Origin of the sequence: Streptomyces sp. DT2A-34 (genome assembly GCF_030499515.1) — a bacterium.
Lineage (GTDB): Bacteria > Actinomycetota > Actinomycetes > Streptomycetales > Streptomycetaceae > Streptomyces.
The window spans coordinates 7,098,980-7,560,352 of sequence record NZ_JASTWJ010000001.1 but is presented as its reverse complement, the minus strand read 5'-3'; the positions used below and the strand labels follow the sequence as shown (position 1 = coordinate 7,560,352).

At 71.2% G+C, this 461,373-nt stretch carries 354 protein-coding genes, 1 tRNA gene, 1 other RNA gene, 17 pseudogenes and 3 riboswitches (2 of these 376 only partly in view); of the genes and pseudogenes, 184 read left to right on the top strand and 189 right to left on the bottom strand.

The window, feature by feature from the left end; genetic code table 11:
- On the top strand, positions 1-230 hold the end of the coding sequence (locus QQM39_RS33725; RefSeq protein WP_302001340.1) for a carboxylesterase. The gene continues 550 nt to the left of window position 1, outside the view; the window shows 230 of its 780 coding nt (coding positions 551-780); its start codon lies off the left edge, out of view; its stop codon occupies positions 228-230.
- Positions 223-879, top strand: a complete 657-nt coding sequence (locus QQM39_RS33720; protein WP_302001339.1) for a hypothetical protein — start codon at positions 223-225, stop codon at positions 877-879. The genes QQM39_RS33725 and QQM39_RS33720 overlap by 8 nt, the downstream gene beginning before the upstream one ends.
- On the opposite strand, the gene QQM39_RS33715 is transcribed toward QQM39_RS33720, so the two are convergent.
- The 6 genes from QQM39_RS33715 to QQM39_RS33690 form a co-directional block, all read right to left on the bottom strand.
- Positions 876-1,643 (bottom strand): endonuclease/exonuclease/phosphatase family protein, encoded by a 768-nt coding sequence (locus QQM39_RS33715; protein WP_302001338.1) that lies wholly within the window; start codon positions 1,641-1,643, stop codon positions 876-878. The genes QQM39_RS33720 and QQM39_RS33715 overlap by 4 nt on opposite strands.
- Before the next feature lie 148 nt (positions 1,644-1,791).
- Positions 1,792-2,745: an ROK family glucokinase gene (locus QQM39_RS33710; RefSeq protein ID WP_302001337.1), complete on the bottom strand. Its 954-nt coding sequence runs from the start codon at positions 2,743-2,745 to the stop codon at positions 1,792-1,794.
- Positions 2,746-2,858: 113 nt separating this feature from the next.
- A complete protein-coding gene (locus QQM39_RS33705) occupies positions 2,859-3,314 on the bottom strand; it encodes a DUF5304 domain-containing protein (RefSeq protein WP_302003823.1) in 456 nt (151 codons plus the stop codon).
- A gap of 101 nt (positions 3,315-3,415) precedes the next feature.
- The gene (locus QQM39_RS33700) at positions 3,416-4,594 is read right to left on the bottom strand and encodes an ArsA family ATPase (protein ID WP_302001336.1); all 1,179 of its coding nucleotides are present in this window, start codon (positions 4,592-4,594) and stop codon (positions 3,416-3,418) included.
- 920 nt (positions 4,595-5,514) lie between these two features.
- On the bottom strand, positions 5,515-5,955 hold the full coding sequence (locus QQM39_RS33695; RefSeq protein ID WP_302001335.1) for an SRPBCC family protein: 441 nt from the start codon (positions 5,953-5,955) through the stop codon (positions 5,515-5,517).
- A 142-nt stretch (positions 5,956-6,097) separates the two neighbouring features.
- Entirely contained in the window at positions 6,098-6,895 is a 798-nt protein-coding gene (locus tag QQM39_RS33690) for a metallophosphoesterase (protein WP_302001334.1), read from the bottom strand.
- A gap of 308 nt (positions 6,896-7,203) precedes the next feature.
- Between QQM39_RS33690 and QQM39_RS33685 the strand changes: the two genes are divergently transcribed.
- Positions 7,204-9,000 (top strand): long-chain fatty acid--CoA ligase, encoded by a 1,797-nt coding sequence (locus QQM39_RS33685; RefSeq protein ID WP_302001333.1) that lies wholly within the window; start codon positions 7,204-7,206, stop codon positions 8,998-9,000.
- Between the two features lie 19 nt (positions 9,001-9,019).
- On the opposite strand, the gene QQM39_RS33680 is transcribed toward QQM39_RS33685, so the two are convergent.
- Positions 9,020-10,606, bottom strand: a complete 1,587-nt coding sequence (locus QQM39_RS33680) for a GMC oxidoreductase (protein ID WP_302001332.1) — start codon at positions 10,604-10,606, stop codon at positions 9,020-9,022.
- A 170-nt stretch (positions 10,607-10,776) separates the two neighbouring features.
- Positions 10,777-11,919 (bottom strand): glycosyltransferase family 4 protein, encoded by a 1,143-nt coding sequence (locus QQM39_RS33675; protein ID WP_302001331.1) that lies wholly within the window; start codon positions 11,917-11,919, stop codon positions 10,777-10,779.
- Positions 11,920-12,038: 119 nt separating this feature from the next.
- On the opposite strand from QQM39_RS33675, the gene QQM39_RS33670 reads away from it, so the two are divergent.
- A complete protein-coding gene (locus QQM39_RS33670) occupies positions 12,039-13,274 on the top strand; it encodes a glycosyltransferase family 87 protein (RefSeq protein ID WP_302001330.1) in 1,236 nt (411 codons plus the stop codon).
- On the opposite strand, the gene QQM39_RS33665 is transcribed toward QQM39_RS33670, so the two are convergent.
- Entirely contained in the window at positions 13,235-14,551 is a 1,317-nt protein-coding gene (locus QQM39_RS33665; RefSeq protein ID WP_302001329.1) for an MATE family efflux transporter, read from the bottom strand. The genes QQM39_RS33670 and QQM39_RS33665 overlap by 40 nt on opposite strands.
- Positions 14,552-14,641: 90 nt before the next feature.
- On the opposite strand from QQM39_RS33665, the gene QQM39_RS33660 reads away from it, so the two are divergent.
- Positions 14,642-15,172: a PadR family transcriptional regulator gene (locus QQM39_RS33660; RefSeq protein ID WP_302001328.1), complete on the top strand. Its 531-nt coding sequence runs from the start codon at positions 14,642-14,644 to the stop codon at positions 15,170-15,172.
- On the opposite strand, the gene QQM39_RS33655 is transcribed toward QQM39_RS33660, so the two are convergent.
- From QQM39_RS33655 to QQM39_RS33635, 5 genes are all read right to left on the bottom strand, one after another.
- Positions 15,160-16,353, bottom strand: a complete 1,194-nt coding sequence (locus tag QQM39_RS33655) for a hypothetical protein (RefSeq protein ID WP_302001327.1) — start codon at positions 16,351-16,353, stop codon at positions 15,160-15,162. The two genes, QQM39_RS33660 and QQM39_RS33655, sit on opposite strands and share 13 nt — an antisense overlap.
- A 54-nt stretch (positions 16,354-16,407) precedes the next feature.
- Positions 16,408-17,421: an NlpC/P60 family protein gene (locus tag QQM39_RS33650; protein ID WP_302001326.1), complete on the bottom strand. Its 1,014-nt coding sequence runs from the start codon at positions 17,419-17,421 to the stop codon at positions 16,408-16,410.
- Between the two features lie 230 nt (positions 17,422-17,651).
- Positions 17,652-18,683: a C40 family peptidase gene (locus tag QQM39_RS33645; RefSeq protein WP_302003822.1), complete on the bottom strand. Its 1,032-nt coding sequence runs from the start codon at positions 18,681-18,683 to the stop codon at positions 17,652-17,654.
- Positions 18,684-18,894: 211 nt separating this feature from the next.
- Positions 18,895-20,238 carry an NYN domain-containing protein gene (locus QQM39_RS33640; protein ID WP_302001325.1) on the bottom strand — a complete coding sequence of 448 codons (1,344 nt, stop codon included), beginning with the start codon at positions 20,236-20,238 and terminating at the stop codon, positions 18,895-18,897.
- A 37-nt stretch (positions 20,239-20,275) separates the two neighbouring features.
- Positions 20,276-20,515 carry a hypothetical protein gene (locus QQM39_RS33635; RefSeq protein ID WP_302001324.1) on the bottom strand — a complete coding sequence of 80 codons (240 nt, stop codon included), beginning with the start codon at positions 20,513-20,515 and terminating at the stop codon, positions 20,276-20,278.
- A gap of 169 nt (positions 20,516-20,684) precedes the next feature.
- Here QQM39_RS33635 and QQM39_RS33630 point away from each other — a divergent pair, with 169 nt between their 5' ends.
- From QQM39_RS33630 to QQM39_RS33600, 7 genes are all read left to right on the top strand, one after another.
- Positions 20,685-21,443 (top strand): rhomboid family intramembrane serine protease, encoded by a 759-nt coding sequence (locus QQM39_RS33630; protein ID WP_302001323.1) that lies wholly within the window; start codon positions 20,685-20,687, stop codon positions 21,441-21,443.
- Positions 21,440-21,721: an Lrp/AsnC family transcriptional regulator gene (locus QQM39_RS33625; protein WP_302001322.1), complete on the top strand. Its 282-nt coding sequence runs from the start codon at positions 21,440-21,442 to the stop codon at positions 21,719-21,721. Before QQM39_RS33630 ends, QQM39_RS33625 begins: the two co-directional genes overlap by 4 nt.
- A 95-nt stretch (positions 21,722-21,816) precedes the next feature.
- Positions 21,817-22,110, top strand: a complete 294-nt coding sequence (locus tag QQM39_RS33620; RefSeq protein WP_302001321.1) for a small secreted hydrophilic protein — start codon at positions 21,817-21,819, stop codon at positions 22,108-22,110.
- 102 nt (positions 22,111-22,212) lie between these two features.
- Complete coding sequence (locus QQM39_RS33615) at positions 22,213-23,577, top strand: HAMP domain-containing sensor histidine kinase (protein WP_302003821.1); 1,365 nt, start codon at positions 22,213-22,215, stop codon at positions 23,575-23,577.
- A 25-nt stretch (positions 23,578-23,602) separates the two neighbouring features.
- Positions 23,603-24,265: a response regulator transcription factor gene (locus tag QQM39_RS33610; RefSeq protein WP_302001320.1), complete on the top strand. Its 663-nt coding sequence runs from the start codon at positions 23,603-23,605 to the stop codon at positions 24,263-24,265.
- 57 nt (positions 24,266-24,322) lie between these two features.
- A complete protein-coding gene (locus QQM39_RS33605; RefSeq protein WP_302001319.1) occupies positions 24,323-25,738 on the top strand; it encodes an SLC13 family permease in 1,416 nt (471 codons plus the stop codon).
- Between the two features lie 8 nt (positions 25,739-25,746).
- Entirely contained in the window at positions 25,747-26,964 is a 1,218-nt protein-coding gene (locus QQM39_RS33600; protein WP_302001318.1) for a glycerate kinase, read from the top strand.
- Here the strand turns inward: QQM39_RS33600 and QQM39_RS33595 are convergent.
- The 6 genes from QQM39_RS33595 to QQM39_RS33570 all read right to left on the bottom strand — a co-directional run bounded on the left by QQM39_RS33595 (position 26,910) and on the right by QQM39_RS33570 (position 34,158).
- The gene (locus tag QQM39_RS33595) at positions 26,910-28,301 is read right to left on the bottom strand and encodes an aminotransferase class V-fold PLP-dependent enzyme (RefSeq protein WP_302001317.1); all 1,392 of its coding nucleotides are present in this window, start codon (positions 28,299-28,301) and stop codon (positions 26,910-26,912) included. The genes QQM39_RS33600 and QQM39_RS33595 overlap by 55 nt on opposite strands.
- A gap of 144 nt (positions 28,302-28,445) precedes the next feature.
- Positions 28,446-28,562, bottom strand: a riboswitch (SAM riboswitch).
- An 84-nt stretch (positions 28,563-28,646) separates the two neighbouring features.
- Positions 28,647-29,711 carry an anthranilate phosphoribosyltransferase gene (gene trpD / locus QQM39_RS33590; RefSeq protein ID WP_302001315.1) on the bottom strand — a complete coding sequence of 355 codons (1,065 nt, stop codon included), beginning with the start codon at positions 29,709-29,711 and terminating at the stop codon, positions 28,647-28,649.
- A gap of 256 nt (positions 29,712-29,967) precedes the next feature.
- The gene (locus tag QQM39_RS33585; protein ID WP_302001314.1) at positions 29,968-31,602 is read right to left on the bottom strand and encodes a cytochrome bc complex cytochrome b subunit; all 1,635 of its coding nucleotides are present in this window, start codon (positions 31,600-31,602) and stop codon (positions 29,968-29,970) included.
- Complete coding sequence (locus QQM39_RS33580; protein WP_302001313.1) at positions 31,599-32,648, bottom strand: ubiquinol-cytochrome c reductase iron-sulfur subunit; 1,050 nt, start codon at positions 32,646-32,648, stop codon at positions 31,599-31,601. Before QQM39_RS33580 ends, QQM39_RS33585 begins: the two co-directional genes overlap by 4 nt.
- Complete coding sequence (locus tag QQM39_RS33575; protein WP_302001312.1) at positions 32,645-33,457, bottom strand: c-type cytochrome; 813 nt, start codon at positions 33,455-33,457, stop codon at positions 32,645-32,647. Before QQM39_RS33575 ends, QQM39_RS33580 begins: the two co-directional genes overlap by 4 nt.
- An 80-nt stretch (positions 33,458-33,537) precedes the next feature.
- Entirely contained in the window at positions 33,538-34,158 is a 621-nt protein-coding gene (locus QQM39_RS33570) for a heme-copper oxidase subunit III (protein ID WP_062718947.1), read from the bottom strand.
- Positions 34,159-34,303: 145 nt separating this feature from the next.
- Here QQM39_RS33570 and QQM39_RS33565 point away from each other — a divergent pair, with 145 nt between their 5' ends.
- A complete protein-coding gene (locus QQM39_RS33565; protein ID WP_302001309.1) occupies positions 34,304-34,705 on the top strand; it encodes a hypothetical protein in 402 nt (133 codons plus the stop codon).
- Positions 34,706-34,784: 79 nt separating this feature from the next.
- Here the strand turns inward: QQM39_RS33565 and QQM39_RS33560 are convergent, their stop codons facing one another.
- The 4 genes from QQM39_RS33560 to coxB all read right to left on the bottom strand — a co-directional run bounded on the left by QQM39_RS33560 (position 34,785) and on the right by coxB (position 39,272).
- The gene (locus tag QQM39_RS33560) at positions 34,785-36,047 is read right to left on the bottom strand and encodes an Ig-like domain-containing protein (RefSeq protein WP_302001308.1); all 1,263 of its coding nucleotides are present in this window, start codon (positions 36,045-36,047) and stop codon (positions 34,785-34,787) included.
- 131 nt (positions 36,048-36,178) lie between these two features.
- Positions 36,179-36,577 (bottom strand): cytochrome c oxidase subunit 4, encoded by a 399-nt coding sequence (locus tag QQM39_RS33555; protein WP_302001307.1) that lies wholly within the window; start codon positions 36,575-36,577, stop codon positions 36,179-36,181.
- Complete coding sequence (ctaD, locus tag QQM39_RS33550; RefSeq protein ID WP_302001306.1) at positions 36,574-38,310, bottom strand: cytochrome c oxidase subunit I; 1,737 nt, start codon at positions 38,308-38,310, stop codon at positions 36,574-36,576. Before ctaD ends, QQM39_RS33555 begins: the two co-directional genes overlap by 4 nt.
- Positions 38,307-39,272, bottom strand: a complete 966-nt coding sequence (coxB, locus tag QQM39_RS33545) for a cytochrome c oxidase subunit II (protein WP_302001305.1) — start codon at positions 39,270-39,272, stop codon at positions 38,307-38,309. Before coxB ends, ctaD begins: the two co-directional genes overlap by 4 nt.
- A 287-nt stretch (positions 39,273-39,559) precedes the next feature.
- Here coxB and QQM39_RS33540 point away from each other — a divergent pair, with 287 nt between their 5' ends.
- Positions 39,560-40,936, top strand: a complete 1,377-nt coding sequence (locus QQM39_RS33540) for a cysteine desulfurase/sulfurtransferase TusA family protein (RefSeq protein ID WP_302001304.1) — start codon at positions 39,560-39,562, stop codon at positions 40,934-40,936.
- 20 nt (positions 40,937-40,956) lie between these two features.
- On the opposite strand, the gene QQM39_RS33535 is transcribed toward QQM39_RS33540, so the two are convergent.
- Positions 40,957-41,931: a carbohydrate kinase family protein gene (locus QQM39_RS33535; RefSeq protein WP_302001303.1), complete on the bottom strand. Its 975-nt coding sequence runs from the start codon at positions 41,929-41,931 to the stop codon at positions 40,957-40,959.
- A gap of 131 nt (positions 41,932-42,062) precedes the next feature.
- On the opposite strand from QQM39_RS33535, the gene QQM39_RS33530 reads away from it, so the two are divergent.
- A complete protein-coding gene (locus QQM39_RS33530; protein WP_302001302.1) occupies positions 42,063-42,272 on the top strand; it encodes a hypothetical protein in 210 nt (69 codons plus the stop codon).
- A 186-nt stretch (positions 42,273-42,458) separates the two neighbouring features.
- Positions 42,459-44,153 carry a PT domain-containing protein gene (locus QQM39_RS33525; protein WP_302001301.1) on the top strand — a complete coding sequence of 565 codons (1,695 nt, stop codon included), beginning with the start codon at positions 42,459-42,461 and terminating at the stop codon, positions 44,151-44,153.
- Positions 44,154-44,235: 82 nt separating this feature from the next.
- Here the strand turns inward: QQM39_RS33525 and QQM39_RS33520 are convergent, their stop codons facing one another.
- On the bottom strand, positions 44,236-44,592 hold the full coding sequence (locus QQM39_RS33520) for an iron-sulfur cluster assembly accessory protein (protein WP_302001300.1): 357 nt from the start codon (positions 44,590-44,592) through the stop codon (positions 44,236-44,238).
- A gap of 328 nt (positions 44,593-44,920) precedes the next feature.
- Here QQM39_RS33520 and nadA point away from each other — a divergent pair, with 328 nt between their 5' ends.
- Positions 44,921-46,105: a quinolinate synthase NadA gene (nadA, locus tag QQM39_RS33515; RefSeq protein ID WP_302001299.1), complete on the top strand. Its 1,185-nt coding sequence runs from the start codon at positions 44,921-44,923 to the stop codon at positions 46,103-46,105.
- Positions 46,106-46,123: 18 nt separating this feature from the next.
- Here the strand turns inward: nadA and QQM39_RS33510 are convergent, their stop codons facing one another.
- From QQM39_RS33510 to QQM39_RS33485, 6 genes are all read right to left on the bottom strand, one after another.
- Complete coding sequence (locus tag QQM39_RS33510; protein WP_302001298.1) at positions 46,124-48,349, bottom strand: protein kinase; 2,226 nt, start codon at positions 48,347-48,349, stop codon at positions 46,124-46,126.
- Positions 48,350-48,471: 122 nt separating this feature from the next.
- Positions 48,472-51,603: an efflux RND transporter permease subunit gene (locus QQM39_RS33505; protein WP_302001297.1), complete on the bottom strand. Its 3,132-nt coding sequence runs from the start codon at positions 51,601-51,603 to the stop codon at positions 48,472-48,474.
- A 179-nt stretch (positions 51,604-51,782) separates the two neighbouring features.
- Entirely contained in the window at positions 51,783-52,463 is a 681-nt protein-coding gene (locus QQM39_RS33500) for a response regulator transcription factor (protein ID WP_302001296.1), read from the bottom strand.
- 82 nt (positions 52,464-52,545) lie between these two features.
- The gene (locus QQM39_RS33495) at positions 52,546-53,718 is read right to left on the bottom strand and encodes a sensor histidine kinase (RefSeq protein ID WP_302001295.1); all 1,173 of its coding nucleotides are present in this window, start codon (positions 53,716-53,718) and stop codon (positions 52,546-52,548) included.
- Between the two features lie 211 nt (positions 53,719-53,929).
- Positions 53,930-54,208 (bottom strand): hypothetical protein, encoded by a 279-nt coding sequence (locus QQM39_RS33490; RefSeq protein ID WP_302003820.1) that lies wholly within the window; start codon positions 54,206-54,208, stop codon positions 53,930-53,932.
- A gap of 41 nt (positions 54,209-54,249) precedes the next feature.
- Positions 54,250-55,026: a PspA/IM30 family protein gene (locus QQM39_RS33485; RefSeq protein WP_302003819.1), complete on the bottom strand. Its 777-nt coding sequence runs from the start codon at positions 55,024-55,026 to the stop codon at positions 54,250-54,252.
- A 244-nt stretch (positions 55,027-55,270) separates the two neighbouring features.
- Between QQM39_RS33485 and QQM39_RS33480 the strand changes: the two genes are divergently transcribed.
- The 3 genes from QQM39_RS33480 to QQM39_RS33470 all read left to right on the top strand — a co-directional run bounded on the left by QQM39_RS33480 (position 55,271) and on the right by QQM39_RS33470 (position 58,008).
- Positions 55,271-55,909, top strand: a complete 639-nt coding sequence (locus QQM39_RS33480) for a DUF3043 domain-containing protein (RefSeq protein WP_302003818.1) — start codon at positions 55,271-55,273, stop codon at positions 55,907-55,909.
- Positions 55,910-55,992: 83 nt separating this feature from the next.
- Positions 55,993-56,694 (top strand): bifunctional 2-polyprenyl-6-hydroxyphenol methylase/3-demethylubiquinol 3-O-methyltransferase UbiG, encoded by a 702-nt coding sequence (locus tag QQM39_RS33475; protein ID WP_302001294.1) that lies wholly within the window; start codon positions 55,993-55,995, stop codon positions 56,692-56,694.
- Between the two features lie 228 nt (positions 56,695-56,922).
- The gene (locus QQM39_RS33470; RefSeq protein ID WP_302001292.1) at positions 56,923-58,008 is read left to right on the top strand and encodes a S1C family serine protease; all 1,086 of its coding nucleotides are present in this window, start codon (positions 56,923-56,925) and stop codon (positions 58,006-58,008) included.
- A gap of 53 nt (positions 58,009-58,061) precedes the next feature.
- On the opposite strand, the gene QQM39_RS33465 is transcribed toward QQM39_RS33470, so the two are convergent.
- Positions 58,062-58,274, bottom strand: coding sequence for a hypothetical protein (locus QQM39_RS33465; protein WP_302001291.1), 213 nt, complete (start codon positions 58,272-58,274; stop codon positions 58,062-58,064).
- Between the two features lie 149 nt (positions 58,275-58,423).
- On the opposite strand from QQM39_RS33465, the gene QQM39_RS33460 reads away from it, so the two are divergent.
- The gene (locus QQM39_RS33460; RefSeq protein ID WP_302001290.1) at positions 58,424-59,626 is read left to right on the top strand and encodes a bifunctional adenosylcobinamide kinase/adenosylcobinamide-phosphate guanylyltransferase; all 1,203 of its coding nucleotides are present in this window, start codon (positions 58,424-58,426) and stop codon (positions 59,624-59,626) included.
- Between the two features lie 149 nt (positions 59,627-59,775).
- On the opposite strand, the gene QQM39_RS33455 is transcribed toward QQM39_RS33460, so the two are convergent.
- Positions 59,776-60,591, bottom strand: coding sequence for a class I SAM-dependent methyltransferase (locus QQM39_RS33455; RefSeq protein ID WP_302001289.1), 816 nt, complete (start codon positions 60,589-60,591; stop codon positions 59,776-59,778).
- Positions 60,592-60,807: 216 nt separating this feature from the next.
- Here QQM39_RS33455 and cobT point away from each other — a divergent pair, with 216 nt between their 5' ends.
- On the top strand, positions 60,808-61,968 hold the full coding sequence (gene cobT, locus QQM39_RS33450) for a nicotinate-nucleotide--dimethylbenzimidazole phosphoribosyltransferase (protein WP_302001288.1): 1,161 nt from the start codon (positions 60,808-60,810) through the stop codon (positions 61,966-61,968).
- 236 nt (positions 61,969-62,204) lie between these two features.
- On the opposite strand, the gene QQM39_RS33445 is transcribed toward cobT, so the two are convergent.
- Complete coding sequence (locus tag QQM39_RS33445; protein WP_302001287.1) at positions 62,205-62,969, bottom strand: hypothetical protein; 765 nt, start codon at positions 62,967-62,969, stop codon at positions 62,205-62,207.
- A gap of 73 nt (positions 62,970-63,042) precedes the next feature.
- Between QQM39_RS33445 and QQM39_RS33440 the strand changes: the two genes are divergently transcribed.
- Positions 63,043-63,879, top strand: a complete 837-nt coding sequence (locus tag QQM39_RS33440; RefSeq protein ID WP_302003817.1) for an adenosylcobinamide-GDP ribazoletransferase — start codon at positions 63,043-63,045, stop codon at positions 63,877-63,879.
- A gap of 3 nt (positions 63,880-63,882) precedes the next feature.
- On the opposite strand, the gene QQM39_RS33435 is transcribed toward QQM39_RS33440, so the two are convergent.
- The 5 genes from QQM39_RS33435 to QQM39_RS33415 all read right to left on the bottom strand — a co-directional run bounded on the left by QQM39_RS33435 (position 63,883) and on the right by QQM39_RS33415 (position 70,521).
- Positions 63,883-64,683 carry an endo alpha-1,4 polygalactosaminidase gene (locus tag QQM39_RS33435; RefSeq protein WP_302001286.1) on the bottom strand — a complete coding sequence of 267 codons (801 nt, stop codon included), beginning with the start codon at positions 64,681-64,683 and terminating at the stop codon, positions 63,883-63,885.
- Positions 64,680-65,357, bottom strand: a complete 678-nt coding sequence (locus QQM39_RS33430) for a spherulation-specific family 4 protein (protein WP_302001285.1) — start codon at positions 65,355-65,357, stop codon at positions 64,680-64,682. The genes QQM39_RS33435 and QQM39_RS33430 overlap by 4 nt, the downstream gene beginning before the upstream one ends.
- Entirely contained in the window at positions 65,354-66,835 is a 1,482-nt protein-coding gene (locus tag QQM39_RS33425) for a hypothetical protein (protein WP_302001284.1), read from the bottom strand. The genes QQM39_RS33430 and QQM39_RS33425 overlap by 4 nt, the downstream gene beginning before the upstream one ends.
- On the bottom strand, positions 66,832-68,361 hold the full coding sequence (gene pelF, locus QQM39_RS33420) for a GT4 family glycosyltransferase PelF (protein ID WP_302001283.1): 1,530 nt from the start codon (positions 68,359-68,361) through the stop codon (positions 66,832-66,834). The genes QQM39_RS33425 and pelF overlap by 4 nt, the downstream gene beginning before the upstream one ends.
- Before the next feature lie 117 nt (positions 68,362-68,478).
- Positions 68,479-70,521 (bottom strand): hypothetical protein, encoded by a 2,043-nt coding sequence (locus QQM39_RS33415; RefSeq protein ID WP_302001282.1) that lies wholly within the window; start codon positions 70,519-70,521, stop codon positions 68,479-68,481.
- A gap of 359 nt (positions 70,522-70,880) precedes the next feature.
- Between QQM39_RS33415 and QQM39_RS33410 the strand changes: the two genes are divergently transcribed.
- From QQM39_RS33410 to QQM39_RS33375, 8 genes are all read left to right on the top strand, one after another.
- Positions 70,881-72,428 (top strand): leucyl aminopeptidase, encoded by a 1,548-nt coding sequence (locus QQM39_RS33410; RefSeq protein WP_302001281.1) that lies wholly within the window; start codon positions 70,881-70,883, stop codon positions 72,426-72,428.
- A gap of 241 nt (positions 72,429-72,669) precedes the next feature.
- Positions 72,670-74,058, top strand: a complete 1,389-nt coding sequence (gene lpdA, locus QQM39_RS33405; protein WP_302001280.1) for a dihydrolipoyl dehydrogenase — start codon at positions 72,670-72,672, stop codon at positions 74,056-74,058.
- Positions 74,059-74,118: 60 nt separating this feature from the next.
- Positions 74,119-75,975 carry a 2-oxoglutarate dehydrogenase, E2 component, dihydrolipoamide succinyltransferase gene (sucB, locus tag QQM39_RS33400; protein ID WP_302001279.1) on the top strand — a complete coding sequence of 619 codons (1,857 nt, stop codon included), beginning with the start codon at positions 74,119-74,121 and terminating at the stop codon, positions 75,973-75,975.
- A 314-nt stretch (positions 75,976-76,289) separates the two neighbouring features.
- Positions 76,290-76,922 carry a GntR family transcriptional regulator gene (locus QQM39_RS33395; RefSeq protein WP_062702734.1) on the top strand — a complete coding sequence of 211 codons (633 nt, stop codon included), beginning with the start codon at positions 76,290-76,292 and terminating at the stop codon, positions 76,920-76,922.
- A 120-nt stretch (positions 76,923-77,042) separates the two neighbouring features.
- Positions 77,043-77,549 (top strand): hypothetical protein, encoded by a 507-nt coding sequence (locus QQM39_RS33390; protein ID WP_302001278.1) that lies wholly within the window; start codon positions 77,043-77,045, stop codon positions 77,547-77,549.
- A 285-nt stretch (positions 77,550-77,834) separates the two neighbouring features.
- Positions 77,835-80,546, top strand: coding sequence for a pyruvate dehydrogenase (acetyl-transferring), homodimeric type (aceE, locus tag QQM39_RS33385; protein WP_302001277.1), 2,712 nt, complete (start codon positions 77,835-77,837; stop codon positions 80,544-80,546).
- A gap of 90 nt (positions 80,547-80,636) precedes the next feature.
- Complete coding sequence (locus tag QQM39_RS33380; protein ID WP_302001276.1) at positions 80,637-81,614, top strand: YafY family protein; 978 nt, start codon at positions 80,637-80,639, stop codon at positions 81,612-81,614.
- Positions 81,615-81,703: 89 nt separating this feature from the next.
- Complete coding sequence (locus QQM39_RS33375) at positions 81,704-82,222, top strand: DUF4240 domain-containing protein (RefSeq protein ID WP_302003816.1); 519 nt, start codon at positions 81,704-81,706, stop codon at positions 82,220-82,222.
- 54 nt (positions 82,223-82,276) lie between these two features.
- Here QQM39_RS33375 and QQM39_RS33370 read toward each other — a convergent pair whose 3' ends face one another.
- A complete protein-coding gene (locus tag QQM39_RS33370; RefSeq protein WP_302001275.1) occupies positions 82,277-82,498 on the bottom strand; it encodes a hypothetical protein in 222 nt (73 codons plus the stop codon).
- 205 nt (positions 82,499-82,703) lie between these two features.
- On the opposite strand from QQM39_RS33370, the gene QQM39_RS33365 reads away from it, so the two are divergent.
- Positions 82,704-83,831, top strand: coding sequence for a peptidoglycan bridge formation glycyltransferase FemA/FemB family protein (locus QQM39_RS33365; RefSeq protein WP_302001274.1), 1,128 nt, complete (start codon positions 82,704-82,706; stop codon positions 83,829-83,831).
- A gap of 147 nt (positions 83,832-83,978) precedes the next feature.
- Here QQM39_RS33365 and QQM39_RS33360 read toward each other — a convergent pair whose 3' ends face one another.
- A complete protein-coding gene (locus tag QQM39_RS33360; RefSeq protein ID WP_302003815.1) occupies positions 83,979-84,716 on the bottom strand; it encodes a peptidoglycan recognition protein in 738 nt (245 codons plus the stop codon).
- A 327-nt stretch (positions 84,717-85,043) separates the two neighbouring features.
- Here QQM39_RS33360 and QQM39_RS33355 point away from each other — a divergent pair, with 327 nt between their 5' ends.
- On the top strand, positions 85,044-85,607 hold the full coding sequence (locus tag QQM39_RS33355; protein WP_302001273.1) for a hypothetical protein: 564 nt from the start codon (positions 85,044-85,046) through the stop codon (positions 85,605-85,607).
- A 1,153-nt stretch (positions 85,608-86,760) separates the two neighbouring features.
- A complete protein-coding gene (locus QQM39_RS33350) occupies positions 86,761-87,945 on the top strand; it encodes a MarP family serine protease (protein ID WP_302001272.1) in 1,185 nt (394 codons plus the stop codon).
- Between the two features lie 48 nt (positions 87,946-87,993).
- Here QQM39_RS33350 and QQM39_RS33345 read toward each other — a convergent pair whose 3' ends face one another.
- Positions 87,994-88,494, bottom strand: coding sequence for a GNAT family N-acetyltransferase (locus QQM39_RS33345; protein WP_302001271.1), 501 nt, complete (start codon positions 88,492-88,494; stop codon positions 87,994-87,996).
- Between the two features lie 101 nt (positions 88,495-88,595).
- Here QQM39_RS33345 and QQM39_RS33340 point away from each other — a divergent pair, with 101 nt between their 5' ends.
- Together QQM39_RS33340 and QQM39_RS33335 are read left to right on the top strand one after the other, a co-directional pair.
- Positions 88,596-89,495: a TIGR01777 family oxidoreductase gene (locus QQM39_RS33340; RefSeq protein WP_302001270.1), complete on the top strand. Its 900-nt coding sequence runs from the start codon at positions 88,596-88,598 to the stop codon at positions 89,493-89,495.
- 201 nt (positions 89,496-89,696) lie between these two features.
- Positions 89,697-91,079: an NAD(P)/FAD-dependent oxidoreductase gene (locus QQM39_RS33335; protein ID WP_302001269.1), complete on the top strand. Its 1,383-nt coding sequence runs from the start codon at positions 89,697-89,699 to the stop codon at positions 91,077-91,079.
- Positions 91,080-91,208: 129 nt separating this feature from the next.
- Here QQM39_RS33335 and QQM39_RS33330 read toward each other — a convergent pair.
- A pseudogene (locus tag QQM39_RS33330) lies at positions 91,209-92,649 on the bottom strand (regulator).
- Between the two features lie 279 nt (positions 92,650-92,928).
- On the opposite strand from QQM39_RS33330, the gene lipB reads away from it, so the two are divergent.
- The 4 genes from lipB to QQM39_RS33310 all read left to right on the top strand — a co-directional run bounded on the left by lipB (position 92,929) and on the right by QQM39_RS33310 (position 96,174).
- A complete protein-coding gene (gene lipB / locus QQM39_RS33325) occupies positions 92,929-93,729 on the top strand; it encodes a lipoyl(octanoyl) transferase LipB (RefSeq protein ID WP_302001268.1) in 801 nt (266 codons plus the stop codon).
- A 227-nt stretch (positions 93,730-93,956) separates the two neighbouring features.
- Positions 93,957-94,922 (top strand): lipoyl synthase, encoded by a 966-nt coding sequence (lipA, locus tag QQM39_RS33320; protein WP_302001267.1) that lies wholly within the window; start codon positions 93,957-93,959, stop codon positions 94,920-94,922.
- Between the two features lie 257 nt (positions 94,923-95,179).
- Complete coding sequence (locus tag QQM39_RS33315; RefSeq protein WP_302001266.1) at positions 95,180-95,380, top strand: hypothetical protein; 201 nt, start codon at positions 95,180-95,182, stop codon at positions 95,378-95,380.
- Positions 95,381-95,472: 92 nt separating this feature from the next.
- Positions 95,473-96,174 (top strand): DUF4191 domain-containing protein, encoded by a 702-nt coding sequence (locus tag QQM39_RS33310; protein ID WP_302001265.1) that lies wholly within the window; start codon positions 95,473-95,475, stop codon positions 96,172-96,174.
- A 93-nt stretch (positions 96,175-96,267) separates the two neighbouring features.
- Here the strand turns inward: QQM39_RS33310 and QQM39_RS33305 are convergent, their stop codons facing one another.
- The gene (locus tag QQM39_RS33305) at positions 96,268-96,735 is read right to left on the bottom strand and encodes an RDD family protein (RefSeq protein WP_302001264.1); all 468 of its coding nucleotides are present in this window, start codon (positions 96,733-96,735) and stop codon (positions 96,268-96,270) included.
- Between the two features lie 200 nt (positions 96,736-96,935).
- On the opposite strand from QQM39_RS33305, the gene glnA (QQM39_RS33300) reads away from it, so the two are divergent.
- The 4 genes from glnA (QQM39_RS33300) (at position 96,936) to QQM39_RS33285 (ending at position 100,370) form a co-directional block, all read left to right on the top strand.
- Positions 96,936-98,345 (top strand): type I glutamate--ammonia ligase, encoded by a 1,410-nt coding sequence (gene glnA / locus QQM39_RS33300; protein WP_128437170.1) that lies wholly within the window; start codon positions 96,936-96,938, stop codon positions 98,343-98,345.
- Positions 98,346-98,466: 121 nt separating this feature from the next.
- Positions 98,467-98,733, top strand: a complete 267-nt coding sequence (locus QQM39_RS33295; protein WP_302001263.1) for a hypothetical protein — start codon at positions 98,467-98,469, stop codon at positions 98,731-98,733.
- A 133-nt stretch (positions 98,734-98,866) separates the two neighbouring features.
- Positions 98,867-99,784: a zinc metalloprotease HtpX gene (gene htpX, locus QQM39_RS33290; RefSeq protein WP_302001262.1), complete on the top strand. Its 918-nt coding sequence runs from the start codon at positions 98,867-98,869 to the stop codon at positions 99,782-99,784.
- 1 nt (position 99,785) lies between these two features.
- On the top strand, positions 99,786-100,370 hold the full coding sequence (locus QQM39_RS33285; protein WP_302001261.1) for a hypothetical protein: 585 nt from the start codon (positions 99,786-99,788) through the stop codon (positions 100,368-100,370).
- 34 nt (positions 100,371-100,404) lie between these two features.
- Here the strand turns inward: QQM39_RS33285 and QQM39_RS33280 are convergent, their stop codons facing one another.
- The gene (locus tag QQM39_RS33280) at positions 100,405-100,692 is read right to left on the bottom strand and encodes a hypothetical protein (RefSeq protein WP_302001260.1); all 288 of its coding nucleotides are present in this window, start codon (positions 100,690-100,692) and stop codon (positions 100,405-100,407) included.
- Positions 100,693-100,926: 234 nt separating this feature from the next.
- On the opposite strand from QQM39_RS33280, the pseudogene QQM39_RS33275 reads away from it, so the two are divergent.
- Both QQM39_RS33275 and QQM39_RS33270 read left to right on the top strand, forming a co-directional pair.
- Positions 100,927-101,815, top strand: a pseudogene (locus QQM39_RS33275) (alpha/beta hydrolase); the annotation flags it as partial.
- A 116-nt stretch (positions 101,816-101,931) separates the two neighbouring features.
- The gene (locus QQM39_RS33270; protein WP_302001259.1) at positions 101,932-103,122 is read left to right on the top strand and encodes a winged helix DNA-binding domain-containing protein; all 1,191 of its coding nucleotides are present in this window, start codon (positions 101,932-101,934) and stop codon (positions 103,120-103,122) included.
- Between the two features lie 77 nt (positions 103,123-103,199).
- On the opposite strand, the gene QQM39_RS33265 is transcribed toward QQM39_RS33270, so the two are convergent.
- On the bottom strand, positions 103,200-103,526 hold the full coding sequence (locus tag QQM39_RS33265) for a hypothetical protein (RefSeq protein ID WP_302001257.1): 327 nt from the start codon (positions 103,524-103,526) through the stop codon (positions 103,200-103,202).
- Positions 103,527-103,758: 232 nt separating this feature from the next.
- Here QQM39_RS33265 and QQM39_RS33260 point away from each other — a divergent pair, with 232 nt between their 5' ends.
- The 8 genes and pseudogenes from QQM39_RS33260 (at position 103,759) to QQM39_RS33225 (ending at position 112,274) form a co-directional block, all read left to right on the top strand.
- Positions 103,759-104,124 carry an arsenate reductase family protein gene (locus tag QQM39_RS33260; RefSeq protein ID WP_302001256.1) on the top strand — a complete coding sequence of 122 codons (366 nt, stop codon included), beginning with the start codon at positions 103,759-103,761 and terminating at the stop codon, positions 104,122-104,124.
- Between the two features lie 118 nt (positions 104,125-104,242).
- Positions 104,243-104,932: a hypothetical protein gene (locus QQM39_RS33255; RefSeq protein WP_302001255.1), complete on the top strand. Its 690-nt coding sequence runs from the start codon at positions 104,243-104,245 to the stop codon at positions 104,930-104,932.
- A gap of 548 nt (positions 104,933-105,480) precedes the next feature.
- Positions 105,481-106,512, top strand: coding sequence for a glutamine synthetase (gene glnII / locus QQM39_RS33250; protein ID WP_302001254.1), 1,032 nt, complete (start codon positions 105,481-105,483; stop codon positions 106,510-106,512).
- 362 nt (positions 106,513-106,874) lie between these two features.
- Positions 106,875-107,429 (top strand): winged helix-turn-helix domain-containing protein, encoded by a 555-nt coding sequence (locus tag QQM39_RS33245; RefSeq protein ID WP_302001253.1) that lies wholly within the window; start codon positions 106,875-106,877, stop codon positions 107,427-107,429.
- Positions 107,430-107,513: 84 nt separating this feature from the next.
- Positions 107,514-108,539 (top strand): SDR family oxidoreductase, encoded by a 1,026-nt coding sequence (locus QQM39_RS33240; RefSeq protein ID WP_302001252.1) that lies wholly within the window; start codon positions 107,514-107,516, stop codon positions 108,537-108,539.
- A 52-nt stretch (positions 108,540-108,591) separates the two neighbouring features.
- Positions 108,592-109,620, top strand: a pseudogene (locus QQM39_RS33235) (sensor histidine kinase); the annotation flags it as partial.
- Positions 109,621-109,872: 252 nt separating this feature from the next.
- A pseudogene (locus QQM39_RS33230) lies at positions 109,873-110,519 on the top strand (LuxR C-terminal-related transcriptional regulator).
- Positions 110,520-110,720: 201 nt separating this feature from the next.
- Positions 110,721-112,274, top strand: a complete 1,554-nt coding sequence (locus tag QQM39_RS33225; protein ID WP_302001251.1) for a DUF1996 domain-containing protein — start codon at positions 110,721-110,723, stop codon at positions 112,272-112,274.
- A 77-nt stretch (positions 112,275-112,351) separates the two neighbouring features.
- Here QQM39_RS33225 and QQM39_RS33220 read toward each other — a convergent pair whose 3' ends face one another.
- On the bottom strand, positions 112,352-112,783 hold the full coding sequence (locus tag QQM39_RS33220) for a hypothetical protein (RefSeq protein ID WP_302001250.1): 432 nt from the start codon (positions 112,781-112,783) through the stop codon (positions 112,352-112,354).
- Between the two features lie 69 nt (positions 112,784-112,852).
- On the opposite strand from QQM39_RS33220, the gene QQM39_RS33215 reads away from it, so the two are divergent.
- The 5 genes from QQM39_RS33215 (at position 112,853) to QQM39_RS33195 (ending at position 118,166) form a co-directional block, all read left to right on the top strand.
- On the top strand, positions 112,853-113,413 hold the full coding sequence (locus tag QQM39_RS33215; RefSeq protein ID WP_302001249.1) for a tetratricopeptide repeat protein: 561 nt from the start codon (positions 112,853-112,855) through the stop codon (positions 113,411-113,413).
- 71 nt (positions 113,414-113,484) lie between these two features.
- Positions 113,485-115,410: a hypothetical protein gene (locus tag QQM39_RS33210; RefSeq protein WP_302001248.1), complete on the top strand. Its 1,926-nt coding sequence runs from the start codon at positions 113,485-113,487 to the stop codon at positions 115,408-115,410.
- 88 nt (positions 115,411-115,498) lie between these two features.
- Complete coding sequence (locus tag QQM39_RS33205) at positions 115,499-116,395, top strand: metal-dependent hydrolase (RefSeq protein WP_302001247.1); 897 nt, start codon at positions 115,499-115,501, stop codon at positions 116,393-116,395.
- Positions 116,395-117,420, top strand: coding sequence for a PDR/VanB family oxidoreductase (locus QQM39_RS33200; protein WP_302001246.1), 1,026 nt, complete (start codon positions 116,395-116,397; stop codon positions 117,418-117,420). The genes QQM39_RS33205 and QQM39_RS33200 overlap by 1 nt, the downstream gene beginning before the upstream one ends.
- Positions 117,421-117,476: 56 nt before the next feature.
- The gene (locus tag QQM39_RS33195; RefSeq protein ID WP_302001245.1) at positions 117,477-118,166 is read left to right on the top strand and encodes a TetR/AcrR family transcriptional regulator; all 690 of its coding nucleotides are present in this window, start codon (positions 117,477-117,479) and stop codon (positions 118,164-118,166) included.
- 17 nt (positions 118,167-118,183) lie between these two features.
- On the opposite strand, the gene QQM39_RS33190 is transcribed toward QQM39_RS33195, so the two are convergent.
- From QQM39_RS33190 to pulA, 3 genes are all read right to left on the bottom strand, one after another.
- Positions 118,184-118,546 (bottom strand): 5-carboxymethyl-2-hydroxymuconate Delta-isomerase, encoded by a 363-nt coding sequence (locus tag QQM39_RS33190; protein WP_302001244.1) that lies wholly within the window; start codon positions 118,544-118,546, stop codon positions 118,184-118,186.
- A gap of 31 nt (positions 118,547-118,577) precedes the next feature.
- The gene (locus QQM39_RS33185) at positions 118,578-120,350 is read right to left on the bottom strand and encodes a fused response regulator/phosphatase (RefSeq protein WP_302001243.1); all 1,773 of its coding nucleotides are present in this window, start codon (positions 120,348-120,350) and stop codon (positions 118,578-118,580) included.
- Between the two features lie 87 nt (positions 120,351-120,437).
- A complete protein-coding gene (gene pulA / locus QQM39_RS33180) occupies positions 120,438-125,882 on the bottom strand; it encodes a pullulanase-type alpha-1,6-glucosidase (RefSeq protein ID WP_302001242.1) in 5,445 nt (1,814 codons plus the stop codon).
- 133 nt (positions 125,883-126,015) lie between these two features.
- Here pulA and QQM39_RS33175 point away from each other — a divergent pair, with 133 nt between their 5' ends.
- On the top strand, positions 126,016-127,212 hold the full coding sequence (locus QQM39_RS33175) for a transposase (protein ID WP_302003814.1): 1,197 nt from the start codon (positions 126,016-126,018) through the stop codon (positions 127,210-127,212).
- A 23-nt stretch (positions 127,213-127,235) separates the two neighbouring features.
- On the opposite strand, the gene QQM39_RS33170 is transcribed toward QQM39_RS33175, so the two are convergent.
- From QQM39_RS33170 to QQM39_RS33145, 6 genes are all read right to left on the bottom strand, one after another.
- Positions 127,236-128,636, bottom strand: a complete 1,401-nt coding sequence (locus QQM39_RS33170) for a glycoside hydrolase (RefSeq protein WP_302001241.1) — start codon at positions 128,634-128,636, stop codon at positions 127,236-127,238.
- A gap of 91 nt (positions 128,637-128,727) precedes the next feature.
- On the bottom strand, positions 128,728-130,050 hold the full coding sequence (locus tag QQM39_RS33165; RefSeq protein ID WP_302003813.1) for an alpha-amylase family protein: 1,323 nt from the start codon (positions 130,048-130,050) through the stop codon (positions 128,728-128,730).
- Positions 130,051-130,444: 394 nt separating this feature from the next.
- Entirely contained in the window at positions 130,445-132,190 is a 1,746-nt protein-coding gene (locus QQM39_RS33160; RefSeq protein WP_302003812.1) for a glycoside hydrolase family 13 protein, read from the bottom strand.
- A 228-nt stretch (positions 132,191-132,418) separates the two neighbouring features.
- Entirely contained in the window at positions 132,419-133,324 is a 906-nt protein-coding gene (locus QQM39_RS33155; RefSeq protein WP_302001240.1) for a sugar ABC transporter permease, read from the bottom strand.
- A 13-nt stretch (positions 133,325-133,337) separates the two neighbouring features.
- The gene (locus tag QQM39_RS33150) at positions 133,338-134,342 is read right to left on the bottom strand and encodes a carbohydrate ABC transporter permease (protein ID WP_302001239.1); all 1,005 of its coding nucleotides are present in this window, start codon (positions 134,340-134,342) and stop codon (positions 133,338-133,340) included.
- A gap of 108 nt (positions 134,343-134,450) precedes the next feature.
- The gene (locus tag QQM39_RS33145; protein WP_302001238.1) at positions 134,451-135,719 is read right to left on the bottom strand and encodes an extracellular solute-binding protein; all 1,269 of its coding nucleotides are present in this window, start codon (positions 135,717-135,719) and stop codon (positions 134,451-134,453) included.
- A 418-nt stretch (positions 135,720-136,137) separates the two neighbouring features.
- Between QQM39_RS33145 and QQM39_RS33140 the strand changes: the two are divergent.
- Together QQM39_RS33140 and QQM39_RS33135 are read left to right on the top strand one after the other, a co-directional pair.
- Positions 136,138-137,171: pseudogene (locus tag QQM39_RS33140) on the top strand (LacI family DNA-binding transcriptional regulator).
- Between the two features lie 142 nt (positions 137,172-137,313).
- Positions 137,314-138,279 carry a phosphatase PAP2 family protein gene (locus QQM39_RS33135; RefSeq protein WP_302001237.1) on the top strand — a complete coding sequence of 322 codons (966 nt, stop codon included), beginning with the start codon at positions 137,314-137,316 and terminating at the stop codon, positions 138,277-138,279.
- A 68-nt stretch (positions 138,280-138,347) separates the two neighbouring features.
- Here the strand turns inward: QQM39_RS33135 and QQM39_RS33130 are convergent, their stop codons facing one another.
- Positions 138,348-141,350 carry a bifunctional [glutamine synthetase] adenylyltransferase/[glutamine synthetase]-adenylyl-L-tyrosine phosphorylase gene (locus QQM39_RS33130; protein ID WP_302001236.1) on the bottom strand — a complete coding sequence of 1,001 codons (3,003 nt, stop codon included), beginning with the start codon at positions 141,348-141,350 and terminating at the stop codon, positions 138,348-138,350.
- A gap of 545 nt (positions 141,351-141,895) precedes the next feature.
- Here QQM39_RS33130 and QQM39_RS33125 point away from each other — a divergent pair.
- Positions 141,896-142,354 (top strand): VOC family protein, encoded by a 459-nt coding sequence (locus tag QQM39_RS33125; protein WP_302001235.1) that lies wholly within the window; start codon positions 141,896-141,898, stop codon positions 142,352-142,354.
- A 55-nt stretch (positions 142,355-142,409) separates the two neighbouring features.
- Here QQM39_RS33125 and QQM39_RS33120 read toward each other — a convergent pair whose 3' ends face one another.
- From QQM39_RS33120 to QQM39_RS33110, 3 genes are all read right to left on the bottom strand, one after another.
- Positions 142,410-142,901: a hypothetical protein gene (locus QQM39_RS33120; RefSeq protein WP_302001233.1), complete on the bottom strand. Its 492-nt coding sequence runs from the start codon at positions 142,899-142,901 to the stop codon at positions 142,410-142,412.
- 163 nt (positions 142,902-143,064) lie between these two features.
- Entirely contained in the window at positions 143,065-144,426 is a 1,362-nt protein-coding gene (glnA, locus tag QQM39_RS33115; RefSeq protein WP_302001232.1) for a type I glutamate--ammonia ligase, read from the bottom strand.
- A gap of 339 nt (positions 144,427-144,765) precedes the next feature.
- Entirely contained in the window at positions 144,766-145,200 is a 435-nt protein-coding gene (locus tag QQM39_RS33110) for an Rrf2 family transcriptional regulator (protein WP_302001231.1), read from the bottom strand.
- A 174-nt stretch (positions 145,201-145,374) separates the two neighbouring features.
- On the opposite strand from QQM39_RS33110, the gene QQM39_RS33105 reads away from it, so the two are divergent.
- The 3 genes from QQM39_RS33105 (at position 145,375) to QQM39_RS33095 (ending at position 148,731) form a co-directional block, all read left to right on the top strand.
- The gene (locus QQM39_RS33105) at positions 145,375-146,037 is read left to right on the top strand and encodes a DUF3105 domain-containing protein (protein WP_302001230.1); all 663 of its coding nucleotides are present in this window, start codon (positions 145,375-145,377) and stop codon (positions 146,035-146,037) included.
- Entirely contained in the window at positions 146,034-146,657 is a 624-nt protein-coding gene (locus QQM39_RS33100; RefSeq protein ID WP_302001228.1) for a DUF305 domain-containing protein, read from the top strand. The genes QQM39_RS33105 and QQM39_RS33100 overlap by 4 nt, the downstream gene beginning before the upstream one ends.
- Before the next feature lie 130 nt (positions 146,658-146,787).
- A complete protein-coding gene (locus QQM39_RS33095) occupies positions 146,788-148,731 on the top strand; it encodes a protease pro-enzyme activation domain-containing protein (RefSeq protein WP_302001227.1) in 1,944 nt (647 codons plus the stop codon).
- Here QQM39_RS33095 and QQM39_RS33090 read toward each other — a convergent pair whose 3' ends face one another.
- A complete protein-coding gene (locus QQM39_RS33090) occupies positions 148,732-149,286 on the bottom strand; it encodes a GNAT family N-acetyltransferase (RefSeq protein WP_302001226.1) in 555 nt (184 codons plus the stop codon). It lies immediately after the preceding gene.
- A 214-nt stretch (positions 149,287-149,500) separates the two neighbouring features.
- On the bottom strand, positions 149,501-150,376 hold the full coding sequence (gene panB, locus QQM39_RS33085; protein ID WP_274238452.1) for a 3-methyl-2-oxobutanoate hydroxymethyltransferase: 876 nt from the start codon (positions 150,374-150,376) through the stop codon (positions 149,501-149,503).
- A 218-nt stretch (positions 150,377-150,594) separates the two neighbouring features.
- On the opposite strand from panB, the gene QQM39_RS33080 reads away from it, so the two are divergent.
- The 6 genes from QQM39_RS33080 (at position 150,595) to QQM39_RS33055 (ending at position 157,563) form a co-directional block, all read left to right on the top strand.
- The gene (locus QQM39_RS33080) at positions 150,595-152,184 is read left to right on the top strand and encodes an MFS transporter (RefSeq protein WP_302001224.1); all 1,590 of its coding nucleotides are present in this window, start codon (positions 150,595-150,597) and stop codon (positions 152,182-152,184) included.
- 103 nt (positions 152,185-152,287) lie between these two features.
- Entirely contained in the window at positions 152,288-152,917 is a 630-nt protein-coding gene (locus tag QQM39_RS33075) for a TetR/AcrR family transcriptional regulator (RefSeq protein WP_302001223.1), read from the top strand.
- A 188-nt stretch (positions 152,918-153,105) separates the two neighbouring features.
- Positions 153,106-154,167 carry an endonuclease/exonuclease/phosphatase family protein gene (locus QQM39_RS33070; RefSeq protein ID WP_302001222.1) on the top strand — a complete coding sequence of 354 codons (1,062 nt, stop codon included), beginning with the start codon at positions 153,106-153,108 and terminating at the stop codon, positions 154,165-154,167.
- A 152-nt stretch (positions 154,168-154,319) separates the two neighbouring features.
- The gene (locus QQM39_RS33065) at positions 154,320-155,543 is read left to right on the top strand and encodes an MFS transporter (RefSeq protein WP_302001221.1); all 1,224 of its coding nucleotides are present in this window, start codon (positions 154,320-154,322) and stop codon (positions 155,541-155,543) included.
- Positions 155,544-155,719: 176 nt separating this feature from the next.
- Positions 155,720-156,745 carry an ATP-binding cassette domain-containing protein gene (locus QQM39_RS33060; RefSeq protein WP_302001220.1) on the top strand — a complete coding sequence of 342 codons (1,026 nt, stop codon included), beginning with the start codon at positions 155,720-155,722 and terminating at the stop codon, positions 156,743-156,745.
- Positions 156,742-157,563 carry an ABC transporter permease gene (locus QQM39_RS33055; RefSeq protein WP_302001219.1) on the top strand — a complete coding sequence of 274 codons (822 nt, stop codon included), beginning with the start codon at positions 156,742-156,744 and terminating at the stop codon, positions 157,561-157,563. The genes QQM39_RS33060 and QQM39_RS33055 overlap by 4 nt, the downstream gene beginning before the upstream one ends.
- Positions 157,564-157,594: 31 nt before the next feature.
- Here QQM39_RS33055 and QQM39_RS33050 read toward each other — a convergent pair whose 3' ends face one another.
- Entirely contained in the window at positions 157,595-160,891 is a 3,297-nt protein-coding gene (locus QQM39_RS33050) for a BTAD domain-containing putative transcriptional regulator (RefSeq protein ID WP_302001218.1), read from the bottom strand.
- A gap of 84 nt (positions 160,892-160,975) precedes the next feature.
- Positions 160,976-161,656 carry a DUF6578 domain-containing protein gene (locus tag QQM39_RS33045; RefSeq protein WP_302001217.1) on the bottom strand — a complete coding sequence of 227 codons (681 nt, stop codon included), beginning with the start codon at positions 161,654-161,656 and terminating at the stop codon, positions 160,976-160,978.
- A gap of 103 nt (positions 161,657-161,759) precedes the next feature.
- Here QQM39_RS33045 and QQM39_RS33040 point away from each other — a divergent pair, with 103 nt between their 5' ends.
- The gene (locus tag QQM39_RS33040) at positions 161,760-162,560 is read left to right on the top strand and encodes a site-2 protease family protein (protein WP_302001216.1); all 801 of its coding nucleotides are present in this window, start codon (positions 161,760-161,762) and stop codon (positions 162,558-162,560) included.
- Here QQM39_RS33040 and QQM39_RS33035 read toward each other — a convergent pair.
- The 3 genes from QQM39_RS33035 to QQM39_RS33025 all read right to left on the bottom strand — a co-directional run bounded on the left by QQM39_RS33035 (position 162,550) and on the right by QQM39_RS33025 (position 164,728).
- The gene (locus QQM39_RS33035; protein WP_302001215.1) at positions 162,550-162,735 is read right to left on the bottom strand and encodes a hypothetical protein; all 186 of its coding nucleotides are present in this window, start codon (positions 162,733-162,735) and stop codon (positions 162,550-162,552) included. The genes QQM39_RS33040 and QQM39_RS33035 overlap by 11 nt on opposite strands.
- Before the next feature lie 141 nt (positions 162,736-162,876).
- Positions 162,877-163,602 (bottom strand): NADPH-dependent F420 reductase, encoded by a 726-nt coding sequence (gene npdG / locus QQM39_RS33030; RefSeq protein WP_302001214.1) that lies wholly within the window; start codon positions 163,600-163,602, stop codon positions 162,877-162,879.
- Between the two features lie 52 nt (positions 163,603-163,654).
- The gene (locus QQM39_RS33025) at positions 163,655-164,728 is read right to left on the bottom strand and encodes an exo-alpha-sialidase (RefSeq protein ID WP_302001213.1); all 1,074 of its coding nucleotides are present in this window, start codon (positions 164,726-164,728) and stop codon (positions 163,655-163,657) included.
- A gap of 108 nt (positions 164,729-164,836) precedes the next feature.
- Between QQM39_RS33025 and QQM39_RS33020 the strand changes: the two genes are divergently transcribed.
- Positions 164,837-165,439 carry a hypothetical protein gene (locus QQM39_RS33020; protein ID WP_302001212.1) on the top strand — a complete coding sequence of 201 codons (603 nt, stop codon included), beginning with the start codon at positions 164,837-164,839 and terminating at the stop codon, positions 165,437-165,439.
- Positions 165,440-165,518: 79 nt separating this feature from the next.
- Complete coding sequence (locus QQM39_RS33015) at positions 165,519-166,856, top strand: MFS transporter (protein WP_302001211.1); 1,338 nt, start codon at positions 165,519-165,521, stop codon at positions 166,854-166,856.
- Here QQM39_RS33015 and QQM39_RS33010 read toward each other — a convergent pair whose 3' ends face one another.
- Positions 166,857-167,087 (bottom strand): hypothetical protein, encoded by a 231-nt coding sequence (locus QQM39_RS33010; protein WP_302001210.1) that lies wholly within the window; start codon positions 167,085-167,087, stop codon positions 166,857-166,859.
- Positions 167,088-167,145: 58 nt separating this feature from the next.
- Between QQM39_RS33010 and map the strand changes: the two genes are divergently transcribed.
- Both map and QQM39_RS33000 read left to right on the top strand, forming a co-directional pair.
- Positions 167,146-168,003, top strand: a complete 858-nt coding sequence (map, locus tag QQM39_RS33005) for a type I methionyl aminopeptidase (protein WP_302001209.1) — start codon at positions 167,146-167,148, stop codon at positions 168,001-168,003.
- Between the two features lie 127 nt (positions 168,004-168,130).
- Complete coding sequence (locus tag QQM39_RS33000) at positions 168,131-168,778, top strand: heme oxygenase (biliverdin-producing) (RefSeq protein ID WP_302001208.1); 648 nt, start codon at positions 168,131-168,133, stop codon at positions 168,776-168,778.
- 26 nt (positions 168,779-168,804) lie between these two features.
- On the opposite strand, the gene QQM39_RS32995 is transcribed toward QQM39_RS33000, so the two are convergent.
- Positions 168,805-169,449 carry a PhzF family phenazine biosynthesis protein gene (locus QQM39_RS32995; protein ID WP_302001207.1) on the bottom strand — a complete coding sequence of 215 codons (645 nt, stop codon included), beginning with the start codon at positions 169,447-169,449 and terminating at the stop codon, positions 168,805-168,807.
- Between the two features lie 131 nt (positions 169,450-169,580).
- Between QQM39_RS32995 and QQM39_RS32990 the strand changes: the two genes are divergently transcribed.
- The 5 genes from QQM39_RS32990 to QQM39_RS32970 all read left to right on the top strand — a co-directional run bounded on the left by QQM39_RS32990 (position 169,581) and on the right by QQM39_RS32970 (position 175,042).
- The gene (locus tag QQM39_RS32990) at positions 169,581-170,669 is read left to right on the top strand and encodes an iron ABC transporter permease (protein WP_302001206.1); all 1,089 of its coding nucleotides are present in this window, start codon (positions 169,581-169,583) and stop codon (positions 170,667-170,669) included.
- A gap of 125 nt (positions 170,670-170,794) precedes the next feature.
- Complete coding sequence (locus QQM39_RS32985; RefSeq protein WP_302001205.1) at positions 170,795-171,616, top strand: heme ABC transporter ATP-binding protein; 822 nt, start codon at positions 170,795-170,797, stop codon at positions 171,614-171,616.
- 124 nt (positions 171,617-171,740) lie between these two features.
- Positions 171,741-172,907 (top strand): iron uptake system protein EfeO, encoded by a 1,167-nt coding sequence (efeO, locus tag QQM39_RS32980; protein ID WP_302001204.1) that lies wholly within the window; start codon positions 171,741-171,743, stop codon positions 172,905-172,907.
- Between the two features lie 10 nt (positions 172,908-172,917).
- The gene (gene efeU / locus QQM39_RS32975; protein ID WP_367669341.1) at positions 172,918-174,090 is read left to right on the top strand and encodes an iron uptake transporter permease EfeU; all 1,173 of its coding nucleotides are present in this window, start codon (positions 172,918-172,920) and stop codon (positions 174,088-174,090) included.
- Entirely contained in the window at positions 174,050-175,042 is a 993-nt protein-coding gene (locus QQM39_RS32970; protein WP_302001203.1) for a hypothetical protein, read from the top strand. The genes efeU and QQM39_RS32970 overlap by 41 nt, the downstream gene beginning before the upstream one ends.
- Before the next feature lie 30 nt (positions 175,043-175,072).
- Here the strand turns inward: QQM39_RS32970 and QQM39_RS32965 are convergent, their stop codons facing one another.
- From QQM39_RS32965 to QQM39_RS32945, 5 genes and pseudogenes are all read right to left on the bottom strand, one after another.
- Entirely contained in the window at positions 175,073-175,810 is a 738-nt protein-coding gene (locus tag QQM39_RS32965; protein ID WP_302001202.1) for a bifunctional DNA primase/polymerase, read from the bottom strand.
- Between the two features lie 172 nt (positions 175,811-175,982).
- The gene (locus QQM39_RS32960; RefSeq protein WP_302001201.1) at positions 175,983-176,597 is read right to left on the bottom strand and encodes a TetR/AcrR family transcriptional regulator; all 615 of its coding nucleotides are present in this window, start codon (positions 176,595-176,597) and stop codon (positions 175,983-175,985) included.
- Between the two features lie 495 nt (positions 176,598-177,092).
- On the bottom strand, positions 177,093-178,088 hold the full coding sequence (locus tag QQM39_RS32955; RefSeq protein ID WP_302001200.1) for a small ribosomal subunit Rsm22 family protein: 996 nt from the start codon (positions 178,086-178,088) through the stop codon (positions 177,093-177,095).
- 208 nt (positions 178,089-178,296) lie between these two features.
- Positions 178,297-179,472: a serine hydrolase gene (locus tag QQM39_RS32950; protein ID WP_302001199.1), complete on the bottom strand. Its 1,176-nt coding sequence runs from the start codon at positions 179,470-179,472 to the stop codon at positions 178,297-178,299.
- Positions 179,424-180,736, bottom strand: a pseudogene (locus tag QQM39_RS32945) (multidrug effflux MFS transporter). Before QQM39_RS32945 ends, QQM39_RS32950 begins: the two are co-directional and overlap by 49 nt.
- Positions 180,737-180,824: 88 nt before the next feature.
- Here QQM39_RS32945 and QQM39_RS32940 point away from each other — a divergent pair.
- On the top strand, positions 180,825-181,871 hold the full coding sequence (locus tag QQM39_RS32940; protein WP_302001198.1) for a Gfo/Idh/MocA family protein: 1,047 nt from the start codon (positions 180,825-180,827) through the stop codon (positions 181,869-181,871).
- On the opposite strand, the gene QQM39_RS32935 is transcribed toward QQM39_RS32940, so the two are convergent.
- On the bottom strand, positions 181,858-183,498 hold the full coding sequence (locus QQM39_RS32935) for an alkaline phosphatase (RefSeq protein WP_302001197.1): 1,641 nt from the start codon (positions 183,496-183,498) through the stop codon (positions 181,858-181,860). The genes QQM39_RS32940 and QQM39_RS32935 overlap by 14 nt on opposite strands.
- Before the next feature lie 134 nt (positions 183,499-183,632).
- On the opposite strand from QQM39_RS32935, the gene QQM39_RS32930 reads away from it, so the two are divergent.
- Entirely contained in the window at positions 183,633-184,409 is a 777-nt protein-coding gene (locus QQM39_RS32930; protein WP_302001196.1) for an SDR family oxidoreductase, read from the top strand.
- Positions 184,410-184,664: 255 nt separating this feature from the next.
- Here the strand turns inward: QQM39_RS32930 and QQM39_RS32925 are convergent, their stop codons facing one another.
- Positions 184,665-184,991, bottom strand: coding sequence for a nuclear transport factor 2 family protein (locus QQM39_RS32925; protein WP_302001195.1), 327 nt, complete (start codon positions 184,989-184,991; stop codon positions 184,665-184,667).
- A gap of 133 nt (positions 184,992-185,124) precedes the next feature.
- Here QQM39_RS32925 and QQM39_RS32920 point away from each other — a divergent pair, with 133 nt between their 5' ends.
- The gene (locus QQM39_RS32920) at positions 185,125-185,691 is read left to right on the top strand and encodes a DoxX family membrane protein (RefSeq protein ID WP_302001193.1); all 567 of its coding nucleotides are present in this window, start codon (positions 185,125-185,127) and stop codon (positions 185,689-185,691) included.
- A gap of 44 nt (positions 185,692-185,735) precedes the next feature.
- Here the strand turns inward: QQM39_RS32920 and QQM39_RS32915 are convergent, their stop codons facing one another.
- On the bottom strand, positions 185,736-186,284 hold the full coding sequence (locus QQM39_RS32915; RefSeq protein WP_302001191.1) for a YciI family protein: 549 nt from the start codon (positions 186,282-186,284) through the stop codon (positions 185,736-185,738).
- A gap of 131 nt (positions 186,285-186,415) precedes the next feature.
- Between QQM39_RS32915 and QQM39_RS32910 the strand changes: the two genes are divergently transcribed.
- Both QQM39_RS32910 and QQM39_RS32905 read left to right on the top strand, forming a co-directional pair.
- A complete protein-coding gene (locus QQM39_RS32910) occupies positions 186,416-186,706 on the top strand; it encodes a hypothetical protein (RefSeq protein ID WP_302001189.1) in 291 nt (96 codons plus the stop codon).
- 33 nt (positions 186,707-186,739) lie between these two features.
- Complete coding sequence (locus QQM39_RS32905) at positions 186,740-187,090, top strand: MazG-like family protein (protein WP_302001188.1); 351 nt, start codon at positions 186,740-186,742, stop codon at positions 187,088-187,090.
- Positions 187,091-187,192: 102 nt separating this feature from the next.
- Here the strand turns inward: QQM39_RS32905 and QQM39_RS46305 are convergent, their stop codons facing one another.
- Both QQM39_RS46305 and QQM39_RS32895 read right to left on the bottom strand, forming a co-directional pair.
- The gene (locus QQM39_RS46305; protein ID WP_367669718.1) at positions 187,193-187,483 is read right to left on the bottom strand and encodes a hypothetical protein; all 291 of its coding nucleotides are present in this window, start codon (positions 187,481-187,483) and stop codon (positions 187,193-187,195) included.
- Positions 187,484-187,542: 59 nt separating this feature from the next.
- The gene (locus tag QQM39_RS32895) at positions 187,543-189,045 is read right to left on the bottom strand and encodes a triacylglycerol lipase (RefSeq protein ID WP_302001187.1); all 1,503 of its coding nucleotides are present in this window, start codon (positions 189,043-189,045) and stop codon (positions 187,543-187,545) included.
- A gap of 318 nt (positions 189,046-189,363) precedes the next feature.
- On the opposite strand from QQM39_RS32895, the gene QQM39_RS32890 reads away from it, so the two are divergent.
- From QQM39_RS32890 to QQM39_RS32825, 14 genes are all read left to right on the top strand, one after another.
- The gene (locus QQM39_RS32890; RefSeq protein WP_302001186.1) at positions 189,364-190,350 is read left to right on the top strand and encodes a hypothetical protein; all 987 of its coding nucleotides are present in this window, start codon (positions 189,364-189,366) and stop codon (positions 190,348-190,350) included.
- A gap of 140 nt (positions 190,351-190,490) precedes the next feature.
- On the top strand, positions 190,491-191,519 hold the full coding sequence (locus tag QQM39_RS32885) for a lytic transglycosylase domain-containing protein (RefSeq protein WP_302003809.1): 1,029 nt from the start codon (positions 190,491-190,493) through the stop codon (positions 191,517-191,519).
- Positions 191,520-191,573: 54 nt separating this feature from the next.
- Positions 191,574-192,629 carry an RNA polymerase sigma factor gene (locus QQM39_RS32880; RefSeq protein ID WP_302001185.1) on the top strand — a complete coding sequence of 352 codons (1,056 nt, stop codon included), beginning with the start codon at positions 191,574-191,576 and terminating at the stop codon, positions 192,627-192,629.
- 384 nt (positions 192,630-193,013) lie between these two features.
- Positions 193,014-193,964 carry an ABC transporter ATP-binding protein gene (locus tag QQM39_RS32875; RefSeq protein WP_302001184.1) on the top strand — a complete coding sequence of 317 codons (951 nt, stop codon included), beginning with the start codon at positions 193,014-193,016 and terminating at the stop codon, positions 193,962-193,964.
- Positions 193,961-194,731, top strand: a complete 771-nt coding sequence (locus tag QQM39_RS32870; protein ID WP_302001183.1) for an ABC transporter permease — start codon at positions 193,961-193,963, stop codon at positions 194,729-194,731. Before QQM39_RS32875 ends, QQM39_RS32870 begins: the two co-directional genes overlap by 4 nt.
- Before the next feature lie 3 nt (positions 194,732-194,734).
- Positions 194,735-195,538, top strand: coding sequence for an ABC transporter permease (locus QQM39_RS32865; protein WP_302001182.1), 804 nt, complete (start codon positions 194,735-194,737; stop codon positions 195,536-195,538).
- 8 nt (positions 195,539-195,546) lie between these two features.
- Positions 195,547-196,797: an MCE family protein gene (locus tag QQM39_RS32860; protein WP_302001181.1), complete on the top strand. Its 1,251-nt coding sequence runs from the start codon at positions 195,547-195,549 to the stop codon at positions 196,795-196,797.
- Entirely contained in the window at positions 196,794-197,846 is a 1,053-nt protein-coding gene (locus QQM39_RS32855; RefSeq protein ID WP_302001180.1) for an MCE family protein, read from the top strand. The genes QQM39_RS32860 and QQM39_RS32855 overlap by 4 nt, the downstream gene beginning before the upstream one ends.
- On the top strand, positions 197,843-198,934 hold the full coding sequence (locus QQM39_RS32850) for an MCE family protein (protein WP_302001179.1): 1,092 nt from the start codon (positions 197,843-197,845) through the stop codon (positions 198,932-198,934). The genes QQM39_RS32855 and QQM39_RS32850 overlap by 4 nt, the downstream gene beginning before the upstream one ends.
- Entirely contained in the window at positions 198,931-200,064 is a 1,134-nt protein-coding gene (locus QQM39_RS32845; RefSeq protein WP_302001177.1) for an MCE family protein, read from the top strand. Before QQM39_RS32850 ends, QQM39_RS32845 begins: the two co-directional genes overlap by 4 nt.
- 89 nt (positions 200,065-200,153) lie before the next feature.
- Entirely contained in the window at positions 200,154-201,419 is a 1,266-nt protein-coding gene (locus QQM39_RS32840) for an MCE family protein (protein ID WP_302003808.1), read from the top strand.
- Positions 201,416-202,705, top strand: a complete 1,290-nt coding sequence (locus tag QQM39_RS32835; RefSeq protein ID WP_302001176.1) for an MCE family protein — start codon at positions 201,416-201,418, stop codon at positions 202,703-202,705. Before QQM39_RS32840 ends, QQM39_RS32835 begins: the two co-directional genes overlap by 4 nt.
- A gap of 8 nt (positions 202,706-202,713) precedes the next feature.
- Positions 202,714-203,193: a hypothetical protein gene (locus tag QQM39_RS32830; RefSeq protein ID WP_302001175.1), complete on the top strand. Its 480-nt coding sequence runs from the start codon at positions 202,714-202,716 to the stop codon at positions 203,191-203,193.
- A gap of 24 nt (positions 203,194-203,217) precedes the next feature.
- Entirely contained in the window at positions 203,218-203,973 is a 756-nt protein-coding gene (locus QQM39_RS32825; protein WP_302001173.1) for a hypothetical protein, read from the top strand.
- 58 nt (positions 203,974-204,031) lie between these two features.
- Here QQM39_RS32825 and dpgC read toward each other — a convergent pair whose 3' ends face one another.
- The 12 genes from dpgC to QQM39_RS32765 form a co-directional block, all read right to left on the bottom strand.
- Positions 204,032-205,354, bottom strand: coding sequence for a (3,5-dihydroxyphenyl)acetyl-CoA 1,2-dioxygenase DpgC (dpgC, locus tag QQM39_RS32820; RefSeq protein WP_302001172.1), 1,323 nt, complete (start codon positions 205,352-205,354; stop codon positions 204,032-204,034).
- Positions 205,351-206,028: an enoyl-CoA-hydratase DpgB gene (dpgB, locus tag QQM39_RS32815; protein ID WP_302001171.1), complete on the bottom strand. Its 678-nt coding sequence runs from the start codon at positions 206,026-206,028 to the stop codon at positions 205,351-205,353. The genes dpgC and dpgB overlap by 4 nt, the downstream gene beginning before the upstream one ends.
- A gap of 5 nt (positions 206,029-206,033) precedes the next feature.
- Positions 206,034-207,143, bottom strand: coding sequence for a 3,5-dihydroxyphenylacetyl-CoA synthase DpgA (dpgA, locus tag QQM39_RS32810; protein WP_302001170.1), 1,110 nt, complete (start codon positions 207,141-207,143; stop codon positions 206,034-206,036).
- 43 nt (positions 207,144-207,186) lie between these two features.
- Positions 207,187-217,722, bottom strand: coding sequence for a non-ribosomal peptide synthetase (locus QQM39_RS32805; RefSeq protein ID WP_302001169.1), 10,536 nt, complete (start codon positions 217,720-217,722; stop codon positions 207,187-207,189).
- Between the two features lie 89 nt (positions 217,723-217,811).
- The gene (locus QQM39_RS32800; protein WP_302001168.1) at positions 217,812-221,003 is read right to left on the bottom strand and encodes an amino acid adenylation domain-containing protein; all 3,192 of its coding nucleotides are present in this window, start codon (positions 221,001-221,003) and stop codon (positions 217,812-217,814) included.
- Positions 221,000-229,057, bottom strand: coding sequence for a non-ribosomal peptide synthetase (locus QQM39_RS32795; RefSeq protein ID WP_302001167.1), 8,058 nt, complete (start codon positions 229,055-229,057; stop codon positions 221,000-221,002). The genes QQM39_RS32800 and QQM39_RS32795 overlap by 4 nt, the downstream gene beginning before the upstream one ends.
- A 51-nt stretch (positions 229,058-229,108) precedes the next feature.
- Positions 229,109-230,884, bottom strand: coding sequence for a fatty acyl-AMP ligase (locus tag QQM39_RS32790; protein ID WP_302001166.1), 1,776 nt, complete (start codon positions 230,882-230,884; stop codon positions 229,109-229,111).
- Entirely contained in the window at positions 230,881-232,314 is a 1,434-nt protein-coding gene (locus QQM39_RS32785; protein WP_302001165.1) for a class II 3-deoxy-7-phosphoheptulonate synthase, read from the bottom strand. The genes QQM39_RS32790 and QQM39_RS32785 overlap by 4 nt, the downstream gene beginning before the upstream one ends.
- A complete protein-coding gene (gene trpC / locus QQM39_RS32780) occupies positions 232,311-233,087 on the bottom strand; it encodes an indole-3-glycerol phosphate synthase TrpC (RefSeq protein ID WP_302001164.1) in 777 nt (258 codons plus the stop codon). The genes QQM39_RS32785 and trpC overlap by 4 nt, the downstream gene beginning before the upstream one ends.
- Entirely contained in the window at positions 233,084-234,109 is a 1,026-nt protein-coding gene (trpD, locus tag QQM39_RS32775) for an anthranilate phosphoribosyltransferase (protein ID WP_302001163.1), read from the bottom strand. Before trpD (QQM39_RS32775) ends, trpC begins: the two co-directional genes overlap by 4 nt.
- Complete coding sequence (locus tag QQM39_RS32770) at positions 234,102-234,710, bottom strand: aminodeoxychorismate/anthranilate synthase component II (RefSeq protein ID WP_302001162.1); 609 nt, start codon at positions 234,708-234,710, stop codon at positions 234,102-234,104. Before QQM39_RS32770 ends, trpD (QQM39_RS32775) begins: the two co-directional genes overlap by 8 nt.
- On the bottom strand, positions 234,707-236,200 hold the full coding sequence (locus tag QQM39_RS32765) for an anthranilate synthase component I family protein (protein ID WP_302001160.1): 1,494 nt from the start codon (positions 236,198-236,200) through the stop codon (positions 234,707-234,709). The genes QQM39_RS32770 and QQM39_RS32765 overlap by 4 nt, the downstream gene beginning before the upstream one ends.
- Before the next feature lie 276 nt (positions 236,201-236,476).
- On the opposite strand from QQM39_RS32765, the gene QQM39_RS32760 reads away from it, so the two are divergent.
- Both QQM39_RS32760 and QQM39_RS32755 read left to right on the top strand, forming a co-directional pair.
- Positions 236,477-236,773 (top strand): acyl carrier protein, encoded by a 297-nt coding sequence (locus tag QQM39_RS32760; RefSeq protein WP_302001159.1) that lies wholly within the window; start codon positions 236,477-236,479, stop codon positions 236,771-236,773.
- Positions 236,774-236,791: 18 nt separating this feature from the next.
- Positions 236,792-237,811 carry a MupA/Atu3671 family FMN-dependent luciferase-like monooxygenase gene (locus QQM39_RS32755; protein ID WP_302001158.1) on the top strand — a complete coding sequence of 340 codons (1,020 nt, stop codon included), beginning with the start codon at positions 236,792-236,794 and terminating at the stop codon, positions 237,809-237,811.
- A gap of 33 nt (positions 237,812-237,844) precedes the next feature.
- Here the strand turns inward: QQM39_RS32755 and QQM39_RS32750 are convergent, their stop codons facing one another.
- Positions 237,845-238,891: a class I SAM-dependent methyltransferase gene (locus QQM39_RS32750; RefSeq protein WP_302001157.1), complete on the bottom strand. Its 1,047-nt coding sequence runs from the start codon at positions 238,889-238,891 to the stop codon at positions 237,845-237,847.
- Positions 238,892-239,136: 245 nt separating this feature from the next.
- Here QQM39_RS32750 and QQM39_RS32745 point away from each other — a divergent pair, with 245 nt between their 5' ends.
- Together QQM39_RS32745 and QQM39_RS32740 are read left to right on the top strand one after the other, a co-directional pair.
- Positions 239,137-241,572, top strand: coding sequence for an HAD-IC family P-type ATPase (locus QQM39_RS32745; RefSeq protein ID WP_302001155.1), 2,436 nt, complete (start codon positions 239,137-239,139; stop codon positions 241,570-241,572).
- A 601-nt stretch (positions 241,573-242,173) separates the two neighbouring features.
- Positions 242,174-244,063: a BTAD domain-containing putative transcriptional regulator gene (locus QQM39_RS32740; RefSeq protein WP_302001152.1), complete on the top strand. Its 1,890-nt coding sequence runs from the start codon at positions 242,174-242,176 to the stop codon at positions 244,061-244,063.
- Between the two features lie 228 nt (positions 244,064-244,291).
- Here the strand turns inward: QQM39_RS32740 and QQM39_RS32735 are convergent, their stop codons facing one another.
- The 7 genes from QQM39_RS32735 to QQM39_RS32705 all read right to left on the bottom strand — a co-directional run bounded on the left by QQM39_RS32735 (position 244,292) and on the right by QQM39_RS32705 (position 249,799).
- On the bottom strand, positions 244,292-244,507 hold the full coding sequence (locus tag QQM39_RS32735; RefSeq protein WP_030250624.1) for an MbtH family protein: 216 nt from the start codon (positions 244,505-244,507) through the stop codon (positions 244,292-244,294).
- Between the two features lie 112 nt (positions 244,508-244,619).
- The gene (locus tag QQM39_RS32730; RefSeq protein ID WP_302001151.1) at positions 244,620-245,780 is read right to left on the bottom strand and encodes a lipase; all 1,161 of its coding nucleotides are present in this window, start codon (positions 245,778-245,780) and stop codon (positions 244,620-244,622) included.
- A 220-nt stretch (positions 245,781-246,000) separates the two neighbouring features.
- The gene (locus QQM39_RS32725; protein WP_302001150.1) at positions 246,001-246,438 is read right to left on the bottom strand and encodes a hypothetical protein; all 438 of its coding nucleotides are present in this window, start codon (positions 246,436-246,438) and stop codon (positions 246,001-246,003) included.
- Between the two features lie 29 nt (positions 246,439-246,467).
- Complete coding sequence (locus tag QQM39_RS32720; protein ID WP_302001149.1) at positions 246,468-247,325, bottom strand: prephenate dehydrogenase; 858 nt, start codon at positions 247,323-247,325, stop codon at positions 246,468-246,470.
- 80 nt (positions 247,326-247,405) lie between these two features.
- Entirely contained in the window at positions 247,406-247,858 is a 453-nt protein-coding gene (locus QQM39_RS32715; RefSeq protein ID WP_302001148.1) for a phospholipase, read from the bottom strand.
- A gap of 183 nt (positions 247,859-248,041) precedes the next feature.
- Complete coding sequence (locus tag QQM39_RS32710; protein ID WP_302001147.1) at positions 248,042-248,839, bottom strand: ABC transporter permease subunit; 798 nt, start codon at positions 248,837-248,839, stop codon at positions 248,042-248,044.
- 6 nt (positions 248,840-248,845) lie between these two features.
- On the bottom strand, positions 248,846-249,799 hold the full coding sequence (locus QQM39_RS32705) for an ABC transporter ATP-binding protein (RefSeq protein WP_302001146.1): 954 nt from the start codon (positions 249,797-249,799) through the stop codon (positions 248,846-248,848).
- Between the two features lie 135 nt (positions 249,800-249,934).
- On the opposite strand from QQM39_RS32705, the gene QQM39_RS32700 reads away from it, so the two are divergent.
- The 3 genes from QQM39_RS32700 (at position 249,935) to QQM39_RS32690 (ending at position 253,435) form a co-directional block, all read left to right on the top strand.
- The gene (locus QQM39_RS32700; protein ID WP_302001145.1) at positions 249,935-251,635 is read left to right on the top strand and encodes a histidine kinase; all 1,701 of its coding nucleotides are present in this window, start codon (positions 249,935-249,937) and stop codon (positions 251,633-251,635) included.
- Between the two features lie 65 nt (positions 251,636-251,700).
- Entirely contained in the window at positions 251,701-252,366 is a 666-nt protein-coding gene (absA2, locus tag QQM39_RS32695) for a two component system response regulator (protein WP_302001144.1), read from the top strand.
- 240 nt (positions 252,367-252,606) lie between these two features.
- Positions 252,607-253,435, top strand: a protein-coding gene (locus QQM39_RS32690; RefSeq protein ID WP_302003470.1) for an IS5 family transposase whose coding sequence is annotated in 2 segments (ribosomal slippage) — positions 252,607-252,944 and positions 252,943-253,435 — 831 coding nt in all. Because the reading frame shifts where the segments join, the coding sequence is not laid out codon by codon here.
- An 87-nt stretch (positions 253,436-253,522) separates the two neighbouring features.
- On the opposite strand, the gene QQM39_RS32685 is transcribed toward QQM39_RS32690, so the two are convergent.
- The 3 genes from QQM39_RS32685 to hppD are packed head-to-tail and all read right to left on the bottom strand — an operon-like array spanning position 253,523 to position 257,084.
- Positions 253,523-254,848: a PLP-dependent aminotransferase family protein gene (locus QQM39_RS32685; protein WP_302001143.1), complete on the bottom strand. Its 1,326-nt coding sequence runs from the start codon at positions 254,846-254,848 to the stop codon at positions 253,523-253,525.
- Entirely contained in the window at positions 254,845-256,014 is a 1,170-nt protein-coding gene (locus tag QQM39_RS32680) for an alpha-hydroxy acid oxidase (protein ID WP_302001142.1), read from the bottom strand. The genes QQM39_RS32685 and QQM39_RS32680 overlap by 4 nt, the downstream gene beginning before the upstream one ends.
- Positions 256,011-257,084, bottom strand: coding sequence for a 4-hydroxyphenylpyruvate dioxygenase (gene hppD, locus QQM39_RS32675; protein ID WP_302001141.1), 1,074 nt, complete (start codon positions 257,082-257,084; stop codon positions 256,011-256,013). The genes QQM39_RS32680 and hppD overlap by 4 nt, the downstream gene beginning before the upstream one ends.
- A 314-nt stretch (positions 257,085-257,398) precedes the next feature.
- On the opposite strand from hppD, the gene QQM39_RS32670 reads away from it, so the two are divergent.
- From QQM39_RS32670 to hasP, 5 genes are read left to right on the top strand one after another with little or no spacing between them, the layout of a single operon-like run.
- On the top strand, positions 257,399-279,280 hold the full coding sequence (locus QQM39_RS32670; RefSeq protein WP_302001140.1) for a non-ribosomal peptide synthase/polyketide synthase: 21,882 nt from the start codon (positions 257,399-257,401) through the stop codon (positions 279,278-279,280).
- The gene (locus QQM39_RS32665) at positions 279,277-290,193 is read left to right on the top strand and encodes a non-ribosomal peptide synthetase (protein ID WP_302001139.1); all 10,917 of its coding nucleotides are present in this window, start codon (positions 279,277-279,279) and stop codon (positions 290,191-290,193) included. Before QQM39_RS32670 ends, QQM39_RS32665 begins: the two co-directional genes overlap by 4 nt.
- Positions 290,193-297,335, top strand: a complete 7,143-nt coding sequence (locus QQM39_RS32660) for a non-ribosomal peptide synthetase (protein WP_302001138.1) — start codon at positions 290,193-290,195, stop codon at positions 297,333-297,335. Before QQM39_RS32665 ends, QQM39_RS32660 begins: the two co-directional genes overlap by 1 nt.
- Before the next feature lie 18 nt (positions 297,336-297,353).
- Entirely contained in the window at positions 297,354-298,172 is an 819-nt protein-coding gene (locus QQM39_RS32655) for an alpha/beta fold hydrolase (RefSeq protein ID WP_302001137.1), read from the top strand.
- Between the two features lie 58 nt (positions 298,173-298,230).
- On the top strand, positions 298,231-299,139 hold the full coding sequence (gene hasP / locus QQM39_RS32650) for a 3-hydroxyasparagine phosphotransferase (protein WP_302001136.1): 909 nt from the start codon (positions 298,231-298,233) through the stop codon (positions 299,137-299,139).
- Positions 299,140-299,227: 88 nt separating this feature from the next.
- On the opposite strand, the gene QQM39_RS32645 is transcribed toward hasP, so the two are convergent.
- The 19 genes and pseudogenes from QQM39_RS32645 to rnpB form a co-directional block, all read right to left on the bottom strand.
- Positions 299,228-301,117 carry an ABC transporter ATP-binding protein gene (locus tag QQM39_RS32645; RefSeq protein ID WP_302001135.1) on the bottom strand — a complete coding sequence of 630 codons (1,890 nt, stop codon included), beginning with the start codon at positions 301,115-301,117 and terminating at the stop codon, positions 299,228-299,230.
- Between the two features lie 39 nt (positions 301,118-301,156).
- Positions 301,157-302,158, bottom strand: coding sequence for a clavaminate synthase family protein (locus QQM39_RS32640; RefSeq protein ID WP_302001134.1), 1,002 nt, complete (start codon positions 302,156-302,158; stop codon positions 301,157-301,159).
- Positions 302,159-302,290: 132 nt separating this feature from the next.
- Complete coding sequence (locus QQM39_RS32635) at positions 302,291-303,667, bottom strand: alkaline phosphatase family protein (protein WP_302001133.1); 1,377 nt, start codon at positions 303,665-303,667, stop codon at positions 302,291-302,293.
- Positions 303,664-304,824: a metabolite traffic protein EboE gene (gene eboE, locus QQM39_RS32630; protein WP_302001132.1), complete on the bottom strand. Its 1,161-nt coding sequence runs from the start codon at positions 304,822-304,824 to the stop codon at positions 303,664-303,666. Before eboE ends, QQM39_RS32635 begins: the two co-directional genes overlap by 4 nt.
- A gap of 6 nt (positions 304,825-304,830) precedes the next feature.
- Positions 304,831-305,694, bottom strand: coding sequence for a TatD family hydrolase (locus QQM39_RS32625; RefSeq protein ID WP_302001130.1), 864 nt, complete (start codon positions 305,692-305,694; stop codon positions 304,831-304,833).
- The gene (locus tag QQM39_RS32620) at positions 305,691-306,353 is read right to left on the bottom strand and encodes an EboA domain-containing protein (RefSeq protein WP_367669325.1); all 663 of its coding nucleotides are present in this window, start codon (positions 306,351-306,353) and stop codon (positions 305,691-305,693) included. The genes QQM39_RS32625 and QQM39_RS32620 overlap by 4 nt, the downstream gene beginning before the upstream one ends.
- Positions 306,350-307,222, bottom strand: coding sequence for a sugar phosphate isomerase/epimerase (locus QQM39_RS32615; protein ID WP_302001129.1), 873 nt, complete (start codon positions 307,220-307,222; stop codon positions 306,350-306,352). Before QQM39_RS32615 ends, QQM39_RS32620 begins: the two co-directional genes overlap by 4 nt.
- On the bottom strand, positions 307,219-308,094 hold the full coding sequence (locus tag QQM39_RS32610) for an SCO3242 family prenyltransferase (protein WP_302001128.1): 876 nt from the start codon (positions 308,092-308,094) through the stop codon (positions 307,219-307,221). Before QQM39_RS32610 ends, QQM39_RS32615 begins: the two co-directional genes overlap by 4 nt.
- Positions 308,091-309,242, bottom strand: a complete 1,152-nt coding sequence (locus QQM39_RS32605; protein ID WP_302001127.1) for an inositol-3-phosphate synthase — start codon at positions 309,240-309,242, stop codon at positions 308,091-308,093. Before QQM39_RS32605 ends, QQM39_RS32610 begins: the two co-directional genes overlap by 4 nt.
- Before the next feature lie 29 nt (positions 309,243-309,271).
- On the bottom strand, positions 309,272-310,060 hold the full coding sequence (locus QQM39_RS32600) for a hypothetical protein (RefSeq protein WP_302001126.1): 789 nt from the start codon (positions 310,058-310,060) through the stop codon (positions 309,272-309,274).
- Positions 310,061-310,165: 105 nt separating this feature from the next.
- Positions 310,166-311,383 carry an FAD-dependent monooxygenase gene (locus QQM39_RS32595; protein ID WP_302001125.1) on the bottom strand — a complete coding sequence of 406 codons (1,218 nt, stop codon included), beginning with the start codon at positions 311,381-311,383 and terminating at the stop codon, positions 310,166-310,168.
- Positions 311,383-312,369 (bottom strand): beta-ketoacyl-ACP synthase III, encoded by a 987-nt coding sequence (locus QQM39_RS32590; protein ID WP_302001124.1) that lies wholly within the window; start codon positions 312,367-312,369, stop codon positions 311,383-311,385. The genes QQM39_RS32595 and QQM39_RS32590 overlap by 1 nt, the downstream gene beginning before the upstream one ends.
- Positions 312,353-314,101, bottom strand: a complete 1,749-nt coding sequence (locus tag QQM39_RS32585) for an acyl-CoA dehydrogenase family protein (protein WP_302001123.1) — start codon at positions 314,099-314,101, stop codon at positions 312,353-312,355. The genes QQM39_RS32590 and QQM39_RS32585 overlap by 17 nt, the downstream gene beginning before the upstream one ends.
- 54 nt (positions 314,102-314,155) lie before the next feature.
- Complete coding sequence (locus QQM39_RS32580) at positions 314,156-315,373, bottom strand: beta-ketoacyl-[acyl-carrier-protein] synthase family protein (RefSeq protein ID WP_302001122.1); 1,218 nt, start codon at positions 315,371-315,373, stop codon at positions 314,156-314,158.
- Positions 315,370-315,615, bottom strand: coding sequence for a phosphopantetheine-binding protein (locus QQM39_RS32575; protein WP_302001121.1), 246 nt, complete (start codon positions 315,613-315,615; stop codon positions 315,370-315,372). The genes QQM39_RS32580 and QQM39_RS32575 overlap by 4 nt, the downstream gene beginning before the upstream one ends.
- Before the next feature lie 21 nt (positions 315,616-315,636).
- A pseudogene (locus tag QQM39_RS32570) lies at positions 315,637-315,912 on the bottom strand (hypothetical protein); the annotation flags it as partial.
- Positions 315,913-315,948: 36 nt separating this feature from the next.
- Positions 315,949-316,176 (bottom strand): annotated as a pseudogene (locus QQM39_RS32565) (LmeA family phospholipid-binding protein); the annotation flags it as partial.
- A gap of 159 nt (positions 316,177-316,335) precedes the next feature.
- On the bottom strand, positions 316,336-316,983 hold the full coding sequence (locus QQM39_RS32560; RefSeq protein WP_302001120.1) for a dihydrofolate reductase family protein: 648 nt from the start codon (positions 316,981-316,983) through the stop codon (positions 316,336-316,338).
- A gap of 148 nt (positions 316,984-317,131) precedes the next feature.
- An RNA gene (gene rnpB, locus QQM39_RS32555) (RNase P RNA component class A) lies at positions 317,132-317,546 on the bottom strand.
- 245 nt (positions 317,547-317,791) lie between these two features.
- On the opposite strand from rnpB, the gene QQM39_RS32550 reads away from it, so the two are divergent.
- Together QQM39_RS32550 and QQM39_RS32545 are read left to right on the top strand one after the other, a co-directional pair.
- Entirely contained in the window at positions 317,792-318,550 is a 759-nt protein-coding gene (locus tag QQM39_RS32550) for a MerR family transcriptional regulator (RefSeq protein ID WP_302001119.1), read from the top strand.
- Positions 318,547-319,167, top strand: a complete 621-nt coding sequence (locus QQM39_RS32545) for a hypothetical protein (protein WP_302001118.1) — start codon at positions 318,547-318,549, stop codon at positions 319,165-319,167. Before QQM39_RS32550 ends, QQM39_RS32545 begins: the two co-directional genes overlap by 4 nt.
- A gap of 15 nt (positions 319,168-319,182) precedes the next feature.
- Here the strand turns inward: QQM39_RS32545 and QQM39_RS32540 are convergent, their stop codons facing one another.
- Complete coding sequence (locus tag QQM39_RS32540; protein ID WP_302001117.1) at positions 319,183-320,631, bottom strand: RNB domain-containing ribonuclease; 1,449 nt, start codon at positions 320,629-320,631, stop codon at positions 319,183-319,185.
- Between the two features lie 73 nt (positions 320,632-320,704).
- On the opposite strand from QQM39_RS32540, the gene yaaA reads away from it, so the two are divergent.
- Entirely contained in the window at positions 320,705-321,487 is a 783-nt protein-coding gene (gene yaaA / locus QQM39_RS32535) for a peroxide stress protein YaaA (protein ID WP_302001116.1), read from the top strand.
- A gap of 74 nt (positions 321,488-321,561) precedes the next feature.
- Positions 321,562-322,230, top strand: a complete 669-nt coding sequence (gene eda, locus QQM39_RS32530) for a bifunctional 4-hydroxy-2-oxoglutarate aldolase/2-dehydro-3-deoxy-phosphogluconate aldolase (RefSeq protein ID WP_302001115.1) — start codon at positions 321,562-321,564, stop codon at positions 322,228-322,230.
- On the opposite strand, the gene QQM39_RS32525 is transcribed toward eda, so the two are convergent.
- The 3 genes from QQM39_RS32525 to QQM39_RS32515 form a co-directional block, all read right to left on the bottom strand.
- Positions 322,213-323,487: a bifunctional RNase H/acid phosphatase gene (locus QQM39_RS32525; protein WP_302001114.1), complete on the bottom strand. Its 1,275-nt coding sequence runs from the start codon at positions 323,485-323,487 to the stop codon at positions 322,213-322,215. The two genes, eda and QQM39_RS32525, sit on opposite strands and share 18 nt — an antisense overlap.
- A gap of 76 nt (positions 323,488-323,563) precedes the next feature.
- On the bottom strand, positions 323,564-324,307 hold the full coding sequence (locus QQM39_RS32520) for a zinc ribbon domain-containing protein (protein WP_302003806.1): 744 nt from the start codon (positions 324,305-324,307) through the stop codon (positions 323,564-323,566).
- Positions 324,304-325,209, bottom strand: coding sequence for a Nif3-like dinuclear metal center hexameric protein (locus tag QQM39_RS32515; protein ID WP_302001113.1), 906 nt, complete (start codon positions 325,207-325,209; stop codon positions 324,304-324,306). The genes QQM39_RS32520 and QQM39_RS32515 overlap by 4 nt, the downstream gene beginning before the upstream one ends.
- Positions 325,210-325,454: 245 nt before the next feature.
- On the opposite strand from QQM39_RS32515, the gene QQM39_RS32510 reads away from it, so the two are divergent.
- A complete protein-coding gene (locus QQM39_RS32510; RefSeq protein ID WP_302001112.1) occupies positions 325,455-326,654 on the top strand; it encodes a hypothetical protein in 1,200 nt (399 codons plus the stop codon).
- 95 nt (positions 326,655-326,749) lie between these two features.
- Positions 326,750-326,914, top strand: coding sequence for a hypothetical protein (locus QQM39_RS32505; protein WP_302001111.1), 165 nt, complete (start codon positions 326,750-326,752; stop codon positions 326,912-326,914).
- Positions 326,915-326,997: 83 nt separating this feature from the next.
- Here QQM39_RS32505 and QQM39_RS32500 read toward each other — a convergent pair whose 3' ends face one another.
- From QQM39_RS32500 to QQM39_RS32490, 3 genes are all read right to left on the bottom strand, one after another.
- On the bottom strand, positions 326,998-327,936 hold the full coding sequence (locus QQM39_RS32500; RefSeq protein ID WP_302001110.1) for a 3-oxoacyl-ACP reductase: 939 nt from the start codon (positions 327,934-327,936) through the stop codon (positions 326,998-327,000).
- 25 nt (positions 327,937-327,961) lie between these two features.
- Positions 327,962-329,047: a Zn-dependent alcohol dehydrogenase gene (locus QQM39_RS32495; protein ID WP_302001109.1), complete on the bottom strand. Its 1,086-nt coding sequence runs from the start codon at positions 329,045-329,047 to the stop codon at positions 327,962-327,964.
- Positions 329,048-329,191: 144 nt separating this feature from the next.
- Positions 329,192-330,052 (bottom strand): MaoC/PaaZ C-terminal domain-containing protein, encoded by an 861-nt coding sequence (locus QQM39_RS32490; RefSeq protein ID WP_302001108.1) that lies wholly within the window; start codon positions 330,050-330,052, stop codon positions 329,192-329,194.
- 637 nt (positions 330,053-330,689) lie between these two features.
- Here QQM39_RS32490 and QQM39_RS32485 point away from each other — a divergent pair.
- On the top strand, positions 330,690-330,896 hold the full coding sequence (locus tag QQM39_RS32485; RefSeq protein ID WP_302001107.1) for a hypothetical protein: 207 nt from the start codon (positions 330,690-330,692) through the stop codon (positions 330,894-330,896).
- Positions 330,897-331,001: 105 nt separating this feature from the next.
- Positions 331,002-331,643, top strand: coding sequence for a response regulator transcription factor (locus QQM39_RS32480; RefSeq protein ID WP_302001106.1), 642 nt, complete (start codon positions 331,002-331,004; stop codon positions 331,641-331,643).
- 37 nt (positions 331,644-331,680) lie between these two features.
- Here the strand turns inward: QQM39_RS32480 and QQM39_RS32475 are convergent, their stop codons facing one another.
- The 3 genes from QQM39_RS32475 to QQM39_RS32465 are packed head-to-tail and all read right to left on the bottom strand — an operon-like array spanning position 331,681 to position 334,566.
- The gene (locus tag QQM39_RS32475) at positions 331,681-332,514 is read right to left on the bottom strand and encodes a hypothetical protein (RefSeq protein WP_302001105.1); all 834 of its coding nucleotides are present in this window, start codon (positions 332,512-332,514) and stop codon (positions 331,681-331,683) included.
- Entirely contained in the window at positions 332,511-333,053 is a 543-nt protein-coding gene (locus QQM39_RS32470) for a SigE family RNA polymerase sigma factor (protein ID WP_302001104.1), read from the bottom strand. Before QQM39_RS32470 ends, QQM39_RS32475 begins: the two co-directional genes overlap by 4 nt.
- 52 nt (positions 333,054-333,105) lie before the next feature.
- A complete protein-coding gene (locus tag QQM39_RS32465; protein WP_302001103.1) occupies positions 333,106-334,566 on the bottom strand; it encodes an MFS transporter in 1,461 nt (486 codons plus the stop codon).
- Between the two features lie 189 nt (positions 334,567-334,755).
- Here QQM39_RS32465 and QQM39_RS32460 point away from each other — a divergent pair, with 189 nt between their 5' ends.
- The 5 genes from QQM39_RS32460 to QQM39_RS32440 all read left to right on the top strand — a co-directional run bounded on the left by QQM39_RS32460 (position 334,756) and on the right by QQM39_RS32440 (position 340,406).
- On the top strand, positions 334,756-336,528 hold the full coding sequence (locus QQM39_RS32460; RefSeq protein ID WP_302001102.1) for an MFS transporter: 1,773 nt from the start codon (positions 334,756-334,758) through the stop codon (positions 336,526-336,528).
- Between the two features lie 108 nt (positions 336,529-336,636).
- A complete protein-coding gene (locus QQM39_RS32455) occupies positions 336,637-337,287 on the top strand; it encodes a class I SAM-dependent methyltransferase (protein ID WP_302001101.1) in 651 nt (216 codons plus the stop codon).
- An 86-nt stretch (positions 337,288-337,373) separates the two neighbouring features.
- The gene (locus QQM39_RS32450; protein ID WP_302001100.1) at positions 337,374-338,303 is read left to right on the top strand and encodes an N-acetylmuramoyl-L-alanine amidase; all 930 of its coding nucleotides are present in this window, start codon (positions 337,374-337,376) and stop codon (positions 338,301-338,303) included.
- 167 nt (positions 338,304-338,470) lie between these two features.
- Complete coding sequence (locus QQM39_RS32445) at positions 338,471-339,259, top strand: DUF5336 domain-containing protein (RefSeq protein ID WP_302001099.1); 789 nt, start codon at positions 338,471-338,473, stop codon at positions 339,257-339,259.
- 136 nt (positions 339,260-339,395) lie between these two features.
- A complete protein-coding gene (locus QQM39_RS32440; protein ID WP_302001098.1) occupies positions 339,396-340,406 on the top strand; it encodes an LLM class F420-dependent oxidoreductase in 1,011 nt (336 codons plus the stop codon).
- Between the two features lie 21 nt (positions 340,407-340,427).
- Here QQM39_RS32440 and QQM39_RS32435 read toward each other — a convergent pair whose 3' ends face one another.
- From QQM39_RS32435 to QQM39_RS32425, 3 genes are read right to left on the bottom strand one after another with little or no spacing between them, the layout of a single operon-like run.
- Positions 340,428-341,171, bottom strand: a complete 744-nt coding sequence (locus QQM39_RS32435; RefSeq protein ID WP_302001097.1) for a hypothetical protein — start codon at positions 341,169-341,171, stop codon at positions 340,428-340,430.
- The gene (locus QQM39_RS32430) at positions 341,158-342,735 is read right to left on the bottom strand and encodes a VWA domain-containing protein (protein WP_302001096.1); all 1,578 of its coding nucleotides are present in this window, start codon (positions 342,733-342,735) and stop codon (positions 341,158-341,160) included. Before QQM39_RS32430 ends, QQM39_RS32435 begins: the two co-directional genes overlap by 14 nt.
- Complete coding sequence (locus tag QQM39_RS32425; protein WP_302001095.1) at positions 342,732-343,922, bottom strand: hypothetical protein; 1,191 nt, start codon at positions 343,920-343,922, stop codon at positions 342,732-342,734. Before QQM39_RS32425 ends, QQM39_RS32430 begins: the two co-directional genes overlap by 4 nt.
- A gap of 184 nt (positions 343,923-344,106) precedes the next feature.
- Here QQM39_RS32425 and QQM39_RS32420 point away from each other — a divergent pair, with 184 nt between their 5' ends.
- Positions 344,107-344,400: a hypothetical protein gene (locus QQM39_RS32420; RefSeq protein WP_302001094.1), complete on the top strand. Its 294-nt coding sequence runs from the start codon at positions 344,107-344,109 to the stop codon at positions 344,398-344,400.
- Between the two features lie 19 nt (positions 344,401-344,419).
- Here the strand turns inward: QQM39_RS32420 and QQM39_RS32415 are convergent, their stop codons facing one another.
- From QQM39_RS32415 to QQM39_RS32405, 3 genes are all read right to left on the bottom strand, one after another.
- Positions 344,420-345,490, bottom strand: coding sequence for a prenyltransferase/squalene oxidase repeat-containing protein (locus QQM39_RS32415; protein ID WP_302001093.1), 1,071 nt, complete (start codon positions 345,488-345,490; stop codon positions 344,420-344,422).
- Positions 345,487-346,254 (bottom strand): class I SAM-dependent methyltransferase, encoded by a 768-nt coding sequence (locus tag QQM39_RS32410; protein ID WP_302001092.1) that lies wholly within the window; start codon positions 346,252-346,254, stop codon positions 345,487-345,489. Before QQM39_RS32410 ends, QQM39_RS32415 begins: the two co-directional genes overlap by 4 nt.
- A gap of 64 nt (positions 346,255-346,318) precedes the next feature.
- Positions 346,319-348,625: a glycosyltransferase family 4 protein gene (locus QQM39_RS32405; RefSeq protein ID WP_302001091.1), complete on the bottom strand. Its 2,307-nt coding sequence runs from the start codon at positions 348,623-348,625 to the stop codon at positions 346,319-346,321.
- 220 nt (positions 348,626-348,845) lie between these two features.
- Between QQM39_RS32405 and QQM39_RS32400 the strand changes: the two genes are divergently transcribed.
- Complete coding sequence (locus tag QQM39_RS32400) at positions 348,846-349,463, top strand: TetR family transcriptional regulator (RefSeq protein WP_302001089.1); 618 nt, start codon at positions 348,846-348,848, stop codon at positions 349,461-349,463.
- Positions 349,464-349,499: 36 nt separating this feature from the next.
- A riboswitch (TPP riboswitch) is annotated at positions 349,500-349,691 on the bottom strand.
- Between the two features lie 67 nt (positions 349,692-349,758).
- On the opposite strand, the gene QQM39_RS32395 is transcribed toward QQM39_RS32400, so the two are convergent.
- Both QQM39_RS32395 and QQM39_RS32390 read right to left on the bottom strand, forming a co-directional pair.
- Positions 349,759-349,992, bottom strand: a complete 234-nt coding sequence (locus tag QQM39_RS32395; RefSeq protein ID WP_302001088.1) for a ferredoxin — start codon at positions 349,990-349,992, stop codon at positions 349,759-349,761.
- A 3-nt stretch (positions 349,993-349,995) separates the two neighbouring features.
- Positions 349,996-351,453 (bottom strand): aldehyde dehydrogenase, encoded by a 1,458-nt coding sequence (locus tag QQM39_RS32390; RefSeq protein WP_302001087.1) that lies wholly within the window; start codon positions 351,451-351,453, stop codon positions 349,996-349,998.
- 143 nt (positions 351,454-351,596) lie between these two features.
- Here QQM39_RS32390 and QQM39_RS32385 point away from each other — a divergent pair, with 143 nt between their 5' ends.
- The 3 genes from QQM39_RS32385 (at position 351,597) to QQM39_RS32375 (ending at position 353,476) form a co-directional block, all read left to right on the top strand.
- Complete coding sequence (locus QQM39_RS32385; RefSeq protein ID WP_302001086.1) at positions 351,597-351,863, top strand: hypothetical protein; 267 nt, start codon at positions 351,597-351,599, stop codon at positions 351,861-351,863.
- An 80-nt stretch (positions 351,864-351,943) separates the two neighbouring features.
- Positions 351,944-352,987: an MBL fold metallo-hydrolase gene (locus QQM39_RS32380; protein WP_302001085.1), complete on the top strand. Its 1,044-nt coding sequence runs from the start codon at positions 351,944-351,946 to the stop codon at positions 352,985-352,987.
- A gap of 9 nt (positions 352,988-352,996) precedes the next feature.
- Positions 352,997-353,476, top strand: coding sequence for a nuclear transport factor 2 family protein (locus tag QQM39_RS32375; protein ID WP_302001084.1), 480 nt, complete (start codon positions 352,997-352,999; stop codon positions 353,474-353,476).
- 23 nt (positions 353,477-353,499) lie between these two features.
- Here QQM39_RS32375 and QQM39_RS32370 read toward each other — a convergent pair whose 3' ends face one another.
- On the bottom strand, positions 353,500-354,021 hold the full coding sequence (locus QQM39_RS32370; protein ID WP_367669319.1) for a hypothetical protein: 522 nt from the start codon (positions 354,019-354,021) through the stop codon (positions 353,500-353,502).
- A gap of 54 nt (positions 354,022-354,075) precedes the next feature.
- Positions 354,076-354,219: riboswitch (cobalamin riboswitch) on the top strand.
- Positions 354,220-354,334: 115 nt separating this feature from the next.
- Between QQM39_RS32370 and QQM39_RS32365 the strand changes: the two genes are divergently transcribed.
- The 6 genes and pseudogenes from QQM39_RS32365 to QQM39_RS32340 all read left to right on the top strand — a co-directional run bounded on the left by QQM39_RS32365 (position 354,335) and on the right by QQM39_RS32340 (position 360,622).
- Positions 354,335-355,564, top strand: a complete 1,230-nt coding sequence (locus QQM39_RS32365; protein ID WP_302001083.1) for a prenyltransferase/squalene oxidase repeat-containing protein — start codon at positions 354,335-354,337, stop codon at positions 355,562-355,564.
- A 2-nt stretch (positions 355,565-355,566) separates the two neighbouring features.
- Positions 355,567-356,247: an SCO2322 family protein gene (locus QQM39_RS32360; RefSeq protein WP_302003805.1), complete on the top strand. Its 681-nt coding sequence runs from the start codon at positions 355,567-355,569 to the stop codon at positions 356,245-356,247.
- Positions 356,220-357,335 (top strand): energy-coupling factor transporter transmembrane component T, encoded by a 1,116-nt coding sequence (locus QQM39_RS32355; protein ID WP_302001082.1) that lies wholly within the window; start codon positions 356,220-356,222, stop codon positions 357,333-357,335. The genes QQM39_RS32360 and QQM39_RS32355 overlap by 28 nt, the downstream gene beginning before the upstream one ends.
- Positions 357,332-359,042: pseudogene (locus QQM39_RS32350) on the top strand (ABC transporter ATP-binding protein). The gene QQM39_RS32355 and the pseudogene QQM39_RS32350 overlap by 4 nt, the downstream one beginning before the upstream one ends.
- Positions 359,039-359,869: an ECF transporter S component gene (locus QQM39_RS32345; RefSeq protein WP_302001081.1), complete on the top strand. Its 831-nt coding sequence runs from the start codon at positions 359,039-359,041 to the stop codon at positions 359,867-359,869. Before QQM39_RS32350 ends, QQM39_RS32345 begins: the two are co-directional and overlap by 4 nt.
- Before the next feature lie 336 nt (positions 359,870-360,205).
- The gene (locus QQM39_RS32340; RefSeq protein ID WP_302001080.1) at positions 360,206-360,622 is read left to right on the top strand and encodes a transglycosylase SLT domain-containing protein; all 417 of its coding nucleotides are present in this window, start codon (positions 360,206-360,208) and stop codon (positions 360,620-360,622) included.
- Positions 360,623-360,704: 82 nt separating this feature from the next.
- Here the strand turns inward: QQM39_RS32340 and QQM39_RS32335 are convergent, their stop codons facing one another.
- Positions 360,705-361,943 carry a cytochrome P450 gene (locus QQM39_RS32335; RefSeq protein WP_302001079.1) on the bottom strand — a complete coding sequence of 413 codons (1,239 nt, stop codon included), beginning with the start codon at positions 361,941-361,943 and terminating at the stop codon, positions 360,705-360,707.
- A gap of 202 nt (positions 361,944-362,145) precedes the next feature.
- Between QQM39_RS32335 and QQM39_RS32330 the strand changes: the two genes are divergently transcribed.
- Positions 362,146-363,315, top strand: coding sequence for a steroid 3-ketoacyl-CoA thiolase (locus QQM39_RS32330; protein WP_302001078.1), 1,170 nt, complete (start codon positions 362,146-362,148; stop codon positions 363,313-363,315).
- A 9-nt stretch (positions 363,316-363,324) separates the two neighbouring features.
- Positions 363,325-363,681 (top strand): hypothetical protein, encoded by a 357-nt coding sequence (locus QQM39_RS32325; protein ID WP_302001077.1) that lies wholly within the window; start codon positions 363,325-363,327, stop codon positions 363,679-363,681.
- A 10-nt stretch (positions 363,682-363,691) separates the two neighbouring features.
- Here the strand turns inward: QQM39_RS32325 and QQM39_RS32320 are convergent, their stop codons facing one another.
- A complete protein-coding gene (locus QQM39_RS32320) occupies positions 363,692-363,964 on the bottom strand; it encodes a DUF397 domain-containing protein (RefSeq protein WP_302001076.1) in 273 nt (90 codons plus the stop codon).
- The gene (locus QQM39_RS32315; protein ID WP_302001075.1) at positions 363,924-364,772 is read right to left on the bottom strand and encodes a helix-turn-helix transcriptional regulator; all 849 of its coding nucleotides are present in this window, start codon (positions 364,770-364,772) and stop codon (positions 363,924-363,926) included. Before QQM39_RS32315 ends, QQM39_RS32320 begins: the two co-directional genes overlap by 41 nt.
- Positions 364,773-364,889: 117 nt before the next feature.
- Here QQM39_RS32315 and QQM39_RS32310 point away from each other — a divergent pair, with 117 nt between their 5' ends.
- Complete coding sequence (locus QQM39_RS32310) at positions 364,890-365,366, top strand: ATP-binding protein (protein WP_367669316.1); 477 nt, start codon at positions 364,890-364,892, stop codon at positions 365,364-365,366.
- Here the strand turns inward: QQM39_RS32310 and QQM39_RS32305 are convergent.
- The 7 genes from QQM39_RS32305 to QQM39_RS32275 form a co-directional block, all read right to left on the bottom strand.
- Positions 365,307-366,683 carry a tryptophanase gene (locus tag QQM39_RS32305; protein ID WP_302001074.1) on the bottom strand — a complete coding sequence of 459 codons (1,377 nt, stop codon included), beginning with the start codon at positions 366,681-366,683 and terminating at the stop codon, positions 365,307-365,309. The genes QQM39_RS32310 and QQM39_RS32305 overlap by 60 nt on opposite strands.
- A 44-nt stretch (positions 366,684-366,727) precedes the next feature.
- A complete protein-coding gene (locus tag QQM39_RS32300; RefSeq protein ID WP_302001072.1) occupies positions 366,728-367,870 on the bottom strand; it encodes a tryptophan dimethylallyltransferase family protein in 1,143 nt (380 codons plus the stop codon).
- Positions 367,871-368,113: 243 nt separating this feature from the next.
- Positions 368,114-369,451 carry a cytochrome P450 gene (locus QQM39_RS32295; RefSeq protein ID WP_302001071.1) on the bottom strand — a complete coding sequence of 446 codons (1,338 nt, stop codon included), beginning with the start codon at positions 369,449-369,451 and terminating at the stop codon, positions 368,114-368,116.
- On the bottom strand, positions 369,448-370,053 hold the full coding sequence (locus QQM39_RS32290) for an ATP/GTP-binding protein (RefSeq protein WP_302001070.1): 606 nt from the start codon (positions 370,051-370,053) through the stop codon (positions 369,448-369,450). Before QQM39_RS32290 ends, QQM39_RS32295 begins: the two co-directional genes overlap by 4 nt.
- On the bottom strand, positions 370,028-370,405 hold the full coding sequence (locus tag QQM39_RS32285) for a DUF742 domain-containing protein (protein ID WP_302001069.1): 378 nt from the start codon (positions 370,403-370,405) through the stop codon (positions 370,028-370,030). Before QQM39_RS32285 ends, QQM39_RS32290 begins: the two co-directional genes overlap by 26 nt.
- Positions 370,402-370,803, bottom strand: coding sequence for a roadblock/LC7 domain-containing protein (locus QQM39_RS32280; RefSeq protein ID WP_302001068.1), 402 nt, complete (start codon positions 370,801-370,803; stop codon positions 370,402-370,404). Before QQM39_RS32280 ends, QQM39_RS32285 begins: the two co-directional genes overlap by 4 nt.
- Positions 370,800-371,963, bottom strand: coding sequence for an ATP-binding protein (locus QQM39_RS32275; RefSeq protein WP_302001067.1), 1,164 nt, complete (start codon positions 371,961-371,963; stop codon positions 370,800-370,802). The genes QQM39_RS32280 and QQM39_RS32275 overlap by 4 nt, the downstream gene beginning before the upstream one ends.
- 292 nt (positions 371,964-372,255) lie before the next feature.
- On the opposite strand from QQM39_RS32275, the gene QQM39_RS32270 reads away from it, so the two are divergent.
- Positions 372,256-373,893 carry a glycosyltransferase family 87 protein gene (locus tag QQM39_RS32270; RefSeq protein ID WP_302001066.1) on the top strand — a complete coding sequence of 546 codons (1,638 nt, stop codon included), beginning with the start codon at positions 372,256-372,258 and terminating at the stop codon, positions 373,891-373,893.
- A gap of 489 nt (positions 373,894-374,382) precedes the next feature.
- On the opposite strand, the gene QQM39_RS32265 is transcribed toward QQM39_RS32270, so the two are convergent.
- The gene (locus tag QQM39_RS32265; RefSeq protein WP_302001065.1) at positions 374,383-376,437 is read right to left on the bottom strand and encodes a phosphatase PAP2 family protein; all 2,055 of its coding nucleotides are present in this window, start codon (positions 376,435-376,437) and stop codon (positions 374,383-374,385) included.
- 334 nt (positions 376,438-376,771) lie between these two features.
- Between QQM39_RS32265 and QQM39_RS32260 the strand changes: the two genes are divergently transcribed.
- Both QQM39_RS32260 and QQM39_RS32255 read left to right on the top strand, forming a co-directional pair.
- Positions 376,772-377,983: a DUF2330 domain-containing protein gene (locus QQM39_RS32260; RefSeq protein WP_302001064.1), complete on the top strand. Its 1,212-nt coding sequence runs from the start codon at positions 376,772-376,774 to the stop codon at positions 377,981-377,983.
- Between the two features lie 189 nt (positions 377,984-378,172).
- Positions 378,173-378,844, top strand: a complete 672-nt coding sequence (locus QQM39_RS32255) for an O-methyltransferase (RefSeq protein ID WP_302001063.1) — start codon at positions 378,173-378,175, stop codon at positions 378,842-378,844.
- A gap of 20 nt (positions 378,845-378,864) precedes the next feature.
- Here QQM39_RS32255 and QQM39_RS32250 read toward each other — a convergent pair whose 3' ends face one another.
- Positions 378,865-379,257, bottom strand: coding sequence for a hypothetical protein (locus QQM39_RS32250; protein ID WP_302001062.1), 393 nt, complete (start codon positions 379,255-379,257; stop codon positions 378,865-378,867).
- Positions 379,258-379,354: 97 nt separating this feature from the next.
- Here QQM39_RS32250 and QQM39_RS32245 point away from each other — a divergent pair, with 97 nt between their 5' ends.
- A complete protein-coding gene (locus QQM39_RS32245) occupies positions 379,355-379,792 on the top strand; it encodes a DUF1992 domain-containing protein (protein WP_302001061.1) in 438 nt (145 codons plus the stop codon).
- Here QQM39_RS32245 and QQM39_RS32240 read toward each other — a convergent pair.
- Positions 379,781-380,296: a hypothetical protein gene (locus QQM39_RS32240; RefSeq protein WP_302001060.1), complete on the bottom strand. Its 516-nt coding sequence runs from the start codon at positions 380,294-380,296 to the stop codon at positions 379,781-379,783. The two genes, QQM39_RS32245 and QQM39_RS32240, sit on opposite strands and share 12 nt — an antisense overlap.
- Complete coding sequence (locus tag QQM39_RS32235; protein WP_302001059.1) at positions 380,260-380,946, bottom strand: hypothetical protein; 687 nt, start codon at positions 380,944-380,946, stop codon at positions 380,260-380,262. Before QQM39_RS32235 ends, QQM39_RS32240 begins: the two co-directional genes overlap by 37 nt.
- 124 nt (positions 380,947-381,070) lie before the next feature.
- Here QQM39_RS32235 and QQM39_RS32230 point away from each other — a divergent pair, with 124 nt between their 5' ends.
- Positions 381,071-381,562 (top strand): GNAT family N-acetyltransferase, encoded by a 492-nt coding sequence (locus QQM39_RS32230; protein WP_302001058.1) that lies wholly within the window; start codon positions 381,071-381,073, stop codon positions 381,560-381,562.
- Positions 381,563-382,251: 689 nt separating this feature from the next.
- Here the strand turns inward: QQM39_RS32230 and QQM39_RS32225 are convergent.
- Positions 382,252-384,285, bottom strand: coding sequence for a DHA2 family efflux MFS transporter permease subunit (locus QQM39_RS32225; protein ID WP_367669706.1), 2,034 nt, complete (start codon positions 384,283-384,285; stop codon positions 382,252-382,254).
- Positions 384,286-384,606: 321 nt separating this feature from the next.
- Between QQM39_RS32225 and QQM39_RS32220 the strand changes: the two genes are divergently transcribed.
- On the top strand, positions 384,607-385,521 hold the full coding sequence (locus tag QQM39_RS32220) for a peptidoglycan-binding protein (protein WP_302001056.1): 915 nt from the start codon (positions 384,607-384,609) through the stop codon (positions 385,519-385,521).
- 269 nt (positions 385,522-385,790) lie between these two features.
- On the opposite strand, the gene QQM39_RS32215 is transcribed toward QQM39_RS32220, so the two are convergent.
- Both QQM39_RS32215 and QQM39_RS32210 read right to left on the bottom strand, forming a co-directional pair.
- Positions 385,791-386,468, bottom strand: coding sequence for an HAD family hydrolase (locus QQM39_RS32215; protein WP_302003802.1), 678 nt, complete (start codon positions 386,466-386,468; stop codon positions 385,791-385,793).
- Positions 386,469-386,767: 299 nt separating this feature from the next.
- A complete protein-coding gene (locus QQM39_RS32210; RefSeq protein WP_302001055.1) occupies positions 386,768-387,349 on the bottom strand; it encodes a TMEM165/GDT1 family protein in 582 nt (193 codons plus the stop codon).
- Between the two features lie 443 nt (positions 387,350-387,792).
- On the opposite strand from QQM39_RS32210, the gene QQM39_RS32205 reads away from it, so the two are divergent.
- From QQM39_RS32205 to QQM39_RS32185, 5 genes are all read left to right on the top strand, one after another.
- Positions 387,793-388,437 (top strand): HNH endonuclease family protein, encoded by a 645-nt coding sequence (locus tag QQM39_RS32205; RefSeq protein ID WP_302001054.1) that lies wholly within the window; start codon positions 387,793-387,795, stop codon positions 388,435-388,437.
- Positions 388,438-388,535: 98 nt separating this feature from the next.
- The gene (locus QQM39_RS32200; protein ID WP_302001053.1) at positions 388,536-390,206 is read left to right on the top strand and encodes an alkaline phosphatase D family protein; all 1,671 of its coding nucleotides are present in this window, start codon (positions 388,536-388,538) and stop codon (positions 390,204-390,206) included.
- Positions 390,207-390,659: 453 nt separating this feature from the next.
- Positions 390,660-392,588, top strand: coding sequence for an FAD/NAD(P)-binding protein (locus QQM39_RS32195; protein WP_302001052.1), 1,929 nt, complete (start codon positions 390,660-390,662; stop codon positions 392,586-392,588).
- A gap of 89 nt (positions 392,589-392,677) precedes the next feature.
- Complete coding sequence (locus QQM39_RS32190; protein ID WP_302001051.1) at positions 392,678-393,115, top strand: DoxX family protein; 438 nt, start codon at positions 392,678-392,680, stop codon at positions 393,113-393,115.
- A 290-nt stretch (positions 393,116-393,405) separates the two neighbouring features.
- Complete coding sequence (locus QQM39_RS32185) at positions 393,406-394,050, top strand: DedA family protein (protein ID WP_302001049.1); 645 nt, start codon at positions 393,406-393,408, stop codon at positions 394,048-394,050.
- Positions 394,051-394,062: 12 nt separating this feature from the next.
- Here the strand turns inward: QQM39_RS32185 and QQM39_RS32180 are convergent, their stop codons facing one another.
- Positions 394,063-394,296: a DUF2277 domain-containing protein gene (locus tag QQM39_RS32180; RefSeq protein WP_302001048.1), complete on the bottom strand. Its 234-nt coding sequence runs from the start codon at positions 394,294-394,296 to the stop codon at positions 394,063-394,065.
- Positions 394,297-394,385: 89 nt separating this feature from the next.
- Between QQM39_RS32180 and QQM39_RS32175 the strand changes: the two genes are divergently transcribed.
- Both QQM39_RS32175 and QQM39_RS32170 read left to right on the top strand, forming a co-directional pair.
- Positions 394,386-395,321: a ketopantoate reductase family protein gene (locus QQM39_RS32175; RefSeq protein ID WP_302001047.1), complete on the top strand. Its 936-nt coding sequence runs from the start codon at positions 394,386-394,388 to the stop codon at positions 395,319-395,321.
- A gap of 95 nt (positions 395,322-395,416) precedes the next feature.
- The gene (locus QQM39_RS32170; protein ID WP_302001046.1) at positions 395,417-395,761 is read left to right on the top strand and encodes a hypothetical protein; all 345 of its coding nucleotides are present in this window, start codon (positions 395,417-395,419) and stop codon (positions 395,759-395,761) included.
- A gap of 45 nt (positions 395,762-395,806) precedes the next feature.
- Here the strand turns inward: QQM39_RS32170 and QQM39_RS32165 are convergent.
- Positions 395,807-395,878: transfer RNA gene (locus tag QQM39_RS32165), tRNA-Val, on the bottom strand.
- 216 nt (positions 395,879-396,094) lie between these two features.
- Here QQM39_RS32165 and QQM39_RS32160 point away from each other — a divergent pair.
- Genes QQM39_RS32160 through QQM39_RS32150 form a run of 3 tightly spaced genes read left to right on the top strand, consistent with a single transcriptional unit; the run spans position 396,095 to position 398,628 of the window.
- Positions 396,095-396,877, top strand: coding sequence for a DUF4097 family beta strand repeat-containing protein (locus QQM39_RS32160; protein ID WP_302001045.1), 783 nt, complete (start codon positions 396,095-396,097; stop codon positions 396,875-396,877).
- 52 nt (positions 396,878-396,929) lie between these two features.
- Positions 396,930-398,393: a hypothetical protein gene (locus tag QQM39_RS32155; protein ID WP_302001044.1), complete on the top strand. Its 1,464-nt coding sequence runs from the start codon at positions 396,930-396,932 to the stop codon at positions 398,391-398,393.
- A 16-nt stretch (positions 398,394-398,409) separates the two neighbouring features.
- Positions 398,410-398,628: a zinc ribbon domain-containing protein gene (locus QQM39_RS32150; protein ID WP_302001043.1), complete on the top strand. Its 219-nt coding sequence runs from the start codon at positions 398,410-398,412 to the stop codon at positions 398,626-398,628.
- 81 nt (positions 398,629-398,709) lie between these two features.
- Here QQM39_RS32150 and QQM39_RS32145 read toward each other — a convergent pair whose 3' ends face one another.
- From QQM39_RS32145 to QQM39_RS32135, 3 genes are all read right to left on the bottom strand, one after another.
- The gene (locus QQM39_RS32145) at positions 398,710-399,525 is read right to left on the bottom strand and encodes an HAD family hydrolase (protein ID WP_302001042.1); all 816 of its coding nucleotides are present in this window, start codon (positions 399,523-399,525) and stop codon (positions 398,710-398,712) included.
- Entirely contained in the window at positions 399,525-402,110 is a 2,586-nt protein-coding gene (locus QQM39_RS32140) for a phosphoribosyltransferase (RefSeq protein WP_302001041.1), read from the bottom strand. Before QQM39_RS32140 ends, QQM39_RS32145 begins: the two co-directional genes overlap by 1 nt.
- 72 nt (positions 402,111-402,182) lie before the next feature.
- On the bottom strand, positions 402,183-403,352 hold the full coding sequence (locus tag QQM39_RS32135; protein ID WP_302001040.1) for an HpcH/HpaI aldolase/citrate lyase family protein: 1,170 nt from the start codon (positions 403,350-403,352) through the stop codon (positions 402,183-402,185).
- Positions 403,353-403,539: 187 nt separating this feature from the next.
- Between QQM39_RS32135 and QQM39_RS32130 the strand changes: the two genes are divergently transcribed.
- Positions 403,540-404,349: a TerD family protein gene (locus QQM39_RS32130; RefSeq protein WP_302001039.1), complete on the top strand. Its 810-nt coding sequence runs from the start codon at positions 403,540-403,542 to the stop codon at positions 404,347-404,349.
- A 95-nt stretch (positions 404,350-404,444) separates the two neighbouring features.
- On the opposite strand, the gene QQM39_RS32125 is transcribed toward QQM39_RS32130, so the two are convergent.
- From QQM39_RS32125 to QQM39_RS32100, 6 genes are all read right to left on the bottom strand, one after another.
- Positions 404,445-405,182, bottom strand: a complete 738-nt coding sequence (locus QQM39_RS32125; protein ID WP_302001038.1) for a Tellurium resistance — start codon at positions 405,180-405,182, stop codon at positions 404,445-404,447.
- Positions 405,183-405,306: 124 nt separating this feature from the next.
- Complete coding sequence (locus tag QQM39_RS32120) at positions 405,307-406,455, bottom strand: DUF475 domain-containing protein (protein WP_302001037.1); 1,149 nt, start codon at positions 406,453-406,455, stop codon at positions 405,307-405,309.
- A gap of 126 nt (positions 406,456-406,581) precedes the next feature.
- Positions 406,582-407,157, bottom strand: a complete 576-nt coding sequence (locus QQM39_RS32115; RefSeq protein WP_302001036.1) for a TerD family protein — start codon at positions 407,155-407,157, stop codon at positions 406,582-406,584.
- 121 nt (positions 407,158-407,278) lie between these two features.
- Positions 407,279-407,854 carry a TerD family protein gene (locus tag QQM39_RS32110; RefSeq protein ID WP_031476289.1) on the bottom strand — a complete coding sequence of 192 codons (576 nt, stop codon included), beginning with the start codon at positions 407,852-407,854 and terminating at the stop codon, positions 407,279-407,281.
- A 157-nt stretch (positions 407,855-408,011) separates the two neighbouring features.
- The gene (locus QQM39_RS32105; RefSeq protein ID WP_302001035.1) at positions 408,012-408,470 is read right to left on the bottom strand and encodes a peroxiredoxin; all 459 of its coding nucleotides are present in this window, start codon (positions 408,468-408,470) and stop codon (positions 408,012-408,014) included.
- 128 nt (positions 408,471-408,598) lie between these two features.
- Entirely contained in the window at positions 408,599-409,033 is a 435-nt protein-coding gene (locus tag QQM39_RS32100) for a DUF3052 domain-containing protein (protein ID WP_030054586.1), read from the bottom strand.
- Positions 409,034-409,395: 362 nt separating this feature from the next.
- Between QQM39_RS32100 and aceE (QQM39_RS32095) the strand changes: the two genes are divergently transcribed.
- Positions 409,396-412,143: a pyruvate dehydrogenase (acetyl-transferring), homodimeric type gene (aceE, locus tag QQM39_RS32095; RefSeq protein ID WP_302001034.1), complete on the top strand. Its 2,748-nt coding sequence runs from the start codon at positions 409,396-409,398 to the stop codon at positions 412,141-412,143.
- A 90-nt stretch (positions 412,144-412,233) separates the two neighbouring features.
- A complete protein-coding gene (locus QQM39_RS32090; protein WP_302001033.1) occupies positions 412,234-412,995 on the top strand; it encodes a potassium channel family protein in 762 nt (253 codons plus the stop codon).
- A gap of 119 nt (positions 412,996-413,114) precedes the next feature.
- Here QQM39_RS32090 and QQM39_RS32085 read toward each other — a convergent pair whose 3' ends face one another.
- Together QQM39_RS32085 and QQM39_RS32080 are read right to left on the bottom strand one after the other, a co-directional pair.
- Positions 413,115-413,420 carry a small hydrophobic protein gene (locus QQM39_RS32085; RefSeq protein WP_302001032.1) on the bottom strand — a complete coding sequence of 102 codons (306 nt, stop codon included), beginning with the start codon at positions 413,418-413,420 and terminating at the stop codon, positions 413,115-413,117.
- 291 nt (positions 413,421-413,711) lie between these two features.
- Complete coding sequence (locus QQM39_RS32080) at positions 413,712-415,331, bottom strand: MFS transporter (RefSeq protein ID WP_302001031.1); 1,620 nt, start codon at positions 415,329-415,331, stop codon at positions 413,712-413,714.
- A gap of 66 nt (positions 415,332-415,397) precedes the next feature.
- Between QQM39_RS32080 and QQM39_RS32075 the strand changes: the two genes are divergently transcribed.
- The 3 genes from QQM39_RS32075 to QQM39_RS32065 all read left to right on the top strand — a co-directional run bounded on the left by QQM39_RS32075 (position 415,398) and on the right by QQM39_RS32065 (position 418,253).
- Positions 415,398-416,024, top strand: coding sequence for a TetR family transcriptional regulator (locus tag QQM39_RS32075; RefSeq protein WP_302001030.1), 627 nt, complete (start codon positions 415,398-415,400; stop codon positions 416,022-416,024).
- A gap of 93 nt (positions 416,025-416,117) precedes the next feature.
- Complete coding sequence (locus QQM39_RS32070) at positions 416,118-417,335, top strand: alpha/beta hydrolase (RefSeq protein ID WP_302001029.1); 1,218 nt, start codon at positions 416,118-416,120, stop codon at positions 417,333-417,335.
- Positions 417,336-417,392: 57 nt separating this feature from the next.
- Positions 417,393-418,253 (top strand): DUF4429 domain-containing protein, encoded by an 861-nt coding sequence (locus tag QQM39_RS32065; RefSeq protein ID WP_302003800.1) that lies wholly within the window; start codon positions 417,393-417,395, stop codon positions 418,251-418,253.
- A 113-nt stretch (positions 418,254-418,366) separates the two neighbouring features.
- On the opposite strand, the gene QQM39_RS32060 is transcribed toward QQM39_RS32065, so the two are convergent.
- Positions 418,367-419,380, bottom strand: coding sequence for an aldo/keto reductase (locus QQM39_RS32060; RefSeq protein ID WP_302001028.1), 1,014 nt, complete (start codon positions 419,378-419,380; stop codon positions 418,367-418,369).
- The gene (locus QQM39_RS32055; RefSeq protein WP_302001027.1) at positions 419,377-419,895 is read right to left on the bottom strand and encodes a MerR family transcriptional regulator; all 519 of its coding nucleotides are present in this window, start codon (positions 419,893-419,895) and stop codon (positions 419,377-419,379) included. The genes QQM39_RS32060 and QQM39_RS32055 overlap by 4 nt, the downstream gene beginning before the upstream one ends.
- A 208-nt stretch (positions 419,896-420,103) precedes the next feature.
- Here QQM39_RS32055 and QQM39_RS32050 point away from each other — a divergent pair, with 208 nt between their 5' ends.
- Positions 420,104-420,919, top strand: coding sequence for a serine hydrolase (locus tag QQM39_RS32050; RefSeq protein ID WP_302001026.1), 816 nt, complete (start codon positions 420,104-420,106; stop codon positions 420,917-420,919).
- 296 nt (positions 420,920-421,215) lie between these two features.
- On the opposite strand, the pseudogene QQM39_RS32045 reads toward QQM39_RS32050, so the two are convergent.
- Together QQM39_RS32045 and QQM39_RS32040 are read right to left on the bottom strand one after the other, a co-directional pair.
- Positions 421,216-421,506 (bottom strand): annotated as a pseudogene (locus tag QQM39_RS32045) (MMPL family transporter); the annotation flags it as partial.
- 14 nt (positions 421,507-421,520) lie between these two features.
- Positions 421,521-422,182 (bottom strand): annotated as a pseudogene (locus tag QQM39_RS32040) (pirin family protein).
- Between the two features lie 252 nt (positions 422,183-422,434).
- Here QQM39_RS32040 and QQM39_RS32035 point away from each other — a divergent pair.
- The 5 genes from QQM39_RS32035 to fabF all read left to right on the top strand — a co-directional run bounded on the left by QQM39_RS32035 (position 422,435) and on the right by fabF (position 427,387).
- A complete protein-coding gene (locus QQM39_RS32035; RefSeq protein WP_302001025.1) occupies positions 422,435-423,640 on the top strand; it encodes a CdaR family transcriptional regulator in 1,206 nt (401 codons plus the stop codon).
- Between the two features lie 89 nt (positions 423,641-423,729).
- Positions 423,730-424,662, top strand: coding sequence for an ACP S-malonyltransferase (locus QQM39_RS32030; protein WP_302001024.1), 933 nt, complete (start codon positions 423,730-423,732; stop codon positions 424,660-424,662).
- 16 nt (positions 424,663-424,678) lie between these two features.
- On the top strand, positions 424,679-425,680 hold the full coding sequence (locus QQM39_RS32025; protein WP_302001023.1) for a ketoacyl-ACP synthase III: 1,002 nt from the start codon (positions 424,679-424,681) through the stop codon (positions 425,678-425,680).
- A 101-nt stretch (positions 425,681-425,781) separates the two neighbouring features.
- On the top strand, positions 425,782-426,030 hold the full coding sequence (locus tag QQM39_RS32020; protein WP_004001566.1) for an acyl carrier protein: 249 nt from the start codon (positions 425,782-425,784) through the stop codon (positions 426,028-426,030).
- An 85-nt stretch (positions 426,031-426,115) separates the two neighbouring features.
- Positions 426,116-427,387 carry a beta-ketoacyl-ACP synthase II gene (gene fabF / locus QQM39_RS32015; protein WP_302001022.1) on the top strand — a complete coding sequence of 424 codons (1,272 nt, stop codon included), beginning with the start codon at positions 426,116-426,118 and terminating at the stop codon, positions 427,385-427,387.
- Positions 427,388-427,466: 79 nt separating this feature from the next.
- On the opposite strand, the gene QQM39_RS32010 is transcribed toward fabF, so the two are convergent.
- Positions 427,467-427,961, bottom strand: a complete 495-nt coding sequence (locus QQM39_RS32010) for a DUF3145 domain-containing protein (protein WP_302001021.1) — start codon at positions 427,959-427,961, stop codon at positions 427,467-427,469.
- Positions 427,962-428,217: 256 nt separating this feature from the next.
- Here QQM39_RS32010 and QQM39_RS32005 point away from each other — a divergent pair, with 256 nt between their 5' ends.
- Positions 428,218-429,108, top strand: a complete 891-nt coding sequence (locus tag QQM39_RS32005) for an SGNH/GDSL hydrolase family protein (protein ID WP_302001020.1) — start codon at positions 428,218-428,220, stop codon at positions 429,106-429,108.
- Positions 429,109-429,118: 10 nt separating this feature from the next.
- The gene (locus QQM39_RS32000; protein ID WP_302001019.1) at positions 429,119-430,096 is read left to right on the top strand and encodes an aldose epimerase family protein; all 978 of its coding nucleotides are present in this window, start codon (positions 429,119-429,121) and stop codon (positions 430,094-430,096) included.
- 76 nt (positions 430,097-430,172) lie between these two features.
- Here the strand turns inward: QQM39_RS32000 and QQM39_RS31995 are convergent, their stop codons facing one another.
- Entirely contained in the window at positions 430,173-432,614 is a 2,442-nt protein-coding gene (locus QQM39_RS31995; RefSeq protein ID WP_302001018.1) for a glycoside hydrolase family 3 protein, read from the bottom strand.
- Positions 432,615-432,775: 161 nt separating this feature from the next.
- On the opposite strand from QQM39_RS31995, the pseudogene QQM39_RS31990 reads away from it, so the two are divergent.
- Positions 432,776-433,245, top strand: a pseudogene (locus QQM39_RS31990) (TetR family transcriptional regulator).
- Here the strand turns inward: QQM39_RS31990 and QQM39_RS31985 are convergent.
- Positions 433,217-433,618: a RidA family protein gene (locus tag QQM39_RS31985; RefSeq protein ID WP_302001017.1), complete on the bottom strand. Its 402-nt coding sequence runs from the start codon at positions 433,616-433,618 to the stop codon at positions 433,217-433,219. The pseudogene QQM39_RS31990 and the gene QQM39_RS31985 overlap by 29 nt on opposite strands.
- Positions 433,619-433,676: 58 nt before the next feature.
- Between QQM39_RS31985 and QQM39_RS31980 the strand changes: the two genes are divergently transcribed.
- Together QQM39_RS31980 and QQM39_RS31975 are read left to right on the top strand one after the other, a co-directional pair.
- The gene (locus tag QQM39_RS31980; RefSeq protein ID WP_302001016.1) at positions 433,677-434,609 is read left to right on the top strand and encodes a LysR family transcriptional regulator; all 933 of its coding nucleotides are present in this window, start codon (positions 433,677-433,679) and stop codon (positions 434,607-434,609) included.
- A gap of 106 nt (positions 434,610-434,715) precedes the next feature.
- Positions 434,716-436,041, top strand: coding sequence for a pyroglutamyl peptidase (locus QQM39_RS31975; protein WP_302001014.1), 1,326 nt, complete (start codon positions 434,716-434,718; stop codon positions 436,039-436,041).
- On the opposite strand, the gene QQM39_RS31970 is transcribed toward QQM39_RS31975, so the two are convergent.
- Both QQM39_RS31970 and QQM39_RS31965 read right to left on the bottom strand, forming a co-directional pair.
- Positions 436,031-436,825 carry an EI24 domain-containing protein gene (locus QQM39_RS31970; RefSeq protein WP_302001012.1) on the bottom strand — a complete coding sequence of 265 codons (795 nt, stop codon included), beginning with the start codon at positions 436,823-436,825 and terminating at the stop codon, positions 436,031-436,033. The two genes, QQM39_RS31975 and QQM39_RS31970, sit on opposite strands and share 11 nt — an antisense overlap.
- An 88-nt stretch (positions 436,826-436,913) precedes the next feature.
- A complete protein-coding gene (locus QQM39_RS31965; RefSeq protein WP_302001011.1) occupies positions 436,914-437,777 on the bottom strand; it encodes a hypothetical protein in 864 nt (287 codons plus the stop codon).
- A gap of 171 nt (positions 437,778-437,948) precedes the next feature.
- On the opposite strand from QQM39_RS31965, the pseudogene QQM39_RS31960 reads away from it, so the two are divergent.
- Positions 437,949-440,479 (top strand): annotated as a pseudogene (locus tag QQM39_RS31960) (M14 family zinc carboxypeptidase).
- Positions 440,476-441,627 (top strand): serine hydrolase domain-containing protein, encoded by a 1,152-nt coding sequence (locus QQM39_RS31955; protein WP_302001010.1) that lies wholly within the window; start codon positions 440,476-440,478, stop codon positions 441,625-441,627. Before QQM39_RS31960 ends, QQM39_RS31955 begins: the two are co-directional and overlap by 4 nt.
- Before the next feature lie 97 nt (positions 441,628-441,724).
- Here QQM39_RS31955 and QQM39_RS31950 read toward each other — a convergent pair whose 3' ends face one another.
- Together QQM39_RS31950 and QQM39_RS31945 are read right to left on the bottom strand one after the other, a co-directional pair.
- Positions 441,725-442,153: an organic hydroperoxide resistance protein gene (locus QQM39_RS31950; RefSeq protein ID WP_302001009.1), complete on the bottom strand. Its 429-nt coding sequence runs from the start codon at positions 442,151-442,153 to the stop codon at positions 441,725-441,727.
- A 105-nt stretch (positions 442,154-442,258) separates the two neighbouring features.
- Positions 442,259-443,257 (bottom strand): NADP-dependent oxidoreductase, encoded by a 999-nt coding sequence (locus QQM39_RS31945; protein ID WP_302001008.1) that lies wholly within the window; start codon positions 443,255-443,257, stop codon positions 442,259-442,261.
- A 92-nt stretch (positions 443,258-443,349) separates the two neighbouring features.
- Between QQM39_RS31945 and QQM39_RS31940 the strand changes: the two genes are divergently transcribed.
- Positions 443,350-443,793 carry a MarR family winged helix-turn-helix transcriptional regulator gene (locus QQM39_RS31940; RefSeq protein ID WP_302001007.1) on the top strand — a complete coding sequence of 148 codons (444 nt, stop codon included), beginning with the start codon at positions 443,350-443,352 and terminating at the stop codon, positions 443,791-443,793.
- A gap of 91 nt (positions 443,794-443,884) precedes the next feature.
- Positions 443,885-444,051, top strand: a pseudogene (locus QQM39_RS31935) (transposase); the annotation flags it as partial.
- Between the two features lie 513 nt (positions 444,052-444,564).
- Here QQM39_RS31935 and QQM39_RS31930 read toward each other — a convergent pair.
- The 7 genes and pseudogenes from QQM39_RS31930 to QQM39_RS31900 form a co-directional block, all read right to left on the bottom strand.
- Positions 444,565-445,419 (bottom strand): annotated as a pseudogene (locus tag QQM39_RS31930) (DUF2252 domain-containing protein); the annotation flags it as partial.
- Between the two features lie 146 nt (positions 445,420-445,565).
- A complete protein-coding gene (locus QQM39_RS31925) occupies positions 445,566-446,609 on the bottom strand; it encodes a hypothetical protein (protein ID WP_302001005.1) in 1,044 nt (347 codons plus the stop codon).
- Between the two features lie 234 nt (positions 446,610-446,843).
- Complete coding sequence (gene yjfF / locus QQM39_RS31920) at positions 446,844-447,884, bottom strand: galactofuranose ABC transporter, permease protein YjfF (RefSeq protein WP_302001004.1); 1,041 nt, start codon at positions 447,882-447,884, stop codon at positions 446,844-446,846.
- On the bottom strand, positions 447,881-448,981 hold the full coding sequence (locus QQM39_RS31915; RefSeq protein ID WP_302001003.1) for an ABC transporter permease: 1,101 nt from the start codon (positions 448,979-448,981) through the stop codon (positions 447,881-447,883). Before QQM39_RS31915 ends, yjfF begins: the two co-directional genes overlap by 4 nt.
- Complete coding sequence (locus QQM39_RS31910) at positions 448,978-450,516, bottom strand: sugar ABC transporter ATP-binding protein (protein WP_302001002.1); 1,539 nt, start codon at positions 450,514-450,516, stop codon at positions 448,978-448,980. The genes QQM39_RS31915 and QQM39_RS31910 overlap by 4 nt, the downstream gene beginning before the upstream one ends.
- A gap of 98 nt (positions 450,517-450,614) precedes the next feature.
- A complete protein-coding gene (locus QQM39_RS31905; RefSeq protein WP_302001000.1) occupies positions 450,615-451,613 on the bottom strand; it encodes an ABC transporter substrate-binding protein in 999 nt (332 codons plus the stop codon).
- 155 nt (positions 451,614-451,768) lie between these two features.
- Positions 451,769-452,816 (bottom strand): annotated as a pseudogene (locus QQM39_RS31900) (LacI family DNA-binding transcriptional regulator).
- Positions 452,817-453,357: 541 nt separating this feature from the next.
- Between QQM39_RS31900 and QQM39_RS31895 the strand changes: the two are divergent.
- The 7 genes and pseudogenes from QQM39_RS31895 to QQM39_RS31865 all read left to right on the top strand — a co-directional run.
- Positions 453,358-454,521 carry a mandelate racemase/muconate lactonizing enzyme family protein gene (locus tag QQM39_RS31895; protein WP_302000999.1) on the top strand — a complete coding sequence of 388 codons (1,164 nt, stop codon included), beginning with the start codon at positions 453,358-453,360 and terminating at the stop codon, positions 454,519-454,521.
- A 37-nt stretch (positions 454,522-454,558) separates the two neighbouring features.
- Entirely contained in the window at positions 454,559-455,563 is a 1,005-nt protein-coding gene (locus QQM39_RS31890; RefSeq protein ID WP_302000998.1) for a zinc-binding dehydrogenase, read from the top strand.
- Positions 455,564-455,684: 121 nt separating this feature from the next.
- The gene (locus tag QQM39_RS31885) at positions 455,685-456,653 is read left to right on the top strand and encodes a hypothetical protein (RefSeq protein WP_302000997.1); all 969 of its coding nucleotides are present in this window, start codon (positions 455,685-455,687) and stop codon (positions 456,651-456,653) included.
- A gap of 139 nt (positions 456,654-456,792) precedes the next feature.
- Positions 456,793-457,905: a multiple monosaccharide ABC transporter substrate-binding protein gene (chvE, locus tag QQM39_RS31880; RefSeq protein WP_367669305.1), complete on the top strand. Its 1,113-nt coding sequence runs from the start codon at positions 456,793-456,795 to the stop codon at positions 457,903-457,905.
- 32 nt (positions 457,906-457,937) lie between these two features.
- A complete protein-coding gene (mmsA, locus tag QQM39_RS31875; protein ID WP_302000995.1) occupies positions 457,938-459,488 on the top strand; it encodes a multiple monosaccharide ABC transporter ATP-binding protein in 1,551 nt (516 codons plus the stop codon).
- A complete protein-coding gene (gene mmsB / locus QQM39_RS31870; RefSeq protein ID WP_128428198.1) occupies positions 459,485-460,729 on the top strand; it encodes a multiple monosaccharide ABC transporter permease in 1,245 nt (414 codons plus the stop codon). Before mmsA ends, mmsB begins: the two co-directional genes overlap by 4 nt.
- 63 nt (positions 460,730-460,792) lie before the next feature.
- Positions 460,793-461,373, top strand: a pseudogene (locus tag QQM39_RS31865) (aldose epimerase family protein); its annotated part runs 469 nt beyond the window's last position; the annotation flags it as partial.

Here is a 461,373-nt window from a genome sequence, read left to right as displayed (position 1 = left end):
AGCCGCTGCTGCTCCTGCGCAGCGCACAGGACCACACCGTGCCGCCGGTGGACTCGGCCCGGGTACTGAGCCGGGTGTCGTCCACGGACGTAACGGAGGTCGTGCTGGAACAGAGCTATCACGTGGCGACGTTGGACCATGACGCGGACCGGATCTTCGAGGAGAGCATCGGCTTCATCGACCGGCTCGCAACCGGCGTCGGCAGAGAAGGGACGACCGCACGTGGCTGAGCACGACTCCGACCGCGAAAGGCGCGAGGACCGCGACGATCGCGAGCCGGAAGAGCAGCACGTCCCGTTCGACGAGGACGCCGCCTGGGCCGCCATCGTCGCCGGGTACGGCGACGAGCCGCCGGACCCGCCGGGTTCGAAGCCGTTCAAGTCGGTCGAGGACCTGGCGCTGCTGGAGACCGACACGAACGACGAGGCGAGCGGCGGGACGGACGGCGAGCCCAAGAGCGACAAGGACCACGACAAGGGCACGAAGACCAAGCAGGCGGACGAGCCCCAGGGGGACCGGGAGGACAAGCCCTCCAAGCCGCTGGGCAGCTCCGTCTCCTTCGCCCCCGGCGTCGGCCCGCGCGACTACAGCGTGCCCGAGCCGGCCGAGGACGACTTCGACGCCGACGACGAGGGCCATTTCGTCCCGCCGGAGCCGCCACCGCTGCCCGCCGCCGACCCGACCGCGAAGTTCGCCTGGCTCGCGTTGATCGGCGGGCCGATCCTGCTGCTGCTCGCCGTGCTGCTCAGCTGGGACATGACGTGGTGGCTGGCGACGCTCGGCATCGGCGGGTTCCTGGGTGGGTTCGCCACGCTGGTGATGCGGATGAAGACGGATGACGACGAGGACGACGACCCGGGCCGGGGAGCCGTCGTCTAAGTCGTCCGAAGCGCTGGAATTCTGAGGGCGGCCAGGACCGGAAGGTGGTCCGTGGCCGCCCTCAGGTCTGTCTCCGTCACGCCGGGGAGGCCCACGGGGACTCCGCAGCCGAGTACCTCGATGCCCTTGGTGGCGAAGATCGCGTCGATGCGCTGGTGGGGGTCGACCGGGGTCGAGGTGTACTCGGTGCCCCAGGGGGCGGTGACCCAGCAGTCCTGGAGGCCGTCGGCCAACCGGAGGAAGGTGCGGCCTGCGGGGCGTTCGTTCAGGTCGCCGCCCGCGACGGCGTGCTCCACGCCCATCGCGGCGAGCCGGTCGAGCAGCATGCCGCCCTGTTCGTAGCGCTCGTCCTTCTGCAGGCTGAGGTGGCAGCTGAGGACGCCGAGGCGGGCGTCGCCGAACCGGACCACTGCCGTGGCGAAGCCGCGCCTGTGGAGGCCGGGGGTGAGGGGGAGAAGGACGTCTTCCGTGCGTTCGACCGTTGCCCGCAGGTTGCACAGGATGGCTGGTCCCGCTGCTGTGGCGCCGCCGGTGAGGATGACGAGGTTCGCTGCGCGGGCCAGGCGGGAGAGCTTCTTGCGCCAGCGGAAGAAGCGGGGGGCTTCCTGGACGAGGACCAGGTCGGGGTCGCAGGCGCTGATGACGCGGGCGAGGGCGGAGGTGTCGTCGCGCATCGAGCGGATGTTGTAGCTGAGGACGCGGATGACGGCTGAACCGTCGGGCTCAGTACGGGAGGTGGGGAGCGGCGAGGGGGACGTCTCCATGCGGGTCAATCTAGCCGGGCCCGGGCTTTGGGGCGCCTGATAGCCAGGGGCGCGAGGTTTCTGGGCGACTTCCGGTTGTGTGTGGCTTGTCGCGCAGTTCCCCGCGCCCCTGAGGGCGTCGCAGTCGCCGTATGCCGAAAAGCGGCCCTTACATGATCGGATCCGGCTCCCGGGCCAGGTCGGCCGCGCCCACCAGGCCCGCCTTGTTGCCCAACTGGGCGGCGATGACATCCGCCACCGGGCGCCAGTTGCCGCCCACCAGCCAGCGCTTGTAGGACTTGCGGATCGGGTCGAGGACCAGTTCCCCCTCGTCGGAGAGGCCGCCGCCGACGATGAAGGCGGACGGGTCGAAGAGGGAGGCCAGGTCGGCGAGGCCCGCGCCGGCCCAGCGGGCGAGTTCGCGGTAGGAGTCGACGGCGACCGGGTCGCCCTGGCGGGCGGCCATCGAGATGTGCTTGCCCTCGATGCCGTCGGGGGTGCCGTCGCCCATGCCGAGGAGGATCTCGGCGTTCTCGGGGGTGGCGTTGGCGCGCTGCTTGGCGTATCTGACGAGGGCGCGCCCGGAGGCGTACTGCTCCCAGCAGCCCTGCGAGCCGCAGCCGCACATCAGGCCGTCCGGCACCATGCGGATGTGGCCGAACTCGGCGGCCACGCCGTAGTGCCCGCGCCGCAGTTTGTTGCCGATGATGATGCCGCCGCCGAGGCCGGTGCCGAGCGTGATGCAGATGACGTTGCGGTGGCCCTTGCCCGCGCCGAACTTGTACTCGCCCCACGCGGCCGCGTTGGCGTCGTTCTCGACGACGACCGGGAGGCCCACGCGGGCCTCGACCTTCGCCTTCAGCGGCTCGTTGCGCCAGTCGATGTTGGGGGCGAAGTAGACCTCGGAACGCTGACGGTTGACGTATCCGGCGGCACCGATGCCCACGCCGACGATCTCGTGTCCGGCGCGCGCGCCCTCCACCGCGGAGGCGATGGCGTCCACGATGCCCTCGGGCGTGCCCGGGGTCGGCACCTTGTGGGTCGAGAGGATGTTGCCTTCCTCATCGACCACGCCGGCCGCGATCTTCGTGCCGCCGATGTCGACGCCGATGGTGAGTCCCATGAATCCCTCAGTTTCGGTCGAGCCCCGCTACGGCCAACGGTACCCGAGGCCCTGCCGTCAGGGCCCCGTCGTCCGCCCGCTGGGCAGCCCGGCTGAGGGGTGGTCGCGGGCCTTCAGTCCAGGTCGATGCGTTCGCCGGGACCGGCGTCGTCGCCCCGGTCGCGGCGCTCGTCGAGATCCTGGTCCCCGGTGGTCCAGCGCCGTTCCTGGGCCTGGACGGCGGAGCGGTAGGCGGCGAGGAGTTCGGTGCCCGCCGCGGCCAGGTGGTCGAAGACGTCCGGGTTGCGCTCGATGACCGGCTCGACGGCGGCCTTGGCCTGTTCCACGACCTGCTTGACCACCTGCTGGGCGGCGGGTCCGGCGACCGCGCCGAGCAGCGGGGACTGGAGGGTGGACAGCTTGTCCGCGACGGTGTCGACGAGCTTGCGCAGTTCCTCGGCGGCCGAGCCCGGCGGCGGGCCGTGCTGGGCGCGGCGGCGGGCCTTCTCCGCCGCGAGGTCCTCGGCGCACGCGGTCGCCCAGGCGTCGGCGTCGCTCGCCCGCACCTCGTCGGCCCGTACCTCGTCGATCGCCTCGTGCTCTCCGGCGTCGGACGGGGGAGCTCTTCGCTCATGACGGACTCCTGACTACGGTTCGTCTCTACGACGTTACCCGAACGGGCGTACCTGCTTCACCGGGTCCGCGGCCAGAGTTCCGGATCCGGCGCGAACCGGATCCGCAGCTCGCCGTCGCGCAGCGCGGCCCCGTCCACACCGCACCGGCGCAGGGCGGACGGCAGGGGCACGATACGCCGGAACTGTCCCGCGGTGACGACGACTTCGTCGCCGCGCCGGACGAGGTCGAGCTCGTCGCGTACGGCGCCGGGCAGCGGGACGGCCCAGACGAGGACGCCGTCCTCGGCGAGGCGGTCGGTGACGGGCCACTCGACCGTGGACGAGGTGTCGTTGACGGCGGGCACGGCGAGCGCGGCGAGGTCGTCGACGCCACGCGGGTCGCGCCCGAGATGCGCGATGTGGTGGACGTCGTGGTCCTCCTCCCCCCACTCCTCCAGAACCTTGCGCTGCTGGGCGACGGGGCCGGCGAGCCAGCTGTCCGCCGGCGCCTCCGCCTCCGGCAGGACCCGGTTGGCGACCAGCAGGTCGGGGCGCAGGCCCCGCAGGGCGAGGGCGAGGGTGGCAGCCCGCACCGCGTCGGCACCGCCCGGACCGGGCTCGGCGACCAGCCGTACGACGGTGTCGCGGTCGGCGACCACGGCCTCGACGGCGGCGAGCTCGACGTCCCAGCGGGCCGCGGTCTCGTACAGCCACTCCGCCGGCATCGGAACACCGGCCAGCCGCCCCAGCACGGGCCGCAGGGCCCTGGCCGCCTGCCGCTCGGACGGGAGCAGCCGACGCAGGTAGCGGCGCAGTTCCTCGGGAAGCGAGAGCAGGGCGAGGGCGTGCGGGGTGGCCGGGAGGTCGACCACCAGGAGGTCGTGGGCCTCGGCGAGGGCGGCGTCCCGCAGGGCACGGAGCAGCGCGAGCTCCTCGGCACCGGGGAGGGGGGTGACTTCGTCCGGGTCGAGCCGGGAGGCGCCTAGGAGGTCGAGGGCCGCGGCGGCACGTTCCTGGAAGGCGGCGAGGTCGTCCCGGAAGCCGGTGGCGGCGTCGGGGCGCCATGCGGTGAGGGTGTCGGTGACCCGGGCGGGGGTCGCGCCGGTGGTCACGCCGAGTGCGGCACCGAGGGTGTCGGTGCGGTCGGCGCTCAGGACGAGGGTGCGGGTGCCGTGGTTCGCCGCCGCCAGCGCGGTGGCGGCGGCGACGGTGGTACGGCCGCTGCCGCCAGGGCCCGTGATCAGGATCGTGCGCATGGGGGTGAACGGTAACGGACGCCAGCGTTCAGCCCGATCGGCAGGTGCGCGGCGTGGAGGCTGGGCCGGGGGTGGGTCGCGCATCCCGGCGCTGACGGGGTGCCGCCCGCGCCCACCCGTGCCGCCCTGGGCGGCACGATTGCCCGCGGCTGGGTGGTATGGCTGGGCGCCACGGCCACGTGCGGCTGCCGCTGTGGCTGGGCGGCTCGGCTGAGTGCCACGGCCGGGTGCGGCTACCGCGGCTTGACGACATGACTGGACGCCGGTCTGATCACCAAGGACGAGCGCACGCAGGAGCTCATCGCGATCTGGACCAAGGCGACCAACGAGGTTGCCGAGGCGATGAACGACAACTTCCCGAAGACCAACCCGAAACGGCGGCGGGCGCCTACCGCGGCTGGGCGACATGGCTGGACCTCACGGCGGCGGGCGGCTACCGCGGCTGGGCGGCTCGGCCGGGCACCACGGCCAGGCGCATGCTGCCGCGGCCTGACGCCACCGCCGAGCACCACAGCCAAGTACATACTGCCGCGGCCTGACGCCACCGCCGAGCAGCCAGGCGCACGCTGCCGCGGCCTGACGCCACCGCCGAGCACCACAGCCAAGTGCGGCTATCGCGGCTGGGCGGCTCGGCCGGGCACCACAGCCAGGTGCGGCTACTACCGCCGGGAGCGGCCGGGCAGCACTGCCCAGTGCAGCTCCCGCAGCCGGGCGACATGGCTGAGCGGCCGGGTGCGTGGGCCGGGTGATCGACGGCCACCGACAAGTACCGTCCGCCCCACCCAGCCCGTCCTGCGTTTGAGGACGAGGCCCGTTCAGGGCCGAAGCGAGGGTCTGGGGGCCGCAGGCCCCCAGGAGGGCGGGGTCGAAGGGGCAGCGCCCCTGGGGATGGGACGGGTAGGGGCGGCGGGGGCGACGACCTACTTGCCCGACTCCACCCGCTTCTTCAGCCCCGCCAACGCCCGGTCGATGATGACCTTCTCGGCCTTGCGCTTGATCATCCCCAGCATCGGGATCTTGACATCCACCGTCAGCCGGTACGTGACCTCGGTCGCCCCGGCCCCCGCCGACTTCAAGATGTACGACCCGTCGAGCGACCGCAGCATCTGGGACTTCACCAGCGTCCAGGACACCTCGTGCTCACCGCTCCAGGTGTACGCCAGCACCTGGTCGTCCTTGATCGCGCCGGCGTCCATGACGAGGCGAACCTGCTCGGCACGGCCCTGGCCGTCGGTCTTGAGGACCTCCGCCTCCTTCACCTCGCCGGTCCAGTCCGGGTAGCGGGAGAAGTCGGCGATCACCCCCATGACGTCGGCCGGTGCCGCCTCGATCGTGATGCTCGAGCTGGTGTGTTCCGCCATCGCCGTGGCTCCTCCAGATGCGGGCCGGTATGAAGTCGTGGTGCGCACGTGTGCAGCGTGAAGGCTACCGCGCCCCCGACCAGCCGACTTCACCCCCACCTGCGCCCATCGCCGACTCCACGCCCACGGGACCGGAATTCACTCACCATTCCAGCGCCCACGGCTCCCCCACCCCAGCGAAGTGCCCCACGTTGACGCACTCCGTCGCCCCGATCCGCATCCGCCGCACCAGAGGCTGATGGACATGCCCGAACAACGAATAACGCGGACGCGTACGGCGAATCGCCTCCAGCAACGCCCTGCTCCCCCGCTCGAAGCGCCGCGCCACCGTGTCGTACACCAACTCCGGGACCTCCGGCGGAATGTGCGTACACAGCACGTCCACCTCCCCCACGGCCTCGATCTTCGCCGCGTACTCCTCGTCGCTGATCTCGTACGGCGTGCGCATCGGCGTCCGCAGGCCCCCGCCCACGAACCCGAAGACCCACCCCCCGATCTCCACCCGCTCCCCATCCAGCACGGTCGTGCCCGGCCCGGCGTACTCCGGCCACAGGGGCGGCATGTCGACATTGCCGTACGTCGCGTACGTCGGCGTAGGGAACGCCGCGAACATCTCGGCGTACTGCTTGCGCACCGCCTTCTCGATCACCGCGCGCCGGTCCGAGCCGATCCCGGCCCACAGCCGCGCCCCGAACTCCCGCGCCTCCTCGAAGCGCCGGGCGGTGCGCAGTTCCACGATGCGGTCGGCGGCCTCCACCCCGAACAGGTCGGGGAAGATGCCGCGCGAGTGGTCGGCGTAGTCCAGGAACAGCACCAGGTCACCGAGGCAGATCAGGGCGTCGGCTCCCTCGCCGGCTCTGGCCAGGTCACGGGCGTTGCCGTGCACATCACTGACCACATGTACGCGCGTCCTGCGGTTTCCCGTCGGTGTCGGTGCCATGGCGATCAAGGGTAAGCGTGTGCGGCATACGTGAACAGTGGCGGCCGGACCGATGGTTACTGGCCAGTCGTCAGACCGCTCGACTACTGTGCGCGCAGGAATGCAAGCAGAAACACCAATCCGTGTGACGCAGCAAACATCTCGCCGGGACCCCCTGTCGAAGAAGCCATACCGGCGGGTAACGTCCGGTCGGTCCAGTCGTGCTCTGGATTTCAACATGTGAATCCCAGAGCACTTGCCCGAGCCTTGGACCGCACCGTCGCATCACACAACGTCGTGGCGCCGGCGCCCTATGAGGAGCAGCAGTCTTGCGCGAGTTCAGCCTTCCGGCTTTGTACGAGGTCCCTGCGGACGGCAATCTGACCGACATCGTCCGCAGAAACGCCGCGCAGCATCCGGACGTCGCCGTCATCGCCCGCAAGGTGGGCGGTGCCTGGCAGGACGTGACGGCCACCGCCTTCCTCGCCGAGGTGCGCGCGGCCGCGAAGGGGCTCATCGCCGCCGGGGTCCGGCCGGGCGACCGGGTCGGCCTGATGTCCCGCACCCGCTACGAGTGGACCCTGCTCGACTTCGCGATCTGGTCGGCGGGCGCGGTCACCGTGCCGGTGTACGAGACCAGCTCGCCGGAGCAGGTGCAGTGGATCCTCGGTGACTCGGGCGCGACCGCCATGATCACGGAGCTGGCCGGCCACACCGCCGCCGTCGAGTCGGTGCGCGACCGGCTGCCCGCCCTCAAGCACGTCTGGCAGATCGAGGCCGGCGGGGTCGAGGAGCTGGGCCGGCTCGGGCAGGACATCAGCGACGCGACGGTCGAGGAGCGCAGCTCGCTGGCGAAGGCCGACGACCCGGCGACCATCGTGTACACGTCCGGGACGACCGGCCGCCCCAAGGGCTGTGTCCTCACCCACCGCAGCTTCTTCGCCGAGTGCGGGAACATCGTGGAGCGCCTGCGGCCGCTGTTCCGCACCGGCGAGTGCTCCGTGCTGCTCTTCCTCCCGCTCGCGCACGTCTTCGGCCGCCTCGTGCAGGTGGCGCCCATGATGGCGCCGATCAAGCTGGGCAACGTCCCGGACATCAAGAACCTCACGGACGAGCTGGCCTCGTTCCGCCCGACGCTGATCCTGGGCGTCCCGCGCGTCTTCGAGAAGGTCTACAACTCGGCGCGCGCCAAGGCCCAGGCGGACGGCAAGGGCAAGATCTTCGACAAGGCCGCGGACACGGCGATCGCCTACAGCAAGGCGCTGGACACCCCGTCCGGCCCGCCCGTCGGCCTGAAGATCAAACACAAGGTCTTCGACAAACTGGTCTACAGCAAGCTGCGCGCCGTCCTCGGCGGCAAGGGCGAGTACGCCATCTCCGGCGGTGCCCCGCTGGGCGAGCGCCTCGGGCACTTCTTCCGCGGCATCGGCTTCACGGTCCTGGAGGGCTACGGCCTGACCGAGTCCTGCGCCGCGACCGCCTTCAACCCCTGGGACCGGCAGAAGATCGGCACGGTCGGCCAGCCCCTGCCGGGCTCGGTCGTGCGCATCGCGGACGACGGTGAGGTGCTGCTGCACGGCGAGCACCTGTTCAAGGAGTACTGGAACAACCCGGGCGCGACCGAGGAGGCGCTGGCCGACGGCTGGTTCCACACCGGTGACATCGGCACCCTCGACGAGGACGGCTACCTCCGGATCACCGGCCGCAAGAAGGAGATCATCGTCACCGCCGGCGGCAAGAACGTCGCGCCGGCCGTGATCGAGGACCGTATCCGGGCGCACGCGCTGGTCGCGGAGTGCATGGTGGTGGGCGACGGGCGGCCGTTCGTGGGCGCGCTGGTCACCGTCGACGAGGAGTTCCTGGGCCGCTGGTGCGCCGAGCACGGCAAACCGGCGGGCTCCACCGCGGCGTCGCTGCACGAGGACCCCGACCTGCTGGCCGCGATCCAGTCGGCGGTCGACGACGGCAACGCCGCGGTGTCGAAGGCGGAATCGGTGCGGAAGTTCCGCATTCTTCCCTCCCAGTTCACGGAGGACTCGGGCCATCTGACGCCGTCGCTGAAGCTCAAGCGCAACGTCGTGGCGAAGGACTTCGCGGACGAGATCGAGGCGATCTACCAGAAGTAGGGCCCCTTCCGGAAAAGCGTCATGGCGCGGTGTCCTCCACGAGGACCCGCGCCATCGTGCGTTCGGCGAGCGCGGTGATCGTCACGAACGGGTTCACCCCGATCGACCCCGGCACGAGCGAGCCGTCGGTGACGTAGAGCTTCGAATACCCCTTGACCCTTCCGTAGTTGTCGGTCGCCTTCCCCAGCACACAGCCGCCCAGCGGGTGGTACGTGAAGTCGTCGGCGAAGACCTTGTTGGACGAGCCGAACAGGTCGTACCGGTAGATCGTGGAGTTCGCCCTGTTGATCCGGTCGAACAGCTTCTTGGCCATGCTCACCGACACCGCGCTCTGGGCGGCACTCCAGCCGAGTCTCACGGCCCCCGTACCGCTGTCGTACGAGAACGAGGCCCGCGACGGATTCTTGGTGATCGCCAGATAGAGGCTGACCCAGTGCTCCAGTCCCGTGGGTAAGGGAGCGATCTCGGCGAAGACGGGGTTGGCGGCGTTGGCCCGGTCGTCGATGCCCATGACCGGCATGGTCGACTGGTTCTCCCCGACCGTGTCCCACAGGTGGTTGGCCCGCCCGAGCATCACGTTGCCGTTGGTTCCCCACCCGGTGCCGACGCTCGCGTCCAGGGCGGGCAGTGTGCCGGACTCCCTTGCGCGGACGAGGAGTTCGGTGGTCCCGATGCTGCCGCCGCCGAGGAAGAGGTACGTACAGCCGTACTCCTTGGTCTCGACGACGGTCCCGGTGTCGTCGATCCGGTCGACGGCGAGGAGGTACGTCCCGTCGGCGGCCCTGCTGATCGACTTCACCCGCTCCAGGGTGTGGATGGTGACGTTCCCGGTGCCGAGCGCCGAGGCCAGATACGTCTTGTCGAGGGTGCGCTTGCCGTGGTTGTTGCCGTAGATGACCTCGCCGGCCAGCGCCGACCTGGTCGCCGTACCGGCCGCCTCGCGCCGCATGCGGGCGAAGTCGTAGACGTTGGGCACGAAGGTGGTCTTCAGGCCCGTGTTGGTCGCGTGGGTGCGGGAGATCCGGGTGAAGCGGTACCACTCGGTCGACTCGAACCACGCGGGGTCGATGGTGTTGACGCCGAGCATGGAGCGGGCGCGCGGGAAGTAGGTGCCGTACATCTCCGCGGTGTCCACGGTCGGGAACTGCTCGGCGAAGTAGGACTGGAGCGGGGTGACCGCCATGCCGCCGTTGACGAGGGAGCCGCCGCCGACGCCTCGGCCGACGTACACGGACATGTGGTCGTAGTGCACGCGGTCCAGGACTCCCGGGTAGGGGCTGATGTCCTTGTTGACCACGTCCAGCCACAGGAAGGTGGCGAGCGGGGCCTCCGTGCGGGTGCGGAACCACATGGAGCGCTGGTCGGGGGCGCTGGTGGAGCAGAAGACCTTGCCGTCGGGGCCGGGGGTGTTCCAGAGGCGGCCCATTTCGAGGACGAGGGTGCGGATGCCGGCCTGGCCGAGGCGGAGGGCGGCTACGGCGCCGCCGTAGCCTGAGCCGATGACTATCGCCGGGGCGGATTCGACTGCGTCGGGCTGGGCAGCTTGGGCGGACTGGAGGCCGATGCGGGTGAAGCCGAGGGTGGCTGCGGTTTGGAGCGCCGCCATGCCAAGGATTTGACGTCTTGTCAGCTGACGCTGCATCAGGTTTGATGTCATGTGCGCAGCATGGGCGGATTATTGCGTTCCGCCTAGTGGGGTGCCGCGTATTCATCGTTGGCGACTACGGGTGGTTCGTGGCTGGTTGCGCAGTTCCCCGCGCCCCTAGGTGGGCTGCACTACAGCAAGTGCTTCAAGTGCTCCGCCAAAAGGTCCCAGCGCCACTTCTCCTCGACCCACTCCCGGCCCCGCTCCCCCATCCTCCGGCGCAACTCGGCGTCTCCCAGGAGTGTGACGATGCGGTCGGCGGCCTCCTCCGGGGAGCCGCCCCGGACCACCCAGCCGGTCTCGCCATCCAGTACGGCATCCGGCGCGCCCCCCGAGTCCCCGGCGACCACCGGCAGCCCTGTCACCGACGCCTCCAGGTACACGATGCCGAGCCCCTCCACGTCGAGCCCGCCCCTCCTCGTCCGGCACGGCATCGCGAAGACGTCCCCGGCGCCGTAGTGCGCGGGCAGCTCGGACCAGGGCACCGGCCCCGTGAACCGGACGGAGTCGGCGACCCCTGTGTCACGCGCCATCCGCCGCAGGTCCTTCTCGTACGGCCCACCCCCGACGATCAGCAGCACCGCGTCCGGCTCGGCGGCCAGGATGCGGGGCATGGCCTGGATCAGGGTGTCCTGCCCCTTGCGCCGGACCAGACGGGAGACGCAGACGACCACCGGCCGGTCCGTCAGGCCAAGGCGTGCCCGGATCTCGTCGCCGCCCGACTCGGGGTGGAAGGTCTTCTCGTCGACCCCCGGCGGCAGCTGCACCATCCGCGAGGCCGCCTGAGGCGTCAGGGCGGTCGCGATCCGCGAGCGCGTGTACTCGCCGAGGTAGGTGATCGTGTCCGTCGACTCCCCGATCCGGCGCAGCAGTTGCCGGGCCGCGGGCAGCTGGGCCCAGCCTGCCTCGTGGCCGTGGGTCGTGGCCACCAGCCGTTCGGCGCCGGCCTTGCGCAGCGCCGGGGCCATCAGGCCGAGCGGTGCCGCCGCCCCGAACCACACCGACGTGCACCCGTGCTCGCGCAGCAGCCCGACCGCCCGCCGGGTCGCCGCGGGCGTCGGCAGCAGCATCGTCGTACGGTCCCGTACGACCGTGAAGGGCTGCTCGGCGTCGAAGGCGGCGGTGGCCTCGGCGCCCTCGCGGCCGCGCTTCCAGGTGGAGGCGTAGACGACCAGCCGCTCCGGGTCGAGCCGTAGCGCCATATTGTGCAGGAACGCCTGGATGCCGCCGGGGCGGGGCGGGAAGTCGTTCGTCACGATCAGGGTCTTGTGCATCGCCGCAGACCTTACCGAAGCCGCTGTTCACAGCCGGGGCACGGCCAGGTGTGTGGCCCGCACACAGCTGGAGGGGACATCATGTTCTCGCACGGCGGGAGCGAACGGCAGGGGATCTGGTGGAGACGACGGGCACGCGGCGGTCCCTGGCGTGGCTTCTGGGGGTCTGGGGCCTGACCAGGCTGGTTCTGCTCCTCTTCGTGTTCAAGGTGTACGTCTTTCCGGGCCCGGACGTCACCAGTGACGTGTCGGTGATCTACCAGGGCTGGTACGAGGTGCTGCGCACCGGAACGTTCCCCCTGGACGACGTCACCTGGCAGTACCCGCCCGCCGCCGCGCTCGCGATCCTCTCCCCCGCGATGGTGTTCTGGCTGGACTACCCGTCGGCGTTCTTCGTCCTCGCCTTCTGCGCCGACCTGGCCGTGCTGCTGCTCCTGCGGTACGCGGGCCTGCGCCCGGGCCGGACGCTGCGCGGGGCCTGGGTGTGGGTGGTGGGCGTACCGCTGCTCGGACCGACCGTGTACGCGCGCTACGACGTGATGGTCACCGCCGTCGCCGTGGCCGCCCTGCTCGCGGGCGCCCGGCATCCGAGGGTGATGGGCGCGCTGACGGCCTTCGGGGCGATGCTGAAGGTGTGGCCGGTGCTGCTGCTGGTCGCCGCCCGCAGGCGCAGCGCCTGGACGTCGGCCATGCTGACCGTCGGCGCCCTGGCCGCGCTGTTCGCCCTCGCCATGCCCGGCGCCTTCGCCTTCCTGACCTTCCAGCGGGACCGCGGCACCGAGGTGGAGTCGCTGGGCGCCCTGGTCTTCCATGTGGCCCGGCACTTCGGCTGGGACGGCCAGGTGCTGCTCAACTACGGCTCGGTGGAGTTCCTCGGTCCGCACGTCGACGTCGTCAGCACGGCCGCCCTCGCGCTGAGCGGGCTCGCCTTCGGCTGGCTGCTGCTGTGGCGGCTGAGGGCGAGGCGGTTCCTGTCGCACACGCTCGCCGACGCGGCCTTCGTGGCGGTGCTGATGTTCGTGACGACGAGCCGGGTGATCAGCCCGCAGTACCTGGTGTGGCTGGTCGGCCTCGCGGCCGTGTGCCTGTGCTTCCGCGGCAGCCGTATGGCGCTCCCCGCCGGCCTGGTCATCGCCGCGTCCTTCGTGACGGTCCTGGAATTCCCGGTCTGGTTCTCGCACGTCGTCGCCAGCGACGCCCTCGGCATCACCCTGCTGTTCCTCCGCAACGGCCTGCTGGTCCTCGCCACGATCCTCGCCGCCCGCGCACTGTGGCGCTCGACGGTGACCCGCACCGCCCCGCTCCCCGTACCGGCTCAGGCGACCCGCACCAAGGAAACGTCACTGCCCTCCTGACGCCGGGCCCTGCGGAACAGCACCAGCACCCCCGCGCACTGCACCCCCATGGCGACCGCCAGGGCCAGGCACACACCCGGCAGACCGAGGCCCGACAGCCCGTACGCGAGCGGCAGCTGTACGGCCGTACCGAGCACGGTCACCCGCAGCAGCACCGGCGCCGCCCCGCCGCCCTCGAAGACCCCGCCGAGCGCGATGAAGCAGGCCATCAGGAGCAGGTAGGGCCCGACGCAGCGCAGGAAGAGCACTCCGGCGTGGGCGACCTCGGGACCGGCGCCGAAGGCGGCCATGAGCCAGGGCGCGGTCACGCCCAGCAGGGCGGCCGCCGCGAGCGCGAAGGCCCCCGCGACCAGCACCGCCTGCCGCCCGATCGCGCCCCGCGCGTCCTGACCCGCGCCGAGCAGGTGCGCGGTGTGGATGGCGGCGGCCTGGCGCACCGCGTAGAAGCCCATGGTGGCGACGTACATGACCTTGTACGCGATCGAGTACGCGGCCACCGCCGTCACCCCGAGCCGCGCCACGATCGCCACCAGCACCAGCGCACCCGCCTGCCGCACGGTGAAGTCGGCCGACATCGGCAGCCCGGTCCGCAGCGTCCGCCGCGCCGCACCGGCGAGCGACTGCGCGGGCCGCGCCTCGGCGGCAGCCCGCAGCAGCCGGTTCCGCCGCAGCGCGACCAGCCCCACCCCGAGGGCAAGGCTCCTGCACAGCACGGTCGAGGCGGCGGCGCCCTGGACGCCGTAGGCCTGGATGAGGAACGGGTCGCAGACCAGGATCAGGCCGTTGGCAAGCAGCGCGAGCCGCATCGGGGTCCTGGTGTCGCCGGCGCCTTTGAGGATGCCGTCCACCAGCTGCTGCGCGAAGAACACCGCCGTCCCCGGCAGCGCGATCGCGAAGTAGTCCACCGCGAGCGGCTGAGCCGCACCCCCGTCGAGCACCAGCCGCGCCAACGGCTCCCGCAGCAGGAACCCGCCCACGACGACCACTGGCGTGACGATCGCCCACACCGCCCATCCCCCGCGGACCGCGGCCCGCACGGCACCGGCGTCCTCCGCACCCCTGGCGTGCGCGACCAGCACGGTCGTACCGGAGCCGAAGACGAGGGCCACGCCGAGCAGGACGTTCTCGGTGTTGGTGGCGACCGCCACGGCGGCCACGGCCGGACCGCCGAGCCGGGACACCCAGACGGTGTTGATGATCCCGGCGGCCACGGAGGCGAGGAGCGAGAAGTAGACGGGCTGGGCGAGCGAGACGACCTGCTTGCGGTGCGCGTTCACGATCCGGCCCCCTCGACACCCAGAGAGTACCTCGATTAGAGGTAGCTCGATAAGAGGCACCATGGGCGCATCACGTCCGCAAGGAGGACCATGCTGGAGCTGTCGATCCTCGGCTTCCTGGCCGAAGAGCCCCTGCACGGCTACGAGTTGAAGGCGCGCATCAAGGCGCTGAGCGGCCATGTCCGCCCCGTCAGCGACGGCGCCCTCTACCCGGCGATCACGCGCCTGATCAAGGCGGGCAAGCTCGACGAGCACGCGGAACCGGGCGCGAGCGCCGCCCCGCGCCGGATCCTCTCCCTCACCGACAAGGGCCGCGAGGACCTGCTGGAACGCCTGCGCCGTCCGAAGCCGGCCGAGATCACGGACCAGGTCCGCTTCAACACGGTCCTGTCCTTCCTACGGCACCTCCCGGACCGCCGAGAACAGGCCGAGGTGCTGCGCCGCCGACTGGAGTTCCTCACCGCGCCCACGAGTTTCTTCTACGAGGACGGCAGGCCGGTCCGGGCGGAGGAGGCGGACGACCTGTTCCGGCAGGGCATGCTGCGGGTGGCCCGGGCGACGGGCGAGGCGGAACGCGCGTGGCTGACGGAGGCCATCGCGCGGCTCGATCAGCCGAGCTGAGCCCGCAGATACTCCCGCCACCGCGCGGTGAAGTCCTTCAGCGAGGTCCCCAGCACGTCCTTCAACGCCCCCTCGACCGCCCCCTCCCGCCGCTCGTGCGCACCCACGGCCCGGTAGAACTCGCCGAGCCTGACCTCGCCCCAGCGGTCCGCGATCATCCGGCAGGCCATCCACCCGCTCTCGTAGGCCCGCGCCAGCTTGTTCGCGTCGCCGGTGAAGCCGAAGTCCGCGTCGGCCGGGAGCTCCTGCGGCCCCCGCCCCTCGGACACGGCACGCCACAGCTCGGGCGCGGCCTGGGACGGGGAGCGGCCGCTGCCGAGGTAGCCGACCCAGTCGGCGTAGCCCTCGGAGAGCCACAGCGGGGTGGCCGCGGTGGTGTCGGCGCGGGTGGCGACATGCGTGGTCTCGTGGGTGAGGACGACCTGCTTGCCCACCTTCCCCAGGACGCCGTACGCGTCGGGGTTGACGATGATCCGGTCGGCGGGCGCCTTCGCCGGAGCGCCGGTCTCGCCGGTGGTGACGGCGGCGATCCCGCGATAGGAGGACGCGGGCGAGCCGAGCAGCCCGGCCATGTCGTCCAGGGACTTCGGTACGAGGACCACGACGCGCCGGGCCCAGTCCGTGCCCCACGCCTGCGACACGGCCGGTACCGCGTCGTCCGCCAGCTCCGCGTACGACCGCAGCACCGCCTCGGACTGTCCGACGCCGAGGACGAGGCCGGCGTCGCCCCGAACGACGCTCACCTTCCCCTGGTCCCACAGCTGCTCGGCCGATTTACCGGCGGGCCGCTCGGCCTCGACGTACCACTCGCCCCGCGCGTCCAGGCTCAGGCTCAGTGTGCGGCCGGCGCTGACCGGCGCCCGGTCGTAGCCCTCGACGCGATAGTGGAGCTCAGCCTCGGCGGTGGCGGTGTCGCCGGTGCGGTGCAGGCCGGTCAGGCGGTACGACCAGTCGGCGAGGGGCACCGCGCGCAGATTGTCGAACCCGGCCGACGCGCCCGTCCGGCGATACGCCGCCTCGTCGCGGTCGAGCACCGCCGCTGCCCGCCGGTCCAGGACGCGCTGCACCTCGGCCTTCGCGCTGTCGGTGCCGGGCCGCCCGCCGCAGCCCACCAGACAGACCAGCAGCAGACAGAGCGCGAGGACCACCCGCGCTCCCGACGCCCGCCTTCGACCAGCCATTTCCCGATCGTACGGCGACGAGGGCGCGGCGGTCAGACCCGTGCCATCCCCACGTCAGACCCGGGTGACCGTCGCTCCCGGCATCATGCCCATCGGGTCGTAGCGCACGGGTGCGCCGGGGTAGGGCGCGTGGATCACCTGACCGTTGCCCACGTACATCCCGACATGGCTGGCGTCGCCCCGGTAGGTGACCACGTCGCCGGGCTGGGCCTCGGAGAGCGGGACCTGCCGGCCGGCGTACCGCTGTCCCTGCGAGGTGCGCGGCAGGGAGACACCGGCCTGGGCGTACGACCACTGGATCAGGCCGGAACAGTCGAAGCCGGAGGGGCCGTTGGCGCCCCAGATGTACGGCTTGCCCAGCGCGGAGTGGGCGGCGGCGAGGGCGGCTGCCGCGCGGCCCGACGGGGCGGCCATGCTCCCGAAGTCGGGCATGACGTCGCGGCCGGAGCGGGAGGCACGGTCGTAGGCGGCGCGGTCGGCCTGGGTGAGGGAGTTGAGGAGCCTGCGCGCCTGGGCGAGTTTGCGCTCGACGATCCGCTTGTGGGAGGCGACGACCTTACGGCTCTTCTCCAGTTCGACGAGCTTCCCGGCCGCCTCGGCGCGCTCCTGGGCGAGGAGGCGCATCGCGTCCTGGAGGTCCTCGAGCTCACCGGCCTGGTGGGCGCTGATCCGGGCGATCCGGGCGGCCTTGTCGAGGTAGTCGGCCGGGTCGTCGGAGAGCAGCAGGGCGAGGGAGGGGTCGATGCCGCCGGACCGGTACTGGGCGCCGGCCAGCGAACCGAGGGCGTCCCGCATGGAGTTGATGCTCTCCTGCTTCCGGGCGATCCGGTCCTGGGCGTCACCCACCTGCTTGCGGAGCTTGTCGGCACGCTCGTCGGCCTTGTTGTAGGCCTCGGTTGCCTTCTCGGCCTCTTCGTAGAGGCGGTCCACCTTGGCGCGGGTGTCGTCGTGCGGCGTGGCCGTGGCCGGTACGACCCCGAGGGCCGTGGCGGCGGCTGACATGACGCAGAGCGCTGCACCGGCGCCCCGGTCGAACCCGGACGGTGCAAGGCGGCGATGGGACCCCACGGGAAGCCGCTCTCCTTCCGCTGGCGGACAAGGACTTCTCCCCCGCAGCGGGGGAAACGCGGCAGACAGTAGCTCCGCGCGGGGGTGACGACCAACGACCGCGACGGGCACACAAAGTGACGCCCCGCCTATGACGCAGGTCATGGGCGGGGCGTGGGGTCAGCGCGGGTTGTCGTGATTCGCCCGTTCGGGCGGCACGCCGTGTTGATCTTGCAGGCGTGGAGCCGGGATCAGATCCGGACGCCGAACTGGAACGGCATGTTGTTGATCGACTCGTAGCGGACGACCGTGCCGGTGCGCGGGGCGTGCAGGACCTGGCCGTTGCCGGCGTAGAAACCGACGTGGTGCAGGTCGCCGTAGAAGATGACCAGGTCGCCGACCTTGAGTTCGCTCATCGACAGGCGCGTACCGGCGTTGGCCTGGGCCTGCGAGGTGCGCGGGATGGAGACGCCGGCCTGGGCGTAGGCCCAGGAGGTCAGGCCCGAGCAGTCGTAGGAGGCGGTGCCGGTGGCGCCGTAGACGTACGGCTTGCCGATCTGGCTCTGGGCGGCCTGGAAGGCGGCCATGGCCCGGCCGGAGGCGGCGCCGGTGTTGCCGAGGTCCACGCGGTCGGCGGCGGAGCGGCTGGCGCGGGCGTCCGCGGCGGCGAGGGCGGCCTTCTCCGCGGCGGTCAGGGTGTTGAGCAGCCGCTGCGCCTCGGCGAGCTTGGACTGGACCTGCTTCTTCTTCTTGCCCAGTTCGGTGCGGGTGGAGGCGAGGTCCTTGAGCTTCTCGGCGGCCTCGGCGCGCTCCTGGGCGAGTTCGCGCTGCTTCTCCTGGATCTTCTTCAGCGACTCGACCTGCTGGGCGCTGAGCTGATCGGCGGTGGACGCCTTGTCCAGGTAGTCGTCCGGGTTCGACGACAGGAACAGCTGGAGGGAGGAGTCGATGCTGCCCGTGCGGTACTGGGCGGCGGCCGCCAGGCCCATCGCGTCGCGCAGCTGGTTCAGGTCTTCCTGACCGCGCGCCACGTTGTCCTGGATGGTGGAGATCTCCTTCTGGAGCTTCTCCTGCTTCTCCTTGGCCCCGTTGAACTTCTCGGTGGCCTGCTCGGCCTCCTCGTAGAGCTTGTCGACCTTGGCCTTGACCTCGTCCTTGCTCGGCTTCTCGCTGGGTGCCGCGTTGGCGGCCTGCGAACTGATGGCCACGGCAGCAGCGGCGGCGGTGGTCAGCACGGTCACACGTGCTCGGCTGGGCTGCTTGGGTCGACGGTGGGACGCCACGGAGGTGAACTCCTTCTTCTGAGTGATCACCCGCTCGGAGGTTCGACGCCAGACCCTAGTGACCCAGTTGTGATCAGATCAAATCCTCACACGAAAATTCTCGTCACACCTGTCATTCTTTACACACAACTCACATGGAGTGAGGCGAGCTTGACACTGCGTTGCGCATCTGCTCCACCAATTCGGGCATTGCGCCCGTACGTTGGCGTTTTCAGGACAGGCGCTTGAGAAGTACCGCAGAAGCCACCGGCCGCGCCCCGGCGCGGGCGACCCCGTCCGCCACCTCGCGGTCGGTGGAGACGACGATGACCGGACGGCCCGGCGGCTCGGCGCGCACCAGCTGGCGGATCAGCTCGTCGGCGGTCACGCCCGGCTTGGAGAACAGCACCCGCACACCGCGCGGCGGCGCGAGCAGCACCGGCGCGGCCAGCTCGGCCCCGTCGAAAACACAGGTCACCTCGGCGCCGGTCTGTGCGGCGAGCTGCGAGAGCTGGCCGAGCAGCCGCAATCGCTGCTTCTCCAGCGGCATCTGGGGATAGCCGGTCTTGGTGACGTTGTAGCCGTCGACCACCAGATGGGCCTGCGGCAGCGCGAGGAGTTGGTCGAGGATCGCGGGGTCGTTCTCGGACAGCGCCCGCGCGGCGATGTCCTTCGGGGTCATCCGTCCCGGTTCGACCGCGTCCACGGTCTCGGCGGGCCGCACGGAGACCGGCGGCAACGCCAGCTCCCGGCGCAGCCCTTGGGTGGCGTCCAGCAGGGTGTCGAGGAGCAGCCGTACGCGCATGTCCTCGACACTGCGCCCCTCGCGCGCCGCTCTGCGCGTGGCCTCCAGGGCGGCCTCGGCCTCCGCGAGCCGCGCCTTGAGGCGCCTGGCCTCGCTCTCGGCCGCGGAGACCTGGGCGTGGCCCTCGGTGCGTACGGCCTCGATCTCGTGCTGGACCTTGCGCAGGGCGGCCTCGCCGCGCTTGACGTCACTGAGGGCCGACCGAAGCTTGCGGTGAAGCGATTCGGCTTCCTTCTTCGCCGCGTCCAGCTCGGTGCGCAGCCGCTCGGTCTCGGCCCGGGTGTGTTCACGGGCGTGGGCGAGTTCCTCGCGCAGCCGCTCCAACTCGGCGCGGCTCTCCTCGTCGGCGCGCTCGGCGTCGGCCCGCTGGGCCTCCTCGCCGGCCGCGGTGACCAGCTTGACCCAGCCGGTGGGCCGCAGAACATAGGCCGCGGCCGCCACGTCGAGCGGGTCCGCGGCCGGAGGCGCCGAGCCTGATTCGAGAGCGCCGGACAATTCCGGCTGGGCCTCTCTGAACTTCTCCCCGATGCGCTGGCGGAACAGCGGATCGGTCTCCAGCGCCGCCGCCATGGCATTGCCGGCGAACTTGGCCCGGCGGTTCGGGGCGAACCGGGCGTACTGCCGCAGCTGTGCGGGCAGTTCGCCGACGGTCAGCCCGCCGAACCCGTCGGACACGATCTGCACGACCTTGCGCCGCACACCGTCGGGCAGCGGACGGTCGAGCACCTCAGCGGCGCCGTCGCCCGGCCCCCCGCCTTGTGTCTCCACCATCCGTCACACCCCAATGCCTGTGCGGGCTCCGCTCCCCTCAGGAGTCGGCGCCCGGCCTGTCCACGAGTTCCACCTTGTCCACGGCGTTGCACCAGCGGCAGCGCACCGACTCGATGGTCTCACTGAGCACCTCGCGCTCCTCGACCTTCGGCTCGCCGGCCAGATCCAGGTGGACGTACTCCACGACCCTGGACGAGCGCGTCACGTCGAAACGCGTGAGGTTGCCGCAGAGGGTGCAGCGCCACCGCGTCGTGGCGGTCGGCAGGGGAACCGTCATCGTGACCGTGCTCTTTCCTTCTAGGCTTTCCATTGTCCGTGATACGCCCCGGAGCTCCCCAGTGCGTGTGGCTCGTAACCCTACGGCCTGGCGGGTACTCGCCGCTCGGCCGTCGACGGCGGCGAGGCGGTCTGTGCGTGTGCGTCCCCTTACGTCATGCTCTGTGTCCATGATCAGCGACTGGAGCGTGGTGCGATTCGGGGGTCGGTTCGGCAGAGTGGGCCGATCGGTCTTCCGGTCGTCGGCGCCGGTGACGTACGGGCTGATCGCCCTGTGCTGTCTGCTCTTCCTGACGGGCCCGGCGGCGGGGCTGAATCCGGCGTACGGCACCGGCGACGAGCTGCTCGCCGCGCAGCGGGCCTACTTCCACCGCTGGGGCGTGGTGCCGGCCGAACTGTTCGAGGGCTCGCCCCGCGCCGCCCTCACCCCGGCCACGGCCCTCTTCGTGCACGGCAGCTGGGTGCATCTGCTCGGCAACATGCTCTTCCTCTACGTCTTCGGGGTGATGACCGAGGAACGGATGGGCCGCGTCCAGTTCACGCTGTTCTACCTCGGCTGCGGCTACCTCGCCCTGCTGGGCTACGCGGCCGCCAACGACGACTCCACCCAGTCCCTGGTCGGCGCGTCCGGGGCGATCTCGGCCGTCCTCGGCGCGTTCCTGTTCGTCTTCCCCGGCGCGCGGGTGACAAGCCTGCTGCCGTTCCTGCTCTTCCTGCCGCTGCGCTTCCCGGCGTGGGTCGTGCTGCCCTTCTGGGTGGCCCTGCAGTGGGTGGCGGCGGGGCGGGCGGACCAGGGGCCGGGGGTGGCGTATCTGGCGCACCTGGTGGGCTTCGGGCTGGGCTTCGGCTACGCGTGGGCCCGGTTCAGGCCTACGACTAGAGTGAAGGCCGCCCCAGCTCCGGCCTCCGAGGGAGAGAACCAGCCGTGATCACCGCGATCGTCCTCATCAAGACCAGCGTGGACCGGATTCCCGAGATCGCGGAGCGGATCGCTTCGCTGGAGAGCGTCACCGAGGTCTTCTCGGTCACCGGTACGTACGACCTGATCGCCATGGTCCGGGTGAAGCAGCACGAGGATCTCGCCGACGTCATCCCGGGCCGGATCAGCAAGATCCCTGGCGTGGAGGCGACGGACACGCACGTGGCGTTCCGGACGTACTCGCAGCACGACATCGAGGCCGCGTTCGCCATCGGCCTGGACAGCTAGCGCACCCACGGGCGGGGCGCCTACGGCCCGATGATGAAGAGTTCTTCATCCTGGGCTCATCCTCGCCGCCGGGTGCCGGGGGCAGGATCGGCCGCATGGTCTTCTCGCACCGGATCGCGGCCCTGGCCGCCGTAGTGGCGATTCCGCTCGGTATCGCCGCGACCAGCTTCGCCCTCACCGACGACCCGGAGTCCCCCAAGGTCCCGGCCAAGGTGGAGCTGGACAGCGGCTCGCCCACACCGACGCCCACCCGGCCCACACCGACGCCGAGGGACGAGGTCGTCTCCCGGCCGCCGGTGACCGACAGCCCCGCGAGTGACGACGATGACGACGCCCCCGACCGGGAGACCGCGGACGACGACCGCGGCGAGCCCGGGGACGACGGCTAGGGGGCGTCCCCGCGACGCCGGCATGATCCAGAAGACACCCCCAGCCCCGTGCGCCGGCGGATCTCCGCGCGGGTCCGCATCCTGCTCTGGCTGCTGTTCGTCATGGCCGTCGGGCTCGTGTCGGTGGCGACGACCACGCGCTCGATCCTGCTGCGGGACGTCGACCACCGGGTGAACGGGCTGCTCGCGCAGGAGGCCGGCGAGTTCGCCAACTTCGAGGAGCGGGGCGTCGATCCCGAGACCGGCCGCCCGTTCACCGACCCGTCCCGGCTGCTGGTCGAGTTCCTGGTACGGCAGTACGCCGACCCGGACGAGGAGCTGATCGGCCTGGTGGGCCGCCCGGGCACGGCCCCGGCGCAGTTCCGCCAGCCACGCGACATCCCCGTCCCCATTCCCCTGCACGAGGACGCCGACGCCCGCCGCCGCATCTTCGACTCGCCCGACGCCACGGGCACGCTGCACCGGGCCTCCGGCGAGATCCGCTGGGCCAAGGTCACCGTCGCCCGGGCCGGCGGCGAGGCGGAGGCCGCGTTCGTCGTCGCCTTCCACCCGGGGCGCGAACAGGCCGCGGTGAACGAGGAGTTCCGCATCCTGCTCGCCATCTCCGGGGTCGCCCTGCTGATGACGACCGGCATCGGCTGGGCGGTCGCCGGGCGGATCCTCAAGCCCGTGCGGCTGGTGCACACCGCGGCGGCCCAGCTCACCGAGCAGGACCTCACCCGCCGTATCCCGGTGCACGGGCGGGACGACATCGCCGCGCTCGCGGAGACGTTCAACGCCATGCTCGACCGGCTGGAGCGCGCCTTCGCCGCCCAGCGGGAGTTCGTCGACGACGCGGGCCACGAGCTGCGCACGCCGATCACCATCGTGCGCGGGCATCTGGAGCTGATGGGCGACGACCCGGTGGAGCGCGAGGAGACGATACGGCTGGTCACCGACGAACTGGACCGGATGAGCCGCATCGTCGAGGACCTGCTGCTGCTCGCCAAGGCCGAGCGCCCCGACTTCGTCACCCCGGAGCCGGTCCAGCTCGCCGAACTCACCGCCGACGTCTACGTCAAGGCCCGCACCCTCGGCGAGCGGGACTGGCAGCTCGCCGAAGTGGCCGATGTGGAGGCCGAGTTGGACCCGCAGCGCATCACGCAGGCGATGGTCCAGCTCGCCCAGAACGCCGTGCAGCACACCGCACCCCGGCAGACCGTACGGATCGGCTCCCGCGTCGACGGCCAGGGCGTCGAGCTGTACGTCGCCGACTCCGGGCCCGGCGTCCAGCCGCAGGACGCCGAGGTGATCTTCGAACGCTTCCGGCGCGGCACCGCCCGACGCGGCGCCCAGGGCTCGGGCGCCGGGCTCGGCCTGTCGATCGTCCGGGCGATCGCGGAGGCCCACGGCGGCCGGATCCGCCTGCACGCCACCGAGGGCGGCGGCGCCACCTTCGTACTGACCCTGGAAGGGGCCCGCCCGTGAACCGCATTCCGAGCGAGGTACGCCTGTGAACCGCATTCTCATCGTCGAGGACGAGGAACGGATCGCCTCCTTCGTCGAGAAGGGCCTGCGCTCCAACGGCTTCACCACGACCGTCGTCGGCGACGGCGAGGCAGCCTACGAGTACGCGTTGACCGGCGGTTTCGACCTCGTGGTCCTGGACATCGGGCTGCCCGGCCGGGACGGCTTCACGGTGCTGCGCGAACTGCGCGAGGCCCGGGTGACGGTCCCGGTGATCGTGCTGACCGCCCGGGACTCCGTACGGGACACGGTGGCCGGTCTGGAGGGCGGTGCCGACGACTGGATGACCAAGCCGTTCCGCTTCGAGGAACTGCTCGCCCGGGTACGACTGCGCCTGCGTACGGCGGCCCGGGCGCCCGAGGTGACGGTGCTGCGGTCCGGCTCGCTGACCCTGGACCTGCGCACGCGGCGGGCGCGGGCCGGGGACCGGACGGTGGACCTGACGGCCCGTGAGTTCGTGCTGCTGGAGCTGTTCCTGAGGCATCCGGGACAGGTACTGTCCCGCGAGCAGATCCTGTCGCACGTATGGGGCTACGACTTCGATCCCGGGTCGAACATCGTGGACGTGTACCTGCGGGCGCTGCGCAAGAAACTGGGGGCCGAGCGGTTCGAGACGGTGCGTGGGGTGGGGTACCGCCTGTCCGCGTGAAGTCTCCTTCATGTACGGCTCATGGAAGGCTCACCGCCCGGGTGAACCCTCGATGACGTGACCCTGAACCTCCGTCTGAGCGCGGCCCTCTGCGTGGCGCTCTCCCTGTGCGCGCTGCTCGCGGTGCCCGGCAACTTCCCCGGACTCGGCGCCGACGCCCGCCTCACCCTCGCCGTGTTCGCCCTGGCGACCTGCGCCTGGATCGCCACGCCGGTCGACGACACGTACATCGCGCTGGGCGCGGGCCTCGCGCTGACGGTGACCGGGGTGATCAGCAGCGACACGCTCTTCGGCACCCTCGGCGACTCCACGGTGTGGCTGCTGATCTGCGCCTTCGTGCTGGCGGCCGCGGTGACCCGGACGGGGCTCGCGGGCCGGGCGGCGGCGTTCCTGGTCGGCGGGGCGCGCACCGTACGGCAGCTCGTGCACCTCACCACGGCCGCCCTGGTCGTCACGGCGTTCGCGGTGCCGGCCACCTCCGGGCGGGCCGCGCTCGCCCTGCCGGTGTTCCTGGCGCTCGCCAAGGTGCTGGCCGACCGGAAACGACTGGTGGTGATGCTGGCCCTGCTGTTCCCGACCGTGATCCTGCTGTCCGCGGTGGCGACCCTGATCGGGGCGGGCGCGCATCTGATCACCGTATCGGTGCTGTGGCAGGCGACGGGTGACCGGATCGGCTTCACGGAATGGCTGCTGCTGGGCCTGCCGCTGGCCGTGGCCTCGTCCCACCTCGCCGCCGAGGCCGTACTCCTGACGACGACTCGGCGCGCGGACCGCAAAGGCCCCGTGCACATCACCCCGGAGCAGATCCAGGAGCACAGCGACGCCCCGGTCACCGGCCCCTGGTCGCAGGCCGAGAAGCGGTGCGCGCTGCTGCTCGGCACGGTCGTACTGCTGTGGTGCAGCGAGCCGCTGCACCGGGTGCCGCCCGCGGTCGTCGCGCTGATCGGCGCGGTGGTGGCGGCCTCGCCGGCCCTGGGCACCGTGCACCTGAAGGACGCGCTGAAGACGGTCCCCTGGTCGCTGCTGCTGTTCATGGCGGCGACGATGGCGATGGGCGTGGCGCTCGCCGACTCGGGAGCGGCGAAATGGCTGGTCGACGGGCTCCCCACGGGCATCAGCCCGCTGCTGTTCCTGGCCGTCGTGATCGTGGTCAGCACCGCGGCCCACCTGGTCCTGCAGTCCCGCTCGGCCCGCTCCTCCGTGCTGGTCCCGCTGGTCGTCGCGGCGGCCGTCGGCGTCGGCGTCAACCCGGTCGCCGCCGCGCTGGCGTCCACCGCCGCGGCCGGTTTCTGCCACACGCTCCCGGCGTCCGCGAAGCCGGTCACGCTCTTCTCCGACATCCCCGGGACGCCCACCTACACCCCCCGCGACCTGCTGCGCCTGTCCGCCGTCCTGGCCCCGCTGACGGCCGCCCTCGTCCTGCTCTTCGCCGTCGCGGTGTGGCCGCTGCTCGGCGTACCCGTGCTGCGCTAGGAGATCTGATGCTGACCCGAGTCGTCGTAGCCCCCAGTGGCTTCAAGGAGTCCCTGTCCGCCCAGGCCGCCGCCGACGCCATCGCCGACGGTGTCCGCCGGGTCCTGCCGGACGCCGAACTGGACCTGATCCCCCTGGTGGACGGCGGCGAGGGCACGGCCGCCGCGCTGGCCACCGCGACCGGCGGACGGCTCGTCGCCCTGCCCGCCACGGGTCCGGTCGGCGAGCCGATCGGCACGCACTTCGCGCTGCTCGGCTCCCGCGACCGTGACACGGCGGTCGTGGAGATGGCCGCGGTCGCGGGCCTCTCCCTGGTCCCGCGCGCCCTGCGCGACCCGGGCGCCACGACGACGTACGGCGTCGGCGAACTCCTTCGCGCCGCGCTCGACACGGGCGTACGGCGCATCCTGATCGGCTGCGGCGACTCGGGTACGTCCGACGGGGGCGCCGGCGCGCTCCAGGCGCTCGGGGCCCGCCTCCTGGACGCCGACGGCTTCGAACTCCCTCGCGGGGGACGCGAGTTGACGCGGCTCGCCCGGATCGACCCGTCCGGCCTGGACCCGCGCCTGCGGGACGTCGAGCTGCTCGTCGCCTGCAACCCGTACAACGTGCTGTGCGGCGAGCGCGGCGTGGCCCGTGTCTTCGGCCCGCAGAAGGGGGCGACGCCCGCGCAGGTGGAGGAGTTGTCGGCGGGCCTGGAGAACTGGGCGCGCGTCCTCACCCGAGACCTGGGTGTCGTGGACACGGACCTGTACGGCGGCCCCGGCACCGGCGCGTCCGGCGGCCTGGGCGCCGGCCTCGCCGCGCTGGGCGCCCGGCTGCTCCCCCGCTTCGAGGTGCTGCTGGCCCACCTCGACCTGGACGCCCGCCTGGCCCGCGCCGACCTGGTCGTCACCGCCGAGGGCGCCATGGACCACCAGACGCCCCGCGGGAAGGTCCCGGCCGAGGTGGCCCGCCGGGCCAAGCTGTCGGGTCGCCCGGTGCTCGCGCTGGCGGGCACGCTCGGCGAGGGCGCCTACGACGTGCCCGGCGTGGACGCCTTCAGCGGGATCCTGCCGGCGCCGATGGCCCTGGCGGAGGCCCTCGTGCGGGCCTCCGAACTCCTCACGGACGCCACCGAACGCGCCCTGCGGATGATTCTGCTGGGCGCCCGGCTACCGGCGCCGGGGCTTCATGCGGAGGTAGCGGAGGTGTCGGGCACGCAACGGCCGTCCTCCGTGCGGTAGTTCCACCGGGCACCGTCCGTCACGAGCTCCTTCACGGCGTTCACGAACCGTTCGACGTGCTCGTCCGGCGTACCGGCCCCGAAGCTCACCCGGATGGCGTTGAGGGACTTCTCGCCGGGTGCCGCCTCCGGGGCGCCGCACTCGCCCTGCGTCTGCGGGTCGCTGCCCAGCAGCGTCCGGACCAGCGGGTGCGCGCAGAACAGCCCGTCCCGCACCCCGATGCCGTACTCGGCGGAGAGGGCGGCGGCGAAGTGGGAGCTGTTCCAGCCGTCGACGACGAAGGAGATCACGCCGACGCGCGGGGCGTCGTCACCGAAGAGGGAGAGGACCCGCACCTCGGGGACCTCGGCGAGACCCGCGCGCACCTTCTCGATCAGGTACTGCTCCCGCGCGACCAGGTCGTCGAACCCGGCCTCGGTGAGGGCCTTGCAGGCGGAGGCGATGGAGTAGGCGCCGATGACGTTCGGGGAGCCGGCCTCGTGCCGGGCGGCGCTCTCGTGCCACTCGACGTCCACTCCCCCGTCCTCGCGCCGGGAGACCTTACGGCTGGCGCCGCCGCCCGCGAGGTACGGCTCGGCCTCGCGCAGCCAGTCGGCGCGGCCGGCCAGGACGCCCGAGCCGAAGGGGGCGTACAGCTTGTGCCCGGAGAAGGCGACCCAGTCGACGTCGAGGTCCTGGACGCTCACCGGGTGGTGCGGGGCGAGCTGCGCGGCGTCGAGCACGATGCGGGCGCCGTGCGCGTGGGCGGCGGCGGCCAGTTCGCGGACCGGCCACAGCTCACCGGTGACGTTCGAGGCGCCGGTGACGCAGACCAGGGCCGGGCCGTAGCCCCCTTCGATCGACACAGTGCGGTCGGCGAGGGCCCGCTCCAGGGTCTCGACGGCCTGGCGCGGGGTGCGGGGCGCGTTGAGGTAGGTGACGCGGGCGTCGCGCCAGGGCAGCAGGGAGGCGTGATGCTCGGTCTCGAAGACGAAGACCTGGCAGTCGGCCGGGAGGGCGGCGGCGAGCAGGTTCAGCGAGTCGGTGGTGGACCGGGTGAACACGACCTGGTCGCTGTCCCGGCAGTCCAGGAACTCGGCGACCGTCCTGCGGGCGTTCTCGAACAGGTCGGTGGACAGCTGGGAGAGGTACCCGGCACCGCGGTGGACGCTGCCGTAGTACGGCGCGTAGGCGGCCACGTCGTCCCAGACGCGCTGAAGGGTGGGGGCGCTGGCGGCGTAGTCGAGCGCGGCGTAGGTGACCTCGCCACCGGTCACGAGCGGGACGGTGACATCCCGGCCCAGAACGGGCAGGGGGGTGCAAACGGACTGGTCGGCGGCAGCGGTGGAGACAGACATGGCGAACTCCCGTGAGAGGCATGCGAGTGGAGAGGCATGCAGGAAAGAGAAAAGGGTGTGCGGAAGCGGGGCTCAGCGGCCCTATCGCATTCGCTTGCTCACGGAAGACTCCCTCGAACGACCAGGACCCCTGGTTTCGAGAGGGGCCCGCGCTTGCCGTAGACCTCGCTGCCTACGGCCTGGTCTTCACCCGGGGCACCCCGCCACGGACGGAGGGTTGCCGGACAGTCGGCCGGGGCCTCATGACTGTCACTCATGACCTGGTCCAACATCCTGCCATACGATCTTCGATGCGCAAGGGCGCAGTCCGGATCCTGGACTGCGCCCTGCGTCACATGTGCCGGGTCAGGCGTTGCTGGCAGCCACCCACCGCTCCAGCGTCCGCTTGGCCGCGCCCGAGTCGATCGACTCCGCCGCCTTCGCCATGCCGACCCGGATCTGCTCCGTGAGCGGAGCGTCCGTCTGCTCGAACGCCACCAGCGCCGCCGCCGAGTTGAGCAGTACGGCCTCCCGCACCGGCCCCGTCTCGCCGTCCAGCAGGCGCCGGGCGACCTCCGCGTTGTACGACGCGTCCGCGCCGCGCAGCGCCTCCACGGGCACCAGGTCGAGGCCGACGTCGCGCGGGTCGAAGGCCTCCTCGGTCACCTTGCCGTCGCGGACCACCCACACCCGCGAGGTGGCCGTCGTCGTCAGCTCGTCGAGGCCGTCGTCGCCGCGGAACACCAGCGCCGACGAGCCGCGCTCGGCCAGTACGCCGGCGATGAGCCCCGCCATCCGGGTGTCGAAGCAGCCGACGGCCGAGGCGGTGACGCGGGCGGGGTTGGTCAGCGGGCCGAGGAGGTTGAACGAGGTCGGGATGCCCAGGTCCCGCCGTACGCCACCGACGAACCGCATCGAGGGGTGGAACTTGGCCGCGAAGCAGAAGGTGATCCCGGCCTCGTCCACCACCCGCGCCACGCCCTGCGGCGACAGGTCCAGGTTGATGCCGAGCTTCTCCAGCACGTCGGAGGAGCCGCTCGCCGAGGACGACGCCCGGTTGCCGTGCTTGACGACCTTCGCGCCGGCGCCCGCGATCACGATGGCGGACATCGTCGAGATGTTGACCGTCTTGGCGCGGTCGCCACCCGTGCCGACGATGTCGACGGCCGGGCCGGGAATGTCCAGCGGCTGGGCGTGGGTGTACATCGCCTCGACGAGACCGTTGATCTCCTCGACCGTCTCGCCCTTGGCCCGCAGGGCCACCATGAAGCCCGCGATCTGGGCGTCCGAGGCCTCACCGCTCATGAAGCGGTCCATCGCCCATGCCGTGTCGCCGGCGCTCAGGTCCTGTCCGCCGAGCAGCGCGCTCAGCACCTCGGGCCAGGAACGGCCCGCCGCGATGTCGCCTCCAGCGGGGGTCACAGCGCTCATAAGCCGCTCCTGGGTCAGTTGTGATGTCCCGCACTACGGGACGCGAGTCTCAACGGGGTCCACCCTATCCAGCCGCAGGGCACGGCGAAGGGCCCCGTCCGTTGTACGGACGGGGCCCTTCAACCGTGGCATGGCTAGGCAGGTCCGGCGGGGCGGCGGTTCGACCGCGCCCCTGAAGGGGCGCGGGGAACTGCGCGACCAGCCACGACGGCGCCGCAGACGACAGCCCACACAACGCGGCACCACAAGCGGAGCGTCAGTGGTGGCCGTGGCCGCTCGTGATCTCCTTGTACTCCTCGACGGTCGGCTTCGGGATCTGGCCGTCCTCGTCGAAGTACGACTTGCTGAGCTTGGCGCGCAGCTTCTCGGAGCCCTTCACCTTGCGCTCGACGCCGTTCTCGTCGACCGTCGGGCCGATCTCGAGCGGCTTGTACTGCTCGTGCGCGGTGAGGGTGTACAGCGCGTCCTGGCTGAGCGGCTCGTGCACCTCGATGAACTCACCGTGCGGCAGGCGCTTGATGATGCCCGACTCGCGGCCGTGCAGCACCTTGTCCTTGTCCCGGCGCTGCAGGCCGAGGCAGATCCGCTTGGTGATGATGAAGGCGAGCACCGGTCCGGCGAAGAAGCCGATCCGGACGAACCAGGTGACCGCGTTGATCGACAGGTGGAAGTGGGTGGCCCACAGGTCGTTGCCACCACCGACCAGGCCGATCATGTACACGGTGATCCAGGCGACGCCGAACGCGGTACGCGTCGGGGCGTTGCGCGGACGGTCCAGGATGTGGTGCTCGCGCTTGTCGCCGGTGACCCAGGACTCGATGAACGGGTAGACCGCGATCGCCATCAGGACCACACCGAAGAGCACCAGCGGGATGAACACGCCGAGCACCAGCGTGTGACCCCAGAGGTTGATCTCCCAGCCCGGCATGTAGCGGACCAGCCCCTCGGCGAAGCCCATGTACCAGTCGGGCTGGGCGCCCGTGGACACCTGGTCCGGACGGTAGGGGCCCATCGCCCAGATCGGGTTGATCTGCGCGATCGCCGCGATGGCCGCGATGACACCGAAGACCAGGAAGAAGAAGCCTCCGGCCTTGGCCATGTAGACCGGCAGCAGCGGCATGCCGACGACGTTCTTGTTGGTCTTTCCGGGGCCCGCGAACTGCGTGTGCTTGTGGTAGAAGACCAGGATCAGGTGGCCGACCACCAGGCCGAGCATGATGCCCGGCAGCAGCAGGATGTGGACCGAGTAGAAACGGGCCACGAAGTCGACGCCCGGGAACTCGCCGCCGAAGAGGAAGAACGAGATGTACGTGCCGACGATCGGCATGGACAGGATCGCGCCCTGGGTGAAGCGGACACCGGTGCCGGAGAGCAGGTCGTCCGGGAGCGAGTAGCCGGTGAAACCGGTGAACATGCCCAGGACGAACAGCAGGAAGCCGAACAGCCAGTTGATCTCACGCGGCTTGCGGAACGCGCCCGTGAAGAACACGCGCATCATGTGCACGAACATGCCCGCGAGGAAGATCAGCGCCGCCCAGTGGTGGATCTGCCGGATGAGCAGACCACCGCGCACGTCGAAGGAGATGTGCAGCGTCGAGCTGAACGCCTCCGACATGAGCTGTCCCTGCAGCGGGACGTAACTGCCGTGGTACTCCACCTCGTTCATCGACGGGTGGAAGAACAGCGTCAGGTACACACCCGTGAGGATGATGATGATGAAGCTGTAGAGGCAGACCTCGCCCAACATGAACGACCAGTGGTCGGGGAAGATCTTGCGCATGTTGGCCTTGGCCAGGGAGTAGATCCCCAGCCGGCCGTCGGCCCAGTCGGCGACGCGCTCGCCGGCCGGAGCCTTCTCGCGAGAGCGGTCGGTGGTCTCTGTAGTGCTCATCCGCGCTCCCAGAATGCAGGACCGACGGGCTCATCGAAGTCGCCGAGCGCCTCGAGGTAGCCCTCGTCGTTCACGCCGATGCGCAGCTGCGGCAGGGCGTGGCCGGCCGGGCCGAAGATCACTCGGGCACCGTCGGAGAGGTCGAAGGTGGACTGGTGGCAGGGGCAGAGCACGTGGTGCGTCTGCTGCTCGTACAGGGAGATCGGGCAACCGACGTGGGTGCAGATCTTCGAGTACGCGACGATGCCCTCGTGCGACCACTCGAGCTCGCGCTTGTCCTTGATGTCGTCGGGCTGGAGCCGGACGATCATCAGGGCGGCCTTGGCGATCTCGTTCTGGAAGTCGTGGTCGTGCTCCTCCAGGCCCTCCGGCTTGGCGAAGGTGAGGGAGCCGACCGCGACGTCCGAGGGACGCAGCGGCTCGTCGGTGTTCATGTTGACGAGCAGCTTGCCCTTGGACCACATGGTGTGGCGCAGCTTGGTGCCGGGCAGCGGGCCGAGGTCACGCAGCAGGACGACACCGGAGAGCGGCACCAGGGTGAGCGCGCCGAGCATCGTGTTGCGGATCAGCTTGCGGCGGCCGAGCGCGGACTCCTTGGCACCCTGCCGGAAGTCGGCCATGACCTTGGCCTTGACCTCGGGCTCCGCCGCGATCGCGTGCCGGTCGTCGGCGACCTCCACGTCGGACATCAGGGTGCGGGCCCAGTGGACCGCGCCCGCGCCGATGCAGAACAGCGCCGTACCGAGGGTCAGACCCAGCGCGAAGTTCAGCGCGTTGAGGTGCCCGATCGGGAAGACGAAGACCGACTTGTCGTGCGGGATCGTGACGAACGAGGCGATGAAGCCGACGGTGGCCAGCATCGACACCGTGAACATCAGGGCGACCGCGCGCTCGGACCGCTTGGCGGCCCGCTCGTCGATGTCCTGGATCCGGTGCTCGTGGGGCGGCAGGCCGGGGTCGGCGAACGGGTGCTTCTCGTCCGCTACCGCGACACGGGCGTCCTGCTCAGCGGGCAGGTTCTCTTCTGGAATCTCTTGGCTACTCATGACTTCTTGGCCTTTGCGGTCCGAGCGGCGACCCAGACGGCGACCGCGATCAACCCACCGAGACCGAAGATCCAGGCGAAGAGGCCCTCACTGACCGGGCCGAGGCCGCCCAGCTCCAGACCACCCGGGTTGACCGTCTCGTCGCTGTTGACCGCGTGCAGGTACGCGATGATGTCCTTCTTGTTCTGCTCCGACAGCGTGGTGTCGGGGAACGACGGCATGTTCTGCGGGCCGGTCTGCATGGCCTCGTAGATGTGCTTCGGGTCGACATCCTCGAGCGTCGGGGCGAACTTGCCCTTCGTCAGCGCGCCGCCCTTGCCCGTGAAGTTGTGGCACTGGGCGCAGTTGTTGCGGAAGAGCTCGCCGCCCTTGGCGATGTCCGCACCCTCGGAGCCGTACTGCTCCTCGGTCGGGACGGAGGGGCCGGCGCCCAGCGAGGCGATGAACGCCGCGAGCTGGTCGATCTCAGCCTGCGAGTAGATGTTCTTCTTCTTCGGGACCTGGGCGCCCTGGGAGGTGGCGGCCGGCATACGCCCCGTCGCGACCTGGAAGTCGACGGCTGCGGCGCCGACGCCCACCAGGCTCGGACCGTCCGAGGTGCCCTGACCGCCGGTTCCGTGGCAGCTGGCGCAGCCGACGGTGTAGAGCTTTTTGCCCTCCTCGATGGTGAGGGACTGGGCGGATTCCTCGGCCTGCGCCTTGCTCGTGGGCGCGAACAAGTCGTACACCGTGCCCGTGCACGCCAGCGCGAGGAGTAGGACGACGACCGCCGCCAGCGGATGGCGTCGTCGTGCGGAGAGCTTTTTCACGGATTACCCCGGTGTCAGGATCTTCTGCGTCGATGCTTGCGGTATGTGCGTTTGTGGAACGCGCGCGGGATCGGGCCCGGCTACTTGATCATGTAGATCGTGGCGAAGAGGCCGATCCAGACGACATCGACGAAGTGCCAGTAGTAGGACACGACGATCGCGGCGGTCGCCTGCTCGTGCGTGAACCTCTTCGCCGCGTAGGTGCGGCCGAGGACCAGCAGGAAGGCGATGAGACCGCCCGTCACGTGCAGGCCGTGGAAGCCGGTGGTCAGGTAGAAGACCGAGCCGTACGGGTCGGACGAGAGCGAGAGGCCCTCGTGCTTGACCAGCTCGGTGTACTCGTACACCTGACCGCCGATGAAGATCGCACCCATGACGAAGGTGACGATGAACCAGCCCCGGAGCTTCTTGACGTCACCGCGCTCGGCGGCGAAGACGCCGAGCTGGCAGGTGAGGGAGGAGAGCACCAGGATCGTGGTGTTCGTCGCCGAGAACGGGAAGTTCAGGGCCTCCGCCTTCTCGTGCCAGAAGTCCGGACCGGTCACCGATCGCAGGGTGAAGTACATCGCGAAGAGGGCCGCGAAGAACATCAGCTCGGAACTCAACCAGATGATGGTTCCGACGCTGGTGAGGTTCGGTCGATTGACCGACGGGTGCGCGTGACCCTTGTCTACTGTCGTTGCTGTCGCCACGACCGACATTATGTCGGTCGCTTATCCCGCCCTCACTCCGGGGGGTGCCGTTCGGAGTGTCTTCCCCGTTCATACCGGTGTTGACGTGGTGTTCAAGGGAGTAGCATCCGGCCCAACGGGCCTGTCCTTACGACGCTGACGTCACGGAGGAACAATGCAGCCGACCGCCACAGTGCTGGTCTACAGCGACGACTCCAACACCCGCGAGCAGGTGAGGTTGGCTACGGGGCGCCGTCCCGCTCCGGACGTGCCTGTCGTGCAGTTCGTGGAGTGTGCGACGCCTGCCGCGGTGGTGCGCGAGCTGGACAAGGGGGGCATCGACGTCTGTGTGCTGGACGGGGAGGCCGTGCCCATGGGAGGCATGGGGGTCTGCCGGCAGATCAAGGACGAGGTGTTCAACTGCCCGCCTGTGCTGCTGCTGATCGGGCGGCCGCAGGATGCGTGGCTGGCCACGTGGAGTCGGGCCGAGGCGGCGGTGACGTTGCCTGTGGAGCCGGTGGAGTTCGCGGCGGCGTTGGCTTCGCTGTTGCGGACGAAGAACCTTCAGAGCGCCTGAGAGCTCGGGGGTTCGCGTTTCGTGGGCGACTGCGGGTCCGTTGTGGCTGGTCGCGCAGTTCCCCGCGCCCCTAGGGGCGTCACACTACTGTCGGCCTGAGACGTGCTGCCTCTTCAGGCCTTGGGCCGTCGGGGGTGCCGCCCACCAGCGCGCTGCCGCCCCGCCACTTCTTCCAGTCCAGGTTCCAGTCGCCGAAACCGTTGCCGAACGGTTCCATCGTGTTGCCGTACGAGTTGATGACCTTGACGATGTCGCCCTCGCGGACGTTGTCGAAGAACCACTCGGCGTTGGCGGTGCTCATGCCGGTGCAGCCGTGGCTGACGTTGGCGTAGCCCTGGGAGCCGACCGACCAGGGGGCGGCGTGGACGTACTCGCCGCTCCAGGTCACGCGGGTGGCGTAGTAGACCGGTAGGTCGTACGAGTCGGCGGAGCCCTCCGCTATGCCGATGCTGGTGCCGCGCATACGTACGAAGTACTCCTTGCCCAGGACGACCTTGACGCCGTTGCGGGTCTCGAAGCCGGGCTTGCCGGTCGTGACCGGTATCGACCTGACCTCCTCGCCGTTGCGGTAGAGCGTCAGCTGGTGGGACGCGGCGTCCGTGACGGCGATGACCTGGTCGCCGATGGTGATCGTCAGGGGCTTGACCTTGCCGCCCCGGAGACGGTCGCTGATCTTGATGCCTTCGAGGTTGCTGCGGGCCCGGATCGTGGCCTGGGTGGGCCAGTACTCCTTGGGGCGGTAGTGGAGTTCCTTGTCGTCCACCCAGTGCCAGGCGCCCTCCACGGCGGGCGTGGAGTCGACCTTGAGGGCCCGCTCGACCGTCTGCCGCTGCGTCCTGTCCTTCACGGGCTGGTTCAGTTTGGCCGTGACGGGCTGGCCCACGCCGTATGTGCCCGCCTTCGGGCCGAACTCCACCGTCAGGTGCTTCTGGGTCGTCGGCCTGCTGGTGTCGAAGGTGAGGACCTTGCGGCCGGGGGCGCCGTCCTCGTCCTCGGTGCTCACGCGGACCGTGTAGCGGGCGTTGGCGGCGAGCGGGGAGGTGCTGTGCCAGCGGGTGCCGTCGGCGGAGAGTTCGCCCGCGACGTGGCGTCCTGCGGCGTCCCTGGCGGTGACGTCCGTGATGCGGCCGTCGGAGTCCTCCGCGGTGATCTCCAGGGGCTTGTCGGGGTCGGCCTTCTTGCCGTCGCCCGTGGGGCCGTTGAAGGCGATCTGGTCGGCCGCGTCGTACGGCTCGGCGGACAGCGGGTTGCCGTCGCTGCCGCAGCCGGTGGCGGTCGCCCCGAGCGCGACCAGCAGGAGCGTGCAGCCTATGGCGGGGCTCGTGCGCGGTGTTTTGCTCATGGCCTCACGCTAGGAAGCCACGTCAACCATGGCGCGCCGGATAGCGCGTCCGGGTGATGCCGATTGCGGCATACGCAGGAGCCCGGACGCTCCTGACGGAGTGTCCGGGCTCCTGGTGAGCTCAGCTCGCGTTACTGGGTGCGGTTCTCACCGCGGTAGTACTCGAAGACCCAGCCCCAGACGCCGATCAGGATCAGCGGCGCCGAGAAGTACATCAGCCACCAGCCGATCGCGATCGACAGGAAGGCGAAGGCGCCGCCGATCGCGAGGGAGAGCGGCTGCCAGCTGTGCGGGCTGAAGAACCCGACCTCGCCGGCGTCGTCCGCGACGTCCGCCTCCTTGTTGTCCTGGGCGCCCGTGTCGACCCGCCGGGCCGTGAAGCCCAGGTAGAAGCCGATCATGATGGACAGACCGAAGGCCAGGAAGAGGGCCGTCGTGCCGGCCGGCTCCTTCGACCACACGCCATAGACGACCGCCATGGCGAGGATGAAGACGCTCAGCCAGATGAACATCTTGCCCTGAACCTTCACTTGCCGGCCTCCTTGCCACCAGCCAGAGCCTTCTCACCGTGAGGAGCGTTCTCGAGCTGGTCGAGGGCGGCGATCTCAGGGTGGTGCAGGTCGAACGCCGGGGATTCGGAACGGATCCGCGGCAGAGTGAGGAAGTTGTGCCGCGGCGGCGGGCAGGACGTCGCCCACTCCAGCGAGCGGCCGTAGCCCCACGGGTCGTCGACGCCGACCGGCTTGCCGTACTTGGCCGTCTTCCACACGTTGTAGAAGAAGGGCAGCAGCGACGCGCCGAGCACGAACGAGCTGATCGTCGAGATGGTGTTCAGGGCGGTGAAGCCGTCGGCCGCGAGGTAGTCGGCGTAACGACGCGGCATGCCCTCGGCGCCCAGCCAGTGCTGGACCAGGAAGGTGCCGTGGAAGCCGATGAACAGCGTCCAGAAGGTCATCTTGCCGAGGCGCTCGTCGAGCATCTTGCCGGTCATCTTCGGCCACCAGAAGTGGAAGCCGGAGAACATCGCGAAGACGACGGTGCCGAAGACGACGTAGTGGAAGTGGGCCACCACGAAGTACGAGTCGGAGACGTGGAAGTCCATCGGCGGCGAGGCCAGGATGACGCCGGTCAGACCACCGAAGGTGAAGGTGATCAGGAAGCCGGTCGCCCAGAGCATCGGTGTCTCGAAGGACAACGAGCCCTTCCACATCGTTCCGATCCAGTTGAAGAACTTCACGCCGGTCGGTACGGCGATGAGGAACGTCATGAAGGAGAAGAACGGGAGGAGTACGCCGCCGGTGACGTACATGTGGTGCGCCCACACCGTCACGGACAGACCCGCGATCGCGATGGTCGCCGCGATCAGACCCATGTAGCCGAACATCGGCTTGCGGGAGAAGACCGGGATGACCTCGGAGATGATGCCGAAGAACGGCAGCGCGATGATGTACACCTCTGGATGGCCGAAGAACCAGAAGAGGTGTTGCCACAGCAACGCCCCGCCGTTGGCGGAGTCGAAGACGTGGGCGCCGAACTTGCGGTCCGCCTCCAGCGCGAACAGCGCGGCCGCCAGGACCGGGAAGGCCAGCAGGACCAGCACCGCGGTCAGCAGCACGTTCCACACGAAGATCGGCATGCGGAACATGGTCATGCCCGGTGCGCGCATGCAGATGATCGTGGTGATGAAGTTGACCGAGCCGAGGATCGTGCCGAAGCCGGAGAAGGCCAGACCCATGATCCACAAGTCGGCGCCGATACCCGGGCTGCGGACCGCGTCCGACAGCGGGGAGTAGGCGAACCAGCCGAAGTCGGCCGCACCCTGCGGGGTGAGGAAGCCGCCGACCGCGATGAGCGAGCCGAACAGGTACAGCCAGTAGGCGAACATGTTCAGCCGGGGGAAGGCCACGTCCGGCGCGCCGATCTGCAGCGGCATGATCCAGTTCGCGAAGCCGGCGAACAGCGGCGTCGCGAACATCAGCAGCATGATCGTGCCGTGCATCGTGAACGCCTGGTTGAACTGCGTGTTCGACATGATCTGCAGGCCCGGACGGGCCAGCTCGGCGCGCATGAGCAGCGCCATCACGCCGCCGATCACGAAGAACGCGAACGACGTGACGAGGTACAGCGTTCCGATCGTCTTGTGGTCGGTGGTGGTGAGCCACTTGACCACGACGTTGCCGGGCTGCTTGCGCCTGACCGGCAGCTCGTTCTCGTACGAGTCCTCAGCTGCCGCGGCACCCTGGGGTTCGTTGAGGATGCTCACAGGTTTGTCGTCTCCCGGTTCTTCTCGTGGCTCGTCTGCGCGATGCCGGCGGGAACGTAACCGGTCTGCCCCTTCTTGGCGAGGTCCTTGAGGTGCTGCTCGTAGCGCTCGGGGGAGACGACCTTCACGTTGAACAGCATCCGGGAGTGGTCGACGCCGCAGAGTTCGGCGCACTTGCCCAGGAAGGTGCCCTCCTTGTTGGGGGTCACCTCGAAGGCGTTGGTGTGGCCCGGGATGACGTCCTGCTTCATCAGGAACGGCACCACCCAGAAGGAGTGGATGACGTCACGCGAGGTGAGGACGAAGCGGACCGTCTTGCCCTTGGGGAGCCACAGGGTCGGGCCCGGGTTGCCTGTCTGCGGGTTCCGGGTGCCGGGAGTGCCGCAGTCGTAGACACCGCCGGCGTTCGCCGGGAAGTCTTCCTTGAACCGGTCCGGGATCGCGGCCAGTTCCTTGGCCGTCTTGGCGTCGCCGGTGGAACCGTCGACGCTCTCGATCATGTTGAAGCACCAGCTCCACTGGAAGCCGACGACGTTGACGGTGACGTCGGGCTTGTCCTTGAGCGTGAGGAGCTTCGACTCGTCGCGGGCCGTGAAGTAGAACAGGACCGAGACGATGATGAGCGGGACCACCGTGTACAGCGCCTCGATCGGCATGTTGTACCGGGTCTGCGGAGGGACCTCGACCTTGGTGCGGCTGCGCCGGTGGAAGATGGCGCTCCACAGGATGAGGCCCCACACCAGCACACCGACGGCGAGCGCCGCCGCCCAGGAACCCTGCCACAGGGAGAGGATCCGCGGAGCCTCTTCCGTGGTCGGGGTGGGCATACCAAGGCGAGGGAAGTCTTCCCAGTTGTACGAGCAACCGGTGGCTGTCGCCAGGACCAGGCCCGCAGTCATTGCCTGCAGCAGCTTCCGCCGCATCGGGCGCCGCGGCGAGCGGTCGGAGCCGTTGGGACTCACGTAGCGCCTTCCCGAGAGTCTCGCCCGCGCGGTATGGCTGCGGCCTGCCTTCTCGCTGGTCGGTCGCCGCCCTGCGACGGGCAGGGGTTTGGATGTTTATGCGGACCAAACCCTAGCCGACGCCCTCCGGGGGTTCGCGGGGAGGGGGGCCTACTGGAGTGGGGGGTTCGCTTGATTGGCGGCTGCGGGTTGTTTGTGGCTGGTCGCGCCCCGCGGCGGAGCCGCAGATGTCACCGCCCCGCGCCCCTGAAAGGACGTTGCGGTGACCGGACGTTTAGCGTTGCTGTGTGGCTTACTTCGACGCTGCTTCCAGTGCTCCTCTCCATCCCGTTGCCCGGCAGGCGCTACAGGCCTCGCTCGATGAAGGGTGGGCTGATCCCGCACGTCTGTACAGGGAAGGCCGCAGGGCCCGGATGCTGCTGGACGCGGCCCGGGAGGCCGCTGCCGAGGCTGTGGGGTGCCGGGCCGACGAGTTGGTGTTCACCTCTTCGGGGACGAAAGCCGTGCACTCGGGTGTCGCCGGGGTGTTGGCGGGGCGGCGGCGGGTCGGGCGTCACCTGATTGTGTCTGCCGTCGAACACTCCTCTGTGCTCCATGCGGCTGACGCGCACGAGGCCGAGGGCGGGGCGGTCACGCAGGTCGAGGTGGACCGGGCGGGGGCCGTGAGCGTGCAGGGGTACGCGCAGGCCCTTCGGGCGGATACCGCCCTCGCCTGCCTCCAGTCGGCCAACCACGAGGTGGGGGCCGAGCAGCCGGTGGCGGAGGTGGCCGGGGTGTGCCGGGAGGCCGGGGTGCCGTTGTTGGTGGACGCGGCGCAGTCGCTCGGGTGGGGGCGCGTCGAGGGTGACTGGTCGGTGTTGACCGGGAGTGCCCATAAATGGGGTGGGCCGTCGGGGGTCGGGCTGCTCGTCGTACGCAAAGGGGTGCGGTTCGCCGCGCAAGGGCCTCTGGATGAGCGGGAGTCGGGGCGGGCGGCCGGGTTCGAGAACATCCCGGCGATCGTCGCCGCGGCGGCCTCGCTGCGGGCCGTACAGGCGGAGGCGGCCCAAGAGGCGGTACGGCTGCGGGAGCTGACGGAGCGGATCCGGGCGCGGGTGCCGCGGCTGGTGCCGGATGTGGAGGTGGTCGGCGATCCGGTGCGGCGACTGCCCGGTGTCGTCACCTTCTCCTGTCTCTATGTCGACGGGGAGACCTTGCTGCACGAGCTGGATCGTGCCGGGTTCTCGGTCTCCTCCGGTTCGTCCTGTACGAGCAGCACGTTGACGCCCAGCCATGTGCTGAGGGCGATGGGGGTGCTGAGCGAGGGAAACGTGAGGGTTTCGTTGCCGTTCGGGACAGCGGCACAGGACGTCGAGCGGTTCCTGGAGGTGCTGCCGGGGGCCGTGGCGTCCGTGCGGGAGAAGCTCGGGGCGCCGGTGCCCAGCACGGTCGTACGGGAGGACGTCCTGGTCGTGGACGCGATCGGCAAGCTCTGTCCGCTTCCGGTCATCGAGCTGGCCAAGGTGATCGGCGAGGTGCCCGTGGGCGGCACGGTCCGCGTACTCGCCGACGACGAGGCGGCCCGGCTGGACATCCCGGCGTGGTGCGCGATGCGGGGGCAGGAGTACGTCGGTGAGGAACCGGCGGACCAAGGGACGGCGTACTTGGTCCGCCGGGTGAGCTGAACGCCCCGAGGGGCGAGGAGTCAGCCCAGGTGCGCCTGGACGTCGGCGGCGGCGTCATGCCCGTAGGCCTTGGTGAAGCGGTCCATGAAGTGGGCCCGTCGCAGCTGGTACTCCTGCGTGCCGACGGTCTCGATGACGAGCGTCGCCAGCATGCAGCCGACCTGCGCGGCCCGCTCCAGCGAGACGCCCCAGGCGAGGCCGGAGAGGAACCCGGCACGGAAGGCGTCGCCGACGCCCGTGGGGTCGGCCTTGCGGTCCTCCTCCGGGCAGCCGACCTCGATCGGGTCCTCGCCCTTGCGCTCGATGCGTACGCCGCGCGAGCCGAGGGTCGTGACGCGGTGGCCGACCTTGGACAGGATCTCCTCGTCGGTCCAGCCGGTCTTGGACTCGATGAGGCCCTTCTCGTACTCGTTCGAGAAGAGGTACGTCGCTCCGTCCAGCAGTATCCGGATCTCGTCGCCGTTCATGCGGGCGATCTGCTGGGAGAAGTCCGCGGCGAAGGGGATCTCGCGGGAGCGGCACTCCTCGGTGTGGCGGAGCATCGCCTCGGGGTCGTCGGCGCCGATGAGGACCAGGTCGAGGCCGCCGACGCGGTCCGCGACGGTCTTCAGCTCGATCAGGCGGGCCTCGCTCATCGCACCCGTGTAGAAGGAGCCGATCTGGTTGTGGTCGGCGTCGGTGGTGCAGACGAAGCGGGCGGTGTGCAGGGTCTCGGAGATGCGGACCGAGCCGGTGTCGACGCCGTGCCGGTCCAGCCAGGCCCGGTACTCGTCGAAGTCGGAGCCCGCGGCGCCGACCAGGATCGGCTTCGTGCCCAGCTGGCCCATGCCGAAGGCGATGTTCGCGCCTACGCCGCCCCGGCGTACGTCCAGGTTGTCGACCAGGAAGGAGAGCGAGACCGTGTGCAGCTGGTCCGCGACGAACTGGTCGGCGAAGCGGCCGGGGAAGGTCATGAGGTGGTCGGTGGCGATGGAGCCGGTGACTGCGATGCGCACGGCGTGGAGTCTCCTGCGGGGAGGTGGGATTGACAGTCCACGCTACCGTTCGTGACCGGGACTCTGAAGCAGTCGAAACTACCCGATAGTAGATCTTTCTTCGCGGGCTCCTGCGTGCCTACGGTTCCGATATGACGAAAATCGAGGTCCACGCCCCGGCTCCGATCGACCTGGAGGGCGACCTGGCGTCGCTGCGCGGTGACTGCGCGCGGATGGCTCCCCATTGGACCGCTCCCGACCGTGTCCTTTCCCGTCCGGTCTCCCCCTCACTCATCCATGGAGTGACCGTGCCGCCGAAATCGGCGCGGCTGCTGGACGCGATGTCGGACTACGGCGACTGATCGGCTACGGCGACTGATCGAACTCCGGCGGCCGAATCGGCGCCTTTCAGGGAACCGCGCGCTCCCCCGCTGCGTCCCATCGCTGTCCCCCGTAAAGGGGATGCGGGATACGACCCCGTGGGCCGACCTTTTTGGCAGGGTCCGGTCAGGGTCATGGGACATGTGCGCAGCCGAAGGAGCGATGCGGTGAACACCGAGCGACCCGAGAACGACGACACGGGCGCCGACGGCTCCGCCGAGGAGCAGGGCGTCCGGGAGGAAAACGGCGCCGCCGGTGCCGTGGAGGACGGCACCACCGTTCCCGACGCCGAGGCCGCGGGGGCCAAGGACGAGCGCGCTCATGAAGAGACCGATCATGAAGGTGCCGCTCACCAAGAGGCCGGAGTCGGCGATTTCGCCCGGCGCCGCTCCCCCGCGATCATCGCCTCCGTCGCCGCAGCCGTGCTGCTCGTCGGGGGCGGCGGGGCCTACCTCGCCGCGAGTGCGTCCGGAGGGTGGGACGGCGGTACGGCGTCGGGGGCGTCCGGCGACGGCACTCCCCCGCCGCTCCACCTCGACGGCTACACCGAGGGCGGTTCCGGCGGTACCGGCGGCATCGCACCCGGGGAGCCCAACCCGTACGGCGTCACCTACAAGGCCGACGGGGAGCTGGCGGACGGGCCCGGCTCGGCGCCGGTGTACCGGGCCCGGGGTGAGGTCGGCGCGGACAAGGTGGCCCGGCTGGCCGAGGCGCTCGGGGTGGACGGGAAGCCGGTGGCGCAGGGGCAGACCTGGAAGGTCGGGGCGAAGGACGGGTCCGGGCCCAGTCTGCAGGTGAACAAGCAGGCGCCGGGGACCTGGACCTTCTACCGGTACGCCGCCGGCACCGACAACTGCGAGAGCACCACCGTCTGCGACAAGGGCGCCGCGGACCCGGCCGGGGACCCGGTGAGTGAGGCCGCCGCGAAGAAGGCCGCCGCGCCGGTTCTCAAGGCGGTGGGTCAGGACGACGCGAAGCTCGACGCGAGCCAGCTCATGGGCGCCCAGCGGGTCGTGAACGCCAGCCCCCTCGTCGGCGGACTGCCCACGTACGGCTGGACGACCGGGGTCACGGTGAGCGCCCAGGGTGAAGTGGTCGGCGGGAGCGGCCAGTTGAAGGCGCCGGTGAAGGGGGACACGTACCCCGTGCTGGGTGCCGAGAAGACGCTCGGGCTGATGAACGCGGCACCGGGGACCGACCACCGCATGGGCATAGGCGGCTGCGCCAGCCCCGTACCGCTGAAGGACCGCCTTGAGGCGCCTTGCGGGTCGGAGGCCTCGACGGGTGCGCCGGCGAAGGACACCGTCACGGTCGAGAAGGCGGTGTTCGGGCTGGCCTCGCACTATGTGGACACGCGGCAGGCGCTGGTGCCGTCCTGGCTGTTCGAGGTGCGGGCGCCGGGCGCGCAGGACAGCTTCACGGTGACGTATCCGGCGGTCGACCCGGAGTACCTGGTCTCGGCCACACCGTCCGAGGAGCCGAGCGGACAGCCGAGCGGGCAGCCGACCCCGCGGCCGACCGAGCCGAAGGACGAGCCGACCTCGGCGCCGGTCACGCGGAACGTGGCGGTGGACGGCTACACCGTCGACGGCCGGGAACTGACCGTGGCCTTCACGGGCGGCGTGTGCGCCGAGTACAAGGTGACGGCGAGCGAGAGCGAGGACCAGGTGACGGTCCAGGTGACCGCGACCTCTCAGCCGGACAAGGTCTGCATCATGATCGCCAAGGTGTTCCACAAGACCGTGCAGCTGGATGAGCCGCTCGGTGACCGCGAGGTCGTGGGTTCGGACGGGCAGGCGATCCCGCTGGAGAAGCCCGGGACGCGGCTTCCGGACGCACCGGAGACGTCCGGGGCCCGGTAAGGGCCTGCGGACGCGGGAAGGCGGCGGCCCCGTCGGAGGGGGTCGCCGCCTTCCCGTGTGCCGGCGGGCTCGGCCGGGCTGCTCAGTTGAAGGAGTCGCCGCAGGCGCAGGAGCCCGTCGCGTTCGGGTTGTCGATCGTGAAGCCCTGCTTCTCGATGGTGTCCACGAAGTCGACGGTGGCGCCGCCCAGGTAGGGGGCACTCATGCGGTCGGTGACGACCTTCACACCGCCGAAGTCCTTGACCACGTCGCCGTCGAGGGAACGCTCGTCGAAGAAGAGCTGGTAGCGCAGGCCGGAGCAGCCGCCGGGCTGGACGGCGACGCGCAGGGCGAGGTCGTCACGGCCTTCCTGGTCGAGCAGGGCCTTGACCTTGGACGCGGCGGCGTCGGTCAGGACGATGCCGTCGGTGACGGTGCTGGTCTCGTCCGATACGGACATCTACATCTCTCCCGGGTTGTACGGAGACTGCTTGCCGACGGTTGCAACCGGCGGGGCCGCGGATTCATTCCGGGCCGGGCGCTTGTCTTATCGGTCCTTCTTCATGCTCGCACACGGTGCGCGAAGCGGAAAACGCCTCATGGGGGAATACGCGCGCCCGTCATCGGGATTCACGTCACATCGACGCGATGGCCATCGTCAAACTGACGTGAACCGGTTATGATAGATAGCGTCAATTCGACGAAAAGTCGATGAAGGTGTCCCGCATGACCCGCCGGGTCCGGATCTTCCGGTCCCGGCGAGCCGCAGAACAGAAAGGGTGCGTGTCGTGACCACCGCCCAGACCACGGAGCTCGACGTACAGCCGACGCCCCTCGCCCTGCTGCTCCTCGGCCGTGAGGCCGACCCCAGGAGCGAGCGCGGCGTCGAGTGTCCCGGCGACCTTCCCTCGCCGTCCGACCCGGACCTGGTCGAGCGCGCCCGCGCGGCCAAGGAGAAGCTCGGGAACAAGGTCTTCGTGCTCGGCCACCACTACCAGCGCGACGAGGTCATCCAGTTCGCGGACGTGACCGGTGACTCCTTCAAGCTGGCCCGCGACGCGGCCGCGCGCCCGGAGGCCGAGTACATCGTGTTCTGCGGTGTGCACTTCATGGCGGAGTCGGCGGACATCCTGACCTCCGACGACCAGAAGGTCGTCCTGCCCGACCTCGCCGCCGGCTGCTCGATGGCCGACATGGCGACGGCCGAGCAGGTGGCGGAGTGCTGGGACGTGCTGACCGAGGCCGGCATAGCCGAGCAGGTCGTCCCCGTGTCGTACATGAACTCCTCCGCGGACATCAAGGCGTTCACGGGCAAGCACGGCGGCACGATCTGCACCTCGTCGAACGCGAAACGGGCCCTGGACTGGGCCTTCGAGCAGGGCGAGAAGGTGCTGTTCCTGCCCGACCAGCACCTGGGCCGCAACACCGCCGTCCGGGACATGGGCATGTCCCTGGAGGACTGCGTCGTCTACAACCCGCACAAGCCGAACGGCGGGCTGACGGCCGACGAGCTGCGGGCCGCGAAGATGATCCTGTGGCGCGGTCACTGCTCGGTGCACGGCCGCTTCAGCCTGGAGTCCGTGGAGGACGTGCGCGCCCGGATCCCCGGCGTCAATGTGCTGGTCCACCCCGAGTGCAAGCACGAGGTCGTGGCCGCGGCGGACTACGTCGGTTCGACCGAGTACATCATCAAGGCCCTGGAGGCCGCCCCGGCCGGCTCCAAGTGGGCCATCGGGACCGAGCTGAACCTCGTACGCCGCCTGGCGAACCGTTTCGCGCCGGAGGGCAAGGAGATCGTCTTCCTCGACAAGACGGTCTGCTTCTGCTCGACGATGAACCGCATCGACCTGCCCCACCTGGTCTGGACCCTGGAGTCCCTCGCCGAGGGCAACCTGGTCAACCGCATCGAGGTCGACAAGGAGACCGAGGCGTTCGCGAAGCTGGCGCTGGAGCGGATGCTGGCGCTGCCGTAGACCCGCACGGCCCCGCTGTCACCCCGAGACGGGCTGCCGCTCGGGGTGCGCGGGGTCGAGGGTGAAGAGGGTGCCGTTCGGGATGGACACGACCAGCGCGCCGTCGTGGAACATCACCTTGGGGGCGTACGTGCCGGGCGTCACCGAGGTGCTGTGCGGGAGCGTCTCCCACAGCACCGTTCCCTTGTGCCCGTCGAGGGCCGCCACCCGGCCGCTGGCGCTGGCCAGGTACACAACGTCGGCCCGCGCGTCGTACCGGGCCTCTCCCGGTTGTTCCAGGCTGGTGTGGGCCCGCCACAGCACCTTGCCGGTGCGCGCCGCCACGGCGACCACCTGGCCGTTGGACGAGGTGAACCACAACGTGCCGTCCGCCAGCGTGACCGTGTCACCGTACTCGTCGGCCAGCTTCCTCGTGGTACGGGCTCCGGTCTTCGGGTCCACCAGCGCGATCCTGTCGTAGATCAGGCCCTCGCCCAGCTGCGCGTCCTCCTCGTTCGTCTCCAGCAGCACCAGCCGTCCGTCGAGGCCCCCGACGACACCGCTGGTCACGGGGACCTTCAGGCGGTGCCGCACCGAGCCGTCGGTCCGGTCCACCTCCAGGAGCTGGGAGGTGTTGGCCTGCCCGTCGTTCGGGGTGAACTGGGCGTACAGCCCGGCACCGACCGTCATGAACGAGCAGTAGTGATCGGTGGGCACCTTCAGCGTCCAGCGCTCGGCGCCGGTGCGCAGGGAACGGGCCGTCACCGTCCGGCCGTTGTCGGAGGTCAGCACCACGTCGCCGGACAGGGCCAGGTCGAGGTTCTCGTTCTCCACCTTGTGCCGCCACAGTTGATCGCCGGTCCGGGCGTCGAGGGCGAGGACGTGGACCGGGTCGTCCACGGCGGATTCGGTGGTGATGCTCTGCCACAGGAGCACTGTGCCGCGCTGGGCACCGAGCAGGGAGGCGGAGTACCTCCCGCTCACGGTGTCGGCGGGTGCGACCTCGGCACGCCAGACGATCTTGCCGGTCTCGGCGTCCACGCGGACCGGGAGGACGCTCTCGCCGGCGCAGTAGACGGCGTCCTCGTGCATGACACACTCGGGCTCCCCCGCCAGCAGGCCCTCCTCCCCTCCCAGCGCCTGCTTCAGGCCCAGCGGTGATGTCTCGAACACCGTCGTCTGCCAGGGCTTCCAGTCGCTGGGCAGCGCCGCCCACCGCGAGGCCGACGACGGCGTGGCCTCGCTGCCCGCCCAGCCCGGCCCGAGCAGCAGATACGCCGTCAGCCCGAGCGTCAGCGCGCCCACCGTGCCGGTCACGGCCGGCAGGGGGCGGATACGGCGTCGGCGGCCGGCCCCGCCGGTCGACGCCGGGTCGGCGAGGGTGCCGGGGCGGGTCTGCGGCACCACCGGTGCGTCCCCGCGCAGCGTCACCGTCGGCAGGTCGCCGGGGGCGGCCTCCGGCAGGGCGGCCGCGAACTCCCGGGCCAGCTCGTCGAGTCCGGGCCGCCCCTCGGCATCCTTGGTCAGGCAGCGCTCCAGGATGCCCCGGAACGGCTGCCCGATGCCGTCGAGCACCGGCTCGTTGTGCACCACCCGATACGCCGTCAGATAGGGGCTGTCGGCGTCGAAAGGGCCCCGTCCGGTCGTGGCGTACACCAGGAGCGCGCCGAGTGAGAAGACGTCCGACGCGGGGCCGACCTTGCGGGCGTCGGTGAGTTGTTCGGGGGACATGAACGGCGGGGTGCCGATCATCTGGCCGGTCTCGGTGAGGGTCTGGTGGTTCTCCGCCGCGCGGGATATGCCGAAGTCGATGACGCGGGGGCCGTCCTCGGCCATCAGGACGTTGGCCGGCTTCAGGTCCCGGTGCACGACCCCGGCACGGTGGATGTCCCGCAGCGCCTCCACCAACCCCAGGGCCAGCTGCCGCAGTTCGGCGGCGCGCAGCGGGCCCCGCTCGCGGAGGCGGTCGGCGAGCGAGCGGCCGGGCACGTACTGGGTCGCCATCCAGGGCCGTACCGCCTCCGGGTCGGCGTCCACGACCGGGGCGGTGAAGGCGCCGCTCACCTTGCGGACCGCCTCGATCTCCTGCCGGAAGCGGGTGCGGAAGACGGGGTCCTCGGCGTACTGGGCGTGCACCACCTTCACGGCGACCTCGCGGCCCGAGCGCGCCCTGCCCCGGTAGACGATTCCCATGCCTCCGGCCCCGAGCCGGTCGACCAGCTTGTAGCCGCCGACCGATTTCGGGTCGTCCCTGTGCAGCGGCACGCGCGAATCCCCTTCCGCCGCAGATCAGTTCGAGGCCACAGAATACGTAACCCCGGGTACGGCAGCGGCCGGGTCCGCGATCTCCGTGGATCAGGGACCCGGCCGCCGTACGACAAGGGCCGTCACACTCCCGCGGGTTCGGGCTCCCCCGATTCCGCCGGCTGAGGAGGTGTCCCGGCCTTCTCGGCCTTCTTCGCCGCCCGCTTCTTCGCCCGGCGCTCCTTGCGGAGTTCCAGCATCGTGTAGAGCGTCGGAACGAGCAGCAGCGTCAGCATGGTCGAGGTGATCAGGCCGCCGATGACGACCACCGCCAGCGGCTGGGCGATGAAGCCGCCCTCGCCGGTGACACCCGCGGCCATCGGGAGCAGGGCGAAGATCGTCGCCAGGGCCGTCATGAGGATCGGGCGCAGCCGGTGCCGGCCGCCCTCGATCACGGCCTCCACGACGCCGTAACCCTGCTTCCTGTACTGGTTGATGAGGTCGATCAGGACGATCGCGTTCGTCACCACGATGCCGATCAGCATCAGCATGCCGATCATCGCGGGGACGCCCATCGGGGTGCCGGTCGCCACCAGGAGGCCGATCGCGCCGGTCGCCGCGAACGGGATCGACACGAGCAGGATCAGCGGCTGGGCCAGCGAGCGGAAGGTCGCCACCAGCAGCATGAAGACGATCGCGATCGCCGCGAGCATCGCCAGGCCCAGGTTGGCGAACGCCTCGTCCTGGTCCTGCGAGACGCCGCCGATCTCGGCCGTCGCGCCCGCCGGGAGCGTCAGCCCGTTGATCTTGGACTGGAGGTCCGCGCTCACCGCGCCGGTGTTGTCGCCGGTCGGCTTGGCGGTGATCGTGGCGGCGCGCCGGCCGTCGATCCGGGTCATCGAGACCGGGCCGTCCACCAGCTTCACGTCCGCGATGTCACCGAGCTTCACCCGGCCCAGAGACAGGTCCTGAAGCTGCTTCAGCGTCTTCGCGGGCTTCGCCGACTCGATGACGACGTCCCGCTCGGTGTCGTCGAGGGTGGCCTGCGCCGCCGTGTTCCCGCGGACCGCCTGGGCGACGGCCATCCCGAGGGTCTGGTCGTTGAAACCGGCCGCGGCCGCCTTGTCGTTGGCCTTCACCGAGATGCGCGGCACGCTCTGCGACAGGTCGCTGGTCACGTCCGTGACGTCGTCCAGGCCGGCCACCGCCTCCCGGACCTGCTCGGCCGCCGTGCGCAGGACGCCCGCGTCGGCCGCCTTCACGACGACGCTCAGGTCCTGGGCGCCGAAGCCGTCACCGGCCGCGATGGTGGTCGTACCGATGCCGTCGAGCTTCTTCAGGCCCGCCTCGATACGGTCCTGCACCTCGTCGTAAGACGCCGAGTCCGCCAGCATCACCTGGTACGACGCCTGGTTGGTGTCGGTGCCGCCGCCGAAGGCGGCCATGAAGCCGGACGAGCCGACCGTGACCTGGTAGTCCTTGACGCCCTCGGTGCCGGCGAGCAGCTGCTCGACCTTCTTCGCCTGCTCGTCGGTGGCCGCCAGGCTGGTGCCCGGCTTCAACTCCTGCTTGACGGTGAGGACTTCCTGCTCGCCCTGGTCGAAGAAGTTCGTCTTCAGCAGCGGCGCCATGCCGAACGTGCCGGCGAGGATGACGATCGCGAGCAGCACGCTGGTGAGGCGGCGACGGGTCGCGAACCGCAGGACGGGGACGTAGAAGCGCTGGAGCCTGCTCTTCGCCTCCTTCTCCTCGGCCTTGCGGCGGGCCTCGTCGGCGTCCGCCGGGGTGCCCTTCGGGGCGCGCAGGAACCAGTACGACAGCACCGGGACGACCGTCAGCGAGACCAGCAGCGACGCCAGCAGCGCGGCCGTCACCGTCAGGCTGAACGAGCCGAACAGCTCGCCCACCATGCCGCCGGTCAGGCCGATCGGCAGGAAGACGGCCACCGTGGTGAGGGTGGAGGAGGTGACCGCGCCGGCGACCTCGCGGACCGCCTTGAGGATGGCCTCCTCGCGCTCCTCGCCGTAGCCGAGGTGCCGCTTGATGTTCTCCAGGACCACGATCGAGTCGTCGACAACACGGCCGATGGCGATGGTCAGCGCGCCGAGCGTCAGCATGTTCAGGGAGAGGTCCCTGGTCCACAGCACGATCAGCGCCAGGACCACGGACAGCGGGATGGACACCGCGGTCACCAGCGTCGAGCGGATCGACGCGAGGAAGACCAGGATGATGAGGACCGCGAAGAGCAGACCGAGCGCGCCCTCGGTGGTCAGGCCGTCGATGGACTTCTTCACGGCCGGGCCCTGGTCGCTGACCACGGTGAGCGTGGCGTCCGAGCCGAGGTCCTTGCGGAGCTCCGGGAGCTTGTCGCGCACCGCGTCCGAGATGGCGACCGCGCTGCCGTCGCGGTCCATGGTGACCGCGACCGCGAGGGACGGCTTGCCGTCGGTGCGGGTGATGGAGTCGGCCGGGGCCTGCTCCTGCTTGACGGTGGCCACGTCACCGAGGCGGACCGGCTTCTTCCCGGAGGTGCCCTCGCCGGTGACCATCAGGTCCTTGATCTGCTCCAGCGAGGTGAAGCCGCCGCCCACCTGGACCGTGCGGTTGTCGCCGCCCTCGTCGAAGGAGCCGGCCGGGACGGTGGCGCCGCCCGCCTGCAGGGCCTGGGAGAGGGCCGCCGAGGTCAGGCCCGCCTTCGCCAGCTTCGCGTCGTCCGGCTCCACGGTGACCTGGAGGTCCCGTACGCCGTCGACGGTGACCTGGCCGACGCCGTCGATGTCCTTCAGCTCCGTCACGACCGTACGGTCGAGCTGGTCGGCCAGGGCCTGCTGGTCCTGGTCGGAGGTGACGGCCAGGACGACGGTCGGGATGTCGTCCGTGGAACCGGCGATGACCTGCGGGTCCACCTCGTCCGGCAGCTGGACGCGGGCCCGGTTGACGGCCTGCTGGACGTCGGCGACGAGTTGCTGGGTGTCGGGGCCGTAGTCGAAGGACGCCATGATCACGGCGTTGCCCTCGCTCGCCGTGGAGGTGACGCCGGTGATGCCGTCGACGGCTTCGAGGCTGTCCTCGATCGGCTCGACGACCTGCTTCTCGACCACGTCCGGTGAGGCGCCCTGGTACGGCGCCAGCACGGACACCATCGGCAGTTCGATGGAGGGCAGCAGCTGCTGCTTGAGCTGGGGTATCGCGATGGCGCCGAAGGCGATGGCGATGATCGACATCAGGCCTATGAGGGCACGTTGGGCGAGGCTGAATCTCGACAGCCAGGACATGGGTCAGGGTCTCTCTTCTGTGAGCGGCAGAAGTGGGCAGCGGACGTGGCAGGGGCGTCTGTGGCGCACATGTGAGCGCCCGCCCCTACACCCTGAGCCATCAAGGAGCCCGGTTTCGTAGGCCCCAGGTCCATTTCCTTATACGGCGCATACTCCGGGCGCAGTACGCCCGTCAGAGGTCACTCCACCCTTGGACGTACCAGCCCCGACTCGTACGCGATCACCACCAGTTGCGCCCGGTCGCGGGCGCCGAGCTTGGACATGGCCCGGTTGACGTGCGTCTTCACGGTCAGCGGGCTGACCTCCAACCGCTCGGCGATCTCGTCGTTGGAGTGCCCGCCGGCGACCTGGACCAGGACCTCGCGCTCCCGGACGGTGAGCGCGTCGAGCCGCTCGGCGCGGGCGGGATCAAGGTCGTCCGCGCCGTCGCCCTGGGCGAGGAAGCGGGCGATCAGCCCCTTGGTGGCGGCCGGGGACAGCAGGGCCTCGCCACCGGCCGCGACGCGGATGGCGCTGAGCAGTTCGTCGGGTTCGGAGCCCTTGCCGAGGAAACCGGAGGCGCCGGCGCGCAGCGACTGCACGACGTAGTCGTCGACCTCGAAGGTGGTGAGGATGACGACGCGGACATGGGCGAGGGCCGGGTCGGCGCTGATGATGCGGGTGGCGGCGAGGCCGTCGGTGCCGGGCATCCGGATGTCCATCAGGACGACGTCCGCCCGCTCCTCCTTGGCCAGCCGCACTGCCTCCGCCCCGTCGGACGCCTCGCCCACGACCTCCATGTCGGGCTCGGAGTCGACCAGCACCCGGAAGGCGCTGCGGAGGAGGGCCTGGTCGTCGGCGAGCAGGACGCGGATGGTCATGCGGGGTCCTCTGCGGGGCACGAGGTGGATGGCTGGGCGCTACGAGAACTCCCGCGGGGTGCCCGGGAGTTCCGCGACCGGGTCATGCCGGGTCCTCCGTGGGGCGCGTACGGCTCTTGACCGGCAGGATCGCATGGACGCGGAAACCGCCTCCGTAGCGGGGGCCGGTGGCGAGGGTGCCGCGCAGGGCGGTGACGCGCTCGCGCATGCCGAGCAGGCCGTGGCCGCCGCCCTCCGGTGGGTCGTCGTCGCCCGCGCCGTCGTCGAGGACGGTGATCTCGATGTTCGGCCCCACGCGGACGACGCTGACCTTGGCCTTCGCCTCCGGGCCCGCGTGCTTCTGCACGTTGGTGAGGGCCTCCTGGATGACGCGGTAGGCGGCCAGGTCGACGGCGGCGGGGAGGGTGGTGCCCTCGTCGGCGCGGGCGACCTCCACCTGGAGGCCCGCGCTGCGGAAGGTGCCCGCGAGTTCGTCGAGGCGGGCGAGGCCGGGGGCGGGTTCGGTGGGGGCCTCGGGGTCGCCGGACTGGCGGAGCAGGCCGACCGTCGCGCGGAGTTCGTTGAGCGCGGAGCGGCTTGCTTCGCGTACGTGGGCGAGGGCTTCCTTGGCCTGGTCGGGCCGCTTGTCCATGACGTGGGCGGCGACACCGGCCTGGACGTTGACGAGGGCGATGTGGTGGGCGACGACGTCGTGCAGGTCCCGGGCGATGCGCAGGCGCTCCTCGGCGACGCGGCGGCGGGCCTCCTCCTCACGGGTGCGCTCCGCCCGTTCGGCGCGCTCGCGGATGGCGGCGACGACGGCACGGCGACTGCGGACGGCGTCGCCCGCGGTGGCGCCGATGCCGGTCCAGGCGAAGATGCCGAGGTTCTCCTGGGCGTACCAGGGCAGAGGGCCGGCGAGCATGGCGGCCCCGGTCAGGGCGGTGATGGTGAGCAGGCCCACGCGCCAGGTGGTGGTGCGGTCGGTGGTCGAGGCGACGGTGTAGAGGGCGATGACCGCGGACATCGCGACCGGGGCGCGGGGGTCGGCGCTGACGCATTCGACGAGGGAGACGGAGCCGGTGAGGGCGAGGACCAGCAGGGGGGCGCGGCGGCGGAAGACCAGGGCTGCGGCCCCGAGGGTGATGAGCAGGAGGCTGAGCGCGTCCGGGGTGCGCATGCCCCAGGTGACCCCGTTCTTTCCGTGCGGGTCCACGAACGAGCCGGCCACCATGCAGGCCAGTACGCCCACCGCCAACGCGGCGTCCAGTGCCATGGGGTGCGCCTTGAGGTGCCGCCGAGCGCGTTTCCCTGCGGGGCTTGGGACGGGGGCCAACTGGAGGTTCCTTGTGTTGTGTGCCCGGCGTTGCAGTGCGCGTCGCCTGGGGGCTGCCGCCCCCAGACCCCCGCTTCGGCCCTGAGCGGGCCTCGTCCTCAAACGCCGGACGGGCTGAGTGATGCGGGCCGGCGTCCAGAGGCGCCCCGGCTCAACCCGGGATCAAGCCATCGTCGCTCAGCAGTTCCCGGACCTCCTCCAAGGTCGCGTCCGGAGACGGGAGGATCAGTTCCGACGGTTCCAAGGAGTCGTCGGGCAGGGGCTCGCCGAGTTCGCGGACCTTGGAGAGGAGGGCGTCGAGGGTGCGGCGGAAGCCGGGGCCGTCGCCGTTCTCCATTTCCACGAGGAGCTCGTCGTCGAGCTTGTTCAGCTCGGGCAGGTGGCTGTCGGACAGCTTCACCTGCCCTTCACCCATGATCCGGACGATCATGTCGCCCATCTCGGCCTCCTCGGCGTGGGCCCCGCCGTCGGCTACTGCTTGTCGAAGCGCGGGGTGTCCTGCGGCTGCTGCTGGGACTGCGACTGGCCGTTGCCGCCCTCGATGGCCTGCTGGCCGCCCGACGACCCGCCCGCCAGCTCCGCCTTCATGCGCTGCAGTTCCAGCTCTACATCCGTACCACCGGAGAGCCGGTCCAGCTCGGCCTGGATGTCGTCCTTGTGCATGCCGGACTGGTCGTCGAGGGCGCCGGAGGCGAGGAGTTCGTCGATCGCGCCGGCGCGGGCCTGGAGCTGTGCCGTCTTGTCCTCGGCACGCTGGATCGCCAGGCCGACGTCGCCCATCTCCTCCGAGATGCCGGAGAACGCCTCGCCGATACGGGTCTGGGCCTGGGCCGCCGTGTACGTCGCCTTGATCGTCTCCTTCTTGGTGCGGAAGGCGTCGACCTTCGCCTGCAGGCGCTGGGCCGCGAGGGTGAGCTTCTCCTCCTCGCCCTGCAGCGTCGAGTGCTGCGTCTCCAGGTCCGTCACCTGCTGCTGGAGGGCGGCGCGGCGGGACAGCGCCTCGCGGGCCAGGTCCTCGCGGCCCAGTGCGAGCGCCTTGCGGCCCTGGTCCTCCAGCTTCGACGACTGCTGCTGGAGTTGGTTGAGCTGGAGTTCCAGGCGCTTGCGCGAGGTGGCCACGTCGGCGACGCCGCGGCGGACCTTCTGGAGCAGCTCCAGCTGCTTCTGGTACGAGTAATCGAGGGTCTCGCGCGGGTCCTCGGCCCGGTCAAGGGCCTTGTTCGCCTTCGCGCGGAAGATCATCCCCATACGCTTCATGACACCGCTCATGGGCTTCGCGCGCCCCCTTCTGACGTCCAGCTCCAGCTCTGCGACAGAACCCACAGTACGGGCCCTGCATCCATTGACGCACTGTTCGGGGACGGATGCGCTCATCCCCAAGGACGACTGCGTACGGTCCCGCTCCGGCGTAAGGAGTAGGTGACTCCCCCGTCTGCAACGTCCCCTCTGTCCCCCTACGACGACTGGTGTTGCCGGATCGTTCCCCACGGGGCTGGGGTCCAACCCCTGGCACCCCGTACCCTTGGGTTTTGTGTTCCGTAGCCGTGCCAAGGAAGAGAAGGCCCAGACCGCCGACAAGGCGCTGGTGACCGACTCCAATCAGACCCGTCACCCCGAGGCCCCGAAGGGCCGCCCCACGCCCAAGCGCAGTGAGGCCCAGTCCCAGCGTCGCAGCGTGGCCAACACGTCGATGACGCGCAAGGATGCCGCCAAGCGCCAGCGCGAGGAGCGCCGGGCCGCCCTGGAGAAGCAGCGCCAGGCGCTGGCCGGGGGCGACGAGCGGTATCTGCCGGCCCGTGACAAGGGTCCGGTCCGCAGGTTCGCGCGTGACTTCATCGACTCGCGCTTCAACATCGCGGAGTTCTTCCTGCCGATGGCCGTGGTCATCCTCGTGCTGAGCATGGTGCAGGTGCCGGCGCTGCAGAACATCGCGCTGCTGCTGTGGCTGATCGTGATCGTGCTCATCGTGCTGGACTCGGTGCTCACGAGCGTTCGCCTGAAGAAGCGGCTCGCCGAGCGCTTCCCCGACGAGCCCAAGCGCGGCGCCGTCGCCTACGCGCTGATGCGCTCGCTGCAGATGCGCCGGCTCCGGCTGCCGAAGCCGCAGGTCAAGCGCGGAGAGCGGCCCTGAGCACAGCTGCTTTCACCGGGGGTGCGGCCGACGCGTGGCTCAGCGAGCTGGGCGGGCTGCGCGATGTCGTACGACAGGAGCTGGTGGCCCGGCAGCTCGACGAGCAGATAGCCGGGCGGTTCCCGGTCGGGCAGCGGCTGCGGGTGCTCGACGTGGGGATGGGCCAGGGCACCCAGGCGCTGCGCCTGGCCAGGGCCGGGCACCAGGTGACCGGCGTCGAGCAGGACCCGAAGATGATCGCGGCGGCCCGTGAGGAGCTCGCCGGCGAGCCCGAGGGGATCCGGGAGCGGGTCCGCATCGTCCAGGGGGACGGGCGGGACACCGGCGTCCACTTCCTGCCGGGCAGCTTCGACGTCGTGCTCTGTCATGGCGTGCTGATGTACATCAAGGAGCCCGATCCGCTGCTGGCCGGGCTGGCCCGGATGCTCGCCCCGGGCGGGCTGCTGTCGCTGCTCGTGCGCAACGGCGACGCGCTGGCCATGCGGCCGGGACTGGCCGGGGACTGGGCCGCGGCGCTGGACGCCTTCGACACCACCGCGTACCGGAATCGGCTGGGGCTCGACGTACGGGCCGACCGGCTCGCCGAGCTGACGGCGACGCTCGCCGGGATCGGGGCGCCGCTGCACACCTGGTACGGCGTACGGGTGTTCACGGACACGGCTGCCGACGGGGCGGAGATCCCGGCGGACGTGGAGGCGTTGCTGGCGGTCGAGGAGCGGGCCGGGAAGACGGATCCCTATCGGAGCGTCGCGGCGTTGCTGCATCTGTGCGGAGTGCGCGGCTAGGCGCTCCGCTTGAAGTGCCGCGATGTGTCGTCGGTCGTCTGCGGCGCCGTCGTGGCTGGTCGCGCCCGCGCGGCGGAAGCCGCATATCCAACGCAGCCCCGCGCCCCTTTGGGGCGCTGCCGAACCGCAGCGGACTTCGCCCGACCTGCTTAGGCCTTGTCGATTGGTCAAGGCTCGTTCGGGCGAGCACCACGGGCCGGATCCGGGTTCCGCGGTGAGACTCGGGGCATGGATGCTCGCTGTTTCCCTGCCCTGCGGCCGGTCGTCGCGGCCGTCGCCGTGCTGTGCTGCCTCGGGCTCCTCTCCGCGTGCTCCGGCTCCCCGTCCTCGCGCTCGCGCGAGGAGGAGGGCTCGACCACGCAGGCCGCGCAGGCCGCCGCCCCGCGGGCGGTCGACGATCTGCAGAACGGCTACCTGAAGGTGATCAAGGACGTGCTGCCGTCGGTCGTGCAGATCCAGGCCAGGAACGATCTGGGCTCGGGGGTGGTCTACGACGGCCAGGGGCACATCGTCACCAACGCGCATGTCGTGGGGAACGAGGACAGCTTCCGGGTGACGACCGCCAACAGCGAGGACACCTTCACCGCACGGCTCGTCTTCTCCTACCCGCAGCAGGACCTCGCGGTCATCAAGCTCGACAAGGCGCCGAAGGGGCTGAAGGCGGCGGCGTTCGGGGACTCGGCGAAGGTCGAGGTCGGGCAGATCGTGCTGGCCATGGGCTCACCTCTGGGACTGTCGTCCAGCGTGACGCAGGGCATCGTCTCGGCGACCGGACGGACCGTCACCGAGGGCCGCAGCGAGGGTGGTACGGGCGCGACGATCGCCAACATGGTGCAGACGTCGGCCGCCATCAACCCCGGCAACAGCGGTGGTGCCCTGGTGAACCTCGACGGCCGGGTCATCGGCATCCCGACCCTCGCAGCCACCGAACCCGGCAGGGGCGAGGGCGCGGCGCCCGGCATCGGGTTCGCGATCCCGGCGTCGACAGTGCGGACCATCGCCGACCAGATCGTGAGGGACGGCAAGGTCACCGAATCGGGCCGGGCGGCGCTCGGCATCACGGGCCGAACGGTCGTGGACGACGACTACCAGGTCGCGGGCGTCGCCGTGGTCGAGGTGATGGCGGGCGGGGCGGCCGACAAGGCCGGAATCGAGCCCGGGGACATCATCACCCGGCTCGGTGACACGGACATCACCACCATCACCTCACTCGCCGAGGAGCTTGCCTCCGACCGGCCGGGCGAGCGGACGACGGTGACGTACACGCGCAACGGCAGTGAGAAGACGGTGGATGTGACGCTGGGTGAGCAGTGACGGGAGGGCGGGGTGAGGGCCGGACGACCGTGCGGCCCTCACCCCCTCCCCGCTTACGACTGCTCGGCGTGCAGGCTCATCGGCCCGTAGATCTCGGTGGAGTCCTCGAACAGCCGTACCTGGTCCGCGCCGCCTTCCAGCAGCGCCTTCCAGTTCTCCCCGACCCAGGACTCGGCGTCCCCCTGGGTCGTGAACTCCTCGGGCTGCACCGCGGGCTGGACCTCAGCCCCGTCGGCCTTCTCGAACCGCCACGTCCATGCCGCCATGTACGCCTCCAAGGTGTCAGCACGTGCAGAGCAGGAGCCGGATCTTGGTCCGGCTCCTGCCCTGAGCCTAGCCGTGGGGGTCCCCCCGCTCGAGCGAAGTCGAGAGTGGGGGCGCGCGAGACCTGCGCGGACACGCGAAAATCGGTTCCGTGGAACTGACTCTCCTCGGCACCGGTGCCCCCGCGGGACTTCCCCGCCCCGACTGTCCGTGTGCGGCCTGTGCGGGCGCGCTCGGCGATGACGCGCGGGCGGCCACCGCGTTGCTCGTGGACGGGGGGCTGCTGCTCGATCTGACGCCCGGGGCGGCGTTCGCGGCGGCTCGAGCGGGGCGTTCGCTGGCGGGCGTACGGCAGGTGCTGCTGTCGCATCCGCACGACGGGCCCGCCGTCGAGGTGCCGGCGGGGGTGCCGCAGCCCGGGCGGGTGCCGGACGGGCGGGAGTTGGCGCTGCTGACGGGGCATCGGGTGCGGGCGGTGGCGATGGACTCGCCGGGCACGGGGTACGCGGTGACCGGGCCCGACGGGCAGCGGCTGCTGTATCTGCCGCCGGGGGGTGCGCCGGCCGGGCTGGAGGAGGGGTCCGTCGGGATGTACGACATGGTGGTCGCCGATGTCGTGGGGCGGCCGGACGCCCTGGCCAAGCTGCGGGCGGTGGGGGCGATCGGGCCGACGACGGATGTCGTCGCCGTCCATCTGGACCATGACGTGCCGCCGGGCGCCGAGCTGCGGCGGCGGCTGGCCGCGGCGGGGGCGCGGGCGGTGCGGGACGGGGCGACGCTGGTGGTGGGGGCGTACGAGGACGTACCGGACGTGCCGCGGCGGACCCTGGTGCTGGGCGGGGCCCGGTCCGGGAAGTCGGTGGAGGCGGAGCGGCGGTTGGAGGCCTTCCCGGACGTGCTGTACGTGGCGACCGGCGGCACCCGGAGCGGCGACGGGGAGTGGGCGGCGCGGGTCGCCGCGCACCGGGAGCGGCGGCCGGGGTCGTGGCGTACGGCCGAGACGTGCGACCTGGTGCCGCTGCTGGCGGAGCCCGGGGCGCCGTTGCTCGTCGACTGTCTGTCCCTGTGGCTGACGGAAGCCATGGACTCCGTCGGGGCGTGGGACGACGCGGTGTGGGCGGACGGCGGGGAGCGGGCACTGCGGGATCGCATGCGCGAGCTGACGGCGGCGGTGAGGGCGACTCGGCGGACCGTCGTCGCCGTATCCAATGAGGTGGGGTCGGGGATTGTGCCGGCCACGGCTTCGGGGCGGCGGTATCGGGACGAGCTGGGGCGGCTGAACGCGGCGTTCGCCTCGGAGTGCGAGCAGGTCGTGTTGGTGGTGGCGGGGCAAGCGGTGGTGTTGCGCGGATGAGAGTGCCGCGATCTTCAGTCGAGCGTCTGCGGCTTCGTCGTGGCTTGTCGCGCCCACGCGGCGGAGCCGCATATCCCTACAGCCCCGCGCCCCTTCAGGGACGCTGCGGTGACCTGAGTGCCAGGCAGGCCGGGTCCAGCGACAGGACCTCACACCGGTGCGGTCGGCTCCTTGCGGGCGATGACGCGGTACGTGTTCGAGAAGCGGGTGTGGCGTAGTACGGGGGCCAGGATGTGGTCGAGGGCCCAGGCCACGGCCACCAGGGGCGCGCAGGCTCGGGACAGCGGCGAGGGCAGGAAGAACGCCAGCGTCCGCGAGGTCGTGGCCGCGAGGTCGTACGGGATGTGCGGGGTGCGGCGGTCCGTGGAGAGGACCGTGCAGCCCTGGGACTCCAGTTCCTGGCGGAGCGTGTCCAGGGGCATCAGGTGCAGGTGGCCGGGGCGGCTGTGCGGGGTCCACCATCTGCCGAGCAGCAGGGCGAACACGCAGCGCGGGTCGGGGAGTTCGAGGATGAGGTGGCCGCCGGGCCGCAGGACCGTGAGGGCGGCGCGGAGCTCCTCGCGGGGGTCCGGGGTGTGCTCCAGGTGGCGGAACATACTGACGATGTCGTAGCGGGCGCGCAGCCGGGCCCTGATGCGGGCGTCCGTCAGATTGCCGACGTGGGCCTCCTCCACCCGCTCGGCCACGCGTGCGTGCAGGACACGGTAGGTCGGGTCCAGGCCGTCGAACGCCGTGTACGGGAAGAGTTCCTTCGCCACCTCCGGGAAGCGGGCGTAACCCGTGCCCACGTCCAGCCAGCTCTCCGGTTCGGGGAAGGCGAGCGCCGCGCGGGCCGCTGCCCTCAGCCGGCGGGACGGCAGCCGAGTGAGGCCCAGGTGTCGGGGGACGTAGGGCTGGTCCCGGCATGCGCCGAGGGTGGACGCGCAGTCGGCGCGGGCTCTTTCGGGGGGTGCGGTCGCGGTCATGGGGCGGCTCCCGGGCGCGAGGGCGTAGGGCGGGGGCGTACGGGGGGCATACGGCAGGACGGTGCGAGCATGCCCCGACAATCCACTGCAAAACGGAACGTATGGGATGCCGATCTTGGGTGCAACGACGTCGCGCCGATGCAGAGGGGACGTGGCGGAGTCCCTGGTGGCCATGTGGCGCCGTTCTGTTCGACCGGTGCCGGTACTGTTCGGCGAATGAGCTCGCTTAATCTCGACGACTTCAGTGATCTGATCGAGCGCCCCGACGGTGGGGTGCGCCGTGACGCCGAGGCGCGCCGTGAGCGTCAGATCGTGCCGCCCGGGGCGCTGGGCCGCCTCGACGACCTGGGTGAGTGGCTGGCGGCGGCACAGTCCGCCGTACCGGTGCGGCCGATCGAACAGCCGCGGGTCGTGCTCTTCGCCGGTGACCACGGCGTCGCCGAGCTGGGTGTCTCGGCGCGACGCGCGGGCGGCGCCGTGGAGTTGGTGCGGGAGATCCTCGAGGGCGGCCGGCCGGTGTCCGTGCTCGCGCGGCGGCTCGGGGTTCCGGTGCGGGTCGTCGACATGGCGCTGGACTGCGACCCGGAGGCGCTGCCGGAGGCCGTCGTACGGCATCGGGTGCGGCGCGGCAGCGGTCGTATCGACGTCGAGGACGCGTTGACGCTCGAGGAGGCCGAGGCCGCCTTCCGGGCCGGGGTCGCGGTGGCCGACGAGGAGGCCGACTCCGGTACGGATCTGGTGGTGCTCGGCGATGTGAGCGTCGGCGGGACCACGGCGGCCGGGGTGCTGGTCGCCGCGCTGTGCGGGACCGATGCCTCCGTGGTCACCGGGCGGGGTGGCCTGGCCATCGACGACCTGGTGTGGATGCGCAAGTGCGCGGCGATCCGGGACGCCCTGCGCCGGGCGCGTCCCGTGCTCGGGGATCAGCTGCAGCTGCTCGCGACGGTGGGCGGGGCCGACCTCGCCGCGATCACCGGGTTCCTGCTGCAGAGTGCGGTGCGGAAGATGCCGGTCGTGCTGGACGGGGTCGTGGTCGCCGCCTGTGCGCTGGTCGGGCAGCGGATCGCGTTCCGGGCGCCGGACTGGTGGCTGGCCGCGCACAACAGCGGGGAACCGGGGCAGGCGAAGGCGCTGGACCGGATGGCCCTGGAGCCGCTGCTCGACCAGGGCGTGAAGGTCGGGGAAGGGGCCGGAGGACTGCTGGCCCTCCCTATGGTGCGGGCCGCCGCCGCACTGGCCGCGGAGCTGCCGGAGAAGCCGAAGGACGAGAACCCGGAGGATCCGGAGACGCCGGAGGACTCGGAGACGCCGAAGGACTCGGAGACGCCGGAGGCCGAGGAGTCGGTGGCGGAGAAGGAACAGCCGGAGACCGCGTGACGGTGGTGCGCGCGCGGTTCGGCACGGCCGGGCTGCACGGTCGCGACGGAGCGTACAGATCCTGCTCGTGTTCGGGATCGCCGAGCTCTGTCCGGGCCGGTGGCGGACGCTCGTCATCGCCTACGTCGCGACCCTCGCCGGCACCCTAGTACGCGCGCGTGGGCATCGCACTCGGCCCGGCCCACCCGATCGGGCTGCCCGCCTCGGACGGTGCTGTGCGCCTGGTCGGCGATGCGTCAGCGGCGCTCCAGGGCCCGGTCCGGGGCGGCGTCCGGGGCCCCGCCGATCCACTCGTGAAGTCTGCGGCTGGGGCCCGCCCAGCGCTTGTCGTGGTGGTAGGCGCGAATCTGGGCCTTGGCCCGGGCACGCGGGCGGCGGCGATAGAAGCGTTTCGCCCAGGGGGAGGCGGGCCGGGCCAGGCGGACGGCACCGAACAGGGCGATGAAGGGGACGACCACCCCGAAGATCGCGATCCGGGCCTTGCCCTTGGCCAGGGCGATCAGGGCCAGGAGGAAGTTCCCGAGGATCGTGCTGAGCACCGACCCGCGGTTCTGCAGCTCGTCGTCGTTGAGGTCGTTGACCCCGAAGGGTGCGTATCCGAGCAGGAACAGGCCGACCACGGCGGCGGTGAGCACGACCACCTCGACGCTCTTGCGGCCGGCCTCGGTCCAGTAGACGTCGTCCAGATGCAGGATCAGCGCGAACTCGTCCATGACCAGGCCCGCGCCCATCCCGAAGACCACCGCGGCGGCGGCCGAGCCGAAGCCGCGCTGGCCGCCGGCGACCGCGCAGAAGCCGCCGATGACCGTGAGGACGACTCCGGGGACGACATGGTGGATGTGGACGGCGCCGGTCTCGATGTTGCGGAAGGGTCCTTTGCCCGCGCGGATGAGGCGGGTGATGACGCGGGTGACGAGGAAGGTGACCACGAAGGCGGTCAGAGCCAGGAGCAGGGGGAGCTTGCCCGGTTCGATGATGTTGCGCTGCCACCAGTCACCCATGGTTTCAGTGTGTCCGGGACAGGGGTGGGCCGCCTGGCGGGTACGGCGTCCGGGCTAGTCTGCGGGCGTGTCCATGCCCCCGCCGCCCCCGCACGCTCCCCGTTCGCACGGTCTGCGTTCGCACGGTCTCCGTTTCGCCTTCGGCACCCTGAGCGTGCTCCCCGTCAAGGTGAGCCGGTGGGACCGGGAGGCGGCGCGCGGCGGAATGCTGTGCGCCCCGCTCGTCGGCGTGGTCCTCGGCTGCGGTGCCGCGTGTGTCGCGCTGGTGCTGCTGTTCCTCGGCGCCGGGCCTCTCCTCGCCGCCGTCGTCGCCGCCGCCGTCCCGGCCGTACTCACCCGAGGGCTGCACCTCGACGGGCTCGCCGACACCGCCGACGGGCTCGGCAGCGGCAAGCCCGCCGAGGACGCGCTGCGGATCATGAAGCAGTCGGACATCGGGCCCTTCGGCGTCATCACGCTCGTGTTCGTGCTGTTCGCGCAGGTGGCCGCCCTCTCCCAGCTGTACGGCGCCTCATGGGCCCGGGGTGCCCTCGCCACCGTCGTGTCGGCCGTCGCCGCCCGGCTCGCGCTCACCCTGGCCGCCCGCGCCGGAGTGCCCGCCGCGCGGCCCGAGGGGCTGGGGGCCGCGGTGGCCGGCGTCGTCCCCGTACGGGGCGCGGTGGCCGTCACCCTGGCCGTGACCGGCGTCGCCGCGGCGGCGGGAGCGCTGCTCGGGGCGTACGGCATGACATACGACGTGGCGTACGACGTCGTCCGCACCGCCCTCGCCGTCCTCGCCGCACTCGCCGCCGCCGAGCTGCTCCTGCGGCACTGCACGCGCCGCTTCGGCGGCGTCACCGGTGACGTGTTCGGCGGGCTCGCGGAGACGGCGGCGACGACCGCGCTCGTCGTGCTGTCACTGGGCAACTGAGCCTCAACACGCCCGTCTCCACACCCCCAGCTCGTACTTCTTCAGCATCGAACTCAGCTTCAGGCGACGCGACTCGGCGCAGAAGGCGCGCGTGGGGACCTCGTACTCGACGTGGAACACCGCCTTGCCGGCCTTCACGAAGGGGCTCAGGGCCGCGCACTCCCCGTACTGCGCGCACTGCTCGTTGACCGCGAAGTCGAAGTCGTCCACGAGCTCCGGGATCTGGTCCAGGTCGTTCTTCAGGCCGACCGCCATGCCCCGCTCGTGGGCCAGCCCGGCGATCAGGCGGTTGTAGCGGAGCTGGTCGCGGGCCTTCAGCGGGAAGCCCGTGCGGTTCTTGTAGCCGTCCATGTTGTCGGGCTCCACCGCGTCGAAGCCCTTGTCGCGGCACATGTCGATACGGGCCGCCATCAGGGGTTCCAGGACGTCCAGGCGCCGGATGTCGAGCCAGCGCTCGCCCTCCCAGCCGTTGCCCTTGCCGATCACCGACTTGGGGAACTTCCCGGCGTCGGGGCGCCAGTCCTCCCAGGCGCCGGTGGAGAGATAGCAGATGACCTTGCGGCCCTCGCGGTGCAGCGCCGCGACGGTCTTCTGGGACTGGTCGAAGCCGTCGATGTCGTAGACCGGCACGTCGAGGGAGGTGTCGATACGGCCGCGCAGCTGCCACTGCCAGGCCGTGCCGGGCCGCGGCTGCCAGCGCGCGCCGCTCGGACCGCCCTCGGCGTCGTCGGCGCCGTCAGGGGACGCCGTACAGCCCGCGAGGAGGAGAAGAGGCAGAACGACCAGCGGAATGAGGCGTCTCACCGAGCGGGCTCCAGGGTGTGCGGCAACGTACCCCATGGATGATCGCCCATCCCCGGTACCGCGCAGTGCACGGTGGCCCCGCGGTCGCGGGCGAGGCCCGCGAGATCGACGCCGGACGGGACGCCGTACACCAGATGGCACAGGCGCACTCCGCCGTCGCCCCGCCACTGCTGCGGACCGAGCCGGGTGTACGACTCCCAGGTGCCCTCGAAGGTCACCAGGACGTCCGCGATCCTGGCGTACGACGGGTGCGGTTCCGTGCCGTGGTTCAGGGCGAGCGTGCCGCAGCCGGCGCCCCAGGCCGCCGTCGCGAGCCGCTGGTAGTACGCGAACTCCTCGCGGCCCGCGGCGACTTGGTCGAGGAAGACGCCGTCCGCGGCGTACCAGTCGCGGTGCCGGGCGATGTCGCGTACGACGTCGGCGTGCGGTCGGCGGCCGTAGTCGGTGTCGGCGTAGCCGAGCACCCGCACTCCCCCAGAGGGGGGACCCCCAGCCCCGCGCAGCCGGGTCGCGACCTCGGCGAACGCCGGGTCGGGCGTCTCGCCGGGGCCGCTGGCCGGGTTGAGGACGACCCCGTAGAGGCGAGGCGCGGCCGTGATGATCGCGTCCCATTCGGCGGGGCGGACGGACGGGTGTTCGTAGTACGGGACCAGTAGATCGTTCGTCGGCGTCATCGGTGGGCGGTCGCTCTCCCCAACAGCGCGCAGACGAGGGCGGCTTGGATCATCGCCGCCGTCCCGTACACGATCAGTCCGACCTCGTGCGGGCTGCCCGTGTGGGTGACCAGGCCGACCGTCTGGGCGAGGGCCGCCACGCAGCACACCGTCGCCGTGCTGAGCACCGCGCCGAAGGACTGCAGGAGCAGGCCGGTCCACAGCAGTACGCCGAGGAGGAGCAGGCCGGCGAGGCGGATGCCCGCGATGCCGGGGGCGTGCGGCCAGAGCGCGGAGGTGGCGAGGCTCAGGGCGAGCAGGGAGAGCAGGTAGGCCGACAGGCACTCGACGACGGTGACCGTCGTGGTCCGCCAGAAGGCCTTCGGTGTGCTGCTGGAGCGCAGCCCGGCGAGGCTGCCGCTGCGGAAGCGGTACAGCAGCCATTCGGCGGGGCCCATGCTGAGGGTGAGGGCGACGGCCGCGGGCGCCGCTATCGCGGTGTGCTCCTCGCCTGCCAGGACGTCGCCGAGGGCCGCGTAGAGGACCAGGACGCCGGTGGCCAGGCCGAAGCAGGCGTATGGAAGGGAGCCTAGGAGAGAGGGGCCACTTGTCGTTCGGCGGCTGCGGGTTTGATGTGGTTGATCGCGCAGTTCCCCACGCCCCTTCGGGGGCGCGACCTCACGTAGGCCGAGAAGCACCACCACCGTTAGCGAGCCCAGCAAAAGCATCAGTCTCGCGGCGTCCGGCACTGGATGGACCAGGGCCAGGACCGCGCCAGCCGCCATCGGCAGCAGAGCCACCAGCAGGGCCCGTTCGCGGCCCATCACCAGTAGCGCGGTTGCCGCGCCCAGGTAGATCGACTGGCCGGCCGCGAAAGCGACGCCAACGGAGGCGGCGCCTGCGACGGCCAGGGCCACCAAGGCACCGAGCAGTGCGCCCGCCGGGGCGCCGAGAAGCAGAGAGCGGCGGGCGGCATCGCGGTCCCCCAGCCCCAGCCAGGAGTACGCCCGGTGGGCGAGCCCCTGGTTCCAGGTCCAGCCGACCAAGGCGCCGGCCAGCAGCGGGACCGTGCCGGCGGGGAGGCCGAAGTCGTCCCGCGAGCCGGCGAGCAGGGGCGCGCCGAGGACGTAGCCGAGGCCGGGGAGGGCGAAGACGACACCCCGCAGCAGGCAGCCGAGCAGGCCCACCTGCCAGGGGTCGTGGACCGGCCCTTCCGGCTCCGGGTAGCGGCGCTCGACGCGTTCGTACAGCTCCTCCGCCAGCGCGAAGGAGTTCTTGACGCCGTAGCGCTCGCGTATCTGGTCGTCCGACAGGCCGTCGGACTCCAGCAGTGCGGCGATCTCGTCCGGGTGGACGGCGGCGGCGATGAAGTCGTCGAGGCGCTCGGCGAGTTCGTCGATGGGGTCGGGTTGCGCCCAGCTGGGTGCGGTGCGCTGGCGCGGGATGGCGGGCAGGGTGTCGGGGCGGGAGCCGGGCGGCATCCAGATGCTGCCGCTCACCAGCCGGTTCCGTCCGTCGCGACCTTCTCGTACCAGGGGTCGCGCAGTTCGAGGGTCCAGTCGGCGACCGTCTCCAGCGTGGGTTCGTACACCTCGGCGCCGCCCGCGAGCTCCTGGTAAATCGTCCGGAAATTGTCCACGGAGCGGCGGAGCGTGAAGCGGTCGATCACCCTCTGACGGGACAATTCACCCAGTTCCAGGCGCCGTTCGTCGTCGCGCAGAAGGGTCAGCGCGGCGGCCGCCAGCTTCTCCGGCTCGCGCGGCGGGACCACCAGACCGGTGTCGCCGACGGCCTCGCGCACTCCCCCGACGTCGGTCGAGACCGTCGTACGGCCGCAGGACATGGCCTCGATGATGGAGAACGGGAAGCCCTCGGAGATGGACGACAGCATGACGACGTGACCGGCGGCGTAGGCGCGCCAGACCTCGCTGATGCGGCCCTCGAAGGTGAGGCCGTCCGTGACGCCGAGTTCGGCGGCGAGCTTCTCCAGCTTGGTGCGGTAGGCCTCGCCGCCGGGTGGTACGGGGCCGAACAGGCGCAGGCGGGCTTCCGGGAGTTCGGCGCGGACCATGGCGTAGGCCCGCAGCAGGGTCTCCAGGTCCTTGATGGGGTCGACGCGGCCGCACCAGGTGAGGGTGGGGACGTCGGGCTCGGGGCCGGCGTGCGGGAAGGCGTGCGGGTCGACGCCGTTGTAGACCGTGCGGATCTTGTCGGCGTCGGCGCCGCCGCGCTCCTCCCAGCGGCGGTTGTACTGGTTGCAGGGGGTGATCAGGTCCGCCGCCCGGTACCCGAGTGAGTTCAGCTCACGGTAGAAGCCGAGCATGAACGCCTTCACGGGCCAGCGCTGGGCGTCGCTGCGGTAGCCGAGATAGCGCTCGCGCAGATAGATGCCGTGCTCGGTGAGGAGGAAGGGCACGCCGTCCAGCTTGTGCGCGGCGAGGGCGGGGAGGGTGGCGAGGCCGCTGCTCACGGCGTGGGCGACGGAGTCCTCGGGGATGCGGATGCCGAGGGGGCGCAGGGCGTGTTCCAGCAGGTCGGTGGCGGTCAGGGCGTCGTGGACGGTGGGGCGGGCGGCCGCGGTCGGCAGATGCGGCATCGTCCAGATCCACATCAGCGACCGCAGCGCCGACTCGGTGCGCAACGCCGCCGACAGGCGCCCCTCGCGGGCGAGTTCGGCCAGCTCGTACAGGGCCGCACCGAAGTCGGTGTGGGACTCGGGGCCCGCGGGGTCGAGGAAGGAGAGCAGGAAACGCTCGTAGGAGTCGGTGAAACGACGCCGGGCCCTGCCGTACGGCGCCCTTTTGCGTCCCGGACGCGGGCCCCAGGTCGGAACGGAGGTGTGCCGGTAGACGTTGGGCGGCAGCTCCCAGGCGACGGGTTCGCGGCCGGTTCCGGTGAGCGACACGATGTGGAAGTCGACCTCCGGCATGCCCTTGACGAGCTGGTCGCACCAGGTGCTGACCCCGCCGTGGACGTGCGGATAGGTGCCTTCGGTGAGCATGGTGACATGACGGCCGGTGCGCATCGCTACGCGGTTCCCCCCTGTGATGCGGATGATGTTCGGGGAACTGCTGCCCGGACCCCGGCTGCGGGTCCTTCGTGGCTGGTCGCGCAGTTCCCCGCGCCCCTTTGGGGCGCTCCTCTACGGCACCTTCAGCGTGAGCGCGGACTGCAGCGGCTCTGGCGCGGTCCACGCCGAGCGCTGCCCCGCGTACGGCGTCCCGAACGCGGTCGTGCCCAGGAGTTGTTGCTTGGTGGTTCCTTCCGGTGCGGTCACCGGGATCCGGGTCCCGGACGGGGCGGTGACGGTGACGGTGTCGCCGATGCGGTACGCCGTGACGGAACCGTTGGCGAGAGCGGTCTGCCAGGCGGCGCGGCGCTGCAGCTCGGTGCCGATGGCACTCTGCGCGAGGTTCTCCACCGGGGTGTTGTCGGCGAAGAGTGCCTGGTAGTCGGCGAGCACCTGATCCAGGACCGGGAACAGCGTCCGGTCCTCGGCCAGGTTGGACTGGTGGGCGTAGTGCGGGCGCGGGTCGTTGCCGATCGCGTGTCCGAGGGCGGTGCGGGCCTCCAGCGGGACGATGTACTCGTCGTACCCGGTGGCCGGGTCCAGCGGGTCGGCCAGGCAGGTGGAGGCGGGGTTGGTCTCGCAGACGCCGCTGCCGCCGTCGGCCTTGGAGGTGTAGATCCAGTTGTACTCGTCGACCATCTCCTCCTCGGTACCCACGTTGTAGTACACGTTCATCGGGTGCCGGGGCACGGTCAGCGCGGCACCGACCGCACGCTGGTCGGGCTCGCGGGAGTTGTCCGAGGCGGTCCACTTGACGCCGTTGTCGGCGAGGGCGCCGGCCAGGTTGGGGTTGTCGTCGGGCTGCTGGGGCAGGGTCTTCAGGCCCGAGTGCTCGCCGGTCACCAGCTCCGTGCGGTCGAGCGGGAGTCCCTTGGTGACGCCCCAGTTGTAGTTGTCGCGGAGCTCCGCCGAGATGTCCGCGCGGCTCATGTACCGGGTCGAGCCGTCGGCGTTCTTGGCGCAGCTCCAGGGCACGGTCGAGGTGTCCTGGACGCAGCCGAGGAACGGGTGCGTGTAGGTGTGGTTGATCCAGCGGTACTGCGCCTTGTCGGCGAGCAGTTGGTCGGTGAGCGCGTCGGTGCCGCCGTTCTCGGTCTTCCACGCCTCGCCGGAGCCGGCGTTGTAGACCATGTCCAGGGTGAAGCCGTGCTCCCGCTGCCACTGCGCGGCGTGGACCGCGTCCTCGGCCGTCATGCGGATCGGCGTGGTCCCCTCGCCGTCACCGCCGACGCAGTCGAAGTCACCCGGGGTGCAGTTGTGCTCGGTGTCCCAACGGTTGTCGGGCGCGAAGACGTCGTCGACATGCACCGCGAAATAGTTGCGCGCCCGGCCCAGGTGCACGCCCTGAGTCAGCCATTCGACGATGCCGCGGGCAAGGACCCGGAACTGCTGCTGATGCGCGTTGTACGCGAAGGTCACCACCAGCTCGCGGCGCCCGTCGTGGTTGTACTCACCGATCAGGCTGCCGCGCCCGGAGCCGGCGGGCACGGGAAGGTCGACATAGCTGGTGAAGCCCGTACGGGGCCGGGCGACGAAGCCGTAACTCTCCTGTGCGGAGGCGTCGTTGTCCTCGAACGTGAAGGCGCCGTCCAGATAGCCGAAGTACCCCGCCTTGCCCTCGGCCGTGACGGCCGCCGCCCGCCCGTCGAGGGTGCCGGCCCAGCCGCCCTCGCTCGTGTAGTCGAGGCCGACGCCCGGGTGGGCCCAGGTGTAGGCGTCGACCTGCGGGATGCCGTAGGTCCGCTCGTAGCTCTCCAGCGCGGTCTGCTCGGCGGAGCCCGCGCCGAAGGGGGCCTCGTTGGGCAGGACGACGCCCTGGTACTTGGCCCGGGGTGTGCCGTTCACCGTGTCGCTGAGGAACGCGTCCGTGATGGTCGGGCGGTTCGCGTCGGTCAGGTCGACGGTGGTGTACGGGATGCCGGTGCTCTTCAGCTGGGCGGTGATGGCCCGGACCGGGCTGTCACCGTTGTCCACGACCAGCACCCTGAGATCGATGCGCGGCTCCCCGGCGGCCGCGGCGCCCGGGGCCGCCAGGCCCAGGGACAGCAGACCCGCGGCCGTCAGGACGGCGACGACGTTTCTGCGGTTTCTCCATCGGTGCGCACTGCGCGCCATTGATTTGCCCCTTCCCCCCAGAAGATCCCCTCATGGCCGCTTGTGACGAATCGGCAGGGGATCCGTGGAAATCATGCAAAGCGGCAAGCCGATCGCTCACCGGAACCAGACGAGTGTGACTCAGCTCACCGATCGCGAGGATCAAGAAATGACCACGACGCCACCGACAGGTGAACGCCCGCAGGAATGAGCGAACGCTCACACGAGCGTAGGCTCATCCCGAGTGTTCGCCGTACCGGGGAAGGCCCCGCTGCCACCGCACCCGTAGGTCGGAACTAGGGTCGGTCGGCAGCCGGGCCCGGTCGACCCACACCATTCGGCCATCGCAAACTTCACATCGGAAGCGAGATTTCACCACCGTGACTGCTCTCACTCTCAGCACCGCCGCGGCGCCCGGCCTGCGGGCCGACGCGATCGTGATCGGTGTCGCCAAGGGCGCCGCGTCCACGTCCGGGGGACTGGTTGTCGCACCGGGCGCCGAGGCTGTGGACAAGGCGTACGACGGCAGGCTCGCCGGCGTCCTGGAGACCCTCGGTGCCTCGGGCGCCGAGGGCGAGGTGACGAAGCTCCCCGCGCCCGCCGGCTTCAAGGCCCCGCTCGTGCTGGCGGTGGGCCTGGGCGCCGAGCCCGAGGACGCCAAGGACGGGGCCTACGACGGCGAGGCGCTGCGCAAGGCCGCCGGTGTCGCCGCCCGCGCCCTCGCCGGCTCCAAGAAGGCCGCGTTCGCGCTGCCGCTGGGCGATGCCGGTGACGTCGGCGCCGTCGCCGAGGGCGTGCTGCTCGGGGCGTACGCCTTCGACGTCTACAAGGGCAACGGCCGGGACGCCCAGGACAAGAAGAACGGCAAGGCGCCCCTCGCCGAGGCCGCGCTGCTCGGCGCCAAGCCCCGCGACAAGGCGCACAAGGCGGCGATCGAGCGCGCCACCGCCGTCTCCGAGGAGCTCAACCGCGCCCGCGACCTGATCAACACCCCGCCGAACGACCTCACCCCCGAGTCCTTCGCCGCGATCGCCTCGGCGGCGGCCAAGGAGCACGGCATCAAGGTGCAGGTGCTCGACGAGAAGGCGCTGACCAAGGGCGGCTACGGCGGCATCCTGGGCGTCGGCTCCGGGTCGGCGGCCGGCCCGCGGCTGGTGAAGCTGACGTACACGAGCTCCAAGGCGGCCAAGCACCTCGCCTTCGTCGGCAAGGGCATCACCTACGACTCGGGCGGCATCTCGCTGAAGCCGGCCGGGCACAACGAGACGATGAAGTGCGACATGAGCGGGGCGGCCGCCGTGTTCGCCGCCGTCGTCGCCGCCGCGCGCCTCGGTCTCGAGGTGAACGTCACCGGGTGGCTGGCGCTCGCCGAGAACATGCCGTCGGGGTCCGCCGTGCGTCCGGGTGACGTGCTGCGCATGTACAGCGGCAAGACCGTGGAGGTGCTCAACACGGACGCCGAGGGCCGGCTGGTGCTCGCGGACGCGCTGTGGGCGGCGTCGCAGGAGAAGCCGGACGCGATCGTCGACGTGGCGACGCTGACCGGGGCGATGGTGCTGGCGCTGGGGAACCGGACGTTCGGTGTCATGGCCAACGACGACGCGTTCCGCTCCGCGATCGTGGAGGCGGCCGAGGAGGTCGGCGAGCCGTCCTGGCCGATGCCGCTGCCGGAGCACCTGCGCAAGGGGATGGACTCGCCGACCGCCGACATCGCCAACATGGGTGAGCGGATGGGCGGTGGGCTGGTCGCCGGTCTGTTCCTGCGCGAGTTCGTGGGCGAGGGCGTCACCTGGGCGCACCTCGACATCGCCGGTCCCGCGTTCAACGAGGGTGGTCCCTTCGGGTACACGCCGAAGGGCGGTACGGGGTCCGCGGTGCGGACGCTGGTTCGGCTGGCCGAGCTGACGGCTGTCGGCGACCTGGGCTGACGTTGTTCTGCGTGAGGGGCTCCGCGCGCGGGTAGGGCGGAGCCCCCTCTTCCGTGCCCGCTCAACTGAACGTGGGGCGTCTCACACACCGGCCCGGCGTCTCGTTCGGTGTGGACAAGTGCGAAGATGGGGCTCGGCAGGACAGGGCCCCACCACAGGGCCGAAGAATGAGCGGCCGGACACCAGCCGCCGACCGGTCACCGACGACCGGCGTACGGCGCACATGCATGGAGGACGTGACGTGGCGAACGACGCCAGCACCGTTTTCGACCTAGTGATCCTCGGCGGTGGTAGTGGCGGTTACGCCGCGGCCCTGCGCGGGGCGCAGCTGGGCCTGGACGTCGCCCTGATCGAGAAGGACAAGGTCGGCGGCACCTGCCTGCACCGGGGTTGCATCCCCACCAAGGCCCTGCTGCACGCGGGCGAGATCGCCGACCAGGCTCGTGAGAGCGAGCAGTTCGGTGTGAAGGCCACCTTCGAGGGCATCGACATCGCCGGGGTCCACAAGTACAAGGACGGCGTGGTCTCCGGCCTGTACAAGGGCCTGCAGGGGCTCGTCGCCTCCCGGAAGGTGACGTACATCGAGGGTGAGGGCCGCCTGTCCTCCCCGACCTCCGTCGACGTGGGCGGCCAGCGCGTCCAGGGCCGTCACGTCCTGCTCGCGACCGGCTCCGTGCCGAAGTCGCTGCCGGGTCTGGAGATCGACGGCAACCGCATCATCTCCTCGGACCACGCCCTCGTCCTGGACCGCGTGCCGAAGTCCGCGATCATCCTGGGCGGCGGCGTCATCGGCGTCGAGTTCGCCTCGGCGTGGAAGTCCTTCGGCGCCGACGTCACGGTCATCGAGGGCCTGAAGCACCTCGTCCCGGTCGAGGACGAGAACTCCTCGAAGCTTCTTGAGCGCGCCTTCCGCAAGCGCGGCATCAAGTTCAACCTGGGCACCTTCTTCTCCAAGGCCGAGTACACGGCCGACGGTGTCAAGGTCACCCTCGCCGACGGCAAGGAGTTCGAGGCCGAGGTCCTCCTCGTCGCCGTCGGCCGTGGCCCCGTCTCCGCCGGTCTCGGTTACGAGGAGCAGGGCGTCGCCATGGACCGCGGCTACGTCCTCGTCGACGAGTACATGCGCACCAACGTGCCGACCATCTCCGCCGTCGGTGACCTCGTCCCAACCCTTCAGCTCGCGCACGTCGGCTTCGCCGAGGGCATCCTGGTGGCGGAGCGTCTGGCCGGTCTGAAGACCGTCCCGATCGACTACGACGGTGTCCCGCGGGTGACGTACTGCCACCCGGAGGTCGCCTCCGTCGGTATCACCGAGGCCAAGGCCAAGGAGATCTACGGCGCGGACAAGGTCGTCGCTCTGAAGTACAACCTGGCGGGCAACGGCAAGAGCAAGATCCTCAACACCGCGGGCGAGATCAAGCTCGTCCAGGTCAAGGACGGTGCCGTGGTCGGCGTCCACATGGTCGGCGACCGCATGGGCGAGCAGGTCGGCGAGGCCCAGCTGATCTACAACTGGGAGGCGCTGCCGGCCGAGGTCGCCCAGCTCATCCACGCCCACCCGACGCAGAACGAGGCGCTCGGCGAGGCCCACCTGGCCCTGGCCGGCAAGCCGCTGCACGCGCACGACTGATCCCTCGGTCGACGAAGCGACGACTCAGACTTCCGCAATTCGTAAGGAGCAACCGAAACCATGGCGGTTTCCGTAACCCTTCCGGCGCTCGGCGAGAGCGTCACCGAGGGCACTGTCACCCGCTGGCTGAAGGCCGAGGGTGAGCGCGTCGAGGCCGACGAGCCGCTGCTCGAGGTCTCCACCGACAAGGTCGACACCGAGATCCCCTCCCCCGCCGCCGGCGTCCTGGCCTCCATCAAGGTCGCCGAGGACGAGACGGTCGAGGTCGGCGCCGAGCTGGCCGTGATCGACGACGGCACGGGCGCGCCCGCTGCCGCCCCGGCACCCGCCGCCGAGGAGGTCGCCCCGCCGGCTCCCGAGCCGGCCCCGGCCGCCCAGCCGTCCACCGAGCAGGCCGCCCCGGCTCCGGCGCCCACCCCCGAGGCCGCTGCCGGTGCCGGCTCCGCCGAGGGCACGGACGTGGTCCTGCCCGCACTTGGCGAGTCCGTCACCGAGGGCACCGTCACCCGCTGGCTGAAGTCGGTCGGTGACAGCGTCGAGGCCGACGAGCCGCTGCTGGAGGTGTCGACGGACAAGGTCGACACCGAGATCCCCGCCCCCGCCTCCGGCACGCTGCTGGAGATCGTGGTCGGCGAGGACGAGACCGCCGAGGTCGGCGCCAAGCTGGCCGTCATCGGCGTCGCGGGTGCCGCTCCGGCGGCCGCCCCGGCCCCGGCTGCCCCGGCTCCCGCCGCCGCTGCCCCGGCCGCCCCTGCGGCTCCGGCTGCCCCCGCGGCTCCGGCCGCTCCGGCGCCCGCTCCGGCCGCGCCCGCCCCTGCCGCTCCGGCCGCGCCCGCCCCTGCCGCTCCGGCCGCGCCCGCCGCTGCCGCCCCGGCTCCGGCCCAGCCCGCGGCCCCGGCCCCCGCGCCGGCCGCGCCGGCTCCGGTCACCCCGGCTCCGGTCACCCCGGCTCCGGCCGCGCCGGCCGCCGCCCAGGCGACCGACGAGGGCGCCTACGTCACCCCGCTGGTGCGCAAGCTCGCCGCCGAGAACGGCGTCGACCTGGCCACCGTCAAGGGCACCGGCGTCGGCGGCCGTATCCGCAAGCAGGACGTCGTCGCCGCCGCCGAGGCCGCGAAGGCCGCCGCCGCTGCTCCGGCTCCGGCCGCTGCCGCTGCCCCGGCCGCCAAGAAGGCGCCCTCCCTGGAGGCCTCCCCCCTCCGTGGCCAGACCGTCAAGATGCCGCGCATCCGCAAGGTCATCGGCGACAACATGGTCAAGGCGCTGCACGAGCAGGCCCAGCTGTCGTCGGTCGTCGAGGTCGACGTCACCCGCCTGATGAAGCTGCGCGGCCGTGCCAAGGACGCGTTCGCGGCCCGTGAGGGCGTCAAGCTCTCCCCGATGCCGTTCTTCGTCAAGGCCGCGGCCCAGGCGCTGAAGGCCCACGCGCCCATCAACGCCAAGATCAACGAGGCCGAGGGCACGATCACCTACTTCGACACCGAGAACATCGGTATCGCGGTGGACTCCGAGAAGGGCCTGATGACCCCGGTCATCAAGCACGCGGGCGACCTCAACATCGCCGGTATCGCCAAGGCCACCGCCGAGCTCGCGGGCAAGGTCCGGGCCAACAAGATCACCCCGGACGAGCTGTCCGGCGCGACCTTCACCATCTCCAACACCGGTTCGCGCGGTGCGCTCTTCGACACGATCATCGTGCCGCCGGGCCAGGTCGCGATCCTCGGCATCGGCGCCACGGTCAAGCGCCCGGCCGTCATCGAGACGGAGGAGGGCACGGTCATCGGCGTCCGCGACATGACGTACCTGACCCTGTCCTACGACCACCGCCTGGTGGACGGCGCCGACGCGGCCCGTTACCTGACGGCGGTCAAGGCGATCCTGGAGGCGGGCGAGTTCGAGGTCGAGCTCGGCCTGTAAGCCACCAGGGCTTTCAGCCTGTACGGCGCCCCGTCCGGAGCTTCTCCGGGCGGGGCGCCGCTTTTTGGCAGGGGCCGGCTGCAACGCCGCCAAAGGGGCGCGGGACTGTATCGATGTGCGGCTCCGCCGCGTGGGCGCGACCAGCCACGAACAACCCGCAGCCGCCCGACGACAGATCACACCGAGCTCTTGGGCGCCCCACCCCCCACGCCATGTAAGTCTCATCTCACCTGCACCAAAGCACCCCCGTCGGCCCTCCCGGCGGAGCGCACCGGCCGTATTGTCTAAACGTCAACGCGCCCTAAGGAGCCCTCATGACCGCCCCCGTCATCCACTCGCTGCGCGAACAGATCCGCGAGCACATCCTGGAGGGGATCATCAGCGGGCGCTGGCAGCCGGGCGAGCGGATCGTGGAGCGACGTATCGCCACCGAGCTGGAGGTCAGCCAGACGCCGGTACGCGAGGCCCTGCGCGAGCTGGAGTCGCTGCGGCTGATCGAGTCCGCGCCCAACAAGGGCGTACGCGTACGGAGTCTGACCGCGGCCGATCTGGAAGAGAGCTACCCGGTCCGGGCCGGCCTGGAGGCCATCGCCGCGGAACTGGCCGCCGACCGCCTCGCAGAGGACTGCTCCGCTCTGGAGCCGCACGTCAGCGCCCTGTACGAGGCCGACCGCAAGGCCGACGGCACGGCCCAGGTGCGGCACACGGTCGCCTTCCACCGCGAGATGGTGCGGGCGGCGGGCAACTCCGTGCTGCTGCACACCTGGGAGGGCCTCGGCATCGAGGTGTTCACGGCCCTGTCCATCCGGTGGCTGGGGACGGTGCAGCAGTCGTACGCGGAGGAGCACGAGGAGCTGGTGGCCGCGTTCCAGCGCCGGGATCCCCGGATCGCCGAGCTCGTCAAGGCCCATGTGCTCGGGTGCGCGCCTCGGCACGAGGGCGAGTAGCCCGCGCCGGGTACGGCAATCGGGGCGAATTGCCCCTTCAGGACGGGTTTATCCGTGCTCATCGATGGAAGGCGGCTGGGAGGACCCACTACCCACGCTCTCCAGCAGGGGAGGACGGCTATGACTTCCCCACAGCCACAGCCAGAGCCACAGCTCCAGCCACAGCAAGCACAGCCACAGCAACCGGCCCCGACCGGCGCCGCACCCCAGACCGAGCCGGAGCACCACGAGGAGAAGCGGACCGGCGGCAAGGTGGTCCATCTGCACACCGCCCACCCCCGGGTTCCCATCCCCTACGTGACACCGGGCGACCTGTTCACCAACGCCCGCAAGGCCACGTCCGCGGCCACCGCCACGGCCGCCTCCACCGCCACGTCCCTGCTCCCCACGCCCCGCAGGCTGGCCTTCTACGGGATCCTCGGCGGGATGGCCGCCGCCGGAGCCATGGCATGGCCGGTCGCGGTCGCCGTCGGCGCCGCCACCGAGGTGATCACCCGCGAGCAGGCCGCACGGCATCAGCAGGATCACGCACGCATGGAGCGGGCACGCGCCGAGGCCGAGCAGGACCGGCAGTCCGCCGCCGGCCCGACGGAGACCGGGACGCCCCCGCAGGCGGCGATGGGCTGACACAACCCGCCCAAGCTAGCCGCTCGGAACTCAGGTGAGCAGGGGAAACACGGCACCGCGTGCCTGTTTCCCCGGCACCGGATGCCAATTTCTCGATGTCGAGACTTTTTAGCCCTCCACCCTTTGATCGATCATCGATCAGGGGGTTACAGTCGGCGACGGGCCACGCGGCAGAGCCGCAAGGTGCCACCGCACCGAGGCCTCAGCCCTGTCCTGCCAAAGACCAAGGGCACCCCCGAACCCTTACCGATTGAGGGAACCCCTTCGACTGAGGAAGGCGGCGACATGACCGACCCCAACGCCATCCAGCCGAGCGCGCTCGACCAGCTCCCGGACCGTGACCCGGAGGAGACCGCCGAATGGCAGGCCTCGCTGGACGCGGTCGCCAAGGCGGCCGGGCCGCACCGTGCGGCGTACCTGATGCGCCGCACGCTGGAGCGTGCCGAGGGCACCGGCATCGCGCTGCCCAAACTTCTCGAGACCGACTACGTCAACACCATCCCGACCGCCGCCGAGCCGTCCGTGCCCGGTGACGAGGCGATGGAGTCCCGTATCACCGCGTGGAACCGCTGGAACGCGGCCGCGATGGTGACCCGGGGCAGCAAACACGGCGTCGGCGGCCACATCGCCACCTTCGCCTCCGCGGCCTGGCTCTACGAGACCGGCTTCAACCACTTCTTCAAGGGCAAGGACACCGGCGAGGCAGTCGGCTCCGGCGACCAGCTCTACATCCAGGGCCACGCCTCCCCCGGCATCTACGCCCGCGCCTTCCTCGACGGCCGCCTGAACGAGACCCACCTCGACAACTTCCGCCAGGAAGCCGGCGGCAACGGACTCCCGTCGTACCCGCACCCCCGCCGCCTGCCCTGGCTGTGGGAGTTCCCGACGGTGTCCATGGGCCTCGGCCCGCTGTCGGCCATCTACCAGGCCCGCTTCAACCGCTACCTCACCAACCGCGGCATCAAGGACGTCTCGGCGTCCCACGTGTGGGCGTTCCTCGGTGACGGCGAGATGGACGAGCCGGAGTCCACGGCGGCCCTCGCCCTGGCCTCCCGCGAGGGCCTGGACAACCTGACCTTCGTCATCAACTGCAACCTGCAGCGCCTCGACGGCCCGGTCCGCGCCAACTTCAAGATCGTGCAGGAGCTGGAGGCCCAGTTCCGCGGCGCCGGCTGGAACGTCATCAAGACGCTGTGGGGCACGGCCTGGGACGAGCTGTTCCAGCTCGACACCACCGGCGCGCTCGTACGACGGCTCCGCGAGGTACCGGACGCGCAGGTCCAGACGTACCAGACCCGCGACGCCGCATACATCCGCCAGGACTTCTTCGGCAAGGACCCGGCGCTCGTCGAGATGGCGAAGCTGCTGAGCGACGACAAGATCCTGGAGTGCTTCCACCTCTCCCGCGGTGGCCACGAGGCGCGCAAGGTCTACGCCGCCTACAAGGCCGCCGTCGAGTTCAAGGGCGCGCCGACGGTCATCCTGGCCCAGACGGTCAAGGGCTTCACCCTCGGCGAGGGCTTCGCGTCGAAGAACGCCAACCACCAGATGAAGAAGCTGACGGTGGACGAGTTCAAGGCGATGCGCGACCTGCTCGACCTGCCGATCAAGGACAGCGACTTCGTCGACGGGGTCGTCCCCTACGGCCACCCCGGCGCCGACTCCCCCGAGGTCCGCTACCTCCAGGAGCGCCGCGCGGCCCTCGGCGGCCCGGCCCCGGCCCGCCGCGTCCACCCGGTGGCGCCGCTTCCCGCCCCCGCCGAGAAGGCGTTCGCCTCCTTCGACAAGGGCTCCGGCTCCCAGAACGTGGCCACGACCATGGCCTTCGTCCGCCTGATCAAGGACCTGGTCCGCGACAAGGAGACGGGCAAGCGCTGGGTGCCGATCGTCCCCGACGAGGCGCGCACCTTCGGTATGGAGAGCCTCTTCCCGTCCCTCGGGATCTACTCCCCCAAGGGCCAGACGTACGAGCCGGTCGACCGCGACCAGCTGATGTACTACAAGGAGGCCAAGAACGGCCAGATCCTCAACGAGGGGATCACCGAGGCCGGTTCGATGGCCGACTTCATCGCCGCGTCCACCGCGTACTCCACGCACGGCGAAGCGATGATCCCGTTCTACATCTTCTACTCGATGTTCGGCTGGCAGCGCACGGCCGACCAGATGTGGCAGCTCGGCGACCAGCTGGGCCGCGGCTTCCTGGTCGGTGCGACGGCGGGCCGTACGACGCTGACGGGCGAGGGCCTGCAGCACGCCGACGGCCACTCGCCGGTGATCGCGGCGACGAACCCCGCGGCGCTGACGTACGACCCGGCGTTCGCGTACGAGGTCGCGGCGATCGTCAAGGACGGTCTGCGCCGGATGTACGGCGAGGCGGCGCCGGGTGAGGACCCGAACGTCTTCTACTACCTCACCGTCTACAACGAGCCGCTGCCGCAGCCCGCGAAGCCGCAGGGCCTCGGCATCGACGAGGGCATCGTCAAGGGCCTGTACCGCTTCAACACGGCGGAGTCGGCCGAGCTGTCGCCGGTGGCCAACGCCCCGCGCATCCAGCTCCTCGGCTCCGGCACCGCGATCCACTGGGTGCTTCAGGCGCAGAAGCTGCTCGCCGAGGAGTGGGGCGTGGCGGCCGACGTGTGGTCCGCGACCTCCTGGACGGAACTCCGCCGTGACGCGCTGGAGGCCGACGCGGCCCTGCTGCGCGGCGAGGAGCGGGTGCCGTACGTCCGTCAGGCGCTCCAGGGTGCCGAGGGCCCGGTGCTGGCGGTCTCCGACTACATGCGCCAGGTCCCGGACCAGATCGCGCAGTGGGTCGAGCAGGACTACTCCTCGCTGGGCGCGGACGGCTTCGGCCTCTCCGACACCCGCGAGGCGGCCCGCCGCCACTTCGGCGTCGACGCCCAGTCGATCGTCGTCGCGGCCCTGGCGCAGCTCGCGAAGCGGGGCGAGGTCAAGGCGACGGCGGTGAAGGAAGCCCGGGAGAAGTACGGGCTGTAACAGCTGACGGTCAGTGAAGGGGTACGGCGGCTGCCGTACCCCTTCGTCGTCGTTGACGGCGTTGTCAGTGGCCCCCGGCATCATGGCCGTATGCGTGCTGCCCGGCTGATCAAGATGGTGCTGTTGCTCCAGTCCCGGCCCTCCATGACCGCTGCCGAGCTGGCGCGGGAGCTGGAGGTGTCCGAGCGGACGGTCACGCGGGATGCGCAGGCGTTGTCGGAGGCGGGGGTTCCGGTGTACGCCGATCGGGGGCGGGCCGGGGGGTACCGGCTGATCGGCGGCTATCGGACGCGGCTGACGGGGCTCGCGCGGAGCGAGGCCGAGGCGTTGTTCCTGTCCGGGGTGCCGGGGGCGCTGCGTGAGATGGGGCTGGAGGACGCCGCCTCCGCCGCCCGGCTGAAGGTGTCGGCCGCCCTCATGCCCTCCCTGCGCGACGCCTCCCGGACCGCCGCCCAGCGGTTCCATCTCGACGCCCCGAACTGGTTCAGGGAGCCGAAGACGCCCGAGCTGCTGCCGGCCGTCGCGGACGCGGTGTGGGACGACCGGCGGATCGTCGCCCGGTACCGGCGCGGGGAGGCCGAGGTCGAGCGGGAGTTGGAGCCGTACGGCCTCGTGCTGAAGGCGGGGGTCTGGTACCTGTGCGCCCGCGTGGCGGCGGGGCGCGGGTCGTACCGGGTGTACCGCATCGACCGGTTCACCGCCGTGGACGCCGGTGCCGAGCGGTTCGAGCGGGACGAGGAGTTCGATCTGCCGGGTTTCTGGGACGAGCGGGCGGAGCAGTTCGCGCGGTCCATTCTGCGGGCCGAGGTCGTGGTGCGGGTGTCCCCGAGCGGGGTGCGCGGACTTCCGTACGCCTTCGATCCGCAGTCCGCGCGGGAGGCGCTGGAGGCGGCGGGCGCCCCGGACGGGGACGGATGGGTGACGCTGACCCTCCCGGTGGAATCCGAGGAGGTCGCCCACTCCCAGCTCGCGTCGCTCGGCCCGGAGGTCGAGGTGCTCGCGCCGGAGGCACTGCGGGAGCGGTTCGCGGGCGATGCGATACGGCTGGCCACGCTGTACCGTTCATGACCGCTCATGAGAGGTAGGTCCGCGGGACGATAACAATCCGTCGCACTCCACGTGCGCCCCACCCGCACAGGGCCGATGCTTGACCCGTGATGGACGAGACGGAGTTCTGGGAGCTGATCGACGCAGCCCGCGAGGCCGCCGAGGGCGACCCCGAGGAGCAGGCCGACCTGCTCGTGGACAAGCTGCTCCAACTGGACCCCGACATGGTCCTGGACTTCGCCCGTCACTTCGAGGCCCGCTACAACCGCGCGTACACCTGGGATCTGTGGGGCGCCGCCTGGGTCCTGCTGGACGGGGCCAGCGACGACGCGTTCGACTTCTTCCGGTGCTGGCTGATCGGCCAGGGCCGCGAGGTGTACGAGGGCGGTGTGCACGAGCCCGACTCGCTCGCCGACCTGCTGGGCGACTTCGACGAGGAGTTCGACGGCGACGGCGAGGAACTCGGCTACGCCGCGGACGAGGCCTACGAGCAGCTCACCGGCACCGTCGCCCCCGACCTCGGCATCGCCCCCGCGCCCTCGGAACCGGAGGGCGCGCCGGTCGACTTCGAGAACGAACGGGCGCTGGCGGAGCGGTATCCCAGGTTGTGGGAGCGGTTCAAGGACTGAGAGAGAACGTCAGGTGCTTCGGTCGCTTCGGTCGCTTCGGTCGCTTCAGGCGCTTCAGGCGACGGCGGCCCGCCTGCGGCTCAGGTCCGACGGGATGTAGGCCTGCGTCTGCTCGGCCTTGACCGCGTGGTACATCGGGGCCTTGTTGGCCTGGTCCAGCGCGGACGCCGTGACGGCGGCCGGTCCCAGGACGACGGTCGCGACGGCACAGACCACCGTCCAGACCCGCGCGCGGCTGTTGTTGCTGTTGCTGTTGCTGTTGCTGTTGCTGTTCATGATCCCCACCTCCGGTCAGTGCGTGTGCATGACGATAGGGAGGCAGTCTCGGGGTGATCAGTGAGTCGGCTACGAGAAACCTGTCAGGCGTTCCGGCCTGGTGACCGACGTCACCGGGCGGGTCGGGAAGGTTCACGCCACGTCTCTTGACCGGTTCCGTGATCTCCGGCTTAGGGTGGCCGCCCCGACCTGGAGCACCCAGCCCATGACCAGCCTGTTCGTGCGGGAGATACCGCGCACGGAGCACCTCGCCCATCTGCGGCGGTATCCCGACGCGAGCCACCTGCAGATCCCCGAGTGGGGCGATGTGAAGCCCGACTGGCTGCCGGAGAGCGTCGGCTGGTTCGAGGACGGGGACATGGTCGCGGCGGCGCTGGTCCTGTACCGGCCGCTGCCCGGGACCCGGCGCTACCTCGCCTACCTCCCCGACGGTCCCGCGATCGACTGGCGCACTCCGCGCCTGGAGCGGTGGCTGCACCCGCTCGTCGCCCATGTGAAGCGGATCGGGGCGTTCTCGGTCCGGATCGGGCCGCCCCTCGTCGTACGTCACTGGGACGCCGCCACCGTGTCGGCCGGGATCGCCGACCCCGACGTACGTCATCTGCACGATCTGCCGACGGCCGGCATCGACGGATACGCGCTCGACGCCGCGGAGCGGCTGCGCCGGCTCGGGTGGCGGCGGTGCGACGAGGACGACGGGAGCGGTTTCGGCGTCGGCCAGCCGCGCTACGGCTGTGAGATCCCGTTGGCGGGGCGCTCGATGGACGATTTGCGCGGCGCCCTCGCACCGCACTGGGAGCAGGCTTTGCGTACGGCCGAGTCGGCGGGCGTCCGGGTCTCCTGGGGCTCGGCGGCCGACCTGCCCGAATTCCACCGCCTGTACTCCGCGACCGCCGCCCACGACGGCTTCAAGGCCCGCCCGTTGGACTACTTCCGGCGCATGTGGAAGGCCCTGAACGCCGAGGACGACGACCGGCTGCGCCTCTACCTCGCCGAGTACGACGACGAGGTGCTCTCCGCGGCCCTGATGATCAACGTGGGCTCCCGGGCCTGGCACTCGTACGCCGCGTCCGGCCGCCGCGGGCGCCAACTGCGGCCCAGCAGCGCGCTGTTGTGGCGCATGCTGGGTGACGCGCGGGCGGCGGGCGCCGAGACCTACGACCTGCGCTCCATCACCCCCGCCCTCACCGAGGACCGCCTGCTCGGCCGCCTCCACTTCAAGACGGGCACGGGCGGCCGGGCCGTGGAGTACCTCGGGGAGTGGGAGTTGCCGGTGGGGAGCCAGGGGAGGGTGCTGCAGCGGGCGTTGGGGGTTTATCTCGGGCGGCGGTGACGGTTGGGGGACGGCATGAGGGGGGTGGCATGGCGGGCGGGCTGTCGGTTGGCCGTGCGGTGGGCGGGGGCGGTATGCCGGTGGGCTGATGTGTGGCTGGTGGGTCTGTGGGCGGTGCTGCGGCGGGCGGTGGGGGAAGCGCGCGGATCAGCGTCTGCCCTGCAAGCGGGCCGCCGTCTCCCTGATCTCCGGGAGGAGGGCGCTGAGCGCCGCGCCTGGGCAACTGGTCATGTAACCGTCCTTGTGGCCGGCCAGGGCGGGGAGCGTGGTGCTGGTGCCGGCGGCGTAGCGGCTGTGGCTGTTGCTGGAGGTCAGGCGGACCCTCGCGCGCGGGTCGGTGTCGGACAGCCCCAGTTTCCAGGCCGCCAGCGCGGCGATCGCGTCGGTCATCTCCTTCGGCACGGGGACGCCCGCCGTGAAGGTGCCCAGGGCGGCGATGCCGGCGGTGCGGTGGTTGAAGCCCTGGGTGTGGGCGCCGGTGACGGGGCGGTCGACGCCGCCCGCGCGGCCCTCGTAGATGGTGCCGCAGCGGTCGACGAGGAAGTTGTAGCCGATGTCGTCCCAGTCTCGGGAGCCGGTCTGGCCCGCGTACAGGTAGCGGATGATGCGGGGGGTGTCGGCGCAGTCGTAGCCGTTGGGTGAGTCGGTGTGGTGGACGAACACGGCGACGACTCTGTCGTCGTAGCGCGGGGGCGGCTGGGCGTGCCGGGTGTCGTCGTCCAGCCAGACCGTCCTCGGCACGATGTGCGGCCGGGCCGCCTTGTGCGGGGTGGCGTGACGCGCCACGGCCTGCCGCCCGGACGCCGCGACACTCCGCTCGACCCCGCTCGCGCACAGCGCCAGCGCGAGTACGGCGGCGAGACCGGGAAGACAGCCGAGGAGCACGAGCACGACGGGCGGTATCCGCCGCCCCGCAAGGGACTGCGGCGTACCTCGGGACGGCCGCCCGGCAGGGAGCCACAGCCGGGCTCGGCACCGCTGCGCGACCGAGGGCCACAGCCGGGTTCGCGGTGGCCGCCGGGCAGAGGGCCACAGCCGGATCCAGGGTTGCCGCCCGGCAGAGGGCCACAGCCGGATCCGGGGTTGCCTCCCGGCAGGAGCCCGCAGCCGGTCTCGGGACTGCAGCCGGTCCCCCGACTGCCGCCCGGCTCGGAGCTGCCGCCAGCCTCGGGGATGACGCCGGGCTCGGGAGTCGCGCTGGGCTCGGGAGTGTTGTCCGGCCCCGGACCGCCGCCCGGCCCCGGCCTGCCACAAGGTTCGAGGGCGCCGCCCGCGTGGGGCCTGCCGCGCGGCACCGGACACCGGCCCGTCACGCCGCGCCGCCCCGACCGGCTCTTCTCCCACGGCTGGCCGCTCCCGTACGCCAGGCTCACCTTGCACAACCCGCTGCTCCCGCCCAACCGACTGTTCACCTGCGACGGGCTCTTCTCTCAGGGCTCGTTGCCGCCCGGCCGCCCCTTCCCGCGCAGCCGACCGCTCCCGCCCAGCCAACCGCTCCTGCCCACTGGGATGCTCCGACTCGGCCAGCCGTTCCTGCCCGCACGACCCCTCCCGCACGGCTGGCCGCTCCCGTACGCCAGGCTCACCTCGCACAACCCGCTGCTCCCGCCCAACCGACTGCTCACCTGCGACGGGCTCTTCTCTCAGGGCTCGTTGCCGCCCGGCCGCCCCTTCCCGCGCAGCCGACCGCTCCCGCCCAGCCAACCGCTCCTGCCCACTGGGATGCTCCGACTCGGCCAGCCGTTCCTGCCCGCACGACCCCTCCCGCACGGCTGACTGCTCCCGTACGACGGGCTCATCACGCACGACCGGCTGCTCCCGCCCGTCCGACTGGGCCCGCCCACCCAGTTGCTCGCCCTCGACCAGCTGTTCCTGCCCGGACGACCCCTCTCGCCCGGCCTGCCCTGCCCTCGTCCCCAGCTCATCCCGCACCCCCAGCTCATCCCGCACCCCCGGCTCATCCCGCACCCCCGGCTCGTCTCGCCCACCCGGCGACCTTTGCGAGGCACCGCGCGAAGCGCCCGAATCCGGCGTCGCCCCCCGGACATCCGCCGCTGCCCCACCCACCGACGTCCGCCCGGCATCCGTGGCCCGCCCGCCGTCCGCAGCTCGTCCGGCCCGCGCCCGGCGCCAGGTACCCGGCGCTCCCGTGCCCCTCCCCGCCCGCGCTCCTGAGGCTTTCCGCGCCCCCGGCTCACGCTCCGAACCAGCCTCACCCGCAGCGCCTCCAACCCGCCGCCCCACGCCGGGCTCGACCGCCGCGCCCTCCACACAGCCCTCTCCGGGCTCGACCACCGCGCCGTCCACACACCCCTCTCCGGGCTCGACCACCGCGCCCTCCACACACCCCTCTCCGGGCTCAAGTACCGCCCCGCCCAGACGCCCTACTACTCCCGGCCCGAACACCGCGCCCCGCACACGGCCTGGTCCCGGCCCGCGCGCATCGTCGTCCTCCCCCACACCCGGCCCGCAGGCATCCCCCTCCCCCCGACCCACCCCCGGCCCGCGCGCAGCCACTTCCCCCCGCCCCGCACCGGACCCACCCCTGGCCCGCTCCCACCGCGCACCCGACCCACCCCCGGCCCGCTCCTCCCACCCCTCACCGGACCCACGCGCAGCCCCATCCCCCGCCCCCGCCACCCCCCGTATCCGCGCAGCCCAAGGTATGCGTACGGCACGAGGTCTTCGTCGCCCCCGCGTTCGTCGGAAGACCCGTCGGGTGACCCGTCGGAAGACACGCATGGTCCTACTGTCCGACGGATCCGGTCCGCCCGCGATGTGTGGTGTGCCACCCGGTGGAACCATCGTCCTGGTCCGGGGCGTTTCTCCAGGTGCACGCAGGGTGGCCGGTTCCGATCAGTACGCGTGCGTGTGCTGATCAACAGGCGCCTCGCGCGCGTACTAAGGGGTCCGAGAGAAAGGCGGCTCCGTGGACCTGCTCGACATCCTGCTGTTGCTGGTGATCCTGGCCTACGCGGCATCGGGCTACCGGCGTGGACTGGTGGCCGGCTGCGTTTCGCTGGCCGGTTTCATCGGCGGCGCGGTGATCGGCGTATGGATCCTGCCGTGGATGATGGACCTGGTCACGCCGGGTACGACCCAGGCGACCGTGACCGCGGTGCTCACGGTGCTGGTCCCGGCGGTGGTGGTGCACGAGTTGGCGGGCCGGCTGGCGCTGCGGCTGCGCCGGGAGCTGGAGCGCGGACCGCTGAGAGTGGCCGACGGAGTCGGCGGGGCCGTGGCCAACTCGGTGGCCGTGCTGATCGTGGCATGGGTCGCGGCAAGCGTTCTTGCCGCGTCCTCCTCCCCGCTGCTCTCGTCCGCGATCCGGGACTCCCGGCTGCTCGGCACTGTTCAGGACGCGATGCCGGAGACCACACCCGCCTGGTTCTCACGGGCCACCTCCGCGCTCACCCAGGCCGGCTTCCCGCAGGTCTTCAACCCGTTCGAGAACGAGTCGACCGCCGAGGTCGCCAAGCCCACCGGCGACAGCGTCACCGCCGCCGCCACGAACGCCGCCAAGCTCAGCACCGTCAAGATCGAGGGCGTCTCGGGCACCCAGGGCCGCGAGGGCAGCGGCTTCGTCTACGCCCCGCGGCACGTGATGACCAACGCCCACGTCGTGGCCGGCATCGACGAACCGAGCGTCCGGGTTGGCGGCGTCGGGCGGTCGTACGAGTCACGCGTGGTGCTCTTCGACCCGGAGCGGGACGTGGCCGTGCTGTACGTCCCCGATCTGCGCGCCCCGGTCCTGCGGTTCGACGACGACGCCACCCGCGGAGACTCTGCGGTGGTGGCGGGCTATCCGGAGGACGGCGACCTGAACCTCCAGGCGGCCACGGTCGCGAACCGGGTGCGGGCGACCGGCCAGAACATCTACAACGACGAGACCGTCACCCGCGAGATCTATTCCATCCGCTCCACCGTCCGCCCGGGCAACTCCGGCGGCCCGCTGCTGACCACCGACGGCAAGGTGTTCGGCGTCGTCTTCGCCCGTTCCACCTCGGACAACGAGACCGGCTACGTTCTGACGGCGGCCGAGGTCGCCTCCGACGCGAAGCGCGCCGCGAACGCGACGGCCCCGGTGGCCACGGGTGACCTCGTCACGTCGTGAGCGCCGCCCGCCGTGCGGACTCGCGAGACGAACGACCAGCGGGCGCCCTCAGAGACCCCGCCCCATCAGCACGTCGTCCACGTACTCCCCGCCCAGGAAGAACTCCCCGGGCAGCACCCCCTCCACCACGAACCCCTCGGACTCGTACAGCCCCCGGGCGGGTGTGTTGTGGCCGAGGACGCGCAGCGTGATACGGCGCGCTCCCCTACGGCGGGCCTCCTCGACGGCCCCGCGGACCAGGGCCCGGCCGACCCCGCGGCCGCGGGCTTCGTCGGCGACGGCGAGGCCCTGGATCTGCCGTACGTGCGCGTTGGCGGCGAGCGGGGTCGGGAAGCCCAGGCGGATGTAGCCCACGATGCGGCGGCCGAGCTCGGCGACCAGGCAGTCGTCGGCGGCGTGGCGCTCGTCGAAGAACGGCCGGTACGGCGGCTGCTGCTTCGGCACGACCTCGTGCAGAAGTGACCACGTGGCACGGTCGAGAAGGGACAGCTCCTCCTCGTCGTCGGGCAGGGCGGCGCGTATGAACGGCGACTGGTGCGGCTCGGGCATGAGCGCCACCCTATGACCGGGGCACGGGAATCCGACCGGGCTGGGGGGCCGGGGGTCACCCCCGGGAAAATGCAGCATGTGGTCAGAGGCAGGATGAAGTCATGCAACTTTCAAGAATCGCGGTGGCCGGCTCCTCAGGCCTCATCGGCGGCGCCCTGGTGCGGTCCCTGGTCGCGGACGGCCACGAGGTGGTGCGGCTGGTGCGCCACGCGCCCAGGTCCGAGGACGAGGTGCGCTGGGATCCGGAGGCGAAGTACGTGGACGTGGCCGGGCTCGCCGGGTGCGACGCGGTGGTCAACCTGGCCGGGGCGAACGTGGGCTCGCGCCGCTGGACGGAGGCGTACAAGGCGAAGCTCCGGAGCGGCCGGGTGCTGGGCACGGCGGCGCTGGCCGAGGCGATGGCATCGCTGGACGAGCCGCCGCGGGTCTTTGTGAACGGCAGCGCGATCGGTTACTACGGCGAGACCGGCGAGCGGGAGGTCGACGAGAGCGCCCCGCCCGGTGAGGGCTTCCTGCCTGCGCTGGTCCTGGAGTGGGAGGGCGCCGCGGCACCCGCGCGGGAGGCCGGCGTGCGGACGGTGTTCCCGCGCACGGGGCTGGTGGTGGCCCGCAAGGGCGGGGCCTGGGGACGGCTGTTCCCGCTGTTCAAGGCCGGGCTCGGCGGGCGTATGGGGGACGGTCGGCAGTACTGGTCGTTCGTCTCGCTGCACGACGAGGTGGCCGCGATCCGGCATCTGATCGACCGGGAGGACCTGTCCGGGCCGTTCAATGTGACCGCGCCGCGGCCGCTGACGAACCGTGAGATCACCGAGGTCATGGGGCGGGTGCTGCATCGGCCGACGCTCTTCGCGGTCCCGGCGCCCGTACTGCGGGCCGTGCTCGGTGAGCTGGCCGGGGATGTGCTGGGCAGCCAACGGGTGCTGCCGACGCGGTTGCTGGAGTCGGGCTTCACCTTCGCGTTTCCGGAGATCGAGGGGGCGATCCGGGCTGCCGCCGAGTAAAGGGCAACCCGGAGCGGAGTGAAAGACGAGAAAGACGACCAGGAGCGGGCGTCCGTATGCGACCACCGTGCGACCGTGCTCTGCCCATGCGCGACTGTTTCTGACCGATCGGAGCCCTAACCTCGTCCCGAACTCGGGTATCCCCGGAGCCTGTTGGGGGCATGACGTCTCCACCGGCCGCGCAACCTCGAGGAGGGGCACGTGCTTGAGCCCGCGTACCAGGCGGACGTCGTCATCGTGGGAGCCGGGGTCGCCGGACTCTCCGCGGCGCATCGACTGACCAGCGCAGGAGTAACGACCGCGGTCCTGGAGGCCGCCCCTTACCCGGGCGGCCGCATGTCGACCGAGAAGATCGACGGGTTCCGGCTCGACCGGATCGGCCAGCTCCTGTCGACGTCGTATCCCGAACTACGCCTGACCCCATCGCTCGACACGCTCACGCTACGCCCCTTCGCGCCGGGCGTACTGCTGCACAGCGACGGCCGCCGGCACCGCGCGGGCGCATGGGCGAGGCCGATGAGCGCCAGGCGCGCGAGGGGCGCACTGCATGCGGTGCGCGCCCTGGCGAACGCCCCTCGGGCGGCGTCCGTGCGGGGTGTCGCGGGCCAGACGTCCCTGCCGAGGGTGCGCGCGGGTGCTCCGCTGGGCACCGCCGTCGACCAGGCCCGACTGGGTGCCGCGCTGGCCCGCCTCGCCGCGTCACCCGTCGAACGACTGCTGGCCCGCCCCGAGTTGCCGGCCGCGCAGGCCCTCGCGGCACGGGGCGTCCCCGCGCGGACCATCGACGGCTTTCTGCGCCCCCTGCTCGCCGCGCTGCTGTGCGACCCGGAGCTGACGACGTCCAGCCGGTGTGCGGACCTCGCGCTGCGTGCCTTCGCGAGCGGCCGCCTGTGCGTGCCCGAGGGCGGCGCCGAGGCGCTGCCGGAGCTGCTGGCGCGGACGCTGCCGCCGGGCACCGTCCACACCGGCGTGCGCGTCACCTCGGTCGCCACGACGTCGGTGACCACCGCGGAGCACGGCGAGATACGGTGCCGTGCCGTCCTGCTGGCGACGGACGCGCGAACCGCCGCCGAGCTGTTGCCGGGCCTGCGCGTACCGGATTTCCACCCCATGACGGTCGTCCACCACACCACCGACGAACCGCCGACGACCGGCGCCTCGCTCCTGCTGGACGCCGACCGCGGCGGCCCGGTCGCCCACACGGCGGTGACCAGCCAGGTCGACCCGAGCCGCGCGCCCGCGGGCCGGGCACTCGTCTCGTCGACGGTCCTGGGCACACCACCGCCCGACATCGACACGGCCGTACGGATGCACCTGGCCCGCCTCTACGGCACCTCCACGGCACGCTGGGAGACCCTCGCCGTGCACCACACCCCCGAGGCCGTCCCGGCGATGCGCCCACCCCACGACCTGCGCCGCCCCGTGCGCCTCCTGGCGGGCCTGTACGTCTGCGGCGACCACCGCGACACCAGCACGGTCCAGGGCGCCCTCCACTCGGCCCACCGCGCGGCGGCGGCGATCCTCACGGACCTGGGAGCGGCAGGGTCCCTGCACAGGGCGGAGCCGTTAAGGGCAGCCGCCTGAGGCCGACGGCACACCCGCGCCCCGAAAGGGGCGCGGGGCTGTATCGATATGCGGCTCCGCCGCGTGGGCGCGACAAGCCACAGCGAAGCCGCGGTGGCATGCAGCCGGTCGGAGTTACGGCGATACCTCCTACAGCAACGCCGCCACCTTGTCCCGATATCCCCGCACCGGCGCCGCATCCCGATACGGCTCCAACCTCCGCTCGAAGTCCTTGACGTACTCGATCGCCCGCACGGACCGCATCTCCGCGGCAGCGCCCGCGGCCTCCGCGCCGAGCGCACAGGCCTGGTCGAGCTCCCCGAGGCCCAGACGCGCGGAGGCGAGGACGACCCGGCAGAACAGCCGGCTACGGGCGTACGCGGGCGCACGCAGCTGCAGCGACCGCTCCGCATGCTGCGCCGCCGCCCGGAACTGCTGCAGATCCCGGTGGCAGTGCCCGAACTCGTCGGCGAGCTGCGCCTCGTCGAAGAACCGCGCCCAGTGCGGGACGTCATCGCCGGGGCGAGCCGCTTCGAGGGCGCGCTCGGCCCGCACCAGGGAGGCCGTACAGGCGCGCACCTCGCCCAGTACGCCGTGCCCGCGCGCCTCGCACGCGTGCAGCAGGGCTTGGACGACCGGGGGCGCGCTGGTCCCCACGCCCTGCTGGGCGACGCGCGCGAGCTGGACGGCCTCGCGGCCGTGCCCGAGGTAGACGGCCTGGCGGCTCATGGTGACCAGGACGTAGGAGCCGTACGCCCGGTCCCCGGCCGCCTGCGCGAGGCGCAGCGACTGCACGAAGTAGCGCTGCGCGAGCCCGTGCGCCGCGATGTCGTACGACGTCCAGCCCGCGAGCCTGGTGAGGTCCGCGGCGGCGGCGAACAGCTTGCGGCCGGTCTGCTCGCCGTAGGTGCCGCGCAGCATCGGCTCGCACTCGTGCTCCAGGTAGCGCACGAGCGCCTGCCGGGCGTGGCCGCCGCCGTACATGTCGTCGAGCGAGCGGAACAGCTCGCCCACCGACCGCAGCGCGGCGATGTCGCCGCCGGTGACCTTCTGGCCGGGGCCGCGCTCCGCCTGGCCGCGCTGGCGGGGTACGGCCCCTGGACGGCTCTGGGCCGGGATGCGGGCGATCGGCTCGCCGCGGCCCACCTTCTCGTCGGCGCGGCCGATCAGCCAGTCCCGGCTGGGCACGACGAGGCCGGCCGGGGTGAAGGCGATCTTGCGGAGCTCGGCATGGCTGCCGGAGTCCTTGCGCCACAGGCCGCTGACGATGTCGACGGCCTCCTCGGGGGTCGCGGCGAACTCCAGCCCCGCGTACACGGGCGCGCAGGCGTCGAGGCCGAGGTCCTGGGCGGAGAGCCGGCGGCCGAGGCGGCGGGTGAAGACCTCGGCGATGAGGGCGGGGGTGGTGCCGCGCGGCTGCTGTCCGCGCAGCCAGCGTGTGACCGATGTCTTGTCGTATCTGAGATCAAGCCCGTGTTCGAGGCCGAAGCTGGTCCACCCGGCGGGCGAGACCCGCGTTGGAGAATCCCGCTTCTGCGATGAGCGCGGCGAGCTGGCGGTTGGGAGTGCGCTGCGCGGGTCGTTCCGTCATCTGCGGTGCGGTCTCCTGCCTTTCGGGCCTCGCGGGCGAGTTCGGCCGCCGAGTGCCCGGATTGCCGGTGAGCTGCCCTTTTGGCCTCTCGAACGGCGCGAATGTAGCGGAGAGTAAACAGCCGATCGCACATTTCCCCACCCATTCATCCGATCGTGTGAGGATTGCCGTACCGGGCTGACGCGGGGCCGGGAGGCATCACCCGAACGCGCCGGTCGTACAGTGGCGTGGGCACGCTTTGTGCCTTACGACCTTCCAGGGCTTCCAAGGAGGCTGGCCGTGAGTGAACTGCGGTTCGTCCGCATGGGATTCGGCGCGGACGCCGTCGAGTACCAGGAGGCGTGGGACGAGCAGCGCCGGGTGCACGCGGCGCGGTTCGAGGACGAGGTCCCCGACACGGTCCTGCTGCTCGAACACCCCCCGGTCTACACGGCTGGGCGGCGCACGGCGGACAACGAGCGGCCCCTGGACGGCACGCCGGTCATCGACGTGGACCGCGGCGGCAAGATCACCTGGCACGGCCCCGGCCAGCTGGTCGGCTACCCGATCCAGAAGCTGCCGCGCCCGGTGGACGTCGTGGCGCACGTACGACGGCTGGAGGAGGCCCTGATCCGCACGTGCGCGGAGTTCGGCCTGGAGACCACGCGCGTGGAGGGCCGTAGCGGGGTGTGGGTCCTGGGTGACCCGGTCGAGCGGCGTCCCGCGCTCGGCGGCCTGTCCCTGGACTTCGACCCGCGTCTCACCGACGAGGAGTTCGACCCCCGCCTGAACGGCCCCGAGTACGCGCCCTCCAACGCCGGCCAGCGGCGCGAGGACCGCAAGATCGCGGCGATCGGGATCCGGGTCGCGAAGGGCGTGACCATGCATGGCTTCGCCCTGAACGTGAACCCTGACAACGAGTGGTTCGACAAGATCATCCCGTGCGGGATCCGGGACGCGGGTGTCGCCTCACTGGCGAACGAGCTCGGCCGGGACGTCACGATCGACGAGGTGCTGCCGGTCGTCGAGCGGCACCTGATGGACGTACTGGAGAACGCGGAACTGAAGCCACGGGAGATCGAAAAGACACCGGCTGCGTAAATCCAGCCACTCCGGCGTTTGAGGAGCGGGGGTCCAGGGGCAGAGCCCCTGGCCGGGGCCGAAGGGGCGGAGCCCCTTGAGGATGGGACGGGTAGGGGCGGCGGGGGCGAGACTCGAGGCCCGCGCAGGAATGCACCGGCGTTCCGCAAGGTTGCCCAGCCCGGAGGCGCAAAACGCACGGGCGTACCCTGGTGTACGCCGAAGAATCGAAGCTACAGGGAGCCGACGTGTCCGCAGTCTCACCCGACGGACGCAAGATGCTGCGCCTGGAGGTCCGCAACAGCCAGACCCCCATCGAGCGCAAGCCCGAATGGATCAAGACGCGGGCGAAAATGGGTCCCGAGTACACGAAGATGCAGAACCTCGTGAAGAGCGAGGGCCTGCACACCGTCTGCCAGGAAGCCGGCTGCCCCAACATCTACGAGTGCTGGGAAGACCGTGAGGCGACCTTCCTCATCGGCGGCGACCAGTGCACCCGGCGCTGCGACTTCTGCCAGATCGACACCGGCAAGCCCGAGGCGCTCGACCGCGACGAGCCGCGCCGCGTCGGCGAGTCCGTGGTCACCATGGACCTGAACTACGCCACCATCACCGGCGTCGCCCGCGACGACCTCCCGGACGGCGGCGCCTGGCTGTACGCCGAGACGGTCCGCCAGATCCACCAGCAGACGGCTCAGCGCGAGGCCGGCCGCACCAAGGTCGAGCTCCTCGCCCCGGACTTCAACGCCGTACCGGAGCTGCTCCAGGAGGTCTTCGCCTCCCGCCCCGAGGTCTTCGCGCACAACGTCGAGACGGTGCCCCGGATCTTCAAGCGCATCCGCCCGGGCTTCCGCTACGAGCGCTCGCTGAAGGTCATCACCGACGCCCGCGACTACGGCCTGGTCACCAAGTCGAACCTGATCCTCGGCATGGGCGAGACCCGCGAGGAGATCAGCGAGGCGCTCCAGCAGCTGCACGACGCGGGCTGCGAGCTCGTCACCATCACGCAGTACCTGCGCCCGAGCGTCCGCCACCACCCCGTGGAGCGCTGGGTCAAGCCGCAGGAGTTCGTGGAGCTGAAGGAGGAGGCCGAGCAGATCGGCTTCTCCGGCGTCATGTCCGGCCCCCTCGTCCGGTCCTCCTACCGGGCCGGCCGGCTCTACCAGATGGCCGTCGAGAAGCGTGGTTCCTACGTCGCGTCGCAGGCCGTCTGATGGCACGGAGTGCCACTCGGCTCGTGTGAATCTGGGCACAAGCAACTACCCCTCGGTAGCCGCCGATTGACGCGGTCCTGGGCGTCCCCGCAGATAGGGGGCCCATCAGGGCCGCGTCAAGTGTTTCGGGCTACGTATTAAGGCTTCATTGGTGTTTGACCGGTCGGTCACGCCCTGGTAACACCAATCAGTGACGCTGGTTGTACACCCCGTGCACCACTCACCAAAGCCGCCATTCCCGAGGGGGGACCTCCACCATGCAGGCCGCGCCCGTTCGCGCCACCGCCATCCCGTCGTTCACCACTGCACTGCGTGCCGTCGAGTCGCTGCTCATGAGCAGCGGTCAGCGCACCGCCCGCCGCAACGCCTGGACGTCCGTGCTGGAGGACCGCCGTCGCGCCAAGGACCGGGTCGAGGCGCAGCGCGTCCTGGACCAGGTCACCATCGTCCGCCCCTGACCCGTCGCCCACGCGGCGGAGCGGCATGACGAAACAGCCCACGGCGCACACTGCCGTCGTCGGCGCTTCCCGGGCCACGTAGACTTCGTGGCATGGCGAGGAAGGACACGGCAGCGGACGCTGCGAACCCCGGGCGACTCAAGCAGATCGCTCTGACCTACAAGATGACCCGCAGGGCCGACAAGAAGATCGGTCTTGTACTCGCGGCTGTCGGAATCGTCACCTTCGGTGTCTTCCTCGCGATCGGTTTCTTGATCGGTCACCCCATCTATCTCGGCATCCTGGGCCTGCTGCTCGCCTTCCTCGCGACGGCGATCGTGTTCGGGCGCCGGGCCGAGCGGGCGGCCTTCGGGCAGATGGAGGGCCAGCCGGGCGCCGCCGCGGCCGTGCTGGACAACATCGGCCGGGGCTGGACGACGACACCCGCGGTGGCGATGAACCGCAGCCAGGACGTGGTGCACCGGGCCGTCGGGAAGGCCGGCATCGTGCTGGTCGCCGAGGGCAACCCGAACCGGGTGAAGAGCCTGCTGGCCGCGGAGAAGAAGAAGATGAACCGCATCGTCGCGGACGTGCCGGTGCACGATCTGATCGTCGGCGCCGGTGAGGGCCAGGTCGGGCTGAAGAAGCTGCGGACCACCATGCTGAAGCTGCCCCGTGTGCTGACCGGTCCCCAGGTGACCGCCACCAACGACCGGCTGAAGGCCATGGGCGACCTGATGAGCAACATGCCGTTGCCGAAGGGCCCGATGCCCAAGGGCATGAAGCTGCCGAAGGGCGGGCCGAAGGCTCGCTGATCTCCCTCGTACGAGAAAGGGGGCGCCCGGTTCCTGCCGGGCGCCCCCTTCGTCGTACGCGAAGAGTCGGTCGTCGTACGCGAAGAGTCGGCGTCAGATCCGGACCTCGACCGTGCGGGCCAGCCGGTCGTGCAGGCCGCGGCCGTCGCGGTCCCAGATCAGGGCCGGGATCGCGACGCACAGCAGGGCGGAGCGCAGCAGGGCGCGCAGCGGGTTGACCGTGCCGGTCTCCAGGGTGACCACGCGGAGGCCGAAGAGGCGCTTACCCGGAGTGAAGCCGACGGTGCCGACGGTCAGGACGCTCATCAGGAAGAAGAGCAGCAGGGCCCAGTTGCTGGTGGCCTGGCCGTAGCCGTCGGTGATGAGACCGTATGCGATCAAGACGCACAGACCCCAGTCGACCGCGAGCGCTCCGAGCCGCCGTCCGGGGCGGGCGATGGAGCCCGGCCCCTCCTCCGGCAGACCGAGCTGCCGGCCCCGGTATCCGAAGTCGACACCTGCGTCCTCGGCCGCCGCGCGGGGGCCCGAGAGCCAGGATCCGATTGCTTGCCTCTTGTCCACGCATCCACGGTACTGGGCGCGTTTTGCGATACGGACAGGTGGGGTGCGGTACGGGATGTCCGGTTAACGTGGGCGAAACAAATGGGTCACGCCCGAGAAATCACCCGTCCCTAGGGTCGAAGACAGCGTGTGCCACCGCACTGGCCGCACGAACGAACTACCACCCCGGCGCGAGGGCGGTCGGGAGTAGGAGGAGCTGGATGTTCCAGAACGCCGACGAGGCCAAGAAGTTCATCGCGGACGAGGACGTCAAGTTCGTCGACGTCCGATTCTGCGACCTGCCGGGCGTCATGCAGCACTTCACGGTGCCCGTCGAGGCGTTCGACCCGGACGAGGAGCTCGCCTTCGACGGATCGTCGATCCGTGGTTTCCAGGCCATCCACGAGTCCGACATGGCGCTGCGCGCGGACCTGTCGACCGCCCGGGTCGACCCGTTCCGCCGGGACAAGACCCTCAACATCAACTTCTTCATCCACGACCCGATCACCGGCGAGCAGTACAGCCGTGACCCGCGGAACGTGGCGAAGAAGGCCGAGGCCTACCTCGCCTCCACCGGGATCGCCGACACGGCGTACTTCGGTCCCGAGGCCGAGTTCTACGTCTTCGACAGCGTGCGTTTCGCCACCACGTCGAACGAGTCCTTCTACCACATCGACTCCGAGGCGGGTGCCTGGAACACCGGTGCCCTCGAGGACAACCGTGGTTACAAGGTCCGCTACAAGGGCGGCTACTTCCCGGTCCCGCCGGTCGACCACTTCGCCGACCTGCGCGCCGAGATCTCCCTGGAGCTGGACCGGGCCGGCCTGAAGGTCGAGCGCCAGCACCACGAGGTGGGCACCGCCGGCCAGGCCGAGATCAACTACAAGTTCAACACGCTGCTCGCCGCCGCCGACGACCTTCAGCTCTTCAAGTACATCGTGAAGAACGTGGCCTGGCGCAACGGCAAGACCGCGACCTTCATGCCCAAGCCGATCTTCGGTGACAACGGCTCGGGCATGCACGTCCACCAGTCCCTGTGGACCGGCGGCCAGCCGCTCTTCTACGACGAGGCCGGCTACGCGGGCCTGTCGGACACCGCCCGCTACTACATCGGCGGCATCCTCAAGCACGCCCCGTCGCTGCTGGCCTTCACCAACCCGACGGTGAACTCGTACCACCGCCTGGTCCCGGGCTTCGAGGCCCCGATCAACCTGGTGTACTCGCAGCGCAACCGCTCCGCGGCCATGCGTATCCCGATCACGGGCTCCAACCCGAAGGCCAAGCGCGTCGAGTTCCGCGCGCCCGACTCCTCCGGCAACCCGTACCTGGCCTTCTCGGCCCTGCTGCTCGCGGGCCTGGACGGCATCAAGAACAAGATCGAGCCGGCCGAGCCGATCGACAAGGACCTCTACGAGCTGGCTCCCGAGGAGCACGCGGGCGTCGCGCAGGTCCCGACCTCGCTCCCGGCCGTCCTCGACTCCCTCGAGGCCGACCACGAGTTCCTCCTCCAGGGCGACGTCTTCACGCCGGACCTGATCGAGACGTGGATCGACTACAAGCGCGCGAACGAGATCGCCCCGCTGCAGCTGCGTCCGCACCCGCACGAGTTCGAGCTGTACTTCGACGTGTGATCGACGCCTGATCGGTCTCGAACCGAGGCACAGCGCCCGCGCCCCCGCTGTCGTGCCGACAGCGGGGGCGCGGGCGTATGTTCTATTCTTCTGCCGCTGAGACGACACGGGGGTGGATCGGATGCCCGAGCACGAACAGGACGACCACGAGCGCGAGTTCGACCTCAGGTGGGCGGACCGGGCCGAGCACAAGGAGCCCTCGGCCCGGGCCCGGATGCTCGCCGCGCGGTGGAAGGAGAACCCGCCCGGTCCGGTGCCGTTCCGGGCCGACCCCGAGCATGTGGCACGACGGAGCCGCCGCTCGGGCTGGGTGTCCACGGCGATCGTCCTGGGCTGCGTCGCCGGGGTGATCGTCCTGCTGGGCTACATCAACTTCCGTACGTACTGAGACCACGTACGGAGACCACGTACTGGGGCCGGGGTCTTTGCTGGTCCTAGGGCCGATCACGACCCGTTCATGGGCGTCGCCGGGTGCACACTGGGCAGTGGGACGAGTGCCTGAGTGCGCGGGGTGATGCGAGATGCAGAGCCGGTTCCGGAGTGATCGGCGGTTGACCGCCCGTATGGGGGTCACGCTGTTTCTGCTCGGGCTGTTGTACGTGGGGTTCGTCGCCGCGTTGATCGTGCTGCTGAAGTCCTGGGTGCTGGTCGTGGTCGTGGCGGCGGCGCTGCTGGGGGCTCAGTACTGGTTCTCCGACCGGGTCGCGCTGTTCGCGATGCGCGGGCGGGTCGTGGAGCGGGAGGAGTATCCCGAGCTGCACGGGGTCGTCGACCGGCTGTGTGCCCTCGCCGACATGCCGAAGCCCGTGGTCGCCGTGTCGGAGATGGACATGCCGAACGCGTTCGCGACCGGGCGCAACCCCGATCATGCCGTGGTCTGTGTGACCACGGGGCTGCTGCGCCGGCTGGAGCCGGACGAGCTGGAGGGTGTGCTCGCGCACGAGTTGTCGCATGTGGCGCACAAGGACGTCGCCGTGATCACGGTGGCCTCGTTCCTCGGCGTGATCGCGGGGCTGATCGTGCGGTTCGCCTTCTACTCGCAGCTGTTCGGCGGCGGGCGCCGGGATCAGAACACCGCCGTCGTCTTCGCCGCCGTACTGGGTGTGTCGGCGGCCGTGTACGCGATCAGCTTCCTGTTGATCCGGGCCCTGTCCCGGTACCGGGAGCTGGCCGCCGACCGGGCCGCGGCGCTGCTCACCGGGCGTCCCTCGGTGCTGGCCTCCGCGCTGACCAAGGTGACAGGAGACATCGCCCGGATTCCCTCCAAGGACCTGCGCACGGCCCAGGCCTTCAACGCCTTCTACTTCACCCCGGCCCTGGGCCGCGAGCCCAGCGTCGCGCGGCTCTTCTCCACCCACCCGAGTCTGGAGCAGCGGCTCGACCAGCTGGGGCGGATCTCCGCCGAGCTGGGTGAGGCGACGGCTCCCGGAGGGGCGTGAGATGGGGCTGCTGGACATCCTGCTCGGCCGTACGAAGCCGGTCGCGCCCGATCTCGACCAGCTCTTCGGGCTGCCGTCGGCGGCGGTGACGCTGGAGGCGGCGGCCGGGTTCCGGCCGACCGGGAGTGGAGCGGTGTGCTTCGCCCCGGTCGAGGGGGCGATCTTCGGGCAGATACACCGCGAGGTCCAGGCGCTGCTCGACGCGGACGCCGAGCGCGAGGGCCGGCCGGTGGAGCTGGCCCGGGACGGCTACGGCTACTCGTGGCTGGTCTCCCGGCGCAAGCCCGAGCAGCTGCCGGAGCTGGTCAACGACCTGCACGCGGTGAACAGCGCGATGGAGGTCAACGGCTTCGGTCCGCAGCTGCTGTGCTCGCTGGCCGGGTTCGAGGACGACGAGGGGAGGCGGCTCGCCCTCGTCTACCTCTACAAGCGGGGCACCTTCTATCCCTTCGCCCCCCTGCCCGGCCGGGCGGAACGGCGTGACAACCCGCTGGAACTGCGGGTGAAAGCCGCCCTCGCGAACGACCTGCGGATCGAGCAGGACCTGACCCGCTGGTTCCCGGTCTGGGGTGCCCCCGGCCTGTGACCGGGGGCGCCTCGGGCTACCAGCCGAGCTGGTCTCACTTGCTCTTGTCGCGCTCCTGGCGACGGGCCTCGAAGGGACGCTCGCGCCGGTAGCGGCGCTCCCACTTGGCCTGCATGTCGCGGCGGTCGCGGTAGGAGTGGTAGTCCGCGGGCACGGAACCGCCCGACGAGGCCCCTCCCCCGGCCCCGCCGCTCGGCACGGAGGAGCTCCGGCCGTACCGCAGGTAGAGGAAGAGCACCGCGACGGCGGCCAGCCAGTAGAGGTGGTTGTCGAATCCTAAGATCACCAGGACGACGGTCCCGGACATGACGATGGTGCCCATCACGGGCCTCCGTGAGCGTGGTTCGATTCTGGATCTTGAGCGGTGACCGATGTTCCGGCGGGGCGCTGGGGGAAGGGCGACCGTCCGTCGGTGCGTAGAGAGCAGCCCCGAGCGCGCAGGGCGGCGCCTGCCCTGCGGGAAGCGGCGTGAGCCGCTCCGTTACGCGTGTCCAGCGTAGGGATCCGGTCACCGGGCGTGCACCTCCTTTTCCCGGGACCCAAGTGCCGTGAAAAAATGGGGCACATGACCGAGCTCTCCCCTTTCACATACGCCCACGACGGTGAACTGCTCAGCGGTGTGTACGGCGGTGACACCGACACCCCGGGGGCGGCCACCGTCGTGCTGCTGCACGGTGCGGGCAACGGCAGCAAGGAGCGGCTGCTCCCGCTGCTCGCCGAGTTCGTGTCCCGCGGCTGCCACGGGCTTGCCTTCGACTTCTCGGGGCACGGCGAAAGCACCGGTGAGCTACGGGAGTTGAGTCTGCGGCGCCGCTTCGAGCAGGCGGTCGCCGTCATCGACGCGCGCGTGCCGGCGGGCGGTGCGCTGATCGTGGTCGGCTTCAGCATGAGCGGGCAGACGGTGGCGGACCTCGTCGGTCACTACGGCGAGCGCGTGGCGGCGGTGGGGCTGTGCGCGCCCGCTGTGTACGCGCGGGAGGCGTGGGACGTGCCGTTCGGCGAGGGGAACGGGCGGTTCAGCGAGATCATCCGCAGGCCGGACGGCTGGCGTGCGGCTCCCGCGCTCGACGTGCTGCGGGCGTACGAGGGGCGGGCGGTGCTCGCGGTGCCGGGGACGGACGCGGTCATCCCGCCGGCCGTGACGGAGGCGGTGCAGGACGCGCTGGCCGCTCGCGCGCAGGCCACCCGGTTCGAGGTGCCGGACGCGGAGCACATGCTGGGGCTGTGGTTCCAGGAGCACGTGGAGGACCGGCGGCAGTTCGTGACGGCCGTACTGACCGGTCTGGGCGACCGGGCCTGGACGGCCACCCGGTCGTGGCCGGCCAAGCAGCTGCCACAGGGACGGACCGTCACCGGCACCGCCTTCACGAAGCGCGGCTGAAGCTCGCGGATTGCGGCGGCTCACCTTGGGCGAGGGCGCGGAGCTCGCGCTGCGTACGTTCGTGGTACGGCTGACGGCATCAGCTATGGCTCGGGGCCGGCCGCTCCGACCCGCCGTTGTCAGTGGGGTCCGGGAGATGCGGTCACTGGCGGTGTGACGGCGTGACGGGTGGAGGTCGGGATGGGTGGCGGGTTGCGGTACATCGGGGTGGCGGAGCGCCGGGCCCGGCTGGGGCTGCGACATCGGCTGGCCGGGGCCGCTCGGGCGGCGGGGCCGGTCGAGGTCGCCGAGTCCCTGGTCGCGCTGCACGGCACCGATCCGGCGACCGTGTATCTGGCCGTGGGCGCGCGGCTGGCGGAGCCCGCGAGCACCGTCGCGCGGACCGAGCGGGCGCTGTACGAGGACCGGGCGCTGGTCCGGATGCACGGCATGCGGCACACCGTGTTCGTGTTCCCTACGGAGCTGACGGCCGTCGTGCACGCCTCGACCGGCCTCGCGGTCGCCGCCCGGGAGCGGGCCACGCTGGTCAAGCACATGGCGGCGGCGGGGGCGCCGGATGCGGCCTGGCTGGCGGAGGTCGAGGAGTCGACGCTGGCCGCGCTGGCGCGGCGCGGGCCGGCGACGGCTGCCGAACTCGCAGAGGACGAGCCGCGGTTGCGTGAGCGGTTCGTGTACGGGGCCGGCAAGAGCTACGAGGGGGTGCACACCGTCTCGACACGGCTGCTGCGGGTGCTGGGCGTCGAGGGAAAGGTGGTGCGGGGGCGGCCGCTGGGCTCCTGGACGTCCTCGCAGTTCCGGTGGGCGGTGGCGCCCGCCCATCCCGGGCTGGACGTTTCCGGGGCGCAGGCGGAGTTGCTGCGGCGCTGGCTCGCGGTGTGCGGGCCGGCGACGGAGGCCGACCTCAAGTGGTGGACGGGGTGGCGCGTGACGGAGGTGCGCCGGGCGCTGGCCGCGATCGGGGCGCAGGCCGTGTCCCTCGACGAGGGGACGGGGTTCGTCCTCGACGGCGACGTCGGTCCGGTGGCCGGGCCCACCGAGCCGTGGGCGGCGCTGCTGCCCGCCCTCGACCCGACGGCGATGGGGTGGCAACGGCGGGAGTGGTATCTGGCGCCGGAGCTGTGGCCGTCGCTGTTCGACCGGAGCGGCAATGTGGGGCCGACGGTGTGGTGGGACGGGCGGGTGGTGGGCGGTTGGGCCCAGCGCGGGGACGGGGAGATCGTCTGGCGGTTGCTGGAGGATCTGGGGGCCGTGGAGCGGCGGGCGGTTCAGGCCGCGGTCGCCGTGGAGGCGGAGCGGTTGCGGGGGTGGGTGGGGGCGGCTCGGGTGACGCCTCGGTTTCGGACGCCGTTGGAGCGGGAGTTGTCGGCGTAGGGGGGTGAGGGCGGGGGCACGCAGGGGGTAAGGCGGTGCCGGGTGCCGTTGATCGTTTGGGCACCCGGCGTCGTGGCCTACCTCGAATACCTCATGAACGCCCGCACCATGTGGCACGTCGTGTCCGACGGCGAATGGACGCCGATCGTCTGCGCGGTGCTTCGGATCGTGTCGTTGTGGGCCTGGTTGGGCATGAGGACGCCCGAGTCGAGCAGGGCGATCGCGAGGCGCATGGCCTTGAGGCGGCGGTTGTGGGTGATGTACCACTCGCGCGGACGGCCCGGCGGCAGCGGCCGCTTCTCCATGGGCGCGTACGGCAGGTCGAGCAGCACCGGGTGCTGCGCGGTGGACTGGGTGGGCAGCGGCTTGCGGGTCGGCTTCGGCTTCAGTGCGGCAGCGGGCACAGGCATCCTCCTGTCGCGGTCAGGGCCCTCACCGAAAGACTTCGGCGTCTTCGGCGATTCCCTCGAACACTGCTCCTAGTCTACCGGCCCCCACTGACAATCAGGGAGTCCGCGAAGCCTGGCAAATGTCCAGGTGAGCAAGGGATTTGGCGTCCTGTCACACCAGCTCCGCGAGGTGCGTGTGAGGCGGCGTCAAAATCGAACAGGCCCTCCACGGGTTAACGTGTGCAGCATGGAAATCTGGATCAATCCGGCCTGCTCCAAGTGCCGCAGCGCGCTCACGCTCCTCGACGCCGAAGGCGCCGACTACACCGTCCGCCGCTATCTGGAGGATGTGCCGACCGAGGACGAGATCCGGGAGGTCCTCGAACGGCTCGGGCTCGAGCCCTGGGACATCACCCGGACCCAGGAGGCCGTCGCCAAGGAGCTCGGGGTCAAGGAGTGGGCCCGGGACGCCGCGGAACACGACCGGTGGATCAAGGCGCTCGCCGAGCACCCGAAGCTGATCCAGCGGCCCATCATCACCGCGGAGGACGGCACCGCCGTAGTCGGGCGCACCGACGAGGCCGTCCGGGACGCCCTGTCCCGCAAGAGCTGAACCATCCCCACCCTCGTGTGACGCAGGTTACTTCAGTGACTCCTGTAAACCGCTGAGTAACCTCGTTCGGTATCTCGTACATAGCGGCGTACGCTCCCCTACCTCTCAGGAGGCGCGCATGTCGCGCAGGAGAACTCTCGGCACGAAGAAAAAGCTCGCGCTGTCGGTGAGTGCGGTGGCGGTGGCCGGAGGTGGTGCCTTCGTCGTGGCCGGGACCTCGAACGCCTCGCAGAGTCCCAGGACCCTGTCGACCGCGGACTCCAACGTCTGCCAAGGCCTTGCCACCGCTCTCGGCAACAACCAGAAGTTCATCGACGGTCAACGGGCCGATCCCGACGCGCAGTCCGAGGCGCGGATCGCCAACCGCGAGGCCGTCATCGCGCAGATCAAGGTCCAGCAGGAAGCGTCCGGGTGTGCGGTTGGGGAGTCGGCTCAGGACTCCCAGGCCTCGCAGCCGGCGCAGACCGCTCCCGCTGAGGAGGCCGGCGACACGGGGGGCGTCGGCGACTCGGGGGACGCGGGGAACGCGGGGGACGTCGGTGGTGGTGCCGGGGCGTCGGGGCAGCAGGTCTGCAACGGCTCGACCGTCACGCTCTCCGGCGAGGGCGGGGCTCCTGCCGCGTCCAGCAACCAGTTCCCGGCGGGCACGAAGCTGAAGGTCACCAACCTGGACAACAACAAGTCCACGACCGTTGAGGTCACTTCGGTGTCCGGCAGCTGTGTGCTGCTCAACAACGCCGCCTTCGAGCAGGTTCGTGAGCCCGGCAAGTTCCTGATCCGTCGGGCAGTGATCGAGAAGGTGGGGTGAGGCTCGGGTAACCACGCCGTACGTGTCATGGGTCCTGCCGCTCGCGGGTGTGGGTGGCAGGGCCCGCGTGGTGCCTCCGGCGGTGGGGCCGGGGGTGCCTGCGGCAGCCTGCGCGGGTGAGTGGGGGTGCGGGTAGCGCCTGCGGGTGGGTTGTGGGTCGGGGCCGTGCCGGGGGGTGTCCGTCCTCGGTCGGGCGGTGGGCGTTGGGCTAGAGGTGCCGTTTCTTGACGCCCGACTCTGCGGGCGGACACCCCCAGGCACGTCCCCTTGCCGCCGTACGCGGGTGCGGGTGCGTGTCTCACTCCCTTCGCATACGAGGCGTCGGACCGTTTCTGGCCAGGGGGCCGGACGTCGCCGTATCGCCTTCGCGGGGTCGCTCACAGCGTGAAACGCGCCACACCACCACCAGGTAACACGGGGTTCACATTCGAGCAACGGGCGGGAAATCGCCTGTTGACAGGCTCGCGGGCATCAAGAGCGGCGCCTCAGTGCCGCAGCGCCGCAGCACCCGCAAGTGCGCCTAGACCCACCCCCGAAGGATGTGGCCCGTGACCTTCAAGGCTGAGTACATCTGGATCGACGGCACCGAGCCGACGGCCAAGCTCCGTTCCAAGACGAAGATCATGTCGGGTGAGCCCGTCGGTCTGGACGCGCTGCCGATCTGGGGCTTCGACGGGTCCTCCACGAACCAGGCCGAGGGCCACTCCTCGGACCGTGTCCTCAAGCCGGTCTTCACCTGCCCCGACCCGATCCGCGGCGGCGACGACATCCTCGTCCTGTGCGAGGTCCTCAACATCGACATGACGCCGCACGAGTCCAACACCCGTGCCGCGCTCACCGAGGTCGCCGAGAAGTTCGCCGCTCAGGAGCCGATCTTCGGCATCGAGCAGGAGTACACCTTCTTCCAGGACGGCTACCCGCTCGGCTTCCCCAAGGGCGGCTTCCCGGCCCCGCAGGGCGGCTACTACTGCGGCGTCGGCGCCGACGAGATCTTCGGCCGTGAGGTCGTCGAGGCCCACCTGGACAACTGCCTGGCCGCCGGCCTCGCGATCTCCGGCATCAACGCCGAGGTCATGCCCGGCCAGTGGGAGTTCCAGGTCGGCCCGGTCTCCCCGCTGGAGGTCTCCGACCACCTGTGGGTCGCCCGCTGGCTGCTCTACCGCACCGCCGAGGACTTCGGCATCTCCGCGACGCTGGACCCGAAGCCGGTGAAGGGCGACTGGAACGGCGCCGGTGCGCACACGAACTTCTCCACGAAGGCGATGCGCGAGGGCTACGACGCGATCATCACCGCGTGCGAGTCGCTCGGTGAGGGCTCCAAGCCGCTCGACCACGTCAAGAACTACGGCGCCGGCATCGACGACCGTCTGACCGGTCTGCACGAGACCGCCCCGTGGAACGAGTACTCCTACGGCGTGTCCAACCGTGGTGCGTCGGTGCGTATCCCGTGGCAGGTCGAGAAGGACGGCAAGGGTTACATCGAGGACCGCCGTCCGAACGCCAACGTCGACCCGTACCTGGTGACCCGACTGATCGTCGACACCTGCTGCACCGCGCTGGAGAAGGCCGGCCAGGTCTGATCCACCCAGTGGCTCCGAGAGCCCAGTAGCTCCCGAGGGGGGCGCCCACCAGGACGGTGGGCGCCCCCCTCGCCTTGTCACTGGGGCGTCAAGGAATCGTCCAAGCAGTGAGAGGAGGGTCCTTTCCGTGGGCGGTGTCTGCTTCAATGGGGGCATGGCCAGCTTCCCGAAGTACTCCTCGACAGGTCGCCATGACCTCGAGCCCTTCTGGCCTTCCCGTCAGCACGACGACTTCGACCGGGTGTGTTGCCGCGCGGTGAACGCGCGGGCCCTGTAAAGCCGTAACTTCCCCGGCCTTCGGCCAGCGCGAAACGACGTACGTCTCCTCAACGGACTCCTCGCGCGAAAAGAGCTGACCTCTCATGGCGACCACTCGTTCTCTGTCCTCCGCCGCCACGCTCAACTCCCCTGCCCCGCACGGTTCACGGCATCATCTGCGTGCCGTGGACCGGGACGAGGTGATCGACGTCGCGGACCTGCTGCCGCCGGGCGCCACCTGGCTGCCCGCCCCCCAGCACTCCCTGCCCACGCTCCCGGGGCAGCCGCCGATGATCGGCTACCTGGTGCTCGTGCCGGCCGACCAGCAGCCGCCGGCTCCGGGTCCGGCCCGGAGCGCCGACGGCGACCCGCTCGTCACCGTCGACACCGTGCGGCGCACCGCCGCCGTCGACGGGCGTGAACTCGACCTCACCTACCTGGAGTTCGAACTGCTCGCCCACCTGGTGGCCAACCCGCATCGCGTGCACACCCGCGACCAGCTGGTCACCACGGTGTGGGGGTACGGGCATGTGGGCGACGGCCGTACCGTCGACGTCCACATCGCCCGGCTGCGCCGCAAGCTGGGCGCCGAGCACCGGGACACCATCCGGACGGTGCGGCGGGTCGGGTACAAGTACGCCCCGCCGATCGGGCGTTGACCTGCCCGGCCACTTGGTCGAAACCCTTCTGCTGATGGCAGAGTCCTGTTCCGTCCCGCGCCCGTGCCGGGCAGAGTCGGCGGTATGAGACTTCTGGTGCTGGGTGGTACGGAGTTCGCCGGGCGGGCCGTCGTGGAGGCGGCCCTCGGGCGCGGCTGGGACGTGACCGTCTTCAACCGGGGCCGGCACGAGCCGCCGGCCGGGGTGCGGTTGCTGCGAGGTGACCGCACCGCGTCCGACGGGCTCGCCGTCCTCGCCGAGCACACCGGCGAGTGGGACGCCGTCGTCGACACCTGGTCGGCGGCGCCCCGCGCGGTGCGGGACGCGGCGCGGCTGCTGCGGGGCCGCGCCGGGCGGTATGTGTACGTGTCGAGCTGCTCGGTGTACGCCTGGGCCCCGCCCGCCGGATACGGCGAGGACGCGCCGCTGGTCGAGGACGCCGAGGCCGGGGCGGAGCAGACCGACTACCCGCGGGACAAGCGGGGCGGCGAGCTGGCCGCGGCCGAGGAGTACGGGGCGGACCGCTCGCTGCTCGTGCGCGCCGGGCTGCTCCTCGGGCCGTACGAGAACGTCGGCCGGCTGCCGTGGTGGCTCGGTCGGATCGCGCGCGGCGGTCCGGTGCTGGCCCCGGGCCCGCGGGACCTTCCCCTCCAGTACGTCGACGTCCGCGACCTCGCGGAGTGGATCCTGGGGGCGGTGGAGCAGGAGCTGAGCGGGCCGTACAACCTGATGAGCCCTCAAGGGCACACCACCATGGGCGAGTTGCTCGACGCCTGTGTGGCCACCGTCGGCGGGGACGCCGAACCGCGCTGGACCGAACCGAAGGTGATCCTGGACGCGGGCATCGAGCCGTGGACCCAGCTGCCGGTGTGGGTGCCGCCGGGCAGCGACATGCACGACGCCCTGCACGGCGCGGACGTGTCCAGGGCCGTCGCGACCGGGCTGCGCTGCCGGCCTGTCGAGGAGACCGTCGCCGACACCTGGCGCTGGCTCCAGGACATCGGCGGTACGGCGCCCATGCGGCCGGACCGGACATCGAAGGGGCTCGACCCGGAAGTGGAGGCCAAGGTCCTGGCCGCCCTCGGGGGTGTACCTGGCACCACCCCCTGATCCGGGGCCCCGGCCCCGTGACCGGCGCTGCGGCCTCCGCGAGACTGACGGCATGACCAACGACACGAAAAACGGCCGCGGTTCGAGGGCACGGGGCATGGGGGTCGCAGCGCTGAGGGGGTTGGCGCTGGCCCTGGTTTCCCTGCCGGGAGCCGTCCTCTGCTTCGTCCTCTCCCTCGTGTCCCTCGCGCTCATCCCGATCGGCGTGGGCATCGTCACGACTCCCTGGGTGCTGACGGGGGTCCGGGCGTTCGCCGACTGGCGGCGGGTCCTCGCCGCCGAGTGGGGCGGGGTGCGGATACCGTCGGCGTACCGGCCGTTGCCGACGAACGCCAATCCGTGGACGCGCACCTTCGGGATGCTGCGCGACCCGGCGACCTGGCGGGACCTGCGGTGGCTGCCGGTCGACATGACGGCCGGGTTCCTCACCGCGCTGCTGCCGGCCGTGCTGCTCTTCTATCCGCTGGAGGGGTTCGCGATAGCGGCCGGGCTGTGGCGGGTCTTCACGGACACCAGAGGCGGCACGTACTGGTACGGCTTCGTGCCGGTCACCGGGCAGGCGTCCGCGCTCGGCGCCGGGGCCCTGGGCCTCGTCCTCCTCTTCGCCGCCCATTTCCTCACCGCACGCCTGCTCCAGACGCACTTCCGGCTCACCCGCGCCGTCCTCGGCTCCAATCAGGGCGAACTGGCCGAGCGCGTACGGGTGTTGACGGAGACCCGGCGCGACGCCGTCGACACCTCCGCCGCCGAACTCCGCCGTATCGAACGCGACCTGCACGACGGCGCCCAGGCTCGCCTGGTCGCGATGGGCATGGACCTCGGCACCGTCGAGATGCTGCTCGACAAGGACCCCGAGCAGGCCAAGCAGCTGCTCGCGCAGGCCCGCCGGTCCTCCGCCGACGCGCTCGCCGAGCTGCGCGACCTCGTGCGCGGCATCCAGTCCAGCCGGGCCGATTTCAATTAAGCCGTCGACCCACCCCCCACCCCTCCCGGGGGCCCACCCGTGCTCGCCGAGCGCGGACTGGGCGACGCCGTAAGGGCGTTGGCGCTGCGGCTGCCGACCGTAAGGGAGGTGAGCGTGGGCGTCGGGTGGTAGCGTACTTAAGTCCCTTGCGGACATGGGGCCAGAAGAGGCCCTGCGGGAGTCAACCGCTCTGCGTCAGACCACCGTTCGCGGTGCTGGCATCGCGGCAGTCCCACGGCAAGGCCGTGAGACCACTGCTCCCCAAACGCCGGACAGCGCCCTGGGCGACCCCGGATGAGACGCCTCCTTGGAGACGGCCACGCCGGAAAGCCCAGGTCACGCCCCAGCTGCAACCCATGTGGGTGACATATGGGCCAAGTCTTCGCCGAAGACCTGTTCCTACTGCACGAGGAACTGGTCCGCTACTCGAAGCCTACGACTTCGAGATCGCCGCCGCCGGGTCCGGCCCCGAGCCGGAGCAGGCGCTCAGCGAACCGGAGCCGGACGTCGCCGTGGTCGACGTCCGGCTGCCGCCCACCCACGCCGACAAGGGGCAGTGCGCGCTGGAGGCCCGGCGGAAGAAGCCCGGGCTGCCGGTGCTGGTGCTGTCCCAGCACGTGGAGCAGTTGTACGCGCGGGAGTTGCTCGCCGACGGCAGTGGCGGGGTGGGGTATCTCTTGAAGGACCGGGTGTTCGACGCGGAGCAGTTCGTGGACGCCGTACGGCGGGTCGCGGCGGGCGGCACCGCGATGGACCCGCAGGTGATCCAGCAGCTGCTGTCCCGGCGCGCGGCCGACGACCAGCCGCTGGCGCGGCTCACGCCCCGCGAGACGGAGGTGCTGGAGCTGATGGCGCAGGGGCGGTCGAACGGGGCGATAGCCGAGCGGCTCGTCGTCACGGAACGGGCGATCGCCAAGCACACCGCCAATATCTTCGCGAAACTGGGCCTGGAAGTGTCGGACGACGACAACCGTCGCGTGCTGGCGGTTCTCGCGTATCTCGACCACGGCCGGTGAAAACGGACCCGGCGTGCACCCGCCGTCAGGGATCAACAACTCGCGGTGTTTACAGGGCTGTTGAGCACACAGCGTTCTCACGAATCTCTCAACGATTTCCGAGGCGACTGAACACCCATGGGACGCCCTCCGTATGAAGGGGAGCCGCTTCACTCCTGTCGGGCGCCTCGATGCCCCGAAAAAGGAAGTCAGAGGAGTTCCATGGGACGCAACACGAGAAAACGCCGTACGCCGCTGGCCACCAAGGCCATAGCCGCATCGGCGGCCCTAGCGCTCGGTGGGGGCGGGCTTGTATGGGCCAACTTCTATGCTTCGGCACACGAGGACAACTCTGGGTGGACCCAGACGAAGTCCACGAACGCCCAGGTCGCGACGATCAACTGCCCTGATGTCGGCCAGAAGCTGACGAAGGTGCCGAAGAGCGCGCGCAGGGGCGTCGCCAAGGAGCTGGCGCTGCTGGACAGGCAGGTCACGGACGCCTACAAGCGTCTCGCTGAGACGCGGCAGGCCCAGGCCGGGGACGCCAACTACGTCAACAACGCCATCCTCGGCCCGCTGAAGTCCAAGCGCGTGGCCACGCTCGACCGGATCGGCATCAACATCAACCGGGCCGGCGGCCAGCGACCGCAGGGCCTCGACCAGCTCGCCCAGTGCCAGGGCGTCCCGGCCGAGCAGCCGGAGACCAACGACGGCCAGCAGGGCGGGGACCAGAACCAGGACGGTCAGGACCAGAACAACGACGGCCAGAACAACGACGGTCAGGACCAGGGTGGCCAGGACGGCGGCGGACAGGACCAGGGCGGCAACGGCGGTCAGGCCGGCAACGGACCGTCGGCGGACGACTTCGTGGACATCACGCAGGTCCAGGGCAACGCACAGCTGGGCGTCGGCGCGAACGGCCTCCCCGCGAACGGGGACAGCGGTTCGACCGGCAGCTTCACCACGAACTGCGGCACCAACGAGAACGAGAACCGCAACTCGGACAACGTGATCGTCGCTCCCGGTGTCAGCAACGGTGCGCAGCACCAGCACGACTACGTCGGCAACCAGGCCAACAACGCTTTCGCGAGCGACCAGGACCTGGCGAACGGCGACACCACGTGCCAGAACCAGGGTGACAGGTCGTCGTACTTCTGGCCGGTGCTGCGGGTGCAGGACGGTCAGAACGACATCGACGCGAACGCCCCCGGTGGCGGTCAGGACGGCAACGTCGGCACGATCGTCCAGCCCAGCGAGGCACAGCTGAAGTTCGTCGGCAACAAGACGAGCGATGTCGTCGCGATGCCGCAGGCCCTGCGCATCATCACCGGTGACGCCAAGTCCTTCGTCAACGGCAACGCCAACGCCAACGCCAACTGGAGCTGCACGGGCTTCGAGGACAAGGTCCAGCTGCACGACAAGCTCCCGATCTGCCCCGAGGGCAGCTCCGTGGTGCGGACGTCCAACTTCCAGAGCTGCTGGGACGGCCAGAACATCGACAGCGCCAACCACCGCACGCACGTGGCGTTCGTCCAGGGCGACGGCACCTGCGCCAACGGCTTCCAGGCGATCCCCCAGCTCCAGGTCCGCCTGGTCTACGACGTTCAGGCCCCGCAGATCCAGAACGGACAGGTCCAGAACGCCTTCGCGGTGGACTCCTTCCCGGACCAGTTGCACAAGGCGATCACCGACCACAACGACTTCATCAACTTCTTCGACGAGAACACGATGAACGAGATGGTCAACTGCATCAACAGCGGCCAGGACTGCCAGTAGCAGTCCTGAACCGGTAGCGAAAGCCGGCGGTGGGATCTCCTCCACCGCCGGCTTTCGTCTGTCCCGGATCTCGGCGGTCAGCCGTGGTGGCTGCCGCTGTTGTGACTGCCTCCGGGATTCATGTGCTCGGAGCCTTCCTCCATGGTTCCGCCCAGCTTGCTCTGCAGCGTGGTGACCGTCTTCTCCTGGCCGACGGCGACCCATTTGCGACCGACGAGGTAATAGCCGCCGTAGTCCTTCGCACCGCTCAGCCACTCGGCCTGGCCGCGGTCGGTGGCGAAGGTGGCGAGGATGTACTTGTCCTTGCCGGTCTTGCAGATGGCCTGCCGGATCTCGTCGGCGTCCGTCTGCATGTTGGGCTTGCACTTCACCTCGGCGGCCAGCTTCTCCAGGCTTCCGGTCGCCGTCCGCGGAACGGCCGCCTCGCTGTCCCCGCCGGATCCACAGCCCGCCAGTGCCAGTACCGTCGCCGCGCCGGCCAGCGCGAGCCCGGGTCGGGTCAACCTCATGTGTTCCTCCGGTCCATGCCGCACAGAGCCCCGGCGGGGCCCTCGTCTCCCATACGGCTGTGGCATGCGATGCGCTCAAATCCGAGGCTCTCACGGGCACGGGTGTGCGAGTGTGGGCCGGTGAACCAGGACTGGGAAGATCGCGTGACCGCCGCATGGGCGGCCTTCGACGCCTACGCGGAAGCCGAGGCGGCCGACTTCCGCGCCGTCATCGACGCCCTCGTCGCCGAGTTGCCGGACGACAGCCCGCTGGGCCCCTTCGAGCAGGCGTGTGCCTGGGACTCGACCGGCCACTCGGACCGGGCGGTGCCGCTGTACCGGGAGGCGCTGGCGCGCGGGCTCAGTGACGTGAGCGGCTACAAGGGGCGGCGGGCCAAGATCCAGCTGTCCAGCTCGCTCAGGAACATCGGGCAGGCCGAGGAGGGTGTCAAGCTGCTGACACCCGAGCTTGACGCGCCCTCCGACGAGCTGGACGACGCGGTACGGGCGACGCTGGCGCTGTGCCTGTCCAGCCTCGGGCGTGACCGCGAGGGGCTGGCCCTGGTGCTGGGCGCTCTCGCGCCGCATTTGCCGCGTTATCAGCGGTCGATGGCGAATTACGCCCGAGCGCTGCTGGAGTCGGAGGGCTGAGCCGTCTCGGGAGGGCGCCCGGGTGGTCCGGGTACCGGTGACCAACTGACCATTCGCTCGTTCTGCTGAACGTGCAGTCACAGGATGTCGCCCCGCGCCCCGCCCCCGCCTCGGCCGACCCGGTCGTCGACGTCGAGCGGGCCGAGGCCGCGCTCGTCGAGCACTATCCGCGTCTCGTCCGGCTCGCCTACCTGGTGCTGCCGCCGAGCCTCGGCCGCAACCGGCGCGTGGTGACCGCGCACTCCCTCACCCAGCGCGCGCTGCCCCGGGGCCGGGCGGCGGCGACGCCCGCGATCCCGGCCCAGTCGACCGGCCGCGACGGCGACCCCGGGTACGCCTTCCTCCGCCTCCAGGTCCTGCGTACGGCATTGGAGGCGGGGCTGCCGCTGCGGCGCCTGGCCTGGCCCAAGCGCTCCCAGCTGCCGCCCCTGCTGCCCCAGGTATGGGGCCTGCGCCTCTTCCCCCGGTCGGGCGGCGCCGACGAACTCGCCCTGGACCAGCAGTTGTCGGCGCTGTCCGGCCCGGCGCGTGCGGCCTACGTCCTGCGCGGCCTGGAGAAGCTCAAGGACGGCGCCGTACGCGACGTCCTGTCGGCGGCCGGCGTCGAGGACGTGGACGACGCGCTCGACGAGGCCGACACCGTGGCCGCGCGGTACGCGCTGCTCGACTCCCCCGAGTTCGACCCCTGCTCGCTCCAGGCCCGCCCCACCGACCTGATGCGGCGCAGGCAGCACACGAAGGCCGCGCTCGCCGCCGGAGCCGCCCTCCTGGTGTGCGGGGCACTGCTCGGTCTGCCCGGCGAGGGCTGGGGCCCCGGCGGTGCCGCCGCCCCCTCATACGCGCAGAACCCGGCGGCCGAGGCCGCCCTCGACCCGGCCCAGTTGACTAAGGTCCCCGCCCTGGCCTGGCAGTCCTCCGCCCGCACCGACTTCTCCGTGTGGCCCGCGCGCGGCGACCTCACCGACGATTCGGCCCTGCTGCGCCGCGCCCTCGCCGTCTGGGCCCGCCCCGGCGAGACGGTCGCGGTCTCGGCGACCCCCGGCACCCCGGCGGGCGGCCCGCCCGGGGCGCCCCAGCTGCTGTACGCCGGGACCGTCGACAACGCGCACGTGGTGATCCTCTACGACGGCCTGCGCATCGTCCGCTACGCCGAACCGAAGGAGGGCACGGCCGGCGCCGCCCTGGACTTCTCCCGGGTCGACGGGGCGACCAGGGCGGAGGCGAGCGCGGTGGTGCTGAGCCGGGCCGACGGCAACGTCCGCTATCTGGTGGCGCCCTGGGTGAAGAAGGCGGCCGAGCGGGATCTGCTGAAGCCGCGTACCGGCGCGATGGCCCTCACCCTGGCCGACGGCATCACCTCGCCGCTGGCGAGCCCCGCCGCCCAGCAGGCCGGCACGTGCACGTCGTGGAACGTCCTGCAGCTGACCGACAGCACCGGCACCCGCCTGCTGACCGACCTCGCCGAGCTGGTCCCGGCCCGCCTCACCACCGGCCGCCCCGGGGCGGTCAAGGACGCGTCCGGCCCGGCGGCGCTGCGCACCTGGGCGCCGTACTCCTGCTGGCTGGGCCAGATGCGCTCCGCGGGCGTGCGCACGGTCAACGCCTGGGCGTTCGCCCGGCAGGCGCTGCCCGACGGGACCGGCTCGGCGGACTGGGTGTGCACGCGCACCGAGACCTGGCGGGGCGGCGGCGAGCGGGTGCTGGCCCAGTTCCGGGCGCCGGGCGCGACGCAGGCGACGGTGGCCGCGAAGGCCGAGAACGTATCGGCGTGCGGAGCGCGGGATCCGCATGTGCTGGCCGGGGTGTTGTGGAAGGCGAACACGGGCGGCTGGTATCTGCTGGCGGCGGGCACCCGGGACACGGAGTCGATCCGGGCCACGGGCGGGGTCCGCGCCGGCACCGAGGGCAGCCTGCTCACGGCGCGCGCCGAGCAGGGCGCGCAGACCGAGTTGAAGGGGACGCTGGAGAGCGGGCGCACGATCAGCGGGCTGCGGTGAGGCCCGGTCCGGCGCCTTGCTGACAGGGATGTAAATAGGGGCGTGCACGGGGGTTCACCCCCGGCCTACCCGTCAGTACATTGACGCCATGTCCAACACGCAGGACCGGGTACCGCTCAAGGCCCGCAAGGTGTCCTTCTCCTGGGACGACACCCCGTTGCACTGGGTGCCCGGGGATCCGTTCACCACGCACACCATCAATGTGCTGCATCTGCTCCTGCCCGCCGGTGAGCGCTGGTTCGTGCACGTCTACAAGCAGGTACTGCCGTACATACGGGACGAGCGGCTCCGCGAGGACGTCATCGGGTTCATCGGGCAGGAGGCGATGCACTCGCAGGCCCACGACGAGGTGCTGCCGCACCTACGGGAGCAGGGGCTCGATCCGACGCCGTACACCGCGCAGGTCGACTGGTTCTTCGAGAAGCTGCTCGGCGACCGCACCCTCCCGCCGGGCCGGGCGCGGCGGTGGTGGCTGATGGAGCGGGTCGCGCTCATCGCGGCCATCGAGCACTACACGGCGTTCCTCGGCAACTGGGTGCTGAACGCCGACGAGTTGGACCGGCGGGGCGCCGACCCGACCATGCTGGACCTGCTGCGCTGGCACGGTGCCGAGGAGGTCGAGCACCGGTCGGTCGCCTTCGAGCTGTTCATGCACGTCGACGGGAACTATCGGCGACGGGCACGGACGTGGGCCACGGCGTTCACCGCGCTGGTGTTCCTGTGGCAGCGCGGGGCGCGGTTCTTCATGGAGAACGACCCGACGCTCGTCGACGGCCGGGCGAGCTTCAAGGACTTCTACGTCCGTGGCCGGCGGGGCCTGCTGCCCACGACCGGTGACATGGCCAGGTCCATCCCGCGGTATCTGAGCCGTACCTACCATCCCTCGCAGGAGGGCTCCACCGAGCAGGCCGTCGCCTATCTCGCCTCCTCCCCTGCCGCCCAGGCCGCCCAGGCCGCCCAGGCCGCCGAGAAGGGTGCCGCCTGATGCCGAAGTTCCGGACCGTCGCCGTGGTCGCCGGTGCCGCCCTGCTCGCCCGGCGGGCGATGCGGCGCCGCATCCAGGCCTCGCCGCTGTGGCCGATGCCCGCCCTGGAGGAGCCGATCTCCGGGCTGCCCCGGTCGCGGGCGCTGCGCCTGCTGGTGGCCTCGCGCGAGGAGATCGCCGACGGGGTCGTACAACTGCGGCTGGAGGGGCGCGACTTGCCGCGCTGGGAGCCCGGCGCGCATCTCGACCTCGTGCTGCCGTCGGGGCTGGTGCGGCAGTACTCGCTGTGCGGCGACCCGGAGGACAGCTCGTCCTACACCGTGGCGACCAGGCTGGTCGCGGGCGGGCGGGGTGGCTCGCGCGAGGTGCACGAGCAGGTGCGGGAGGGGATGGAGCTCCAGGTGCGGGGGCCGCGGAACCGGTTCCCGTTGGTGGAGGCCGCGTCGTACGTGTTCGTCGTGGGCGGCATCGGGATCACGCCGGTCCTGCCGATGCTGCGGGCACTGCCCGACGGTGCCGAGTGGCGGCTGCTGTACTGCGGGCGCGAGCGGGCCTCGATGCCGTTTCTGGAGGAGGTCGAGAAGCTGGGGGGCGGGAGCCGGGTGGCCGTCGTGGAGGGGCGGCCGGATCTCGACGCGTTCCTCGCGGACGTGCCCGAGGACGGGGCCGTCTACTGCTGCGGCCCTGAAGGGCTGATGGCCGCGGTGGAGGAACGGTTTCCCCGGGTGCGCCTGGAGCGGTTCACGCCCCGCGTCTCGGCAGGCGGTGCCTTCGAGGTCGAACTCCGGCGCAGCGGGCGGACGTTGACCGTGGCGGAGGACTCGACCGTCCTCGCCGCCGTGCGTGCCGAGCTGCCGGACACCGCGTACTCCTGCGAGCAGGGCTTCTGCGGGACCTGCCAACAGCGGGTGCTGGAGGGCGAGGTGGACCACCGGGACGAACTGCTGACGGACGCGGAGCGGGCCGACTCCATGCTGATCTGTGTCTCGCGGGCGCGGGGTGACCGCCTCGTACTGGATATGTGAACATCGGTGGTCGATCCGGTCCGTTCGGGGCCGGAATCGATCGGTAAGGTGTTCGTATGACTACCGGGGTACGCCGAAGAATGGGAGTCGAGGAGCGGCGGCAGCAGTTGATCGGCGTCGCCCTCGAACTGTTCAGCCAGCGCTCGCCCGACGATGTCTCCATCGACGAGATAGCGTCGGCGGCGGGCATCTCCCGGCCGCTGGTCTACCACTACTTCCCCGGCAAACTCAGCCTGTACGAAGCCGCGTTGAAGCGTGCCTCACAGGAACTGGCGGCCCGTTTCGTCGAGCCGCAGGAGGGGCCGCTGGGGGCGCGGCTGCTGCGGGTGATGCGCCGGTACTTCGACTTCGTCGAGGAGCACGGCCCCGGTTTCGCGGCGCTGATGCGCGGCGGCCCGGCGGTCGGCTCGACGGCGACGAACGCGCTCATCGACTCCGTACGGCAGGCCGCGTATGTCCAAATCCTTTCGCATCTGAAGGTGGAGAACCCGCCCGCGCGCCTGGAACTGGTCATCCGCACCTGGATCTCGCTCGCCGAGTCGACGGCGCTGATCTGGCTGGACGGGCGGCGCATCCCGCGCGCCGAGCTGGAGGCCCAGCTGGTGCACGACTTCGCCGCGCTGGCCGCGGTCAGCGCCGCCTACGACGAGGAGATGGGCGCGCTGCTGCGCCGCATGCTGAAGGAGGAGCCGGCCGACGGTCCGTTCAGCGACCTGGTCGCCCGGCTGATCTCGCTCGCGTCCTAGGCCCTGTCGGACAGGCCCTAGCGTTCGAACTTGCGGTAGGACGGGTCGAGGTCGCGTACCTCGGCGGAGGCGTGCAGGACGAACTCGTCCTCCTCCACATGCTGCCGCAGCAGCTCCAGGACGGCCTCGGTCAGCTTCGCCTTCGTCTCCTCGGTACGGCCGGCGAGCAGTCCGAGCGTGACGTGCACGATCGCGTGGCCCTGCTCCTCGGGGTCCTCGTAGCCGAACGCCGTGTACTCGCTCCGCCGGAACTGCGTCTTGCACGCCTCCGGCTTCGCCGCCGCGATCTCGACGGTGGCGGTGTGCAGCGCCCGCGCGAAACCCTCCCGGTCGAAGGCGTGGGCCAGTACGCCGGAATAGTCGACGGTGATCTGCGGCATGGGCACTCCTGTTCTACGGCGGCATCTGGGCTCACCCTAACCGCAGCGCCAGCATCGCGATGTCGTCCTCCCGGCCCCGCCCGAAGCAGCCCAGCAGCGTGTCGCACAGCGCGTCCAGCCCGGCCGGTGCCTCGGCGGCGGCCGTGCGCAGTTGCTCCATGGACGTGGCGAGGTCGATGCCGCGGGTCTCGATGAGGCCGTCGGTGACCATGAGGAGGCGGTCCCCCCGGGCCAGGACCAGCTCGCTGGGCTCGGGCCGGTCGAGGGCGAGCCCGAGCAGCGGGCCGTCCACCGGGACGTACTCGGCGTCACCCGCGTCCCGCACGATCAGCGGCGGAAGGTGGCCGGCGTTGGCGATCCGGGTGCGCCCGGTTGCGGGGTCGAGCAGGGCCAGGCAGACCGTGGCGGTGATGTCGGGGTGGTAGTGCTGAAGCATCCGGTCCAGCCGGGCCGCGAGCGCGCCGGGGTCGCTCTCCTCGACGCAGTAGGCGCGCAGCGCGTGCCGGATCTCGACCATCACCGTGGCCGCGTCCAGCGAGTGCCCGACGACGTCACCGACGGCGGTGAGCACCCCGCCCTCGGTGCGCAGGGCGGCGTAGAAGTCCCCGCCGATCTCGGCCTGCCGGGACGCGGGGACGTACCGGACGACGACGTCCACGCCGGGCAGCGCGGGGAGCCGGTACGGCTGGGGCAGAAAGCTGTGCTGCAGGGTGAGGGCGATGTCCCGTTCCGCCTGGTACATCAGCAGCGGTTCGGCGGCGAGGGCGGTGGCTTGGGCGAGGCGCTCCTCGGGGGCCGCCTCGACAGGAGGTGCCGCGATATGCCGTCGGTTGTCTGCGGGACCGTCGTGGCTGGTCGCGCCCCGCGGCGGAGCCGCATGTCGATACAGCCCCGCGCCCCTTGAGGGCGTTGCAGGCACCGCAGCCCGGCACGCCGGTGTAGCGATGCACACGTGGGCGCGGCCCTCCTGGCCCGACGCCAGGAGCAAGTGGGCCTCCTCCCGGATGCCGGGTCGGAAGAAGCCGGCGGGCCACAGTGAGGCGGGCACAACCGTGCTGTGCACTCCGGTCCGGCCGTTGCGTCCCTCCGCGATCCGGGTGATCAGCCGTGCCGCCGCCACGTGCGGGGCGGTGGCGGGCAGGGAGGTGGGGGTTCCCGCCGGGCGGGCGAAGCCGTGGCTCCGGGGCAGGTGGAGGGAGCTCGGGGAGCAGCCCCAGTGGGGTTCGCCGTCCGGGCCGATGACGAAGACGACGGCGGGCGTACCGCTGAGCCGGGCCGCGCCCGCGGCGGCCGCGTCGGCCAGCTCACCCAGGCAGCGCGCCGTCTGCACGGTGAAGATGGCCTCGGACAGCAGCGTCAGCCGGTGTGCCAGCGCCTCGGCCGCGGTGCGCCGGCGCGCCCTGCGCACCGCGGACCGGACGACGGCCTGGATCTCCCTCGGCTCGGCCGGCACCGTCAGGTAGGCGTCGGCGCCCACGTCGAGCCCCCGGCACCGGTCCCCCGCCTCCATGGCCGTGGCCGAGAAGTGGACGACGGGCAGCGCGGCCGTGGACGGGCGGGCCTTGACGCGGCGGCACAGTTCGAAGCCGCTCATGTCCGGCAGCCCCACGTCGACGAGGGCCACGTCGGGCAAGGCGCCCGCGCGCAGCCGCACGTCGAGTTCGCTCAGCGCCTCGCCCGCGCTCGCGACCGGCACGACATCGTGGCCCGCGCGACGCAGCACGGCGCCCATGGCGTAGCGGCTGGCCGAGACGTCGTCGACGACCATGACCGTCGCGCCGGCCTGCCTGCCGTAACCGTCCATCGTCCATCGTCCATCGTCCGCAACTCTCGGATACACGTGAGTGGGGCGGCCCGTGACCGGGTCCGCCCCACTCAAGTTAGCGCCGCGTCAGAGGGCCCGTGCGAAGACGGCGACAGTGCGCCCCGGAACGGCGAACGTCCCCGTTTTCTCCTCGTAGGACGAGGACTTGACGATAGGGTCCGCCCCTGAGGCCTGCACCGGATGCAGCTGGTAGCCCTCGCCGGCGAGCGAGGCGACCCGCTGCTCCTGCTTCTCGGGCGTCGCGTTGAAGACGACGACGAGGTCACCGAGGCGCATGGTGATCACGCCGGGCGTCTCGTCCTTGCCGGACAGCGGGAAGGACAGCTTCGACTGCACCTGGTCGGCGGTGTCGAGGGAGAACGCGCCCTCCGTCGTACGGATCTTGAGCAGGTCCCGGTACGCCGCCGAGGCGCCCGTGATCTGCCCGCAGCCCACCTGCACGGTGCCCAACAGGGGCTTGGCGTACGGCCACTTGGACGCGTTGTCGGCCGCCATCGGCAGTCCGCGTCCGAAGCCGTTGCCGTCGGCGCAGTTCCAGTGGATGGCGTTGAACCAGTCGCCGCTGTCGTAGGAGTTGCGGTCCAGCGACTTCGAGCGCAGCAGGTCGGTGCCGGCCTGGGAGAGGGCCGGGCCCTGCGAGAGGGTGGCCGTGGCCATGGCGAGAACCTGCATACGGGCGCGGTCGGACGCACTCGTCGACGACGGCAGCTTGAAGGCGAGGGCGTCGAACAGCGACTCGTTGTCGTGCGCGTCGGCGTAGGCGAGGGCGTCGCCCGGCGCGTCCGCGTACCCGGCGGGCTGCCCGTTGTAGTCGACCTCGGCGCCGGTGACCTCCTTGCCGTCGGTGTCGGTGAACCGGTACTTCGCGAGGTTGCCGGAGAGCCCCACCTTGATCAGGTCCTGGTAGTGCAGCAGACGGGCCTTCTGCTCGGCCGAAGTGCCGTTGCCGGACGATGAGTTGGGGTCGGTGTACAGCCCTGAGGCGAAGCCCTGGACGCCGGGGTCCTCGTCGAAGGGTCCGCCGCCGCGTACGGCGTCACGCGCGCGGTCGGAGAAGGTCGCGATGCCCGTGCCCGCCATGTTCTTCTGCGTGGCCTGGGTGAAGCGGGCGTCGTCGGCGACCTCGCCGAAGTTCCAGCCCTCGCCGTACAGGATGATCTTCTTGCCGTCGACGCCGTCCTCGGCGAGGGTCAGCGCGTCCAGCGCCTTCCTGACCGCCAGGATGTTGGCCTTCGGGTGGTGGCCCATCAGGTCGAAGCGGAAGCCGTCGACCTTGTACTCCTTGGCCCAGGTGACGATCGAGTCGACGACCAGCTTGCCCATCATGGCGTTCTCGGTGGCCGTGTTGGAGCAGCAGGTGCTGTTCGCCACCGAGCCGTCGGCGAGGAGGCGCTGGTAGTAGCCGGGGACGATCCGGTCGAGGACACTCGTCCGCGCCTGCCCGCTGGCCGCGGTGTGGTTGTAGACGACGTCCATGACGACCCGCAGGCCGTCGTCGTTCAGCGCCTTGACCATCTTGCGGAACTCGACCGTGCGGCCGGTGCCGTCCGGGTCGGTGGCGTACGAGCCCTCGGGGACCGTGTAGTGGTACGGGTCGTAGCCCCAGTTGTAGGCGTCCTTCGCGGCGATCTTCGCCACGCACTCCTGCTGCTTGTCGGAGTCGGCGGGGAAGGAGGCGAGGTCGCAGTCGGTGACCGCCTGGTCGGACTTCCTCTCGGGGATGGTGGCGATGTCGAAGGCGGGCAGGAGGTGGACGTATGACGTGCCCGACTTCGCCAGCTCACGCAGGTGCTTGGAGCCGTCGCTGTCCTTGTCGGTGAAGGCGAGGTAGGTGCCCCGGTTCTTGGCCGTCCTGTCCTCGACCGAGAAGTCCCGGATGTGCAGCTCCTGGATCTGGGCGTCGTTCAGCGGTACGGCCTCGGGCTTGGTGTACGAGGACCAGCCGCTCGGCGCCAGGGACCTGTCGTCCAGGTCGACGACGAGGCTGTGCTCGGAGTCGGTGGTCAGGGCGACCGAGTAGGGGTCGGTGACCTTGTTGGTGACGACCTTCTGGACGCTGGGCGCCCAGACCCGCACGACGTACCGGTAGGGCTTGCCCTTCCAGGACCGGGGGCCGGTGACGGACCAGACGCCGGTGGCGTCGTCGCGCTTCATCTGCACCGTGTCGCCGTCGAGCTCCAGGGCGACGTGCTGCGCGGTCGGCGCCCACACGGCCAGCGTGGGCCGGCCGCTCTTGTCGAAGGTCGGTCCGAGGTCGGCCTTGGTCGCGCCGGGGTAGAGGTCGTCGAGGACGCCGGCGATCTGCACGCCGGTCGCCGCGAGGACGGCGCCTCCCCCAGAGCCGAATGCCTGGGAGGTGCCCCCAGCGGCCCGCTGGGAGGCGACGACCTGGCCGGCGAGGGCCTCGCGGACCCGGTCTCGGTCGCGCGGGTCGACGGACCAGGCGGCGTAGTCCTTCAGGTGCGGGAACTTCGCCTTCTGGGCGTCGGTGAGGCTGGTCTTCGACAGCCGCAGCCAGCGCTCGTCGTCGCTGGTCAGCGCACCGTCCTTCACGGCGATCGAGCCGTCGCGGCTGTAGAGCAGCTGGGTGGAGGCGGCGGCCTCGGAGCCGTTCCAGGCGACCGTGTTCCGGTCGATCCAGACCGCCTTGGAGGTGCTCAGGTCGAGCGCGGCCGCCGAGCCCGCGGGCTGCGGGAGCAGGTACTTCTCCTGGCCGCTCAACAGCCACACCTCATGACCGTTGGCCGTGAGGTCGAGCGACTGATCGGTGGGCAGGTCCTTCTCGTCGCCCTTGTGGAGGATGTAGCTGAGGCTGGTGGCACCGTCGGTGAGCGGTACCTCGAAGACTGCGCCATAGGCATCAGTCTTGACCGGCTTCAGGGGGTTCGACCAGTCGGTGGGGTTCGCGACACCCGTCCAGACGTGCAGGCCCCAGCCGTCGTAGTCGCCGTCGGCGCGGTGGTAGTGGAAGGTCGCCTTGGTCCTGTCCGGGGCGGGGTAGTCGGCCGTCGGCCTCTCGGTGCGTACGTCCGTCTTGCCCTGCTCGATCCAGACCTCACCCGTCTTGGTGACGTCGATCGTGCGGTCGGCGGAGACGTCCTTGTTGCCGTCCCTGTCGATGACGAGGAAGCCGACGTTGGACGCGCCGGGCTTCAGCTTGACGTAGGCGAAGGCGCCGTACGCGTCACGGCCGACGAAGGGGTGGCTGTCCGGCCAGTTCGTGGCCTCGCCGTCGGCGAGGTCGCCCCAGGCGTACAGGCCCCAGTTGGCGTAGTCGCCGTCGGTGCGCTTGTAGTGGACGACCGCGTAGTCGCGGGAGGCGGCGGAGGGGGTCTCGGGAACGGGCGGGGTGCCGGTGGTGCTCTCGGCCGTCGCGCTCGCCGTGCGGCCCGCGGAGTCGATCACGACCGCCTTGTAGCGCAGGGCGGTGCCGGCCGGTACGTCCTTGTCGATGGCCTGCGTGACCTTGTACGGCGCGTGGTCGGCGGAGCCCAGGGTCTTCCACTTGCCGCCTCCGACCTGGGCGGCGAAGACGACGCGGTTGAGCTGCCCGCCGTCGACGTCGGCGCCGATCTCCACCGTGCCGGTGGCGCCGGTGGCGGGGGCCTTGAGGGTGAGCGTCGGCTCGGTGGCCGGCTTGGCGGGCTTGCCGGCGGCCTTGAGGACGATCGCCGAGCCGGCCGGGACGGTGACGGTGAGCTTCTTGTCGGCGTCGGACTCGGCCTTCGCCCCGGTGCCGTAGATGCCCCCGTACGTCATGTCCGCGGAGCCGACCGGGACCGTCGCCGTCTTGGCCTCGCCTGCGTTGTTGAAGGCGACGAGGTACTCGGTGCCCGACTTCGCGTCGGTGCGGGAGCAGGCGTAGATGCCGGCGCCGTCGTCCGCGTACCGCTCGGTCTGGATTCCGTCGGCGAGGGCCGGGTGGGCCTTGCGGAGCTTGGCGAGCGCGCTGATCTGCCGGTACAGCGGCGCACTCGCGTCGTAGGCGTCGCTCGCGTGCGTGCGGTCGGTGCCGATCTCGTCGTCGTCGAGGTAGTCGGCCGTCCTGGACGCGAACATCGTCTGGCGGGCGTCCTTGTCGCCGCCGGCGCCGGTGAAGCCCTGCTCGTCGCCGTAGTAGACGACCGGGTTGCCGCGGCTGAGGAACATCAGCTCGTTGGCGAGCCGGTCCTTCTTCAGCAGTTCGGCGTCGGTCGCCTTCGGGTTGTCCTGGTTCAGGAAGTACCCGATGCGGCCCATGTCGTGGTTGCCGAGGAAGGTGACCTGCTCGTAGGCGTTGGCCTTGTCGGTCGTGTACTTGTAGTCGTCGCCGAAGACGGAGGCCAGCTTCTTCGCGCTGCCGCCCTGGGAGGCGTAACTGCGGGCCGCCTCCTGGAAGGGGAAGTCGAGCGTGGCGTCGAGACGGCCCTGGGTGACGTACGGGGAGGTGATGTTCGTGTCGGCGGAGTAGACCTCGCCGAACATGAAGAAGTCGTCGCGGCCCTGCTTGGCGGCGTAGGAGTCCAGGGCCGTGGCCCACTGGGTCCAGAACTCCGTGTTGACGTGCTTCACGGTGTCGATCCGGAAACCGTCGATGTCGAAGTCCCTGACCCAGCGCTGGTAGATCTTCTCCATGCCCGTCACGACCTCGGGACGCTCGGTCCACAGGTCGTCGAGGCCGGAGAAGTCCCCGTACGTGGTCGACTCACCGGCGTAGGTGGAGTCGCCGCGGTTGTGGTACATCGTCGGGTCGTTGAGCCACGACGGGACCTTGACGTTCTTCTTCGCGGCGGTGACGGTCGGGGTGCGCGGGAAGGAGTCGGTGTCGACCGCGGGGAACTTGGACTTCCCGTCCGCGTAGTCGGCGTCGTCGAAGGGCTTGCCGTCCTTGGTGAGGTACGGGAAGGCGCCCTTGGAGAGGTAGCCGTACGACTTCTCCTCATAGTCGACGACGTCCGCCGTGTGGTTGGTGATGACGTCGAAGAAGACCTTCATGCCCTTGGCGTGCGCCTTGGAGATGAGGGTCTCGAGGTCCTTGTTGGTGCCGAAGTGCGGGTCGACCTGGGTGAAGTCGGTGATCCAGTAGCCGTGGTAGCCGGCGGAGGCGTCGCTCCCCGTCCCCTGCACGGGCTGGTTCTTGAAGATCGGCGCCATCCAGATGGAGGTGGTGCCGAGGCCCTTGATGTAGTCGAGCCGCTTGGTCAGGCCCTTGAGGTCGCCGCCCTGGTAGAACCCCTTGTCGGTGGGGTCGTAGCCGGTGGCGAGGCGGGAGCCGGTGAGGCCGCCCTTGTCGTTGCTCGCGTCGCCGTTGGCGAAGCGGTCCGGCAGCACGAAGTAGAACTGCTCGCGGGTGGCGTCGTGCCGGGCGGGCTCGGCGGCGAGCTTCGCGTCGGACGGGGGCGCGGGCGGAGTCTCCGCCTGCGCCGCGAGAGGCTGGACGAGTGCTGCGGCCAGCGCGGTTACGGCGACCGCAGCGACCCGTCCGATATGGGCGGTTCGGCGCCTCGACGGCGTCGGCCATCTCGGTATCACAGATGGACTCCTTGCGATTGCGGCTCTCTTGGGTCCGACCCCGCGTGACCGTATCGCCGTCGAAAGGTTTACAGCAAGAGGCTTGAAACCATCGGTAAGAACTTTCAGCAGAACGCCAGCAGGTGGAGTTGGTCTGCGTCAGCAGCCCGAGGCGCCAAGGCAGAGTGTTGTAGGGGCCGCTCGCCGAGGGGTTCAGGATGTGAAGAACAACTTCGCGCTGCGCGAGCACACCTACGGTCAGATCAAGTCGCGGTGGAACCTGGGGGCACAGGCCGCCCAGCACGTGATCAAGAAGACCTGCGACGCGTACGCCACGCTGAAGGCGAACCTGAAGGCCGGGAACGTGGGGAGGCCGGGCTCCAAGCGCTACCGCAGGGCGACGGAGAAGCCGATTGTCTTCCGGCCAGAGGGCGCACAGCCGTACGACGACCGGATGTTGTCTTGGCAGATCGACCGGAGGCAGATCTCGATCTGGACGACGGCCGGGCGGGTGAAGGGCGTGGCGTTCACCATCTCCCCCGAACAACTGGCAGCCCTGGCCCTGTATCGCCAAGGCGAGTCGGACCTAATACGCCGGGACGGCATGTGGTTCCTAAACGCCATCTGCGATGTCCCCGAGGCGCCGTTGAACGCCGATCCGGTGGACTTCCTCGGCATCGACCTGGGCATCGTGAATATCGCCACCACCTCGGACGGCGAGATCATGGCAGGGCGTGAGCTCAACCGCGTCCGGGTTCGGGAGCGAAAGCTGCGTGCCAAGCTGCAGCAGAAGAACACCCCGTCCGCCAGGCGCCGGTTGAAGAAACGCAGGCGGAAGGAGGCACGGCGGACGAAGGACATCAACCACAAGATCGCGAAACATGTGGTGGCCGAGGCAGAACGCACCGGTCGCGGAATCGCCCTGGAGGACCTGACGGGCATCCGCGAGCGGGTACGGCTTCGCAAGCCCCAACGGGCCACTCACTCCAGCTGGTCATTCGCCCAGCTGGGGCAGTTCATCGCGTACAAGGCGCGCCGGGCGGGGGTGCCGGTTGTGCACGTTGACCCGGCGTACACCTCCCGCACCTGCGCCGAATGCGGGCACATAGACAAAGCGAACCGAGTCTCCCAGGCCTGGTTCGCATGCCGGAACTGCGAATTCGTTGATCACGCAGACCGGAACAGCTCCCGCAACATCCGCACCCGCGCGAGGGAGTTGTGGCGACGCTGGGCCCAGTCAACGGCCCCTGCCCCACCACCGCGCGAGCGGGGCGGGGCTGGACGCAAGCGCAGCGTCACCGCCAGTGACGCCCGTTGTGCAAGCCCGTCGGCTCTGGCCACGGGCGGTTGACGTACACCATGCTGTACACGCCGTTATCGCTTGACGGTGTAGGTGGACAGGGAGCGAGCGGGGACTGTGGCGGTCAGTGACCCCCCGCTCACGGCCACGGCGGACTGCTGGGCCATGCTGTTCGAGCCGTTGGTGAGGTACGGCGTCGCGGTCCCGGTCGTGATGCCGGTGTTCTGCAGGCTGTACGACACCTGCTGGGCACTGCCGGCCGCGTTGAGCGCCACGACGGTCACCGTGCCGTCGGTGTTGCGGAAGGCCGACAGCCTGAGGTTGGCGTCCGGGGTCGTAGCGCCGATGCGGGTCGCCCCCGGCCGGATGAAGCGGCTGTAGTGGGCGATCGCCCACAGCCGCTTGGACACGTGATAGTTCGCCCCGTCCATCTGGATCAGGCCGCGCGTGGCGCCGACCGAGGCGCCGTACCAGTACACGTATCCGCTGATGTTGCCCTTGGTGAGGGCGTCGTGGACGGCGGAGGCGACCGTGAAGCCGTCGTAGCCACTGCCGTCGTCCCAGTTCTCGTTCCAGGTGGTGCCGTTGGGCGACCACTCCGACATCCAGGTGCGCTTCTGGGTCGGAAGCGGGGCATCGACCGGGCTCGCGTAGGTGTGGCCTGTGTGGGTGGTGACGTAGTTCCGGGCCGTCGCGTCGGCCTCGATCGCGCTGGTGTAGGCCTTCTGCTGGTTCCAGCCGAACGAGTCGCAGCAGGCCACCTTGTATCCGGCGGCGTTCGCGACCGGTCCGAAGACCTTCACGAACTCCGTCGTCTGGGCGGGGGTGAGCCGCATGGAGTCGTACGTCGCCGTCCAGTCGGGCTCGTTGGTGAAGCCGAGGTCGGTGATCCCGATGCCCTCCTGGCCGTAGAACTTCGCGTACTGGACGAGGAAGTTCGCGTACGCCCGGCGCCAGTCGCCGCTCGCGCAGGTGGCGCCGCTCAGCCCGCACAGGGTGCCGCCGTTCGCGTCCGTCCCGTTGGTCTTCATATAGCCGGGGGCGGTCCACGCGTCGGCGTAGAAGCGGGTGACGCCGTACGCCTTGGCCTGCCGGGCGAGCCACACCTGGCCCTTGTCCTGGCGGTCCCAGACGTACTTGGGGGTGGCGTTCGGGCCGCCGGGGTCGGTGGGCTGGATGCCCGAGTCGATGCCGAGGCGCAGGATGCTGAGGCCGGCGCCGGTGGTGCGGTTCAGCAGCAGGTCGAGGATCTCGCGCTGTTTCTGGGCCGGTAGGCCCTGCGAGCCGCGCATGATGTCGGCCCGTCCGAAGTGCTCGGAGAAGCCGAAGCCGTCGATGGGCTGGTAGGTGGTGGAGCCGTTGATGGTGGCCGTCGTGGCGGCGGTCGCCCGCGGCGGACCGGCCGCGGTGATGCCCGCGACCGCCAGGAGAGCCGCCATGGACGTCACCGTGCCCTTGCCGAGTCTGCACTGCATGTTGCACATCCTTCATGGGAGCGCTCCCATAACAACAGGGAACGCAGGACGACACTCCGTGCGCGTCAATCCCACGTTCCCCAGGGACTGTTCAGCAGCTGGCCTTGCCGGCGTAGATCGCGAGCGCGGTGTTGGCGCCCAGGGTGGCCGTGAACTGGCCGTTCGAGTTCACGGTCACCGTCGTGTTGCTCTGCACGTTGCAGTACGTGCCCGCCGCGAGGGAGGTCTGGTAGGTGCGGGTCAGGCTGCCCGACTCGTGATTGATGGCGACATAGCCCTTGCTGCCCCGCCCGAACGCGATGGCGTCGCCGCCGTTGTCCCACCAGTTGGCGACCGCCTCGCCGCGGGTGGCGTTGCGGAAGGCGACCATGCGGATGATCTCCGGCCAGGCGTGCTGACACTTCCAGCCGTCCTGCCAGCAGGCCGTCACGGAGCCGCCGTTGGGCGGCCCGGCGTCCGTGTCGGAGAACTCGTAGCCGGAGTTGATGTCGGGCGCGCCGTACGGGTAGGCCAGCATGAAGACGTTGGCCAGGGTGTAGTTGGCGCCGTCCTTGTAGTTGAGCGTGGAGCCGTTGCGCTCGGTGTCGTGGTTGTCGACGAAGACACCCGCGACCGAGCTGCTCATGTAGCCCCAGCCCTCGCCGTAGTTCTTCAGATAGGCGAGGTTCTCGTTGTTGAAGACGCGCTTGAGGTCGTAGGCGTAACGGAACTCCTGGACGTCGCCGTTGCCCGTGTACTCGGTGGGCTGGACGGCCTCTCCGCTGCCGTGGATGGCCTCCTGCTTCCAGTACACCGACGAGTTGCTGAGGCGCGACTTGATGTTGGCGAGGTCGGCCGCCGGCATGTGCTTGGCCGCGTCGATGCGGAAGCCGTCGACGCCGTAGCCGAGCAGGGAGTTCATGTAACCGGCGATGGTGGCGCGGACGTACTCCTCGCCGGTGTCCAGGTCGGCGAGGCCGACGAGTTCGCAGTTCTGGACGTTGGCGCGGTTGGTGTAGTCGCTGATCGTGGCCGTGCAGTCGTTCATGTCGGCCGAGGAGTACAGGCCGGGGTAGTCGTACTTCGTGTACGACGAGCCGCCGGTGCCGGTGCCGCTGCCCGCCGACATGTGGTTGATGACGGTGTCGACGACGACCTTCACACCCGCGTTGTGGCAGGTGTTCACCATGTTCCGGAAGGCGGTGGCGTCACCGAGGCGCCCCGCGATCTTGTAGCTGACCGGCTGGTACGAGGTCCACCACTGCGCGCCCTGGATGTGCTCGGCGGGCGGGGAGACCTGGACATAGCCGTAGCCGGCCGGGCCGAGGGTGTTGGTGCACTCCTTGGCGACCGAGGCGAAGTTCCACTCGAACATCACCGCGGTGACGTCCTTGGTGCCGGGCGGGGATGCGTAGGCGGTGCTGCCGGGAGCCATGACGGCCGCGGCTGCGGCCAGCGCGGTCAGGGCCGCCGGCACGGTACGGCGCTTCGAGGGCGCCGGCCATCTCGATATCACGGTGAACTCCTTGCGGTTGCGGCTCAGTCGGGTCCCCCCCTGCGCCGCGGCGCGGCGTCGTTGCCGGGCGCCGGCGAGAACGTACCGCCAACGAAAGCTTTACAGCAAGAGGTTTGAAATTCACAGAAAGAACTTTCACCCGTTGCCTTGACGCGCCTTCACAACTGCCTCACTCTCACGAGCAGTTGGAACTCAGACCCTTCGTCGTTCCTTTCCGGAGCCGCACATGCATGGACGTAGGCTGGACGGCCTGTGGCCCACCACCGCGTGCGCGGGGTGGGCCACAGGCCGTGTTCCGGTGCTGTCCGGGCCGTCAGGCCGTCGTCCACCACACCGTCGTGTCCGCCGGCACCTTCGCCTCGCCGTCCGCCTCGGTGATCTCGCCGCTGGCGAGGAGGACACGGCCGTAGGACGGGGTCGTCACCGACTCGCCGCTCGTGTTGGCGACGCAGACGAACTCGCCGCGGCGGAAGGCCAGGACGCCCTCCGGAGCCCGGAGCCACTCCACCGCGTCGCCCGCGCCCAGGTCGGGCTCGGCGCGGCGGATGCTCAGGGCGGAGCGGTAGAGCTCCAGGGTCGAGCCCTGAGCCCCCGTCTGCGCCTCGACGCTCAGCTCGCCCCAGCCCCCCGGCTGCGGCAGCCAGCTGCCGCCGGCGCCGAAGCCGTACGACGAGCCCTCGCGCGTCCACGGGATCGGCACCCGGCAGCCGTCGCGGAAGCCGTCCTGGCCCTCGCCCCGGAAGTACGCCGGGTCCTGGCGGACGTCGTCGGGAAGGTCGACGACGTCCGGCAGGCCCAGTTCCTCGCCCTGGTAGACGTACGCCGAGCCGGGCAGGGCCAGCATGAGCAGGGTCGCCGCCCGCGCACGGCGCAGGCCCAGTTCGCGGTCGCCGGCCGTGCGGATCTGGGTGCCGAGGCCGGGCGGGTTGGCGAAGCGCGTCGCGTGGCGGGTGACGTCGTGGTTGGACAGGACCCACGTCGCCGGGGCGCCGACCGGACGCATCGCCTCCAGGGTGCGGTCGACGACCTTGCGGAGCTCCTCGGCGTCCCACTCCGTCGACAGGTACTGGAAGTTGAAGGCCTGGTGCAGCTCGTCCGGGCGGACGTAGTTCGCCGTGCGCTCGACGGTCGGGGTCCAGGCCTCCGCCACGAAGATGCGCCCACCCGTCTCCCACCACCGCCCTTCGGACGAAGGCCCTTCGGGCCCCTTCTTTTCCGCGTACTCGTCGAGGATCGTGCGCCACTGGCGGTAGATCGCGTGCACGCCGTCCTGGTCGAAGAACGGCATGACATCGTTGCCCAGCAGCTTGAGCTGTTCGTGGGATCCGAGGTCCGGCAGCCCCTCCGCCTTCACCAGGCCGTGGGCGACGTCGATACGGAAGCCGTCGACGCCCATGTCGAGCCAGAAGCGGAGGATCGAGCGGAACTCGTCGCCGACCGCCGGGTGCTCCCAGTTGAAGTCCGGCTGCTCGGGGGCGAAGAGATGGAGGTACCACTCGCCGGGGGTGCCGTCCGGCTCGGTGACCCGCGTCCACGCCGGGCCGCCGAAGATGGACTCCCAGTCGTTGGGCGGGAGTTCGCCGTTCGCACCCTTGCCGGGACGGAAGTGGTAGCGGTCACGGAGCGGGGAGCCGGGGCCCTCCGCCACGGCCCGCTTGAACCATTCGTGCTGGTCGGAGGAGTGGTTCGGAACCAGGTCGACGATGATCCGCAGACCCAGCTCGTGGGCGTCGCGGATCAGCGCGTCCGCGTCGAGCAGGTTGCCGAACATCGGGTCGACGGCCCGGTAGTCGGCCACGTCGTAGCCGGCGTCGGCCTGCGGGGAGGCGTAGAAGGGGCTGAGCCACACGGCGTCGATGCCGAGGTCGCGCAGGTACGGGAGTCGGGAGCGTACGCCTTCCAGGTCGCCCATGCCGTCGCCGTTGCTGTCGGCGAAGCTGCGCGGATAGACCTGGTAGATCACCGCGTCCCGCCACCAGTCACGGCGCTTGGCGACGGTGGCGACGGCCGCTGCGGAAGTGGGGGTCGGGGCCGGGGCTGCGGAGGGCTGCTGGCTCATGGCGTCCTTGATGCGTAACGGAGTTGAGGTCATGGGGTGTGTCGTCGGCATCCACAGGATTGTGGCGCTTGCAGGTTTTCAGTGGGTTGCAGAAAGCTCGGGATCGCCGGCGGGCGGAGTGAGGCGGCCGCGGTGACAGCGGGTCTGGGGTCCCCCCCTCTGGGGGAGGGCACTGCGGCCGCCACCCGCGCGACAAGGCGCGCGGGAGTCTGTTTCTCATGAGGGCCGTCAGCCCTTTGTGCCGCCCGCGGTCAGGCCGGTCACCAGGTTCTTCTGCACGAAGTAGAAGAACGCGGCGACAGGTATGGCGATCAGCACCGCCGTCGCGGCCATGAGGTTGCGCTGCGCGTCGTGCTCGCTGACGAAGGTCTGCAGACCGACCGCGAAGGTGTACTTCGTGTCGGACAGCATGAACGTCGACGCGAACGCGACCTCACCGAAGGCCGTGAGGAAGCTGTAGAACGCGGCGACCGCCAGGCCCGGCTTGGCGAGCGGCAGGATCAGTCGCCCGAACGTGCCGAAGGGGGTCAGCCCGTCGACGCGTCCCGCCTCGTCGATCTCGAACGGGATCGTGTCGAAGTACCCCTTCATCAGCCAGGCACAGTACGGCACGGTGGTCGTGCAGTAGACGAGGATGAGACCAAGGTAGTTGTCGACGAGCTGCAGCTCGGACAGGATCTGGTACATCGGCACCATGAGGACGGCCACCGGGAACATCTGGGTCACCAGCAGCACCCACATGAACTTCTTGTAGCCCGGAAAGCGCATCCGCGAGACCGCGTAGCCGGTGGTGGCGGAGATGACGACGCCGATGAGCGTGGTGCCCAGCGTGACGATCAGGGTGCTCGTCAGCCAGTCGAAGAACTTCGTCTCCTGAAGGACGAACGTGTAGTTGTCCAGCGTCATCTTCTTCCAGATGCCGCCGGGGTGGAGGTAGTCGTCCGTGTCCGGGCCGAGGGACAGGAAGACCAGCCAGGCCACGGGGAAGAGCGCGATCAGGCTCGCCACGATGAGGATGCCGTGGGAGACGACGGACGTACCGACGCTGTTCTCGCCGCGGCGGGTCCCGCGCGGGGCGCCCTTGCGCGAGGCCTGGTCCGCCGGAGCAGTGGTCTTGACGGTCGTGGTGCTCATGGGGACTCCTGCCTCAGATCGCGAGCTGCGGGTCATTGCGGTTCAGCCAGCGGCGGTAGAAGGAGGTGAAGACGATCAGGACGGCCAGCAGCAGGATGCCGTAGGCGGCCGACTGCGCGAAGTCGCGCGGCTGCTGTCCGAAGCCGAGGTAGTAGGCCCAGGTGACGAGGATCTGCGCGTCCGGGGCGGTGTCGCCGAACAGCAGGAAGATGATGGCGAACTGGTTGAAGGTCCAGATGATGCCGAGGAGTACGACGGTGGAGCTGACGGACCGCAGCCCCGGCAGGGTGACGTACCGGAACTGCTGCCACCTGCTGGCCCCGTCCATCTCCGCGGCCTCGTACAGCGAGGAGTCGATGGACTGCAGCCCGCCGAGCAGCGAGAGCATCATGAACGGCACACCGCACCAGGTGTTCACCATGATCGCGGCGAACCGCTGCCAGAAGGTGTCCTCCAGCCACAGCGGCGTCGGCAGGTGGAGGGTCTCCAGGAACGAGTTGATGACGCCGCCGTCGGCGAGCATGAACCGCCAGCCGAAGACGGTGACGAAGGTCGGCACGGCCCACGGCAGGATCAGGATCAGCCGGTACAGGGTGCGGCCGCGCAGCTTCTGGTTGAGCAGCAGGGCGAGGCCGAGGCCGATGGTGTAGTGGAGGGTGACGCAGGCCGCCGTCCAGAAGATCGTCCAGAGGAAGTGCGACCAGAAGCGGTCGTAGGCCGTCTCGCCCCACAGGATGTCGGCGTAGTTGTCGAGGCCGATGAACTTGTAGGTGGCCTCGATCTCGTTGACGCCGATCGTGCGGGCCGTGTTGAGGCTGGTGGCGTCGGTGAGGGTCAGGTAGAAGCCGTACACCAGGGGGTAGAGCACGAGGACGCCGATGACGATCACCACCGGGGCGATCATCGCGTAGGCGTACCAGTGCTTCTGGTAGCCGTGCTTCAGGCGCTGGCCGAGCCCGCGGCGTGGCCCGCGGTCACCTCGGGTTTTCCCGGTCGCGCGGTCGATGGCGACTGTCATGGTTCGACAACCTTCTCGAAGATCGGCAGATCAAGGGTGTACGGCGCACAGGCCGGTGACCGCCGGATCGCTCCCCCGTCTCCGGGGCGATCCGGCGGCCACGGGGGCTCACTTGCTGAAGTCCGGGACCAGCTTGGCGATCGAGGCTTCGGCGTTGCTCAGGCCCTCGTCCAGGGACTCCTTGCCACCGGCGACCTTCAGCAGCTCCGTGTCCATCGGGCCCCACAGGGAGCTGTACTCGGGCAGGGCCGGGCGCGGCTGGGCGGCGGAGAGGACGGTCTGGTAGCCGGCGATGCCCGGGTCGGCCTTGACCTCGGCGGTGTAGGCGTCGTCGCGGGTCGGCAGCGTGTTGTTCTTCAGGGCGATGGTCTCCTGGGCCTTCGCCGAGGTCATGAAGTTCACGAACTTCAGCGCGGCCTTCTGGTGCGCCTCGTCGGAGCCGGCGTACACGGAGAGGTTGTGGCCGCCGGTCGGGGCGCCGGCCTTGCCGGTGGAGCCGGCCGGGACGGTGGCGATGCCGAGGTTGTCCTTGTCCTTGAACGCGGAGCCCTTGTAGAAGTTGGTGATCTCCCACGGGCCCTGCAGGATCGCGGCGACCTTGCCGTTGACGAACGCCTCCTGGATGTGGGCGTAGGCGTCGGCGGTGGTGTCGGCCTTGTGCAGGCCCTTGCCGTCGAAGAGGCTCAGCCAGGTGCCGTAGCCCTTCTTGGCCGCGGCCGAGGCGACGGTGATCTTCTTGGCGTCGACGTCGACGGTGTCGGTGCCCTCGCCGTAGAGGAAGGTCTGGGCGTAGTAGCCCTGGGTGGAGCCCCAGTAGCCGTCGACGCCGGTCTTGTCCTTGATCGTGGCGGCGGCCTTCTTCAGGTCGTCCCAGGTCTTGGGGGCCTCGACGCCGGCCTTCTTGAACAGGTCCTTGTTGTAGACGAAGGCGAGGGTGTCCGTGGTGAACGGAACGCCGTACGTCTTGCCCTCGTACTTGGCCTGCTCGATGAGGTTGGGCTGGAACTCGGCCTGGTCGGTGAGGGCCTCGGTGCCGTCCAGCGGCAGGAAGAAGCCCTTCTTGGCGAAGGCCGGGGTCCAGCCGACCTCGGAGCGCAGGATGTCCGGGGCGCCCTTGGACCCGGCGGCGGTGTCGAACTTGTTCTGCGCCTGGTCGAAGGGGACGTTGACGTACTTGACCTTGATGTCCTTGTTGGCGGCCTCGAACTCCTTGACCAGGGCCTGGTACGTCGGCGCCTCGTTGGTGGCGTTGGAGGTGTCCCACCAGGTGATGGTGACCGGCCCGTCGGCGCTGTCGCCGCTGTCACTTCCGCCGCAGGCCGTCGCCGCGAGGGCGAGGGACGCCACCAGCGCGGTGGCCGCTATGCCACGCCGCATGAGATCTCCTTGAGGGTGAAAGCCCGTGTGGTGACAAGGACGGCCCCGTCTGCCTGTCCCTGCCTTCTGCCGACTGCGCCGATGGGGGTCCCCCCGCTCGAGCGAAGTCGAGAGCGGGGGGAGGCCGCCGGGCGACGTGAACGTAACAGCGCTGAAAGACTTACGAAAGACCTTGCAGCAAAAAAGTGCAAGAGGTCTCCGAAGTTATCCGCACGTGACCAGTCGGCGACCGCCATGAGACGCTTCTTTACACGGGTGGAGCGCCACGGGACCCACTTGTGCAAGACTCTGCAAGCTCTTGCCATCACTTTCACGAGGGAGCGCAATGACGCAGCAACCCGGACCGGGCCGGCCAACAGGTCGCCCCCGGCGTCCGATTGGTGTGCAAGGCGACATGCGGCCGGTACAGTCCAGTGGCGTGACCACACGGCTTGCCGACATCGCTGCTCAGGCGGGGGTGAGCGAAGCGACCGTCAGCCGCGTCCTCAACGGCAAGCCTGGCGTCGCCGCCACCACCCGCCAGTCCGTCCTGGCCGCACTCGACGTGCTCGGCTACGAGCGCCCGGTGCGGTTGCGGCAACGCAGCGAGGGCCTGGTGGGTCTGATCACCCCGGAGCTGGAGAACCCGATATTCCCGGCGCTGGCCCAGGTCATCGGCCAGGCACTGACCAGGCAGGGCTACACCCCGGTGCTGGCCACCCAGACCCCGGGCGGCTCGACCGAGGACGAGCTGACGGAGATGCTCGTCGACCGCGGAGTGGCCGGCATCATCTACGTCTCGGGCCTGCACGCGGACACCACCGCCGACATGCAGCGCTACGAGCGCCTGCGCGCCCAGGGCGTCCCCTTCGTCCTGGTCGACGGCTTCTCCCCCAAGGTGCAGGCACCTTTCATCTCCCCCGACGACCGCGCCGCGATGACCCTGTCGGTCACGCACCTCGCCTCCCTGGGCCACACCCGCATCGGCCTCGCGCTGGGCCCCAAGCGCTTCGTCCCGGTCCAGCGCAAGATCGAGGGCTTCGTCCGCACGATGCAGGAGCAGCTCAACCTGCCGGCGCACGTCATAGAGACCGAGCTGATCCAGCACTCCCTGTACACCCTGGAGGGCGGCCAGGCCGCCGCCACGGCACTCATCGACCGCGACTGCACCGCGGTCGTCTGCGCCAGCGACATGATGGCGCTGGGCGCGATACGGGCGGCCCGGCAGCGCGGCCTGGAGGTCCCGAGGGACATCTCGGTCGTCGGCTTCGACGACTCCCCCTGATCGCCTTCACCGACCCGCCCCTGACCACGGTCCGCAAGCCGGTCCCGGCGATGGGCCAGGCCGCGGTACGCGCGCTCCTCGAAGAGATCGGCGGGACGCCGGCCCCTCACAGCGAGTTCGTGTTCATGCCGGAGCTGGTGGTGCGCGGTTCGACAGCTTCGGCACCGGGGAACAGAAACCATCACTAAGTCGTCCGCAAAGCGGACAATCCCGGCATCCGGTACTGTGTCGGCAGGAGACCGGCGCCGTCCGCCCGCCGTAGAACGTGCGCCCTGAACCCAACCGGAGGATGATCGGTCGGGGAAGTCTTTTCTGGCAGACTCTGCGCCTATGGGTGACACCACCGTGACGACACTGGAAGGCCGGGAAGCGGCCGTTCCGCCCCCCGTCGCGGACGAGACGGGGCGGGGCCCCCTGCGCCGCCTGCGCACTCCCCGCCGCCCCCGCCTCTGGTTCGAGATCCTCCTGATCGCGGTGAGTTACTGGTCCTACTCACTGATCCGCAACGCGGTACCCGAACAGCGGGCCGAGGCACTGCGCAACGCCGACTGGCTCTGGAAGCTGGAGCACCACCTCGGCATCGCCGTCGAGGAGTCGATCAACCACACCGTGAACTCGGTGACTTGGCTCGTCGTCGGCATGAACTACTACTACGCGACGCTGCATTTCATCGTCACCCTGGCCGTCCTGGTCTGGCTGTACCGCAGCCACCCCGGCCGCTACGCGGCGACCCGCCTGGTCCTGTTCGCCACCACCGGCGTGGCCCTGATCGGTTACTACCTGTACCCGCTCGCTCCCCCACGGCTGATGACCAAGACCGCCTTCATCGACACGGTACTGGTCCACGACACCTGGGGTTCGATGGCCTCGGGCGACCTGAAGAACATGTCGAACCAGTACGCCGCGATGCCGTCGATGCACATCGGCTGGTCCGTCTGGTCCGGCCTGACGATCTTCGCCCTGGCGAGGATCCCCTGGGTCCGCGTCCTGGGCCTGCTCTACCCCACAGCGACACTCCTGGTGATCGTCGCGACGGCCAACCACTTCTGGCTGGACGCGGTGGGCGGCATCCTCTGCCTGACGTTCGGCTACACGGTGGCACGCCTGTGGTACGGAGCGCTCCCCCACGCACTGCCGAAACTGGTGCCGCAGCCGCGTACGGCGGCAAGGGGACGTGCCGGGGCGTGTCCGCCCGCGGAGTCGGGCGTCAAGACACAGCACCTTCTCCCCAACCCCAACCGCCCGACCGAGGACGGACACCCCCCGGCACGGCCCCGACCCACAACCCACCGTTAGGCGCTACGCGCACCCCCACCGGACAGCAACAGGCCGCCGCAGGCACCCCGGCCCCACCGCCGGAGGCATCACGCCCCGTAGAACAGCTCCTCCACAACGCCCCGCGCCCGACGCGCAGTACGCCGATACGCATCGAGCATGTCCCCCACGTGACCGGGCTCCCACCCCAGGTAGCGCCCCACGGCCGCCAGCTCACGCGGATCCGACGGAAACGTGTCCCCGGCCCGCCCCCGCACGAGCATCACGGCATTGCGCACCCGCGTCGCCAGCACCCACGCCTCGTCGAGGATCGCCGCCTCCTCCGCCGGGATGAGCCCGGCCGCACACGCGGCGGCGAGCGCTTCCCGCGTCCGCGTCGTACGCAATCCCGGCTCGGCCCAGCCGTGCTGGAGCTGGAAGAGCTGAACGGTCCACTCGACGTCGGAGAGCCCGCCGGGACCGAGTTTGGTGTGCAGCTTGGGGTCGGCGCCGCGCGGCATGCGCTCGGACTCCATGCGGGCCTTCAGCCGCCGGATCTCGCGCACGGCGTCCTCGCCGAGCCCCTCCGCGGGGTAGCGCAGGGGATCGATCAGGTCGATGAAACGGCGCCCCAGATCCTCGTCCCCGGCCACCGCCTCGGCCCGCAGCAGCGCCTGCGACTCCCAGACCAGGGACCAGCGGCGGTAGTACGCCTCGTACGAGTTCAGCGTGCGCACCAGCGGACCCGACTTGCCCTCCGGCCGCAGGTCGGCGTCGATCAGCAGAGGCGGATCCGAGCTCGGGATCTGCAGCAGCCGGCGCATCTCCGCGACCACCCGGTTCGCGGCCTGCGCGGCCTCCTGCTCCTCCACGCCGTCCCGCGGCTCATGCACGAACAGAACGTCCGCGTCACTGCCGTAGCCCAGTTCGTGCCCGCCGAAGCGGCCCATGCCGATGATCGCGAAACGGGTGGGCAGGGTGTCGCCCCAGCCCTCCCTGACGACGGCCCGGAGCGTGCCCGCGAGCGTCGCCGCCGTCAGGTCCGACACCGCGGCGCCGACGCGGTCGACGAGGGCGCCCTGGTCGGCCTCGGCGGGCTTCGTCTCGGTGCCGTAGGAGTCGACGATGTCGGCGGCGGCCGTACGGAACAGCTCGCGGCGCCGCACGCCGCGTGCCGCCGTGACCCCCTGTACGGCGCCGTCCGCGCGGCCGACCGCGGCGAGGATCTCCTGCTCCAGGTGGCTGCGTGAGCGCGGCTCCAGATGACCGGTGCCGCCGTCGCCGTCCCCGAGCAGCGCCACCGCCTCGGGTGCCCGCATCAGCAGGTCGGGGGCGAGGCGGCCCGCCGACAGGACGCGGGCGAGGTTCTCGGCGGCGGCGCCCTCGTCCCGCAACAGCCGCAGATACCAAGGGGTCTTGCCGAGCGCGTCCGACACCTTGCGGAAGTTCAGCAGCCCCGCGTCCGGGTCCGCCGAGTCCGCGAACCAGCCCAGCAGGACCGGCAGCAGGGTGCGTTGGATCGCCGCCTTGCGGGTGACGCCGGAGGCCAGCGCCTCCAGGTGGCGCATGGCGGAGGCGGGGTCGGCGTATCCGAGCGCGATCATCCGTTCCCGCGCCGCCTCGGCACTCAACCGCGCCTCACCCGGGGCGAGTTGGGCGACCGCGTCGAGCAGCGGACGGTAGAAGAGCTTCTCGTGCAGCCGCCGTACGGCGCTCGCGTGCCGTTTCCATTCGCGGTTCAGCTCGGCGACCGGGTCGGTGCGCAGGCCGAGGGAGCGGCCGATGCGGCGCAGGTCGGCCTCGTCCTCGGGCACCAGGTGCGTCCGGCGCAGCCGGTAGAGCTGGATGCGGTGCTCCATGGAGCGCAGGAAGCGGTAGGCGGCGTCGAGCTGCGCGGCGTCGGCGCGGCCGACGTAGCCGCCGGCGGCGAGCGCGCTGAGGGCGTCCAGGGTGGTGCCGCTGCGCAGGGAGGCGTCGTCGCGGCCGTGCACCAGCTGCAGCAGCTGTACGGCGAACTCGACGTCGCGCAGGCCTCCCGGACCGAGCTTGAGCTGGCGGTCCAGCTCGGCCACGGGGATGTTCTCCACGACCCGGCGGCGCATCTTCTGCACGTCGGCGACGAAGTTCTCCCGCTCGGCGGCCTTCCAGACCAGGGGCTCCAGCGCGGCGACGTACTCCTCGCCCAGTTCGATGTCGCCCGCCACGGGGTGTGCCTTGAGCAGCGCCTGGAACTCCCAGGTCTTGGCCCAGCGCTGGTAGTAGGCGAGGTGGCTGCTGAGCGTGCGCACCAAGGGGCCGTTCCTGCCCTCGGGGCGCAGGTTGGCGTCCACGGGCCAGATCGACCCCTCCACGGTCGTCTCGGAGCAGATCCGCATCATGTGCGAGGCGAGCTTGGTGGCGGACCGCAGCGCCTTGCCCTCGTCGGCGCCGTCGACGGCTTCGCCCACGAAGATCACGTCGACGTCGGAGACGTAGTTCAGCTCGTGGCCCCCGCACTTGCCCATCGCGATCACCGCGAGCCGGCACTGCGCGGCGTCCTGCAGGGCCGCCGCGCGGGCGATGGCGAGCGCCGCGCGCAGGGTCGCGGTGGCGAGGTCGGCGAGTTCGGCGGCCGTCTGGGCCACGTCGGTGGTGCCGCACACGTCACGTGCGGCGATGGACAGCAAGCAGCGGCGGTAGGCGACGCGCAGCGACACCGGGTCGGTGGCCTCGGCGAGGCCGCGCTCGAACTCCTCCACCTCGGGGTGCAGGTCCCGCGGCTCGTACATGACCAGCGCCTGCCAGTCGCTCGGGTGCCGGGCGAGGTGGTCGGCGAGCGCGGTGGAGGCGCCGAGCACGCCGAGCAGGCGGTCGCGCAGGGGCTTGGCCGCTATCACCGTGTCGAGCAGCTCCCGCTGGGCGACGGGGTCGGGCTGTGCTTCGAGCAGCCGTACGAGACCTTGCAGGGCCAGATCCGGGTCGGCTGTGGCGCCCAGGGCCTCCAGGAGCACCGGGTCGTTCCTGATCGGCGCGACCTCGGCGCTGTCCAGGAGGCGCTCGGCGGCCGAGGGGTCGGTGAATCCGTGCCGCAGCAGCCGACTGAAGGTACTGCTCCTGCGCCCCGGCGCCGTCATGCTCGGCCTCCTGTCCGATCGGGGTCGTGCGCGCCCGATCAAGGTCGTACGCGGTTGAGCCTAACCGCTGCGCTGGGCTTGGGCGGGGTGCCTGCGGCGGCCCGTTGCTGTCCGGTGGGGGTGCGCGTGGCGCCTGCGGGTGGGGGGTGGGTCGGGGCCGTGCCGGGGGGTGTCCGTCCTCGGTCCGGTGGTGGGCCTTGCGCTAGAGGTGCCGTTTCTTGACACCGGACTCTGCGGGCGGACACCCCCGGCACGTCCCCTTCCCGCCGTGGGCGGCTGCGGGTGCGTGGGGCTGCGCGTCGGCCCAGGCGATTTCAGCCTGTCCGGCGTTTGAGGACGAGGCCCGTTCAGGGCCGAAGCGGGGGTCTGGAGGCCGCAGGCCGGAGGGGCCGCAGGCCGGGGAGGGGCCGCAGGCCGGAGGGGCCGCATGGACGCCGGTGCCTTGGAAGTAGCGGAACGTGGTCTTCGCGGTGGCGCAGAGCATCGTTTTCCGCTTCGGTATGGGGGAGCCGTTCAGCCAGATCCGTCATCTTGGAGGACCAGCGATGGACTTCACGCTCGAAGTGATCCCGCTGCCCGTGAGCGACATCGACCGGGCCCGCGACTTCTACCGGGACAAGGTCGGTTTCCACGTCGACATCGACCAGGAGGTCATGCCGGGCATGCGGATCGTCCAGCTGACGCCTCCCGGCTCGGGCTGTTCGATCGCGCTCGGCGACAGCATCTGGGACCTGACCAAGGGCGAGACCAAGCCCGAGCCCGGTTCCTACCAGGGACTCCAGCTGTGCGTCGCCGACATCAAGGCGGCGCGGGCGGAGCTGGTGGAGCGGGGGCTGGAGGTGTCGGAGCCCGTCCAGTACGCCCCCGACGACGGCGCCACGTTCATGTACTTCACGGACCCGGACGGCAACGGGTGGTCGATCCAGGAGTACCGGCGCCGGGCGACGGAGCCGCTGCACCAGCTGCTGGCTCAGCTGGCCGCCCAGCGGCAGCAGGAGAAGTAGCCGGACCGCCTCCGTGGACATGCGAGTGCCGGGCGCCTCGGCACAGCGGCGCTCACTACGTCGAGCCCACTGCCGTTGCCGCTCGGCCCTCCCCTGAGCGCGGGTTCGCCGCCCAATGTTCTGCGAGTGCCGGCCACCACTCCGGGTGTTCGTTCACGACCTCCACCAGCGAGGGGCACGTGCTACGCATCTCCAGCGCGAAGTTCTTCCAGCCCCCGTAACCCCGCATCTCGGGGTTGAGTATGGAGATCATGAGGCCATACGTCAGCACGTCAGCGAGCATGCGCGAGAGAGCGAGAACACGGACACGCTGATTTTCGTCCGCCGGGAGATCGGCATTCTCGTAGAAGTGGGCGTGCAGCCAGGGTTCTGCGGTGATGTAGCTCTCGAAGTGCTGGATCCGCTCAATGCCGTTGTAGATGGCGGCCGCACCTGCGATGCCGTTGTTGATGGCGGTCTGCCGGGCAAGTTCCCGCGTCTGCCAGGCCGCGACGAGCAGTGACACCACCACACCGACGGATGCGATCAGTCCGAATAAGTTGGCCACTCAGCCCCCCGACGCAAAGTACCGGTGCCCTACCCCTGGCCGGTGATCGATTAACAGCGGGCTTCAGTGTCCGTCCCAAGGCCAGCGAGACGCGGAGGGGCCGACGGTCCGCGACCGTCGGCCCCTCTCGTCGAATGAGCAGGGTGCCCGCTCCTGCCTACGCCTACAGCACCGGCAGGTTCTTCCGCAGCTCGAACGCCGTGACCTCGGAGCGGTACTCCTCCCACTCCTGCTTCTTGTTGCGCAGGAAGAAGTCGAAGACGTGCTCGCCCAGCGTCTCGGCGACCAGGTCGCTGCTCTCCATGAGGGTCAGCGCCTCGCCGAGGTTCTGCGGGAGGGGCTCGATGCCCATCGCGCGGCGCTCGGCGTTGGACAGCGCCCACACGTCGTCCTCGGCGCCCGGCGGCAGCTCGTAGCCCTCCTCGATGCCCTTGAGACCGGCGGCCAGCAGGACGGCGTACGCCAGGTACGGGTTCGCGCCGGAGTCCAGGGAGCGGACCTCGACCCGTGCCGAGCCCGTCTTGCCGGGCTTGTACATCGGGACGCGGACCAGGGCCGAGCGGTTGTTGTGGCCCCAGCAGATGTACGAGGGGGCCTCGCCGCCGGCGCCCGCGGTGCGCTCGGAGCCGCCCCAGATGCGCTTGTAGGAGTTCACCCACTGGTTGGTGACCGCGGAGATCTCCGCCGCGTGGCGGAGGAGGCCCGCGATGAAGGAGCGGCCGACCTTGGAGAGCTGGTACTCGGAGCCGGACTCGTAGAACGCGTTGCGGTCGCCCTCGAAGAGGGAGAGGTGCGTGTGCATGCCGCTGCCGGGGTGCTCGGAGAACGGCTTCGGCATGAACGTCGCCTGGACGCCCTGCTCCAGCGCCACCTGCTTCATGACCAGGCGGAACGTCATGATGTTGTCCGCCGTCGAGAGCGCGTCCGCGTAGCGCAGGTCGATCTCCTGCTGGCCCGGCGCGCCCTCGTGGTGGGAGAACTCCACCGAGATGCCCATCGACTCCAGCATGGTGATCGCCTGGCGGCGGAAGTCCATGCCGATGTTCTGCGGGGTGTGGTCGAAGTAGCCGGAGTTGTCGGCGGGGGTGGGACGCGAGCCGTCGAGGGGGCGGTCCTTCAGGAGGAAGAACTCGATCTCGGGGTGCGTGTAGAAGGTGAAGCCCAGGTCGGAGGTGCGGGCCAGGGCACGCTTCAGCACGTAGCGCGGGTCCGCGAAGGACGGGGAGCCGTCCGGCATCAGGATGTCGCAGAACATGCGGGCCGTGCCGGGGGCCTCGGCGCGCCAGGGCAGGACCTGGAAGGTCGACGGGTCCGGCTTGGCGATCATGTCGGACTCGTAGACGCGGGCGAAACCCTCGATCGCCGAGCCGTCGAAGCCGATGCCCTCGTCGAAGGCCTGCTCCAGCTCGGCGGGGGCCACGGCCACGGACTTGAGGAAGCCCAGCACGTCCGTGAACCACAGCCGTACGAACCGGATGTCGCGCTCCTCCAACGTCCGGAGCACGAACTCCTGCTGCTTGTCCATCTTCCGCTTCCCCATCCTTGCTGGTCAGGCCGCCTGTCTCCGGTACTGCGGGAGGCGGTCGGGCACCTGAGCATCACACCACAACACCATTTCAGGCGCGTTGCGCACCTTGATCGCCGAGGCGACCTCGGGTCGAACACCGGGCATACGGCAGGTGTCCTGCCATGGTGCCCGGTGAACTGCTCTGCTGCCCATCTTGCCTGCTCGGACCGACATCCGTAATGCCCGGTCCCACGGGACCCGTCCCACTTTAATTTGCATCTCTGATGCGAATTTCCATAGTGGCAGGCGGCCGTCCTCCGGCGCAGCTGATCGAGAAGGGTGAGGGCCGAGCCGGCCTCAGGGCGCGCGGCCGATCTGCAACAGCAGCGGCCCCGTGGGCCCCGCGGTCACGTCGGCCACCGTCAGCGGGTCCAGCGAGGCGAAGAAGGCCTCCTGGGCCCGCCGCAGCGCGCCGCGCAGGCGGCACCCGGAGTGCAGCGGGCACGGGTTGTCGCCCTCGCACTCGACGACGTCGCCGGCTCCCTCGAAGGCGCGTACGACGGCGCCGACCGAGGCGGTACGGCCCTTGTCGCTGAGCGTGAGCCCGCCGCCGCGGCCCCGGCGGGCGTCCACCAGGCCCATGTGCCGCAACTCGGCGACGACCTTGGCGGCGTGCGTGTACGGCACCTCGATGTCCGCCGCGACGTCGCGGGTCGTCGGCGTGGTCTCCCCCAGGACGGCGAGCCGCATGAGGAGCCGTAGTGCCAGGTCGGTGGAGCGCAACAGCCGCATGTGTGGCAGCGTAGATAATGCGCATCCGGCGTTCAAAATATCCGGTGGGCGACTGTCGACCGGTCGGACGGATGGTCCGATCCGGACTTTCCTGTGCCCTCTCTACGAGAGGGCACACCTTCCCCATTACGATCAGCGGACCCGACCGTCCCTTTCCCAGAAGGACCACACCTCATGGGTTCCGCCAAGAACAAGAGCAGCGCTTCGCGCAAGGCGCGAATAGAGGAGATGCGGCGTGCCGAGCAGGCCCGTGAGCGCCGCAACCGGATCCTCACGATCGCGGCCAGTGCGGTGATCGTCGCCGGTCTCGTCGTCGGTGGTGTCGTCCTGGTGCAGTCGCAGTCCGACGACAGCGACACGGCCTCCGACACGAAGACCACGGGGCACTTCGTCACCGGCAAGGACGGCGTGAAGTCCTGGAGCACCAAGCTGAGCCAGACGCATGTCGCCGGGGACGTGAAGTACCCGATGAATCCGCCCGTCGGCGGTGATCACAACAAGGCGTGGATGAACTGCAACGGCGACGTCTACACCAAGGCGCTCAACAACGTGAACGCGGTGCACTCCCTGGAGCACGGCGCGGTGTGGGTGACGTACAACAGCAACGCGTCGGACGCCGACGTGAAGGCGCTCGCGGAGAAGGTCAAGAAGACGCCGTACTCGCTGATGAGCCCGGTCGAGGACCAGAAGGACCCGATCATGCTCTCCGCGTGGGGCAAGCAGCGCACGGTGACGAGCGCGAGCGATCCCAACGTGGACAAGTTCTTCGAGGAGTTCGTCCAGGGTGAGCAGACGCCCGAGAAGGGCGCGGTCTGCACGGGCGGTCTGTCGGAGTGAAGCAGCACGTCGGCTGGATCGCGGGGACCGCGGCGGCCGTGCTCGTCGCGGTCGGCGCGCTCACCTACGCGGTCGCCGAGGACGGCGGTTCGAGCGCGACGCCGAGTGCCGACTCGGCGGACGCCGGGTTCGCGCGGGACATGGCGGTGCACCATCAGCAGGCCGTGGAGATGTCGTTCATCGTGCGGGATCGCACCGACGACGAGGACGTGCGGCGCCTGGCGTACGACATCGCGCAGACGCAGGCCAACCAGCGCGGCATGCTGCTGGGCTGGCTGGACCTGTGGGGGCTGCCGAAGGTGTCGTCGGACGGGCCGATGGCCTGGATGGGCATGGGCGACATGCCCTCCGCCGGGGACGGCTCTCTGATGCCGGGCATGGCGACCGACACGGAGATGAAGAAGCTCGAGGGCCTGAGCGGCAAGCAGGCGGAGATCTCCTATCTGCAGCTGATGACGGACCATCACAAGGGCGGCATCCACATGGCCGAGGGCTGTGTCGACAAGTGCACGGTCGGCGTGGAGAAGCAGCTCGCGCAGGGCATGGTGGACGGGCAGGATTCGGAGATCGACCTGATGCAGGACATGCTGAAGGAGCGGGGCGCGAAGCCGCGGTCGTAATCCTCAAATGGCCTTGTCATTAGGTTAATTGGGGGCTTCTTGGCCCTCGCATTCCCCTGGCATGAACGGTTCATCGCGAGAGTGGCGACTGTCGAGTGATCCACTCGCGACGAACCGCACAGGGGGTTTCATGAGATCCAATCGCGCCACCCTGCGCGCCGGAGTGAGCCTGGCAGCGACACTGCCCCTGCTCGCCGGCGCGCTGGCGCTCGGCATACCCGCCGCGCACGCCTCGGACCACCCGGACCGGGACACGCTCGCGGGAACCAAGCCCGCGTGGGCCACGACCAAGGCCGACCTGGGCGCGACCTCCGACAGCGCCCAGGTCGCCGTACGCGTCTACCTCGCGGGGCGGGACGCGGCCGGCCTCGCCGCCTACGCGAAAGCCGTTTCGGACCCGAGCTCGGCGTCGTACGGGAAGCACCTGAGCGCCGACCGGGCCCAGGCCCGCTTCGGCGCCACGAAGGCCCAAGTGGCCGCCGTCAAGGGCTGGTTGACATCGGCGGGACTGAAGGTCACCGGCGTCACGCGGCACTACGTCGCCGTCACCGGCGATGTGGCCGCCGCGGAGAAGGCGTTCGGCACCCAGCTGCACAACTACACCAAGGGAACGGGGACTTACCGCGCGCCCACGACGACCGTCTCGGTGCCGGACAGCGTGAAGGACGCCGTGCTGACCGTCACGGGCCTGGACAACGCGCCGCACCTGGCGAGCCACCAGGACCAACTCCCGCCGCCGGAGACCGTGTTCCGCAACGCCGGGCCGTTCTCGACGTACCACGGCTCGAACCTGGCGAGCACACTGCCGGACGCCTACGGCACGAAGATCCCGTACGCGGTCAAGGGCTACACCGGCAAGCAGCTGCGCGCGGCGTACGGCGCCGGCCGGCACACCGGCAAGGGCGTGCGCATCGCCATCACCGACGCGTACGCCTCCCCGACCATCGCCTACGACGCGGCCGCCTACGCGAAGCGGAACGGCGACGCGGCCTACACCAGCGGCCAGTTGCGCCAGGTCCTGCCCGCGAAGTACACGCGGACCGAGGAGTGCTCGGCGGCCGGCTGGTACGGCGAGGAGACCCTCGACGTCGAGGCCGTGCACGCGGTCGCGCCCGGCGCGCAGATCACGTACGTGGGCGCCGCCTCCTGCTACGACGAGGACCTGCTGGACTCGCTCGGCAAGATCGTCGACCACCATCTCGCCGACATCGTCTCCAACTCCTGGGGCGAGGTGGAGGCCGCCCAGACGCCGGACCTCGCGGCCGCCTACGACCAGGTCTTCCAGTTCGGCGCGGTCGAGGGCATCGGCTTCTACTACTCCTCCGGCGACGACGGCGACGAGGTCGCGAGCAGCGGCACCAAGCAGGTCGACATCCCGGCGAGTTCGGCGTGGGTGACGGCGGTCGGCGGCACCTCGCTGGCGGTCGGCAAGGGCGACACGTACCTGTGGGAGACCGGCTGGGGTACGGAAAAGGCGGTGCTGTCGGCCGACGGCAAGAGCTGGACCGACTTCCCCGGCGCCTTCAACTCCGGCGCGGGCGGCGGCACCAGCAGGACGGTCACCGAGCCGTACTGGCAGAAGGGCGTCGTGCCCGACGCGCTGGCCAAGGCCAACAGCGCCGACGGCAACCGCGTCGTGCCGGACATCGCGGCGATCGCCGACCCGAACACCGGGTTCCTGGTGGGCCAGACGCAGACCATGCCGGACGGAAAGACGCAGGCCTACGACGAGTACCGCCTCGGCGGCACCTCGCTCGCCGCGCCGGTGATCGCGGCCGTCCAGGCCCTGGCGCAGGAGGCGCGCGGCGGGAAGCCGATCGGGTTCGCCAACCCGTCGATCTACGCGCGGTACGGCTCGAAGGCCTACCACGACGTCACGGACGACCCGACGGTCTCCGGGCTCGCGGTGGCACGCGTCGACTACGTCAACGGCTATGACGCGACGGACGGCCTGACCACATCGGTACGCAGCCTGGGCAAGGACAGCTCACTGCAAGCCGTGAAGGGCTACGACGACGTGACGGGCGTGGGCACACCCGCGAGCGGTTACGTGGAGTCGTACCGGCGCCGCTGATCACACCGGTACTTCCGGGGTGGCGCGCCCAGCGCCCGCGCTCCGCGCCACCCCCCTCGCGCTGCGGTAACGCAGCTTGTTGAGGCAGGCGCCACCGGTGGTGTCCGTCACGGACGTGCCGTCCGGGCTCCAGCCGGCGGCCTCGTAGAACCGTCGGGCGCGTTCGTTGGCCTCCAGTACCCACAGGGTGGCGTGCGTGTAGTGGGCCTGGTCGAGGGTCTTCAACGCGCCGAGCATCAACTGCTTTCCGATGCCAGTGCTCCAGACCTCGGGCAGGGCGTAGAGCGTGCCGATCTCCGCGATGGAGGGAGCCTCCTGGGACGGGCCGAAGCCGGTGAACCCGACGATCCGGGCGTCGGATTCGGCCACCAGCACGCCCGCCGACGGCCATGCCGCCTCGGCGATGAGCGCCTTCCAGACGGGCTCCTCACGGCCTGGATCCATGGTGTCGAGGTAGGGCTGCGGAACAAGGCCGGCGAAGGCCGCCTGCCAGGAGCGCACGTGGACGTCGGCGACCGCCGACGCGTCGTCGGGACGTGCCTGTCGAATGCGCATGGCCGTCATTCTTCAAGTCCCCGCGATCCGGGCCAAGTTCATTTCCGCGGCCACCCAGAGCAACCATCAAGTGAGGAACCACGACGGCGAGCAACCAGCTCCGCGAGAGCGGCGCCGGTTTAGGCGCAAGGGGCGACAGCCCGCCGACGGGGGAAGATCGGCGGGCTGCCGCGGTGGTGCCGCAATGGTTCAGGGGGTCGGAGCCCGGAAGGGCTCAGTGGACGGAGTGCTCCTCCAGCGGGAACGTTCCGCCGACCACGTCCTCCGCGAACGCCTTCGCCGCGTTGCCCATGACCTCGCGGAGGTTGGCGTACTGCTTGACGAACTTGGGGACGCGGCCGCCGGTCAGGCCCAGCATGTCCGTCCAGACCAGGACCTGCGCGTCCGTCTCCGCACCGGCGCCGATGCCGACCGTCGGGATGTGCAGGACGCGGGTGACCTCGGCCGCGAGCTCCGCCGGGACCAGTTCCAGGACGACCGCGAACGCGCCCGCGTCCTGGACCGACTTCGCGTCGCGCAGCAGCTGCTGGGCCGCCTCCTCGCCGCGGCCCTGGACGCGGTAGCCCATGGCGTTGACGGACTGCGGGGTCAGGCCGATGTGGGCCATGACCGGGATGCCGGACTCGACCAGCAGCCGGATCTGGTCGTGGGAGCGCTCGCCGCCCTCCAGCTTCACGGCGCCGACGCCCGCCTCCTTGACCAGCCGGGTCGCCGAGCGCAGCGCCTGCACCGGGCCCTCCTGGTACGAGCCGAAGGGGAGGTCGCCGACGATCAGGGCGCGCGAGGTGCCTCGTACGACGGCGGCCGACAGCATGGTCATCTCGTCGAGCGTGACGGGCACCGTGGTGTCGTAGCCGAGGTGGCAGTTGCCCGCCGAGTCGCCGACGAGCATGACCGGGATGCCGGCCTCGTCGAACACGGACGCGGTCATCGCGTCGTAGGCGGTGAGCATGGGCCACTTCTCGCCCCGCTCCTTGGCGAGGGCGATGTCCCGGACAGTGATGCGGCGTGTGCCCTTCCCCCCGTACAGCGCCTTGCTGCCGTCGGAGGGCTTCGCCTGAGGCGTCTGGGCAGCCGAAAGCTGCGTCATTGCAACGGCTCCTTCTGTCATCTCGAGGCGCCCTGACGGCGTCCCCGGACTCCACTCCATGGTGGCACTTCGTGCCAAGGAGGGCTAGGCCGCCCCGTGTGAGTTCCGCCCCCGAGTCGCCCCGCGCCTTCGCCTCGCGCCTTCGCCCCGCGTAAGGTCTCGGTAAAAATTTACGATACGAGACGGTGCCGTATCGTAAGTCCCCTACGCTCGACAGCATGACTTCTCCCGCCCCCGACACCGGCCCCCGCATACCGGAAGCCGTGCACCGGCGCCGCTGGGCGATCCTCGGCGTGCTGATGCTCAGCCTGCTGATCGTCGTCCTCGACAACTCGATCCTGAACGTCGCCATCAAGACCATCTCGACCCCGGCCCCGACCGGCCTGGGCGCCACCCAGAGCGAGCTGGAGTGGGCGATCAACGCCTACACCCTCGTCTTCGCCGGGCTGCTGTTCAGCGCGGGCATCCTCGGCGACCGGCTCGGCCGCAAGAAGGTCCTGCTCGGCGGGCTCACGGTGTTCGGCATCGGCTCCGCGCTCGCCGCGTTCTCCGGCTCGCCGGACGAGCTCATCGCCTTCCGCGCGGTGATGGGCCTCGGCGCCGCCTTCGTGATGCCGGCCACCCTCGCCGTCCTGATGAACGTCTTCGAGCGGGACGAGCAGCCGAAGGCCATCGGCATCTGGGCCGGTGGCGTCGGACTCGCCATCGCCATCGGGCCCATCACCGGCGGTGTCCTCCTCGACCACTTCTGGTGGGGCTCGGTCTTCCTCATCAACGTGCCGATCGTGCTGCTCGCGCTCGCGCTGATGCTGTGGCTGGTCCCCGACTCGCGCGACCCGAACCCCGGGCGCATCGATCCCGTCGGCGTCGTACTCTCCGTCGTCGGACTCGTCCTGCTCGTCTACGGCATCATCAAGGGCGGCCAGCTCGCCGACTTCACCGACGCCACGGTCCTCGCGACGATCGCCGCCGGCCTCGCCGTCCTCGTCGCCTTCGTCGTGTTCGAGAAGCGCAGCGACCATCCGTCCATCGACGTCACGTACTTCCGCAACAAGGTCTTCTCGGCCGCGATCGGCGTCATCGCGCTGGTCTTCTTCGCGCTCATGGGCGTGACCTTCTTCTCGGTCTTCTACACCCAGAGCGTGCGCGGCTACTCGCCCCTGCAGACCGGCCTGCTGATGCTGCCGCTCGCCGCCGCCCAGATGATCTTCGCGCCGCGCGCCCGGCTCGTCGTCGACCGGTTCGGCAACCGGGCCACGACCACCGGCGCCATGCTGCTCATCGCCGCCACGCTGGCCGCGTTCGCCACGTTCGAGGCGGACACGCCGATCTGGCTCCTGGAGGTCGTCTTCTTCCTCATGGGCGCCGCCATGGCGCACATCATGACCCCGATCAGCGTCGTCATCATGCAGGCCATGCCCCGCGAGAAGGCCGGCTCCGCCTCCGCCCTCAGCAACACCTTCCGCCAGGTCGGCGGCGCGCTGGGCATCGCCGTACTGGGCTCGGTCCTGTCGACCGCGTACCGCAGCGGCATCGAGGACCGGCTCACGGGGCTGCCCGAGGGCATGCGGCACACGGCGGGCGAGTCCATCGAGGCCACGCTCGGCGTCGCCGACCGGCTCGGCCCGCGCGGCGAGGCCCTCGTCGGACCGGCCCACGACGCCTTCCTGCACGCCATGCACGTGACGGCGCTGTGGGGTGCGGGCATCGCGGTGCTCGGCGCGGTGGTCGTGGCGCTGTTCCTGCCGGGGCGGCCGACGGGGTCTCAGGAGGGAGAGAAGGAGCGGGAGTTGGCGGCAGCGGAGTAGGAGCGCGGTGGCCGCACGCCGACACGCGCCTCGTACCCGCCGTCGCCGTACACCGCCGTACACCAGGGAGAATCAGCACAGCCCACCGAAAGGACCGAGCCAAGTGAGCCTCGCCGACAGCCACCCCCGGCAGGACGGCCCCGCCCGGGGCCGACCCCGCAGCGAGTCCGTGGAGCGGTCCATCATCGAGGGCGTCATCAAGCTGCTGGAGGAAGGCGTGCCGCTCGCGGAGCTGTCCATCGAGCGCATCGCCCGCACCGCCGGCGTCGGCAAGGCCACCATCTACCGCCGCTGGAGCGGCAAGGAGGAGCTCTTCGTCGAGGTCGTGCGCGCCGCCGAGCCCCCGGACCCCGAACTGCCGGGCACCTCGGTGCGCGACGACCTCGTGACGCTGGTGGAGCAGTTGCGCAGGCGCGGTCTGATGACGCGTTCGTCGGTGCTCCTGCACAACGTCATCGCCCAGATGAAGAGCAGTCCGAAGATCTGGGACGCCTATCACGCGATCGTCGTCGAGCCGCGGCGCAGGAAACAGCACGCGATCCTGCGCCGCGGGCAGGAGAACGGCGAGTTGCGCAGGGACATCGACGTCGACGTGATGAACGACATCGTCTTCGGCCCGATGCTGGTGCGCGCCGTCATGCGCCCGGACGCCGATCTTCCCGAAGGGCTGGCGGAGCAGATGGTCGACGCCGTGCTGGAAGGCCTACGGCCCGTCAGTTCACGCACCCCGTAGATCGCATGTGCGCGTTACGTCACAGAGCGCGCTTTCCCTCGCCGTAGCCGGAACTCCCGATGGCGACTTGTACGTCCTCGCCCCCGTACGGCCGTCATGAGTACGGCAGGAACGAGGCCGATCATCCCCTAGGGTTTCTGTGGGTGCGGGGGGACGACGGTGTGCACGGCAGGTAGTGAGGCGACGGTATGGCGCAGCAGGCGTACGTGACGGAGACGGACAACGGCGGCTCGGGGCCCGAGCGCCGGGAATCTGGGCTTCGGCGCCTGACGCACCGCCTGAAGAGCCTGGTGGCGGGATGGCGCGGCGACCCGCGCAGCTGGCGGCGCGGCATCGTGGTGGCCGCCCTCGCGGTGGTCCTGGCCCTGGTGATGCTGCTGCACGCGCAGATCCCGAACGCGGTGGGCAACCTGGGCAGCCTGACCGAGACGTTCCTGCCCTGGCTGGGCCTGTTCGTCCCGGTGCTGCTCGTGCTGGCCCTGGTCCGCAAATCCGCGACCGCGTTCATCGCCGTGCTGCTCCCGGCGATCGTGTGGCTGAACCTCTTCGGCGGCCTCCTCGTCGCCCGGACCGGCGCCGGCGGCGACCTCACGGTGGCCACGCACAACGTCAACGCGGACAACGCCGATCCGTCCGGCACCGCCCGCGACGTCGCCGCGTCCGGCGCGGACGTGGTGGCCCTGGAGGAGCTGACGGCCTCGGCGGTCCCGACGTACGAGTCCGCGTTGGCGTCGACGTACAAGTACCACTCTGTGCAGGGCACCGTCGGGCTGTGGAGCAAGTACCCGCTGAGCGGCGTCAAGCCGGTCGACATCAAGCTGGGCTGGGTCCGTGCGATGCGGGCCACGGTGACCACGCCGTCCGGGCAGGTCGCGGTGTACGTCGCCCACCTGCCGTCGGTGCGGGTGAAGGTGGAGGCCGGGTTCACCGCCCGGCAGCGCGACAAGAGCGCCAACGCGCTGGGCGAGGCCATCGGCGACGAGCGGTTGCAGAAGGTGGTCCTGCTCGGCGACCTGAACGGCACGATGAACGACCGCGCGCTCAACGCCGTCACCGCCCAGATGCGCTCCACGCAGGGCGCGGCGGGCAGCGGGTTCGGGTTCAGCTGGCCGGCGTCGTTCCCGATGGCGCGGATCGACCAGATCATGGTGAAGGGCCTGGAGCCGGAGAGCTCGTGGACGCTGCCGGAGACCGGGAGCGACCATCTGCCGGTGGCGGCGCGTGTGAAGGTCGACACATCCGCGTCCTGACGCTCCCTGAAAGCCCCTGGTCAGCGACGTCTGGACTGGTCTCGGCAACCTGAGCGTCATCTGCCGGAATACTGAGCCTGAGAGGCTTTGTTCCGTTACTGAACATACGAGGTACGGAACATCGCTCTCCCCTGGAAAGGCAAAGGCTCTTCATGCCCCTGGCACTGTTCGCCCTGGCCGTCGGCGCCTTCGGCATTGGTACGACCGAGTTCGTGATGATGGGCCTGCTGCCCGAAGTCGCGAACGACCTGGGCATCTCGATCCCCACCGCCGGGCACCTGGTCTCGGCGTACGCACTCGGCGTCGTCATCGGCGCCCCGCTGCTGGCGGCGGTCACGGCCCGCATGCCGCGCCGTACCGTCCTGATCGGCCTGATGGCCCTGTTCGTCGCGGGCAACGCCCTGTCCGCGTTCGCCCCCGACTACCACTGGCTGGTGGCCGCCCGCTTCCTGAGCGGCCTGCCGCACGGCGCCTTCTTCGGCGTCGGCGCGGTCGTGGCGACGAACATGGTCGCGCCGGAGCGCAAGGCCCGCTCCGTGTCGCTGATGTTCCTGGGCCTGACGGTGGCCAACGTCGCGGGCGTGCCGGTGGCCACGCTGATGGGGCAGCACCTGGGCTGGCGGGCCACGTTCCTCGGCGTGAGCACGATCGGCCTGGCCGCGATGGCGGCGCTGGCGCTGCTCATCCCGCGCGGCGAGGCGCACGCCGCCCCGCCGGCCGGCCTGCGCGGCGAGGTGGCCGCCCTGCGCTCCCTGCCGGTGTGGCTGGCGCTCGGCACGACGGTCGCGGGCTTCGGCGCGCTCTTCGCCGCGTACAGCTACGTCACGCCGATGCTGACCGACTCCGCCGGGTACGCCGACGCCAGCGTGACGCTGCTGCTGGCGCTGTTCGGCGTGGGCGCGACCATCGGCAACCTGCTGGGCGGGCGCCTGGCGGACCACTCGATGCGCCGGACCCTGTTCGGCGGCCTGCTCTCCCTGGCCGCGGTGCTGGCCCTGTTCCCGCTGCTGATGTCCACGGCGTGGAGCGCGGCCCTCGCGGTGGCGCTGCTCGGCATGGCGGCGTTCGTGACCGGCTCCCCGCTCAACCTGATGGTGATGGAGAAGGCGTCGTCGGCTCCGTCCCTGGCCTCCTCGGCCAACCAGGCGGCCTTCAACCTCGCGAATGCCGGCGGCGCCTGGATCGGCGGCCTCGCCCTCGCGGCGGGCTTCGGCGTGACGTCCCCGGCGCTGGCCGGCGCGGCCCTGGCCGTCCTCGGGCTCGGGGTCGCGGGGGCCGCGTACGCGGTGGACCGGCGCCGGGTCGCTCCGCGGGCCGGTCGGGAGCGCGTGGTCGCGACGCATGTGCCGCAGCAGGCCGAGACGGTCCGGTACTGAGTACGGGGACCTGCTCTGCGGGTCCTACGGCAAAGGGGCGCCCGGTGATCACCGGGCGCCCCTTTTGTCCGAACAGTAGGCCCTGTCGTCCGACCCTGTAGGCCCTGTCGGTGATCTGCAGGCCCTGTCGGTGATCTGTCGGCCGTTTGTCGGTAGGCCCTGACACCGTCATCGTCATGACGCGAATCGACAAGAAGCCGGGCGGCGTGAGCACCGCCGTCTCTGTGCGGGGGTTGGTCAAGCACTACGGCGAGACCAAGGCTCTGGACGGTGTGGACCTGGACGTCCGCGAGGGCACCGTCATGGGAGTGCTCGGGCCGAACGGGGCCGGGAAGACGACCCTCGTGCGGATCCTGTCCACGCTGCTGGCACCGGACGCCGGGCAGGCCACCGTCGCCGGATACGACGCCGTACGGCAGCCTCGGCAGTTGCGCCGGGTGATCGGGCTGACCGGGCAGTACGCCTCCGTGGACGAGAAGCTCCCGGGGTGGGAGAACCTGTATCTCATCGGGCGGCTCCTGGACCTGCCCCGCAAGGAGGCACGCGCGCGTGCCGACGACCTGCTGGAGCGGTTCTCGCTGACCGAGGCCGCCAAGCGGCCCGCGAGCACGTACTCCGGCGGTATGCGGCGGCGGCTCGACCTGGCGGCCTCCATGATCGGGCGGCCGGCCGTGCTGTTCCTCGACGAGCCAACCACGGGGCTCGACCCCCGCACCCGCAACGAGGTGTGGGACGAGGTCAAGGCCATGGTCGGGGACGGTGTGACCGTGCTGCTGACCACCCAGTACATGGAGGAGGCCGAGCAGCTCGCCTCCGAGCTGACCGTCGTCGACCGGGGCAAGGTCATCGCGGGCGGCGGGATCGAGGAGCTCAAGGCCAAGGTCGGCGGGCGGACCCTGCGGGTCCGGCCGGTGGATGCCTTGCAGCTGCGGCCCCTCGCCGGGTATCTCGACGATCTCGGCATCACCGGGCTCGCCACCACGACCGTGGACACCGCCACCGGCACGCTCCTCGTGCCGATCCTGAGCGACGACCAGCTGACCGCCGTCGTCGGCGCCGTCACCGCCCGCGGCATCACGCTCGCCTCCATCAGCACCGAACTGCCCAGCCTGGACGAGGTGTTCCTCTCGCTCACCGGCCACCGCGCCAGTGCACCCCAGGACACCGTGCCCACCGACGACCGCGAGGAGGTCGCCGTATGAGCGCCGCCACTCTCCCCACCGCCCCGACCACCGACGACGCCCGCATCACCCTGCGCGGGCATCTGCGACACACCGGCGCCCTCGTCCGCCGCAATCTGCTGTGGATCCGCCAGGACCCGGAGTCGATGGCCGACGCGCTGCTGATGCCGGTCATCTTCACGCTGCTCTTCGTGTTCGTCTTCGGCGGCTCGATCGGGCAGGCGCTGGGCGGCGGTCAGGACCAGTACGTGCAGTACGTGATCCCCGGCATGATCGCGATGATGAGCATGACGCTGTCCCAGGGCGTCGGGACCGGCTTCAGCCAGGACTTCAACTCCGGCGTGATGGACCGTTTCCGGTCGCTGCCGATCGGGCGCGGCTCGGTGCTCTTCGCGAAGATCTCGGTGGAGCTGCTGCGGATGCTGTTCGCGACCACCGTGCTGATGATCGTCTCCGTGGCGGTCGGGTTCGACATCACCAACTGGCCCGGCCTGTTCGCGACCGTGGCCCTGTCCACGGCGTTCGCCTCGTCGATCATGTGGGTGTTCCTCACCCTCGGCGTGATCATGAAGAACGCGCAGTCCGTGCAGGCGATGGGCTTCCTGGTGCTGTTCCCGCTCCAGTTCGGCTCGTCGATCTTCGCGCCGACGACGTCGATGCCGGGCTGGCTGCAGGCGTTCACCGACTACAACCCGCTGTCCACGCTCGCCGACGCGGCGCGCGGACTGATGGTGGGCGGGCCGGTCGCGCACGACCTGTGGGTGACGCTGGGCTGGTCGGTGGCGATCACGGCGGTGATGGCGCCGATCGCGATCCACAAGTTCCGGACGAAGAACTGACCCGCCGACCGGCGCGTCCCGTCGGTGCGCGTCAGACCAGGGCGGCGGCCTCCCGGGGGGAGAGGCCGCCGCCCTCCGCGTACGCCGCCTCGTAGACCCCGTCGCCCAGCACGGCACGGATGCGCTCCACGGTCCGGTCACGCACCTCGCGCTCGTGGAACGTCGCGACGTACGCGGACGGCAGCCCCGCGTCGGCGGCGCCGAGGCAGCGGGCGGCGTCGCGGGCTCGGCCAACGTCGTCGAGGCCGGCGAGGGCGTACGCGGCGGTGGTCAGAAACGCGGAGCGGATGAGCGGCATGATGGCCTCGGACAGCGGGTCCTCGGCCTGCTCCAAGGCGCGCCTGATCAGGTCGAGGGACCTTTCGCAGTGGCCCTCGAGAGCGTCCAGCCAGGCCTCGGCGCCGAGGATGTAGGCGTCGAAGATGGCGAAGTCGGCGACCTTGAACTGCTCGCGCAGCAGCCGGAGTTCCCCGCGCGCCTCGGGAATCCGGCCGGTCACGCCGAGCCAGCCGGCCAGCATGAGCCGGGCGAAGGGCATCGCCTGGCCGTGCCCGCCGTCCGAACCGTCGATGACCTCGCGCAGCAGCCGCTCACCCTGCTCGGCCTCGCCCGCCTCGATGAGCACGCCGCCGAGCCGGGCACTGAGGACGCCCGTCTGGGCGTGGGCGCCCAGGCCTTCCGCATGCTCGATCGCCGCCCGGTAGTCGGTGGCGGCCGGCCGGTAGTCGCCCTTCTTCTCCAGCGCCTCGGCCCGCGCGGAGAGCGCTTCCGCGGTCCCCCACCGGTCGCCGAGGCGGCGGAAGATGTCCAGCGCCTCGTCGGCGTCGCGGGTGGCGTCACCGGCCCATTCGGTGCGGTTGGCCATCACGTTGGCGCGCATGTACAGACTGGCGGCGAGTTCCCACTCGTAGCCGGGAGTGCCGCGGCAGGTCTCGACGGCGGCATCGATGATCGTCCGTACCCGCCCCATGTCACCGGTGAGCAGGACGGCGAAGAACCACAGGGAACCAGGGCTGCGGCACACCTGCGGGAGTCCGGGCTCGTAGGTCTCGGCGATGGCCTGCAGCTTGCGCTGCGCCTCGGGCGTCTGCCAGGCCTCCCACTCGGTGTCCATGCACGCGAGATGGACCAGGTGCACGCCGCGCCGGGCCTCGTCGAGGACCTCGCCGGTCCACGGGGGCGGCGTGGCCGTGCAGCGTTCCCACAGCGGGGCGACGCGGCGCACGGGCCCGGCGAAGGGGTCGGGGCCGAGGGCGTGGACCTCGCGGGACCAGTTGCGGGCGACCAGGCGCAGGTCGCGCATCTGCCAGTACCAGGCCATCGACAGCACCAGGCACATCCCCTCCTGCTCGTCGCGCACGGAGACGGCGTGGTGGAGGGCGGCGCGGATGTTCTCGCTCTCGCGCTCCAGCCGTTCGATGGCGGCGAGTTGGCCAGAACCGCGCAGCAACGGGTCGGTGGCGCGGGCGAGTTCGCGGTAGTACGTCAGATGCGCGCGCTCGGCCTCGGCTCGCCGTCCCGTCTCGTCGAGCCGCTCGCCCGCGTACTCGCCGACGGTCTCCAGCAGCCGGTAGCGCATCGCCCCGTCCGCCGAAGGGGCGGCCACCACGAGGGACTTGTCGACGAGCGAGCCGAGCGCCTCCAGCGCGACGGGCCCGCACACGGCCTCGGCGGCGGCGAGATCGCAGCCGCCGGCGAACACGGACAGCCGCCGCAGCACCTCCCGTTCACCCTCGTCCAGCAGCTCCCAGGACCAGTCGACGACCGCCCGCAGGGTCTGCTGGCGGGGCAGCACGGTACGGCTGCCCGAGGTGAGCAGCCGGAAGCGGTCGTCGAGCCGATCCGCTATCTGACGCGGCGTCAGCATGCGGAGGCGGGCCGCGGCGAGCTCGATGGCGAGGGGCAGCCCGTCGAGCCGCCGGCAGATCTCGGCGCACGCCTCCGGATCATCGGCGACCCGGAACCCCGGCCTGGCCGCGGCACCCCGGTCGGCGAGCAGCCGCAGCGCGAACGGCTCGGGCAGCGGATCCACGGGCCGCAGCAACTCCCCCGGTACGCCGAGGGGTTCACGGCTGGTGGCGAGCACCGTCAGCCGCGGGCAGCGCGCCAGCAGCTCCTCCACCAGCCGGGCGGCGGCCTCCACGACGTGCTCGCAGTTGTCGAGGATCAGCAGCATGCGCCGCTTGCCGCAGTGCTCGGCGAGCCGCTCGACGGGGTCGTCGTACCGCTCGGATCCGGCCCGCATGGCCTCGGCCCCGGCGCCGTACAGCACGGTCTCGCGGGCGCCGACGGCGGTCAGTACGGCCTCCGGTACGGCCTCGGGATCGTCGACCGGCGCGAGCTCGGCCAGCCACACCCCGTCCGGGGCGCCGTCCCGCACACTCTCGGCGGCCTCCTGCGACAGCCGCGTCTTGCCCGCCCCGCCGGGGCCGAGCAGGGTGACGAGCCGGGCGGTGGCGAGGTCGCCGTGGATGGCCTCGATGTCCGGTTCGCGGCCGACGAAGGAGGTGAGACGGGCGCGGAGGTTGCCGGTGGGCGGGGGCGAAGCGGGGGCGGGGGGAACGTCAGGGCCGTTCGAGGAACCGGAGGGCCTGCCCTGCGCCGGGTGGAGCAACTCCCCGTGCAGTGAGCGCAGTTCCGGTCCCGGGTCCGAGCCCAGCCGGTCCGCCAGGAGTCGTCGTACGTCGTCGTAGGCGGCCAGTGCCTCGGCCGTACGGCCCGCGTCGCGCAGTGCGCGCAGGCGCAGGGCCTGGAGGGGTTCGTCCAGGGGGTGGGTGTCGCACAGGGCGGTCAGCTCGGGCAGGGACTGTTCGGCGTGGCCGAGGGCGAGGGCGGCGGTGTGGCGGGCGCGCAGCGCGTCCAGGCGCCGGGTCTCCTGGCGGACCGCCTCGGCGGTGCGGTCGGGGAGGTCGGCGAGGGCGGGGCCGTGCCACAGGGCGAGGGCGTCGTCGAGGACGACGGCGGCCTTGGCGGGGTCGCCGTCGGCCAACGCGCGCGTGCCCTCGCCGGCCAGCCGCTCGAACCGGTGCAGGTCGATGTCGTCGGGCGCGGCGGCGAGCCGGTACCCGCCTTCCTCCGAGAGGATCGCGTCCGCCCCGAGGGCCCGCCGCAGGCGTCCGACCAGCGCCTGCAGCGCGCCCGTCGCGTCGGCGGGCGGATCACCGTCCCACACCTCGTCGACCAGCAGACTCGCGGGCACGGTCCGCCCGCCCCGCAACGCCAGCACGGTCAGCAGGGCACGCAGCCGCGCCCCGCCGACCGGAACGGGGCGGCCGTCGGGGCGAAGTACCTGGGTGGTGCCGAGGATGCGATAGCGCACGGGGTCCATTGTCTCTGGTCGGTTCGGGACGGTCACAGGGTTGCGGGGCGCGGCGCGGGAAGGGTGTGCGGCGCGCGAAGGGTCGCGGCACCGTCATCCCGGTTCCGGGACCGTGCTCAGGGTCTCCAGCAGCTCGGCCGACGCGGCCGGCGCCAGGCCCGTCATCTCCGCGCCCGGTGCCGTGCCCGCGTGCGGAAGGCCCTGGCCCCGGGCCTCGCGCACCGCGTGGGACAGCCGGGAGTCCGTGCCCGGTACCTCCAGGGTCACGATCACGCCCGCGTCGGCGTCCGCGAACCACTTCGGGCACTCCCGCACCGACCGCAGCGACCGTTCCCCGGGGACCGGCTCCCGGGTGAGCGAACCCGGCGCCATCTCGGCGTAGCCCTGCCGAAGGACCTGGATCGCCCGTACCCGGCCCGGGGTCTCGGGCAGGTCGGGGTCGCCGTGGAACTCGGCCGTGAGCAGGCCGGTCAGGCGGGGCCGGTCCCCCGGCCGCAGGTGGCCCAGTTCCTCCTGCGCGAGGACGTCCACCGGATGCTGGTGCAGGGCCACCACGAGCCCGCTCTCCTCCCGCAGCACCCGCACCGCGCCCTCCTCCCCCGGCAGGTCCTCCACGGGACCGGCGACCTGGGTGAGCTGGTCGTGCCGGCCGCCGCCGAGGGCGTCGTCGGCGGACTGGAACAGCAGCGGCCAGCTCACCTCGTCCCCCACCTTGAACGGCGTACCGCAACACTCCATCTGCCAGTCCGCGTAGAACACATGCCAAAGCCCCATGCCCCCACCCTCTCCGGAACCACCGCCCCACGCGAGACGTTTTCCTCCTGCGCCCGGTACGGTCGGGCAGGCCCGACGCCCCGTCCCACAGGAGCCCTTCCTCATGACCACCGCGATCACCCGCTCCGGCGACCGGCGGATCAGCGCCGTCTTCGTCGGGATCCTGGCCGTCACGGCGGTGACGGGCTGGGCCACCTGGACCGGCTTCGCCGAGCAGCCCGGCCTCGCCGTGTTCCTGTTCGTGACCGCCGCCTGGATCGTGTCCCTGTGTCTGCACGAGTACGCACACGCGCGTACCGCCCTGCACAGCGGCGACATCTCGGTCGGCGCGAAGGGCTATCTCACCCTCAACCCGCTGAAGTACACGCACGCGCTGCTCAGCATCGTGCTTCCGGTCATCTTCGTGATCATGGGCGGCATCGGTCTCCCCGGCGGTGCCGTCTTCATCGAGCGCGGGCGGATCCGGGGGCGCTGGCGGCACAGTCTGATCTCGGCGGCGGGGCCCTTGACCAACGTCCTGTTCGCCGTGGTGTGCACCGCCCCGTTCTGGCTGGACGCGCTCGACGGCGTCCCCCGGGGCTTCCGCTTCGCGCTCGCCTTCCTCGCCCTGCTCCAGGTCACGGCGGCGATCCTGAACTTCCTGCCGGTCCCGGGCCTGGACGGCTACGGCGTGATCGAGCCCTGGCTGTCGTACAACGTCAAGCGCCAGGTGGAGCCGTTCGCCCCGTTCGGCCTGCTGTTCGTGTTCGCGCTGCTGTGGGTGCCGGAGATCAACAGCGTGTTCTTCGACATGATCGACGCGGTGCTGCGCACCCTGGGCATCAGCGACTTCGACACGTACTGCGGCTTCGACCTGTTCCGCTTCTGGCGGGACACGAACGAGCTGTGCTCGATCAGCTCGTGACGGAGCCCCGCCGCTCGTCCTTGGCGCGCTTGACGTAGTACCAGGTCATGTTCGACGACAGCCCGGCCAGCAGCACCCACACGATCCCCAGCCAGCTGCCCTGCGCGAAGGAGATCACGGCCGCGACCACGGCCAGCAGACAGACGATCAGCGTATAGACACCAAGGCGGGGCATTTCGGTCGGCTCCTTCGGGGGACACTGCTACGGCGACCAGTGTCCCCCATCCCTGAGAGCCTGTCCGCCAGCCCCCGCCTGCGCTGCGACGCCCGGCACGCACGCCCTTCGGGCGGACGACGGGGGCTGGCGGACAGGCTCTCACACGTCCGTGACGCGGAGCCCCGCGTGCGCCTTGTAGCGCCGGTTCACCGAGATCAGGTTCGCGACCAGCGACTCCACCTGGTGGGCGTTGCGTAGCCGCCCCGCGAAGATGCCGCGCATGCCGGGGATACGGCCGGCCAGCGCCTGGACGATCTCCACGTCCGCGCGTGCCTCCCCGAGCACCATCACATCGGTGTCGATCTCGTCGACCTCCGGGTCCTGGAGCAGTACGGCCGACAGGTGGTGGAAGGCCGCCGTCACCCGCGAGTCAGGCAGCAGGGCGGCGGCCTGCTCGGCGGCGCTGCCCTCCTCCGGCTTCAGCGCGTAGGCGCCCTTCTTGTCGAAGCCGAGCGGGTTGACGCAGTCGACGACCAGCTTGCCGGCCAGCTCCTCACGCAGGGACTCCAACGTCTTGCCGTGGCCCTCCCACGGCACCGCGACGATCACGATGTCGCTGCGCCGCGCGCACTCGGCGTTGTCGGCGCCCTCGACACCGTGCCCGAGCTCCTCGGCGGCGGACTCGGCGCGGTCAGCGGCTCGCGAGCCGATGATCACCTTCTGCCCGGCCTTGGCGAGCCGGTAGGCGAGGCCCTTGCCCTGCGGCCCGGTGCCGCCGAGCACGCCGACGACGAGCCCGGAGACGTCGGGGAGGTCCCAGGGGTCCTTGGCGGGGGCCTTCACGGGAGTCTCGGCGGGCTGCTGTGCACTGTCGGTAGAGGTCATGGCCCGACTTTACGTCGGCCGACTTGACTGCCGCCCCGCCCGCCCCCACGCCTCAGGTGAGCTGCGTCACGGGCACCCGCCGGAAGGTGATGGTCTCGTACGGGCCGAAGTCGCCGGTCTCGTAGAGGAGTCCGACCGTCCCGTCGTCGATCCGTACGAGGTCCGAGTACGCGGCGGGCAGACCGTCCACCGTGTGCGCGGACCGCCAGGTGATGCCGCTGTCGGTGGAGGCGCGGATCGTCATCAGGGCACGGGCGGCGGGGTCGGCGGGGCCGGAGAAGAGCAGGACGTCGGGGTCGCGCAGTTGCAGGACGCTGCCCTCGCAGATGGGGGCGGTCAGGCCGGCCTGCGGGCGGAAGGGCTTCACCAGGGTCGCGCCGCCGTCGGCGGAGTAGGCGTCGGCGCGGTTGCCGGGGGACGGGGAGTCGTTGCGGGTGTTGAAGTAGACGCGGCCGTCGGGGAGTTCGGCGGCGGTGGTCTCGTTGACGTTGACGTAGCCGTCGGTGTTCTCGTCGATGTAGCCGATGCGCCAGGTGGCGCCCCGGTCGTCGCTGAGCAGGCAGTGGCCGCTGTTGTACCTGGCCTCGTTGCCGAGGTCGTCGCCGGTGGGCGGGATCGTGTGGTTGGCGGCGACGACGACCCGGCCGGTGCTCAGCTGGATGGCGTGGCCGGGCGTGGTGGCGTACCAGCGCCACCCCGGCTTCTTCACCTGCGCGGTGATCTCCTTCGAGCTCGACCAGGTGACGCCGTCGTCGTCGCTGTACCGGACCCAGATCCGGCGGCCGTCGGCGTCGCTGACCTCGCCGCGCAGGATGGCGGCCTCGGTGGCGGTGGCGTGGTTGCGGATGTAGACGAGCAGGATGCGGCCGGTGTCGAGGACGACGGGGGCGGGGTTGCCCGCGAGGTGCCAGTTGTTGTCGGCGGCCACCGTCAGGGGGCCCCAGGTGCGGCCGCCGTCCGTCGACCGCTTGAGCACGATGTCGATCTGCCCGTGGTCGGCGGCGGACTCGACCCGGCCCTCGCAGAACGCGAGGAGCGTTCCGGCGGAGGTGGCGACGACGGCCGGGATACGGAAGGAGGCATACCCCTCCCGGCCCGCACGGAAGGGGACGCTGGTCTCGGTCATGGTCAGACTCCTCGAAGGTGGCCGCCGGGCCCCTCTGCTTCCCCATACCGGGCGAATTCGTGGTGAACTCCGGGTCACAAGTGGCCGGTTACGGCAGGATGCGGTCGCATGGACGCCGTACGGGTCGCGTTGTTGCGTGAAGTGCTCGCCGGAACCGAGTGGTTGGGGGCCACACGGCGGTTCGCGGGGGCGCTGCGGTCGTCGGCGATGTCGCACGAGGGCGGGCTGCTGCTGGTCGGCACGCCGGAGTACGAGCCGTGGCATCTGGCGGCCCATCTGGTGGACGAGGCCGCGTGGTCGGGGACGCCGGAGCTCGCCCCGACACTCGTACGGCATCACGCGCGCGCCTCGGATCCGGCGCATCTGGCCGTCGGCCTCGGGAGGTTGGCGGCGGCGCGGCGCGGGGAGACGCTGCTGGTGGTGTCGCCGGACGAGCCCGGGGCGCCGCTCCTGGAACGGGTGCACGACGTCCGGCGGGCCGGGGCGACGGTCCTGGCGCTCGGCGCCGACGAGTCGGAGCTGACGGCCATGGCCCACGAGACGCTGACCGTGCCGGAGGGGGCGGAGCTGGACCTGGACACCGTGCAGCACCTGGTGAGCGCGGCCGCCGGCGAGAACCCGATGCCGGCCGCGAGGGGCCGCCGCCGCTTGCGGGACCGCCTGTCCCGGCTGGCGGAGTCATTGACGGCACCGCCACCCGCGCGCTGGTGACCCGGCCAGGACCGCCCCCGCCCCGCCCCCGCGCAAAACCGTTTGCCTCCGGCACCGCCCCACCCGAGCATGACCCGTCGTGACGGACGACTCCCCCACCGCTTCCCCAGCTCCCCCGCCCCCTCCCTCCCGCCTCCGTGCCGTACTCCCCGACCTCGCCCCCTGGCGGGCCTCCGCCGACTTCCGGAGGTTGTGGCTGGCGGGCCTGATCTCCTCCTTCGGCAGTTTCCTGACGTTCGTCGCGCTGCCGGTGCAGATCAAGGAGCTGACCGGGTCCGCCGCGGCGGTCGGCGCGATCGGGGCCGTGGAGCTGGTGCCGCTGGTCGTGTTCGGGCTGTACGGCGGCGCGCTTGCCGACGCGCTCGACAAGCGGAAGCTGATCGTGTGGACGGAGGCCGGGCAGGCGGTGCTGAGCGCGGCGCTGCTGGTCAACGCCCTGCTGCCGAGCCCCGCCGTCTGGCCGCTGTACGTCGTCGCCGCCCTGTCCTCCGCACTCGTCTCGGTCCAACGCCCCGCCCTGGACGCCCTGTTGCCCCGGATCGTGGCCCACGACCACCTCCCGGCCGCCGCCTCGCTGAACGCCCTGCGCTGGCAGGTCGGCGGGGTCGCGGGCCCGGCGCTGGCCGGCGTGGTCGTCGCGTACGCGGGGCTCGGCTGGGCGTATGGCGCGGATCTGCTGACCTTCGTCGTCTCCGTCCTGCTCGCGCTCGGCATCGCCGACTCCCCCGCCTCGCACGAGGCCGCGAAGCCGTCCCTCAAGACGATCGCCGAGGGTGCCCGCTACGCCTGGAGCCGCAAGGAGTTGCTGGGCACCTACGTCATCGACATCGCGGCGATGCTCTTCGCGATGCCGCTCGCCGTACTGCCCTTCCTCGCGGACGAGTTGAACGCCCCCTGGGCGCTCGGCCTGATGTACTCGGCGGTCCCGGCCGGCGCGATGCTGGTGAGCCTGACCAGCGGCTGGACCTCGCGGGTGCACCGGCACGGGCGGGTCGTCGTCCTGTCGGCCGCGCTGTGGGGCGTGGCGATCGCGGCCGCCGGTGTCTGCGGGAACGTATGGCTGGTGCTGCTGTTCCTGACCGCCGGCGGCGCCGCCGACATGGTCAGCGGCATCTTCCGGGGGGTGATGTGGAACCAGACGATCCCGGACGAGCTGCGGGGGCGGCTCGCCGGGATCGAGCTGCTGTCGTACTCGGTCGGCCCGCAGCTCGGCCAGACCTACGTGGGCGGCGTGGCCGCCTGGCAGGGCGTGCGCACCTCCGTCTGGTCGGGCGGGCTGCTGTGCGTGGGCGCGGTGGGGCTGCTGGCGCTGTGCCTGCCGAAGCTGCTGACGTACGACGCGCGGACGAACGAGCACGCGGTACGGCTGCGGGAGCGGCGGGCGGCGGCGACCGCGCCGGCGCCCGCGGAAGGTTGATCAGTCGTCGTCCGCCGGGCCGGTCGGGGCGTCGTGCCACCGGGGGTCGTTCTCCCACTCCAGGTTGCGTTCCCGCGCGAGGTCCATCGCGTGCTGGGCCTCCTGCCGGTCGGCGTACGGCCCGAAGCGGTCCTTGGCCGGGCACTCCGGCCCCTCCTCGACCTTCTTGTGCACGAGGCAGTAGTACCACTCGCCGGGCTTCCCGACCGTGCGCTTCTTGAACAAGGCCATGAGCGGCTCCTCTCGCCACCCACATGTTCCCCCACGCCCGCTGGTTAGACTCGCTGGCATGTCTGGCCAGTCGCTGCTTGTCCCAGGGGAGCTCTCCCCCACCCGTTCCGTGCCCGGAAACATCCGTCGCCCCGAGTATGTCGGCAAGCCCGCGCCGACGCCGTACACGGGTCCGGAGGTGCAGACCCCGGAGACCGTCGAGGCGATGCGCGTCGCCGGCCGTATCGCCGCGCGGGCGATGGCCGAGGCGGCGAAGATCATCGCGCCGGGTGTGACGACGGACGAACTGGACAGGGTGGCGCACGAGTACATGTGCGACCACGGCGCCTACCCCTCCACGCTCGGCTACCGCAACTTCCCCAAGTCCCTGTGCACGAGCGTCAACGAGGTGATCTGCCACGGCATCCCCGACTCCACGGTCCTGCGCGACGGCGACATCATCAACCTCGACGTGACGGCGTACATCGGCGGGGTGCACGGCGACAACAACGCCACGTACCTGGTGGGTGACGTGGACGAGGAGAGCCGCCTGCTGGTGGAGCGCACCCGCGAGTCCCTGAACCGGGCGATCAAGGCGGTCAAGCCGGGCCGCCAGATCAACGTCATCGGCCGCGTGATCGAGTCGTACGCCAAGCGCTTCGGCTACGGCGTGGTCCGCGACTTCACCGGCCACGGCATCAACTCGTCCTTCCACTCGGGCCTGATCATCCCGCACTACGACAGCCCGCACGCGACGACGGTGATCCAGCCCGGGATGACCTTCACGATCGAGCCGATGCTGACGCTCGGCACGCACGAGTACGACATGTGGGACGACGGCTGGACGGTCGTCACGAAAGACCGCAAGCGCACCGCGCAGTTCGAGCACACGCTGGTGGTGACGGAGACGGGGACGGAGATCCTCACCCTCCCCTGACCCCGACCCTGACGGTCGCCGGAAAACCCGTCCTCTGCGGAGGGCGGGTTTTCTCGGTACGCTTTTACCGACATGGCGTCGGCAACCCTATTGACTTAGGTAAGCCTAACCTCAGAAAATGGGTTCCATGGACTCCTTCTCGACAGTCATCCGCACCGCTTCCCACGAGCAGCACGTGGAGGCCGAGACCTCGACGTTCATGAGCGACCTGCTCGGCGGACGGCTCGGCGTGGACGCCTACGCGCGCTACACCGAGCAGCTGTGGTTCGTGTACGAGGCGCTGGAGACCGGCACCGAGCGGCTGGCGTCGGACCCGGTGACCGGTCCGTTCATCCAGCCGGAGCTGTTCCGGCTGGCGTCACTGGAGCGGGACCTGGCGCATCTGCGGGGCCCGGACTGGCGGGCGGGAGTGTCGGCGCTGCCGGCGACGCGGGCCTACGCGGACCGCGTGCGGGAGTGCGCCCACGACTGGCCGGCCGGCTACATCGCCCACCACTACACCCGTTACCTCGGCGACCTCTCCGGCGGCCAGATCATCCGCGACAAGGCGGAGAAGACCTGGGGCTTCGCACGCAAGGGCGACGGGGTCCGGTTCTACGTCTTCGAGGAGATCTCCAACCCGGCGGCGTTCAAGCGGAGTTACCGCGAACTGCTGGACGCCGTGCGGGCGGACGACCTGGAGAAGCAGCGGATCGTGGCGGAGTGCAAGCGGGCGTTCGCGCTGAACACGGCGGTGTTCCGGGCGCTGGGCGAGGAGTTCGCGCTGAGCGCCTGAAGCGGCCGGGCCCTGTCGGACATGCCCTAGCGCTCCAGGAACACTCGGCCGCCGACCTCCACCCAGCCTCCCGGCTGCGGCGCCGTGAGAATCTGCGACCCGGCGCCCTGCGTGATGTTGAGGGCGCGGCCCAGGCGGTCCGTGAGGAGCAGCGCCGCCGCGCCCGTGGCCTCGTCCTCGTCGATGCCGTCGTCACGGCCGGGGAAGCCGCGGGCCCGGACCCGGCCGGCTGCCTCGTCCTCCCACGCCCAGGCGTAGACCCACTCACCGGGTGCCGGTACGTCCAGGCCGTCCACTTCGGCGGCCGTCGCGTACTGCCGCAGGGTGCGCGGCGGGGCCCACTCCGCGCGCGCCTCGATCCAGCTGAACTCCCCGTCCAGCCGCGCGCCCACCACGCCCGCCGGGGTGACCAGTTCGGGCACGTCGAGCAGCCAGGCCGTCCCGACGCAGGGGTGACCGGCGAAGGGCAGGCGCAGGGTCGGCGTGTAGATGTCGATGACCCCGCGCTCGGGGTCGTCCACGAACACGGTCTCGCTGAAACCGAGCTTCGCGGCGAACGCCTGCCGGTCGCTCCGCTCGGGGATCACGGAGCCCTCGCGGACGACGCCGAGTTCGTTGCCGTATCCACCGGTCGGGCCGCAGAAGACGCGGAGGACGTCGTAGTCAGTCACGGGGGAATTGAAACATCACGCGGGCGGCGAGGTCGTCCCAGGGGCGGCGTCAGCGGCTTCCCGCCACCCCACACGTAAGGTAAGGCTAACCTAAGCTTCGCCTATCGGAAGTGTTAAGAGGGGGATACGGCATGACCGTACTGGAGAAGGCCGCGCCCGAAGCCGTGGCCGAAGCGCCGCCGCCCCGCAGACGACACACCGCCGCCTGGCTGCTGACCGTCGGCATGAGCGTCGCTCTCCTCGCCCTCGTCCCGGTCGCCGCCGGGATCGGCGCCTACCCGATCCGGGTCGGGGACGTCCTCGCCTCCGTGCAGCACAAAGTCGGGCTCGGCGGCGGCGAGTCGGACCGGGTCGCCGAGTCGGTGCTGTGGAACGTCCGCTTCCCGCGGATCGTGCTCGCGCTGCTCATCGGCGCCTCGCTGGGCTGCGCCGGGGCGCTGATGCAGGGGGTGTTCGGCAATCCGCTGGCCGAGCCGAGCACCATCGGTGTCTCCCTGGGCGCGGCGGTCGGAGCGGTGGCCGCCCTCTCGCTCGGGCTGACCTTCCTCGGCAACTGGACCCTCCCCGCGATGGCCTTCGTCGCCGGTCTCGGCACGGTGCTGCTGGTGTACGCGATGTCCCGCTCGGGCGGCCGTACCGAGGTGGTGACCCTGATCCTCATGGGCATCGCGGTCAACGCCTTCGCCGGGGCGCTCATCGGCCTGTTCATCTTCCTCGCGGACACCGCCGCGGTGAACCAGATCACCTTCTGGCAGCTCGGCTCCCTCGCCCAGTCCACCTGGCCCAAGGTGGCGGCGGTCCTGCCGTGCGCGGTCGTGGGGCTGGTGGTGGCGCCGCTGTACGCGCGCCGCCTGGACCTGCTCGCGCTCGGCGACCGGCCCGCCCGGCATCTGGGGGTGGACGTGGAGCGGATGCGGGTCGCGTTGATCCTGGTCGTCGCGTTGCTCACGGCGGCCGCGGTGAGCGTTTCCGGGGTCATCGGGTTCATCGGGCTTGTCGTACCGCATCTGCTGCGCATGGCCGCGGGGCCGGGGCATCGGTTTCTCATTCCGGGCAGTGCGTTGGGTGGGGCGGTGGTGTTGCTCGCGGCGGATCTCGCTGCGCGGACCGTGGCAGCGCCCGCGGAGTTGCCGTTGGGGGTGCTTACGGCTCTGCTGGGCAGTCCGTTCTTCTTCTGGCTGCTGCGTCGGACTCGGCGGCGGCAAGGGGGGTGGGCCTAAGGGGTCGTATGCCGAGTGCGGGTGTGTGGGGGTTGATCGCGACCACGCGGCGGTAGCCGCAAATTCAACACAGCCCCGCGCCCCCAGGTTCCCCCGCCCCCCTTCTCAAGAAGGAACCCCCTCCTATGAGACTGCTCCGCCCTCGCCCAGCTCCCCCCGCCCCCACGGAACCCGGCGACATCCTCGCCGCCGCCGAGTCGCTGCACGTTCGTCTCGGTGTGCGCGAGGTGCTGACCGGCGTCTCCGTCACCGTCCGGGCCGGTGAAGTACTCGCTCTCGTCGGGCCCAACGGTGCCGGAAAGTCCACCCTGTTGAGCGCGCTGGCCGCCGACCTACCGGCCGCCGAGGGGGTCGTACGGATCCACGGCCGCCCGGCGAGCGACTGGTCCGCCCCGGAACTCGCCCTTCGCCGCGCCGTGCTCCCCCAGTCGGCGGCCCTCTCCTTCCCCTTCACGGTCGAGGAGGTCGTCCGGATGGGTCGTGCGCCCTGGGCCTCCCTCGGACTGGAGGACGACGACGCGGCCGTGGCCGAGGCGATGGCCGCCACCGAGGTGGCCGCCTTCGCCGTACGGTCGTTCTCCGCGCTCAGTGGTGGCGAGCGGGCCCGTGTCGCGCTGGCCCGGGTGCTGGCCCAGCGGGCGCCGCTGCTGCTGCTCGACGAGCCGACCGCGGCCCTCGACCTCAAGCACCAGGAGTTGGTGCTGCGGTTGTGCCGGGAGCGGGCGCGGGCCGGGGACGCGGTGGTGGTCGTACTCCACGACCTGGGGCTCGCGGCGGCCTACGCGCACCGGGTCGCCGTCCTGCGCGGCGGACGGGTCGCGGCGGACGGAGCGCCCGCCGAGGTCTTCTCCGAGCGGCTGCTGTCGGAGGTGTACGACCAGCCCGTCGAAGTGCTTTCACACCCTCGAACGGGAGGGCTGTTGGTGACCCCACTGCGGAACCTTTGACTTCCCTTTGACCTCTCTATGGGGGCGTTTTTGGCCACTTAGGCGATCCTTGTGGGCGTTAGGCAAGCCTCACCTTGCTTGTTGTGAGGCCCGTCACGCGCACTTTCGGCCATCTGGAGCCCTCATGCGAGCCGTCAGACTCTCCGTCACCACTGCCATAGCCACCGCGGCGGCTCTGGCCGCCGTCACGGGGTGCACCGAGAAGGGCAGTTCGGCGGGCGGCGACCGGGTCGTCAACGTGACCGCCACGGACGACAAGTGCGAGGTGTCGAAGAAGGAGTTCCCGGCCGGGCACGTCGAGCTCGCCATCGAGAACAAGGGCTCCAAGGTCACCGAGGTCTACATCCTCTTCCCGGACGACCGCATCGTCACCGAGCGCGAGAACATCGGCCCCGGCACCAAGCAGACGGTCACCGCCGAGGTGAAGGCGGGCAACTACACCATCGCCTGCAAGCCCGGCATGAAGGGCGACGGCATCCGGCAGGCCGTGAAGGCCACCGGCAAGGGCGCGGCCGCCAAGCGCGACCCGCGCCTGGACAAGGCCGTCGCCGCCTACCGCGAGTACGCGCAGACGCAGGCCGACGAGACGCTGCCGAAGGCGGAGGCGTTCGCGAAGGCCCTCAAGGACGGCGACATCGAGGCCGCGAAGAAGGCGTACGCCCCCTCCCGCATCGGCTGGGAGCGCACCGAGCCGGTCGCCGAGTCCTTCGGCGACATCGACCCCAAGGTCGACGTCCGCGAGGACGGTCTGGAGGAGGGCCAGGACCCGGCCACCGACTGGACCGGCTGGCACCGCCTGGAGAAGGCGCTGTGGCAGGACAAGAAGATCGGCGACCGCGAGAAGGAGCTCGCCGACCTGCTCATCAAGGACCTGAAGGACTGGCAGAACCGGGTCGGCAAGGCCGAGATCACCCCGACCTCCATGGCCAACGGCGCCAAGGAACTCCTCGACGAGGTCGCCACCGGCAAGGTCACCGGCGAGGAGGAGCGCTACTCGCACACCGACCTGGTCGACTTCAAGGCCAACGTCGAGGGCGCGCAGAAGGCCTACGAGCTGCTGAAGCCGGTCGCCAAGGAGAACGACCCGGCGCTGGTCACCGAGCTCGACAAGCAGTTCACCGCGCTGAACACGCTGCTCGACAAGTACCGGACGGACGATTCGAATGCAGCACAGTACGACTTCACCTCGTACGACAAGGTCACCGAGGCTCAGCAGAAGGAGCTGTCCGACGGCGTCAACTCCCTCGCGGAGCCGCTGTCCAAGCTCGCCGCCGCCGTCGTCGTGAAGTAGGGGCACCCCCATGACCGAGACCCCGCAGTCCCCCTCCCGGCGTACGCTGATCGGCTGGGGCGGTGCCGGGCTCGCGCTCGGTGCCGTCGCGGCCGGCGGCACCGTGGCGATGACCCGTGACGGCGACTCCGCGGGCGACTCCGCCCCGGCCGGCGCCGCGACGGGCGCCGCCGTCGCCTTTCACGGTGACCACCAGGCCGGCATCGCCACCCCCGTGCAGGACCGGCTGCACTTCGCCGCGTTCGACGTGAAGACCGACGACCGCGCCGAGTTCGTGCAGATGCTGAAGGACTGGACGGCGGCCGCGCGCCGGCTGACCGCCGGGCAGGCGGTCGGCGAGGGGGCGTACGGCGGTCTGGCCGAGGCGCCGCCGGACGACACCGGTGAGGCGCTGGGCCTGAAGCCGTCGCGGCTGACGCCCATCTGGATCGGCATCGGCGTCGCCCTCGCCCTCGCGCTCGGCTTCGGCTGCGCGCTCGAATTCGGCTCCCAGGAGCTGACGTTCGAGGCGCAGGAGGCGCTCGGCGGCTCCCTGTCGATCCTCGCGGTGGGCCTGGTGACGTGGATGGTGTTCTGGATGCGGCGCACCGCCCGGCACCTGAAGGCGGAGCTGCACGGCAAGCTGGACGCGGCCCTGCAGATGGGCACGGGCGCGCTGGTGGCGACCGCGTTCCTGGCGGTCGGCCGGGAGGGCCTGGAGACGGCCCTGTTCGTGTGGGCGTCGGTGCGCGCGGCCGGCGACGGCAGCCCGCGCCCGCTGATCGGTGTCGCCCTCGGCATCGCCACGGCGATCGTCCTGGGCTGGCTGTTCTACCGGGGCGCGCTGCGCATCAACCTCGCCAAGTTCTTCACCTGGACCGGCGGCATGCTGGTCGTCGTGGCGGCGGGCGTACTGGCGTACGGCTTCCACGACCTGCAGGAGGCGCGCTGGCTGCCGGGCCTGAGCAACCGTGCCTTCGACATCAGCGACACCGTCGATCCGTCGAGTTGGTACGGCACCCTGCTGAAGGGCGTGTTCAACTTCCAGCCGGACCCGACCGTCCTCCAGGTCACAGTGTGGCTGCTGTACCTGATCCCGACGCTCGCGCTGTTCCTGGCCCCGGTAGGGTTCGCCTCCGGGAAGGGGAAGGTGAAGCAACCTGATGAGCAGGGATCGCGGCCCTCGAAAGCTCCGCAGGCTTGACCGGAGCGCACTGATAGCGGCCTCAGTGACCGCTTTGTCGTTGACGGCGAGCGGATGCGTGGTGGTCCACGGGGAGAAGGAGATTCTCCCCTCGGCCACCAAGGCGGAGGCCGCCAAGGCGCTCCAGCAGTTCACAACCGCGTACAACAAGGCGGACAAGGCGTACGACAGCTCTCTCGACGCCGACTACGTCACCGGGGCCCTGAGCGACATCGACAGTGCCCGGCTGAAGGCGGGCAAGGCGCTCAGCCCCGGCGGCAACTCGGCGCACACCCCGCTGGTGCTGTCGGACGTCAAGTACACGATCCCGAAGAAGGCGGGCTGGCCACGCTGGTTCGTGGCCGACGCGGCCGGCAACAAGTTCGGCAGCGCGCGCTGGATCTTCGTGTTCACCCGGGGCGGCCTGAACGAGCCGTGGGAAGCCGCGTATCTGACGCTGGTGGCGCCCGGCGACGTACCGAAGTTCAAGACCGACAAAGACGGCTGGGCCGAGGCCGTCCCCGCGAACTCGACCGAACTGGCCGTGCCGCCGGCGGACTTGAGCAAGAGCTACGCCGGCTATCTCAAGGACGGCAAGGGCGTCTTCGCGCCCGGCCGCCACACCAGCGACTGGCGTGCCGACCGGGAGAAGGCCGCCAAGCGGCCGGGCCTGGTCAGCCAGTTCATCGACGAGCCGCTGACGAGCGGCGACTACGCCCCGCTGGCGCTGCGCACCACGGACGGCGGCGCGATGGTGTTCTTCACCACGCGCTACTACGAGAAGCGGACGGCCTATGCGGGCACCAGCGTCCCCTCCCCGGGCAAGGGGGTGGAGGCGCTGACGAAGGGCGAGATAAAGCAGTCGCTGACGATGGAGATCATCTCCAACAAGGTGGCCCTGGACCCGAAGGGTTCGGGGAAGGTGGAGGTCATCGGCCGCACCCAGGGCCTGACGTCGGCGAAGGGCGAGTAGCGCCGCCCGCTGCGGCGCCTCAGTGGCACCTCAGTGGCGCAGGGGCCAGGCCGCGGAGACGTGGTCGGGCTCCTGCCCGGCGTAGCGGGCGCAGGCGTCGGTGAGGGTTTCCAGCAGGGTCAGCGGGTCGGGCAGCGGGTGTTCGAGCCCGCGCACCCAGTGCACGGTCTGGCCGTCGCCGGGCAGCCGCGCGGGCGGTACGAGGACGTAGGACCCGCGGCAGTGCCAGCGCAGTCCGGGGTGTTCGTCCATGGTCTCGGGGTGGCAGTCCAGCTCGCAGGGCCACCACTCGTCCTCCTCCTCGGGGGTGCCGCGGGTGAGGGTGAAGAACAGCAGCCGGTCGTCGTCGCTCTCGGCGACCGGGCCGACCTCGATGCCGGAGGCGAGCAGCCGCTCCAGCGCCTCGCGGCCGGCCTCGACCGGTACGTCGAGGACGTCGTGCACCATGCCGGTCGCGGTGATGAAGTTGGCCTCGGGCTGGTGGCGGGCCCAGCGCTCGATCTGGGCGCGGTCCGTGGTGGACTGCGTCTGCCAGGCGAAGGACACGGGGTGCCGGGCGGGGGTGGGACAGCCGACCCGGTCGCAGGAACATCGGTAGCCGGGGGCGGGGTGTGCGGCGGGCGCGAGCGGCAGTCCTGTCGCGGCGGCGGCGACCAGCAGGGCCTCCCGGCCGCCGCCGTCCGCGGCGGTGTCCTTCGGGCGGCGTCCGCGCAGCCACTGGGAGAGTCTGCCCCGCAGGCCGGTCCGGCCGCCCAACTCCGCGCTCATCTATCCCCTCGCCTCGCTGTCGTGCGGAACAGCATGCCCTATGGTCCCACCATCGTGCGCTCCGGGGGGCCGTAGCGGACAACCGGGGTAGGTGGGGCGAGGCGTACACGGCACCTGGATCAGGGGTCATGGGATGCTTTGGCGGGATTTACCCCCCGGGTGCGTGGGGAGTTCAGCGCGGAGCGAGACCGTGCAGCGCGTAGTCGACGAGGGTGTCGGTGTACTCGTACGAGATCGGGCCCGTGTGCTGGAGCCAGCGCTGGGCCAGCGGCGAGACGAAGAGTTCGAGCGCGATGCGCGGGTCGAGGTCGGGGCGTACCTGGCCGGCCTCCTGGGCGGAGCGCAGCCGGTCGACGTAGAGCTGGAGCGAGGGTTCGAGGAGCTTGGCCACGTACTCCCGGCCGAGCGGCTCGTTGACCAGCCCCTCCGCGGCGAGGGCGCGGGACGGGGCGGTGAAGCGGGGATCCTTCAGCTGGTCGACCGTGAGACGCAGTACGGCCTTCAGGTCGGCCGCGAGGTCTCCGGTGTCCGGGATCACGTACGGCTCCTGGCCGGCTTCCTGCGCGGCCTGTTCCGCGAGGTCGAGGAACGCCTCCATCAGCACCTCCGCCTTCGACGGCCACCACCGGTAGATCGTCTGCTTGCCGACGCCTGCGCGGGCGGCGATGCCCTCGATGGTGGTCCTCGGGTAGCCGACCTCCGCGACGAGGGTGAGGGCGGCGTCGTAGATGGCTCGACGGGATCGCTCGCTGCGGCGGGGGGAGTTGGGTGCGGGCTGCTTGACCATGGCACCGACGGTATCAAGGGGGGTGAGACGGAGCGTCTCGCCATGTGTGTGTGGGGGGCGGCCATGGGAGTTTCGCCCCCGCCGCCCCTACCCGTCCCATCCTTGAAGGGGCTCCGCCCCTTCCACCCCGCTGGAGGCCTGCGGCCCCCAGACCCCCGCTTCGGCCCTGAACGGGCCTTGTCCTCAAACGCCGGACGGGCTGAAGGACACGGGCCGGCGTCGGCTGGGGATGGTGCGGCCTCCTCCTCGAACACCGGACCGACTGAAGCACGCGGGCCGACGTCGAGAGGTGAAGACCCCCAAGGGGTGGGTGGGGGCTAGGGATGTGTGGCCTCGGCCTCGAACACCGGACCGACTGAAGCACGCGGGCCGACGTCGAGAGGCGGAGACCCCCAACGGGTGGGTGGGGGCTGGGGATGGTGTGGCCTCGGCCTCGGATGCCGGACGGGCTGGATGTTGCCCACCGGCGCTGACGGGGCTCGGTGGGCGGCAGCGTCACCGGTCCTGTGTCGCCGGCGGCCAGGCGTCGCCCCAGGCCGCGTCGCGGGCCGCCTTGTAGAGGTCGCCGTGGCGTTTGGTGACCGTGGTGCGGCGCAGGGAGGGCTCGGTTTCGCACAGGTCGAGGAGTACCTGGCCCTTGCGGATCTGGGGTTTGCGTACGACGCGGGCCGGGGCCGGGGTGACCGGGAGGCGGGTGGCGGCGACGTAGCTGAACTTCTCGTCCTCGTAGGCGAGGGAGCCGCCCTTGATCTGGCGGTGCAGGGAGGAGCGGCTGACCCGGGCCGAGAAGTGGCACCAGTCCGTGCCGGGGGCGATGGGGCAGGCGGCGCTGTGCGGGCACGGGGCGGCGATGTGGAAGCCGGCGGCGATCAGGCGGTCGCGGGCCTCGATGACGCGGGTGTAGCCGTCGGGGGTGCCGGGTTCGACGATCACGACGGCCTGGGCGGCGGACGCGACGGTTTCGAGGAGGGCGGTGCGGTCGGGGGCGGTGAGCTCGTTGAGGACGTAGGAGACGGTGACGAGGTCGGTGGGGTCGAGGGTGAGCGCGGAGCCGATCCGGGTGCGCTGCCAGTGGGCGTCCTTCAGGGCCGGGTTGGCGGTGGCGATCTCCCGGCCGATGGCGAGGGCGGGCTCGGCCCAGTCGAGCACGGTGACGCTGCGCTTGCCGGGCCAGGTGGCTGTGGCGGCCCAGGTCGCGGCGCCGGTGCCGCCGCCGACGTCGGTGTGGCTGGTGGGGGTCCAGTCCGGTACGGCTTCGGCGAACGCCTCCAGGGCGGAGTGGACCGCCTCGAAGGTGGCGGGCATGCGGTAGGCGGCGTAGGCGGCGACGTCGGCGCGGTCGCGGAGGATGGGGGCGTCGGTGGGGGTGGTGCCCCGGTAGTTGGCGATCAGCCGGTCGACGGCCTGGGTGGCCTGGCGGGGCGGGAGGCCGTCGAGGAGGGTGGCGAGACTGCTGCGGAGGGCGTCTGCCGGAGATACGGGGGCGTTCACCCGGTGATTCTACGAGGGGGCGCGGTGTCGGGGTGAGCCTCGGCTTTTCTCGCCCCCGCCGCCCCTACCCGTCCCATCCTCAAGGGGCTCCGCCCCTTCGACCCCGGCCAGGGGGCTCCGCCCCCTGGACCCCCGCTCCTCAAACGCCGGAGGAGCTGACGTACTCAGCCCGTCCGGCGTTTGAGGACGAGGCCCGTTCAGGGTGTCGCTACAGCTCCCGGACCGCCCGTGCCACCCTCGTCCCCGCTCTCGCCCTCGGCCCGCTGTCCGGCGTCCGCCTCCGCGGATGCACCGTGTTCGCCAGCAGCACCACGAACACGTCCGTCACCGGATCCAGCACCAGCGACGTCCCCGTGAACCCGGTGTGCCCCGCCGCCCCCCGCCCCGCCAGCTCCCCCATGAACCACGGCTGGTCGACGGCGAAGCCCAGCCCCGGCGGGGTCAGGAGCAGCTCCACGAAGTCGGGGCCGAGGATGCGCGCGGGGCCGTAGGCGCCGCCGGAGAGCAGGGCGCGGCAGAAGACCGCGAGGTCGCGGCCGGTCGAGAACAGGCCCGCGTGGCCGGCGACGCCGCCGAGCGCCCACGCGTTCTCGTCGTGGACCGCACCCCGCAGCATCCCCCGGTCCGCCTTGGCCCAGGGACGTCGCTGGTCCTCGGTCGCCGCCGCCCGGGGGCAGGGGCCGAAGTGGGTCGCCGTCATGCCCAGGGGGCGCGTGATGCCGTCGTGGATCAGGACGTCGAGCGTGCGCCTGGTGATGCGTTCCAGGGTGTGCTGGAGCAGCAGGAGGTTCAGGTCCGAGTAGCAGTACGTGCCGGGCACCCCGACAGGCACTTCCGCCCGCAGCCTCTCCAGCCGCTCGGCGTCGTCGGCACAGTCGTACAGCGGGAGTTCGGGGCGCAGCCCGGAGGTGTGGGTGAGCAGCTGACGCACCGTGACGTCGTGCCGGGCGGCCCCGCGGAAGTCCGGCAGATACGCCCCGACCCGCGCGTCGATGCCGAGCGTGCCGCGCTCGATCTGCTGCACCGCGGCGACCGCGGTGCAGAGTTTGGTGAGGGAGGCCAGGTCGAAGGGGGTGTCCGTGGTCATCGGGACCTGTGCGTCGGGCGGCAGTTCCACCCCGGCGTCCTTCTCCTCGTCGTAGGCGGCGTACCGCGCCGCCCAGCCGGCCGCCTCCTCGACGGCGAGGTAGGGCCCCCGTCCGACGACCAGTACGGTCCCGGCTGCCCAGGGGCGCGGCCCGGTGGTGAGGTCGTGGACCTCTCGGACGAGGTGACGGATCTCCTCGGGGTCGAGTCCGGCCCTTTCCGGCGTGTCCCCGCGCAGTCTCGGCGCGCTCAGTTCTCTGCTCCCTCCGCATCCGTACGTCCGTTCCAGGGACGGCACATTCCCATGAAGCAGGCCAGCGCCACCAGTGCTGCGGCCAGTTGGACGACCGCCATCGGGACGGCGGTGTCCTCCCCCGCGATGCCCACGAGGGGCGAGGCGATCGCGCCGATGAGGAAGGAGGACGTACCGAGGAGCGCGGAGGCGGACCCGGCGGCGTGCTTGGTGCGGAGCAGGGCGAGGGCCTGGGTGTTGGGGAGGGTGACGCCCATCGCCGACATCAGGACGAAGAGAGCGGCGGCCACGGGGGCCAGTCCGACTTCGCCGAAGACGCCGAGCGACATCAGCAGCAGTGCCGTCGCCGCCAGGGTGACGGTCGCCAGGCCCACGCCCAGCACCCGGTCCAGGCTGACCCGCCCGACCAGCACCTTGCCGTTGATCTGGCCGACGACCACAAGCCGGACCGAGTTGAGCCCGAACAGCAGGCTGAAGGTCTGCGGCGAGGCCCCGTAGATCTCCTGGATCACGAAGGGCGACGCCGCTATGTACGCGAAGAGGGCTGCGAAGGCGAACCCGCCCGCCAGCGTGTACCCGGTGAAGGTGCGGTCGGCGAGCAGGCCCGCATGGCGCGCAGCGCCTCGCCGACCCCGCCGCTGTGCCGGTCCTCCGGCGGCAGTGTCTCGGGGAGCCTCCGCCAGACGAGGGCGGCGAGCAGCACCCCCACCACCGTGAGCACGACGAACACGCCCCGCCAGTCCGTCACCCGCAGGATCTGGCCGCCGATGAGCGGGGCCACGATCGGGGCGACGCCCGAGATCAGCATGAGGGTCGAGAAGAAGCGGGCCATCGCCACGCCGTCGTAGAGGTCGCGTACGACCGCCCGCGCGATCACTATCGCCGCCGCGCCCGCGAGGCCCTGCGCCAGCCGGAAGGCGACCAGGGACTCGACGGTGGGCGCGAGCGCGCAGAGTGCGGTGGCGACGACGTACACGGCGAGGCCCGCCAGGAGCGGGCGCCTGCGGCCCCATCGGTCGCTCATCGGGCCGACGACCAGCTACCCGAGCGCCATGCCGGCCAGGCAGGCGGTGAGCGTGAGCTGGACGGTCGCGGCGGGTGCGCGCAGGGAGCGGGTGACCTCCGGGAGGGCGGGGAGGTACATGTCCATCGCCAGCGGGGGCGTGGCGGTCAGGCCGCCGAGGACGAGGGTGACGAGGAGGCCGGTGCGGCGGAGGGCGCGGGTGGCGGTGGGCTGCTGCCCTGTCTTCCGTGTGCTCGGTATGGCCGACTGCGGCACGTCCTGTGCCTTCCCCTCACAGTCGCCCATGCGCCCCTCCCTCTCCGAGTGATCCGCCCTCTATGCTCTCAGCTCGTACAGAGTGCCGAGGGTCACATGAGCGAGGGGCGGGGCCGCGATGGCCGAGCAGAGCGTGCGGTGGGGGATCCTGGCGACCGGCGGGATCGCCGCCGCGTTCACGGCGGATCTGATCGATCTGCCGGACGCGGAGGTCGTGGCGGTGGCCTCACGGAGCCAGGACTCCGCGGACGCGTTCGCGGAGCGGTTCGGGATACCGCGGGCGTACGGCGACTGGGACGCGCTCGCCCAGGACGGCGACATCGATGTCGTGTACGTCGCCACCCCGCACTCGGCGCACCGGGCGGCCGCCGGGCTGTGTCTGGAGGCCGGGCACAACGTGCTGTGCGAGAAGGCGTTCACGCTGAACGCGCGGGAGGCCGAGGAACTGGTCGCGCTGGCGAAGGCGCGCGGCAGCTTCCTGATGGAAGCCATGTGGATGTACTGCAACCCGCTGATCCGGCGGCTCAAGGCGCTGGTGGACGACGGCGCGATCGGTGAAGTGCGCCATGTTCAGGCCGACTTCGGGCTGGCCGGGCCCTTCCCGCCCTCGCACCGGCTGCGGGACCCGGCGCAGGGCGGGGGCGCGCTGCTGGACCTCGGCGTGTACCCGGTCTCCTTCGCCCAGCTGCTGCTCGGGGAGCCGTCGGACGTGGCGGCGCGCGCGATGCTGTCGGCGGAGGGCGTCGATCTGCAGACGGGCGCTGTGCTCTCCTGGGACAGCGGCGCCCTCGCCTCGGTGCACTGTTCCATCGTCGGCGGTACGGCGACCGCCGCGTCGGTCACCGGCTCGGGCGGCCGGATCGACGTGCCGAGCGGCTTCTTCTTCCCGGACCGCTTCGTCCTGCACCGCGACGGCCGTGACCCCGAGGAGTTCACGGCCGACCCGGCCGACGGGCCCCGCAACAGCCTGCGGCACGAGGCCGCCGAGGTGATGCGGGCCCTGCGCGCCGGCGAGACCGAGTCGCCGCTGGTCCCGCTCGACGGCACGCTGGCCGTGATGCGGACGCTCGACGCGGTCCGGGGCCGCATCGGCGTCCGCTACCCGGGCGAGGCGGCCGACGAGGATTCCGGCGAGGACCTCGCGCCCGCGCTCACACCGGCGTGAGCCCCGGCTCCCCCACCTCCGTGACGAAGGACGCGGCCGTCGTGACCGGTGCCCCGGGCGTGGTCACGTACGGCACCGTCTTGAAGTCGGCCCGCGCCTGCTCCTCCCCCAGCGCGACGGTCACATAGCCGCGCCGCCCGTTGTAGAACTTCATGTGCGGGTTGGCCTGCATGTACGTGTCCCAGTTGGCGGGCTTGTCGACGCCGTCCCGGCCGCTCGCGACCGACGTGGCCACGATCTCCGTGCCGAGCGTGGCGGAGTCGGGGTCGTCGAAGTCGTCCTTGATGTCGAAGCCGTACCCGACGTGGACGTCGCCGGTGAGCACCATCAGGTTCTCGATGCCGGCGGCCTTCGCCCCGTCCAGTACGCGGCGGCGGGAGGCGCGGTAGCCGTCCCAGGCGTCCATCGACACCCGTGAGGGCGCGGTGAGGTCGAACTTCCGCTGGGAGAAGGTGACCTGCTGCGGTACGACGTTCCACAGCGCCTTCGACGCGTGCCACCCGTCCAGCAGCCACCGCTCCTGCGTCGCTCCGGTCATGGTGCGCGCCGGGTCGTCGACGTCGGGGCCGGGGATCTGGGCGCCGTCGCCGTACGCCTGGTTGGAGCGGTACTGCCGGGTGTCCAGCACGTCGAACTGGGCGAGCCGGCCCCAGTGCAGGCGCCGGTAGAGCCGCATGTCGGGGCCGGTGGGCTGCTGCGGGCTGCGCAGGGGCTGGTTCTCCCAGTAGGCGCGGTAGGCGGAGGCCCGGCGCAGCAGGAACTCCTCCGGCGGGACGCTGTTCTCGGGGGTGTCGTCGGCGTAGTTGTTCTCGGTCTCGTGGTCGTCCCAGGTGACGACGAAGGGGTGGGCGGCGTGCGCGGCCCTGAGGTCGGGGTCGGACTTGAAGAGGGCGTAGCGCAGGCGGTAGTCCTCCAGGGTCACCGTCTCGCGGTTGAAGAGGGCGGGGAGCGCGCGGTCGGTGTAGTTGCGGTAGCCGCCGACGGAGTTGACCGCGTACTCGTACAGGTAGTCGCCGAGGTGGAAGACGACGTCCACGTCGTCCTGCGCGAGATGGCGGTAGGGCGTGAAGTAGCCGTCGGCGTACGCCTGGCAGGAGACGGCCGCGAGGGTCAGCGAGCTCGCCGTGCCGGTCGTCTCGGGCGCGGTGCGGGTGCGGCCCGTCTCGCTGATCCAGGTGCCGGTGCGGAAGCGGTAGTAGTACACGCGGCCCGCGTCGAGTTGGCCGACCTCGACATGGACCGTGTGGTGGAACTCGGGGTGCGCGAAGGCGGTGCCGCGTCGGGCGATCCGGCTGAACTTCTCGTCGTGCGCCAGCTCCCAGTGGACGGTGACCCGTTCGGCGGGCAGTCCGCCGTCGGGCTCGTACGGGGCGGGGGCCAGGCGGGTCCACAGCAGGACGGAGCCGGGCCGCGGGTCGCCGGAGGCGACGCCGAGGGTGAAGGGGTCGTCGTCGATCCGGCGGGCGTCGAGCTCGGCGGCGCTCGCCGCACCCGCGACCGGCAGGTTCACGGCGAAAGCGAGCGCGGCGGCCGCGGCGGTGACGGTCAGGAAGCTGCGGCGGCCGATGTGGCGGGCGGCCGCGCGCAGATCGGGGGCGTGCTGGGGCGCGTGTCTGGTGATGGTCATCCGGTCCTCCCCTGCCTGATGGATGCATGAGGCATTGGAGTGGCCGGGGACGACACTCTCTTGGCGCGTACACAACACCCGGATGGCGGATGAATGAGTTCCGGATGGCGGACCCTCACGTAACCTGCGGCCCCATGAACGACAGGCAAACGGAGACGAGGACGGACGCGAGGATCGCCGTGGTGACCGGGGCGGGCTCCGGCATCGGCCGCGCGGTCGCGGTGGAACTGCTGCGCGCGGGCTGGGCGGTGGCGCTGGCGGGGCGGCGCGTCGAGACGCTGGAGGAGACGGCGGGGCTGGTGCCCGGCAGCGCCTCTCTCGCCGTACGGACGGACGTGTCACGGCCGGAGGACGTGGCCGCGCTGTTCGCCGCCGCGGTGGAGCGGTTCGGGCGGGTGGACCTGCTGTTCAACAACGCGGGGACGTTCGGGCCGGGCGGGGTGCCGGTCGAGGAGCTGTCGTACGACGCCTGGCGGCATGTGGTGGACACCAACCTCAACGGGGCGTTCCTGTGCGCGCAGGCGGCGTACCGGCAGATGAAGGAGCAGGCCCCGCGGGGCGGCCGGATCATCAACAACGGGTCCATCTCGGCACACACGCCCCGCCCGCACTCGGTGGCCTACACGGCGACCAAGCACGCGCTGACCGGACTGACCAAGTCGCTGTCGCTGGACGGGCGGCCGTACGACATCGCCGTCGGCCAGATCGACATCGGCAACGCGGCGACCGACATGACCGCGCGGATGCAGACGGGCGCCCTGCAGGCCGACGGGTCGGTGGTGCCCGAGCCCGTGATGGATGTCGCCGACGTGGCGCGGACGGTGCGGCACATGGCGGAGCTGCCGCTGGCGGCGAATGTGCAGTTCGCGACGGTGCTGGCGACGGCGATGCCGTATGTGGGGCGTGGCTGAACGGTCAACCTATACAAACGGAATTTGGCCGTCCGCTGCGTTGCGACCGGTGAGGAGCATATGCTCGACTCTCCTCCACAAGAGCTTCACACTTGGCGCACAAGTCTTCCGCCGGCCACTCCGAGGGGGGATGCGGCAGCCGTTCCATGACACCGGGTGGGGGTGGGCCTCGCGTGGGACCGCGAGGTACGCACCGGTGCGTGGAACGGCTGCCGCACAGTCCTTACGGTGAGGGTGCTCAGTGACCGAGGTCGGCTAGGCCTGCCCGGTCTCGAAGCGGGAGATCCTGCCGTCGTCCTCGACCTCGAAGTGCCACCGCGTGCGCATCTCGCCCCAGGTGTCGTTGCGGTAGTGGGTGAGGAGGTCGCGGCCGTGGTTGGACTCCTTGTCGACCTCCATGTGGCCGTTGGAGGAGAAGATCTCCCGGTCGATCCAGTCGGCGAGGTCGCGGTCGGTGCCGTCGTCCGCCATGGTCGCGCCGGGCGCGAGGATGGTCAGGAAGCCCTCGCGGTCGTGGGCGTTGACGGCGGTGACGAAGGCGCGGACGGCGGGGTCGCTGAGTTTGGACGTCTGAATCGTCATAGCGGTCAGCCTCACACCGGCCCCGCCGACCCGCCACCCGAACGGCGGCGCGGACAGGCCGACCGGGTGTCGTCGGTGCGACGGTGGATACGCGGGAGGGGTCCTGTTCCTGCTGTCTGTTCCGGGAGTCACTGTGAGTGCTTACGACCGACGTGATCTGGGCCTGCTGTTGCTCCGGCTGGGCGCCGGCGGAGTGCTGGCCGCGCACGGTACGCAGAAGCTGTTCGGCTGGTTCGGCGGACACGGCATCGAGGGGACCGGCCAGTTCATGGAGTCGGTCGGCTACCGGCCGGGCAGGGCGAGCGCGACGGCGGCGGGCCTCGCGGAGACCGGTGGCGGCACGCTGCTGGCGCTGGGGCTCGCGACGCCCGGGGCGGGTGCGGCGGCGGCCGGTGCGATGGCGGGGGCGTCCGCGGTGCACGCCCCGAACGGCTTCTTCAACCAGGAGGGCGGCTACGAGTACGCGGCCACCCTCGCCCTGGCCGCGACCGGCCTCGCGATCGCGGGCCCCGGCCGGCTCTCCCTCGACCACGCCCTCGGCCATGTCCTCGACCGCGGCTGGATGGTTCCTACGGCACTGGCGGCGACGGCCGCGGTGACGGCGCTGGTGGTGGGGGTGCGGAACAAGAGGCTGGACGAGGCGGAGAAGGAGGAGGGGGCGGGACTCTTCGACGAACAGGAGGCGCTGTTCGGGGAGTAGGTGGCTTCACCGGCGGTTTCATGGGTGGTTCGCAGGCGGGTTCCTCACCGCCGCCCGCCGAACTCCCAGTCATGGACCTCGATGTCGGCATACCGGTCCGGGGTCAGCACGCCACGTGCCGTGGCCGGGTCCGGGGCCCGCAGCAGCGCGGCCGTACCCAGCCAGGCGGCGCCGTCGTCGGACAGCAGAGGCCCGTACGCGATCAGTTCGTCCCGGTCGGCCGGCACCGCGAGGTCTGCGGGCTGTCCCGCGCCGAGGCCGAGCACCAGGTACCGGTGGCCGCCGGTCCGCCCACCGGGGAAGTCCCACATGGTGCGTCCCAGCAGATTGCGCCACCGGCGCAGCAGCACGTCCCGGTACACGCCCGCCTGGTAGTTGGGCTCGTCGAAGGCGAACGCGCGGGCGGCGGCGGGACCGGGCAGGTCGACGAGGTGCACACTCCCGGTGGGCGTCTCGCCGTCGCCGGCGAAGGTGGGGCCGCGGGCGATCAGCTCCTTCGCGTACCGGTCCATGTAGGACCAGTGCTCTTCGAGCAGCTCCTCGCGCAAGGTGACCGAGCCGGGCCGATCGCGGTGGTAGCAGAAGTACTCCATGCCACCAGACCCTTCCCGACGTGCGGCGGCATCTCAACGGACTTTCCGGGAGCGGTCCCGACGTTGGTGCTCCACCATGCGTGGGCGGACCGAACCGCAGCGGAGAGCCGAGGTCGTTCAAGGGGCATTCGATGTGGTGGACTGGCTGGGGGCTGGTGGCCTTCCCCGTGGTTGTCTTCCCGACGGGCATCGGTGGCGCGTGGGGTGCAGCAGGTGAGGCCGTCGGAATGATCGTCGGCGGCGTACTCCTCTGGTTCATCGGCACGTACATGAACCGGGATGTGCTCTACATCGAGACCAACGAATACCTCCCTCGTAACCGGCACACTCTCTACTCGATCCCCATCCAGTACTTGAGCGTGCTCGTGATTCTGTGGGCCATAGGCTCGTTGCTCTTCGGCAGTGAGAACTTTCCTACCTGACCCGGGTAGGTGGCTCCGTGCCAAGCTGCCCGCATGACTGATCAGGCCGCCCCTTCCGACGCCTCCGCCGACCTGTGGGCATCCATCGACGACCTGTGGACCTGGCTCGACACCAACCAGCCGGCCGGCGGCAAGGAGGGCATGCTGCTGCGGATGCTGAAGCTGTCGGAGGAGGTCGGCGAGGTCGCCGAGGCGGTGATCGGGGCGACGGGGCAGAACCCGCGCAAGGGCGTCTCGCACAGCTGGGAGGACGTGCAGGGCGAGTTGTGCGACGTGGTGATCACCGCACTCGTCGCCCTGCGCACACTGACCCCCGACACCCGCGAGGTCTTCACCCGGCATCTGGCCCGCGTGAAGGAGCGCTCGCTGGGTTCCGAATCCTAGGGCCTGTCTGACGGGGCTCAAGCCTCAGCACCGTCCCCTCCCCGTTCGCCGACAGCAGCAGCGCACCGTCCGGCCGGGCCGCCAGACCCGCGAACCGGTGATCTAGCGGGCGGCGCGGCGTCGGGCAGAGTCGCCGAAGTCCTCGCCCGCGCACGGCAGTTGGTACGGAGCGCGGAGCCCGCCGGATGGGACGGCGCACTGCGCTACGGCGACCTCGTGCTGGACCAGGCCACCCGCCGGGCGCGGCGCGGTGAGCGCACCATCGAACTCGCCCCCGCGGAGTACCGCCTGCTGCGCTGCCTGCTGGTGAACGCCGAACGCGTGCTGTCCAAGGAGCAGATCGGGCGGCACGAGGACATCCGGTACCGCGTCGGTCGACGGCGGCTTCGGCATACGGTCACTGTAACCGCGGATTGCCTGAGGCGAGGAAGCGCGGGTGGCCCCTCACCGCGTCAGGTCCAGGGCGTGGCGACGAGCCGGATCCGCGCGTCGCGGCCGACGAGCGGTGCGGCGGTGGTGGGCAGTTCGATGTGCGCGACCCAGCGAGCGGGGGTGGGGTCCTCGTCGACCCGGGGCTCTCCGGCGACGCGGTGGTCGCGGATGGCGCCTTCGATGTCCGAGTTCCAGGCGGCCCAGATGCCGGGGCCGGCCTCCGGGGTGCCCACGTCGATGACGAGGGTGTCGGCGAAGTCGGCGGAATGCTCCAGGTGGTCGCCGAGCCGGAGGATGCCGTGCCGCTCGCGCAGGGAGATCAGCCGCAGTTGGAGGACGAACCGCATCGGCTCGTCCGTCGCCATCCGCAGCCCGCTGTTGAGGAAGGTCGTCGCCAGCGACACCGACGCCTCCTGCCCGTCCGGGGCCGCGTCGAGCTGGATCGGGCACCAGTGGGCGGCGAGCCGCTCGTGCATCACCACGGGCAGCCCGCGCACCGACAGCGAGGCCTCGGCCTGCCACACGACGTCCCCGTCGTCGGACAGCCGGTAGTCGACCAGCGACGCCTCGATCCGGGTGTCGCCGAACAGGAACCGCCGCAGGTTCTGGTAGCCCTCCTCGGAGTTGACCATCCCGTAGCGCCCGCTGTGGCTGCGGTGCACGAAGGCCCGGTGGGCGCCGGGGACATACGCCCGCTCGATCTGCACGAGCCCGTCGCTGTGCGGCCCGACGGCGGCGGAGGACAGCCCGAGGGCGACGTCGTAGTCCGCCGGGTTGGTCCCCACCAGGCAGAAGACCCGCTCGACGGGAAGCGCCCCCGGCCCCGTGGGCATCACGCGGGCGTCCCAGTCGGCGGGCGGGCCGTCGGGGTCCAGGTCGGCCTGCGGGGTGAGGTACTCGTACATCCGCCGGGGGCCGAAGATGTCGGCGCCCTGGATGCCGAGCGTGTCCCGGATCCGCTCCACCCATCCGCCGCCGACGTCGAAGCCGATGCCGCCGTGCGGGGTGCCGTAGGTGAAGAGCTTCGCGACACAGTCGGCGGCGGCGCGGCCCCGGTCGGGCAGGATCTTCTGCAGTAGGCACCGGCAGATCAGTCCGCCCATGGAGTGGGCCACGAGGATCACGGCGGGGGCCCCGCTCTTCTCCCGCAGCCGGTCGATCAGGTCGAGCAGGTCGGCGGCGGCGTGCTCCAGCTGGTACTCGCGGGGGCTGCCGCCCCAGGTCGTCGCCGAGCGGTCGTAGAAGCGGTGGATCCAGATGGTGTTGGCGGGAACCTCCGCGTGGCCCACGAGGTAGGCCTCCTGGCTCCCCTTGACGAGCAGTTCGTAGCCCTCCTCCCGCAGCAGGCGCAGCAGCGGGCTCTCGAACTGGTGAAAGAGCGGCTGGTTGTGCGCGCCGACGCGGACGTGGGTGGAGCCCTCGTTGAAGCCGTAGAAGGGGTCGTCGACGGCCTTGTCGATCCCTCGGGTCCCGCCGGCGAAGCCCCGGACGTAGACGAGGGGAAGTCTGCGGTTGTCGTCCACGCCATGCCTCCAGAGCACCGGGTACCGGGGGCCACTCCCCTGCGGAACCCACTCCTCCTGAGTAGAGGAAGCCCGGGAGTCCGGCCTCCGGTAGTAGGCCGAACGGTGCGGGACGGCGCTGTCACCCGTGGGGAGCAAGTTGCCTGGTCGGCGGGGAGCGGTCGTGTCGTACTGGAGGTTGACGAGGGAGGGCAGGAGGACGGGATGTGGGACACGGGGAAGGCCCGGCGGTTCTCCGTGGTGCGCCCGCCTCATCACTCCGGCGGCCGAGGCAATCTCGGAGCCTGGCGCGAGCTTCCGCTGACGGTGATCGCACGGATGAGAACTCAGCTCGCGAAAGAGGAACGCCGTGCCGTGGACGACACCGACGGCCGACGGCAGGCCGTGCTCGACGGAGTGAAAGGGCATCTCCAGCAAGCCGAGGAAGCATGCCTGAACGCCTCACGGTTCCGGCCCAGATCCGGCACCCTCGAACGCGCCTGGTCGAACATCCGCGCCGCCGAGGCCGATCTGCTCTCCCTGGCTTCGGACGACGAGGTTCGGGCGCGTACTCCCGAAGTCCTGGGCATCGTGCGCCGGCACCTGCCGGAGGACAGTCCCCAGCGGCATGCGGTCGAGGAGATCGCCGAGAAGGCCGAAGCCGGCGACGAGCCGCTCACCGACCAGGAGCGGAGCGCCCTGGTCCGGGCTCTCGGCTTCGCCCACGCGGCCCTGGGCGGCAAGTACCGGCGGGTGCGCGTGCTGGCCGACCTGCTGTGGATCGTCACGGGGGCGGCGACGCTGGGCCTGGTCGCGCTGGCGTTGTGGGGCTACTGGGACAAGGAGTCCCTGGATCTGTGCTTTCGCCCCCAGCCGCCCGGCAACCGGGTCGTCTGCCCCACCGGCGAGAAGGAGGTCCCTCCCGAGGGCCTGCCTCCGGCGGCCGAGGCCCCCGCCCCCACGGATGTCGTCACCGGCAGATTCTCCAACAGCCTGGACGTCCTGACCGTGGAGTTCGCGGGGCTCATCGGAGCGGCCCTGACGGTGGTCGCGGCGGTGCACCACCTCCATGTGAACCAGGCCACGCAGTACAAGTTCCGCCTGCCGCTCGCCACGGCTGTGCTGAAGTTCCCCGTGGGCGCGCTCTCCGCCGTGGCCGGAATCATGCTCATCAAGGGGGCTTTCGTACCCGGCCTGAGCGACCTCGACAGCTCCGCGCAGATCCTCGGCTGGTCGGTCGTCTTCGGAGCGGCCCAGCACCTGGTCACTCACATCGTCGACCAGCGGGCGGAGGAGGCGCTGAGCGGCGTACGGAAACCGCCCTAGCGGCACGCCCGGAAAACCCCCGCGACGGACGCCCCTCCCTGGTGCGTAGAGCAGACGACAGTCGTCTGCAGGGAGGGGAACAGAACGTGGCAGGGCACGGAGGCAGAGCCGCCAGAGGTACGGCGGCGGCGGTGGCGGCGATGGTGGCGCTGACCGCGTCACAGGCACCGGGGGCGGTCCCGGCGCGCGCCTCGGCGCCGGCACCGAGGCAGACGGACGCCGAGCACGGCCCGAGCGTCTCCGGCGACACCCCGTACCGCACGGAGCTGCCGCCGCTGCGGACCGGAAAGCGCGACGGCGACAAGGCACAGGCTTCGGGGCAGACGGGCGCCGCGCTGCCCGCGAGCGTGTTCGCCGCCTACCGACGGGCCGAGGAACGGCTCGCGCGCGAGGCGCCCGGCTGCCGGCTGCGGTGGCAGTTGCTGGCGGCGATCGGGCAGGTGGAGTCCGGGCAGGCACGGGGCGGCCGGGTGACGTCGGACGGTACGACCGTGGCGCCGATCCTCGGCCCGCGGCTGGACGGCGTGGCCTTCGCGCTGATCCGGGACACCGACGGCGGGGCCCACGACGGGGACACGGCGTACGACCGGGCGGTCGGGCCGATGCAGTTCATCCCGTCGACGTGGGCCCGGTGGGGCGCGGACGGCAACGGCGACGGGCGCAGCGACCCGAACAACGTCTTCGACGCGGCGCTCGCCGCCGGCCGCTACCTGTGCGCGGGCGGACGCGACCTGTCCGTCCCCGCCGAGCTGGACCGGGCGATCCTCGGCTACAACCACTCGACGGCGTATCTGCGCACGGTCAGGGCCTGGTACGCGTACTTCCTGGAAGGTCACCAGGTGGTGCCGGACAGCTCCACCGGCGCCCCGGCCCACCCCGAGCCGTCACGGTCCCCCGGGAAGCCGGACGACGGCTCCTCACCGGCACCCACCGCCCGGCGCCCGACCGCCACCCCGTCCCCCACGCCGCCGGCCCCCTCCTCGCCGGCTCCCGCCCCGTCCCGTCCGGCCACCGACCCTGAGGAGACGGACACACCGCAACTCCCCCTCCCCGCCTCGGACATCGACCTCCCCGGCGACGACCTGCCGCTCGGCGACGGCCCGCTGACCAGTAACGGCGCGGACTCGATGACCGCCACCCCCTCCACAACCGGGGATACTCGGCGGTAATGTCGCGCCCCGCCGGACGGTACGAGTCCGGTGAGTGAGCGCGAAGGGGCCCTCATGGCGACGGACATGCCTGCGGAGATGGACGCGGCCGACGAGCGTTGGCAGCGCATGTGGGGCCACCGCGAGCAGTTGCTCAAGGTGGCCCGGCGCAGGTCGATGAGTGCGGAGGACGCCGAGGACGCGGTGCACGAGGCGATGCTGCGCGCCGCCGAACGCCCCGACCTGGACGACGAGCGGCTCGCCGCATGGCTGACGACGGTGACGATGCGGCTGTGCGTCGACCGCTACCGGCAGGTCAACCGCGAGGCCGTGGTGCACACCAGCCCGACGCTCATCGCCCCCGGCCCCGTGCCCGTCGAGGAGGCGGTGTGCGACCGGGCCGAGGCGAAGTGGCTGGCCGTGCGCAGTGGTGAGCTGCCCGCACGGCAGGCCGAAGCGCTGCGGCTGAAGTCGGAGGACCTCGACGTCGGGCAGGTCGCCGTAAAGATGGGGCTCAGCTACCGGACCGTCGAGTCGCTGCTGGCCCGGGCGCGGCGGACGCTGCGGCAGTCGCTGGCGGCCACGCTCGGGTTCGCGCTGTTCCTGATCGGGTGGGGGCGGCCGAGGCCGGCCGGCAAGACCCCGGCCATGGCGGTGGCCTCGACGGCGGCGACCTTGGCGATGGCCGGGCTCGTGCTGCCGTACGCCCTCGACGGGAGCGACCGTGGAGGCGGTACGGCCCCTCGGCCCTCCGTCGCCTCGCCCGACGCGGAGGCGCTGCGGCCGGGCAGCGGCGATGGCGGCCGTACGCCTGAGGGGAACCGTCCCACGGCCACGGGGGCCGAGCGGAAGGCGACCGGGTCGCCGTCGGGGGAATCGTTCCTGCCGCTGTCCGTGCCGTCAGTGCCGCAGGTCCCGGAGGTGTCGGTGTCCCCGCTGCCGGTGCTCTCCGCCCCGGAGATCCCACAGGCCCCCGAGGTGCCGGACGTTCCGGAGCTGCCCGCCGTCCCCGACCTGCCGGGCACCCCCTCCGCCGTCCCGACGGACACGGCCCTCCCGACGCTCCCCGACGCCTCCGCCGCCGTACCGTCCGACTCGCTCCCCGTGCCGACGGCTGACGCACTGCCATAGCCCCGACCAGGCGACCGTAAACCCTCCCCAAACCCCGCCCGGTAACCCGCTCGAAAGAGTCCGCCACCTCAGTGACGGCTGCCGATGCTCTCCGCGCCGCAGGTCCCGCAGGCCCCTCCGTCGATCCGACGGACACGACGGACACGAAGAACACAGCGGACGCGACGGCGATTCCGGGCATCTCCGCCCCCGCACCGTCGCCCTCCTCGCTCCCCACGCCGACAGCGAGCTCACTGCCGTAGCCGCGGACACACGACCGTAAGCCGCCCCAAATCCCCCACCCCGAAACCCGCCCGAAAAAAATCCGCCACGGAAACGACGGACGCCCGCCCCCTCCCCGTAGAGCAGATGTCAGAGCTGCTCCACGGCTGAAGGGTGAACCGGATGGGTGTCGAGATCTGTGTGGAAGGGCTGACCAAGTCCTTCGGTCACCAGGTCATCTGGCAGGACGTCTCACTGACGCTGCCTGCCGGGGAGGTCTCGGTCATGCTCGGGCCCTCGGGCACGGGCAAGTCGGTGTTCCTCAAGACGCTCGTCGGACTGCTGAAGCCGGAGCGCGGGTCGATCACGATCCAGGGCCGGGACATCACGAAGCTCCGCGAGCACGACCTGTACGAGGTGCGCAAGCTCTTCGGCGTGCTGTTCCAGGACGGCGCGCTGTTCGGCTCGATGAACCTGTACGACAACATCGCCTTCCCGCTGCGCGAGCACACCCGTAAGTCCGAGAGCGAGATCCGGCGGATCGTGCTGGAGAAGATGGACATGGTCGGGCTGATCGGCGCCGAGGGGAAGCTGCCCGGCGAGATCTCCGGCGGGATGCGGAAGCGGGCGGGCCTGGCCCGGGCCCTCGTGCTCGACCCGGAGATCATCCTCTTCGACGAGCCCGACTCGGGCCTGGACCCGGTCCGCGTCGCCTACCTCAACCAGCTCATCGTCGACCTCAACGCCCAGATCGACGCGACCTTCCTGATCGTCACACACGACATCGCCTCGGCCCGACAGGTCCCGGACAACATCGGGCTGCTGTTCCGCCGCGAGCTGGTGATGTTCGGGCCCCGCGAGGAGCTGCTGACCAGCGACGAGCCCGTCGTACGGCAGTTCCTGAACGGCCGTATGCAGGGCCCGATCGGCATGGCGGAGGAGAAGGACGCCGCCCAGGTCGAGCAGGAGCTCGCCGCCCTCGGCGACGACGGCAAGGGCCCACAGTCTCCCGGCAGCCAGGCACTGACTCCCCGCCTGCTGCCGGGGCCGGGCATCACCCGCCCGCCCCGCTGGGAGGCGATCGCCCGGCGGGAGGCGGAGCTCAGGCACCGGAAGGTGGTGGCGGACGTATGAGACTGTCGCCCACCGGAGCCCTGCGGCAGTCGGGGAACCTGTTCGCGATGGCGCTGGACGTCGTCCGGACGATTCCCCGACGGCCGTTCCAGGCAAGGGAGTTCATCCAGCAGGCGTGGTTCGTCGCGAGCGTCACCATCCTGCCGACGGCGCTCGTCTCCATCCCCTTCGGCGCGGTCATCGCTCTCCAGATCGGCAGCCTGACCCGGCAGCTCGGCGCCCAGTCCTTCTCGGGCGCCGCCTCCGTGCTCGCCGTACTGCGCGAGGCCTCGCCGATCGTCACCGCGCTGCTCATCGCGGGCGCCGGCGGCACGGCGATCTGCGCCGACCTCGGGGCGCGGAAGATCCGGGACGAGATCGACGCGATGCAGGTGCTCGGCATCGACCCCATCCATCGCCTGGTCGTGCCGCGCGTGCTGGCGTCGATGGTCGTGGCCGTGCTGCTCAACGGCCTGGTGTCGGTGGTCGGCGTGGCGGGCGGCTACTTCTTCAACGTCGTCCTGCAGAACGGCACTCCGGGCGCCTACCTCGCCTCCTTCACCACGCTCGCCCAGCTCTCCGACCTGTGGGCGGCCGAGGTCAAGGCACTCGTCTTCGGCGCGATCTCCGGGATCGTCGCCTCGTACAAGGGACTGACCGCCAAGGGCGGCCCGAAGGGTGTGGGCGACGCCGTGAACCAGTCGGTGGTGATCACCTTCATGTTGCTGTTCGTGACGAACTTCGTGATGACCGCCGTGTACTTCCAAGTCGTTCCCCAGAGGGGCTGAGGCATGGCGCTGTTGAAAGGTCTGGAGGAGCTGGGTGCCCAGCTGTCCTTCTACGGGCGGTCGTTGGCCTGGACCGGCCGCACCCTGCGCCGCTACAAGAAGGAGATCCTGCGGCTGCTCGCCGAGGTGAGTTTCGGCCGCGGCGCACTCGCTGTCGTGGGCGGCACGGTCGGCGTGATCGCCTTCCTGTCCTTCTTCACCGGCACCGAGGTCGGCCTCCAGGGCTACGCGGCCCTCAACCAGCTCGGCACGTCCAACTTCGTGGCGTTCCTGTCGGCGTACTTCAACACCCGGGAGATCGCCCCGCTGGTGGCGGGACTCGCGCTGTCCGCGACCGTCGGCGCCGGGTTCACGGCCCAGCTCGGCGCGATGCGGATCAGCGAGGAGACGGACGCCCTCGAAGTCATGGGCGTGCCCTCGCTGCCGTTCCTGGTGACGACGCGGATGATCGCCGGATTCGTGGCCGTGATCCCGCTGTATGTGATCGGCCTGCTGTCCTCGTACCTGGCCGCCCGCACCATCACCACCGTCTACTACGGCCAGTCGGCGGGCACGTACGACCACTACTTCCAGCAGTACCTGCCCCCGGTCGACGTGCTCTGGTCCTTCGGCAAGGTGCTCGTCTTCGCCGTCCTGATCATCCTCGTGCACTGCTTCTACGGCTACTACGCGAGCGGCGGCCCGGCGGGGGTCGGCGTGGCGGTGGGCCGTGCGGTGCGGACCTCGATCGTGGCGATCAACGTCCTCGACTTCTTCCTGTCGCTCGCGATCTGGGGCGCCAGCACGACCGTAAGGATCGCGGGGTGAGCCGCCGTATGAGGGTACTGAGACTGCGGTTGTACGGGGTCGTGTTCCTGGCCGTACTCGCGCTGCTGCTGTCGCTGTCGGTCGCCGTCTACCGGCAGGTGTTCACGCCGGTCGTGCGGATCACCCTGGAGGCCGACAGCCTCGGCAACCAGCTCGATCCGCGGGCCGACGTCAAGCTGCGCGGGCTGCTGGTCGGCGAGGTGCGCGAGGTGCACGCCGACGGGACGAAGGCGACGCTGGACATCGCGCTGAAACCGGAGCACGTCGCCCACATCCCGTCCGACGTGCACGCACGCCTGCTGCCCAAGACGCTGTTCGGCGAGAAGTACGTCGACCTGGTGCCGCCCGCCGGCGCCGGGTCCTCCTCGGCCCGCCCGATCCGCGCCGGTGACGTCATCACCCAGGACCGCACCCGCGTCGGCATCGAGGTGCAGCAGCTGCTGAACGACCTGATGCCCCTGCTGCGCACCGTCCAGCCCGGCAAGCTCAACGCCACCCTCTCCGCCTTCGCCACCGCCCTGGAGGGCCGCGGCGACCGGATCGGCGACAACCTCACACGCCTGGAGGCCTACCTGCGCCGCCTCAACCCCCATCTGCCCACCCTCACCGAGAACATCGCGCGCTTCGCCGAGGTCGCCGAGATCTACGGCGACGCGGCACCCGACCTGATGGAGATCCTGCGCAACACCGTCACCACCAGCCGCACGATCGTGGAGCAGAAGGACCGGCTGGCGGCCGCGTTGAAGACCACGGCGACCGTCGCGGGGACGGCCGAGGACTTCCTCGACAAGAACGGCGACCGGCTCATCACCCTCGGCCAGGTCTCCCGTCCGACCCTGGAGCTGTTCGCCCGCTACTCCCCCGAGTACCCGTGTCTGCTGGCCGGTCTGGTCCGGCAGGAGAAGGCCTCGGAGGAGGCGTTCCGGGGCGGCAAGATGCACATCACGCTGGAGGTCGTACGGCCGCAAGGGGCGTACGAGCCGGGTGAGGAGCCGCGTTACGGCGAGCGGTCCGGGCCCGACTGCCGGGATCTGCCGAACCCGCCGGTGCCGGCGCCCGGGGCACACCTCGACGACGGTTCGAAGGCCGCGGGTTCCTCCGCGGGCGGCCCGCTCGGCGTGTCCGCCACCCGGGCGGAGCAGCGGGCGGTCGGCTCGCTCGTGGCCCCGGCCCTGGGTGTGCCCGCCGACGAGGTGCCGCCGGTCGCGACGCTGCTGTTCGGACCGCTGGCGCGCGGGACGGCGGTGAGCGTCGCATGAGAACCGCAGGCGCACGGCAGACCGCTGCCCCCTTGATCAAGTTCAGCGTTTTCGCGCTGGTGACCATCCTGGCGACGACCCTGCTCGCCGCCACCATCGTGAACATCTCCTTCACCCCGGAGCATCGCTATCACGCGGTCTTCAGCGATGTGACCGGCCTGGAGGAGGGCGACGACATCCGGGTGGCCGGGGTGCGGGTCGGCGAGGTCGAGGGAATCCGGATCAAGGACCGGACGCTGGCCGAGGTCACCTTCACGGTCAGCCAGGAACGGCCGCTGCTCACCAGCACGGGCGCGGTCATCCGCTACCGCAACCTGGTCGGCCAGCGGTATGTCGCGCTGACCGAGGGCACGGGCGACGGCACCCGGCTGCTGCGGCCCGGCGCGACGATCCCGCTGTCCCGCACCCAGCCCGCCCTTGACCTCAACGCGCTGCTGAACGGCTTCAAGCCGCTGTTCGCCGCGCTCAGCCCGAAGGACGTCAACCAGCTCGCCACCGAGATCATCAAGACCCTCCAGGGCGAGGGCGGCACCGTCAACAGCCTGCTCGTGCACACGGCGTCGCTCACCTCGACGCTGGCCGGCCGCGACCAGCTGATCGGCTCGGTGATCGACAACCTCAACACCGTGCTGGGGACGCTGGACCAGCGCGGCGCCCGGTTCTCCGGTCTGCTCAAGCAGCTGCGCCGGGTCATCTCGGGCCTGTCCGCCGACCGCAAGCCCATCGGGCAGTCCCTGGTGAGCATCGGCGACCTGACGGAGGCCACCTCGGGCCTGCTGAAGGACGCACGTCCGCCGCTGAAGGACGACATCGCCGAGCTGACCGAACTCACCGGAACGCTGAACGACAACGAGAAGACCGTGGAGGGCGTGCTGAAGCGGCTGCCGAACAAGCTGAACGAGCTGACCGGGACGGCGTCCTACGGCTCCTGGTTCAACTTCTACCTCTGCGACTTCGACGGCCGGATCGTGCTGCCGAAGACGAAGACAGGGTCCCAGCAGGTGCTCACGCCCGATCTGCATGTGGCGAGGGCGAGGTGCGGGGCATGAGCCGTAGGACACGCCCGGCGCCGCTGTTCAAGGTGCGGGTCGAGCCGCCGCGGATTGTGCGGCTGCCACGGCTCCCCCGCATCCGGTTCCGCCGCCCGCACCTCTCCCCCTTCCGCGAGCGCAATCCCGTCGTCATCGGCGCCGTCGGGCTCACCGTCCTCGCCCTGCTGACGGTGGCCGCGTTCAACGCCGACCGCCTGCCGGTGATCGGTGACGGCGAGACGTACAGCGCGGCGTTCGCCGAGGCGGGCGGTCTCAAGCCCGGTGACGAGGTGCGGATCGCCGGGGTCAAGGTCGGCAAGGTGGAGGAGGTCGACCTGGACGGCGACCACGTCAAGGTCACCTTCAAGATCAAGGGCGAGCCCGGCTTCGGCACCGAGACCGGCGCTTCGATCCGGGTCAAGACGGTCCTCGGCGCGAAGTACCTCGCACTGCACCCCAAGGGCGGCGGCCAGTTGGCGCCCGGCAGCGAGATCCCGCTCAAGCGCACTGTCCCGGCCTACGACGTCGTCCAGGCCTTCAGCGACCTCACCACCACGACGGAGGAGGTCGACACCGACCGCGTGGCGAAGGCCCTGGACACCCTCTCGACCACCTTCGAGGACTCGCCGGAAGAGGTACGGGCGTCCATCAAGGGCCTGTCGCAGATCTCCCGGACGGTCGCGTCCCGCGACAAGGCGCTGCGCGAACTGCTGGACCACGCCAACGGCGTCACGGGCGTACTGGCCGACCGGTCATCGGACTTCACCACCCTGGTCAAGGACGGCGACAAGCTGTTCCGGGAGATCAGCAGGCGCCGCGAGGCGATCCACAAACTGCTGAAGAGCTCCGCCGCCCTCGGCATCCAGCTCTCCGGCCTCGTCCAGGACAACGACAAGGAGATCGGGCCCGCACTCAAGGGCCTGAACCGCGTGGTGGAGATGCTTGAGCGCAACCAATCCAGCCTGGACCGGAGCATCAAGCTCCTCGCCCCTTATACGCGGCTGTTCACCAACACCCTCGGCAACGGCCGCTGGTTCGACTCCTACGTCCAGAACCTGGTCGCTGCTCCGGTGGTGCCGCGGACGCGGACGGGAGGTGCACGGTGAGCAGCCGTTGGAGGAAGCGCCTGGCCCTGCTGACGGTACTGACCGTCGTCGCCGCGCTCGCCTGCGTACTGTGGCCCCGCCCCGAGCCGGTCCGCGTCACGGCGTACTTCCCGCGCACGGTCGGCATCTACCCGGGCTCGGACGTGCGCGTGCTGGGCGTCCGGATCGGCGAGGTCAAGGAGATCACGCCGGAGGGCGGCCGGGTGCGGGTGGAGCTGGAGTACGACGCCGGCCGCAAGGTCCCGGCGGACGCACAGGCCGCCATCATCAACTCCTCGGTGGTCAGCGACCGTTACCTACAGCTGCTGCCGGTGTACCGGGGCAGCGGGCCGGTGCTGCGGACCGGGGACGAGATCCCCGAGTCCCGTACGGCCGTACCCGTCGAACTCGACCGCGTCTTCGACAGCCTGCACACCACGGCCGAGGCGCTCGGCCCGGACGGCGCCAACAAGGACGGCTCCCTGTCCCGGCTGCTCGGAGTGAGCGCGGACAACCTGGACGGCCAGGGCAAGAACCTCAACCGGACGGTCGAGGACCTCGCGGCGGCGGTCACCACCCTGTCCGACGGCCGCACGGACCTGTTCGGCACGATCCGCAACCTCCAGGTCTTCACGGCGGCGCTGGCGGCGGACGACAAGAGCGTGCGGTCGTTCAACAGCAGCCTCGCGAAGGTGGCGGATCAACTGGCGGGCGAGCGAAAGGACTTGGCGGCGGCGCTGAAGCACCTCGGGACGGCGCTGGGCGATGTGTCGGCCTTCGTGAAGAAGAACAAGAAGTCGCTGACCTCGAACGTGGAGGGTCTCAGCAAGGTGACCAAGGTGCTCGTCACCCAACGGGCCGCGCTGGAGGAGCTGTTGGAAGTCGCCCCGACCGGCATGTCGAACCTGAACAACGCCTACAACCCGGCGGCCGGCACCCTCGACACCCGCAACAACGCCGATCAGGCGCAGGATCCGGCGTCACTGCTGTGCTCGGTGCTGCGGACGACCGGGGACGAGGGCGGCGACAACCCCGACTGCGAGGAGCTGAGGGAGCTGTTCGACTCGCTGCCGGAGCTGCCGCAGGGCGGCACGGCGGTCACGGGCACGGTCGATCGCACGCTCGGCGGAATTCTGGGGGCGAGCGCATGAGTGTCGAGCGCATGAGCGTCGAGCGCGCGCCGCGCAGGGGCATGCCGGGCAAGGGCATGCCGCGCAAGGGCATGCCGGGCAGAGGCGGGATGGCGGCGTGGGCGGCAGTCGGCTCACTGCTGCTGACCGGCTGCGAGTTCAACGGCTGGTACGACGTCCAGCTGCCCGGCGGAGCGGCATCGGACGGGAACGCCTACCACGTCACCGTGGAGTTCCGCGACGTCCTCGACCTGGTGCCGCAGTCGGCGGTGAAGGTCAACAACGTCACGGTCGGCGCGGTCGAGAAGGTGGAGCTGAAGGGCTGGCACGCGCGCGTGCGCCTGCGGGTCGCCGACTCGGTGAAGCTGCCCGCCAACGCGATCGCGGAACTGCGCCAGACCAGCATGCTCGGCGAGAAGTACGTGGCGCTGTCCAAGCCGCCGGCCACCACACCGGTCGGCCGCCTCGGCGACGGCGATGTGATCCCCCTGTCCCGCAGCGGCCGCAACCCGGAGATCGAGGAGGTGCTGTCGGCGCTGTCCGCCCTGCTCAACGGCGGCGGAGTGGCCCAGCTCAAGACGATCACCGTGGAGCTGAACAAGGCGCTGGAGGGGCGGGAGAACCGGGTCAAGTCGCTGTTGAAGGAGCTGGACACGTTCCTGGGCGGCCTGGACAAGCAGAAGCAGGACATCGTCCGGGCACTGAAGGCCGTGGACCGACTCGCCAAACGCCTCGGCAAGGAGAAGGAGACCATCGCCGACGCGGTGGAGGAGATGCCACCGGCTCTCAAGGTCCTGGCCGACCAGCGGCGCGACCTGACGCGCATGCTCACCGCGCTGTCGAAGCTCGGCAGGACGGGCACCAAGGTGGTCAACGCCTCGCACGACGACACGGTCGCCAACCTGAAGCGGCTCCGCCCGATCCTGCAGCAGCTCAACAAGGCGGGTGACGACCTGCCCAACTCCCTTGAACTGCTCACCACTTACCCCTTCCCGCGCAACGCGGTGGACGCCATCAAGGGCGACTACGTCAACCTCCACATCACCGCGGACCTCGACCTGGCCGGGATCTACGGCAACTTGACCGACGAGCCGGACGGCGGCCGGGGCGGCGACGGGGGGACCCAGGGGCCCGAGCTTCCCGAGGCCCCTGACCTGCCGGACGTACCGGATCTCCCGGAGCTGCCGGGCGTGCCCACGCCCACGGCGCTGCCGAGCGGTCCGAGCGTGCCGTCGTCCCCCTCGGCCCCGTCCGGGGGCGGCGGCGACCTGCTGTGCCCGCCGGTGTGCACGGCCGCCTATGTGGCCGGGGGCGACTGGCCCGAGGGGATCAACCTCGAACTCGCCGAGCTGATGCTGAAGGGGGTCCAGCCGTGATCACCCGTACGGTCAAGGTCCAACTGCTGGCCTTCGCCACCATCACCGCCGTAGGCGTGTCGTACGTAGGCGCCGAGTACACCGGCCTCGTCGACGCCGTCCTGGACCGCGGCTACACCGTGCGCGCCGACTTCACCGACTCCGGGGGCGTCTTCCCCGGCGCCGAGGTGACGTATCGCGGGGTGCCGGTGGGGAAGGTGGGCGCGCTGCACCTGAGGGGCTCCGGGTCCGGCTCCGGCGGTGTCTCGGTCACCCTGGACATCAAGGACGGGGCGCCGCGCATCCCGGCGGACACCCTTGCCGTGGTCGCGAACCGCTCGGCGGTGGGCGAGCAGTACGTCGACCTGCAACCCCGCACGTCCGACGGCCCGTACCTGCTCGACGGCAGCAGCATCCCGCGCCGGAACACCCGCGTACCGCTGCCGACGACGGAACTGGTCCTCAGCCTGGACCGGCTGGTGAACTCGGTGGGCAAGGACGACCTGCGGATCACGGTCGACGAGTTGGGCGAGGCGTTCGCCGGAACCGGCCCGAACCTGAGCCGCCTGGTGGAGTCGGGCAACGGCCTGATCGAGTCGGCATCGGACGCCCTGCCGGAGACGATCGCGCTCATCGAGGACTCGAGCAGGGTCCTCAAGACGCAGGCGGACCAAGGCTCGTCGATCAAGTCGTTCGCGCACGATCTGGCAACCCTCACAGCCCAGTTGAAGGCGAGCGACGGTGACCTGCGCAAGCTGATCGGCAACGCGAGGCCGGCGGCACAGGAGGTGAACTCGCTGCTGAAGTCGGTCGACCCGGAGCTGTCGGTGCTGCTGGCCAACCTGATCAGCGGCGGCCAGGTGACGCTGGCCAGACTGCCCGGCGTGGAGCAGGCCCTGGTCACCTTCCCGGTCATGGTGGCGGGCAGCTACACGGTGATCCCGGGTGACGGCACGACCCACTTCGGCCTGGTCGTGAACGCCGACGACCCGCCGGCCTGCACCCAGGGCTACGGCACGGCGCGCCGCGACCCCGCCGACACGAGCACACGCGAGGCGAACACGAACGCCCGCTGCACGCTCCCGCGGGGCAGCCAGTCATCGGTGCGGGGCGCCCAGAACGCCCCCGGCGCGTCGGCCTCCGGCAGCGGCTCGCATCAGGCGGCATACGTCACCCCGTACGACCCGGAGACCGGCACCACCACCGGCCCGGACGGAAGGAACGTCGAGATCGGCTCGACGGGCGGCCAGCGGGCCGTGTTCGGAAAGGAGTCGTGGCAATGGCTGCTCGTTGGCCCGATGGCATGAGGAGCGTGATGAGCTCCAGGGCGATGGCGGTGGGACTGGTCGTGGCGACGGTCCTCACCACAGCACTGACGATCTGGCTGACCCTCGGCCTCTACGCACAACGCGAGGCGGACCAGCGCCGCCAGGACATCCTGTCCGCGGCCCGCCAGTCGGCGCTGAACTTCACCTCCCTCGACTACCGGCACTACGACCGCGACAGCGCGAACGTCCTGGCAGGCGCGACCGGCGACTTCAAGAAGCAGTTCACGGCGCAGACGGAGCAGCTGACGCGGCTGGTGGCGGAGAACAAGTCCGTCTCCGAGGGCCAGGTCCTGGAGGCCGGCATCGTCCGCTCCGACGAGAACGCGGCCCGTGTCCTGGTGGTCGCCGACAGCAAGGTGACCAACACGGCGGCCCCCCAGGGCGAGGCACGCACCTACCGGCTCCAGCTGGACCTGGTGCACCGGGACGGCCGTTGGCTGACGTCCGACGTCGAGTTCGTCGGCTGACCGGCACGAGTGAGGAGTACGACCATGACGAAGACGACGACGGGCCGCGCCCCCGTTTCCCCCGCCCGGCGCGGCATGACCGCGGCAGCCCGCGCGGCGGCCAAGCGGGCGGAGCGCGGCCACCGGGAGCCGGCCCCGGAGGCCACCGTGGCCGGACGCACGGTGCTCATCGAGGCGCCGAAGGACGGCTGGGACGACCCGCCCGAGCCGTCGGTGGAGTCGTTCGAGGAGGACGCGGCGCGGGACGCGGCGCCGGAGGGCGGGGGCCGGCGCCGGCGGCGCCGACTGCTCACCGTGGTGCTCGGCGTCCTCTTCGTGGCCGGACTGATCGCGGCCGCCGTACTGGGCCGGCAGTACCAGGACGGACGGCAGGCGGAGAGCGCCCGAGCCGAGGCGGTCGCGGCCGCGCGGAAGGCGGCGCCGGTCGTCCTGTCGTACGACTACCGCCACCTGGACAAGGACTTCGCGAAGGCCCGCGCCCATCTGACCGGCGACTTCCGCGACGAGTACGGGAAGACCACCAAGACGGTGGTCGGCCCGACGGCCGAGAAGTACCGGGGCGTGGTGAAGGCAACGGTCGCCGCCCCCACGACCGCCGGAGCTCCGGCGGCGGCCTCCGTCGTCTCGGCCTCTGCGGACAAGGTCGTGGTGCTGCTCTTCGTCAATCAGGTCACCGAGAGCACGCAGGTGTCGGGGCCCCGGTTGGATCTGAACCGGGTGCGGATGACGATGACGCGCACGGCGGACGGGTGGAAGGTGAGCGCGGTCGACGCTCTCTGACGTGGACCGGTCACTGGACAGGGATGGGTCACTGGACAGGGATGGGGGGGCGACGGCATCAGGACGTCCCGCCGAACTTCGTCGTCTTCTCCAGGACGTCCGGCGCGTACAGGCGCAGGCCCTGGTGGAGCGCGAACTCCGCCAGGTAGGCGCGCAGTACGGACGGCGGCTCCTCGGCGAGGCCCAGCATCCGCCGGTTCGCGACCACCGCGGGGGCCGCCAGCTCTTCGACGGCGGCCGCGACCGCCGTGTCGAGGGCGGCGGGGTCGGCGGCGTCGACGATGGTGTCGCAGATCAGCCGGGCCTCCGGCTCGGTGGCGTGGATGCGCCGCCCGGAGAGGATGACCTGGCGCGCCAGGCGGCTGCCCGCGATGCGTGGCAGGCGCAGGTTGGCCACGCCCGGGATGATGCCTTCCTGTGCGGCGGGCAGGCTGAAGTAGGCGTCGGACGCGGCGATCACCCGGTCGAAGGCGAAGAGGAGCTGCATGCCGCCGCCGATGGCGAAGCTGTCGACGGCGGCGATCCACGGTTTCTGCACGGTCGGCGTGGACCAGGGGGCGTTCCGGCTCGTCACCGGGTTGCCGCTCGCGTCGGCCGGGAGCAGGCCGCGCTGCAGCTTGCTGAGGTAGCCCAGCTCGCGCCGCAGCAGGAAGTCCGTGTACGAGATCCGGCCCGCGTCGAGGTGGCGGAGGTTGATGCCGGCGCTGAAGACGCGGCGGCCCCGGTAGCGCGGATGCGTCATCTCTCCGCCGCGCAGCACCCCGACCTTGACGCGGTCGTCGAGGAGCGCCAGGTCGACACCGACGTCCATGGCGGCGATCAGGTCGTTGTCCTCGGCGTTGAGGGCGTCCGGATTGGTGACCGTCAGGTGGGCCGCGTCGCCGACGCGCTCGACGTGCAGCCTGCCGAGTTCGACGCTGCCGCGCTCGGTGAACTCCGGCAGCAGTGCCAGGGCGCGGTCCGTGGGCCGCAGCAGCGACTCCATCAGGTGGAGGCCGGCCCGTTCGTGCCGCAGTACGCCGGAGAAGAAGACGGCCTGGTCGATCTCCCGCCCTTCCTTCTCGGCCTGCGCGAGCCCGGCCTCGGCCGCCATCTGCTCGCGGGTGGGCACCAGGCCGTCGAGCAACTCGGCCGCTGCGTCGAGGAGTTCGTCCAGCCAGAGATACCGGGTGCGGTTCCCGGTCAGTGCGTCGTACACGGCCTGCCCGTGCTCGGCCAGGAACGCGGTGCGCCCGCGCCGGGCGTCGTCCGTCGCGGCGTCCAGGCGTGCCCCCTGCTCGGGGGTGCGATCGGCCTTGCGCGGTGTGCGGGCCAGGACTTCCTCGGCGTGCACGGCCAGGGCGCGGGGGCCCTGCCAGGCCGCGGTCAGGGCGGCGGTCACCGCTCGTCTCCCGTCCCCGGGGCCGCGGCGCGCAACGCCCGGTCGCATGCGGCGAGATGGGTGCCGAGGGCGTCCTCGAAGGAGGTGCCGGAGGCGTCGAGGATCAGACCGCGCAGCAGCCGGGCCTCGGCGCCGGAAGGGCTGCCCGCCAGGGCCTTGGCCACGCGGTCGTCGAGCGCGTCGGTGATCTCGTCGACGACGCCGAGGTCGAGCGCCTGGTAGGACTCCAGCACTCCGGTGCCCGACATGCACAGGGTGAGCCTGCGGGCGCGGGAGACGCCGATGCGGTGGGTGAGCCGGTGCACGGCCATGCCGGGCCAGAAGCCGCCGGCCGCGGTGGGCAGGGCGATCCGCAGGTCGGGCGCGGCGATCCGGATGTCCGCGGCCATGAGCAGGTCGAACGCGGGCCCGCCGCACGCGCCGGAGGCGGTCACGAGGGTGACGGCGTCCAGGCGTTCCCACTGCCGCAGGGCCCGCTCCCACTTGTTCACCGTGTGGACGTCGACGGAGCCCGGCCAGTCCGTGTGGCCGGGGCCGAGTTCGATCACCGCCGCCCCGGCCCGCTCGTCCTCGGCCCGCTCACGGAACGCGGTGATCGTCCTGGTGAGTCGCGCCATGCCCTGTGTGGCGTCGAGCCGTATGCGCGGCGTCGTCATCTGTCTGTTCACATCCATCCGTGTCACCACCGCACCAGCGCGGTTTCGATGGTCGAGCCGGGCCCCATGCTCATCAGGACGCCGAGGTCGCCGGGGCGCACCACGCCCTCGTCAAGGAGCCGCCGATAGGAGAAGAGAAAGGAACCGCTGGAGAGATTTCCGTGGTCGCGCAGCACGCTCACGGTGTGCCGCAGATCGTGTCGCGTCAGGCCGAGGTTCACCATGACGGAGTCGATGACCTTCTTTCCGCCGGAGTGCACGACCCAGTGCGCGATGTCGGTGCGCCGCACTCCGGTGCCGGCGAGCAGTGCGTCGACGGCCTGTTCGGCGTGGGCTCCGACGACGTAGGGGACATCGCGGTCGAGGAAGAAGCTGAACTTCCCCTGGTCTTCGTCCCAGTCGTAGCGCATCGCCTCCAGCGCCTCGGTGATGAGCAGTCCGGCGAACTTCAGGATCTGCGCACCGCCGCCGGTTTCGCCGGACGGGTGGCCGCCGTCGTCGTCGGCGCGTACCGCCAGGGCGGCCGCGCCGTCGCCGAAGAGGCTGTTGACCACGGCGCTGCGCATCGTGTCGTCGAAGACGTACGCGGCCGAGCACGCCTCGACGCAGAGCATGATGGCGAGTTGCCCGGGGTGGGTCGCGGCCCAGCCGGCCACGGCGGTCAGCGCGTTGAGCCCGGCGTTGCAGCCCATGCCGACGATGTCGGCGCGCGCGCAGGTCCTCGGCAGCCCCGTCTCGCGAACGATCCGCGCGGAGAATCCCGGGGTGAGGAAGCCCGTGCTGGTCACGCACATCAGATAGCCGACGTCGTCGACGGACGCGCCGAGCTTCTTCAGGCAGTCCTGCAGGGCCGCCGAGCCCATGGCGATGCCGGATTCCCGGTGTTTGGCGAGGAGTTCGCCCTGGCTTTCCGGGCGTGGTCTGCCGGTGTCCGGGTCGATCGGCGGCAGGGTCAGGTGCCGCCGGTCTATCGCGCTGTTGGTGAAGAGCGACCGGATCCGGGGGTCCGAGATGCCGTAGAGGTCGAGTATCTCGGACTGGGAGTAGGACAGGGGTGGTGTGGCGGTGGCCAGGTCGAGTATGCGGGGCCGTGTTCCGGCCAGCAGTCCTGTGGGCGCTTCGGCGGTCGTCACCGCGCACCCACCGTGTCAGACAGCAACTTGTGGTTCCGTCCCTTCACTTGGCGGCTCCGTCTTCGTGGGGTGTGTCGCTGCCGCCCAGGTGGTGCGAGATTCGCGCCGCGATGTCGCGCAGCGGTTCGGGCTGCATCATCTCCTTGTGCGCGCAGTCGATTCGGTACGTCGTCATCCGCCCGTCCACGTAGGGGGCGAAGGCCCGCGCCGGTGACAGCGTGGGGTTCCGGGCGAGGTCGGCCAGGGGCTCGAAGAAGAGGACGTCGCCGTGGAACACGTCGGGCCGGTGCTCGCGCGCGAGCCGTTTTCCGGCGAGTGTCAGCTCGACCATCGCCCGGGCGGTGTCCTCCCGCATCCCGGCGAACTCCGGGTCGTTGCGGATGAGGAAGCGGGCCGCCTCGGCGATGCCCCGGGCGGCGGTTGCGACCTCGGGTGTCTCCCCGTCGACGGCATGGCCGAGTTCGCGCAGCCCCTCGCGCAGTGCCGCCGGGATGTCGTCCTCCGGCCCGCGTTCCGTCGGCCGCTGTGGGTCGTCCGGGAGCCTGGCGTCGAGCAGCGCGAGCAGTTCCACCTTCTCGCCGTCCGTCTGGAGCCGGGTCGCCATGGCGTGGGCGAGCGTGCCGCCCATGGACCAGCCGAGCAGCCGGTACGGTCCCGACTTCTGTACGTCGCGGATGCGCCGGACGTAGTCGCCGGCCATCTCCGCGAGCGAGGCCGGGGCCCCGCCGCCCTCCGACAACAGGCGGGCCTGCAGTCCGTAGACGGGCACGTCGGGGGCGAGGTGCCGCAACAGCCCCGCGTAGCACCAGCTGAGCCCGGCGCCGGGGTGCACGCAGAACAGCGGTGCCTCGCCCGCCGCCCGCGTGCCGGGCTCCGGTTCGCGCAGCGGCAGCAGTACGTCGAGGGCGTCCCGTGCCGGGGGCGAGCCCGCGAGGCGTCGGGCGAGGGCTTCGACCGTGGGCGCCTCGAAGAGGGTCCGCACGCCCGCCTCGGCTCCGAGGACGGAGCGCAGGCGGCCGACCAGCCGCGCGGCCAGCAGGGAGTGTCCGCCGAGGTCGAAGAAGCTGTCGTCGATCGTGACGCTCGGCAGACCGAGGGTTTCGGCGAAGAGGCCGCACAGCGCCTGCTCACGTGCGGTGCGCGGGCCGCGGCCCGTCGGTGACGCGGCGTGGCCGGGCGCGGGCAGTCGGCGGCGGTCGAGCTTCCCGCCGTCCGTGCGGGGCAGTTCGTCGAGGGTGACGACGGCGCCGGGCACCATGTGCTCCGGGAGGGCGGCCCGTACATGCTCCCTGAGCTCGGCGGCCTCGCACCGCGCGCCGGGCGCGGGCACGACGTAGCCCACGAGCCGGGCGTCGCCCGGGGTGTCCTCGCGGACGACGACCGCCGCGCGCGCCACGTCCGGATGGCCGAGCAGGGCCGCCTCGATCTCGCCCGGCTCGATGCGGAAGCCGCGCACCTTCACCTGGTCGTCGACGCGTCCGACGTACTCCAGCTGCCCGTCGGGCAGCCGACGCGCCAAGTCGCCGGTGCGGTACATGCGTTCACCGGGGCGTCCGGACGTCGCCGCGTACGGGTCCGCCACGAACCGCTCCGCCGTCAGGCCGGGCCGCCGCACATAGCCCCGCGCGAGTTGCGCGCCCGCCACGTACAGCTCGCCCACCACGCCGGGCGGTACGAGGCCGAGGCGCCGGTCGAGGACGTACACCCGGGTCTGCGGGACGGGGGTCCCGATGGGCACACCGCCCGGCTCCTGGTGCGACGTCGGGTGGCAGTCCCCCACCACCACGTCCACGGTGGTCTCGGCGGGCCCGTAGCAGTTGGTCAGGGTCGCGTCGAGCGTGCCGGCGAACGCGGTGACGGTCCGGCGTGTGAGGGGTTCGCCGCCGCTGAGGACCCGGCGCAGCGCGGTGCACTCGGCGGCCTCGCGGGTGTCCAGGAAGGCCTGGAGCATCGACGGCACGAAGGTCGCCGTCGTCACCGCGCGGTCGCGCGTCAACCGGGCCAGGTACTCCGGGTCGCGGTGCCCTTCCGGCCGCGCCACCACGAGCGCGGCCCCGTCGATCAGCGGCCCGAGGAACTCCGGCACGAACGCGTCGAAGCTCGCCGGCGTCTTCACCAGGGCGCGGTCGGCGCCGTTCAGCGGGGCGCGCTCCCGCATCCAGCGCAGGCGGTTGACGATGCCGCTTTGCGGGACCATCACGCCCTTGGGGCGGCCGGTCGAGCCGGATGTGTAGATCACGTACGCCGGGTGGGCCGGACGCAGCGGTCTCACGCGCGCCGCGTCGGTGGGGTCGCCCGGGTCCTGGGCCGGGTCCGCGTCGCGCGGCAGGTCGTCCAGGACGAGGCACGGCAGCCCAGTCTCCGGCACGGCTGCGGCTGCGGCTGCCGAGGGACGGGTCACCACGCAGGCCGGGCGGGCGTCGGCGAACATGAACGCCATGCGTTCGGCGGGCAGATGGGGCTCCACGGGCAGAAAGGCGGCGCCCGCCTTGAGCACGCCGAGCAGCGTCACGAGGAGCTCCGCCGAGCGCTCCATGACCACCGCCACGACGTCCTCGGGCCCCGTCCCGTGGGCGATGAGGCGGTGGGCGAGCCGGTTGGCCTCGGCGTTGAGCTGCGCGTAGGTCAAAGTGACGTGCTCACCGATGACGGCGGTGGCCCGTGGGGTCCGGGCCACCTGCTCCTCGAACAGCTCCGCGACGCCCCGCTCGGCCGCCGGCGCCCGGAGGGTTCCGCCGTCGCCGTCGGACGTCAGCCGTGCGCGTTCGTCCGCGGTGAGCAGGTCCACGTCCGCCACCCGCAGGCCGGGATCGCGGCTGACCGCGTCGAGCAGCCGGGTGAGGCGGTGCGCGATGGCCTCGACGGTGGCGTGGTCGAACAGATCGGCGGCGTAGGTGATGCCGCCCTCCACTCCGGCCGGGGCGCCGTCGGCCGTGAACCGTTCGGTGAAGTCGAAGGAGAGGTCGAACTTCGCGGCGGTCGCCCCGGGCGCCACCGGCTCGACCCGCAGACCGGGCAGTTCGAGGGCGTCACGGGCGGTGTTCTGCAGGGTGAGCATGACCTGGAACAGGGGGTGGCGGGCCGGCGACCGGACGGGGTTGAGGGCCTCCACCAGCTGCTCGAAGGGCAGATCCTGATGCGCGAAGGCCGCCAGATCCACCGACCGCACCCGCCCCACCAGCTCACGGAAACTCGGATCCCCCGACACATCCGCCCGCAGCACCAACGTGTTCACGAAGAAACCGACCAGATCCTCCAGACCCTCGTCCGACCGCCCTGCTACCGCCGTGCCCAGTGCGATGTCCTCCCCCGCCCCCAACCGGGACAACAACCCCGCCACACCCGCCTGCAGCACCATGAACACACTCGCGCCCGAACCCTGCGCCAGCCCCGCCAACCGCTCATGCGTCCCCGCCGACAGCGCGAACACCACCACCCCGCCCCGACCGCTCGACACCGCAGGCCGCGACCGGTCCACCGGCAACACCAACCCCTCCGGCAGGTCCGTCAACTCCCTGCGCCAGAAGGACAGTTGCTCCGAGCCCAAGCTCCCCGGATCACTCACCCCGCCCAGCAACTCCCGCTGCCACAACGCGTAATCCGCGTACTGCACCGACAACCGCGCCCACCCCACGTCCCGCCCCTCACAACGCGCCGCATACGCCTGCCCCAGATCACGCGCCAGCGGCCCCACCGACCAGCCGTCGGCCGCGATGTGGTGCACCACGAGCAGCAGCACGCTCTCGCCCGGCGCGACCTCGAAGAGCCAGGCCCGCAGGGGTACTTCGGAGCTGAGGTCGAAGAGGTGGTCCGCGCGGGCGGCCAGCTCCCGGCCCAGTTCCGCCGGGGCCACCCGCGTCACCGTGAGCAGCTCGCCCACCTCGGCCATGTCGAGCACCCGCTGATACGGCACTCCCCCCGGGGCCGGCGGGAACACGGTCCGCAGGCTCTCGTGCCGCTCGACCACGTCCCGCAGCGCCGCCGCGAGGGCGGCGACGTCCACGGCGCCGGTCAGCCGGACCGCCATCGGGATGTCGTAGGTCGCCGACGGGCCCTCCAACTGGCCGAGGAACCACAGCCGTTGCTGGGCGTACGAAGCCGGGAGCCGGTGCGGCCGGACCCGGGCGCCGAGCGCCGGGCGCGCCGTGCCACCGGACGGGAGCCGCCCGGCGAGCGCCGCGACCGTGGGGTGGTCGAAGAGGGTGTGGATGCGCAGCTCGACGTCGAGCGCGGACCGCACCCGGCTCACCAGGCGGGTCGCGAGCAGCGAATGCCCGCCCAGGGCGAAGAAGTCGTCGTCGACGGTGACCGACGGCACGCCGAGGACGTCGGCGAAGATCCCGCAGAGCACCTCCTCGCGCGGCGTCCGCGGCGCCCGGCCCGCCCACGCGTGCCTCACTCGCGGCGCGGGCAGGGCCCGCTGGTCGAGCTTGCCGGTCACGGTCAGCGGCAGGGCGTCCACGGCCACCACGGCCGACGGCACCATGTACTCGGGCAGGTGCCCGCCGGTCAGCGCGGCGGGGTCCACGTCGTCGACGGCCTCCCGTGCCACGCCCGCGCCCGGCACCACGTATCCGACGAGCCGCCGGTCGCCGGGGCGGTCCTCGCGGACGACGGCCGCCGCCTGGGCGATGTCCGGATGGGCCAAGAGCGCCGCCTCGACCTCGACGAGCTCGATGCGGAAGCCGCGCACCTTCACCTGGGTGTCGACGCGTCCGACGAACTCGAGCCGCCCGTCGGGCGCCCAGCGCGCCAGGTCGCCGGTGCGGTACATGCGCTCACCGGACAGCCCGTACGTCGCCGCGAACGGGTCCGCCACGAAGCGCTCCGCCGTGAGGCCGGCGCGGTGCGCGTACCCGCGCGCCAGACCGGTGCCCGCCACGTACAGCTCGCCGACCACACCCGGCGGGACGAGGCCGAGGCCCGCGTCGAGCACATACGTCCGGGTCCCGTCCATGGGCCGCCCGATCGGCGGCGACACCGCGGTGAGGTCCGTGTCGGAGACGGCGCCGCACGTGGCGAAGGTCGTCGCCTCCGTCGGGCCGTAGACGTCGATCACGGTGGTCGTGGGGCAGGCTCGCCGTACCCGTCCGAGGACCGCCGAGGGCACCGGTTCGCCGCCGGTCCACACCTCCTCTAGTCCGGCGAAGCAGTCCGGCGCCTCCTCGGCGAGGGCCCGGAAGAGACCGATCGTGAGGAACAGCGCGGTGACGCCCCGCCCGCCGGTGGCCCGCTCGACTCCCGCGGGGCTCAGCTCGCCCGGTCCGGCCACCACCACCGTTCCGCCGCCGAGCAGGGGCACCCAGATCTCGTACGTCGACGCGTCGAAGACGTGCGCCGAGTGGAACAGCACGCGCCGGTGCGCGTCGGCGCCGAACCGCCGGTCCGCGGCCAGCCCCATGACACCCCGGTGCGTGACGGCGACCCCCTTGGGCCGCCCGGTCGAGCCGGAGGTGTACATCACGTACATCAGGCCGTCGGGACCGGCACCGCGCCCGCCCGGCATGTCCCGGAGGAAGGCCGGCCCGTTCTCGCCCGCCCCCTGCCGGTCCTCACCGATGTGGACGCGTACGAGACGGTCGTCGGCACCGGGCCCGAGGTCCGATGTGCCGTCCGTCAGGAGGATCGTCGCTCCCGTGTCCCGGAGGATGAAGTCGATCCGCGAGCCCGGCCACCGGCCGTCCAGCGGCACATAGGCACCCCCTGCCTTGACCACCGCGAGCAGCGCGACGACCAGTCGCGCCGAGCGCTCCATCAGTACCGCCACCGGGTGTTCGGGTCCCACACCCGCCGCGACGAGGCGCCGGGCGAGGCGGTCGGCGCGGGCGCCGAGTTCGGCGTACGACAGCTCGGTTCCGTCCGCGTCGACGACGGCCGTCCGGTCCGGGATGTCGCGGGCCCGGGCCTCGAAGAGGTCCGCGACGTTCGTGTGCGGGAGTTCCTGGCGGGCGCCGTCCCCGACGGCGAGCAGGCGGGTGCGCTCGTGCGGGTCCAGGATGGCGAGGGCGCCGAGCCGCCGGTCCGGGTCGCCGGCGGCGGCGTCGAGGAGCCGGGTGAGGCGGTGCGCGATGGCCTCGATGGTCGCGTGGTCGAACAGATCGGCGGCGTAGGTGATGCCGCCCTCCACTCCGGCCGGGGCGCCGTCGGCCGTGAACCGTTCGGTGAAGTCGAAGGAGAGGTCGAACTTCGCGGCGCCGGGCTGGACGCCGACGGGCTCGGCCGTCACTCCGGGGAGCGCCAGCCCTGCCTGCCGGTCCGCGTGCTGGAAGCCAAGCATGACCTGGAACAGGGGGTGGCGGGCCGGCGACCGGACGGGATTGAGGGCCTCCACCAGCTGCTCGAAGGGCAGATCCTGATGCGCGAAGGCCGCCAGATCCACCGACCGCACCCGCCCCACCAGCTCACGGAAACTCGGCTCCCCCGACACATCCGCCCGCAGCACCAACGTGTTCACGAAGAACCCGACCAGATCCTCCAGACCCTCATCCGACCGCCCCGCCACCGCCGTACCCAGCGGAACGTCCTCCCCCGCCCCCAACCGGGACAACAACCCCGCCACACCCGCCTGCAGCACCATGAACACACTCGCGCCCGAGGCTCGCGCCACGCCCACCAACCGCTCATGCGTCACCGCCGACAACCCCAACGCCACCACCCCGCCCCGACCGCTCGACACCGCAGGCCGCGACCGGTCCACCGGCAACACCAACTCCTCCGGCAGGTCCGTCAACTCCCTGCGCCAGAAGGACAGTTGCTCCGAGCCCAAGCTCCCCGGATCACTCACCTCGCCCAGCAACTCCCGCTGCCACAACGCGTAATCCGCGTACTGCACCGACAACCGCGCCCACCCCACGTCCCGCCCCTCACAACGCGCCGCGTACGCCTGCCCCAGGTCACGCAGCAGGACGCCCATCGACCAGCCGTCGGCCGCGATGTGGTGCACCGCCAGGGCGAGGGTGTGTTCGTCGGGGCCGGTCGTGGTCAACCACGCCCGTAGCGGCGGCTCCGCCGACACGTCGAACTCGTGGCCCGCCGCCGTGTGCGGCAGTTCCTGCGGGTCCGCCTCCACCACGCTGAGCGGTTCGCCCGCCTCGGCCATGTCGAGCACCCGCTGGTACGGCTCGCCCCCGGCCTGACCGATCACCGTCCGCAGGCTCTCGTGCCGCTCGACCACGTCCCGCAGCGCCGCCGCGAGGGCGGCGACGTCCAAGGGGCCGGTCAGCCGGGCCGTCAAGGGGATGTTGTAGGTCGCCGAGCGGCCCGACAACTCCCCCAGGAACCAGAGCCGTTGCTGGGCGAAGGACACCGGGAGCCGGTCGGGCCGGTGCCGGACGGCGCGTACGGGCGGGCGCGGGCTGCCGCCGGTCTCGGGGAGTTCGCGGGCCAGTGCCTCCACCGTCTGCGCCGCGTACAGCTCCGCCATGCCCAGGTCGACGCCGAGTTCGGCCCGCACCCGGCTCACCAGACGGGTGGCGAGCAGTGAATGCCCGCCCAGGGCGAAGAAGTTGTCGTCGATCGTCACCTCGGGCAGGCCGAGGATCTCTGCGAACAGCGCGCACAGGGCGTGTTCGCGCGGGGAGCGAGGGGCGCGGCCGCCACGGGTCGCGGCGGCGGGGCCGGGGTGCGGCAGGGCCGCGCGGTCCAGCTTGCCGTTGGCGGTGACCGGCAGCGTCCGAAGGAGCACGATCGCGGACGGCACCGCGTGGTCGGGGAGCACGGTCCGGGCGTGGCGGAGGATCGCCTCGGTGTCCGCGGGCTCCGGGGCACCGTCGGGTGCCGGTTCCTGCCGACCGCCGCGTTCCGGAACGACGTACCCGATCAGGTGCTTGTCGCCGGAGCCGTCCTCCTTGACCGCCGCGACCGTGCGCGCCACGTCGGGGTGGCCGAGGAGCGCGGCCTCGACCTCGCCCAGCTCGACGCGGAAGCCGCGCACCTTCACCTGGTCGTCGACGCGGCCCGCGAACTCCAGCTGCCCGTCGGGCAGTCGGCGGGCCAGGTCTCCGGTGCGGTACATGCGCTCACCCCCGGCTCCGTACGCCGTCGCGTACGGGTCCGCCACGAAGCGCTCCGCGGTCAGGCCGGGGAGGTGGGCGTAGCCGCGCGCGAGGCCCGTGCCCGCCACGTACAGCTCCCCCACCACTCCGGGCGGCACGAGGGCCAGGCGAGGGTCGAGGACGTAGGTGCGCATGCCGTCCATCGGGCTGCCGATCGGCACCGTGTTCGGGACGCGGTCCGGGTTCCCGGTGAAGGTGCTGAGCGTGCTGAAGGCCGTCGTCTCGGTGGGGCCGTACGCCGCCGTGACCACGGTGTCCGGGCAGGCGCGCAGCACCGCGCGGACCCCGGCGGCGGAGACGACGTCACCGCCGGTCGTCACCTCGCGCAGCCCCTTGAAGACCTCCGGTTCCTCCTCCGCCCAGACGCGGAAGAGGCCGGCGGTCACATGGAGGCGGGTCAGACCGTGCCGGGTGATGTGCTCGGCCACGGCCGCGCCGTTCAGGGGGCCCGGCGGCGCGATCACCACGCGGCCGCCGCGGGCGAGCGTGGCCCACACTTCGTAGGTCGACGCGTCGAAGGCGTGGTTGGCGTGGAAGAGCACGCCGTCCGGGGCGCCGTCGCGCAGCCACGGCCGGTGGGCCGCGAACGCCGCCACGGCCGCGTGCGGCGTCACGACGCCCTTCGGCCGGCCCGTCGAGCCGGACGTGTACATCACGTACAGGGTGCTGTCGGGGTGGATGAGGGCGGGCGGCGGCGTCCGGTGCGTACCGCCCTCGTCGCGGTGGGCCGTCGCGTCGTGGTCGGCGGTGACGTCGAGGACCGGGACGGCGATGTCCGGCGGGAGTTCGGCGGTTCCGTCGGTGAGCAGGAGCATCGCGCGCGTGTCGTCGAGGACGAGGCGGGTCCGTGCCGGGGGTGTGGCGCGTTCGAGCGGGACGTAGCCCGCGCCGGTCTTGAGGACCGCGAGGAGCGTCACGACGAGGTCGGCGGAGCGGTCCATGACCACCGCGACCAGGCGTTCGGGGCCCGCGCCCCGGGCGCGCAGGCGCTGGGCGAGACGGTCGGAGCGGGTGTCCAGGTCGCGGTAGGTGAGTTCGGTGTCCCCGAAGACGAGCGCGGTCGCGTCCGGGCGCCGCGCCACGCGCGCCGCGAACAGCCCTGTCACCGTGTCCGGCCGGGCGGCCGGGTGGTGGGTGCCGTGTCCCTCGGCCAGGAGGAGTGCGCGTTCGGCCGGGGCGAGGAGGTCGAGGGCGGTGACCGGCCGCCGTGGGTCGTCGGCGGCAGCGGTCAGGAGGCGGACGAGGCGCTCGGCGATGCGCCGGGCGGTGTCGGGGGTGTACAGGTCGGTGGCATGGCCGAGGGTGCCGGTGATGCCGGCCGGCCGGCCGTCGGCGTCGTGCCGTTCGGTGAGGTCGAAGGAGAGGTCGAAGTGGGCGGCGGGAGTGCCGAGCGGCAGCAACTCGGCCTGAAGCCAAGGGAGTTGGAGGGTGATGTCGGTGAACTTCTGGAAGGCGAGCATCACCTGGAACAGCGGGTGGCGGGACGGCGAGCGCGTCGGGTTCAGCGCCTCCACGAGCCGCTCGAACGGGATGTCCTGGTGTGCGAGCGCCGCCAGGTCCGCGTCCCGTACGCGCTCCACGAGGTCCGTGAACGTCGGCTCACCGCTCGCGTCGGCGCGCAGCACGAGGGTGTTGACGAAGCAGCCCACCAGCTCGCTCAGGGCGTCGTCGGTGCGGCCCGCCACCGGTGTGCCGACGGTGATGTCGTCGCCCGCGCCGAGCCGGGACAGCAGGGCCACCAGCCCGGCTCGCACCACCATGAACAGGCTCGCGCCCAGCTCGTGGGCGACCTCGGTGAGGCGGCCGTGCAGCTCCGGGCCGAGCTCCAGGGGGACCGTGCCGCCGCGCCGGCTCGCGACCGGGGGCCGGGGCCGGTCCGTGGGCAGGGCCAGTTCCTCCGGAAGGCCCGCCAGCCGGTCCTGCCAGAAGGCCAGCTGGCGGGCGGCGAGACTGTGCGGGTCGCCCTCGTCGCCGAGCAGTTCGCGCTGCCACAGGGTGTAGTCCGCGTACTGCACCGGCAGCGCCTCCCACGCGGGGGCCCGCCCCTCGCGTCGTGCCGCGTACGCCTGCCCGAGGTCGCGCAGCAGGACGCCCATCGACCAGCCGTCGGCCGCGATGTGGTGCACGACCAGGGCGAGGAGGTGCTCGTCGAGCCCGGTCCCGCACAGCCAGGCCCGCAGTGGCGGCTCCGCCGTGAGATCGAACTCGTATGTGGCGAACTCGCCCAGGAACACGGCGGGTTCGGTCTCGCTCGGGGCGCCCGTGGCGGTCGGTGTCACGTCCGTCAGGAGCTCGCCCACGTCGTCGGCGTCGAGGATCACCTGGCAGGGCTCGCCGTCGTGCCGCCCGATCACCGTCCGCAGGCTTTCGTGCCGCTCCACCAGGTCCCGCAGCGCCGCCGCCAGCGCCGCCCGGTCCAGGACCCCGGTCAGGCGCAGGGCGAGCGGGATGTTGTACGTGGCCGAGCGGCCCTCCAGCTGCCCGGTGAGCCACAGACTCCGCTGCGCGAACGATAGGGGGATCACTCCGGGTTCTCCTCTGTGCCGGGTGCGGTGTACGGCGATGTACGGCGCCGGGTGCGGTGTACGGCGCCCACGTGCGGTGTCCCTCGCGGTCAGCGCATGCGCCGCAGAGCGGGACGCCGCGGGGCGGCCGCGGTGGGCTGCTTCAGCCGGGGCTCCAGGGATGCCACCGTCGGGTGCCGGAACAGGAGCGGAAGGTCGAGGTCCACGCCCAGGGCGGAGCGGACCCGGCCCGCCAGGCGCAGGCTCGTCAGGCTGTCGCCGCCGAGCGCGAAGAAGCTGTCGTCGATGGTGACGTCGGGCAGCGCGAGCACCTCGGCGAACAGGGCGCACAGGGCGCGCTCACGCTCCGAGCGCGGCGCACGGCCGCCGGCCGCCGTGGTCCGCCCGGGAGCCGGGAGGGCCGCCCTGTCGAGCTTGCCGTTGACCGTCAGCGGCAGGGCGTCGAGGACGACGACCGCCGAGGGCACCAGAGGGCCCGGGAGGCGCTCGGCAGCCGCCGCGGTCACCTGCGCGGGGTCGACCTCGTCGCGTGCGACTCCGCCAGCCGGCACCACGTACGCGACGAGCCGCCGGTCGCCCGGGCGGTCCTCGCGCACCACCACCGCCGCGTGCCCGACGCCTTCCTGCTCGCCGAGTACCGCCTCGACCTCGCCCGGCTCGATGCGGAAGCCGCGCACCTTCACCTGGTCGTCGGCGCGCCCGGCGAACTCCAGCTGCCCGTCGGGCGTCCAGCGCGCCAGGTCGCCGGTGCGGTACATGCGCTCACCGGACAGCCCGTACGTCGCCGCGAACGGGTCCGCCACGAAGCGCTCGGCGGTCGGGCCGGGGCGGTGGGCGTACCCGCGCGCGACGCCCGCGCCCGCCAGGTACAGCTCCCCCACGGTGCCGGGTGGCACGAGGCCGAGGGCGCCGTCCAGGACGTAGGCGCGCGTGCCGTCCAGCGGGCGGCCGAGCGGCACCGCGTCCGGGACCCGGTCGCCGGGGGCGAACGCCCGGCAGGTGGCGAAGGTCGTCGCCTCGGTCGGCCCGTACGCGGCGACCACGGTGGTGCCCGGGCACGCGTCCAGCACGGCGCGCAGCGGCTCGGGCGGCACCCGCTCGCCGCCCGTCCACACCTCGCGAAGCCCCGCGAAACAGCCCGCCGCCTCCTCGGCGAGGACCCGCAGCAGGCCGGCCGTCAGGAACATGCCGGTCAGCCCGTGCCCGGCGACCAGCTCCTCGACGCGGGGCGCGGTCAGGGGGCCGGGCGGTGCCACGACGATCCGGCCGCCGTTGAGGAGCGGCACCCATATCTCGTACGTGGACGCGTCGAAGGCGTGGGAGGAGTGCAGCAGGACCCGCTCGTGCGCGCCGCCGCTGAGCTTCGCGTCGGCCGCGAGGGCGATCACGTCCCGGTGCGTGACGGCGACGCCCTTGGGCACGCCCGTCGAGCCCGAGGTGTGGATCACGTACGCGAGGACGTCCGGGTGGGCGACCGTGGCGTGGCCGCGTGCGGTGACCGGGCCGAGGGCGCGCGGTGCCTCCCCGTCGGTGAGCAGGACGCTCGCGCCGGTGTCGGCCAGGACGAACCGCCGCCGTTCCTCGGGCCAGAGGGTGTCGAGCGGCACGTAGGAGGCGCCGGTCCGCACCACGGCGAGGAGCGCCACCACGAGGTCCGCCGAGCGGTCCATCGCGACGACCACCCGGCGCTCCGGGCCCGCGCCGCACGCGACGAGCTCGCGGGCCAGCGCCGCGGCCCGCGCGTCCAGTTCACGGTAGGTGAGGCGGGTGCCGCCCTCCTCGACGGCCACCCGGTCGGGGGTCCTCGCCGCCTGGGCGGCGAAGAGTCCGGGCAGCGTGGGGGCGGGCTGCCGCCCGGGGCCGGCCGGGGGCGCGCCCCGGCCCCAGTCGGTGAGGGCGCGCCCGCGCTCCTCCTCGGTCAGGACGTCCGTTCGGCCCACTGGGCGCCCCGGGTCCGTGGCCGCCGTCCGAAGGATCCGGACCAGGCGGTCGAGGAAGCCGCGCGCCGTGGCGGCGTCGAAGAGGTCCGCGCGGTGCTCCAGGCGCAGCCTCAGCCGGTCGCCGGGGTGCGTGATCAGGGCCAGCGGGTAATGCGTGCCTCCCCTGTCCCGCGTGCCCGTGATGCGCGGACCGTTGCCGTCCGGGTCCACGGGCGCGCGGTCGACCGGATAGCTCTCGTGGACGACGACCGTGTCGAACAGCTCGCCGGCGCCCGCGAGACGCTGGAGCTCGGCGAGTCCGATGTGCTGATGGTCGATCAGCTGTGCCTGCCGCTCCTGGAGTCGCGCGCAGACGGCGGCCAGGCTGTCGTCGGGGGCGGTCCGCACGCGCACGGGCACGGTGTTGATGAGCAGCCCCACCATGTCCGCGACACCGGGAAGCTCCGGCGGCCGCACCGCCACGACGCTGCCGAACACCACGTCGTCCTGCCCGGTCAGCTTGTGCAGGAGAACGCCCCAGGCGCCCTGGACCAGGGTGCTCAGGGTGACTCCGTGCGCGGCGGCGCACTCGCGCAGCTCCCGGGTGAGCCGCTCGGAGAGGTCCGTGGTGAGGTGCGCGGGCGCCCCCGGTGGCCGGTCGGCGCGGGTCACCTGCCGGTCCTGCCCGGGGCGGGCCGCCGTCGACAGGCGCGTGGGCCCTTCGAGTCCGGCGAGTGCCGAGGACCACGCCGCCCGGGTGGCGTCCTGATCCCGTTCGGCGAGCCAGACGAGGTAGTCGCGGTAGGGGCGGACCTTCGGCAGCCGCGCCGGGTCGCCGCGGTGCGCGTAGAGGGTGAGCAGTTCCCGTACGACGACGGGGACCGACCAGCCGTCGAGGAGGATGTGGTGGTACGTGAGGGTGAACAGGTGCTCCTCGTCGGCCAGTTGGAGGAGGGTGAAGCGCAGCAGAGGCGGGCGGGTCAGGTCGAAGCCGCGGTCGCGTTCGTCGGCGAGCAGCCGGTCCGCCGCCGCCTCCCGTGCGCGTGGCGCGTCCGCGCCCCGGCCCTCGTCCCGCAGGTCCCACTCCTGCCACGGGGTGTCCACGTCGGCGGCGATGACCTGGACGGGCCGGTCGAGGTCCTGGTGCAGGAAGCCCGCGCGCAGGTTGGCGTGCCGGCGCAGAAGGGCTCGGCAGGCGGCGCGCAGCAGGCCGTGATCCACGGGGCCCGCCAGGCGCAGCGTCAGCTGGACGCCGTAGCCGTCCACCGTGCCCGCAAGGCCCGCCGTGCCGTGCTGGGCGTGGTACAGCAGTCCTTCCTGCAGCGGCGTCAGCGGCAGGATGTCTTCGATGTCCGCGCTCACCGCGCTGTCCTCCAGGTGTGTTCGAGCCGCTCGATCTGCTCCTGGCTGAGGGAGACCAGGCCGAGGTCGGACGGGGACCGGCCGCCCGCGCCCGGCCGCTCGGCGTGGCGGGCGAGGCCCCGCAGAGCCTCCAGCCACGTCCGGGCGAGTGCGGCCACCTCCACCTCGGCGAGCAGGCCGCCGGGCCAGGAGAGGGTGGCGCGCAGGCGCGGTCCCGTGCCGTGGTCCTCGACGAGCGTCGTGATCTCCAGTACGTGGGACAGGGCCGGGCCCGGCGTGCCGTGCGGCGGTCCCTGCGGGGCGGCGACGGGTCGCCAGGGGGTGGGCGCGAGGGAGTCGGCGAGGGCGAGTCTGCCCAGGTGGTTGAAGAGGATCTGGGGGCGGGCGAGCGCGGCGAGGGTGTCCGCCGTGTCGCTGTTCAGATGGCGCAGCAGACCGTGGCCGACGCCGTTGTCCGGAACCGCCCGCAGCTGTTCCTTGACCCGCTTCAGCGCGGCACCGAGCGCGGGGCCTCCGGCCCGGATGTCGGCCCGGATGTCGTCCCGGTCGGTGTCGTTGTCGGTGTCGTCGAGGCCCGCGTCCAGCCGTACGGGGTGCAGGGCCGTGAACCAGCCCACGGTGCGGGACACATCGGCGCCCGGCACGAGCGACGTCTCGCGGCCGTGCCCCTCCACATCGATCAGCACGCTCCCGCCCCCGGCCCTGCCGCGGTCGCGGCGCCATGCGGTGAGGGCGACGGCGAGGCCGGTGAGCAGCACGGTGGGCACGTCGGTGCGGAAGGCGGCGGTCACCCGGTCCAGGAGCGGTTCCGTGTCCGCCGCCCGGAGTGTCACCGTGTGGGAACGGGCGGTCTCGCCCAGGTCGGTCCGCGGGTCCAACGGACGCTCGCCCAGGGGCGGTTCGGCCTCTTTCAGGAGCACGGTCCAGAAGGGCAGCTCCGCCAGCCGTACCGGCGTCCGCGCCTGTGCCACGAGGGCGGCGGCCCAGCTCCGCAGAGAGGTCGGCACGGGCGCCAGTGCCGGACGGCGCCCCTCTGCCACGGCCTCCCAGGCGGCGGCGAGGTCGGCGAGCAGGATGCGCCAGGACACCGCGTCGACCGCCAAGTGGTGGGCGGCCATGAGGAGTTGCCCGCTTCGCTCGCGGCCCGCGTCGAACCACACGGCCCGCAGTACGACCCCCTCGCGCGGCCTCAGGCGGCCCGCCGCGGCCCGGGCCTCCGCGGCGACGCGCTCGCGCAGCTCCGCGTCGTCCGCCCCGGCCACGTCGACCCTGCGCAGACAGCGGGCCGCGTCGACGGTGCCCGCCTCGCGGATGTGCGGGAGCCACCGCGTGTCGTCGCCGCCCAGACGCATCCGCAGGGCGTCATGGTGGTCGAGCAGGGCCCGCAGCGCCGTGGTGAGGCCCGCCTCGTCGAGCTCCGGCGGGGTCCAGACCAGCACCGACTGGTGGAAGCCGTCGATGGTGCCACCGCGCTCGCGGAGCCAGTGCATGACGGGCGTCGGCGGCAGGTCACCCGTTCCGGGTTCCGGGTCGGGCCCGGTGGGCGTGCGGTCGTCGGTCAGGTCGCGTGCCACGTCGGCGAGTTCCGCGACCGTCGAGCAGCGGAACACGTCACCGGGCGTGAGCCCGATACCGGCCGCGCGTGCCCGGCCGACCAGGTCGATCGAGAGGATGCTGTCGCCGCCGAGGTCGAAGAAGCCGTCGTCGACGGTGACCGAGTCCACCGCGAGCACCTCGGCGAACAGCGCGCACAGCGTCCGCTCGCGGGCCGTGCGGGGGGCGCGGCCGCCGGGTGCGACGGTGAATCCGGGCGCCGGCAGCGCCGCGCGGTCCAGCTTGCCGTTCGCCGTCACCGGCAGGGCGTCCAGGACGACGACGGCCGCCGGCACCATGTAGTCGGGCAGCAGCTCCCGCACGGAGCGCCGCACGTCCACCGGGTCGCACGCGTCGCTGCCGGTCCGGTCGGCACCGGCGGGCACCGCATAGCCGATGAGCCGGGGCTCCCCGGGACCGTCCGCCCGGACCACCACCGCGGCCTGCGCCACCCCGGGGTGGCGGAGCAGGGCGGCCTCGACCTCGCCCGGCTCGACGCGGAAGCCGCGCACCTTCACCTGGTCGTCGACGCGTCCGGCGTACTCCAGCTGCCCGTCGGGCCGCCGGCGCGCCAGGTCGCCGGTGCGGTACATGCGCTCACCGGACAGCCCGTACGTCGCCGCGAACGGGTCCGCGACGAAGCGCTCCGCCGTCAGCCCGGGCCGCCGCACATAGCCGCGTGCCAGCTGCACGCCCGCCACGTACAACTCTCCCACCACGCCCGGCGGGACGAGGCCGAGGCGGCTGTCCAGGACGTAGAGACGGGTGTTGGTGACGGGCTCGCCGATCGGCACGGGCCCGGCGTCCGTCGCGCCGGCGGGGCGGCAGTCCCAGGCGGTGACGTCCACCGCGGTCTCGGTCGGCCCGTAGAGGTTGGTCAGCGGTGCGTCGACGGTGGCGAAGAAGTCCGCCTCCAGCTCCCGGGACAGGGCCTCACCGCTGCAGAACACCCGGCGCAGCGGCGAGGGTTCACCGGCACGCGGCGCCCGCAGGTAGGCCTGGAGCATCGACGGCACGAAGTGGGTCACGGTCACACCGCGCTCGCGGATCACGTCGGCCAGGTAGTCCGGGTCCTTGTGCCCCTCCGGTTCGGCGACGACCAGCGTCGCGCCCTGCGTCAGGGGCCAGAAGAACTCCCAGACGGACACGTCGAAGCTCACGGGGGTCTTCTGCAGCACACGGTCGCCGGGGGTGAGGGGGTAGCGCCGCTGCATCCAGGACAGGCGGTTGGCTAGGCCGTCGCGCGTCACCATGACGCCCTTCGGCCGCCCCGTCGAACCGGACGTGTAGATCACGTAGGCGGGATGCTCTCCGTGCGGGAACGGCGCAGGGGCGGGCTCGCGGGGACCGGACGGTTCCCCGGGTCCGTCCGGGCCGGGTTCTTCCAGGCCGGGTTCTTCCAGGCCGGGTTCTTCCAGGCCGGGTTCTTCCAGGCCGGGTTCTTCCAGTACGAGTTCGTCCAGTACGAGTTCGTCCAATACGAGCAGCGCGCACCCCGTGTCCGGCAGTCCCGCGACGAGGGAGTCGCGTGTCACGACGCACAACGGGGCCGTGTCCTCGACCATGAACTCGACGCGGCCCGGGGGAAGGTGCGGGTCCAGCGGCAGGAAGGCGGCGCCGGTCCTGAGGACCGCCAGGAGCGTGACGATCAGCTCGGTGGACCTCGGCAGCGCGACGCCGACGACGTGTTCGGGGCCCGCCCCGAGCCGGGCGAGGCGGCCGGCCAGACGGTCCACGCGGGCGTCCAGTTCGCGGTACGACAGCTCGGTGTCGCCGAAGACGAGCGCGGTGGCCTGCGGCGTACGGGCCACGTGGGCGGCGAAGAGGTCCGGTACCATGACTTCGGGGAGCGGGCCGCGGGTGTCGTTCCAGTCGGCCAACAGCCCGATGCGCTCGGCGGGTTCGAGGATGTCGATGCCGCTGAGCGGAAGGCCCGCGTCGGCGGTCACCGCGTCGAGGAGGCGCACCAGGCGCCGCGCGACGGCGGCCGCCGTGTGCTCGTCGAACAGGTCACGGGCGTACTCGACGCTGCCGCTGATGCCGGCGGGCGCGCCGTCCGGCGCGAAGCGTTCGGCGAGCTCGAAGGAGAGGTCGAACTTGACGGCGGGCGCCGCGAGCGGCTCGCGCCGCACGTGCAGCCCGGTCAGTTCCGCCTCGGCGTCGGCCACGCTCTGGAAGGCGAGCATCACCTGGAACAGCGGGTGCCGCGCCAGCGACCGCGGCGGGTTGAGCGCCTCGACGAGCCGGTCGAAGGGCAGGTCCTGGTGCGCGAACGCCGACAGGTCGCACTCCCGCACTCGGGCGAGGAGTTCGCGGAAGGTCGGGTCGCCCGAGGTGTCGGTGCGCAGCACCAGCGTGTTGACGAAGAAGCCCACCAGGTCGTCGAGGGCGTCCTCCGCGCGCCCGGCCACGGGCGCCCCGAGGGGGATGTCCTCGCCCGCGCCGAGTCGGGTCAGGAGCGCGGCGACGGCGGCCTGCACGACCATGAACACGCTGGCCCCGGCATCGCGGGCCAGCCGTCCGAGCCGGTCGTGCAGCCACGCGTCGACGACGAGCGGCACGGAGCCGCCCCGGTGGGAGGCGGCCTGCGGGCGCGGCCGGTCGTAGGGCAGGGCCAGTTCCTGTGGGAGCCCCGCCAACGCCTCGCGCCAGTAGGCGAGTTGGGAACCGGCGAGGCTGCCGGGGTCGTCCGGTGCGCCCAGCAGTTCCCGCTGCCAGAGGGTGTAGTCCGAGTAGCTCACGGGTAGCGGTGGCAGGTCGGCGTGGCTCCCCGAGCGGCGGGCCGCGTACGCCGCGGACAGGTCCCGCAGCAGCGGCGGCACCGACCAGGCGTCGCCCGCGATGTGGTGGACGACCAGGAGCAGGACGTGCTCGTCGGGGGCGACACCGAACAGCGTGGCGCGCAGGGGCGCCTGGCGGGTGAGGTCGAAGCCGCGTGCGGCCTGCGTGGCGAGCAGCCCCGGCAGCTCGCCGGGGTCCGACTCGACCACGGTGAGCGGCGGCCCGGCCTCCCGGCCGTCCAGGATCCGCTGGTGGGGCAGGCCGTCGGGCCCCTGGGGAAAGACGGTGCGCAGGGGCGCGTGCCGGTCCGAGACGTCGGCCAGCGCCCGGGCCAGGGCGGGCCGGTCGAGCGGCCCCGACAGCCGCAGGGCAAGCGGCATGTTGTAGGTCGCGTTCGGGCCCTCCAACTGCGCGATGAACCACAGGCGGCGCTGGGCGTAGGACAGCGGCAGCGGATCGTGCGGGGACGCGGGGGACGCGGGCTCCAGCGGCGGCCGTACCCGTTTCGCCGCCGCCAGGTCCTGGGACAGCGCGGCGACCGTCGGCGTCTCGAACAGGGTCCGCATCTCGAGTTCCAGGCCGAGCCGCGAGCGCACCCGGCCCGCGAGGCGTGTCGCCGTCAGCGAGTGCCCGCCCAGGTCGAAGAAGCTGTCGTCGATCCCGGCCCGCTCGACGCCGAGGACGTCGGCGAAGAGCTCGCACAGCACCGCCTCCAGCGGGGTGCGGGGCGCCCGCCCCGGCGTCGGCGCGCCGAAGTCGGGCAGGGGCAGGGCGGCGCGGTCGAGCTTGCCGTTCGCTGTGATCGGCAGGGTGTCCAGGACGACGACGGCGGCGGGCACCATGTAGTCCGGCAACCGCCGGGCCAGCGCGGCGCGCAGCTCCCCGGGGTGCGGTGCGCCGCCGGAGCCGGCCGTGGCCGAGGGCACCACGTAGGCGACGAGCCGCTTGTCCACCGCGTCCCGCTGCCGCGCCGAACCGGATCCCGTCGTCGCCTGTGCGCCGAACTCCCTCACCACCGCGACCGCCTGGCCCACCTCGGGGTGGCGTCTGAGCGCCGATTCGACCTCGCCGAGTTCGATGCGGAAGCCGCGCACCTTGACCTGGTCGTCGGCGCGCTCCAGGTACTCGAGCGTGCCGTCCGGACGCCAGCGGGTGATGTCTCCCGTGCGGTACATGCGCTCGCCCGGTCCGCCGAAGGGGTCGGCCACGAACCGTTCGGCGGTCGGCGCGGGACGCCGCCAGTAGCCGCGGGCCAGGCCCGCGCCCGCCAGGTACAGCTCGCCCGGGACGCCGATGGGGACGGGGCGCAGCCGTGCGTCCAGGACGTGGGCGCGCGTGTGGTCCATGGGGCGGCCGATCGGCACGGCGTCGGGCACCGGGTCGGTGGCGGTGAACGGGATGTGGGTGGCGAAGGCGGTGGTCTCCGTCGGCCCGTAGGTGGAGCGGATCACCAGGTCCGGGCAGGCCCGCTGCAGGGCGCGGACGGCGTCCGCGGAGACGATGTCGCCGCCGGTGGAGATCTCCCGCAGCCCGGCGAAGATGTGGGGCGCCTCCTGGGCGAGGACCCGGAAGAGACCGGCGGTCGCGTGGAAGTTGGTGGCCCGGTGGGCGGCGATGAGCCGCCCGATGTGTGCGACGGTGGGTGGCCCCGCCGGCGCCACGACCACGCGCCCGCCGCGCAGCAGGGGCACCCAGAGTTCGTACGTCGAGGCGTCGAAGGCGTGGTTGGCGTGGAAGACCACGCACTCGGCGACGGCGTCGCTCCAGCACCGGTCGAGCGCGAAGGCGGCCACGCCTGCGTGGGTGACCGCCACGCCCTTGGGCCGGCCGGTCGACCCGGAGGTGAACATCACGTACGCCAGAGCGTCTCCCGGCACGTCGGTGCCGAGGTCGGCACAGGCCCCGGCCCCCGCCCCGTCGTACTCACCCGGACCCACCTCGATCACGGGCAGGTTCCCCGCCACGGCCGCGTGCCCCGTCGCCGAGGCGTCGACGAGGAGCAGGCGCGCCGCCGTGTCGTCGAGGATCTGCCGGGACCGTTCCCTCGGGTGGCCGTGGTGCAGCGGCACATAGCCCGCGCCGGCCTTCAGCGTCGCGAGGATCGCCACCACGAGATGCGCCGAGCGCTCCATGAGCACCCCCACGAGATCGCCGGGCCGCACGCCCCGCGCGACGAGGAGCCGGGCGAGCCGGTTCGCCCGTGCGTTCAACTCGGCGTAGGTGAGGGTCTGTTCGGCGTCGACGAGCGCCGTGTCCGCTGCGTGAGTCGCGGCCCGGCGCTCGAAGAGCGTCGCGAGGTTCTCGGTCGGCGGGGGTGCGTCCGGGCCGGGGTCGCGCCACGTGTGGAGCAGTCGGCGCTCCTCCCCGAAGAGCACGCCGACGTGGGCCATGGGCTCGTCGGGGGTACGTGCGAGGGCGTCCAGGTACGCGGTGAAGCGGTCGCGATGCCGGGCGAGTTCCGTCTCGTCGTACACGGCGGGGTTGGCTTCGAGTTCGACGAGGACGCCACCGCCGCCGTCCTGCGTGCCGACGGCGACGACCGACAGGTCCTTGACCGGTCCCGTCATGACCTGGTGGCGGGTGACGCGCAGGCCGGCGAAGGCCGGTTCCTCCTCGAAGGCGACGGTGTTGACGGACACCGCGTACAGGTCGTGCGAGGCGCCCAACAGGCCCAGTTCCGTGCGGAGTTCCTCGCCCCGGTAGCGCTGGTGCCCGATCGCGTCGCTGACGCGCCGTCGGGTCTGGGCGACGAGTTGGGAGAACGTCGTCGTGGGGTCGAGGGTGAGGCGCAGCGGCAGCACGTTCACCGCCATCGACGGGGTGGCCGCGGCCGCCCGTCCCACGCGTGCGGCCAGCGGCAGTCCGACGACCACCTCGGGCGCGCCGTCGAGCCGGTGCAGATACGCGGCGGTCGCGGCGACGACGAGCAGCGACCAGCGGCCCGCGGCGCCCGGCACCGCGTCGAGGAGCCCGCTCACCCGCTCCCCGGACAGCCGTACGGCGCTGCGCAGCACGGCTGCCGAGGGCGCGGCGGTGCGTCCGGCGAGGGTGACGGGGGCGGGTGGCTCACGGAACTCGCGCAGCCAGTGGGCGCGGTCGCGCGCGTGGCGCGGGGAGCGACGGTACTCCTCGTCCTCGGTGAGGAGGCGGTCCAGTGGGGCGAAGGACCCGGCGCCGGGGGCGCGGCCCGCCGCCAGGGCGCTGTAGAGGTCCGCGAGGCGGCGCAGGTAGAGGTTCTGGCCGTAGCCGTCGAGGACGATGTGGTGGTAGCGCAGATGCAGCCAGGCCCGGTCGTCGGCCAGCCTGAGCAGGGTGTGCGCGGCCAGCGGGCCACGCCCGGGGTCCATGGGGGTGGCCAGGTCGGCGTCGGTCCAGGCGCGGGCGGCGGCTTCCGCGCCGGCGGGCTCCGCGCGCAGGTCGACGACGGGCAGCGGGTCCTCGGGGACGTCCGCGAGGCGCAGGCGCAGTTCGTCCTCGTACGCGACGAACCGCGCCCGCAGGCTCTCCGCCTCCGTGAGCGCACGCCGCACGGCCGCTCGCAGCGACGGGACGTCCAGGTGGCCTTCGAGGGCGAGGCGGACACCGCAGTTGTACAGCGTGCTGTCGGGGTCCAGCTGGTGGGCCAGCCAGATGCCCTGGTGTGCGGCGCTCGCGGTCCGGTACGCGTTCGGGTCTGACACCACGCCAGTCTTGGCGACACCGGCATGCGCGCCCTATCGGCGCGTTATCGCTCAGCCCCGTCCGTCCCGCCAGTCCGCGTAGAGCGGCCGCAGGGCGCCGGCGAGGAAGAGGTCCCGCATGGCGACCCGCTGGATCTTGCCGCTCGTCGTACGCCGGACCGTGCCCCGGCGCAGCAGCGCCACCCCCCGCACGGGGAGCCCGAACTCGCGCACGACCGTCCGCTTCATGTCGGCCGCGAGCCGCGCGTACTGCTCGTCGGGCAGTTGCCGCGCGATCTCCTGCGTCACCACGAGCGCCTCCTCGTGACGCTCGCCGCGCCGGTCGACGACGGCGAACGCGGCGCCGGGCAGCGAGGCCAACTCGGGGTGGCGGCTGCGCAGTTCGTGCTCGATGTCCTGCGGATAGAGATTGCGGCCGTTGATCGTCAGGGCCTCCTTCCTCCGGCCGGTGAGGAAGAGTTCACCGTCGACCAGCGCTCCCAGGTCGCCCGTGCGCAGATACCGCTCGCCGCCGAGCACGGCGCCGAAGATCTCCTCGGTCGCCTCCGCGTTGTCCCAGTAGCCCTGGGCGACGCTGGGTCCACCGAGCCAGATCTCCCCGACGTTCCCGTCCGGGAGCGCGGCGCCGGTCGCGGGATCGACGATCCGGCAGGCGAGGTCGTGCAGTTCGCCGCAGCTGACCAGCTCGCGTGCGGTGGTCTGCGGGGCGTCGGCCGGCTTCGCGGCGACGAGCACGTTCCGTTCCAGCAGGGCGGCGTCGGCGAGGAGCGTGGCGGGGGGCCGCGACACCGTTCCCGACACGTACAGGGTGGCCTCCGCCATGCCGTAGCAGGGCACCAGGGCCTCCTGGCGGAAGCCGTAGGGCGCGAACCGTTCGGTGAACGCCCGTAGTGTGTCCGCGCGCACGGGTTCCGAGCCGTTGACCGCGTACCGCCAGCGCGAGAGGTCGAGCCCCTCGATCTGGTCGGGGCGGGTGCGCCGCAGACACAACTCGTAGGCGAAGTCGGGCGCGTTGGAGTGGCCGATGTCGAACCGGTCGATGACGCGCAGCCACTGGTGGGGCCGGCGCACGAAGGCGATCGGGTTCATCGTGACCGCGCCCCTGCCCAGCAGGACGCCGGTGAGCAGATGACCGACGAGGCCCATGTCGTGGTAGAGGGGAATCCAGCCACCGTGCCGGGTGCCGGGCGGGACGGCGAAGCTCTCCCCCATGACGGCGACGTTGTGCAGCAGATTGCCGTGGGTGACCACGACGCCCTTGGGGTCGGAGGTCGAGCCCGAGGTGTACTGGATCAGGGCGGGGGTGTCGTGGCGCGCGGTCTCGCCGGGCAGCGGGTGCGGGGCGTCGGCCGCGCCGGGCGCGGCCCCGTCCGGTCCCTCGGTCACCAGGAGCGGGACGTCCTCCAGTGATTCCGCGCTCACCCATGCGCACACCGCCGGGCGGTTCTCGCCGTCGGTGAGGATCGCGCGGACGCCTGCCTGGCGCACGATCCCCTTGACCCGCAGGAGTTCGCGCCGGTTGTTGCCGGGCAGCGGCGCGGGTACGGCGATGAGTCCCGCGTACAGACACCCGAAGAACGCGACGGGGAACCCCGTACCGGACGGGAACTGGAGGAGCACCCGGTCGCCGGGGACGAGCCCCGCCTCCGCGCGCAGCCGTGCCGCGAGCTCGCGTGCCGCCAGATCCAGCCCGGCATACGTCAGCGTGTCGTAGGCGTCGTCATCGTCCGGGACCCGGATGTGGATCACCGCCGCCTCGTCGGGCTGCGAGCGGGCCAGAGCGCGCAGGACCTCGGGCAGGCCGGCCGCCTCGCGTATGTCGTTCATCGTTCGCCGCGCCTGAGCTCACGCAGGAACTCGCCCACCCGGAAGGCGAGTTCGATGGACTGGACGGCGTTCAGGCGCGGGTCGCAGGCGGTTTCGTAGCGGGTGGCGAGGTGGGTGTCGAGCACTTCCTCGAGGTCGCCGCCGAGGCATTCGGTGACGTCGTCGCCGGTGAGTTCGAGGTGGATCCCGCCCGGGTGCAGGCCCTCCTGCCGGTGCACCGCGAAGAACTCGGCCACCTCGGTCGTGATGTCGGAGAGCCGGCGGGTCTTGTAGCCGCTCTCGGAGACGAAGGTGTTGCCGTGCATGGGGTCGCAGGCCCACACCGGGGTGTGTCCCGCGTCGCGTACGGCCCGCAGCAGCGGCGGCAGCAGCTCGGTGCCCTTTCCGGCGCCGAGCCTGCTGATCAGGACGAGCCGCCCCGGCGCGCGGTCGGGGTCGAGGCGCTCGCACAGTTCGCGCAGCTGTCCGGGTGTCGTGGTCGGGCCGACCTTGATCCCGAGGGGGTTGCCGATGCCGGACAGCAACTCCACGTGGGCGCCGTCGAGTTGGCGGGTGCGGTCACCGATCCACACCATGTGCGCACTGGTGTCGAACCAGGTGCGCCGCTTCTCGTCGTAGCGGGTCAGCGCCTGCTCGTAGTGGGGCAGCAGCGCCTCGTGCGAGGTGTAGAGCTGGATCTGGTGCAGCGCGGCCTGGGAGCGGGTGTCGACGCCGCAGGCGGACATGAACCGCAGGGCCCAGGTGATGTCGTCGGCGGCCTTCTCGTACCGCTGCCCGGCGGCGCTGCCGCGGACGAACTCCTGGTTCCAGTCGTGGACCTGGCCGAGGTCGGCGTAGCCGCCCAGGGTCAGGGCCCGCAGGACGTTCAGGGCCGCCGACGAGTGCTGGTAGGCGCGCAGCAGCCGGGTGGCGTCCGCGCGGCGGGCCTCGGCGGTGAACTCGGGGCCGTTGACGATGTCCCCGCGGTAGGCGGGCAGTTCGACCCCGTCGATCGTCTCGGTGGGGCGGCTGCGGGGCTTGCCGAACTGGCCGCCGATCCGCCCGACCTTCACCACGGGCAGGCCGGATCCGTAGGTGAGCAGGATGGCCACCTGGAGGATCACGCGCAGCTTGCCGCGGACGCCGGCCTCGGTGCAGGAGCTGAACCGTTCGGCGCAGTCTCCCGCCTGCAGCAGGAAGCCCTCTCCGGCGGCGACCCCGGCGAGGGAGTGCCGCAGATCGAGGATCTCGTCCGGGAGCACCAGCGGGGGCTGCAGGGCGAGGGTGTTCTCCACGCGCCGCAGTTCCTCCGGGTCGGGCCAGTCGGGCTGCTGCGCGGCGGGGCGGCCGCGCCACGACGCGGGGCTCCAGGCGTCCTCCCCCGCGCCGGCCGCGGTGTCCGGGCGGTACGGGGCCGCCGGTGCTGTCGTGTGGGTGTCGCTCGCTGTCATCCGATCAGTTCCTTGATCGTGGCGCCGGGATCCCCGGCCCGCATGAGCAGTTCTCCGACGAGGACCGCGTCCACGCCGGCCCGTTCCAGATCGCGCGCGTCCTGTGCGCCGCGGACGCCGCTCTCGCCGACCATGACCCACCGGCCGCCCACCCGCTCGCGCAGCCGGGCGGAGAGGGTCCGGTCGATCGAGAAGTCCCGCAGGTCGCGGTGGTTGACGCCGATGACGTCGGCGCCCGCCGCCAGAGCGGTGTCCACCTCGTCCTCGTCGTGCACCTCGACCAGCGCCTCCATGCCGTACTTGCGGGTGTGGGCGAGGAGTTCGGCCAGGCGCTCGGGGGTCAGCGCGGCGACGATGAGCAGCAGGGCGTCGGCGCCGAGCGCCCGGGCCTCCAGGATCTGGTACTCGTCGACGATGAAGTCCTTGCGCAGGACGGGGACGTCGGAGGCGTCGCGGGCGACCACGAGGTGGTCGGGGCTGCCCCCGAAGCCGTCCTCGTGGGTGAGCACCGACAGGGCGCAGGCGCCGCCGCCCTGATAGGCGCGGGCCAGCTCGGCAGGCCGGTAGTCGTCGGTGAGCGGCCCCTTGGAGGGGCTGCGGGGCTTCATCTCGGCGATGACGCCGAGGCCCGGCCGGCGCAGGGCGGCGGCGAAGTCCCGGGGCGGGGGCGCGGCCGCGGCAAGCACGACCAGCTCCGTCTCGGGGCGGACCGCGCGCCGCCGTTCCGTCTGCCGTTCGGCGTCTGCGACGAGGGTCGCGAGGATGTCGCTCAAGCGGGCACCTCCAGTTCCGCCCGCTGCCAGGAGGCGCGGGTCCAGCGTTCGAGCAGATCGGCGGCGGCGCCGCTGTCGACCGCCGAGCCGGCGAGGCGCAGCCCGTCGGCCCAGGTGTCGGCCAGCGCGGCGACGCGCAGGGCCGCGGCCGCGTTGAGCAGGACGACGTCCCGCGCGGGCCCCGGCTCACCGGCGAGGACGCGGCGGGCCACGGCCGCGTTGACGGCGCGGTCGCCGCCGGTCAGGTCGCCGGGGCGGGACCGCGGCAGCCCGTGGTCGGCGGGGTCGAAGCGGTGGGTGGTGCGCCACCCGTCGCGCAGTTCGACCACGTGGGCGGGTGCGCCGGTGCTCAGCTCGTCCATGCCGTCCTCGCTGTGGAACACCAGGGCGCGGGTGACGCCGAGCCGGTCGAGGACCTCGGTCATCGGCTCCACGAGGTCCCGGCTCGGCACCCCGAGGGTGCGCAGGCGCGCGCCCGACGGGTTGCACAGCGGGCCGAGGAGGTTGAAGACGGTGCGCGCGCCCAGTTCCCGGCGCGGGCCGGACGTGTGCTTGAACGCCGGGTGGAAGAGCGGAGCGAACAGGAAGGTGATGCCGGTGCTCCGCAGACAGGCGGCGGCGTCGTCGGCACCGAGGTCGATGCGGACCCCGAGTTCCTCCAGGACGTCCGCGCTGCCGCAGGCGGACGACGCGCTGCGGTTGCCGTGCTTGGCGACGCGGACCCCGCAGGCCGCGGCGACGATCGCGGACACGGTGGAGATGTTGAAGGTGTTCAGGCCGTCGCCGCCGGTCCCGCAGGTGTCGAGCAGCTCTCCCTCGCACCGTACGGGGGTGGCGAACTCCTGGGCCGCGCGGGCCATTCCCACGAGGTCGTCGACGGAGGCGCCGCGCACCGTGACGGCCAGCGCGAACCCCGCGATCTGTGCCGGCGTCGCCTCGCCGCGCATGATCACGCGCATCGCCTCGGCCGCCTCGGCCTCGGTCAGGCGCCGCCGGGCGACCGTTCTCAGTAGCTCAATCATCACCGCACTCCAGGAAGTTCGCGATCAGCTGCTTGCCCTCGGGGCTGAGCACCGATTCCGGGTGGAACTGCACGCCGTACGTCGGGTGCTCGCGGTGGCGCAGGCCCATGATCGTGCCGTCCGCCGTGCGGGCCGTGACGACGAGCGCGTCCGGCAGACCGGCGGCGCTCACCACGAGCGAGTGGTACCGGGTGGCCGTGAACGGGTCGGGGAGCCCGGCGAGCACACCGCTGCCGTCGTGGTGCACCAGGGAGGTCTTGCCGTGCACCTGCTCTCCGCGTACCACGGAGCCGTCGAAGGCCGCGGCGATGCTCTGGTGGCCCAGGCAGACCCCGAGGATCGGCAGCCGTCCGCTCAGTTCGCGGACCGCCTCGACGGAGACCCCGGCGTCGGCCGGCGTACCGGGCCCCGGCGAGATCAACAGCAGGTCGAACCCGGCGAGTTCGGCGACACCGACGGCATCGTTGCGGAAGACCGTGGGCCGGCCGCCCATCTCGGTGACGTAGTGCACGAGGTTGTAGGTGAACGAGTCGTAGTTGTCGATCACCGCGACGCGCGGTCCCTCGGCGGGGCCGGGGCGGGTTCCGGTCGAGGTGCTCATGCCTGGGCCTCCGCCCGCCGTACGGCCGTGATCATCGCGCGCGACTTGTGCAGCGTCTCGCGGTACTCGGACGTGGCGTCCGAGTCGGCGACGATGCCCGCGCCCGCCTGCACATGCACCTGGCCGTCGGCCACGACCATGGTGCGCAGGGCGATCGCGAAGTCGGTCAGTCCGTCGAGGCCCACGAAGCCGAGGGCGCCGCCGTAGACACCGCGCTGCTGGGGCTCCAGCTCCGCGATGATCTCCATGGCGCGGATCTTGGGTGCCCCGGAGAGGGTTCCGGCGGGGAAGGTGGAGCGCAGGGCGTCCAGCGCGCCGTAGCCCGGTGCGAGCAGGCCCGAGACGGTGGACGACAGGTGCATCACGTGGGAGAAGCGCTCGACCCGCATGAGCTGCTCCACCTGTACGGTGCCCGGTTCGGTGACCCGGCCGAGGTCGTTGCGGCCGAGGTCGACCAGCATCACGTGCTCGGCGCGTTCCTTCTCGTCGGCGAGCAGTTCGTGCTCCAGGTCCAGGTCCTGACGGGGGTCGAGGTGCCGGGGCCGGGTGCCGGCCAGCGGCCGGGTCTCCACGCGGCGCCCTTCCGCCTTGACGAGCAGCTCGGGCGACGCCCCGATGATGTGGCGGCCCCCGCCCAGGCTCAGGTGGTACATGTACGGCGACGGGTTGGTCGCCCGCAGATGCCGGTACAGGTCGAGCGGTTCGGCACGCAGGGGCCTGCTGAGCCGCCGGGACAGCACGATCTGGAAGGCGTCGCCGGCCGCGATGTGCTCGCGGGCGCGGGCGACACGGTCCTTGAACTCGGCCTCGGTGAGGTTGGCGGTCCAGCCGTCCGTCGCCTCCGCGTCCGGCGGGGCGGTGTCCGCGAGCGGCCGGCCCGTGAACCCGTCGGGCCTGCCCGCGTCCCGCAGCCTGCGGTTGAGGTGGACGATCCGGGCCACGGCGTCGTCGTAGGACTCATGTGCCGGGCGGTACAGGGTCATCAGCAGGACGCGCCGGGTGGCGTGGTCGAAGACCACCAGGTCGTCGGCGGCCAGGAAGGCGGACTCGGGCAGGCCGGGCGGCGCGCCCCCGGAGACCGGCAGCTCTTCGAAGTGGCGTGCCGCCTCGTAGCCGAGATAGCCGACGACCCCTCCGTGGAACGGCGGCAGGCCGTGGAGCGGGGCCTCCGACACCGCGAGCAGGGGTTCCAGTGCGGCCAGCGGGTCACCGTCGGGCAGGGCGAGCCGGACCGGCCGGTGTCCCACGTACGAGTAGCGTGCGACGCCGCCGGAGACGGGCACGCTCTCCAGCAGGAAGCCCGCCTCGTCCGGCCCGCACAGCTGGGAGAACGCGGTGACAGGGCTGATCACATCGGCCAGGAACTCCTGGTGGAGCGGGATGACGTCGTACTCCCGCGCCAGCGCCGCGGCGGCGGCGCGGTGGGGCACGGTGGCGCGGGCGGCCTCGGCCGCGTCCGCCGTGAGTTCTGCGATGGGATGGGTGGTCATGTCGCCTTCCCTGTCGTAAATTACTCGCCTGCCGACACCTGCCGACACCTGCCGACGAAGGGCAGAAAATCAAATGCGGCCGTGAATCCACCGCCCCGCACTTTATGAATGAGCCTTATAGCTTCGCTATTGAAGGAATATCCATTGCACGGCCTCGGAATGTCTTGACGCGACGTCACGCGCGCTGTTACTTTCCGGTGGATCCATCGCATTTGCTCGCCCCGAGTTGCGGCCCGCGTCTCCACCATCTGCCAACGCATCAGCAACCGAGGGGACATGGTGGACATGGCGCACGGCCAGCACTCACCCGAGACCGTCCGGACCTGGCTCATCACCTGTTTCGCCGGTCAAGTCCGGCTCCCGGCACAGGACATCGACCCGGGGCGGCCGTTCTCGGACCACGGCTTGAACTCCGTCGCCTCCGCGGGTCTGGCCGCCGATATCGAGGACCACTTCGGCGTCGTGGTCACAGCCGACGAAATGTGGGACCACCCGAGCGTCGACGCGCTCTGCCTTCTCATCGCGCGGAAACTGGCGGACACGCCGGCCGGCGCGCTGGGCAGCGCGAGCTGAGAAGGCGGGCAATCGGTCATGGATTTCAGTCTGTTGTACTTCGCGAACAGGAAAGTGGACGACGCGCCCGCCGAGTACGACCTGCTCTTCGACAGCGCGCGCTTCGCCGACCGCAACGGCTTCACCGCGGTGTGGCTGCCCGAGCGGCACTTCCACCCCTTCGGGGGCGCCTACCCCAATCCGGCGCTGGCCGCGGCCGCCCTCGCGGCACAGACCGAACGGGTCCGGCTGCGGGCGGGCAGTGTCGTCGCCCCGCTCCACGACCCGCTGACCGTGGTGGAGGACTGGGCGTTCGTCGACAACCTCTCCCGCGGACGTGTCGACCTGGCCCTGGCCACCGGCTGGAACGCGCACGACTTCGTGCTGGCCCCGGAGCGCTACGCCGCCCGTCGCGCCCACACACTGGACAGCCTGGCCGAGGTGCGGGACCTGTGGGCGGGCAGGACCGTCGAGCGCACCGACGACAAGGGCCGGCGGGCGCGGGTCGCGACCTATCCGCGCCCCGTCCAGCCGGACTTGGACCTGTGGCTGACCTGCTCGTCGCACCCCGCGGGATTCGAGGAGGCCGGCGCGCTCGGACTCCATGTGCTGACCGCTCTGCTCTTCCAGCGCGTGGAGGACCTGGTGCCACGGATCCGCGCGTACCGTGCCGCGCGCGAGCGGGCCGGCCACGACCCGGACACCGGCCGGGTGACGCTGATGGTGCACACCTTCGTCGGTGAGTCCGACGACGCGGTACGTGAGGTGGTGCGCGCCCCGTTCCTGGAGTACCTGGCGTCGTCCGTGGACCTGTGGCGGGACCGCTGGCCGGAACTGGGCGCCCACAGCGGCCCCCAGCTCCTCCACCACGCCTTCGAGCGCTACTTCCGCACCTCGGCTCTGTTCGGCTCGGTCGACAAGTGCGTGCGCTTCGTGGCACGGCTGCGGGAGGCCGGGGTCGACGAGGTGGCCTCGCTCATCGACTTCGGCGCGCCGGCCCCGGCCACCCTGGACGCCCTGCGCCGCCTGGACCGGGTGCGGCGCGCCTTCGTCCGCTGAACAGGCCCTGCCGGGCCCGCCGTTGCCGCTGGTTCAGCGGCCGTCGGGCCCGGCGGCGGCGATGCGCCCGACGCCGACGACCGCGCGCCGCGGGATGGTGATGCGCCACTTGCCGGTGGCTTCCTCGTAGCGCAGCTCGCTCGCCCGGAGGGACCCTTCGCCCTCCGGGTAGCGGAAGATGGACTTCGCGGTCTCGGTCACCCAGCGGTAGGCCTCGTTCTCGGTCCGGCCGTCGAAGACCTTGACCAGGCCGTACATGTTGAGCAGGTACCGGCCGATCTCGATCTCGGCCTCTTCCGGGGTGGCGCCGACGGCGGTGTACGGGTCGTCGATCTCCACGACCTCGCGGTGGTCGTATCCGGCCTTCTCCAGATAACCGTCGATCTCGTCGCGGGTGAAGTGCAGGAACTTGTGGCCGGTCGCCGAGTACACGTCGGTCACCTCCTCGAACCAGACGTCCACGGGCGAGCCGACGAGGAAGTCGTGCAGGATGAACGTCCCGCCGGGGCGGAGCATGCGGTGGGCCTCGGTGGCCACCGTCTGACGGTCCGAGGGCGGCACGTGGTGCGAGCCGTAGGCCAGCAGCACGGCGTCGACGGTCCGGTCGCGCAGCAGGGGCTGCTCCGCGCGCTGCAGCAGCGCCGGCATGCCCGCCGCCCACGCCGACGCGACCATGTGCGGGGACGCGTCGCACGTCAGGATGTTGAAGTCGCCGATGCCCAGCTCCTCGCACACCTTGCGCACCAGGCCGTCCCCGCCCAACAGGTCGACCAGGACGGGCCGTTCGCCGTCCGGTGTGCGGCGGGCGGCGTCGGCGAAGCCGAGGAGTTCGCGGATACCCGTCTCGCGGGCCAGCGAGTTCAGCGTCTGGGCCTGCACGTACTCCACGCCGCGGCTGCCTTCCGTGTCGGCGCCGAAGTCGTCGTGCTGCTCCAGGGCGGTGCACAGGGCGGCCTCCCAGGCGGCGAGCCGCTGCGGATCGGCAAGGGCGTGCAGCTCGGGATGGCTCCGCCGGAGTTCTTCCAGCTGACCCTGCACGTCATCCCCTGTCACGGTGTATCCGCTCGTCTGTGCGTGCATGAGTGAGGATCTCCTCTGCCTGGGGGGAAGGGACTTGCGAGCACGAGGCTAGAAGCGCGCACTTTCCCCTCGATATTGATCCGTTTTCGCTCTGCCGGACGGCGGGGCCGTCCCTGCCGAAAGTAAGGCCGAAGAGACGTCGTTCGTGCGTGGTGACGACGGGAGGCGGGCTCCTACTGTCGGTGCGCGGAGAGAACATCCGACAAAAGTGCAGAGCGCGGAGCCGAGTCCGGAGGACGTCAGGGATGAAGAAGCAGTTGGACGAGCCCGGCGGCCCCGCCGACGCCGTGGCCCGGGGCGTCGGCGACGCCCCGCCACCCGGAACACTCGTCGACGGGCACGCCGGGCTGACGTCGGCTCAGGTCGCCGAGCGCGTCGCCGCCGGCCGTGTCAACGACGTGCCGGCCCGGTCGAGCCGCAGCATCGGCGAGATCGTCCGGAGCAACCTGTTCACCCGCATCAACGCGATCATCGGCGTGCTGTTCGTCATCATCATGATCGTCGGCCCTGTGCAGGACGGGCTGTTCGGCGGCGTCATCCTCGCCAACACGCTGATCGGCATCATCCAGGAGGTGCGCGCCAAGCGGACCCTCGACCAGCTCGCGATCGTCGGCGAGAGCCGTCCGCGCGTCTGGCGCGACGGGCAGCGCGTCACCCTCAGCGCCTCCGAGATCGTCATGGACGACGTCATCGACCTGGGCCAGGGCGACAAGATCGTGGTGGACGGCACGGTCACCGCGGCCGAGAACCTGGAGGTCGACGAGTCGCTGCTCACGGGCGAGGCGGATCCGGTCGTCAAGCGTCCCGGCGACGCGGTGATGTCCGGCAGCTTCGTGGTGGCCGGGTCCGGCGCCTTCACCGCCACCCGGGTGGGACGGGAGGCGTACGCCTCCCAACTCGCCGAGGAGGCCCGGCGCTTCAGCCTCGTCAACTCCGAGCTGCGCAACGGCATCGACCGGATCCTGAAGTTCGTCACCTACGCGATCATCCCGGCGGGCATCTCGCTGATCATCACGCAGTTCATGGTGAACGACGACGATCTGCCCGAGGCGATCCGCCGCATGGTGGGCGGTCTCGTACCCATGGTCCCCGAGGGTCTCGTCCTGCTGACCTCGCTGGCCTTCGCGGTCGGGGTGGTCCGGCTCGGCAAGAAGCAGTGCCTGGTCCAGGAGCTGCCCGCCATCGAGGGCCTGGCCCGGGTGGACACCGTGTGCCTGGACAAGACGGGAACGCTCACCGAGGCGTCGATGGACGTCGACGAGGTCCTTCCGCTGCTGCCGTCCGTGCCCGTCGCGGAGGTGCTCGGTGCCCTCGGCGCCGCCGACGAGCGCCCCAACTCCAGCCTGCAGGCGATCATCGAGGCCTACCCCGCTCCCGAGGGCTGGCGGCGCACCGCGACCGCGCCGTTCTCCTCGGCCCGGCGGTGGAGCGGCGCCGCGTTCACCCAGCCGTCCGGTGAGGAGTCAACCTGGCTGCTCGGCGCGCCCGACACGATGCTGCCGGCCGGGCACTCCGTGCTCACCGCCGCGGACTCCTACGGCGCGCGGGGTCTGCGCGTCCTGCTCCTGGCGCGCTGCTCACGGCCGCTGGACGAGCTCCTGGACGACGCGGCGACCGTGTCCGACGCGGTCACGCCGGCCGCGCTCGTCGTCATCAAGCAGCGCATCCGGCAGGAGGCGCCCGCCACCCTGCGGTACTTCGCCGACCAGGGCGTCTCGGCCAAGGTGATCTCGGGCGACAACGCGGTGTCCGTCGGCGCCGTCGCGTCGAGCCTGTCCCTGCCCGGCGCGGACAACCCGGTGGACGCCCGGTTCCTCCCGGAGCACCCGGAGGAACTGGCCGACGCCGTCGAGCAGAACGCCGTCTTCGGGCGGGTCGGCCCCCAGCAGAAGCGGGACATGGTGGGCGCCCTGCAGTCCCGGGGCCACACCGTGGCGATGACCGGCGACGGCGTCAACGACGTCCTCGCGCTCAAGGACGCCGACATCGGCGTGGGAATGGGCTCGGGCAGCCCGGCGACCCGGGCGGTGGCCCAGATCGTGCTGCTCAACAACAACTTCGCCTCGCTGCCCTCGGTGGTCGCGGAGGGCCGCCGGGTCATCGGCAACATCGAGCGTGTGGCCAACCTGTTCCTCACCAAGACCGTGTACTCGGTGCTGATGGCCATCGTCATCGTGATCGCCCAGGTGCCGTACCCCTTCCTGCCGCGTCACATCACGCTGGTCGGCTCCCTCACCATCGGCATCCCCGCGTTCTTCCTCGCGCTGGCCCCCAACTCGGAGCGCGCCAGGTCGAACTTCGTGGGCCGCGTCCTGCGGTTCGCCATTCCCGCCGGCGCGCTCGCGGCGACGGCCACCTCGGTCGCCTATCTGTTCGCCCGGTCCGTGTACGACGACAACCTGGACGCCGAGACCTCGGCGGCGACCCTCGCGCTGTTCCTCACGGCCCTGTGGGCGCTGGCCATCATCGCCCGCCCCTACACCTGGTGGCGGATCCTGCTGGTCCTGACGATGGCGGTGTCGTTCGCCGTCGTGCTGGTGGTGCCGTATCTCCAGGAGTTCTTCCAGCTGAAGCTGGTCGGTGTCGCGGCGCCGTGGACGGCGGTCGCCTGTGCCGCGGTCGCCGGACTGGTGCTGGAGTTCGTATGGGCCCGTATGCGTCGGCGGCTGGCCGACGACTGAACCAGCGAAGGCGGTGACATCCCCCGGACCGCCCTCGCGAGAGGAAGGGACGCCCGGCCCGTGCCGGGCGTCCCTTTCGTCTGTCCGCTTCCCGGTCACGTGGTGCGATCCAGCCAATCCCCCGACGTGACCGATCCCGGTCCCTCGCCCTCGGACCGCCGCGGCCCCACCGCCCCGCCGGCCCCCGCGATCAGGGGGCGGGCGCCGTCGCCACCAGGGACGATCATGCCTGAGCGGGGACAGGTCCCGAATGAGGCGTTCGCGGAATAGGCGCGGCGAACTATCGAAAGCAAGGTGTGATACCTGCCGAAAGTTGAGTGCTGAGCCCAACGAAGATCCGTATCATTTAACAGAAGGCAGGGGGGAGCCAGCTACGAACGATAAATCTGATGCATCAAACGACCCGTACTCGCCACGCCCGCTAACGCGCACAAATGCGGAGCCGAGCATTCCATTTTGCTCAGGAGGCGCACGAGCGAGAGGTCTCACGAGGATCGCAGCGCAGGCCGGTCCCATGCATCGAGTCGGCCACGCTCAGCAGATTCCAGGATCTTCATTGCACAGACATTACTGAAACTTGACGCGGGGGTCTCAAGAAATCATGAATGTTCACCTCATAGGTCCGATACCCCAGGGAGTCGGCAAGCTCAATACGAAAGAAGACATCGAATCCGGCCTGGAATTCCGAATACTCGGGCCGCTCGAAGTGCAGATGAATGGCCAAGGTCTCACGGTCGGCGGGCCTCGGCAGCGGGCGGTTCTCTCCGCATTACTGCTCTCCGTGAATCAGGTCGTGTCTTTCGATTCACTGATAGAAAAGGTCTGGAACGGCCGCCCGCCGAGCACGGCCCGCACCCAGGTGGCGATCTGCATCGCCACCCTGCGCAAGATCTTCCGCAGCGCGGGCTGGGGACAGGACACGATCATCACGGCCACCCCCGGATACATGCTCAACCTCGCCGGCCACTCGCTCGACTCCCTGCGCTTCGAGCAACTGGTCGCCCGGGCCACGGAGTGGACGGCGGACAACCGCCCGGCGGAGGCGGCGGCAGCCCTGCGGGAGGCGCTGGCACTGTGGCGCGGCCCGGCTCTCGGCGGCGTGTACGCGCCCTTCGCCGAGACCGAGGCGGCCCGTCTCGACGAACAGCGGATGCTGGCCGTGGAGCAGCAGATGGCGCTGCGTCTCCAACTCGGCGAGCACCAGGCCGTGCTCGGTGAGCTCCAGGCGCTGGTCGGCGCCTGCCCGCTGCGCGACCGGCTGCGCTACTACCTGATGCTCGCCCAGTACCGTTCGGGCCGGCGCGCGGAGGCGCTCACGACATTCCGCAACGGAATGCGGTACTCCATTGAGGAGATCGGCCTCGAACTGGGCGCCGAGCTGCAGTCGCTCCACGACTCGATCCTGCGGGACGAATTCCCCCAGATCGACGTTCCCGGCATTGCCGCGCCACAAAGAGACAGACCCCAGCCGGTACCGTGCCAGCTCCCGGAAAGCGACGCGTACTTCACCGGACGTAGTCGTGAGCAGTGGCTTATGGATGACGCGCTGCTCAACAGTTCTCCGCAGAATCCGTCCCCCATCGCGTACATCACGGGAAGCCCGGGAATCGGAAAGACGAGCCTCGCCGTCAACTGGGCGCACCGGGCGGCGCACAGGTTTCCCGACGGGCAGCTGTTCGCCGACCTCCGGCAGGGCCGGACCCTGGACGTGCTCCACCAGTTCCTTCGCCAGCTGGGAGCCGAGGGGCCGCTGCCCACGGACGTCTCGGAGGCCGCCGAGCGCTATCGCGCGCTGCTGGAGGGCAAGCGGGTCCTGGTGGTCCTCGACCACGCGTCGTCGTACGCCAGGCTGCGTCATCTGCTGCCCGGGAGCGGTGAGTGCTGCGTACTCATCACCGGACAGGCCAACCTGGACGAACTCCTGCAGAAGTACTGCGCCCTTCGGCTGCGCGTCGGCCCGCTGTCCGACGAGGAGTCGCGGGAGGTGCTGACCAGCGTGCTGCGGGACTCCAGGGCCGAGGACAACCCCCGGGCCACCCGGCAGCTCAGCGCGCTGTGCGGCCACACGCCCCTGGCGCTGCGTGCCGCGGCGGCCAGGCTGCTCACCAAGCAGCACTGGCAGGTGTCCGATCTGGTACGCCGCCTGGAACGCTCCGCCGACCGGCTGGCGGAACTCAGCATCGGTGAGGACTCGCTGCGCGCCCGACTCGACCGCAGCATGCGGGAGTTGGACCCGAGCGCGGCCGGCGCCTACCGCGAGTTGAGCCGTCTCGACGACGCCGACTTCGAGGCGGCGGAGGCGGCGAAGGTGCTCGGCGCGGATCTGCTGGACGCCGAGGACCTCATCGAGACCCTGGTGGACGCGCAGCTCCTGGAAGTGGTGGGCCGCAGCCCCTGGGGCGAGATGCGCTACCGATGGCAGGAGTTGGTGCGACTGCACGCGTTCCACTCCCTGCGTGCCGCCGCGGGCCTGGCGGACTGCGTCGGCTGAGCCGAGCGAACCGGCACCGCGCACCGGCCCGGACAGCGCGCTCGACGACGGCCCGTACGAACCCGAGAGGGTCGTACGGGCCGTAGCGTTCCGTAATCAGGGTTCGGGCGTACGCCGCCGAATCCGCCCCGGACAGCACTGCGCCCCGCCGGATCTCATCCGGCGGGGCGGCAGCGGTGCGGCGCGGTCCGGCGGCGCGGGCGCGCCTGTGCCGGGGCCGCCGCCGGGTCAGCTGTCGACGCTCATCGCCTCGACGAGGCTCCTGGGCCGCATGTCGGTCCAGTTCTTCTCCACGTACTCCAGGCAGGCCTCCCTGTCGGACTCGCCGAAGGCGACCGTCCACCCGGCCGGCACGTCCACGAAGGACGGCCACAGCGAATGCTGGCCCTCATCATTGACAAGCACGAGATAGCGGCCGTCTGCGTCTTCGAACGGATTGGTCACTTCGCATTCCTTCCGGGAACGTCGGCGGAGATTCTGCGCGGGCTGCGGCCCCTGCTTCCGACCTTGGCCAAGATACTGAGCCCGCGTTTCCTTCCGATATTGGTTCGTTTTTTCAACCGGTGGCCGGGGCCGCCGGGCTGTCGTGGCGGCGGACCTCCGGTAGGTGCTGCGCCACCGCGTCGAGGCGAGGACCGAAGCGGTGCGGGAGCCGTTCGTCGAGAAGGGCCACGATCAGCTCCCGGGTGATCCGGCTGCCGTCCCCGGAGGGCAGCGTGACATCCGGGCCGGCCCGCCCGATCCGTTCCAGCAGGGGCGCGTAGTCGGTGAAGGACAGATGGCCCGCGCCGTCCACCGAGAACCAGCGGCGCCAGCCGGAGAGGTCCTGCCAGGCCCGGTCCCAGGTCCGGTCGCTGCCGGGCCGGCCGTGCTCGCCCGCGCCCAGCAGCACGAACGGCCTCTCGACCGTGGTGGTGCCGGATGTGTGGACCGTGCCGTCCATGTTCACCCCGAGCGCGAACCCGGGATCGGTGCGCAGCGCCTCGAACGCGGCGGCCCCGCCCATGGAGTGGCCCACCAGCGCGACCCTCGACGGGTCCAGCCGCGGCAGCCCGCCGGCCCGGGCCGAACGGATCAACCGCTGCCGTACGAACGACAGATCAGCCGCGCGGGTCGCGGCGACCACCGCTCCCTCCGGTCGCCGCTCGCAGGCCAGGCAGCCCGTCACGCGGCCGTCGGGATGGCGGATGGCCGCGGCCTCGTAGGCGTGGTCGACCGCGGCCACCGCGTACCCCCTGCTCGCCAGTTCCTCGGCGAGCCCCGTCAGCGACGACCGGGGCAGCGCGAAACCGGGCGACAGCAGCACCAGAGGCAGGCCGCGTCCGGGCGCGGCCACCGGCGGCGCGGCCACCCGCGCGTGGACGCGGATGCGGCTGAGCAGGTCGGCGGGTACGCCCTCGACCCGGTGCCGGCGCAGGATCATCTCCGATTCCCGCACCGTGACGTAGCGGGCGCGCGGCGCCTTGGAGGCCCGGGCCGGATACCAGAGCGAGACCGTCAACTCCCGGACGCGCGCGGGGTTCCAGGGGTCGCGCCGGGAGGTGTCGCGCAGCTCCGTCGTCCGCAGGCCGACCGGCCGGGCACCGGTCGGCGCGGGCAGGGCGGGCGCGGTCCAGGCGGCCTCTTCGGGTGCCGGTGCGGCCACGCCCGGACCGCTCGCGGCGGCGGGCGCGACCGCCAGCATCGCGGCCACCACGAGGGCGGCACGTCGACGCACCGGGCGTCCTGCTCCGGTCACCTTCAGCATCAGCGCTCAATTCGTCGAGAAGTACTGAACGCTGATGACGTTAGGAGCGGAGAATGCAATCCGAAAGCGCCGGCGGCATTTCCATCACCATGGTCAGTGAGGATTCGTTTCGAAATCCGTTCCGGCCCGGGGATACGCCTGTACTTCCGTCATTCATTCCGGTGTGCTGCCCTTGCTTTCGGCAGGGCGGTCACCAGGATTCCGTGTGGAGGCGCAGCGACGTCACACCGGTGACGTCCCTCGGACCGTACTCGTCCTCGGTGGGGTCGTAGTCGAACTCGATGTACGCCTCGCCGCCCGGGAAGTGAGGGCAGGCCACAGGAGTGCCGCTGGACGTGCTTCCGGAGGCGGTCTCCCAGCCGATGGTCCAGCCCACGCAGTAGCTGTCTCCTCCGGTGAAGGGGCCGCCGGGCTTGAGGTCCTCGACGTGACCGGTCACCCGCGCCCGGCCGTCCTCGACACAGACGGTGATCTCGCCCCTGGCGAAGTCCTGGGTGTCACTCTTGGTGACACAGTCCGCCGCTGTCGCCTCGGCGGGGGCGGCGGAGGCCGTCGGTGTCGCGAGGAGCGCGGCCGCTCCCAGCGCTCCGGCGACGGCCGTGGCGCGCAGGGTCCTACGCATGGTCATGTCCCTTCCGTCGGTGGTGTTTCGGTGCATCAGGGCCGGGGCGCGTCCAGCTCCCGGATGCGGGCCCGCCCTGCCACGCCGAAGCGCAGGGTCTCCCGCAGCCGGACCGGGCGGGCCGCGTCCCCGGATCGGGCGACGTCGCGCAACTCCCGTGCCATGGCCTGCGCTTCGGCCGCCCAGTCGTCCAGTTGGTCGGCGACCGGGCCGGCGTTGGCCATGAGGATCTCGGCCCACCGCTCGGGGTTGCCGTCCGCGGTCCTGGTGACGTCGCGCAGGTCCTGGCCGGCCAGCCGCACGGCCGACTCGTCGCCGCCGAGCAGCCGGGCGGCGACGAGGCTGGAGACGAGGTGCGGCGTGTGCGAGACGAGGGCGACCGCGCGGTCGTGGGTCTCGGGGTCCAGCAGCACCGAGACCGCCCCGCACAGGGCGACCAGTTCCAGTGCGGTGTTCAGGGCGAGATTCCCGGTGAACTCGGTCGGGGTGAGGGCCCAGGGCCTGCCGTCGAAGAGATCGGCCCGCGCCTGCGACCGGCCCGCTCCCCCGCCGACCACGGGTGCCCCGCTGACCAGAGAGGTCAGATCGCAGCCGTGCGCCCGGGCCTCCTGGTGCAGCCGGACCTTGACGCCGGAGACATCCGTGTAGCAGCGGGCGGTGCCGAGCTTCTGGTGCTCGGCGAGCACCGGAGCGACGAGCGCGGGCGGTACCGCGATCACCGCGATGTCGGCCTGCTGCGGTGGGTGCGCGGCGAAGCCCGCGCCGCACTCCTCGCCGGCCAGCGCCGCCTCGGGGTCCGCGTCGATCAGATAGGTGGTCACGCCGTGTCGCCGCAGTGCGAGCCCCACGGAGCGACCGATCAGTCCGGCGCCCACTATGACTGCGCTGCGCATGCGTCTCCCTCTCTCACCGTCGGCCCCGATCCGGCAGGCGCGGACCGGCCCCGCCAGGCGCCGGTCCGCGCGGATCCGCGTCAGCCGAACAGCTTGACGGCCTGGTAGTAGGTCCAGGCCGTGCTGTTGCAGGCCGTGTTCTTCTCGCCGGTGTAGTCGACGCAGACGCGCTTCATGTCCTCGTAGAAGGCGCTGTCGACGCGGCTCTTGTTGGCGTCGAACTGGCCCGCCGCCTTGTAGTTGCGGTAACCGAAGTCATGCCGCGCACAGGCCGTCTGGAACGGGAAGCCGAACGGGTTGTCGGGCGACGCGGTGCAGTAGTCGGTCGACCAGTCGAACTCGTAGGCGGACCAGGCGGCCTGGTTCCGCTGGGCCGCGATCCACGCGTTCTGGCTCGACGCGCTGGTCTGGGTGAAGGAGGAGAGCACCTGCGGCTTGTCGGCGGGGGCCGCATACGCGGGAGCGGCCGCCACGCCGAGCGCGAGCGCGCATCCGGCGGCGACCGTGAGGGTCGTGGTCGTACGACGACGCATGGAACAGCCTCCAGGGTGGGGTGAGGATCCAGCGCTCCCACCTTGGCGACGACCGCTATAGGGCCCTTATCGCGCTGTTATCAGGATCTGTTCCGAGTACGGCGAAGGGGCCGCATGCCTGGCAGAGCATGCGGCCCCTGGGGGGGAGGATCGGCCCGCCGAGGACTGTCCGGCGGGGTGGCGCTAGGCGTCGCGTCGGCGCAGGACCGCGGATCCGGCCAGGTACGCGGCGAGCGCCCACAGCAGGAGGACCAGCAACGCGGTTCCGCCGCCGTAGGGGTCGTTGTCCTGGGTCAGCAGTACGGTGCCGGCGACGCTCGGCATGTAGTCGGACGCGGTCTCCAGCCACTTGGCGCCGACGACGCCCATCAGCTGGGGCAGCGCGAGCAGCACCATGATGAGGGTCGTGATGGTGCCGGCGGCGCTGCGCAGGACGGTGCCGAGACCGATGGCCATCACCGCGAGGAGGGCGAGGTACACCCCGGCACCGAGCGCGGTCCCCAGCAACTGGCCGCCCGTGTACTCGCCGTGGTCCCCCATCAAGGGGGCGGCGACCAGGGTCCCCAGCACGCTGAAGACGAAGCCCGCGGCGACCACGACCGCCATGACGACCAGCGTCTTGGACCGGAGCATCCGGCCGCGGGCGGGCACGCTCTGCAGCGTGGTGCGGATGGAACCGCTGGAGTACTCGCTGGTGAGCGCGAGGGTGGCGAGCACCACCACGGTCAACTGGGAGATGAGGAAGGCCTGCGACGCGTGGTGCGGGGCCGGCATGGTGACGTCGACGCCCTTCTTCGCGCTGGCGTCGGCCGAAGCGCCGACGATCGCGGCGAAGCCCACGGTGAGCAGCAGACCGACGGCGAGGTTCCACCAGGTGGCGCGGACGCTCCAGAACTTCGTCCACTCGAACGCCACGGCGCCCTTGAATCCACCACCCTTGACGGGGCCTACGAGCTTGGGAGCGGTTGTTGTTGTCGTCATTTCCAGTTACGCCTTCTGGTGATCAGGAGCATGGGTGGCCTGGGAGAGCGTGGGCGAGCCGTACTCCACGCTGGCGGCGGTGAGTTCCATGTACGCCTGTTCCAGGCTGGCCTTGCGCATGCTCAGCTCATGGATGGGGACACGATGGTTGAAGGCCAGGTCGCCGATCTCCTCCAGCGTGCCGCCGACGACGAGGAGTTCCTCGGGTTCGGAGGTCGCGTCCTGTTCCACCCTCATCCCGAACTGCAGCAGTTCCCGCCTGAGCACGTCGGGCTGCGGAGTCCGGACCCGGACGGCGGTGAGTGAGCTGCCCGCGATGACCTCCTCGATGGGGGCATCGGCGATGATCTTTCCTCGGCCGATGACCAGCAGATGGTCGGCGGTCTCCTGCATCTCGCTCATCAGGTGGCTGGACACGAAGACCGTCCGGCCCTCCGCGGCCAGGGACCGCATCAACTCCCGCACCCAGCGCACTCCGTCCGGGTCGAGGCCGTTGACCGGCTCGTCGAAGAGCAGCACCTTGGGATCGCCGAGGAGCGCCCCGGCGATACCGAGCCGCTGGCCCATGCCGAGGGAGAAGGAGCCGATGCGCTTCTTCGCCACCTCGGTCAGGCCGACGGTCTCCAGCACCTCGCCGACCCTGGACGCCGGGATTCCGTTGCTGCGGGCCAGGCCGAGCAGGTGGTGGTAGGCCGAGCGGCCGGGATGCCCGGCGCGGGCGTCGAGCAGTGCGCCCACCTCGCGCAGGGGGTGCCGTAGTTCCTCGTACCGCTTGCCTCCGACCAGCGCCCGTCCCGACGTCGGCGCGTCAAGACCGACGATCATCCGCATGGTGGTCGACTTGCCCGCGCCGTTCGGGCCGAGGAAGCCCGTGACCTTCCCCGGGTTGATCTCGAACGAGAGGTCCGAGACGGCCGTCTTGTCGCCGTACCGCTTGGTCAGTCGGTCCAAAGTGATCATCGCCTGGTGGCTCCTTCCAAAGTCACGTCCACAACGCTAGGGAGCCGGCGGGCCCGGAACATCTGGCGAACGGCAACGACCGCATTCGACTTTCGGCAGGTTCGGAGGCCGTGGTGCCTCTTGTAGCGTGCTGGAATGCAGCGATGGCAGGCCGTGCGCCGACGAACCGGACCATTACTACGGGCCCTTGGCTCCGAGCGGCCCTTCGCCAGGCGTGGCGATCTGGTGCTGCTCCTCGTGCTCCTCGCGCCCTCCGCGTTCAACACGGAAGGGCTCGCGGCCACGACGGCCAGCTGGGCGGCCGCCTGTCTGACCATCACGGCCGCGGTCGTGGTGCGACGCACGGCGCCGTTGCTGTCCCTGCTGCTCGCCGCGCTCCTCGCCCTCTTCTACCCCTGGTTCGGCGCGAGCCTGTGGCCGGCGATCGCGGCCGCGGTGCTGAGCTTCCTGGCGGGCCGCAGACTGACCCGGCTCTGGCCCGCGCACCTGGTGTTCCTCTGTGTCGCGGTGGCCGGACTCCTCCTGGTCAGTGCCCTGGCCGACACCAAGGACTGGCTGAGCCTGCTGATGACCGAGTTCGCCTCCAGCGTCCTGCCGTGGTGGGCGGGCAACTGGTGGAGTCAGCGCACCGCGCTGGCGCACGCCGGCTGGGAGCACGCCGAGCAACTGGAGTGGAAGCAGCGCTATATCGCCGAGCAGGCCAGGCTCAAGGAGCGGGCCAGGATCGCGCAGGACATCCACGACTCCCTGGGGCACGAGCTGAGCGTGATGGCCCTGCTCGCCGGCGGTCTCGAACTGGCCCCCGGGCTCTCCGAGCAACACCGCGATTCCGTGGGCCAGTTGCGGCAGCGGTGCACCATGGCCACCGAGCGCCTGCACGAGGTGATCGGGCTGCTGCGGGAGGACCCCACGCCGTCGCTGACTCCCCCCCACGAGTCGATCGCCCAACTCGTGCGCCGCTTCGAGCAGTCCGCCACGCCGGTGGACTTCCATGAGGAGGGCACGCCCCCGAGGGCGGACAAGCCGCCTCTGCTGTCCGACCTCGCGGCGTACCGGGTGGTGCAGGAGTCCCTGACGAACGCGGCCAAGCACGCGCCGGGTGCCGCGATCACCGTGCGGGTGACCCACGGGACGCGTGAGACCGTGGTGTCGGTCGTCAACGAGCGGCCGGAGAACGGCGGGAGCGCGCCCGCGACGGGCAGCGGATCCGGACTGATCGGTCTTGACGAGCGCGTCCGCCTCGCGGGCGGCACCCTGCGGACGGGCCCGCGGGCGGGCGGCTTCGAGGTGTACGCACGGCTGCCGCACGCCGCGTCGGCGCCGTCACGGGCGGCCGCGGGGCCCGGCCTCGACGCCACCCGGCCGCAGTTCGGCGCCACCGACGGCGCCGTCTCCGGTACGGGCGACAGGGAAGCGGAGCCCGGCCGTGCCGTCCCCGCCCCTCCCGCGCCGAGGTGGAGCGCGTCGAGGGCCGCGCTGCTGCGGACCAGGGCCCGGCTGCGGCGCGACGCCCGACGGGCCGCGCTGATCCCGGCGCTGCTCGGTGCGGCCATCGTGGCGCTCCTCGTGGGCCTTTACGTCTTCACCTCGGCGACCACCTCCATCTCCCCCGACGACTACGCGCGCATACGGGTCGGTGAGACGCGCGCGGAGCTGGAGTCGGCGCTCCCGTCGCGGCGGATCAGGAAGCCGCCACCGGTCGTCACGGAGCCTCTTGTGCCGCAGGGCGCCACGTGCGAGTACTACCGGGCCGGCGCGAGTCCTCTCCACTTCACCGACACGATGTACCGGCTGTGCTTCCAGGATGATGTTCTGGTGGCCAAGGACACGCTCTGAGCACAGCGCGCCCGGCGGCGGCCGCCCGCGGGGCCGATGAGCAGAAACCAGCAGGGAAGGATCGGATGATTCGCGTATTGCTCGCCGACGACGAGACCATCATCAGGGCCGGGGTTCGCTCCATCCTCACCACCGAGCCGGGCATCGAGGTGGTCGCCGAGGCGTCCGACGGGCGTGAGGCGGTCGAACTGGCCCGCAAACACCGCCCCGATGTGGCGTTGCTCGACATCCGGATGCCGGAGATGGACGGCCTGACAGCCGCGGGTGAACTGCGGACCACCAACCCGGACACCGGGGTGGTCATCCTCACCACCTTCGGCGAGGACAAGTACATCGAGCGGGCCCTGGACCAGGGAGTGGCCGGGTTCCTGCTCAAGGCGTCCGATCCGCGGGACCTGATCTCCGGGGTGCGGGCCGTGGCGGCCGGGGGCTCCTGTCTCTCCCCGCTGGTGGCGCGCCGGCTGATGACCGAACTGCGCCGGGCCCCGTCGCCCCGCGCGGAGGTCTCGGGCGAGCGCACGACCCTGCTGACCAAGCGTGAGCAGGAGGTCCTGGGGATGCTGGGCGCCGGCCTGTCGAACGCCGAGATCGCCCAGCGGCTGCACCTGGTCGAGGGCACCATCAAGACGTATGTCAGCGCGATCTTCAACCAGTTGGAGGTGCGCAACCGGGTGCAGGCGGCGATCATCGCCTACGAGGCGGGCCTGGTGAAGGACATCGATCTCAACTAGGCCCTGTCGTCAAATTCCCGTCGTCCGCCCGAAGGGCGGGCCGCGCGGCGTCAGGTGCGTGCTGTCGGCGTGCCGCGTGGAAGCCCTCGTAGCGGAGCTACTTGGGCTTTCGCGCGGTGCGGCGAGTGGGGGTGCCCCCTCTGGGGGAGCGTGCATGGCGTCGCGCGGCAGGCGGGAATTTGACGACAGGGCCTAGGCGGTGTCTTCAAATGATCTTGAGTGGTGGATCATGGTCGGGTGATACGTCGACATGAACTGTCGGATGCCGAATGGGAGTTCGTCCGGCCGCTGCTGCCCGCATCGTTGCGGGGCAGGAAGCGGCTGGACGACCGCACCGTGCTCAACGGGATCGTGTGGAAGTTCCGTACCGGGACGGCCTGGCGGGACGTGCCCGAGCGGTACGGTCCGTGGGCCACGCTGCACACCCGGTTTCGCCGGTGGGCCCTGGACGGCACGTTCGAGCGGATGCTCCAGGCCGCCCAGTCGAGGGCGGACGCGAGCGGCGACATCGACTGGCTCGTGTCGATCGACTCAACCGTGGTCCGTGCCCACCAGCACGCTGCCGGGGCCCGAAAGGGGGCTCCGCAGCCCCGGACTCGGTCGGTCCCGAGGCGGCCTGACCAGCAAGATTCACCTGGCATGCGATGCCCTGGGACGCCCGCTCGCCTTCACCGTCACAGGCGGGAACACCAACGACTGCACCCAGTTCACCGCCGTGATGGACGCGATACGGGTGCCTCGCCTCGGGCCGGGACGGCCCCGTGTCCGGCCCGACCACGTCATCGGCGACAAGGGCTACAGCTCCAAAGCGATCCGGGCCTGGCTCAGGCGGCGGGGCGTCGGCCACACCATTCCGGAACGTTCCGACCAGATCCGCAACCGGCTCCGGCGCGGCCACCGCGGCGGGCGCCCGCCCGCCTTCGACAAGCAGCTCTACAAGCGGCGCAACGTGGTCGAACGATGCTTCAACCGCTTGAAGCAGTGGCGAGGCATCGCCACCCGCTACGAGAAGACCGCCGAGTCCTACCAAGCAGCCGTCACCCTCGCATCGCTCCTGATGTGGGCGTGACATTTGAAGACACCGCCTAGGGCCATATGTCAGGGGCCTGCGCTGCCGATCCGGCGGCGCAGGCCCCTGGCGACATCGGGCGGGGGTTCAGTTCCGCGCCTGGTCCTTGATGAAGCGGGCCAGTCGCGCCGCCCCCTCGGCGGCCTGGTCGGTGGTGAGGTAGCTGCAGGAGAGCCGGATCTGCCGGTCCCCCGCGTCGTCCAGGTGGAAGTGGCGCATCGGCGTCCAGATGACGCCGTATTTGTCCGCCGAGATGTCCAACGCGGCCCCGTCCGCGGCGAACGGGACGTCGAGCGTCAGGAAGAACCCGCCGTCGGGGTCGTTCCACCGCACCCCGGCCGACTCCGGTGCTCCCGCGGGCAGTTCGGCGGCGAGGGACTCCCGCAGACACCTCATGGTGGACTGGTAGTGGCGTGCCGATGCCTCGTTCGCCGCCCGCAGCCCGCCGCCGTTCTGCAGGAGCAGCCCGGCGACCGCTGCCTGGCTCAGGCTGGAGGTGTTGACGGTGACCATGCTCTTGACCTTGGCCAGTTCGTCGGCGAGCAGCCCCGGTGCCCGGCCGTCCGCGCTCTCGACCAGCTGGTCGGCGACCACGAACCCGACGCGCGCGCCCGGGAAGGCGGTCTTCGCGAAGGAGCCGAGGTAGATGACGCGCCGCTGGGTGTCGAGGGACTTGAGCGTAGGCCGCCGCACCGTGCTGAAGACGCCGTAGGGGTTGTCCTCCAGGAGCAGCAGTCCGAGCCGGTCCGCGGCGTCGAGCAGGGCCGTACGGGCCTCGCGGCGCATGCTGACCCCGGTGGGGTTGGAGCAGTCGGGCACCACGTACAGACACCTGGCGCGCCGGCCGCTCGCCTCGATCTCCCGTACGGCGCGCTCGATTCCCTCCAGGCTCGGCCCGTGCGGGGTGCCGGGCACCGCGACGACGGGGATCCCGAGCAGACTGGCCGCGCCGGTGACGCCGACGTACGAGGGACTGTCGACGAGGAGCACGTCGTCGGGGCCCGTGAACAGCGCGCGGAGCGTGAGCAGGACGGCTTCCTGGCAGCCGACCGTCACCACCACGGACGCGGGGTCCACCGTCATGTCCTCGTCGACGTCGAGCATGCGGGCGACGATGTCCCTGATCTGTCCCGCGGTCTCGCCGTACTGGTAGAGCGCCGTGCGCACGCGTTCCTCGGAGTGGCCCTGCTCGCGCAGGTGGTCGAGGTAGGTCTCGATGAGTCCGGGTACGCGCGCGACGTCGAAGTCGCCTTCGTACGGCCGTCCCGGGGCGAAGGAGATCGCCTGCGGATGGCGGAGGGTGACCTCGTTGAGGAAGGTCATCGTGTCGAGCAGCGGCGCGGACAGGCTGGCGTGCAGAGCGGTCCGCGGCAGGACGCCTGTCCGGTCCGTGCTCCCTGACATGGTCGTCATCCGGGACTCCTGTCTGTGTACGACATGGTGTGCGGCACGGTGTGCGGCAGGGTGTGCGGCCCTGTGTTCTCGGGGTTCGGGCGGCTGTGTCCCGGCAGGATCACGGTGTCCGCGTCGATCGTGCCGGGCGACGCGTGGCCGGTGAGCACCATGGTGTCGGCGAACTCCGCGATCAGCAGGGTGAGCATCCGGTGCACGCCCTCGCTGCCGCCGGCGGCCAGGGCGTACAGTGCGGGCCGGCCGACGAACACGGCGCGGGCGCCGAGGGCCAGCGCGACCAGGACGTCGGCGCCGGAGCGGATGCCGCCGTCGAGGAAGACGGGGCAGCGGCCGCGCACGGCGGACACCACCTCGGGCAGCGCCTCCAAACTGGCTTGGACGCCGTCGAGTTGGCGGCCGCCGTGGTTGGAGACGATGATGCCCGCGACGCCCGCGGCCACCGCCGCCTCGGCGTCCCGCGCGGTGAGGACGCCTTTGGCGAGTACGGGCAGCCCGCTCAGGTCCCGCAGCCGTGCCACGGCGGACCAGTCGAGGGAGCGGTCGAAGGCCAGCCTGCTGTGCGCTCCGGGAGTCGCGCTCCCCGCGGCGGCCGACCCGGCCAGGTTGGCCGGGGTCACATGGGCGGGGACCGCGAAGCCGTTGCGCAGGTCGCGCAGGCGACGGCCGGTGAAGGGGGTGTCGACGGTGAGCACCAGGGCCTGGTAGCCGCTGTCGCGCGCACGACGGGCGAGGCCGAGCGTGGTCTCGGCGTCGCGGAAGCAGTACAGCTGGAGCCACAGCGGGGCGCCGGCCGCGTCGGCCACCTCTTCGAGGGTCCGGCCCGCGAAGGTGCTGACGACGAGCGGGAGTCCGAGCCGGCCCGTGGCGACGGCCGTGCCCGTCTCGCCGTCCGGGTGGGCGAGTGAGTGGTAGGCCACGGGTGCGATCCCGACGGGAGCCGACCAGCGGGAGCCGAACACCTCGACGGAGGTGTCCGGTTCCTCGATGCCGGGCAGCGCCCTGGGGCGCAGCCGTACGGTGTCGAAGACGGCCTCGTTGGCGGCCAGCGTCCGCTCCCGGCCCGCGCCACCGGCGATGAAGTCCCATACATCGGGCGGCAGTTCGTGCCGTGCGCGCTCGGCGAAGTCGTCGAGCGTGAGCGGCTCCCGCTCGGTGGCGGACGTCATCGACCGGCCACTTCCCGCTCCCTCTCGACGGCCTCGTACAGCGCCTTGATGTTCGAACTGCCGAAGCCGCGCGCGCCGTTGCGCTGGATGTACTCGTAGAAGAGGGTGCCGCGCGGGTAGGGCGAGCGGGTGAAGATCTGCAGCAGGTAGCCCCACTCGTCGCGGTCGGCGAGGACGTTGGTCTCGCGCAGGTCGGCGATGGCGTCGGCCATGTCGCTGACGCGCTCGGTGAGAAGGTCGTAGTAGGCGCCGGGGGTGCGCAGGAAGGCCACGCCGCGGTCGCCGAGCGCGCGGACCGAACCGACGATGTCGTCCACGAGGAAGGCCAGGTGCTGGACTCCCGGGCCGTTGTGGGCGTTCAGGAACTGGTTGATCTGGCCCGGCAGCCGCGTGTCGTCGGGCTCGATGAGGGTGAAGGTGATGCCGCCCTCGGCGTTGCGCACCACGATGGAGTCCATCGCCTGGTCGCCCACCTCGATGTACTCGGAGGAGTAGAAGGGCATGTCGAAGGCGGCCTCGTAGAACTCGGCGGTGCGGCGCAGGGTGCCGGCTTCGAGGCAGACCGCGACGTGGTCGAGGACCGGCCGGGGCGCCGCGGGGTCCGTGGCGGCCGGCAGGAGCGCCCAGTCCCGGTCGGGCGGCAGCTGCCCCGCACGGTCGTCGGTCGCGGCGATCAGGGTGTGCCGGACGTCCCCGAACCCGGAGACGGCGGCGAACCAGGTGTCCTGGCCGCGCCGGAGCGAAGGGGTCGGCTGCTGCAGTGCGGTGGCGCCGGCGAGGACGGCCCGGTCGAAGCAGGACTGGACGTCGTCACAGCTGAACGCGAGGTCGGCGATGGAGTCGCCGTGCTCCTCGACGTGCCGGGCGACGGCCGTTCCCGGCTGCAGCGCCTGGGTGACCACGAGGGTGACCTCGCCGCTGCGCAGCACGGTGGACCTGCGGTCGTGGGTACCGGTGGCGGGGCCCGCCACGGCCAGGGGCACGAAGCCGAGGCTGTCGATGAGGAAGCCGGAGGCATCCCGGTCGTCCGTGACGTACAGCTCGGCGTACGCAATGGCACTTGGCGGCATGGCGGCTCTCCAATGAAGAGAAAGGGAGAAACGCGGGAACACCCGTCGGAAAGACGGCTCCCGAAATTCTCGATCAGGAAAGGGAAATGCACGTGCCTACACTCTACAAATCGCTCGTATACCCTCGCTATCGGCTGGATATCAAGCTCCCTACCTGCGGTTATCCGCCTGGATAAGTATGTTGACCAGCTCCTCCGAGCCTTGCTAGCGTCCCAGTTCGCCCTTAATTGAATGTCACTCAAGCGGCACCTCGATTATTTTTCTGCGCGGCATGAAAAGGCCGGGGGTTCCGGCGGAAGATTGTGAGGAGACAGGTGTCTGAGCTCTCGTCCATTCGGCACGGCCTGACCAGTGCGCAGCACGAGGTGTGGCTCGCGCAGCAGCTGGACCCGCGAGGTGCGCACTACAAGACCGGCTCCTGCCTGGAGATCGACGGCCCGCTGGACCACGCCGTACTGAGCGCGGCCCTGCGGCACACGATGGCCGAGACGGAGACCCTCTGCTCCCGCTTCCTCACCGACGAGCAGGGACGCCCGTACCGCGCGTACTGCCCCCTCGCCCCGGAGGGCGCGGACGAGACCGAGGGCCCGGACGGCGTGCCGTACACCCCGGTGCTGCTGCGGCACTTCGACCTCACCGGGCACGAGGACCCGCAGGCCGAGGCGATCCGCTGGATGGAGCGGGACCGCGCGACGCCGGTGGCGCTCGACCGGCCCGGCCTCAGCAGCCACGCGCTGTTCACGCTCGGCGGCGGCCGGCACCTGTACTACCTGGGCGTCCATCACATCGTGATCGACGGCACCAGCATGTCCCTGTTCTACGAGCGGCTCGCCGAGGTCTACCGGGCGCTGACGCAGGGGCGTGCCGTACCGCCCTGCTCCTTCGGCGACATGGACCAGCTGGTCGCCACCGAGGAGACCTACCGCGCCTCCGCCCGGCACGCCAAGGACCGCGCCTACTGGACCGAGCTGTTCGCCGACGTTCCCGAGCCCGTCTCGCTCACCGGCCGCAGCAGTGGGCTCGTCCTGGCGCCCACCGTGGCGAGCCTCGCCCTCGGCCCGGAGCGCACGGGTGTGCTGGAGCGGGCCGCCGAGGCGACCGGCTCCGCCTGGGCGCGCGTGGTGATCGCCGGCGTGGGCGCCTTCCTGCACCGGATGACGGGCGCTCAGGACATCGTGCTGTCGGTGCCGGTCACGGGCCGGTACGGCGCCAACGCCCGCACCACGCCCGGCATGGTCTCCAACCGGCTGCCGCTGCGGCTGACCGTGCGCCCGGGCCAGACCTTCGCCCAGCTGATCGAGACCGTGTCCGACGCGTTGCGCGGCCTCATGGCGCACAGCCGGTACCGCGGCGAGGACCTGAACCGCGAACTCGGCGGCTCGGGCGTGCTCGCCCCGACGGTCAACGTCATGCCCTACCGGCCCGTCGACTTCGGCGGCCCGCTCGGCGTGATGCGCAGCATCAGTTCCGGCCCGACGACCGACCTGAACTTCGTCCTGACCGGCACCCCCGACTCCGGGCTCCGCGTCGACTTCGAGGGCAACCCGCAGGTGTACGACGCGCGGGACCTGACCTTCCTCCAGGAGCGCTTCGTCCGGTTCCTAGAGGACCTGGCGGCCGACCCCACCGCACCTCTCGACCAGGCCGCGCTGCTCACGCCGGACGAACGGCACCGCATCCTCACGCAGTGGAACGACACCGCGCACGAGGTGCCCGACGCGACGCTGCCCCGGCTGCTCGCCGCGCAGGCCGCCCGCACCCCGGACCACGAGGCCGTCGCGTACGAGGGAAGTTCTCTGACGTACGCCGAACTGGACGGCCGCGCCGAGGAGTTGGCCAGGAGCCTGGTCGCCCGCGGAGCCGGCCCGGAGCGCTTCGTCGCGGTCGCCGTCCCCCGGTCGACGGAACTCGTCGTCGCCCTGCTCGCCGTGCTGAAGTCGGGCGCGGCGTACGTCCCCGTCGACCCCGGCTATCCGGCGGACCGCATCGCGCACATCCTGCAGGACGCGGGCGCCATGCTCGTCCTGACCACGTCGGACACCGAGGAGCGGCTGCCGGACGACGGCACCCCCCGGCTGGTCCTGGACGGACCGGTCCCTGCCCCGGCCCCGGAGCCCGCCGGGGCGGCACCGGCGGCGGCGCTCGATCCGCGGCACCCCGCCTACGTCATCTACACCTCCGGGTCCACCGGCCGGCCCAAGGGTGTGGTGATCTCCCACCGGTCGATCGTCAACCGCCTGGCCTGGATGCAGCACACCTACGGCCTCGATGCCTCCGACCGGGTGCTGCAGAAGACCCCGTCCGGCTTCGACGTGTCCGTGTGGGAGTTCTTCTGGCCCCTCACCCAGGGCGCCACGCTGGTCGTCGCGCGGCCCGAGGGCCATCTGGACCCGGCCTATCTGGCCGACGTCATCCGGCGCGAGGGCGTCACCACCCTCCACTTCGTGCCGTCGATGCTCGACGTGTTCCTGCGCGAGCCCGCCGCGGCCTCACTGACGGGGCTGCGCCGGGTCTTCTGCAGCGGCGAGGCCCTCTCGGCCGAGCTGCGCACGCGGTTCCAGGCCGTGTCGGACGTCCCGCTGCACAACCTGTACGGGCCCACGGAAGCCGCCGTCGACGTGACGTACTGGCCGTGCGCCGAGGACTCGGGCACCGGCCCGGTGCCGATCGGCCGCCCGGTGTGGAACACCCGGATGCGGGTGCTCGACGCCGCGCTGCGCCCGGTGCCCGCGGGCGTGCCCGGCGAGCTCTACATCGCCGGTGTCCAGCTCGCCCGCGGCTACCTGGGCCGCCCCGGCCTCAGTGCCGAGCGCTTCACCGCCGACCCGCACGGCGCGCCGGGCAGCCGGATGTACCGCACGGGCGACCTCGCGCGCTGGAACCACGACGGCAGCCTCGACTATCTCGGCCGCGCCGACCAGCAGGTCAAGCTGCGCGGCTTCCGCATCGAACTCGGCGAGATCGAGGCCGCCCTCGTCCGGCAGCCGGAGGTCGGCCAGGCCGCGGTGGTGCTGCGCGAGGACCGGCCCGGCGACCAGCGCCTCGTCGCCTACACCGTCCCCTCGGGCGACACCGGGCCCGGCTCCGCGGCGCTCACCGCCCGGCTGCGCGAGCTGCTGCCGGACTACATGGTCCCCTCGGCGTACGTCACCCTGCCGGAGCTGCCGGTCACGCCGAACGGCAAGCTCGACCGCAGGGCCCTGCCCGTCCCCGACCGCACGGAGCGGTCCGGCGGCCGGGCACCGCGCACCCCGCGCGAGGAACTGCTGTGCACGCTGTTCGCCGAGGTCCTCGGGGTGGACGCGGTCGGCGTCGACGACGGCTTCTTCGAGCTGGGCGGCCACTCGTTGCTCGCCACACAGCTGATCAGCCGCATCCGCACCGCCCTCGGGGCGGAGCTGTCGATCCAGCGGGTCTTCGAGTCGCCGAGCGTGGCGGAGCTCGCTGTGGCACTCGACGAGACCGGCCGGGCCCGTACGGCGGTCACCGCCCGGCAGCGGCCCGACCGCCTTCCCCTCTCCTTCGCCCAGCGACGCCTGTGGTTCATCCACCAGTTCGAGGGCCCGTCGCCGCTGTACAACATCCCGGCCGCGCTGCGGCTCACCGGCCACCTGGACGGCGCCGCCCTGTCGGCGGCGATCGGTGATGTGGTCGCCCGGCACGAGAGCCTGCGCACCGTCTTCGCGGAGGACGAGCACGGCCCGCACCAGGTGATCCTGTCCGCGGAGCAGGCGGCGCCCCGCCTGGAGATGGTCGACAGCGACGCGGAGCGGCTGACCGAGGACATCGCCCGGGTGGCCCGCCACCCCTTCGACCTCACCGGTGAAGTGCCGTTGCGCACCGCGCTGTTGCGGGTGGCACCGGACGAGCACGTGCTGCTGCTGGTGCTGCACCACATCGCCGGGGACGGCTGGTCGCTGGCCCCGCTCGCCCGTGATCTGGGGGCCGCCTACGCCGCCCGGCTCGGCGGCGCGGCCCCCGACTGGGCGCCGCTGCCGGTGCAGTACGCCGACTACACGCTCTGGCAGCACGAACTCCTCGGCGCCGACGGGGACGGCGAGAGCGAGGGCGCCCGGCAGCTCTCCCACTGGCGACAGGCCCTGGCCGGCCTGCCGGAGCGGCTCGAACTGCCCACCGACCGGCCGCGTCCCGCACGGCGCGACAACGCCGGGGACCGGCTCGACGTGACCGTGCCCGCCGATCTGCACCGCTCGCTGGCCGGGCTGGCCACCGAGACCCGGACCAGCGTGTTCATGGTGCTCCAGGCCGCGCTCGCGGGGCTCCTGACGCGGCTCGGCGCGGGTGAGGACGTACCGATCGGCTCCACCATCGCGGGGCGTACCGACGCGGCGGTGGAGAACCTGATCGGCTTCTTCGTCAACACGCTCGTGCTGCGCACGGACACCAGCGGCGACCCGACCTTCCGCGAGCTCCTCGGCCGGGTCCGCGACACCGACCTGGCCGCCTACGCCCACCAGGACGTGCCCTTCGAGCGGCTCGTCGAGGCGCTCAACCCGGACCGCAGCACCTCCCACCACCCGCTGTTCCAGGTGGCGCTGACCTTCGACACCACCCAGCAGGACGCCTTGGGCGAGCTGGGCCGGCTGCCCGGCGTCAGCGCGACGCTCATGCCCGTGCACACCGGCCTGTCCAGGTTCGACCTCGTGTTCGCCTTCGACGAGAACCGCGACGCCGAGGGCGAGCCGGCCGGGCTGAACCTCGCGGTGGAGTTCAGCACGGAGCTGTTCGACGCCGGGACCGTCCGCGCCCTCACCGAGCGGCTGGTGCGGCTCCTCACGGAGGTCGTCGCGGAGCCCGACGCGCGCCTGGGCGACGTCGACGTCCTCGTCCCCGGCGAACACCACGCGCTGCTCGTGGCGGCCAACCGGCCTGACTCCGCCGCCGCCCTCGGCGAGTCCGTCGCGGCCACGCTGCCCGAGCTCTTCGAGCGGCAGGCGGCCCGCCACGCCGACCGCACGGCACTGACCTTCGAGGGCACATCTCTGTCGTACGGCGAGCTCAACTCGCGTGCCAACCGCCTCGCCCGGCTGCTCGTCGCCCGCGGGATCGGGCCCGACGCGCTGGTCGCGCTCGCGCTGCCCCGCTCGGCCGAACTGGTCGTGGCGCTGCTCGCCGTGGTCAAGGCGGGTGCCGCCTATGTGCCGCTCGACCCCGGCTATCCGGCCGACCGGCTCGCCTACGCGCTGTCCGACGCGGCGCCCGCGGTGCTGCTCACCGACCGCGACACCGCCGAGCGGCTGCCCGCCCACGAGGTGCCCCGCATCGTCCTCGGCGACCTCACGGAAGCGGACGGCGACGGGCCGGACGCGTACCGCTCGGACGACCTCGCCCAGAGCGAGCGGGTCAGGCCGCTCGACCCACGGGACACCGCCTACGTCATCTACACCTCGGGCTCGACGGGACGGCCCAAGGGTGTGGCCGTGCCGCACCACAACGTCGTGCGGCTCTTCTCCGCCACCGAGCACTGGTTCGGCTTCGACGAGCGGGACGTGTGGACCCTCTTCCACTCCTACGCGTTCGACTTCTCCGTCTGGGAGCTGTGGGGGCCGCTCCTGCACGGCGGCCGGCTCGTCGTCGTACCGCACGCCGTCAGCCGGGACCCCGCCGCGTTCCTGACCCTTCTCGAACGGGAGCGGGTCACCGTCCTGAACCAGACGCCTTCGGCGTTCTACCAGCTGGCCGCGGCCGACCGCGAGCAGCGGCCCGAACTCGCCCTGCGCTACGTGGTGTTCGGCGGCGAGGCACTCGACCTGTCCCGCCTCGCGGACTGGTACGAGCGGCACGCCGAGGACGCCCCGGTCCTGGTCAACATGTACGGCATCACCGAAACCACCGTCCACGTCTCCCACTTCGCGCTGGACCGGGCCACCGCTGCCGCCGCCTCGGCGAGCACCATCGGCGTCAACATCCCCGACCTGCGGGTCTACGTCCTCGACGACCGACTGCGCCCCACCGCGCCCGGCGTCACCGGGGAGATGTACGTCGCCGGGGCCGGCCTCGCCCTCGGCTACCTGGGCCGCCCCGGCCTCACCGCGGACCGCTTCCCCGCCGACCCGTACGCCGCGCGTTTCGGCGAGACGGGCACCCGGATGTACCGCACGGGCGACCTGGCCAGGCGCCGGTCCGACGGCGGCCTCGACTACCTGGGGCGCGCCGACCAGCAGGTGAAGATCCGCGGCTTCCGGATCGAGCTCGGCGAGATCGAGGCCGTGCTCGCGGCCCACTCCTCGGTCGACGACGTGACCGTGGTGCCGCGCGAGGACGTCCCGGGCGACCTGCGGCTCGTCGCGTACGTGGTGACCGGTGCCGACGTGAGTGCCCGCGCGCTCCACGACCATGCCGCCGCCCAACTGCCGGACTACATGCTGCCCTCGGCGTTCGTCACCCTGGACGCCCTGCCGTTGACGCCCAACGGCAAGCTCGACAGCAAGGCGCTGCCCGCCCCCGCCCACTCCGGGCAGGTCACGGGACGCGCTCCGCGCGGGCCGCGCGAGGAGATCCTGTGCTCCCTCTTCGTCGAGGTGCTCGCGGTTCCCCGCCTGACCATCGACGACAACTTCTTCGACCTCGGCGGCCACTCCCTGCTCGCCACCAAGCTGGCCGGCCGCATCCGCAGCACCCTGGGGGTCGAGCTGTCGGTGCGGCAGCTCTTCGAGACGCCCACGGTCGCCGGGCTCTCCGCGGCCCTGGACCGGGCGGAGCACGCCAGGACACCGCTGACGGCCGGCGAGCGTCCCGAGCGGCTGCCGCTGTCGTACGCACAGCAGCGGCTGTGGTTCCTGCACCAGCTCGAAGGCCCCTCACCCACCTACAACATCACCGGTGCGCTGCGGCTGACCGGCGGGCTCGACCCGGAGGCGCTGCGCGCGGCCTTCCGGGACGTGATCGCCCGCCACGAAAGCCTGCGGACCGTCTTCACCGAGGACGAGCAGGGCGCCCGGCAGACCGTGCTCGACGCCGCCGGCGTGCGCTTCGAGCTGCCGCTGACCGGCACCGTCGAGGAGCGGCTCGACCAGCTCCTCGCAGAGGCCGCCCGGCACTGCTTCGACCTGCGGACCGACATCCCGGTGAAGGCGGAACTGTTCCGGCTCGCCGACGACGAGCACGTGCTGCTGCTGATGGTGCATCACATCGCGGGTGACGGCTGGTCCCTCGGCCCGCTGATCCACGACCTCGCCACGGCGTACACGGCCCGCGCGGCCGGTCGCGCCCCCGACTGGACGCCCCTGCCCGTGCAGTACGCGGACTTCGCGCTGTGGCAGCGCGCGTCGCTCGGAGACGCGTCCGACGCCACCAGCCCGGCCGGCCGCCAGCTCGCCCACTGGAAGCAGGCCCTGGCCGGTCTGCCCGACCGGCTCGACCTGCCCGCGGACCGGCCGCTCCCGGCCGTCGCCTCGCACCGCGGCGACCGTGTTCCGCTGACCGTCCGCGCGGAGCTGCACCGGGGCGTCGTGGAGCTGGCCAGGGAGTCCCGCACCAGCGTCTTCATGGTGCTCCAGGCTGCTCTGGCCGCCCTGCTGTCCCGGATGGGGGCCGGTGACGACATCCCCGTCGGCACGCCGGTGGCGGGACGGACCGACGACGCCCTCGACCAGGTCGTCGGCTTCTTCGTCAACACCCTGGTGCTGCGCACCGACACCAGCGGCAACCCCACCTTCCGCGAGCTGCTCGACCGGGTGCGGGCCACCGACCTGACCGCCTACGACCACCAGGAGCTGCCCTTCGAACACCTGGTGGATGTCCTCAGCCCGACCAGGTCGCTCTCCCACAACCCGCTGTTCCAGGTGCTGTTGAGCCTGGACACCACCCAGCAGGACGCGCTCGCCGCGCTGGCCGCGACCGGCCTCGGCGTGACGCTGCTGCCCGTCGCCACCGGGATCGCCAAGCTCGACCTGGCCTTCGAGATCGCCGAGCACCGCGACGCCGAGGGCGCTCCCGCCGGACTGTTCGGCGCGGCCGAGTACAGCACCGACCTCTTCGACAAGGGCACGGTCAGCGCACTGGTGGACCGCTTCCTGCGGCTCCTCGACGCCCTGGTCGGCGACCCCGGGCGACACATCGGTGACGTCGACGTCCTCAGCCGTCAGGAGCTGGACCGCGTCCTGGTCGAGTGGAACGACACACCGCGCGAGCCGGTCGGCCGGACCTTCGCCGAGTATGTCGAGACCCATGCCGCCGAGGCGCCGGAGCGCATCGCCGTCGAGTTCGACGGGCAGGCCCTGTCGTACGGCGAGCTCAACGCGCGGGCGAACCGGCTGGCCCGCCGCTTCCTCGAACTGGGCGCGGGCCCCGAGGAGTTCGTGGCGATGGCCCTGCCCCGCTCGGCCGACCTGGTCGTCTCGGCGCTCGCCGCCTTCAAGGCGGGCGCGGCCTATCTGCCCGTCGACCCCGCGTACCCGGCCGAGCGGATCGCCCATCTCGTCGGGGACGCCGCGCCCACGCTCGTCGTCACCACGTCCGCCGGCGCCGCCGGGCTCCCGGACACAGCCGCACCACTTCTCCTGATCGACAGCGCCGAGACCGCGGCGGCCGTCGCCGGACTGCCCGCGCACGATGTCACCGACGGGGAACGGCCGACGCCGCTGCGCCCCGAACACCCGGCGTACATGATCTACACCTCCGGCACCACGGGCCGGCCCAAGGGTGTCGTCGTCACCCACACCGGTCTGCCGGGCCTGGTCGACATCTTCACCCGCGACTGCGCGGCCGGGCCGGACAGCAGGATCCTGCAGCACCTCTCCCCGAGCTTCGACGCGTCGTTCTGGGAGCTGGCGATGGCTCTCCTCACCGGCGCCACCCTCGTCGTCGCGCCCCAGGAGACCACGCCGGGGCCCGAACTGGCCGAGCTGGCGACCCGGTACGCGGCGACCCATCTCAGCCTGACGACCTCCGTCCTCGGGCTGCTGCCCGAGGGTTCGCTGCCCGACGGGCTCACCCTCGTCGTGGGCGCGGAGACGATCCCGCCGGAGCTGGTGGAGCGCTGGTCCGGCGGCCGTACGATGCTCAACTCCTACGGCCCCACGGAGACCACGGTCTGCTCGACGATGAGCGGTCCGCTGTCCGGGCCCCTCACCCCGCCCATCGGCTCCCCCGTCACCAACACCGCGGTGTACGTGCTGGACGCCGCGCTGCGCCCGGTCGCCCCCGGTGTCCCCGGCGAGCTCTACGCGGCCGGTCCGCACCTGGCCCGCGGCTACCACGGGCGGCCCGCGCTCTCCGCGGAGCGGTTCGTGGCCAACCCGTTCGGGGCGCCCGGCACCCGGCTGTACCGGACCGGTGACCTGGTGCGCTGGCTGCCGAACGGTGAGCTGGAGTATCTGGGACGGGTCGACACCCAGGTCAAGATCCGCGGCCTGCGGATCGAGCCGACCGAGATCGAGGCGGTCATCACCGAGCGCCCGCACCTGGCGAGGGCGGCCGTGATCGTGCGGGAGGACCGGCCGGGCGACCGGCGGCTCGTGGCGTACGTCGTACCCGAGCCCGGTCACACCCTGGACGCCGCCGCGCTCCGTGCCGAACTGCGCGAGACGCTGCCCGACCACATGATCCCGACCGCGTTCGTCGCCCTGGACACCCTGCCGCTGACGATCAACGGCAAGCTGGACCGCAAAGCGCTGCCCGCCCCCGACTACTCCGCGCGGACGTCGGGGCGCACCGCCCGCAACCCGCGGGAGCGGCTGCTGTCCGAGCTGTTCGCCGACGTCCTCGGGGTGGAGTCCGTCGGGATCGACGACGGCTTCTTCGACCTCGGCGGGGACAGCATCCTGTCCATCCAGCTCGTCGGCCGGGCCCGCGGGGCAGGTCTCGTCCTGTCGGTGCGCGACGTCTTCGAACACCAGACGCCCGCGCTGCTCGCCGAGTCGGCCACGGCCGGACCCGACACCGACCGCCGGCAGCAAGGCGCCGACATCCCGGCCCACGGCCCGGCCCCCCGCACGCCGATGATGGGCTGGTTCGCCGAACTCGGCTCCGACGTGGCCGAGTTCAACCAGTCCCTGGTGCTCCGCGTGCCCGCCGCCCTCGACTTCGACGCGCTCGGCGCCGCTCTCCTGACCGTGCTCGACCACCATGACGCCCTGCGCATGCGGGTGGCCGGCGACTGGACGATCCAGGTTCCCGAACCGGGCTCCGTGGCCGTGGCCGACTGCCTGATCCGGTACGACACCGTGGGCCTCGACGAGTCCGACGTCCGGTCCGCGGTCACCGAGCAGGCCCGTGCGGCCCGTTCGCGGCTGGCCCCGGCGGACGGCCGTATGGTCCAGGCCGTCTGGCTCGACCGGGGTGCCGACCGGGACGGTCTGCTCGTGCTCGTCGCCAACCACCTGGTCATGGACGGCGTCACCTGGCGCATCCTCATACCCGACCTGGCCGCCGCCTACGCGGGCGAGCCGCTCGCCCCGGTGGACACACCGTGGCGGCGGTGGGCGCTGTCCCTCGCGGACATCGCCGGGGAACCGCGCGTCGAGGCGGAGCTCGACCACTGGCGTTCGGTGCTCGGCGACACCCCGCGCACACTGCGCCTCGACCGCGCGCGGGACACCCATGCGAGCGCGGGCGAGATCACCGCCGAACTCGACGCGGACATCACCGAGGCCCTGCTCACCTGGGTTCCCGGCGTCTGCCACGCGACGATCAACGACGTACTCCTGAGCACCTTCGCGCTCGCCGTCGCCGAGTGGCGGCGTGGCCGCGGTGAGAACCCCGACGCGCCCGTCGTGGTCGACCTGGAGAGCCACGGACGCCACGAGGACACCGTGCCGGGCGCGGAACTCAGCCGTACCGCGGGCTGGTTCACCGCCATGTACCCGGTCCTGCTCGCACCGCCCGCCGCCCCCGCCACCAACGGCGACGCGCCGACGATCCGGGCGCTGAAGGACGTGAAGGAGCAGCTGCGCGCCGTGCCCGGCGACGGCATCGGCTACGGCCTGCTGCGCTACCTCAACCCCCGTACCCGCACCGCGCTCGCGCGGTTCCCGGTCCCCGAGTTCGGCTTCAACTACCTCGGGCAGCTCGGCCAGGGCGGAGCCCATGAGGATCCCTGGAGCATCGAGGGCGGTGATGTCGCGGGGATCGACGGCGCCATGCCGCTGGCCCACCCCGTGGACCTCAACGCCGTAGCCCGGGAGACGCCTTCGGGCACCCGGCTGCGGGCGCGCTGGACCTACTCCCGGACCCAGCTGGAGTCCGAGGACGCCCGGCGTCTGGCCGACGCCTGGTTCCGGGCGCTGAAGCAGCTCGTCGAAGAGGCCCGCCGCCCCGGCGCCGGCGGACTGACCCCGTCGGACATCACCCACGCGGCGCTCGACCAGGGCGAGATCGAGCGCCTGGAGCGCCTCGTCCCCGCGGTCCAGGACATCCTGCCGCTCGCTCCCCTCCAGGAGGGCTTCCTCTTCCTCAACCTGTACGACGAGAACGCCCGTGACGTCTACGTGGGCCAGCTCGCGTTCGACCTGGAGGGCACGTTCGACGGTGCCCGGATGCGCGCCGCGGCGCAGGCCCTGCTGCGGCGGCACGCGAACCTGCGCGCCGGGTTCCGGCAGACCGGCTCGGGCGCATGGGTGCAGGTGGTGCCCGCCGACGTCGAACCCGACTGGCGGGAGGCCGACTTGACCGGCCTGCCCGCGGACGAGCGGGGTGCTCAGGCCGACCGGCTCGCCGCCGAGGACCGGGAGCGCCGCTTCGACCTGACGTGCCCGCCGCTGCTGCGGTTCACGGCGATACGCCTGTCCGGGGACCGGGTCCGGCTGGTGATGACGAATCATCACATCGTGCTCGACGGCTGGTCGATGCCCTTGCTCTGGCAGGAGCTGACCGAGCTGTACGCGTCCGGCGGCGACCCCGCGGCGCTGCCCCGCGTCCGCCCGTACCGCGACTACCTCACCTGGCTCGACGCCCGTGACCGGGACGGCGCCCGGGAGGCCTGGCAGAAGTCCCTCGCCGGGCTCGACGAGGCCACCCTGCTCGCCCCGGACGCCGGTCCGGTCGACTCGGCCCCGCTGGGCGTCGCCTTCGGCCTGGACGCGAAGGCGACCGCGGAGCTGTCGGCGTGGGCGCGGAGCCAGGGCGTCACGATGAACACGGTGGTGCAGGGTGCCTGGGCGCTGGCCCTGGCCCAGTCCACCGGCCGTGACGACGTCGTCTTCGGCGCCACCGTCTCGGGCCGCCCCCCGGAGCTGCCCGGCGTCGAGTCGATGATCGGCCTGTTCATCAACACCCTGCCCGTGCGCGCCCGCCTCGACCACGCCGAGCCCCTCAGCGGCTTCTTCCGCCGCCTGCAGACCGAACAGACCCGCCTCCTGGACCACCAGTGGGCCGGCCTGGCCGACATCCAGCGCTGGGCCGGACACAGCGAACTCTTCGACACCGCCATGGTCTTCCAGAACTACCCGGTGAGCGCCGACGTCACGAGCCGTCGGCTCGACGGTCTGCGCGTGGCCGGCTTCCACGCGGTCGAGAGCACGGACTTCGCCGTCAACCTCGTCGCGCACACCAGGGACTCCGCCCTGGAGCTCCGCCTCGACCACCGCGCGGACGTCTGCGACGGGGAGCTGGTCCGTTCACTGGCGGACCGGATGCTGCGGGTGCTGGAGACGCTGGTCTCCGACACCGACCTGCCCGTCGGACGCCTCGACACCCTCGACCCGGCCGAGCGGGAGCGGGTGCTGGTGGAGTGGAACGGGGCGCGGACCGAGCTGCCCGACACGCCGCTGCACGAGCTGGTGGCCGAGCAGGCCATACGTACGCCGGACGCGGTCGCGGTGGTGTGCGACGGTGACTCGCTCACCTACGGCGAACTCGACCGGCGCGGCAACCAGCTCGCCCGGCACCTCCTCGAACAGGGCCTCGGCGCCGAGCAGTTCGTAGCCCTGGCTCTGCCCAAGTCGCTCGACGCGATCGTCAGCATGCTCGCCGTCCTCAAGACCGGCGCCGCCTACCTGCCCATCGACCCCGACTACCCCGCCGAGCGCATCGACTACATGCTCGGTGACGCCGCGCCCGCGCTGACGTTCACGGAGCCGGTTCCTGTCGCTTCGTACGCGGACCAGCCCACCGCCACGATCACCGACGCCGAACGGCGCCTGCCGTGGTCACCCCGCCACCCCGCCTACATGATCTACACCTCCGGCTCCACCGGCCGCCCCAAGGGCGTCATCATCGAACACCACTCCCTGGCCACCTACCTCCACCGCACCCGCACCACCTACACCGCCACCACCGGCACCACCCTCCTCCACTCCCCCCTCGCCTTCGACCTCACCATCACCGCCCTATGGACCCCCCTCACCAACGGCGGAACCGTCCACCTCACCACCCTCGAAACCACCACCGTCCAACCAACGCTGATCAAGGCAACCCCCAGCCACCTACCACTGCTCAACACCCTCCCCGACACCGCCTCCCCCTCCCACACCCTCATCCTCGGCGGCGAAGCACTCCATTCCGACCACCTCACCACCTGGCGCCAGCACCACCCCCACGTCCAGATCATCAACGCCTACGGACCCACCGAATCCACCGTCAACATCACCGACCACCACCTCGAACCCGACACCGACACCGACACCCACGGCCCCGTACCGATCGGCCGACCGTTCACCAACACCCAGGTATACGTACTCGACTCAGCCCTGCGGCCCGTCCCCGCCGGAATACCAGGCGAGCTCTACCTCGCCGGCGAACAACTCGCCCGCGGCTACCACAACCGCCAAGCCCTCACCGCCGAACGCTTCACCGCCAACCCCCACGGCGAACCCGGCACCCGCATGTACCGCACCGGCGACCTCGCCCACTGGAACCACCACGGCCACCTCATCTACGACGGCCGCACCGACCACCAAATCAAACTCCGCGGCCACCGCATCGAACTCGGCGAAATCGAAACCACCCTCACCGCCCTACCAGGCGTCACCCAAGCAACCATCCAACTCCGCGAAGACCACCCCGGCGACCAACGCCTCGTCGCCTACCTCGTCACCGACACCACCTGGGACCAGGCAGCCGCACACACCGCACTCACCGCCCAACTCCCCGACTACATGGTCCCCTCAGCCATCGTCACCCTCGACGCCCTCCCCCTCACCCCCAACGGCAAACTCGACCGCAAAGCCCTCCCCACCCCCGACTACACCGCGAAATCGGCGGGCCGGGCTCCGCGCAGCCCCCGCGAGGAAATCCTCTGCGCTCTCTACGCCGAGGTTCTGGGCGTCGACCGAGTCACCATCGACGACAACTTCTTCGACCTGGGCGGCCACTCCCTCCTCGCCACCCGCCTCGTCAGCCGCATCCGTACGACGCTGAGTGCCGAACTCTCCATCCGGCAGCTCTTCGAGACGCCGACGATCGCCGCACTGTCCGGCGCGCTCGACGAGTCCGGCAGCGTCCGCACCGCGCTCACCGCACGGCCGCGGCCCGAGCGCATCCCCCTCTCCTACGCCCAGCAGCGGCTGTGGTTCCTCCACCAGCTCGAAGGCCCCAACCCCACCTACAACACGGCCACGACGCTCCGCCTCACCGGCGCCCTCGACACGGACGCGCTGCGCACGGCGATCAGTGACGTCGTCGCCCGCCACGAAAGCCTGCGGACCGTCTTCACCGAGGACGAGCAGGGCTCGTACCAGATCGTGGTGCCCGCGGAAGCGGCCGAGACGCCGTTCACGGTCGTCGACGTGACCGAGGAGGAGGTCGGCGACCGGCTGGCCGAAGCCGTCGGTCACTGCTTCGACCTCACCCTTGAACTCCCGGCGCGCACCTGGCTGTTCCGGCTGTCCGAGCAGGAGCACGTCCTGCTGCTGCTCCTCCACCACATCGCCAGCGACGCCTGGTCCCGCACACCCCTGGCCCAGGATCTCACCGCCGCCTACGCCGCCCGCGTGCGAAGCGAGGCGCCCACCTGGGCTCCGCTCTCCGTCCAGTACGCCGACTACGCCCTCTGGCAGCAGGGCATCCTCGGCGACGACAGCGACCCGGAGAGCATCGCGGGCAGGCAACTCACCTACTGGAAGGAGCAGTTGGCCGGGCTGCCCGAGCAGCTCGACCTGCCCACGGACCGGCCACGCCCCGCCACCTCGGACTACTCGGGTGGCCACATCCCGTTCGCCGTCCCGGCGGAGTTGCACGCGCGGTTGACCAGCCTTGCGCGCGCCACCAACACCAGCACCTTCATGGTGGCCCAGGCCTCGGTCGTGGCTCTCCTCACCCGGCTCGGCGCGGGCGAGGACATCCCCATCGGCACCCCCGTCGCCGGACGCACCGACGACGCCACCGACCACCTCATCGGTCTCTTCATCAACACGCTGGTGCTCCGCACGGACACGGCCGGCAACCCCACCTTCCGTGAGCTCCTCGACCGCGTACGCGATACCGACCTCGCCGCCTACGCCCACCAGGACCTGCCCTTCGAGCGCCTCGTCGAGGCCCTCAACCCGGCTCGTACGCTGGCGCACCACCCCCTCTTCCAGGTCCTGCTCACGTTCAACAACACGGACCACGAAGGGGCGTTGAGCGAGATCGCCCAGCTTCCGGGGTTGGACGTCTCGTATCGGGAGGTCCAGCGGACGACGTCGAAGTTCGACCTGTCCTTCGGGTTCGCGGAGTCGTTCGACGAGGCCAGGCAGCCCCAGGGCATCAGCGGCGCGCTGGACTTCAGCACGGATCTCTTCGACCGCGCCTCGGCCCAGGCGATGGCGGACCGCTTCGTCCGCGTCCTGGAGGCCGTGACCGCGGCTCCCGACCAGCGCATCGCCGACATCGAGATCACCAGCGCGGCCGAGCGGGAGCGGGTGCTGGTGGAGTGGAACGGGGCCCGGACCGAGCTGCCCGACACGCCGCTGCACGAACTGGTGGCCGAGCAGGCCATACGTACGCCGGACGCGGTCGCGGTGGTGTGCGACGGTGACTCACTGACGTACGCGGAGCTGGACCGGCGCGCCAACCAGCTCGCCCGGCACCTCCTCGAACAGGGCGTGGGCGCCGAGCAGTTCGTAGCCCTGGCTCTGCCCAAGTCGCTCGACGCGATCGTCAGCATGCTCGCCGTCCTCAAGACCGGCGCCGCCTACCTGCCCATCGACCCCGACTACCCCGCCGAGCGCATCGACTACATGCTCGGTGACGCCACGCCCGCGCTGACGTTGACCGAGCCGGTGCCGGGCACGGTCTATCGGGAGAACTCCGCCGCCGCGATCACGGATGCCGAGCGGCGCCTGCCGTGGTCACCCCGGCATGCCGCCTACATGATCTACACCTCCGGCTCCACCGGCCGCCCCAAGGGCGTCATCATCGAACACCACGCCCTGGCCACCTACCTCCACCGCACCCGCACCACCTACACCGCCACCACCGGCACCACCCTCCTGCACTCCCCCCTCGCCTTCGACCTCACCATCACCGCCCTATGGACCCCCCTCACCAACGGCGGAACCGTCCACCTCACCTCGCTGGAAACCACCACCGTCCAGCCGACGCTGATCAAGGCAACCCCCAGCCACCTACCACTGCTCAACACCCTCCCCGACACCGCCTCCCCCTCCCACACCCTCATCCTCGGCGGCGAAGCACTCCATTCCGACCACCTCACCACCTGGCGCCAACACCACCCCCACGTCCAGATCATCAACGCCTACGGACCCACCGAATCCACCGTCAACATCACCGACCACCACCTCGAACCCGACACCGACACCGACACCCACGGCCCCGTACCGATCGGCCGACCGTTCACCAACACCCAGGTATACGTACTCGACTCAGCCCTGCGGCCCGTCCCCGCCGGAATACCAGGCGAGCTCTACCTCGCCGGCGAACAACTCGCCCGCGGCTACCACAACCGCCAAGCCCTCACCGCAGAACGCTTCACCGCCAACCCCCACGGCGAACCCGGCACCCGCATGTACCGCACCGGCGACCTCGCCCACTGGAACCACCACGGCCACCTCATCTACGACGGCCGCACCGACCACCAAATCAAACTCCGCGGCCACCGCATCGAACTCGGCGAAATCGAAACCACCCTCACCGCCCTACCAGGCGTCACCCAAGCAACCATCCAACTCCGCGAAGACCACCCCGGCGACCAACGCCTCGTCGCCTACCTCGTCACCGACACCACCTGGAACGAAGCCGAAACCCGCGCCACCCTCACCCGCCAACTCCCCGACTACATGGTCCCCTCGGCCATCGTCACCCTCGACGCCCTCCCCCTCACCCCCAACGGCAAACTCGACCGCAAAGCCCTCCCCGCACCCGACTACACCGCCCGCACCACCGGACGAGCCCCCCGCTCCCCCCGCGAAGAAATCCTCTGCGCTCTCTACTCGGAGATCCTGCGTGTCGACGGCGTCACCATCGACGACAACTTCTTCGACCTGGGCGGCCACTCTCTCCTCGCCACCCGCCTCGTCAGCCGCGTCCGCACGGCGCTGGGCGTCGAGCTGTCCGTGCGGCAGTTCTTCGAGACGCCGACGATCGCCGGGCTCTCCGGGGCGCTCGACGGGGCCGACCGTGCCCGCACCGCGCTCACCGCACGGCCGCGGCCCGAGCGCATCCCCCTCTCCTACGCCCAGCAGCGGCTGTGGTTCCTCCACCAGCTCGAAGGGCCCACCCCCACCTACAACATCCCCACCGCCCTCCGCCTCACCGGCACCCTCGACCAGGACGCCCTGCACCACGCCCTGCGCGACCTCGTCGCCCGCCACGAAAGCCTCCGCACCACCTACGCCGAGGACGCGCATGGGCCCCGGCAGGTCATCCACGCGTACGGGCCCGAGATCCTTCCGTTGACCGTGGTCGACGTCGACGGCGATGAGGACGCGCTCGACGCGAGGCTCTCGGAAGCCGCCCATCACGCCTTCGATCTGGCGGCCGAGATTCCCGTACGGGCAACCCTGTTCAGGGTGTCCGAGCAGGTGCACGTCCTGCTGCTGCTCATCCACCACATCGCTACCGACGCCTGGTCCCGCACACCCCTGGCCCAGGACTTCGCCGCCGCCTACACGGCGCGGTGCGCGGGTGACGCGCCCGGCTGGAAGCCGCTGCCCGTCCAGTACGCCGACTACGCCCTGTGGCAGCAGGAGGTCCTCGGCGACGACACCGATCCGGACAGCATCGCGGGCAGGCAACTCGCGTATTGGAAGGACGCGCTCGCCGCGCTCCCCGAGCAGCTCGACCTGCCCACCGACCGGCCCCGGCCCGCTGTCGCGAGCCAGGCGGGCGACCGTGTCGGGTTCACGCTCGGTCGGGAACTGCACGCCCGGTTGGCCGAGTTGGCGCGTGCCACGCACACCAGCACGTTCATGGTGGTGCAGGCCGCGCTCGCGACTCTGCTCACCCGCCTCGGCGCGGGCGAGGACATTCCGATCGGAACGCCGGTCGCCGGGCGCACGGACGACGCGACGGAGAACCTCATCGGCTTCTTCGTCAACACGCTCGTCCTGCGCACCGACACCAGCGGCAACCCCACCTTCCAGGAGCTCCTGGAGAACACACGGCGCGCCGACCTGGCCGCCTACGCGCACCAGGACCTGCCCTTCGAGCGGCTCGTCGAGGCGCTCAACCCGGCTCGTACGCTGGCGCACCACCCGCTCTTCCAGGTGATGCTCGTCCTGAGCACGGCGGACGCCGACCCGGAGACCTCGCTCGGTCTGCCCGGGCTGCGGGTCACCGCGGAGCGCAGCAGGCTCGGCGCGGCCAAGGTCGACCTCGCCTTCGCCCTCGCCGAGACGCGGGACGGCGAGGGCCGGAGCACCGGGCTGACCGGTGCCCTGGACTTCCGGACCGATCTGTTCGACAGGTCGACGGCGCGGTCCCTGGTGGAGCGGTTCGTACGGACGCTGGAAGAGGTCACCGCCGACCCCGGCATCCGGCTCTCCCAGGTGGGCATCCTGGGCGAGGTCGAGCGGCGCCGGCTGCTCGGCGAGGGGACCGTCACCACGCTGGAGAGCCTGGACGCGACGCTGCCCGAGCTGTTCGCGGCGCAGGTGGCCCGCACACCCGACGCGCCGGCCGCGGTGCAGGGCGGGACGACGGTGTCGTACGCCGAACTCGACGCCCGTGCGCACCGGCTGGCGCGTCTCCTGCGTCAGGAGGGGGTGCGGCCGGGGACCCCCGTGGTCATGCTGATGGAGCGGTCCCTGACGCACGTCGTGGCCACGTTGGCCATCGCCAAGGCGGGCGGCGCGTATGTGCCGCTGCACGACACCTATCCGCTGGACCGGATGCGCTACGTCGTGGCGGACACCGCCGCCACGCTGATCCTCGCCGACCGTGCGGAGGCCGCTCGGGCCGGGGAGCTCGGTGCCCGGGTCCTGGTGGTGGACGAGCACGGTGCCCCGTCCGACGCGCGGCACGACGGCGGGCTGAGCGTGGGGCTGCGCCCGCAGGACCTGGCGTACGTGATGTACACGTCCGGGTCCACCGGGCTGCCGAAGGGCGTGGCCGTCACCCAGCGCGGAGTCGTGGACCTCGTCCGTGACCACTGCTGGCGGCCGGGCACGCACGAGCGGGTGCTGCTGCACGCCCCGCACGCGTTCGACGTGTCCTGCTACGAACTGTGGGTGCCCCTGGTCTCCGGTGGGACGGTCGTCGTGGCGCCGCCCGGGCATCTGGACGCCGCCGCGATCACCGAGCTGATCTCCGCCCACGGCATCACCGCGATCCACCTCACCGCGGGCTTCTTCCGGGTCATCGCCGAGGAGGCGCCCGAGTGCTTCGCCGGGGTGCGGGAGGTGCTGACCGGTGGTGACGTGGTCTCGCCCGCCGCGGTCGCCCGGGTTCTGGAGCACGCTCCGGACACGGTGCTGCGTCATCTGTACGGGCCGACGGAGACGACGCTGTGCGTGACGCAGCACGAGGTCAGGGCGCCGTACGCGGCGCAGGGCACGCTGCCGATCGGACGGCCGACGGGGAACACCCGGGCGTATGTCCTCGACCGGTACCTCCAGCCGGTTCCCGCGGGCGTGCCGGGAGAGCTGTTCATCTCCGGCAGCGGCCTGGCGCGCGGCTATCTGCACCGGGCCGACCTGACCTGCGAGCGGTTCGTCGCCGATCCGTTCGGCGGGTCGGGCGAGCGGATGTACCGCACCGGTGACCTGGTGCGCTACAACCCGGCGGGCGAGCTGGAGTACCTGGCGCGCGCCGACGACCAGGTGAAGATCCGCGGCTTCCGCGTGGAGCTCGGCGAGATCGAGACGGTCCTCGCGACCCGGTCCGAACTGGCCCAGGCCGCCGTCGTCGTCCGCGAGGACCGGCCCGGTGACCGGCGCCTGGTCGGCTACGTGGTGGTGGCGGAGGGCCGGGCCGGCGAGGTGGACACGGACGGGCTGCGCGCCTTCGTGCGCCAGGCCCTGCCGGATTACATGGTGCCGTCGGCGTTCGTCGTCCTCGACGCCCTGCCGCTGACCGCGAACGGCAAGCTGGACCGCAAGGCGCTGCCCGCGCCCGACTACGCCGCGGGGTCCACCGGGCGGGCCGCCCGCACGCCCGTCGAGGAGCTGCTGTGCACGCTCTTCGCCGAGGTGCTGGGCCTGCCGACGGTCGGGGTCGACGACGGGTTCTTCGATCTGGGCGGCGACAGCATCCTGTCCATCCAGCTCGTCAGCAGGGCCCGTGCGGCGGGGCTCCCCCTCGCCGTCCGCGATGTCTTCGAGCACCAGTCGACGGCTCAGCTCGCCGAGGCGCTCGGCAGCCGGGAGGACGACAGCGCGTCGGAGGTCGCCGAGGTCGAACCCTACGGCCCCGCCCCGCTGACGCCCGTGATGGCGCGGATCGCCGAACTCGGCCTGGGCGGCGACGACTTCAACCAGTCCGTCGTGGTGTCCCTGCCGCCCGCGCTGGACGCGGACCGCTTGGCCTCCGCTCTCCAGAAGGTGCTCGACCACCATGACGCGCTGCGGCTGCTCGTCCGACCCGACGGGACCACGGAGGTCCGCCGGCCGGGCGCCGTGTCGGCCGCGGAGATCCTCGACGTCGTCGAAGCGACCGGTTCCGCCGACGACATCGAGGGCCTGGTCACCGGGCCGGCGTGCGCCGCGCGGGACCGCCTCGCGCCCGCCCACGGCCGCGTGTTCCAGGCGGTCAGGATCGACCGGGGGGCCGGGCAGGACGGGCTGCTGATCCTGGTCGCCCACCACCTGGTGGTCGACTCGATGACGTGGAGCATCCTCGTACCGGACCTCGCGGCGGCGTACGAAGGGGCCGAACTCGCCCCCGTCGGCACCTCGTGGCGGCAGTGGGCCACCTCGCTGGAGAGGCTCGCCACCGACCCGCGCGTCGAGGCCGAGACGGCCCACTGGGAGACCACGCTCGCCGGGGAGGCCGCCCTGCGGGTGGACCGCGGACGCGACGTCCAGGGCCGGTCGGGACGCATCGGCCTCGACCTGCCGGCCGGGACGACCGAGGCCCTGCTCACGCAGGTTCCCGGGAGTGTCAACGCGAGCGTGAACGACGTCCTGCTGACGGCCTTCGCGCTCGCCGTCGCCGAGTGGCGGCGCGACCGCGGCGAGGACCCCGACGCGCCCGTGGTGGTCGACCTGGAGAGCCACGGACGCCACGAGGACGCCGTGCCGGGCGCCGAACTCAGCCGTACCGCGGGCTGGTTCACCGCCCTCCACCCGGTGCGGCTCGCGCCGGACGTCGCCGACTGGACCCGGCTGCGCCAGGACGGCGCCGCCCTGCGCGACAGCCTCAAGCAGATCAAGGAGCAGTTGCGCGCCGTGCCGGGCGACGGCATCGGTTACGGCCTGCTGCGCCACCTCAACCCCACCACGGGCCCCCGCCTCGCCCGGCTGCCCGAGCCCGAGTTCGGCTTCAACTACCTCGGGCGCCGCACCACCGCGGCCTCGGGCACCCCGGAGCCGTGGACCGTGATCGGCGGCGGAGTCGCGGCCTCGCGCCCCACGGCGCCGATGGCCCACGCGGTGGAGATCAGCGCGGTCGCGTACGAAGGGGAGAACGGCCCCCAACTGCGCGCCGACTGGACCTACGCACGTCGCCTGGTCCCCGACCAGGACGCCCGGCAGCTGGCCGGGCACTGGTTCCGGGCTCTCGAAGCCCTGGTAGAGCACGCCGGCCGCCCCGGTGCGGGTGGCCTGACCCCGTCCGACGTGACACTCGACTCGCTCAGTCAGTCCGAGATCGAGGAGTTCGAGTCCGACCTTGAGTCCGAGTGGGAGATTGAGCAGTGAGTCAGCAACCGTCTCGTTCGCGTAGCAAGATCGAGGACATCCTTCCGCTCTCCCCGCTGCAAGAGGGCTTCGTGTTCCTCGGGCTGCTCCACAGCGAGGGACCCGACCTCTACGTGGGCCAGGTCGCGTTCGAGCTGGAGGGCTCCTACGACGGGGACCGCATGCGCGCCGCGGCACAGGCCCTGCTGCGGCGGCACGCCAACCTGCGCGCCGGGTTCCGCCAGCGCAAGAACGGCGCCTGGGCGCAGCTCGTCCTCCAGGACGTCGAACTCCCGTGGCAGGACGTCGACTTGACGGTCCGACCCGAGCGCGAGCGGGCTGCGGAGGCCGACCGGCTCGCCGCCGAGGACCGCGCACGACGGTTCGACCTGGGCCGTCCGCCGCTGCTGCGGTTCACGGCGATACGCCTGTCCGGGGACCGGGTCCGGCTGGTGATGACGAACCATCACATCGTGCTCGACGGCTGGTCGATGCCGGTGCTGCTGCGCGAACTCATGACGCTGTACGCCGCTGCGGGCGAGCCCTCCGCGCTGCCCCGGGTCCGCCCGTACCGCGACTACCTCACCTGGCTCGACGCCCGTGACCGGGACGGCGCCCGGGAGGCCTGGCAGGAGTCCCTCGCCGGGCTCGACGAGGCCACCCTGCTCGCCCCGGCCGGCGCGGTGGCTTCGGTCGCGCCCGAGCACGTCTCCTTCACCATGGACCCCGCTGTCAGCGGAGCGCTGGCCTCCTGGGCGCGGAGCCAGGGCGTCACGATGAACACGGTGGTGCAGGGTGCCTGGGCCCTGGCCCTCGCCCAGTCCACCGGCCGTGACGACGTCGTCTTCGGCGCCACCGTCTCGGGCCGCCCCCCGGAGCTGCCCGGCGTCGAGTCGATGATCGGCCTGTTCATCAACACCCTGCCCGTACGCGCCCGCCTCGACCACGCCGAGTCCCTCAGCGGCTTCTTCCGCCGCCTGCAGACCGAACAGACCCGCCTCCTGGACCACCAGTGGGCCGGCCTGGCCGACATCCAGCGCTGGGCCGGACACAGCGAACTCTTCGACACCGCCATGGTCTTCCAGAACTACCCCGTCGAGGAGGGCGACCTCACGGCCCCGACGGACACGGAGCGGCTCCGGGTCGCGTCCGCGGACATCAAGGGCGGCACGCACTTCGCGGTGAACGTCGTCGCGACGATGCGCGGCGCCGAGCTGTCCTTCCGCGTCGACTACCGCCCCGACCTCTACGACGCGGAGTACGCACGCGGCTTCGGCCGGCGGATGGTGCGGGTGCTGGAGACGCTGGTCTCCGACACCGACCTGCCCGTCGGACGCCTCGACACCCTCGACCCGGCCGAGCGGGAGCGGGTGCTGGTGGAGTGGAACGGGGCCCGGACCGAGCTGCCCGACACGCCGCTGCACGAGCTGGTGGCCGAACAGGCCCTACGTACGCCGGACGCGGTCGCGGTGGTGTGCGACGGTGACTCACTGACGTACGCGGAGCTGGACCGGCGCGCCAACCAGCTCGCCCGGCACCTCCTCGAACAGGGCCTCGGCGCCGAGCAGTTCGTAGCGCTCGCCCTGCCCAAGTCGCTCGACGCGATCGTCAGCATGCTCGCCGTCCTCAAGACCGGCGCCGCCTACCTGCCCATCGACCCCGACTACCCCGCCGAGCGCATCGACTACATGCTGGGCGATGCCACGCCCGCGCTGACGTTGACCGAGCCGGTGCCGGGCACGGTCTATCGGGAGAACTCCGCCGCCGCGATCACGGATGCCGAGCGGCGCGTGCCGTGGTCACCCCGGCATGCCGCCTACATGATCTACACCTCCGGCTCCACCGGCCGCCCCAAGGGCGTCATCATCGAACACCACGCCCTGGCCACCTACCTCCACCGCACCCGCACCACCTACACCGCCACCACCGGCACCACCCTCCTCCACTCCCCCCTCGCCTTCGACCTCACCATCACCGCCCTATGGACCCCCCTCACCAACGGCGGAACCGTCCACCTCACCTCGCTGGAAACCACCACCGTCCAGCCGACGCTGATCAAGGCAACCCCCAGCCACCTCCCACTGCTCAACACGCTGGAGGACACCGCCTCGCCCTCCCACACCCTCATCCTCGGCGGGGAGGCCCTGCACACCGATCACCTCACCACCTGGCGCCAGCAGCACCCCCAGGTCCAGATCATCAACGCCTACGGACCCACCGAATCCACCGTCAACATCACCGACCACCACCTCGAACCCGACACCGACACCGACACCCACGGCCCCGTACCGATCGGCCGACCGTTCACCAACACCCAGGTATACGTACTCGACTCAGCCCTGCGGCCCGTCCCCGCCGGAATACCAGGCGAGCTCTACCTCGCCGGCGAACAACTCGCCCGCGGCTACCACAACCGAGCCCCCCTCACCGCCGAACGCTTCACCGCCAACCCCCACGGACCTGCGGGCAGCCGCATGTACCGCACCGGCGACCTCGCCCACTGGAACCACCACGGCCACCTCATCTACGACGGCCGCACCGACCACCAAATCAAACTCCGCGGCCACCGCATCGAACTCGGCGAAATCGAAACCACCCTCACCGCCCTACCAGGCGTCACCCAAGCAACCATCCAACTCCGCGAAGACCACCCCGGCGACCAACGCCTCGTCGCCTACCTCGTCACCGACACCACCTGGGACCAGGCAGCCGCACACACCGCACTCACCGCCCAACTCCCCGACTACATGGTCCCCTCAGCCATCGTCACCCTCGACGCCCTCCCCCTCACCCCCAACGGCAAACTCGACCGCAAAGCCCTCCCCACCCCCGACTACACCGCGAAATCGGCGGGCCGGGCTCCGCGCAGCCCCCGCGAGGAAATCCTCTGCGCTCTCTACGCCGAGGTTCTGGGCGTCGACCGAGTCACCATCGACGACAACTTCTTCGACCTGGGCGGCCACTCCCTCCTCGCCACCCGCCTCGTCAGCCGCATCCGTACGACGCTGAGTGCCGAACTCTCCATCCGGCAGCTCTTCGAGACGCCCACCATCGCAGGGCTCTCCACCGCCCTCGACGCGTCCGGCGCCGTCCGCGCCGCCCTGACCGCGCGGACCCGTCCCGAGCGCGTCCCGCTCTCGTATGCCCAGCAGCGGCTGTGGTTCCTCCACCAGCTCGAAGGGCCCACCCCCACCTACAACATTCCGACCGCCCTCCGCCTCACCGGCACCCTCGACCAGGACGCCCTGCACCACGCCCTGCGCGACCTCGTCGCCCGCCACGAAAGCCTGCGGACCGTCTTCGCGGAGGAGGCCGAGGGGGAGCTCGGGCCGCGGCAGATCGTGTTGCCGGTCGAGCGGGCCGAGGTGCCGTTCGCCGTCGTGGACGTGACCGAGGAGGAAGTCGGTGACCGGCTGGCCGAGGCGAGCGGGCATGCCTTCGACCTGACGGCCGAGATTCCCATCCGTGTACGGCTGTTCAGGCTCTCCGAGTCCGAGCACGTGCTGCTGCTGCTCCTCCACCACATCGCCAGCGACGCCTGGTCCCGCACGCCTCTGGCGCGGGACCTGACGGGGGCGTACGCGGCGCGGTGCGCGGGTGACGCGCCCGGCTGGAAGCCGCTGCCCGTCCAGTACGCCGACTACGCCCTGTGGCAGCAGGAGGTCCTCGGCGACGACGCCGATCCGGAGAGCATCGCGGGCAGGCAACTCGCGTACTGGAAGGAGCAGTTGGCCGGTCTGCCCGAGCAGCTCGACCTGCCCGCCGATCGGCCCCGGCCCGCCACGGCGGGCTACTCGGGTGACCGCATCCCGGTCACCGTCCCGGCGGAGCTGCACACACGGCTCACGGAACTGGCCCGGTCCAGCAACACCACCACGTTCATGGTGATACAGGCGGCCCTCGCGGCTCTCCTCACCCGGCTCGGCGCGGGCGAGGACATTCCGATCGGCACTCCCGTCGCCGGACGCACCGACGACGCCACCGACGACCTCATCGGCTTCTTCATCAACACCCTCGTCCTGCGCACCGACACCAGCGGCAACCCCACCTTCCAGCAGCTCCTGGGCCGTGTGCGCGACACCGACCTGACCGCCTACGCCCACCAGGACCTGCCCTTCGAGCGGCTCGTCGAGGCGCTCAACCCGACCCGCTCCCTCGCCCACCACCCCCTCTTCCAGACGATGCTCACCCTGCACAACACGCAGGGGACGGAGGGGGAGGAGTTCGCCGGTCTGTCGGCCGAGGTCATGGCGTCGGAGTCGGTGTCGGCCCGTTTCGACCTGTCGTTCGCGCTGGCCGAACGGTTCGGGGACGGCAATGTCTGCGAGGGCATGAGCGGCAGCGTCACGTACAGCACGGACCTCTTCGACCGTGCCACCGTCCAGGACATCACCGACCGTCTGGTCCGGCTGCTGGCCGCGGCCGTGGCCCATCCCAACCGGCCCGTGGGGCAGTTGGAGATCATGGACGCGGCCGAACGGCGGCTGGTCCTTCAGGAGTGGAACGACACCGCCGCCGAGGTGCCCACCGAGTCGGTGACCCGTCTCTTCGAGCGGCAGGCAGAGCGGTCCCCGGACGCGACGGCCGTCGAGTTCGCGGACGCGCGGCTGTCCTACGCGGAGCTCAACGCACGCGCCAACCGGCTGGCCCGGTACCTGGTCGCACAGGGCGCGGCGCCGGGCCGGTTCGTGGCCGTCGCGATGCCGCGCTCGCTCGACCTGGTCGTCACGCTGCTCGCGGTCCTCAAGTCCGGCGCGGCCTATCTGCCGATCGACCCCGGTTACCCGGCCGACCGCGTCGGCCACATGCTCGACGACGCCGCGCCGGCCCTCACCCTGACCGAGCCGGTCGGGGAGGAGACGCTGACCGGGTACGCGGGTACGGACCTCGGTGACGCGGAGCTGCGGGCGTCGCTCTCCCCCGCGCATCCGGCGTACACGATCTACACCTCGGGGTCCACCGGACGTCCCAAGGGCGTGGTCGTGCCGCTCAGGGCACTGGGCAACTTCCTCGCGGCCATGGGCCGGCGGTTCGCGCCGGGCGCCGACGACCGGCTCCTCGCGGTCACCACGGTCGGCTTCGACATCGCGGGTCTGGAGCTCTTCCTTCCGCTGCTGCACGGAGCGGTGCTGGTGCTCGCCGACGAGGAGACGGCGAAGGACCCGCACGCGCTGCTGCGGACCGTCTCGGCGGCGCGGATCACCATGGTGCAGGCGACGCCGAGCCTGTGGCAGGGCGTCGCGGCCGCGGCGACGGGTGAGCTGGCCGGTGTCCACGTCCTGGTGGGCGGCGAGGCGCTGCCCACCGAGCTGGCACGCACGCTCACCGCCCGGGCCCGTTCCGTGACCAATCTGTACGGCCCGACGGAGGTGACGATCTGGGCCACGGCCGCCGACGTGGCCGAGGCCGGTCCCGTCATCGGCCGGCCCGTCGCCAACACGTCGGCGTATGTGCTGGACGGGGCGCTGCGTCCGGTCCCCGTGGGGGTGCCGGGTGAGCTGTACCTGTCCGGCGAGCAGTTGGCGGAGGGCTACCACCTGCGTCCGGGGCTGACTTCGGAGCGCTTCTGCGCCGACCCGTACGGCCCGCCCGGCGCCCGTATGTACCGGACGGGCGACCTGGTGGTCCGTCGGCGCGACGGTGCGCTGCGCTATCTGAGCCGGGTCGACCAGCAGGTCAAGCTGCGTGGTTTCCGTATCGAGCTCGGTGAGATCGAGGCGGAGCTGGTACGCCATCCGGCGGTCGCGGAGGCGGCCGTGGCGGTGCGCGAGGACCGGCCGGGCGACCAGCGTCTGGTGGCGTACGTCGTCGCGGCGGACACGGCGCCGGGCGCGGGGGTGCTGCGGGACCATCTGCGGCTGCGGCTGCCGGAGTTCATGGTGCCCACGGCTTTCCTCACGCTCGACGCGCTGCCGTTGACGCCGAACAAGAAGCTGGACCGCAAGGCGCTGCCCGCGCCGGACTACGCCGCCGAGTCGGTGGGCCGGGCCCCGCGCAGCCCGCGTGAGGAGATTCTCTGCACGCTGTTCGCCGAGGTGCTGGGCGCCGCCCGGATCGGTATCGACGACAGCTTCTTCGACCTGGGCGGGCACTCGCTGCTCGCGAGCCGTCTGGTCAGCCGCATCCGGACGGCGCTGGGGGTCGAGCTGTCCGTGCGGCAGTTCTTCGAGACGCCGACGATCGCCGGTCTGTCCGTCGTCCTCGACCGGGCGGCGGGTGCGCGGGCGCCGCTCGTGGCCCGGCCGCGTCCGGAGCGCGTCCCGCTGTCGCCGGCCCAGCAACGTCTGTGGTTCCTCTACCAGTTCGAGGGTCCCTCGGCGACGTACAACGTGCCCACGGCGCTGCGGCTGACCGGCCCGGTGGACCGGGCCGCGCTCGACCGGGCGATCGGTGACGTGCTGGCGCGGCACGAGAGCCTGCGGACCGTCTTCGCCGAGGACCCGGAGGGCTCGCGTCAGATCGTGCGGCCCGCCGACCGGGTCGGCCACCGCCTCGACGTCGTCGACGCCACCGAGGAGGACGTCGAGGAGCGGGTGGCCCGAGCGGCCCGGCACGTCTTCGATCTGACGGCCGACATCCCGTTCCTGGCACGGCTGTTCAGGATCTCCGACACCGAGCACGTCCTGCTGCTGCTGATCCACCACATCGCCAGCGACGGATGGTCGATGGCCCCGCTCGCCCGTGACCTCGTCACCGCGTACGCGGCGCGCTGCGCGGGCGACGCGCCGGGCTGGGAGCCGCTGCCGGTCCAGTACGCCGACTACGCCCTGTGGCAGCACGACGTGCTGGGGGACGAGTCCGATCCGCAGAGTGTGGCGGGGCGGCAGCTGGCGTACTGGAAGGATGCCCTGGCCGGGCTGCCCGAGCAGCTCGAACTGCCCACGGACCGGCCCCGGCCCGCGACCGCCGGCTACACCGGCGACCGCATCCCCTTCACCATCCCCGCGGCGCTGCACGCGCGGCTGACGGATCTGGCCCGCGCCACGCACACCAGCCTGTTCATGGTGACCCAGGCGGCGTTCGCCGCGCTCCTGACACGGTTGGGAGCGGGCGAGGACATTCCCATCGGTACGGCGGTCGCGGGACGTACCGACGACGCCACCGAGGACCTCGTCGGGTTCTTCGTCAACACGCTGGTGCTGCGCACCGACACCAGCGGCAACCCCACCTTCCGCGATCTCCTGGGCCGGGTGCGGGAGAGCGATCTCGCCGCGTACGCCCACCAGGAGGTGCCGTTCGAGCGGCTGGTGGAGGCGCTCAACCCCACCCGCAGCCTCGCCCATCACCCGCTGTACCAGGTGATGATCACGTTCAACAACACGGCGGGCGCGGTGCGCGACGAGGACCGGGCGGCTGTCGCCGGGGGCGGCACGCTGCTGAACGCGACCCGGATGGCGGCCGCCACCGGGGTGGCGAAGTTCGATCTGTCGCTCACCCTCGGCGAGGGGCACGACGAGTCCGGTGCGCCGACGGGCATGCGGGGTTCGCTGGAGTACCGCACGGAGCTGTTCGACCGGGAGACCGCCGAGTCGATCATCTCGCGGCTGCTCGGCGTGCTCGGCTCGGTCACGGCGGACGCGGACCGGCCGATCGGCGGGATCGGCCTGCTGGACCCGGCCGAGCGGCAGCAGTTGCTGGCGGGGTGGAACGACACCGCGCGTGAGCAGCGGGAGGCGACGCTGCCCGAGCTGTTCGAGGAGCAGGTGGCGAGGACGCCTCGGCGGCCCGCGTTCTCCGCGGGCGGGACGACGCTGTCGTACGCCGAACTCAACTTCCGCGCCAACCGGCTCGCCCATCTCCTCGCGGAGTGCGGGGCGGGCCCCGAGCAGGTGGTGGCGATCTCGTTGCCGCCGTCGGTGGAGATGGGGGTGGCGGTCCTCGCGGTGCTGAAGACCGGTGCCGCGTATCTGCCGGTCGACCCGAGCAGTCCGCGCGAGCGGATCGCGACGATGATCGAGGACGCTGACCCGATCTGCGCGCTGACCACCTTGTCGGTCCCCGACGACGTCTTCCCCGCGGAGCTGGCCCGGCTGGTCCTGGACAGCCCGGACGTGACCGGGCGGCTCGCCGGGCAGCCCGCGCACGATCTGACGGACGAGGACCGGACGCAGCCGCTGTCCCCGTGGAACGCGGCCTACATCATCTACACGTCGGGTTCGACGGGCCGCCCCAAGGGTGTGCTGGTCGAGCACCAGCCGGTCGTCAACTACCTGGCGGTGTCGGCGGAGTTGTACCCGGGGGTGGCGGGCCACGCGCTGCTGCACTCGCCGCTGTCCTTCGACCTGACGGTCACGGGCCTGTTCGCGCCGCTGCTGAACGGCGGCTGCGTGCACCTCGCCGACCTGGAGGAGCTGCACGAGCGGTCCCTGGCCGGTGACGTGCCCGCCGACCTGCCGCAGATGACGTTCCTGAAGGCGACGCCGAGCCATCTGCCGCTGATCACGGAGCTGCCCGGGGTCTGTGTGCCGCGCGGGGAGCTGGTCCTCGGCGGCGAGTCGCTGACCGGTCGCGCGGTGCGGACGCTGCTCGCGGCGCACCCGGGGGCCACCGTGCTCAACGAGTACGGCCCGACCGAGACGATCGTCGGCTGCACCACCTGGCGCGTCGAGTCGCCGGACGACCTCGCGGATGGCGTGCTGACCATCGGCCGCCCCTTCCCCAACACCCGGATGCTGGTGCTCGACCCGTATCTGCAGCCCGTGCCGGCCGGTGTGCCGGGCGAGTTGTACGTGTCCGGTGTGCAGTTGGCGCGTGGCTACCTCAACCGGCCCGGGCAGAGCGCCTCCCGGTTCGTCGCCAACCCCTTCGAGGGGCCGGGCGAGCGGATGTACCGCACCGGTGACATCGTGCGCTGGAACCGCCGTGGCGACCTGGAGTTCATCAGCCGGGTCGACGACCAGGTGAAGATCCGGGGCTTCCGGGTGGAGCTGGGCGAGGTCGAGTCCGCTCTGTCGCGGCACCCCGGGGTGCCGGAGGCCGTGGCGGTCGTACGGGAGGACCGGCCGGGCGACCGCCGTCTGGTCGCGTACCTGGTGGCGGGGGCCGGCCCGGTGCCGACGGACGCGGAGCTGCGGGGGCATCTGCAGGACGCGCTGCCCGACTACATGGTGCCGTCGGCGTTCGTCCGCCTGGACGAGCTGCCGCTGACGGCCAACGGCAAGCTGGACCGGGGGCGGCTGCCCGCGCCGGACTACGCGACGATCAGCACGGGCCGGGCGCCGAGCACGCCGCGCGAGGAGCTGCTGTGCGCGCTGTTCGCCGACGCGCTGGGACTGGAGTCCGTCGGTGTGGACGACGGCTTCTTCGACCTCGGCGGCGACAGCATCCTGTCCATCCAGCTCGTCAGCCGGGCCCGCGCACAGGGCCTCGCCCTCTCCGTGCGGGACGTCTTCGAGCACCAGAGCGTCGCCCACATCGCCGAGGCGCTGGGTGACGCGGAGCCGGAGACGGGTCCCGCGGACGCCGAGGAGCAGGGGGCGAGCGGGCCGGTGCCGGCCACGCCGATCATGCGGTGGTTCGCCGAACTGGGCGGGCCCGTCGCCCCGTTCAACCAGTCCGTGGTGGTGTCCGTCCCCGCGGACCTCGACGAGGAACGGCTCGTGGCGGCTGTGCAGGCCGTCGTCGACCGGCACGACACGCTGCGCCTGCGGGTCGCCGACGACTGGACCATGTCCATCCTCGAACCGGGTTCCGTGGACGCGGCCGGTCTCCTCACGCACCACAGCGCACCGGACCTCGACGACGCCGAACTGCACACCGTCGTCGCCGCGTCGGCCGCGGCCGCACGCGACCGGCTCGACCCGGGCGAGGGGCGGGTGCTGCGGGCCTGCCGGATCGACCGCGGTCCGCGGCGGCACGGACTGCTGGTCCTGGTCGCCCACCACCTCGCCGTGGACGCCGTCAGCTGGCGCCTGCTCGTCCCCGACCTGGCCGCCGCCTACGAGGGCCGCCCGCTCAGCCCGGCCGGAACCACCTGGCGCCAGTGGGCCGGTACGCTCCAGGACCTCGCCGCCCGTCCCGCCACCGAGGCCGAGGCGGACCATTGGCTGGACGCGGTCCGCCCCGCCGCCGAACTGTCCCTCGACCCCTCGCGCGACACCCACGCCCGGTCCGGGCAGGTCGTCCTCGACCTCGACGCGGACACCACCGAAGCCCTCCTCACCTGGGTCCCGGGAGTGTTCCGCGCGGAGATCAACGATCTGCTGCTCACCGCGTTCGGCCTGGCCGTCGCCGACTGGCGGCGCGGCCGGGGCCACAGCGCCGAGACGCCCGTCGCGGTGGACCTGGAGAGCCACGGCCGCCACGAGCACCTCGCTCCCGGCGCCGACCTCACCCGCACCACCGGCTGGTTCACGGCGATGCACCCGGTCCTGCTGAGCCCGGGGGTCAGCGACTGGGCCGACGTGTGGGACGGCGGGGCCGCGGCGGGGCGTGCCCTGAAGCGGGTGAAGGAGCAGCTGCGCGCCGTGCCGGGCGACGGGCTCGGCTACGGCCTGCTCCGCTACCTCAACCCCCGCACCCGGGACCGGTTCGCCGAACTCCCGGCGCCCGCGTACGGGTTCAACTACCTGGGGCGGTACACCGGCGGCCGCGCCACCGGCGGCGCCTCCGGGCCCGAGCCGTGGAGCGTGCTCGGCCGGGGCGTCGCGGGCCAGCATCCGGACACCGTGCTCGCGCATCCGGTCGAGCTCGTCGCGGGCGCCCACGACACGGAGCAGGGGCCGAGGCTGCACAGCGTCTGGACGTACGCGAGCGCCGTCCTCTCCGAGGACGAGGTACGGCGCCTGGGCGAAAGCTGGTTCAGGGCCCTGAAGGCGCTGGTCGAGCACGCGGGCCGGCCCGAGGCGAGCGGTCTGACCCCCTCGGACGTCTCCCTCACCTCGCTCAGCGAGGACGACATCACACGACTCGAAAGCGAATGGGGTTCCCTCTGATGGCCAAGTCCGGCTTGGAAGACATCCTGCCGCTGTCCCCGCTGCAGGAGGGGATGCTGTTCCACAACCTCTTCGACGACGAGGAGCTGGACGCCTACAACGTCCAGGTCTTCATCGAGCTCGACGGCAACGTCGACCCGGTCCGGCTGCGCCGGGCGGGCGAGGCGCTCCTGGAGCGGCACGCGAATCTGCGCGCCGCCTTCCGCCACGAGGGGCTGAAGCGTCCGGTGCAGCTCATCCCCCGCAAGGTCGAGCTGCCCTGGCGCGAGGAGGACCTGCGGGGCGTGGCGGAGGCGCAGCGGGAGGAGGAGGCGGAGCGGATCGCCGCGCACGACCGCTGGACCCGGTTCGATCTGGGCCGGCCGCCCCTGATCCGCTTCACCCTGATCCGGCTCGGCGCGACCCGCTACCGCATGGTGATGACCAACCACCACATCCTGCTCGACGGCTGGTCCATGCCGGTGCTGCTGCGCGAGCTGCTGACGCTGTACACGGTCCACGGGGACGTGACGGCGCTGCCCCGGGTGCGTCCGTACCGCGACTACCTCAACTGGCTCGGCGGCCGCGGCCGGGACGCGGCCGAGGAGGCGTGGACGGAGGCGTTCGCCGGGTTCGACACGCCGAGCATCGTGGCGCCGGACCGGGGGGCGCTGACCGCTGCGCCGGAGCGGATCGACTTCTCCGAGGACGAGGCGGCGAGCGCCGCGCTGACCCGGTTCGCCAGGTCGAACGGGCTGACCGTCAACACCGTGATCCAGGGGGCCTGGGCCCTGGTCCTGTCGCATCTGACGGGCCGTGACGACGTGGTGTTCGGGGTGACGGTCAGCGGCCGCCCGCCCGAGCTGCCCGGTGTCGACACGATGGTCGGCCTGTTCATGAACACCCTGCCGTTGCGTGTCCGGCTGCGGCCCGCGGAGTCGCTGACGGGCTTCCTGCGCCGGGTGCAGAGCGAGCAGGCGCGGCTGATCGACCACCAGTGGGTGTCTCTCGCGGACATCCAGCGCTGGGCGGGCTCGGGTGAACTGTTCGACACGGCCATGGTGTTCGAGAACTATCCGCTGAACTCCAGCCGCGGCCGTCCCCCGGGCGCCGGGCCCGACGCGGACCTCCCCACGGTCCTGAAGGTCCACTCGCGGGACCAGATGCACTATCCGCTGGGCCTGCTCGCCCTGCCGCGCGAGACCCTGCGGTTCTCGCTGGGCTATCTTCCGCAGGTCTTCGACGCCGAGCAGGTCAGGTCGGTGATCGCCGCGTTCCGCCGGGCGCTCAGGACGATCCTGGACACTCCGGGGACCGCGGTGGGTGCGGTCGCGCTCCTGGACCCGGAGGTGCGCAGCACGGTCCTGGAGAAGTGGAGCGGCTCGGACGACGTACGGCCCGCCGAGCGGTTCACGGACCTGTTCGAGGAGCAGGTGGCCCGCACCCCCGGCAAGACGGCGCTGATCGCCCCCGACGGGGCTCTGTCCTACGCCGAACTCAACGCGTCCGCCAACCGTCTGGCGCGCCGCCTGGTCCAGCTGGGCGTCGGCCCCGAGCGCCCCGTGGCGATCGCGGTGCCGCGCCGCACCGAGCTCGTGGTCGGCATGCTCGCGGTGCTCAAGGCGGGCGGCATGTATGTGCCGATCGACCCGGAGTACCCGGCCGACCGCATCCGGCACATGATCGAGGACTCCGACCCCGCGCTGGTCCTCACCACGTCCGACGTGGACCCCCAGGTGCGGGAGGAGTGCTGCGGCCCGCTGACGTTCGTCATGGACGACCCGCAGACCGGGAGGTCGCTGCGTCAGCACTCCGGGATCAACCTCGTCGACGCGGACCGCAGCGGCCCGCTGCTGCCGCGCCACCCGGCGTACATCATCTACACATCGGGCTCGACGGGCCGCCCCAAGGGCGTCGTCATCGAGCACCAGGCGCTGTCGGCGTTCGTCAGACACTGCCGTTCCTCGCAGGCCCCGGACATCTCGGGGCTGTCCGTGATGCAGGCCTCGGCGTCGTTCGACCAGAGTGTCGGCTCGCTGCACGCCCCGCTGATCAGCGGCGGCTGCGTGCGCCTGACGGATCTGCGGGATCTCGCCGAGACGGCCGTGGCCGAACCCGGGTTCCGCCGGGCGACGTTCATGAAGGGCACCCCGTCGCACCTGGCTCTGCTCGCGACGATGCCCGAGACCGTCTCGCCCTCCGGGATCCTCACGCTGGGCGGCGAGGAACTGCGCGGCGAGGTCCTCGCTCCGTGGCGCGCGGGCATGCCGGAGGTGACCGTGGTGAACGTCTACGGTCCGACCGAGGCCACGGGCCACTGCCTGGAGCACTGGATCAGGCCGGACACCGCGCTGCCGCCGGGGCCGGTGCCGATCGGCACCCCGCACGAGGGGGTGCGGCTGTACGTCCTCGACTCGGCGCTGCGGCCGGTCGCCCCCGGCCTGGACGGTGAGGTGTATCTGGCGGGCGTTCAGCTGGCGCGCGGGTATCTGGGCCGCAGCCGGCTGACCGCCGAGCGGTTCACGGCCGACCCGTTCGGCGCGGCGGGCAGCCGTATGTACCGCACGGGCGATGTCGCCCGCTGGAACGACGTGGGCGAGCTGACGTTCGTCGGCCGCGCGGACCGCCAGATCAAGCTGCGCGGGTACCGCATCGAACTCGGCGAGATCGAGGCCGCCGTCGTGGCCCTGCCGGGCGCCGCCCAGGCGGCGGTCGTGCTGCGTGAGGACCAGCCCGGCGACCAGCGACTCGTCGCGTACGTCGTGGCGGACCGCGGCGTGTGGGACGAGGCGGCGGCGTACACCGCGCTGGGCCGCGAACTCCCCGACTTCATGATGCCGTCGGCGTTCGTCACCCTGGACGCCCTGCCGCTCAGCCCGAACGGCAAGCTGGACCGCGCGGCCCTGCCCGCCCCCACCTACACCGGCCGGGTCTCGGGGCGGGCGCCCCGCACCCCCCGTGAGGAGATCCTCTGCGGCCTCTACGCGGAGGTCCTCTCGCTGCCGCAGGTCACGATCGACGACAACTTCTTCGACCTGGGCGGGCACTCCCTGCTCGCCACCCGCCTCGTCAGCCGCATCCGTACGACGCTGGGCGCCGAGCTCTCCATCCGCCAGTTCTTCGAGACGCCGACGATCGCCGCACTCACCGGGGTGCTCGACCGGGCCGGCCGGGCGCGCACCGCTCTCACGGCGCGGCCGCGGCCCGAGCGCATCCCCCTCTCCTACGCCCAGCGACGCCTGTGGTTCCTCCACCGGCTCGAGGGCCCCAGCCCCACCTACAACATCCCGACGGCGCTTCGCCTCACGGGCCCTGTGGACCAGGAGGCCCTGCGCCGGGCGCTGCTGGACGTGGTCGCCCGTCACGAGAGCCTGCGGACGACGTTCACCGAGGACGAGCACGGGCCCCGGCAGGTGGTGCTGGGCCCCGAGGAGGTCCGGCTCGCCTTCGAGACGGCCGACACCACCGAGGCCGAGTACGAGGCCGATCTGGCGCGGGCGGCCCGTCACTGCTTCGACCTCGGTGCCGAGATTCCGGTGCGCGCCCGTCTGCTGCGCCTCTCCGCGCAGGAGCACGTCCTGCTGCTGCTCATCCACCACATCGCCAGTGACGCCTGGTCCCGTGCCCCGCTCGCGCACGACCTGACGAGCGCGTACACGGCCCGGTGCGCGGGCCGGGCGCCCGTGTGGGAGCCGCTGCCGGTCCAGTACGCCGACTACGCCCTGTGGCAGCAGGAGGTCCTCGGCGACGACGCCGACGCCGACAGCATCGCCTGCAGGCAACTCGCGTACTGGAAGGCGCAGTTGGCCGGGCTGCCCGAGCAGCTCGACCTGCCCGCGGACCGGCCCCGCCCCGCCACCGCCGACCACACCGGCGACCGGGTGTCCTTCGCCGTTCCCGCGGAACTGCACGCCCGGCTCACCGAGTTGGCGCGCGCCTCCGACACGACCCTCTACATGGTCCTGCAGGCCGCGCTCGCCACGCTGCTCGCCCGGCACGGCGCGGGCGAGGACATCCCCATCGGCACCCCCATCGCCGGACGCACCGACGACGCCACCGACGACCTCATCGGCTTCTTCGTCAACACCCTCGTCCTGCGCACCGACACCAGCGGCAACCCCACCTTCCGGCAGCTCCTGGGCCGCGTCCGGGACACCGACCTGGCCGCCTACGCCCACCAGGAGCTCCCGTTCGAGCGGCTGGTGGAGGCCCTCAACCCCACCCGTTCCCTCTCCCACCACCCCCTGTTCCAGGTGGTGCTCGCGCTGCAGAGCGCGGGCCCGCAGCGGGCGGGCGGGGAGGCCGCCGCCCAGGGCGCCCCGTCCCTGCCGGGCGGTCTGGTCATCTCCGGCCTGGGCGGCACGGCGGCGACCGCCGCCAAGGTCGACCTCGGGTTCTCGGTGTCGGAGCGCCGGGCCGCGGACAACGCCCCCGCCGGGATCGCGGGCGTCCTCGACTACCGGACCGACCTGTTCGACCGCGGCACCGCCCAGGCGCTGGTCGACCGGTTCGTGCGGGTGCTCGCCGAGGCGGCCGGCCGCCCCGACCTGCCGCTGAGCCGGATCGACGTCCTCGGTCCCGAGGAGCGGCACCGCGTCGTCGAGGAGTGGAACGCCACGGCCAAGGGCCTGACTCCGGCCACGCTGCCGGACCTCTTCGAGCGGCATGTACGGGAGCGGCCCGACGCCGAGGCCCTCGTCTTCGGTGACGAGTCGCTGAGTTACGGGGAGCTCAACGCGCGCGCCAACCGGCTGGCCCGGCTGCTGGTCGCGCGGGGTGCCGGACCCGAGCGCCGGGTCGCCCTGGCGCTGCCCCGCTCCCCGGAGCTGGCCGTCGCCGTCCTCGCGGCGGTCAAGGCCGGTGCCGCCTATCTGCCGCTCGACCCGGGGCACCCGGCCGAACGGATCGCCGGGACGCTCCAGGACGCGGCACCGGTGGCGCTCCTCACCACCAGCGGCGTCGCCGCCTCGCTCCCGGACGTGGCGGTGCCCCGGATCCTGCTGGACGAGGAGCCGGCGGCCGGCGAGGCGGCGGGTGACCTGACCGACACCGACCGGCTCGCGCCGCTCCTGCCGTCGCACCCCGCCTACGTCATCTACACGTCCGGCACGACCGGCCGCCCCAAGGGCGTGACCGTCACGCACGCGGGGCTGCCCGGCCTGGTGGACATCTTCACCGCGCACTGCGGGGTCGTCCCCGGCAGCCGCGTCCTGCACCACCTGTCCCCCTCCTTCGACGGCGGGTTCTGGGAACTGTCGATGGGTCTGCTGACCGGGTCGACCCTGGTCGTCGCGGAGCCCGGCATCACCCCGGGCCCGGCCCTCGCGGACCTCGCGGTGCGGCAGGCGGTCACGCACGCGGCGATCCCGCCGGCGGTGCTCCAGCTGATCCCCGAGGGGGCGCTGCCCGCCGGCATGACGCTGGTCGTCGCCGCCGAGAGCTGCCCGCCGGAGCTGGTCGAGCGCTGGTCCTCGGGGCGCCTGATGCTCAACTCGTACGGCCCGACGGAGGCGACGGTCTGCGCGACCATGAGCGGCCCGCTGACGGGTTCGGTCGTCCCGCCGATCGGCGCCCCGATCGCCGACACCGCCGTGCACGTCCTGGACGGCGCGCTCCAGCCGGTGCCGCCGGGTGTGCCCGGCGAACTGTACGTACGGGGTCCCGGGCTCGCCCGCGGCTACCTCGGCAGGCCGTCCCTCACCGCGGGCCGTTTCGTGGCGAGTCCGTACGGGCCCGCGGGCGGCGTGATGTACCGCACCGGCGACCTGGTCCGCTGGAACGCCGACGGCGTCCTGGAGTACCTGGGCCGTACCGACACGCAGATCAAGCTGCGCGGCATGCGCATCGAACCGGCGGAGATCGAGACGGTGGTGACCCGCCAGGCGGGGATCCGGCGGGCGGCGGTCCTGGTCCGCGAGGACTCGCCCGGCGACCGCCGCCTGGTCGGCTACGTCGTGCCGGACGCCGGTACGGCCGTGGACACCGCCACGCTGCGACAGCGGCTGCGCGAGCTCCTGCCCGAGTACATGGTGCCCGCCGCCTTCGTCGTCCTGGACGCGCTGCCGCTCACCGCGAACGGCAAGCTGGACCACCGCGCGCTGCCCGCCCCCGAGTACCGCGCCGCGGACGGGCGCGCCCCGCGCACCCCGCGCGAGGAGGCCCTGTGCCGGCTCTTCGCCGAGGTGCTGGAACTGGACCTGGTCGGTCCCGACGACGGCTTCTTCGACCTGGGCGGCCACTCGCTCCTGGCGATCCGGCTCGTGGAGCGGGCCCGCGCCGAGCTCGGCGTGGAGATGGCCGTGCGCGACCTGTTCGCCGCGCCGTCGGTCGCGGACCTCTCGGCGCGGCTCGCCGCACGCGGCGACCACGAGCCGATGGAGCGCCTCCTTCCGCTGCGGGCGTCCGGCTCACGGCGTCCGGTGTTCTGCGTCCACCCCGGGTCCGGCATGAGCTGGTGCTACTCGGGTCTCGTCCGCCATCTGCCCGCCGACATCCCGGTGTACGGCATCCAGGCCGCGGGCCTCGACGGCGACGGGCGGCTGCCCGCCACGCTGGAGGAGATGGCCGCCGAGTACGCCGATCTGGTCCAGCAGGCGCAGCCGCAGGGGCCGTACCGGCTGCTCGGCTGGTCGCTCGGCGGCAACGTGGCCTTCGCCATGGCGGGCGAGCTGCGCGCACGCGGCCAGGAGGTGGAGCTCCTGGCGTTCCTGGACGCCTACCCGCGACGTGTGACGCAGGGCGAGGAGACCCCGCTGGCCGAGGTGTTCGCGCACAATCTGCGCGACGCCGGGTTCGACATCGGCACCGAGGAGCTCGCCGACGGAGCGTTCCCCGCGGCCCGCTACCGGGCGTTCCTGAACGCCGCCGGTGACCCGATGGGCCGGCTCGACGAGGCCGAACTGGCCGCGGTCCTCCAGGTGTTCATGAACAACGCCGGGCTGATGCGCGGCCACACTCCGGGCGCTTTCGACGGCGACGTGCTGGTCCTGTCGGCCGAGCGGGTGCCCGGCGAGAAGCTGGCGCGCCGCGGCGCCGAATCGTGGCGCCCCTACGTGACGGGCCGTATCGAGCGGGTCGGTGTCGACGCCGACCACCTCGGGCTCGTCCAGTCCGACGCCGCGCTCGCGGTCGTCGGGCGTGCCCTGACCGAACGACTGGACTGAGCGAGGTCGCCCGACACCATGCCCGTGATCACCGTCAATGACATCAAGCTCAACTACTACGACACCAAGCCGCCCGGCGGCGGCCCCTCCGCGCCCACCGTGCTGCTCGTCATGGGCTCGGGCGGCAGCGGCCGGGCCTGGCATCTGCACCAGGTGCCCGCCCTCGTGGCCGCCGGCTTCCGGGTGATCAGCTTCGACAACCGCGGCATCGCCCCGAGCGACGAGTGCCCCGCCGGCTTCGGCATCGACGACCTGGTCGCCGACACCGCGGCGCTCATCGAGGAACTGCGCCTGGGCCCCTGCCTGGTGGCGGGCATCTCGATGGGGGCGCACATCGCGCAGGAGCTCGCCCTGGCCCGGCCCGAACTCGTCAGCCGCATGGTCCTGATGGCCACCCGGGCCCGCCCCGACGTGCTGCGCGACGCGCTGTCCCGCGCGGAGATCGAGCTGTACGACCGGGGCGTGGAGCTGCCCGCCGCCTACGCGGCGGTCGTGCAGGCCATGCAGAACCTCTCGCCCCGCACCCTCGACAACGACCAGCAGGCACGCGACTGGCTCGACATGCTGGAGCTGACCCGTGTCTCCGGACCGGGGCACCGGGCACAGCTCGGGGTGGGCCTCATGCCGGACCGGCGGGAGGCCTACCGCGGCATCCGGGCCGCCACCCGGGTCATCGCCTTCCAGGACGACCTGATCGCCCCGCCGGGCCTGGGCCGGGAGGTGGCCGACGCGATCCCCGGTGCCGAGTTCGAGGTCGTGCCCGACTGCGGGCACTACGGCTATCTGGAGTCTCCGGACGCGGTGAACAAGAGCATCGTCGAATTCCTGCGCGGATGAAGCAGGTGGAGCAGGTGGAGCAGACGAAGGGGATGAGGCGGATGAAGGGGATGAGGCGATGAAGGGGAGCACAGTGAAGGCCGGGCTCGAAGAGGATCTGACGGCCGGCGACGGAGAGCTGCTCGCTCTGGCACTCGAGGTGTGCCCCGGCTTCGAGCCCTCGGAGGTCGTCTACCGCAGCCGCACATCCCTGGTGGTCGGCGGCTCGCTGGACGGCACCGAGGCCCTCGCCAAGGTCCGTACGCCCGACTGGCGCCGACAGTGCCTGCGCGAGATCGAGGCGTACGACCTCTTCGACGCGGCACCCCCTCCGGTGCCGGTGCCGCGTCGCTTCGGCTCCGACAAGGAGCGCGCGGTGCTCGTGATGGAGCGGCTGGCCGGGGAGGTGGTGGCGCCGGACCGGTTCCCGGCCGGCCCCGTCTCCGGCGAGGATCTGGCCGGCGTGCTCGATGCCGTGGAGCGTCTGCGGCACTGGCACCCCGGCACGTCACGCGAGTGGCGGGTCGACTACCGGCCCATGCTGGAAGGCATGTACGCCCAGGGCGTGTTCGACGAGACGGACCGGACGGCGATGCTCGCGCTCCTCGAACTGTCCGGGCAGCCGCGGGAGTTCGGGCACGGGGACCTGGTGCTCGCCAACGTGGTCCGCACCGGCGGCGGACATGCCCTGATCGACTGGGCGAGCAGCGCGGTGTATCTGCCCTGCCTCGATCTGGCCCAGCTCTGGATGCTCCTGGGCGAGGTTCCGGGCGCCCGGGAGCGGATCGAGGCGGAGGTGGCCGGGCGCGGTGACGTACGGGACGGGCTGGCGCCGTTCCTGCTGAACCTGACGCTGCTGCTGTATCGCGAGCGGCGCGCCCACCAGCGGTTCACGGACGACGCGTCGCGGGAGCGCGCGGTACGGCTCGACGCCGCCTGGGAGCTGACCCGGGAACGGGTCGGGCACTGCCTGGCGACGGCGGCCTGACGGGGCGCACCGCAGGGCGCGACGAAGGGGCCTCCCGGTCATCGACCGGGAGGCCCCTTCGTCGCGGTGTCACTCTGTCACTCGATTGTCATTCGATGAGCAGTTGGTGGCTGGCGAGTTCGCGGTAGAGCGGGCTGCTGCCGGTCAGTTCGTCGTGCCGGCCCGCGGCGACGACCTCGCCGTGTTCGAGGACCACGATCTGGTCGCTGTCCACGACGGTGGAGAGCCGGTGGGCGACCACGAGCAGGGTCCGGTCGGCGGTGACCGTGCTGATCGCGTTCCGCATGAGGGCCTCGTTGCGGGCGTCGAGGTTGCTGGTCGCCTCGTCGAGCAGCATGATCGGCGGCGCGGCCAGGAACGTGCGGGCCAGGGCGAGGCGTTGGCGTTCCCCGCCGGACAGCAGGACGCCGCCCTCTCCGACCTGGGTGTCGAGGCCGAGCGGCGCACGCATGATCACGTCTTCGAGGTTGACCGAGCGCAGCACCTCCCGCATGTCGTCGTCGGTGGCGTCGGGCGAGGCCAGGGAGAGGTTGTCGCGGACGGTTCCGGCGAGGACCGGCGCCGACTGCTCGACATAGCCGAGGCTGTGCCGCAGTTGCCGGCGCGGCAGCTCGCGTACGTCGATCCCGCCGACCTTCACGGCGCCCGAGGTGACGTCGTAGAACCGTTCCACCAGCGACAGCAGGGTGGACTTGCCCGCTCCGGACGGGCCGACCAGCGCGGTGCGGGTGCCTCGGGGGACCGTGAGGGACACGTCCCGCAGGACTCTCTCGCCGCCGGCGTAGCCGAAGCTGACCCGGTCGAACTCGATGGCGGGCGGCCGTCCGGCGCCGGTGTCCGCCTCGGGCCGGGTCCGTTCGCGTACCGAGAGCGCGCCGCCGGGCGGCGTCCGCGGGATGCCGGGTGCGTCGGCGGCGTCGGCCGCACCGGAGGTGTCGGTCTCCTGCGGCAGGTCCACCATCTCCTCGATGCGCTGAAGGGCGCCGAGCCCCGACTGGAGCCGGGAGTAGGCGGTCAGCGCGCGGCCGAGCGGGAACCAGAGCATGAACAGGAAGAGCACGAACGCGACCATGTCACCGACCTGGATCGCGCCGCTGGCCACCCGGGCGCCGCCGAGGCCGAGGACGACGAGGAACGCCACCTGGATGGTGGTCGAGGTGATCGGGTTGATCATCGCCTGGAGCTTGGCGATGCGCATTCCGGCGTTGTAGGCGTCCTTGGCGTAGCCGTCGACGGCGCGCGCCTCCCGCTCTTCGGCGCCGCTGGCGCGGATCGTGCGGACGGCGGAGATCGCCCGCTCCACGGCGGACGTCATCTCACCGATGCGGTCCTGGGCGTCCCGGGACGCTCCGCGCACCCGGCGGGAGAGCCCGACGACCGCGACGACGCCCAGGCCGAGGCCCAGGGCGGTGGCCGCGAACAGGGTGGGGTCGATCAGGCACATCATGACCGCGGAGCCGCCGACCATGACGACGTTGGTCACGGTGTCGAACAGGCCCGAGGTGACCACCGCGCGCAGCAGCGTCGTGTCGGCGCCGACGCGGGAGAGCAGGTCTCCGGTGCGGCGCTGGTCGTACTCCGTGATGGGCAGCCTGAGCAGCCGGGCCACCAGGCGGCGGCGGGCGGTGAGGACGAGGCCCTCGGCGGCGCGCTGCAGCATGAAGTCGCGCACCCCGCTGAGCACGGCCACCACGATGAGGACGCCGATGAGCAGCGCCACCAGCCGGCCCACCGGCTTGTCGGCCTCGATGTCGGCCAGCACGTCACGGGTCAGCACCGGCTGGCTGAGGGTGAGGAGGGTCACGACCAGGGAGAGCACCGCCACGATCCCCAAGGTCGGCCAGTGGCCCTGGAGATACGGGAACAGGGAGCGCAATCCGACCTTCCGGGCCGGCGGGGCGGGCGGCTCCGGCTTCGGCGTGATCGCCGCCCCGGCGCGCGGAGCGGGCGGCCGCTCCCTGGTCTGCGTGCTCGTCATCGGACTCCAACTCCTGTTTCACTGCGGGGGATTCGCCGGTCAGGCGGGCTGCGCCACGTCTCCGAGCACATAGCCGTCGGCCGGGCGCATCGCGCGCGAGCGACGCAGATCGGTCATCACGAAGGTGCGCTGCAGCCAGCGGTCGGTGCCGTCGTAGCGGGGAGTGAATTCGGTGCGGCCGTGGACGGTGACGCGGTTGTCGACGATCGCCAGCTCTCCCGGAGCGAGGCGGTGGGTCGCCGCGGTCGCGTCGAAGTGGTCCTGCAGTTCGCGCAGGGCCTCGGCGGCCCGGTGGGTGACCGGCTTGGTGGCCGCCAGGTCGACCCGGATGTCGGGGTCCGACGGGTCGCCGGTGAGGACCGGGGCGGGCGGCTCCTCGACGTCGCCCATGTTGAAGGAGGGCGGGGGCGCGGTGATGAACTCCGGGGCCCACAGGGTCTCCAGGGCGTGGTCGGAGAGCAGCGGGAGCACCTGCCGGACGCAGGCCGTCCGCAGGCCGGCGCGGCCGGTGGGGTCGGCCCTCAGGCACAGCAGCATCACGAAGTCGGGGCGGTGCTCGTGGAAGGCGTTCTCGTTGTGGAAGGTCAGCAGCGTCGAGCCGGCGTTGCCCTGGAACTCCTCCATGCCCGGGACGGGCACGACGTCCTGGACGAGGGCACCGCCCTTCTCGGGCCGGAACGCGCCGGGGTCGCCGAGACCGCAGGCGATCATCAGCAGGACGGCGGCGCCCAGTGCGGGCTCACGCTGTACGGAGCCGTTGACGCTCGGGGTGGGCGGCAGGCCCAGGGCGTCGACGGGCAGTCCGCGCAGCAGCAGCCCGCCGCCGGGTCCGGAATCCCGACGGAATTCGGCGAGGGTTCTGCGCAGGGCGACCGGCAATTCGTGCCATGAATTCCTGGCGGCCTCGACCCATTCGACGTCGTCGGGGCGTCCGGTCGCCTGAGTGGCGAGTTTCCAGGCTATTTCCTCGACGAGTTCCGCATCCGACGGGTTTAGTGTCACGTCGTAGCGCGGAGCCGATCGTTCGGCATTCGCAGCCATTTACAGAGCCTCCGTCCACGGTATTTTGCGTGCACTCCGGACGCTATGGCGGCGCGTTATCGGCCGCGTATCGACTGAGCATGAACGGATATCCCGGTTCCGTCTCCGCGGTCACGTTTCGCAGGCCTCCGGTCAGTCCCCCAGCTCGGCCAGTTCGAGGAGCAGGTCCTTGACCTCGGTCGCGGCGACGGCGTCCCGGGGGCGCGCCCCGGGATCGGAGACGAGGAGCACGGGGGCGTCCCGGGGGTCGTCGGGCAGCCGTCCGTGGCTGCCGCGCACCCGGGAGGGGTCCAGCGGGATCACGTTCATCGTGTAGCGCAGGCCCAGCTTCTTGCGGGCCAGGGCGGCCGCCGCGCGGAGCCTGGCCTTCGGGTCGGTGTGGTCGAAGTGCAGTTCCGCCGGGTCGTAGCCGGGCTTGCGGTGGATCTCGACGGTGCGGGCGAAGTCGGGGGCCCGTGCGTCGTCCAGCCAGTAGTAGTACGTGAACCAGGCCTCCGGCGCGGCGACCGCGACGAGTTCACCGGCGCGCTCGTGGTCGAGGCCGTGCTCCTTCTTGCCGGTCTCGTCGAGCACCTGCGCCACGCCGGCGAGGCCGTGCAGCAGTTCGGCGACGCGGGGCCGGTCGGCCGGGTCGCGTACGTAGACGTGCGCCACCTGGTGGTCGGCGACGGCGAAGGCCCGGGACGTCCACGGGTCCAGGTACTCCATGCCGTCCTGGGTGTGCACGGTGAGCAGACCGGCCCGCCGCAACGCCCGGTTGATGTGGACGGGCCTGCTGACCGGGGTGATGCCGTACTCGCTCAGCACCACGACGGTGACGCCCTCGCGGCGGGCGTCGTCGAGCAGCGGTGCCAGGGTCCGGTCCAGCTCGGCGGCGGCGCGGCGGGCCTGGCGGCTGTCGGGCCCGTACCGCTGGAGGTCGTAGTCGAGGTGCGGCACGTAGACCAGGTTCAGGTCGGGCCGGTGGGTGCGCAGCAGGTAGCGGGCGGCGTCGACGATCCAGCGGGAGGAGACGATGTCCGCGGTGGGCCCCCAGTAGCGGAACAGCGGGAAGCGGCCGAGGCGTTCGGTCAGCTCCTCGTGGAGCGAGGGCGGCCGGGTGTAGCAGTCGGGCTCCTTGCGGCCGTCGGCGTAGTACACCGGCCGGGGGGTGACGGTCCAGTCGACGTCGGCACCCATCGCGTACCACCAGCAGACGTTGGCGACGGTGTAGCCGGGCCGCAGCGCGCGGGCCGCCTGCCAGATCTTCTCGCCGCCGACGAGCCGGTTGTGCTGCCGCCACAGCAGCACCTCACCGAGCTCGCGGAAGTACCAGCCGTTGCCGACGATGCCGTGGCCGGCCGGCGGTTCCCCGGTCAGCAGGGTGGACTGCACCGAGCAGGTGACCGCGGGCAGGACGGTGTCCAGGCGGGCACCGAAGCCGCCGTCGCGCAGGGCCGCGAGGTGCGGCATGTGGCGCAGGAGCCGTGGGGTGAGGCCGACGACGTCCAGCACGAGCAGGCGCTTCACGAGGCGTTCTCCTCCGTCAGGCCGAGCGCGGTCAAGGTGTCGCGGGTCCAGGCGAGTTCACCGGCGATGCCGTCGACGAGCCCGTTGTCGGCGGGGGCGCCCGGCAGCACCGGCCAGGTGTAGGTCTCGACCTCGACGTGGTCGGTGAGCGCGGCCGGGCCGCCGAGCAACGCGGCCAGGGCGGCCACCAGTTCGGGGCGGGTGCTGCGCAGGGGCGGCGGCAGGTCCCGCTGCACGGGTACGTGGTAGTGGATCCGCCATGCCGCGTCGCCGGGCAGCGCGCCGTCGAGCGCCTCAGGCAGGTCGTCCACGGCCAGGGGGCCGTCCGGCGCCGCTTCCCGTGTCTGGTGGAGGAACCGCTGCTCGGCGAAGCCTTCCAGCGCGGCGCGGGCGGCCGGGTCGGCCGGCCGGTCGGCGTGGACGGCGCAGGACGCCTGTGTCTTGACGACGGGCAGGGCGGCGGCCAGCCGGGCGATGGCGGGACCGGGTTCCTCGAAGGCGACGGCGAGGTGGCAGGTGTCCACGCAGACACCCAGCCACTCGGGGTCGGCAGCGGCGAGCAGCCGCACTGCCTGACGGGTCGTCTCGATCAGGCATCCGGGCTCCGGTTCGAAGCCGACGCGGACCGTGCGCCCGCTGGTCGCGGCGAGGTCGGCGAGGCCCTCGGCCAGCAGGTCGAGGTGGCGCCGGGCGAGGTCGCCGCGGCCGGGCGACCATGGTTCGCGCCAGGCCAGCGGCAGGGTCGAGACGGAGCCGCGAGCCGCGTCGGCCGGCAGCAGCTCGGCCAGGACGCGGGCGCAGGCCAGGGTGTGGTCGAGGCGGGCCCGTTCCGTCCAGTCCGGCCGGTACACCGCCTTCTTGACGGTCGGGGCGTGAAAGCCCGCGTAGGGGAAGGCGTTGAGCGTGACGACCTCGATGCCGCGCAGGTCCAGTTCCTCGCGGAGTCCCTCGAGGGCTGCCCGGTCGTCGGCCAGGGCCGTCACGACCGGGGCGGCCAGCCACAGTCCGAGGCCGATCCGGTCGGCGCCGAGGCGTCGGCGCACCGGCTCCCCGTAGCGGGCCAGCTGGCCGAGGACACCTTCGAGGTCCTCCGCCGCATGCACGTTGGTGCAGTAGGCCAGGTGGACGGTGGTGCCGTCGGCGTGCCTGAGGCGCACGTCGGGCTACCTCTCCCCGCGTCGGATCGAGCTGCCCTCGAACTCGGCGGGGACGGCGGACGGGTCGTCGGGGCCATCGAGTTCGAGCCGCCCGCTCTGGCCGTAGAAGGCGACCGGGTTGCGCCACAGCACCTGGTCGACGTCGTCCTCGCCGAACCCGTCGGCGAGCATGGCGTCGGCGGTGCGCCGCGTCTTCAGCGGGTCGCTTCGGCCCCAGTCGGCGGCGGAGTTGACGAGCATCCGCTCGGTGCCGTACTCCCGCAGCAGCGCGACCATGCGGTCCTCGCTCATCTTGGTCTCGGGGTAGATCGAGAAGCCCATCCAGCAGCCGCTGTCCGCGACCTCGCGCACCGTCACCTCGTTGAGATGGTCCACGACGACCCGGGCGGGGTCGATGCCGGACTCGCGGACCACATCGAGGGTGCGGCGGGTGCCGTTGCGCTTGTCGCGGTGCGGGGTGTGCACCAGGACGGGGAGTTCGTACTCGACGGCGAGTTGCAGCTGGAGGGCGAACGCCTTGTCCTCCTGCGGCGTCATGGAGTCGTAGCCGACCTCGCCGACGGCCACCACCCGGTCCTTGACCAGGTAGCGCGGCAGTACGTCGAGGACCTCGGTCAGGCGGGGGTCGTTGGCCTCCTTGGGGTTCAGGGCCAGCGCGCAGTGGTGCCGGATGCCGAACTGCTCGGCGCGGTGGGGCTCCCAGCCGAGGAGCGAGTCGAAGTAGTCGGTGAACGAACCGACCGCGGTGCGGGGCTGGCCCAGCCAGAAGGCGGGTTCCACCAGCGCACGGACCCCGGCCGCCGCCATCGCCTCGTAGTCGTCGGTGGTGCGGGACGTCATGTGGATGTGCGGATCGAAGATGCGCGTCACGCCGTGGCCTCCGTCGGTACGGGATGAGTGTGCAGAAAGTCCAGGATGTCGGGCGGGACCTCCCTGCCCGCGGCGCGCCGCTCGTGCGCGAAGTCGGCCATCATCCGGCCGAGTTCGGCGTCGGCCCGCTCGTCGAGGCCGGCCACCACGGCCAGCGGGATGCCGACGAACACGCACTTGAGGACGGCCTGCCGGAAGGCCGGGGCGGGCAGACGGTGACCGCTGTAGGGGCCGAGGGCCGCGGCGATCAGCCGGGGGTCGTTGGACCGGACGGCGTCCTCGACCAACGGCAGCCCCCGGTCACCGAGGTCGCCGGCGGCGTCGAGCAGCGGCAACGACCGCAGGACGGCCCGCCGTTCGGCCGCGTCCCCGGTGCGGTACAGGCGCTCCGCGACGACCGCCGGATCGGCGCCGCCCGGTGGGAGCGCGACAAGCAGCAGTGCGCGTACGGCGTCGTCGACGCTCCAGGCGGGCCCGGCCGCCGGTCCGACGCGCAGGACGGCGCGGCCGCAGCGGCGTGCGGCGACGGCGAAGAGGGCGTCGACGGCGCGCGGGTCGGCCCGTACGGCAGCGCGCGCCTGTGCCAGCCAGTCGGCGGCGGATTCCGGCAGGGCGGCGGTGAGCTCGTCGGCCGTCGTGCCGGGGGCGCGGGCGGTCACGCGGCCGCTCCCCGCGCCGCTTCGCGGGCCCGGGTCTCGGCCGCGCGCAGGAAGTCCAGGGAGCGCCGGGCCACTTCCGGGGCGGCGTGGCTGTGCCGGGGCAGTTCCACGGAGACCAGCCCGCGGTAGCCGGTGTCGGCAAGCGCGGACAGGACCGGCGGGAAGTCGATCTCGCCGCTGCCGAACTCCAGGTGTTCGTGAGTGCCGCGGCGCATGTCCTCGATCTGCACGTTCACCAGGCGGTCGGCCGAGCGTCGTACGCAGTCGGCGACCGGTTGCGGTTCCAGGCAGCGGCAGTGCCCGATGTCGAGGGTGAGGCCGAGGGCGGGCGGGCCGTCGAGCCGCCGGTGGAGCTCCTCGTAGGCGTCGAGGGTGTCGATGAACATGCCGGGCTCGGGCTCGAAGCCGAGGGTGACCCCGGCGTCCTCGGCGGCCTCGACGACCGTGGCGCAGCCGGCGAGGAGCCGGTCCCAGACGGCCTGTTCGGGGGTGCCGGCGGGGGCGGTGCCGCTCCAGAAGGACACCGATTCGGCGCCGAGTTCAGCGGCGATCCGTACGGCGCGCAGCAGGAGGTCGACCCTGCGCTCCGCGCCCTCGGGGGACATCAGCACCGGCTGGTGCTTGCGCCAGGGGTCCAGCACGTAGCGGCCGCCGGTCTCGACGACGACGGCGAGGCCGAGCCGGTCGAGCCGCCCCGCCAGACGCCGCAGGCGCCGCGGCAGGTCGTCGGCGAACGGGTCGAGGTGGCGTGGGTCCAGGGTGAGTCCGACGCCTTGGTAGCCCAGATCGGCGAGGACGGTCAGGGCGTCCTCCAGGGGGTGGTCGCCGAAGCCGTTGGTGCCGTATCCGAATCTCGTCGGGGTGGTCATGTGGGGGACACCTTTCTGCCGAGGTGGCGGGCCCACGGGAACGCGCCGGCCAGCGCGGCGCCCACGGCGCCCCGGCCCGCGGTCGCGGTCAGCGCCGCCTGCAGGGGGATCAGTCCGTGGATACCGGCGGCCACGGCCTGCCGGACGCGCAGCGACGACGGGGTGCGGGCGGCGGCGAGCTGGGCCCGTCCGCCGTCGCCCGCGTACACCGCCGTGAGCAGGGCGGCGGAGGCCCGGTCCAGGAGCGGCCGGTGGCGTCCGCGCAGCAGTACGCAGGCGCTGATCACGCCGCCGACGGCCAGCGCCTGCAAGGGCATCGACCGAGGTGCGCCGCCGACCTCGTACCGGCTCAGCCGCGTGACCATGCCGGTGTGCAGGCCGATGGCGGCCGCGGCGGGCAGGGCCCGGCGCAGTCCGCCGGGTCCGGCCCCGGCCAGCACGTTCAGCGCGCGGGCCGTCGCCATGGCCGCGGCACCGGCCGGGGTGGGTTTGAGAGCGAGGTCGTACGCCCAGACGACCCCGGCCAGGGGCAGCGCGGTCGCCAGGCCCCGGCGGCCGCGTGCGAGCGCCGCGAGGCCGAGGCCCGCCGCGGTGAGGCCCCCGGCGACCGCGAGGGCCGCGGCCGGGGTGACGGCCCCGCTGGGGATGGGGCGTTCGGGCCGCTCGACGGCGTCGAGTTCGCGGTCCGCGTAGTCGTTGAGTGCCATTCCGGCCCAGTACAGGCAGACGGAGGAGGCCACCGTGCCGAGCAGGGAGGGCGACAGCGGCACCCGCGCCGCCGCCGCGCCGGCGAGGAGGTCGCCGGGGACGGACAGGGCGGCGGGGGCGCGGACCAGGCGGGCCAGGTCGTGCGGCCGTGGCAGCGCCGTCACCTCCCCGCCCCCGCCGTACGCGCCCAGTCGACGAGGGTGGCGTACTGCGCCGCGAGGTCGTGCTCGGTGGTGGCGACCGGGTCCTTGAAGAAGAAGCCCAGTTCCGGCACCGGTCCCACGGCGCCGGTCCGGTGCGCGAGGGCCATGAACCGGGCCAGGTCGAGGACGAGCGGTGCCGCCAGCGAGGAGTCGCAGCCCTGCCAGGTGAACTGCAGGGACATGCGGGCGCCGAGGAAACCCTCGAACGTCACGTGGTCCCAGGCGGTCTTCCACTCCCCCAGGTCGGGGACGTGGTGGATGTGCACGCCGCCGTCCACGGGGTGGCCGAGCACGGCTTCGAGGACCAGGCCCTTGGACTCGCTCTTGCTGACGACGCGTTCCGGGTCCGCGAGGGTGGCCCCGTCACCGCCGCCGAGCAGATTGGTGCCGGACCAGGAGCGCACCCGCAGCGCACGCCGGGCGAACATCGGCGCGAGCACCGACTTGACCAGGGTCTCCCCGGTCTTGCCGTCGCTGCCGGCGTACGGCAGGCCCTGTTCCCTGGCGAGTTCGTCCAGGGCGGGCAGCCGCGCCCCCGTCGACGGGGTGAAGTCGACGAAGGCGCAGCCGGCCCGCAGCGCCGCGTACGCGTACAGGGAGCTGACGGGCAGCGGCCGCTCGCCGCGGGCCAGGGCGTCCCGCAGCGCGGACAGCGAGGCGTGGCCGGGGTGCGGCACGGCGGGCGGCTGGGTGGAGGAGACGTTCACCACGACGACCCGGTCCAGGCCCAGGCGTTCCCGGAACCCGGTGAGGTCGGCGGTGAGCGCCTCGGCGGCCGCCGACTGGTCGCCGGTCTCGGTGCCGGGCGGGGCGGGCCTGATCTCGGTGTCGGCCGCGGCGAGTTCCGCGCCCAGGACGCCGGGCAGGCCCCGCGGGACGACACCCGCCTCGGCGAGCTGCTCGGCCCGCTTGACCAGGTCCGTGTCGACGACGTCGTGTCCGCCGAAGACCAGGTCGTCGAAGCCGGGCAGGGGCACCCCGTGGAACGGTTCGAGGGCGCTCACACATCCGGTGGCCGGCACCAGTCCCGCACGCAGCGCGGCAGCGCCGACGACGGTCGTCGTCGCCACCGAGCCGCGGCCGCCCACCAGCCAGATTCCTGTACGCATGGTGTCTCCTCCTGGGCCCGGGTCGTCCGTCAGCTCATGCCTTCGGGCAGCGGGTAGGACAGGAAGTCACGGTCGAGGCGGGGCACGCTGCGCGGCAGCCACTTCGCCGCCTCACGGGCCACGACGGCGCGCGGCAGCGGCTCCTTGACCTCCATCTGGGTGGGCTTGGCGATGGTCTGCAGGGCCCAGGCCATCGCGTTGACGGGGGCTATCCGCTCCCAGCGCGGGCGGTCGACGTCCAGCAGCATCATCGCTCGCATGAAGATGAACCAGATGTGGTAGCCGGGGGGCGGGTTGCCGTTCATGGTGTGCACCGGGCGCGCACGTCGGGGGTCGTAGAGCACGCCCTGGGCGAAGTCGGCGAAGGCGCCCACGAGTCCGCGGCCGTACGGCTTGTAGAGGCTGTCGAAGACGCCGAGCTGCGCCTTGGACAGCACCTGGAGGGGCTGCTTGATCGGGGTGACGTACTCGATGAAGTTGTTCGGGTAGTCACTGGTTTTGGCCATGGCCATCCAGGTGTCGAAGATGGCCCGTTCCCATTTGTCGCCGAGGGCGGTGGCGATGTCGGTGTAGGCCTGCTCCAGCTCCGGCGCCACGTTGTAGAGCGTGGTTTCGTCGAACAGGTACCAGAGTTCGTTGGCCCTGCGGTCGCCCAGCATGCCGGGTACGTCGGGGAAGTCGCCGCCGTGGCGGGCGGCGGCCGGTTCGGCGGCACCGGCGGGGGCGGCGGTGAGGAGGCCGCCGGCGCCGAGGCCGAGGGCCGCGGCGGTTCCGACGGTCGTGGACAGCAGCCGTCTGCGGCCGAGGTGGTTCGACATGGAGGTCCCCTTGGATCTCTCGTGCGGACAGGTTCGACGTGCGCGTGGTACGAGAGCGGTGGTGCGCCGGCGGCCTGGCAGGGCGCCGGATTCTGTGGCGGCCGGTCAGTGCGACCGGTCGGGCAGGGGCGGCAGATCGGCTTCCGCGTCGTGGCGCTGGATCCAGGACACGTCCTGGACCAGGGACGACATCGTGCCCGTGGACGCCTTGCCGTCCTCGTCGGGCCGTAGCCGCTGGGAGCCGCCGCCGCGGGAACCGAGCTGGACCCGGGTGGTGTGCGGCCTGCGGACGGCTTCGTAGGAGCGCAGTGCGTCCGCGATCCGCCGTCGCGTGGCGTCGGTCGCGGGTGCGGCGTCGTCCAGTGCGTCGAGGCAGTGCGCGAGGACCGCAGCGTCCTCGACGGCCTGGCTGACGCCCTGTCCGTGATGGGGCAGCATGGGGTGCGCCGCGTCGCCGAGGAGGGTCACCGCGCCGCTGCCCCAGCAGGTGAGCGGCTCACGGTCGTACAGCGCCCACCGCCGTGCCTCGCGCACCGCGGCGACCAGCGACTTGACGTCGGGGTTCCAGCCGCTGAAGACCGCGGCGAGCGCGTCGAGGTCGCCGGGCGCGCTCCAGGACTCCAGGCGCCAGTGCGGGTCGGGCACGACGGCCACGAAGGTGAGGAACTCCCCGCCGCGCACCGGGTAGACCAGCAGGCGGGCGTCGGGTCCCGCCCACACGAGCAGGGTGTCGCCGGGCAGGTCGGGAACCTGGTCGCGCGCGACGAGTCCCCGGAACGCGCTCTGGCCGGAGAAGACGGCGGTATCGGGTCCGGCGACGGCCCGGCGCACCACCGAGTGGGCCCCGTCGGCGCCGATGAGGACATCGGTCTCGGCGGTGGTGCCGTCGGCGAACTCCAGCCGGACCACGGGGGCGGTGTCGGTGAACCGTTCGAGCCGGTGTCCCACCCGCACGGTGCCCGGCGGCAGCGACTCGGCGAGCATGGTGTGCAGATCGGCACGGTGGATCGTGTAGTAGGGCGCCCCGAATCGAGCGAGCCACTCCTCGCCCATGGGCTGGCGCACCAGGGTGGTCCCGCCGGACCACTCCCGCACCTCCATCCCGACGGGCCGCACGCCGCTCGCGCGCAGCCGCTCGCCGAGGCCCCAACGTTGCAGGATGCGGCTGCCGTTGGGGCCGAGGTGCATGCCCACGCCCGCCTCTTTGAGTTCCGGCGCCTGTTCGTAGACGCGTACCTCGTGGCCCTTCCGGGTCAGGGCGAGGGCGGCGGCGAGCCCGCCGATGCCCGCCCCGACGACCGCGATCCGCACCTTCGGCGTCATCAGTCCCTCACCTCGTGGACGGGTTCCGCGCCCGACCAGACGACGGCGGCGGAGCCCCAGGTGAGGCCGCCGCCGAAGGCGGTCAGGATCAGGCGGTCCCCGGTGCCGATACGTCCTTCGGTGGCCGCGTCGGCCAGGGCGAGGGGGATGGAGGCGGCGGCCGTGTTGCCCACGTCCGCGATGTTCGAGATCACCCGCTCCGGTGGCAGGCCGAGGCGTTTGGCGACCGACTTGAGGATGCGGATGTTCGCCTGGTGGCCGACGAACGCGTCGACGTCCGCCATGTCCCACCCCACCTTCCCGGCGACGGAGCGGGCGGATTCCGTCATGGTGGTGACGGCCCGGCTGTAGACGTCGCTGCCCCGCATGGTGAGGTACTCGCCGCGCGGCGGGATGGTGATCAGATCGTCCCCGGTGCCGTCGCTGCCGAGTTCGGTGTGCAGCACGGCACCCGGGTCGCTCGTCCGGCCACGCTCCAGGAGGACAGCGCCCGCTCCGTCTCCGAAGACGACGGCCGTCGTCCGGTCGTCGGGGTCCACGATCGAGGAGTAGGCGTCCGCGCCGATGACCAGGGCCCGGTCGCAGCTGCCCGCGGTGATCATCGAGGAGGCCACGGTGAGCCCGTAGACGAACCCGGAGCAGACGGCGGACAGGTCGAACGCGGCGGCCGCCAGGCCAAGTTGGGACGCCACCCAGGGGGCGGTCGCGGGGCAGCGCCGGTCCGGCGTGGTGGTCGCGAGCAGGACGAGGTCGCAGCCGTCGCGCCCGGCCGACTTCAGCGCGGCGGCTCCGGCGGCGACGGCGAGGTCTCCCGTGCCGGTCCCCTCGGAGACGCGGCGACGCCGTTCGATGCCGGTACGGCTGTGGATCCAGGCGTGGTCCGTGTCGAGGTGCCGCGACACCTCGTCGTTGGTGACGACGGCCTCCGGCAGGCAGGTGCCCAGGCCGGTGACGACGGCGCCGACCCGGTCATTCGCCGCGGTCATGGACGGCACCTCCTTCCGAGGACGCGGACGACGCCGACACCGGGGCGGGCCCGGCGTGGGCGAGGGCCGTATGGAGTTCCGCGAAGTCCTGGCGGGCGATGGGTGCGGTGATCAGCTCCTCGGGCACGCCGAGTTCCCGCATCAGTTCCGCTGCGTCGAGGGGGGCGCCGGCGGCCTCGTGGCGGACCTCTTCGAGGCGCAGGACCGCGTCCTGGTCGAGGATCGAGGCCCTCAGCGCGGCGAGCGCGTGCTCCAGTACGCAGGTCGCCGCGTACTGGCCGAGGAGGCGCTCGGACAGGGGGGTCTCGGTGTGGGCCGCCCAGTGGCCGATCGCCAGCGTCTGGTGGACGGCGCGGGTCCACTGCGCGCTGGCCTCGCCCGGACCGTGCCGCTCGACGTGGTCGAGCAGGACGTCGCAGACGGCCCGCAGCCGGCGGGCGGCGTCCAGACCGCCGGCCCCGGCGACCGCCTCGTCGAGCACGGTGTCGAACTCCTTGCGGTGGCGCAGGGCGAAGCGGGACGCCTGGTAGCCGAGGACGGTGTTGTCCCCGCCGAAGGTGACGGCGATCTCGTAGTCGTGGAGCAGGGGCGTGATCTGGTTCGCGTCGTGGTATCCGAGTCCGCCGCACAGTTCCCGCGTCTCGGCGAGGGTGTGCCGGGCGTCGCCGGTGCAGCCGGACTTCCCGCAGGAGATCAGCGCGTGCAGCACCTGGTCGCGGGCCGGTGCTCCCTGTGCGGCGCGGGCGACCGCGATCTCGGACAGCGCCTCCATGGCGTGCCGGGCGGCGAGGGACCGGCCCGCGGCGGTCGACAGCCGCATGCGGTAGTGCTCGTGGCCGATCAGCGGTCTGCCGAAGGTCTGCTTGACGGCGGCGAAACGGGTGGTGATCGCGCAGGCGAGGAGCTGCGCGTACGCCGCCCCCACCGACGGGAAGAGCCGCTCGTGGGTGAAGGTCGCCAGGCACTCCTCGAACCGCCGGTGGCGCGGCAGCGGGGAACGGTAGGTGCCGTCCGCGTCGATCGACGCCCAGCGGTTCATCAGGGCGGACACCGGCAGGCGGTAGTCCGTGAAGGAGAGGACGCCGGTCTGGTTGGCGGTGACGCCGCCCTTCGGCTCGGCCCGTCCGATGCGCACACCGGGCAGCACCCTGCCGCCTTCGCGCAGCGGAACCCGTATCCAGTGGTGGCCCTCGTCCCGTCCGCCGACGTGCAGCCGGCTCAGCACCATGGCCACGTCGCCGGTGTGCAGGCTGTTGCCGATCCACACCTTGCTGTCGGCGGGCCGGGGCGTGTTCAGGAGCAGCGTCCCGCTCTGCGGGTCGTAGGTGGCGGTGGTCCGCACCTGCTTCAGATCCGAGCCGGCGTGCAGTTCGGAGCCGGCGAAGCAGTACACCTTGGCCATGCGGTCGATCTCCGGGCCGTAGGAGCGCAGTTGCCGCTGCCCGCCGTGGCTGAGCAGCGCGTCACCGGCGATCTGGTGGGAGACCAGGACGTTGAGCAGGGACAGGTCGTACGCACCGATCCAGCCCATGGTGCGCAGGAAGTCGGGGAAGCGGGCGCTGTCGCCGCGGCCCAGCCAGAGGGAATTCGCCGTGAAACCGGCACCGTTGAGGAGTTTCGCCCGGCGAAGCGTCAGCAGACTGTAGTCGAGAACGCTTCCGTCGTCCGGTCTGATGGTGGCGAACTCGGGCCCGGACAGGACCCGGGCCAGCTCTTCTTCGCGTTGCGTCATGGACTCTCCTGGGATGGGTCGCACGGATCTGTGCCTGCGCGCGGTTGTGCCGGGTCAGGCGTCCAGCACCAGCGCGCAGTTGCTGCCCCCGAATCCGAAGGAGGTGCTCACGGCGACGGTCCCGCCGTGGCTGCGCGCGCTGCCGAGGACCAGGTCCAGTTCGGGCAGGTCGGGGTCGGCCCGCTCCGTGTGCGCGATCGGCGGCAGGGTGCCGCTGCGGAGGCTGCGCAGGGTCAGCACGGCCTCGATGGCGCCGGCCGCGCCGAGGGTGTGGCCGAGCAGCCCCTTGTTCGCGGTGACGGACGGTCCGTGGGGGAAGAGGCGGGCGATGAGCCGGGCCTCCGTCTGGTCGTTCTGCGGTGTCGAGGTGCCGTGCGCGTTGACGGTCGTGACGTCCCGCGCTGTCATGCGGGCCGCGGCCAGCGCCTGTTCCACGGCGGCCGCGGCGCCCGCCCCGTCGGGGCGGGGGGACGTGGGGTGGTGGGCGTCGGACGTGCTGCCGTAGCCGAGGAGCCGGCCGAGTACGTCGGCGCCCCGGGCGCGGGCCTTCGCCGGCTTCTCCATGACGACGGCCGCCGCGCCCTCGGAGATGACGAAGCCGTCGCGGTCCGCGGCGAACGGCCGTGACGCGTCGGGACCCTTGTGCTCGGAGAGCGCGCCCATGCGGGCGAATCCGGAGACCACGAGGGGGGTGACGGCCGAGTCCGTGCCGCAGGCGATGACCGTGTCGCAGACCCCGGCGTCCAGCAAGGTCTTGCCGAGGCCGAGCGCCGAGGCGCCCGACGCGCAGGCGGCCGCCACCGTGTGGCTGGGCCCGGTGATCCCGTACCGCACGCTGAGGGTGCCCGCCGCCATGTTGATCAGTGACCGGGGGTGCAGATACGGCGAGACCATCTCGGGGCCGTGGCGGTCGAGCCGCCGGTGCTGCTCCTCCAGCGTGGTGACCCCGCTGAAGGCGCACCCCACCACGATGCCGACCCGGCTGCCGTCCCAGCTCCGCGGGTCGAGCCCCGCCTGGACCAACGCCTCGTCCACCGCCGCCAGGGCGAACCGGATGAAGGGGTCGGTACGGGCGGTGCCGCGCCCGGTGAGCTGCCCCGGCCGCAGGGGCGGCACGCGCAGGCTGTGCCACGCCCCGGTGCCGGCCAGCGGCTCCGGGTCACCGGACTCCAGGGACCTGGCCGCGCACAGCGCCTCCCAGGTCGTGTCGGAGTCGGTGCCCGCCGGGGTCACCAGGCCGGCACCCGTGATGGCGACGGGTCCTTCGGTCACGCCGCTTCCAGCCCCGAGCCGGCCAGCGAGACGACGTCCCCGACCGTGAGGTCCGCTATCCGGGTCTCCTCGCCGCCGAGATCCACCCCCGTCTCTTCTTTGATCCTGACGATGAGTTCGGCGATGGCGAGGGAATCCAGTTCGAGGGTGCGCAACAGGGCGCTGTCCGTGATCTCCGCGGGGTCCACTTCCAGGTCTTCGGCCAGGATCCCGTGCACGACAGTCTTCGGGTCCATGCTCATGTCTTTCACCTCTGTGGGGGCTCAGGATTGATTCGGCACCTCGAAACGAGATCGGCTCCACTGTGCTGACGCCGGATATGGAGCACGTATCGCGCCGTTATCAAGAGAAAGAGGCGGAAAGAGCGAGAACGCCAAAACCCGCCGGACGAACCGGCGGCTTAAAAGGGCGTCGAGCACGCGGACGGCCTTGGGAGCGGCGGCTGCCTCGCTGACGTGCGCGGCGGCCCAGTCGAGGAGGTCGTCCTCGCTCACCGTGCCGTCGGCGAGGGTCACGTACACCACCGGGACCTCGCCTGCCCGCCGGTCGGGCTGTCACCGGGGGTCGAGTCCTTCGAAGGCGGTCGCGTCGACGCTGCGCGCATGGGCCTCGTCGGCGCTCCCCGAGGTCTTCAGCCCGTCGAGGCCGACGGTCAGCTTCGTCACCGGCAGCGGCCTGGTCGCCCCCTCGGCGGGTATGTCGTGGGCGGTGAGGTCGACGTGGCGCAGGCTGCCCCCGGCCAGCTGGGTCAGCACGGGGAAGCCGCTGACGTGCACCGAAGGACGCTCAGCGGTTCCCATGCCCGGAGTTCCCTTACATGCCGTCCCGCGAAGTGGCGAGGATCGGAGTCGGCGCTCTCGCTACGGACCGCGGTGTGGTCGTCGCCGGGTTACCCATGCGGATCGTCAGCCGCCTGATGCGTTGGGAGTACAGCCCGGCCGGGCCCGGCCTCGAGGCCCGAGTCACTTTCGCCAGAACAGGTGGTGCGTCACGCCGCTCGGGCTGGGCACGACCTCCAGGTGGAACCGGTCGCGCAGCTCATCGGGGGACTCCCAGAGCCGTAGTCCGGACCCGAGCTTCACCGGCGAGACCGCCACATGCAGGGTGTCGACGAGGTCGGCGTCGAGGAACTCCCGGATGGTGGTGACCCCGCCGCCGAGCCGGAGGTCCTTGCCCTGCGCCGCCTCCCGCGCCTGTTCGAGGACCGTGGCCGGGTCGCTGTCGACGAAGTGGAACGTGGTGTCGGAGAGCGTGAACGAAGGACGCTTGTGGTGCGTCATGACGAACACCGGAGTGCGGAACGGGGGCTCGTCCCCCCACCACCCGCGCCACTCATGGTCCTGCCATGGCCCGCGCTGGGGCCCGAACTTGTTGCGGCCCATGATCTCGGCGCCGATGTTGCGGGCGTAGTCCCGGGTGAAGTAGTCGTCGAGGCCCCGGCTTCCCCCGGGGTCGGTGCGCATGGGCCAGCTCGCCGTGGCGCCGGCCCAGGCGAACAGCCTCGCCGGGTCGACGGCGTGGCCGAACGGACTCTCAAGGCTCTGGTCCTCACCGGCACCGATGCCGTCACTCGAGACGTTGAAGTTCTGGACCCTCAATAGCTGAGCCACGTGTTCCTCCAGTGATGTCGGACAACGGTGGTGAGACTCTCCGAGCCGGAAAAACTCATCGCTGCGTCCGCGACCGGTCAGAAACTGGGCTACCTGGTGTCCTGGCCGGTCCCAAGCACGGCCTCTGACCTGCGAAGAGCAAAAGCGGCAGACGAGTCGGGCTGTACGCCGGGTTCTGTTCCCAGGGCCCCTCGCGGAGCCCCGGGCGACGGCCATCCATCTAGGGCCGGCGTTGCCGCCGGCCTCGTGCGGTCTACCCGCGGACATCGGGCGGGCAGCCCTCGAACGTCCGCGCAGGGTCGCCCCTCTTTCGAGAAGGCGGCCCCTCTTGACCTTGCTCCAGGTGGGGTTTACCTAGCTGCCCAGGTCACCCTGGGCACTGGTGGTCTCTTACACCACCGTTTCACCCTTACCCAGCACCTGAGCGCTGGGCGGTTTGCTTTCTGTGGCACTGTCCCGCGGGTCACCCCGGGTGGCCGTTAGCCACCACCTTGCCCTGTGGAGCCCGGACGTTCCTCGGGGAGCCCCCTGGGGGTACTCCACGCGGCCGCCCGCCCGGCTCGTCTGCCGTGTCGACCATGTTACCCGTCTGCCGGGGGCGCCCGCCGCGCATGATCGGCCCCGGCGCCAGCGCGACGTGCCACCACGACCCGCCACCCCTACGTGCAACCACCACCTGCCACCGTGACCCGCCACCCCGAAACCTGCCACCACGACGACGCCTCCCCGATCTCGCCATCTCACCCCGTCCGTCTCCCCGAACGTGCTCGCTTGACCCTGCCGCGACGTCAACGTCTCTACTGATCCCATGCGGATCGGAGAACTCGCCGCCGCCGTCGGCGTCACCACGCGGACCGTGCGGCACTACCACCATCAGGGGCTGCTGCCCGAGCCCGAGCGGCGTCCGAACGGCTACCGGGACTACACCCTGCGGCATGCCGTCGTCCTTGCCCGGATCCGGCGGCTGACCGAGCTGGGGCTGGGGCTCGCGGAGGTGCGGGACGTGCTGGCCGAGGATGCCGGGAAGGATCTCGTGGAGGTGCTCACCGAGCTGGATGAGGACCTAGCCCGGCAGGAGGCGGCGCTCCGGGAGCGGCGGGCCCGGCTTCGGGCGCTGCTCGAGGCGGAGGAGTTGCCCGCCGAGGGGCCCGTTTCGCCCGAGCTCAGTGAGTTGTTCGCCCGGACCGGCCGGCTGTCCGGCCTGTCCGACTCCCCCATGGCCGCCAAGGACCGGGAGATCCTCGCGCTGCTCGACACGGCGGCGTCGCCGGAGGTCCGGGAGCAGTTGATGTCCCTGTGGAGCGGTGCGCTGGGGAGTCCGGATGCCGTGGCGCGGGCGCACGAGACGTATGCGCTGCTCGACGCCCTCGACGATGCCGAGCCCGACGACCCGCGGGTGACCGAGGCGGCCCGGCTGCTCGCCGAGCTGATCCCCCGCGAACTGCTCACGGAGGCCGACATCGACCAGGACAACAGCTTCCTGCGCGCCTTCTACGCCGACTTCGCCCCGGCACAGGCGGAGGCGATCCGCCGCGCCTTGCGGTCGCTCATGGAGGAGGGATCGTGACAGCCGTACGCACGCTGGTCCGGCATGAACTGCGGCTGCTGGTCTGCCTCGTGCTCTGGGTGGCCCGGCGTCGGCACGTCACGGACGGCGGGCTCGCCTTCGGCTATGCGCGTGGGCAGGGACCGGTGATGTTCGGGTTCGCCTTCGTGTGCGTGGTCGAGTCGGTGACCATGTCGGTGCTGCTGCGGGACTTCCCCACCGTGCACCGGGTGTGGCTCGCACTCGATGTGTACACCGTCGTGATCATCATCGGTCTGCACGCCGCCTCCGTCGTACGGCCACACGTGCTCGACTCCGGCTTCCTGCGCATCCGGCGTGGCGTCCACGTCGACCTTCGCATACCGCTGGAGAAAGTCGCGAGCGTGCGGCGCGAGCTGCGTACCACCCATGAGCGGGCCGACGGGGAACTCGACGTCGCCGTGGGCTCGCAGACCTCCGTCACCCTTCAACTCGGCGAGACCGTCCCCCACTTCACCTTCCTCGGCCGTCGGCGCGACGTCCACCTCGTCCGCTTCCACGCCGACGACGCCGACCGCCTCGTAAGGGAAATCCGGGAGATCACAGCCGTCACGCCGGAGCGGACCGCGCCTTCCCCACTCCCGGATCGGCCCGCGTGAGCCGCGCCCAGCCGGTCAGGCGAGCGCGAAGCTCACCGTCGGGGCCTTCATGTCCGCCCGGGTGAGGCGGACGGGGCGGCGCTCGCCGAGGGAATCCTCGGTCGTTCCCGTGATGTCGCCGATGACCGCGGGGGACGCCAGTTGTACGACGCCGGGTTCCACTTTTCCGTCGTGCCCGGGGTGCTCCCGCTCGACCACGCAGCCCTCGAAGATCTCGCCCACCCGGTCCTTGAGCACGGCGGCCTCCACGAGGTCGACGCACTTGCGTTCGATGCTTCCCGCGCGTCCGCCGCTCTCGGCCATCCGCCGCCGCACGGTTTCGAGCCCGGCGAGCACCCAGCCGGGCGGCTCCCGGCCGGCGACGGCGGCGAGGCAGATCTCGGCGGCGTACCGGTCGACGAGGCGCCGCAGCGGGGCCGTGCAGTGCGCGTAGGGCGCGGCGACGGCGGCGTGTGTGGGGTGCGGTGGCAGGTTGCCGCCTTTGAAGACGGTGTACTCGGCGCGGTTCATCAGCCCGGTGCACGCCTGGAGGAAGGCCGCGTGCCGCGGCTCGGCCGGGTCGAGGGAGCGCACCACTTGGGCGTACGAGACATGGTGCGGCCAGTCGATGTGCAGGGCGTGCGCGGTACGGCGCAGCTCGTCGAGCTTGCCGGCCGTGGTCGGTGCCTGGGTGCGCAGGATGCCCGTGCCGTGCCCCAGCATCAGCTGGGCGGCGGCCATGCCGGTGAGCAGGGAGAGCTGCTCGTTCCAGCCCTCGACCGGGAGCGGGACGCGGTAGGTCAGCTCGTAGCTGTGGTCCTGTTCGACGATTTCCTGCTCGGGGACGCTCAGTGAGATGCCGCCGCGTTCGATCTCCAGCTGTTCGCGCAGCAGGCCGATCGTCTTCAACAGAACCAGGGGCTCCTCCGCCGTATCGGCGTCGATCTGCGCCTGCACGCCCGCGTAGTCGAGCCTGGCCCGGCTGCGCACCAGGGCGCGGCGGACGTCGACGGCGATCGTACGGCCGCTCGCGTCGAGGTCGATGGTCCACAGCGCGGCCGGGCGGGTCCGCTCGGGCAACAGGCTCGCGGCGTCCTCGCTGAGCACCTGTGGGTGCAGCGGGATGCGGAGGTCGGGGAAGTACAGGGTCATCACCCGCCGGTGCGCCTCCTTGTCCAGCGGCCCGCCGGGTACGACGAAGGCGGCGACGTCGGCGATGGCGTACCGGACGCGGTAGCCGGTGCCCTGCCGGGACAGGTGCATCGCCTGGTCCAGGTCGGTGGAGCCGGGCGGGTCGATGGTGAAGAAGGGGACGTCGGTGGCGTCGTGCTCCGGCAGCGCCGGCGCCTTCGCGGCCTGCTCGGCGGCCGCGAGCACCTCGGGCGAGAACCCGGCGGGGACCTTGAGCTTGGTACGCAGCGCGGCGAGCGCGGCCCGCAGCGGGCCCTCGGGGGCGCCGGTCACGCGGATGGGGCGGCGAGGCATACGACGAGCGTAGGGCGAGGACCGCCCAGCGGCACGCCGTACGCTGTGGCGGAGTTCGAGTGAAGGAGTACGTGTGCTTGTCCTGCTGCCGCCTTCCGAAGGCAAGGCCTCGTCCGGTCGGGGTGCGCCGCTGAAGCTGGAGTCGTTGTCCCTGCCCGGGCTGAGCGAGGCCCGGGAGGCCGTGCTGAGTGAGCTGGTCGAGCTGTGCGGCGGCGACGAGGACAAGGCGCGGGACGTACTCGGGCTGAGTGAGGGGCTGCGCGGCGAGGTCGCCAAGAACGCCGGGCTGCGGACGGCGGGAGCGCGGCCGGCCGGGGAGATCTACACCGGCGTGCTGTACGACGCCCTCGACCTGGCGTCGCTGGACGCGGCGGCGAAGAAGCGGGCGGCCCGGTCGCTGCTCGTCTTCTCGGGGCTCTGGGGTGCGGTGCACGTCAACGACCGCATCCCCTCCTACCGCTGCTCGATGGGCGTGAAGCTGCCCGCCCTCGGTGCGCTCGGCGCGTACTGGCGGGCGCCGATGGCGGACGTGCTGCCCGAGGCGGCCGGGGACGGGCTGGTGCTGGATCTGCGGTCGTCGGCGTACGCGGCGGCGTGGCGGCCGAAGGGCGAGGTGGCCGGGCGGACGGCGACGGTACGGGTGCTGCACGCGCCGACCCGGAAGGTCGTCAGCCACTTCAACAAGGCGACGAAGGGGCGGATCGTACGGAGTCTGCTGACGGCGGGGGCGGCTCCCGGTGGGCCGGCCGAGCTGGTCGAGGCGCTGCGGGACCTCGGGTACGAGGTGGAGGTGGAGGCGCCGGCCAAGGCCGGGAAGACGTGGACGCTGGATGTGCTGGTGACGGACGTCCACTGAGCCCGACCGTCTACCCATTGCAGCATGCGCAACGACCTTTGCACATGCTGTTCACCGCGCGGCAGGATGAGGCCATGGCCTCTCCCCTGCCCGTCTCCGTGCTGGATCTCGCCCCCGTGGTTCCCGTCGTCGTCATCGAGGACGCCTCCGATGCCGTACCGCTGGCGCGGGCACTCGTCACCGGCGGGCTCCCCGCGATCGAGGTGACGCTGCGGACGCCGGCGGCGCTGGACGCGATCCGGGAGATCGCGGGTGCCGTGCCGGAGGCAGTGGTCGGAGCGGGGACCGTGATCACGCCGGCGCAGGTGACGGAGAGCGTGGCGGCCGGGGCGCGGTTTCTCGTGAGTCCCGGCTGGACGGACGTACTGCTGGGGGCGATGCGGGCGTCCGGGGTGCCGTTCCTGCCCGGGGTGTCCACCACGTCCGAGGTCGTGGCACTCCTTGAGCGCGGGGTGCGGGAGATGAAGTTCTTCCCGGCGCAGGCGGCGGGCGGCGGGCGGCGGGCGGCGGGCGGTACGGCATATCTGAGGTCGCTGGCGGGACCGTTGCCGCAGGCGCGGTTCTGTCCGACCGGAGGGATCGGACCCGCGACGGCTCCCGACTACCTCGCCCTGCCCAACGTCGGCTGCGTCGGCGGGAGTTGGATGCTTCCGGCGGACGCGGTGGCCGCGCGCGACTGGGGGCGGGTCGAGGCGCTGGCGCGGGAGGCAGCGGGGCTCAGGGGTTCAGGCGCGCAGGTGTGACGTGTCGTTGAAGAGCCGTACGCTCGCGTTGCCGTCGGCGTAGTACGCCACCGCCGAGAGGGAGGCCGCCGAGAGTTCCATGCGGAACAGGGACTCGGGTGGGGCGCCCAGGGCAAGGCGTACGAACGTCTTGATCGGGGTGACGTGCGAGACGAGGAGGACCGTGCGGCCCGTGTACGCCGCGATCAGCTTGTCGCGGGTGGCGGCGATGCGGGTCGCGGTCGCCGCGAAGCTCTCGCCGTCGCCGGTGGGGCGGGCCTCCGGGTCGGCCAGCCAGGCGGTGAGGTCGTCCGGGTAGCGCTCGCGGACCTCGCCGAAGGTGAGCCCCTCCCAGGCGCCGAAGTCGGTCTCGCGCAGCCCGTCGTCGACGGTCACGTCGAGGCCGAGGCGGGCGGCGACGATGCCGGCGGTCTCCCGGGTACGGGCGAGCGGCGACGCCACGATGGCCTGGATGGTGCCGCGCCGGGCGAGGGCGGCGCCCACGCGCTCGGCCTGCTCCCGGCCGATGTCGGAGAGGGACGGATCGGTACCGCCACTGCCGGAGAACCGCTTCTGGGGGGTGAGCGGCGTCTCCCCGTGCCGCAGCAGCACGAAGGTGGCCGGCGCCCCCATGTCGGCGGGAGCCCAGCCGGACGAGGGCGTGGCCACGGTGCGCGCGGCCCTGACATCGGCCGCTGCCTTCGCGGCGGCGTCTGTCGGCGGGCCGGACGGCTCGGGCTCCGCCGCGGTCACGGCGATCTCCTCGGTCACCGCGGCCGCCGCGGCCGCGTCCGTCACGGCGGCCGGCGCAGTCCTCGCGTCGGCCGCCTCCAGCTCCGCCGTGGAAGCCGCCGCCGACCACTGTTCCCCCCGCTTTCCGGCGTCCATCGCCTCGTTGGCCAGCCGGTCGGCGTGCTTGTTCTGCTCCCGGGGGATCCACTCGTACGTCACCTGCGTCGCCGGCAGGATCCGCGCCGCCTCGAACGCCAGCGGCTTCATGTCGGGGTGCTTGATCTTCCAGCGACCCGACATCTGCTCGATGACCAGCTTGGAGTCCATCCGGACGTGGACCGTGGCCGTCGGATCCAGCTCACGTGCGGCGCGCAGGCCGGCGAGCAGGCCCCGGTACTCGGCGACGTTGTTCGTGGCGATGCCGATGTACTCGGCCGCCTCGGCCAGCGTCTGACCCGTGGCCGCGTCGACGACCACGGCACCGTAGCCCGCCGGCCCCGGGTTGCCCCGTGAACCGCCGTCGGCCTCGACGATGAACTCCCGCACGACCCAAGCCCCTTACCGAAAACCCCGCACCGAAAGCCCCGTACCGAAAGCCCCTTGCCGAAAGCCCCTTGCCGACCTACAGGCCGGACTCGGAGGTGCGCACCAGAATCCGGCGGCAGTTCTCGCACCGCACCACCGTGTTCGGCGCCGCCGCGCGGATCTCGCTCAGCTCGGTGATGGCGAGCTCCTGACGGCAGCCCTGGCAGGTGCGCTGGTACAGCCTGGCCGCGCCGACGCCGCCCTGCTGCTGGCGCAGCTTGTCGTAGAGCTTGAGGAGGTCGGCCGGGACGGCGGCCGCGATGACCTCGCGCTCCTTCGTCACCGTCGCCACCTCGCCGTCGATCTCCTTGAACGCCGCGTCCCGGCGGGCGGTCGCGTCGTCGATCTTCGACTGGACGGAGCCGACGCGCTCGGTCAGCTCGGCGACCCGCTCCTGCGCGGACTCACGGCGCTCCATGACCTCCAGGACGATGTCCTCCAGGTCGCCCTGGCGCTTGGCGAGGGAGGCGATCTCGTGCTGGAGGTTCTCCAGGTCCTTCGGGGAGGTGATGGCGCCGGAGTCCAGGCGCTGCTGGTCGCGGGCGGCGCGCTGGCGCACCTGGTCCACGTCCTGCTCGGCCTTGGTCTGCTCGCGGGCGCAGTCGCTCTCCTCGGTCTGCGCGGCCACGAGCAGGTCACGCAGCTGCGTGTGGTCCTTGCTCAGCGTCTCGATCTCGGCGTGCTCCGGCAGCGACTTCCGCTTGTGCGCGAGCTGCTGGAGACGGACGTCGAGGGCCTGGACGTCGAGGAGGCGGATCTGGTCGGCGGGCTCGGCGTTCAGTTGGGGGCTCCAGATGTCGAGTGGGAGGGGGCGCGCGAAGCGCTCGTTGGAAGGGTGGTGGCGGGCGACGGGTGGGCGGTGGATGCCGCGTGGGCGGTCCAGGGGTCGGTGACCGTCTTCGAGACGTGGACGCGCAGGTCCCATCCGTTGCGGTCGGAGATCTCGTCGAGCTGGGCGGCGGCCAGCTCGCACCAGGGCCATTCGGTGGCCCAGTGCGCCGCGTCGAGCAGCGCGAGAGGACTGTGGGCGACGGCCTCGGACGCCGGGTGGTGGCGGAGGTCCGCGGTGAGGAAGGCGTCGACGCCGGCGGCGCGCACCTGGTCGAAGAGGCTGTCGCCGGAGCCGCCGCTGACGGCGATGGTGCGGACCGTCGCCTCGGGGTCGCCGGCCACGCGGATGCCCTGTGCGGTGGCGGGCAGCCGTTCGGCGGCGCGGGCGGCGAGTTCGCGGACGGTGACCGGGTGGTCGAGCTCGCAGACGCGGCCCAGGCCGCGGCGGCCGTCCGGGTCGGTCGGGTCCGGCACCAGCGGTCGCACGACCCGCAGATCGAGCGCACCGGCCAGCGCGTCACTGACTCCCGGGTCGGCCGTGTCCGCGTTGGTGTGCGCGACGTGCAGCGCGATGTCGTTCTTGATCAGGGTGTGGACGACCCGGCCCTTGAAGGTGGAGGCGGCGACCGTCGTCGTCCCGCGCAGGTAGAGCGGGTGGTGGGTGACCAGCAGGTCGGCGCCCAGTTTCACCGCCTCGTCCACGATCTCCTGGACCGGGTCGACGGCGAACAGGACCCGGGAGACCTCCTGGTCGGGGTCGCCCACGACGGTGCCGACCGCGTCCCAGGACTCGGCCCGCTCGGCGGGCCACAGGTTCTCCAGCGCGGCGATGACTTCAGACAGACGGGGCACGAGGGCAAGGCTACCTGGCTGGTCCGTACGGCTGTACCGGTGCCGGAGCCGCTCGCGTCCTGCGCGGATCGCGTCCGTGGCCGGCTACTGGCCACCCCGTGGCCGCGACCGGCCCGGCTCAGCACAATCCCCCCGTTTCCTCAGGCGAATCGTTCCTCGGCCACCCCTTTGTGTGAAAGGGGGACCCCGCCGATCCCACGCCTGTGCGTGCGAAAACTAGCTTCGTCACTGGAGGTGACCGGACCATGACGGCCTGTGCAATCGAGCCCGCGGCGGAGCATGAGGACGACGATGTGCCTCGGGCGGTATGCACCATCACGGCGGACGGTTCCTACGCCGCCCGTCTCGCGCTGGACGGCGACTGCTGGTTCCCGGAGCGCTGGACCCTGGACGGCCCCGAGCCCTACGCCGTGCCGCTGCCCGCCCACCAGCCGGAGGAGCCCGGCACCGAGGTGCAGCCCATGGGCGACGGCCGGGTCCTCATCCGCCGCCCCACCGACGGACGGCACATCTTCTCGCTGCTCTACCCGACCGGGCCCGGCACCGGTGAGCTGCCGCTGGGCGCGGTCCAGTGCCCGGACGAGGGGACCCGGCTGCGGATGCTGCCCCCGGCGCCGGGCGGCGACAAGGCGTACGCCCTCGCGGCGGGCCGGCGCTCCAGCGCGGTGTGGCTGGTGGCGGGGGGCGCCTTCGGGCCGGAGCAGGTCGCGGAGGTCCCGGGGCGCTGCTCGGGCGGGGTGTGGCTGGACCGGGGCGGGCGGATGCTGGCGCTCGACCGGGGGTCCGGGGGCCGCACGAAGGCCGTCGTGGTCGATCTGGAGCGGGGCGGCGAGGTGTCGCCGCTGCTGCAGATCGCGGACGACAGCGACGACCGGCTGCTGCTCGCCGACCCGGACAGCGGGCTGCTGCTGATCCGCTCGGACGCGCCCTCGCCGGGGCGGGAACGGTTGGGCTGGGGGGTGCTGGGCAGCACCCTGCCGGTGCGCTTCCCGGAGTGCCTGCGGGTGCCCGACTGCGCGGTGACGCCGTTCGCGATCCAGCCGGGGCAGGTGCTGACGCCGGAGAGCTGCGGGGTGGCGCTGCGCATCGACGGGCCGGTCGGGAGCTGGGTGGGTGTGTGGCGGCCGGCCGAGCGCCGGGTACGTCATCTTCCGGCGCCCGAGGGGTGGTTGGCGGGGGCCGGGCTGTGGTCGCGGGACGGGGTGCTGCAACTGCCGTACACGACGAGGGCGGTGCCCTGTGGAGTAGCGCGGTGGGAGGCGCCCCAAAGGGGCGCGGGGCCGGATTCGAATTGCGGCTGCCGCCGCGCGGGCGCGACAAGCCACGACGGCGCCGCGGAGGGCCAACGGCATGACGCGGCACCCACGGAGGCCCCCTCGGTCCCCGCGGCGACGCGCCCCGTGCCGTTGCAGCAAGCGCCGTTGGGTGGTCTTGTAACGAAGTAGTGGCGGTTGGCGTGGCCGCCTGGATTCGGCCCGTGGTCGTCTGGTTAAACTCGCCCGGCTGTAAGAAAGATCATGTTGACGGGGTGAGTTTTCCGATGAGTAACGCCAGCACGACCCAGCCGGGGCCGGCCGACGTTCACGACGTTCACAAGGCCTCCGGCCACGGCAGGCACCGGGGTCCCGTCTCGGCCCACGACAGCGAGGCGGCTCCCCGCGGCCGTCACCGCAAGCCGGTCGAGGAGACCGAGACGGCGGCCTGACGCCGCGCGCCGGCAACGGCATACGGCCCTGTCCCCCTGCGGGACGGGGCCGTTCCCGTTTCGTCCCCGTCCCGTTCCCGTCTCTACGTCCTCTTCAGGCCCAGCGCCTCCACCGCACCGAAGGTCTCCCCCTGCGGCCGGTCCGCGTAGTGCGGACCGAGTACGGCGTCCAGCTCGTCGTACGTGAAGGCCTCCTGCTTGCTGTCGAACTTCGCGGCGACCCGCGGCCGTTCGACGATCGCGACCATGCCGCCGTGCACGACGAGCAGCTGGCCGTTGATCCGGGCGGCGGCGGGCGAGGCCAAGTAGCCGACGAGTGGGGCGACATGCTCGGGAGCGAGCGGGTCCAGGCCGTGGTCCGGCTGGTCGAGGCCCGCGAAGACGTCCTCGGTCATACGGGTCCGGGCGCGTGGGCAGATGGCGTTCGCCGTCACGCCGTACTTGGCGAGCGCGAGGGCCGTGGAGGTGGTGAGCCCGACGATTCCGCCCTTGGCCGCCGCGTAGTTGGGCTGTCCCGCGGAACCCGCGAGGAACGCCTCCGACGAGGTGTTCACGACTCGCCCGTAGACCGGCCCTCCCGCCGCCTTGGACCGCTCGCGCCAGTGCGCGGCGGCGAAGCGGATGGTGTTGAAGTGGCCCTTGAGGTGGACCCGGATCACCGAGTCCCACTCCTCCTCCGCCATGGAGAAGACCATGCGGTCGCGCAGGATGCCCGCGTTGTTGACCAGGATGTCCAGCTTGCCGAACTCGGCGATCGCCAACTCGACCAGCTGACCGGCCTGTTGGAAGTCGGCGACGTCCCCGGTGTGGGCGAGCGCCCTGCCGCCCGCCTTCCGTATCTCGGCGGCGACCTCCTCGGCGGGCCCGGTGGAGGCCTCGCCCGAGCCGTCCCGGCCCGGCTGCCCGTAGTCGTTGACGACGACGGCCGCGCCGAGCCGGGCGAGTTCGAGCGCCTCGGCCCGGCCCAGACCGCGGCCGGCGCCGGTGACGATGGCGGACAGTCCCTGGAGTGGCAATGACATCGACGTCCCTTCGCAGGCGGTGGGTTCAGATCTCGATGCACGTACGCAGCGCCGTGCCCGTCCGCATCTGGTCCAGGGCCTCGTTGACGTCGGCCAGCGGCACGCGGTGGGTGATCAGGCCGGCGAGGTCGATGCGGCCCGCGCGCCAGAGCGCGATCGTCCGCTCGTAGGAGCGCAGGACGTCTCCGCCGCCGTACATGGACGGCAGGATCCGCTTCTCGTCGAAGAACAGCTCGAACATGTTGAGCTGGAGGAAGTCGTCCATCGCTCCGGCGCCCACGACCACGAGTGTGCCGCCGCGCCGGGTGGTCTCGTAGGCCGTGCGGGCGGTGGCGGACTTGCCGACGACCTCGAAGACGTAGTCGAAGCCCTCGCCGGCGGTGACCTGCTGCTTGGCGTCGGCCAGCTCGTCCGGCGAAACGGCCCTGGTGGCCCCGAACCTGAGCGCGGACTCCCGGCGCGAGGCGACCGGGTCGACGGCGACGATCTCGGCGGCCCCCTTGAGCCGGGCGCCCTGGATCGCGGAGATCCCGACGCCGCCGCAGCCGATGACGGCGACCGACGAACCGGCCTCCACGTCCGCGGTGTTGAGTGCGGCGCCGAGCCCCGTGGTCACCCCGCAGCCGATGAGGGCGGCGATGTCGAAGGGCACGTCGTCGGGGATCGGCACCGCGCATCCGGCGTCGACGACGACCTCCTCGGCGAAGGTACCGGTACCGGCGAAGCCGAAGACGTCCGACGGAGTGCCGCCGGGGCGCTTGAAGTTGGGGGCGCCGGCGTTCATGAACCCGGCCAGGCACAGCTCGGTCTGGCCGCGCTTGCAGGCGGGACAGGCGCCGCAGGCGGGCAGCCAGCAGACGACGACCCGGTCGCCGGGCTTCAGGCGGCTCACGCCCTCCCCGACTTCGACGATCTCGCCCGCGCCCTCGTGACCGGGCACGAACGGCCCCGGCTGCGGAAGCACCCCCGCCATCGCGGACAGGTCCGAGTGGCACAGCCCGGTCGCCCGCACCCGGACCCTCACCTTGCCGGGCCCGAAGCCCACCGCCTCGACGTCGTCGAGGACCTCGAGCTTGTCCTGACCGATCTCGTGCAGTACGGCTGCTCGCATGGTGCGGCTCCCCTCGTACGGCGTTCTGGACTCAGGTGTGTTCGACGACGTCAGATACGTCCGACGTCCGGTGGGTTCGACGTCAGGTGCGTCCGATCCGGCGTGTTCGACGTCAGGCGTGCTCGACGTCAGGTGCGTCCGGCATCAGGCGTGCTCGACGACGGTGTCGGCGAGGACGGGCGCGTCGTCCCGCTCGACCGCGCTCACGGCCACCCGGACGGCGTCGCCCTCCTGCCGCCACATGCGGATGCGCAGGGTCTCCCCCGGGTACACGACCCCGGCGAACCGGGTGGTGTACGAGCGCACCCGGGTCACGTCCCCGCCGAGCAGCGTGTCGACGACCGCCTTGAGGGTCATGCCGTAGGTGCACAGCCCGTGCAGGATGGGCCGCTCGAAACCGGCGACCTTGGCGAACTCCGGGTCGGCGTGCAGCGGGTTCCAGTCGCCGGACAGGCGGTACAGCAGGGCCTGGTCCTCACGGACGGGCCGCTCGACGGTCCGGGTGGGCTCGCCGACGGGGGGTTCGAGACGGGCGGACGGTCCCCGGTCACCGCCCCAACCGCCCTCTCCGCGGACGAAGATCTGGGCGTCGTTGGTCCACAGCGGGCCGTCGGCGTCCGCGACGTCGGTGCGCATCACGAGCACGGCCGCCTTGCCCTTGTCGTAGACGGCGGCGATGCGGCCGGTGGCGGTCGCGGTGCCCTCGGCCGGGATGGGCCGGTGGATCGTCAGCGTCTGCCCGCCGTGCAGGACGCGGGCGAGGTCGACCTCGATGCCGGGCATGGACAGGCCGTTGATCACGCCGGGCGAGCCGGAGCCCGCGACGGTGGCGAAGCTCGGCAGGACGTGCAGCCGGGACTCCAGGGTGTAGCGCAGCTCGTCGGGGTCGGTCGCCGGGGTGCCCGCTCCGATACCGAGGTGGTAGAGCTGCACGTCCTTGGAGGTCCAGGTGATCTCGCCCGTCCGGGGCTCTGCTGCGACGGCCTTGGCCGCGTCGATGGGCATGGGGCTCCTGAAGGCTCGCTCTTGGGATCGGAGACCTCGGTACGGCCGTCCGCACCGTCGGCCGCACCGAGGTCGTCACGGGCCGTTCTAGAACGCGTTCCAGTCCGGCGCCCCCTGTATAGCCGAGCGCCCCGCACTTGTGAAGGCTCCTGACGATTCATCAGATCGCGCCTCTCGATCCAGCCCCCTCGCCGCCGGAGGCTGTGAGCCCAGTGGCGACTTCGAGCCACATTCACGGATTCCTTCATGGGTTGCCTCACCGGCCCCTTCACGGATTCGCCTGCCGTTCATGGCGGTCGGCCAAACCACCGATCGCCGCTATCCGGTCATCAACTCCCTTGCGATCACGCCTCGTTGTATGCCCCGGCGGTAGACTGGCCCGGGCCCAGTCAACGGGTTCCGAGTCATCGGACTCCGCGCCAACGGACTCCGATGAGCCAGGACGACGCGCAGGGGGATGCACATGAACCACTTGGGCCACGCCGGTTCCGCCGCGTGGTTATCCGGGGCCCGCTCCCTGAGCGGCTTTCCGCGGTTACGGCCTCAGTGCATGGACATGGGCCGTCCGGGTGGCGTGTGCACTTTCTCCCACGGGATCCGGATGCCGATGTTCTGACAGAACTCGGAAGGATCGTCCTTGTCTGCTCCGTCGCCGGTGTGCAATCACCGGGTCTTCGTCGTTGTCATCGTTGCCCTGTTGTCGATCATCGCGGGCATCGTCGTCGGAATCCTCATGAGCGCAGGAGGCGCCGGACTCCCCACAGCGCTCATCGGGGGAGGGGGCGGCTTCGTCTCCTCCGTGACCGTGAGTCTGCTCATCACGAACGCCGTCGGTCTGACGTGATCGTGACGGGTGGCGCCCCTCGATAACCGGTTCCCCCGGCAACCGGTTCCGGCCGGGGTGGCGCCACCCCGCTCTCACCAGGCCCGTTCCCCATACGCTGGACCTGTGAACGAGACGCCCCGGGACCACCGGCCCGCCAAGTCCATCAGGGTCCTGCTCGCCGAGGACCAGGGCATGGCACGCGGGGCGCTCGCCTTACTACTCGGGATGGAGCCGGACATCGAGGTCGTGGCGCAGGTGTCGGCCGGGGACGCCCTCGTGGACACCGCCCTCGCCTACCGCCCGGACGTCGCCCTCCTCGACCTCGAACTCCCGGTCCTCAGCAGGCTGGACGCCGCGGCCGAGCTGCGCGACCAGGTCCCCGACTGCCGCGTACTGATCCTGACGACGTACGGCCGCCCCGGACATCTGCGCCGGGCCATGGAGGCGGGAGCCGCCGGTTTCCTGGTGAAGGACGGCCCGGTGGAGGAACTGACGGTCGCCATCCGCCGCGTCCTGACCGGCGAGACGGTGATCGACCCGGCCCTCTCGGCGGCTGCCCTCAGCACCGGCCCCAACCCGCTCACCGCCCGCGAGTGCGAGGTCCTCGACGCCTCGGCGGACGGCGCGACGGTCGCCGACATCGCCGGCAAGCTCCACCTCTCCGAGTCGACGGTCCGCGACCACTTCTCCTCCGCGATCGGCAAGACGGGCACCCGCGACCGGACGGAGGCGCTGCGGGAGGCACGTCGGCAGGGGTGGCTGTAGCCCCCGCCGCCCATGCGGGCCTCTCCGCTCCCTCTCCCTACTCCGACACATACGCCGCCTTGGCCACCGTGTCATCCGGCGCCAGGCACACGAACCAGTTCACCGGGGAGCCGTCCACCGGGCGGATCACCTGGTCGTCGGTGTTGATGTCGTAACCCGCCGGCACCCTGCGTACGTCGGTCATCGTGCCGTCCTGCCAGGTGCAGGTAACGGTCCGGGCGGTCTTGCCGACCTGGCCGATCACCAGGCGGTTGGGGCCTTCGGAGTCCGGGTCCAGCGGGAGTGCGGCGGTCTCGATGTCCCTGCCGGACATGCTGCTGTCCTCCTTGGTGAACACGTCCAGCATGGTGATCTGCGGCTCGGCGCCGGCGCCGTAGGTCCGGGCCACGAAGAACGCCTTCTTGCCGATCAGTTCGGAGGGCTTGTCCACCGGCCGGCCGCCGTAGGTGGCCATCGCCGCCCACTGGGCCTGTGCCTCCGCCGCGTCCCTCGGCGCACCCCACACATCGATCGTGACCCACCACTCCTTGCCGTGGTCATTGCCGGTCGCGATCGTGGATCGCTGCGGCACATACACATGCCGGTCCTCCGCCGACGGTGGCTGCGTCGCCACGTGGGAGCCCCTGCTCCCGTCCCCGCCCGGCAGTCCCGCCAGGGCCAGCGTCCCCGTCGATCCGACCAGCACCAGCGCCGTGGCCGTCGCCACCGCCCAGCGGCGGGCCCTGCGGCGGCGGCCGCCCCGGATCACCGCCTGGTAGGGGGCTATGCCGATTTCCACCTCGTCCGCGGCGTCGGCCAGCATGAGGGCGATGTCCGTGTGGGTCATGTCGTGACTGGTCATGCCGTGGTTCGTCTCCCGGTCCGCGCTCATCGCTTACGCCCTCCCTGCGTCACCATCTCGGCCAGTCCCGGTATGGCGCGGAGTTTCGCGATCCCCTTGGCCGCGTTGCTCTTCACCGCGCCGACGGAGCAGCCCATCGCCTCCGCCGTCTGCGTCTCGGTCAGGTCCTCCCAGTACCGCAGGACCACCGCCTCCCGCTGCCGTGGCGGCAGTTGGGCGAGCGCCGACAGCAGGGCACTGCGGTCATCGGCCTGGGCGATGCGGTCACCGGTGTCCGCCACCTCGCGCACCAGGCCGGAGTCGTCCTTCGGCGCGAGGAACTCCCTGAGCCTTCTGCGGTGTTTGCGTGCGTGCGCGTTGATCATCACGCGCCGTACATACGCCTCCGGGTCGTCGGCCGAGCCGACACTGCGCCAGGCCACGTAGACCCGCTCCAGCGTCGACTGAACCAGATCCTCCGCGGCGTGCTGCTCCCCCGTGAGGAGAAATGCCGTCCGCATCAGCCGCGGCCAGCGGCCGATGACAAAGCTCTGGAACTCCGAGTCCCGAGCCGCCTTGCGATCCCCCATGGGCACCTCCCTAGATATTCAAAGGAGTCCATGAGCCTCCCGGACCGTTGCCTCAGGACGCGGATCTTTTTCTCGGCAGCCACAGCAGCATCAGCAGCGCCCCCGCCACGAGCACCACCGCCGACGTACGAAACACCAACGCGTACCCGTCCGTCAGCGCCTGCGGCACCCCGCTCCCCGCCGAATGCGAATGCACTGAATGCGCTGAATCTCCCGCAAGCCCCGAACGCGCCGCCGCCAGCGTCGACATGACCGCGAGCCCCAGCGAACCCCCCATCGTGCGCGAGGTGTTGACCAGCCCCGACACCAGCCCGGCCTCACCCGGCTGTGCCCCCGCCGTGGCCAGCGCCGCGAGGGGGGTCGCCCCCAGACCCGCGCCCAGCATCATCAGGATCCCCGGCACCATGATCGAGATGACGTACGCGCCCTGCACGTCCATGGTCGACTGCCAGCCGAAGCCGACAGCCGCGACGACCGTGCCCAGCACCGCCACGTTGCGCGCGCCCAGCACCGGCATGAGCCGCGGCGCGAGCTTGGAGCCGACGAGCACGGCCAGCGAGCTCGGCACCAGCGCCAGGCCGGCCTCCAGCGGGGTGTAGCCGAGGACGTTCTGCGCGTACAGCGTCATGAAGAACCACATGCAGAACATCGCCGACCCGCACAGGAACATCGCCACGTTCGCCGACGACACCGCCCGCACCCGGAACAGCCCGAGCGGCATCAGCGGAGCCGCCGTACGCGACTCCACGACGAGGAAGACACCGAGCAGGGCCGGGCCCGCGAGCAGGGGTACGACCGTGGCGGCCGCCGACCAGCCCGAGGCCTCCGTCTGCGAAATGCCGTACGCCAGCGTCGCCAGCCCGGCCGTCACCAGCACCGCCCCAGGCAGATCCAGCCGCCGCCCGTCCCCGGCCCGGCCCTCCGCGAGCCACCACACGGCACCGGCCAGCACCACCGCGCCCACCGGCACGTTGATCAGCAGCACCCAGCGCCACGACAGCACATCCACCAGCACCCCGCCGACGAGCCCGCCCGCCGCGCCACCGCCCGCGCCGACGGCGGTCCACGTTCCGATCGCCCGCGCCCGCGCCGCCCCCTCCGGGACCGCCGCCGTCAGGATCGTGAGCGTCGAGGGCGCCAGCACCGCCGCGCCCAGCCCCTGCACGGCCCGCGCGACCAACAGCTGCCAGTCCTGCTGGGCCAGCCCGCCGGCCAGCGAGGCCAGGGTGAACAGACCGAGCCCGACGAGGAACATCCGCTTACGGCCGTACAGATCGCCTGCCCGCCCGCCGAGCAGCATGAACCCCGCGAAGGCGATCGCGTACGCGTTCACCACCCATTGCAGGCCTTGCGCGCTCAGCCCCAGATCGGCCCGCATCGACGGCAGCGCCACGTTCACGACGGACACGTCGAGCACGACCAGGAACTGCCCGGCGCAGGCGAGAGTCAGCACCAGCCAGGTGGGCGGTACGGTGCGGCGGGAGGCGCGGGAGACGTCGGCGGCTTCGAGCATGGGTGTCATGCTCTCAACGACCGACGCTCCTGGCATCGGGAATTCGGTCTAGGACCATTCCGTGAGGGTCCAGGCCAGGTCCAGGCCCGTTCCCAAGCCCCTTGGCCCGTTGCCCAAGAAAAGGTCAAAAATCGTTAGCTGGCCAAAGCATCGGAATAGTTGCCCAGGCACACCGGGTTGATCCCTCACATGACACAAACGACCAACGACCAGCCCACCGGCAGAGCGACCTCCGACGCCACTGGCACCACCCGCACCTCCGGCGCCCTCGTCCCGGTCCTCGCCTTCGCGGGCATCGTTGTCGCGGTGATGCAGACCCTGCTCGTCCCGGTCATCAAGGACCTGCCGCAGCTGCTGGACACCACGCCCAGCAACGCCACCTGGGTCCTGACCTCGACGCTGCTCTCGGGCGCCGTCGCCACCCCGATCATGGGCCGCCTCGGGGACCTCTACGGCAAGCGGCGCATGCTGATATCCAGCCTGGCGGTGATGGTGGCCGGCGCTCTGATCAGCGCGTTCACCAGCACCCTCCTCCTCATGATCGCCGGACGCACCCTCCAGGGCTTCGCGATGGGCGCGATCCCGCTCGGCATCGGCCTCATGCGCGACATGCTGCCCCGCGAACGGCTCGGCTCGGCGATGGCCCTGATGAGCTCCTCGATCGGCGTCGGCGGCGGACTCGCGCTGCCCGCCGCGGCCCTGGTCGCCCAGCACGCAGACTGGCACGCCCTCTTCTACGGCGCCGCCGGCCTCGGTGTCCTCGCCATCGTCCTCACCCTCCTCGTCGTACCGGAGTCCAAGGTCCGCGCGGAAGGCTCCTTCGACACACTCGGCGCACTCGGCCTCTCCGCCGGCCTCGTCCTCTTCCTCCTGCCGATCACCAAGGGCAGCGACTGGGGCTGGACGTCGGGCAGCACGCTCGGCATGTTCGCCGCGTCGGCCGCCGTCCTCCTCCTCTGGGGCGTCTACGAGCTGCGCACCCAGGCCCCCCTCGTCGACCTGCGCACCACGGCCCGCCCGGCGGTCCTCTTCACCAACCTCGCGTCGATCATGGTCGGGGTCTCCTTCTACGTCGTCTCGCTCGTCCTCCCCCAGCTCCTCCAGCTCCCGAAGGAGACGGGCTACGGCCTCGGCCAGTCGATGGTCGTGGCAGGCCTGCTGGTTGCCCCGCTGGGCCTGACGATGATGTTCACCGCCCCTGTCTACGCCCGCCTCTCCGCGAAGTACGGCCCCAAGGTCACCCTCATCCTCGGCCTGCTGATCATCGCCATCGGCTACGGCGCCGGCCTCGGCCTGATGAGCGCCCCCTGGCAGAGCCTCGTCATCTCGGTTGTCCTCGGCGCGGGTATCGGCCTGGCCTACTCCTCCCTCCCCGCCCTGATCGTCGGCGCCGTCCCGGCCTCGGAGACGGGCGCGGCGAACGGCCTCAACACCCTGATGCGCTCCATCGGTACGTCCGTGTCGAGCGCCGTCATCGGCATAGTGCTGGCCAACACCGCGAACAACGTCGGCGGCGTCGAGATCCCGACGATGCACGGCTTCCGCATCTCCTTCCTGATCGCGACCGCCGCGGTCGCCGTAGGCCTGCTCCTGGCCCTCTTCCTCCCTAAGCAGCGCCCGGCCGCCGCCCACCCCCAGCTGCGCGCCAGCAGCGAGGAGGACGCCAACCTGGAGCGCGCCGAGCAGGTCCTGCGCGGCTTCCGCGGCCGCGTCCTGGACGCCGGCGGCACCCCCGTCCCCCGCGCCAAAGTGACCCTGATCGACCGCCGGGGCCGCCAGGCCGGCGCGACGCTCTCCGAGCAGGACGGCAGCTACGCCCTCGCCGTCCCCGCCCAGGGCTCCTACGTCCTGGCCGCCCGGGCCGACGGCCACGCCCCGCTCGCCTCGTCGGCGACGCACGCGGGCGACGACAGCGCGGTGGACGTGGACCTGGCGCTGCCGGCGGAGACGGTCACGGCCTGAGATCCACGCACGGCCTGAGATCCACGCCACGCGTACCCCCTGTCGCTTCGGCGTCAGGGGGTACGACAGCATGGGCGCCCTGACGTACGCACGACCGAAAGGACCCCCATGCCCCCGGCCCCCAAGCCCAAGATTCTGGCCGCGTTCGAGGCGGCGAAGGGCTTCATGCCCGTGGGCGAGGGGCTCGCGCTCTACGCGGCGGCGCTGGAGGCCGGGCTCCTCGGCCTCCCCCTACTGGAGGTCGGCACGTACTGCGGCCGCTCCACGATCCTCCTCGCCGACGCCGCCCGCCAGGCCGGGGTGACGGCCCTCACGGTCGACCACCATCGCGGCAGCGAGGAGCAGCAGCCGGGCTGGGACTACCACGACCCGGAGACGGTCGACCCCGAGATCGGCCTGATGGACACACTGCCCACCTTCCGCCGCACGCTGCACAAGGCGGACCTTGAGGAGCACGTCGTCGCCCTGGTCGGCCGCTCCCCGCAGGTGGCGAAGGTCTGGGGCACCCCCCTCGGCCTGGTCTTCATCGACGGCGGCCACACCGACGAGCACGCGAACGCCGACTACGAGGGCTGGGCCCCGCATGTCGCCGAGGGCGGCCTGCTCGTCATCCACGACGTGTTCCCGGACCCGGAGGACGAGTTCACGGGCCAGGCGCCATACCGCGTATACCTGCGGGCGCTGAAGTCCGGGGCGTTCACGGAGGTGTCGGTCACGGACTCGCTGCGGGTCCTGAAGCGGACGGGGTCGGAAATCTGAAAGGCGTCTGACAGGGGCCTGAACTACGGCGCCGCTCGACCGCGCCTTCCCGGCACAGGGTGTGGTCGGCCCGTATGGTGGCAGGCGTGTCGTACGTAGGTCCGGACTTCGATCCTCCCCAGCCCCGCCGCAGCCGCCGCCGCGCCCTGACCGTCGCGCTCGCCGCCCTCCTGCCAGGAGCCCTGCTCGGTTGGGTGTTGTACGAGGCGGTGGGCGACCCCGGCGACGGAGATGCGTCGGGCACCGCGGCCGGACGGCCGTCGGCCACCACGCCGACGATCTCCGGGACGAGCGACGACAAGCCGCCGGGCCCGACCCCCGCCACCGACTCCACAGCCGCCGGCCCCCTCCAGGGCAAGGTCGTCGTCATCGACCCGGGCCACAACCCCAACAACTTCCAGCACACGTCCGAAATCAACCGCAAGGTGAACATCGGCACGAACTGGAAGGAATGCGATACGACGGGGACGTCCACCAACGACGGTTACACCGAGGCCGAATTCACACTGGACGTCGCCCACCGCCTGCGCACGCTGCTGCGGAAGCAGGGCGCCACGGTCAAGTTCACCCAGGACGGCGACCGTTCCTGGGGCCCCTGCATCGACGAGCGGGCCGAGATCGGCAACAAAGCGCACGCCGACGCCGTCGTCTCCCTCCACGCGGACGGCGCGGGCGCCGGCCAACGGGGCTTCCACGTCATCCTCCCGGCCAAGGTGAACGCAGGCGCCGCGAACACCGGCCCGATCGTCACCCCCTCCCGCGACCTCGGCGAGCGCATCGCGGGCTCCTTCGTCCGCGCGACGGGCAGCGCACCGTCCAACTACGTCGGCGACGGCACCGGACTCGTCACGCGTGAGGATCTTGGCGGTCTCAATCTGTCAACGGTTCCCAAGGTGTTCATCGAGTGCGGCAACATGCGCGATAGCAAGGACGCGGCGTTGCTCACCAGTGGCGCTTGGCGGCAGAAGGCGGCGCGAGGGATCTCTGAGGGGATTGTGAGTTTCCTGCGCGGGTAGTGATCGGCGGGCCGATCCCGGCGGACACCCTCGTCGGTCGGACGATAAGGTCGTCCTTACGATGAGGGGCCACCCCCGCGCTTCACACCGGGGCCTGACGGCGACATGGTGACAGCGACGCCTCCAGCGATGCCGATGTTGAGACGACTGACGAAGGACCTCCTGAAGTGAATATCCGCTCCCTCACTCGAGGCGACGGCGTGGTGATCGGAGCAGCGGTGTTGCTGTTCATCGCGTCGTTCCTCCAGCTCTACTCCGCCTCCGGGTACGACCTTGACATCACCGCGTGGGACAACCTCCGAGACGGCCTCGGCATCTACATGGGCGGGGTCATCGGTGGCGCCCTGATCGTCGTCAACCGCCTCCTGCCCCAGCCGCGCAAGGTCGCCGGGCTGGACCTCGGAACAGTCGGTGCGGCATTCACGATTCTCACCGCGTGGAGCCTCTTCTGGACGCTGGTGGACGTTCCCGAGGGCGGCAGCGCCGCCGCCGGGCTGATCCTCGGCTTCCTCGCCGCCCTGCTCCTCGCCGCCGGCGCCGTCGCCGCCCCCCTCGTCCCCGCCCTCCAGGCCGCCCTCATCCCGGCCCCCCGCCCCGCCGCCCCCCAGCCCTACGGCGCCCAGCCGCCCGGCGGTTACGGCTACCCCGGCGCCCAGCAGCCGCAGCAGCCCTACGGTGGCCAGCCGCAGCCCGGGCAGCCGTTCGGTGGGCAGCCGCAGCAGGCCCAGCAGCCGCAGCAGCAGCCGACGCCCGCCGCGGACTTCTCGCCGTTCTGGTTCGCCGTGCCCGTGGCGCGGCCGCTGTTCGCGGAGGACGGTTCGCCGACCCCGATCGCCGAGCTCGCGCCGGGCACCTGGTACCTGGCCGTCGAGCAGCGCGGCCCGGCCCTGGTCGCGCAGACGCAGGACGGGCGCCGTGGCGTGCTGCAGGACACGTCGGGCATCCAGCGCGGCTGAGCCTTCGTAGCCGTAAGACAAGCCGTACGACGGCCCCTCACCCTTCCCGGTGAGGGGCCGTCGTCGTACAGTCGCAAGCCTCCACGCAGAGCTGACACACCGTCAGCAACTTGTCAGGACCCGTCAGGAGGCAGACATGCGGCTCGGGCTCGCACTCGGCTACTGGGGTCGCGGCCCCTCCGCGGACCACGTACCGCTCGCCCAGGAGGCCGAGCGGCTCGGCTACGACTCCGTGTGGACCGCCGAATCCTGGGGCTCCGACGCCTTCACCCCGCTCACCTGGGTCGCCGCGCGGACCTCAAGGATCAAGCTCGGTACGGCGGTTGCCCAGATGGCCGCCCGCTCCCCCACCGCCACCGCCATGCATGCCCTCACCCTCGACCACCTCTCCGGCGGGCGCATGATGCTCGGGCTCGGGTTGTCGGGGCCGCAGGTGGTGGAGGGGTGGTACGGGCGGCCGTTCCCCACCTCACCGCTGACCGCCACGCGCGAGTACGTCGATGTCGTACGGCAAGTGCTGCGGCGCGAGGCACCCGTCGAGCTCGACGGGCGTTTTCACTCCCATCCGTACCGCGGTCCGGACTCCACCGGTATCGGTAAGGCTCTGAAGTCGATCACCCACCCCCTCCGGTCCGACCTTCCCGTCCTCCTCGGTGCCGAGGGCCCGAAGAACGTCGCCCAGACCATCCGTATCGCCGACGGCTGGCTGCCGTTGTACTGGTCGCCGAACAGGACCGACGTCTACGGGGACGCGGTGCGCGACCTCCCGCAGGGCTTCCTCGTCGCCCCCATGGCCCACGTCCAGGTCTGCGACGACGTCTCCGAGGGTCTCCTCCCGGTCAAGGTCATGCTCGGGTTCTACATCGGCGGCATGGGCCACGCGGCCCGCAACTTCCACGCCGACCTGATGGCACGGATGGGGTACGAGGAGGAAGCCCGGCGAATTCAGCGGCTGTTCCTGGACGGCCGCCGCGAGAAGGCCGTCCTGGCCGTCCCCGACGCCTTCGCCGACGAGATCTCCCTCGTCGGGCCTCGTGAACGCATCGCCGAGCGGCTGGAGTTGTGGCAGAAGGGGCCGGTGACCGACCTGCTGGCGCTGGCGCCCGATCCGCACTCCCTGCGGGTGCTCGCCGAGCTCAACACGTGAGCGGCCGCGCCGGCCAAGGCGTCACCAGAAGATCGCCAACGCCTCCAACGTCGCCTCCCCTGTGTCCTCGCGCCACCCCGTCATCTTGCCCAGGCAGCGGGCCGTGAAGGTGCCGGCGGGGATGGAGCGGCGGGCGTTGCCCGAGGCCACGACGCGGACGCAGACCGGGAGTTGCTGGTCGGCGTATTCCGCGCGCAGGACGAAGCCCTCCGTCACGTCCGGGACCCGGGTGAACTCCGCCCGCACCGAGACGAACTCCCCTATGCGGCTCAGGTGTACCTCACGGTCGTCGCCGAGGCGGTCGGCGAGGGCACGGTTGGGGACGACGGTCAGTGTGGGCAGGTCGGCGTGGACGATGACGTCGGCGCGTTCGAAGGCGTCGATGAGCATGCCGATGACGTTGATCGGTTTGTCCTTGCGGACGAACTTGCGGAACGTCTCCTGGCTGACGTCGCGTTTGGCGCGGAACAGCCAGGCCAGGAAGCGGGTCCAGAGGCCGACGCTCGTGTCGACCTTCGTCCGCAGCTCCACGGCCTCCTCCAGCGCCGACCGGTAGTTGCCGATCTCGTAGAGGTCCATCACGGACTGCTCGTCCAGGTACAGGCAGATGCTGTACGCCGACTGCCACCGCCGCATCCGGCGGCGCCGCTCGCGGGACTGGCGTACCAGGACCACCGCGAGGACCGCCGTACCGAGTGCCGTCGCCAGCCAGACCGTCATCCACGGCCACCACATGCTCCACCACAGTGCGTCAGTGACAGCCACGGATCTCCTTGAACGCCTCGGAAAGGGACGAGTCGGCGGCGTCCACCATCCGCCCGCCGGTCTGCGCCGCCGCGCGCCGCAGTTCGCCCGCGTCGGCCTCGCCGAAGTGGACGGGGTAGGTGGGGACGCTTGTGCGTACGGCGGCGGGCAGCGCCTTGTGGCGGCGTACGAAGTCGTCGTAGGCGAGGCCCGCGTTGTTCTCGCCGTCCGTCATCAGGACGAGGGAGAGGGAACGGTCCGGGTCGGTGGCCAGTTCGCGGGCGGCGGTGCGGTAGCCGTGGTCGAGGGCGGACCATACGGCCGTGGCGTCGCCGTAGCCGCCTCGGGCGACCGTGTCCGCCAGGGTCTTCAGGTCCTTCGGGCCGGTGACAGTCACCGTCTTCTCCTCCAGGACGCGGCCGCCGAAACGGACCACCGTCAGCCGTTCGCCCCGGTAGAAGCGGGTGAACTTGCCGGACGCCGTGGGGTCCGCGCCGCTCAGGTCGGCGAACGCCTTGCGCAACGCCGCCATCCGGTCACCGCGCATCGAGCCCGAGAAGTCGAGCAGGAAGACGACCTGGTCGGCGGTGCGTCGGGCCGGGTCGCCGTAGTCCGCCAACAGGGCTTCTATGACGGCGAGTTGGTCGGGGTAGTAGAGCGCGTTGCCCACCGGCTCGCGCAGCTGCGGGTTGCGGGTGACCGTCGTTTTGACCGGGCGGCGCAGGGTGCTCCGCATGATCTTCCCCTGGGTCGCGTCGCGCTGGAGCCACTCCGTGACCTCGGCGTAGGCGGCGCGCCGGGACGGGTCGAGGAGCAGTAGGGGGAAGTCCGCGAGGACCATGCCGTCCTCTGGGCGGACGACCTCCAGCCGGTCGTCGAGGCGGTCGGTGGCGTTGAGGGCGAGCAGGTCGGACTCGTAGGTGATGAGGGCGTTGGCCCGGTCCTGGTGGTCGGCGTACGAGTCGACGAGGGCGGGCCCCGTGTCCGCGGTGAGGGTCTGGCCGGAGCGGAACCCGCGCAGTCGGTCGCAGGAGACGTCCTCGGGGCGCAGTGCGCCGCCCGTGCCGGCCGCGGCGGTGGCGACGCCGACCAGGGCGGCGAGCCCGCTGGCGGAGCGCCGGGGGTCCGCCATCCCGAAGCGGACCGTGCCGGTCGCGGCGGCGTCGGCGATGTCCGCCCAGGTGAGGCGACCGCCGGGCACCCCGGCGCGGAGCTTGCTCGCCACGTCCGGTTCGAGGCCGATGACCACCGGGGACGTCATGGTCGCCGTGCGCTGCAACCCCTGTACCGCGCTCTTGGCGGTGAGCCGCAGATAGCGGTCGGAGGACAGCCAGGCGAGGTCGTAGCGGGCGCGGTCCGGGGCCTTCGTCTCGGCGTCGGGCCGGAAGTCCAGCCGGAGGTCGACGCCGGTCTCCTCTTTCAACTCGCCCAGGAGTGGGGTGAGTACGGCCAGGTCGGGGCTCGCGAGCACCCGCAGCCGGACGGGCTCGTCGGCGTCGTCGCCCGAGCAGGCGGTGAGGACGGCGGTCACGAGCGCCAGGGAGAGCACGAGGCGGAGCGCCAACCGGCGTGCGCCGGGCCTCACTCGACGTCGCCCTTGCGGTCCGGGCAGTCGCCGACCGTCTTGATCATCTGCTCCAGGAGGGGCAGTTGGGGCAGGACCGCCCGGGTGTCGTTGGAGGAGGTGGTGGGCACGGGGATGTGCCGTTCGGTGAGGAAGTCGACGAGTTCGTCGCCGGCTGTGTCGCCGCTCGTGCCGCCGTTGGTGTTGCGGGCGCGGAAGCCCAGTTCCATGGCGCGGTGCTGGAGTTCGGGATCCTCGCTGACCAGTTCGCCGAGCCGGGCGCCGTCGCCGGTCAGCGCGACGAGCTGGGGTTCGGTGACGAAGCGCGTCGACGGGTAGAGCAGGACGCGTTCGGCGTCCGTGCTGCCCTTCTCGGCCTGGTGGCGGATCTGGTGGGCGAGGAACTGGTGCTCGTAGATCACCGAGATCGGGGCGATGCTCGGGCCGTCGGGGGACAGATACGTTTCCGCCCGCTCGGAGCCCGGCAGGCCCTGCTCGACGAGGAGCGGCTTGATCTTCTGGGCGACCGCCTCGGCCTCCCTCTCGTCGTTCGGGGCGTCGTTCTCGTTCTCGACGAAGGCGACCAGGCCGAGGTAGGTGCCGGCGGAGTTGGACTCGCAGATGTCGGAGGTCTGGGCGAGGATCTTGTTGGAGTTGTGGACGCCGTGCCGTTCGATGCCGATGTCGTTCCAGCGTTTGCCCTCGCGGGTGAGTTTCACGAAGGCGGTCATGTCGAGGGTGTAGTACAGCGGCCCGCCGTCCGGGCCCTGCTGCGGCTTGGCGACGCCGTGATCGCTGAGCGCCTCGGCGTAGTTCCGGTAGGTGGCCAGCACGATGGGGCTGACGAACGGGCGGTACAGGAGCACCGGGCGGTTCGCCTCGGCGCGCTCGCGGCTGATGAGGTCGGCGGCGGGCTGGCCGGAGGGGAAGACGACGTCGTATCCCTCGAAGTCCTGGTTGGCGATCTCGCGGGAGCCCATGCTGGTGATGTGCACGCGGAAGCCGTGCTTCATCAGGAGCCGCTCGACCTCGGGGTCCTGGAAGAAGTCCCGCTTCGAGGCCATCTTCGCCTCGATGGTGACCACCTGCCGCAGCGGTAACAGCAGGTTCCCGCCGGCCACGAGGAGGACCAGGCCGATGACGGGGACGGGCAGCGCCAGCGCCAGCGCTCTGCGCAGACGGCGGCGCGGGGGTCTGGTGACGACCAAGCGGGGTTCTTCGGTAACGGGTCTGTTCGCGGGCACCTGCGGTCTCCCCCCGTGGCTGGGGCAGGATCGTCGGTGATCACGTTTACCACCGAATGACCTTGGGGGGAACGCCAGTTGAACGTCATGTCCCGTTCGGCTTGCGGTGGCGGCGTTTCAGTCACGCCTGCAGGGCTACCCGGAGGGCATGTCCCCTCGATATCGCAACGGTGCCAACCAGGCCGGAACGGTCATAGCGATCGTCGCCGACATCATGGCCCTCATCCTGGGCCTGTGGATCCTGATGTACCTGCTGGACGCGAACCGCGCGAACGACTTCGTGCAGTTCATCCATGACGCGGCCCGCTGGCTGGCGGGTTGGTCGTACGACCTGCTCACCTTCGACGAGGCGTGGGCGAGGGTCGTGGCCGGTTACGGCCTGGCGGCGGTGGTCTACTTGTTCGTCGGACACGCCATCGCCAATCGAGTCCACCGCCACTGACGCCCCTACGTCGCCGGCCTCAGGCGCAGCAATCCGGGTCCAGCCCCGCCGGCAGGCGGTCCCCGCCGAACACCGCGCACGTCGCCTCATGCCCACCCAGCGCGGCGACGGCCAGCAACAGCGACCCCGCGGTCCAAGTCGTCAGCTCGCGCGGCCAGATGGCGTCGTCGTCGAAGACGTACCCGGTCCAGTACAGCCCGCTCGCCGGATCCCGCAGATGCTGGATCGACTGGAGGATGTCCAGCGCCCGGTCGGACTCGCCCATCGCCCACAGGGCCAGGGCGAGTTCGGCGGACTCCCCGCCCGTCACCCACGGGTTGGGTACGACGCACCGCACCCCGAGTCCGGGAACGACGAAACGCTCCCAGCTCTCCTCCATACGGGACTTGGCCTCGGCGCCCGTCAACGCGCCGCCCAGCACCGGGTAGTACCAGTCCATCGAGTAGCGGTCCTTGTCCAGGAACCGCTCCGGATGACGACGGATCGCGTGCCGCAGGGCACCCGCCGCCAACTCCCAGTCCGGCTGCGGCTCTTCCCGCTGCTCGGCGATGGCCAGCGCACACCGCAGTGCGTGGTGGATCGAGGACGAGCCGGTGAGCAGGGCGTCCTTCGTCGCCGTACCGTCCTCGTCACGCCGCCAGCCGATCTGCCCGCCCGGCTGCTGGAGCCGGAGGACGAACTCGATCGCCGCGTAGACGGAGGGCCACATGCGGTCCAGGAACGTGTCGTCGCCGGTGGAGAGGTAGTGATGCCAGACGCCTACGGCTATGTAGGCGACGAAGTTGGTCTCGCGCCCGGTGTCGGTGACGTCGTCGTGGGCGCCGTCCGCGTAGGCGGCGTACCAGGAGCCGTCCTCGTTCTGGTGGGTCGCCAGCCAGGTGTACGCCCGCTCGGCGGCGGCGTGCTCCCCGGCCGCGTCCAGCGCCATCGCCGCCTCGACGTGGTCCCACGGGTCGAGGTGGTGCCCGCGGAACCACGGGATCGCGCCGTCCTCCCGCTGGACCGCGAGGATGCCGGCGACGGTCGCGGCGGCCTCCTCGGCGGTGAGGACCCCGGGCAGGACGAGGTGTTCTGTCCGGGGGGTCGTCACTTGGCGGCCGCCTCGTTCTCGGAGTTCTCGGAGTTCTCGGAAAGACGCGGTAGGTGCGGCTTGGTCGCGTACGCCACGAAGCTCTTGCCGATCAGCGGGTTCAGCGCCTGTTCGGCGACCCGGGTGGCCAGCGGTTTCTTCATGATGTCCCAGACCAGCAGCTTGTGGTACGCCCGCACCGGCAGCGCCTTGTCGTTGTCGACGCCGAACGCGCACTTCAGCCACCAGTAGGGCGAGTGCAGCGCGTGCGCGTGGTGGGTGCCGTACGGCTTCAGGCCGGCCTCGCGGATCTTCGCCAGCAGTTCGTCCGCCTTGTAGATGCGGATGTGGCCGCCCTCGACCTCGTGGTAGGCGTCGGACAGCGTCCAGCAGACCTTCTCGGGGCCGTAGCGGGGCACGGTGATGGCGATACGGCCGCCGGGCTTGAGCACCCGCACCATCTCGGCGAGGACGCCCTTGTCGTCCGGGATGTGCTCCATGACCTCGGAGATGATCACGACGTCGAAGGACTCGTCGGGGAAGGGCAGCGCGAGGGCATCGCCCTCCATGGCGGTGGCCGTGGCCCCCTCCGGAGCCTCCCCCGCTTCCTTCATCGCCGCGAACCACTTCGCGACCTCGCGGATCTCCTCACCGTTCTGGTCCAGCGCCACGACCTGGGCGCCGCGCCGGTAACACTCGAACGCGTGCCGGCCGGCACCGCAGCCGAGGTCCAGGACGCGGTCGCCCGGGGCGAGCGGGAACCGGGAGAAGTCGACGGTCAGCACGTGGGCCTGCTTTCGCGGTCGGAACTGTCGGAGGGGCGGGGGTCGATGGTCGTGTGCACGGCGCTCACTGGGCGGCCTCGGTGACGCGGGCGGGCTCACCGGCCCTGGCGGCCTCGGTGACACGGGCGGACTCGCCAGCCTTGGCGGCCTCGGCCAGTCGGGCGGGCTCACCGTTCTTGGCGGCCCCGGTCCCGCAGGCGGACTCGCCAGCCATGGTCGCCTCCGCCACACGGGCAGACTCACCAGCCCCAACCGCCTCCGCCACGCGGGCAGACTCACCGCTCTTCGCGGCCCCGGTCCCGCGGGCGGAATCACCAGCCCCGGCCACCTCGGCCACGCGGGCGGAATCACCGGCCCCGACCGCCTCCGCCACGCGGGCAGACTCACCAGCCCCGACCGCCTCCGCCACGCGGGCGGAATCACCGGCCCCGACCGCCTCCGCCACGCGGGCAGACTCGCCGCTCTTCGCGGCCCCGGACCCGCGGACGGACTCGCCAGCCATGGTCGCCCCGGCCACGCGGGCAGACTCACCAGCCCCGACCGCCTCCGCCACGCGGACGGACTCGCCGCTCTTCGCGGCCCCGGCCAGCTGGGCGGACTCGCTGTTCTTGGCGGCCTCGGTCCCGCGGGCAGACTCACCAGCCCCGACCGCCTCCGCCACGCGGACGGACTCGCCGTTGGTCGCGGCTCGGGACCCGCGGACGGACTCGCCAGCCATGGTCGCCTCCGCCACGCGGGCAGACTCACCAGCCCCGACCGCCTCCGCCACGCGGGCAGACTCGCCGCTCTTCGCGGCCCCGGTCCCGCGGACGGACTCACCAGCCCCGCTCGCCTCCGCCACGCGGGCAGACTCACCAGCCCCGGCCGCCTCCGCCACGCGGGCGAGCTCGCCGTTGGTCGCGGCTCGGGCCACCCTTGCCGCTGCGGCAGCTGTCGAGGCCGCGGAGAGGTCGGGGGTCCGGCGCGCGGAGCGGGCCATCGCTGGTGCCGTGGAGCGGCTGGAGGCCGGGGCCGTGGAGCGGCCGGAGGCCGGGGCCGTGGAGCGGCCGGAATCCGGGCGCGCGGAGCGGGCTATGGCCTCGCGGTACCGGGCCACCGTGCCCTCGGCGGCCTTCGCCCAGGTGAAGTTCCGTAGGACCCGCTCTCGGCCGGCCGCGCCCAAGCGGTCGCGCAGTTCCGCGTCCCCCAGCAGGCGGCCCAGGCCGGCGGCCAGCGCCCCGGGGTCCCCCGGCGGCACCGCCAGGCATGTCTCGCCGTCCCGCCCGGCCACCTCCGGGATCGCGCCGCCGGTCGTGGCGACCAGCGGCGTCCCCGTGGCCATGGCCTCGGCGGCCGGCAGGGAGAAGCCCTCGTACAGCGACGGCACACACGCCACCTGCGCCGAGCGCACCAGGTCGACGAGCTCCGCGTCGGAGATGCCCTTGACGAACTCGACGGCGCCTTCGAGGCCGTACCGCTCGACGGCCTGCGCGACGGGCCCCTCCTCGGGCCGCTTGCCGACGACGACGAGGTGGGCGTCGGGGTGCTCGGTGCGGACCTTGGCGAGTGCCTCGACGAGGAAGACCAGGCCCTTCAGCGGGACATCGGCGCTGGACGTGGTCACGATGCGGCCGGGGATCTGCCGTACCGACGCGTCCGGCGAGAACAGGTCGGTGTCCGCGCCGATGTGCACGACGTGGATACGGTCCTGCCGTACGCCGAGGTGGTCGACGATCTCCGCGCGGGACGTACCCGACACGGTCAGCACCGAGGGCAGGCGGCGCGCCACCCGCTTCTGCATGCGGGTGAAGGCGTACCACCGGCGCACCGACATCCGCCGCTGCCAGCCCTCGGCCGCGTCCAGCTCCAGCTGCCGGTCCACGGTGATGGGGTGGTGGATGGTGGTGACGAGCGGGGCGCCGACCTCGCCCAGCAACCCGTATCCCAGCGTCTGGTTGTCGTGTACGACGTCGAAGTCGCCTCGCCGGGCGCGCAGATGGCGGCGGGCGCGCAGCGAGAAGGTCAGCGGCTCGGGGAAGCCGCCGGTCCACATGGTCGCCACTTCCAGCGCGTCGATCCAGTCGCGGTACTCGTCGCGCTTCGGGGTGCGGAAGGGGTCGGGCTGGCGGTAGAGGTCGAGGCTGGGGAGCTCGGTGAGGGTCAGCCGGCCCGCGTACTCCGCGCCCTCGTCGAGGACGGGGTAGGGCTGGGAGCCGATGACCTCGACGCGGTGGCCGAGGCGGGCCAGCTCGCGGGAGAGGTGCCGTACATAGACACCCTGGCCGCCGCAGAACGGGTTCCCTTTATAGGTGAGAAGCGCGATGTCGAGCGGTCGCTCGCCGTCAGCGGCAGGGTCCTCCGCGGGCCCGGCCTCCCTGGCCTCAGCGGTCACTCCGGACCCCCTTCTCCCTGCGTTCTCCCTGCGATGTCCCGCGACATTACGCGGGACGTTAATCTAGAACAAGTTTCAGACTTGATCGTTCAAGAGGCTCTGAATCTACCGGCAGGTAGCGCCGCTGTGAGCGATGGATCAGGTGATTCACGCCACGGCCGACGCCCTGGCATGCTCTGTCCGGTCACTCAGCCTCACCGACTGTCACGGAACGGGATCCATGCCTGCGGAAGCCAGTAGCGCAAGCCCTGCCTCACCGCCCCTCACCGAGCGGCAGGAGGCCCGTCGGCGGCGCATCCTGCACGCCAGCGCGCAGCTCGCCAGCCGGGGTGGTTTCGACGCCGTACAGATGCGGGAGGTCGCGGAGTCCTCGCAGGTGGCGCTGGGCACGCTGTACCGCTACTTCCCGTCCAAGGTGCATCTGCTGGTCGCCACGATGCAGGACCAGCTGGAGCACATGCACGGCACGCTGCGGAAGAAGCCGCCGCAGGGGGAGACGGCGGCGGAGCGGGTCGCGGAGACCCTGATGCGCGCGTTCCGCGCCCTGCAGCGCGAGCCGCATCTGGCCGACGCCATGGTCCGGGCCCTGACCTTCGCCGACCGCAGCGTCTCCCCCGAGGTCGACCAGGTATCCCGCCAGACCACGGTGATCATCCTGGACGCCATGGGCCTGGAGAACCCGACACCCGAGCAGCTCTCCGCCGTCCGCGTCATCGAGCACACCTGGCACTCGGCCCTGATCACCTGGCTCTCGGGCCGCGCCTCGATCGCCCAGGTGAAGATCGACATCGAGACGGTGTGCCGCCTGATCGACCTGACGGCACCCACGGACACATGAAGAAGCCCGGCCGCACGAGGCGTCCGGGCACACGAATGACCTACGAGACGGGTTCCCTTCGCCGGTATTACCCGGATCAGGTGATGGGGGTCGCCTTCCGGTCTTCCGACCTCTCGGTCTTCCGACTTTCCGGCCTCTCAGCCCGGACCGTCGACGTCGGCCCCAGCGGAAGCCTTCTACTTCCTGCCAGAGTCGGCTACTCCGGTTCGAACTCCCTCACTCGTCCCGTAGGCCTATAACCAGGATAGAGCGTGCGGCCGGGAATGAAACCCCTCAAATGTAATTTTTTCGGGCGTTATTCCTCCGGAGGGAACACCGGCTCCCCGCCCCCCAGCAGCGTGATCACGATCGCCTCCACCGGGCAGCTCTCCGCCGCGGCCAGGACCTTCTCGTTCGCGTCGGTCTCCGGGTCGGCCGGATGGGACTGCCGGCCGGTGTCGAGGCGGAAGCCGTCGGGGGCGTGGTGGACGCACTGGGCCGAGCCGATGCACACCGACCGGTCGACCTCGACGCGCCAGCGGTCGCCCATCCCCTAGGCCTCCCAGCCCGCCGGGAGGTGGATCATCTTGTGCTCCAGGTATTCGCCGAAGCCCTCGGGACCGAATTCGCGTCCCAGCCCGGAGTTCTTGTAGCCGCCGAACGGGCCCAGCATGTCCAGGCTGAAGGTGTTCACCGAGTACGTGCCGGTACGGACCTGGCGGGCGACCTCGATGCCGTGCGCGGTGTCGGCCGTCCAGACGCTGCCGCTCAGGCCGTAGTCGGAGTCGTTGGCGATCTTCACGGCCTCGGACTCGTCCCCGTAGGGGAGCAGGCAGATCACGGGGCCGAAGATCTCCTCGCGTGCGATCCGCATCGAGTTGTCGACGTCCCCGAAGAGCGTCGGCTCGACGTACCAGCCCCGCTCCAGCCCCTGCGGGCGCCCGCCGCCGGTCAGGATCTTCGCGCCCTCCTCCTGACCGATGCGGATGTAGTCGAGGTTCCTGCGCTGCTGCCGCTGCGCCACCAGCGGGCCCACCTGGGTCGCCGGGTCCAGCGGGTCGCCGACCACCAGCGCGCCCGCCGCCGCGGCGAAGGCCTCGGCGAACTCGTCGTAGCGGGAGCGGGGCAGGAGGATGCGGGTCTGGGCCACGCATGCCTGGCCGTTGTTCATCCAGGCCGCCGGGACGACACCGGCGACCGTCGCCTCGACGTCCGCGTCCGGCAGGACCACGGCCGCCGACTTGCCGCCCAACTCCAGCGTCACCCGGGTGAGATTGCGGGCCGCGACCTCCATCACCCGCTTGCCCGCCGCCACCGAGCCGGTGAAGGAGACCTTGTCGATCCCCGGGTGCCCGACCAGGTACTCGCTCACCTCACGGTCCGCCGGGAGGATGGACAGGACCCCGTCCGGCAGCCCCGCGTCCTTCGCGATCTCCGCAAGGAGGTAGGCGTCCAGGGGCGACTCCGGCGACGGCTTGAGCACCACCGTGCAGCCGGTGAGCAGCGCGGGCGCGAGCTTGGCGGCGGCGACGAACTGCGGGACGTTCCAGGGGGCCACTGCCGCGACGACCCCGACCGGCTCGCGCCGCACGAGGATCTTCCCCAGCACGCCGTCGCGCCGCTCCTCGTACGTGAAGTTCCGCGCGACCGTGATCGCCGCGTCCCACACCATCATCGCGCCGAGCGCCTGGGCGAGGACGCTCCAGGAGTACGGGGAGCCGTTCTCGGAGGAGATCACGCGGGCGATCTCCTCGTGGCGCAGGGCGATGCCGTCCTTGATGCGGGTGACGACCCCGATCCGCTCGTCGAGCGACATCCGCGGCCAGGGGCCCTCGTCGAACGCCCGCCGCGCCACCGCGACCGCCCGGTCGACGTCCGCCGACGAGGCGTGCGGCACGCGTCCGATGACCTCCTCCGTGTGCGGCGAGATCACCTCGATGACGTCCTTGCCCAGGGGATCGGTCAACTCCCCGCCGATGAACAGCTGTCCGTGTTCCACGAGCTCGGTCATGGCCGACGCCTCCTGCGGAGCTGGAGCGGGTTTCCTTGGTTTCTGACGCTGTTTCAGAACTGATACCAGTTCCACTACGAGGAGTCCACGGATCGCACATCAATCACGCCTACGCTGATCAAGCCGACGGGGAGGAACGGTGAATGACGGCAAACCGTGAGCTCGGGCGCGCGTGGGCGGTGTTCGCGACGGCCCTGACGACGGCCGCCTGTGGCGCCGTATGGATGGCCTCGAACCGGGACGACGTGCAGCACGGCAACGGAGTTTCCGTCAGCAGGGAGACGAAGAGCCCGCGGGAGATCAGGGAGTTCTGGACCCCCGAGCGCATCAGACGGACGGAGCCCGCCGAGATGCCGGTCTGGATCCCCTGCGAGCACTTCCCTCACTCGCTCTCGCCGGACTGCTGGTAGATGACTCGAGCTCCCATCGAAACGCGTTCTAGTTATAGTGGCCGAGTCGGCCGGAACGTGTCGCGGCGATTGGGGAGCCCATGGCGCAGGCGCAGGCGCACGACCACGGCGGCGGCGTCCGGTCCATCCAGGTCCCCATCCCCGACAACCCGCTCGGCCACACCCTCGTGTACGTCGTCGACACCGACCGTGGCCCGGTGCTCGTCGACACCGGCTGGGACGACCCGGCCTCCTGGGACACCCTCACCGAGGGCTTGACGGCATGCGGCACCGCCCCCGGTGAGATCCACGGCGTGGTGATCACCCACCACCACCCCGACCACCACGGCCTGTCGGGCAAGGTGCGCGAGGCCTCCGGCGCCTGGATCGCGATGCACGCGGCGGACGCGGCGATCGTACGGCGCACCCGCGCGACCCGCCCCGAGCGCTGGTTCTCCTACATGGCGGACAAGCTCACGGCGGCCGGCGCCCCCCACGCCCACGTGGCCCCCCTGCGCGCAGCGCGCCGCCCTGGCACCCTCCCCGGCTTCTCCCCCGCCGCCCCCGACCGCGAGATCGTCCCCGGCGAACTCCTCGACCTCCCCGGCCGCCGCCTGCGCGCGATCTGGACGCCGGGCCACACCCCCGGCCATGTCTGCCTGCACCTGGAGGAAGACCACCCCGCTCAACTCCCGGGCCACGGCCGCCTGTTCTCCGGCGACCACCTGCTCCCCGGGATCACCCCGCACATCGGCCTGTACGAGGACCCCGAGGATCCTGACGACACCACCGTCATCGACCCCCTCGGCGACTACCTCGCCTCCCTCGAACGCGTCGGCCGCCTCACCCCCGCCGAGATCCTCCCCGCCCACCAGCACGCCTTCACCGACGCGCCCGCCCGCGTACGGGAGTTGCTGACCCACCACGAGGAACGCCTCACCGGACTGCAGGCGCTGCTGTCCGACCCCCTCACCCCTTGGCAGCTCGCCGAGCGCATGGAGTGGAACCGGCCCTGGGACCAAATCCCGTACGGATCACGGAACATCGCGATCGCGGAGGCCGAGGCCCATCTGCGGCGGCTGGTGAAGCTGGGGAGGGCGGAGGCGGTGGCCGGGAGTGAGCCGGTGACGTACGTGGCCGTTTAATGCATGCTCATGGGACACCGTGAACGCCTTGACCACCCTGAGCACCTTGAACACCTTCTCGCCGAACGCGCCTGTGAGCGCATCGTCGTCGACTTCGTCCACCGCCTCGACCTCGGCGAACCGGCCTCCGTCGCCGAGCTGTTCACCGAGGACGGCACCTGGGAGTGGCCGGCGGGCGAGCGGCTGGTCGAGGGGCGGGACGCGTTGCGCGTGTACTTCGGCTCCCGTCCCGCCGACCGTCTCTCGCGGCGCCTGATGTCCAACATCCTCGTCACGGTGACGTCCTCCGACACCGCGACGGCGACCTCGTACTTCACGACGTACCGCGTCGACGGCCACGAGGGCGACCTGATCCCGCCGGGCCCGCCGGTCCAGGTCGGCCACTACGAGGACACGTTCCGCCGGTCGCCGGACGGCGCCTGGCTGCTGTCCGCCCGGGTCCTCCATCTGGCCTTCGGCGGACCGACGCCGCGCCCGCCCAGGCCATGAAGGACCGGATCAACTCCTCCGCCTCATTGAGCACTTCGACCTCCCGCCCCGTCATCGTCGGGTTGGCGGCGCGCCGGCGCCAGGCCTCCGTGAGGCCGTCCTCGGTGAGGTCGGCGAGGAGGATGGCGAGCATCGCGCGGACGGGTGCGACGAACCGCTCGTCGGCCAGGGCGGCCTGCGCGAGGATCACCGCGGACATGCCCCAGTCCCAGGTGGACCACGCGTCCGGGGCCGGCGTGCAGTTGCCGCAGGAGGCGGGCCAGGATGTCGCCGCCCTCGCTCGCGTCGATGCGGCCCGCGACGAAGGCCTCCAGCATCGTCGGGCCGTACAGGCGCTCCATGACCAGCTCTGAGCGCGAGGAGTCGGCGAGCCGCACGCGGGGCACCGGGTAGCCGTGCGGGCGCAGCCGCTCCATCAGGGCGGCCTCGGCGAGTGAGTCGCTGTAGCCCTCGCGGTCGAGGCGCAGCACCCACGCCTCGTCGATCTCGTACACGTCGCACGCGCGCCCCGAACCGAGCAGCCGCCGTCCCGCCCTCCCGGTCATCCCCTCATCCCCCTCATCCCCATGGGCCCGAAGCTGCTCCCGCTCACAGCCTCCCCTCAGCCTCTTCCTTACGGGCCGGTAGAGTGACGACGTCGTCATCACACCCGTACAGGGGGAAGCCGGTGCAAATCCGGCGCTGACCCGCAACCGTAAGCCATCCGTGGCAAGCCGGATCGCCCCGTACGGACTCGTGACCGGCTCAAGTGCCCCGGCAGCCGGCCGGAGCACGGCACCGTCGAGGTATACGGAGCCGAGCCGCCCGGGGTCCCCCCTGTGCTGCCCGGTTCCCCTTAGGGAAGGGCACCCGCCGATCATGTACGTCCGCCGCAGCGCCGCGGCCCTGGCCGCCGTCACCGTGATCGGCGTAGCGACTCCGCTCGCCCAGGCCGCCACCCCGTCGCCGTCCGCCTCGCTCCCGGCCGGGCTGTACGGCACCGCCGACCCGACGTACGACGGCGTCTGGCGGCAGTCGCTCGCCCTGCTGGCCCAGGACACGGTCGGCGTCAAGCCCGCCGCCACTGCCGTGGACTGGCTGACCGGGCAGCAGTGCGCCAACGGCGCGTTCGCCCCCTTCCGGGCCGACACCGCCAAGGACTGCGACGCCAAGACCCTCGTCGATACCAACAGCACCGCCGCCGCCGTCCAGTCCCTCGCCGCCCTCGGCGGCCATGACGCCGCCACCGGCAAGGCGGTCACCTGGCTGAAGTCCGTGCAGAACAAGGACGGCGGCTGGGGTTACTCGCCCGGCGGCCCCAGCGACGCCAACTCCACGTCCGTGGTCGTCGGCGCCCTCACCGCCGTGGGTGAGAAGCCGGCGGACGTGGTGAAGGGCGGCAAGTCGCCGTACGACGCCCTGCTGTCCTTCGCCCTCCCGTGCGACGAGACCGGTGGCGGGGCCTTCGCCTACCAGCCGGACAAGAAGGGCAAGCTCACGGCCAACGCGGACGCGACCGCTGCCGCCGTGATCGGTACGCTCGGCAAGACCCTCACCGGAGCCGCCCCGAAGCCCAGCTCCGACGCCCTCACCTGCAAGGACGCCACCAACCCCGAGCAGGCCGCGCGCAACGGCGCCGGGTACCTCGTCACGGCCCTGGCCAAGGGTGACCACCTCATGTCGGCCATGCCCGGCGCCGAGGACCAGCCCGACTACGGCAACACCGCCGACGCCGTCCTCGCCCTGTCCACGGCCGGCCACGGCGACAAGGCGGCCGACGCCATGCGCTGGCTGGGCGCTCACTACGAGCAGTGGGCGCAGCAGGGCGGCCCGGCCGCGTACGCGCAGCTGATCCTCGCCGCCCACGGTGCCGGCTTCGACGTACGCGACTTCGACGGCACCGGCGACGACCTGGTCAAGCGCCTCAACGCCACCGGACCGGCCCCCGAATCCGTCCCGGCCGTCAAGTCGCCCACGGCGGACGACGACCGGAAGAAGGCCGACGAGGCCGACGACAACGGCGTCAGCGTCTGGTGGATCATCGGCGTCGGCGCCGTCGCGGGCATCGGCGTCGGCTTCCTGATCAGCGGCCGCAACAAGGGCAAGTGACCGTGATCCGCCGCGCTACGACCCTCCTCCTGGCCGCGCTGGTCCTCCTGACCGGCGCGGCGCAGGCCGCCCACGCGGCCGGCTACCGCTACTGGTCCTTCTGGGACCGCGACGGCGACACCTGGACCTACGCCACCCAGGGCCCCTCCCTCGCCCGCCCCTCCGACGGCGATGTCCAGGGCTTCCGCTTCGCGGTGAGCGAGGACTCGAAGGACGCGGCGAAGCCCAGGGGCACGGCCGAGTTCGCGGTGATCTGCGCGCGGACGCCCGCGCGGGACGGCGAGAAGCGGGTGGCCCTGGTCATCGACTTCGGTACGACGGCGGACGCCCCGTCGGGCGAGACCCCGCCGGCCCGCCGTACCGCATGCGCGCGGGTGGCCCCGGACGCGACCACGGCGGAGGCCCTGGCCGCGGTGGCCAAGCCCCTGCGGTACGACACGAACGCCTTGTTGTGCGCGATCTCGGGGTATCCGCAGAGGGGGTGCGGGGAGCAGGTGGCCGGGGGCGGGAAGCCGGCGGCCACCGAGGAGACGACCGATGAGACGACGACTCCTGACAGGACGACCGCTGAGAAGCGAGAGACGTCGGACGAGGGCCCGTCGCTGGGCCTGGTCGCCGGAATCGCCGTAGTGGCCGTACTGGGAGCGGCAGCGGTATGGCAGGCACGGCGGCGGCGAGCGTGATGGCAGGACCACAGCTGCACCCCGGCGCCTGGTGGCTCTGGTCCCTCTCCCTCGGTACCGCGGCCACCCGCACCACCAACCCCCTCCTCCTCGCCCTCCTCATAGCGACCTCCGCCTACGTGGTGGCGACCTGCCGCCCCGACGCCCCCTGGGCCCGCTCCTACACGGCCTTCGTCAAGCTCGCCCTGGCCGTCCTCGTCATCCGCCTCTTCTTCGCCGTGGCCCTCGGCTCCCCCGTCCCCGGCACGCACGTGATCGTCGCCCTCCCCGAACTCCCCCTCCCGCACTGGGCGCAGGGCATCCGCCTGGGCGGCAAGGTCACCGTCGAGACCCTCCTGTTCGCCCTCTACGACGGCCTGCGGCTGGCGGCCCTCCTCATCTGCGTGGGCGCGGCGAACTCCCTCGCCCACCCCTCCCGCCTCCTCAAGTCCCTCCCCGGCGCCCTCTACGAGATGGGCGTGGCGGTGGTCGTCGCCCTCACCTACGCGCCTCACCTCATCGCCGACGTCCAGCGCCTGCGCGCCGCCCGCCGTCTGCGGGGCCGCCCCGGCACGGGCATCCGCGGCCTCCTGCACGTCGGACTCCCGGTGCTGGAGGGCGCGTTGGAGCGCTCGGTCGCCCTTGCCGCCGCGATGGACGCCCGCGGTTACGGCCGCAGCGCCGACGTCCCGCCCCGCGTCCGCCGTACGACCACCGCGCTCACGCTCGGCGGCCTGCTCGGCGTCTGCGCCGGAACGTACGGCCTGCTGACCGCCGAGGGCGGCACGTACGGCCTCCCGGTCCTTCTCGCCGGCCTCGCCGCCGCGCTCGCCGGCCTGCGCCTCGGCGGTCGCCGTTCCCTGCGCACCCGTTACCGCCCGGACCGCTGGGATGCCCGCGCCTGGCTGGTCGCCGGTTCCGGCGCGACGGTCGCCGCCCTGCTGGCCCTCGCCGCCACCCGCGACCCGGCGGCCCTGCACCCCGGTGTGGTCCCCCTCGTCGCCCCCACCCTCCCCCTGTGGCCCGCGGCGGCCGTCCTCCTCGGCCTGCTCCCGGCCTTCGTCAGCCCCGCACCCCGCGGTCCCGCCACCCCCAAGGAACCGTCGTGATCTGCTTCGAGAACGTGTCGGTGACCTACGACGGCGCCCCCCGAACCCACCGTCCAGGGCGTCGACTTCGAGGTCCCGGAAGGCGAACTGGTCCTCCTGGTCGGCCCGTCCGGCGTCGGCAAGTCCACCGTCCTCGGCGCGGTGAGCGGGCTCGTCCCGCACTTCACCGGCGGCACCCTGCGCGGCCGCGTCACGGTGGCCGGCCGCGACACCCGCACCCACAGGCCGCGCGAACTCGCCGACGTAGTGGGCACGGTGGGCCAGGACCCCCTCTCCCACTTCGTGACCGACACCGTCGAGGACGAACTGGCCTACGGCATGGAGTCCCTGGGCCTCGCCCCTGATGTCATGCGCCGCCGAGTCGAGGAGACCCTCGACCTCCTCGGCCTCACCGACCTGCGCAACCGCCCCATCGCCACCCTCTCCGGCGGCCAACAGCAGCGCGTCGCGATCGGCTCGGTACTCACTCCCCACCCCAGCGCCCTGATCCTCGACGAGCCGACTTCGGCCCTGGACCCCGCCGCCGCCGAAGAGGTCCTCGCAGTCCTCCAACGCCTGGTCCACGACCTCGGCACAACGGTCCTGATGGCCGAACACCGCCTGGAACGGGTCATCCAGTACGCCGACCAGGTCGTCCTGCTGCCCGCACCGGGCGCGCCGCCGATCCTCGGCACACCGACGGAGGTGATGGCCGTATCCCCGGTGTACCCGCCGGTGGTGGCCCTGGGCCGCCTGGCAGGCTGGGCCCCTCTGCCGCTGACTGTCAGGGATGCACGGCGACGGGCGACAGGCCTACGGCAACAACTTGAGGAGCGGCACGACAACGCCCCCCAGGGGCGCGGGGCTGTAATCGAGCTGCGGCTACCGCCGCGTGGGCGCGATCAACCACAACGCACCCGCAGCCGCAGCCGCCAACAATCCACACCCCCCGAGCTACTAGGCGCAAAAACCACCCCCCGCCGTTGGCTCAAACGCACCCACAGCGCCCCAACCACCCCCCACGCGGCCGAAGTACAAGCCCTCTCCGTAACCCGCGACCGCATCCAAGCCCTACGCAACATCAACCTCACCGTCACCCCCGGCGAAACCATCGCAGTCATGGGCCGCAACGGCGCCGGAAAATCCACCCTCCTCAACACCCTGGTCGGCCTCATCAAACCCACCGCCGGCTCGGTCACCGTAGGCGGAGCCGGCCTCGTCCCCCAGGAACCCCGCGACCTCCTCTACACCGACACGGTCGCCGCCGAGTGCACGGCCGCCGACGCCGACGCGAGCGCAGCGCCCGGCACCTGCCGCGCCCTCGTCTCCGAGCTCCTCCCGGACATCTCCGACGACACCCACCCGCGCGACCTCTCCGAGGGCCAGCGCCTGACGCTCGCGCTGGCGGTCGTCCTGACCGCCCGCCCCACGCTGCTCCTCCTCGACGAACCGACCCGCGGCCTGGACTACGCGGCGAAGGCCCGCCTCGTCACACTGCTGCGCGACCTCGCCGCCCAAGGACACGCCGTCGTGCTGGCCACGCACGACGTGGAGCTGGCCGCCGAACTCGCCCACCGGGTCGTGCTCCTCGCCGACGGTGAGGTGATAGCGGACGGCCCGGCAGCGGACGTAGTGGTCGCCTCGCCCTCCTTCGCCCCGCAGGTCACCAAGATCCTGGCCCCGCAGAAGTGGCTCACGGTCGCCGAGGTGAGGGAAGCCCTCGCATGACCGGCAACCCCACTCCCCAGGCCCGAGCCGTCCGCCTGGGCCCCCGCTCCATCGCCGCCCTCGTCCTGGTCAGCGCGGTCGGCGTGGCCGCGCTCGGCTGGCCCTTCCTCTCCCCGCCCGCCTCGCAGGTGAGCGCGCACGCCCAGGACGCCCCGTGGCTGTTCACCGGCCTGCTGCTTCTGCTGGTCGCCGTCGTCGCCGCGACGATCTCCGAGTCCGGGCTCGGTCCGAAGGCGGTGGCGATGCTGGGCGTGCTGGCGGCGACCGGCGCCGCCCTGCGTCCGCTCGGTGCCGGGACGGCCGGTATCGAGCCGATGTTCTTCCTGATGGTGCTCAGCGGCCGGGTCCTCGGCCCGGGCTTCGGTTTCGTTCTCGGCGCGGTGACGATGTTCGCGTCCGCCCTGCTCACGGGCGGGGTGGGGCCGTGGATGCCGTTCCAGATGCTGTCGATGGGCTGGTTCACGATGGGTGCCGGGCTGCTGCCGGGCCCGGATCGCCTGCGCGGCCGCGGGGAGCTGCTCCTGCTGGCCGGCTACGGCTTCCTCGCCGCCTTCGCCTACGGCACGGTGATGAACATGCAGGGCTGGCCCTACTTCGACCCGGACGTCACGCCGCTGGCCCCCGACCCGCAGGCCGGTCCGCTCGCCAACCTCGCCCGCTTCGTCGCGTACTGCCTGGCCACCTCGCTCGGCTGGGACCTCGGCCGGGCGGTAGTCACCGTCGTCCTCACCGTGACGCTCGGTCCGGCGATCCTCAAGGCGCTGCGGCGGGCCACGCGCCGGGCGGCCTTCGAGAGCCCGGTCACATTCGACGCTCCCGCAGGGTGAGGGCCCGCGCGCGGACGGTCAGCCACCCGGTGAAGCACCCCACATGACCCACATCACCTACGATCCACCTTAGTCGGACAAATCGGATGCCATGTACGCGGCAATTCGGCCGCTGGCCTGCGCATTGAGAGCCACGTCACACAAGCGACCTTCCCCTCACATACGGCCACAACTAGCAAACAGGCTCATTGCGGACACCCTCCCGGCCTGCTTCTCTGGATGACGTCGCACGGCGCCGACGTGCCCTCAGGGCCGCGGCGCCGACGCACGCCCCCCGCCTCGCATCGCGTGGTTCCGGCATGCCCGCGGCCCACTGTCCCCGAAGAAAGGCTCCCCGTGTCCGTCGTTTCCACCTTCCGTCGCATCTCCGCCCCGAAGAAGGCCCTCGCCGGCGCCGCCCTGGCCGCCGCCACCGCCGGCACCCTGTTCGCCGCCGCGCCCGCGCAGGCCGCGACGACCGAGGCCGGCTCGGCGCAGACGATCGCGAAGAAGATGATCTCGGACTCGGCCCAGTACCAGTGCTTCTCCAAGATCGTCGACCACGAGAGCGACTGGAACGTCAACGCCACGAACGCCTCCAGCGGCGCCTACGGCCTCGTCCAGGCCCTGCCGGGCAACAAGATGGCCTCCGCCGGCTCCGACTGGAAGACCAACCCGGCCACCCAGATCGAGTGGGGCCTGGACTACATGAAGGACCGCTACGGCAGCCCGTGCGGCGCCTGGAACTTCTGGCAGTCGAACGGCTGGTACTGAGCCGACACCGCCAGACAGAACCGAAGGCGGCGGCCCCCGATCCCCGGGGCCGCCGCCTTCGCCATACCCGCACCCACGCATGTCAGCCGGTACTGACCCGCAGTTCCTTCACGCCGTTGATCCACGCGGAGCGCAGCCGGCGGGGGTCGCCGACCAGCCGCAGGTCGGGCAGGGCGTCGGCCACGGCGTTGAAGATCAGGTCGATCTCCAGGACCGCCAGGGACTTGCCCAGGCAGAAGTGCGGGCCGCCACCTCCGAAGCCGAGGTGGGGGTTGGGGTCACGGGTGATGTCGAAGGTGTCCGGGCTCTCGAAGACGTCGGGGTCGTGGTTGGCGGAGGCGTAGAAGATGCCGACCCGGTCGCCCTTCTTGATCTGCTTGCCGCCCAGCTCCGTGTCCTGCGTCGCCGTGCGCTGGAAGGAGACCACCGGGGTCGCCCAGCGCACGATCTCCTCGGCCGCCGTCCGGGGGCGCTCCCTCTTGTACAGCTCCCACTGCTCGGGGTGGGTGAGGAAGGCGTGCATGCCGTGGGTGATGGCGTTACGGGTGGTCTCGTTGCCGGCCACGGCCAGCATCAGCACGAAGAACCCGAACTCGTCCGACCCCAGATTCCCCTCGTCCTCGGCCGCCACCAGCGTCGTGACGATGTCCTTCACCGGGCACTCCTTCCGATCGGCTGCCATGTTCATCGCGTACGCGATGAGTTCGGTGGCCGACTCCTTCCCGACCTCCTCGGTGATGGCGTACTCGGGATCGTCGTACGCGATCATCTTGTTGGACCAGTCGAAGATCTTGGCCCGGTCGTCCTGCGGGATGCCGATGAGCTCGGCGATGGCCTGGAGTGGCAGTTCACAGGCGACCTCGGTGACGAAGTCGAAGGAGCCGGGGTGGTGTTCCCGGGCATTCGCGGCGATCGTCCGCGCCCGCGTCCGCAGGCGCTCCTCCAAGGCACGGATCGCGCGCGGGGTGAAGACGCGCTGGACGATCTGGCGGACCCGGGTGTGCTCGGGCGGGTCCATGTTCAGCAGGATCAGCCGCTGGGCATCGATGGCATCGCGCTCGATGTGCTCGTTGAAGCGGATGATCGCGGTGTTCAGGGTGGACGAGAACAACTCCGGGTGCGTCGACACGTACTTGACGTCCGCGTGCCGGGTCACCGCCCAGTAGCCGTCGTCCTGGAACCCGGCCACGTTGCCCGCCTGCGGGATCCAGCGGACCGGTTCGGCGCGGCGCAGCTCGGCGAACTCCGGGAGGGGCACGCGGTGTTGCAGCACATCGGGGTCGGTGAAGTCGAACCCGTCGGGAAGCGCTGGACAGGGCATGGACAGCTCCTGACGCTCCATCAGCAAAGAGGGTCGTCGTGACGGTAGTAACGGGTTCTGCAACTAGCAAGAGCCATGGACGCCCCAGTTCTCCGCACACCCCTTGCCGTCACTGAACCTCCGTCAGCACACTGCAACACAGAACTAGAACGCGTACTAGTTCCGCCCGGCTCCGCAGAGCCCTCGGAGAGGATCCGCACCCATGGCTGCCGAACCCGTGATCGTCGAAGCCGTACGCACCCCGATCGGCAAGCGCGGCGGCGCGCTCGCCAACCTCCACCCCGCCTATCTCCTGGGCGAGACCTACCGCGAACTCCTCGGCCGCACCGGCATCCCCGCCGACGCCGTCGAGCAGATCGTCGGCGGCACGGTGACCCACGCCGGCGAACAGTCCATGAACCCCGCGCGCACGGCCTGGCTGACCATGGGCCTGCCCTACGAGACGGCGGCGACGACGGTCGACTGCCAGTGCGGCTCCTCCCAGCAGGCCTCCCACATGACGGCCAACATGATCGCGGCGGGCGTCATCGACGTCGGGATCAGCTGTGGCGTCGAGGCCATGTCCCGGGTGCCGCTGGGGTCGGGATCGAAGCACGGGCCCGGGAAGCCGTTCCCGGACGAGTGGAACGTCGATCTGCCGAACCAGTTCGAGGCGGCGGAGCGGATCGCCCGCCATCGGGGGCTGACCAGGGAGAACGTCGACACGCTCGGGCTGATCTCGCAGGAACGGGCCGCCGCCGCCTGGGCCGAGGAGCGGTTCAAGAGGGAGACCTTCGCCGTCCAGGTCCCGACGATCGAGGAGGAGCAGCACGCCGGGCAGGGCATGTGGCGGCTGGTCGACAAGGACGAGGGTCTGCGCGACACGTCCGTGGAGGCGCTGGCGGGCCTGAAGCCCGTCATGCCGACGGCCGTCCATACGGCGGGCAACTCGTCCCAGATCAGCGACGGCGCGGCGGCCATCATGTGGGCGTCGAAACGGATGGCGCGTGCGCTGAAGCTGAAGCCGAGGGCGCGGATCGTGGCGCAGGCGCTGGTGGGGGCCGACCCGCACTTCCATCTCGACGGGCCGATCGACGCGACGCGTGCGGTGCTGGGGAAGGCCGGGATGTCGCTGAAGGACATCGACCTCGTCGAGATCAACGAGGCCTTCGCGTCCGTGGTGTTGAGCTGGGCGCAGGTCTTCGAGCAGGACCTGGAGAAGGTCAATGTGAACGGCGGCGCGATCGCGCTCGGGCATCCGGTGGGGGCCACCGGGGCCCGGCTGATCACGACCGCGCTTCATGAACTGGAGCGTGTGGACAAGGAGTTCGCGCTGGTGACGATGTGCGCGGGGGGAGGGCTGGCCACCGGCACGATCATTCAGCGGTTGTAACCTCATGCCATGAGGACGCGCACCCTGAGGTTCGGTCTGTACGCGGACGAGCAAGGGCTCGCATGGGCCAGAGGACTTGTGGACGAGGCCGTGGGCGCACGTGGGGCTCGGATCGTCGGCGAGACGGTCGCCCACGACTTTCCCGCGAGCGGGGCGACGACCGCTGAGGTGTACGACCATCTCGCGGACCAATGGGGATGGGAACATCCCGGTCAGAGCCACGGCGCCCGGGAAGCGGTCGAGCTGCGCGTCCAGTTGGCCTGTTCCCTGCGGACGTGGCGGGCGAGCCGCAAGACTGTGATCAGGGCGTTGTGCCCGGAAGGGACCGCGCCGCACACCTGCCGGGTCCCATGGGCCGCCGTGTGAGCGCTCCGCTTTAGGTGCGCGCCGTCCAGTTGACGAAGGTGGTGAACGCGGCGGGGTCGAGGGTGACGATTGGCCCCGCCGGGTTCTTGGAGTCGCGGATGGCGAGGGTGGTGTGGGGGGTTTCGGCGATCTCGATGCAGTTGCCGCCCTGGTCGCTGCTGTGCGTCGACTTGGTCCAGGTCAGAGAGCCGGTCGTCGCGCACTCCACGCACTCGCCGCCCTGATCCCCGCTGTAGCTGGACTTACGCCACTGGATCCCCGTCAGAATCTCGGTGCTCTCCATAACGCTCCTCCATCACACGCCGGATCAACTCCGCCGAGTCCTTGAGGGAGAGGGCGGCGGCCTGGAGATGATCGTATCGGAGCGAGCAGTCCTTGACGGTTTCCGGGTTGGCGGTCGGATGCCCGCTGCCGTACCCCTCGGTGTAGACGATGGTCGGATCACTCGGGAAGCGGAAGACGGTGAACGAGCCCTGCAATCCCGCATGTGCGCCTGCCGAAAACGGCACCACCTGAACGTTGACCCTCGGATTGTGCTCAAAGGACAACAGGCGCTCCAGTTGGCCGCGCATGGTCTCCCGACCGCCGACTTCCTGGTGCAGCGCCGCCTCACTCAGGATCATCCAGAAGACCGGCGGCTCGCTCTTGTCGAAGATGCGCTGACGAGACAGCCGTACCTCGGTGCGATCGTCGAGGTCGGTGTCATCCAACACACCGAGCACAGCACGGGCGTACTCCTTGGTCTGCAGGAGTCCATGCACAACCTGCGACTGGAAGGTGCAGATCTCCGTCGCCCGCGCCTCCAACTCCGCCACCTGCTGAAACCAGGCCGGAAGTTGGCTACGCATCACCAGCTCATGCAGCCGGGACAGCGCCCCGCCCGTCCCCAACGCGATGTCCACCCGCTCGCTGAAGGGCAGCGTCGGCAGCTTGCGGGCCGTCTCGATCTGGCCGACCAGCGAACCGGTGCAGTAGACGATGTCCCCGAGCTGCTTCTGCGTCAGGCCCGCGGCCTCGCGGTAACGGCGCAGCTCGAAGCCGAAGTAGTCCAGGGGCGAGGCGCCCGGGTCAAGGGTGTTGATGTGGGTCACGCGGAACCCCTCTCACGCAACTCGGCCCACTTCGGGACCCGTTGTATCCGTTCCGTAGCCCAAAGTAGTCGCGCGAGGTCACGCTCGTACCGTGAACGGATACATTCCCCCACCTCCGTGGCCCCCGTCCGCGCCCAGTACCGCCTGCGCCTCGTCGTCGGCACGCACTCGGCCCGGCACATCCGCACCATCGCGCGCACGCTGCTCGACGAGTGGGCGATGCGCGAACTGACCGACGCCGTGGAGCTGGGCGTGACCGAGCTGGTCGCCAATGTCGTACGGCATGTTCCGGACCGGCGCTGTGAGGTGCTGGTGCTGCGGCAGTCGACGGGGGTCCGGGTGGAGGTGAGCGACGACTGCGCCCAACTTCCCGTCGTGGACGCCGCGTTCAGCCCGGACGCGGAGGGCGGTCGCGGGCTCGTCCTGCTGGACGCGGTGGCCGACAAGTGGGGTGTGGACGCCGCCGGCGGACGAGGCGGCAAGACCGTGTGGTTCGAATGCGGAACCACACGGTCGGCGCTCACCGGCGTACCGTCAGGCCCCGTCGGCCTTGACCGGTTCCAGCTTGATACTGAAGTGACGGAGGATCGGTGACTGGTCGACGATGCGGTAGCCGTGCACGGAGCTGGGATCCTTGGCTATGTCCGCCAGGGTCTGGGCGACGTGGTCGTAGTGGCTGCGGGTGTAGACCCGGCGGGGCAGGGCCAGCCGTACGAGTTCATAGGGCGCCGACTTGACGGGGTTGCCGTGCTCGTCCTCCTCGCCGAGGTAGAGGGAGCCCAGCTCCGCCGACCGGATGCCGCCGCGGAGGTACAGCTGGCAGGCCAGCGAGTGGCCGGGGTACTGGTGGGGCGGTATGTGGGGCAGGAGCCTTCCGGCGTTGAGGTAGAGGGCGTGCAGGCCGGCCGGTTCGACGATGTCGACGCCCGCGTCGCGGATGCGCTGGGCGAGGTGGCCCGCGATGTCGGCGCGTTCCGCCAGGTAGGAGGGCTCGGTCACCTCCACCAGTCCCTGGGCCATCATGTCCAGGTCGCGTCCGGCCAGGCCGCCGTAGGTGGCGAAGCCTTCGGTGGCGATGAGGAGGCGTTCGCAGCGCTGGGCGAGCTCGGGGTCCTTGAGACCGATGAACCCTCCGATGTGGACGATGCCGTCCTTCTTGGCGCTCATGATGCACCCGTCGGCCAGCCGGAAGGCCTCTTCGGCGACCTGGCGAGGGGTGCGGTCCTGGTAGCCGGGTTCGTGACGGGTCACCAGCCAGGCGTTCTCGGCGAACCGCGCGGCGTCCAGGATCATGGGGACGCCGTGGCGGCGGCACAGGTCGGCGGTCTGCCGCAGGTTCTCCATGGAGACCGGCTGCCCGCCTCCGCCGTTGTTGGTGATGGTCATCACCACCGCGGCCACGGGGGAGTCCTGCGCGCTCTCCAGAACCTGTCGGAGGGCCCGCAGGTCGATGTTGCCCTTGAAGGGGTGCGGGCTGTCGAGGTCCTTGGCTTCGGGGCAGGGAAGGTCGCGGGCCTGGCAGCCGACCAGCTCCACATTGGCGCGGGTCGTGTCGAAGTGCGTGTTCGACACCACCGTGCTGCCCGGCGTGAGGAGCGAGGTGAACAGGATGCGTTCGGCCGCGCGTCCCTGGTGGGCGGGCAGGAGGTGCGGGTAGCCGGTGAGTTCGCTGACCGTTTCGCGCCAGCGGTAGAACGATCGGGAGCCGGCGTAGGACTCGTCGCCGTTCATGCCCGCGGCCAGCTGGGCCGCGGAGATCGCGCCGGTTCCCGAGTCGCTCAGCAGGTCGATGGTGACCTCGTCGGCGCGCAGGTCGAACAGGTTGTAGGAGACTCGTCGCAGGGCTTCCTCACGCTGCTGTGGCGTCGTGAGGGGAATGGGCTCGATGACCTTGATCCGGTAGGGCTCCACGGCTCCTTCTTTCTGGTGTTGCGCGCTTTCTGGTGTTGCGCGGGTCACTGCTTGGGCGGGCGCACCGAGTACGCCTCCGAGGAGAGGTAGGTGGTGACGCGAGAGCCTCGGTCGCGCTCGCAGGCCAGGGCCAGGTAGGCGATCAGGCCGACGCCGTCGGAGAGTTGCCGGGTGGTGAGGGCGGCGAGGGCGCGGCGCAGTACCGAGGGGTCCATGCCGAAGTGGGTCAGAGCGGCGGTGGCGCGGGCAAGTGCCTCTTCGTCGTCGTTGACGTAGTCGCGGACCGGGATGTGCAGGGTGAAGCCGCTCGGCCGGCCGGTCGCGGTGTCGGTGAACGAGTGGCAGGTCAGCGCCGGTCGCCTGGCCAGTCGTACCGTGGACCTGCCTCCCGTCCGGGTGGGCAGGCGCCCTTCCGCGGCGAGGTGGAAGAAGGCCTCCACGTCCGCTCGTGCCGGGCCCGGCTGCGCGCGGCTCAGTGCGTATGCCTCGGAAGCGGCGAGGTGGGGATGTGCGGTGTAGACCTTGACGCGGGGAGTTTCCCAGGCGCCGAGGTCCAGGGCGAGAAAGGGGTACCCGGTCGTGTCGGGAAGCGCCGTGAACGCCTGCCGGTGACCGAGCCGGTGCAGAGCTTCCCGCACGGTGGCCGCGGCCCGCTGGGGTCCGGCCGCGTCGGGACTCAGGTAGATCTTCACCCCGGGGACGCCGCCGGGGCGTAACTCCAGCGCGTACCAGAGGGCCAGCGGGCCCTGCGGGGACGAGGGCAGGAACAGGTCCTCCAGGCGGTCCAGCTGGGCGGTGGAGAAGTCCCAGCGGCGGGCCATGTCCCGGATGGCGGCCAGCCCTTGGCGCCCGTTGTCCGCCATGTCGCCGGCGCCGCAGCCGGGTTCCACCAGAACCCGCAGGCCGGGGGGCGCGTCCGGCCGGAAGGACAGGGAGAACTCGACCGGCGTGTGGTCGTCGGAGATGAAACTCGGCGAGGGAGCGGGGAGGGCCAGCGAACGGCCGGGCACATCCCCGAGAGATTCGAGTACGACGTGCGCGTACAACGCCGACTCCGCGGCCGGCAGCCCCGCGACGGAGCCCAGACGCAGGAGTTGGCCGACGACGTGGTCGGCGAGTGTGAGGCTGTACGTGTAGGTGACCGGTGCGTCGTTGACCGGTGCGTCACTGACCGGTGCCGTACTCACCGGACCTCCCGGGCCGGGGCAAAAAGATACCCGCCGGCGAAGGCGGGTATCCGGCCGTGGGGCCATTCGGTTCGGACGCCTATGAGGAACTGGACACGAGTGGCAGCGGTGTTGAACTCCACTCCCCCTCCTTCACGTGTGACTACTCAGATACCCTGCGCAGCCATACCCTGGCGCTTGAACGTTCATGCAGTTGCCAGTGGCAGTTGCCTGTTATCTGTGTCACGGAAACGGAAGCAGGTGTTACGCCCTCATCCAGTTCAGGAAGGAACTCCACAGCCCACCACGGCCCTTGGCCCGAGCGGCCTCAGCGGCTGCGGTGGACTGTGACGGCTGTGACGGCTGCGGCTGTACGGCGTGCCGCGGCGCGACGGGGGTGAAGCGGGCGGGCAGCCCCGCCAGGGCCCGGTTGAACGGGCCGGGCCGCCAGGTCAGGCTCTCCTCCGGGACGGCGAGTTCGATGTCGGGCAGTTCGTTGAACAGGTGCTCGATGGCGGCCAGAGTGATGAGCCGGGCGGGCTCCTTGGAGGGGCAGGCGTGCGGCCCGGCGCTCCAGGCGAGGTGGGCCCGGTTGCTGCCCTGCCCGGTCGTGGACCGCGCCGAGGCGGCGTTGGCGGCCTGGAAACCGACCAGCACCAGATCGCCGGCACTGAGCTTCTGTCCGGCGAACTCCATGTCCCGGGCCGGGTAGTGGGGCGCGTAGTTGGACATGGGCGGGTTGCGCCACAGGGTGTCGTCGAGGGCCTCCTCCAGCAGCCCGCTCTGCGCGTACCGGTCGTTCGTCAGCAGCAGGTGCAGGGTGTTGCCGATGAGGTTGCGCAGCGGCTCGGCGCCGGCGCCGAGCAGCAGCACGAGGTGGTGGGCCATCTCCTGGTCGTTCAGCCGGGCCGGGTGCCGCATCAGCCAGGACGTGACGTCGTCGTCCGGCCGGGTCCGCTTCAGCGCGACCAGCTCGCTCACGGCCTGGAAGAGGACCTCGTTGGCCTTCTCGGCGTTGACACCGTCGAAGATGCCGGAGATGCCGAACATGACCCGGTCGCCGATCTCCGCCGGGCAGCCGAAGAGCTCATTGAAGACGAACAGCGGAAGCTGCTTGGCGTAGTCGTTCAGCAGATCGGCCGAGCCGCGAGCGCTGAACTGGGCGAGGAGATAGCGGGCGATCCGGTCGACGCTCTCGCTCAGCCGGCGGCTGTCGACCTGGGCGAAGCTCTCGGTGACGGCCTGCCGCAGCCTCAGGTGCTCGGCGCCGTCGGAGAACATGCAGTTGGGCCGGTGAACCAGCAGGGGAAGGACAGGGCTGTCCGGACTGATCATGCCCTCGTTGAAAGCCCGCCACCGTCGGGCGTCCTTGCGGAAGTCACCCGGGTTGTGCAGCAGGTCCAGCGCCGTGGCGTAGTCGGTGACGAGAGTCGCCTCCACGCCCGGAGCCAGCTCGACGGGGGCCATCGGGCCGTGGTGGCGCATGTAGGCGTAGTAGGCCTGCGGATCGGCGGCGAACTCCGGTGTGTACATGGGGATCCGTTCGCCGCTGCCGTGCGCGGGGCAGCCGGGCGGCGGAACGGGGGTGTCTTCGCGGGTCATGCGTGCTCCAGAGCGGCGCGTTCCTGTAGGTAGCGGACGAGAGTGATCAGTGCCTTCGCCGATGAGTTCTCGTCACGGGCGTCGATGACGACGACGGGGGTGTCCGGCAGCAGGTCGAGCGCTTCCCGCAACGCCGCTTCCGTGCGTTCGGGAGTGTGGTCGAAGCGGTTGACGGCGATGGCGTAGGACAGCCCGTACTGCTCGATCAGGTCGATCACGGCGAAGGAGTCGGCCAGCCGCTCGGGGTCCACCAGGACCAGGGCGCCCAGGGCGCCGCGGGCCATGTCCTCCCAGATCTGGATGAACCGCTGCTGTCCGGGGGTGCCGAACAGATAGAGCACCACCTGGTCGCTGATCGTCAGCCGTCCGAAGTCCATGGCGACCGTGGTGGTGCTCTTGCTCCGCACGCCCTTGAGGTCGTCGACCGCCTCCGCCACCCGCGTCATGTTCTCCTCGGTGGACAGCGGAGGGATCTCGGAGATGGTGCCGATGAACGTCGTCTTGCCGACGGCGAAGTGCCCGACGACCAGGATCTTCACCGCGGTCTGCGCGGCGCCGCCCCGGACGTAGGCGTCCTCATCCAAAACGCGCTTGGAGTCCATCCAGCACCTCCTGGAGAAGCTGTCGGTCGGCGAGACGGGCCCGGGGTACGGGCGCTCGGGTGATCAGATAGCCGCCCTCGGCCAGTGAGCTGAGCAGGATCTTCAGCACGCCCAGGGGGAGTTGGGTGTGACCGGCGAGCTCGGCGACCGAGAGGTAGCCGCCGGAGCACATGTCCAGCAGATGCTGCTCTTCGGGGGAGAGCCTGGTGGGGCGCTGCCGCCGGTCGCCGGCTGTCGTCACGAGGGTGATCAGGGAGAACTGGTCCTCGGCGGGCAGCTCCCGCCCGCGTGTGATGACGTACGGCCGTACTAACTCTGCGGCTTCTGACTCATCGGGGGTGTTGTCAGTCATGAGCGGTGGCCGATGTCCTCACGGGGTGATGTGGCCAGTTCCTTGCCCAACTGGCCGACCAGCTGTTGCATACGGAAAGTGATGTCCGCCATGTCGATGTCGGGGACCGCCGAGACCGCGAGGTAGGCGCCCTCGCCGGCGGAGATCAGGAAGACCCAGCCACCGTCGAACTCCAGCAGCGTCTGGCGCCACTGCAGGTTCTCACCGTCGCAGAAGAACCCCAGGGACCGGCTGAGTGACTGCACACCGCTCATGGCGGCGGCGACCGTTTCGGCCGAGTCCCGCCCGAGCTCCTTCGTACGGGCCATCAGCAGACCGTCGGCTGAGACCAGGACCGCGTGCAGGGCGCCGGGAATCTCCAGGGCACTGTCCAGCATCCATGACAGGTCGTTCTTCACGAGGTGGTCTCCGGTCCCTTACGTGCGTCGGCGTGGCTCGGCCCGCGCGTCGCGTCCAACGGTGCGGCGCGGCCGGTCTGGGTCCCCCGTTGAAAGGCGCTCATGATCGACGCCGTCTCCTCGTTGGAGCGGGTCGGCGGGCGCTGAGCACCCGAACCGCTGCCCGGGACGACAGCCATGGGGCGCTGCTTGCGCCGGCGCTTGGGCAGTCCGTCGGCGGTCGTCGCCGGGGCGTCCGTGTCGGCTCCGTCCGAGCGCGCGTCCGCATGGCCGGCCGCGTGCGGCTGCTTGGGCTCCGGCATGCTGGTGAGCAGCTCCTCCGGAACAAGCACTACCGCGCGGACACCGCCGTACGGAGAGGTGGAGTCGACGGAGACGCTGAAGCCGTAGCGCTGGCAGAGCGCACCGATCACCGCGAAACCGAACTGCGGGGGGTTCCCGAGCCCGGAGACGCTCGCGGCGCGTTCCCCGGACAGCAGCTCCGCCGCCTTGGCCTTCTCCTCCTCGTTCATGCCGACACCCGCGTCGTCGACCACGACACAGATGCCCTTGGGCACGGACCGCACGTTGATCTCGACCAAGGTTTCCGGAGCGGAGTAGCTCGTGGCGTTGTCGAGGAGTTCGGCGACCGCCAGGGCGACCGGCTCGACCGCCCTGTTGGTGACGGCGTAATCGACCTGCGAGAGGATCTCGACCCGCTGATAGTGGCGGATCCGACCCTGCGCGCTGCGGATCACGTCGTAGACCGAAGCCGCCTCGCGTTGCCGGCCGAGCCAGCCCTGACACAGGACGGCGATGGACTGCGCCCGCCTGCCGAACTGGGAGTTCATGTGATCGATCTCCAGCAGGTCCCGGAGAATCGGCGAGTCTCCGTACTTCACCTGCAGCTTGGAGATGACCAGCTGCTGCTCGGCAGCCAAGCCCTGGAGAGTCCGCATGGCGGACTTCAGGACCGTCTTGGTTTCCTCCCCGGCGCGCTCCTCGGTCTGCCGGATGACCGCCTCGTAACCGCCCTCCAGAGCGGCGTACGAAGATTTGAGCTGGTCGTTCCCCTTGCGTAACTTCCGTATCGCCCTCTGCTGGCGAACTATGACCGTGGCCGCGGCAGGGGCACCGACAACGAGCCCCCAGATCGCCGGATCCAGCATGTATTGCGTCATATGACTCTCTTCAAGCGACTGAAGCCCAGTTGCTGAAAACCTGCCCGCTCGCTATCGGCAGGCGGTAGTAGACAGTGGGCTCACCGACAGGGGCTGCCCCTTGCCGCCGAGATGTCGTCCCGGAGCTTGTGACCTGCCTGGCAAGTGCCCGGATAATATCACCGGAGATAGTTGACGTTTCGTCAAGCAGTCGCCTATTCATGCTGGTTGGCGGAGATCCGGGTGTCCTTCGATGGAGAATGTGTGCACTCGTCGGATGAACGAACCGGCCTGATTCGGCGTCTTCGGTCACATGGTCCCTGCCGAACTCACCCGTGCAAGACCCGCGCGGCCGACGGCCCCGGCTCAGGAGCGGCGCCTGCCCACGTTGTGGGCCCGCCATCGTGTCCCGCTTCTCGCCACGCTCGCCCCGCTGCCCCTGTACCTCGTGTGGTGGGCGTTCCTCGCCACCGGCGGCGGCGACCTGGCAGCCCAGTACGCGTGGGCCGGCTTCGCGGAGCGGCACGGCGGCTCGGCCTACAACCTCTTCTGGTACGGCGGCACGCACACCGCCAACTACAGCCTGATATCCCCGTACTTGATGGCCGCCCTGGGTGTCCGCGCGGTCACGGTCGTCTCGGGCCTGGCCGCCACCTGGCTGGCAGCGGTCCTCATCACCCGCGCCAGGAGCGTCCGAAGACCCCTCGGCCCCGCCCTGCTGGCCGCCTTCGCCCTGTGGTGCAACGTGGCCTCCGGCCGCACCACCTTCGCCCTCGGCGTCGCCTTCGGACTCGCCGCGTGCCTCCTGCTCACCCGTGAGCGGCGGATCGTCCTCGCCGGCGCGTACGCCGCGCTCGCGACCATGGCCAGCCCGGTGGCGGGGCTCTTCGTGGTCGTCGTCGGCGCCGCCCACCTCGCCACCCGCGAGTACGGCCGCGCCCTCGCCCTCCTGGTCCCGCCCGCCGTGACCGTCGGCGCGACGGCTCTCCTCTTCCCTTTCAAGGGCGAGCAGTTGATGTCCGCCGACCGCATCTGGCCGCCCTTCTTCCTGGGCCTCGCGGTCACGGCGTTCGCTCCGCGCACGTGGCGCGTCGCCCGCTGGAGCGGGGCCGTCTACGCGGCGGGGACGGTCCTGACGTATCTCATCGCCTCGCCGGTGGGCACGAACGTCGAGCGCTTCGCCGAGTTGTTCGCGCCCGCCGCCCTCCTCGCCGCCCTGGTGGCCCAGCCCCGGCTCGCGAAGCTCCGCCGGAACCTCCTGATCGCCGCCCTCGTCTTCTCCGTCGCCTGGGTCACCAAGAAGACCGGCGACGACCTGTACGTCTCCACGAAGGTGCCCGCCTGGGCCACCGAGACCCACGGAGTGGTCCGCGCCCTCGACCGCCTCGGCGCCGACCGCACCCGCGTCGAGGTCGTCCCGGCCCACAACCACCGCGAGGCCAGCGGCCTCGCCCCGCACGTCAACATGGCCCGCGGCTGGAACCGCCAACTCGACATGGAGCGCGCCCGCCTCTTCTACGACGGCTCCTTCTCCCCCACCACCTACCGGACCTGGCTGGACCGCTGGGCCGTCGGCTTCGTCGTACTGCCCCTGGGCAGGCCCGACGCCTACGCCAAGGTCGAGGCGGCGCTCATACGCGACCACCGCCCCGAGTGGCTGGAGCCGGTATGGCAGGACGAGCACTGGCGGGTCTACCGAGTACGGAACGCGGTCCCCCTCGTGACCGCCCCCGCCGACATCGTCTCGACGTCCAGCGCCGACCTCGTCATACGCATGCCCCGGGCCGGGACGGCGACCGTCCGCGTGGCCTACTCACCCTGGCTGCACACGGACGGCGACGGCTGCCTCACCCAACAGGGCGAGTTCACCCGCCTGACTGTCTCCTCCCCCGGCGAGTACCGGATCAGCTCGGAGTACGGTCCTTCACCGGAACCGGGGAGCCGCTGCTGAGCTTCTCGGCCGCCGGCGTGACTGTCCTGGGCGCGGGAGCCACCGTACGAATGCGGCGGCCCGGGCCGACCGCCCGGCACGCCACCCCTTCACCGCACACCACACCCCGTCCACCACCGATCACCCCAGAGCACGAGCCCTCGCCGAAGCCGACAAACCACTGCTGCCCCCATCCCCGGACCAGCCTCCTTGCACGCCGTTCTCTCCCCGGCCACCACCGATCAGCTCGCAGCACGGTCCTTCACCGGCACCGGTGAACCGCCGCTGACCCGCTCCGCCTCCGGCGTGACCGTCCTGGCGCGCGGGAGCCGCCGTACGAATGCGGCGGCCCGCAACGACCGGCCCGGCACGCCCCCCTCACCGCACACCACACCCCGTCCACCACCGATCACCCCAGAGCACGAGCCCTCACCGAAGCCGACAAACCACTGCTGCCCCCATCCCCGGACCAGCCTCCTTGCACACCGTTCTCTCCCCGGCCGCCACCGATCAGCTCGCAGCACGGTCCTTCACCGGCACCGGGGAACCGCCGCTGACCCGCTCCGCCTCCGGCGTGACCGTCCTGGCGCGCGGTCCCTGGAGCAGGTGCGTCATGCCGAAGCCCGCGGCGACGACCAGCGCGCCGCCTGCCGCGTCCAGTACCCAGTGGTTGCCGGTGACGACGATCGCGGTGACCGTGAGGAGGGGGTGCAGCAGGCCGAGGGTCTTCAGCCACCAGTTGGGGGCCAGGACGAGGATGACCAGGCCGCACCACAGGGACCAGCCGAAGTGCAGGGACGGCATCGCCGCGTACTGGTTGGTGAGTTCGGTGAGGGTGCCGTAGTCGGGCTGGGTGAAGTCCTGTGGACCGTGGACTGTGTCGATGAAGCCGAGGCCGGGCATCAGGCGGGGCGGGGCGAGGGGGTAGAGCCAGAAGCCGATCAGGGCGAAGACCGTCGCGAAGCCGATCGCGGAGCGGGCCCAGCGGTAGTCGACCGGGCGACGCCAGTAGAGGACGCCGAGTATGGCGAGCGGGACGCCGAAGTGGAACGACTCGTAGTAGAAGTCGAAGAAGTTCCGGAGCCAGTCGATCTTCACCACGGCGTGGTTGGCCCAGTACTCGATGTCGATGCGCAGGGCGCGTTCGATGGAGTGGATCTCCGCGCCGTGCTCCTCGGCGGTGACCCGGCCGGCCGAGTGGGAGCCGCCGGCCGCGGCGAGGCGGATCTGGGCGTACGCGTAGTAGGTGACCCGGATCAGCAACAGCTCGAAGAGCAGGTTCGGACGGCTCAGCACCCGGCGCAGGAACGGCACCAGCGGGATACGCCGGAAGCGGGACGGGACCGGGTCGGCGTACCGGGTCGGGATCGGCGTCTGCCAGTACGGCGACGTACGCGACAGGAACGGCACGACGACGGCCGTGGCGAGCGCGGCCAGGAGGATCAGGTCGGCGCGCAGGGGGTGGAAGATCACCTTGTCCGGCACCATCGTCTTCGCCGGCAGCGTCATCACCAGGATGACGGCGACCGGCCACACGTACCGGTCGCCCGCCCGCTTGCCGACCTGCCCGACGACCGCGAGCAGCACCCACAGCAGCTGGTGCTGCCAGGCCGTGGGGGACGCGACGATCGCCGCGCAGCCGGTGATCGCGACGGCGAGGAGGAGCTGCCCGTCGCGGGCGTAGCGCACGGCGCGGCGCAGCGCGAGGACGGCGACGGCGGCACCGAGGAGCAGGAAGAGGGCGATCTCCAGCGGGCCCGTCAGCCCCAGCCGCAGCAGGGCGCCGTGCAGGGACTGGTTGGCGAGGTCGTCGGCGCGGCCGCCGAGACCGACGCCGCCCACGTGGTGCACCCAGTAGGTGTACGAGTCGCCCGGCATCGCCACCCAGGCGACCACGGTGCTCGCGGCGAACGCGGCCCCCGTGGAGAGCGCGGCCCGGCGGCGGCCGGTGAACCACAGCAGCGGGGTGAACAGCAGCAGGGTCGGCTGGAGCGCGGCCGCGAGCCCGATGAGCACGCCGCTGGCCCGCTCACCGCGCACGGCGAAGCAGCCGAGCAGGACGAGCAGGACCGGCATGATGCTGGTCTGGCCGAGGTAGAGGGTGTTGCGCACCGGCAACGACAGCATGAGCAGGCTGATCGCGACGGGCGCGGCGAGCAGCGAGGCCCGTCTGCTCACCGGCTGCGGCAGGGCACGGGCGGCGACCAGGCCGAGGGCGACGACGAGCAGGAGGGTGCCGAAGGTCCAGCCCCAGCCGAGGGCCTGCTCGGCGGCGCGCGTCAGCGGCTTGAGGACGAGCCCGCCGAACGGCGTACCGGTGAACTGCGTCGAGTCGTACAGCGATCCCTTCACATGCAGAACGCCGTCCGGGCCGACCCAGGTCTCCAGGTCCGTCAGCCGCTCCCCGGAGGGAGTGCCGAGGACGACGGCCACCTGCCGTACGCCGAGAATCGCGGCGACCAGCCACAGACCGAGGCGCGCCACGCGCAGGCGTGCCTGAACCGTACCGACGGCCGTGGCTCCGAGTGCCTCCGCCGGTCGCCCACCGTGATCCGCATTCGCCACGCCTCGTCGGCCTCCCGCCCCGGTCGTCCCACAGGTCCCACACGTCCCACACGCAAAGGAATCGTCACGGACCCGGCGAGGCCCGCACCACCCCCGGGAGAGACGCAGGCAACCCTGCCTTCACCTGACGTCTGCTCTCCTTTTGTCCGGATGACGATAGTCGGGCACCGGTCCCCTCGCCTCCCGTGGGTCGCCTCCCGCGGGTCGCCTCCCGCGGACGCGGAATCGTTCACATCGCGGGACCGGGCCCCGGAACCGGATCATCGGCCGTACCGTCTGAAGCCCTGACGTCAGCACGGTGGAGGGGTTTGCGGGGATGGAGGGGATACGGGCAATGGCCGGGTCGCTGCGGGAAGGGGTGCGGGGGCGGTCCCGGGGCCGCGCCCTCACCGTCGTCGCGGCGCTGCTCGCCCTCCAGCTCGGACAGCTCGTGGCACCCGCGTGGGCGTGCGGCTGCGGGGCCATGGTGCCCGGCGACGCGCGGCGCGTGACCGTCGCGCGTGAGGAGTCCGTCGTGCGGTGGGACGGGACGCGGGAGCAGATCGTGATGCGGCTGACCGTCGGCGGGGACGCCGAGCGGGTCGCGTGGATCATGCCGGTGCCGCGGCGGGCGACGGTCCGGCTCGGCGACCCGGCCCTCTTCGACGAGCTGCGCGCCGTCACCGCCCCCGTGCACCGCGAGCGATACCACTTCTGGCCCCAGGACGGCGACTGGCCCCTGGTGACCGGCGACGGCACGCCCGGCGGCCCGCCCCCGCCCGGGTTCGGCGGCGGACGCACCCCTCCCGTGGACGTGGTCGGCCGGCAGCGGCTCGGCCCCTTCGACGTGGCCCGGCTGACCGCCACCGACCCGGGCGCCCTCGACGGCTGGCTGGACAGCAACGGCTTCGCCCTGCCGGCCCGCCTGGACGGCGCCCTGCGGCCGTACGTCCAAAAGCGCTGGGAGTACGTCGCCGTCAAGCTGGCCCCCGACAGCTCCGGCGAGCCGCTGACCGGCACCCTGGACCCGCTGCACCTCACCTTCCGGGCCGACGAGCCGGTGTACCCGATGCGCCTGTCCCGCCTCGCCGAGACCCCGCAGTCGCTGGGCCTGTACGTGCTGGCCGCGCACCGCATGGAACCGAGCACCCGCATCGGCGGCGAACGCCCCCGCGTCACCTACGCCGGCCGGGTGACGGCGAAGACCGGCCCGCTGGCCGAGCTGGCGGCGGCCGACACCCCGTTCCTGACCGCGATCGGCCAGGAATTCCCGTACCCCGAGCGGATCTCCGGCGACCACGTGCTGCGCACGGCGGCGGCCGACGACCCCTTCCAGCAGGTGATCCACGAGGACCGGCTGCGCACGGTGGCCGGCATCCCGGCGTGGCTGCTGACGGTGACGGGCGGCCCCGCCCTGGCCGTGGCGACGGGGGCGGTGCTCGCCGTACGCCGGTCCCGACGACCGGAGGCGCCGACGCCCCCGACACCCCCGACGCCCCCGAGGCCTCCGTCCCCACCCCCGCCACCGCCCTCGCCCCCGGCGCAGCCGCCTGCGCCGATCGGCTGAATCGACGATCCTGGAGTCCCTGACGGGGAAACGGAAACCCCCGAACAGGAAAGTCCCCGACAGGGAGCGGGGCACGCGACCACATTCGTTAGCACATCTAGTTAGCGTTTCTACTTAGCGTTTCTACTTAGCGCTTCTGCATAGCACTTCTACTCAGCGCTTCCAGCTGGCCACAGGAAAGGCAAGGCGATGAGCGAGTCGCAGCTCTGGGACGACGTCGACGAGTACTTCTCCGCCCACCTCTCACCCGAGGACGACACCCTCCAGGCGGCCCTGCGCGACAGCGACGCGGCCGAGCTCCCGCACGTCAACGTCACCGCGCCGCAGGGCAAGTTCCTCCAGCTCCTGGCCGAGATCCAGGGCGCCCGCAACATCCTGGAGATCGGCACGCTCGGCGGCTACAGCACCATCTGGCTGGCCCGCGCCCTGCCCGCCGACGGCCGCCTGATCTCGCTGGAGTACAGCCCCAAGCATGCCGAGGTCGCCACCCGCAACATCGCGCGGGCGGGCCTGGACAAGATCGTCGAGGTGCGGGTCGGCCCGGCCCTGGAGTCGCTGCCCAAGCTGGCCGACGAGAACCCGGCACCCTTCGACCTGGTCTTCATCGACGCCGACAAGGCCAACAACCCGCACTACGTCGACTGGGCCCTCAGACTCACGAGCACCGGCAGCCTGGTCGTCGTGGACAACGTGGTGCGCGGCGGCCGGGTCGCCGACGCGGACAGCTCCGCGCCGGACGTCCGGGGCACCCGCACCGCCATCGAACTGATCGGCAGCCACCCGAGGTTGAGCGGCACGGCGATCCAGACGGTGGGCAGCAAGGGCTACGACGGTTTCGCGCTGGCGCGGGTGCTGGCGTAAGCCACCGCCCCGCTCGCCTCTCAAGCCTCCTGATAGAAACCGACGTTGACGCTGCGCGGCGCCGTACGGTCCTGGATGACGATCTCGCCGCTGCCGCCCCTGGGCAGCGGCACCGTCCCGCCGTAGCCGATCGGCTGGGCGTACTCCCCCACGGTCAGCCGCACCTCGGAGGAAGGGTCGGCCTGCGAGCCACGCAGCCAGCTCACCTGCCACCCGCCGTCCGGGCCGCACAGGAACTCCAGGTGGACCCGCGACACGAACAGCCAGTCGTCCGGCGTCGAGAGCCGGCACACCGTCTTGTCCCGGCCCACCCGCAGCACGGCACCCGGCTCGCTGGGCGCGTCGGCCATGAGCATGCCGGCCGTGGCACCCTCGTCCGCCGCGGACACGGCGGCCATGGTGAGTTCGAGCACGTGCGTTCCTCCTGAAACTCCTTGTACGGCAGCCGTGTTGGCCACCGACGCCGCATGATAAATCGCCCGGCACCGCCGCGTCCGGCACAATGAACTCATGACCGAGCGAAAGCCCCCCGGTGTTCCGTTCGAGTCCTGGGTCGACAAGCAGATCCACGACGCGCAGGCGCGCGGCGACTTCGACAGACTGCCCGGAGCCGGCAAACTCCTGCCGAACGACCTGGAATCCCCGTACGACGAACTGTGGTGGGTCAAGCGCAAAATGGCCCGCGAGGGCCTGTCGGTCCTGCCCCCGGCCCTGGCCCTGCGCAAGGAGGCGGAGGACGCGCTGACGGCGGCCTACACGGCCCCCAGCGAACGGATCGTCCGGAAGATCATCACGGACGTGAACGTCAAGATCCGCGACATGCTGCTGAAGCCGCCGCCCGGCCCTCCCCTGGGCCGCAAGCCGTACGACGTCGAAGAGGTCGTACGGCAGTGGCGGGAGCGCCGGACGGCGGCGAACGGTTCCCGGTCGGACGGCTCAGACGTGTAGCAGCCGTTCCGCCAGCTCGCGGTAGTCGCGCAGAGCGAGCCGAAGCTGCTCGGTGTCGGTGGACGAACCGGGCTTGTCCTCGGCCACGTCCATGGACTGCCAGGATCCACGCAGCGTACGGCGGCGCTGCGCCACCTCCTCGGTCAAACGGCCGGTGAGCTCCTCCAGCACATGGTCGGCCTCCTCGACGGCGGCCCGGGGGCCGTCGACGAACCCGGAGACCGCGTGCTGCAGCTGCAGCTCGAACTTGTCGGACTCGTCATGCGGAAACAGCGGCGCGTCCTCGTGCCCGCTCTCCATGTGCCCGCTCTCCGTGCGCCCGCTCTTCGTGCCGATCCCGCCCGGCGTCGAGACGCGCGACTCCATGCCGCCGCGCTCCGTCCCGCCGGTGGGCACGGCCGCGGGCCCGCTCGTCGCCGGCTCGTAGTCAGGTCGTCCCCTGCCGGTCGTCGCGTCCGTCATGTCACTCAACTCCCCTTCGCGTGGCGTCCTGAGAACGTCCACGGCAGATGGCCGCGGTGGCCGTCGGTGCGGGCGGACCCCCGCCCGCCGGTGTCCCTCCGGGACTCGTGGGGCTCCCCGCGGTGACGCGCGACCGGGGCCGTCAGCTCCTCGAACATTCCCCGGGCCTCGATCATGGCCTCGCGCATCTCCTCGGTACCCGGCTCACCGCCTTCCTGGCCGCCGCCCACCCGCGCATGGGCGACGCGGTGCACGTGCCGGTAGCCCTGCACACGGTCCGCGTGGTGCACGGACAGGGCCGCGAGCTGCTCCTCGTACTGGGCGCCGTCCGGGAAACCCCGGGCCCGCGCCACGTCCGCGAGCAGCCGGTCCGCCTCGCCGACGGCCTCCTTCGGCGAGTCGACGAAGCGCTCCTGGGCCGCCGTCCAGCGGGCCTCGAACCGCTCGAGCTCGACCGGCTCCAGCGGCCGCTCCCGCAGCCCGCCGTGCCGCTCCACCCGCTGGGCGAGCTCACGCTCGGCGGCCTTGGCGTCTCCGTCGTGCCGGGCCACGGCCCGCTCGTATTCGGGCCCGAAGCGCCGCCTCAGACCCCGGCTGCCCTGCGCACCCCGAGCGCGTAGAGCCAGGACGGCCGCGCCGAGCACGACGACGACCGCCGCAATCACGATCAGAACGATCACACCTGTGGACATATCTGCCGGGTTGCCCGGAAGGCACCCCTCAAACAGCCCCCGTGGGGCGTCCCGGACGCACCCGACCCAACCCAGCCCATATTCGCTTGCGGGCCCACCGGCTCCCCCTCCGACAATGTCCGACATGACCTGGACCGTCGCCCCGGAACCCCCCGACTCCCCCGCCGCCACCGCCCTCTGGCGGGCGTACTACACGGAGGTCAGCGACCGCTACTACCTCCTGCACGAGGGCCACCGCACCGACCCCGCCGAGCTGGACCGCGAGATCGCCGCGCACACCTGGGACGAACTCCGGCCACCGAAAGGCACGTTGCTGGTGGCCCGCTACACGGGGGAGCCGGCCGGTTCAGCAGGCGTACGCCTCTTGGACGCGGGCACCGCGGAACTGAAGCGGGTGTTCGTCCACGAGCCGATGCGCGGCAAGGGAGGCGGCCAGGCCCTCGTCCAGGCCGCCGAGGCCACGGCCCGTTCCCTCGGAGCCACCCGCATGGTCCTGGACACCCGCCACGACCTGACAGAGGCACGCGCCCTGTACACGAGCCTCGGCTACGAGGAGACGGCCCCCCACAACGACGACACCTACGCCGAACACTGGTTCACCAAGGCCCTGCACTGACGGGGCGAAGGGTGCGCGGCGTTAGGTCGCGCAGCCCGGCACGGGGTGACTCCGTCGGCCGACCCGAGCCAGAGACACAGCCCGCCTACTGGCGCACCCGGCGTCCGGACCGGGCGGGAGTAGGTCGCGCAGCCCGGCACGGGGTGACTCCGTCGGCCGACCCGAGCCAGAGACACAGCCCGCCTACTGGCGCACCCGGCGTCCGGGCCGGGCGGGGTAGGTCGCGCGGCCCGGCACTGACGGGGCGCCGCCCGCGCCCACCCGTGCCGCCCCAGCGGCACGACTGCCCGCGGATGGGGCGGGACGGCCCGCGGCTGCGGCGCGGGACGGCCCCCCGGCCGGGGCGGGGCGGCTCCCGGCTGCGGCGCACGACGGCCCCCCGGCTTGGGCGGGACGCCCGCACCCGCGTACGGCGGCAAGGGGACGTGCCGGGGGGTGTCCGCCCGCAGAGTCGGGCGTCAAGACACGGCACCTCTAGCCCAACGCCCACCGCCCGACCGAGGACGGACACCCCCCGGCACGGCCCCGACCCACCACGCAACCCAAGGCACTACCCGCACCCCCACCGAACAGCAACAGGCCGCCGCAGGCACCCCCGCCCAACCGCCGGAGGCACCCGTCACCCCCGCCCAACCGCCGGAGGCACCCGTCACCCCCGCCCAACCGCCGGAGGCACCCGTCACCCCCGGTCAACCGCCGGAGGCAGGCCGTTCGCGATCCGACCCGCACAACTCCTCGTTCAGCTCCTTCACCAACTGAACCAGATCGGTAGGCCGATCCGGCCCCCACCAGTCCCCCAACAACTCGGCGAACGACTCCTCCCGCACCCGAGCCAACCGCTCGGCAACCTCCCGCCCCCTGTCCGTCAACACAAGATCAAGCCCGTCACGGACAGCCAACCGCCGCACCTCCACCTGCCGAGCGGCGTCAAGGATCACAGGCAGCGGCACAGCACTGCGCTCGGCGAGCACCGCCGGCTCCACCCAGCCGTACTTCTTGATCCGCAGCAGCAGCCACCCGGCCGCCGGCAGCAGGTCGTACCCGGCCCGCTCGATGATCTTCCGGTACACCTCCCGCCGCCCCTCCCGCGTACCGAGCACGGACAACGCCCGGCACACCTCGTCGTACGACGACCGCTCCACCGGATTACTGGCCAGCGTCTCGGTCACATCAGGAGCGGTCACCGAACCCCGCAGCTTGTCCTCCCGCAGCAGCCAGGCCAGCCCGAATCCCACCAGCGCCACAGGAGCGGCGTACACAAACACATCGGTGATCGAGATCGCGTACGCCTCCAGCGCGGCCGACCGCAGCACAGCGGGCAGCTCGGCGATGTCACGAGGATCCGCCTCAAGCCCCTCCAGCGAGACCCCGGCCGGAAGCCGAACCCCCCGAAACGCCTCCACCAACTGGTCATCGAGCCGATTGGCGAAGAGCGTGCCGAAGATGGCGACCCCGAACGAGGCCCCGATGGACCGGAAGAACGTCGCCCCGGAGGTGGCGACGCCGAGATCCTCGTACGAGACGGCGTTCTGCACGATCAGCACCAGCACCTGCATGACCAGCCCGAGCCCCAGCCCGAAGACGAAGAAGTAGACGCTCATCTCCCAGGTGGAGCTGTCCATGTCGAGCTGGTGAAGCAGCAGCAGACCGAGCGTCGTGACCCCGGTCCCGGCGATGGGGAACACCTTCCAGCGCCCGGTGCGGCTGACGATCTGCCCGGACCCGGTGGACGACAGCAGCATGCCGACGACCATCGGCAGCATGTGCACACCGGACATGGTCGGACTGACCCCCTGCACGACCTGGAGGAACGTCGGCAGATAGGTCATCGCGCCGAACATGGCGAACCCGACGATGAAGCTGATGACAGCGGACAGCGTGAAGGTCCGCACGCGGAACAGCTTGAGCGGCAGAACGGGCTCGGCAGCCCGACGCTCAACGGCGACGAAGGCGAAAGCGAGCACCACACCGAGAACCGCGAGCCCGACGATCTGCGCCGACCCCCAGCTCCACGTCGTCCCGCCGAGGGAGGCCACCAGCACCAGGCAGGTGGCGACGGAGGCGATGAGGAAAGTGCCGAGGTAGTCGATGACATGCCGCGTCGACTTGCGCGGGATGTGCAGCACGACAGCGATGACGGCGAGGGCGACGACCCCGACGGGCAGATTGACGTAGAACACCCACCGCCAGCTCAGATGCTCCGTGAACACCCCGCCGAGCAAGGGCCCCAGCACACTGCTCGCCCCGAACACGGCGCCGAACAGCCCCTGATACCGCCCGCGTTCACGAGGCGGGACGATGTCACCGACGATCGCCATGGACAGCACGATGAGCCCGCCTCCACCGAGCCCCTGGACGGCCCGGAAGGCGATGAGCTGAGCCATGTCCTGCGCCATGCCGCACAGCGCGGAACCGACGAGGAAGATCACGATCGCGATCTGGAAGAGCCGCTTGCGCCCGTACTGGTCACCGAGCTTGCCCCACAACGGAGTCGCGGCGGTGGACGCCAGCAGATACGCGGTCACGACCCACGACAGGTGATCCATGCCGCCGAGGTCGCTGACGATGGTCGGCAGCGCGGTCGACACGATGGTCTGGTCGAGGGCGGCGAGCAGCATGCCGAGGAGCAGCGCGCCGATGGAGACGAGGACGTTGCCGGGCACGTTCTCGCGCGCCTCGACTCCCCGCTGCGGGGGCTGCGCGTCACGCACATTTCCCGTCATACCGTGCGCGTCCCCGGCCATGAAGACCTCCCGAGCGAGTCGTTACCCCTCCCATCATGATCGCTGCGCCCCGTTATGGCCTGTCGAGTCCGTTTGGAAGCGGCCCTTCCGGGGGTTGGGGAGGCAGCGTGAGGAACGTCTGCATAATCTGGGGAGTTCGCGAGGGGAGGGGACGAACGCGTGACAGAGCCGAGGGAAACCGAGGGAGCGAAGGGCCCGGAAGGCCTGGAACGCACGGATAGCCCGAATGGCCACCTTTGTCCGGAGTGCGGGGCGCCGAGAGCGGCCGACAACACCCCGTCGTGCGGCTGCGGGCAGCGCGTGTCCGAGGCCCTGCGCGACGCCCGTACGGCGCAGGCGGCCGCGGCGGAGGACTTCGACCCCCTGCGGATACGCCCGTACGTGGAGCTGGAGGGCGACGGCGAAACGGTGCCGCTACGGGCGATACCGCCGACCGCCCCGGGCCTCACCCCGGCCCCCGCCCCGCCCGCCACCGAACCGACCTCGACACTCCCCACCCCGCTGTCCCCGGCGGCGACGACACCGAGCACACGGGACCTGAGCCTGTTCGAGCCGGACGCGGCCGTGGGCGACGAGGGCACCGGGACCGACGCGCCGGGCGAGGGTGCCCGCCACCGCCGTACGCGTATCGCCCTGCTGGGCGTGGGCGGAGCACTCGTGGCCGTAGTGGCGGCGGCCGGCTTGGCGAGCGGACTGTTCACGTACGAGGCGCCGTCACGGGACACGGCACTGCCGGACGACGTACGGGCAAGCGTCCCGGTCCCGTCGACGAGCGAGGCGTCCGAGGAGCCGTCACCGACCGGGCCGTCGACGCGTCCGGTGCCGCCGCCCGCGCCCGCGTCGCCCACGGAGAGCGCGTCCCCCTCACCGTCGCCGTCGAGGTCGAGCGCGTCCCCGACACCGGCACGCTCGACCGAACCCACGACGCCCCCCTCAGCGGCCGAGGCCCCGGACGCCCAGGAGGAATCCGCCGCCGCCCGGGAGCCGGAGCCCCCGACCCTCAGCCGCGGCGACCGGGGCCCCGAGGTCACGGAACTGGAACTCCGCCTGACCCAACTCGGCCTCTACACGAGGGAGCCCGGCGGCAGCTACAACGAGGGCGTGGAGGACGCGGTCAGCAGGTACCAGTGGGCACGGGGGATCCAGCCGGAGGAGTACGGGGTGTACGACCTGGCGACGAGGGAGAAGCTGGAGTCGGAGACGACGGAACCGTGACGCTGCGCTGGGCGAGCCGGGGCCTGCGAGGTGGGCGGCACTGTTGCGAGGGTCGTTCGCCCAAGCACTCGGGACTTCGCGTCCACTGGCGGCTACAGGTTGCGTGTGGCTGGTCGCGCAGTTCCCCGCGCCCCTAGGCCGCTGCAGGGCCGTCCGCTCAGCCGCGGGCATTCGTGCCGCCCAGGGCGGCTCGCGGCCCGAAGAAGGGCGGCACCCCGTCAGCACCGGGCTGCGCGACGCCCCGCCGCCCAGCCACCACGCCGGGGCTCCTAACCGACGTACAGCCGAATCTCCCCGCCCACCGCAGCCTCGACCCGCACCTCTCGCAGATCCGGGACCACCACATCCGGCCCATGAACTGCGGCCCGCGCCCCAACCCCCACCACCCGCATCCCCGCGGAGCGCCCCGCCTGGATGCCGGCCCCCGAGTCCTCGAACACAACACAGTCCCCCGGCGCGACCCCCAACTCGGCCGCCCCCTTCAGAAACCCCTCCGGGTCGGGCTTGCTCGCGCCCACAGACTCCGCGGTCACCCGCACCTCCGGCAGCTCCAGCCCGGCCGCAGCCATCCGCGCCGTGGACAGCGCGACATCCGCCGAGGTCACAAGCGCATGCGGCAACCCCCGCAGCGAGGCCAGAAACTCCGGCGCCCCCGGAATCGGCACCACACCCTCCACGTCCGCCGTCTCCTCGGCGAGCATGCGGGCGTTGTCCGCGTGGTTCTGCTCCATCGGCCGCTCGGGCAGCAGCAGCGCCATCGAGGCGTGCCCCTGGCGTCCGTGCGCGACCTTCATCACCTCGTCCCCGTCCAGCCCGTGCCGTTCGGCCCAGCGACGCCAGATCCGTTCCACGACGGCGTCGGAGTTGACGAGGGTGCCGTCCATGTCGAGCAGGAGGGCACGGGCGGTGAGCACAGTGGGCGTGGTGGGCACGGTGGTGGCCGGCATCGACAGCTCCAGGGCGAGGGGCACCGGGGGTACAGGGTGGCCCCGGGAGGGACAAGGTGGCCCCGCCCGCCGGTCAGGGAAAACGGGCGGGAACCACTTTGTTCCCTCACGGTACAAAACCGAGGCCCGATCCCGCTACCGCCTCCGGAAACAGTTCACCGACAGTTCAGCTCGGCCCCGGCCCACCACACCCGCTCACCCGCAGCCGCCGCTCCCCCACCCGGCCACTCACCCAAAGCCGCCCGCCCACGACACACCCCCGGACCTCACCGCCGCCCCACCCCCACCTCACCGCCGCCTCACCCGGCGATCGCCTCCCACAGGCTCCACACCCCGAGCCCCAGCATCACCAGCGCCGCCACCTTGGTGATCAGCCGCAACGGCACCCGCCGAATCAACGCCTTCCCCCCGACGATCCCGATCCCCGCCACGGCCCACAGCGCCAGCACCGCACCGAGCCCGACCGACAGCGGATCGTCGTAACGCGCCGCGAGATTCGCCGTCATGATCTGCGTCAGATCCCCGAACTCGGCGACCAGGATGAGCATGAACCCGGCCCCGGACACCTTCCAGAAGGACTGGTTCTCCGGCTTGCGGACCTCCTCCTCGTCCTCGTCCCCCTTCATGAGCAGCACGGCCGCGCCACCCAGGAAGAGCACACCCGTCAGCGCGTGCACGATCTGCTGCGGCAGCAGCGTCAGCACACTGCCGGCCGCCACGGCCAGCGCGACATGGACGGCGAACGCGGCGGCGACACCGGCGAAGACGTAGGAGGCGCGATAGCGCGTACCGAGGACGAGTCCGGCGAGCGCGGTCTTGTCGGGCAGTTCGGCGAGGAAGACGACGCCGAAGACGACCGCCGTCACGGTGAAGCTGATCAAGGTTCCTCAATCGGTCGGGGCCGCCCCACCGAGAGCATTGTCAGTGCGATCATCGCGCTACGACACCTCGGCACGGCAGCACACTCGTCGCCCGTGCCGTACGACACGGGCGTGCACTGCTTGCCGAAGGTCTCGCTGGCCGACCTCATGGACGAGGTCCGCCTCCGGGCGCCGGCTCAGGCGAGCTGAGCAGTATGTCGACGGTCCGGCGAAGAGCTACTCCCCTTCTGCGCCGCCCATCGTACGCGATGCCGTCGAACGTCCGTCGAACGTCCCGTCGAACGCCCCGTCGAGCGATTCACAGGAAGAAAGTCCCGCACTCAACCTTGTCGTGTCATGTGCGCGTCATTAACTTCTTACCCGACGCACACCTCCCCGCAACGCGGCGCCGCGAGCATTGCCTCGCTCGCACGCCAACACCCCCACCTCCCAAGGGAGTTCGCATGTCGAAGTTCTACGCGCGTCGACGGGTCAGCATACTCGCGGCCCTCAGCGGCCTCATAGCCTCCGTCGCACTGTTCAACGCCCCGACCGCCTCCGCGGCGCTCCCCACGCCGGTCAGCGGCGCCACCGCCCGCACCTACCTCGCCTCGCTCACCGTGGCCACCGAGGACCGCACCGGCTACGACCGCGACCTCTTCCCGCACTGGATCACCCAGTCCGGCACCTGCAACACCCGCGAGGTCGTCCTCAAGCGCGACGGCACGAACGTCGTCCAGGACTCCGCCTGCGCCGCCACCAGCGGCAGCTGGTTCTCCCCGTACGACGGCGCCACCTGGACCGCCGCCTCCGACGTCGACATCGACCACCTCGTCCCGCTGGCCGAGGCCTGGGACTCCGGCGCCGACAGCTGGACCACCTCCCGCCGGCAGGCCTTCGCCAACGACCTGACCCGCCCGCAGCTGATCGCCGTCACGGACAACGTGAACCAGGCCAAGAGCGACCAGGACCCGGCCACCTGGATGCCGTCGGTCAGCTCGTACCGCTGCACCTACGTGCGCGCCTGGGTCCAGGTGAAGTACTACTACGACCTCTCGGTCGACTCGGCGGAGAAGTCCGCCCTGACGAACTACCTGGCCAACTGCTGACGGAGTGCTGACGGAGTTCGGCAAACCGTGACCTGCGGAACCTCCCCGCCCACCTCTGTCGTTCCGTACCGTACGGGGCGACGGAGGAGGGTGATCACGTGGCCGAACTGCGCCTGGGACCACTGCTGAGGTACGCCGACGGCTCGTCCGCGACCGTATGGGTCGAGGCGAGCCGTCCGTGCGCCGCCGAAGTGCGCGGCTCGGAGGGCGCCCACGGCACCTCCCGCACATTCCAGATCGCGGGCCACCACTACGCCCTGATCCCGGTGACCGGCCTCACTCCCGGGTCCTCACAGTCGTACGAGGTCCTCCTCGACGGCACGCGCGTGTGGCCGCTGCCCGACACCCCGTTCCCGCCCTCCGTCATCCGCACCCCCGCCGAGGGCGACACCGTCCGCCTCGCCTTCGGCTCCTGCCGTTGGGCCGCACCTCCGGCCGGTGAGGAGGACCCGGTCGGCCCGGACGCCCTGGACACACTGGCCGCCCGGATCGCGGCCGACCCGGACGGCGAACGGCCGGATGTGCTGGTGCTGCTGGGCGACCAGGTGTACGCCGACGAGACCTCCAAGGCGACCCGGCGCTGGCTGGCCGCACGGCGCGACCTGAACGAACCGCCGGGTGACGAGGTCGCGGACTACGAGGAGTACACCCAGCTGTACTACGAGTCCTGGCTCGACCCCGAGGTGCGCTGGCTGCTGTCCACCGTGCCGAGCTGCATGATCTTCGACGACCACGACGTCATCGACGACTGGAACACCTCCGCCGCCTGGCTCGCCGACATGCGGGCCACCCCGTGGTGGCGGGAGCGGCTGCTGAGCGGACTGATGTCGTACTGGGTGCACCAGCACCTGGGGAACCTGTCCCCGGACGAGCTGGCCGCCGACCCGCTCTACGCCGCCGTACGCGAAGTCCCCGACGGCACCGACCTGTTGCGCGACTTCGCCTGCCGCGCCGACGCCGAGCCCGCCTCCGTCCGCTGGAGCTACCGGCGCGACTTCGGCCGCGTACGGCTGCTGATGGTGGACACGCGGGCGGCCCGCGTGCTCGACGAGGACGCGCGCTCGATGCTCGACCCGGGCGAGGCGCGGTGGCTGCGCGAGCAGGCGCTGGACGATCGTGGTGCGTACGACCACCTCCTCATCGGCACGTCCCTCCCCTGGCTGCTGCCGCATCTGGTGCACGACGCCGAGGCGTGGAACGCCGCCCTGTGCCGGGGTGAGCGCGGGGAGCGCTGGGCCCGGTTCGGGGAGGATCTGCGGCGGCGGGCGGACCTGGAGCACTGGGCGGCGTTCCCGTCGTCCTTCGACGCGCTGGCGGAGCTGATCGCCGAGGCCGGCTCGGGGGCGCAGGCGCCGGCGACGGTGTGTGTGCTGTCGGGGGACGTGCATCACGCGTACGTGGCCGAGCCGACCTGGCCGGCGGGGAAGGGCCCCGAGGCCCGCGTCTTCCAGCTGACCTGCTCGCCCGTCCACAACGCCATTCACCTGGCGATCCGGCTCGGCTTCCGCTTCGGCTGGAGCGGGGTGGCCCGGGTGCTCGGCCGGTGGTTCGCGGGGCACGGGGGCTGTCCACGGCCGCCGATCGACTGGCGCAGGACGGGCGGGCCCTGGTTCGGCAACCAGCTCATGACCCTGACGCTGCAGGGGCGTTCGGCACGACTGCGACTGGAGCAGGCACGGGCGGGACGGGGCTCGGAGGGGCGCGGGGCCGGGGCGCGCGGGGTGGGGGCGCGGTTGCGGACGGTGGCGGAGTCCGAACTCGCCCCGTGACCGGTCCGCCCTCGCCCGACGACCACCGCGGACCTGCCACGTGATCAGCCCGCACTAGACGCGTGACCGGTCCGCCCTCGCCCAACGATCGGCCCCGACCTGCCCCACCATCGGCCTGACTCGACGCACGCCCGGCCCTGACTCGCCGCCTGATCGGCCCCCCTCCCACCACGATCGCCCGGACTCGCCCCACATCAACCCACCTCGACGCGCGATCAGCCCACCTCGACCCGCGATCAACCCTGACGCGACGCGGGATCGATCCCCCTCGCCCCACATTCCCCCCATTCCACCCGCTTGGGACCCCCGTGGCATGTGATGCTCGTGATGCATCCCACACTCGCTCACCCCGGGGCTCGGTTCGCCCCGCTCCCGACGGCATGATGAGCCGGACCATCCGCTTCCATCCGGCGGATCGCTCCAATGCGCCCCACACGCCCGGGAGTCACCCTTTTGTCTGCACCGACCTCCGCACCGACCCCGGAGTCCCCCACGGTCTCCGTCGCCCTGGTCGGCGCCGGCCCTCGCGGCACCAGCGTCCTGGAACGCCTCTGCGCCTCGACCCCCGAGCTCCTCCCGCCCGGCGCACGCCTCACGGTCCATGTGATCGACCCGGCGCCGCCCGGCCCCGGACGCGTGTGGCGGACCGCGCAGTCGCCCGAGCTGCTGATGAACACGGTGTCCTCGCAGGTCACGCTGTTCACCGACGACAGCGTCGACTGCTCGGGCCCGATCCGGCCCGGCCCCAGCCTCTACGACTGGGCGGCCGGCGCGCTGGACCCGGACGAGTACCCGACCCGCGCGCACTACGGCCGGTACCTGGAGTGGGTGTTCGCGAAGGTCGTGCGCGAGGCGCCCCCGGCGCTCCACGTCGAGACGTACGCGGCCCGTGCGGTACGGCTCGACGACGCACCCGACGGCCGCCAGGTCCTCACCCTCGACGACGGCCGCACCCTGACCGGCCTGTCCGCCGTGGTCCTGGCCCAGGGACATCTGCCGACGGCCGCCGACGCCCCCCAGCGCCGTCTTGCCGCGTACGCCGAACGCCACGGCCTGCGCTATGTACCGCCCGCGAACCCGGCCGACGTCGACCTCTCCCCCGTATCCCCGGGGGAACCGGTGCTGTTGCGCGGCCTGGGCCTCAACTTCTTCGACCACCTGGCCCTGTTGACCACCGGCCGCGGCGGCCGCTTCGTCCGCGCCGGGGACGGCGGCGACGGCCGGGGCGGCCTGCGCTACGTCCCGTCCGGCAACGAGCCGCGCCTGTACGCCGGTTCGCGCCGGGGCATCCCGTACCAGGCGCGCGGCGACAACGCGAAGGGGCCGTACGGCCGTCACCTCCCGCTCGTCCTGACCCCCGAGGTGATCGCCGGGTTCCGCAAGCGCGCGGACTCGGGCGAGGCTCCGGACTTCCTCGCGGAGATATGGCCGTTGGTGGCGAAGGAGGTGGAGACGGTGTACTACACGGCGCTGATACCGCGGGCCCGGCGGCCGGAGTTCACCGAACGCTTCCTCACCGTCCCGCACCGCGACCCTCAAGAGGCGGGCCTGCTCGACGAGTTCGGCGTCCCGGAGCGCGAGCGCTGGAGCTGGGACCGGATCTCCCGCCCTTACTCGGAGTGCGACGTCGCGGATCCCGTGCGGTGGCGCGCGTGGCTGCTGGCGTATCTGCGCGAGGACGCCGCCGAGGCCGCCCGGGGCAATGTGCGGGGCCCGCTGAAGTCGGCCCTCGACGTGCTGCGCGACCTGCGCAACGAGCTGCGGCTGATCGTCGACCACGGCGGTCTCACCGGCACCTCGCGCCGGAACCACCTGGACCGCTGGTACACCCCGCTCAATGCCTTCCTCTCCATCGGCCCGCCCCGGCGGCGCGTGGAGGAGCTGACGGCCCTGATGGAGGCCGGCGTGGTGGAGGTGCTCGGGCCCCGGCTGGAGGTGCGGGCGGAGGAGGGGGCGTGGGTGGCGCACTCGCCCGAGGTGCCGGGCTCGGCGGTCCGGGCGACGACCCTCGTCGAGGCCCGGCTGCCGGAACCCGACCTGCGCCGCACCGCCGACGACCTGCTCGCCCGGCTGCTGAAGACCGGGCAGTGCCGACCGCACACCGTCGACGGTTACGAAACGGGAGGGCTGGACGTAACGCAGCGGCCGTACCGTCTGATCGACCGTCAGGGCCAGGCGCACGCGAGGCGGTTCGCGTTCGGTGTGCCTACGGAGGGTGTGCACTGGGTGACGGCGGCGGGGGTGCGGCCGGGTGTGGATTCGGTCATTCTTTCGGACGCGGATGCGGTGGCGAGGGCGGCGCTACGTGCGGCTGCTTCCGGGGCGGATGGGGATTCCGGGGCAGAGTCTTGGCCGAATGTTGAACTTGTAAGTGTTGATTAGGGCTACCTAACGTGGGGCTACCGATCAGTATCCGTCCCCACACCGTTCCTCACAAGGACGGTAGACATCAGACCGAGGGAGTCCCCCACATGACCGGACGCCTTAACAGCGCCCAGCCTTACGCCATCGGCCTGTTCCGCATAGTCATCGGCCTGCTCTTCGCCTGCCACGGCGCCAACACGCTCTTCGGCACCTTCGGGGGCCAGACCCCGGAAGCCGGCACCTGGCCCGGCTGGTACGCCGCCGTGATCGAACTCGTCGGCGGGAGCCTGGTCCTGCTCGGCCTCGGCACCCGCGCCGCGGCGTTCATCTCCTCCGGCGCCATGGCATACGCGTACTTCAAGGTCCACCAGCCCCAGGCCCTGTGGCCCATCGAGAACCAGGGCGAAGGCGCCGCCCTGTTCTGCTGGGCCATGTTCCTGCTGATCTTCACCGGCTCCGGCGCGCTCGGCCTGGACCGGCTGTTCGCCAAGCGTTCCGGGGCCGGGAGCGGGACGGCGGCCGACAAGACGCCGGTCGCGGCCTGACGGCTGCTCAGGCATCTGCCTCAGGCCCGGGCCCGGGCAGTACGACGGCGCCCGTATCCGCGAGGCTCAACGCGGTACGGGCGCCGTTTCCCTCTGCTCCCTCTGCTCGTCCGCACGGCAGCCGAGTGAACATGCTGTGCCCGAGTGAACATGCTGTGCCGAACACACGAGCCCCCGATGGATCTCCTGTCAGACCCCGGGCGTACGCTGTATGGCTGTCATAGGCCGCCCCTGCCGCTCCCCCACGACGTCGCGGCACGGTCTGGCCACGGGGAAAACGGGGAGTTGCGGTGTTCGAGGGTCTCGGGGACGTGGGTTTGCTGACAGCGAGCCCATGGATCTACGTGGTGGTCGCGCTGTCGGTCCTGCTGGACGTGTTCGTGCCGGTCCTGCCGAGCGGCGTCCTGGTGATCACGGCGGCGACAGCGGCGGCCGCGGGGTCGGGCGCCGCGACCGGTCGGGTCCCGGGCGACGTCCCGGACATCCTGGCCCTGACGCTCTGCGCCGCGACGGCCTCCGTCCTGGGCGACCTGGTCGCCTACCGTCTCGCCTGGCGCGGCGGCGCCCGACTGGACCGCGCGATCGCCCGCTCCCGCCGCCTGACCTCGGCGCAGGAACGTCTCGGCACGGCCCTGGCCCGGGGCGGCGGCGCCCTGGTGGTCCTGGCCCGCTTCGCCCCCGCCGGCCGCTCGGTGGTCTCCCTCGGCGCCGGCGCCACGCGCCGCAGCCCGCGCGACTTCCTCCCCTGGTCCGCCCTGGCAGGCGTCACCTGGGCCACGTCCAGCGTGGCCCTCGGCTATTTCGGGGCCCAGTGGCTGGGCCCGACGTGGCTGGCGACGGGGGTGTCGGTGGCGGCGCTGTGCGCGGCGGGGGCGGGGGCGACGTACTTGATGCGCCGGAAGCCGGCGCAGCTGCCCGCGGGCCCCGGCCGGTAGAAGTCCCAGGCGTCAGCCGGCCTCGCGCGCCGGAGCGGTGCCACGCACCTCCAGCCCGTCAAGCAGGTCGGCCGTGGCCTCCGCGATCAGATCTACGGCGCGGTCGAAGACCTCCCGGTTGTGCGCGGCGGGAGCCCGGAAGCCGGAGACCTTGCGCACGTACTGCAGGGCGGCGGCCCGGATCTCTTCCTCCGTCGCCTCTTCGGGCAACGCGGGCGGACGAAGCGTCTTGATACTGCGGCACATGTCCAACAGTCTCCCTCGGGGAGGGCCCTGTCTGCCATGATCACGTCGAGGCGGCCACCACAACGGGGCCGACCGACGAGAGGAATCGCATGACGGCGAATCTCACGACGGCGAACGACACGACGCCGAACGACCGGCTCACCGTGGCGGTACTGGGCCCGGGCGGCATAGGCGGCCTGCTCGCCGCGCTGCTGTCCAGGGCCGGCCACCGCGTGATCTGCCTGGCCGGCGACGAGACGGCCAGGACCCTGCGTACGACCGGAATCCACGTCCGCAGCGGCCTGTTCGGGGAGTTCACGGCAGAGGTCGAGGCGGACACCGAGCTCCGTGAGCCGGTCGACGCCTGCCTGATCGCGGTCAAGGCCACCGCCCTCGACGCGGCCCTGACCCGCGTCCCGCCCACCGCGCTGGGCGACGCCCTGATCGTCCCCTTCCTGAACGGCGTGGAACACCCGCAGACCCTCCGCACCCGCTACCGCCCCGACCGCGTCGCACCGGCCGTCATCCGCGCCGAGTCGACGCGTGTCGCCCCGGGGGAGATCGGGCACGCCAGCCCCTTCGCCGAGATCGACCTCACCGGCGACCCGGTCCCCCACGGCCACCTCGACGCCCTCGCCCACGCCCTGGACGCGGCCGGCCCCACCACCCGTGTCCTCGACGACGAGACGGCGACGCTCTGGGCGAAGATGTCCTTCCTGGCCCCGTTCGCCTTGCTGACCACCCACCACGCCCTCCCCCTGGGCGAGGTACGCACCCGCCACCGCGAGGAGCTGACGTCCCTCGTCGAGGAAACGGCAGCCGTCAGCCGCGCCTGCGGCGGCCCCGCCGACCCGACCCAGGCCCTCGCCCGCTACGACGCCTTCCCACCGAGCACGAAGTCATCGATGCAACGCGACGCCGAGGCGGGCCGCCCCCTCGAACTGGACGCGATCGGCGGCGCGTTGCTACGAGCGGCGGAGCAACACGGGGTGCCCGCACCGGTAACGGCCCGCCTGGTACAGAAGTTGAGGACCGCCGGCCACTAGCCGCACCCACCCTCGTCAGGCCACTCACACACTCGTTCGCATGAACCACCCAAAGAAACTCGCAACCCAAAATCGAACAGGCGTAGCATTGGGCCGTGGCTACGCCCTATGACTTTCCGAGTGACCTCCTCGCCGGCCAGGAGGAGCTGCATCAGGTCCGGGCCGAGCTGTCGGCCCTGCTGAAGCGACTCCCCTGGTCGGTCGTACCCCTGGACGGATTCAGCGACGACAACGGCTGGCGCAAGGTCGAGCGCCCCGCCTCCCCCGGCTGGACGGAGGACGAGCAGGCCGAGGTGGAGAAGCTCCGGCACCGCGAGCACGAGCTCGCGGTCTTCGTCAGCGGCCACCGTTTCTGGTCGGCCCTCACCGGGCCGGAACGGGTGGACGCCCGCACGAAGCTCAAGCACGCCCACGAGGCGTCGGCCGAGGCAGACAACTGAAACGCAGAGGGCCCCGACCGCGAACGGCGGGGCCCTCTGCTGCGGTGGGCGCGGACGGTTTCGAACCGCCGACATCCTGCTTGTAAGGCAGGCGCTCTACCCCTGAGCTACGCACCCGAGAACGAGTCGACAGCCTACCTTGCCAGGGGCCATGTCCCGCAAACCCGTATCGCGGGCCGTCCGGGAAGTCCGGGGACATCCTGGGGTTATCCCCACCACGGATCCGGGAGCGGCCCGGATCCCGCGGCGGGCCCGCGATCCGTACGGTCGAATCACCGTCGCAATCCCGGGACGCAATGGCCGGTCCCAGGGAAGTCTCAGGGGGAGATCGTCATGGCCCGTACCGTTCCCGCCCGCGCCGCCCGCGCCGCCGCTGTCGCCGGGGCCGTGGTGGTGCTTCTTGCCGGGGTCACCGCATGCGGGGCCTCCGCGAGGGATGACAAGGACCCCGAGCACCGGTCCTTCGCGCTGGAGGGAAAGACCCTGACCGTCGACTCCGACGACTCGGCGCTGGAGATCGTCGCCGCCGACGGGAACAAGGCCGGCGCGGTCGAGGTCACGCGGTGGTTCGAGGGGTCGGTCGTGGTCGGCTCGGATCCCAAGGTGACCTGGGCGATGGAGGACGACCGGCTGGTGCTGCGGGAGAAGTGCTCGGGCATGATCGCCAACTGCTCGGCCAAGCACCGGATCGAGGTGCCGCGCGGGGTCACCGTGAAGGTCGAGGACGGGGACGGGAGTGTGCGGGCGCGCGGGTTCCGGGACGCGTTGAGCATTCGTACGGGGGACGGGTCCGTACGGGTCACCGACTCCAGCGGTCCGCTGGACCTGCGGACCGGCGACGGCTCCATGCACGTCTCCGACGTCTCCTCGCGCCAAGTGAGGGCGCAGACCGGGGACGGCTCGGTGCGGCTCGAACTCGGCACCGTGCCGGACCTGGTGGAGACCCGCAGCGGCGACGGCTCGGTGACGATCGAGCTGCCCCGGGCGACGTACCGCGTGTCGACGGAGACCGGTGACGGCGCGGTGGATGTGTCCGTGCCCCGGGACAACACCAGCTCCCATGTGGTCTCCGCCCGTAGCGGCGATGGAAAAGTCACGGTGCGAACCGCGAACTAACCGGCCCGTGTGTTCGTCCTAAACCGGTGGGAGAATGAACCGGGCAGGGTGAATGACAGCACGGGAGAGGGATGTGACGGCGACACCGGCGACACCTCCGCAGCCGAACTCGCCGTCAGTGCCGGGCGCGCGGGGACATCCCGCGCGGGGTGTCGTGCATCCCGTACGTCGGGTTCCGCGCGGCTCGCGCCACGCCCTCCGCGACACCCTCACCCTGGTCTCCGCCCTCCCCCTCCTGACCGTTCTCGCCCTGCCCGCCGCCTTCGCCGGTGGCGGTACGCGGCGCTGGTTCGGTGGGCGGGCCGAGAGTCAGCGGGCCGAGGCGCAGGCCGCGAAGGACGCGGCGGCGGCCGCGTTCTACGAGCTGGACACCGCCCAGCGGGATCTGCGGATCTCGATCGAGACGATCACGGCCGTCGACGACTCCCCCGCCGCCCGCCGTGCGATCACCGACTTCGAGGCGCTCGGGCGGCGTATCGACGAGGCCAGTCACCAGTACATCCAGGCCGTCGACGCGCACGACCTCGACCGCGACGACCTGGAGGCCTCGGCCGCCGCCCGTGCCCGCACCGAGCTGACGAGGGCCAAGGACGAGCTGGGGCGGGTCAAGCAGGACCTGGACCGGTTCGAGGAGGGGCTCGGGCCGCTGCTCGGCAAGGCCGAGACCCAGCTGGCCCGGCTCGCTCCGGCCGTCGAGCGCGCCCGGCAGGGCCTGCTCGCCGCCTCGAACGCCCTGGACGCCGTACGGGGGGCGGGGCTGAAGGCGGACGACCTCGCCGCCCGGCTCGCGGCCCTCGCGCCGGAGCTGACCAAGCTGAACCAGGGCGCCGGGCAGCATGGCGTGCCGCAGACGCTGGAGCGTGCCGAGCGGGTCGCCCGGGAGGCGGAAGCGGTCCGGGTGGAGGCCGAGCGGCTGCCGGAGAAGGCCGCCGAGATCGATCACCGGCTCGTGTCGCTGCGGACGCGCGCGCAGGCGCTCACCACCCGTGCCGGGCAGGTCGAGCCGGTGCTGAGCGAGTTGCGGCGGCGGTTCACGGCGGCCTGCTGGCAGGACCTGCAGAGCGTCCCGGACCGGGCCGGGGAGAACGTACGGCAGGCCGAGCTGAAGCTGAAGGAGGCGCAGGCCGCGCGCGACGACCAGCGCTGGCCGGACGCCACGGCGCTGCTGTCGACGGTCCGGGCGCTGCTGAACAGCACCGACGAGTCGGTGTCCGCCGCCGGTGACCGGCTGCGCCGGCTGAACGCCGTGCAGAAGGACCCGCAGCAGGAGATCGACCGGACCCGTTTCGCGATCCGGGACGCCCAGCGGCTGGCCATGGCGGGCCGCAACACGCCCGATCCGCGGCATGCCCGCCCGCTGGACGACTCGGTCGCCCGGCTGGAGCGGGCGGTCGGCACGTTGGAGGGGCGTCACCCGGACTACTGGCACTTCCTGACCGAGACGGAGGCGGTGCGGCAGTCGGTGGCCCGGGTGGTCGCGCAGATCCGCGAGGAGCGCGGGGGCTCCGCCCACTGACGGTTAGCCTGTGCTCATGCCTCGTTATGAGTACCGCTGCCGCAGTTGCGGCGACACGTTCGAACTGAGCCGTCCGATGGCGGAGTCGTCCGCGCCGGCGAGTTGTCCTGCCGGGCATGACGACACGGTGAAGCTTCTGTCGACGGTCGCGGTGGGCGGCACGGCGAGCGCCCCCGCGGCGCCCAAGGCGAGCGGCGGGGGCGGTGGGTGTTGCGGTGGGGGCTGTTGCGGCTAGGTAGGACGGCTCGTTGTTGTCTGCGGGGGCGTGGGGGCTTGTCGCGCAGTTCCCCGCGCCCCTAAAGGCGCTGCGCGCCCCTTAGGGCGTTGGTGTGCGGGTTGCCTTCAGGAACTCCCGCAGGATCCGCTCCCCCGCCAGCACCCCCCGCTCCGGCAGCGCGCTGATCGCCGGGGCGATGAAGTCGGTGTCGGCCAGTTCGCCGTGGCCCGGGCGCCAGCCCCGGTCGGCGGCCAGCAGGAGGTCGGCGTCCAGCAGGGAGTCGCCGGCGGCCAGCGTCAGCTCCGCACCCGTCCGGCGGGCGACCTCGTGCATGGCGGCGCTCTTGGTGAGCGGCTTCGGGACGGCGTAGATCTTGCGGCCCTGCAGCGACACCGTCCAGCCCCGGTTCTCCGCCCACACCGCGAGCTCCTTCACCCACTCCTCGGGCAGCAGCTCACGCTCGACGACGAGGTAGGCGAAGAGGTCCTCGGCGATCCGGTGCTTGCGCACCCAGGCCGGGGACGCCGACGCCATCAGGTGGTCCTGCACCTCCGCGAGCGGCGCGCACTGCTCGGCAAGCCGGGCCACGACATGCGCGTTCCAGTCGGGGTCGGAGACGCCGTCGACGAGCAGATGGCCGCCGTTGGCGCAGATCGCGTACTTCGGTGCCGGGCCCGGCAGGTTGATGCGCTGGTACTGCTTGCGGGTCCGGGTCGTCGTCGGCACGAAGACCGCCGCGTCGCCGAGATCGGTCAGCAGCTGGGCCGCCGTCTCGGTCATGAACGACAGCGGCTTGCTCTCGTGCACCTCCACGCACAGCAGCCTCGGCGCCCGCGGGTCGGGCATGGTCAGCGCGAGGGCCGCGGCGGAGTAGATGAGCGTACGGTCGAGGTCGCTCGCCACCAGCACCGGCATCAGAGGTTCACCGCCTTGCCGTCGGCACCCGTCGCGCCCCGCGTGTACTTGGGGTGGATCAACCCCACGCAGGTGTACGGCAGTTCGGCCACCTCTTCCACCGGTACCCCTCTCTGTTCGGCCAGCAGACGTACGTGGTCCAGGTCGGCGCCGGCTCCGGCCCGCGCCAGGATCTTCCAGGGCACCCGGCGCAGCAGCACCCGCGTGGTCTCGCCCACGCCCGGCTTGACGAGGTTCACGTCGTGGATGCCGTACTCCTCGCTGATGCGCTCGACGGCCGCCCAGCCCTCCCAGGTCGGCGCGCGGTCGCCGGACAGCAGTTCCTTGGCCGTCGCGTCGACCGCGTCCACGACCTCCTGGAAGCGCGCGGACACGGCGTCCAGGAAGGCCACGGAGACGTCGGCGCCGGCGAGTTCGCGGTAGAACTTCGCGCCGTGGTAGTCGTGCGGGCCGACCAGGTCGGCGCGCAGGACGGTGCGTGAAATCAGGCCGGAGACCGTGGAGTTGAGGCAGGCGGACGGGATGAGGTAGTCGTCGCGGGTGCCGTACGTCCGCACGCACGAGCCCGGGTCGGCCAGTACGGCGATCTCCGGGTCGAAGCCGGTGATGCCGTCGGACGCCTCGAACTCCCGTATCGCAGCGGCGAGTTCGCGGGTGATGGCACCCTTGCCGGTCCAGCCGTCGACGAAGACGACGTCCCGCGGGTCGTGGTGCGCGGCCAGCCAGCGCAGCGCGTTGGCGTCGATGCCGCGGCCGCGGACGATCGAGACGGCGTAGTGGGGCAGTTCGAGGCCGTGCCGGAACTGGGCCCAGCGGCGCATGAGGACGCCTACGGGGGTGCCGGCGCGGGCGAGCGAGACGAGCACCGGGCGGGGCGAACGCTCTGCCAGCACCAGCTCGGTGACCGCACCGACCGCCTGCGCCAGCCGTGCCGCCGACTCCTCCAGGGCCGCGTGGAACAGCGTCTGGTACTGCTCGGTGGGCTGGTACTCCACGGGCAGCGACTCGGCGTAGTGCGCGCCGCCGCTCTGGATGGCCTCTTCGCGCTCCTCGGTGGGCGCCTCCAGCGTCACGTCCGAGAGGTCCTGCAGCAGCCAGCCGACCTCCTCGGGGGCGTACGAGGAGAAGGCGGGGCCGCGGAGGGGCTCGGGCAGCATCGGGTGCCTTTCGGGAATGGCCAGGGGGCCGGGGACGTACGACGGTACGACCGCCAGCAGGACGTGCGGGGTGTGGGCGGCGAGCTGTGCCAACAGGCCCTCGGGCGCGTGCAGTTCGGGGGTGTCGGCGACCGAGTCGACCACGGCTATGACGGCGTCGAAGCCGGCGCCCGCGACGTTGTAGGCGTAGCGCTCGCCGGGGCCGTCGGCGGGGTCGTCGTGGGCCGGGAAGACGAGGCGGGTGCGTATCGCGTAACCGGGGTCGTCGACGGCGAGGACGGGCGAGCGGGTGGTGGTGGAGTAGCGCACCTCGGCGTCGGCCACCTGCTCCAGCTCATGGGCGAGCCTGAGCGGGGCGTACATCAGCTCTTCGAAGCCGAGTACCAGGACGCGGCGCGCGTCGGCGGGGAGTGCCTCTGCGAGGCGGGCGGTGATGGCGGGGAGGGCGCCTTCAAGGCGGGTGCGGTGGGCGGGGGTGAAGCCGTGGCGGCCGCCGTCGGGGAGGCCGGGGGGCCAGCACAGGTCTATGCGGGTGAGGTGGGGGGGTGTGCGCTCGTCTGCCGGGTGCGGGCCGGTGGGGGCTGGTCGCGCAGTTCCCCGCGCCCCTTGAGGGGCGACCACGGCAACGCCCGTCTTCAAGGGCGCGGGGAACTGCGCGACCAGCCCCGACGGCGCCGCAGACGACCGACTACCGCTCGCGGCACTCTCGGCCTCGTACCGCGCCACCAACGCCTGCCCCTTCTCCAGCACCCCCTCCGGCAGCCGTACGGTCCCCGACGCGGCCGCCACCAGATCCACCCGCGCGCCGATCTCCCGCGCGAACTCCTCCAGCCGCCCCGCGTCCGCTGCCGACCGCATATCCACCAGCGCAACGACGACATACCGCCGCCGCGGATACCGCGCATGAAGATCCCGAACGGTGTTCAGCACCGTGTTCCCCGTGGAGAACTCGTCGTCGACCAGGACCAGCGGCCCGTCGCCGACCAGCAGCGCCGGATCCTCCGGCAGCAGCAAATGAGACGTGGCGTGCGAGTGGGACTCCTCGAAGCCGCCCGCCCGGGCGACTCCGGCGACCGGGCGGCGGGTGGAGTGCAGGTAGGGGGCGAGGCCGATGCCGTCGGCGACGGAGTGGCCGAGCCCGGTCGCCGTCTCCGCGTAGCCGAGGACGACGGCCTTGGCGGCCTCGTCGGCGCCCAGGAGATTCCGTACCCGGCGGCCGAGGGCGAAGCCGGCGCCGTACACCACGGACGGTGACTGCGGTACGTGCTTGCCGAGCACGTTGGAGACCAGCAGATGCGCCCGTTTGGGGTTGCGGCGCAGGGCGAGCCCCAGCATCTGCGTGAGCTCGTCGTCGCCCACGAGCTGGACTCCGAGCCGCTCGGCGACCCAGCTCCCGGACCAGACCCCGTTGTTCACTGCGTTGTTCATGCGTCCCTTGGATATAGAAGCCGGTCAGCGGGCTCTGGGCCAGTTGGCCGGATCGAAGCCGGTCGGCCCGGTTCAGGCCGGGATCCCGGCGGCGAGCAGCTCCACGAAGCCGATGTCCTCGTTGGCCACACCGAACACCTCGGCCCGCAGCAGGGTCCGCTCGGCCCAGGCGCGGTGCGGCTTCACCTCATTCATCTTGTTCGTGTACTGCGACCGAAGTACACCCCCGCCGCAGCGCTCGGGCTTGAGGATGTCCTTGGCGTCGCTGAACTCCTCGTGACTGACCACGGACAGCGCGTGCACGGGCAGTACGTGGGAGGGGTGGATGCAGGTCTTGCCGAGCAGGCCGTTGGCGTGGTCCAGGGTGATCTCGCGCAGCAGGCCGTCCATGGAGTGCTCGATGAGGGCCTCGCGCAGCTCCTCGGCCTGGCCCTCCAGGAAGGGGCTGCGGCGCAGCTGCGGCTTGAACATACGTTCCTGCACCCGGAAGTACTCCCACACCGGCCCGGTCACCGTGAACCCGGTGCCGTCGGCCCTGCCCAGCATGTTCACCACGTCGGCGATCACGGAGGCGACGATCTGGACGTCGTACGCCGTCATGTCCGGGGCGCGCCGCAGTCCGTACGACGAGCAGAAGTCGGTGACCCCCAGCCGCAGCGCCAGCACCCGCTCCCGGTACTTGTCCACCGCCCGGGAGACGCCCTCCAGGGTCTCCACGCGCGACTCCCGGTACATCAGCTCGGGCGATTCCAGCACTGGCATGGCGAAGAGCCGCCGCCCGCTCTGTGCCTCGGCGCTCGCGAGGGCCTCCAGGAAGGGCATGCCGGGCTCTTCGGTGAACTTGGGCAGCACGAATCCGGAGAGCAGCCGTACGGCGGGACCGAGCCGTCGTACCAGGTCGGGGATCTGCTCGGGGGCGCGGACCCGGATGAAGAGCAGCGGCAGCTGCACCGCGCCCGCCCGTCCCGCGAGGTCGGTGAACTGCCGGACGAGGTTCTCCTCGCCCTCCGCCACGTCCTCGTCGCCGATCGAGTCCTCCAGGCACAGCACCATCGAGACCACGCCGCGCCCGGCTTGTTTGACGATGTCGTCGGCGAGCTGCGGCCGGGTCGCCGGACTGTAGAGCGTGGCGCCCAGGGCCGCGGAGAGCAGCCGGGCCGGGGAGTCGGCGGAGAACTCGCTCGGCTCCTGGTGGAAGAGGCGCTGCCGCACCTCCGGGGCGATGTGCCCGAAATGACGCATAGAGCTCCCCCGTGGTGACTCGATGGCCCCTGTGACCGGTTCACAGGTGGCCGGTAATAGTACGTAGATACCCATGTCAGGGGTTCCCGCAGGGCATGAATTTCTGGTAACGCGGACGAACACGAGCGCACACGGCCTGTGTACCCCCGCGTTGTCGTGACCAGGACGGAGAGGGCAGGATGACCGCATGACGCACGCGATGTTGAAGGGGTCGAACGTCCCGCTCGAAGCCACGACGGTACGCGCCGTGCTGCGCTGGACGCCCGGGCAGGGGGTCCCGGATGTCGACGCCTCGGCACTCCTCCTCGGCCCCGACGGTCGTGTGCGCTCCGACGAGGACTTCGTCTTCTACAACCAGCCCCGGCACCCCTCCGGACAGGTCTGGCGACTCGGCAAGAAGCGACTCACCGAGGGCCTCACCGACACGATCCAGACAGATCTGGCCGGTGTCGAGTCCGGCGTCGGTCAGATTCTGCTGGTCGCTTCGGCGGACGGCGTCGCCTTCGACCGCGTACGGGACCTGCGCATCGTGCTGTACGACGCGGCAGCCACCGACGGCGACCCGCTGGCGTACTTCGACATCAAGCCGGAGACGGGCCAGGAGACCGCCCTGATCTGCGGTGAGCTGTACCGCCGCGGCGAGGGCTGGAAGTTCCGCGCCCTCGGCGAGGGCTACTCGAACGGCCTCAAGGGCCTGGCCACGGACTACGGCATCTCGGTGGACGAGTCGGAGGCCATGGCGGAGCCCGCGCCGACCACCACGCCGGAGGTCTCCCAGCCCCTCCCCGCGGAGCAGCCCACGACCGTGGTCCCGCCCCAGCCGTCCTACGGCTACCCCCAGCAGCCCCCGCCCACCCAGCCGGCCTACGGCTACCCGCAGCCCACCAGCCAGCCGGTCCCGTCCGCATCGGGCTACGGCTACCCGCCCCCGGTAACGGCTCCCCACCACCAGAACTTCCGTCTGCCACCCCAAGGGCCACAGTTCATCGGACGGTGACGGCAGCGCCCCGTAAGGGGCGCGGGAAACCGCGCGACAAGCCACAACCGGACCCGCAGCCGCCACACAACACAAGGCCCCGGGCTCCCAGGCGACTACTTCTCCGCTTTGGTCTTGTAGCCCCGTCCCCACTGAAGTCCCCAACCGAACAACCGATCCAGCTCAGCCTGGAACCCGTACACGAACTTCACCTCACGCCGAACCCATATCTCCCCCTTCACGTTCTCGATCGTCACCACCGCACAGGACCGGGCCTGCGGATGCCGCTCATCGAGGCCGATCTCGATCCGGGGCCCATTGCTCGGATACAGCGTGACGATCGCGTGCGTACGGTCGAACGCCGGCGTCTGGTCATAGATGTACACAAAGACCAGCAGCCGCTTGATGTCCTCCCGATGATCCAGGTTGACGTACATCGTCTCCCCGGACGCCGACCCGAACCGGTCGTCCCCGCTGAGCTTGACGTACGGCGGCGAGTTGACGTCCCCGAGGAACCCGCCCAGCGGCTGGACGACCCCCTTCGTCCCGTCGGCCAGCTCGTACAGGCACCCGAGGTCGAGGTCGACGTTGACCATGCTCTGGCTGTGCCCGAGCACCTCCGGCGGCCTGAGCGCCTTGAAGGGATGCCGCAGCAGACTCTCCCGCTGCGATCCCCCGATGTCCGACGTCCGCATACGCCAGGCCAGGTTGACCCGGAGATGACCGGTCGCCGCGCCCTGTTTGGTGAGCGAGACCCGGTCGTGCCGCTTCGTCAGCTCGATCGAGTTCGATGACGCGCTGCCCGAGTCGAACTCGGCCGCCCGCCCACGCCAGAGCCCGTCCAAGAAGCCCATTCCGCCCCCACGTCCCACGAAAGAACCGCGTTCACCACGAAAGAACCACGGTCACCTGGAAAAACCGGCGGGGCGGCCGGAGGCCCGGCCGCCCCGCTCAGAGCGTTCCTCACCCGCAGGGGTGTCACACCCCGGACGAGACCTCAGTCTTCTCGTCCGAGGCCGCCGCTTTTCCCTCCGCTGCCGCCAGCGCACGGTTGCGGCGGACGGAGGACCAGAAGGACCAGCCGATCAGGATGACGCCGATGGAGCCGGTGATGAACTCGTTGATCTCGTACTGGATGGTGACCAGGAGGATCCCGGCGAGGGCGCCGATGGCGTAGTGCGCGCCGTGCTCCAGGTAGACGTAGTCGTCGAGGGTGCCCTCGCGGACCAGGTACACGGTCAGCGAACGGACGTACATCGCGCCGATACCGAGACCCAGGGCCATCAGGACGATGTCGTTGGTGATGGCGAAGGCGCCGATCACGCCGTCGAAGGAGAAGGACGCGTCCAGGACCTCCAGGTAGAGGAACATGAAGAACGCGGCCTTGCCGGCCATGGCGACGGCGGTGCGGGGCTTGCCGGAGCGCTCGGCCTCTTCCTCGGCCTCGTGCTCGCGCTCCTCCTCCTCTTCGAGCTTGTCCTCGAAGTAGCCGGAGAGGCCGCCCACGATCAGGTAGGTGATGAGGCCCCCGATACCGGAGAGCAGAACCGTCTCCGCCTTGTCGACGTGTGCGCCGCCGTGCTGGTGGGCGTTGGTCGCGAAGGTCATCGCGCTGATGAGCAGCACGATCAGGGCGATGCAGACGGTCAGCATGTCGATCTTGCCGAGCTTGGCGAGCGGGCGCTCCAGCCAGCCCAGCCACTTGATGTCCCGGTCCTCGAAGATGAAGTCCAGGAAGATCATCAGCAGGAACATGCCACCGAACGCGGCGATCGCCGGGTGGGCGTCGGTGACCAGCTGCTGGTACTGGTCCTTGTCGCTGAGCGCGAGGTCGACGGCCTCGATCGGCCCGAGCTGCGCGCTGATCGCGACGATGACGACGGGGAAGACCAGACGCATACCGAAGACGGCGATCAGGATGCCGATGGTGAGGAAGATCTTCTGCCAGAAGGCATTCATCTTCTTCAGGATTCCGGCGTTGACCACCGCGTTGTCGAACGACAGCGAGATCTCGAGGACGGAGAGGATCGCCACGATGCCGAGGGCGGTCCACCCCCCGAAGAGGACCGCTGCAACCAGGCCGAGCGCGGTGACCGCGAACGACCAGCCGAAGGTTTTCAGAACCACTGGCTACCCAATCCTGTGTGTACGGGGCTCCCGAGCGCCGCACTCGGCTTTACGAAGACTTTGAAGCCGAAGTCTAGTCGGCCCCCCTCCCCACCCCACGGGGCCCCGACTTTTGCTCATATCGCGTTATGAGACGTTGACCCCGAAGTCCAGCGCGATGCCGCGCAGACCCGACGCGTACCCCTGTCCGACGGCCCGGAACTTCCACTCTCCCTGGTGGCGGTACACCTCGCCGAAGATCATGGCGGTCTCGGTGGAGGCGTCCTCGCTCAGGTCGTAGCGGGCGAGCTCCTGGCCGTCGGCCTGGTTCACGACGCGGATGAAGGCGTTGCTGACCTGGCCGAAGGTCTGGCCGCGCTCGTCGGCCATGTGGATGGAGACGGGGACGACGATCTTGTCGCACTGGGCCGGCACCTTGGAGAGGTCGATCAGGAGCGACTCGTCGTCGCCGTCGCCCTCACCGGTGAGGTTGTCCCCGGTGTGCTCCACCGAGCCGTCCGGGCTCTTGAGCTGGTTGTAGAAGACGAACCACTCATCGCCCATGACCCGTCCGCCGGTGCACATCAGGGCGCTGGCGTCGAGGTCGAAGGGGGCTCCGGTGGTGGAGCGCGCGTCCCAGCCGAGCCCGATCATCACCTGGGTGAGATTCGGTGCGGCCTTGGACAGGGAGACATTGCCTCCCTTGGCGAGCGTGACGCCCATATTGCTGGTCCTCCCCGCGTGATGCTTTTTGGTTGTCCTGCGCATCCGGCGCCGCACCCAAACGGTACGGCGCCGGACTCAGCCAGTGGTGCCCTGGACGGTCACCCCTCGGATGATGACCTCAGACGTTCACACCGAAGTCCTGTGCGATGCCGCGCAGGCCCGAGGCGTAGCCCTGGCCGATGGCGCGGAACTTCCACTCCGCACCGTGCCGGTACAGCTCGCCGAAGACCATCGCGGTCTCGGTGGACGCGTCCTCGCTGAGGTCGTAGCGCGCGATCTCGGCGCCGCCGGCCTGGTTGACGACGCGGATGAACGCGTTGCGCACCTGGCCGAAGGACTGCTGGCGGTTCTCGGCGTCGTAGATCGAGACCGGGAAGACGATCTTCTCCACGTCGGCCGGGACGCCGGCGAGGTTGACCTTGATCTGCTCGTCGTCGCCCTCGCCCTCACCGGTGAGGTTGTCACCGGTGTGCTCGACGGAGCCGTCGGCGCTCTTGAGGTTGTTGAAGAAGACGAAGTTCGCGTCGCTGCCGACCTTGCCCTCCGGGTTCAGCAGCAGCGCGCTGGCGTCGAGGTCGAAGTCGGTGCCGGTCGTGGTGCGGACGTCCCACCCCAGACCGACGATGACCGCAGTGAGGCCCGGGGCCTCCTTGCTCAGTGATACGTTGCCGCCCTTGCTGAGGCTGACTCCCACGAGTCCTCCATTGGTTTCCAGGGGCGGGGAGCCCCGCCGTGCGTTTGATATCGGATCAACGAGTCGATCCTAGTGACGGGTTCCCGTACCTCGCAGGCCCTGGTGCCCAAGAATCACAGGTGTCGGTCACCAGAGGGACCGGACGGGATCACACGGGTCAGAGGGTGTCGAGGGCCTTGACGTACTCGTTCAGGTCACGCGCGTCCGGCAGGGCGTTGACGACCGTCCAGCGCACGATGCCCTCCTTGTCGATGACGAAGGTGCCGCGTACCGCGCAGCCCTTGTCCTCGGCGAAGACGCCGTAGGCGCGGCTGACCTCGCCGTGCGGCCAGAAGTCGCTGAGCAGCGGGTACTCCAGGCCCTCCTGCTCGGCGAAGACGCGCAGGGTGTGGATGGAGTCGTTGGAGACGGCGAGCACCTGGGTGTCGCGGTCGGAGAACTGCGGCAGGTTGTCGCGCACCTCGCACAGCTCGCCGGTGCACACGCCGGTGAAGGCGAAGGGGTAGAAGAGCAGAACGACGTTCTTGGAGCCACGGAAGTCGGAGAGCTTCACGGTGGCGCCGTGGTTGTCCTTGAGCTCGAAGTCGGGGGCCTTGTCGCCGACCTGGATCGCCATCGTCGTGGATGTCCCTTCGGTGGGGCTGTTCGGATGGAACCCACCCTATGCAGCGACCACCAAGGCCCGTGCAGGAGGCCGGGCCGGGCTTTTCAGCCCGGCCCGGCACCGCCAGCGGCTATTACCGATTACTTCTTGGTCTTGGCGGCCTTGGGCGTCACCAGCCGGCTGCCGCTCCAGTCCTTGCCGACGCTGACGCTCTTGGATGCCGACAGACCCGCCGTGGTCGCGGCTTCAGAGATGTCGCTGGGCTCCACGTAGCCGTCACGGCCGGTCTTCGGGGTCAGCAACAGGATGGCGCCGCCCTCTTCGATGTACGTGGTGGCGTCCACCAGCGCATCCGTCAGGTCGCCGTCCTCGTCGCGGAACCACAGCACCGCGGCATCGGCAACGTCGTCGTAGTCCTCGTCCACGAGTTCTGTGCCGGTGACTGACTCAATGGCCTCGCGGAGTTCCTGGTCTACGTCGTCGTCGTAGCCGATCTCCTGGACCACCTGCTCGGGCTGGAACCCCAGCCTCTCGGCAAGGGTCCGCTCCTCCGCGTGGTCCGCGGTCGCGCTCACGGGTTGCCTCCTGATCATGTCTTGGGAAATAACTCAGCCACGCGCGTGCGCGAAGCATTGGCCGTAGTCCACACGGGCGGGACGGATCGCGCAAGTACCCGGCCGTTCAGACCGCCGAAACGGTGACGATCCTGAACGTGTCACCGCAACTTCAGGCACACCATCATCGTCCCAAGGTGACGTACACCACGCCAATCTGCCCCCTTTGGGCGTTTGGGAACCCTCAGCGGGTACTCCGCCGTTACCAGGACCCGGTTACCTCACAGTAGAGATGACGTTTGGCGCCCCTAGGTACACGATGGGGAGTGGTGCAGACGCCCAGAAACCCCAGAAACACAGCCCTCTGACAGGTAAGGAACAGCGTGGCTTCCGGATCCGATCGAAACCCGATCATCATTGGCGGCCTTCCGAGTCAGGTTCCTGACTTCGACCCCGAGGAAACCCAGGAGTGGCTCGATTCCCTCGACGCCGCCGTGGACGAGCGCGGCCGGGAGCGGGCCCGCTATCTGATGCTGCGGCTGATCGAGCGGGCCCGCGAGAAGCGCGTGGCCGTGCCCGAGATGCGCAGCACGGACTACGTCAACACGATCGCCACCAAGGACGAGCCGTTCTTCCCGGGCAACGAGGAGATCGAGCGCAAGATCCTCAACGCGACCCGGTGGAACGCCGCGGTCATGGTGTCCAGGGCCCAGCGCCCCGGCATCGGCGTCGGCGGTCACATCGCGACCTTCGCCTCCTCCGCCTCGCTCTACGACGTGGGCTTCAACCACTTCTTCCGGGGCAAGGACGAGGGCGACGGCGGCGACCAGGTCTTCTTCCAGGGCCACGCCTCTCCGGGCATCTACGCGCGCGCGTTCCTGCTGGACCGGCTCAGCGAGCAGAACCTGGACGCGTTCCGCCAGGAGAAGTCGAAGGCGCCGTACGGGCTGTCCAGCTATCCGCACCCGCGGCTGATGCCGGGCTTCTGGGAGTTCCCGACCGTGTCGATGGGGCTCGGCCCGATCGGCGCGATCTACCAGGCGCGGATGAACCGCTACATGGAGGCGCGCGGCATCGCCGACACCTCCAAGTCGCATGTGTGGGCGTTCCTGGGCGACGGCGAGATGGACGAGCCGGAGTCGCTCGGCCAGCTGTCCATCGCCGCCCGCGAGGGCCTGGACAACCTCACCTTCGTCGTGAACTGCAACCTGCAGCGCCTGGACGGCCCCGTGCGCGGCAACGGCAAGGTCATCCAGGAGCTGGAGTCGATCTTCCGCGGCGCCGGCTGGAACGTCATCAAGCTGATCTGGGACCGCACCTGGGACCCGCTGCTGGCGCAGGACCGCGACGGCGTCCTGGTCAACCGGATGAACACCACGCCGGACGGCCAGTTCCAGACGTACGCCACCGAGACCGGCGGCTACATCCGCGACCACTTCTTCGGCGACGACCACCGGCTGCGCGCGATGGTCGAGGGCATGACCGACGACCAGATCCTGCACCTGGGCCGCGGCGGTCACGACCACAAGAAGATCTACGCCGCCTATTCGGCCGCCCGGGCGCACAAGGGCCAGCCGACGGTGATCCTCGCCAAGACGATCAAGGGCTGGACGCTCGGTCCCAACTTCGAGGGCCGCAACGCCACGCACCAGATGAAGAAGCTGACGGTCGACGACCTCAAGCGCTTCCGCGACCGCCTGCACCTGCCGATCGCCGACAAGGACCTGGACAGCGGGCTCCCGCCGTACTACCACCCCGGGCGGGACTCCGAGGAGATCCAGTACATGCACGACCGCCGCAAGGGGCTCGGCGGTTACGTCCCGACGCGTGTCGTGCGCTCCAAGCCGCTGGCACTGCCGGACGACAAGACGTACGCGACCGTGAAGAAGGGTTCGGGCCAGCAGTCGATCGCCACCACCATGGCGTTCGTACGGCTGCTCAAGGACCTCATGCGGGACAAGGAGATCGGCAGGCGTTTCGTGCTGATCGCGCCGGACGAGTACCGCACGTTCGGCATGGACTCGTTCTTCCCGAGCGCGAAGATCTACAACCCGCTCGGCCAGCAGTACGAGGCGGTCGACCGCGATCTGCTGCTCGCCTACAAGGAGTCGCCGCAGGGCCAGATGCTGCACGACGGCATCTCCGAGGCGGGCTGTACGGCGTCGCTGATCGCGGCGGGTTCGGCGTACGCCACGCACGGCGAGCCGCTGATCCCGGTCTACGTCTTCTACTCGATGTTCGGTTTCCAGCGCACCGGTGACCAGTTCTGGCAGATGTCGGACCAGCTGGCGCGCGGTTTCGTGCTGGGCGCGACCGCCGGCCGTACGACGCTGACCGGCGAGGGCCTGCAGCACGCCGACGGCCACTCGCAGCTGCTCGCCTCGACCAACCCGGGCTGCGTGTCGTACGACCCGGCGTTCGGCTTCGAGATCGCGCACATCGTCAAGGACGGTCTGCGCCGGATGTACGGCGGCGACGAGCAGCACCCGCACGGCGAGGACGTCTTCTACTACCTCACCGTCTACAACGAGCCGATCCAGCACCCGGCCGAGCCGGAGAACGCGGACGTCGAGGGCATCCTCAAGGGCGTCTACCGCTTCAGCGAGGGCACGGCGGGGTCGATCCCGGCACAGATCATCGCGTCCGGTGTGGCCGTCCCCTGGGCGGTCGAGGCGCAGAAGATCCTCGCCGAGGAGTGGAACGTCAAGGCGGACGTCTGGTCGGCGACCTCCTGGAACGAGCTGCGGCGCGAGGCCGTGGAGTGCGAGGAGCACAACCTGCTGCATCCGGAGGAGGAGCAGCGGGTGCCGTGGGTGACGCGCAAGCTCAGCGGGGCCGACGGCCCGTTCGTGGCCGTCTCGGACTGGATGCGGTCGGTGCCGGACCAGATCGCCCGGTGGGTGCCGGGGACGTACCAGTCGCTGGGTGCGGACGGGTTCGGGTTCGCGGACACGCGCGGTGCGGCGCGGCGGTTCTTCCACATCGACGCGCAGTCGGTGGTCGTCGGGGTGCTGACCGAGCTGGCGAAGGAGGGCAAGGTGGACCGGTCGGTGCTGAAGCAGGCGATCGACCGTTACCAGCTGCTCGACGTGTCGGCTGCGGACCCGGGCGCCGCGGGAGGCGACGCCTAGCGTCGGCGGACTCAACGGCTGTACAGGGGTGGTGTGCCCGTGGGTGACCTGCGGGATACACCACCCCTTCACATTTCCTACGATGCGCCCATGAAGCAACCGCTCGCGCAAGTCCGTTGGGAACGACGTACCCAGCAGCCCCTTTTCGCGTTGGCCCTGGTGTTCGCCGTGGCCTATGCCGTGCCGATCGTCGAGCCGGACGCGAGCGGTGAGGTGGTGTCCGCGTGTCTCGCGGTGGAGTGGGTGGTGTGGGGCGCGTTCGCGCTGGACTACGTCGTGCGGCTCGCTCTCGCCGAGCGGCGGGTGGAGTTCGTACGGAGCCACTGGCTCGATCTGTTCGCGGTCGTACTGCCGCTGGTCCAGCCGCTGCGGCTGCTGCGGCTCGTGGCGACGCTGCTGCTCGTCGGGCAACGGGCCCGGATGGCCTCGCAGGTGCGGCTGACGACCTATGTCGCCGGGTCGGTGGTCGGGCTGCTGATGTTCGGGTCGCTGGCCGTGCTGTCCGTCGAGCGGGACTCACCGGACGGGAACATCAAGACGCTGGGTGACGCGGTGTGGTGGTCCTTTACGACCATGACGACCGTGGGGTACGGGGATCACGCGCCGACCACGGGGGTGGGGCGGGTGCTCGCGGTGGGGCTGATGCTGTCCGGGATCGCCTTGCTGGGTGTGGTGACCGCGAACATCGCCGCGTGGTTCATAGCCCGGTTCGAGATGGACGATGTGGAGGAGCGGCGGCAGACGGAGGCGATTCGGGTGCTCACGGAGGAGGTGCGGGCGTTGCGGGCCGAGGTCGCGTCGATGTCTGGGGCGACGGTGCCTGGGCAGGTGTGGAAGGACCAGCCTCGTTAGCTGGTTGCCCGGGGCTTGGCGGCCGGTGCTGCAACGTCCCAAGGTGCGCGGGGAACTGCGCGATCAGCCCCCCACCACCCGCAGCCGCCATCGAACCCGGAGTCCCGAGCTCTTGGGCGCTAGAACAGGCCACCGCCCGGTGTCGCCGTCCCTGTCGGCCAGATGATCGCCAGCAGGGTGTCTATCGCGCCCAGGACCACCGCGATCAGGGCGGGGACAGGGCGGGCTCCGGTCCAACTGCGGCCCATCGCCAGCCATCCGCAGGCGATCGCCACGGGACCCAGGATGATGCCCAGTACGAAAAACCCGGCAACCGCGCAGACGGCTCCGATGATGCCCAGCGTCGCGCGATCCGGCCCGGTCCGTGACCACGTCCGGCCACGTGAGCGGGGGTACCTGCGCGTTCGGTGTCCGAAGCCCGCCATCGTCAACTCAACTCCCAGAACCTTTCGGTCGGTTGGGTTCGTAGAGTCGAGTACCCCGCGTGCGGGCGCTAATCCTCCGGTTGTTCCGGGCCGTCGGCGCGCTGTCCCCCTCCGGCAGCGCGCCGCAGCCCAGGTCGCCCTCCTCGTCGTACGAACGTGCCCGAGGAACATGCCGTACGGAGGGCTCCCCCCAATCTGACCTGCGGCGCATGCCGGATGGGAGGGATCTTTAGCCAAGTCACCCTGATAGGGGAACTCCCGCCGCGAATCCCTCCGTTCGCCTGCTCGGCCTCAGATGTGCGCCGCGCCCGCGCCCGCCTGCGCGTTCTCGCCCCGCTTGGTGAGGAAGGCCACGAAGACCGCGACGACCGCCACGCCCGCGGCGACCAAGGAGGCCAGGCTCATGCCCGAGATGAACGTGTCGTGCGCCACGCCCTCGATCTTCGCGGCGATGGCGTCCGGCGTGCCCGGGGCCAGCGGTGCCACGCCGACCTGGACCGCCTCGGAGGCCTGGGCCTCCTGGGCCGCGGTGAGCGGCGGCAGGCCCGCGGACGTCCAGTTGCCGGCGAGGTCGCTGTCGACCTTGGAGGCCATGACGGCGCCCAGGACGGCCGTACCGAGGCTGCCGCCGATCTGCATCGCGGCCTGCTGGAGACCGCCGGCGACGCCGGACAGCTCCATGGGCGCGTTGCCGACGATGACCTCGGTGGCGCCGACCATGACCGGCGCGAGACCGAGGCCGAGGAGGGCGAACCAGAGCGACATGATGCCGCTGCCGGTGTCCGTCTGAAGCGTGGACATGCCGTACATGGCGATCGCGGTGGCCGCCATGCCGCCCGCCAGCGGGATACGCGGGCCCAGCTTGGTGATCATCGCGCCCGCGAGTGGGGAGCCGACGATCATCATGCCGGTGAGGGGGAGCAGGTGCAGGCCCGCGTCGATCGGGCTCATGCCGTGGACGTTCTGGAGGTAGAACGTCACGAAGAACAGGCCGCCCATGAAGGCGATGGCCATCAGGACCATCAGCACGACGCCCGCGGACAGCGGCACCGAGCGGAAGAGCGCGAGCGGGATGAGGGGCTCCTTGACCTTCGTCTCCCAGAAGGCGAAGAGCGCGAAGCCCAGGACCGACGCGGCTATGAACGCCCACGTCTTGCCGTCGCCCCAGCCCCACTCCGGGGCCTTGATCAGGGCCCAGACCAGGCAGAACATCGCGGCCGACAGCAGGGCGATGCCCAGGATGTCGAAGGAGCGGGGGGCGTTCTCGGCGCGGTGGTCGAGCAGGATCATGACGCCGAGGACGACGGCGAGGATGCCGACCGGCACGTTGATGAAGAACACCGACTGCCAGTTGACGTGCTCGACGAGGACGCCGCCGAGGATCGGGCCGCCCGCGGTGGAGGCGCCGATGACCATGCCCCAGATGCCGATGGCCATGTTGAGCTTCTCGGCCGGGAAGGTCGCCCGCAGCAGGCCGAGCGCGGCCGGCATCAGCAGCGCGCCGAACAGGCCCTGGAAGACGCGGAAGGTGACGACCAGCGCGATGCTGTCGGACAGGCCGATGGCACCGGAGGCGGCGGCGAAGCCGACCACGCCGATCAGGAAGGTCTGGCGGTGCCCGAAGCGGTCGCCGAGCTTGCCGGCGGTGATCAGGGAGACCGCGAGGGCGAGGAAGTACCCGTTGGTGATCCACTGGACCTGGGCGAAGGTGGCGCCGAGGTCCTTCTGGATGGCCGGGTTGGCGATGGCCACGATGGTGCCGTCGAGGGCCACCATCATGACCCCCACTGCGACGGTGATGAGGGTGAACCAAGGGTGGCCGCGCAGCCCCTTGGCCGGCGTCGCGTCCGACGGGTCCGCCGGCGCCTTGCCCCCCGGCCCCGTCGTGTCGATGGTGGTCTGACTAGTCATGCGTTCGAGGCTAGTGACAGCCTCTGACAATTGACAAACCAATTCACAAGTCGGTAACTGACAGACATGGAAACACTGCGCGAACGCAAGAAGCAGCGCACCCGGGACGCACTGCTGCGTACTGCGCTGGAGCTCTTCATCACCCAGGGATACGAGCGCACCACCGTCGATGACATCGCGGATGCCGTCGATGTGTCGCAGCGCACGTTCTTCCGCTACTTCGCCGGCAAGGAGGAGGCGGCCCTCGCCCTGGAGGGGATGACAGTGGCGCACTTCTTGGAGGCGGTGCGCGAGCGTCCGCCGCATGAGGCCCCCATGGAGGCGCTGCGGCAGGCCGTACTGGAGGGCTGGGACACGCTCAACGACGTGATCGAGGCCGTCGTACCCGTCGAGCTGTATCTGCGCATGCACAAGGTGATCGAGTCGACGCCCGCCCTGCTCGCCACCCATCTGCGGCGCTCGGTGGAGGCCGAGGAGGCGATCGCGCTCATCCTCGCCGAGCGTGAGGGGGTCGACCTGGACACCGATCCGCGACCGCGGCTCGCGGTGGCCGTCTTCGGCGGGGTGATGCGACTGACGGAGCGTCAGTGGAGCACGGGCGGGGACTTCAGCCTGGACGCCATGCGGACGTTGACCATCTCATATCTCGAACAGGTGGGCCCGGGCCTCAGCGAGAGCTGGCGAACACGCTGAGGTCATCGGCCTGTTAACGCCGCCTTGATCGAAACGTGATACCCGTCACTCGGTTAACGCGAGACCCTCTCGTTCTCCTAGTGTGTCCTTCCAGTGACTTCCTTCGACACGTCCCCGCAGCTGAACGTCTGGCGCGCGCTGCTCGCTCTGGCCGTCGTGTTCGTGATGCTGGCGACCACCGGCTGGACCGCCCTGCGACACCATCGCAGCGCCGCACCGCTCGAGGCGTCGGTCAGCGCCTGGGAGCAGGGCAGCATCGCCGGGCACCGGCTGCCGGACACGGACACCTCCCCCACCCGGCTCGCCCGTTTCTTCGCCTCGCTCACCGCACCGCAGCGCAGCAGCCTCGCGCACCGCTATGCCCTCGCCGTCGGCAACATGAACGGCGCCCCCGTCGAGCTGCGCTACCGCGCCAACCGCATCGCGCTCGGCCAGGCGCGCGAGGTCGAGCGGAAACGCATGCACGACGCCGGGCTCACGCCGGACGGGCAGCGCGAGGCGAGCCGCCGTATGCATCGCTTCGAGTCGATGATGCAGGCGGACCGGCGCATCCTCGCCTTCGACCCGGAGGGCTCCGGGCGGGCCGCGGAGGTGTTCGGCGACCTGACGAAGGCCGAGCGGATCTCGGTCGTCGTCCCCGGCGTCGACACCGACCTGCTGACCTTCCAGCGCACCAGCCGCAAGTACTCGGCACCGGTCGGCATGGCGCAGTCCCTGTACGCGGCCGAGCGCGCGGTGAGCCCCTCGACGCGTACGGCCGTGATCGCCTGGGCCGACTACACGACGCCGAGCGGGCTCGGTATCGACTCGGCGACGGCGATGCGGGCCGCGAGCGGGGCCATCCGCCTGAACTCGCTGGTGCGGGCCCTGCCCGGCGCGTCGCCGGTCTCCCTGTTCTGCCACAGCTACGGCTCGGTGCTGTGCGGGCTGGCCGCGCCCACGCTACCGGGACGGGTGGCCGACATAGCGGTGGCCGGCTCCCCCGGCATGCGGGTCGCGAAGGCCTCCCAGCTGCGTACGTCCGCCCATGTGTGGGCGATGCGGGACGCGGACGACTGGGTGCAGGACGTGCCGTATCTCGAGGTCGGCGGGCTGGGACACGGGGAGGACCCGGTGTCGACGGTGTTCGGCGCACGGGTGCTGTCGGCGCGGGAAGCGAAGGGGCACGCCGGCTACTTCGAGCCGGGCACGGACAGCGTGCTGAACTTCGCCGAGATCGGGGTTGGCGCGTACGAGTCGGTGCGGTGTGCCGACGATGCCGATGCCTGTCGGACGGGTTTGTCCGACACGGCGTCGGCCGGACGCGCGTAGAAGCGCAGGAATTGCGGGTTGCGCGGGGTGGCGACGGAGGAGCACGTGCCGCATACGATGAGCCGCATGGGTGACGTACTGGCCGGATTTCATGCCGCCTGGGAGTTCGAGTCCGACTCCGTGCTCATCCGCTACGAACGGGGGATTCGAACACCCAAGCTCTTTCAGAGCCTCGGGGAACGCCGTGTTCCGCTGGAGGCCATCGCCGGGGTGACGCAGGCGCCGGGCAAGCGCGGGACCGTGGCTTTGCGCATCGAGCTGCGGCCGGGCGCCGATCCGTTGCTGGAGGCGGCGGCCGGGCAGTTGAAGGACGGCAGCGATCCGTATCGGCTGGTTCTGCCGGCCGACAAGGAGACGCTGGCCGAGTACTACGCCGACGAGTTGCGGGCGCAGTTGACGGAGACCGGGCCCGCCGAGGATTTCCTCGTGGCCGCGCCCGAAGTGCCGTTGCAGTTCAAGGCATACGACGGGAAGGCGTCCTTCGACGGGGAGACCGTCCGGTTCCGGTGGTTCTGGACGGGGGCGTCCTCGGCGAAGTGGAAGGCCGGGGACCAGCGCTTTCCGGTGGGCGAGTTGAGCGGGGTCGAGTGGTGGTCGCCTGAGGTGTTCGAGGGGCATCTACGGCTGCTGCGGCGGGACTCCGCCGACGCGCAGCCCGCGCAGGCCGATCAGGATCCGGCGGCTGTGGTGTTCGGGCTGGGGTACGGGCCTGTGCATGAGTCCTTGCCGTTCGCTGCCGCGGTGTTGGCGGCCGTACGGAAGTCGGGGCCGGTGGCCGCGGTGCCGGTGGCGGCACCGCGGCGTGACCCCGCCGATATCGCCGAGCGCATTCGCCACCTGGGGGAGCTGCATGAGGCGGGGCTGGTGACGGATGAGGAGTTCTCGGTGAAGAAGGCCCAGTTGTTGGCGGAGCTCTAGGACTGAGCGTCTGCCGGGAATTGTTCGTTGTCGACTGCGGGTCGTTTTGTGGCTGGTCGCGCCCGCGCGGCGGAGCCGCATATCGATACCGCCCCGCGCCCCCTTGGGGGCATCTACTCCCGTCCGGCAGAGGCGAACCGCATGTCCGCGTACCTGTCGCCCGCCACCTTGGCTGCGATCGGCTCCAGCAGCGCCATGTCCTCCTCGCCCAGCACGATCCGCGTAGCCGCCACGTTCTCCTCCACCCGCGTCGGCTTTCGCGTGCCCGGGATCGGGATGACCGCGAGGCCATGCAGTGCCGCCTGCTGCTGGACCCAGGCCAGGGCGATCTGGCCCAGGGAGGCCCCGTGCGCCTCGGCGACTGCGCGGATCGGCTCCAGCAGGGCGGCGTTGGCCGCCGCGTTGTCGCCCGTGAAGCGGGGCTGTTGGCGGCGGAAGTCGCCGGAGGTGAGGTCCTCGGCCTTGGCGAAGGAGCCGGTGAGGAAGCCTCGGCCCAACGGGGAGTACGGGACCAGGGCCACGCCCAGTTCGCGGGCCGCGGGGACCACCTTGGCCTCGATGTCGCGGCTGAAGAGCGACCACTCGGACTGGACGGCCGCGATCGGGTGCACCGCCTGCGCGGCGCGCAGTTCGTCCGCCGTCACCTCGCTCAGGCCCAGATGCTTGACCTTGCCCTCGCGGACCAGCTCGGCCATGACGCCGACGGTCTCCTCGATGGGGACGTTCACATCCCGGCGGTGCATGTAGTAGAGGTCGATCGCGTCGACGTCCAGGCGCTTCAGGCTCGCCTCGATGCACTGGCGTATATAGGGCGTGTCGTTGCGGATGATCCGCTTCGTCGGGTCGTCCGGGTCGATCGCCAGGGCGAACTTCGTGGCGATGACGACCTCGTCGCGGTGCGCCTTGAAGAACGAGGAGAGGAACTTCTCGTTCTCGCCCGCGCCGTACGCGTCCGCCGTGTCGTACAGCGTGACGCCCAGCTCCAGGGCGCGTTCCAGGGTCGCCCTGGACTCGCCCGCGTCCGAGGGGCCGTACGCGAAGCTCATGCCCATGCAGCCGAGGCCCTGGACACCCACCTCGGGGCCCGCCGCGCCGAGTCGTGCCGTCGCGATCCTGTTGTCCGTCATCCGGCCTTCTCCACCTTCTGCGTCTTGTCGTGCTCGTACGTCTTGCTCTGCTTGTGCGTCTTGTCCTGCTCGTACAGACGCCCCGCGTCCGCGTAGAAACTGATCTTCCGGTCGAGCACGGCCAGCGTGTCCTGGAGCTCGGTGATCCGGGCGAGGACGTCGCGGCGGGTCGTCTCCAGCAGCTCGAAGCGCTCGCCGAACGTGTGGTCGCCCTCGCGCACCAGCTCGGCGTACCGGACCATGTCGGCGACCGGCATGCCGGTCAGCCGCAGCTTGCCGACGAGGTCGAGCCAGTCCAGGTCGCGGTTGCTGTAGCGGCGCTGACCCGTGTGCGAGCGGTCGATGTGCGGCATGAGGCCGATCCGCTCGTACCAGCGCAGGGTGTGGGCCGTCAGACCGGTGAAGGCGACGACCTCGCTGATCGTGTAGCTGTCCTGGCCTTCCGGGCGCCGGTGCGGATGCGGCGGAGCGGCACAGCTGTCGGTCCTGGTACTCGTGGTCTCCATCACCGTCATGCCCTCCACGCTATGACCTTGGAGTGCGCTCCAAGCAAGCGGAAGCGGTAAGAAAAGCACGGGACATGGCGTGATCGTCGTGGCCGGCGCTACGGCCCCGCGCCCCTCAGGGCGCTGCCGAACCGCTCGCTGTACGCGTCGCTGCGCTTCACGCGGGACAGGCACCCCTCGATGCGGCTGTGCCCGTGAGCGGCTTAGGCTCACAGGCATGTCCTTGCAGAGCCTCGCACTGATCGAGAACTGGCCGGTTCCGACCGCCGCCGCAGGTGTCGTACGAGCCGACGGCACGGTCCTCGGGACCCACGGTCCCGTCGGGCACCGCTTCCCCCTCGCTTCGGTCACCAAGCCGCTGGCCGCCTACGCGGTGCTGGTCGCGTACGAGGAGGGCGCGGTCGAGCTGGACGAGCCGGCCGGGCCGGAGGGCTCGACGGTACGGCATCTGCTCGCGCACACCTCGGGGCTGGCCTTCGACGAGCACCGGGTGACGGCCCCGGCCGGGGAGCGGCGGCTGTACTCGAACGCCGGGTTCGAGCAGCTCGGGGACCATATCGCCAAGGCGACGGACATCCCGTTCGCGGAGTATCTGCGGCAGGCGGTGCTGGAGCCGCTGGGCATGACGGCCACGTCACTGGAGGGCTCCCCGGCGAAGGACGGGGTGTCGACCGTCGAGGATCTGCTGCGGTTCGCGGCGGAGGTGCAGGCCCCGCGGTTGCTGGACCCGCGGACGGTCGCCGAGGCGATGACCGTGCAGTACCCGGGGACGAAGGGCGTGCTGCCGGGGTACGGGCACCAGAACCCGAACGACTGGGGCCTCGGCTTCGAGATCCGCGACGGCAAGTCCCCGCACTGGACGGGCTCCTCGTCCTCGCCGCGCACCTTCGGGCACTTCGGTCAGTCGGGTACGTTCCTGTGGATCGACCCTGACGCGCGCGCGGCCTGCGTCGCGCTGACGGACCGGGCGTTCGGGCCGTGGGCGGTCGAGGCGTGGCCGGGGTTCACGGACGCGGTGCTCGCCCAGCTGTAGCCCGCGCCCCGAGGGTCTCGGCCTCCCCCTCCGCGTCGATGTGCGGCAGCGCCCGGTCCAGCCACGGTGGCGTCGATGAGCACGCTGACGGCGAGGCCCAGGCCCAGCATCTTGACCACGATGTTGTCGCTGACGATGAAGGCCTCGGTGCGCAGCGGGCTGGGCCGGACCGTTCCGACAGCGCCGTAGGGGTGACTGTCGTCGTCGGTCTGCGACGTTTCGGTGGCTGGTCGCGCAGTTCCCCGCGCCCCTTAGGTCGGCACAATCGCCGTCGGCCGCGACCGTTCTGACAAGCCCGCCTCGACGGTGACGAGCAGGCCGCGGAAGACCGCGAGGATGATCAGGAAGGCCAGGGCGACCACGACGCAGATGATCAGCAGCAGCCGGCTCGCGACGATGTCGCGGAAGTCGACCTGGGCGGCCGTCGTCCCGGCGACGTATCCCTTGGCGTCGGTGCCGGAGACCGCGCCGGGGAGGGTGTCGTCGACGAGCCGGTTCGTGAGGTTGGCCTGCGGATCGTGCTGCTTCAGTACGTCGAGGCCGTCCTCGGACTGAACGTTCGAGAGGGCGAAGTCGTCGGCCGGCACCTCGGGCACCACGCCTACGCGCCCAAGGGGGCCATCTCCCAGATCAGCAGCTCCGCCGCGCTCACGCCCACCGCCTCCACGCCCTCGGCGTCCATGACGCGCACCGCGTCGCCGGCACTCAACTCCTCACCCCCCAGGCGTACTTCACCGCGCACGACATGCACGTAGACATACGCCCCGTCCGGCACCGCCGTCCGCTCCCCGCCCCCAGCCGCCGCACGTGGAGCATCGCGCCCGCCTCCGGGACGGCGTACGGCGTCGAGTCCGCGATGCCGTGGACGATCTCGTACGACGGGTCGCCGCCCGGCGTGAGGGGGGCCAGCCAGGTCTGGATGAAGGTGAGGGGGGTGTCGCCGTCGTTGCGCTCCACGTGCCGTACGCCGCCCGCCGAGCTGAGCCGCTGGACGTCCCCGGCGCGGACCCGGGTCTCGTGTCCCGTGGAGTCGCGGTGGGTCAGCTCACCCTCGACCACCCACGTCACGATCTCGGTGTGGCTGTGGGGGTGCTCGTCGAAGCCGGCGCCGGGGGCGAGCCGCTCCTCGTTGCAGGCGATCATCGCGCCGAAGCGGAGGTTGTCGGGGTCGTAGTGCGGGCCGAAGGAGAACGCGTGGCGTGACTCGATGCCTGCTGCCGGATCCCCTCCGGGGTAGCGCTCCGCGGCGCGCCGTACGTCCATCACGGCACCACGGTAGCCCTGCCGTGCAGCCGACCCCGACGGCAAGGGCCCACGCGGCTGCACCGTCCCCCATGACGCCGGGCAAGGGCCCACCAACCCGCACTGGTCCGACGACACCGGCTGGAGCGCCCCGCAGGCGACCGAGCCAGACATTCGGCACGCCGACTGCAGAAAGCTCTGCACAGCCGACCGAGCCACCAAGCACACACCCTCCGGCACGCGCACCCGTCCCGATAAGGCAGTCTTGTCCCCGTGCCCGAACCCGTATCCCGTAAGTCCCAAGCCGCCGCGCACGACATCCATGCCCACTCCGCGACCCTGAAGCGGCTCGAGAAGTCCTCCGGTTCTCTCGCCGCGCAGGCCATCGCGCGGATGGACGAGACGCTGCCGTGGTACCGGGCCATGCCACCGGAGAACCGTTCCTGGATCGGTCTCGTCGCCCAGGCCGGTATCGCCGCCTTCACCGAGTGGTTCCGGCGTCCCGACGCACCCCAGGCCATCTCCACCGACGTCTTCGGGACCGCGCCCCGGGAGCTGACCCGCGCGATCACGCTGCGGCAGACCGTCGAGATGGTGCGCACGACCATCGAGGTCATGGAGTCGGCCATCGACGAGGTGGCGGCGCCCGGCGACGAGAGCGTGCTGCGGGAAGCGCTGCTGGTGTACGCCCGGGAGATCGCCTTCGCCACCGCCCAGGTCTACGCCCAGGCCGCCGAGGCACGCGGCGCCTGGGACGCGCGGCTGGAGTCGCTCGTCGTCAACGCCGTGCTCAGCGGCGAGGCCGACGAGGGGGCCGTGTCGCGGGCCGCCGCCCTCGGGTGGAACTCGCCCGAGCATGTGTGCGTGGTGCTCGGGACGGCGCCCGACGGGGACAGTGAGCTGACCGTCGAGGCCATCCGGCGGGCCGCCCGGCACGCCAAGCTGCAGGTGCTGACCGGGGTGCTCGGGGACCGGCTGGTCGTCATCGCCGGCGGCAGTGACAATCCGATCGCCGTCGCCAAGTCGCTGATCGGGCCGTATGCCGCCGGGCCGGTCGTCGCGGGGCCCGTGGTACCCGATCTGCTCGCCGCCACGCGGTCCGCGCAGGCCGCGGCCGCCGGACTGAAGGCCTGTTCGGCGTGGCAGGACGCCCCGCGTCCGGTGCTCGCTGACGATCTCCTTCCGGAGCGTGCCATCGCGGGTGATCCGAGTGCGCGCGAGCAGTTGGTGGAGGAGATCTACAGACCGCTGGAGGAGGCCGGGTCCGCTCTGCTGGAGACGCTCTCCGTCTATCTCGAACAGGCAAGCAGCCTGGAGGGGGCGGCGCGGATGCTCTTCGTGCATCCCAACACCGTGCGCTACCGGCTTCGACGTGTGACTGACGTCACCGGCTGGTCGCCTTCCGATGTACGCTCCGCGTTCACTTTGCGCATCGCGCTGATCCTGGGGCGTCTGGTCGACGGCGATCTCCGGCTCTAGGCTTTTGTCGGGGGCCCACAAAACCCCCTCGTGTTCTTCGTCCTTGTCCCCACGGGCGGCTGCGGCCGTCCCCAAGAGAGAGTGTGAGAGTGCTCGTACTCGTCGCTCCCGGCCAGGGCGCCCAGACGCCCGGCTTCCTGACCCCCTGGCTCGAACTCCCCGGTGTCCGCGGTGCCGTCGAGGCATGGTCCGACGCCGTGCAGCTCGACCTCGTCCGTTACGGCACCGAGGGCGACGCGGAGGAGATCCGCGACACCGCGGTGGCGCAGCCGCTGTTGGTGGCGGCCGGGCTGGCCTCCGCCCACATGCTCTTCGACGACCCCGCGGACCTGCCCCGCAAGGTGGGCGCGATCGCCGGGCACAGCGTCGGCGAGCTGACCGCCGCCGGCCTGGCCGGGGTGCTCTCCGACGAGGAGACCGTCCGGCTCGTCCGCACCCGCGGTCTGGGCATGGCGGAGGCCGCCGCGATCACCGAGACCGGCATGTCGGCGCTGCTCGGCGGCGACCCGGAGGTCTCCGTCGCGCATCTGGAGAAGCTGGGCCTGACCCCGGCGAACATCAACGGCGCCGGCCAGATCGTGGCCGCGGGCACCATGGAGCAGCTCGCCGCGCTGAACGAGGACAAGCCCGAGGGCGTGCGCAAGGTCGTCCCGCTGAAGGTCGCCGGCGCCTTCCACACGCACCACATGGGCCCCGCCGTCGAGAAGCTGGCCGAGGCCGCCAAGGAGCTCGTCCCCGCCGACCCGAAGCTCACCTACGTCTCCAACAAGGACGGCAAGGCGGTCGCCACCGGCACCGAGGTGCTGGAGCGCCTCGTCGGGCAGGTCGCCAACCCGGTCCGCTGGGACCTGTGCATGGAGACCTTCAAGGAGCTCGGCGTCACGGCCCTGATCGAGGTGTGCCCGGGCGGCACGCTGACCGGTCTGGCCAAGCGCGCGCTGCCGGGTGTGAAGACCCTGGCGCTGAAGACCCCCGACGACCTGGACGCGGCTCGCGAGCTCATCGCAGAGCACAGTGCCTGACAAGGAGCCCTGGAGCATGGCGAAGCTGAAGCCCAGCAAGGGCGCCCCGTATGCGCGCATCCTCGGTGTCGGCGGCTACCGTCCGACGCGGGTCGTGCCCAACGAGGTGATCCTCGAGACGATCGACTCGTCCGACGAGTGGATCCGTTCGCGCTCCGGCATCGAGACGCGGCACTGGGCGAACGACGAGGAGACCGTCGCCGCGATGTCGATCGAGGCGTCCGGCAAGGCGATCGCCGACGCCGGGATCTCCGCCGAGCAGATCGGCGGCGTGATCGTCTCCACCGTCTCGCACTTCAAGCAGACCCCGGCCGTCGCCACCGAGATCGCCGACAAGCTCGGCACGAACAAGGCCGCCGCCTTCGACATCTCGGCCGGCTGCGCGGGCTTCGGCTACGCCCTCACCCTCGCCAAGGGCATGATCGTCGAGGGTTCCGCCGAGTACGTCCTCGTCATCGGCGTCGAGCGGCTGTCCGACCTGACCGACCTGGAGGACCGGGCGACGGCCTTCCTGTTCGGCGACGGCGCCGGCGCGGTCGTCGTGGGCCCGTCCAAGGAGCCGGCGATCGGCCCCACCGTCTGGGGCTCCGAGGGCGACAAGTCCGAGACGATCAAGCAGACCGTGCCGTGGACGGACTACCGCACCGGCGAGGTCGACAAGTTCCCTGCGATCACGCAGGAGGGCCAGGCGGTGTTCCGCTGGGCCGTGTTCGAGATGGCGAAGGTCGCCCAGCAGGCGCTGGACGCGGCCGGGATCACCTCGGACGACCTGGACGTCTTCATTCCGCACCAGGCCAACGAGCGGATCATCGACTCGATGGTGAAGACTCTCAAGCTGCCGGAGCACGTCACGGTCGCCCGCGACGTGCGCACCACCGGCAACACCTCGGCCGCCTCGATCCCGCTCGCGATGGAGCGGCTCCTGGCGACCGGCGAGGCGAAGAGCGGCGACACCGCGCTCGTCATCGGATTCGGGGCGGGTCTCGTTTACGCCGCCACGGTCGTTACTCTCCCCTAGGCACTCCGTGCCGGATCATGCGAACCGGCACGGGAAACGCACCACCTGCCGCTGCCGCGGCGGGCGCCAAACCCTCAGAACAACAACGAAGGAGCGCCAAGATGGCCGCCACTCAGGAAGAGATCGTCGCCGGTCTCGCCGACATCGTGAACGAGATCGCCGGCATCCCGGTTGAGGACGTCCAGCTGGACAAGTCCTTCACCGACGACCTGGACGTCGACTCGCTGTCCATGGTCGAGGTCGTCGTCGCCGCCGAAGAGCGCTTCGACGTCAAGATCCCGGACGAGGACGTCAAGAACCTCAAGACGGTCGGCGACGCGACCGACTACATCCTCAAGCACCAGGGCTGATCCACCGATCAGGCCTTAGGGCTGACTGCCCCGCCACCCGGCGGTGGCGCCGCTGAATCCCCATTCCGTTGGAGAAAGAATTCCCGTGAGCCCGACCAATCGCACCGTGGTCGTCACCGGTATCGGCGCAACCACACCGCTGGGTGGCGACGCAGCCTCTACCTGGGAGGGCCTGATCGCCGGACGTTCCGGCGTCAAGCCCCTGGAGCAGGACTGGGCCGCCGAGCAGGCGGTCCGTATCGCCGCGCCGGTCGCCGTGGAGCCGACCGAGGTCATCCCGCGGCCGCAGGCCCGCCGCCTGGACCGCTCGGCGCAGTTCGCGCTGATCGCCGCCCAGGAGGCCTGGAAGGACGCCGGCTTCGAGGCGAAGGCCGGCGACGACGCGAGCGTCGACCCGGACCGCCTCGGTGCCGTCATCGCCTCCGGCATCGGTGGCGTGACGACGCTGCTCGACCAGTACGACGTGCTCAAGGAGAAGGGCGTTCGCCGCGTCTCCCCGCACACCGTCCCGATGCTGATGCCGAACGGCCCCTCCGCCAACGTGGGTCTGGCCGTGGGCGCCCGGGCGGGCGTGCACACGCCGGTCTCCGCGTGTGCGTCGGGTGCCGAGGCCATCGGCTACGCCATCGAGATGATCCGTACCGGCCGTGCCGACATCGTCGTCGCGGGTGGCACGGAGGCGGCGATTCATCCGCTGCCCATCGCCGCGTTCGGCAACATGATGGCGATGTCCAAGAACAACGACGACCCGCAGGGCGCGTCGCGTCCGTACGACGTCGCCCGTGACGGCTTCGTCCTCGGCGAGGGCGCCGGTGTGATCGTCCTGGAGTCCGCCGAGCACGCCGCGAAGCGCGGGGCCCGCGTGTACGCCGAGGCGGTCGGGCAGGGCATCTCCGCCGACGGCCACGACATCGTGCAGCCCGAGCCGGAGGGGCGGGGCATCTCGCACGCCCTGCAGAACCTGCTTGAGCGCACCGACCTGGACCCGGCGGAGATCATGCACGTCAACGCGCACGCGACGTCGACGCCGGCCGGTGACATCGCCGAGTTGAAGGCGCTGCGGAAGGTGTTCGGTGACGACGCCGACCACATGGCGGTGTCGGCCACGAAGTCGATGACCGGGCATCTGCTGGGCGGTGCGGGTGGGGTGGAGACCGTGGCCACCGTGCTCGCGCTGTACAACCGGATCGCTCCGCCGACCATCAACATCGAGAACCTGGACCCGGAGGCCGAGGCGAATGCCGACGTCGTCCGTGGTGAGGCGCGCAAGCTGCCCGTCGAGGGCCGGATCGCCGCGCTGAACGACTCGTTCGGGTTCGGTGGGCACAACGTGGTGCTGGCGTTCAGGACCGTCTGAGAAGCGTCCATACGTACGTGAAGGGCCCCCACCTCGAAAGGTGGGGGCCCTTCACGTGTCCAAGTCACCCGGCCCAGCTTCAGACGACCTGGTGGAGCCAGCGGACCGGGGCGCCCTCGCCTGCGTACCTGAAGGGTTCGAGTTCGTCGTCCCACGGCTTGCCGAGCAGCTTCGCGATCTCCCCCTCCAGGTCCGTCTCGCCGCGCTGGGAGCGGGCCAGGGCGGCGCGCAGGCGGTCCTCGGGGATCAGGATGTCGCCGTGGATGCCGGTGACCGCGTGGAAGATGCCCAGGTCGGGGGTGCAGCTGTAGCGCTCGCCCTCGGCGGTGGGGCAGGGCTCGGCCGTGACCTCGAAGCGCAGGAGGTGCCAGCCGCGCAGGGCGGACGCCAGCTTGGAGGCGGTGCCTGCCTCGCCCTGCCAGGAGAACTCCGAGCGCCAGGTGCCGGGCGCGGCCGGCTGCCGGATCCAGTCGAGGTTGACGCGCGTGCCGAGCACCCCGGCGACGGCCCACTCGACGTGTGGGCACAGCGCGCGCGGCGCGGAGTGCACGTACAGAACTCCACGTGTCGTCACCGGGACCTCCGGGCAGAGCGGACATCTTGCGAACTGGCGGACGGCAGTGGCCGGGCGGCCACGTTGATGGCGAGGCTACCGTGCTGCGGCGCAAGGAGTGTGACGTACCGTCGGTCCCGGTGCAGCGAAACGCCCGCCATTCACCCGCCAGGACGCTTGTACGGGTGTGAGCCGTTGCATGAGACGGGCGGGAACCCTCGTGCGTTGTTATTGGTTGGAAGCCATGACGGGGTCGAGCGAGGGAATGGACCAGGGCATGCGGAAGCGACAGCACGTGGCGCGCGCTGTCTTCGCCGCCGTGACCGCGGCTGTGCTGGGCGCCGCCGGCTGCGACGCCGTGGGCGGCAACTCCCCGGCGCCGTCCGGCACCGGCGCGCAGAGCGCGCGTCCGTCGCCGAAGCCGACCCCGGCCTGGGACCGCAGCCCCGCCTCGATCGCGGCGGTGGGCGACTCCATCACGACCGGTTTCGACGCGTGTACGGTCCTGTCGGACTGCCCCGAGGTCTCGTGGGCGACCGGCGGCAGTGCGCGGGTCGACAGTCTCGCCGTACGGCTGCTGGGGAAGGCGAAGGCGGCCGAGCGGAGCTGGAACTACGCCGTGACCGGGGCGCGGATGGCGGACATGGCCGGTCAGATGAGCCGGGCCGTGGCGCGCGAGCCGGAGCTGGTGACGGTGATGGCGGGGGCGAACGACGCCTGCCGGGACACGACGGACGCGATGACGTCGGTGGCCGACTTCCGGACCCAGTTCGAGGACGCCATGGGCACGCTGCGGGACGCGCTGCCGAAGGCGCAGGTGTATGTCGCGAGCGTGCCGGATCTGATGCGGCTGTGGGAGCAGGGCCGGACGAACCCGATGAGCAAGCAGGTGTGGGGGCTGGGTATCTGCCCCTCCATGCTGAGCGAGCCCGACTCCCTCACCACGGCGGCGAACCAGCGGCGCGAGACGGTGCAGGGGCGGGTCGAGGCGTACAACGAGGTGCTGGAAGAGGTCTGTGCGAAGGACCGCCGGTGCCGGTTCGACGACGGCGCGGTGTACGAGTTCCGCTTCGGTGCCGAGCAACTGAGCCAGTGGGACTGGTTCCACCCGAGTGTGGACGGTCAGGCGCGGCTGGCCGAGATCGCCTACCGCACGGTCACGAACTAGTGTTCCGCTCATGAGCGAACACTTCGGCACACTTTCCGACGGCACTCCGGTACAGCGCTGGACTCTGGAGCGCGCGGGCGTGCGGGTAGGCGTCCTGTCGTACGGGGGCATCGTGCAGTCGCTTCAGGTGCCGGACCGGGACGGGCGCGTGGCGGACGTGGTGCTGGGGTTCGCCGATCTGGACGGCTATCTGTCCCACCCGGGGCCCTATTTGGGCGCCCTCGTCGGGCGGTACGCCAACCGGATCGCGGGCGGCCGCTTCCCGCTGGACGGCGTGACGTACGCGCTCGATCCGAACAACGCGCCCAACTCCCTGCACGGCGGCGAGCGCGGTTTCGACAAGCGGGTGTGGGAGGTGACGCCGGTCGAGCACGGTGTGCGGCTCAGCAGGGTCAGCCCGCATGGCGAGGAGGGCTTCCCGGGGCGGGTCGAGGTCTCGGCGACCTACACCCTGGGGGCCGACGGCGCGCTGCGGATCGCGTACGAGGCGGTGACGGACGCGCCGACCGTGGTGAATCTGACCAACCACAGCTACTTCAACCTGGCCGGGGCCGGGTCCGGCGACGCGGGCGGTCATGAACTGCGGCTGGCCGCTTCCCGGTTCACCCCGGTCGACGCGGATCTCATCCCGACCGGCTCCCTGGACGAGGTGGCGGGCACGCGCTTCGACTTCCGTCAGGCGCGGAAGGTGGGGGCGGGTTACGACCACAACTTCGTGCTCGACAAGGGGGTGACGGGGAGCGCGGAGGAGGTCGCCGAGTTGTACGACCCGTCGACCGGGCGGGCGCTGACGGTGGCGACCACCGAACCCGGCCTCCAGCTCTACACCGCCGACCACCTGTCCGAGCCCTTCGCCCCGGGCGACGGCATCGCGCTGGAGACCCAGCACTTCCCCGACTCGCCGAACCGGCCGGAGTTCCCGAGCACCGTGCTGCGGCCGGGCGAGGTGTTCCGTTCGGAGACGGTGTACGGCTTCTCGGTGCGCTGACAGGCCTTGACCGTAGGAGCCCCGGTCCAGGTGTCAGGGTCCTGGACCGGGGCTGTTCCTGGGTACTTCTCCCGGATCAGACGTTAATGGTCGCCGCCACCCGACGGTCGGAGATCGAGCGACCGGCCTGGATCTCGTACGAACCCTTCACAAGGGTCCACGAATTGGTCTTCTCGTCCCAGATCTCGAAGGCGCGGCGCGGGATGTCGACCACCGCTTCGGCGGTCTCCCCCGGCCCCGCCTCCACGCCCGCGAAACCGGCCAGCCACCGCGCGGGACGGTCGGCATCCGGCTCGCTCGGCGCCAGATAGACCTGCACGACCTCCCGCCCCGCGCGCTCGCCCGAGTTGCGGACGCGGACCCTTACCGTCGTGCCCTCGGCCTCGGCGGACTCGTACGTCCAGTCGGTGTAGCCGAGGCCGTGCCCGAAGGGGTAGGACGGGATCCTGCCCTCCTTCTCCCAGGCGCGGTAGCCGATGAAGACGTCCTCGGAGTACGGGAGTTCGCCGTTCGCGGGGACGACCTGGCTGACCGGGGCGTCGGTCAGGGAGCCCCAGGTGGTGGGCAGCCGGCCGCCCGGCTCGTGCGTGCCCGTGAGGACGTCCGCCAGGGCGGCGCCGCCCTCCTGGCCGGGGAACCAGCTCAGCAGGACGGCGGCGACGTCCTCGCGCCACGGCAGCTCCACCGGGGAGCCGGAGTTGACGACCACGACGGTGTGGGGGTTGGCGGCGGCGACGGCGCGGACCAGGTCGTCCTGGCGGCCGGGCAGCGACAGGTCCGTGCGGTCGAAGCCCTCGGACTCGACGCGGTCGGTGGTGGCGACCACGACGACGGCCGTGTCGGCGTTCCGTGCCGCTTCGACGGCCTCGGCGATGAGCTCGTCGGGGTCGCGCTGCGGGTCCTGGTGGGCGAGGGCGAAGATGACCGCCTGCATCGGGATGTCGTCGGTGCCTTCGACGACGTGGGTGAGCGAGACCTCGACCGGTTCGCCGGCGGTCAGTTCGACCTGGGCGCGGGGCGTGGGCTCGCCGAAGAAGGTGATGAAGGGGTCGTCCTTCGCGGGGCTCTGGACGGCGTCGAAGTACGTCGTGCCGCCGATGGTGAGCTTGAAGGTGCCGATGCCCTGGATGCCGAAGGTGTGCGTGCCGCTCTCGCGCGGGGTGAAGGTGCCGGTCACCTCGACGGTGTGCAGCCGCTCGTGGGTGACGCCTTCGGGCAGGCCCGAGGGGCCCATCCACTTGAGCTGGCCGCCCGGCGCGGAGTCGGAGCCGATGACGTCGCCGTCGGCGTCCCGGCACACGGCACGCAGCTCGAAGCCGGCGTCGAAGACGGAGAGTTCGGTGTTCGGGTCGGCGCCGACGGTGTAGGTGAGGGTGCCTTCGGGGAGGGCGGCGGTGAGGCCGTCGAGCGGGGAGACGATCCGGGCGGGGAAGACGGTGGCGGAGCCGCCGCCGAGGATGCGGGCGTCGCGGGCGGCGGCGCCGATGAGCGCGACCGTGGAGTTCGGCCGCAGCGGCAGGGAGCCGCCCTCGTTGCGGACCAGGACGAAGGAGCGGCGGGCGATCTCGCGGGCCAGTGCGCTGCCGTCGACGGTCTCGGGGTGCTCGGTGACGACGGGCTCGGCACCCTCCAGGATGCCGACGCGGGCGGCGAGCCGCAGGACGTTGCGCACGGCGTCGTCGACCTTGGCCTCGGCCACGTCCCCGTCCCGTACCGCCTGGGCGAGGGGCTCGCCGTAGACGGTCTGCGGGCCGGGCATGGCGACGTCGAGACCGCCCTCGATGGCGCCCTTCGTCGACCGGGCGGCCAACCAGTCGGAGACGTTGTAGCCGTCGAAGCCCCATTCGCCGCGCAGGACCTCATTCACGAGGTAGTGGTGCTCGGTCATCGTCGTGCCGTTGACCGTGTTGTAGGCGGTCATGATGCCCCAGGGGTGGGCGTTCTCGACGATGATCTCGAAGGGCGCCAGGTACAGCTCGCGCAGGGCGCGTTCGCTGACGGTGTTGTCCACCGTGAAGCGGTCGGTCTCGGCGTCGTTGGCGACGAAGTGCTTGACGGTGGTGCCGACGCCACCGGACTGGACGCCGTTCACATAGCCCGCGCCGATCGTCCCCGTCAGGTACGGGTCCTCGCTGTAGGCCTCGAAGTGGCGCCCGCCGAGCGGGGAGCGATGGAGATTGACGGTGGGGGCGAGCAGTACGTGCACGCCCTTGCGGCGGGCCTCCTGGGCGAGCAGCACTCCTGCCCTGCGGGCGAGTTCGGGATCCCAGGTGGCGGCGAGGGCGGTGGGCGAGGGCAGCGCGACGGACGGGTCGTCGGCGGTCCAGCGCACACCCCGGACGCCGATCGGGCCGTCCGACATGACGAGGGACTTCAGGCCGATCTCGGGGAGTGCGGGCAGGGTCCACATGTCCTGGCCGGAGAGCAGCCGTGCCTTCGCGTCGAGTTCGAGACCGGCGAGAGCGGCCTCGACGACCACCTCGTGTGCTGCGTCGGCCTGGGTGCGGGTTCCCGCCATCGCGGTGCCTCCTCGCTGAGTCACTTACACGTCTCAATGCTTCCTAGGTCACCGCGAAGGACTCGAAACCGCAACCAGCAATTGAGGAACCCCCACGGCGAGCAACCACGTCCGCGAGAGCGGCGGCGGTTCAGCCGCGAAGAAGAGCGCGCCGCGCGGAGATCGTCCGGGCGGCCCTGGAAGTGATCGCCGAGCGCGGTTACCGGGGGCGAGCCTGGCCGCGGTCGCGGAGCGAGTCGGGCTCCCCAGCAAGGGTTGCTGCACGACTTCCCGACCAAGGACGCGCTGCTGGTCGCCGTGCTCCAGGAGCGGGACCAGTGGGACGCCGTACCCGACAGCCGGTGGCGGGTCGACCTGCTCGGCACTGCGCGGCGAGAGCGTCACGGAGGGGGATCCGGCGCGCGAGTACTTCACCGGGCGGTACGCGCGCGTGCGGGCGAGCATGGCCGAGATACTGCGCACCGAGTACGGCGACCGGCTCCCGAACGGACTGACGCCGGAGCGCACGGCTCCCCTGCTGGTCGCCGTCATGGACGGCCTGCAGTACCAGTGGCTTTTGGACCCGGAGTCGGTGGACATGCCGGGCGCGTTCCGGGACTTCCTCAGGCTGCTGGGCGAGAACGTGGAGTGACGGCGGCGACGACCTCGACCTCCAGGAGGGCCTCCGGCCGGAAGAGCCTCGGCACCTCGAAGGTCATGCTGGTGGGCGGGGTGCCGGTGAGGAACTGCCGCCGTACGGTGCCGTATTCCTCCAGCGTGCCGATGTCGGTGAGACAGGTACGGATGTTGATGACGTCCGCCAGGGTCGCGCCGTGGGCCTTGAGCAGCGCGGCGATCGTCTCGAAGATGCCGCGGGTCTGCTCGGCGACGGTGGCGCCCGGCGCGATCTGCCCGGAGAGGAACAACAGGGCGCTGCCGTCGGCGTGTTCCACGCGGGCGACCTGGGAGTAGTACGGACTGAGGGGCTGGGGTGCGGAGGGCGGGTTGTCGAGGGTGATCTGCATGCCGTCGACGCTAGGTCCCCACTTGAGATGCGACAAGCGAATGTCCAGCATGGCTGTCATGCCGAATCAGCATGAGTTTCCCGAGGTGTCCAGCGTGTGGCTGAGGGCGTTCCTGGAGGTCGCCCGGCACGGCTCGTTCACGGTGGCCGCGCGGACGCTGGGGTGGACCCAGTCGGCGGTGTCGCGCCAGATCTCCTCGCTGGAGGGGGCGTTGGGCGGCGGTCCGCTCTTCGACCGGCTGCCGCGTGGCGTACGGCTCACCGAGGCCGGGCGGGCCCTCGTGCCGTACGCCGAGGCTGTCGCCGAGTCGCTGTACGGAGCCGTGCGCGAGCTGGCCGCCCTGCGCGAAGTCGCCGGGGGGCGGCTGCGGTTCGGCGCCTTCGCCACGGCCGACGCGGCGCTGGTACCGCTCGCCCTCGGCGCCTTCCGCGCCCGGCACCCAGGGGTCCTGGTCAGCCGCGAGGAGGGCTTCACACCAGGCCTGCTGGACCGGCTCGGCGCGGGCCACCTCGATCTGGCGGTCGTCTCGACGACGGGCCGGGCACCTCTGGAGACGTTCGAGCTCCACCACCTTCTCGACGAGCGCCTGTACGTCGCCGTACCTGCCGGTCATCCGCTGGCCGGCAGCGGCCCCGTCCGGCTCGGCCGGCTCTCCGACGCCGACTGGATCTCCGGCAGCTCCCGCCCCGAGGGCACCCTCCTCGACGCGGCCCTGCGGCAGGGCTTCCGGCCGCGTGTCGCGCACGTCGTCGGTGAGTGGACCGCCAAGCAGGGCTACGTCGCCGCGGGGCTCGGCGTGGCCCTGGTCCCGGCGCTGGCCGCCGCGTCCGTACGACCGGATGTCGCGCTGCTGCCGGTGCTGGACGAGGGCGCCCCGGCGCGGGCGGTGTACGCGGCGACCGTACGGGGGCGGTCCCTGGCTCCGGCCGTGGCGGCGTTCGTGGGGGCGCTGCGACAGGCGGCGGTGAAGGTTCCCCATGCCATGCCATAGCCACACCATGGAGTAGCCCCGCCATGGCGTAGACCACTCCCGTCACGCGATACTTCCGGCGTCCCGCACCACGCTCCCCCACCGTGACGGAAGGACCGGAACTCCCTTGAATTCCATACGTGTTCGCATCGGCGTCCTCGGCCTGGCCCTGCTGGCCGGCCTCTCGGCTCCCACGCCCTGGGCCGCCGCCGAGGCCGCCACCGAGGCGGCGCCCGCGCCGACCGTCGAGGAACAGCGCCTAGACAGGACGGTCCCCCAGGAGATCCTGCGCCGCTCCGGATTCGACGCCGTGACAACGGAGTTCGCCCACGATCTCGGCACCGCGAGCTCCTTCGCGCAGGCCCGCCGTATCGTCGTGCGCGAGGGATCCGCACTGTGGCGCAGGGCCGTCGACCGGGCGCAGGGGCGGGGTCCGGCGGAATCAAATAGGCGCGAAGCGCTTCCTTACAAGGGTGGTGATGGGCGACGGGTGGGCCTGAGCCGGGACGACGATCGGCCCCTGTACTGGGCGCGGCTGTCGATGACGCGGGACGTGCGGACCTGGGAGCCGGGGTTCGGGTTGAGTGACGCCCAACGGGCCGCGCTGCTCGACGCGTTGGAGCGGGGATCGCGCGGCCAGACCGACATCCGCTACCCCGACGGCGGCCACGGGATCAGCGGGCTCAGGCGGATCCTGGTCACCGGGTTCGATCCCTTCACCCTCGACCAGGACATCCGTATCTCCAACCCGTCCGGGGCCACCGCGCTCGCCCTCGACGGCACGGTGATCGAGACGGCGGACGGTCCGGCGCGGGTGGAGACCGCCGTGTTTCCGGTGCGCTGGCGGGACTTCGCCGACGGGACCGTGGAGCGGACGCTGCGGCCGTATCTGAAGCAGGTCGATCTGTTCACGACCGTGAGCCAGGGGAGCGTCGGGCGGTTCGACGTCGAGCGGACCAACGGGGCCTGGCGGGGCGGCTTCGGCGACAACGAGAACATCGGCCGGACCGAGACCATCCCCGTCACCGACCCGGCCTCGCAGCCGCAGTGGACGACGACGACCCTGCCGTACGAGAAGATCGTCGCCGCGGACACCGGGCGTTTCCCGGTGTACGACAACACGAGCGTGACCGAGATCCCGGCGGGAGGCACGCAGGCCGTCGTACGGCCGGACGGGCCGACGCCCGGCTCCACCGCGCGGGCCGGGGGCGGCGGTGACTACCTCTCCAACGAGATCGCCTACCGGGCGACGCTGCTGCGGGACCGGCTGGGACTGCACGACACACTGCCGGGCGGGCATGTGCACACGCCGGTGCTGCAGTTCGGGGCGGGCAACACGGACCCGGCGACCGGGTCGGTGACCGACCCCGGGTTCGTGCGGAACCGGCTGGACATCATCGCCCAGGTGCGGACGATCCTGAAGGTGGCGGCGGGCAGCCCGGTCACCAGCTGACGGTCTCCGAGTCGGGCGCGGGCGCCGCTTCCTCCTGGGTCTCCTCGCCCACCAGCTCCCGCGCCATGAGGGTGGCCCCCGCGACGGCCCCCGGCATCAGGAACACCGCGACGAACGGCACCAGGAAGGCCGCGGCGAGGGGCGTACCGAAGCCCCAGACCAGGGTCTTGCGGGAGCGGAGCATGGTCAGGCGGTCGCGGAGTTCGACGCGGCGGCGCTGCAGGGCGACCGCCGTGAGCTCCTCGGTGAGGAAGAAGCCGGTGACGACGACGCCGATCACCGGTACGACCGTCTGGCCGACGACCGGGATGAAGCCGAGGGCGAAGAGCAGCACGCCCCAGACGGCGGCACGCAGCACGATCCGCAGGCTGTCGCGGCCCGAGATCCACAGCTCGCGCCAGAGCGGCAGGCCGGACTCGGGGGCCGTGCCGTCGGGGGAGACGTCCTGGTCGACCTTCTCGGAGAGGTTCTCGTAGAAGGGCTGGCCGATCAGGAGTGTGACCGCGGTGAACGTGACCACGGAGAGGAGGAGGCCGAGGGCGAACAGGACGGCGGTGAGGAAGCCGCGGAAGAGGCCCTGCCAGGGGCTCGACCAGTCGTCGGCGAACGGCGTCGACCAGGACACGAAGCCCTCGCCCCACAGCGCGAGCGCGACGAGCGCCGCCGCGTACAGGACGAGGGTGATCAGGCCCGGGATCAGCCCGAAGCCGTACTGCTTGCCGTGCCGGGCCGCCCATCGCTGGCCCCTGAGCAAATACCTGAACCCGGTCCCAAGATCGCGCATGGAGGGAACTCTAGCCGGGCCGTGTCACGCTGCCGTCACGGCCGTTTCGGGGCCTGGTCACCGCACCCCCCACCGTCACCGCAGCCCCTCACACCGGTGTCACCGTCACCACGACCCCCTGCTCGGCCGCCGGGCTCACCGCCGCCGACACCCGTACCGCCACCGCCCGGGCCACCCGCCCCGCGCGCGACACCCCGGCCAGCAGCAGGGGCTGTATCCGCTCCAACCCGGTCACCAGGAGTTCCTCCCCGGCGATCAGCACCGGACGTGCCGCCTTCGTGGTCGCCGCCGCTGCCTCGGTGAGGTCGGCGAGGGGTGGGAGGGTCACGCGGACCGCGTTCGCGCCGGCGGCGGCCGCACGCTCGGCCAGGGCCACCTGGAGCGGCATCAAGGGCGCGAGTGCGGCCGTCAAGGCGTCGGCGATGCGGCGGAGTTCCGGGGACGACTCGCGCAGGACCTCCGCCGCGGAACGGAGCAGCGGGGTCAGGGCGAGCAGGGCGCCCGCGGCCACGCCCGCCGTCGCCGGCAGCAGGGGCGACGTCGCTTCGACCAGCTCACCCAGCGCCGCCGCGAACTCCTCCACCGCCGGCTCCACCGCGTCCAGCACCGGGAGCAGGCTGTCGCCCAGCGCGGCCAGCAGGGCCTGTGCCGGTTCGCTCACGGGGTGGACCGCGAGGGGCGCTCCGCTGGCGCCGAGTCGGGTGAGGGTCTCGACGATGCGGTAGAAGGCCTCCTGGGCCTGCGGGGAGGCGCTTGCCTCGGCCAGTTCGGCGGTCGTCTGCCGCAGTACGCGCAGGACTTCGGCTCCCGATCCGTCCCTGGGATCGAAGGTGTTGATCGCGATGCGGGTGATGTTCCCGGCCGTGTCCAGCAGTTGGCCGGTGATGTCCGTCGTGCTGCGTGCCATGCGGAGTACGTCGTCCCTGCTGGGGAGCGAAGGGATCGTTGCCATGGGCTTCTCCTCGCCTCCTGCCGCCGCCGGTGCGGCTCTCAGCATGCCCCGTCCGCAGGCCCCCGCATGGGCCATCCGGGCCATCCGTGACACCAACTCCCTCTTGTTGCGGTTGAGTCGAACAGGTACACCTCGCCGTACCGATCTTTGGTAGTTCCGGAGGAGGTACGCGTGCGCATCACGAGAACCGTTCCTGCGAGACCCGTTCCGATCATCGCCCTCGCCGTCACCACGGCGGGCTCCCTGCTCCTCACCCCGCAGACCGCCGACGCGAAACCCGGGCCCCCGGTCCATCGCGAGGCCGCGCTCGACCAACACGCGGCGCGGACACCCGCGAGCGCCACCCAGCGGGCCCTCGGCACAGCCGAGGCGGCCTCCGCGGCGATCACCGACGACAGCCGCGGCTACCCCCGCCGGCGGGTCCTCGCCCCCGACCCCGAGAACCCGGCCGACAAGTCCATCAAGCTCGGCCTCACCCCGTACCACGCCATCGCGCCCGAGCTGAACGCCCTGCAGGCCCTCGGCGACCGGGTGAGCGTCGAGGTCGCAGGCCGCTCGGCCGGCGGGCACCGGCTCTATCTCGTCACCGTCACCGCCCCGGAGACCGCCCGTCAGACCCGGGCCCAGGCGCGGATGCGCGAGCTCATCGAGAACGCGCCCGTCGTCGCCGCCAAGTCCCCCGAGATCAAACGGACCTACAAGACCCCCGTCTTCCTCAACAACAACATCCACGGCAACGAGTGGGAGGGCACCGACGCCTCCCTGAAGCTCATCGAGCGGCTCGCCACCGCCAAGGACGCGGACACGCGCGACCTGCTCTCCCACAGCCGCCTGTACTTCAACATCACCGCCAACCCGGACGGCCGTATCGCCGGAACCCGCGCCAATGCGAACGGTTTCGACATGAACCGGGACTTCGTCACCGCACTGCGCTTCATGGTTGCCAAGGGTTCACGCCGGTGACGCGGGACTGGTGCGGGTACGTCAACGGCACCGTGAATGTGCCCACCAACGTACCCGCACCCCGTGAACAGGAGTACGACCTGTTCGTCAACTGCCCACCGCTTGGGCGCGGCAGGCTTGCGCTACGGTCACCGCTGGCTGCGATGCGACGTACGCGTCCAGCCACCCGTTGGGTGGCAGAGGCAGTTGACTGTGCCCCGCACCTGACGCCCTCGGCGTCCGCACACAACCGGGTCCACCGGCAATGCCGGGCTTGTGCCTTCACGGACTCATGCGCCGGGACCCCGACCGTAACACCGGAAGCGATCACGCGGAGCCCGAACTCACACATCACCGAGGGCCGCCTGCGCGCCACCCTCGACTTCGTGCGCTCCGAGCGCGCCTCGCTCGTCGCCGACCAGATCGAGGTCTTCCGGCGGGGGGCCACGGGCGCCGCGCAGGTGCCGGTGTCGCCCGAGACCGTCCCCGGCGTCCCCGGCATCGGCCCCGAGGACGTCTACACGACCGCCTTCCCGCGCGCCTACGTCATCCCGGCCGGCACCCAACGCTCCGCCACCGCCGCCGCCCGCCTCGTCGACCACCTCCTCGCCAATGACGTACGGGTCACCCGCGCGAGCCACTCCTTCCGCCTCGGCGGACGGACGTACGCCCAGGGCTCATACGTCGTCGACATGCACCAGCCCAAGCGCGGCCTGGCGAACGCGCTGCTCGCGGACGGACGGGACATCAGCGACAAGGTCTCGGTGATGTACGACATCTCGGGCTGGAGCCTCGGCCGGCTGTGGGGCGCGGCGGTGGAGACCCTGCCGCGTATGCCGTCCGGCGGCCTCCTGCGGCCGGTCCGTGCGGCGGCCTCCGTCGCGTACGTCGCTCCGCGCGGCGATCTGCGGCTGGGGCTCGGCGACCCGAGCGAGGTCGCCGCGCTCAACTCGCTGCTGCGGCAGGGCGTCGAGGTGCGCCGCGCCGCCGACGGCAGTGCGATCGTGCCGGGCCCGGCGCGCCGGCAGGCCTCGGAAGCCGCCCGCGCGTACGACGTCGCCTTCCACGCGACGAAGCTCACCGGCACCGCCCCGCTGCACCGCACCCGGGTCGCCGCCGCCGTCACCGCGGGCGAGCTGTTCGCCCTGCGGGAGATGGGCTTCGAGGTCACGCCGGTCTCGGCGGACGTGCTGAACGCCGGGTTCGACTGGTCGTCGGTGGACGTGCTGTTCGTGTCGGCCGGGCTGGAATACGACGACCTGAGCGCCGCCGCCCGCACCGCCCTCGACGCCTTCCTCGACGGACACGGTCTCGTCGGCCGGGGTGCCGCCGGTGCCGCGCTCAACTCGGCGGCCGGGCTGCTGGCCGCGAAGCCGGTCGAGGGCAACGGGGACGCCAACGGCGTGGTGCGCGTGGTGAATTCGGGCGGTGCCCTGATGGATGGCGCTCCGGAGCACGGCTTCGTGTACGCGCCCGTGTGGTTCACCGACCTCGGGCCGCAGGTGCGCGTCGATCAGGCGTACGCGACCGGGAACCCGCTCGTCTCCGGGCACTGGCGGCCTTCGCAGGACGGCTCCGGCGGGCCCGCGGACGCGGCGGGGCAGGCCTCGGTGATCAGCGGCCCGCGGGCCGTTCTGTTCGGCACCGAGCCGCTCTTCCGTGATCATCCGAAGGGGGAATTCGCCCAGGTCGGACGGGCGTTGTTCGCCATGGCACAGGCAAGGGCACAGGCAAGCGGCTCAGGTGAGGAGAGCGGATGACGCAGGAGATCCACGGGACCGTCGCGGACGGCTTCGAGGGCGTGCGCGAGGAGTTCGCCACGTTCGTGGCGGGGGCACTCCCCGACTACGAGGGGCAGTTGTGCGCGTATGTGCAGGGCCGCAGGGTCGTCGATCTGTGGGTGGGTGACGGCTGCGAGGCCGACTCCCTCTACGGCGTGTTCTCCTCCACCAAGGGCGCCGCTCACCTCGTGGTCGCGCTTCTCGTGCAGGACGGCACGCTGGAGCTGGACCGCAAGGTGACGTACTACTGGCCGGAGTTCGGGGCCGAGGGCAAGGCCGGGCTGACGCTGCGCGAGCTGCTCGCGCACCGTGCGGGGCTGATCGGGCTCGACGCCGGGTTCACCGAGGACGAGCTGGCCGACGATGCCGCGATCGCCGAACGCCTCGCCGACCAGCGGCCGTTCTGGCGCCCCGGCACGGCCTTCGGCTATCACGCGCTCGTCATCGGCGCGCTCGCCGGCGAGGTCGTACGGCGGGCCACGGGCCGTTCGCTCCAGGAGGTCTACGAGGAGCGGGTGCGGGCGCCGTACGGCCTGGACTTCCACCTCGGGCTCCCGGAGGAGCTGGAGCCCCGCTACCGCTCCGTGCAGCCGATGGCGCCGACGCCGGAGCAGCAGGCGGTGCTGGACTCGGTGCCGAGGGGGCCGCACACGCTGGCCTCGATCGCCTTCAACACGCATGTGCCGAACCCGGGCGAGCTGGTGGACCACGCCAACTCCCGTACGGTGCGCGCCAAGGGGCCCGCGTCGGCGGGCGGGGTCGCGGCCGCGCGCGGGCTCGCCGGGATGTACGCGGCGGCGATCAGCGAGGTCGACGGGCGGCCGCCGCTGCTGAAGCCGGACACGATCGCCGAGGTCGGCCAGATCCATTCGACCGGGTACGACCTGGTGGCCCGGACGCACAAGTCCTTCGGGCTCGGCTTCCAGGCGGTCTCCGACACGTGGTACCCGTTCCTGGGCGCGGGGGCCTTCGGTCACAGCGGGGCGGGTGGTTCGCAGGCGTTCGCGGACCCGCGCAGTGGCCTGGCGTACGGCTATACGCGGCGCCGGTGCGCGTTCCCGGGCGGGGCGGCGCCGGAGAACGAGCGGTTGGTGAGGGCGGTTCACTCGGCGGCACTGGCGAGCTGAGACACCGCGCACGGCACACCGCGCACAACAGAGGCCGCACCCCACGTCCAGGGGTGCGGCCTCCGCCGTGGCAACGACCGTGTCAGACCGGCGTCACTCAGACCAGCGTCACGGTGATGTTGCCGCGGGTCGCCTTCGAGTACGGGCAGACCTGGTGGGCCTTCTCGATGAGGCCCTTGGCGGTCTCCACGTCGACGTTCGGGATGTGGGCGGAGATCTCGACGATGATCCCGAACCCGTCGTCGTTCTTGCCGATGCCGACCTTCGCGGTGACGGTCGAGCCGGAGACGTCGGCCTGCTCCTGGCGGCCGACCACGCCCAGGGCGCCCTGGAAGCAGGCGCTGTAACCGGCGGCGAACAGTTGCTCCGGGTTGGTGCCGGCGCCGCTGCCGCCCATCTCCTTGGGCGGGTTCACGACGACGTCGAGCTTGCCGTCGTCCGTGGCGACCCGGCCGTCGCGGCCGTTCTCGGCGGTGGCGACGGCGGTGTAGAGGACCTCAGAACGTCGGATTGCGCTGCTGGACATGCGGTTGTCTTCCTCCTCGGTCCGCCGCGACTCGCGCCCACGATCGCGACGGAATTCGGAAAGAAGTTACCGCATGTCGGAAATCCAGCACAGGCCCGGCGGGCGTCAGAGCTTGACGATCATCTTCCCGGTGTTGTCGCCGCGCAGGACCCCGAGGAACGCCTCCAGGTTGTTCTCGATGCCCTCGACGACCGTCTCGCGGTACTTGAGCTGCCCCGAGGCGACCCAGGGGCCGACCTCCTGGACGAACTGCGGCTGGAAGTCGTAGTGGTCGCCGACGAGGAGGCCCTCTATACGGCCGCGGGTCGCGATGAGGCGGGCGAGGTTCTTCGGGCCGGGGGCGGGCTCGGTGTCGTTGTAGACCGAGATCATGCCGCAGATGGCGATCCGGCCGTGCGTGTTGAGCTGCCCGATGGCGGCCTCCAGGTGGTCGCCGCCGACGTTGTCGAAGTAGACGTCGATGCCGTCCGGGGCGGCCTCGCGCAGCTGCCGGCTCACCGAGCCGTTCTTGTAGTTGAAGGCGGCGTCGAAGCCGTACTCCTCGACCAGCAGCTTGACCTTCTCGTCGGACCCGGCCGAGCCGATGACCCGGGAGGCGCCCTTGAGCTTGGCGATCTGGCCGACCTGGCTGCCGACGGCACCGGCCGCACCGGACACGAAGACGACGTCGCCCTCCTTGAAGGACGCGGTGCGCAGCAGGCCGGCGTAGGCGGTGAGGCCGGTCATGCCGAGGACGCCGAGGTAGGTGGACAGGGGCGCGGCGTCCGGGTCGACCTTGACGGCGTTCTTGGCGTCCACGGCGGCGTACTCGCGCCAGCCGAAGAAGTGCAGGACGTGGTCGCCGACGGCGATGCCCTCGGCGTTGGAGGCGACCACCTCGCCGACCGCACCGCCCTGCATGACCTTGCCCAGCTCGAAGGGGGCGACGTAGGACTTGGCGGCGCTCATGCGGCCGCGCATGTACGGGTCCACGGAGAGGTACTTGTTCCGGACGAGTACCTGCCCCTCGCCGGGCGTCGGCATCTCGGCCTCGACCAGGGCGAAGTCCTCGGCCTTGGGCCAGCCGACGGGGCGGGAGAGGAGGTGCCATTCGCGGTTGATCATGAGGGGGGCGCCTTTCCGGTTTACTTCAGTACCTGAAACAACCATGCTCCTGAATATTTCAGGATGTCAAGTAACCGGGTTACCCTGAGAGCATGACCACTGCACCCAGGACCCGCCGCCCCGATGAACTGACCCTCGAGGTCGTCGACCTCATCGGCGCGGTCGTGGCCCGCTACCACGAGGAGTACGACGGGGCCGCCGCCGAGCACGCCCTCACCGGCGCGCAGGCGCGGCTGCTGAGCCTGCTGTCCCTTGAGCCGCTGCCGATGCGGAAGCTGGCCCAGCGGCTGCGGTGCGAGCCGTCGAACGTGACCGGCATCGTGGACCGGCTGGAGTCCCGGGGCCTGGTGGAGCGCCGCCCGGACCCGGCGGACCGGCGGGTGAAGCTGGCGGCGGCGACGGACGAGGGCCGGCAGGTGGCCCGCAGCCTGCGCGAGTCGCTGCGATTCGCACGGGAGCCGCTCGCGGGGCTCTCCGAGGAGGAGCGGCTGGCGCTGCGGGATCTGCTGCGACGGATGCTGGGCGTGGACGTCTAGGGGCCTAGGGTCTGTTGCGAAAGTGGATCTTGGTCGTGGATGATTTCGCTCTGTGGGGCGTGGTGATCTGACGAACGGCCAGTGGGCCCGGCTGGAGCCGTTGTTGCCGCAGGGCATCAAGCCGGCCGTCCGCCGGTGTGGACACGGCGGCAGCTGATAGACGGCATACGGTGGCGGACCCGGACCGGTGCTCCGTGGCGTGATGTGCCGGAACGCTACGGGCCCTGGGACCGGGTCTACGACCTGTTCCGGCGCTGGCAGCGGGATGGCGCCTGGGCGCAGATCGGCCGGTGTCGAGCGCGATGTCGTGGACCCATACGGTGATGAGTGCGACGGGCACGAGGACGCAGGTGACCACGATCAGCACCGCGGAAGCCGTGGCTCGGGCGATCCGCCCGGGCGCGGAGGGCTTGTGCGCGGCGCTCATGCGGGGTTGGGCGTCGAGACGTAGACGTCGTCCTCGGCGACGGCCATGATCCCCGGAAGATGTCGAGGCTCCCGGAGAGGAACAGCATCACTCCGGCGAACAGCGTCAGGCCGGTGGCGGCAGCCTGCCTCCCCTCCCGATGGCGGGGAGTAGCGGTGGTGGCCATGTCCGGCCTCCTTTCCTCACCGGGCTGCGGCGCGCAGCCGTACACCCCCGAGCCTGATCCCCGAGGGACCCACCCGTCGTCACCCTCGGAGGGTGAGGACGCTCCGACCGGTGCCCTGCTGCCATGGGACGAGAGGACTGGGCGCCGGGCCTGAGGAGGCGGGGCCATGAGCGGTGAAGGGGGCCAGGACCGACTCGCCCGCCTCCTTGGCCTGCAGCGGGAGCGGGTCCTCGTCGTCGCGGCCGAGCAGCAGGATGATCCGGCAACGGGTGCCGACGCTGCCGACCCCGACGATCTTGCGCGCCATGTCGACCACGTGGAACCGGCTCAGCAGGTGCCGCCGCTCCGACGACAAGCTGTAGGCGTAGTCGGAGACCGGCTCCCGCAGGGTCTGTGCCAGCTCCTCGCCCTCCGTGCCGGGCAGCAGCTCCGCGAGGGGAGTAATCAACGGGGGATCCGAGATGATCCGGGGTGCGCCGTCCACCACCCGGGGCAGCTTCGCGGCCGCCTGCGGACCCGTCCGGGTGCGCAGGGCGGCGAACTCCCGCGTGCGCTCGCGGTAGGACTTCACTCCGGCGCGGACCACGGTGTCGGACTCCTTCGCCGGGAACCCGTTGGCCCGGCCGGCGATCACCGGACTCGCGGCGAGGCGCTTGGCGTCCCACTCGAAAGGGCCCGGCAGGGTCGCGTCGAAGTCGTTGATGTCGAAGACGAGATGGCGTTCCGGGGAGGCAAGGAGCCGGAAGTTCAGCGGGTGGGCGTCGCCGCACAGTTGGGCGAACAGCCCGGTGTGCGCACCGGCGCCGAGGTCGGACGCCATGATCGCCGCGGCTCCCCGGTGGAAGCGGAACGGCGATTCGAGCATCCGGCCGTAGCGGACGGGGACCAGCTCCCGCACGCGGGCGGCGGACTGCCGCTCGATGATGTCGAGGGGATCGGGCCGTTTCTCGTCGGGCTCGAAGACGGCGTGCGCGGAGCGCGGGACGCGAGCGCGCGCCTCCTTGCCGAGTGCCGCGCGCTGGGCCGGGGAGAGCGGACCGTCGTATCACCGTGGCCATGACCGGACCTCCTTGCCCGCATGGTCACAGCGCCGCGCTCCGGTGGGATCACCCGGAGCAGGTGAGGTGCGGTACGCGAAGTCGATATTCGCGAGGAAGCGGAACGGCCTGACGGAACGGCCTAGGTGCACCACCACAGGAACCGGTCGCACTCCGTCGGCGACGGCGTCGGTTCCGGGGTCGGATCCGACGTGGCCGGTTCGGACGTCGGTGCCGGGGCCGCCGGCTCGGACGTCGGGGTGGGGGCCGTGGTGGACGTGTCGGAGCCGCCGCTGCCCGTCGTCGCGGACCGGGCGTCCTTGTCCGGGGTCTTGTCCCCGTCCTTCTTCTTGTCCTCGTCCTTCGGTGACTTCGAGGTCGAGGGAGACGCCGAAGGGCCCGGCGACGGCGAGTCCCCGTCCGTCCGCGTCGTGCCGTCCGTGGCCTCGGGGGACGCGGTCACCTCTTCCGCCGCCCCGCCATCCGCCGACTCGTCCCCGGCGGCCGTCGGCTTCGGGCTGGTGCCCGGGGCGTCCATGCCGAGCTCGGCGAGGCTCAGACCGCCGGCGGCCAGGACGAAGCCCGCGGCGATCAGCAGGGTCCGGCGACGGCGACGGCGATGCGCGGCGGCCTTGCGATCGCGACGGCTCGCACCGGCCGATCCGGACTCCTCGTCCAGGCCGCCGTCGTCCTCCTCGTCGTACTCGTCCCGCTCGTCGTATCCGCCGACGTACTCGTCGCGCTCGTCGTGACCCCGCCTGCGGCCACGCCGCTGCGCCGCCCGCCGCGCGGCCCGCCCGCCGACCGGCGCGACCTCAGCCGCCACAGTCGCCTCACCGGCGTCCGTGTCCGCGTCCGCGGCCGCTTCGGAGTGGCCGGCGTCGGCATGGCGGTCGCCGTACTCGCCGCCGCCGTACTGCCCCGCGCCGACCCCGTACTGCCCCGTACCGTCGCCGTACGAGCCCTCACTGCCCCCGTACCGCCCCGCGTCACTCCCGTACTGCCCCTCGTACGCCTCGTACGAGCCCTGACCGCCCACAGCCCCCGCAGGCGCCTGTACTGCCCGCTGCGGGTACGCCTCGTCCGGCGCGCCCGCGTGCACGCGCAGCTCTTCGATCGCGGCACCGCACCCCGGGCAGGCGAGGGCGCCGTTGAGGTGCCTGCGGCACGGGTGGCAGTAGTCCATGACGCGGGAAGACTAGGGAACCGACCCACACCTTTCCTAGCGGCTACCGTGAAGGTTCTGTGCGGAACTGGCCTTTCCGGTTTGGTCGGTGGGGGTCAAGTCCGACCATTCGGCGCGATCCTCCGCGCCTGGTCCGTACAACAGCTCGTATAACAGCCCGTACAACAACGTCACGCGGCCCGTCGCACGTACGCCGTGCGACGGGCCGCGTCGGCCCAAGTGCCCAGGTCCGGCCTAGGTTTGCTTGCGCGCCGTCATCGCCCGCTGGATCAGGATGAACGCGCACAGCAGCACACCCGTGGCGATCTTCGTCCACCAGGAGCTGAGCGTGCCCTCGAACTGGATGATGCTCTTGATCAGGCCCAGCACGAGGACGCCGAACAGGGTGCCCAGGACGTAACCGGAGCCGCCCGTCAGCAGGGTGCCGCCGATGACGACCGCGGCGATCGCGTCGAGTTCCATGCCGACGGCGTGCAGCGGGTCACCGGACTGGATGTACAGCATGAACAGCAGGCCGGCCAGCGCCGAGCAGAAGCCGCTCACCGTGTACACGGCGATCTTCGTGCCGCCCAGCGGAAGCCCCATCAGCAGCGCCGACTGCTCGTTGCCGCCGATGGCGTACACCCGGCGGCCGAAGCGCGTGTAGTGGAGTATGTAGAAGGCGGCGGCGAGGACGACCAGGGCGACGACGGCGCCGATCGACAGCTCCCCCAGTCCGAGCGACACCCGGGTCTGGGCCATGCTGCTCACCGTGGAGTCGCTGATGGAGATGGACTCCTTGCTGATGACCAGGCAGAGGCCCCGGAAGAGGAAGAGTCCGGCGAGGGTCACGATGAACGGCTGGATCTCGAAGTTGTGGATCACATAGCCCATGAGGTAGCCGCCGAACGCGCCCACCCCCAGGGCGAGCGGGATGACCAGCAGCAGCGGCAGGCCCTGACGCTCCACCAGCCACGCCGTGAACATGGTGGTGAAGCCGATCAGCGAACCGACGGACAGGTCGATGCCGCCGGACATGATGACGAAGGTGGCGCCGACGGCGGCGACCAGCAGATAGCCGTTGTCGATGAACAGGTTGAGGAAGACCTGCGGTTCACCGAAACCGTAGTTCTGGTAGCGGCTGAGACCGCCGATGTACATGGCGAGGAACAGGCCGGCCGTGACCAGGACGGGCAGCCGCCGGTCGCCGAGCAGACGCGCGGCCGTGGACGCCTGGGCCGGCGTGGACGTCGTACGGCCTTCCGCTGCCGTACGGGTCTTGGTGGTCGCGCTCATCGCGACACCTCCATCTTCGGGGCGGCGTCGGCCGGGGTGGCGGGCTCCGCCGGGGCGGTGGTCCGGGCGCGTCCCTTCGCGCCGAAGACCTTGGCCCGGAACTTCGGGGACTGCAGCAGGCAGACGACGATGACGACGACGGCCTTGAAGACCAGGTTGGTCTGGGTGGGCACGCCGATGGTGTAGATCGTGGTGGTCAGGGTCTGGATGACGAGGGCGCCGATCACGGTGCCGCCGATGGAGAACCGGCCGCCGAGCAGCGAGGTGCCGCCGATGACGACCGCGAGGATCGCGTCCAGCTCGATCCACAGGCCGGCGTTGTTGCCGTCCGCGGCCGAGGTGTTGGAGCTGATCATCAGGCCGGCGATGCCCGCGCACAGGGCGCAGAACATGTACACCATGATCTTGATGCGCCGGGAGCGGATGCCGACCAGGCGGCTGGCCTCGGCGTTGCCGCCGACCGACTCGACGAGCAGGCCGAGCGCCGTACGGCGGGTCAGGGCGACGGTGACGGCCACTACGGCGGCCACCACGAAGATGGAGAAGGGCAGGGTCAGCCAGTAGCCGCCGCCGATGAGCTTGTACGGCTCGCTGTTGATGGTGATGATCTGGCCGTCGGTGATCAGCTGGGCGACACCGCGTCCGGCGACCATGATGATGAGGGTCGCGATGATGGGCTGGATGCCCATCCGGGCGACCAGGAAGCCGTTCCACAGGCCGCAGACCACTGCCGCCACCAGGCCGATGCCCATGGCGAGGAAGACCCCCGCCAGCGCGTTCTGGTCGGCCTGGTCGCTGATGTACGAACAGGTCAGGGCGCCGGTGATGGCGACCACGGCGCCGACGGAGAGGTCGATGCCGCCGGTGGCGATGACCAGGGTCATGCCGACCGCCACCAGGATCAGCGGCGAGCCGAACAGCACGATCGAGACGAGGCTGCCGTAGAGGTGGCCGTCCGCCATCCGGATCGCGAAGAAGTCGGGTGTGAAGGGGACGTTGACGAGCAGCAGGGCGATCAGGACCGCGACCGGCCAGAACAGGTGGTGGTGCGTCAGTGCTCGCCAGCGGGAGGGGGTGGTCACTGCCGGGGTACTCACTGGTGCTCTCCGCTCGCGATGGTCTCCAGGATCTTGCTGGTGGTGATCTCCGGCCCGTTGGTCAGCTGTGCCACGAGCTTGCGGTCGCGCAGCACTCCGATGGTGTGGCTGAGCCGGAGCACCTCCTCCAGTTCGGCCGCGATGTACAGCACGGACATGCCCTCCTCGGAGAGGGAGACCACGAGCTTCTGGATCTCGGCCTTGGCGCCGACGTCGATGCCGCGCGTGGGCTCGTCGAGGATCAGCAGCTTCGGCTGGGTGATCAGCCAGCGGGCGAGCAGCACCTTCTGCTGGTTGCCGCCGCTCAACTGGCCGACGCGGGCCTCGGGGTTGGCGGGGCGGATGTCGAGGGCCTTGATGTACTTGGCGACGAGTTCGTCGCGCTGGGCGGCCGGGATGGGCCGGCTCCAGCCGCGGGACGCCTGGAGGGCGAGGATGATGTTCTCGCGGACCGTGAGATCGGGGACGAGGCCCTCGGTCTTGCGGTTCTCCGAGCAGAACGCGACACCGGCGCCGATGGCGTCGTTGGGGGCGCTCATCGAGACCTGCTTGCCGGCGACGGTCACCTTGCCGCTGTCGGGCTGGTCGGCGCCGAACAGCAGCCGGGCCAGTTCGGTGCGGCCCGAGCCGAGCAGTCCGGCGAGGCCGAGCACCTCGCCCTTCTTGATCTCCAGGTCGAAGGGGGCGATACCGCCGGCGCGTCCGAGGCCCTCGGCCTTGACGAGCGTCTCGCCGACGTCGGAGCGCAGCTGGTGCTCGTGCAGCTCCTCCAGCTGGTCCAGGGCCTTGCCGATCATCAGCTCGATCAGCCCGACCTGGTCGAGGTCGGCCACCATGTGCTCGCCGACCAGGGTGCCGTTGCGCAGCACGGTCATGCGGTCGCAGATCTCGTAGATCTGGTCGAGGAAGTGCGACACGAACAGGATCGCGACGCCCTCGTCCCGCAGCCGCCGCATCAGGCGGAACAGTTCGAGGACCTCGTCGCGGTCGAGGCTGGAGGTGGGCTCGTCCAGGACGAGCACCTTGGTGCCGGAGCCCTCGCCGTCGCTGTCGCCGTGGCCCACCGACCGTACGATCGCGACCAGTTGCTGCACGGCCAGCGGGTACGAGGACAGCGGCGCCGTCACGTCGATGTCGAGGCCGAGCCGGTCGACCATCTCCGCGGCCTGCTTGCGGATCTGCTTCCACTGGATGCGGCCCGCGCGGGTGGGTTCACGGCCGATGAAGATGTTCTCCGCCACCGAGAGGTTGGGGCAGAGGTTGACCTCCTGGTAGACCGTGCTGATGCCGGCGTGCTGCGCCTGCAGCGGGCTGCCGATCCGTACGGCCTTGCCGTCGAGGGTGATCGTGCCGCCGTCCAGGGAATGGACCCCGGTCAGCACCTTGATGAGGGTGGACTTCCCGGCCCCGTTCTCGCCCATGAGGGCGTGGATCTCGCCGGGGAAGAGCCGGAAGTCGACGCCCGACAGAGCCCGTACCCCCGGAAACTCTTTGACAATGCCCGTCATCTCCAGGACGGGCCGCGGCTCTGCCATGGCAGCGCTCCTCTTGAATGGTTCAGGCCCGCAGGGAGCCTCCCGGGACCGGACGGTCGCCGGTCGGTCGGAAGCTCCCTGCCGGTGGGTGCGGTCGGTCAGTACTTACGGGTGGGGAGCGCGTCCTTGGCCTGGTCCTGCATGAAGTCGCTCTCCTCGGTCTTGATCCAGCGCTCGACCGTCTCGCCGGCGTGGACCTTCTTCACGGCCTCCATCAGCTGGGGGCCGAGCAGCGGGTTGCACTCGACGATCGCGTTGATCTTGCCTTCGGACATGGCGATGAAGCCGTCCTTCACGCCGTCGACCGTGACGATGAGGATGTCCTTGCCGGGCTTCTTGCCGGCCGCCTCGATGGCCTGGATGGCGCCGAGGCCCATGTCGTCGTTGTGCGCGTAGAGGACGTTGATGTCCGGGTTGGACTGCAGGAAGGCCGCCATGACCTGCTTGCCGCCGGCGCGGGTGAAGTCACCGGTCTGGCTGACGACGATCTCCCAGTCGTCCTTGTGCTCCGCGTCCATGACCTCCTTGAAGCCCTTGGCGCGCTCGATCGCGGGGGCGGCACCGGTGGTGCCCTCCAGCTGGGCGATCTTCACCTTGCCCTTGTGGCCGGCCTTCTCCAGGACCTTCTCCAGGATCTTGGCGGCGCGGCGGCCCTCGTCGGTGAAGTCGGAGCCGACCAGGGTGACGAACAGGGACTCGTCGCTCTCGACGGACCGGTCGGTCAGGACGACCGGGATCTTCGCCGCCTGGGCCTCCTTGAGAATGGCGTCCCAGCCGGTGACGACCACCGGCGAGAAGGCGATGACGTCCACCTTCTGCGCGATGTAGCTGCGGATGGCGGAGATCTGGTTCTCCTGCTTCTGCTGCGCGTCGGAGAACTTGAGGTTGTAGCCCGCCTCCTTGGCGGCCGACTTCACCGAGTCGGTGTTGGCGCTGCGCCAGCCGCTCTCGGAGCCGACCTGGGAGAAGCCGAGGGTGATCGTCTTGCTGCCGCCGGAGGAGCCGGAGGAGCCGCCGTCCTCCTTGGCGCAGGCCGCCAGACCGGCCGTGGCCGCCACGCCGACCGCCGCAGTGAGGAAGTTCCGTCTGTTGAGCATGTTCTTCTCCTTTGAAGAGCCGGCCCGGGGATGGACCGCTGGTACTCGTCTGGTACTCGTGGGGACCGGCTGCACTGCGTCCAGCCTGTCGATCATTGTTCGAAATATCGGTCACGTATGTCCGAAGGACGAAAGGCGACCGGGGTGGTGCTGTGTCAGCCGGGAGCGGCTCCCGGTTGCGGCAGGTACGGGAACGTACTTGCGCGGACGACGAGTTGGGGTTCGATGGTGATCTGGGACGTCCCGGAGGGGGTACGGCCCTCGATCAGGTCCAGCAGCAGGGCGATGCTCCGCTTGCCCACCGCCGCGAAGTCCTGCCGGACGGTGGTGAGCGGCGGGGCGAAGAACTCCGACTCCGGAATGTCGTCGAAGCCGGCCACCGCGACGTCCTGGGGCGTACGCACGCCCGCCTCACGCAGTGCCCGCAACACCCCCAGTGCCATCTGGTCGTTGGCCACGAAGACGGCGGTCAGGCCGCGCCCCACCCAGCCCGCCAGTTCCTGGCCGGCCCGGTAGCCCGACAGCGGGCTCCAGTCCCCCCGCAGCAGCATCGGTGGTTCCACGTCCGCCTCTTCGAGGGTCGCCCGCCAGCCGTCGACCCGGTCCACCGCCTCCTGCCAGTACTCGGGCCCGGCGAGATGCCAGACCCTGCGGTGGCCCGCGGCGAGCAGATGGCCGGTGGCCAGCCGTGCGCCGAGATTCTGATCCACGTTGACGCTGGGGACCCCGGCGCCCGAGCCGGTGCCCACGGCCACCACCGGGAACGGGTGGCGGAGTTCGGCGAGGGCCTCGACCGCCGACCGCTGCGGGGCGATGGCGATGACCCCCTCCACCCCGCCCTCGCTGAGGCGGTCCAGGGCCTCGGACAGCGTCTCCACCGTCAGCCTGCGCAGACTGACCGTCGAGACCAGATCAGCCCTCGGCACGCGCCGCCTCCTCCAGCGCGAACAACGTACTGGCCGGACCATAGAGCGTGGTGTTGGAGGCGACCACGCCCAGGGTCCGGGTGCGCCGGGTCGCCAGGGCCCGTGCGGAGAAGTTACGGCGGTAGCCCATCTCCTCGATCGCGCGCAGCACCTTGGCCCGTGTCTCGTCCCGCACATTGGGGTGGTCCCCCAGCACGCGGGACACGGTCTGGTGGGACACACCGGCCTGGCGTGCCACGTCGGCCATGGTGGGCGGCCGAAGCTGCGAGTGGGTCACAGCCGCACCTCCTTGGCGGTCGCCCGCCGATAAGACCTGCGCCGAGGGCCGATGGTTCGGCGCCGGCCGCGTCATGCCGGTCTTCCGGAAGGACCAACGGCACGGGGCGGGAAGGCGAGTTGAAGCACTGCTGACACGACGCTCATACCTCCTTGCATGCCGTCGGGGCCGACTGGTGAATGCGGACGCCATTGTGAGCGCTAACAATTCACGCCGGTCAAGAGGGCGGCGCCAGAGAAGTCGTCACGGTTGAATAACGCGACAGGCGGCGGAGGTTCCGACGCCGAGGGCGTTTTACCTGGTCAGGAGCGCTTCGAGTACCCACCGGAGGAGGCATGCACGCACCCTCGAAGAGCCCGGCGACCCTCGCGGCACACCCCGTCGCATCCGCCTCGCCGGCCGTCTCCGCCGCCGCATCGAAACGATTGTTTGTAGACCCATTGACACTCGCATGTGGTCGTCCCTACTGTCGCGACCAGCATTTCGAACGAGTGCCGAAATTTCGAACAGACCGAACAGATCGAAGAGGACAGGGAGTACCGTGCGCATCACGGGAATCAGCACACACGTCGTCGGAACGCCCTGGCGGAACCTGACCTATGTCCAGGTGCACACCGACGAGGGACTCACCGGCATCGGCGAGACCCGCATGCTGGGCCACACCGACGCGCTGCTCGGCTATCTGCACGAGGCGAAGACCAATCACATTCTCGGCTCCGACCCGTTCGCTGTCGAGGATCTCGTCAAGCGGATGAAGTACGGCGACTACGGCCGGGCCGGCGAGATCGTGATGTCCGGCATCGCCGTGATCGAGATGGCCTGCTGGGACATCAAGGGCAAGGCCCTCGGCGTGCCGGTCTGGCAGCTGCTCGGCGGCAAGGTCACCGACAAGGTCAAGGCGTACGCCAACGGCTGGTACACCACCGAGCGGACGCCCGAGGCGTACCACAAGGCGGCCCAGGGGGTCATGGAGCGCGGTTACCGGGCGCTCAAGATCGACCCGTTCGGGACCGGCCACTTCGAGCTCGACCACAAGGAGAGCCTCTACGCGGTCTCCCTGATCGAGGCCGTGCGCGACGCCATCGGCCCGGACGCCGAGCTGATGCTGGAGATGCACGGCCGGTTCTCCCCCGCCACGGCCGTCCGCCTGGCCAAGGAGCTGGCGCCCTTCAAGCCCGCGTGGCTGGAGGAGCCGGTGCCGCCGGAGAACCTGAAGGCGCTGGAGAAGGTCGCCGCCAAGGTCGACATGCCGGTCGCCACGGGTGAGCGCATTCACGATCGCATCGAGTTCCGGGAGCTCTTCGAGAGCCAGGCCGTGGACATCATCCAGCCGGACGTCGGCCACATCGGCGGTATCTGGGAAACCCGCAAGCTGGCCGCCACCGCCGAGACGCACTACATGCTGGTCGCGCCCCACAACGTGGGCGGGCCCGTGCTGACCGCCGCCTCCCTGCAGGTCGGCTTCACCGCCCCCAACTTCAAGATCCTTGAGCACTTCAACGACTTCGCGGACGCGGAGATCAAGAAGGTCATCAAGGGCGCCCCCCAGGTGAACCCCGAGGACGGCTGCTTCCACCTCTCCCACGAGCCCGGTCTCGGTGTGGAGCTGGACGTCGACGCCGCCGCGGAGTTCCCGCAGCAGCAGGCCCGGTTCGACCTGTGGGCCGACGGCTGGGAGCAGCGCAAGCCCAAGGGCACCGTGTGAGCGCCCACACCCCTCGGCCCGGCATCGGGAGGACCGAGTGAGCACCGCCGTCGTGATCGAGGCTCCGGGCGAGCACCGGCTCGTCCCGCACGAGCCCCGGCAGCCGGAAGCGGGCGAGGCCCTGGTCCGGGTGCACGCCTCGGGGATCTGCGGCAGTGATCGCGAGGTCTTCCAGGGCAACCGGCCGGAGGGGTACGTCCGCTATCCGCTCACGCCGGGCCACGAGTGGTCCGGGACGGTGGCGGCGGTCGGTGACGGCGTCCCTTCGAGCCTGGTGGGCCGCAAGGTCGTGGGCGAGGGCTTCCGGAACTGCCAGGTCTGTGACCGCTGCCACGCGGGCGAGACCACACTGTGCACGGCGGGCTACGAGGAGACCGGCTTCACCCAGCCGGGCGCCATGGCCCCCACACTCACGCTGCCGGCTCGGCTGCTGCACGTGCTGCCGGACGACGCGGATCTGACGGCGGCGGCGCTGCTGGAGCCGGCCGCGTGCATCGCGGCCGCCGCGCTCAAGGCGAACGCGGTGCCGGGCGAGCGGGTGGCCGTGGTGGGCACGGGGACGCTCGGGATGTTCGCCGTTCAGTTCCTGAAGGCGGGCTCGCCGGCCGAGCTGCTCGTCGTGGGGACGCGTCCGGACCGGGCCGAGCTGTCGAAGCGGTTCGGCGCCACGGACTTCCGTACCAAGGACGAGGAACTCCCTGACGACTTCGACGTCGTCATCGAGACCGCCGGGTCCGCGGACGCGGCGCGCACCGCCGCCGCCCTGCTGCGCCGCGGTGGACGGCTGATCCTGACGGGCATCCCGGCGCCGGGCGCGGACGGGCTCGACCCGACCGATCTCGTGGTACGGCAGCTGGAGGTGCAGACCGTGTTCGGCGCGGCGCCGGAGGCCTGGGCACACACCGTGCGGGTCTTCGGGGCAGGACTCCTCGACCCGCTGCCGCTGGTCACGCACGAGCTGCCGCTGGAGGAGTTCCCGCAGGCCATCGAGTTGGTGGGGTCCGGCGACCCGAAGGTCGGAAAGGTCCTGCTGCGGCCATGACACACCCCTGAGCCGTACGCCGGTACGGGGTACCTGACGACTTCGTACCGGCGTACACCCAAAGCCCCGCACGACCAGAGCCGCGACCCTCGTCCGATATATCGAACATGAAGGACAGCTTGTGACCGACACCACCGCTCAGACGCCGCGCCGCCCCGGCGAGCAGGCGCTCACCGCACTCGGCCTGGGGGCGCCCGCACTCGACCCCTCCGACGCCTCTCCGCACACCTTCCCCGGTGGTGGCCGCTGGCGCACCGAGGTCCCCTCCGTGGAGGGCCCCGAGGCGCTCGGCGTGGTCCTCAAGGAGGCCTCGCGGCTCGATGTGCCGATCCACCGGATCAGCCAGGGCAGCGGCATCTGGATGCTCACCGACGCCGAGATCACCGAGATGGTGGAGGCGACCGCCGAGCGCGACATCGAGCTCTGCCTGTTCACCGGCCCGCGCGGCACCTGGGACATCGGCGGCTCCACCCGTACCGACTCCAAGGGCGGCGGGCTGCGTGCCCGGGGCCACGACGCGGTCGCCGGGTGCGTCGAGGACGCCGTACGCGCCACCGAGCTGGGCGTGAAGTGCCTCCTCGTCGCCGACGAGGGCGTGCTGTGGGCGCTGCACCGAGCGCGGGCCGCCGGCATCATCCCGGCCGACACGACGCTCAAGGTGAGCGCGCTGATCGGCCCCGTCAACCCGGCCGCGTACGCGGTGTACGAGAACCTGGGCGGCGACTCGATCAACGTGCCGAGCGACCTGACGCTGGATCACCTCACCGAGATCCGCCGCGTCTCCGGCGCCCCCATGGACATGTACATCGAGGCCCCCGACGATCTCGGCGGTTACATCCGGATGTACGAGGTCGCCGAGTTGATCAGACGCGGCGCACCGCTCTACCTGAAGTTCGGGCTCTCCAAGGCCCCCGGGATCTATCCCTACGGGCACCACATGAGAGACCTGACGCTGGCCACCGCCAAGGAACGCGTACGGCGCGGACGGCTGGCACTGGACCTGCTGGCACGGCACGGAGCTGACGGCGACATGGCGCCTCTCGGTTCACGGCTGCCCGGAACGCTGAAGCGATTCGAAACTCCCGCATAACGTTCCGGACAAACCCCCTTCACAGAAGAAGACGCAGTCGAACACAATCCCACACACGGTCGGTCGACACCGTTCAACCCTCGAAGCGTCTTCGCTCCGCCAGACGGAGCCCTGCTCACACACATCAAGGATGATGACCATGCGCACTCGCAGAGCCGCACTCACCGCCATAGCCGGAGCCGCCTCCCTCGCCCTGACCCTGTCCGCCTGCGGCCAGAGCGGCGAGGGCGGCAGCAAGGAGGAGGGCGGGGACACCAAGGGCGCGACCATCGGTATCGCGATGCCGACCAAGTCCTCCGAGCGCTGGATCGCCGACGGCAAGAACGTCGTCGCGGACCTGGAGTCGAAGGGCTACAAGACCAAGCTGGTCTACGGCGAGGACGACCCGGACCAGCAGGTCGGTCAGATCGAGAACCTGATCACGCAGGGTGTGAAGGCGCTGATCGTCGCGGCCATCGACAACAAGTCGATGAACAACGTGCTCCAGCAGGCCGCCGACGCCAAGATCCCGGTGATCTCCTACGACCGCCTCATCCTCGGCACCAAGAACGTCGACTACTACGCGTCGTTCGACAACGAGAAGGTCGGCGAGCTCCAGGGCAACTACATCGTCGAGAAGCTCGGCCTGAAGGACGGCTCCGAGAAGGGCCCGTTCAACATCGAGCTGTTCGCCGGCTCCAACGACGACAACAACACCCGCTACTTCTTCCAGGGCGCCATGAACGTCCTGCAGCCGTACATCGACAAGAAGCAGCTCGTCGTCGGCTCCAAGCAGACCGCGCTGAACCAGGTCACCACCCTGCGCTGGGACGGCGGCACCGCCCAGAAGCGCATGGACGACATCCTGACGTCGGCCTACAAGAGCGAGCGCGTCGACGCGGTCCTCTCGCCGTACGACGGCATCTCCATCGGCATCCTCTCGGCCCTGCGGTCGGACGACTACGGCTCCAAGAACAAGCCGTGGCCGATCGTCACCGGCCAGGACGCCGAGGTCGCGTCGGTGAAGTCGATCATCGCCGACGAGCAGTCGATGACCGTCTACAAGGACACCCGTGAGCTCGCCAAGGTGGCCTCGAACATGGTCGACGCGGCGCTCAACGGCAAGAAGCCCGAGGTCAACGACACCAAGACCTACGACAACGGCGCCAAGGTCGTCCCGGCCTACCTGCTCACGCCGGTCAGTGTGGACAAGGCCAACTACAAGGCGACGGTGGTCGACTCCGGCTACATCAAGGAAAGCGACCTCAACTAACCACCCGCCCACTCTGATTGGAAGGCACGACCATGGCGGGACCCGTCCTGGAAATGCGCTCGATCGTCAAGACCTTTCCCGGCGTCAAGGCGCTGTCGGACGTCACACTGACCGTCCAACAGGGCGAGGTCCACGCCATCTGCGGGGAGAACGGCGCCGGCAAGTCGACCCTGATGAAGGTCCTCTCCGGCGTCCACCCGCACGGCACCTACGAAGGGGACATCCTCTTCGAAGGGGAAGTCTGCGAGTTCAAGGACATCAGGGCCAGCGAGCAGCGCGGCATCGTCATCATCCACCAGGAGCTGGCGCTGTCGCCGTTCCTCTCCCTCGCGGAGAACATCTTCCTCGGCAACGAGCACGCCAAGGGCGGGTTCATCGACTGGAGGGAGACTCTGCGGCACGGCACCGAGCTGCTGCGCCGGGTCGGGCTCAGCGACCACCCGGACACCCGCGTCGCCGACATCGGCGTGGGCAAGCAGCAGCTCGTGGAGATCGCGAAGGCGCTGTCGAAGAAGGTGAAGCTGCTCATCCTGGATGAGCCGACCGCGGCCCTGAACGACGAGGACAGCGGCAAACTCCTGGATCTCATCCTGGAGTTGAAGAAGCAGGGCATCACCTCGATCATCATCTCGCACAAGCTCAACGAGATCCGCAAGGTCGCCGACTCGGTGACGATCCTCCGCGACGGCCAGACCATCGAGACCCTCGATGTGAAGGCGCCGGAGACCACCGAGGACCGGATCATCAGCGGGATGGTCGGCCGCGACCTGGAGAACCGGTTCCCGGACCGCACCCCGCACGAGCCGGAGGCGGGCTCCGCCCCCGCGCTGGAGATCCGCAACTGGACCGTGCACCACCCGATCGACCAGCAGCGCAAGGTGGTCGACGATGTGTCCCTGTCCGTGCGGCGCGGCGAGATCGTCGGCATCGCGGGCCTGATGGGCGCCGGCCGCACGGAACTCGCGATGAGCGTCTTCGGCCGCACCTACGGCCGTTACGCCGACGGCAAGGTCCTCAAGGACGGCAAGGAGATCCGTACGAAGTCCGTCCCCGAGGCGGTCAAGCACGGCATCGCGTACGTCACGGAGGACCGCAAGCACTACGGCCTCAACCTCATCGACACCATCAACCGCAACATCTCGCTCAGCGCGCTGGGCAAGGTCGCCAAGCGGGGCGTGGTCGACGAGCACGAGGAGCGGCAGGTCGCCGAGGGCTTCCGCAAGTCCATGAACATCAAGGCCCCGACCGTCTTCGAGCCGGTGGGCAAGCTGTCCGGCGGCAACCAGCAGAAGGTCGTCCTCAGCAAGTGGATCTTCACGGGTCCGGATGTGCTGATCCTGGACGAGCCGACGCGTGGCATCGACGTCGGTGCCAAGTACGAGATCTACACGGTCATCGACCAGCTGGCCGCCCAGGGCAAGGCGGTCGTCTTCATCTCCTCCGAGCTGCCGGAACTGCTCGGCATGTGTGACCGCATCTACACGATGGCCGCGGGGCGGCTGACCGGTGAGTTCTCGCGGGCCGAGGCCTCGCAGGAATCGCTGATGCGTCAGATGACAAAGGACAAAGAGGTATCCCGATGAGCACGGATGTGACCGCCAAGACCCCGGCCCCCGCGCCGCCGGGCAAGAGCGGAGGGGCCGCGGCCGACGGCCTGCTCCAGCTGGTGCTGGACGGCATGCGCCGCAACATGCGGCAGTACGGCATGCTGATCGCCCTCGGCCTGATCGTGGCGCTGTTCGCCGTGTGGACCGACGGTGACCTGCTGCTGCCGCGCAACGTCTCCAACCTGGTGCTGCAGAACAGCTACATCCTGATCCTCGCGATCGGCATGATGCTGGTCATCATCGCGGGTCACATCGACCTGTCGGTGGGATCGCTGACAGCGTTCATCGGATCCATGGCCGCGGTGTTCATGGTCAAGAACGACCTGCCATGGCCCGTCGCCGTCATCCTCTGCCTGGCCATGGGCGCCGTCGCGGGTGCCGCGCAAGGGTTCTTCATCGCGTACGGCGGCATACCATCCTTCATCGTGACCCTCGCGGGCATGCTGATCTTCCGCGGCCTGACGGAGATCTTCCTCGAGGGCCAGACCCTCGGCCCGTTCCCGGAGGGTCTGCAGAAGGTCGCCAACGGCTTCCTGCCCGAGGTCGGCCCGAACACCAACTATCACAACCTCACACTTCTGCTCGGCTTCGGAATGATCGCGTTCGTGGTCTTCCAGGAGTTCCGCGACCGCCGCCGGCAGCAGGAGTTCAACCTGGACGTCCCGCCCTTCAACCTCTTCCTGCTGAAGCTGGTCGCGCTCGGCGCCGCCATCCTCACGCTGACGATGCTGCTGGCCAGCTACAAGGGCGCCCCGATCGTGCTGCTCATCCTGGGCGTGCTGCTCGTCGGCTTCGGCTACGTGATGCGCAACGCGATCATCGGCCGCCACATCTACGCGATCGGCGGCAACCTGCCCGCGGCCAAGCTGTCGGGTGTGAAGGACAAGAAGGTCACCTTCCTGATCTTCGTGAACATGGGCATGCTCGCGGCCCTGGCGGGTCTGGTCTTCGCCGCCCGCTTCAACGCGGCCTCGCCCAAGGCCGGCCTCAACTTCGAGCTGGAGGCGATCGCGGCCTCGTTCATCGGCGGCGCGTCGATGAGCGGCGGCGTCGGCACCGTCCTCGGCGCGATCATCGGTGGCCTGGTCCTGGGCGTGCTGAACAACGGCATGAACCTCGTCGGCATCGGCACCGACTGGCAGCAGGTCATCAAGGGCCTGGTGCTGCTGGCGGCGGTCGGGTTCGACGTGTGGAACAAGCGCAAGGTCGGTTCGTAAGTGCAGCAGGAGGGCCCCGCCGGAAGGCGGGGCCCTGTTCTTTTCAGCGACGGAGGCAACACGCCGGTGAAGTCCCTCTTCGGCACCCTCGCCGACGGCACGGAGGTCCACAGCTGGTCGCTGGCCAACGGCGGCACGCGGATGAAGGTCCTCTCCTACGGCGGCATCGTGCAGTCCCTGGAGATCCCGGACCGCCGCGGCCGGCTCGCCAACGTCTCCCTGGGCTTCGACACCATCGAGGACTACGTCGCGGGGAGCCCGTACTTCGGCGCCCTGATCGGCCGGTACGGCAACCGCATCGGCAAGGGCCGGTTCACCCTCGACGGCAAGGCCTACCAGGTCGACGTCGACGACGGCGTGAACAGCCTGCACGGCGGCGCCAAGGGCTTCGACAAGCAGGTGTGGGACATCGAGCCCTTCACCAAGGGCTCCGACGTCGGCCTCTACCTGTACTACACCTCCGTCGACGGCGAGATGGGCTACCCGGGCACGCTCAAGGTGAAGGTGACGTACACCCTCACCACACACGGCGACTGGCGCATCGACTACGAGGCCACCACCGACAAGGCCACCCTCGTCAACCTCACCAACCACGTCTACTGGAACCTCGCCGGCGAGGGCAGCGGCACGATCGAGAACCACGA

What these genes read in the sequence shown, in the direction of transcription:
- QQM39_RS33715 (WP_302001338.1), bottom strand. Translation starts at nt 1,643, where the DNA reads ATGGAGACGTCCCCCTCGCCGCTCCCCACCTCCCGTACTGAGCCCGAC.
- QQM39_RS33710 (WP_302001337.1), bottom strand. Translation starts at nt 2,745, where the DNA reads ATGGGACTCACCATCGGCGTCGACATCGGCGGCACGAAGATCGCGGCC.
- QQM39_RS33700 (WP_302001336.1), bottom strand. Translation starts at nt 4,594, where the DNA reads ATGCGCACGATCCTGATCACGGGCCCTGGCGGCAGCGGCCGTACCACC.
- QQM39_RS33695 (WP_302001335.1), bottom strand. Translation starts at nt 5,955, where the DNA reads ATGGCGGAACACACCAGCTCGAGCATCACGATCGAGGCGGCACCGGCC.
- QQM39_RS33690 (WP_302001334.1), bottom strand. Translation starts at nt 6,895, where the DNA reads ATGGCACCGACACCGACGGGAAACCGCAGGACGCGCGTACATGTGGTC.
- QQM39_RS33680 (WP_302001332.1), bottom strand. Translation starts at nt 10,606, where the DNA reads ATGGCGGCGCTCCAAACCGCAGCCACCCTCGGCTTCACCCGCATCGGC.
- QQM39_RS33675 (WP_302001331.1), bottom strand. Translation starts at nt 11,919, where the DNA reads ATGCACAAGACCCTGATCGTGACGAACGACTTCCCGCCCCGCCCCGGC.
- QQM39_RS33660 (WP_302001328.1), top strand. Translation starts at nt 14,642, where the DNA reads ATGCTGGAGCTGTCGATCCTCGGCTTCCTGGCCGAAGAGCCCCTGCAC.
- QQM39_RS33655 (WP_302001327.1), bottom strand. Translation starts at nt 16,353, where the DNA reads ATGGCTGGTCGAAGGCGGGCGTCGGGAGCGCGGGTGGTCCTCGCGCTC.
- QQM39_RS33640 (WP_302001325.1), bottom strand. Translation starts at nt 20,238, where the DNA reads ATGGTGGAGACACAAGGCGGGGGGCCGGGCGACGGCGCCGCTGAGGTG.
- QQM39_RS33635 (WP_302001324.1), bottom strand. Translation starts at nt 20,515, where the DNA reads ATGACGGTTCCCCTGCCGACCGCCACGACGCGGTGGCGCTGCACCCTC.
- QQM39_RS33630 (WP_302001323.1), top strand. Translation starts at nt 20,685, where the DNA reads ATGATCAGCGACTGGAGCGTGGTGCGATTCGGGGGTCGGTTCGGCAGA.
- QQM39_RS33620 (WP_302001321.1), top strand. Translation starts at nt 21,817, where the DNA reads ATGGTCTTCTCGCACCGGATCGCGGCCCTGGCCGCCGTAGTGGCGATT.
- QQM39_RS33615 (WP_302003821.1), top strand. Translation starts at nt 22,213, where the DNA reads ATGGCCGTCGGGCTCGTGTCGGTGGCGACGACCACGCGCTCGATCCTG.
- QQM39_RS33600 (WP_302001318.1), top strand. Translation starts at nt 25,747, where the DNA reads ATGCTGACCCGAGTCGTCGTAGCCCCCAGTGGCTTCAAGGAGTCCCTG.
- QQM39_RS33595 (WP_302001317.1), bottom strand. Translation starts at nt 28,301, where the DNA reads ATGTCTGTCTCCACCGCTGCCGCCGACCAGTCCGTTTGCACCCCCCTG.
- trpD (WP_302001315.1), bottom strand. Translation starts at nt 29,711, where the DNA reads ATGAGCGCTGTGACCCCCGCTGGAGGCGACATCGCGGCGGGCCGTTCC.
- QQM39_RS33585 (WP_302001314.1), bottom strand. Translation starts at nt 31,602, where the DNA reads ATGAGCACTACAGAGACCACCGACCGCTCTCGCGAGAAGGCTCCGGCC.
- QQM39_RS33580 (WP_302001313.1), bottom strand. Translation starts at nt 32,648, where the DNA reads ATGAGTAGCCAAGAGATTCCAGAAGAGAACCTGCCCGCTGAGCAGGAC.
- QQM39_RS33570 (WP_062718947.1), bottom strand. Translation starts at nt 34,158, where the DNA reads ATGTCGGTCGTGGCGACAGCAACGACAGTAGACAAGGGTCACGCGCAC.
- QQM39_RS33565 (WP_302001309.1), top strand. Translation starts at nt 34,304, where the DNA reads ATGCAGCCGACCGCCACAGTGCTGGTCTACAGCGACGACTCCAACACC.
- QQM39_RS33560 (WP_302001308.1), bottom strand. Translation starts at nt 36,047, where the DNA reads ATGAGCAAAACACCGCGCACGAGCCCCGCCATAGGCTGCACGCTCCTG.
- QQM39_RS33530 (WP_302001302.1), top strand. Translation starts at nt 42,063, where the DNA reads ATGACGAAAATCGAGGTCCACGCCCCGGCTCCGATCGACCTGGAGGGC.
- QQM39_RS33520 (WP_302001300.1), bottom strand. Translation starts at nt 44,592, where the DNA reads ATGTCCGTATCGGACGAGACCAGCACCGTCACCGACGGCATCGTCCTG.
- QQM39_RS33505 (WP_302001297.1), bottom strand. Translation starts at nt 51,603, where the DNA reads ATGTCCTGGCTGTCGAGATTCAGCCTCGCCCAACGTGCCCTCATAGGC.
- QQM39_RS33500 (WP_302001296.1), bottom strand. Translation starts at nt 52,463, where the DNA reads ATGACCATCCGCGTCCTGCTCGCCGACGACCAGGCCCTCCTCCGCAGC.
- QQM39_RS33495 (WP_302001295.1), bottom strand. Translation starts at nt 53,718, where the DNA reads ATGGCACTGGACGCCGCGTTGGCGGTGGGCGTACTGGCCTGCATGGTG.
- QQM39_RS33490 (WP_302003820.1), bottom strand. Translation starts at nt 54,208, where the DNA reads ATGATCGTCCGGATCATGGGTGAAGGGCAGGTGAAGCTGTCCGACAGC.
- QQM39_RS33485 (WP_302003819.1), bottom strand. Translation starts at nt 55,026, where the DNA reads ATGGGGATGATCTTCCGCGCGAAGGCGAACAAGGCCCTTGACCGGGCC.
- QQM39_RS33470 (WP_302001292.1), top strand. Translation starts at nt 56,923, where the DNA reads ATGGATGCTCGCTGTTTCCCTGCCCTGCGGCCGGTCGTCGCGGCCGTC.
- QQM39_RS33465 (WP_302001291.1), bottom strand. Translation starts at nt 58,274, where the DNA reads ATGGCGGCATGGACGTGGCGGTTCGAGAAGGCCGACGGGGCTGAGGTC.
- QQM39_RS33455 (WP_302001289.1), bottom strand. Translation starts at nt 60,591, where the DNA reads ATGACCGCGACCGCACCCCCCGAAAGAGCCCGCGCCGACTGCGCGTCC.
- cobT (WP_302001288.1), top strand. Translation starts at nt 60,808, where the DNA reads ATGAGCTCGCTTAATCTCGACGACTTCAGTGATCTGATCGAGCGCCCC.
- QQM39_RS33445 (WP_302001287.1), bottom strand. Translation starts at nt 62,969, where the DNA reads ATGGGTGACTGGTGGCAGCGCAACATCATCGAACCGGGCAAGCTCCCC.
- QQM39_RS33440 (WP_302003817.1), top strand. Translation starts at nt 63,043, where the DNA reads ATGCCCCCGCCGCCCCCGCACGCTCCCCGTTCGCACGGTCTGCGTTCG.
- QQM39_RS33430 (WP_302001285.1), bottom strand. Translation starts at nt 65,357, where the DNA reads ATGACGCCGACGAACGATCTACTGGTCCCGTACTACGAACACCCGTCC.
- pelF (WP_302001283.1), bottom strand. Translation starts at nt 68,361, where the DNA reads ATGCGCACCGGCCGTCATGTCACCATGCTCACCGAAGGCACCTATCCG.
- QQM39_RS33415 (WP_302001282.1), bottom strand. Translation starts at nt 70,521, where the DNA reads ATGGCGCGCAGTGCGCACCGATGGAGAAACCGCAGAAACGTCGTCGCC.
- sucB (WP_302001279.1), top strand. Translation starts at nt 74,119, where the DNA reads ATGGCGGTTTCCGTAACCCTTCCGGCGCTCGGCGAGAGCGTCACCGAG.
- QQM39_RS33395 (WP_062702734.1), top strand. Translation starts at nt 76,290, where the DNA reads ATGACCGCCCCCGTCATCCACTCGCTGCGCGAACAGATCCGCGAGCAC.
- QQM39_RS33390 (WP_302001278.1), top strand. Translation starts at nt 77,043, where the DNA reads ATGACTTCCCCACAGCCACAGCCAGAGCCACAGCTCCAGCCACAGCAA.
- aceE (WP_302001277.1), top strand. Translation starts at nt 77,835, where the DNA reads ATGACCGACCCCAACGCCATCCAGCCGAGCGCGCTCGACCAGCTCCCG.
- QQM39_RS33380 (WP_302001276.1), top strand. Translation starts at nt 80,637, where the DNA reads ATGCGTGCTGCCCGGCTGATCAAGATGGTGCTGTTGCTCCAGTCCCGG.
- QQM39_RS33375 (WP_302003816.1), top strand. Translation starts at nt 81,704, where the DNA reads ATGGACGAGACGGAGTTCTGGGAGCTGATCGACGCAGCCCGCGAGGCC.
- QQM39_RS33370 (WP_302001275.1), bottom strand. Translation starts at nt 82,498, where the DNA reads ATGAACAGCAACAGCAACAGCAACAGCAACAGCAACAACAGCCGCGCG.
- QQM39_RS33365 (WP_302001274.1), top strand. Translation starts at nt 82,704, where the DNA reads ATGACCAGCCTGTTCGTGCGGGAGATACCGCGCACGGAGCACCTCGCC.
- QQM39_RS33345 (WP_302001271.1), bottom strand. Translation starts at nt 88,494, where the DNA reads ATGCCCGAGCCGCACCAGTCGCCGTTCATACGCGCCGCCCTGCCCGAC.
- QQM39_RS33340 (WP_302001270.1), top strand. Translation starts at nt 88,596, where the DNA reads ATGCAACTTTCAAGAATCGCGGTGGCCGGCTCCTCAGGCCTCATCGGC.
- QQM39_RS33315 (WP_302001266.1), top strand. Translation starts at nt 95,180, where the DNA reads ATGCAGGCCGCGCCCGTTCGCGCCACCGCCATCCCGTCGTTCACCACT.
- QQM39_RS33310 (WP_302001265.1), top strand. Translation starts at nt 95,473, where the DNA reads ATGGCGAGGAAGGACACGGCAGCGGACGCTGCGAACCCCGGGCGACTC.
- glnA (WP_128437170.1), top strand. Translation starts at nt 96,936, where the DNA reads ATGTTCCAGAACGCCGACGAGGCCAAGAAGTTCATCGCGGACGAGGAC.
- QQM39_RS33295 (WP_302001263.1), top strand. Translation starts at nt 98,467, where the DNA reads ATGCCCGAGCACGAACAGGACGACCACGAGCGCGAGTTCGACCTCAGG.
- htpX (WP_302001262.1), top strand. Translation starts at nt 98,867, where the DNA reads ATGCAGAGCCGGTTCCGGAGTGATCGGCGGTTGACCGCCCGTATGGGG.
- QQM39_RS33285 (WP_302001261.1), top strand. Translation starts at nt 99,786, where the DNA reads ATGGGGCTGCTGGACATCCTGCTCGGCCGTACGAAGCCGGTCGCGCCC.
- QQM39_RS33280 (WP_302001260.1), bottom strand. Translation starts at nt 100,692, where the DNA reads ATGGGCACCATCGTCATGTCCGGGACCGTCGTCCTGGTGATCTTAGGA.
- QQM39_RS33270 (WP_302001259.1), top strand. Translation starts at nt 101,932, where the DNA reads ATGGGTGGCGGGTTGCGGTACATCGGGGTGGCGGAGCGCCGGGCCCGG.
- QQM39_RS33260 (WP_302001256.1), top strand. Translation starts at nt 103,759, where the DNA reads ATGGAAATCTGGATCAATCCGGCCTGCTCCAAGTGCCGCAGCGCGCTC.
- QQM39_RS33255 (WP_302001255.1), top strand. Translation starts at nt 104,243, where the DNA reads ATGTCGCGCAGGAGAACTCTCGGCACGAAGAAAAAGCTCGCGCTGTCG.
- QQM39_RS33245 (WP_302001253.1), top strand. Translation starts at nt 106,875, where the DNA reads ATGGCGACCACTCGTTCTCTGTCCTCCGCCGCCACGCTCAACTCCCCT.
- QQM39_RS33240 (WP_302001252.1), top strand. Translation starts at nt 107,514, where the DNA reads ATGAGACTTCTGGTGCTGGGTGGTACGGAGTTCGCCGGGCGGGCCGTC.
- QQM39_RS33225 (WP_302001251.1), top strand. Translation starts at nt 110,721, where the DNA reads ATGGGACGCAACACGAGAAAACGCCGTACGCCGCTGGCCACCAAGGCC.
- QQM39_RS33220 (WP_302001250.1), bottom strand. Translation starts at nt 112,783, where the DNA reads ATGAGGTTGACCCGACCCGGGCTCGCGCTGGCCGGCGCGGCGACGGTA.
- QQM39_RS33215 (WP_302001249.1), top strand. Translation starts at nt 112,853, where the DNA reads ATGCGCTCAAATCCGAGGCTCTCACGGGCACGGGTGTGCGAGTGTGGG.
- QQM39_RS33205 (WP_302001247.1), top strand. Translation starts at nt 115,499, where the DNA reads ATGTCCAACACGCAGGACCGGGTACCGCTCAAGGCCCGCAAGGTGTCC.
- QQM39_RS33200 (WP_302001246.1), top strand. Translation starts at nt 116,395, where the DNA reads ATGCCGAAGTTCCGGACCGTCGCCGTGGTCGCCGGTGCCGCCCTGCTC.
- QQM39_RS33195 (WP_302001245.1), top strand. Translation starts at nt 117,477, where the DNA reads ATGACTACCGGGGTACGCCGAAGAATGGGAGTCGAGGAGCGGCGGCAG.
- QQM39_RS33190 (WP_302001244.1), bottom strand. Translation starts at nt 118,546, where the DNA reads ATGCCGCAGATCACCGTCGACTATTCCGGCGTACTGGCCCACGCCTTC.
- QQM39_RS33185 (WP_302001243.1), bottom strand. Translation starts at nt 120,350, where the DNA reads ATGGACGGTTACGGCAGGCAGGCCGGCGCGACGGTCATGGTCGTCGAC.
- QQM39_RS33170 (WP_302001241.1), bottom strand. Translation starts at nt 128,636, where the DNA reads ATGCAGTGCAGACTCGGCAAGGGCACGGTGACGTCCATGGCGGCTCTC.
- QQM39_RS33165 (WP_302003813.1), bottom strand. Translation starts at nt 130,050, where the DNA reads ATGGCTCCCGGCAGCACCGCCTACGCATCCCCGCCCGGCACCAAGGAC.
- QQM39_RS33160 (WP_302003812.1), bottom strand. Translation starts at nt 132,190, where the DNA reads ATGAGCCAGCAGCCCTCCGCAGCCCCGGCCCCGACCCCCACTTCCGCA.
- QQM39_RS33155 (WP_302001240.1), bottom strand. Translation starts at nt 133,324, where the DNA reads ATGAGCACCACGACCGTCAAGACCACTGCTCCGGCGGACCAGGCCTCG.
- QQM39_RS33150 (WP_302001239.1), bottom strand. Translation starts at nt 134,342, where the DNA reads ATGACAGTCGCCATCGACCGCGCGACCGGGAAAACCCGAGGTGACCGC.
- QQM39_RS33145 (WP_302001238.1), bottom strand. Translation starts at nt 135,719, where the DNA reads ATGCGGCGTGGCATAGCGGCCACCGCGCTGGTGGCGTCCCTCGCCCTC.
- QQM39_RS33135 (WP_302001237.1), top strand. Translation starts at nt 137,314, where the DNA reads ATGGGTGACACCACCGTGACGACACTGGAAGGCCGGGAAGCGGCCGTT.
- QQM39_RS33130 (WP_302001236.1), bottom strand. Translation starts at nt 141,350, where the DNA reads ATGACGGCGCCGGGGCGCAGGAGCAGTACCTTCAGTCGGCTGCTGCGG.
- QQM39_RS33125 (WP_302001235.1), top strand. Translation starts at nt 141,896, where the DNA reads ATGGACTTCACGCTCGAAGTGATCCCGCTGCCCGTGAGCGACATCGAC.
- glnA (WP_302001232.1), bottom strand. Translation starts at nt 144,426, where the DNA reads ATGGACAAGCAGCAGGAGTTCGTGCTCCGGACGTTGGAGGAGCGCGAC.
- QQM39_RS33110 (WP_302001231.1), bottom strand. Translation starts at nt 145,200, where the DNA reads ATGCGGCTGTTGCGCTCCACCGACCTGGCACTACGGCTCCTCATGCGG.
- QQM39_RS33105 (WP_302001230.1), top strand. Translation starts at nt 145,375, where the DNA reads ATGGGTTCCGCCAAGAACAAGAGCAGCGCTTCGCGCAAGGCGCGAATA.
- QQM39_RS33095 (WP_302001227.1), top strand. Translation starts at nt 146,788, where the DNA reads ATGAGATCCAATCGCGCCACCCTGCGCGCCGGAGTGAGCCTGGCAGCG.
- QQM39_RS33090 (WP_302001226.1), bottom strand. Translation starts at nt 149,286, where the DNA reads ATGCGCATTCGACAGGCACGTCCCGACGACGCGTCGGCGGTCGCCGAC.
- panB (WP_274238452.1), bottom strand. Translation starts at nt 150,376, where the DNA reads ATGACGCAGCTTTCGGCTGCCCAGACGCCTCAGGCGAAGCCCTCCGAC.
- QQM39_RS33080 (WP_302001224.1), top strand. Translation starts at nt 150,595, where the DNA reads ATGACTTCTCCCGCCCCCGACACCGGCCCCCGCATACCGGAAGCCGTG.
- QQM39_RS33070 (WP_302001222.1), top strand. Translation starts at nt 153,106, where the DNA reads ATGGCGCAGCAGGCGTACGTGACGGAGACGGACAACGGCGGCTCGGGG.
- QQM39_RS33065 (WP_302001221.1), top strand. Translation starts at nt 154,320, where the DNA reads ATGCCCCTGGCACTGTTCGCCCTGGCCGTCGGCGCCTTCGGCATTGGT.
- QQM39_RS33060 (WP_302001220.1), top strand. Translation starts at nt 155,720, where the DNA reads ATGACGCGAATCGACAAGAAGCCGGGCGGCGTGAGCACCGCCGTCTCT.
- QQM39_RS33055 (WP_302001219.1), top strand. Translation starts at nt 156,742, where the DNA reads ATGAGCGCCGCCACTCTCCCCACCGCCCCGACCACCGACGACGCCCGC.
- QQM39_RS33050 (WP_302001218.1), bottom strand. Translation starts at nt 160,891, where the DNA reads ATGGACCCCGTGCGCTATCGCATCCTCGGCACCACCCAGGTACTTCGC.
- QQM39_RS33045 (WP_302001217.1), bottom strand. Translation starts at nt 161,656, where the DNA reads ATGGGGCTTTGGCATGTGTTCTACGCGGACTGGCAGATGGAGTGTTGC.
- QQM39_RS33040 (WP_302001216.1), top strand. Translation starts at nt 161,760, where the DNA reads ATGACCACCGCGATCACCCGCTCCGGCGACCGGCGGATCAGCGCCGTC.
- QQM39_RS33035 (WP_302001215.1), bottom strand. Translation starts at nt 162,735, where the DNA reads ATGCCCCGCCTTGGTGTCTATACGCTGATCGTCTGTCTGCTGGCCGTG.
- npdG (WP_302001214.1), bottom strand. Translation starts at nt 163,602, where the DNA reads ATGACCTCTACCGACAGTGCACAGCAGCCCGCCGAGACTCCCGTGAAG.
- QQM39_RS33025 (WP_302001213.1), bottom strand. Translation starts at nt 164,728, where the DNA reads ATGACCGAGACCAGCGTCCCCTTCCGTGCGGGCCGGGAGGGGTATGCC.
- QQM39_RS33020 (WP_302001212.1), top strand. Translation starts at nt 164,837, where the DNA reads ATGGACGCCGTACGGGTCGCGTTGTTGCGTGAAGTGCTCGCCGGAACC.
- QQM39_RS33010 (WP_302001210.1), bottom strand. Translation starts at nt 167,087, where the DNA reads ATGGCCTTGTTCAAGAAGCGCACGGTCGGGAAGCCCGGCGAGTGGTAC.
- map (WP_302001209.1), top strand. Translation starts at nt 167,146, where the DNA reads ATGTCTGGCCAGTCGCTGCTTGTCCCAGGGGAGCTCTCCCCCACCCGT.
- QQM39_RS33000 (WP_302001208.1), top strand. Translation starts at nt 168,131, where the DNA reads ATGGACTCCTTCTCGACAGTCATCCGCACCGCTTCCCACGAGCAGCAC.
- QQM39_RS32990 (WP_302001206.1), top strand. Translation starts at nt 169,581, where the DNA reads ATGACCGTACTGGAGAAGGCCGCGCCCGAAGCCGTGGCCGAAGCGCCG.
- QQM39_RS32985 (WP_302001205.1), top strand. Translation starts at nt 170,795, where the DNA reads ATGAGACTGCTCCGCCCTCGCCCAGCTCCCCCCGCCCCCACGGAACCC.
- efeO (WP_302001204.1), top strand. Translation starts at nt 171,741, where the DNA reads ATGCGAGCCGTCAGACTCTCCGTCACCACTGCCATAGCCACCGCGGCG.
- efeU (WP_367669341.1), top strand. Translation starts at nt 172,918, where the DNA reads ATGACCGAGACCCCGCAGTCCCCCTCCCGGCGTACGCTGATCGGCTGG.
- QQM39_RS32970 (WP_302001203.1), top strand. Translation starts at nt 174,050, where the DNA reads ATGAGCAGGGATCGCGGCCCTCGAAAGCTCCGCAGGCTTGACCGGAGC.
- QQM39_RS32965 (WP_302001202.1), bottom strand. Translation starts at nt 175,810, where the DNA reads ATGAGCGCGGAGTTGGGCGGCCGGACCGGCCTGCGGGGCAGACTCTCC.
- QQM39_RS32960 (WP_302001201.1), bottom strand. Translation starts at nt 176,597, where the DNA reads ATGGTCAAGCAGCCCGCACCCAACTCCCCCCGCCGCAGCGAGCGATCC.
- QQM39_RS32940 (WP_302001198.1), top strand. Translation starts at nt 180,825, where the DNA reads ATGGCCGAGCAGAGCGTGCGGTGGGGGATCCTGGCGACCGGCGGGATC.
- QQM39_RS32935 (WP_302001197.1), bottom strand. Translation starts at nt 183,498, where the DNA reads ATGACCATCACCAGACACGCGCCCCAGCACGCCCCCGATCTGCGCGCG.
- QQM39_RS32930 (WP_302001196.1), top strand. Translation starts at nt 183,633, where the DNA reads ATGAACGACAGGCAAACGGAGACGAGGACGGACGCGAGGATCGCCGTG.
- QQM39_RS32925 (WP_302001195.1), bottom strand. Translation starts at nt 184,991, where the DNA reads ATGACGATTCAGACGTCCAAACTCAGCGACCCCGCCGTCCGCGCCTTC.
- QQM39_RS32915 (WP_302001191.1), bottom strand. Translation starts at nt 186,284, where the DNA reads ATGGAGTACTTCTGCTACCACCGCGATCGGCCCGGCTCGGTCACCTTG.
- QQM39_RS32910 (WP_302001189.1), top strand. Translation starts at nt 186,416, where the DNA reads ATGTGGTGGACTGGCTGGGGGCTGGTGGCCTTCCCCGTGGTTGTCTTC.
- QQM39_RS32905 (WP_302001188.1), top strand. Translation starts at nt 186,740, where the DNA reads ATGACTGATCAGGCCGCCCCTTCCGACGCCTCCGCCGACCTGTGGGCA.
- QQM39_RS46305 (WP_367669718.1), bottom strand. Translation starts at nt 187,483, where the DNA reads ATGCCGAAGCCGCCGTCGACCGACGCGGTACCGGATGTCCTCGTGCCG.
- QQM39_RS32890 (WP_302001186.1), top strand. Translation starts at nt 189,364, where the DNA reads ATGAGAACTCAGCTCGCGAAAGAGGAACGCCGTGCCGTGGACGACACC.
- QQM39_RS32885 (WP_302003809.1), top strand. Translation starts at nt 190,491, where the DNA reads ATGGTGGCGCTGACCGCGTCACAGGCACCGGGGGCGGTCCCGGCGCGC.
- QQM39_RS32880 (WP_302001185.1), top strand. Translation starts at nt 191,574, where the DNA reads ATGGCGACGGACATGCCTGCGGAGATGGACGCGGCCGACGAGCGTTGG.
- QQM39_RS32875 (WP_302001184.1), top strand. Translation starts at nt 193,014, where the DNA reads ATGGGTGTCGAGATCTGTGTGGAAGGGCTGACCAAGTCCTTCGGTCAC.
- QQM39_RS32870 (WP_302001183.1), top strand. Translation starts at nt 193,961, where the DNA reads ATGAGACTGTCGCCCACCGGAGCCCTGCGGCAGTCGGGGAACCTGTTC.
- QQM39_RS32865 (WP_302001182.1), top strand. Translation starts at nt 194,735, where the DNA reads ATGGCGCTGTTGAAAGGTCTGGAGGAGCTGGGTGCCCAGCTGTCCTTC.
- QQM39_RS32860 (WP_302001181.1), top strand. Translation starts at nt 195,547, where the DNA reads ATGAGGGTACTGAGACTGCGGTTGTACGGGGTCGTGTTCCTGGCCGTA.
- QQM39_RS32855 (WP_302001180.1), top strand. Translation starts at nt 196,794, where the DNA reads ATGAGAACCGCAGGCGCACGGCAGACCGCTGCCCCCTTGATCAAGTTC.
- QQM39_RS32850 (WP_302001179.1), top strand. Translation starts at nt 197,843, where the DNA reads ATGAGCCGTAGGACACGCCCGGCGCCGCTGTTCAAGGTGCGGGTCGAG.
- QQM39_RS32840 (WP_302003808.1), top strand. Translation starts at nt 200,154, where the DNA reads ATGGCGGCGTGGGCGGCAGTCGGCTCACTGCTGCTGACCGGCTGCGAG.
- QQM39_RS32830 (WP_302001175.1), top strand. Translation starts at nt 202,714, where the DNA reads ATGAGCTCCAGGGCGATGGCGGTGGGACTGGTCGTGGCGACGGTCCTC.
- QQM39_RS32825 (WP_302001173.1), top strand. Translation starts at nt 203,218, where the DNA reads ATGACGAAGACGACGACGGGCCGCGCCCCCGTTTCCCCCGCCCGGCGC.
- dpgB (WP_302001171.1), bottom strand. Translation starts at nt 206,028, where the DNA reads ATGGATGTGAACAGACAGATGACGACGCCGCGCATACGGCTCGACGCC.
- QQM39_RS32790 (WP_302001166.1), bottom strand. Translation starts at nt 230,884, where the DNA reads ATGAACGACATACGCGAGGCGGCCGGCCTGCCCGAGGTCCTGCGCGCT.
- QQM39_RS32785 (WP_302001165.1), bottom strand. Translation starts at nt 232,314, where the DNA reads ATGACAGCGAGCGACACCCACACGACAGCACCGGCGGCCCCGTACCGC.
- trpD (WP_302001163.1), bottom strand. Translation starts at nt 234,109, where the DNA reads ATGATTGAGCTACTGAGAACGGTCGCCCGGCGGCGCCTGACCGAGGCC.
- QQM39_RS32770 (WP_302001162.1), bottom strand. Translation starts at nt 234,710, where the DNA reads ATGAGCACCTCGACCGGAACCCGCCCCGGCCCCGCCGAGGGACCGCGC.
- QQM39_RS32765 (WP_302001160.1), bottom strand. Translation starts at nt 236,200, where the DNA reads ATGACCACCCATCCCATCGCAGAACTCACGGCGGACGCGGCCGAGGCC.
- QQM39_RS32760 (WP_302001159.1), top strand. Translation starts at nt 236,477, where the DNA reads ATGGTGGACATGGCGCACGGCCAGCACTCACCCGAGACCGTCCGGACC.
- QQM39_RS32755 (WP_302001158.1), top strand. Translation starts at nt 236,792, where the DNA reads ATGGATTTCAGTCTGTTGTACTTCGCGAACAGGAAAGTGGACGACGCG.
- QQM39_RS32750 (WP_302001157.1), bottom strand. Translation starts at nt 238,891, where the DNA reads ATGCACGCACAGACGAGCGGATACACCGTGACAGGGGATGACGTGCAG.
- QQM39_RS32745 (WP_302001155.1), top strand. Translation starts at nt 239,137, where the DNA reads ATGAAGAAGCAGTTGGACGAGCCCGGCGGCCCCGCCGACGCCGTGGCC.
- QQM39_RS32740 (WP_302001152.1), top strand. Translation starts at nt 242,174, where the DNA reads ATGAATGTTCACCTCATAGGTCCGATACCCCAGGGAGTCGGCAAGCTC.
- QQM39_RS32725 (WP_302001150.1), bottom strand. Translation starts at nt 246,438, where the DNA reads ATGACCATGCGTAGGACCCTGCGCGCCACGGCCGTCGCCGGAGCGCTG.
- QQM39_RS32720 (WP_302001149.1), bottom strand. Translation starts at nt 247,325, where the DNA reads ATGCGCAGCGCAGTCATAGTGGGCGCCGGACTGATCGGTCGCTCCGTG.
- QQM39_RS32715 (WP_302001148.1), bottom strand. Translation starts at nt 247,858, where the DNA reads ATGCGTCGTCGTACGACCACGACCCTCACGGTCGCCGCCGGATGCGCG.
- QQM39_RS32710 (WP_302001147.1), bottom strand. Translation starts at nt 248,839, where the DNA reads ATGACGACAACAACAACCGCTCCCAAGCTCGTAGGCCCCGTCAAGGGT.
- QQM39_RS32705 (WP_302001146.1), bottom strand. Translation starts at nt 249,799, where the DNA reads ATGATCACTTTGGACCGACTGACCAAGCGGTACGGCGACAAGACGGCC.
- QQM39_RS32700 (WP_302001145.1), top strand. Translation starts at nt 249,935, where the DNA reads ATGCAGCGATGGCAGGCCGTGCGCCGACGAACCGGACCATTACTACGG.
- absA2 (WP_302001144.1), top strand. Translation starts at nt 251,701, where the DNA reads ATGATTCGCGTATTGCTCGCCGACGACGAGACCATCATCAGGGCCGGG.
- QQM39_RS32685 (WP_302001143.1), bottom strand. Translation starts at nt 254,848, where the DNA reads ATGACGACCATGTCAGGGAGCACGGACCGGACAGGCGTCCTGCCGCGG.
- QQM39_RS32680 (WP_302001142.1), bottom strand. Translation starts at nt 256,014, where the DNA reads ATGACGTCCGCCACCGAGCGGGAGCCGCTCACGCTCGACGACTTCGCC.
- hppD (WP_302001141.1), bottom strand. Translation starts at nt 257,084, where the DNA reads ATGCCGCCAAGTGCCATTGCGTACGCCGAGCTGTACGTCACGGACGAC.
- QQM39_RS32660 (WP_302001138.1), top strand. Translation starts at nt 290,193, where the DNA reads ATGGCCAAGTCCGGCTTGGAAGACATCCTGCCGCTGTCCCCGCTGCAG.
- QQM39_RS32655 (WP_302001137.1), top strand. Translation starts at nt 297,354, where the DNA reads ATGCCCGTGATCACCGTCAATGACATCAAGCTCAACTACTACGACACC.
- hasP (WP_302001136.1), top strand. Translation starts at nt 298,231, where the DNA reads ATGAAGGGGAGCACAGTGAAGGCCGGGCTCGAAGAGGATCTGACGGCC.
- QQM39_RS32645 (WP_302001135.1), bottom strand. Translation starts at nt 301,117, where the DNA reads ATGACGAGCACGCAGACCAGGGAGCGGCCGCCCGCTCCGCGCGCCGGG.
- QQM39_RS32640 (WP_302001134.1), bottom strand. Translation starts at nt 302,158, where the DNA reads ATGGCTGCGAATGCCGAACGATCGGCTCCGCGCTACGACGTGACACTA.
- QQM39_RS32615 (WP_302001129.1), bottom strand. Translation starts at nt 307,222, where the DNA reads ATGACCACCCCGACGAGATTCGGATACGGCACCAACGGCTTCGGCGAC.
- QQM39_RS32605 (WP_302001127.1), bottom strand. Translation starts at nt 309,242, where the DNA reads ATGCGTACAGGAATCTGGCTGGTGGGCGGCCGCGGCTCGGTGGCGACG.
- QQM39_RS32600 (WP_302001126.1), bottom strand. Translation starts at nt 310,060, where the DNA reads ATGTCGAACCACCTCGGCCGCAGACGGCTGCTGTCCACGACCGTCGGA.
- QQM39_RS32595 (WP_302001125.1), bottom strand. Translation starts at nt 311,383, where the DNA reads ATGACGCCGAAGGTGCGGATCGCGGTCGTCGGGGCGGGCATCGGCGGG.
- QQM39_RS32590 (WP_302001124.1), bottom strand. Translation starts at nt 312,369, where the DNA reads ATGACCGCGGCGAATGACCGGGTCGGCGCCGTCGTCACCGGCCTGGGC.
- QQM39_RS32585 (WP_302001123.1), bottom strand. Translation starts at nt 314,101, where the DNA reads ATGACGCAACGCGAAGAAGAGCTGGCCCGGGTCCTGTCCGGGCCCGAG.
- QQM39_RS32575 (WP_302001121.1), bottom strand. Translation starts at nt 315,615, where the DNA reads ATGAGCATGGACCCGAAGACTGTCGTGCACGGGATCCTGGCCGAAGAC.
- QQM39_RS32550 (WP_302001119.1), top strand. Translation starts at nt 317,792, where the DNA reads ATGCGGATCGGAGAACTCGCCGCCGCCGTCGGCGTCACCACGCGGACC.
- QQM39_RS32540 (WP_302001117.1), bottom strand. Translation starts at nt 320,631, where the DNA reads ATGCCTCGCCGCCCCATCCGCGTGACCGGCGCCCCCGAGGGCCCGCTG.
- eda (WP_302001115.1), top strand. Translation starts at nt 321,562, where the DNA reads ATGGCCTCTCCCCTGCCCGTCTCCGTGCTGGATCTCGCCCCCGTGGTT.
- QQM39_RS32510 (WP_302001112.1), top strand. Translation starts at nt 325,455, where the DNA reads ATGACGGCCTGTGCAATCGAGCCCGCGGCGGAGCATGAGGACGACGAT.
- QQM39_RS32505 (WP_302001111.1), top strand. Translation starts at nt 326,750, where the DNA reads ATGAGTAACGCCAGCACGACCCAGCCGGGGCCGGCCGACGTTCACGAC.
- QQM39_RS32500 (WP_302001110.1), bottom strand. Translation starts at nt 327,936, where the DNA reads ATGTCATTGCCACTCCAGGGACTGTCCGCCATCGTCACCGGCGCCGGC.
- QQM39_RS32495 (WP_302001109.1), bottom strand. Translation starts at nt 329,047, where the DNA reads ATGCGAGCAGCCGTACTGCACGAGATCGGTCAGGACAAGCTCGAGGTC.
- QQM39_RS32490 (WP_302001108.1), bottom strand. Translation starts at nt 330,052, where the DNA reads ATGCCCATCGACGCGGCCAAGGCCGTCGCAGCAGAGCCCCGGACGGGC.
- QQM39_RS32475 (WP_302001105.1), bottom strand. Translation starts at nt 332,514, where the DNA reads ATGAGCGCGGACCGGGAGACGAACCACGGCATGACCAGTCACGACATG.
- QQM39_RS32470 (WP_302001104.1), bottom strand. Translation starts at nt 333,053, where the DNA reads ATGGGGGATCGCAAGGCGGCTCGGGACTCGGAGTTCCAGAGCTTTGTC.
- QQM39_RS32465 (WP_302001103.1), bottom strand. Translation starts at nt 334,566, where the DNA reads ATGCTCGAAGCCGCCGACGTCTCCCGCGCCTCCCGCCGCACCGTACCG.
- QQM39_RS32460 (WP_302001102.1), top strand. Translation starts at nt 334,756, where the DNA reads ATGACACAAACGACCAACGACCAGCCCACCGGCAGAGCGACCTCCGAC.
- QQM39_RS32455 (WP_302001101.1), top strand. Translation starts at nt 336,637, where the DNA reads ATGCCCCCGGCCCCCAAGCCCAAGATTCTGGCCGCGTTCGAGGCGGCG.
- QQM39_RS32440 (WP_302001098.1), top strand. Translation starts at nt 339,396, where the DNA reads ATGCGGCTCGGGCTCGCACTCGGCTACTGGGGTCGCGGCCCCTCCGCG.
- QQM39_RS32420 (WP_302001094.1), top strand. Translation starts at nt 344,107, where the DNA reads ATGTCCCCTCGATATCGCAACGGTGCCAACCAGGCCGGAACGGTCATA.
- QQM39_RS32400 (WP_302001089.1), top strand. Translation starts at nt 348,846, where the DNA reads ATGCCTGCGGAAGCCAGTAGCGCAAGCCCTGCCTCACCGCCCCTCACC.
- QQM39_RS32395 (WP_302001088.1), bottom strand. Translation starts at nt 349,992, where the DNA reads ATGGGCGACCGCTGGCGCGTCGAGGTCGACCGGTCGGTGTGCATCGGC.
- QQM39_RS32390 (WP_302001087.1), bottom strand. Translation starts at nt 351,453, where the DNA reads ATGACCGAGCTCGTGGAACACGGACAGCTGTTCATCGGCGGGGAGTTG.
- QQM39_RS32385 (WP_302001086.1), top strand. Translation starts at nt 351,597, where the DNA reads ATGACGGCAAACCGTGAGCTCGGGCGCGCGTGGGCGGTGTTCGCGACG.
- QQM39_RS32380 (WP_302001085.1), top strand. Translation starts at nt 351,944, where the DNA reads ATGGCGCAGGCGCAGGCGCACGACCACGGCGGCGGCGTCCGGTCCATC.
- QQM39_RS32375 (WP_302001084.1), top strand. Translation starts at nt 352,997, where the DNA reads ATGGGACACCGTGAACGCCTTGACCACCCTGAGCACCTTGAACACCTT.
- QQM39_RS32370 (WP_367669319.1), bottom strand. Translation starts at nt 354,021, where the DNA reads ATGACCGGGAGGGCGGGACGGCGGCTGCTCGGTTCGGGGCGCGCGTGC.
- QQM39_RS32365 (WP_302001083.1), top strand. Translation starts at nt 354,335, where the DNA reads ATGTACGTCCGCCGCAGCGCCGCGGCCCTGGCCGCCGTCACCGTGATC.
- QQM39_RS32355 (WP_302001082.1), top strand. Translation starts at nt 356,220, where the DNA reads ATGGCAGGCACGGCGGCGGCGAGCGTGATGGCAGGACCACAGCTGCAC.
- QQM39_RS32345 (WP_302001081.1), top strand. Translation starts at nt 359,039, where the DNA reads ATGACCGGCAACCCCACTCCCCAGGCCCGAGCCGTCCGCCTGGGCCCC.
- QQM39_RS32335 (WP_302001079.1), bottom strand. Translation starts at nt 361,943, where the DNA reads ATGCCCTGTCCAGCGCTTCCCGACGGGTTCGACTTCACCGACCCCGAT.
- QQM39_RS32330 (WP_302001078.1), top strand. Translation starts at nt 362,146, where the DNA reads ATGGCTGCCGAACCCGTGATCGTCGAAGCCGTACGCACCCCGATCGGC.
- QQM39_RS32325 (WP_302001077.1), top strand. Translation starts at nt 363,325, where the DNA reads ATGAGGACGCGCACCCTGAGGTTCGGTCTGTACGCGGACGAGCAAGGG.
- QQM39_RS32320 (WP_302001076.1), bottom strand. Translation starts at nt 363,964, where the DNA reads ATGGAGAGCACCGAGATTCTGACGGGGATCCAGTGGCGTAAGTCCAGC.
- QQM39_RS32295 (WP_302001071.1), bottom strand. Translation starts at nt 369,451, where the DNA reads ATGACCCGCGAAGACACCCCCGTTCCGCCGCCCGGCTGCCCCGCGCAC.
- QQM39_RS32290 (WP_302001070.1), bottom strand. Translation starts at nt 370,053, where the DNA reads ATGGACTCCAAGCGCGTTTTGGATGAGGACGCCTACGTCCGGGGCGGC.
- QQM39_RS32285 (WP_302001069.1), bottom strand. Translation starts at nt 370,405, where the DNA reads ATGACTGACAACACCCCCGATGAGTCAGAAGCCGCAGAGTTAGTACGG.
- QQM39_RS32275 (WP_302001067.1), bottom strand. Translation starts at nt 371,963, where the DNA reads ATGACGCAATACATGCTGGATCCGGCGATCTGGGGGCTCGTTGTCGGT.
- QQM39_RS32270 (WP_302001066.1), top strand. Translation starts at nt 372,256, where the DNA reads ATGGTCCCTGCCGAACTCACCCGTGCAAGACCCGCGCGGCCGACGGCC.
- QQM39_RS32260 (WP_302001064.1), top strand. Translation starts at nt 376,772, where the DNA reads ATGGCCGGGTCGCTGCGGGAAGGGGTGCGGGGGCGGTCCCGGGGCCGC.
- QQM39_RS32255 (WP_302001063.1), top strand. Translation starts at nt 378,173, where the DNA reads ATGAGCGAGTCGCAGCTCTGGGACGACGTCGACGAGTACTTCTCCGCC.
- QQM39_RS32245 (WP_302001061.1), top strand. Translation starts at nt 379,355, where the DNA reads ATGACCGAGCGAAAGCCCCCCGGTGTTCCGTTCGAGTCCTGGGTCGAC.
- QQM39_RS32235 (WP_302001059.1), bottom strand. Translation starts at nt 380,946, where the DNA reads ATGTCCACAGGTGTGATCGTTCTGATCGTGATTGCGGCGGTCGTCGTC.
- QQM39_RS32230 (WP_302001058.1), top strand. Translation starts at nt 381,071, where the DNA reads ATGACCTGGACCGTCGCCCCGGAACCCCCCGACTCCCCCGCCGCCACC.
- QQM39_RS32225 (WP_367669706.1), bottom strand. Translation starts at nt 384,285, where the DNA reads ATGACGGGAAATGTGCGTGACGCGCAGCCCCCGCAGCGGGGAGTCGAG.
- QQM39_RS32215 (WP_302003802.1), bottom strand. Translation starts at nt 386,468, where the DNA reads ATGCCGGCCACCACCGTGCCCACCACGCCCACTGTGCTCACCGCCCGT.
- QQM39_RS32205 (WP_302001054.1), top strand. Translation starts at nt 387,793, where the DNA reads ATGTCGAAGTTCTACGCGCGTCGACGGGTCAGCATACTCGCGGCCCTC.
- QQM39_RS32190 (WP_302001051.1), top strand. Translation starts at nt 392,678, where the DNA reads ATGACCGGACGCCTTAACAGCGCCCAGCCTTACGCCATCGGCCTGTTC.
- QQM39_RS32180 (WP_302001048.1), bottom strand. Translation starts at nt 394,296, where the DNA reads ATGTGCCGCAGTATCAAGACGCTTCGTCCGCCCGCGTTGCCCGAAGAG.
- QQM39_RS32175 (WP_302001047.1), top strand. Translation starts at nt 394,386, where the DNA reads ATGACGGCGAATCTCACGACGGCGAACGACACGACGCCGAACGACCGG.
- QQM39_RS32160 (WP_302001045.1), top strand. Translation starts at nt 396,095, where the DNA reads ATGGCCCGTACCGTTCCCGCCCGCGCCGCCCGCGCCGCCGCTGTCGCC.
- QQM39_RS32155 (WP_302001044.1), top strand. Translation starts at nt 396,930, where the DNA reads ATGACAGCACGGGAGAGGGATGTGACGGCGACACCGGCGACACCTCCG.
- QQM39_RS32150 (WP_302001043.1), top strand. Translation starts at nt 398,410, where the DNA reads ATGCCTCGTTATGAGTACCGCTGCCGCAGTTGCGGCGACACGTTCGAA.
- QQM39_RS32145 (WP_302001042.1), bottom strand. Translation starts at nt 399,525, where the DNA reads ATGCCGGTGCTGGTGGCGAGCGACCTCGACCGTACGCTCATCTACTCC.
- QQM39_RS32140 (WP_302001041.1), bottom strand. Translation starts at nt 402,110, where the DNA reads ATGAACAACGCAGTGAACAACGGGGTCTGGTCCGGGAGCTGGGTCGCC.
- QQM39_RS32135 (WP_302001040.1), bottom strand. Translation starts at nt 403,352, where the DNA reads ATGCGTCATTTCGGGCACATCGCCCCGGAGGTGCGGCAGCGCCTCTTC.
- QQM39_RS32130 (WP_302001039.1), top strand. Translation starts at nt 403,540, where the DNA reads ATGACGCACGCGATGTTGAAGGGGTCGAACGTCCCGCTCGAAGCCACG.
- QQM39_RS32125 (WP_302001038.1), bottom strand. Translation starts at nt 405,182, where the DNA reads ATGGGCTTCTTGGACGGGCTCTGGCGTGGGCGGGCGGCCGAGTTCGAC.
- QQM39_RS32115 (WP_302001036.1), bottom strand. Translation starts at nt 407,157, where the DNA reads ATGGGCGTCACGCTCGCCAAGGGAGGCAATGTCTCCCTGTCCAAGGCC.
- QQM39_RS32105 (WP_302001035.1), bottom strand. Translation starts at nt 408,470, where the DNA reads ATGGCGATCCAGGTCGGCGACAAGGCCCCCGACTTCGAGCTCAAGGAC.
- QQM39_RS32090 (WP_302001033.1), top strand. Translation starts at nt 412,234, where the DNA reads ATGAAGCAACCGCTCGCGCAAGTCCGTTGGGAACGACGTACCCAGCAG.
- QQM39_RS32085 (WP_302001032.1), bottom strand. Translation starts at nt 413,420, where the DNA reads ATGGCGGGCTTCGGACACCGAACGCGCAGGTACCCCCGCTCACGTGGC.
- QQM39_RS32080 (WP_302001031.1), bottom strand. Translation starts at nt 415,331, where the DNA reads ATGACTAGTCAGACCACCATCGACACGACGGGGCCGGGGGGCAAGGCG.
- QQM39_RS32075 (WP_302001030.1), top strand. Translation starts at nt 415,398, where the DNA reads ATGGAAACACTGCGCGAACGCAAGAAGCAGCGCACCCGGGACGCACTG.
- QQM39_RS32065 (WP_302003800.1), top strand. Translation starts at nt 417,393, where the DNA reads ATGAGCCGCATGGGTGACGTACTGGCCGGATTTCATGCCGCCTGGGAG.
- QQM39_RS32060 (WP_302001028.1), bottom strand. Translation starts at nt 419,380, where the DNA reads ATGACGGACAACAGGATCGCGACGGCACGACTCGGCGCGGCGGGCCCC.
- QQM39_RS32055 (WP_302001027.1), bottom strand. Translation starts at nt 419,895, where the DNA reads ATGACGGTGATGGAGACCACGAGTACCAGGACCGACAGCTGTGCCGCT.
- QQM39_RS32050 (WP_302001026.1), top strand. Translation starts at nt 420,104, where the DNA reads ATGTCCTTGCAGAGCCTCGCACTGATCGAGAACTGGCCGGTTCCGACC.
- QQM39_RS32025 (WP_302001023.1), top strand. Translation starts at nt 424,679, where the DNA reads ATGGCGAAGCTGAAGCCCAGCAAGGGCGCCCCGTATGCGCGCATCCTC.
- QQM39_RS32020 (WP_004001566.1), top strand. Translation starts at nt 425,782, where the DNA reads ATGGCCGCCACTCAGGAAGAGATCGTCGCCGGTCTCGCCGACATCGTG.
- QQM39_RS32005 (WP_302001020.1), top strand. Translation starts at nt 428,218, where the DNA reads ATGCGGAAGCGACAGCACGTGGCGCGCGCTGTCTTCGCCGCCGTGACC.
- QQM39_RS32000 (WP_302001019.1), top strand. Translation starts at nt 429,119, where the DNA reads ATGAGCGAACACTTCGGCACACTTTCCGACGGCACTCCGGTACAGCGC.
- QQM39_RS31995 (WP_302001018.1), bottom strand. Translation starts at nt 432,614, where the DNA reads ATGGCGGGAACCCGCACCCAGGCCGACGCAGCACACGAGGTGGTCGTC.
- QQM39_RS31985 (WP_302001017.1), bottom strand. Translation starts at nt 433,618, where the DNA reads ATGCAGATCACCCTCGACAACCCGCCCTCCGCACCCCAGCCCCTCAGT.
- QQM39_RS31980 (WP_302001016.1), top strand. Translation starts at nt 433,677, where the DNA reads ATGCCGAATCAGCATGAGTTTCCCGAGGTGTCCAGCGTGTGGCTGAGG.
- QQM39_RS31970 (WP_302001012.1), bottom strand. Translation starts at nt 436,825, where the DNA reads ATGCGCGATCTTGGGACCGGGTTCAGGTATTTGCTCAGGGGCCAGCGA.
- QQM39_RS31965 (WP_302001011.1), bottom strand. Translation starts at nt 437,777, where the DNA reads ATGGCAACGATCCCTTCGCTCCCCAGCAGGGACGACGTACTCCGCATG.
- QQM39_RS31955 (WP_302001010.1), top strand. Translation starts at nt 440,476, where the DNA reads ATGACGCAGGAGATCCACGGGACCGTCGCGGACGGCTTCGAGGGCGTG.
- QQM39_RS31950 (WP_302001009.1), bottom strand. Translation starts at nt 442,153, where the DNA reads ATGTCCAGCAGCGCAATCCGACGTTCTGAGGTCCTCTACACCGCCGTC.
- QQM39_RS31945 (WP_302001008.1), bottom strand. Translation starts at nt 443,257, where the DNA reads ATGATCAACCGCGAATGGCACCTCCTCTCCCGCCCCGTCGGCTGGCCC.
- QQM39_RS31940 (WP_302001007.1), top strand. Translation starts at nt 443,350, where the DNA reads ATGACCACTGCACCCAGGACCCGCCGCCCCGATGAACTGACCCTCGAG.
- QQM39_RS31925 (WP_302001005.1), bottom strand. Translation starts at nt 446,609, where the DNA reads ATGGACTACTGCCACCCGTGCCGCAGGCACCTCAACGGCGCCCTCGCC.
- yjfF (WP_302001004.1), bottom strand. Translation starts at nt 447,884, where the DNA reads ATGAGCGCGACCACCAAGACCCGTACGGCAGCGGAAGGCCGTACGACG.
- QQM39_RS31910 (WP_302001002.1), bottom strand. Translation starts at nt 450,516, where the DNA reads ATGGCAGAGCCGCGGCCCGTCCTGGAGATGACGGGCATTGTCAAAGAG.
- QQM39_RS31905 (WP_302001000.1), bottom strand. Translation starts at nt 451,613, where the DNA reads ATGCTCAACAGACGGAACTTCCTCACTGCGGCGGTCGGCGTGGCGGCC.
- chvE (WP_367669305.1), top strand. Translation starts at nt 456,793, where the DNA reads ATGCGCACTCGCAGAGCCGCACTCACCGCCATAGCCGGAGCCGCCTCC.
- mmsA (WP_302000995.1), top strand. Translation starts at nt 457,938, where the DNA reads ATGGCGGGACCCGTCCTGGAAATGCGCTCGATCGTCAAGACCTTTCCC.
- mmsB (WP_128428198.1), top strand. Translation starts at nt 459,485, where the DNA reads ATGAGCACGGATGTGACCGCCAAGACCCCGGCCCCCGCGCCGCCGGGC.